The organism is Ruegeria sp. CDSC054, from assembly GCF_059610645.1.
The window spans coordinates 1-454,157 of record NZ_JBXWOA010000001.1 but is presented as its reverse complement, the minus strand read 5'-3'; the positions used below and the strand labels follow the sequence as shown (position 1 = coordinate 454,157).

Annotated in this window: 439 protein-coding genes, 11 tRNA genes, 1 other RNA gene and 2 pseudogenes (1 of these 453 running past the window's edge); 233 read left to right on the top strand and 220 right to left on the bottom strand. The window is 57.1% G+C overall.

The window, feature by feature from the left end; genetic code table 11:
* Nucleotides 1-539 carry the 5' portion of a uroporphyrinogen-III C-methyltransferase gene (gene cobA, locus AC2FGC_RS02265; protein WP_496739888.1) on the bottom strand. It extends 238 nt beyond the left edge of the window, so the window shows 539 of its 777 coding nt (coding positions 1-539); it begins with the start codon at nt 537-539; its stop codon lies beyond the left edge, outside the window.
* 143 nt (nt 540-682) lie between these two features.
* On the opposite strand from cobA, the gene AC2FGC_RS02260 reads away from it, so the two are divergent.
* Nucleotides 683-1,162, top strand: coding sequence for an Lrp/AsnC family transcriptional regulator (locus AC2FGC_RS02260; protein WP_058271489.1), 480 nt, complete (start codon nt 683-685; stop codon nt 1,160-1,162).
* On the opposite strand, the gene AC2FGC_RS02255 is transcribed toward AC2FGC_RS02260, so the two are convergent.
* Nucleotides 1,159-2,340: a cytochrome P450 gene (locus AC2FGC_RS02255; protein WP_496722611.1), complete on the bottom strand. Its 1,182-nt coding sequence runs from the start codon at nt 2,338-2,340 to the stop codon at nt 1,159-1,161. The two genes, AC2FGC_RS02260 and AC2FGC_RS02255, sit on opposite strands and share 4 nt — an antisense overlap.
* Nucleotides 2,341-2,387: 47 nt before the next feature.
* Here AC2FGC_RS02255 and AC2FGC_RS02250 point away from each other — a divergent pair, with 47 nt between their 5' ends.
* From AC2FGC_RS02250 to AC2FGC_RS02225, 6 genes are all read left to right on the top strand, one after another.
* Nucleotides 2,388-4,121, top strand: a complete 1,734-nt coding sequence (locus AC2FGC_RS02250) for a sensor histidine kinase (RefSeq protein ID WP_496781354.1) — start codon at nt 2,388-2,390, stop codon at nt 4,119-4,121.
* The gene (locus AC2FGC_RS02245; RefSeq protein ID WP_496781353.1) at nt 4,118-5,347 is read left to right on the top strand and encodes a sigma-54-dependent transcriptional regulator; all 1,230 of its coding nucleotides are present in this window, start codon (nt 4,118-4,120) and stop codon (nt 5,345-5,347) included. Before AC2FGC_RS02250 ends, AC2FGC_RS02245 begins: the two co-directional genes overlap by 4 nt.
* A 371-nt stretch (nt 5,348-5,718) precedes the next feature.
* On the top strand, nt 5,719-6,720 hold the full coding sequence (locus tag AC2FGC_RS02240; protein ID WP_109311602.1) for a DctP family TRAP transporter solute-binding subunit: 1,002 nt from the start codon (nt 5,719-5,721) through the stop codon (nt 6,718-6,720).
* Between the two features lie 115 nt (nt 6,721-6,835).
* Nucleotides 6,836-7,513, top strand: a complete 678-nt coding sequence (locus tag AC2FGC_RS02235; protein WP_058271493.1) for a TRAP transporter small permease — start codon at nt 6,836-6,838, stop codon at nt 7,511-7,513.
* Nucleotides 7,513-8,889: a TRAP transporter large permease gene (locus AC2FGC_RS02230; RefSeq protein WP_496722617.1), complete on the top strand. Its 1,377-nt coding sequence runs from the start codon at nt 7,513-7,515 to the stop codon at nt 8,887-8,889. Before AC2FGC_RS02235 ends, AC2FGC_RS02230 begins: the two co-directional genes overlap by 1 nt.
* Nucleotides 8,890-9,219: 330 nt before the next feature.
* Complete coding sequence (locus AC2FGC_RS02225) at nt 9,220-9,531, top strand: DMT family transporter (RefSeq protein WP_496776692.1); 312 nt, start codon at nt 9,220-9,222, stop codon at nt 9,529-9,531.
* A 2-nt stretch (nt 9,532-9,533) separates the two neighbouring features.
* Here the strand turns inward: AC2FGC_RS02225 and tpiA are convergent, their stop codons facing one another.
* Entirely contained in the window at nt 9,534-10,283 is a 750-nt protein-coding gene (gene tpiA / locus AC2FGC_RS02220; protein WP_496781352.1) for a triose-phosphate isomerase, read from the bottom strand.
* A 121-nt stretch (nt 10,284-10,404) separates the two neighbouring features.
* On the opposite strand from tpiA, the gene AC2FGC_RS02215 reads away from it, so the two are divergent.
* Nucleotides 10,405-11,316: an isopenicillin N synthase family dioxygenase gene (locus AC2FGC_RS02215; protein WP_496781351.1), complete on the top strand. Its 912-nt coding sequence runs from the start codon at nt 10,405-10,407 to the stop codon at nt 11,314-11,316.
* Here the strand turns inward: AC2FGC_RS02215 and AC2FGC_RS02210 are convergent.
* Complete coding sequence (locus AC2FGC_RS02210) at nt 11,313-11,678, bottom strand: HesB/IscA family protein (protein ID WP_496781350.1); 366 nt, start codon at nt 11,676-11,678, stop codon at nt 11,313-11,315. The genes AC2FGC_RS02215 and AC2FGC_RS02210 overlap by 4 nt on opposite strands.
* Before the next feature lie 199 nt (nt 11,679-11,877).
* Here AC2FGC_RS02210 and AC2FGC_RS02205 point away from each other — a divergent pair, with 199 nt between their 5' ends.
* Nucleotides 11,878-12,213 carry a hypothetical protein gene (locus AC2FGC_RS02205; protein ID WP_496781349.1) on the top strand — a complete coding sequence of 112 codons (336 nt, stop codon included), beginning with the start codon at nt 11,878-11,880 and terminating at the stop codon, nt 12,211-12,213.
* Nucleotides 12,214-12,311: 98 nt separating this feature from the next.
* Here the strand turns inward: AC2FGC_RS02205 and AC2FGC_RS02200 are convergent, their stop codons facing one another.
* The 3 genes from AC2FGC_RS02200 to AC2FGC_RS02190 all read right to left on the bottom strand — a co-directional run bounded on the left by AC2FGC_RS02200 (nt 12,312) and on the right by AC2FGC_RS02190 (nt 13,941).
* Nucleotides 12,312-12,674, bottom strand: a complete 363-nt coding sequence (locus tag AC2FGC_RS02200) for an SUF system Fe-S cluster assembly protein (protein WP_058271500.1) — start codon at nt 12,672-12,674, stop codon at nt 12,312-12,314.
* A gap of 98 nt (nt 12,675-12,772) precedes the next feature.
* Complete coding sequence (locus tag AC2FGC_RS02195; RefSeq protein ID WP_113788870.1) at nt 12,773-13,051, bottom strand: NfeD family protein; 279 nt, start codon at nt 13,049-13,051, stop codon at nt 12,773-12,775.
* Nucleotides 13,051-13,941 (bottom strand): SPFH domain-containing protein, encoded by an 891-nt coding sequence (locus AC2FGC_RS02190; RefSeq protein WP_282151106.1) that lies wholly within the window; start codon nt 13,939-13,941, stop codon nt 13,051-13,053. The genes AC2FGC_RS02195 and AC2FGC_RS02190 overlap by 1 nt, the downstream gene beginning before the upstream one ends.
* A 177-nt stretch (nt 13,942-14,118) precedes the next feature.
* On the opposite strand from AC2FGC_RS02190, the gene AC2FGC_RS02185 reads away from it, so the two are divergent.
* Nucleotides 14,119-15,030 (top strand): nucleoside hydrolase, encoded by a 912-nt coding sequence (locus AC2FGC_RS02185; protein ID WP_496722630.1) that lies wholly within the window; start codon nt 14,119-14,121, stop codon nt 15,028-15,030.
* Nucleotides 15,031-15,094: 64 nt separating this feature from the next.
* Nucleotides 15,095-16,225 carry a tRNA guanosine(34) transglycosylase Tgt gene (tgt, locus tag AC2FGC_RS02180; RefSeq protein ID WP_496781348.1) on the top strand — a complete coding sequence of 377 codons (1,131 nt, stop codon included), beginning with the start codon at nt 15,095-15,097 and terminating at the stop codon, nt 16,223-16,225.
* Nucleotides 16,226-16,271: 46 nt separating this feature from the next.
* Here the strand turns inward: tgt and AC2FGC_RS02175 are convergent, their stop codons facing one another.
* Nucleotides 16,272-17,444, bottom strand: coding sequence for a sugar-transfer associated ATP-grasp domain-containing protein (locus AC2FGC_RS02175; protein WP_496722634.1), 1,173 nt, complete (start codon nt 17,442-17,444; stop codon nt 16,272-16,274).
* A gap of 338 nt (nt 17,445-17,782) precedes the next feature.
* On the opposite strand from AC2FGC_RS02175, the gene lon reads away from it, so the two are divergent.
* Complete coding sequence (lon, locus tag AC2FGC_RS02170; RefSeq protein ID WP_496781347.1) at nt 17,783-20,191, top strand: endopeptidase La; 2,409 nt, start codon at nt 17,783-17,785, stop codon at nt 20,189-20,191.
* Between the two features lie 52 nt (nt 20,192-20,243).
* Here the strand turns inward: lon and AC2FGC_RS02165 are convergent, their stop codons facing one another.
* Nucleotides 20,244-21,830 (bottom strand): APC family permease, encoded by a 1,587-nt coding sequence (locus AC2FGC_RS02165; protein WP_496781346.1) that lies wholly within the window; start codon nt 21,828-21,830, stop codon nt 20,244-20,246.
* 127 nt (nt 21,831-21,957) lie between these two features.
* Nucleotides 21,958-22,032: transfer RNA gene (locus tag AC2FGC_RS02160), tRNA-Val, on the bottom strand.
* 211 nt (nt 22,033-22,243) lie between these two features.
* Here AC2FGC_RS02160 and AC2FGC_RS02155 point away from each other — a divergent pair.
* The 3 genes from AC2FGC_RS02155 to uvrA all read left to right on the top strand — a co-directional run bounded on the left by AC2FGC_RS02155 (nt 22,244) and on the right by uvrA (nt 25,478).
* A tRNA-Asp gene (locus AC2FGC_RS02155) sits at nt 22,244-22,320 on the top strand.
* Between the two features lie 46 nt (nt 22,321-22,366).
* Nucleotides 22,367-22,443: transfer RNA gene (locus AC2FGC_RS02150), tRNA-Asp, on the top strand.
* Between the two features lie 176 nt (nt 22,444-22,619).
* Nucleotides 22,620-25,478, top strand: a complete 2,859-nt coding sequence (uvrA, locus tag AC2FGC_RS02145; protein ID WP_108858724.1) for an excinuclease ABC subunit UvrA — start codon at nt 22,620-22,622, stop codon at nt 25,476-25,478.
* A 9-nt stretch (nt 25,479-25,487) separates the two neighbouring features.
* Here uvrA and AC2FGC_RS02140 read toward each other — a convergent pair whose 3' ends face one another.
* From AC2FGC_RS02140 to AC2FGC_RS02120, 5 genes are all read right to left on the bottom strand, one after another.
* Nucleotides 25,488-25,820 (bottom strand): hypothetical protein, encoded by a 333-nt coding sequence (locus AC2FGC_RS02140; RefSeq protein ID WP_496781345.1) that lies wholly within the window; start codon nt 25,818-25,820, stop codon nt 25,488-25,490.
* A gap of 97 nt (nt 25,821-25,917) precedes the next feature.
* Nucleotides 25,918-26,790, bottom strand: a complete 873-nt coding sequence (mmsB, locus tag AC2FGC_RS02135) for a 3-hydroxyisobutyrate dehydrogenase (RefSeq protein WP_496722639.1) — start codon at nt 26,788-26,790, stop codon at nt 25,918-25,920.
* Nucleotides 26,791-26,793: 3 nt separating this feature from the next.
* Nucleotides 26,794-27,834 carry an enoyl-CoA hydratase/isomerase family protein gene (locus AC2FGC_RS02130; RefSeq protein ID WP_496722641.1) on the bottom strand — a complete coding sequence of 347 codons (1,041 nt, stop codon included), beginning with the start codon at nt 27,832-27,834 and terminating at the stop codon, nt 26,794-26,796.
* A gap of 7 nt (nt 27,835-27,841) precedes the next feature.
* Nucleotides 27,842-28,984, bottom strand: coding sequence for an acyl-CoA dehydrogenase family protein (locus AC2FGC_RS02125; protein WP_496722643.1), 1,143 nt, complete (start codon nt 28,982-28,984; stop codon nt 27,842-27,844).
* A 117-nt stretch (nt 28,985-29,101) separates the two neighbouring features.
* On the bottom strand, nt 29,102-30,217 hold the full coding sequence (locus AC2FGC_RS02120; protein ID WP_496722645.1) for a carboxylate-amine ligase: 1,116 nt from the start codon (nt 30,215-30,217) through the stop codon (nt 29,102-29,104).
* A 140-nt stretch (nt 30,218-30,357) separates the two neighbouring features.
* On the opposite strand from AC2FGC_RS02120, the gene AC2FGC_RS02115 reads away from it, so the two are divergent.
* On the top strand, nt 30,358-31,209 hold the full coding sequence (locus AC2FGC_RS02115; protein ID WP_496781344.1) for a class I SAM-dependent methyltransferase: 852 nt from the start codon (nt 30,358-30,360) through the stop codon (nt 31,207-31,209).
* A 71-nt stretch (nt 31,210-31,280) separates the two neighbouring features.
* Nucleotides 31,281-31,757, top strand: a complete 477-nt coding sequence (locus tag AC2FGC_RS02110) for a fasciclin domain-containing protein (RefSeq protein WP_496722649.1) — start codon at nt 31,281-31,283, stop codon at nt 31,755-31,757.
* A 53-nt stretch (nt 31,758-31,810) separates the two neighbouring features.
* Here the strand turns inward: AC2FGC_RS02110 and AC2FGC_RS02105 are convergent, their stop codons facing one another.
* Together AC2FGC_RS02105 and AC2FGC_RS02100 are read right to left on the bottom strand one after the other, a co-directional pair.
* A complete protein-coding gene (locus AC2FGC_RS02105; RefSeq protein WP_496722651.1) occupies nt 31,811-32,410 on the bottom strand; it encodes a L,D-transpeptidase in 600 nt (199 codons plus the stop codon).
* 405 nt (nt 32,411-32,815) lie between these two features.
* Nucleotides 32,816-34,315: a CoA-acylating methylmalonate-semialdehyde dehydrogenase gene (locus tag AC2FGC_RS02100; RefSeq protein WP_496781343.1), complete on the bottom strand. Its 1,500-nt coding sequence runs from the start codon at nt 34,313-34,315 to the stop codon at nt 32,816-32,818.
* A gap of 104 nt (nt 34,316-34,419) precedes the next feature.
* Here AC2FGC_RS02100 and AC2FGC_RS02095 point away from each other — a divergent pair, with 104 nt between their 5' ends.
* The 3 genes from AC2FGC_RS02095 (at nt 34,420) to coaD (ending at nt 36,397) form a co-directional block, all read left to right on the top strand.
* Nucleotides 34,420-35,322, top strand: a complete 903-nt coding sequence (locus tag AC2FGC_RS02095; RefSeq protein WP_496765141.1) for a LysR family transcriptional regulator — start codon at nt 34,420-34,422, stop codon at nt 35,320-35,322.
* 60 nt (nt 35,323-35,382) lie between these two features.
* The gene (locus AC2FGC_RS02090) at nt 35,383-35,820 is read left to right on the top strand and encodes a CBS domain-containing protein (protein WP_058271514.1); all 438 of its coding nucleotides are present in this window, start codon (nt 35,383-35,385) and stop codon (nt 35,818-35,820) included.
* Nucleotides 35,821-35,905: 85 nt separating this feature from the next.
* A complete protein-coding gene (gene coaD, locus AC2FGC_RS02085) occupies nt 35,906-36,397 on the top strand; it encodes a pantetheine-phosphate adenylyltransferase (RefSeq protein WP_170412872.1) in 492 nt (163 codons plus the stop codon).
* Here the strand turns inward: coaD and gap (AC2FGC_RS02080) are convergent.
* From gap (AC2FGC_RS02080) to gap (AC2FGC_RS02070), 3 genes are all read right to left on the bottom strand, one after another.
* Nucleotides 36,389-37,393 carry a type I glyceraldehyde-3-phosphate dehydrogenase gene (gene gap, locus AC2FGC_RS02080; protein ID WP_496722657.1) on the bottom strand — a complete coding sequence of 335 codons (1,005 nt, stop codon included), beginning with the start codon at nt 37,391-37,393 and terminating at the stop codon, nt 36,389-36,391. The two genes, coaD and gap (AC2FGC_RS02080), sit on opposite strands and share 9 nt — an antisense overlap.
* 82 nt (nt 37,394-37,475) lie before the next feature.
* On the bottom strand, nt 37,476-37,619 hold the full coding sequence (locus AC2FGC_RS02075) for a hypothetical protein (protein ID WP_282151119.1): 144 nt from the start codon (nt 37,617-37,619) through the stop codon (nt 37,476-37,478).
* Nucleotides 37,620-37,690: 71 nt separating this feature from the next.
* Nucleotides 37,691-38,692, bottom strand: coding sequence for a type I glyceraldehyde-3-phosphate dehydrogenase (gap, locus tag AC2FGC_RS02070; RefSeq protein WP_496722660.1), 1,002 nt, complete (start codon nt 38,690-38,692; stop codon nt 37,691-37,693).
* Nucleotides 38,693-38,873: 181 nt separating this feature from the next.
* Between gap (AC2FGC_RS02070) and AC2FGC_RS02065 the strand changes: the two genes are divergently transcribed.
* Nucleotides 38,874-39,845, top strand: coding sequence for a DUF808 domain-containing protein (locus AC2FGC_RS02065; protein WP_282151121.1), 972 nt, complete (start codon nt 38,874-38,876; stop codon nt 39,843-39,845).
* A 15-nt stretch (nt 39,846-39,860) separates the two neighbouring features.
* Entirely contained in the window at nt 39,861-40,274 is a 414-nt protein-coding gene (locus tag AC2FGC_RS02060; protein WP_282151122.1) for a hypothetical protein, read from the top strand.
* Nucleotides 40,275-40,325: 51 nt separating this feature from the next.
* Here AC2FGC_RS02060 and tkt read toward each other — a convergent pair whose 3' ends face one another.
* Complete coding sequence (gene tkt / locus AC2FGC_RS02055) at nt 40,326-42,350, bottom strand: transketolase (RefSeq protein WP_496722664.1); 2,025 nt, start codon at nt 42,348-42,350, stop codon at nt 40,326-40,328.
* Nucleotides 42,351-42,584: 234 nt separating this feature from the next.
* On the opposite strand from tkt, the gene AC2FGC_RS02050 reads away from it, so the two are divergent.
* Genes AC2FGC_RS02050 through AC2FGC_RS02040 form a run of 3 tightly spaced genes read left to right on the top strand, consistent with a single transcriptional unit; the run spans nt 42,585 to nt 44,124 of the window.
* Nucleotides 42,585-43,382 carry a hypothetical protein gene (locus tag AC2FGC_RS02050; protein WP_496781342.1) on the top strand — a complete coding sequence of 266 codons (798 nt, stop codon included), beginning with the start codon at nt 42,585-42,587 and terminating at the stop codon, nt 43,380-43,382.
* A complete protein-coding gene (locus AC2FGC_RS02045) occupies nt 43,382-43,777 on the top strand; it encodes a cell division protein ZapA (protein ID WP_282151125.1) in 396 nt (131 codons plus the stop codon). The genes AC2FGC_RS02050 and AC2FGC_RS02045 overlap by 1 nt, the downstream gene beginning before the upstream one ends.
* Nucleotides 43,774-44,124: an MliC family protein gene (locus AC2FGC_RS02040; protein ID WP_496781341.1), complete on the top strand. Its 351-nt coding sequence runs from the start codon at nt 43,774-43,776 to the stop codon at nt 44,122-44,124. Before AC2FGC_RS02045 ends, AC2FGC_RS02040 begins: the two co-directional genes overlap by 4 nt.
* On the opposite strand, the gene grxD is transcribed toward AC2FGC_RS02040, so the two are convergent.
* From grxD to AC2FGC_RS02010, 6 genes are all read right to left on the bottom strand, one after another.
* Complete coding sequence (gene grxD / locus AC2FGC_RS02035) at nt 44,125-44,487, bottom strand: Grx4 family monothiol glutaredoxin (RefSeq protein ID WP_496781340.1); 363 nt, start codon at nt 44,485-44,487, stop codon at nt 44,125-44,127.
* Nucleotides 44,474-44,764: a hypothetical protein gene (locus AC2FGC_RS02030; RefSeq protein WP_058271526.1), complete on the bottom strand. Its 291-nt coding sequence runs from the start codon at nt 44,762-44,764 to the stop codon at nt 44,474-44,476. Before AC2FGC_RS02030 ends, grxD begins: the two co-directional genes overlap by 14 nt.
* A 183-nt stretch (nt 44,765-44,947) precedes the next feature.
* Nucleotides 44,948-45,184, bottom strand: a complete 237-nt coding sequence (locus AC2FGC_RS02025; RefSeq protein WP_496781339.1) for a BolA family protein — start codon at nt 45,182-45,184, stop codon at nt 44,948-44,950.
* Nucleotides 45,185-45,320: 136 nt separating this feature from the next.
* Entirely contained in the window at nt 45,321-47,480 is a 2,160-nt protein-coding gene (gene purL / locus AC2FGC_RS02020; protein WP_496781338.1) for a phosphoribosylformylglycinamidine synthase subunit PurL, read from the bottom strand.
* A 189-nt stretch (nt 47,481-47,669) separates the two neighbouring features.
* Nucleotides 47,670-49,916 carry a mechanosensitive ion channel family protein gene (locus AC2FGC_RS02015; protein ID WP_496781337.1) on the bottom strand — a complete coding sequence of 749 codons (2,247 nt, stop codon included), beginning with the start codon at nt 49,914-49,916 and terminating at the stop codon, nt 47,670-47,672.
* 277 nt (nt 49,917-50,193) lie between these two features.
* The gene (locus tag AC2FGC_RS02010; protein ID WP_058271530.1) at nt 50,194-51,099 is read right to left on the bottom strand and encodes a LysR family transcriptional regulator; all 906 of its coding nucleotides are present in this window, start codon (nt 51,097-51,099) and stop codon (nt 50,194-50,196) included.
* 171 nt (nt 51,100-51,270) lie between these two features.
* Here AC2FGC_RS02010 and AC2FGC_RS02005 point away from each other — a divergent pair, with 171 nt between their 5' ends.
* The 10 genes from AC2FGC_RS02005 (at nt 51,271) to AC2FGC_RS01960 (ending at nt 62,690) form a co-directional block, all read left to right on the top strand.
* On the top strand, nt 51,271-54,690 hold the full coding sequence (locus AC2FGC_RS02005) for an indolepyruvate ferredoxin oxidoreductase family protein (protein ID WP_496781336.1): 3,420 nt from the start codon (nt 51,271-51,273) through the stop codon (nt 54,688-54,690).
* Between the two features lie 80 nt (nt 54,691-54,770).
* Nucleotides 54,771-55,649, top strand: a complete 879-nt coding sequence (locus AC2FGC_RS02000) for a lysophospholipid acyltransferase family protein (RefSeq protein ID WP_496739924.1) — start codon at nt 54,771-54,773, stop codon at nt 55,647-55,649.
* Nucleotides 55,650-55,657: 8 nt separating this feature from the next.
* On the top strand, nt 55,658-56,467 hold the full coding sequence (gene murI / locus AC2FGC_RS01995; RefSeq protein ID WP_496781335.1) for a glutamate racemase: 810 nt from the start codon (nt 55,658-55,660) through the stop codon (nt 56,465-56,467).
* A gap of 94 nt (nt 56,468-56,561) precedes the next feature.
* Nucleotides 56,562-57,590: an N-acetyl-gamma-glutamyl-phosphate reductase gene (gene argC / locus AC2FGC_RS01990; protein WP_496722682.1), complete on the top strand. Its 1,029-nt coding sequence runs from the start codon at nt 56,562-56,564 to the stop codon at nt 57,588-57,590.
* A 7-nt stretch (nt 57,591-57,597) separates the two neighbouring features.
* Nucleotides 57,598-58,044 (top strand): cytochrome c maturation protein CcmE, encoded by a 447-nt coding sequence (gene ccmE / locus AC2FGC_RS01985; protein WP_496722684.1) that lies wholly within the window; start codon nt 57,598-57,600, stop codon nt 58,042-58,044.
* Nucleotides 58,045-58,167: 123 nt separating this feature from the next.
* Nucleotides 58,168-58,779, top strand: a complete 612-nt coding sequence (locus AC2FGC_RS01980) for a holin-associated N-acetylmuramidase (protein ID WP_496722686.1) — start codon at nt 58,168-58,170, stop codon at nt 58,777-58,779.
* The gene (locus tag AC2FGC_RS01975) at nt 58,770-59,348 is read left to right on the top strand and encodes a holin family protein (RefSeq protein ID WP_496722688.1); all 579 of its coding nucleotides are present in this window, start codon (nt 58,770-58,772) and stop codon (nt 59,346-59,348) included. The genes AC2FGC_RS01980 and AC2FGC_RS01975 overlap by 10 nt, the downstream gene beginning before the upstream one ends.
* Before the next feature lie 74 nt (nt 59,349-59,422).
* Entirely contained in the window at nt 59,423-61,387 is a 1,965-nt protein-coding gene (locus tag AC2FGC_RS01970; RefSeq protein WP_496781449.1) for a heme lyase CcmF/NrfE family subunit, read from the top strand.
* The gene (locus AC2FGC_RS01965) at nt 61,384-61,839 is read left to right on the top strand and encodes a cytochrome c-type biogenesis protein (RefSeq protein WP_058271538.1); all 456 of its coding nucleotides are present in this window, start codon (nt 61,384-61,386) and stop codon (nt 61,837-61,839) included. Before AC2FGC_RS01970 ends, AC2FGC_RS01965 begins: the two co-directional genes overlap by 4 nt.
* A gap of 74 nt (nt 61,840-61,913) precedes the next feature.
* Nucleotides 61,914-62,690: an enoyl-CoA hydratase-related protein gene (locus tag AC2FGC_RS01960; protein WP_496781334.1), complete on the top strand. Its 777-nt coding sequence runs from the start codon at nt 61,914-61,916 to the stop codon at nt 62,688-62,690.
* A 5-nt stretch (nt 62,691-62,695) separates the two neighbouring features.
* Here the strand turns inward: AC2FGC_RS01960 and bmt are convergent, their stop codons facing one another.
* Complete coding sequence (gene bmt / locus AC2FGC_RS01955) at nt 62,696-63,712, bottom strand: betaine--homocysteine S-methyltransferase (RefSeq protein ID WP_496771852.1); 1,017 nt, start codon at nt 63,710-63,712, stop codon at nt 62,696-62,698.
* 114 nt (nt 63,713-63,826) lie between these two features.
* Complete coding sequence (locus tag AC2FGC_RS01950) at nt 63,827-64,144, bottom strand: DUF1476 domain-containing protein (RefSeq protein ID WP_058277863.1); 318 nt, start codon at nt 64,142-64,144, stop codon at nt 63,827-63,829.
* A gap of 187 nt (nt 64,145-64,331) precedes the next feature.
* On the opposite strand from AC2FGC_RS01950, the gene purC reads away from it, so the two are divergent.
* The 7 genes from purC to AC2FGC_RS01915 all read left to right on the top strand — a co-directional run bounded on the left by purC (nt 64,332) and on the right by AC2FGC_RS01915 (nt 73,487).
* Nucleotides 64,332-65,087 (top strand): phosphoribosylaminoimidazolesuccinocarboxamide synthase, encoded by a 756-nt coding sequence (gene purC, locus AC2FGC_RS01945; RefSeq protein ID WP_058271542.1) that lies wholly within the window; start codon nt 64,332-64,334, stop codon nt 65,085-65,087.
* A 138-nt stretch (nt 65,088-65,225) separates the two neighbouring features.
* Nucleotides 65,226-65,894, top strand: a complete 669-nt coding sequence (locus tag AC2FGC_RS01940) for a MarC family protein (RefSeq protein WP_496722693.1) — start codon at nt 65,226-65,228, stop codon at nt 65,892-65,894.
* Between the two features lie 118 nt (nt 65,895-66,012).
* Nucleotides 66,013-66,243 carry a phosphoribosylformylglycinamidine synthase subunit PurS gene (purS, locus tag AC2FGC_RS01935; RefSeq protein ID WP_109311572.1) on the top strand — a complete coding sequence of 77 codons (231 nt, stop codon included), beginning with the start codon at nt 66,013-66,015 and terminating at the stop codon, nt 66,241-66,243.
* 23 nt (nt 66,244-66,266) lie between these two features.
* A complete protein-coding gene (gene purQ, locus AC2FGC_RS01930; RefSeq protein WP_496722696.1) occupies nt 66,267-66,935 on the top strand; it encodes a phosphoribosylformylglycinamidine synthase subunit PurQ in 669 nt (222 codons plus the stop codon).
* A 36-nt stretch (nt 66,936-66,971) separates the two neighbouring features.
* A complete protein-coding gene (locus AC2FGC_RS01925) occupies nt 66,972-68,750 on the top strand; it encodes a sensor histidine kinase (RefSeq protein ID WP_496722698.1) in 1,779 nt (592 codons plus the stop codon).
* A gap of 12 nt (nt 68,751-68,762) precedes the next feature.
* Nucleotides 68,763-70,097, top strand: a complete 1,335-nt coding sequence (locus tag AC2FGC_RS01920) for a sigma-54-dependent transcriptional regulator (protein ID WP_496722971.1) — start codon at nt 68,763-68,765, stop codon at nt 70,095-70,097.
* A 510-nt stretch (nt 70,098-70,607) separates the two neighbouring features.
* The gene (locus tag AC2FGC_RS01915; protein ID WP_496722700.1) at nt 70,608-73,487 is read left to right on the top strand and encodes an Rne/Rng family ribonuclease; all 2,880 of its coding nucleotides are present in this window, start codon (nt 70,608-70,610) and stop codon (nt 73,485-73,487) included.
* A 46-nt stretch (nt 73,488-73,533) separates the two neighbouring features.
* Here AC2FGC_RS01915 and AC2FGC_RS01910 read toward each other — a convergent pair whose 3' ends face one another.
* Nucleotides 73,534-73,767, bottom strand: a complete 234-nt coding sequence (locus tag AC2FGC_RS01910; RefSeq protein WP_496722703.1) for a sulfurtransferase TusA family protein — start codon at nt 73,765-73,767, stop codon at nt 73,534-73,536.
* A 105-nt stretch (nt 73,768-73,872) separates the two neighbouring features.
* Between AC2FGC_RS01910 and AC2FGC_RS01905 the strand changes: the two genes are divergently transcribed.
* From AC2FGC_RS01905 to AC2FGC_RS01890, 4 genes are all read left to right on the top strand, one after another.
* Nucleotides 73,873-74,625, top strand: a complete 753-nt coding sequence (locus tag AC2FGC_RS01905) for a cytochrome c biogenesis CcdA family protein (protein ID WP_496722705.1) — start codon at nt 73,873-73,875, stop codon at nt 74,623-74,625.
* A 63-nt stretch (nt 74,626-74,688) separates the two neighbouring features.
* On the top strand, nt 74,689-75,903 hold the full coding sequence (locus tag AC2FGC_RS01900) for a hypothetical protein (RefSeq protein ID WP_496781333.1): 1,215 nt from the start codon (nt 74,689-74,691) through the stop codon (nt 75,901-75,903).
* Nucleotides 75,900-77,249 (top strand): cytochrome P450, encoded by a 1,350-nt coding sequence (locus AC2FGC_RS01895; RefSeq protein WP_496781332.1) that lies wholly within the window; start codon nt 75,900-75,902, stop codon nt 77,247-77,249. Before AC2FGC_RS01900 ends, AC2FGC_RS01895 begins: the two co-directional genes overlap by 4 nt.
* Nucleotides 77,250-77,321: 72 nt before the next feature.
* Nucleotides 77,322-78,203, top strand: coding sequence for a fructose bisphosphate aldolase (locus AC2FGC_RS01890; RefSeq protein WP_496722710.1), 882 nt, complete (start codon nt 77,322-77,324; stop codon nt 78,201-78,203).
* A 3-nt stretch (nt 78,204-78,206) separates the two neighbouring features.
* On the opposite strand, the gene AC2FGC_RS01885 is transcribed toward AC2FGC_RS01890, so the two are convergent.
* The 5 genes from AC2FGC_RS01885 to fumC form a co-directional block, all read right to left on the bottom strand.
* Nucleotides 78,207-78,809: a DNA-3-methyladenine glycosylase I gene (locus AC2FGC_RS01885; RefSeq protein WP_496722712.1), complete on the bottom strand. Its 603-nt coding sequence runs from the start codon at nt 78,807-78,809 to the stop codon at nt 78,207-78,209.
* 64 nt (nt 78,810-78,873) lie between these two features.
* Nucleotides 78,874-79,092 (bottom strand): ribbon-helix-helix domain-containing protein, encoded by a 219-nt coding sequence (locus AC2FGC_RS01880; protein ID WP_496722714.1) that lies wholly within the window; start codon nt 79,090-79,092, stop codon nt 78,874-78,876.
* A complete protein-coding gene (locus AC2FGC_RS01875; RefSeq protein WP_109311564.1) occupies nt 79,089-79,265 on the bottom strand; it encodes a DUF4169 family protein in 177 nt (58 codons plus the stop codon). Before AC2FGC_RS01875 ends, AC2FGC_RS01880 begins: the two co-directional genes overlap by 4 nt.
* The gene (aroQ, locus tag AC2FGC_RS01870) at nt 79,262-79,786 is read right to left on the bottom strand and encodes a gamma subclass chorismate mutase AroQ (protein WP_496722717.1); all 525 of its coding nucleotides are present in this window, start codon (nt 79,784-79,786) and stop codon (nt 79,262-79,264) included. The genes AC2FGC_RS01875 and aroQ (AC2FGC_RS01870) overlap by 4 nt, the downstream gene beginning before the upstream one ends.
* A complete protein-coding gene (fumC, locus tag AC2FGC_RS01865; RefSeq protein WP_496722720.1) occupies nt 79,783-81,174 on the bottom strand; it encodes a class II fumarate hydratase in 1,392 nt (463 codons plus the stop codon). Before fumC ends, aroQ (AC2FGC_RS01870) begins: the two co-directional genes overlap by 4 nt.
* A gap of 207 nt (nt 81,175-81,381) precedes the next feature.
* Here fumC and AC2FGC_RS01860 point away from each other — a divergent pair, with 207 nt between their 5' ends.
* Complete coding sequence (locus tag AC2FGC_RS01860) at nt 81,382-81,945, top strand: hypothetical protein (protein ID WP_496781331.1); 564 nt, start codon at nt 81,382-81,384, stop codon at nt 81,943-81,945.
* A 33-nt stretch (nt 81,946-81,978) separates the two neighbouring features.
* Here the strand turns inward: AC2FGC_RS01860 and AC2FGC_RS01855 are convergent, their stop codons facing one another.
* From AC2FGC_RS01855 to AC2FGC_RS01825, 7 genes are all read right to left on the bottom strand, one after another.
* Nucleotides 81,979-82,440 carry an SspB family protein gene (locus AC2FGC_RS01855; RefSeq protein WP_496781330.1) on the bottom strand — a complete coding sequence of 154 codons (462 nt, stop codon included), beginning with the start codon at nt 82,438-82,440 and terminating at the stop codon, nt 81,979-81,981.
* 76 nt (nt 82,441-82,516) lie between these two features.
* Nucleotides 82,517-83,770, bottom strand: a complete 1,254-nt coding sequence (gene chrA / locus AC2FGC_RS01850; RefSeq protein WP_496781329.1) for a chromate efflux transporter — start codon at nt 83,768-83,770, stop codon at nt 82,517-82,519.
* Nucleotides 83,767-84,579 carry a chromate resistance protein ChrB domain-containing protein gene (locus tag AC2FGC_RS01845; RefSeq protein ID WP_496781328.1) on the bottom strand — a complete coding sequence of 271 codons (813 nt, stop codon included), beginning with the start codon at nt 84,577-84,579 and terminating at the stop codon, nt 83,767-83,769. The genes chrA and AC2FGC_RS01845 overlap by 4 nt, the downstream gene beginning before the upstream one ends.
* Before the next feature lie 126 nt (nt 84,580-84,705).
* On the bottom strand, nt 84,706-85,137 hold the full coding sequence (locus tag AC2FGC_RS01840; RefSeq protein ID WP_282168355.1) for an ester cyclase: 432 nt from the start codon (nt 85,135-85,137) through the stop codon (nt 84,706-84,708).
* A 99-nt stretch (nt 85,138-85,236) separates the two neighbouring features.
* Nucleotides 85,237-85,582, bottom strand: a transfer-messenger RNA (tmRNA) gene (gene ssrA, locus AC2FGC_RS01835).
* A gap of 36 nt (nt 85,583-85,618) precedes the next feature.
* Nucleotides 85,619-85,981: a DUF4345 family protein gene (locus tag AC2FGC_RS01830; protein WP_496722729.1), complete on the bottom strand. Its 363-nt coding sequence runs from the start codon at nt 85,979-85,981 to the stop codon at nt 85,619-85,621.
* Nucleotides 85,982-85,991: 10 nt separating this feature from the next.
* Nucleotides 85,992-86,723 carry a FadR/GntR family transcriptional regulator gene (locus AC2FGC_RS01825; RefSeq protein ID WP_058271561.1) on the bottom strand — a complete coding sequence of 244 codons (732 nt, stop codon included), beginning with the start codon at nt 86,721-86,723 and terminating at the stop codon, nt 85,992-85,994.
* A gap of 86 nt (nt 86,724-86,809) precedes the next feature.
* Between AC2FGC_RS01825 and AC2FGC_RS01820 the strand changes: the two genes are divergently transcribed.
* From AC2FGC_RS01820 to AC2FGC_RS01735, 18 genes are all read left to right on the top strand, one after another.
* A complete protein-coding gene (locus tag AC2FGC_RS01820) occupies nt 86,810-87,601 on the top strand; it encodes a DUF2182 domain-containing protein (protein ID WP_058277885.1) in 792 nt (263 codons plus the stop codon).
* Nucleotides 87,602-87,605: 4 nt separating this feature from the next.
* Nucleotides 87,606-88,310 carry a DUF1326 domain-containing protein gene (locus AC2FGC_RS01815; protein ID WP_496722732.1) on the top strand — a complete coding sequence of 235 codons (705 nt, stop codon included), beginning with the start codon at nt 87,606-87,608 and terminating at the stop codon, nt 88,308-88,310.
* Nucleotides 88,310-88,816 (top strand): DinB family protein, encoded by a 507-nt coding sequence (locus tag AC2FGC_RS01810; RefSeq protein WP_496722734.1) that lies wholly within the window; start codon nt 88,310-88,312, stop codon nt 88,814-88,816. The genes AC2FGC_RS01815 and AC2FGC_RS01810 overlap by 1 nt, the downstream gene beginning before the upstream one ends.
* A complete protein-coding gene (locus AC2FGC_RS01805; RefSeq protein ID WP_496781327.1) occupies nt 88,817-89,920 on the top strand; it encodes a dimethylsulfoniopropionate demethylase in 1,104 nt (367 codons plus the stop codon). It abuts the gene before it with no gap.
* Nucleotides 89,921-89,978: 58 nt separating this feature from the next.
* Complete coding sequence (gene acuI, locus AC2FGC_RS01800) at nt 89,979-90,974, top strand: acryloyl-CoA reductase (protein WP_496781326.1); 996 nt, start codon at nt 89,979-89,981, stop codon at nt 90,972-90,974.
* 185 nt (nt 90,975-91,159) lie between these two features.
* Nucleotides 91,160-91,723, top strand: a complete 564-nt coding sequence (gene frr / locus AC2FGC_RS01795; protein WP_496722742.1) for a ribosome recycling factor — start codon at nt 91,160-91,162, stop codon at nt 91,721-91,723.
* Nucleotides 91,724-91,731: 8 nt separating this feature from the next.
* Complete coding sequence (gene uppS, locus AC2FGC_RS01790; protein WP_496722744.1) at nt 91,732-92,463, top strand: polyprenyl diphosphate synthase; 732 nt, start codon at nt 91,732-91,734, stop codon at nt 92,461-92,463.
* Complete coding sequence (locus AC2FGC_RS01785) at nt 92,460-93,242, top strand: phosphatidate cytidylyltransferase (RefSeq protein ID WP_496722747.1); 783 nt, start codon at nt 92,460-92,462, stop codon at nt 93,240-93,242. Before uppS ends, AC2FGC_RS01785 begins: the two co-directional genes overlap by 4 nt.
* The gene (gene dxr / locus AC2FGC_RS01780; RefSeq protein ID WP_496781325.1) at nt 93,242-94,414 is read left to right on the top strand and encodes a 1-deoxy-D-xylulose-5-phosphate reductoisomerase; all 1,173 of its coding nucleotides are present in this window, start codon (nt 93,242-93,244) and stop codon (nt 94,412-94,414) included. The genes AC2FGC_RS01785 and dxr overlap by 1 nt, the downstream gene beginning before the upstream one ends.
* A gap of 4 nt (nt 94,415-94,418) precedes the next feature.
* Nucleotides 94,419-95,771 carry an RIP metalloprotease RseP gene (rseP, locus tag AC2FGC_RS01775; protein WP_496781324.1) on the top strand — a complete coding sequence of 451 codons (1,353 nt, stop codon included), beginning with the start codon at nt 94,419-94,421 and terminating at the stop codon, nt 95,769-95,771.
* 90 nt (nt 95,772-95,861) lie between these two features.
* On the top strand, nt 95,862-95,990 hold the full coding sequence (locus tag AC2FGC_RS01770) for a hypothetical protein (protein WP_496722754.1): 129 nt from the start codon (nt 95,862-95,864) through the stop codon (nt 95,988-95,990).
* A gap of 123 nt (nt 95,991-96,113) precedes the next feature.
* Entirely contained in the window at nt 96,114-98,474 is a 2,361-nt protein-coding gene (gene bamA / locus AC2FGC_RS01765) for an outer membrane protein assembly factor BamA (protein ID WP_496722757.1), read from the top strand.
* Between the two features lie 7 nt (nt 98,475-98,481).
* Nucleotides 98,482-99,066, top strand: a complete 585-nt coding sequence (locus tag AC2FGC_RS01760; protein ID WP_496722759.1) for an OmpH/Skp family outer membrane protein — start codon at nt 98,482-98,484, stop codon at nt 99,064-99,066.
* 72 nt (nt 99,067-99,138) lie between these two features.
* The gene (gene fabZ / locus AC2FGC_RS01755) at nt 99,139-99,612 is read left to right on the top strand and encodes a 3-hydroxyacyl-ACP dehydratase FabZ (RefSeq protein WP_496722762.1); all 474 of its coding nucleotides are present in this window, start codon (nt 99,139-99,141) and stop codon (nt 99,610-99,612) included.
* Nucleotides 99,609-100,394 (top strand): acyl-ACP--UDP-N-acetylglucosamine O-acyltransferase, encoded by a 786-nt coding sequence (gene lpxA / locus AC2FGC_RS01750; protein ID WP_496722764.1) that lies wholly within the window; start codon nt 99,609-99,611, stop codon nt 100,392-100,394. The genes fabZ and lpxA overlap by 4 nt, the downstream gene beginning before the upstream one ends.
* A gap of 3 nt (nt 100,395-100,397) precedes the next feature.
* Nucleotides 100,398-101,192, top strand: a complete 795-nt coding sequence (locus AC2FGC_RS01745) for an LpxI family protein (protein ID WP_496722766.1) — start codon at nt 100,398-100,400, stop codon at nt 101,190-101,192.
* Complete coding sequence (lpxB, locus tag AC2FGC_RS01740; protein ID WP_496722769.1) at nt 101,192-102,358, top strand: lipid-A-disaccharide synthase; 1,167 nt, start codon at nt 101,192-101,194, stop codon at nt 102,356-102,358. The genes AC2FGC_RS01745 and lpxB overlap by 1 nt, the downstream gene beginning before the upstream one ends.
* Nucleotides 102,351-102,926 (top strand): hypothetical protein, encoded by a 576-nt coding sequence (locus AC2FGC_RS01735; protein ID WP_496704259.1) that lies wholly within the window; start codon nt 102,351-102,353, stop codon nt 102,924-102,926. Before lpxB ends, AC2FGC_RS01735 begins: the two co-directional genes overlap by 8 nt.
* A 10-nt stretch (nt 102,927-102,936) precedes the next feature.
* On the opposite strand, the gene mnmA is transcribed toward AC2FGC_RS01735, so the two are convergent.
* Entirely contained in the window at nt 102,937-104,082 is a 1,146-nt protein-coding gene (mnmA, locus tag AC2FGC_RS01730; protein ID WP_496722771.1) for a tRNA 2-thiouridine(34) synthase MnmA, read from the bottom strand.
* Between the two features lie 129 nt (nt 104,083-104,211).
* Here mnmA and sciP point away from each other — a divergent pair, with 129 nt between their 5' ends.
* The 5 genes from sciP (at nt 104,212) to AC2FGC_RS01705 (ending at nt 109,876) form a co-directional block, all read left to right on the top strand.
* Nucleotides 104,212-104,490, top strand: coding sequence for a CtrA inhibitor SciP (gene sciP, locus AC2FGC_RS01725; protein WP_496722773.1), 279 nt, complete (start codon nt 104,212-104,214; stop codon nt 104,488-104,490).
* A 97-nt stretch (nt 104,491-104,587) separates the two neighbouring features.
* Nucleotides 104,588-105,304, top strand: coding sequence for a response regulator transcription factor CtrA (gene ctrA, locus AC2FGC_RS01720; RefSeq protein WP_496722775.1), 717 nt, complete (start codon nt 104,588-104,590; stop codon nt 105,302-105,304).
* A gap of 124 nt (nt 105,305-105,428) precedes the next feature.
* Nucleotides 105,429-107,555 carry an NAD-dependent DNA ligase LigA gene (gene ligA / locus AC2FGC_RS01715; RefSeq protein ID WP_496722777.1) on the top strand — a complete coding sequence of 709 codons (2,127 nt, stop codon included), beginning with the start codon at nt 105,429-105,431 and terminating at the stop codon, nt 107,553-107,555.
* Nucleotides 107,552-109,642 (top strand): ATP-dependent DNA helicase RecG, encoded by a 2,091-nt coding sequence (recG, locus tag AC2FGC_RS01710; protein WP_496722780.1) that lies wholly within the window; start codon nt 107,552-107,554, stop codon nt 109,640-109,642. The genes ligA and recG overlap by 4 nt, the downstream gene beginning before the upstream one ends.
* Before the next feature lie 111 nt (nt 109,643-109,753).
* Nucleotides 109,754-109,876, top strand: a complete 123-nt coding sequence (locus tag AC2FGC_RS01705) for a hypothetical protein (protein ID WP_496720389.1) — start codon at nt 109,754-109,756, stop codon at nt 109,874-109,876.
* Nucleotides 109,877-110,060: 184 nt separating this feature from the next.
* On the opposite strand, the gene AC2FGC_RS01700 is transcribed toward AC2FGC_RS01705, so the two are convergent.
* The gene (locus AC2FGC_RS01700; RefSeq protein ID WP_058271582.1) at nt 110,061-110,699 is read right to left on the bottom strand and encodes a MarC family protein; all 639 of its coding nucleotides are present in this window, start codon (nt 110,697-110,699) and stop codon (nt 110,061-110,063) included.
* A gap of 59 nt (nt 110,700-110,758) precedes the next feature.
* Nucleotides 110,759-111,211 (bottom strand): iron-sulfur cluster assembly scaffold protein, encoded by a 453-nt coding sequence (locus AC2FGC_RS01695; protein ID WP_496722784.1) that lies wholly within the window; start codon nt 111,209-111,211, stop codon nt 110,759-110,761.
* Nucleotides 111,212-111,259: 48 nt separating this feature from the next.
* On the opposite strand from AC2FGC_RS01695, the gene hisI reads away from it, so the two are divergent.
* The gene (gene hisI, locus AC2FGC_RS01690) at nt 111,260-111,649 is read left to right on the top strand and encodes a phosphoribosyl-AMP cyclohydrolase (RefSeq protein ID WP_496722786.1); all 390 of its coding nucleotides are present in this window, start codon (nt 111,260-111,262) and stop codon (nt 111,647-111,649) included.
* Between the two features lie 6 nt (nt 111,650-111,655).
* Here hisI and gluQRS read toward each other — a convergent pair whose 3' ends face one another.
* From gluQRS to AC2FGC_RS01670, 4 genes are all read right to left on the bottom strand, one after another.
* Nucleotides 111,656-112,552 carry a tRNA glutamyl-Q(34) synthetase GluQRS gene (gene gluQRS / locus AC2FGC_RS01685; RefSeq protein ID WP_496722788.1) on the bottom strand — a complete coding sequence of 299 codons (897 nt, stop codon included), beginning with the start codon at nt 112,550-112,552 and terminating at the stop codon, nt 111,656-111,658.
* On the bottom strand, nt 112,549-113,163 hold the full coding sequence (locus AC2FGC_RS01680; protein WP_496722790.1) for a class I SAM-dependent DNA methyltransferase: 615 nt from the start codon (nt 113,161-113,163) through the stop codon (nt 112,549-112,551). Before AC2FGC_RS01680 ends, gluQRS begins: the two co-directional genes overlap by 4 nt.
* A gap of 37 nt (nt 113,164-113,200) precedes the next feature.
* Nucleotides 113,201-114,541, bottom strand: a complete 1,341-nt coding sequence (gene trmFO / locus AC2FGC_RS01675) for a methylenetetrahydrofolate--tRNA-(uracil(54)-C(5))-methyltransferase (FADH(2)-oxidizing) TrmFO (RefSeq protein WP_496722792.1) — start codon at nt 114,539-114,541, stop codon at nt 113,201-113,203.
* Nucleotides 114,542-114,805: 264 nt separating this feature from the next.
* A complete protein-coding gene (locus AC2FGC_RS01670; RefSeq protein WP_496722794.1) occupies nt 114,806-115,591 on the bottom strand; it encodes an enoyl-CoA hydratase in 786 nt (261 codons plus the stop codon).
* A 58-nt stretch (nt 115,592-115,649) separates the two neighbouring features.
* On the opposite strand from AC2FGC_RS01670, the gene AC2FGC_RS01665 reads away from it, so the two are divergent.
* Nucleotides 115,650-116,093: a PaaI family thioesterase gene (locus tag AC2FGC_RS01665; protein ID WP_108858651.1), complete on the top strand. Its 444-nt coding sequence runs from the start codon at nt 115,650-115,652 to the stop codon at nt 116,091-116,093.
* Nucleotides 116,094-116,152: 59 nt separating this feature from the next.
* On the opposite strand, the gene AC2FGC_RS01660 is transcribed toward AC2FGC_RS01665, so the two are convergent.
* Entirely contained in the window at nt 116,153-116,380 is a 228-nt protein-coding gene (locus AC2FGC_RS01660; RefSeq protein WP_496722798.1) for a DUF1127 domain-containing protein, read from the bottom strand.
* A 98-nt stretch (nt 116,381-116,478) separates the two neighbouring features.
* Between AC2FGC_RS01660 and AC2FGC_RS01655 the strand changes: the two genes are divergently transcribed.
* Nucleotides 116,479-117,882, top strand: coding sequence for an aminotransferase-like domain-containing protein (locus tag AC2FGC_RS01655; RefSeq protein WP_496722800.1), 1,404 nt, complete (start codon nt 116,479-116,481; stop codon nt 117,880-117,882).
* Nucleotides 117,883-117,886: 4 nt separating this feature from the next.
* Here AC2FGC_RS01655 and AC2FGC_RS01650 read toward each other — a convergent pair whose 3' ends face one another.
* Entirely contained in the window at nt 117,887-118,249 is a 363-nt protein-coding gene (locus tag AC2FGC_RS01650) for a nuclear transport factor 2 family protein (RefSeq protein WP_496722802.1), read from the bottom strand.
* Between the two features lie 237 nt (nt 118,250-118,486).
* On the opposite strand from AC2FGC_RS01650, the gene rplM reads away from it, so the two are divergent.
* Entirely contained in the window at nt 118,487-118,945 is a 459-nt protein-coding gene (gene rplM, locus AC2FGC_RS01645) for a 50S ribosomal protein L13 (RefSeq protein ID WP_496722805.1), read from the top strand.
* Between the two features lie 5 nt (nt 118,946-118,950).
* Nucleotides 118,951-119,436 carry a 30S ribosomal protein S9 gene (rpsI, locus tag AC2FGC_RS01640; RefSeq protein ID WP_496781323.1) on the top strand — a complete coding sequence of 162 codons (486 nt, stop codon included), beginning with the start codon at nt 118,951-118,953 and terminating at the stop codon, nt 119,434-119,436.
* A 71-nt stretch (nt 119,437-119,507) separates the two neighbouring features.
* Here rpsI and AC2FGC_RS01635 read toward each other — a convergent pair whose 3' ends face one another.
* The 15 genes from AC2FGC_RS01635 to AC2FGC_RS01565 all read right to left on the bottom strand — a co-directional run bounded on the left by AC2FGC_RS01635 (nt 119,508) and on the right by AC2FGC_RS01565 (nt 137,502).
* Nucleotides 119,508-120,668 carry an ABC transporter substrate-binding protein gene (locus AC2FGC_RS01635; protein ID WP_496722807.1) on the bottom strand — a complete coding sequence of 387 codons (1,161 nt, stop codon included), beginning with the start codon at nt 120,666-120,668 and terminating at the stop codon, nt 119,508-119,510.
* 30 nt (nt 120,669-120,698) lie between these two features.
* Entirely contained in the window at nt 120,699-122,585 is a 1,887-nt protein-coding gene (locus AC2FGC_RS01630) for an AMP-dependent synthetase/ligase (protein WP_496722810.1), read from the bottom strand.
* A 5-nt stretch (nt 122,586-122,590) separates the two neighbouring features.
* Nucleotides 122,591-123,364 (bottom strand): ABC transporter ATP-binding protein, encoded by a 774-nt coding sequence (locus AC2FGC_RS01625; protein ID WP_496722812.1) that lies wholly within the window; start codon nt 123,362-123,364, stop codon nt 122,591-122,593.
* The gene (locus AC2FGC_RS01620) at nt 123,361-124,125 is read right to left on the bottom strand and encodes an ABC transporter ATP-binding protein (RefSeq protein WP_496722814.1); all 765 of its coding nucleotides are present in this window, start codon (nt 124,123-124,125) and stop codon (nt 123,361-123,363) included. The genes AC2FGC_RS01625 and AC2FGC_RS01620 overlap by 4 nt, the downstream gene beginning before the upstream one ends.
* Nucleotides 124,122-125,219: a branched-chain amino acid ABC transporter permease gene (locus tag AC2FGC_RS01615; protein WP_496722816.1), complete on the bottom strand. Its 1,098-nt coding sequence runs from the start codon at nt 125,217-125,219 to the stop codon at nt 124,122-124,124. Before AC2FGC_RS01615 ends, AC2FGC_RS01620 begins: the two co-directional genes overlap by 4 nt.
* 3 nt (nt 125,220-125,222) lie before the next feature.
* Nucleotides 125,223-126,098, bottom strand: a complete 876-nt coding sequence (locus tag AC2FGC_RS01610) for a branched-chain amino acid ABC transporter permease (protein ID WP_170557355.1) — start codon at nt 126,096-126,098, stop codon at nt 125,223-125,225.
* A 75-nt stretch (nt 126,099-126,173) separates the two neighbouring features.
* Nucleotides 126,174-127,202 carry an alcohol dehydrogenase catalytic domain-containing protein gene (locus AC2FGC_RS01605; protein WP_496722819.1) on the bottom strand — a complete coding sequence of 343 codons (1,029 nt, stop codon included), beginning with the start codon at nt 127,200-127,202 and terminating at the stop codon, nt 126,174-126,176.
* Between the two features lie 183 nt (nt 127,203-127,385).
* The gene (locus AC2FGC_RS01600; protein ID WP_496722821.1) at nt 127,386-127,880 is read right to left on the bottom strand and encodes a hypothetical protein; all 495 of its coding nucleotides are present in this window, start codon (nt 127,878-127,880) and stop codon (nt 127,386-127,388) included.
* Nucleotides 127,881-128,225: 345 nt separating this feature from the next.
* Nucleotides 128,226-129,647 carry an AMP-binding protein gene (locus tag AC2FGC_RS01595; protein WP_496722823.1) on the bottom strand — a complete coding sequence of 474 codons (1,422 nt, stop codon included), beginning with the start codon at nt 129,645-129,647 and terminating at the stop codon, nt 128,226-128,228.
* Nucleotides 129,640-130,485 carry a hypothetical protein gene (locus AC2FGC_RS01590; protein WP_496722825.1) on the bottom strand — a complete coding sequence of 282 codons (846 nt, stop codon included), beginning with the start codon at nt 130,483-130,485 and terminating at the stop codon, nt 129,640-129,642. Before AC2FGC_RS01590 ends, AC2FGC_RS01595 begins: the two co-directional genes overlap by 8 nt.
* Nucleotides 130,482-131,813: a hypothetical protein gene (locus AC2FGC_RS01585; protein ID WP_496781322.1), complete on the bottom strand. Its 1,332-nt coding sequence runs from the start codon at nt 131,811-131,813 to the stop codon at nt 130,482-130,484. Before AC2FGC_RS01585 ends, AC2FGC_RS01590 begins: the two co-directional genes overlap by 4 nt.
* Nucleotides 131,810-132,910: a BtaA family protein gene (locus AC2FGC_RS01580; protein ID WP_496722829.1), complete on the bottom strand. Its 1,101-nt coding sequence runs from the start codon at nt 132,908-132,910 to the stop codon at nt 131,810-131,812. Before AC2FGC_RS01580 ends, AC2FGC_RS01585 begins: the two co-directional genes overlap by 4 nt.
* Nucleotides 132,903-135,359 carry a PEP/pyruvate-binding domain-containing protein gene (locus AC2FGC_RS01575; RefSeq protein WP_496722831.1) on the bottom strand — a complete coding sequence of 819 codons (2,457 nt, stop codon included), beginning with the start codon at nt 135,357-135,359 and terminating at the stop codon, nt 132,903-132,905. The genes AC2FGC_RS01580 and AC2FGC_RS01575 overlap by 8 nt, the downstream gene beginning before the upstream one ends.
* Nucleotides 135,356-136,267 (bottom strand): UbiA family prenyltransferase, encoded by a 912-nt coding sequence (locus AC2FGC_RS01570; protein WP_496722833.1) that lies wholly within the window; start codon nt 136,265-136,267, stop codon nt 135,356-135,358. Before AC2FGC_RS01570 ends, AC2FGC_RS01575 begins: the two co-directional genes overlap by 4 nt.
* Nucleotides 136,264-137,502 carry a hydroxymethylglutaryl-CoA reductase gene (locus AC2FGC_RS01565; RefSeq protein WP_496722835.1) on the bottom strand — a complete coding sequence of 413 codons (1,239 nt, stop codon included), beginning with the start codon at nt 137,500-137,502 and terminating at the stop codon, nt 136,264-136,266. The genes AC2FGC_RS01570 and AC2FGC_RS01565 overlap by 4 nt, the downstream gene beginning before the upstream one ends.
* Before the next feature lie 236 nt (nt 137,503-137,738).
* On the opposite strand from AC2FGC_RS01565, the gene AC2FGC_RS01560 reads away from it, so the two are divergent.
* Entirely contained in the window at nt 137,739-138,125 is a 387-nt protein-coding gene (locus AC2FGC_RS01560; protein ID WP_496722837.1) for a hypothetical protein, read from the top strand.
* Between the two features lie 192 nt (nt 138,126-138,317).
* Here the strand turns inward: AC2FGC_RS01560 and AC2FGC_RS01555 are convergent, their stop codons facing one another.
* The 3 genes and pseudogenes from AC2FGC_RS01555 to AC2FGC_RS01545 all read right to left on the bottom strand — a co-directional run bounded on the left by AC2FGC_RS01555 (nt 138,318) and on the right by AC2FGC_RS01545 (nt 142,224).
* Nucleotides 138,318-139,385 carry a 2,5-dihydroxypyridine 5,6-dioxygenase NicX family protein gene (locus tag AC2FGC_RS01555; RefSeq protein WP_496722839.1) on the bottom strand — a complete coding sequence of 356 codons (1,068 nt, stop codon included), beginning with the start codon at nt 139,383-139,385 and terminating at the stop codon, nt 138,318-138,320.
* 12 nt (nt 139,386-139,397) lie between these two features.
* A complete protein-coding gene (gene pepD, locus AC2FGC_RS01550; RefSeq protein WP_496781321.1) occupies nt 139,398-140,858 on the bottom strand; it encodes a beta-Ala-His dipeptidase in 1,461 nt (486 codons plus the stop codon).
* A 64-nt stretch (nt 140,859-140,922) separates the two neighbouring features.
* A pseudogene (locus AC2FGC_RS01545) lies at nt 140,923-142,224 on the bottom strand (purine-cytosine permease family protein).
* Between the two features lie 174 nt (nt 142,225-142,398).
* Here AC2FGC_RS01545 and AC2FGC_RS01540 point away from each other — a divergent pair.
* Complete coding sequence (locus AC2FGC_RS01540; protein WP_496722843.1) at nt 142,399-142,965, top strand: TetR/AcrR family transcriptional regulator; 567 nt, start codon at nt 142,399-142,401, stop codon at nt 142,963-142,965.
* Between the two features lie 725 nt (nt 142,966-143,690).
* Here the strand turns inward: AC2FGC_RS01540 and AC2FGC_RS01535 are convergent.
* A tRNA-Ser gene (locus tag AC2FGC_RS01535) sits at nt 143,691-143,780 on the bottom strand.
* Between the two features lie 123 nt (nt 143,781-143,903).
* Between AC2FGC_RS01535 and AC2FGC_RS01530 the strand changes: the two genes are divergently transcribed.
* The 10 genes from AC2FGC_RS01530 (at nt 143,904) to AC2FGC_RS01485 (ending at nt 151,843) form a co-directional block, all read left to right on the top strand.
* The gene (locus AC2FGC_RS01530; RefSeq protein ID WP_282168326.1) at nt 143,904-144,746 is read left to right on the top strand and encodes a DUF2059 domain-containing protein; all 843 of its coding nucleotides are present in this window, start codon (nt 143,904-143,906) and stop codon (nt 144,744-144,746) included.
* Nucleotides 144,746-145,546 (top strand): DUF2059 domain-containing protein, encoded by an 801-nt coding sequence (locus tag AC2FGC_RS01525; protein WP_496722845.1) that lies wholly within the window; start codon nt 144,746-144,748, stop codon nt 145,544-145,546. The genes AC2FGC_RS01530 and AC2FGC_RS01525 overlap by 1 nt, the downstream gene beginning before the upstream one ends.
* Before the next feature lie 208 nt (nt 145,547-145,754).
* Nucleotides 145,755-146,366, top strand: coding sequence for a 50S ribosomal protein L21 (locus AC2FGC_RS01520; RefSeq protein ID WP_282118448.1), 612 nt, complete (start codon nt 145,755-145,757; stop codon nt 146,364-146,366).
* 11 nt (nt 146,367-146,377) lie between these two features.
* Entirely contained in the window at nt 146,378-146,647 is a 270-nt protein-coding gene (gene rpmA, locus AC2FGC_RS01515; RefSeq protein WP_058271644.1) for a 50S ribosomal protein L27, read from the top strand.
* Between the two features lie 84 nt (nt 146,648-146,731).
* Complete coding sequence (locus AC2FGC_RS01510) at nt 146,732-147,232, top strand: GNAT family N-acetyltransferase (protein WP_496722846.1); 501 nt, start codon at nt 146,732-146,734, stop codon at nt 147,230-147,232.
* Nucleotides 147,229-147,837 (top strand): LysE family translocator, encoded by a 609-nt coding sequence (locus AC2FGC_RS01505; RefSeq protein ID WP_496722849.1) that lies wholly within the window; start codon nt 147,229-147,231, stop codon nt 147,835-147,837. Before AC2FGC_RS01510 ends, AC2FGC_RS01505 begins: the two co-directional genes overlap by 4 nt.
* A complete protein-coding gene (locus tag AC2FGC_RS01500; RefSeq protein WP_496722851.1) occupies nt 147,834-148,370 on the top strand; it encodes a GNAT family N-acetyltransferase in 537 nt (178 codons plus the stop codon). The genes AC2FGC_RS01505 and AC2FGC_RS01500 overlap by 4 nt, the downstream gene beginning before the upstream one ends.
* Nucleotides 148,371-148,407: 37 nt before the next feature.
* Entirely contained in the window at nt 148,408-149,442 is a 1,035-nt protein-coding gene (gene obgE / locus AC2FGC_RS01495) for a GTPase ObgE (RefSeq protein ID WP_496722853.1), read from the top strand.
* The gene (gene proB / locus AC2FGC_RS01490) at nt 149,430-150,536 is read left to right on the top strand and encodes a glutamate 5-kinase (protein ID WP_496722855.1); all 1,107 of its coding nucleotides are present in this window, start codon (nt 149,430-149,432) and stop codon (nt 150,534-150,536) included. The genes obgE and proB overlap by 13 nt, the downstream gene beginning before the upstream one ends.
* Nucleotides 150,537-150,580: 44 nt before the next feature.
* The gene (locus AC2FGC_RS01485; protein WP_496722858.1) at nt 150,581-151,843 is read left to right on the top strand and encodes a glutamate-5-semialdehyde dehydrogenase; all 1,263 of its coding nucleotides are present in this window, start codon (nt 150,581-150,583) and stop codon (nt 151,841-151,843) included.
* Here the strand turns inward: AC2FGC_RS01485 and AC2FGC_RS01480 are convergent.
* Nucleotides 151,840-152,436 carry a histidine phosphotransferase family protein gene (locus tag AC2FGC_RS01480; RefSeq protein ID WP_496722860.1) on the bottom strand — a complete coding sequence of 199 codons (597 nt, stop codon included), beginning with the start codon at nt 152,434-152,436 and terminating at the stop codon, nt 151,840-151,842. The two genes, AC2FGC_RS01485 and AC2FGC_RS01480, sit on opposite strands and share 4 nt — an antisense overlap.
* Nucleotides 152,437-152,480: 44 nt before the next feature.
* On the opposite strand from AC2FGC_RS01480, the gene AC2FGC_RS01475 reads away from it, so the two are divergent.
* From AC2FGC_RS01475 to tsf, 5 genes are all read left to right on the top strand, one after another.
* Nucleotides 152,481-152,663, top strand: a complete 183-nt coding sequence (locus AC2FGC_RS01475; protein WP_058271637.1) for a DUF3553 domain-containing protein — start codon at nt 152,481-152,483, stop codon at nt 152,661-152,663.
* Nucleotides 152,664-152,761: 98 nt separating this feature from the next.
* Nucleotides 152,762-153,517, top strand: coding sequence for an L-ornithine N(alpha)-acyltransferase (olsB, locus tag AC2FGC_RS01470; protein WP_496722862.1), 756 nt, complete (start codon nt 152,762-152,764; stop codon nt 153,515-153,517).
* 4 nt (nt 153,518-153,521) lie between these two features.
* Nucleotides 153,522-154,358 (top strand): lyso-ornithine lipid O-acyltransferase, encoded by an 837-nt coding sequence (gene olsA, locus AC2FGC_RS01465; protein ID WP_496776851.1) that lies wholly within the window; start codon nt 153,522-153,524, stop codon nt 154,356-154,358.
* A 166-nt stretch (nt 154,359-154,524) separates the two neighbouring features.
* Nucleotides 154,525-155,328, top strand: coding sequence for a 30S ribosomal protein S2 (gene rpsB, locus AC2FGC_RS01460; RefSeq protein ID WP_496721825.1), 804 nt, complete (start codon nt 154,525-154,527; stop codon nt 155,326-155,328).
* A 76-nt stretch (nt 155,329-155,404) separates the two neighbouring features.
* Nucleotides 155,405-156,280: a translation elongation factor Ts gene (tsf, locus tag AC2FGC_RS01455; protein ID WP_108858613.1), complete on the top strand. Its 876-nt coding sequence runs from the start codon at nt 155,405-155,407 to the stop codon at nt 156,278-156,280.
* Nucleotides 156,281-156,648: 368 nt separating this feature from the next.
* Here tsf and AC2FGC_RS01450 read toward each other — a convergent pair whose 3' ends face one another.
* The 3 genes from AC2FGC_RS01450 to AC2FGC_RS01440 all read right to left on the bottom strand — a co-directional run bounded on the left by AC2FGC_RS01450 (nt 156,649) and on the right by AC2FGC_RS01440 (nt 158,978).
* Complete coding sequence (locus AC2FGC_RS01450) at nt 156,649-157,404, bottom strand: LuxR family transcriptional regulator (protein WP_496722870.1); 756 nt, start codon at nt 157,402-157,404, stop codon at nt 156,649-156,651.
* The gene (gene aroQ, locus AC2FGC_RS01445; protein WP_496722872.1) at nt 157,401-157,850 is read right to left on the bottom strand and encodes a type II 3-dehydroquinate dehydratase; all 450 of its coding nucleotides are present in this window, start codon (nt 157,848-157,850) and stop codon (nt 157,401-157,403) included. Before aroQ (AC2FGC_RS01445) ends, AC2FGC_RS01450 begins: the two co-directional genes overlap by 4 nt.
* 126 nt (nt 157,851-157,976) lie before the next feature.
* Nucleotides 157,977-158,978: an NADPH:quinone oxidoreductase family protein gene (locus tag AC2FGC_RS01440; RefSeq protein WP_496722874.1), complete on the bottom strand. Its 1,002-nt coding sequence runs from the start codon at nt 158,976-158,978 to the stop codon at nt 157,977-157,979.
* A 134-nt stretch (nt 158,979-159,112) separates the two neighbouring features.
* Here AC2FGC_RS01440 and AC2FGC_RS01435 point away from each other — a divergent pair, with 134 nt between their 5' ends.
* Both AC2FGC_RS01435 and AC2FGC_RS01430 read left to right on the top strand, forming a co-directional pair.
* Nucleotides 159,113-159,931, top strand: coding sequence for an SDR family oxidoreductase (locus AC2FGC_RS01435; RefSeq protein ID WP_496722876.1), 819 nt, complete (start codon nt 159,113-159,115; stop codon nt 159,929-159,931).
* Nucleotides 159,932-159,954: 23 nt separating this feature from the next.
* Nucleotides 159,955-160,980 carry a phosphotransferase family protein gene (locus AC2FGC_RS01430; RefSeq protein WP_496722878.1) on the top strand — a complete coding sequence of 342 codons (1,026 nt, stop codon included), beginning with the start codon at nt 159,955-159,957 and terminating at the stop codon, nt 160,978-160,980.
* Between the two features lie 8 nt (nt 160,981-160,988).
* Here AC2FGC_RS01430 and AC2FGC_RS01425 read toward each other — a convergent pair whose 3' ends face one another.
* Nucleotides 160,989-161,597: a 2-hydroxychromene-2-carboxylate isomerase gene (locus tag AC2FGC_RS01425; protein ID WP_496722880.1), complete on the bottom strand. Its 609-nt coding sequence runs from the start codon at nt 161,595-161,597 to the stop codon at nt 160,989-160,991.
* Nucleotides 161,598-161,793: 196 nt separating this feature from the next.
* Here AC2FGC_RS01425 and AC2FGC_RS01420 point away from each other — a divergent pair, with 196 nt between their 5' ends.
* Nucleotides 161,794-163,023: a serine hydrolase domain-containing protein gene (locus AC2FGC_RS01420; RefSeq protein ID WP_496722882.1), complete on the top strand. Its 1,230-nt coding sequence runs from the start codon at nt 161,794-161,796 to the stop codon at nt 163,021-163,023.
* 49 nt (nt 163,024-163,072) lie between these two features.
* On the top strand, nt 163,073-163,963 hold the full coding sequence (locus AC2FGC_RS01415; RefSeq protein ID WP_496722884.1) for an acyl-CoA thioesterase: 891 nt from the start codon (nt 163,073-163,075) through the stop codon (nt 163,961-163,963).
* On the opposite strand, the gene AC2FGC_RS01410 is transcribed toward AC2FGC_RS01415, so the two are convergent.
* The 12 genes from AC2FGC_RS01410 to AC2FGC_RS01355 all read right to left on the bottom strand — a co-directional run bounded on the left by AC2FGC_RS01410 (nt 163,939) and on the right by AC2FGC_RS01355 (nt 175,693).
* Entirely contained in the window at nt 163,939-164,706 is a 768-nt protein-coding gene (locus AC2FGC_RS01410; protein WP_496781320.1) for an SDR family oxidoreductase, read from the bottom strand. The genes AC2FGC_RS01415 and AC2FGC_RS01410 overlap by 25 nt on opposite strands.
* Before the next feature lie 120 nt (nt 164,707-164,826).
* Entirely contained in the window at nt 164,827-166,056 is a 1,230-nt protein-coding gene (locus AC2FGC_RS01405; protein WP_496781319.1) for an acyl-CoA dehydrogenase, read from the bottom strand.
* A gap of 125 nt (nt 166,057-166,181) precedes the next feature.
* Nucleotides 166,182-166,871 (bottom strand): phosphate regulon transcriptional regulator PhoB, encoded by a 690-nt coding sequence (gene phoB / locus AC2FGC_RS01400; protein ID WP_496781318.1) that lies wholly within the window; start codon nt 166,869-166,871, stop codon nt 166,182-166,184.
* A 12-nt stretch (nt 166,872-166,883) separates the two neighbouring features.
* A complete protein-coding gene (gene phoU, locus AC2FGC_RS01395) occupies nt 166,884-167,585 on the bottom strand; it encodes a phosphate signaling complex protein PhoU (RefSeq protein WP_496722889.1) in 702 nt (233 codons plus the stop codon).
* Between the two features lie 16 nt (nt 167,586-167,601).
* On the bottom strand, nt 167,602-168,399 hold the full coding sequence (gene pstB, locus AC2FGC_RS01390; RefSeq protein ID WP_058271912.1) for a phosphate ABC transporter ATP-binding protein PstB: 798 nt from the start codon (nt 168,397-168,399) through the stop codon (nt 167,602-167,604).
* Between the two features lie 12 nt (nt 168,400-168,411).
* Complete coding sequence (gene pstA, locus AC2FGC_RS01385) at nt 168,412-169,773, bottom strand: phosphate ABC transporter permease PstA (protein WP_496781317.1); 1,362 nt, start codon at nt 169,771-169,773, stop codon at nt 168,412-168,414.
* The gene (gene pstC, locus AC2FGC_RS01380) at nt 169,770-171,242 is read right to left on the bottom strand and encodes a phosphate ABC transporter permease subunit PstC (RefSeq protein WP_282151223.1); all 1,473 of its coding nucleotides are present in this window, start codon (nt 171,240-171,242) and stop codon (nt 169,770-169,772) included. Before pstC ends, pstA begins: the two co-directional genes overlap by 4 nt.
* 82 nt (nt 171,243-171,324) lie before the next feature.
* Entirely contained in the window at nt 171,325-172,365 is a 1,041-nt protein-coding gene (locus AC2FGC_RS01375) for a substrate-binding domain-containing protein (RefSeq protein WP_496722892.1), read from the bottom strand.
* 192 nt (nt 172,366-172,557) lie between these two features.
* The gene (locus AC2FGC_RS01370) at nt 172,558-173,604 is read right to left on the bottom strand and encodes an ATP-binding protein (RefSeq protein ID WP_496722894.1); all 1,047 of its coding nucleotides are present in this window, start codon (nt 173,602-173,604) and stop codon (nt 172,558-172,560) included.
* 31 nt (nt 173,605-173,635) lie between these two features.
* A complete protein-coding gene (locus tag AC2FGC_RS01365) occupies nt 173,636-174,160 on the bottom strand; it encodes a gamma carbonic anhydrase family protein (protein WP_496722896.1) in 525 nt (174 codons plus the stop codon).
* Nucleotides 174,157-174,798, bottom strand: a complete 642-nt coding sequence (gene gmk / locus AC2FGC_RS01360; protein ID WP_058271617.1) for a guanylate kinase — start codon at nt 174,796-174,798, stop codon at nt 174,157-174,159. Before gmk ends, AC2FGC_RS01365 begins: the two co-directional genes overlap by 4 nt.
* Nucleotides 174,799-174,814: 16 nt before the next feature.
* Nucleotides 174,815-175,693, bottom strand: a complete 879-nt coding sequence (locus tag AC2FGC_RS01355) for a YicC/YloC family endoribonuclease (RefSeq protein WP_496781316.1) — start codon at nt 175,691-175,693, stop codon at nt 174,815-174,817.
* A 311-nt stretch (nt 175,694-176,004) separates the two neighbouring features.
* Here AC2FGC_RS01355 and AC2FGC_RS01350 point away from each other — a divergent pair, with 311 nt between their 5' ends.
* Nucleotides 176,005-176,622: a PAS domain-containing protein gene (locus AC2FGC_RS01350; RefSeq protein WP_496722901.1), complete on the top strand. Its 618-nt coding sequence runs from the start codon at nt 176,005-176,007 to the stop codon at nt 176,620-176,622.
* Between the two features lie 58 nt (nt 176,623-176,680).
* Here AC2FGC_RS01350 and AC2FGC_RS01345 read toward each other — a convergent pair whose 3' ends face one another.
* Nucleotides 176,681-178,051 carry a class II 3-deoxy-7-phosphoheptulonate synthase gene (locus AC2FGC_RS01345; protein WP_496722903.1) on the bottom strand — a complete coding sequence of 457 codons (1,371 nt, stop codon included), beginning with the start codon at nt 178,049-178,051 and terminating at the stop codon, nt 176,681-176,683.
* A 169-nt stretch (nt 178,052-178,220) separates the two neighbouring features.
* On the opposite strand from AC2FGC_RS01345, the gene AC2FGC_RS01340 reads away from it, so the two are divergent.
* On the top strand, nt 178,221-179,225 hold the full coding sequence (locus AC2FGC_RS01340; RefSeq protein WP_496722905.1) for a GlxA family transcriptional regulator: 1,005 nt from the start codon (nt 178,221-178,223) through the stop codon (nt 179,223-179,225).
* 7 nt (nt 179,226-179,232) lie between these two features.
* Here AC2FGC_RS01340 and AC2FGC_RS01335 read toward each other — a convergent pair whose 3' ends face one another.
* The gene (locus tag AC2FGC_RS01335) at nt 179,233-180,327 is read right to left on the bottom strand and encodes a PQQ-dependent sugar dehydrogenase (RefSeq protein ID WP_496722907.1); all 1,095 of its coding nucleotides are present in this window, start codon (nt 180,325-180,327) and stop codon (nt 179,233-179,235) included.
* A gap of 153 nt (nt 180,328-180,480) precedes the next feature.
* Here AC2FGC_RS01335 and AC2FGC_RS01330 point away from each other — a divergent pair, with 153 nt between their 5' ends.
* The 4 genes from AC2FGC_RS01330 (at nt 180,481) to AC2FGC_RS01315 (ending at nt 183,831) form a co-directional block, all read left to right on the top strand.
* Nucleotides 180,481-181,662, top strand: a complete 1,182-nt coding sequence (locus AC2FGC_RS01330) for an ABC transporter substrate-binding protein (protein ID WP_496781315.1) — start codon at nt 180,481-180,483, stop codon at nt 181,660-181,662.
* A 130-nt stretch (nt 181,663-181,792) separates the two neighbouring features.
* Nucleotides 181,793-182,581: an ABC transporter ATP-binding protein gene (locus AC2FGC_RS01325; protein ID WP_496722910.1), complete on the top strand. Its 789-nt coding sequence runs from the start codon at nt 181,793-181,795 to the stop codon at nt 182,579-182,581.
* Nucleotides 182,582-182,680: 99 nt separating this feature from the next.
* Nucleotides 182,681-183,394 carry an ABC transporter ATP-binding protein gene (locus AC2FGC_RS01320; protein WP_496722912.1) on the top strand — a complete coding sequence of 238 codons (714 nt, stop codon included), beginning with the start codon at nt 182,681-182,683 and terminating at the stop codon, nt 183,392-183,394.
* A 2-nt stretch (nt 183,395-183,396) separates the two neighbouring features.
* On the top strand, nt 183,397-183,831 hold the full coding sequence (locus AC2FGC_RS01315; protein WP_496722914.1) for a hypothetical protein: 435 nt from the start codon (nt 183,397-183,399) through the stop codon (nt 183,829-183,831).
* A gap of 94 nt (nt 183,832-183,925) precedes the next feature.
* Here AC2FGC_RS01315 and AC2FGC_RS01310 read toward each other — a convergent pair whose 3' ends face one another.
* On the bottom strand, nt 183,926-184,318 hold the full coding sequence (locus AC2FGC_RS01310) for a hypothetical protein (protein WP_496722916.1): 393 nt from the start codon (nt 184,316-184,318) through the stop codon (nt 183,926-183,928).
* A 496-nt stretch (nt 184,319-184,814) separates the two neighbouring features.
* Between AC2FGC_RS01310 and AC2FGC_RS01305 the strand changes: the two genes are divergently transcribed.
* From AC2FGC_RS01305 to AC2FGC_RS01290, 4 genes are all read left to right on the top strand, one after another.
* Nucleotides 184,815-185,186, top strand: a complete 372-nt coding sequence (locus AC2FGC_RS01305) for a hypothetical protein (RefSeq protein ID WP_496722918.1) — start codon at nt 184,815-184,817, stop codon at nt 185,184-185,186.
* Between the two features lie 236 nt (nt 185,187-185,422).
* Nucleotides 185,423-186,433 carry a branched-chain amino acid ABC transporter permease gene (locus AC2FGC_RS01300; RefSeq protein WP_496722920.1) on the top strand — a complete coding sequence of 337 codons (1,011 nt, stop codon included), beginning with the start codon at nt 185,423-185,425 and terminating at the stop codon, nt 186,431-186,433.
* Nucleotides 186,430-187,743, top strand: coding sequence for a branched-chain amino acid ABC transporter permease (locus tag AC2FGC_RS01295; protein ID WP_496722922.1), 1,314 nt, complete (start codon nt 186,430-186,432; stop codon nt 187,741-187,743). Before AC2FGC_RS01300 ends, AC2FGC_RS01295 begins: the two co-directional genes overlap by 4 nt.
* Nucleotides 187,744-187,930: 187 nt before the next feature.
* The gene (locus tag AC2FGC_RS01290; RefSeq protein WP_496722924.1) at nt 187,931-188,182 is read left to right on the top strand and encodes a hypothetical protein; all 252 of its coding nucleotides are present in this window, start codon (nt 187,931-187,933) and stop codon (nt 188,180-188,182) included.
* A 41-nt stretch (nt 188,183-188,223) separates the two neighbouring features.
* Here AC2FGC_RS01290 and AC2FGC_RS01285 read toward each other — a convergent pair whose 3' ends face one another.
* Nucleotides 188,224-189,765, bottom strand: a complete 1,542-nt coding sequence (locus tag AC2FGC_RS01285) for a helicase HerA-like domain-containing protein (RefSeq protein WP_496781314.1) — start codon at nt 189,763-189,765, stop codon at nt 188,224-188,226.
* Nucleotides 189,766-190,196: 431 nt separating this feature from the next.
* Here AC2FGC_RS01285 and AC2FGC_RS01280 point away from each other — a divergent pair, with 431 nt between their 5' ends.
* Nucleotides 190,197-190,805, top strand: a complete 609-nt coding sequence (locus AC2FGC_RS01280; RefSeq protein WP_496776886.1) for an invasion associated locus B family protein — start codon at nt 190,197-190,199, stop codon at nt 190,803-190,805.
* Nucleotides 190,806-190,868: 63 nt separating this feature from the next.
* On the opposite strand, the gene AC2FGC_RS01275 is transcribed toward AC2FGC_RS01280, so the two are convergent.
* The 4 genes from AC2FGC_RS01275 to AC2FGC_RS01260 are packed head-to-tail and all read right to left on the bottom strand — an operon-like array spanning nt 190,869 to nt 195,109.
* Complete coding sequence (locus AC2FGC_RS01275; protein ID WP_496738575.1) at nt 190,869-192,077, bottom strand: beta-ketoacyl-[acyl-carrier-protein] synthase family protein; 1,209 nt, start codon at nt 192,075-192,077, stop codon at nt 190,869-190,871.
* Between the two features lie 9 nt (nt 192,078-192,086).
* A complete protein-coding gene (locus tag AC2FGC_RS01270; RefSeq protein ID WP_496738574.1) occupies nt 192,087-192,344 on the bottom strand; it encodes an acyl carrier protein in 258 nt (85 codons plus the stop codon).
* A gap of 32 nt (nt 192,345-192,376) precedes the next feature.
* Nucleotides 192,377-193,468, bottom strand: a complete 1,092-nt coding sequence (gene lpxD, locus AC2FGC_RS01265; protein WP_496781313.1) for a UDP-3-O-(3-hydroxymyristoyl)glucosamine N-acyltransferase — start codon at nt 193,466-193,468, stop codon at nt 192,377-192,379.
* A gap of 36 nt (nt 193,469-193,504) precedes the next feature.
* On the bottom strand, nt 193,505-195,109 hold the full coding sequence (locus AC2FGC_RS01260; RefSeq protein ID WP_496781312.1) for a L,D-transpeptidase family protein: 1,605 nt from the start codon (nt 195,107-195,109) through the stop codon (nt 193,505-193,507).
* 354 nt (nt 195,110-195,463) lie between these two features.
* On the opposite strand from AC2FGC_RS01260, the gene mepK reads away from it, so the two are divergent.
* On the top strand, nt 195,464-196,033 hold the full coding sequence (mepK, locus tag AC2FGC_RS01255) for a peptidoglycan L,D-endopeptidase MepK (RefSeq protein ID WP_058271601.1): 570 nt from the start codon (nt 195,464-195,466) through the stop codon (nt 196,031-196,033).
* A 285-nt stretch (nt 196,034-196,318) separates the two neighbouring features.
* A complete protein-coding gene (locus AC2FGC_RS01250) occupies nt 196,319-196,495 on the top strand; it encodes a hypothetical protein (protein ID WP_186437361.1) in 177 nt (58 codons plus the stop codon).
* Between the two features lie 159 nt (nt 196,496-196,654).
* Here AC2FGC_RS01250 and AC2FGC_RS01245 read toward each other — a convergent pair whose 3' ends face one another.
* Entirely contained in the window at nt 196,655-196,990 is a 336-nt protein-coding gene (locus AC2FGC_RS01245; RefSeq protein WP_058271907.1) for a winged helix-turn-helix transcriptional regulator, read from the bottom strand.
* A gap of 71 nt (nt 196,991-197,061) precedes the next feature.
* Between AC2FGC_RS01245 and AC2FGC_RS01240 the strand changes: the two are divergent.
* Nucleotides 197,062-198,159 (top strand): annotated as a pseudogene (locus tag AC2FGC_RS01240) (NAD(P)/FAD-dependent oxidoreductase); the annotation flags it as partial.
* A 111-nt stretch (nt 198,160-198,270) separates the two neighbouring features.
* Here the strand turns inward: AC2FGC_RS01240 and AC2FGC_RS01235 are convergent.
* The 9 genes from AC2FGC_RS01235 to iscR form a co-directional block, all read right to left on the bottom strand.
* Nucleotides 198,271-198,347: transfer RNA gene (locus AC2FGC_RS01235), tRNA-Arg, on the bottom strand.
* A gap of 66 nt (nt 198,348-198,413) precedes the next feature.
* Nucleotides 198,414-199,634, bottom strand: a complete 1,221-nt coding sequence (locus AC2FGC_RS01230) for a cysteine desulfurase (RefSeq protein ID WP_496722933.1) — start codon at nt 199,632-199,634, stop codon at nt 198,414-198,416.
* Between the two features lie 13 nt (nt 199,635-199,647).
* On the bottom strand, nt 199,648-200,214 hold the full coding sequence (locus AC2FGC_RS01225) for a Yip1 family protein (protein ID WP_496722935.1): 567 nt from the start codon (nt 200,212-200,214) through the stop codon (nt 199,648-199,650).
* On the bottom strand, nt 200,211-200,696 hold the full coding sequence (locus AC2FGC_RS01220; RefSeq protein ID WP_058277968.1) for a YIP1 family protein: 486 nt from the start codon (nt 200,694-200,696) through the stop codon (nt 200,211-200,213). Before AC2FGC_RS01220 ends, AC2FGC_RS01225 begins: the two co-directional genes overlap by 4 nt.
* Complete coding sequence (locus AC2FGC_RS01215; protein WP_496781311.1) at nt 200,696-201,976, bottom strand: SufB/SufD family protein; 1,281 nt, start codon at nt 201,974-201,976, stop codon at nt 200,696-200,698. The genes AC2FGC_RS01220 and AC2FGC_RS01215 overlap by 1 nt, the downstream gene beginning before the upstream one ends.
* Nucleotides 201,976-202,731, bottom strand: a complete 756-nt coding sequence (gene sufC, locus AC2FGC_RS01210; protein ID WP_496722939.1) for a Fe-S cluster assembly ATPase SufC — start codon at nt 202,729-202,731, stop codon at nt 201,976-201,978. Before sufC ends, AC2FGC_RS01215 begins: the two co-directional genes overlap by 1 nt.
* Before the next feature lie 70 nt (nt 202,732-202,801).
* Complete coding sequence (sufB, locus tag AC2FGC_RS01205) at nt 202,802-204,322, bottom strand: Fe-S cluster assembly protein SufB (RefSeq protein ID WP_496781310.1); 1,521 nt, start codon at nt 204,320-204,322, stop codon at nt 202,802-202,804.
* A gap of 17 nt (nt 204,323-204,339) precedes the next feature.
* The gene (locus AC2FGC_RS01200; RefSeq protein ID WP_496781309.1) at nt 204,340-205,383 is read right to left on the bottom strand and encodes a cysteine desulfurase family protein; all 1,044 of its coding nucleotides are present in this window, start codon (nt 205,381-205,383) and stop codon (nt 204,340-204,342) included.
* 60 nt (nt 205,384-205,443) lie between these two features.
* Nucleotides 205,444-205,902: a Fe-S cluster assembly transcriptional regulator IscR gene (gene iscR, locus AC2FGC_RS01195; RefSeq protein WP_058271678.1), complete on the bottom strand. Its 459-nt coding sequence runs from the start codon at nt 205,900-205,902 to the stop codon at nt 205,444-205,446.
* Nucleotides 205,903-206,079: 177 nt separating this feature from the next.
* Here iscR and AC2FGC_RS01190 point away from each other — a divergent pair, with 177 nt between their 5' ends.
* The 3 genes from AC2FGC_RS01190 to AC2FGC_RS01180 are packed head-to-tail and all read left to right on the top strand — an operon-like array spanning nt 206,080 to nt 208,132.
* Nucleotides 206,080-206,733, top strand: coding sequence for an alpha/beta hydrolase (locus AC2FGC_RS01190; RefSeq protein ID WP_058271679.1), 654 nt, complete (start codon nt 206,080-206,082; stop codon nt 206,731-206,733).
* Complete coding sequence (locus tag AC2FGC_RS01185; protein ID WP_058271680.1) at nt 206,733-206,978, top strand: hypothetical protein; 246 nt, start codon at nt 206,733-206,735, stop codon at nt 206,976-206,978. Before AC2FGC_RS01190 ends, AC2FGC_RS01185 begins: the two co-directional genes overlap by 1 nt.
* The gene (locus tag AC2FGC_RS01180; protein WP_496722942.1) at nt 206,975-208,132 is read left to right on the top strand and encodes an HD domain-containing protein; all 1,158 of its coding nucleotides are present in this window, start codon (nt 206,975-206,977) and stop codon (nt 208,130-208,132) included. Before AC2FGC_RS01185 ends, AC2FGC_RS01180 begins: the two co-directional genes overlap by 4 nt.
* A 53-nt stretch (nt 208,133-208,185) precedes the next feature.
* On the opposite strand, the gene AC2FGC_RS01175 is transcribed toward AC2FGC_RS01180, so the two are convergent.
* On the bottom strand, nt 208,186-208,317 hold the full coding sequence (locus AC2FGC_RS01175; protein ID WP_472723796.1) for a hypothetical protein: 132 nt from the start codon (nt 208,315-208,317) through the stop codon (nt 208,186-208,188).
* Between the two features lie 205 nt (nt 208,318-208,522).
* Between AC2FGC_RS01175 and AC2FGC_RS01170 the strand changes: the two genes are divergently transcribed.
* From AC2FGC_RS01170 to AC2FGC_RS01160, 3 genes are all read left to right on the top strand, one after another.
* Nucleotides 208,523-208,858 (top strand): DMT family transporter, encoded by a 336-nt coding sequence (locus tag AC2FGC_RS01170; RefSeq protein WP_282151243.1) that lies wholly within the window; start codon nt 208,523-208,525, stop codon nt 208,856-208,858.
* Between the two features lie 76 nt (nt 208,859-208,934).
* The gene (gene typA, locus AC2FGC_RS01165; RefSeq protein ID WP_496722944.1) at nt 208,935-210,752 is read left to right on the top strand and encodes a translational GTPase TypA; all 1,818 of its coding nucleotides are present in this window, start codon (nt 208,935-208,937) and stop codon (nt 210,750-210,752) included.
* A 437-nt stretch (nt 210,753-211,189) separates the two neighbouring features.
* Complete coding sequence (locus AC2FGC_RS01160; protein ID WP_496781308.1) at nt 211,190-211,939, top strand: hypothetical protein; 750 nt, start codon at nt 211,190-211,192, stop codon at nt 211,937-211,939.
* 145 nt (nt 211,940-212,084) lie between these two features.
* Here AC2FGC_RS01160 and AC2FGC_RS01155 read toward each other — a convergent pair whose 3' ends face one another.
* The 4 genes from AC2FGC_RS01155 to recA form a co-directional block, all read right to left on the bottom strand.
* The gene (locus tag AC2FGC_RS01155) at nt 212,085-212,708 is read right to left on the bottom strand and encodes a transglutaminase-like cysteine peptidase (protein WP_496727097.1); all 624 of its coding nucleotides are present in this window, start codon (nt 212,706-212,708) and stop codon (nt 212,085-212,087) included.
* 366 nt (nt 212,709-213,074) lie between these two features.
* Complete coding sequence (locus tag AC2FGC_RS01150; protein ID WP_472723800.1) at nt 213,075-213,362, bottom strand: DUF1330 domain-containing protein; 288 nt, start codon at nt 213,360-213,362, stop codon at nt 213,075-213,077.
* A 1-nt stretch (nt 213,363) separates the two neighbouring features.
* The gene (gene alaS / locus AC2FGC_RS01145) at nt 213,364-216,033 is read right to left on the bottom strand and encodes an alanine--tRNA ligase (RefSeq protein ID WP_496727098.1); all 2,670 of its coding nucleotides are present in this window, start codon (nt 216,031-216,033) and stop codon (nt 213,364-213,366) included.
* A 246-nt stretch (nt 216,034-216,279) separates the two neighbouring features.
* The gene (gene recA / locus AC2FGC_RS01140; RefSeq protein ID WP_170557243.1) at nt 216,280-217,347 is read right to left on the bottom strand and encodes a recombinase RecA; all 1,068 of its coding nucleotides are present in this window, start codon (nt 217,345-217,347) and stop codon (nt 216,280-216,282) included.
* Nucleotides 217,348-217,539: 192 nt separating this feature from the next.
* Between recA and AC2FGC_RS01135 the strand changes: the two genes are divergently transcribed.
* The gene (locus AC2FGC_RS01135; protein WP_496727099.1) at nt 217,540-218,133 is read left to right on the top strand and encodes a sulfotransferase family 2 domain-containing protein; all 594 of its coding nucleotides are present in this window, start codon (nt 217,540-217,542) and stop codon (nt 218,131-218,133) included.
* Here AC2FGC_RS01135 and AC2FGC_RS01130 read toward each other — a convergent pair whose 3' ends face one another.
* From AC2FGC_RS01130 to guaB, 3 genes are all read right to left on the bottom strand, one after another.
* On the bottom strand, nt 218,134-220,428 hold the full coding sequence (locus tag AC2FGC_RS01130; RefSeq protein WP_496727100.1) for an ATP-binding protein: 2,295 nt from the start codon (nt 220,426-220,428) through the stop codon (nt 218,134-218,136). It abuts the gene before it with no gap.
* 104 nt (nt 220,429-220,532) lie between these two features.
* The gene (locus AC2FGC_RS01125; RefSeq protein WP_496781307.1) at nt 220,533-221,690 is read right to left on the bottom strand and encodes an RsmB/NOP family class I SAM-dependent RNA methyltransferase; all 1,158 of its coding nucleotides are present in this window, start codon (nt 221,688-221,690) and stop codon (nt 220,533-220,535) included.
* 83 nt (nt 221,691-221,773) lie between these two features.
* On the bottom strand, nt 221,774-223,222 hold the full coding sequence (gene guaB / locus AC2FGC_RS01120) for an IMP dehydrogenase (RefSeq protein ID WP_496764808.1): 1,449 nt from the start codon (nt 223,220-223,222) through the stop codon (nt 221,774-221,776).
* Between the two features lie 217 nt (nt 223,223-223,439).
* Here guaB and AC2FGC_RS01115 point away from each other — a divergent pair, with 217 nt between their 5' ends.
* Together AC2FGC_RS01115 and AC2FGC_RS01110 are read left to right on the top strand one after the other, a co-directional pair.
* On the top strand, nt 223,440-225,482 hold the full coding sequence (locus AC2FGC_RS01115) for an ASKHA domain-containing protein (RefSeq protein WP_496781306.1): 2,043 nt from the start codon (nt 223,440-223,442) through the stop codon (nt 225,480-225,482).
* Nucleotides 225,483-225,505: 23 nt separating this feature from the next.
* Entirely contained in the window at nt 225,506-226,363 is an 858-nt protein-coding gene (locus tag AC2FGC_RS01110) for a class I SAM-dependent methyltransferase (protein ID WP_496764805.1), read from the top strand.
* Nucleotides 226,364-226,429: 66 nt separating this feature from the next.
* Here the strand turns inward: AC2FGC_RS01110 and AC2FGC_RS01105 are convergent.
* The 4 genes from AC2FGC_RS01105 to AC2FGC_RS01090 all read right to left on the bottom strand — a co-directional run bounded on the left by AC2FGC_RS01105 (nt 226,430) and on the right by AC2FGC_RS01090 (nt 229,211).
* A tRNA-Gly gene (locus tag AC2FGC_RS01105) sits at nt 226,430-226,503 on the bottom strand.
* 387 nt (nt 226,504-226,890) lie between these two features.
* Nucleotides 226,891-227,952, bottom strand: coding sequence for a methyltetrahydrofolate cobalamin methyltransferase (locus tag AC2FGC_RS01100; protein ID WP_058271694.1), 1,062 nt, complete (start codon nt 227,950-227,952; stop codon nt 226,891-226,893).
* Nucleotides 227,953-227,961: 9 nt separating this feature from the next.
* Nucleotides 227,962-228,888: a methylenetetrahydrofolate reductase gene (locus tag AC2FGC_RS01095; RefSeq protein WP_496764802.1), complete on the bottom strand. Its 927-nt coding sequence runs from the start codon at nt 228,886-228,888 to the stop codon at nt 227,962-227,964.
* Between the two features lie 26 nt (nt 228,889-228,914).
* Nucleotides 228,915-229,211, bottom strand: coding sequence for a virulence factor (locus AC2FGC_RS01090; protein WP_496764798.1), 297 nt, complete (start codon nt 229,209-229,211; stop codon nt 228,915-228,917).
* 241 nt (nt 229,212-229,452) lie between these two features.
* Here AC2FGC_RS01090 and AC2FGC_RS01085 point away from each other — a divergent pair, with 241 nt between their 5' ends.
* Both AC2FGC_RS01085 and AC2FGC_RS01080 read left to right on the top strand, forming a co-directional pair.
* Nucleotides 229,453-230,565: a Ppx/GppA phosphatase family protein gene (locus AC2FGC_RS01085; RefSeq protein ID WP_108858582.1), complete on the top strand. Its 1,113-nt coding sequence runs from the start codon at nt 229,453-229,455 to the stop codon at nt 230,563-230,565.
* Nucleotides 230,565-231,281, top strand: coding sequence for an RlmE family RNA methyltransferase (locus AC2FGC_RS01080; protein WP_058271698.1), 717 nt, complete (start codon nt 230,565-230,567; stop codon nt 231,279-231,281). The genes AC2FGC_RS01085 and AC2FGC_RS01080 overlap by 1 nt, the downstream gene beginning before the upstream one ends.
* Nucleotide 231,282: 1 nt before the next feature.
* Here the strand turns inward: AC2FGC_RS01080 and AC2FGC_RS01075 are convergent, their stop codons facing one another.
* The 3 genes from AC2FGC_RS01075 to AC2FGC_RS01065 form a co-directional block, all read right to left on the bottom strand.
* Nucleotides 231,283-231,471, bottom strand: coding sequence for a hypothetical protein (locus tag AC2FGC_RS01075; protein WP_058277992.1), 189 nt, complete (start codon nt 231,469-231,471; stop codon nt 231,283-231,285).
* Nucleotides 231,472-231,568: 97 nt separating this feature from the next.
* A complete protein-coding gene (locus AC2FGC_RS01070) occupies nt 231,569-233,470 on the bottom strand; it encodes a multiheme c-type cytochrome (protein ID WP_496781305.1) in 1,902 nt (633 codons plus the stop codon).
* A complete protein-coding gene (locus tag AC2FGC_RS01065; RefSeq protein WP_496727107.1) occupies nt 233,467-234,333 on the bottom strand; it encodes a YihY/virulence factor BrkB family protein in 867 nt (288 codons plus the stop codon). Before AC2FGC_RS01065 ends, AC2FGC_RS01070 begins: the two co-directional genes overlap by 4 nt.
* Nucleotides 234,334-234,511: 178 nt before the next feature.
* Between AC2FGC_RS01065 and AC2FGC_RS01060 the strand changes: the two genes are divergently transcribed.
* The 8 genes from AC2FGC_RS01060 (at nt 234,512) to AC2FGC_RS01025 (ending at nt 242,938) form a co-directional block, all read left to right on the top strand.
* Nucleotides 234,512-235,597: an AI-2E family transporter gene (locus tag AC2FGC_RS01060; RefSeq protein WP_496781304.1), complete on the top strand. Its 1,086-nt coding sequence runs from the start codon at nt 234,512-234,514 to the stop codon at nt 235,595-235,597.
* Nucleotides 235,598-235,600: 3 nt separating this feature from the next.
* A complete protein-coding gene (locus AC2FGC_RS01055; RefSeq protein WP_496781303.1) occupies nt 235,601-236,713 on the top strand; it encodes an acetoin utilization protein AcuC in 1,113 nt (370 codons plus the stop codon).
* 107 nt (nt 236,714-236,820) lie between these two features.
* Nucleotides 236,821-237,798: an AAA family ATPase gene (locus AC2FGC_RS01050; protein ID WP_496781302.1), complete on the top strand. Its 978-nt coding sequence runs from the start codon at nt 236,821-236,823 to the stop codon at nt 237,796-237,798.
* A gap of 17 nt (nt 237,799-237,815) precedes the next feature.
* Complete coding sequence (locus AC2FGC_RS01045) at nt 237,816-238,763, top strand: DUF58 domain-containing protein (protein ID WP_496781301.1); 948 nt, start codon at nt 237,816-237,818, stop codon at nt 238,761-238,763.
* Nucleotides 238,760-239,233, top strand: a complete 474-nt coding sequence (locus AC2FGC_RS01040; protein WP_496781300.1) for a DUF4381 domain-containing protein — start codon at nt 238,760-238,762, stop codon at nt 239,231-239,233. The genes AC2FGC_RS01045 and AC2FGC_RS01040 overlap by 4 nt, the downstream gene beginning before the upstream one ends.
* Nucleotides 239,233-240,216 carry a VWA domain-containing protein gene (locus tag AC2FGC_RS01035; RefSeq protein ID WP_496781299.1) on the top strand — a complete coding sequence of 328 codons (984 nt, stop codon included), beginning with the start codon at nt 239,233-239,235 and terminating at the stop codon, nt 240,214-240,216. Before AC2FGC_RS01040 ends, AC2FGC_RS01035 begins: the two co-directional genes overlap by 1 nt.
* A complete protein-coding gene (locus tag AC2FGC_RS01030; RefSeq protein ID WP_496727114.1) occupies nt 240,213-241,718 on the top strand; it encodes a VWA domain-containing protein in 1,506 nt (501 codons plus the stop codon). Before AC2FGC_RS01035 ends, AC2FGC_RS01030 begins: the two co-directional genes overlap by 4 nt.
* Nucleotides 241,715-242,938 (top strand): hypothetical protein, encoded by a 1,224-nt coding sequence (locus tag AC2FGC_RS01025; RefSeq protein ID WP_496780018.1) that lies wholly within the window; start codon nt 241,715-241,717, stop codon nt 242,936-242,938. The genes AC2FGC_RS01030 and AC2FGC_RS01025 overlap by 4 nt, the downstream gene beginning before the upstream one ends.
* Before the next feature lie 2 nt (nt 242,939-242,940).
* Here AC2FGC_RS01025 and AC2FGC_RS01020 read toward each other — a convergent pair whose 3' ends face one another.
* The gene (locus tag AC2FGC_RS01020) at nt 242,941-243,621 is read right to left on the bottom strand and encodes a Crp/Fnr family transcriptional regulator (protein WP_058271709.1); all 681 of its coding nucleotides are present in this window, start codon (nt 243,619-243,621) and stop codon (nt 242,941-242,943) included.
* A 194-nt stretch (nt 243,622-243,815) separates the two neighbouring features.
* Here AC2FGC_RS01020 and AC2FGC_RS01015 point away from each other — a divergent pair, with 194 nt between their 5' ends.
* The 3 genes from AC2FGC_RS01015 to cls all read left to right on the top strand — a co-directional run bounded on the left by AC2FGC_RS01015 (nt 243,816) and on the right by cls (nt 247,911).
* Complete coding sequence (locus AC2FGC_RS01015; protein ID WP_496781298.1) at nt 243,816-245,426, top strand: arylsulfatase; 1,611 nt, start codon at nt 243,816-243,818, stop codon at nt 245,424-245,426.
* A gap of 73 nt (nt 245,427-245,499) precedes the next feature.
* The gene (locus tag AC2FGC_RS01010; protein WP_496781297.1) at nt 245,500-246,474 is read left to right on the top strand and encodes an HAD family hydrolase; all 975 of its coding nucleotides are present in this window, start codon (nt 245,500-245,502) and stop codon (nt 246,472-246,474) included.
* 24 nt (nt 246,475-246,498) lie between these two features.
* On the top strand, nt 246,499-247,911 hold the full coding sequence (gene cls / locus AC2FGC_RS01005) for a cardiolipin synthase (RefSeq protein ID WP_496781296.1): 1,413 nt from the start codon (nt 246,499-246,501) through the stop codon (nt 247,909-247,911).
* Here the strand turns inward: cls and AC2FGC_RS01000 are convergent.
* Nucleotides 247,908-248,342 carry an ion channel gene (locus AC2FGC_RS01000; RefSeq protein WP_109311846.1) on the bottom strand — a complete coding sequence of 145 codons (435 nt, stop codon included), beginning with the start codon at nt 248,340-248,342 and terminating at the stop codon, nt 247,908-247,910. The two genes, cls and AC2FGC_RS01000, sit on opposite strands and share 4 nt — an antisense overlap.
* Nucleotides 248,343-248,512: 170 nt before the next feature.
* On the opposite strand from AC2FGC_RS01000, the gene AC2FGC_RS00995 reads away from it, so the two are divergent.
* The 3 genes from AC2FGC_RS00995 to AC2FGC_RS00985 are packed head-to-tail and all read left to right on the top strand — an operon-like array spanning nt 248,513 to nt 252,601.
* Nucleotides 248,513-249,160 carry an ABC transporter ATP-binding protein gene (locus AC2FGC_RS00995; protein WP_496781295.1) on the top strand — a complete coding sequence of 216 codons (648 nt, stop codon included), beginning with the start codon at nt 248,513-248,515 and terminating at the stop codon, nt 249,158-249,160.
* Nucleotides 249,157-251,571: an ABC transporter permease gene (locus AC2FGC_RS00990; protein WP_496781294.1), complete on the top strand. Its 2,415-nt coding sequence runs from the start codon at nt 249,157-249,159 to the stop codon at nt 251,569-251,571. Before AC2FGC_RS00995 ends, AC2FGC_RS00990 begins: the two co-directional genes overlap by 4 nt.
* A complete protein-coding gene (locus tag AC2FGC_RS00985; protein WP_496727121.1) occupies nt 251,561-252,601 on the top strand; it encodes a lipocalin-like domain-containing protein in 1,041 nt (346 codons plus the stop codon). Before AC2FGC_RS00990 ends, AC2FGC_RS00985 begins: the two co-directional genes overlap by 11 nt.
* A 14-nt stretch (nt 252,602-252,615) precedes the next feature.
* Here AC2FGC_RS00985 and AC2FGC_RS00980 read toward each other — a convergent pair whose 3' ends face one another.
* From AC2FGC_RS00980 to AC2FGC_RS00970, 3 genes are all read right to left on the bottom strand, one after another.
* On the bottom strand, nt 252,616-253,047 hold the full coding sequence (locus AC2FGC_RS00980) for a universal stress protein (protein ID WP_058271716.1): 432 nt from the start codon (nt 253,045-253,047) through the stop codon (nt 252,616-252,618).
* Nucleotides 253,044-255,653, bottom strand: a complete 2,610-nt coding sequence (locus tag AC2FGC_RS00975) for a TRAP transporter permease (RefSeq protein WP_496727122.1) — start codon at nt 255,651-255,653, stop codon at nt 253,044-253,046. Before AC2FGC_RS00975 ends, AC2FGC_RS00980 begins: the two co-directional genes overlap by 4 nt.
* A gap of 101 nt (nt 255,654-255,754) precedes the next feature.
* A complete protein-coding gene (locus AC2FGC_RS00970) occupies nt 255,755-256,723 on the bottom strand; it encodes a TAXI family TRAP transporter solute-binding subunit (protein WP_058271718.1) in 969 nt (322 codons plus the stop codon).
* Nucleotides 256,724-257,112: 389 nt separating this feature from the next.
* Here AC2FGC_RS00970 and AC2FGC_RS00965 point away from each other — a divergent pair, with 389 nt between their 5' ends.
* Nucleotides 257,113-258,606: a BCCT family transporter gene (locus AC2FGC_RS00965; RefSeq protein WP_496781293.1), complete on the top strand. Its 1,494-nt coding sequence runs from the start codon at nt 257,113-257,115 to the stop codon at nt 258,604-258,606.
* Between the two features lie 335 nt (nt 258,607-258,941).
* Here AC2FGC_RS00965 and AC2FGC_RS00960 read toward each other — a convergent pair.
* A tRNA-Leu gene (locus tag AC2FGC_RS00960) sits at nt 258,942-259,027 on the bottom strand.
* A gap of 146 nt (nt 259,028-259,173) precedes the next feature.
* Between AC2FGC_RS00960 and AC2FGC_RS00955 the strand changes: the two genes are divergently transcribed.
* Both AC2FGC_RS00955 and AC2FGC_RS00950 read left to right on the top strand, forming a co-directional pair.
* Nucleotides 259,174-259,752, top strand: coding sequence for a YqaA family protein (locus tag AC2FGC_RS00955; protein ID WP_058278010.1), 579 nt, complete (start codon nt 259,174-259,176; stop codon nt 259,750-259,752).
* Nucleotides 259,749-260,213, top strand: coding sequence for a disulfide bond formation protein B (locus tag AC2FGC_RS00950; protein WP_058278011.1), 465 nt, complete (start codon nt 259,749-259,751; stop codon nt 260,211-260,213). The genes AC2FGC_RS00955 and AC2FGC_RS00950 overlap by 4 nt, the downstream gene beginning before the upstream one ends.
* Nucleotides 260,214-260,219: 6 nt before the next feature.
* Here AC2FGC_RS00950 and AC2FGC_RS00945 read toward each other — a convergent pair whose 3' ends face one another.
* Nucleotides 260,220-260,804 (bottom strand): HNH endonuclease, encoded by a 585-nt coding sequence (locus AC2FGC_RS00945; RefSeq protein ID WP_058278012.1) that lies wholly within the window; start codon nt 260,802-260,804, stop codon nt 260,220-260,222.
* Between the two features lie 213 nt (nt 260,805-261,017).
* On the opposite strand from AC2FGC_RS00945, the gene AC2FGC_RS00940 reads away from it, so the two are divergent.
* A complete protein-coding gene (locus tag AC2FGC_RS00940; protein WP_496727183.1) occupies nt 261,018-261,623 on the top strand; it encodes an rRNA large subunit pseudouridine synthase E in 606 nt (201 codons plus the stop codon).
* Between the two features lie 31 nt (nt 261,624-261,654).
* On the top strand, nt 261,655-262,080 hold the full coding sequence (locus AC2FGC_RS00935) for a VOC family protein (protein ID WP_496727139.1): 426 nt from the start codon (nt 261,655-261,657) through the stop codon (nt 262,078-262,080).
* 4 nt (nt 262,081-262,084) lie between these two features.
* Here AC2FGC_RS00935 and AC2FGC_RS00930 read toward each other — a convergent pair whose 3' ends face one another.
* The 4 genes from AC2FGC_RS00930 to AC2FGC_RS00915 are packed head-to-tail and all read right to left on the bottom strand — an operon-like array spanning nt 262,085 to nt 264,181.
* Nucleotides 262,085-262,387 carry a putative quinol monooxygenase gene (locus AC2FGC_RS00930; RefSeq protein WP_496727140.1) on the bottom strand — a complete coding sequence of 101 codons (303 nt, stop codon included), beginning with the start codon at nt 262,385-262,387 and terminating at the stop codon, nt 262,085-262,087.
* Nucleotides 262,381-262,884: a GNAT family N-acetyltransferase gene (locus AC2FGC_RS00925; protein WP_496727141.1), complete on the bottom strand. Its 504-nt coding sequence runs from the start codon at nt 262,882-262,884 to the stop codon at nt 262,381-262,383. The genes AC2FGC_RS00930 and AC2FGC_RS00925 overlap by 7 nt, the downstream gene beginning before the upstream one ends.
* Nucleotides 262,885-262,886: 2 nt before the next feature.
* Complete coding sequence (locus AC2FGC_RS00920) at nt 262,887-263,552, bottom strand: alpha/beta hydrolase (RefSeq protein ID WP_496727142.1); 666 nt, start codon at nt 263,550-263,552, stop codon at nt 262,887-262,889.
* On the bottom strand, nt 263,549-264,181 hold the full coding sequence (locus AC2FGC_RS00915; protein WP_496727143.1) for a DNA-3-methyladenine glycosylase family protein: 633 nt from the start codon (nt 264,179-264,181) through the stop codon (nt 263,549-263,551). The genes AC2FGC_RS00920 and AC2FGC_RS00915 overlap by 4 nt, the downstream gene beginning before the upstream one ends.
* A gap of 97 nt (nt 264,182-264,278) precedes the next feature.
* Between AC2FGC_RS00915 and AC2FGC_RS00910 the strand changes: the two genes are divergently transcribed.
* Nucleotides 264,279-265,499: an MFS transporter gene (locus AC2FGC_RS00910; RefSeq protein WP_496738598.1), complete on the top strand. Its 1,221-nt coding sequence runs from the start codon at nt 264,279-264,281 to the stop codon at nt 265,497-265,499.
* Here the strand turns inward: AC2FGC_RS00910 and AC2FGC_RS00905 are convergent.
* Nucleotides 265,496-265,912 (bottom strand): MarR family winged helix-turn-helix transcriptional regulator, encoded by a 417-nt coding sequence (locus AC2FGC_RS00905; RefSeq protein ID WP_496781292.1) that lies wholly within the window; start codon nt 265,910-265,912, stop codon nt 265,496-265,498. The two genes, AC2FGC_RS00910 and AC2FGC_RS00905, sit on opposite strands and share 4 nt — an antisense overlap.
* Nucleotides 265,913-266,003: 91 nt before the next feature.
* On the opposite strand from AC2FGC_RS00905, the gene AC2FGC_RS00900 reads away from it, so the two are divergent.
* Entirely contained in the window at nt 266,004-266,594 is a 591-nt protein-coding gene (locus tag AC2FGC_RS00900) for a YceI family protein (RefSeq protein ID WP_496781291.1), read from the top strand.
* Here the strand turns inward: AC2FGC_RS00900 and AC2FGC_RS00895 are convergent, their stop codons facing one another.
* From AC2FGC_RS00895 to cysS, 3 genes are read right to left on the bottom strand one after another with little or no spacing between them, the layout of a single operon-like run.
* Entirely contained in the window at nt 266,595-267,377 is a 783-nt protein-coding gene (locus AC2FGC_RS00895) for a squalene/phytoene synthase family protein (RefSeq protein ID WP_496764713.1), read from the bottom strand. It abuts the gene before it with no gap.
* Entirely contained in the window at nt 267,374-269,008 is a 1,635-nt protein-coding gene (cimA, locus tag AC2FGC_RS00890; RefSeq protein ID WP_496781290.1) for a citramalate synthase, read from the bottom strand. Before cimA ends, AC2FGC_RS00895 begins: the two co-directional genes overlap by 4 nt.
* Nucleotides 269,008-270,405: a cysteine--tRNA ligase gene (gene cysS, locus AC2FGC_RS00885; protein ID WP_496727148.1), complete on the bottom strand. Its 1,398-nt coding sequence runs from the start codon at nt 270,403-270,405 to the stop codon at nt 269,008-269,010. Before cysS ends, cimA begins: the two co-directional genes overlap by 1 nt.
* 215 nt (nt 270,406-270,620) lie before the next feature.
* Between cysS and AC2FGC_RS00880 the strand changes: the two genes are divergently transcribed.
* Nucleotides 270,621-270,965: an MmcQ/YjbR family DNA-binding protein gene (locus AC2FGC_RS00880; RefSeq protein WP_496727150.1), complete on the top strand. Its 345-nt coding sequence runs from the start codon at nt 270,621-270,623 to the stop codon at nt 270,963-270,965.
* A 58-nt stretch (nt 270,966-271,023) separates the two neighbouring features.
* Complete coding sequence (locus AC2FGC_RS00875) at nt 271,024-272,211, top strand: pyridoxal phosphate-dependent aminotransferase (protein WP_496727151.1); 1,188 nt, start codon at nt 271,024-271,026, stop codon at nt 272,209-272,211.
* 6 nt (nt 272,212-272,217) lie between these two features.
* Here the strand turns inward: AC2FGC_RS00875 and AC2FGC_RS00870 are convergent, their stop codons facing one another.
* Nucleotides 272,218-272,736 carry an outer membrane protein gene (locus AC2FGC_RS00870; protein ID WP_496727152.1) on the bottom strand — a complete coding sequence of 173 codons (519 nt, stop codon included), beginning with the start codon at nt 272,734-272,736 and terminating at the stop codon, nt 272,218-272,220.
* A gap of 417 nt (nt 272,737-273,153) precedes the next feature.
* Between AC2FGC_RS00870 and AC2FGC_RS00865 the strand changes: the two genes are divergently transcribed.
* Complete coding sequence (locus AC2FGC_RS00865; protein ID WP_496781289.1) at nt 273,154-274,698, top strand: trimethylamine methyltransferase family protein; 1,545 nt, start codon at nt 273,154-273,156, stop codon at nt 274,696-274,698.
* A 54-nt stretch (nt 274,699-274,752) separates the two neighbouring features.
* Here the strand turns inward: AC2FGC_RS00865 and AC2FGC_RS00860 are convergent, their stop codons facing one another.
* The gene (locus AC2FGC_RS00860) at nt 274,753-274,998 is read right to left on the bottom strand and encodes an EF-hand domain-containing protein (RefSeq protein ID WP_496727154.1); all 246 of its coding nucleotides are present in this window, start codon (nt 274,996-274,998) and stop codon (nt 274,753-274,755) included.
* A gap of 544 nt (nt 274,999-275,542) precedes the next feature.
* Entirely contained in the window at nt 275,543-279,163 is a 3,621-nt protein-coding gene (locus tag AC2FGC_RS00855) for a vitamin B12-dependent ribonucleotide reductase (RefSeq protein ID WP_496781288.1), read from the bottom strand.
* 534 nt (nt 279,164-279,697) lie between these two features.
* On the opposite strand from AC2FGC_RS00855, the gene AC2FGC_RS00850 reads away from it, so the two are divergent.
* On the top strand, nt 279,698-280,132 hold the full coding sequence (locus AC2FGC_RS00850; RefSeq protein ID WP_496727156.1) for a hypothetical protein: 435 nt from the start codon (nt 279,698-279,700) through the stop codon (nt 280,130-280,132).
* 10 nt (nt 280,133-280,142) lie between these two features.
* Here the strand turns inward: AC2FGC_RS00850 and AC2FGC_RS00845 are convergent.
* The 4 genes from AC2FGC_RS00845 to pdxH form a co-directional block, all read right to left on the bottom strand.
* Nucleotides 280,143-280,219 (bottom strand) — tRNA-Pro (locus tag AC2FGC_RS00845).
* Nucleotides 280,220-280,262: 43 nt separating this feature from the next.
* The gene (locus tag AC2FGC_RS00840) at nt 280,263-280,730 is read right to left on the bottom strand and encodes a DUF192 domain-containing protein (protein WP_496727157.1); all 468 of its coding nucleotides are present in this window, start codon (nt 280,728-280,730) and stop codon (nt 280,263-280,265) included.
* Nucleotides 280,731-280,737: 7 nt separating this feature from the next.
* The gene (locus AC2FGC_RS00835) at nt 280,738-281,244 is read right to left on the bottom strand and encodes a cold-shock protein (RefSeq protein ID WP_496727187.1); all 507 of its coding nucleotides are present in this window, start codon (nt 281,242-281,244) and stop codon (nt 280,738-280,740) included.
* A gap of 142 nt (nt 281,245-281,386) precedes the next feature.
* Nucleotides 281,387-281,992: a pyridoxamine 5'-phosphate oxidase gene (gene pdxH / locus AC2FGC_RS00830; RefSeq protein ID WP_113790196.1), complete on the bottom strand. Its 606-nt coding sequence runs from the start codon at nt 281,990-281,992 to the stop codon at nt 281,387-281,389.
* Nucleotides 281,993-282,127: 135 nt separating this feature from the next.
* Here pdxH and fabI point away from each other — a divergent pair, with 135 nt between their 5' ends.
* The 5 genes from fabI (at nt 282,128) to trpE (ending at nt 288,130) form a co-directional block, all read left to right on the top strand.
* Entirely contained in the window at nt 282,128-282,934 is an 807-nt protein-coding gene (gene fabI / locus AC2FGC_RS00825) for an enoyl-ACP reductase FabI (RefSeq protein ID WP_496781287.1), read from the top strand.
* Nucleotides 282,935-282,938: 4 nt separating this feature from the next.
* The gene (gpt, locus tag AC2FGC_RS00820) at nt 282,939-283,448 is read left to right on the top strand and encodes a xanthine phosphoribosyltransferase (protein ID WP_496727159.1); all 510 of its coding nucleotides are present in this window, start codon (nt 282,939-282,941) and stop codon (nt 283,446-283,448) included.
* Between the two features lie 57 nt (nt 283,449-283,505).
* Nucleotides 283,506-284,681 (top strand): aminotransferase, encoded by a 1,176-nt coding sequence (locus AC2FGC_RS00815; RefSeq protein ID WP_496781286.1) that lies wholly within the window; start codon nt 283,506-283,508, stop codon nt 284,679-284,681.
* 83 nt (nt 284,682-284,764) lie between these two features.
* Nucleotides 284,765-286,606 carry a peptidylprolyl isomerase gene (locus AC2FGC_RS00810; RefSeq protein WP_496781285.1) on the top strand — a complete coding sequence of 614 codons (1,842 nt, stop codon included), beginning with the start codon at nt 284,765-284,767 and terminating at the stop codon, nt 286,604-286,606.
* 12 nt (nt 286,607-286,618) lie between these two features.
* Entirely contained in the window at nt 286,619-288,130 is a 1,512-nt protein-coding gene (gene trpE / locus AC2FGC_RS00805) for an anthranilate synthase component I (RefSeq protein WP_496727162.1), read from the top strand.
* Between the two features lie 45 nt (nt 288,131-288,175).
* Here trpE and AC2FGC_RS00800 read toward each other — a convergent pair whose 3' ends face one another.
* Nucleotides 288,176-289,723 (bottom strand): divergent polysaccharide deacetylase family protein, encoded by a 1,548-nt coding sequence (locus AC2FGC_RS00800; protein ID WP_496781284.1) that lies wholly within the window; start codon nt 289,721-289,723, stop codon nt 288,176-288,178.
* Between the two features lie 195 nt (nt 289,724-289,918).
* On the opposite strand from AC2FGC_RS00800, the gene AC2FGC_RS00795 reads away from it, so the two are divergent.
* From AC2FGC_RS00795 to lexA, 6 genes are all read left to right on the top strand, one after another.
* A complete protein-coding gene (locus tag AC2FGC_RS00795) occupies nt 289,919-290,500 on the top strand; it encodes an anthranilate synthase component II (protein ID WP_496781446.1) in 582 nt (193 codons plus the stop codon).
* On the top strand, nt 290,497-291,516 hold the full coding sequence (gene trpD / locus AC2FGC_RS00790) for an anthranilate phosphoribosyltransferase (RefSeq protein WP_496727164.1): 1,020 nt from the start codon (nt 290,497-290,499) through the stop codon (nt 291,514-291,516). The genes AC2FGC_RS00795 and trpD overlap by 4 nt, the downstream gene beginning before the upstream one ends.
* A complete protein-coding gene (gene trpC / locus AC2FGC_RS00785) occupies nt 291,513-292,325 on the top strand; it encodes an indole-3-glycerol phosphate synthase TrpC (RefSeq protein WP_496727165.1) in 813 nt (270 codons plus the stop codon). The genes trpD and trpC overlap by 4 nt, the downstream gene beginning before the upstream one ends.
* Nucleotides 292,325-292,798: a cyclic pyranopterin monophosphate synthase MoaC gene (gene moaC, locus AC2FGC_RS00780; RefSeq protein WP_170413610.1), complete on the top strand. Its 474-nt coding sequence runs from the start codon at nt 292,325-292,327 to the stop codon at nt 292,796-292,798. The genes trpC and moaC overlap by 1 nt, the downstream gene beginning before the upstream one ends.
* Nucleotides 292,795-293,967: a molybdopterin molybdotransferase MoeA gene (locus tag AC2FGC_RS00775; RefSeq protein WP_496727166.1), complete on the top strand. Its 1,173-nt coding sequence runs from the start codon at nt 292,795-292,797 to the stop codon at nt 293,965-293,967. The genes moaC and AC2FGC_RS00775 overlap by 4 nt, the downstream gene beginning before the upstream one ends.
* A gap of 78 nt (nt 293,968-294,045) precedes the next feature.
* Nucleotides 294,046-294,744 (top strand): transcriptional repressor LexA, encoded by a 699-nt coding sequence (gene lexA / locus AC2FGC_RS00770; RefSeq protein WP_496727167.1) that lies wholly within the window; start codon nt 294,046-294,048, stop codon nt 294,742-294,744.
* On the opposite strand, the gene AC2FGC_RS00765 is transcribed toward lexA, so the two are convergent.
* Nucleotides 294,741-296,783 (bottom strand): ComEC/Rec2 family competence protein, encoded by a 2,043-nt coding sequence (locus tag AC2FGC_RS00765; protein ID WP_496727168.1) that lies wholly within the window; start codon nt 296,781-296,783, stop codon nt 294,741-294,743. The genes lexA and AC2FGC_RS00765 overlap by 4 nt on opposite strands.
* 78 nt (nt 296,784-296,861) lie before the next feature.
* Here AC2FGC_RS00765 and gltX point away from each other — a divergent pair, with 78 nt between their 5' ends.
* Both gltX and gltA read left to right on the top strand, forming a co-directional pair.
* Nucleotides 296,862-298,262 (top strand): glutamate--tRNA ligase, encoded by a 1,401-nt coding sequence (gene gltX, locus AC2FGC_RS00760; protein WP_496781444.1) that lies wholly within the window; start codon nt 296,862-296,864, stop codon nt 298,260-298,262.
* Nucleotides 298,263-298,383: 121 nt separating this feature from the next.
* Entirely contained in the window at nt 298,384-299,679 is a 1,296-nt protein-coding gene (gene gltA / locus AC2FGC_RS00755) for a citrate synthase (RefSeq protein WP_496781283.1), read from the top strand.
* Nucleotides 299,680-299,733: 54 nt separating this feature from the next.
* Here the strand turns inward: gltA and AC2FGC_RS00750 are convergent, their stop codons facing one another.
* On the bottom strand, nt 299,734-300,798 hold the full coding sequence (locus AC2FGC_RS00750; RefSeq protein WP_496781282.1) for a PA0069 family radical SAM protein: 1,065 nt from the start codon (nt 300,796-300,798) through the stop codon (nt 299,734-299,736).
* 300 nt (nt 300,799-301,098) lie between these two features.
* On the opposite strand from AC2FGC_RS00750, the gene AC2FGC_RS00745 reads away from it, so the two are divergent.
* The 3 genes from AC2FGC_RS00745 (at nt 301,099) to AC2FGC_RS00735 (ending at nt 303,728) form a co-directional block, all read left to right on the top strand.
* Nucleotides 301,099-301,797, top strand: a complete 699-nt coding sequence (locus AC2FGC_RS00745; RefSeq protein WP_058271755.1) for a corrinoid protein — start codon at nt 301,099-301,101, stop codon at nt 301,795-301,797.
* Nucleotides 301,798-301,949: 152 nt separating this feature from the next.
* A complete protein-coding gene (locus AC2FGC_RS00740; protein WP_496781281.1) occupies nt 301,950-302,984 on the top strand; it encodes a Hint domain-containing protein in 1,035 nt (344 codons plus the stop codon).
* Between the two features lie 75 nt (nt 302,985-303,059).
* Nucleotides 303,060-303,728, top strand: coding sequence for a DUF1638 domain-containing protein (locus AC2FGC_RS00735; protein ID WP_496727173.1), 669 nt, complete (start codon nt 303,060-303,062; stop codon nt 303,726-303,728).
* A 3-nt stretch (nt 303,729-303,731) separates the two neighbouring features.
* Here AC2FGC_RS00735 and AC2FGC_RS00730 read toward each other — a convergent pair whose 3' ends face one another.
* Nucleotides 303,732-304,142 carry a SufE family protein gene (locus tag AC2FGC_RS00730; protein ID WP_496727174.1) on the bottom strand — a complete coding sequence of 137 codons (411 nt, stop codon included), beginning with the start codon at nt 304,140-304,142 and terminating at the stop codon, nt 303,732-303,734.
* Nucleotides 304,143-304,281: 139 nt separating this feature from the next.
* Here AC2FGC_RS00730 and AC2FGC_RS00725 point away from each other — a divergent pair, with 139 nt between their 5' ends.
* Nucleotides 304,282-304,806 (top strand): hypothetical protein, encoded by a 525-nt coding sequence (locus AC2FGC_RS00725; RefSeq protein ID WP_496727175.1) that lies wholly within the window; start codon nt 304,282-304,284, stop codon nt 304,804-304,806.
* Nucleotides 304,807-304,812: 6 nt separating this feature from the next.
* On the opposite strand, the gene rnd is transcribed toward AC2FGC_RS00725, so the two are convergent.
* From rnd to purM, 3 genes are all read right to left on the bottom strand, one after another.
* Nucleotides 304,813-305,970, bottom strand: a complete 1,158-nt coding sequence (gene rnd / locus AC2FGC_RS00720) for a ribonuclease D (protein WP_496727176.1) — start codon at nt 305,968-305,970, stop codon at nt 304,813-304,815.
* Between the two features lie 116 nt (nt 305,971-306,086).
* On the bottom strand, nt 306,087-306,683 hold the full coding sequence (gene purN / locus AC2FGC_RS00715; RefSeq protein WP_496727177.1) for a phosphoribosylglycinamide formyltransferase: 597 nt from the start codon (nt 306,681-306,683) through the stop codon (nt 306,087-306,089).
* Nucleotides 306,680-307,726 (bottom strand): phosphoribosylformylglycinamidine cyclo-ligase, encoded by a 1,047-nt coding sequence (gene purM / locus AC2FGC_RS00710; RefSeq protein WP_496727178.1) that lies wholly within the window; start codon nt 307,724-307,726, stop codon nt 306,680-306,682. Before purM ends, purN begins: the two co-directional genes overlap by 4 nt.
* A gap of 107 nt (nt 307,727-307,833) precedes the next feature.
* On the opposite strand from purM, the gene AC2FGC_RS00705 reads away from it, so the two are divergent.
* Nucleotides 307,834-307,910 (top strand) — tRNA-Ile (locus tag AC2FGC_RS00705).
* Between the two features lie 484 nt (nt 307,911-308,394).
* On the opposite strand, the gene AC2FGC_RS00700 is transcribed toward AC2FGC_RS00705, so the two are convergent.
* The 3 genes from AC2FGC_RS00700 to AC2FGC_RS00690 form a co-directional block, all read right to left on the bottom strand.
* Nucleotides 308,395-308,565 (bottom strand): hypothetical protein, encoded by a 171-nt coding sequence (locus AC2FGC_RS00700; RefSeq protein ID WP_496727179.1) that lies wholly within the window; start codon nt 308,563-308,565, stop codon nt 308,395-308,397.
* Between the two features lie 255 nt (nt 308,566-308,820).
* Entirely contained in the window at nt 308,821-309,081 is a 261-nt protein-coding gene (locus AC2FGC_RS00695) for a hypothetical protein (protein ID WP_058271760.1), read from the bottom strand.
* Nucleotides 309,082-309,194: 113 nt separating this feature from the next.
* Entirely contained in the window at nt 309,195-310,514 is a 1,320-nt protein-coding gene (locus tag AC2FGC_RS00690) for an ATP-binding protein (protein WP_496727180.1), read from the bottom strand.
* Between the two features lie 44 nt (nt 310,515-310,558).
* On the opposite strand from AC2FGC_RS00690, the gene AC2FGC_RS00685 reads away from it, so the two are divergent.
* The 3 genes from AC2FGC_RS00685 to AC2FGC_RS00675 all read left to right on the top strand — a co-directional run bounded on the left by AC2FGC_RS00685 (nt 310,559) and on the right by AC2FGC_RS00675 (nt 311,829).
* A complete protein-coding gene (locus AC2FGC_RS00685; RefSeq protein ID WP_496727181.1) occupies nt 310,559-311,473 on the top strand; it encodes an MBL fold metallo-hydrolase in 915 nt (304 codons plus the stop codon).
* A 76-nt stretch (nt 311,474-311,549) separates the two neighbouring features.
* Nucleotides 311,550-311,624, top strand: a tRNA-Asn gene (locus tag AC2FGC_RS00680).
* A 130-nt stretch (nt 311,625-311,754) separates the two neighbouring features.
* Nucleotides 311,755-311,829, top strand: a tRNA-Asn gene (locus tag AC2FGC_RS00675).
* A 20-nt stretch (nt 311,830-311,849) separates the two neighbouring features.
* Here the strand turns inward: AC2FGC_RS00675 and AC2FGC_RS00670 are convergent.
* The 4 genes from AC2FGC_RS00670 to zwf form a co-directional block, all read right to left on the bottom strand.
* Nucleotides 311,850-313,469, bottom strand: coding sequence for a long-chain-fatty-acid--CoA ligase (locus AC2FGC_RS00670; RefSeq protein WP_496781280.1), 1,620 nt, complete (start codon nt 313,467-313,469; stop codon nt 311,850-311,852).
* 185 nt (nt 313,470-313,654) lie between these two features.
* Nucleotides 313,655-315,268 (bottom strand): glucose-6-phosphate isomerase, encoded by a 1,614-nt coding sequence (gene pgi / locus AC2FGC_RS00665; RefSeq protein ID WP_496781279.1) that lies wholly within the window; start codon nt 315,266-315,268, stop codon nt 313,655-313,657.
* A gap of 5 nt (nt 315,269-315,273) precedes the next feature.
* A complete protein-coding gene (gene pgl / locus AC2FGC_RS00660) occupies nt 315,274-315,945 on the bottom strand; it encodes a 6-phosphogluconolactonase (protein ID WP_496722990.1) in 672 nt (223 codons plus the stop codon).
* Nucleotides 315,942-317,396 (bottom strand): glucose-6-phosphate dehydrogenase, encoded by a 1,455-nt coding sequence (zwf, locus tag AC2FGC_RS00655; protein ID WP_496764655.1) that lies wholly within the window; start codon nt 317,394-317,396, stop codon nt 315,942-315,944. The genes pgl and zwf overlap by 4 nt, the downstream gene beginning before the upstream one ends.
* A 161-nt stretch (nt 317,397-317,557) precedes the next feature.
* On the opposite strand from zwf, the gene AC2FGC_RS00650 reads away from it, so the two are divergent.
* Nucleotides 317,558-318,511 carry a radical SAM protein gene (locus AC2FGC_RS00650; RefSeq protein WP_496764652.1) on the top strand — a complete coding sequence of 318 codons (954 nt, stop codon included), beginning with the start codon at nt 317,558-317,560 and terminating at the stop codon, nt 318,509-318,511.
* Here AC2FGC_RS00650 and AC2FGC_RS00645 read toward each other — a convergent pair whose 3' ends face one another.
* The gene (locus tag AC2FGC_RS00645; protein ID WP_496764649.1) at nt 318,512-319,207 is read right to left on the bottom strand and encodes a lipid-binding SYLF domain-containing protein; all 696 of its coding nucleotides are present in this window, start codon (nt 319,205-319,207) and stop codon (nt 318,512-318,514) included.
* A gap of 91 nt (nt 319,208-319,298) precedes the next feature.
* Nucleotides 319,299-319,568, bottom strand: a complete 270-nt coding sequence (locus AC2FGC_RS00640) for an usg protein (RefSeq protein WP_058271768.1) — start codon at nt 319,566-319,568, stop codon at nt 319,299-319,301.
* 193 nt (nt 319,569-319,761) lie between these two features.
* On the opposite strand from AC2FGC_RS00640, the gene gyrA reads away from it, so the two are divergent.
* A complete protein-coding gene (gene gyrA, locus AC2FGC_RS00635) occupies nt 319,762-322,491 on the top strand; it encodes a DNA gyrase subunit A (protein WP_496705394.1) in 2,730 nt (909 codons plus the stop codon).
* 28 nt (nt 322,492-322,519) lie between these two features.
* On the opposite strand, the gene AC2FGC_RS00630 is transcribed toward gyrA, so the two are convergent.
* The 4 genes from AC2FGC_RS00630 to AC2FGC_RS00615 all read right to left on the bottom strand — a co-directional run bounded on the left by AC2FGC_RS00630 (nt 322,520) and on the right by AC2FGC_RS00615 (nt 327,320).
* Nucleotides 322,520-323,797 (bottom strand): DsbA family protein, encoded by a 1,278-nt coding sequence (locus tag AC2FGC_RS00630; RefSeq protein ID WP_496781278.1) that lies wholly within the window; start codon nt 323,795-323,797, stop codon nt 322,520-322,522.
* 96 nt (nt 323,798-323,893) lie between these two features.
* Complete coding sequence (locus AC2FGC_RS00625; RefSeq protein WP_496781277.1) at nt 323,894-325,363, bottom strand: carboxypeptidase M32; 1,470 nt, start codon at nt 325,361-325,363, stop codon at nt 323,894-323,896.
* 5 nt (nt 325,364-325,368) lie between these two features.
* Nucleotides 325,369-326,514 (bottom strand): heme A synthase, encoded by a 1,146-nt coding sequence (gene ctaA / locus AC2FGC_RS00620; RefSeq protein WP_496781276.1) that lies wholly within the window; start codon nt 326,512-326,514, stop codon nt 325,369-325,371.
* 62 nt (nt 326,515-326,576) lie between these two features.
* Complete coding sequence (locus AC2FGC_RS00615) at nt 326,577-327,320, bottom strand: RNA methyltransferase (protein ID WP_496781275.1); 744 nt, start codon at nt 327,318-327,320, stop codon at nt 326,577-326,579.
* Between the two features lie 153 nt (nt 327,321-327,473).
* Here AC2FGC_RS00615 and AC2FGC_RS00610 point away from each other — a divergent pair, with 153 nt between their 5' ends.
* The 4 genes from AC2FGC_RS00610 (at nt 327,474) to AC2FGC_RS00595 (ending at nt 330,698) form a co-directional block, all read left to right on the top strand.
* Nucleotides 327,474-328,094, top strand: coding sequence for a thiamine phosphate synthase (locus tag AC2FGC_RS00610; RefSeq protein ID WP_282151322.1), 621 nt, complete (start codon nt 327,474-327,476; stop codon nt 328,092-328,094).
* Nucleotides 328,095-328,148: 54 nt separating this feature from the next.
* Nucleotides 328,149-329,042, top strand: a complete 894-nt coding sequence (locus AC2FGC_RS00605; protein WP_109311787.1) for a PfkB family carbohydrate kinase — start codon at nt 328,149-328,151, stop codon at nt 329,040-329,042.
* Nucleotides 329,039-329,953, top strand: a complete 915-nt coding sequence (locus AC2FGC_RS00600) for a pseudouridine-5'-phosphate glycosidase (protein WP_496781274.1) — start codon at nt 329,039-329,041, stop codon at nt 329,951-329,953. The genes AC2FGC_RS00605 and AC2FGC_RS00600 overlap by 4 nt, the downstream gene beginning before the upstream one ends.
* 67 nt (nt 329,954-330,020) lie before the next feature.
* On the top strand, nt 330,021-330,698 hold the full coding sequence (locus AC2FGC_RS00595; RefSeq protein ID WP_058278068.1) for a DUF502 domain-containing protein: 678 nt from the start codon (nt 330,021-330,023) through the stop codon (nt 330,696-330,698).
* Here the strand turns inward: AC2FGC_RS00595 and AC2FGC_RS00590 are convergent, their stop codons facing one another.
* On the bottom strand, nt 330,699-331,724 hold the full coding sequence (locus AC2FGC_RS00590; RefSeq protein WP_496723017.1) for a patatin-like phospholipase family protein: 1,026 nt from the start codon (nt 331,722-331,724) through the stop codon (nt 330,699-330,701).
* 64 nt (nt 331,725-331,788) lie between these two features.
* Nucleotides 331,789-332,562: a 3-hydroxybutyrate dehydrogenase gene (locus AC2FGC_RS00585; RefSeq protein WP_496723019.1), complete on the bottom strand. Its 774-nt coding sequence runs from the start codon at nt 332,560-332,562 to the stop codon at nt 331,789-331,791.
* Nucleotides 332,563-332,856: 294 nt separating this feature from the next.
* On the opposite strand from AC2FGC_RS00585, the gene AC2FGC_RS00580 reads away from it, so the two are divergent.
* Complete coding sequence (locus AC2FGC_RS00580) at nt 332,857-334,671, top strand: extracellular solute-binding protein (protein WP_496723022.1); 1,815 nt, start codon at nt 332,857-332,859, stop codon at nt 334,669-334,671.
* Between the two features lie 468 nt (nt 334,672-335,139).
* A complete protein-coding gene (locus tag AC2FGC_RS00575; protein ID WP_496723024.1) occupies nt 335,140-335,376 on the top strand; it encodes a hypothetical protein in 237 nt (78 codons plus the stop codon).
* Here the strand turns inward: AC2FGC_RS00575 and AC2FGC_RS00570 are convergent.
* Entirely contained in the window at nt 335,365-335,988 is a 624-nt protein-coding gene (locus AC2FGC_RS00570; RefSeq protein WP_108858481.1) for a helix-turn-helix domain-containing protein, read from the bottom strand. The two genes, AC2FGC_RS00575 and AC2FGC_RS00570, sit on opposite strands and share 12 nt — an antisense overlap.
* Before the next feature lie 65 nt (nt 335,989-336,053).
* Here AC2FGC_RS00570 and AC2FGC_RS00565 point away from each other — a divergent pair, with 65 nt between their 5' ends.
* The 5 genes from AC2FGC_RS00565 to AC2FGC_RS00545 all read left to right on the top strand — a co-directional run bounded on the left by AC2FGC_RS00565 (nt 336,054) and on the right by AC2FGC_RS00545 (nt 341,883).
* The gene (locus AC2FGC_RS00565) at nt 336,054-337,571 is read left to right on the top strand and encodes a class I adenylate-forming enzyme family protein (RefSeq protein ID WP_496723027.1); all 1,518 of its coding nucleotides are present in this window, start codon (nt 336,054-336,056) and stop codon (nt 337,569-337,571) included.
* On the top strand, nt 337,568-338,227 hold the full coding sequence (locus AC2FGC_RS00560) for a DsbA family oxidoreductase (RefSeq protein WP_496723029.1): 660 nt from the start codon (nt 337,568-337,570) through the stop codon (nt 338,225-338,227). The genes AC2FGC_RS00565 and AC2FGC_RS00560 overlap by 4 nt, the downstream gene beginning before the upstream one ends.
* Nucleotides 338,228-338,302: 75 nt before the next feature.
* Nucleotides 338,303-339,511 carry an MFS transporter gene (locus AC2FGC_RS00555; protein WP_496723847.1) on the top strand — a complete coding sequence of 403 codons (1,209 nt, stop codon included), beginning with the start codon at nt 338,303-338,305 and terminating at the stop codon, nt 339,509-339,511.
* Between the two features lie 57 nt (nt 339,512-339,568).
* Nucleotides 339,569-341,233 carry a hypothetical protein gene (locus AC2FGC_RS00550; RefSeq protein WP_496723031.1) on the top strand — a complete coding sequence of 555 codons (1,665 nt, stop codon included), beginning with the start codon at nt 339,569-339,571 and terminating at the stop codon, nt 341,231-341,233.
* Entirely contained in the window at nt 341,230-341,883 is a 654-nt protein-coding gene (locus AC2FGC_RS00545; protein WP_496779099.1) for an SH3 domain-containing protein, read from the top strand. Before AC2FGC_RS00550 ends, AC2FGC_RS00545 begins: the two co-directional genes overlap by 4 nt.
* Here the strand turns inward: AC2FGC_RS00545 and mfd are convergent.
* Nucleotides 341,880-345,338 carry a transcription-repair coupling factor gene (gene mfd / locus AC2FGC_RS00540; protein WP_496781273.1) on the bottom strand — a complete coding sequence of 1,153 codons (3,459 nt, stop codon included), beginning with the start codon at nt 345,336-345,338 and terminating at the stop codon, nt 341,880-341,882. The genes AC2FGC_RS00545 and mfd overlap by 4 nt on opposite strands.
* A 19-nt stretch (nt 345,339-345,357) precedes the next feature.
* Nucleotides 345,358-345,885 (bottom strand): component of SufBCD complex, encoded by a 528-nt coding sequence (locus AC2FGC_RS00535; RefSeq protein ID WP_496723037.1) that lies wholly within the window; start codon nt 345,883-345,885, stop codon nt 345,358-345,360.
* A gap of 119 nt (nt 345,886-346,004) precedes the next feature.
* Here AC2FGC_RS00535 and hemB point away from each other — a divergent pair, with 119 nt between their 5' ends.
* From hemB to AC2FGC_RS00515, 4 genes are all read left to right on the top strand, one after another.
* Nucleotides 346,005-347,003 (top strand): porphobilinogen synthase, encoded by a 999-nt coding sequence (gene hemB / locus AC2FGC_RS00530; protein ID WP_496723039.1) that lies wholly within the window; start codon nt 346,005-346,007, stop codon nt 347,001-347,003.
* A 142-nt stretch (nt 347,004-347,145) separates the two neighbouring features.
* Nucleotides 347,146-347,718 (top strand): lipid-binding SYLF domain-containing protein, encoded by a 573-nt coding sequence (locus AC2FGC_RS00525; RefSeq protein ID WP_058271789.1) that lies wholly within the window; start codon nt 347,146-347,148, stop codon nt 347,716-347,718.
* 173 nt (nt 347,719-347,891) lie between these two features.
* Nucleotides 347,892-350,354 (top strand): penicillin acylase family protein, encoded by a 2,463-nt coding sequence (locus tag AC2FGC_RS00520; protein ID WP_496723042.1) that lies wholly within the window; start codon nt 347,892-347,894, stop codon nt 350,352-350,354.
* 107 nt (nt 350,355-350,461) lie between these two features.
* Nucleotides 350,462-350,857 carry an SgcJ/EcaC family oxidoreductase gene (locus AC2FGC_RS00515; RefSeq protein WP_496723044.1) on the top strand — a complete coding sequence of 132 codons (396 nt, stop codon included), beginning with the start codon at nt 350,462-350,464 and terminating at the stop codon, nt 350,855-350,857.
* A gap of 12 nt (nt 350,858-350,869) precedes the next feature.
* On the opposite strand, the gene AC2FGC_RS00510 is transcribed toward AC2FGC_RS00515, so the two are convergent.
* The 5 genes from AC2FGC_RS00510 to trkA all read right to left on the bottom strand — a co-directional run bounded on the left by AC2FGC_RS00510 (nt 350,870) and on the right by trkA (nt 355,724).
* Complete coding sequence (locus AC2FGC_RS00510) at nt 350,870-351,154, bottom strand: putative quinol monooxygenase (protein WP_496723046.1); 285 nt, start codon at nt 351,152-351,154, stop codon at nt 350,870-350,872.
* 18 nt (nt 351,155-351,172) lie between these two features.
* Entirely contained in the window at nt 351,173-352,444 is a 1,272-nt protein-coding gene (hflX, locus tag AC2FGC_RS00505) for a GTPase HflX (protein WP_108858469.1), read from the bottom strand.
* Complete coding sequence (hfq, locus tag AC2FGC_RS00500; RefSeq protein WP_005982826.1) at nt 352,444-352,683, bottom strand: RNA chaperone Hfq; 240 nt, start codon at nt 352,681-352,683, stop codon at nt 352,444-352,446. Before hfq ends, hflX begins: the two co-directional genes overlap by 1 nt.
* A gap of 126 nt (nt 352,684-352,809) precedes the next feature.
* Nucleotides 352,810-354,348, bottom strand: coding sequence for a TrkH family potassium uptake protein (locus AC2FGC_RS00495; protein WP_496696568.1), 1,539 nt, complete (start codon nt 354,346-354,348; stop codon nt 352,810-352,812).
* A complete protein-coding gene (trkA, locus tag AC2FGC_RS00490) occupies nt 354,348-355,724 on the bottom strand; it encodes a Trk system potassium transporter TrkA (RefSeq protein WP_109311769.1) in 1,377 nt (458 codons plus the stop codon). Before trkA ends, AC2FGC_RS00495 begins: the two co-directional genes overlap by 1 nt.
* A gap of 96 nt (nt 355,725-355,820) precedes the next feature.
* Between trkA and AC2FGC_RS00485 the strand changes: the two genes are divergently transcribed.
* Nucleotides 355,821-356,303 (top strand): hypothetical protein, encoded by a 483-nt coding sequence (locus tag AC2FGC_RS00485; RefSeq protein ID WP_113790140.1) that lies wholly within the window; start codon nt 355,821-355,823, stop codon nt 356,301-356,303.
* Between the two features lie 12 nt (nt 356,304-356,315).
* Here AC2FGC_RS00485 and ntrX read toward each other — a convergent pair whose 3' ends face one another.
* From ntrX to dusB, 5 genes are all read right to left on the bottom strand, one after another.
* Nucleotides 356,316-357,725, bottom strand: a complete 1,410-nt coding sequence (gene ntrX / locus AC2FGC_RS00480) for a nitrogen assimilation response regulator NtrX (RefSeq protein ID WP_496781272.1) — start codon at nt 357,723-357,725, stop codon at nt 356,316-356,318.
* Nucleotides 357,722-360,010 (bottom strand): sensor histidine kinase NtrY-like, encoded by a 2,289-nt coding sequence (locus tag AC2FGC_RS00475; RefSeq protein WP_496781271.1) that lies wholly within the window; start codon nt 360,008-360,010, stop codon nt 357,722-357,724. Before AC2FGC_RS00475 ends, ntrX begins: the two co-directional genes overlap by 4 nt.
* 99 nt (nt 360,011-360,109) lie before the next feature.
* Nucleotides 360,110-361,477: a response regulator gene (locus AC2FGC_RS00470; protein ID WP_496723053.1), complete on the bottom strand. Its 1,368-nt coding sequence runs from the start codon at nt 361,475-361,477 to the stop codon at nt 360,110-360,112.
* 38 nt (nt 361,478-361,515) lie between these two features.
* Entirely contained in the window at nt 361,516-362,580 is a 1,065-nt protein-coding gene (locus tag AC2FGC_RS00465) for a two-component system sensor histidine kinase NtrB (RefSeq protein WP_496696576.1), read from the bottom strand.
* Nucleotides 362,577-363,560, bottom strand: a complete 984-nt coding sequence (dusB, locus tag AC2FGC_RS00460; RefSeq protein WP_496723054.1) for a tRNA dihydrouridine synthase DusB — start codon at nt 363,558-363,560, stop codon at nt 362,577-362,579. The genes AC2FGC_RS00465 and dusB overlap by 4 nt, the downstream gene beginning before the upstream one ends.
* A gap of 184 nt (nt 363,561-363,744) precedes the next feature.
* Here dusB and AC2FGC_RS00455 point away from each other — a divergent pair, with 184 nt between their 5' ends.
* From AC2FGC_RS00455 to AC2FGC_RS00430, 6 genes are all read left to right on the top strand, one after another.
* Nucleotides 363,745-364,875: a bifunctional 2-C-methyl-D-erythritol 4-phosphate cytidylyltransferase/2-C-methyl-D-erythritol 2,4-cyclodiphosphate synthase gene (locus AC2FGC_RS00455; protein ID WP_496781270.1), complete on the top strand. Its 1,131-nt coding sequence runs from the start codon at nt 363,745-363,747 to the stop codon at nt 364,873-364,875.
* Entirely contained in the window at nt 364,872-365,369 is a 498-nt protein-coding gene (locus AC2FGC_RS00450) for a phosphatidylglycerophosphatase A family protein (RefSeq protein WP_496723058.1), read from the top strand. Before AC2FGC_RS00455 ends, AC2FGC_RS00450 begins: the two co-directional genes overlap by 4 nt.
* The gene (locus tag AC2FGC_RS00445; protein WP_496723059.1) at nt 365,366-365,845 is read left to right on the top strand and encodes a CinA family protein; all 480 of its coding nucleotides are present in this window, start codon (nt 365,366-365,368) and stop codon (nt 365,843-365,845) included. The genes AC2FGC_RS00450 and AC2FGC_RS00445 overlap by 4 nt, the downstream gene beginning before the upstream one ends.
* Nucleotides 365,846-366,002: 157 nt before the next feature.
* Complete coding sequence (locus tag AC2FGC_RS00440; RefSeq protein WP_496723061.1) at nt 366,003-367,184, top strand: ammonium transporter; 1,182 nt, start codon at nt 366,003-366,005, stop codon at nt 367,182-367,184.
* Between the two features lie 143 nt (nt 367,185-367,327).
* On the top strand, nt 367,328-368,008 hold the full coding sequence (locus AC2FGC_RS00435) for an orotate phosphoribosyltransferase (protein WP_108858457.1): 681 nt from the start codon (nt 367,328-367,330) through the stop codon (nt 368,006-368,008).
* 225 nt (nt 368,009-368,233) lie between these two features.
* Nucleotides 368,234-369,724: a replicative DNA helicase gene (locus AC2FGC_RS00430; protein ID WP_496723064.1), complete on the top strand. Its 1,491-nt coding sequence runs from the start codon at nt 368,234-368,236 to the stop codon at nt 369,722-369,724.
* Nucleotides 369,725-369,727: 3 nt separating this feature from the next.
* Here AC2FGC_RS00430 and AC2FGC_RS00425 read toward each other — a convergent pair whose 3' ends face one another.
* Nucleotides 369,728-370,270, bottom strand: coding sequence for a GNAT family N-acetyltransferase (locus AC2FGC_RS00425; protein ID WP_496723066.1), 543 nt, complete (start codon nt 370,268-370,270; stop codon nt 369,728-369,730).
* A gap of 229 nt (nt 370,271-370,499) precedes the next feature.
* Between AC2FGC_RS00425 and alr the strand changes: the two genes are divergently transcribed.
* The 10 genes from alr to AC2FGC_RS00375 all read left to right on the top strand — a co-directional run bounded on the left by alr (nt 370,500) and on the right by AC2FGC_RS00375 (nt 380,879).
* Entirely contained in the window at nt 370,500-371,534 is a 1,035-nt protein-coding gene (gene alr, locus AC2FGC_RS00420) for an alanine racemase (protein ID WP_496723068.1), read from the top strand.
* Nucleotides 371,531-372,313 carry an MlaE family ABC transporter permease gene (locus AC2FGC_RS00415; protein WP_496723071.1) on the top strand — a complete coding sequence of 261 codons (783 nt, stop codon included), beginning with the start codon at nt 371,531-371,533 and terminating at the stop codon, nt 372,311-372,313. Before alr ends, AC2FGC_RS00415 begins: the two co-directional genes overlap by 4 nt.
* The gene (locus tag AC2FGC_RS00410) at nt 372,310-373,056 is read left to right on the top strand and encodes an ABC transporter ATP-binding protein (RefSeq protein WP_496723073.1); all 747 of its coding nucleotides are present in this window, start codon (nt 372,310-372,312) and stop codon (nt 373,054-373,056) included. Before AC2FGC_RS00415 ends, AC2FGC_RS00410 begins: the two co-directional genes overlap by 4 nt.
* A gap of 435 nt (nt 373,057-373,491) precedes the next feature.
* Nucleotides 373,492-373,944: a paraquat-inducible protein A gene (locus AC2FGC_RS00405; protein WP_496723075.1), complete on the top strand. Its 453-nt coding sequence runs from the start codon at nt 373,492-373,494 to the stop codon at nt 373,942-373,944.
* 146 nt (nt 373,945-374,090) lie between these two features.
* Nucleotides 374,091-374,873: a DNA repair protein gene (locus AC2FGC_RS00400; RefSeq protein ID WP_496781269.1), complete on the top strand. Its 783-nt coding sequence runs from the start codon at nt 374,091-374,093 to the stop codon at nt 374,871-374,873.
* Nucleotides 374,874-374,993: 120 nt separating this feature from the next.
* Nucleotides 374,994-376,355 (top strand): DNA repair protein RadA, encoded by a 1,362-nt coding sequence (radA, locus tag AC2FGC_RS00395; RefSeq protein WP_058278214.1) that lies wholly within the window; start codon nt 374,994-374,996, stop codon nt 376,353-376,355.
* Between the two features lie 40 nt (nt 376,356-376,395).
* Entirely contained in the window at nt 376,396-376,995 is a 600-nt protein-coding gene (locus AC2FGC_RS00390) for a CvpA family protein (RefSeq protein WP_496723081.1), read from the top strand.
* A 1,157-nt stretch (nt 376,996-378,152) separates the two neighbouring features.
* Entirely contained in the window at nt 378,153-379,676 is a 1,524-nt protein-coding gene (gene purF / locus AC2FGC_RS00385) for an amidophosphoribosyltransferase (RefSeq protein WP_496723085.1), read from the top strand.
* Nucleotides 379,677-379,944: 268 nt separating this feature from the next.
* On the top strand, nt 379,945-380,193 hold the full coding sequence (locus AC2FGC_RS00380; protein WP_058271935.1) for a hypothetical protein: 249 nt from the start codon (nt 379,945-379,947) through the stop codon (nt 380,191-380,193).
* Nucleotides 380,194-380,234: 41 nt separating this feature from the next.
* Entirely contained in the window at nt 380,235-380,879 is a 645-nt protein-coding gene (locus tag AC2FGC_RS00375) for an SDR family NAD(P)-dependent oxidoreductase (RefSeq protein ID WP_496723088.1), read from the top strand.
* A gap of 59 nt (nt 380,880-380,938) precedes the next feature.
* Here the strand turns inward: AC2FGC_RS00375 and AC2FGC_RS00370 are convergent, their stop codons facing one another.
* The 4 genes from AC2FGC_RS00370 to AC2FGC_RS00355 all read right to left on the bottom strand — a co-directional run bounded on the left by AC2FGC_RS00370 (nt 380,939) and on the right by AC2FGC_RS00355 (nt 383,450).
* Entirely contained in the window at nt 380,939-381,781 is an 843-nt protein-coding gene (locus AC2FGC_RS00370; protein WP_496723090.1) for an ATP-binding protein, read from the bottom strand.
* Between the two features lie 116 nt (nt 381,782-381,897).
* Nucleotides 381,898-382,773 carry a twin-arginine translocase subunit TatC gene (tatC, locus tag AC2FGC_RS00365; RefSeq protein WP_496723092.1) on the bottom strand — a complete coding sequence of 292 codons (876 nt, stop codon included), beginning with the start codon at nt 382,771-382,773 and terminating at the stop codon, nt 381,898-381,900.
* Entirely contained in the window at nt 382,770-383,228 is a 459-nt protein-coding gene (gene tatB, locus AC2FGC_RS00360) for a Sec-independent protein translocase protein TatB (protein ID WP_496723094.1), read from the bottom strand. The genes tatC and tatB overlap by 4 nt, the downstream gene beginning before the upstream one ends.
* Before the next feature lie 6 nt (nt 383,229-383,234).
* Nucleotides 383,235-383,450 (bottom strand): twin-arginine translocase TatA/TatE family subunit, encoded by a 216-nt coding sequence (locus AC2FGC_RS00355; protein WP_170354368.1) that lies wholly within the window; start codon nt 383,448-383,450, stop codon nt 383,235-383,237.
* Nucleotides 383,451-383,667: 217 nt separating this feature from the next.
* On the opposite strand from AC2FGC_RS00355, the gene AC2FGC_RS00350 reads away from it, so the two are divergent.
* Both AC2FGC_RS00350 and AC2FGC_RS00345 read left to right on the top strand, forming a co-directional pair.
* A complete protein-coding gene (locus AC2FGC_RS00350; RefSeq protein ID WP_496723097.1) occupies nt 383,668-383,976 on the top strand; it encodes a hypothetical protein in 309 nt (102 codons plus the stop codon).
* 15 nt (nt 383,977-383,991) lie between these two features.
* A complete protein-coding gene (locus tag AC2FGC_RS00345; protein ID WP_496723099.1) occupies nt 383,992-384,663 on the top strand; it encodes a helix-turn-helix transcriptional regulator in 672 nt (223 codons plus the stop codon).
* A 61-nt stretch (nt 384,664-384,724) separates the two neighbouring features.
* Here AC2FGC_RS00345 and AC2FGC_RS00340 read toward each other — a convergent pair whose 3' ends face one another.
* The 8 genes from AC2FGC_RS00340 to AC2FGC_RS00305 form a co-directional block, all read right to left on the bottom strand.
* On the bottom strand, nt 384,725-385,891 hold the full coding sequence (locus AC2FGC_RS00340; protein WP_496723101.1) for a peptidoglycan DD-metalloendopeptidase family protein: 1,167 nt from the start codon (nt 385,889-385,891) through the stop codon (nt 384,725-384,727).
* A gap of 63 nt (nt 385,892-385,954) precedes the next feature.
* On the bottom strand, nt 385,955-386,605 hold the full coding sequence (locus tag AC2FGC_RS00335) for a protein-L-isoaspartate(D-aspartate) O-methyltransferase (RefSeq protein WP_058271826.1): 651 nt from the start codon (nt 386,603-386,605) through the stop codon (nt 385,955-385,957).
* Nucleotides 386,602-387,384 (bottom strand): 5'/3'-nucleotidase SurE, encoded by a 783-nt coding sequence (surE, locus tag AC2FGC_RS00330; RefSeq protein WP_496781268.1) that lies wholly within the window; start codon nt 387,382-387,384, stop codon nt 386,602-386,604. Before surE ends, AC2FGC_RS00335 begins: the two co-directional genes overlap by 4 nt.
* Before the next feature lie 120 nt (nt 387,385-387,504).
* Nucleotides 387,505-388,590, bottom strand: a complete 1,086-nt coding sequence (locus tag AC2FGC_RS00325; RefSeq protein WP_496721671.1) for an ABC transporter ATP-binding protein — start codon at nt 388,588-388,590, stop codon at nt 387,505-387,507.
* A gap of 80 nt (nt 388,591-388,670) precedes the next feature.
* On the bottom strand, nt 388,671-389,717 hold the full coding sequence (locus AC2FGC_RS00320; RefSeq protein ID WP_496723106.1) for a methyltransferase domain-containing protein: 1,047 nt from the start codon (nt 389,715-389,717) through the stop codon (nt 388,671-388,673).
* A 105-nt stretch (nt 389,718-389,822) separates the two neighbouring features.
* Entirely contained in the window at nt 389,823-390,935 is a 1,113-nt protein-coding gene (locus AC2FGC_RS00315) for a YhaZ family DNA alkylation repair protein (protein WP_496723108.1), read from the bottom strand.
* A gap of 2 nt (nt 390,936-390,937) precedes the next feature.
* Nucleotides 390,938-391,717: an SDR family oxidoreductase gene (locus AC2FGC_RS00310; RefSeq protein WP_496723110.1), complete on the bottom strand. Its 780-nt coding sequence runs from the start codon at nt 391,715-391,717 to the stop codon at nt 390,938-390,940.
* A gap of 69 nt (nt 391,718-391,786) precedes the next feature.
* Entirely contained in the window at nt 391,787-392,149 is a 363-nt protein-coding gene (locus AC2FGC_RS00305) for a SnoaL-like domain-containing protein (protein ID WP_496723112.1), read from the bottom strand.
* Between the two features lie 109 nt (nt 392,150-392,258).
* On the opposite strand from AC2FGC_RS00305, the gene AC2FGC_RS00300 reads away from it, so the two are divergent.
* The 3 genes from AC2FGC_RS00300 to AC2FGC_RS00290 all read left to right on the top strand — a co-directional run bounded on the left by AC2FGC_RS00300 (nt 392,259) and on the right by AC2FGC_RS00290 (nt 396,537).
* Nucleotides 392,259-393,866 (top strand): peptide chain release factor 3, encoded by a 1,608-nt coding sequence (locus AC2FGC_RS00300; RefSeq protein WP_496723114.1) that lies wholly within the window; start codon nt 392,259-392,261, stop codon nt 393,864-393,866.
* Between the two features lie 189 nt (nt 393,867-394,055).
* Nucleotides 394,056-394,985 (top strand): glycosyltransferase family 2 protein, encoded by a 930-nt coding sequence (locus AC2FGC_RS00295; protein ID WP_496781267.1) that lies wholly within the window; start codon nt 394,056-394,058, stop codon nt 394,983-394,985.
* Between the two features lie 184 nt (nt 394,986-395,169).
* Nucleotides 395,170-396,537, top strand: coding sequence for a DEAD/DEAH box helicase (locus AC2FGC_RS00290; protein ID WP_496723118.1), 1,368 nt, complete (start codon nt 395,170-395,172; stop codon nt 396,535-396,537).
* Here AC2FGC_RS00290 and AC2FGC_RS00285 read toward each other — a convergent pair.
* The 3 genes from AC2FGC_RS00285 to AC2FGC_RS00275 are packed head-to-tail and all read right to left on the bottom strand — an operon-like array spanning nt 396,534 to nt 398,538.
* Nucleotides 396,534-397,436, bottom strand: a complete 903-nt coding sequence (locus AC2FGC_RS00285; RefSeq protein ID WP_496723120.1) for an EamA family transporter — start codon at nt 397,434-397,436, stop codon at nt 396,534-396,536. The two genes, AC2FGC_RS00290 and AC2FGC_RS00285, sit on opposite strands and share 4 nt — an antisense overlap.
* 21 nt (nt 397,437-397,457) lie before the next feature.
* A complete protein-coding gene (locus tag AC2FGC_RS00280; protein WP_496781266.1) occupies nt 397,458-398,342 on the bottom strand; it encodes a fatty acid desaturase in 885 nt (294 codons plus the stop codon).
* On the bottom strand, nt 398,335-398,538 hold the full coding sequence (locus AC2FGC_RS00275; protein ID WP_058278218.1) for a DUF2061 domain-containing protein: 204 nt from the start codon (nt 398,536-398,538) through the stop codon (nt 398,335-398,337). Before AC2FGC_RS00275 ends, AC2FGC_RS00280 begins: the two co-directional genes overlap by 8 nt.
* 106 nt (nt 398,539-398,644) lie before the next feature.
* On the opposite strand from AC2FGC_RS00275, the gene AC2FGC_RS00270 reads away from it, so the two are divergent.
* Together AC2FGC_RS00270 and AC2FGC_RS00265 are read left to right on the top strand one after the other, a co-directional pair.
* Nucleotides 398,645-399,508, top strand: coding sequence for a helix-turn-helix domain-containing protein (locus tag AC2FGC_RS00270; RefSeq protein WP_496705328.1), 864 nt, complete (start codon nt 398,645-398,647; stop codon nt 399,506-399,508).
* Nucleotides 399,509-399,602: 94 nt separating this feature from the next.
* A complete protein-coding gene (locus tag AC2FGC_RS00265) occupies nt 399,603-399,785 on the top strand; it encodes a hypothetical protein (protein WP_058271838.1) in 183 nt (60 codons plus the stop codon).
* On the opposite strand, the gene AC2FGC_RS00260 is transcribed toward AC2FGC_RS00265, so the two are convergent.
* From AC2FGC_RS00260 to bcoG, 3 genes are all read right to left on the bottom strand, one after another.
* Nucleotides 399,782-400,543 carry an SDR family oxidoreductase gene (locus tag AC2FGC_RS00260; protein WP_496705326.1) on the bottom strand — a complete coding sequence of 254 codons (762 nt, stop codon included), beginning with the start codon at nt 400,541-400,543 and terminating at the stop codon, nt 399,782-399,784. The genes AC2FGC_RS00265 and AC2FGC_RS00260 overlap by 4 nt on opposite strands.
* Nucleotides 400,540-402,006 (bottom strand): carnitine 3-dehydrogenase, encoded by a 1,467-nt coding sequence (locus tag AC2FGC_RS00255; protein ID WP_496723125.1) that lies wholly within the window; start codon nt 402,004-402,006, stop codon nt 400,540-400,542. The genes AC2FGC_RS00260 and AC2FGC_RS00255 overlap by 4 nt, the downstream gene beginning before the upstream one ends.
* A 236-nt stretch (nt 402,007-402,242) precedes the next feature.
* On the bottom strand, nt 402,243-403,154 hold the full coding sequence (gene bcoG, locus AC2FGC_RS00250) for a 3-dehydrocarnitine:acetyl-CoA trimethylamine transferase BcoG (protein WP_496764529.1): 912 nt from the start codon (nt 403,152-403,154) through the stop codon (nt 402,243-402,245).
* A gap of 133 nt (nt 403,155-403,287) precedes the next feature.
* On the opposite strand from bcoG, the gene AC2FGC_RS00245 reads away from it, so the two are divergent.
* The gene (locus tag AC2FGC_RS00245; RefSeq protein ID WP_496781265.1) at nt 403,288-404,274 is read left to right on the top strand and encodes a GlxA family transcriptional regulator; all 987 of its coding nucleotides are present in this window, start codon (nt 403,288-403,290) and stop codon (nt 404,272-404,274) included.
* 70 nt (nt 404,275-404,344) lie between these two features.
* On the opposite strand, the gene AC2FGC_RS00240 is transcribed toward AC2FGC_RS00245, so the two are convergent.
* From AC2FGC_RS00240 to AC2FGC_RS00225, 4 genes are all read right to left on the bottom strand, one after another.
* On the bottom strand, nt 404,345-405,391 hold the full coding sequence (locus AC2FGC_RS00240; protein WP_496781264.1) for an aldo/keto reductase: 1,047 nt from the start codon (nt 405,389-405,391) through the stop codon (nt 404,345-404,347).
* Nucleotides 405,392-405,662: 271 nt separating this feature from the next.
* Nucleotides 405,663-406,874, bottom strand: coding sequence for an NADH:flavin oxidoreductase/NADH oxidase family protein (locus AC2FGC_RS00235; protein WP_496781263.1), 1,212 nt, complete (start codon nt 406,872-406,874; stop codon nt 405,663-405,665).
* Between the two features lie 154 nt (nt 406,875-407,028).
* Nucleotides 407,029-407,487: a DNA polymerase III subunit chi gene (locus tag AC2FGC_RS00230; RefSeq protein ID WP_282118261.1), complete on the bottom strand. Its 459-nt coding sequence runs from the start codon at nt 407,485-407,487 to the stop codon at nt 407,029-407,031.
* Nucleotides 407,488-407,491: 4 nt separating this feature from the next.
* Nucleotides 407,492-408,958: a leucyl aminopeptidase gene (locus AC2FGC_RS00225; protein WP_496723139.1), complete on the bottom strand. Its 1,467-nt coding sequence runs from the start codon at nt 408,956-408,958 to the stop codon at nt 407,492-407,494.
* A 240-nt stretch (nt 408,959-409,198) separates the two neighbouring features.
* Here AC2FGC_RS00225 and lptG point away from each other — a divergent pair, with 240 nt between their 5' ends.
* From lptG to rsmA, 5 genes are all read left to right on the top strand, one after another.
* The gene (gene lptG, locus AC2FGC_RS00220) at nt 409,199-410,299 is read left to right on the top strand and encodes an LPS export ABC transporter permease LptG (protein WP_058277603.1); all 1,101 of its coding nucleotides are present in this window, start codon (nt 409,199-409,201) and stop codon (nt 410,297-410,299) included.
* Nucleotides 410,299-412,461 carry an LPS-assembly protein LptD gene (locus AC2FGC_RS00215; protein WP_496723141.1) on the top strand — a complete coding sequence of 721 codons (2,163 nt, stop codon included), beginning with the start codon at nt 410,299-410,301 and terminating at the stop codon, nt 412,459-412,461. Before lptG ends, AC2FGC_RS00215 begins: the two co-directional genes overlap by 1 nt.
* Nucleotides 412,452-413,705: a peptidylprolyl isomerase gene (locus AC2FGC_RS00210; RefSeq protein WP_496723143.1), complete on the top strand. Its 1,254-nt coding sequence runs from the start codon at nt 412,452-412,454 to the stop codon at nt 413,703-413,705. Before AC2FGC_RS00215 ends, AC2FGC_RS00210 begins: the two co-directional genes overlap by 10 nt.
* Nucleotides 413,702-414,667, top strand: a complete 966-nt coding sequence (pdxA, locus tag AC2FGC_RS00205) for a 4-hydroxythreonine-4-phosphate dehydrogenase PdxA (RefSeq protein WP_496723145.1) — start codon at nt 413,702-413,704, stop codon at nt 414,665-414,667. Before AC2FGC_RS00210 ends, pdxA begins: the two co-directional genes overlap by 4 nt.
* A gap of 84 nt (nt 414,668-414,751) precedes the next feature.
* The gene (rsmA, locus tag AC2FGC_RS00200) at nt 414,752-415,594 is read left to right on the top strand and encodes a 16S rRNA (adenine(1518)-N(6)/adenine(1519)-N(6))-dimethyltransferase RsmA (RefSeq protein ID WP_113790091.1); all 843 of its coding nucleotides are present in this window, start codon (nt 414,752-414,754) and stop codon (nt 415,592-415,594) included.
* Nucleotides 415,595-415,652: 58 nt separating this feature from the next.
* Here the strand turns inward: rsmA and AC2FGC_RS00195 are convergent, their stop codons facing one another.
* The 3 genes from AC2FGC_RS00195 to prfA form a co-directional block, all read right to left on the bottom strand.
* Nucleotides 415,653-416,243, bottom strand: coding sequence for a DUF4167 domain-containing protein (locus tag AC2FGC_RS00195; RefSeq protein ID WP_496723147.1), 591 nt, complete (start codon nt 416,241-416,243; stop codon nt 415,653-415,655).
* A 237-nt stretch (nt 416,244-416,480) separates the two neighbouring features.
* Nucleotides 416,481-417,326, bottom strand: a complete 846-nt coding sequence (prmC, locus tag AC2FGC_RS00190; RefSeq protein WP_496723150.1) for a peptide chain release factor N(5)-glutamine methyltransferase — start codon at nt 417,324-417,326, stop codon at nt 416,481-416,483.
* Nucleotides 417,323-418,378, bottom strand: coding sequence for a peptide chain release factor 1 (gene prfA, locus AC2FGC_RS00185; protein WP_496723849.1), 1,056 nt, complete (start codon nt 418,376-418,378; stop codon nt 417,323-417,325). The genes prmC and prfA overlap by 4 nt, the downstream gene beginning before the upstream one ends.
* A gap of 63 nt (nt 418,379-418,441) precedes the next feature.
* Here prfA and AC2FGC_RS00180 point away from each other — a divergent pair, with 63 nt between their 5' ends.
* Complete coding sequence (locus AC2FGC_RS00180) at nt 418,442-418,729, top strand: hypothetical protein (protein ID WP_496723152.1); 288 nt, start codon at nt 418,442-418,444, stop codon at nt 418,727-418,729.
* Here AC2FGC_RS00180 and AC2FGC_RS00175 read toward each other — a convergent pair.
* The 4 genes from AC2FGC_RS00175 to AC2FGC_RS00160 all read right to left on the bottom strand — a co-directional run bounded on the left by AC2FGC_RS00175 (nt 418,670) and on the right by AC2FGC_RS00160 (nt 422,542).
* Nucleotides 418,670-419,068 carry a DUF1499 domain-containing protein gene (locus AC2FGC_RS00175; RefSeq protein ID WP_496781262.1) on the bottom strand — a complete coding sequence of 133 codons (399 nt, stop codon included), beginning with the start codon at nt 419,066-419,068 and terminating at the stop codon, nt 418,670-418,672. The genes AC2FGC_RS00180 and AC2FGC_RS00175 overlap by 60 nt on opposite strands.
* Nucleotides 419,069-419,387: 319 nt before the next feature.
* Complete coding sequence (gene speB, locus AC2FGC_RS00170; protein WP_496781261.1) at nt 419,388-420,335, bottom strand: agmatinase; 948 nt, start codon at nt 420,333-420,335, stop codon at nt 419,388-419,390.
* Between the two features lie 62 nt (nt 420,336-420,397).
* A complete protein-coding gene (speB, locus tag AC2FGC_RS00165) occupies nt 420,398-421,366 on the bottom strand; it encodes an agmatinase (protein WP_496723158.1) in 969 nt (322 codons plus the stop codon).
* A 12-nt stretch (nt 421,367-421,378) separates the two neighbouring features.
* Nucleotides 421,379-422,542 (bottom strand): M20 aminoacylase family protein, encoded by a 1,164-nt coding sequence (locus AC2FGC_RS00160; RefSeq protein ID WP_496723160.1) that lies wholly within the window; start codon nt 422,540-422,542, stop codon nt 421,379-421,381.
* A 66-nt stretch (nt 422,543-422,608) separates the two neighbouring features.
* Here AC2FGC_RS00160 and mazG point away from each other — a divergent pair, with 66 nt between their 5' ends.
* From mazG to AC2FGC_RS00145, 3 genes are all read left to right on the top strand, one after another.
* Nucleotides 422,609-423,466: a nucleoside triphosphate pyrophosphohydrolase gene (mazG, locus tag AC2FGC_RS00155; protein ID WP_496781442.1), complete on the top strand. Its 858-nt coding sequence runs from the start codon at nt 422,609-422,611 to the stop codon at nt 423,464-423,466.
* A gap of 63 nt (nt 423,467-423,529) precedes the next feature.
* On the top strand, nt 423,530-424,471 hold the full coding sequence (locus tag AC2FGC_RS00150; protein ID WP_496781260.1) for a nucleoside hydrolase: 942 nt from the start codon (nt 423,530-423,532) through the stop codon (nt 424,469-424,471).
* Nucleotides 424,468-424,917, top strand: coding sequence for a GNAT family N-acetyltransferase (locus AC2FGC_RS00145; protein WP_496723166.1), 450 nt, complete (start codon nt 424,468-424,470; stop codon nt 424,915-424,917). The genes AC2FGC_RS00150 and AC2FGC_RS00145 overlap by 4 nt, the downstream gene beginning before the upstream one ends.
* Before the next feature lie 48 nt (nt 424,918-424,965).
* Here AC2FGC_RS00145 and AC2FGC_RS00140 read toward each other — a convergent pair whose 3' ends face one another.
* From AC2FGC_RS00140 to AC2FGC_RS00115, 6 genes are all read right to left on the bottom strand, one after another.
* Nucleotides 424,966-425,133 carry a hypothetical protein gene (locus AC2FGC_RS00140; protein WP_199528541.1) on the bottom strand — a complete coding sequence of 56 codons (168 nt, stop codon included), beginning with the start codon at nt 425,131-425,133 and terminating at the stop codon, nt 424,966-424,968.
* A gap of 151 nt (nt 425,134-425,284) precedes the next feature.
* Nucleotides 425,285-425,914: a GNAT family N-acetyltransferase gene (locus AC2FGC_RS00135; RefSeq protein WP_496723169.1), complete on the bottom strand. Its 630-nt coding sequence runs from the start codon at nt 425,912-425,914 to the stop codon at nt 425,285-425,287.
* On the bottom strand, nt 425,871-427,148 hold the full coding sequence (gene eno / locus AC2FGC_RS00130; RefSeq protein WP_496723170.1) for a phosphopyruvate hydratase: 1,278 nt from the start codon (nt 427,146-427,148) through the stop codon (nt 425,871-425,873). Before eno ends, AC2FGC_RS00135 begins: the two co-directional genes overlap by 44 nt.
* Nucleotides 427,149-427,293: 145 nt before the next feature.
* The gene (locus AC2FGC_RS00125) at nt 427,294-428,175 is read right to left on the bottom strand and encodes a DMT family transporter (protein ID WP_496723172.1); all 882 of its coding nucleotides are present in this window, start codon (nt 428,173-428,175) and stop codon (nt 427,294-427,296) included.
* Nucleotides 428,176-428,311: 136 nt separating this feature from the next.
* The gene (locus AC2FGC_RS00120) at nt 428,312-428,725 is read right to left on the bottom strand and encodes a Fur family transcriptional regulator (RefSeq protein ID WP_496723174.1); all 414 of its coding nucleotides are present in this window, start codon (nt 428,723-428,725) and stop codon (nt 428,312-428,314) included.
* 71 nt (nt 428,726-428,796) lie between these two features.
* Nucleotides 428,797-429,501: an endonuclease/exonuclease/phosphatase family protein gene (locus AC2FGC_RS00115; RefSeq protein WP_496723176.1), complete on the bottom strand. Its 705-nt coding sequence runs from the start codon at nt 429,499-429,501 to the stop codon at nt 428,797-428,799.
* 204 nt (nt 429,502-429,705) lie between these two features.
* Between AC2FGC_RS00115 and AC2FGC_RS00110 the strand changes: the two genes are divergently transcribed.
* The gene (locus AC2FGC_RS00110; protein WP_496723178.1) at nt 429,706-430,593 is read left to right on the top strand and encodes a DMT family transporter; all 888 of its coding nucleotides are present in this window, start codon (nt 429,706-429,708) and stop codon (nt 430,591-430,593) included.
* 96 nt (nt 430,594-430,689) lie between these two features.
* Nucleotides 430,690-431,661 (top strand): cation efflux transmembrane domain-containing protein, encoded by a 972-nt coding sequence (locus AC2FGC_RS00105; RefSeq protein ID WP_496723180.1) that lies wholly within the window; start codon nt 430,690-430,692, stop codon nt 431,659-431,661.
* A gap of 11 nt (nt 431,662-431,672) precedes the next feature.
* Here AC2FGC_RS00105 and AC2FGC_RS00100 read toward each other — a convergent pair whose 3' ends face one another.
* Nucleotides 431,673-433,091, bottom strand: coding sequence for a protein adenylyltransferase SelO (locus AC2FGC_RS00100; RefSeq protein ID WP_496723182.1), 1,419 nt, complete (start codon nt 433,089-433,091; stop codon nt 431,673-431,675).
* Nucleotides 433,092-433,176: 85 nt separating this feature from the next.
* Here AC2FGC_RS00100 and AC2FGC_RS00095 point away from each other — a divergent pair, with 85 nt between their 5' ends.
* From AC2FGC_RS00095 to AC2FGC_RS00055, 9 genes are all read left to right on the top strand, one after another.
* The gene (locus AC2FGC_RS00095) at nt 433,177-433,596 is read left to right on the top strand and encodes a cupin domain-containing protein (protein ID WP_496723185.1); all 420 of its coding nucleotides are present in this window, start codon (nt 433,177-433,179) and stop codon (nt 433,594-433,596) included.
* Nucleotides 433,597-433,599: 3 nt separating this feature from the next.
* Entirely contained in the window at nt 433,600-434,502 is a 903-nt protein-coding gene (locus AC2FGC_RS00090; protein ID WP_496723187.1) for a fatty acid desaturase, read from the top strand.
* Nucleotides 434,503-434,743: 241 nt separating this feature from the next.
* Entirely contained in the window at nt 434,744-435,865 is a 1,122-nt protein-coding gene (locus AC2FGC_RS00085; protein WP_496764477.1) for an aromatic ring-hydroxylating oxygenase subunit alpha, read from the top strand.
* A complete protein-coding gene (gene betC, locus AC2FGC_RS00080; RefSeq protein ID WP_496781259.1) occupies nt 435,862-437,388 on the top strand; it encodes a choline-sulfatase in 1,527 nt (508 codons plus the stop codon). Before AC2FGC_RS00085 ends, betC begins: the two co-directional genes overlap by 4 nt.
* Before the next feature lie 5 nt (nt 437,389-437,393).
* Nucleotides 437,394-438,188 carry an SDR family NAD(P)-dependent oxidoreductase gene (locus tag AC2FGC_RS00075; protein WP_496723193.1) on the top strand — a complete coding sequence of 265 codons (795 nt, stop codon included), beginning with the start codon at nt 437,394-437,396 and terminating at the stop codon, nt 438,186-438,188.
* Complete coding sequence (gene kce, locus AC2FGC_RS00070) at nt 438,188-439,120, top strand: 3,5-dioxohexanoate:acetyl-CoA acetone transferase (protein WP_496723195.1); 933 nt, start codon at nt 438,188-438,190, stop codon at nt 439,118-439,120. Before AC2FGC_RS00075 ends, kce begins: the two co-directional genes overlap by 1 nt.
* 10 nt (nt 439,121-439,130) lie before the next feature.
* Nucleotides 439,131-440,549, top strand: a complete 1,419-nt coding sequence (locus tag AC2FGC_RS00065) for a gamma-aminobutyraldehyde dehydrogenase (RefSeq protein WP_496723197.1) — start codon at nt 439,131-439,133, stop codon at nt 440,547-440,549.
* A complete protein-coding gene (locus AC2FGC_RS00060; protein ID WP_496723200.1) occupies nt 440,549-441,289 on the top strand; it encodes an SDR family NAD(P)-dependent oxidoreductase in 741 nt (246 codons plus the stop codon). Before AC2FGC_RS00065 ends, AC2FGC_RS00060 begins: the two co-directional genes overlap by 1 nt.
* Nucleotides 441,289-442,221, top strand: a complete 933-nt coding sequence (locus tag AC2FGC_RS00055; RefSeq protein ID WP_496723203.1) for a 3-hydroxyacyl-CoA dehydrogenase NAD-binding domain-containing protein — start codon at nt 441,289-441,291, stop codon at nt 442,219-442,221. Before AC2FGC_RS00060 ends, AC2FGC_RS00055 begins: the two co-directional genes overlap by 1 nt.
* On the opposite strand, the gene AC2FGC_RS00050 is transcribed toward AC2FGC_RS00055, so the two are convergent.
* The gene (locus AC2FGC_RS00050; RefSeq protein WP_496723205.1) at nt 442,199-443,230 is read right to left on the bottom strand and encodes a GlxA family transcriptional regulator; all 1,032 of its coding nucleotides are present in this window, start codon (nt 443,228-443,230) and stop codon (nt 442,199-442,201) included. The genes AC2FGC_RS00055 and AC2FGC_RS00050 overlap by 23 nt on opposite strands.
* 302 nt (nt 443,231-443,532) lie before the next feature.
* On the opposite strand from AC2FGC_RS00050, the gene AC2FGC_RS00045 reads away from it, so the two are divergent.
* Entirely contained in the window at nt 443,533-444,582 is a 1,050-nt protein-coding gene (locus tag AC2FGC_RS00045; RefSeq protein WP_496781258.1) for a GFA family protein, read from the top strand.
* A 197-nt stretch (nt 444,583-444,779) separates the two neighbouring features.
* Here AC2FGC_RS00045 and AC2FGC_RS00040 read toward each other — a convergent pair whose 3' ends face one another.
* The 3 genes from AC2FGC_RS00040 to gntH all read right to left on the bottom strand — a co-directional run bounded on the left by AC2FGC_RS00040 (nt 444,780) and on the right by gntH (nt 449,070).
* The gene (locus tag AC2FGC_RS00040) at nt 444,780-445,970 is read right to left on the bottom strand and encodes a HupE/UreJ family protein (RefSeq protein ID WP_496781257.1); all 1,191 of its coding nucleotides are present in this window, start codon (nt 445,968-445,970) and stop codon (nt 444,780-444,782) included.
* Between the two features lie 85 nt (nt 445,971-446,055).
* Nucleotides 446,056-447,660 (bottom strand): hypothetical protein, encoded by a 1,605-nt coding sequence (locus tag AC2FGC_RS00035; protein WP_496781256.1) that lies wholly within the window; start codon nt 447,658-447,660, stop codon nt 446,056-446,058.
* 216 nt (nt 447,661-447,876) lie between these two features.
* Nucleotides 447,877-449,070 (bottom strand): guanitoxin biosynthesis MBL fold metallo-hydrolase GntH, encoded by a 1,194-nt coding sequence (gene gntH, locus AC2FGC_RS00030; protein WP_496723215.1) that lies wholly within the window; start codon nt 449,068-449,070, stop codon nt 447,877-447,879.
* Between the two features lie 187 nt (nt 449,071-449,257).
* Between gntH and AC2FGC_RS00025 the strand changes: the two genes are divergently transcribed.
* Nucleotides 449,258-449,779, top strand: a complete 522-nt coding sequence (locus AC2FGC_RS00025) for a TetR/AcrR family transcriptional regulator (protein ID WP_496723218.1) — start codon at nt 449,258-449,260, stop codon at nt 449,777-449,779.
* 172 nt (nt 449,780-449,951) lie between these two features.
* Here AC2FGC_RS00025 and AC2FGC_RS00020 read toward each other — a convergent pair whose 3' ends face one another.
* Entirely contained in the window at nt 449,952-451,010 is a 1,059-nt protein-coding gene (locus tag AC2FGC_RS00020) for an anhydro-N-acetylmuramic acid kinase (protein ID WP_496723853.1), read from the bottom strand.
* A 209-nt stretch (nt 451,011-451,219) separates the two neighbouring features.
* Between AC2FGC_RS00020 and AC2FGC_RS00015 the strand changes: the two genes are divergently transcribed.
* A complete protein-coding gene (locus AC2FGC_RS00015) occupies nt 451,220-452,488 on the top strand; it encodes an MFS transporter (protein ID WP_496723221.1) in 1,269 nt (422 codons plus the stop codon).
* A 91-nt stretch (nt 452,489-452,579) separates the two neighbouring features.
* Entirely contained in the window at nt 452,580-453,833 is a 1,254-nt protein-coding gene (gene tyrS, locus AC2FGC_RS00010; protein WP_113790252.1) for a tyrosine--tRNA ligase, read from the top strand.
* 102 nt (nt 453,834-453,935) lie between these two features.
* Here the strand turns inward: tyrS and AC2FGC_RS00005 are convergent.
* Nucleotides 453,936-454,157 (bottom strand): hypothetical protein (locus tag AC2FGC_RS00005; protein WP_496781255.1); only part of this gene is annotated, 222 nt, incomplete at its 5' end.

Below are 454,157 nucleotides of genomic sequence, written 5' to 3'. Positions count from 1 at the left end.
TTACCCATGTAAATCGCTGCAACCGAACCCGTGCGCGCTAACGCGGTCCAGTCGTGATCCGCAAACCCTTTCATGTCATGGCCGGTCAAAAAATGAACCGAAGAATTGCGGCCACGCCGTGTCAGGCTTTGACCGATTCCGGCAACCGCTGCCGACGCAGCCGTGATGCCCGGAACGATCCGCCACGATATGCCAGCAGCCTCAACCGCTTCGATCTCTTCATCTAGGCGTCCAAACACGGTCGGGTCGCCGGACTTCAGGCGCACGACGCGCTGACCTTTCAGGGCGTGTTCAACTAGCAGGGCGTCAATGTCTTCTTGTTTCCAAGACGGGCCGAAACCAGCCTTGCCGACATCGACCAGAACAGCGGTCTTTCCGGCCAAGGCCAGGACCTCATCACTGATCAGACGGTCATGCAGAACAACGTCCGCGCGCTCGAAGGCGTTCAGTGCCTTGAGCGTCAGCAATTCCGGATCGCCCGGACCCGCGCCGACAAAGTCGACATGTCCTGTGCCATCATATGATTGCGTAAGCTGCATTTCGTGTCCCGAGTGTGGTTTGACTTGTGTTGCAATATAGGAAATATTCCCGCCAATGCGCCATATAGGCGAACAAATAAGGACAAATGTTCCGCGCCAACGGCAAAACGGGACATTGGTTTCGAAACGAAGGGAAATTTGGAATGTCGGTGCGGATTGATGATACGGATCGGAAAATTCTGGTCGAGCTGCAGCGGGACGCCAGTCAATCGCTGGACGAAATAGCCGCTCGTGTCGGCAGTTCCAAGACCCCGGTCTGGAATCGGATACGCAAACTGAAAGGGGCCGGAGTGATCGGTCAACAGACCGTTTTGCTGGACGCCGAAGCGCTGGGATTTGAAGCTACGTTTTTTGTTCTGATCCGAACGTCGGAACACGAGGCTGACTGGCAGCATAAGTTCCTGAAAGCTCTGCGGGACAGGCCCGAAGTGCAAGAGGCGCATCGGCTGGCCGGGGACATCGACTATATCCTAAAGGTGCGGGTCAAGAACGCGCGTGCATATGACGAATTCTATCAGGCGCTGATTTCGGAAGTGCGCGTGCACAACGTGACCGCCTTGCTGTCGATGGAAGAAATCAAGTCCACCACCATGTTACCTCTGAAAGCGCTGATCGAAAGCTAGGTCTGCACCATTAGTTTGGTCAGCCCGTGAAAATGGTAGGTATTCGAATACTCGGGCTCGGCGCTCAGGCGAAGGTTCGGATATCTGTCGAACAGCGTGGACAGTGCGATGCGCATTTCCATCCGTGCCAGAGGGGCGCCAACGCAAAAGTGCAGGCCGCCACCGAAACTGGTGTTCGTGACGATGGCGCGGGTGGGATCGAACCTGTCCGGGTCGCTCCAGACCGCAGAATCCCGGTTCGCAGCGCCCAGTAGTAGCGCGACCTCATCACCACGTTTGAAACTGTACCCAAATGCGTCGATGTCTTCATAGGCATAGCGAGTGAACATGTGCAGCGGCGGGTCATAGCGTAAAATCTCTTCTACCGTGCGGTCGATGCTGTCCGGCGCAAAGTATTGCGGTCCGATGCCATTTTGCAAAACGGTCTTTACGCCGTTTCCAAGTGAATGCACCGTCGCTTCGTGCCCGGCATTCAAAAGCAGAATGCAGGTGGCGACCAGCTCTTCGCGTGACAGCTTTTCGCCATCCGCTTCGGCCGCGATCAACCGTGTGATCAGATCGTCCTGCGGATCGCTGCGGCGCTGCTCGATGTAGTCGATCAGAAAGTCGGAGAATTCCTGGGATGAGGCTGCGGCAGCGGTCTCAGTCTCGGGCGTACGGCTGGCTTGATACATTGCCACCATATCATGTGACCAGCGTAATAGGCTGGGTGACATATCCTCGGGCACGCCCAAGAGGCGGCAGATCGTGATGACCGGAACTTGGGTGCAAAAGGTAGAGAGCAAATCGAACGGCTGGTCGGGAAATGCGTCAATCAAAGAATGGGTTAGGTCGTGGATCGAAGGTTCCAGTGCCGCAATAGCACGGGACGTGAATGCCCGCATCACCAATGCACGCAGGCGTGTGTGTTTTGGCGGTTCGGCTTCCAGCAACGAATGCGCCTCGACCGCCAGCCAAGGGGCAAGATGCGCCGGACCAGGGGTTTGCATTTCCTCGGGTACTTCCCGACCAAAGCGGCGATCTTTCAGCAGGGCCGAGACCGCCCGCTGGGATACTGCGGCGACCTTCCCATATTCCTTCCAATAGACCAGATCACCGCTCGCGCGGGCCTGATCATAGAACGGGTAGGGGTTCTGCACGAATTCCGGATCGACCGGAGATTGAAATACCGTCTTCATGCGGCGCAGACTTGCCATGCGGCGCGCCGAATGCAAGACCCTATATCATGCAACGCGTTTGGGTCATTCTAGGATTTTTGTTTGCTGTCGGCCTGTTGACCGCAGGGGTCTGGTCCTATGGCTATCGTCAAGCGCTGTCGCAGCTCAGCGAAAAGGCCGAGGCTGACCTTGAACTGGCTGCCGACCGGCTCAGCACTCAGATGCAGGTCTATCAGGAACTGGCCGTGCTGATGGCCACGCATCCGGTCCTGCGCGCCCTAGAGACACCGGTGCAACAACAGGCAGCGCGCGCGATATTGCTGGACGTCGCCGACAAAACGTCGGCCGTCAACATGATGTATCTTGACCGAAGCGGGCAGGTGCTGGCCTCGGCGCAGCCGGTTGAGTGGCCAAACATGGCAGACCACCCCGCGTTTCGGCGCGCATTGCAGGGCGCAATGGGCAGCGCGCATGGGGTTGTGGAAAGCAGCGGAGATCGCACCTATTCTTACGCCGCCCCGGCCTTTGGCGATGCTGGTCAGGTCGAGGGTGTATTAATCGTTGTGGCCGATGTGCAGGATGTGGAACAGACCTGGCGCGGCAGTACCGAGGCGGTGTTCTTCACCGACGGGGACGGTGTCGTGTTTATCTCAAACCGATCGGATTTGTTGTTTTGGCACCGGGATGAGGGTCAATTGGGCCTGACACCTCCAGACGGCGGGGTGGTCGATTTTGCCTCGGTTCTGGTCGGTCCGCACGAGGTCTGGGAACTGAATTGGGGGCGGTATCTGCCTAGCCGCGCTTTACACCTGATGCTGGACTTGCCGGTGATCGACATGACGGCTGAGGTTCTGGTCGATGTGGCCCCCGCGCAGCGTTTGGCGGGGTTGCAGGCGGCGACCGTTGCTGCAATCTGTCTGGCCTTCGGCGCGCTGTTGTATCTGGCGACCGAACGCAGGCGCACATTGGCTGAGGCCAACACGATTCTGGAAAGCCGGGTCGCGCAACGGACGCATGCGTTGACAGCTGCAAACACCGCACTGCGCCATGAAGTGCGTGAACGTGAAGACGCAGAAGCGGCTCTGAAACACGCTCAGGAAGAGCTGATCCAGGCCGGTAAACTCAGCGCGTTGGGTCAGATGTCGGCGGGTATCAGTCACGAACTGAACCAACCGCTGATGGCAATTCAGCAATTCGCAGATAATGGCGCGGCTTTTCTATCCCGCGGCCGGGATGAGAAAGCGTCGGAGAACCTGACGCGTATCTCTGCCATGGCGGCGCGCATGGCGCGTATCATCAAGAACCTGCGTGCCTTTTCTCGCAACGAAAGTGAACCGATGGGCAAGGTTAACCTGGTTCAGGTGATCGATACGGCGGTAGAGTTAACCGAGGCGCGGTTGCGGACCGAGTATGTCCGTATGGATTGGGCCCCGCCCAATAGCCCGGTTTACGCATGGGGTGGCGAGGTGCGGTTGGTTCAGGTGTTCGTCAACCTGATTAACAATGCCGCCGACGCGATGAGTGGGCAAAACGACCGCCTCATCCGCATTGCGATCGACCGCGGCGACAAGCTGGCCGTGACTGTCCGCGATATCGGCCCGGGCATCGAAAACTCGGAAAAACTGTTCGAACCGTTCTATACGACCAAGGCTGTCGGATCCTCTGAGGGGATGGGGCTTGGGCTTTCGATTTCGTATGGTCTGGTGCAAAGCTTTGGAGGTAATATCCGGGGCGCAAATCTGGACACCGGGGCATTGTTTACGGTCGAGCTTGAGCCTTTCACGGAGCACGAGGTCGCATGACGCGGAAAATTCTACTGGTTGATGACGACGCTGCCGTCCGCGAAGCTTTGGCGCAAACGCTTGAGCTGGCAGATTATGATCCGGTTACGGCGGGATCCTTTGTGGCAGCTAAAGACCATATTCGCGCCGACTTTCTGGGTGTGATCGTTTCGGACATCCGTATGCCGGGCCGGGATGGTTTTCATCTGCTGAACTATGCGCGCGAGGTCGACCCCGACTTGCCCGTTGTCCTGCTGACCGGTGAGGGCGACATCCCGATGGCGGTGCAGGCCATGGGACAGGGAGCTTTTGACTTTCTGGAAAAGCCATGTGCGGCGGCGGACCTGCTGCCCGTGTTGGAACGTGCCTTTGACGCGCGTGCGCAGGTGATCGAACAGCGTGCCCTCAAATCAGAGCTTGAGCGCGGCGATCCGGCAGCGCGGCTTTTGTTCGGCCTTTCGGCACAGGCCGAGGCCCTGCGTGAACGGGTCCGATCCGTCGCCCCCACCGGGGCAGAAGTTCTGGTAACCGGGCCACCGGGCAGCGGGATATCGAAGGTGGCCGAAGTCGTTCATCTGATGTCGCCGGTCGGGCAGGGGCCGTTCGTCAAGCGCCCGGCCTCAGGGCTGACGCCCGAGGGGTTGGTACGCGTGTGCGAAGATGCGGCCGGTGGGTCGTTGTTCTTGGATGAGGTTTCGGCCATGCCAGACGCCACGCAATACGCCGCGCTTGAAATGATAGAGCAGGGCACCGGTTCACGGATTGTCGCGGGAACAACCGCAGATCTGGCGGTGCTGTCAGAGCAGGGCCAATTCAATGCCGACCTGTTTTATCGCCTGGATGTCATGCGTGTGCGCATCCCGTCGCTGGCGGAACGGCCGGAAGATATACCAGTGATCTTTCGCCATTATGTCGCGCAAGCGGCAGAACAGGCGGGCATTGCCGAGCCCGAGATCACCTCGGAGCAACTTGCGTCATTGATGGCCAGCGATTGGCCGGGTAACGCCAGATCGCTGATGTCGGCGGCGATGCGGTTCGTGTTGGGGATGCCGGAAGAGGTTGCACGTGCCGCCGATCTGGGGCTGAACGAGCAAATGGCACGCGTAGAGCGGTCGTTGTTGATTGCGGCGTTGGGTCGGCACAATGGCAAAGCCTCGGATGCGGCAAAAGCATTGAAACTGCCGCGCAAGACTTTTTACGACAAACTGGCGCGCTTTCAGATTCGCCCAGAAGACTATCGGCGCTAACGGGGGCACCCGCCGCCTTTGACTGCATTATCATGCATTTAAAGGCGTTGGGCCGGGCAGCCTGCATTCGCAGGCTGCGGGTAGTCACCAGAGAATCAGGGGGTGAGTCGTTCGATCTGATTCGAAGTGCGTGCGGAAATCCGCACAGCCGGGGGAATAAATGTGCGGATTTTCGCACAACGGGTAGTGTCACTGCCTTTTGATGGCGGGGAAGTGCCTTCTAAAACTATGAAGTAAAACAAAAATATTTGAACTTTCCGAATTTCGAACAAAAAGTTGAGCGGTGCCCCTTGATTCGCTTCACTGCGCCACATGAGACGCCGATCTGGCGTTGACTGAAGGTTTCATGGAAGTCTGGGAGGAAAAGACAGATGAAATTCCTGACAACTGCCGCGACCGCGCTGGCGTTGAGTGTTACAGCAACCGCCGGTATGGCCGCGTGTGATGACGGCGAGATTGTCGTCAAGTTCGCGCATGTGACGAACACGGACAAACACCCCAAGGGCATCGCGGCATCGCTGCTGGAGCAGCGCGTCAATGACGAGATGAATGGCGTGATGTGCGTTGAGGTCTATCCGAACTCAACGCTCTATAACGATGACAAGGTGCTTGAAGCAATGCTTCAAGGCGATGTCCAGCTGGCCGCGCCGTCGCTGTCGAAGTTCGAGAAGTTTACCAAGCAATTCCGTCTGTTCGACCTGCCGTTCATGTTCAAGAACATCGACGCAGTTGATGCATTCCAAGCTTCGGCTGATGGTCAGGCCATGAAGGACAGCATGCAGCGCCGCGGCCTGCAAGGGCTGGCGTTCTGGCACAATGGCATGAAACAGATGTCGGCCAACAAACCGCTTGAGGCTCCGTCGGATGCCGAAGGCCTGAAATTCCGTGTTCAATCCTCGGACGTTCTGGTAGCCCAAATGGAAGCCATTGGCGGCAGCCCGCAGAAAATGGCGTTCTCGGAAGTTTACGGCGCGCTGCAGCAGGGCGTTGTGGATGGCCAAGAAAACACCTGGTCGAACATCTATGGCAAAAAGTTCTTCGAAGTGCAGGACGGTATCACCGAGACCAACCATGGCATCATCGACTATCTGGTCGTGACATCGGTTGACTGGTTGGACAGCCTTGATCCCGAGGTGCGCGATCAGTTCCTGACGATTCTGGGCGAAGTGACCGAGACACGGAACAAGGAAGCCTTCTCGGTGAACGAAGCAGCCAAGGCTTCGATCACTGATGCCGGCGGAATCATCCGCGAACTGAACCCCGAACAGCGCCAGGCCTGGGTCGATGCGATGAAGCCCGTTTGGGACCAGTTTTCCGACGACGTAGGTCAGGATAAGATCGACGCCGCTCAGGCCATCAACGCCGGGTTCTGATCCCGATTGAGGCCGCGTGTCCAAAGACTGGGGAGTGGCGGACACGCAGGCTGGGCGGGCCGTAATTTGGCCCGCCACACCTAACTCTCATCACCAATAATGTGGGGACAGAAAAATGTCTGGTTCGAAACCCGGCCAAGGCGGGCTGGTCGACCATATCGAAGAGACCATGATTGCCGCCCTGTTGGGCGTGATGACGGTCGTAACCTTCGCCAACGTGATCGCGCGTTTTGTGTTCAATTCCAACATCTTATGGGCGCTTGAGCTGACGGTTTTCACCTTTGGCTGGCTGGTGTTGCTGGGGGCCTCTTATGCGGTCAAGAAACACGCGCATCTGGGTGTTGATGCAATCCTGAACATGCTGGCCCCGGCGCCGCGCCGCATTCTGGCGCTGATATCGGTGGCGTGTTGTCTGGTGTTCTCGCTTCTGCTGCTGAAAGGGTCGTATGACTACTGGGCCGTGTTTGCGGACCTGCCGCCCACCTCGGGCCGCTGGTTCCCGACCGGGTTCAATTTCGACGCACGCAGCCAGAGTTTCTACGAGGTCGACGATATCCCGATGGTCGCGCCACTGCGCTTCCTCGAGGATCTGATCAACTACGGCGAGGGGTATGAAAAATTGCCCAAGGTGGTGCCGTATTTGGTGCTGCCGGTGTCGATGCTGCTTCTAGTGATCCGCTTCGCTCAGGTCGCAGTACAAATCTGGCGTGGTGAGACCGACCGTCTTGTTGCCAGTCACGAAGTCGAGGACGAGATCGAAGAAGTCCGGGCTCAGCAAGGAGAGCATGACTGATGGACGTCGTACTTCTTTTCTCTATGGTCATCGGCCTGTTGCTGATCGGTGTGCCGATTGCGGTAGCCCTGGGTCTCAGCTCGACCCTGTTCCTGTTGATCTACTCTGACAGTTCGTTGGCTTCGGTCGCGGGAACCCTGTTCGAAGCCTTTGAAGGCCACTTCACTCTGTTGGCGATCCCGTTCTTCATTCTTGCATCGTCCTTCATGACGACCGGTGGAGTGGCGCGGCGGATCATCCGCTTTTCCATCGCCTGTGTCGGGCACTTGCCGGGCGGCCTGGCGATTGCGGGTGTCTTTGCCTGCATGTTGTTTGCCGCGCTGTCGGGATCGTCTCCGGCGACTGTTGTGGCCATCGGTTCCATCGTCATCGCCGGTATGCGGCAGGTTGGCTATTCCAAGGAATTCGCTGCGGGAGTGATCTGTAACGCGGGTACACTGGGCATTCTGATCCCGCCGTCCATTGTCATGGTGGTGTATGCCGCCGCCGTTGAGGTCTCGGTCGGGAGGATGTTCCTTGCGGGCGTCATTCCGGGCCTGATGGCGGGTCTGATGCTGATGGTCACGATCTATGTGATGGCCAAAGTCAAGAACCTGCCCAAGGGTGAATGGAAGGGTTGGGGTGAGATATTTACTTCGGCCCGCGAAGCTGGTTGGGGCTTGTTTCTGATCGTCATCATTCTGGGTGGCATCTATGGCGGGATCTTCACACCGACCGAAGCCGCTGCCGTCGCTGCCGTCTATGCCTTCTTTATCGCCAGCTTTGTCTACAAGGACATGGGGCCCCTCAGCACCAATGGGGACGGGCAGAACATTCCGCTGTTGAAAAAGCCCTATGCTTTGGTCACGGCGTTCTTTCACCCTGACACCAAGCACACGCTGTTTGAGGCCGGTAAGTTGACGGTGACGTTGCTGTTCGTCATCGCTAACGCGCTGATCCTCAAGCACGTGCTGACCGATGAACAGGTGCCTCAACACATCGCTAGTGCAATGCTGTCGGCGGGTTTGGGACCAGTCACCTTCCTGATTGTGGTCAACGTGATCCTGCTGATCGGTGGTCAGTTCATGGAACCTTCGGGACTGTTGGTCATCGTGGCACCTCTGGTGTTCCCGATCGCCATCGAGTTGGGCATCGACCCGATCCACCTGGGCATCATCATGGTGGTCAACATGGAGATTGGGATGATTACGCCTCCGGTCGGACTGAACCTGTTCGTGACTTCGGGCGTGGCTGGTATGCCGATGATGAGCGTTGTGAAGGCGGCGCTGCCGTTCCTGGCCGTATTGTTCGTCTTCCTGATCATGGTGACGTACATACCGTGGATTTCGACCTTCTTGCCTAATACCTTTATGGGTCCGGAAATCGTGACGAACTAGCGGGTATACCTGCGACAAGAAAGGCCGGGTCTATGCCAGACCCGGCCTTTTTTATATGCCGCCATTTTTGAGTATTCCGCACCCAGAGCGATCCCGCGATAGGCAAGGTGACGGCGTGTCCTCCAGTAACGGATGCCGTCATCTGAGGGCAGGAATCACCGATGGGCGCAACAGATACTGGGTTTTTCGGGTCGCGCCGCGTTGGAGGTTTTGATCTGCACGCCGCGCCCTCTTGAATACAGGGCAAGAGAATTTATGTACGGGAAAGAGGACGACCTCGCCTTGTTGGCTGATCATTCGGGACGACCCGAAGAGATGTGAGGTGTCTCTATGCCCTGGATGTTTTTGTTATTCGCTGGCCTTCTGGAAATTGTCTGGGCCGTCGCCATGAAGCAATCCGCCGGTTTCACGCGCCTATGGCCTACGGCTTTGATGGGTGCGTCAATGATCGGGTCGTTCGGGTTGCTTGCCCTTGCGATGCGGGATTTGCCCTTAGGCACGGCCTATACGATCTGGACAGGCATCGGCGCCGTTGGTGCCTTCATGGTCGGCGTGATGTTTCTGGGTGAGGCGCTGACCGCGCCCCGCCTGATCGCGGCGGCCCTGATTGTGGCCGGGCTGGTGACGATGAAATTGGCTTGAGCTTAGGCCTTTTGCAGGGCGTCGATAATGCCAGAAAAGTCTTCGGCTTTCAGGCTTGCGCCGCCCACCAGCGCCCCGTCCACGTTGGAAACTGCAAAGATTTCGGCTGCGTTGCCCGGTTTGACCGAACCGCCATAAAGTAACCGGACCGAGCGGCCGACACCTTCGCCAAATCGACGCTCAAGCCGGGCGCGGATGAAGTCGTGCACTTCTCCGATCTCGTCCAGCGTTGGGACTTTGCCGGTGCCAATGGCCCAGATTGGTTCATAGGCGACGACCAGGTTCTCACCGGTCGACTGATCTGGGATCGAGCCGGACATCTGACCGCCGATGATGTCCAGTGTGTTCGCGGCCTCGCGCTGTTCCAGGCTTTCGCCGACGCAAATGATGGCTTTCAGGCCCGCGTCCATTGCGGAACGTGCTTTGGCGCGGACATCCTCATTCTGCTCGCCGTGATCTTCGCGCCGCTCTGAATGCCCAAGAATGACGGTGCTTGCCCCTGCATCAACCAGCATCTGAGCACTGACATCGCCGGTATGTGCGCCGGATTCGGCTGCATGGCAATCCTGACCGCCGACGGTAATTCCGGTGTCTTTTACCGCCTCTGCCGCGCGATGCAATAGCGTTGCCGGTGGGCAAATCAGGACGTCTACTGATGCATCAGGATACGATGTAGCCAGCGACAGAAGCTCGGGCAATGCAGCCGCGGTTCCGTTCATTTTCCAGTTTCCAGCTGCCAGCCTGCGCCGCATAACGCGTACCCCCAAATAAGTCGTTGTTTGCTCATCGGATAACACTACCAGCCGAGCCTGACAATTCCGGTTGCAAAGGTCCGACCACAACGGCAGGTTCCGCGTCATTGTGGAGGGCAGCATGATCGACGATCTGGATCTGAGAAAACTGGATGAACGCGAGGCTTCAGAGATGGCAATGCTGCTGCATGCCATTGGTGAGGTTGGGTTTTTAACGGTGTCGAACACCGGGTTGAACGCCGATCAAGTCCGAAACGTGATCGAGGCGTATCGCGACTTCTTCCATTTGCCGGACGTCCAGAAAAAAACCGTTGATATGGCGATGACGGGTTCAAACCGAGGGTGGGGCGCGCCGCGATCAGAACAGGTCGACCCAAAGGCCAATCCGGATTTCAAGGAAGTGTTCGATTGCGGTTACGAATTGCCTGCGGGAAATTCTTATGCCGGAAAAGGGCTCAGTGTTTATGCACCAAACCTGTGGCCGAACAGTCCCGTGGATTTCCAGGATATTATCAGAGCTTACTACAGCGACGCCTGCAATGTGGCGATGCGCGTTCTTCGGGCCATTGCGGGCGCTTTGGGCCGGGATGAACTCAGTTTTGATCGTGCCTTTGACACGCCAATGGCCCTGTTACGCGGGAACTACTATCCAGAACGCCCGGCATGGGCAGGTGATCGGGATTTTGGCATCGGGGCGCATACAGACTATGGGTGTCTGACATTGCTGGCCACAGACGGGGTCTCAGGGCTTGAGGTCCGCATGCCGGATAACAGCTGGCAACCTGTCTCTGCGGCGCCTGGTACATTCATCATCAACTTTGGAGAGATGCTGGAATTCTGGACCGCCGGAAAAGTCAAAGCCACCGAGCACCGCGTCATAGGCGGGACGCAGGAACGCATTTCGGTCCCACTGTTCTTTAACCCGTCCTACGACACCAACGTTGCTCCGCCAAACTCAGGCAAAACGATCAGCGCAGGTGACCATCTTACGCGGCGCTACAACGAAACCTATCTGCACCTGCAGGCGACTTAGTTTTGTGTGGAAAGCGTCTCGTCAAATTTGATGGATTCACCGCAACCGCAAGCGTCCACAACATTCGGGTTGCGGAACTTGAAGCCAGACTCCAGTAGCGAGACCTCATAGTCGATTTCAGTTCCGAACAGAAACATCTGCGCCATTGGCGCGATCATGATGCGGGCACCGTCCTGTTCGACCACTTCGTCGTTGGTATCGGCCTCATCCACGTAGTCCATGGTGTATTCCATGCCGGCGCAGCCGCCTTTTTTGACGCCAATGCGCAATCCGGCATGACCGCCGGACGCCATCAGGCGTGCGATCTGCTCGGCCGCTTTGGTCGTCATTGTCACGGCCTGTTTGCCGGGAATGCCAAACATGGTGGTCTCCGTTGCGCTACGTTATCCCCAATCTAGGGCCGAGAGGCGTCAGGCTCAAGACATAGCAGACCTGCTGACCTAAGTTTTACCGGCAGTGACGCGGCCAAACGACCAATTGCCACAGCAAACTTGCGTCACTCCCGGTCTTCGCCTTAGCTTGACGATTGTGACAGGACATTTGAGCGAAGGGCGAAAGAAGATGGCGAAGAACAGGCATTTCCGCAGAAAAATCATAACGATGCAAGCTGTAGCCGCAGTCTTTCTGACCGCAGGTCTGGCACATGCAGCAACGGATAGCGCACGGCATCCGGTGAATTGCGCAACAGCCGAGGGGGATCTTCGGGCCATCGCCGCAGAAAAGAAGCACGCAGAAGACCAGCAGGCAGAAAGTATCATTGCGATCACTCCTGCCGGTGCATTGCTGGGACTGGTCACGGGAACCGAGCAAAAAAGGCTCAGTATGTTGAATGGCGATTACGTCAAAGAGCTGGATCAACGCGCGGCCGAGATAAAATCGACCTGCGGCGTGGAATAGGCCGCTCGGGCCCTTTGACGTAAAAAGGGCTGCCTCGGTTTATGGACAGCCCTTTTTGTTATCCTTCAATGCTTTACTTGGTAAAGCTAACCGAAATTCTACATGAATCCCAGTTCAAGACGTGCTTCGTCTGACATCATCTCCATGCCCCAGGGGGGCTCCCATGTCAGCTCTACGTCAACCTCTTTGACGCCAGCGACCGGTTCGATGGCTTCGACAATCCAGCCTGGCATTTCACCGGCGACCGGGCATCCGGGCGCGGTCAGTGTCATGATGACCTTCACCGCGTTTTCCTTGGTGATATCGATCGTATAGATCAGACCCAGATCGTAGATATTCACCGGAATCTCGGGATCGAAGACAGATCTGCAAGCCTCGACCACGGAATCGTAGAGTGGATGATCGATGGTCGAAGGCGCGATCAGCGGCGTACCTTCGAACTGTTCACTTGGATGGGTCATTCGTGCCTCGGGGCTGTTACCTGAGAAATTATATAGGGAAAGGCTGGGGCAGCGTCCAGTGGTGCCGTGTGGCCCCCGGGACGCTGCGTCGATTTGGATCAATCGTTGATATCGTGGCGGAAGGTTTTCACCTGGCCATGGGGCAGGGCGAACATGCGCCGCAGGATCAGCCAGGCCACAAGCGATAGGGCCGCAAAGATCAACAGCAGAACTGCCAAGCTTGGGGCAAAACTGGGGATCACAAGCAAAAGCCCTGTGACTGCCGCGCCAATCGCAAAGCCAAGAAAGATGAACCCCGGCAAGACGATCTCAAGTATGCCCAGAGCCAACGCTCCGGCCAGCCAGAGCCACCATGTCAGCCAGATGGGGTCAGCCATTACTTTCCTCCTTTCAACATCTTGAAGGCATCGCCAAACGCCTCCAGCGCATTGGCGGGAACCACGATGGTCTGCGACCCGGTGCCGTTACCCAGCGCGTTCAGGGCTTCGACTTGCTTCAATGCGACCTGATATTGGGCGGCCTCGATACCATTGTCCTGAATGGCCTTGGCGACTACGCCGGTTGCATAAGCTTCAGCCTCGGCCTGGATACGGCGGGCTTTTGCGGTCTGCTCGGCCGCATAAAGTTCCGCGTCCGCATTCAATTCGACCGAACGTTTCTGACCTTCAGCCTCGGTCACCTGCGCGCGGCGGGCACGTTCCGCGTTCAACTGCTGCAACATAGCATCGCGTGTGGCCTGATCCAGATTTACGTCCAGAATCTCGGCGCGGGTGACTTCGATCCCCCAGTCGTCAACGGCAGTTTCGACGCTTTCCTGAATGCGTTCAATTAGTTGCGCGCGATTGGACTGCACCTCATCCAGATCCATTTTACCGATTTCGGCACGGACGATACCTGCAACGGTTGTTGCAATCGCTCCGTCGACGTCACGGATACGGTACACGGTCTTTTCCGGTTCAAGAATGCGGTAGAACACCGAGGTATCGATCTGAACCAGAACGTTGTCCTTGGTGATCGCGTCCTGCGTCGCATTCGGCAGCTGGCGTTCAAGAATGGATATCTTGTGGCGTGCAACATCAAGAAAAGGAACGATAAAGTTTATTCCGGGGCCAAGCACCGAGTGCAGGCGGCCAAAGCGTTCAACCACGTATTTTTCGGACTGAGGCACAATTTTGATGCCTTTGAAAATAACGACGACAATCAGAACTGCCGCAAGCAGGTAAATGATGTTCGATGTTAGCAACCCAATGATCTGTTCTTCGGTCATATCTGTCCTCTGTATTATTGTGTACTATGGTATACACTTGGGGATTGACTCGCCCATTTTCAACTCTGGTATGGCGGGAATGGGGATAGATGCAAATCTCTGAAAACCACAATGTAGCGTGGAATATTTTGAATGTGGCTGCTTTGCATCCGGTTGTGATTGCGCTATCGGGCGGGGATGAAACTGATAATTGATACAGATCCGGGCATCGACGATGCGATGGCCATTGCCTATGCCGCCGCTGCACCTGAAATCGACCTGATCGGCCTGACCACGGTTTTCGGCAACACGCATGTGCACCAATCCAGCCGCAACGCGCGGTTCTTGCTGCATAAACTGAGATTGGACGCGCCAGTAGCCGAGGGGGCGCCGCTTCCAGTTGGTGCGACCACGTACGACCCGTCCGAGCATGTGCACGGCCCCGAAGGATTCGGTGATTTGACTGACATCCCGCAAATTGGTGAAAATCACCCCCTTACAGCGGCCGAATTCCTTGTCGAACAGGCGCGGGAACACAAGGGTGAGTTGGTCGTCTGCGCCATTGGTCCGCTGACGAATATCGCCGATGCCATGCGGTTGGATCCAGAGTTTGCGGGCAACATCAAGCGCCTGGTGATTATGGGCGGTGCCGTGTTTTGCCCTGGAAACATCACGGAGCATGCCGAGGCCAACATCTATCACGATGCGCAGGCCGCGGATGCAGTGTTCGCGTCTCCACCAGATACTGTTCTGGTCGGCTTGGATGTCACGCTGAAAACTCTGTATGAGACCGCAGATTTTGATGCTTTGGCCATACGTTCCGCTGACATGGGCGGTTTCCTGCGCGACATCTCGAAATTTTATCTGAAGTTCTACAAGGATATCGGCGGATTGGAAGGGTGCGGCCTGCACGACTCGACGGCTGTGATTGCCTGTACCCACGAACCCATGTTCGAGATAGTCGAAACCGGGCTTCAGGTTGAGGTAGATGGTCCGCAAATCGGGGCAACCCGACCGGATGCCAATAGACCAATGGTGCGCGTATGCCGGGATGTGGATGGGGCAGGGGTTGTCAGCCTGTTCACTGACCGCGTTGCGTCCTTGCCCTGACGGCTTGCAATACCAGCGAAGATCGGGCAATTGCTGCCCGGTTCAGCGACCCTGAGGCATTCACATGACAGACCGTTTCTCTTTTGACCTGAAGGCCACGGACGGCAAGGCCCGTACCGGAGTAATCAATACTCCGCGCGGGGAAGTTCGCACGCCGGCCTTTATGCCGGTTGGCACGGCGGCAACAGTCAAAGCGATGATGCCGGAAAGCGTACGCGCCACAGGGGCGGACATCCTGTTGGGCAACACATATCACCTTATGCTTCGCCCGACAGCCGAGCGGATCGACCGTCTGGGCGGGTTGCACAAGTTCATGAATTGGGAACGGCCGATCCTGACGGATTCCGGTGGGTTCCAAGTCATGTCGCTGGCCGGGTTGCGCAAGCTGACCGAAAAAGGCGTGACCTTCAAATCTCATATCGACGGTTCGCGCCACGAATTGACGCCTGAACGGTCGATGGAGATTCAGCGCCTGTTGGGGTCCGACATCGTCATGTGTTTCGACGAATGCCCAGCGTTGCCCGCTGACCGGGATCGCATTGCCGAGTCGATGCGCCTGTCGATGCGGTGGGCTGAGCGGTCGCGTGATGCTTTCGGGGATCGCCCGGGTCATGCCTTGTTCGGCATTCAGCAGGGCGGACTAGAGCAGGATTTCCGCGAGGAATCGGCCGAAGCGCTGAAAGAGATCGGTTTTGAGGGCTACGCCGTCGGTGGACTTGCCGTGGGTGAAGGCCAAGAGGCGATGTTCGACGTGCTGGAATTTGCGCCGGATATGCTGCCGGTCGACAAGCCACGTTATCTGATGGGCGTTGGAAAACCGGATGATATCGTCGGCGCCGTTGCGCGCGGCATTGACATGATGGATTGCGTGTTGCCGTCCCGTTCGGGGCGCACAGGGCAGGTATTCACGCGCTACGGCGTGGTGAACATTAAGAATGCCCGCCATTCCGACGATCCGCGCCCGTTGGATGAACGCTGTACGTGTCCTGCCTGTTCAAACTACTCCCGCGCCTATCTGCACCACGTGTTCCGCTCGAACGAGATGATCTCGGGTATGCTGCTGACCTGGCATAATCTGCACTATTTCCAAGAGATCATGCAGGGCATGCGCGACGCCATCGCCGCCGGAACATTCGATGCGTGGCAGGTCGAGTTCCACGCACAGCGCGCGCAGGGGGATATTGAGCCAGTCTAGGCATGGCGAGGTTTGGGAAGGTTCCTAACCTTCCCAAAACAGACTGTTAACGCCTAAAACCAAGCAGTGAACGCCGTTTTTTGTTCGGCGCTTGACCGAAGTCATAACCAAAGCTCTCAAAAAAATCCCGGACTTCTTTTGTAAGCATTCCGCGACCAGTCGCGTATTGGGGTAAGTCGAAACCACCGCCGTAATTCAATTCAACAACAACGGGGCCTGACTCAGTAATTGCGATGTCGGTGGATTGATACCGTATCGGCGCAAAGGTTCGGGCAGCACGGCTGTTTATCTCGCGCAATTCTTGCCAGTAGGGCAATTGCATTCCCATCAAACCGGCTGTTTCGGGGTGATCTTCCAGAAAGGTAACCTCCATGCCATCACGCCGAGTGACGGTAGTGATTTTTCCAGTCTCGGGGTCAATCGCACAAGCTAGATTACCGGGGCGCCAAAAGGCATCAGCGATATTGTCGTTTTGGGGCAGCTTGATCACTGCGATCGGACAAAAAACGTCGTCCTCGCGAAGCAGGTTCACCATTCTAATCGTGGCCAGAGCAGAAGCATACGGGCTGAGGGCGGAATGATTATGAAGCAAAGGTTGCAATACATACGAGTTCTGCCCAACGGTTTCTGACAAGAATTCTTCGTATGGTACAGGGTTCATCCCCGCGCATGTTAAAGTATCATTATTAGCGTTCTGGATTCGGAATGCGCCAAAGCTGACCATCCCTTCAGTAATTTTCCCAAACAGGCCCGTATGTAGATTATCCAGTGCCGTTTCGCGTAGATCATCCGCAGTGCAAATCTTTTTTATGCCTGGAAATACACGTGAGGTTTGGTCGATTACGCCCACAATGTCCGGGACCGGCACATCCACCGCATTGAGCAGAGTTGTCGCTACTACTTTGTCTTCAGCTGCGCTTTGCCAGCCAGTGTGGTTGCATATATGTGTGATTGGCCAGTGAAGATCGTTTGAAATGTACTCGGATCTTTGGGCGTCCGAGAACCGATCAGAATGATGCAGCCCGTTACGCACATATTCGGCCATGTTCAATCTGCTGTGCGACTTGGCTATTTTGTTAAACTCGCGCTGAATCTGAACTGGGGACCGGCCGGACGATTTTGCCGCATGTGTTAGCAACGCGGTATGATCAGAGTCTCGGGCAGACAAATACTTTTCATAGTCAATATCCGCGGCGCTTGTGGGGTTTGACGTTGTCATGGCAGAGATCTCCACGTTCGATTTATTGGTTCCATTTTGGAAACTGTTTTGAGCGGAAAAATGGCAGTTTTATGACTTGTTGCCGGAATATTTGGTTTGGTTCCTGCAGAGATTGCCGGACAAGGTATTCTCTTCTATCCAGCTCGGCCCCAGAAATTAGCTTCTGTTGTCCTGTTATCGGCTTGCCGATCTTTCTGGTTCGCGTCATGGTGATGGTCAAAAGGGAAGGTTGAATTGTGTGCCCATGTGCACCATTTCTTCACTCTAAAGTACAGGAGACGGACAGGCGTTGCCTCGATGAGGGACCAGAGCCGTCTTGCCAATGATAAGGATAGAGCATGCAAGAGCCCCTGAACTCATCATACCCAGTGCTGCCGCTGCGCGATATCGTGGTTTTCCCGCATATGATTGTGCCGCTGTTCGTAGGTCGGGAAAAATCCGTCCGCGCGCTGGAAGAAGTGATGCAGGACGACAAGCAGATTCTGTTGTCCAGCCAGATCGACCCGAGCGACGATGACCCAACCGAGGACGGCATCTACCGGTCCGGTGTGCTGGCCAATGTACTGCAATTGCTGAAATTGCCGGACGGCACAGTAAAGGTGCTGGTCGAGGGCCAAGCCCGTGTGATGATCACGGAATTCCTTGAAAACGAAGAGTTCTTTGAGGCCCGCGCCGAGTATCTGACCGAGATTCCGGGTGACGTGACCACGACCGAGGCACTGCAGCGCACGGTTGCGGATGAGTTCGAGCGTTACGCGAAAGTACGCAAGAACATCCCCGAAGAAGCGTTGACCGTGGTTGGGGAATCCACCGAACCGGCAAAGCTGGCTGACCTTGTGTCGGGTCATTTGGGTATCGAGGTTGAGCAAAAGCAAGACCTGCTGGAAACCCTCAGCGTGAGCGAGCGGCTTGAGAAGGTCTATGGCCTGATGCAGGGCGAAATGTCGGTTCTGCAGGTCGAGAAAAAGATCAAGACCCGCGTCAAAACCCAGATGGAGAAGACGCAGCGCGAGTACTATCTGAATGAGCAGATGAAGGCCATTCAGAAGGAACTTGGCGATGGCGAAGACGGCAGCAATGAAGTGGCCGAACTGGAAGCCAAGATCGAAGAGACCAAGCTGTCGAAGGAGGCCCGGGAAAAGGCCGAAGGCGAGCTGAAAAAGCTGCGTAACATGAGCCCGATGTCGGCTGAGGCTACCGTCGTACGCAACTATCTGGACTGGATTCTGGCCTTGCCGTGGGGCACCAAATCCCGCGTCAAAAAGGATCTGGGCCGCGCGCAGGACATTCTGGATGCCGATCACTATGGCCTTGAGAAGGTCAAAGAGCGGATCGTCGAGTATCTCGCCGTACAGCAGCGTTCGAAAAAGCTGAAGGGCCCCATCATGTGCCTTGTCGGCCCCCCGGGTGTGGGTAAAACCTCACTTGGTAAGTCGGTTGCACGTGCGACGGGGCGTGAGTTCATCCGCATCTCGCTGGGTGGCGTACGCGACGAATCCGAGATCCGTGGCCACCGTCGGACCTATATCGGTTCGATGCCCGGTAAGATCATCCAGGCGCTGAAAAAGGCGAAGACCACGAACCCGCTCATCCTGCTCGACGAAATCGACAAGATGGGGCAGGACTTCCGTGGTGACCCGGCTTCGGCGATGCTCGAGGTGTTGGACCCGGAACAGAATAGCACGTTCATGGACCACTACCTTGAGGTCGAATATGACCTGTCCAACGTGATGTTCCTGACCACATCCAACAGCTACAACATGCCTGGGCCTTTGCTGGACCGGATGGAGATCATTCCGCTGGCCGGTTACACCGAGGACGAAAAAAGTGAGATCGCCAAACAGCATCTGATCAGCAAGCAGGTGAAGAACCACGGCCTGAAGGCCAAGGAGTTCGAACTGACCGATGACGCGCTGCATTCGATCATCCGCACTTACACGCGGGAAGCTGGCGTTCGGAACTTAGAACGTGAAATCGCCAAGGTGGCGCGGAAGTCGCTGACCAAGATCATCAAAAAAGAGGCGGAATCAGTAACGGTGACGCCAGACAATCTGGATGAGTTCCTGGGCGTTCCCAAGTTCCGCTATGGTTTGGCCGAACAGGACGATCAGGTTGGTGTTGTCACCGGTCTGGCGTGGACATCGGTCGGTGGTGATCTGCTGCATATCGAGGCGCTGAAACTGCCGGGCAAGGGTCGGATGAAGACAACCGGCAAGCTGGGCGATGTGATGAAGGAATCCATCGATGCGGCGTCGTCTTATGTGCGGTCAATTTCGCCTCAGATTGGGGTGAAGCCACCCAAGTTCGACAAGATAGACATCCACGTGCACGTGCCGGATGGTGCGACTCCGAAAGACGGGCCTTCGGCTGGTCTGGCCATGGTGACCTCGATCGTATCCGTGCTGACCGGTATTCCGGTTCGCAAGGACATCGCTATGACGGGTGAGGTTTCTTTGCGTGGCAACGCGATGCCGATTGGTGGTTTGAAAGAGAAACTGCTGGCGGCCCTGCGCGGTGGCATCAAGACTGTTCTGATCCCGGAAGAGAACGAAAAGGACCTGGCCGAGATCCCGGACAACGTGAAAGAAGGTCTGAAGATCATTCCGGTAGAGCACGTGTCCGAAGTTCTCAAACTGGCGCTGGTGCGTGAGCCGGAAGCGATTGAGTGGGATGAGGCTGCCGAAGAGGCTGCCGCAGCCGCTGCAAAGGCCACTGAAAGCGCAAGCCCGTCTGCCACGACGCACTAAGCGATAGGCGATAGACAAAGAAAAGGCGGGGTTTTCCCCGCCTTTTTCTTTTTCAGAAGCCGATAACGGGTTTCTTCGGGTCCAGAACCTCTTCCTCGGCGATGTAAGTCTGAAACTTTTTGGCGGACAGGGAGGATCGGACCGCCAGACCAAAAATGACGATTGAAAACAGAACACACAGCAAAATATCCCAACCAAAGGGGATTTGCTTAAGCGCACCTTCCCCGAACTGTCCCAGGAACGAGATCAAGCCGATCCCTCCGAAATAGGGAACCAGCCACAGGGCCTCGGTCACGTCCATTTCGTCCAACCGATTGTGGAACCGTGCCAGAAGAAGAACAAACCCGACGATCAACGCGATGCCAAGCCGCCAAACGGTGTCCCAACCGCTCCAATAAACGATGAGCGTGGCGACAGCGAAGGCCGTGATGGCCACCACTTTGACGAAAGGGATGCGAATGGAACGCGGGTGGTCCGGCATCAGGCGGCGCAGGCACACAACGGCGATTGGCCCAACGGCAAAAGATACGACTATGGCCGCACCATTCAGGGCAATAACGGTGGTGAACGGGACCGTAAGAAGGAACAGAATTCCAATCAGAAAGTTCAGAGACAAGGCCCACAAGGGCACCCCAAATGAAGACAGTATTTGCAAACGCTTTGGCAGGAAACCGTTCTGTGACAAGGCCAGCGCGATACGCGCGTTCGAGCCGGTGGACACCAAACCGTTGCCAAAGGGGCCAATGACCGAGCCGACATTCAAAACGCTCAGGAACCAGACGATCCCAACGGATAGGATGACCCCGTCCAATGGCCCCTGACCGCTAAAATTCAGGCTTGCCCAGCCGTTCTTCAGCATCTCTGGGTCAAGCGCGCCGATAAACGCGATCTGTAATCCGACGTAAATGGCTGCACACAGAATGATGGACAGCACCAGCGCCGCAGGAATGGCCACTTTGGGGTTTCGAACCTCACCGGCCATATCGACCACATGGCGGAAACCGATGAAGGAAAAGATGACGCCTCCGGTCGAAACGGCCGCCATTATGCCCTGCAAGCCGTACGGCGCAAAACCACCCGGTTGGGTGAAGTTCCCGGTGTCAAATCGATTTGCGATCAGCAGAACCGACAGCACGATAGGAATGGCAATTTTGGCCCATGTCAGCGTCGCGTTGACTTGCGTGAAGAATTTTACCCCCAACGCATTAATGACAACGAACAACAACATGAAAAACAACGCCACGGCGATACCCGCGCCGGTCAGAGTGCCCGTATCGGCCGTGTGCAACCACGGAGCATAAGGCCCGAGGTATTTCAGCATCGCCTCGACCTCAATCGGGGCGGTGGTGTTGTACCCAATCCAGGCCGTCCACCCCATTGCCATCGAAACGATGTTGCCGTGCGAAAACTGGGGGACGCGGGCGATCCCTCCGGGAATGGGCAGCATGGCCGAAATCTCGGCGAAGGTTATCGCAAGAACGAACATGGCCACCGCGCCAATGATCCACGAAAGGATAGCGGCAGGACCTGCGTGTTGAACTGCGAGGAGGGGGCCGAACAACCAGCCGGAACCGATAATTCCACCGACCGAAATGAAGGTCAGGCCGACAAGGCCAATATCCCGTTTCAATTTGGCCATGCGAAACCCCGTGCTTCAGCGCCGGTTGATCACACGGCAGATGGAGGAACGATACGCAGCTGAAATGCAAGCTGGCAAGTATTGTAATTTCAAGGCCTTAGAAGGCGTTGATTCTGAGGAAGTGGAATGGTGGGTGATAAGAGATTTGAACTCCTGACATCTTCGATGTGAACGAAGCGCTCTACCACTGAGCTAATCACCCGTAGGCGGTGCTGTTACAGCGACTCGGATCGGTTGGCAAGGTGGCCGGTGGTGAATTCGATCCAGCTCATGAAAAGCTGGTTTTCTGCCCCCGTGGGTAGATGGCTCAATCGGAAAAAATCAGGTTCTTTGAAAAAACTTCAAAACGCCGCTTGACGATGTCGGGGCGTAGCCATAATACACCCAAACGTTCAGCGATGAACAGACAGCGGGCGGTTGTAGCTCAGATGGTTAGAGTACCGGCCTGTCACGCCGGGGGTCGCGGGTTCGAGCCCCGTCAACCGCGCCACTGCTGTCAGCCTGGATCCGGGTTAAGGGATCACGAAAATAGATGCGCGGTTGTAGCTCAGTTGGTTAGAGTACCGGCCTGTCACGCCGGGGGTCGCGGGTTCGAGCCCCGTCAACCGCGCCATTTTCCTTTAAGTCAGCGTTGAAATCGTAACTTGTTGCACGCTTCGGCGTGTCAGTTGCGATGCTGCTTTGTTGGATAGGCGAATAAATGACAGTTCTTGCTTTGTTCTGATTTTTCTGTTGGAGTTCCAGCGTCGTTCACCTATTTCTAAGACACTTGTGTGTTGGGGGCCAAAAATGGCTGAGCTGAAGAATATCGAAGTGCGTGGAGCGCGCGAACATAACCTCAAAGGTATCGACGTGGACATCCCACGTGATCAGCTCGTGGTGATCACCGGGCTGTCGGGGTCTGGTAAGTCGTCTTTGGCTTTTGACACGATCTATGCCGAGGGCCAGCGGCGCTACGTTGAAAGCCTGTCAGCCTATGCGCGCCAGTTTCTGGACATGATGGAAAAGCCGGATGTGGACCACATCAGCGGCCTTTCACCGGCCATCTCTATCGAACAGAAGACAACATCCAAGAACCCGCGCTCGACCGTCGGAACGGTCACCGAGATCTATGACTATATGCGCTTGCTATTCGCACGGTCCGGAACGCCGTACAGCCCGGCCACTGGGCAGCCGATTGAGGCGCAGCAGGTTCAGGACATGGTCGACCGCATCATGACGATGGAAGAGGGGACGCGCGGATACTTGCTCGCCCCCATCGTGCGCGACCGCAAAGGCGAATACAAAAAGGAATTCCTCGAACTGCGCAAGCAGGGTTTTCAGCGCGTGAAGGTCGATGGAGAATTCTACGAGCTGGATGAACCGCCCACGCTGGACAAGAAATATCGCCACGACATTGATGTTGTAGTCGACCGCCTTGTCGTGCGTGAAGGGATGGAGACCCGGCTGGCCGACAGTTTGCGTACCGCGTTGGACTTGGCCGACGGTATCGCCGTTCTGGAAACCGCGCCGCGTGAGGGCGATCCGGAACGGATCACCTTCAGCGAGAATTTTGCTTGCCCGGTCAGCGGCTTCACCATTCCTGAAATCGAACCCCGTTTGTTTTCGTTCAATGCTCCGTTCGGGGCGTGCCCGGATTGTGACGGTCTGGGCGTCGAGTTGTTCTTTGACGAACGTCTTGTGGTGCCGGACCAGACCCTGAAACTATACGACGGGGCCTTGGCTCCCTGGCGCAAGGGAAAGTCGCCGTACTTTCTGCAGACCATCGAAGCGATTGCCCGACACTATGAGTTCGACAAGAACACGCCGTGGAAGGACCTGCCACCAAAGGTGCAGCAAGTGTTTCTGCGCGGTTCCGGCGACGAAGAAATCCAATTCCGCTATGATGAAGGCGGGCGGGTCTATCAGGTCACCCGCAGCTTTGAGGGCGTGATCCCGAATATGCAGCGCCGCTATCGGGAGACTGACAGCGCCTGGATTCGGGAAGAGTTTGAGCGGTATCAGAACAACCGCCCCTGTGGCGCCTGTGAAGGCTATCGCCTACGGCCCGAGGCGCTGGCGGTTAAGATCGCAGGCGCGCATGTTGGGCAGGTTGTGCAGATGTCGATCCGCGAGGCCCTGGCCTGGATCGAAGATGCACCGAACCATCTTAGTGTCCAGAAGAACGAAATCGCGCGTGCCATTCTCAAGGAGATCCGTGAGCGGCTGGGGTTTCTGAATAACGTTGGTTTGGAATACCTTACACTGTCCCGTTCAAGTGGAACTTTGTCCGGTGGCGAAAGCCAGCGTATTCGTCTTGCCAGCCAGATCGGATCGGGTTTGACAGGGGTTTTGTACGTCCTCGACGAACCGTCTATCGGTCTTCATCAACGGGACAACGACCGTTTGCTTGGGACGCTCAAGAACCTGCGTGACCAGGGTAACACAGTGATTGTCGTCGAGCATGACGAAGAAGCAATCCGCGAGGCGGATTATGTTTTTGACATCGGGCCGGGGGCTGGCGTGCATGGTGGTCAGGTTGTCAGCAAGGGCACACCCGATCAAATCGCGGCTGATGCGGCCTCGATGACCGGGCAATACTTGTCGGGAACCCGCGAGATCTCGGTCCCGGCCGAGCGACGCAAAGGGAACAAAAAGAAGGTTACGGTCGTCAAAGCGACCGGGAACAACCTGAAAAACGTGACGGCGGAGTTTCCGCTGGGCAAGTTTGTCTGTGTCACGGGTGTCTCCGGCGGCGGGAAATCGACGCTTACGATTGAGACGCTGTTTAAAACTGCCTCCATGCGTCTGAATGGCGCGCGGCAAACGCCGGCGCCCTGCGAAACCATCAAAGGGTTGGAGCATCTGGACAAGGTCATCGACATTGACCAGCGCCCCATCGGGCGAACTCCGCGTTCGAATCCAGCGACTTACACCGGGGCCTTCACGCCGATCCGCGATTGGTTTGCCGGTCTGCCCGAGGCAAAGGCGCGCGGCTACAAACCGGGGCGTTTCAGCTTTAACGTCAAAGGTGGTCGTTGCGAGGCATGTCAGGGTGACGGCGTCATCAAGATTGAGATGCACTTCCTGCCTGATGTCTACGTCACCTGCGAAACCTGCAAGGGCGCGCGGTACAACCGTGAAACGCTTGAGATCAAGTTCAAAGGCAAGTCCATCGCCGATGTACTGGATATGACCGTCGAAGACGCGCAGGAATTCTTTAAGGCTGTACCCTCAATCCGCGATAAAATGGATGCACTGGCGCGTGTCGGGCTTGGCTATATCAAGGTTGGGCAGCAGGCGACAACGCTTTCGGGAGGTGAAGCGCAGCGCGTGAAGCTATCAAAGGAATTGTCCAAACGGTCGACCGGGCGGACTTTGTATATTCTGGATGAACCGACCACAGGACTTCATTTTGAAGATGTCCGTAAGCTGTTGGAAGTGCTGCATGAACTGGTCGATCAGGGCAATACGGTCGTTGTGATCGAACACAATCTGGATGTCGTCAAAACCGCCGACCACATCATTGATATCGGCCCGGAAGGCGGCGATGGCGGTGGTGAGATCGTGGCAACCGGGACACCCGAGAATGTGGCCGAGGTTGATCGCAGCCATACCGGCAGGTATCTCAAGCCGATGTTGGACGGTGCGCGCGTTGCTGCGGAATAGTGCCGTTCTTTAGTAAAGAATATCAGCCACTGCGCCGATCAGGTTCAGCACCTTTTGCGTTTCGGGGTCGACACGATAAACGTAATCGCCGGCGCGAATGTAGGATCCGCCGCGATTCAGACCATAGCGGTAGGGATCATTGATCCAGCGATAGTCACGCGTGATATAGTCGCCCTTTTTGTACAGGTTTTTTACCTGACCCGGCGGAACACAGGGCACTGCTTTTTTTGCCAAGCCTGGCGGGCAATGACCCGCCTTACTCTTTCCGTTCCCAGCCATTGCAGTAGCCGGACTTAATGAAAGCGCGGCAATGGTCAAAGTAACAGACAAAATTCGCGACATCATGTTTCCTTTCGCGTTAAAGCGCGGTTAGGAAACAGATGGCCGCTGTTTGTCTGCCGGTCAACCCGATGGGCAGGAAGTCGCTACCCTGTGGCGACTAGCCCCTGGTACGGTTTTCAAAACGTGGCAGCATGGCGGAAAAATCCTTGCCCAGCCCGTCTTCGGATTCGACGAATTTCTCATATAGCGCCGTTGCAACCTGTCCCATGGGCGTGTCTGCGTTCGAACTTTCAGCAGCTTGCTGGCTGAGGCGAAGATCTTTCAGCATCAGTTCAGCCGCGAAACCGGGCTGATAGCCGTTGTCCGCGGGGCTTGCAGGGCCGACACCTGGGGCAGGGCAATAGGCGTTCATCGTCCAGCTATAGCCCGAGGACGTGCTGACCACATCGAACATCTTTTGCCGATCCAACCCAAGCTTGTCGGCCAGCGCAAAGGCTTCGCAGGTGGCGATCATGGTTACGCCCAGGATCATGTTGTTGCAAATCTTGGCCGCTTGACCAGCACCGGATTCGCCGCAATGCACAGCCTTCTGACCCATGATGTCGAACAGCGGCGATGCCTTTTCAAACGCCGCGTCGCTACCGCCTGCCATGAAGGTTAGCGTACCCGCTGCCGCACCGCCGATGCCACCTGACACAGGGGCGTCTACTGCGAGAACGTCCGCTTCTTTGGCCTGCTCAGCGACGGCACGGGCGCTGTCGACATCGACCGTTGAACAGTCGATCCAGACCGCTCCGGGCACAATGGCGGGAATGATCTCTTTTGCCACCGCCCGCAGGATCTGTCCGTTCGGCAGCATGGTCACGACGATGTCGGCACCAGTCGCGGCCTCAGGACCGGAGCTGGCGATAGTGACACCCGGGACAGAGACATCTGCCATGTCAAAGCCGCTGACATCATGCCCTGCTTTGGCAAGGTTGGCCGCCATCGGATTGCCCATGTTGCCCAGACCGATAAACCCGATTTTCATTCCTTAATCCTCCTCAAAAGTCAGCGTGTCCGCGCCCAAAGGTTGTAGCATCTTTGAAACAGCGACAGCCGGTATGTCTTGGTTCTGATGGCGCCAGCTCGGGTTGCGATCCTTGTCGATGATCTGCGCCCGGATACCCTCCAGAAAGTCCCCGTGCTCCATCGCGCGATAGGTGAAGCGATACTCCAGTTCCAACGCCTTGCGTATGGTCAGGTTTGGAGTGCGTAGACGGTGCAGCATTTCGACCGTGCAAGCCATGGAGAGTGGCGAATTGCGCCCGATCAACTTCAGCGCGTCAGAGGCGGTGTCATTGTTCGAGTTGCGCAGGCTGTTCTGTATATCTGCAAGAGTTTCGCCACCGAAATCTGACTCAATCGCATCTTGCATTGCGCCCAACGAGCCTTGGGGCGGCGTTTCGGAATGGCTTTCAAGAATGCTGGCGTCTCCGGATGCTTCAAGCATGTCGATCAGATCCGGCCATTGCTGGATAGGAATGTAATGATCTGCGAAACCGGCCAGAATGGCATCTGCTGGACCCATACGATGACCTGTAGTGCCGAGATATTCACCTAACCGTCCGGGTGCGAGTGCCAGCATCAGTGTGCTGCCGACATCCGGAACCAAACCAATCGAGCATTCGGGCAGGGCGATTTGCGACGTTTCACCCACGATGCGATGGCTGCCATGGCACCCGATGCCAACGCCTCCACCCATGGTGAAGCCCTGTAGAAAGCTGACAACCGGCTTGGGATACTCAAAGATCAGAGCATTCAGGCGATATTCATCGCGCCAGAACTTTCGGCCGTACTCAAAATCGCCCTTGGTGCCAGTCTCATAAAGCTCGGCAATGTCACCGCCGGCACAAAAGGCCTTGTCGCCCTCGGCATCCAGAATAACCAGTTCGACCGCGTCGTCCTCGCGCCAGTTGCGCAGCGCGGTGTCGATCGCCAGGCACATGTCATAGCTGAGTGCATTCAGGGCCTTGGTTCGGGTCAGGGTGATACGACCGGCACGGCCTGCGGTGCGAATATAAATGTCTGACATAAAGTCCTCAGCGCTGAGAGAGCATCTGGCGGGCAACGATGACCCTCATGATCTCGTTCGTGCCTTCCAAAATCTGATGCACGCGCAGATCGCGCACAAGTTTTTCGATGCCATAGTCGGCCAGATAACCATAGCCGCCGTGCAATTGCAGGCATTGATCCACCACTTTCGATCCCGTTTCTGTCACGAATTTCTTGGCCATAGCGCAGAACTTTGTTGCATCGGGCGCGCCCTGATCCAACTTCCACGCCGCCTGACGCAGGAATGTCCGGGCGGCCTGCAATTCGATCTCCATATCTGCCAGACGGAACTGCAGCGCCTGAAACTGGTCGATGGATTGCCCGAAAGCCTTCCGCTCGGACATGTACTGTAGTGTCATGTTCAACCCGGTTTGCGCGGCACCCAATGAACAAGAGGCGATGTTCAGACGTCCGCCATCCAGCCCTTTCATCGCGTATTTGAAACCGTCGCCCTCGACACCAACGAGGTTGGAAGAGGGGATCTTGCAATCGTCGAACTGCACCTGCGCGGTAGGCTGGCTTTTCCACCCCATCTTCTGTTCCAGTGCGCCAAAGCTAAGGCCTGGGGTGCCATCCTCGACATAAACCGTTGAAATGCCCTTGGGTCCATCTTGACCGGTGCGCACCATGCAGACATAGGCATCCGAGTACCCGCCGCCCGAGATAAACGCCTTGGTGCCGTTCAGGGTGTAGCCTTCGTTTGTGCGTTCAGCGCGGGTTTTCAAAGCGGCTGCGTCAGAACCTGAGCCCGGCTCGGTCAGACAATAGCTGAGCACGGTGTTCAAACTTAGAACATCGGGCATGATGCGGGATTTCAGCTCGTCACTGGCAAAGTTGTCCAGCATCTTGGCGCACATGTTGTGGATCGACAGAAAGGCCGCGACAGAGGGGCAGGCCATCGACAAAGCTTCGAACACAAGCGTGGCGTCCAGACGAGACAGGCCAGAACCGCCGCTGTCCTCAGAAACATAAAGGCCGCCGAAACCCAGCTCACCAATGCGCGGCCACAGGTCTTTGGGGATGGTGCCGTCGGCCTCCCACTGGCGGGCAAATGGGGCGATGTTTTCCTGCCCGAAATCATGGGCCATGTCGAAGATTGCGTTCTGCTCTTCGGTTGTTGCGAAATCCATGGATTGCCTCCCACGCTGCCCGTTGAATTGAACGAGTGTTTATTTCTCAATCCTTACAGAAATTTTGCACGGCCAGCAATCACGGGCACATTCTTGTGCGGGAAAACGTGCCAACGTTCAGAGGTCTTGATGGAATTCGTCAATCAAGTGTTGAACCACAGCCTTGCCGGGGTCATCGCCTTTTGCCGCTGCCTCGGCATGTACCCGGCGCTGGCGAGTGGCCGAGGTGCCGTTCTGGGCAATCTGCTGTAGTTTGGCCAACTCGGTCATGGTGCCCAGCGCTTCGGCATCTTCGGCCAGCAGACCCATTAATTCGCCCATGAGTTCCGGCATGGGTTTGATTGAGCGATCTCCGAAGTCAATCATCCCTTCGCCCACGCCATAGCGTTGCGCGCGCCAGCGATTTTCGCCAATCAAGAACCGATCATATTGCCGCCACCTGAGGTTTCTGTCTTTCAGGCGGCACAACATGCGCGTTAACGCCTGCACCATTGCGGCTAGTGAAAGTGCATGCTCCATGCGGGGTTGCACGTCCATGATCCGGGTTTCCAGCGTTGGATATTGGTGCGACGGTCGTAGATCCCACCAAATTTTCGTGGTGTCTTCGATCACGCCCAGTTCGACCAGAACGCCCGTGGTGCGTTCATATTCGGACCAGCCGGAAAAGATCGGGGGCAGACCGGTCCGGGGCAAGTTGTCAAATACCGTTAACCTGTACGAAGACAGACCTGTGTCTTCTCCGTTCCAATAGGGCGATGACGTCGACAAGGCCAAGAGATGCGGCAGAAAGTAGGACAGCTGCGGAATCAGGTCGGCGCGCAAGGCTGAATCGGCCACCCCGATATGAACATGCATGCCACAGATCAGCATACGCCGCGCCACTCCGCCCAACGCGTGTTGGAGGGCGTCATATCGGTCTTTGCGCGTATGTTGCTGCTTTTTCCAGTCGGCAAAGGGGTGGCAGGATACAGCGATTGGGGCAAGGTTGTGCTCGGCGGCGCGTTTCGAAACACAGGACCGCAAGCGTCTCAGATCCTCGCGCGCAGAGCTGATGGTCACATGCGGTCGCGTACCGACCTCAATCTGACATTGCAGGAATTCGGGGCTGACCTGTCCTTCAAAATCGGCCTGGCAGGATTCCATTAACGCGGCAGGCGCTTCGGCGAGTTCCAGACTGTCTCGATCAACCAGCAGATACTCTTCTTCAATGCCCAGCGTAAATTCCTGCTGCATTCCGGCCCTCGCAACTATGTTCTGACCAGTGAATACGGAAATTGTCTTTTTGCCAAGTGTTTGCCAGCTGGGTTCTTGCGAAGCCCCCATACGCACAGGTAAGGAGGCGTCTAGACCGTCACCAAACCCGGAGCCCCCCCGTGAAACCAAGGAAATTCCCCCGGCTGAACGCCGCGCTTGATCGGTTTGGTGTTAAACTGATCGACAAAGTGACCGAACGGGACGAACGCGCGCGCCTTGAGGCGTTTGAACGTGCAGGGGGTCTGACCCGACCTGCCTATGCTCTGTCTCCGGGGATGGAAGGGTTCGACATCACTCACTTGTTGTCGGAATACCAAGAACACTCCGCTTCGCTGGAAGCTCTGAAAGACCCTGCGCGCAACAAGACCGGATATCGTATCAACAACGGGTACTACGACAGCCCGGATGCGGACGCGTTGTATCTGATGATCCGCCGGTTCAAACCCAAGCGTGTGATCGAGGTGGGCTGCGGCAACTCGACCCGTGTGACGCGACAGGCGGTAATTGACGGCGGGTTGCAGACCAAGGTTACCGCAATCGATCCGTATCCACGGGCAGATATCGCGCATGTGGTGGATGAGTTCGAACAAAAACGTCTGGAAGAAGTCGATCCGGCACTGTTCGAGCAACTCGAATCCGGTGACGTGTTGTTCATCGATTCCAGCCACGTTGTTCGCATGAGCAATGACGTCGCGCACCTGTTCTGCCGCATCATTCCGACGCTCAAACCCGGTGTGGTCATTCATGTGCACGATGTTTTTCTGCCCTACGAATATCCCAACCGGTTCTTCTATGATTGCCCGGGCTGGGGTGAGCAGTACATGCTGCATGCCTTGCTGCAATCTGGTGCATATTCAATGCTTTGGCCCGGATATTACCTGCAACAGGATCGCCCCGACGCGGTCGAAGCTTTGCCGTTTTTGAAAGACGGCCGTGCCCAAAGCATCTGGGTGCAGGTCAAAGAAAATTGATCTGATAGTGATCCGGTGCGACAAAGCGCCCGTACCCCTTTCCATAACAAGCTGGAGAGGAGATGACAGCCATGTTTCGTCGCACGTTTATGGGCGCCGCCGCCGCAATTGCACTGACCTTGCCTGTAAAGGCGCAGGCTGCAGATATCGTGGACACCGCAGTATCAGCCGGTTCGTTCAACACCCTTGTCGCCGCTGTTCAGGCCGCCGGTTTGGTCGATACGCTGAAAAGCGACGGACCGTTCACCGTTTTCGCGCCAACGGACGAGGCGTTTGCTGCATTGCCCGAAGGCACGGTAGAAACTCTGCTGTTGCCGGAAAACAAAGATCAGTTGGTCGAAATCCTTACCTATCACGTGGTCCCGGCCAAGGTGATGTCGGGTGATATCGCTGGCAAACGTGCGAAGGTGCTTACCGTACAAGGCGACCGTCTGAGCGTGAACGCCAAGAACGGCGTAAAAGTGAACGACGCTAAAGTCGTTCAGGCCGACATCGAAACCAGCAATGGTGTGATCCACGTCGTCGATGCGGTGATCCTGCCGGAATAAGACCCCCATCTGAGAAGAAGAAAGCCCCGGTTCTGATGACCGGGGCTTTTTCGTTAGACTAGTCTGACTTGGGTTCCGACTTTTACCAGAGGATAAAGCTCCTCGACATGTTGGTTATACAGGCCAATGCACCCTGACGAGCTTTGGCGTCCGATCTTTCGCGTATCATGAGTTCCGTGCACAAGATAAGCTGGCCAACCTAGATACATGGCGCGTGTACCCAGCGGGTTGCCGGGCTCCCCGCCTTCCATACGAACCGGCAAAAGCGGGTCGCGTTCGCGCATCGAGGCGGTCGGCGTCCAGCTTGGGTTTTCCGCTTTGCGCACAACTTTGGTATAGCCGCGCTTGGTCAGCTCTTCGCTCATCGGTACCGAACTGGGGTACAGCTTGTAGGTGCCATCGGGTCCCCAATAGTGCACCGCGCGGCTTGTGATATCGGCCAGCAAAGCGCCAGCGCCCAGCTGGTCAAAATGGTCCTGCCAGTTCTGTTGCGAGAAGGACGAGACATTGCGGCGCACCGGCAGTTGCGTGCTGATCGCCTCTTCTGTTGTTGGGAAAGCATCTGAACTTTGGGCGCGCAACAGCGTCGGTGTCGCAAGGACGGACGCAGCACCCAGCAAGGCGGTACGACGATTAATACGGGAACTGGACACGGATGCCTCCTGAAGGACTGCTCGAGAGTTTCCAGCAATTTAGTGACTGCGTTGCTTCAGGGCCAGATGCTTGGCTTAAATTTTCCGTGAGATTTACATGTTTCACGCGGTTTTTTGCCTGCTCGGACGGGGAATTGACCGGTGTCCGGACAGGGTTTTGCTGTTTGCCGGATAAGGCTTGGGGTATTTTTCTAACTTGGCCCCTCCATTTCCAAGGGACAGGCCCACAGATGTTCGGAGACCGCACGATATGACCAAGAAATCAGAAACCCTGGAAATTCCCGTATCTTATGAGCTGAAAACCAAATTGGCAGATCTGAGCGAGCTCCTAAACAACTGATACCTTGACGAGGAACGAAAAAGGCCGCCCATTGAGGCGGCCTTTGGTCAATTTGACGCTAAAAATCAGTCCATCGCTTTGAAGTTGAATTCGCCACCTTCTTTGATGCCCGACGGCCAACGGGCCGTAACGGTTTTCGTGTGGGTGTAGAACTTGAAGCTGTCCGGACCGTGCTGGTTCAGGTCACCAAACATGGATTTCTTCCAGCCGCCAAAGGTGTGGTAGGCCAGCGGAACTGGGATCGGAACGTTGATGCCGACCATGCCGATATTCACACGGCTGGCAAAGTCGCGCGCGGTGTCGCCATCGCGCGTGAAGATTGCAGTGCCGTTGCCGTACTCGTGATCCATCGCCAGTTTCAGCGCTTCTTCATAAGAGCCTGCGCGCACGGTCGACAGAACCGGGCCAAAGATCTCTTGCTTGTAGATGTCCATCTCAGGCGTCACATTATCGAACAGGTGTGGGCCGACAAAGAATCCGTCCTCATAGCCCTGCAAGCTGAAGTCGCGGTTATCAACAACCAGCTTCGCGCCTTGTTCCACACCCGAATTGATCAGACCAAGAATACGCTCTTTGGCAGCGCCGGTTACAACTGGGCCCATGTCGACGTCATCACCGGCGGTGTAAGGTCCGACCTTCAGCTTTTCGACGCGCGGGATCAGTTTTTCGATCAGAGCGTCAGCGGTTTCTTCGCCAACTGGCACAGCAACCGAGATGGCCATGCAGCGTTCGCCCGCCGCGCCAAACCCGGCACCGACCAGAGCGTCGGCAGCCTGATCCAAATCCGCGTCAGGCATGACGATCATGTGGTTCTTGGCGCCGCCGAAACACTGCGCGCGCTTACCGTTCGCGGTTGCGCGGGAATAGATGTATTGCGCGATCGGGGTCGAGCCAACAAAGGACACGCCCTGAATGGTATCGCTGTCCAGCAGAGTGTCCACGGCCTCTTTGTCGCCGTTGACGACCTGGAAGACGCCCTTGGGCAGGCCGGCTTCGACGAACAGTTCAGCCAGCATCAGCGGTACCGAGGGGTCACGCTCAGACGGTTTCAGAACCACGGCGTTGCCGCAGGCCAGTGCAGGACCCACGTGCCACAGCGGCATCATGGCCGGGAAATTGAACGGCATGATCGAAGCAACAACACCCAGCGGCTGACGCATCGAATACATGTCAATGCCCGGACCTGCGCTGTCGGTGAATTCACCTTTCAGCATCTGAGGCGCGGCGATGCAGTATTCGATCACTTCCAGACCGCGCTGCAGATCGCCTTTTGCGTCAGGGATAGTTTTGCCATGCTCGCGGCTCAGCGCTTCGGCCAGCTTGTCCATGTCGCGATTCATCAGGTGAACCATTGCCATCATGACACGTGCGCGTTTCTGCGGGTTGGTTGCCCCCCAGGTCAGCTGCGCGGCGGCTGCGCTTTCGATTGCGGCTGTGGTTTCAGCAGCACTTGCCATCGGGCACTTGTACTGAACCTCTCCAGTGGCAGGGTTAAAGACGTCGTCAAATCGTCCTGAGGTTCCGGCGACATTCTCGCCGTTGATGAAATGGGACAGCTCGGTCATTGCAGATCTCCTCCGATGCATTTGTGCGCACAATAGGCTTGCATAAATTGCTTGAACAGAGGCAATGTCCCAAAGAGGTTTTGCAAAAATGCAAAGGGCAGGGCGTGACACCGAACTGGGATGATATGCGGGTCTTTCTGGCCGTCGCGCGAGAAGAAAGCCTTTCGGCTGCCGGGCGTCAGCTGAAGATCGACCCTGCCACCGTCGGGCGGCGGATTGCTCGGTTAGAAGCCTCATTGGAAGCCCCCCTGTTTACCAAGTCGCAGCAAGGCTACCTTTTGACCGCTGCGGGTGAGCGCCTAATGGAACACGGGCAAAAAGCAGAAGAGGCGATGCGCGCGGCGGCGGGTGCAATGGCGGGAACGTCAAAAACGCTCAGCGGACAAATACGGATTGGCGCGCCAGACGGGTCGGCCAACTATCTTTTGCCGCAGGTCTGCGCGAAAATCAGCGATGCAAACCCCGATCTGGATATTCAGATTCTGGCCCTGCCGCGCGTGATCAACCTGTCCCGGCGCGAGGCTGATATGGCGGTGACCGTCAGTGCACCAACAGCTGGGAGCCTTCTGGTCCAGAAAATCACCGATTACAAACTGCACCTTGTTGCGACGCGCGACTATCTGGCCTCTTACCCGGCAATCCGCACGGTCCAAGACCTGAGTGGCCATCGCATGATTGGCTACATTCCGGATATGATCTTTGACCGCGAGCTGGATTATCTAGTGGATATCGGTGTTGACCGTGTCGCGCTTGCATCGAATTCGGTGTCGGTTCAGCTGCGGCAGGCCACGCTTGGAACGGGGGTTTGTGTTGCGCATGACTTCACCTTGCCGTTTCATCCCAACCTGCAGAAAATCCTGACGGATCAGGTGAGTTTGACCCGGAGTTTTCACCTGGTGCGACATCAGGGCGATCAGCGGAATGAAAGGTTGAACCGGTTTGCGCAGGCCTTGTCTCAGGGTATTCGGGAAGAGGTTGAGCGGCTTGAGGCTCAAGTGTCACCTTGACAGGTTTAAGCATTCCGGCAACGCTTTGGAAAACAGGACATTATTTCGGAGGTTACGCTTATGCTCGTTCAGGCCATTCTGAAATCCAAGGCCACCGGAGGGGTCGAGACAGTCAGCCCGACAATCACTGTGGCTGACGCCTCGAAAATCCTAGCCGAAAAACGGATCGGGACGGTTGTTGTATCAGAAGATGGCGGCGAAACGGCATCTGGCATCCTTTCCGAGCGGGACATCGTAAGGGAGTTGGCCGCAAGCGGCAGTGGTTGCCTGGCGCAGCCAGTCAGCGCCTATATGACCCGTAACCTTGTGACAGCCACTCAGCAGGACACGGTTCAGGATATCATGACGCGCATGACCGAAGGGCGCTTTCGCCACATGCCCGTTGTTGAAGACGGCAAGCTGGTGGGGATCGTGACGCTGGGCGACGTGGTTAAGGCGCAGCTGGCGGAACTGGCTATGGAAAAAGACGCGCTGCAAGGCATGATCATGGGGCATTGACGCCCTTGATCCCCATAGCTGCCTCTTGCACCTGCGGCGAAGTTATGTTTGCTAGCGCAGAAAGTTTATTGCGCAGGAGGCCACGATGAGGGTTGGATTATATCCCGGAACATTCGATCCAATCACCCTGGGTCATATCGATATCATTCGCCGTGCGGCTGCTTTGGTGGACAAGCTCGTCATTGGCGTCGCGATCAACCGCGACAAGGGCCCATTGTTCTCACTTGAGGAACGCGTTGCGATGATCGAGGCGGAATGCGCCCACCTGACTGAGCAAACGGGAACTGAAATCGTTGCGCATCCCTTTGAAAACCTGCTGATCGACTGCGCCCGCGATGTTGGGGCGCAGATCATTGTCCGCGGGCTGCGGGCGGTTGCGGATTTTGAGTATGAATTCCAGATGGTCGGAATGAACCGGGCATTGGACGACTCGATCGAGACGGTCTTCCTGATGGCCGAGGCGCGGCATCAGGCCATTGCCTCCAAGTTGGTTAAGGAAATCGCCCGGTTGGACGGGGACGTGTCGAAATTCGTCACACCCCGCGTCAATGCTGCGCTGCGTGACCGTTTAGGATAGGGCTCCCATCGCCGCGGCGGTGTCCAGCATCCGGTTCGAGAAACCCCATTCGTTGTCATACCACGCCAGCACACGCACCAGTGTGCCGTCGGTCACCTTGGTTTCCGGCAATGAAACGGTCGAACTGTGCGGGTCGTGGTTAAAATCCACCGAGATCAGCGGGCGGTTCTCTGCCGCCAGAACTCCGGGGATTCTGGCTGCGGCTTCGGTAAACAGCGCGTTGACTTCTTCTTCCGTTGTCGGGCGCGAGACTTCGGCGACCAGATCAACCACGGACACGTTCGGGGTTGGGACACGAATTGCCTGACCTGTCAGTTTTCCAGCCAATTGCGGCAAGACGAGGCCAACGGCAGAGGCCGCGCCTGTTGTGGTCGGGATCATCGACAATGCTGCCGCGCGGGACAGGTATGGGTCTTTCCCGGCAGTGTCGTGGACGGGTTGGCTGGCTGTGTAGGCGTGAACCGTGGTCATGTTGCCATGCACAATGCCATGCCCTGCATCCAGTGCTGCGGCAACCGGTGACAAGCAATTGGTCGTGCAAGACGCGTTGGACACCACGTTATCTTCAGCCGTCAGCTCGTGATCGTTGACGCCGAACACAATCGTTTTTACCGCGCCATCGCCGCGGGCTGGGGCCGAGATCAAAACCTTCTTCGATCCGTTCGTGAAATGGCGGGATGCAGCTTCGCGTGTGCGGAATACGCCAGTGCATTCCAGAACGACGTCCACATCGGACCAATCCAGTTTTTCCGGCTCACGCTCGCTGCTCAGGCGGATCGGACCGTTTCCAACGTCCAGGCCTGCCTCGGTCAAAGTGACCGGTTTGCCGTACCGGCCATGGACGCTGTCGAATTCGAACAGATGCGCGTTCATTTCCGGCTTTGCCAGGTCGTTTATCGCAACGATTTCAACATCCGTGCGCCCGGATTCCATGACCGCCCGCAGCACGCCGCGTCCGATCCGTCCAAATCCGTTGATTGCCAGCTTGAGTGTCATGTCCTGCTCCGTCCGATATGCGGCCAATATGAAGTTAGCGCTAACAAAGCCAGATCAAAGAAAAAGTCAAGCAAAACCTCAGTCAACGCCAGAAGGCGAGCCAGTCCAGAAAGAAGTAGAGTTTCTTGCCAAGGAACACGAATTGTTCGGTTCCAAAGAGGGCATAGCTGATAACGAACAAGCCCAGAATGAGCAGGGCAAGCCAGATGGCGATTTGATTTGTCATGCTAGCCCCGGACGAAAACGCCCGCCCAGTTAACCTGAGCGGGCGAAAAGGTTCAAGATTTCAAAGCAACCTTAGTTAAGGCGACCCATGGCAACTGCGACGTCTGCCATGCGGACCGAGAACGCCCATTCGTTGTCGTACCATGCCAGAACGCGAACCATGCGGTCGCCGACCACGCGGGTCTGATCGGGTGCGAAGATCGAGCTTTCTTCGGTGTTGTTGAAATCGGTCGAAACCAGCGGCGCGGGTTCATAGCCCAGAACGCGCTGCATCGAACCCTGCGAGGCCTCGCGTACGATGGCGTTCACTTCTTCTACCGTTACATCACGTGCGGCGCGGAATGTCAGATCAACCGCAGAAACATTCGGGGTCGGAACACGAATGGCCGAACCATCCAGGCGACCTTTCAGGTTGGGCAGAACCTCGCCCAGTGCTTTCGCGGCACCTGTTGAGGTCGGGATCATCGACATCGCGGCAGCACGGGCGCGGTACAAATCGCTGTGACGGCGGTCCAGGGTCGGCTGGTCGCCGGTATAAGCATGGATCGTGGTCATGATGCCGTTCTCGATGCCGATGCCCTCGTCCAGTACCTTGGCAAGCGGAGCAAGGCAGTTCGTGGTGCACGAACCGTTCGAGACCATTTTATCATCGGTCACAAGGCTGTTGTGGTTTACACCATACACGATGGTCTTATCGACGTTCTTGCCGGGGGCTGACAGCAGGACCTTTTGCGCACCGCGATCCAAGTGCGTTTTTGCTTTCAAACCGTCATTGAATTTACCGGTGCATTCCAGAACGACATCGCAGCCATCCCAGTCCAGTTCATTCATGTCATAGGTCGAGAACATCTCCATCGGGCCTCGGCCCAGATCCATGGTTTTGCCGTCGATTGCGACATCGCGAGGGAAACGTCCGTGGACACTGTCATACTTTAGCAGGTGCGCTGTAGTTTCCAGCGGGCCGGTTGCGTTGACCTTGATCACTTCGATGTCGTTGCGGGCGGATGCCGCGATATGCGACAACGTGCAGCGGCCAATGCGGCCAAAACCATTGATACCGACCTTGATGGTCATGTGCTGTCTCCAAATGCGCTTGCTTTGGTCGCCATATAGCGGTCAAAGCGCATTCTCAAAAGACCAAAAGTGACATATTTTTAACGTGTTAGCGCAAACCTATACCGGTTGCGCTAACGCTTGCGCTAGCCGTCGGATCGGGTAGGCTCCGGGTGCGGCAGGTGAAGTGAAAGGAAACACCATGAGCGGTCTGTTGGCCCTGTTGGATGACGTTGCAGGTATTGCAAAGGTTGCGGCCTCGTCCGTGGACGATGTGGTCGCGGCGGCCGGAAAGGCGGGTGCAAAGACCGCTGGTGTGATCATCGACGATGCGGCCGTGACGCCGAAATACGTTCAAGGATTCGCCCCGGCGCGCGAGTTGCCCATCATTTGGCGCATCGCGCGTGGTTCCATATTCAACAAGATTATCCTGCTGCTGCCGGTTGCTTTGCTACTGGCGAATTTTGCTCCGTGGTTGATTACGCCTTTGTTGATGATCGGCGGCTCTTATTTGTGTTTCGAAGGGGCCGAGAAGATATTTCATGTCCTATTCCCTCATGGCAGTCACGTTATCGACGAAGACATGGCCATTCGCGACCCCGGCCATCTGGAAGAGCAAAAGGTCAAAGGCGCGATCAAGACAGATTTTATCCTTTCGGCTGAAATCATGACGATTGCGCTGGCCGCGATTGAGGCCCCAAACCTATGGATGCAGGCCGCGACCTTGGCGGTTGTGGGGATCGGTGTCACCGTGGCGGTCTACGGGTCAGTTGCCCTGATCGTGAAGATGGACGATGTCGGGCTGTACCTCGCGCAAAACGCACCGACACCGATTGGGCGAGGGCTTGGGCGCGGGTTGGTCAAAGCCATGCCGGTTGTCATGAAAATCCTGTCCATAGTCGGCACCGCCGCGATGTTGTGGGTCGGCGGTTCCATCATCATTCACGGGATGGAGGTTCTGGGCTTTGGGTGGCTGGGACACCACATCCACGACTGGGCCTATGCCATTGGTCATTCCGTGTCTGAGCAGTGGACCGGCGTTGTTGAATGGGTATCCAAGGCGACGATGGACGGTGTGTTCGGTCTGGCATGGGGGTTTGTTCTGATCCCGGTGGCGACAAAGGTGGTCGGGCCGATGATCGGGTTGTTTTCAAAGAAGACTGATGCGCATTAAATTGATAATCCTGAAATGAGTGACCTGAGCCATTTACCGGCTTATCGACCGGTTCAGAGTTGGGTCCGCATACAATTGAAGGGGCGCGCAGCCAAACGCAAAACGGCGGCCTTGTCGGCCATGAACCTTGGCGCGGAACAAATGCCGTTTGAACCGCTCAGGCTTTACCAGGTACTGCATTTCCGGATCGACACGGCGGAGACTGCGGCCCGACGCGCCAAGTGGGCAGGGGGGCGATTGTTTAACCTGCTCAGCGGCCAGTCGGCGCAATTCATTCCGCTATATGGAACGCATGTTAGGCAGGTTTTGTCTGCTGCAGGGCTGAACGTGCCCGATGGGATTGTGCCAGCAGAACGGTATGAGTTGCGGTTGGATTATGCGAAACGGGCCTATACGGCGTTGAAGGCCGAGCTAAAGCAGCCAAAATAGGAAAGGGCGGCCAAAGCCGCCCTTTTTGTATCTGGCTGATGAGCCGAGCGTTTATTGACCCAGCAGTTCCTTGACCTTGGCCACTGTCGCCTCGGCGGTGATGCCGAACTGCTTGTACAGTTCACCGGCTGGGGCCGACGCACCGAAGCTGGACATGCCGATGAAACCGGCTTTGGCTTCGCGACCACGTTCACCCAGCAACCAGCGATCCCAGCCACCGGCGCGAACGGCGGCCTCAATACCAACGCGGACGGGTCCACCTGGCAGGACGCGCTTTCGATAGGCTTCATCCTGCTCGGCGAACAGCTCCATCGAGGGCATTGAGACGACGCGGGTGCCAATGCCTTCAGCCTCAAGCATCGCTTTGGCTTCCATCGCCAGCGATACTTCGGACCCGGTGGCGATCAGGATGGCCTGACGTTTGCTGTCCGCGTCGGCCAGAACATACGCGCCCTGTGCGGTCAGGTTCTTGGTCTTGTGTTCTTTACGCACCGTCGGCACGCCCTGACGGGTCAGCGACAGAACCGAAGGGCTGTCCTTGAACGTCAGCGCCAACTCCCAGGCCTCAGCCGTCTCAACCACATCGGCGGGACGGAACACATAAGTGTTCGGCGTCGCGCGCGAGATGGCCAGATGTTCAACAGGCTGGTGGGTCGGGCCGTCTTCGCCCAGACCGATCGAGTCATGGGTCATCACGAAGACCGTCGGCACCTTCATCAAGGCGGCCAAACGCATCGAGGGGCGGGCATAGTCGGTGAACGCCATGAACGTGCCGCCATAGGGGCGGATACCGCCATGCAGCGCCATACCGTTCATCGCGGCGGCCATGCCGTGTTCGCGGATTCCGTAGTGGATATAGCGACCCTTGCGGTTTTCCGGCAGGAACACGCCCATATCCGCAGATTTGGTGTTGTTCGACCCGGTCAGGTCGGCGGAACCGCCAACGGTCTCGGGCATGATCGGGTTCACTACGTTCAGAACCTTTTCCGAAGACGCGCGGGTGGCGAGTTTCGGCTGATCTTCCGACATCTGCTTTTTGAACGCACGGATGGCACCGGCCAGTTTTTTGGGCGCTTCAAACGCATAGGCGCGGTTGAATTCGGCCTGTTTGCGTTCGGAAATCTGCGCGAAACGCTCTTCCCATTCGGCGCGTTCAGCCGCGCCACGGGTACCGATGGCCTCCCAAGCTGATTTGACGTCAGTAGGGACCACAAAGGCGTCATGGGGCCAGCCATAGCCGTCTTTGGCGGCTTTCAGCTGATCCTGATCGGTCAATGCGCCGTGACCTTTGGAAGTGTCCTGTGCGGCGTGACCCAGCGCGATATGGCTTTCGCAGGCGATCATGGATGGTTTGTTCGATGATTTGGCTTGCACAATGGCCGCATCAATCGCGATCGGATCATGACCATCGATTTCAATCACGTTCCAGCCCGAGGCCTTGAAACGGCGCACTTGATCGGTGCGATCGGCAATATCCACAGTGCCGTCGATGGTGATGTTGTTGTTGTCCCAGAAAACAATCAGCTTGCTCAGCTCATGACGGCCAGCCAGAGTGATGGCCTCCTGGCTGACGCCTTCCATCAGGCAGCCGTCACCCGCGATCACGTAAGTATAGTGGTCGACGACTTTTTTGCCGTAATGCGCGCGCTGAATTTCTTCGGCCATGGCAAAACCCACGGCGTTCGAGATACCTTGTCCCAGCGGGCCGGTCGTGGTTTCAATCCCGTCCACCAGGAAGTTTTCCGGGTGGCCTGCAGTTTTCGCACCCAGCTGGCGGAAGTTCTTGATCTCGTCCAGCGTCACGTCCGCATGACCGGTGAGATACAGCAGAGAATAGACCAGCATCGAACCGTGACCTGCAGACAGGATGAACCGGTCACGATCGGGCCAGTTCGGGGCCGAGGCGTCGAATTTCAGATGCTTTTCAAACAGCACGGTCGCAACGTCGGCCATGCCCATCGGCATACCGGAATGGCCGGAATTGGCGGCAGCGACGGCGTCAAGGGTCAGGGTGCGGATAGCCGCAGCCTTGTTCCAGTGTTCAGGATTGGCATTGCGCAGCGCAGTCAGGTCCACGGGCGTTGTTCCTTTGGATTACAGGCAGATGAGGCGCTCAATACCATCCACCCCCCAAAGTGCAAGTGGAACCGGGGGGTGCGTCGCGTTCGTGGTTCAAGAATGCTGTCCAAGTGATTGAAAGCAAACAGTGGGTATTTTCCGTTTCATTCGGTTAGACTAGGCCAATACCCGGCCCGTATTGATTCGGATGGGCCGCGAAAAAGTGAACCTTGGTAAAGAGGTGGCAGGGGCATGAGCCAGATCGAAGAATTACAGCGCCGTATCGTTGCCGCGATGGAGAGGATTGGAACCGGTGTCGACGCATTGCGTGACACGGTGCCCGCAAGTGGCGGTGATGACACCGCTTTGCACACGGCATTGGAAGACGAGCGCGTCGCCAATGCGCAGTTGGAAGAGCGTCTGAAATCCCTCAAGGAACGGCACGAGAAGGAAGTCGACGCGATGCGCGCCGACATGGATGCGCTAAAAGCAACGCCAGCCGAAGATCCTGAAAACGGCGCGTTGCGTCAGCAGCTGTCAGAGGCCACCGCCAAATTGGCGGCGGTCGAAGCGGCCAGGGCCGAGTTGGCAGAGGCTAAAGCTGCATTGGAAAACCAGGACGAACTGGTTGTTCTCAAGACAGAAAACGATGAACTTAAAGCGGTTGTGAGCAAAACGCAGTCGCTTGAAGATGAGAATAAAAAGTTGCGGTCCGAATTGGCCGACAGCGAGCGTGTTGCGGAGTTAAGCGCAGAGCTTGAGATGTTGCGTGCGGAACGTGCCAGCCACGGCGCGGCCATGTCGCGTTTGGATGATGATCTTCAACGTATGCGCAAGGCGAACGAACAACTGCGCAACTCGGTGGATGAGTTGCGGGCGGCCAGCAAGGACGGCTTGGCCGATGCCGAGCTGTTGAACCGCGCGACCGTAGCCGAGCTTGAGGCGACAAAGGCTGCGCAGGCGACAGACGCTGCCGAAGCTCAGGCGGTACTGGCCCGACTGGAACCGTTGCTGTCGAAGGCAAAGCTGGCTGAGGGAGAGGTAGAGTAATGCCCGAATTGACCATTCATATCGGTGGCCGCGGTTTTGATGTTTCTTGCCAGGACGGTGAAGAGCCATTCCTGCAGTCCGCCGCGAAAATGCTGGATGACGAAGCGCAGGTTTTGTCTGATCAGATTGGTCGGATGCCCGAAGCGCGCATGCTGTTGATGGCCGGGCTGATGCTGGCCGACAAGACCGCCGCTACAGATGACAAGCTCAAACGGGCAGAGGCTAAGCTGGCCGAAGTTGAAGCCGAATTGCAAAGCCTGCGCAACCGACCTGAGCCCGAGCCTGAAAGAATTGAAGTGGCCGTCGTCCCGCCTTCGGTCACGGACACACTGGCCGAACTGGCCGCACGCGCCGAAGCCCTGGCCTCGGTGGTTGAGGAGAAAACGGCAAAATGAATGTGTTGAAAACGGTAGCGTTGGCCGGTCTGATTGGTCTACCGGGGGGCTTGGCCTGGGCGGACATAGATATCCTACCGGTTACCTTCACCTGCCAGAATGGCGTTGAGTTGCAGGTTGCGTATTTCAATGCGGCTGATGGGTCTGGTGCGGCGGCGATGATGGTGGACAACCAGTTGGTTGCCCTGCAGCAAGTGCCCAGTGGATCAGGTATTCGCTATGAATCCGTGGGAGAGACCGGGTCGTACATCCTGCGATCAAAAGGGTGGGATGCAACCGTCAGCTTTCTGGCGACCGGAGGGGCCGCCAGTGAGCAGGTTGTTCTGGAGAATTGCAGCAGTCGCTGATCAGGCGTTTGCTTCGCGAATTTTGTCAGCAGCTTCCTTGTTGAATTCGACACCGTTTTCGTCAAACAAAGTGTCCAATTCGCCCGACAGGGTCATCTCGGTGATGATGTCGCAACCGCCGACGAATTCACCTTTGACGTACAGCTGTGGCACGGTCGGCCAGTCAGAATAGTCCTTGATGCCCTGACGAACCTCTTCGTCGGCCAGAACATTAACATCGGCATATTCGACGCCCATGTAGTTCAGAACGCCGACCACGCGGGACGAGAACCCACATTGGGGCATCTCTTTGGTGCCTTTCATGTAGAGCACCACATCGTTGGCTTTGACGGTTTCGTCGATCTGAGTCTTAACGTCGGTCATCTTGCTTGTCCTTTTCACCCGCGTCGGGGGCGGTCGTTTCATCCTTTGACGGGTCCGGGACCCATCCTTCTTCCTCTAGTCGCCGATGCTCGGCCTGTGCCAGGGCCAGCGGATCCAGCCCGTATCTTTCAATGCCGCCGACCTTGCTGATCTTGTCCGGGTCCGGGCGCATGTCGGCCAGCTTACGCTTTCTGTTGCGCTTCACATAGGCTTCGATCAGAGCGGCGGCAACAATCAACGTTGCGATTACTGATATCCAGAACAGCCAGCTACTCATTTTTTGCCATCCAGCTTTGGCGAAGATTGTAGTCGCGGCGCCTCATTATCCTGGTAACACGCCAATATCTGGGTCCGTATTTCAGTAGCTTTGGCAGATCACAAAACAAGATCGCTACGAAGTTGGCAATATCAAAGACCAGAAAGGTCAGCCTTAGCAGAATCCATCCAATCGGCTCATTCACTATTCAGGCACTTTTGTGGTCAACGCCAGCGCATGCAACTCTCCGTCCGCGCCGTCCATCTTGCCCTTCAGGGCCGCATAGACTGCGCGTTGCTGCTGCACCCGGTTTTTCCCCCGAAAGCTCTCGTCCACGACCATTGCGGACATATGCACGCCATCATTGCCGCCAACCTGAATTTCCGCATCCGGAAAGGTTTGGCGCAGTAGGGCTTCGATTTCGTGGGCGCTCATCGGCATGTAGGTTTCTCCTGAAGGTCTTTCTCAAGATGTAGAGCGCCCAGACGGGGCGTGCAAGGGGAGGATAGAGGCCTTGAAACGACAAAACCTGCGCCGGGACAGGCGCAGGTTTCATGTTGCAAAGATTGCTTTGGTATTAGGCGACGGCTTCAGCAAAGCTGGTGCGGAACGTGGTAGCCAAATCCTCTAACGCGGCCTCAGAGTTGCCAACCCTAATGCTGTCGCCAGTGAACCGTCCTACGGACACCAGAGGGACGCCTGCCTGACCAGCAGCGATCATCAGTGCTTCGGCCTGATCAAAGTTGCACGCAACCAGATAACGGGCCTGATCCTCGCCGAACAGGAACTCGGTCGAGGCTTCATCGAGGTGAACGCCGACGCCTGCGGATTCCGCCAGCTCAAAGGCTGCTAGCGCCAGGCCACCGTCACCCAGATCGGTGCAGGCCTTGATCATCTCGCGGTTGGCCCGGATGAACTCGCCGTTGCGTTTTTCGGCATCCAGATCAACATGCGGCGCGTCGCCGTCTTCGCGGTTGAACACTTCGGCCAGCAGGGCGGATTGGCCAAGATGGCCGTTTGTCTCGCCGATGACTAGCGCGACATGGCCCTCGCGAACCTCGTTGCCGATGATCTCGTCCGTGTGGTTCAGCAAACCTACTGCGCCAATGGTCGGGGTCGGCAGGATCGCCTGGCCATCGGTTTCGTTGTACAGTGAGACGTTGCCCGACACGATCGGCATATCCAGCGCGGCTACGGCTTCGCCGATGCCCTGGATCGCGCCGACGAACTGGCCCATGATCTCGGGCTTTTCGGGGTTGCCGAAGTTCAGGTTATCGGTGGTCGCCAATGGGTTGGCTCCAACGGCGGTCAGGTTGCGGTAGGCCTCGGCCACAGCCTGCTTGCCGCCCTCAACAGGGTTGGCGCGGACATAGCGTGGGGTTACGTCGCTGGTGAAGGCAAGTGCCTTGTCAGTGCCGTGCACGCGGACCATGCCTGCGCCCAGACCTGGGGTTCGGGCGGTGTCGGCCATGACCATGGTGTCGTACTGCTCATAAACCCACTGCTTGCCTGCATAGTTTGGAGAAGCGAGCAAGGCGCGCAGACCGTCGATCGGGTCGATTTGCGGGACTTCAGCCAGTTCTTCGGCTTCCGGCGTAGCCTCCCACGGGCGGTCGTATTCCGGCGCCGTCGAGGACAGCTTGGACAGGACCAGATCGGCTTTGACTTCGCCGTTGTGAAGGATCAGGAAGCGGTCTTCGGCGATGGTTTCGCCGACGATGGCGAAGTCCAGGTCCCATTTTTCGAACACGGCGCGGGCTTCGGCTTCAAGCTCGGGCTTGAGGACCATCAGCATGCGTTCCTGAGATTCAGACAGCATCATCTCATAGGCTGTCATATCCTCTTCGCGCTGGGGAACGTTTTCCAGATCCAGACGCACACCCAGACCGCCCTTGTCGCCCATCTCAACGGCAGAACAGGTCAGACCAGCCGCCCCCATATCCTGGATCGAGATCACGGCACCCGTCTGCATCAGCTCCAGCGTCGCCTCCATCAGGCGCTTTTCAGTGAACGGGTCGCCAACTTGAACAGTGGGGCGCTTTTCTTCGATGGTGTCATCGAACTCGGCCGAGGCCATGGTTGCACCGCCAACGCCATCGCGGCCAGTTTTTGCACCCAGATAGACGACGGGCATACCAACGCCGGAGGCTGCCGAGTAGAAAATCTTGTCGCTGTCGGCCAATCCGGCGGCAAAGGCGTTTACAAGACAGTTGCCGTTATACGCTGGGTGGAAACGAACTTCACCGCCAACACATGGTACTCCGAAACAGTTGCCGTAGCCGCCGATGCCTTCGACCACACCATTGACCAGTTGGCGGGTTTTGTGGTGGCCGGGCTCACCAAAGGATAGCGCGTTCATGGATGCGATAGGCCGCGCGCCCATGGTAAAGACGTCACGCAAGATGCCGCCAACGCCTGTGGCCGCGCCCTGATAGGGTTCGATGTATGAAGGGTGGTTGTGGCTTTCCATCTTGAACACCACTGCCTGCCCGTCGCCAATATCGACCACACCTGCGTTTTCGCCCGGTCCGCAGATCACCTGAGGCCCGGAGGTGGGCAAGGTGCGCAGCCATTTCTTGGACGATTTGTAGGAACAATGTTCGTTCCACATGGCCGAAAAGATGCCGAGTTCGGTAAATGTCGGCTCGCGCCCGATGATTTCGAGGATCATATCGTATTCGTCGGGCTTCAGCCCGTGTGCGGCAATCAGATCCGGGGTGATGGCGGGCTCTTGCATCGTTTGTCCTTGTCCAGGTTGGCCGGGATTGCCGGCCTTTTAGGGCAAGGTGCCGTCTGTGGAAAGGGTCAAGTCAGCGCAGGCCAATTGTGAAAGTAAAAAACGGAACCGGCGATTGGGCCGGTTCCGTCTGTTGTTTTGAAAATGAGGGTGTCAGTCAGTGTCCAATCAGCGACTGAACCGATGCCGCTAGGCCGGGTTTTGCGCCTTGGACGCATCTGCAGCCGCAGCGCCAACGGCTGCCTTTTGCTCCTCGGTCAGATTTTCGGCATCATCCAGCCCCGGAATAGCGACGCGAACTTCGCGACGGGCAAAGTCGATGCCGTTTTCCTTGAAGGCGGCTTTGACCCGATTGAAGATCTCTTTGCGCAAGGTGAACTGCTTGCCCGGTTTTGCCATGAACTTACCGCGGATGATCATGCCTACATCGTCAAAGTCGAACACACCCTGAGATTTGAAGGGCTGCAGGAAGCCGTCCTTGTGAACCTCATCCTCCATCATCTCGGCGCCGATCTTCTTGAAGATTTTCTTCACCTTGTTCGGATCGGTATCGAAGGGCACGGTGAACTTCAGCTTCATGATGACCCAGTCGCGGCTGAAGTTGGTGATCTTCTGAATCTCACCATATGGGATGGTGTGAACCAGACCGCGGTGGTGGCGCAATTGCATGGAGCGGATCGAGATCTTTTCGACCGTTCCCATGGTGCCGCCGATATCGACATATTCACCTACCCGGAACGCATCGTCGATCAGGAAAAAGATCCCGCCGACAATGTCAGAGACCAGTTTCTGCGCACCAAAGCCGATAGCCAGGCCTAGAATACCAGCACCAGCCAGCAGCGGTGTGATATCCAGACCCAGCGCGCCAAGCGCCAGCAGGACAAATATCACCGCAATCGCGACCTGAGCTGTCACGCGCAGCAGGGGCAGAACCGTCGCCAGACGTGATCCACCAGAACCGCCGCCTTCGCCCGCTTCTTGATCGGCACTTTGTTCAACCGCAGTTTGCTCTTTCGCAAGGCGACGGTTGATCCAAAGCGAAACGACCTCGTTCAGGATGTAGCCAACAGCAATGATGATGAAGAACTGGATGACCTTGCTACCGGATTCATCCCCACCACCCGCGATTTCACTGAGGTCGAGATCCCATGCCCTGGCGATCATCAGGATGACAAGAATGCCGGCCAAAACCCGACCAATCCGGATATAACTGCGTTTAGTAGACTTGTATGCGCGCTCGGCCACCGGGCCTTCGCCAAGCATAGGCGGTTGCAGATGGCGAACCAACCCACGTATCAGCGTATCCAAGGCAGGTGCGATCAGCAGCCAAGCCATGGTGGTGAAATGCGCCCCCTTGACCAGCAGCGCCAAAGACGAGGGATTGCGTTGCGCTACGATAAACTCGACCAGCAGCCAGATTACCGCCGACACGCCGATTGCGAAGTAGGGGTAGTAGTGGGCGACTTCCTCATCAAATTTGGAATGATCAGGGTCGGTACCCAACATCATCTGAGACAGGCCTTCGCGCGCGGTCCAGGCGATGACGCCGATATAGATATGGATCGCTGCGTTCAGCCAGAAACCAATGCGTGTTTCGCCGCTGGTAATGCCGTTCAGCCTGTTGAAATGAAGCAGGAACAGCGTGAAACCGACCAAAATAAGCAGACCGATCAGGTTGCGGTGTAGGTATTTCGCCCAGTGATCATCGATATTCACCAGCCGGTAGTGAGGTTTGCTGGGTGCAAGTACGAACCGCGAGGCTGCTGCGCCCAAGCGCGGAATCCAGATCAGGTAAAAAACGAAAGGTGCCGCGTAGGTGATTTGTTCCGGAGTCAGAAGCCCACGCCCGACCGCGCGGATGACGACATAGAACACGACCAATCCTGCGATCTCGCGGCAAAAACGGCGAAACAGGTACCTGACGGCGCCCCAAAGGTCATTTTCGTCCCCGACTTCAGCATGTTCGTGCCACCGCCGAGTAAGGAATTCGAACAGCTTTTCCGCGAGGAAGCCGACGACAAGTACGCTGAGGATCAGGCCCAACAGGGTAAACGCGCCGGTAGTGCCAAAGGTTGCCGAAAAGTTTTTGAAAGCGTCGGCTTGCGCACTGAAGATGTTCGGGACCGTGACGATAACCTGAGTCCACGACGCCACCATTTCGGCCCAGATCTCATTGATTTCCGTGATTGGGTCTTCGCGCTCTTCCGCTTCGGCGGCGTTTTTTTCCGCAACTGCGTCCAGACGCTCCAGCAAGATCGCGCGGACCTGGTCGTCGGACATACGTGCGACCATGTCATCGACTTGTTCGGGCGTCAGATCCTCGGGAATTGTGACGGTAGTCGGTGCACTAGGGGTACTAGTGACCTGGGCAAGTGCTGGCCCAGATAATAGCGCAATGGAGAAGAACGCCATTAACAGGCGAGTGAGGTGAAACATCGAATCTGTCCTCGACCATAAGTCTTGATGATTTTTTCGTGATCATAGGCTTAAGTGCAGGATTTTCCCAGATGTTTCACCCATTTCAGATAAGAATTTAGTGTTGCGGGCAAAAAAAAGGCCGAGCACTAAGCTCGGCCGTAGTCCAACAGGGAGGTGAAGATGATGAGCGTTACAGCATCACCGCCTTCGATTGCTCATTTAGGGGGCGGTTTGTGTACTATCAAGGTTTTATAGACTGATCGCAGATCATTGCCGCTATGCTACTGGTGCATAGCTACAGTTTTCCCATCTGCTTCAACTGCTTGCGCTGCGCAATGATTTCATCCTGAACAAAGTCGCGGAACGCCGCGACGCGTTTAGAATGGCGCAGTTCCTCGGGATAGGCGAGATAAACCGGGACATCGGCGGTTTCGATATCCGACAGGATCGACTGCAGATGCGGAAAGTCATGGGTCACGTAATCCGGCAACACACCGATGCCGAGGTTGTGCAAAACACCCTGCAAAACACCGAAATAGTTGTTCACCGTCAACAGCGAGGTCGGATTGTAGGTCATCAGGTGCCGAACCATCATCGCGCTTGCGCCGACCTGAGGGGCCGAGGGTGTCTGGCAGATCAACCTGTGTTTCGAGATGTCTTCGGGACTTTCCGGGCTGCCGCGTTCTTCCAGGTATTCCGGCGTAGCATAAAGCTGCATTTGCACGGTCATCAGGCGTTTTCGAACCAGATCGGCTTGGCTGGGTTCTTTCATGCGGATGGCGACATCGGCCTCGCGCATCGGCAGGTCCAAGACACGCTCCTCCAGCATCAGGTCGATGTTCAGATCGGGGTATTGCTCGTATAGTTTCGGAAGGCGTGGTGCTAGCCAGAGTGTGCCAAAGCCAAACGTAGTGGTAACGCGCAGAACTCCGAACACTTCTTCTTCGCTGTCGCGAATGCGGGCGGCGGCCGCATCCAGACGTTTTGACATGGCCGATGTCGCGTCGAACAGCAGCTCTCCCTGTTCGGTTAGAATCAGGCCGCGGGCGTGGCGGTGAAAAAGCGTCGAATCAAGCGACTCTTCAAGCGCGCGGATCTGCCGACTGACCGCGGATTGGGACAGATTCAGCTTGTCCCCCGCATGTGTCAGGCTGCCGGCATCTGCAACCGCGTGAAATATCCTTAACTTGTCCCAATCCATCACCGCAACTTTCGTTATCCTTCCGAAGCCCTATATGAAATAGGTAACAAGTTCTACATTCAAACTGTTGAAACGTTACAATAACAGACTGGTAGGTCCTATACAGGTCAGCTTTTTTGACCTAAAATGCGTATGAATGAAGCACACTGATCTGACGAGGGGAGGCGTCTGATGAGTCAGCCACAAATATCGCTAAACGACCGGTTCGATCTTGAGAAAAACCCCGTTCTTTTGAACGGCACACAGGCGCTGGTTCGTCTTATGCTGATGCAGAAGGCACGGGACAATGAGGCGGGCCTGAATACCGCGGGTCTTGTGACCGGATATCGCGGCTCGCCCCTTGGGGCTGTAGATCAACAGATGATGCGGGCCCAGAAGCAACTCGCTGAAAGCGATGTGACCTTTCAGTTCGGGCTGAACGAAGATCTGGCCGCCACGGCACTATGGGGCAGCCAACAGGCCGGGTTGCGCGGCGACGGCAAGTTCGACGGCGTTTTTGGTCTTTGGTACGGCAAGGGGCCGGGTGTGGACCGTTCCGGCGACGTGATGCGCCACGCGAACATGGCCGGAACCGCCAAACATGGCGGCGTTCTGATGGCGATGGGCGATGACCATACCGGCGAAAGCTCGACCGTATTGCATCAATCCGAGTGGTCGTTGGTCGACATGTATATGCCTGTGGTCAGTCCCGCTGGTGTGCAGGAAATCTTAGACTATGGCATCTACGGGTTCGCACTCAGCCGGTTTGCAGGCGTCTGGGTCGGCCTGAAGACGATGAAAGACACGATCGAGGTTACTTCGGTCGTGGATGGCAGCCCGGATCGCATGAATGTGGTGGTTCCCGAATTCGACATGCCTGAAGGTGGTTTGAACATTCGGTTGGGTGATACACCGCACCTACAGGAAGCGCGGGTCATCGACTATAAGCGGTTCGCGGCCGAGACGTTCTCGCGTGCGAACAAGATGGACAAGCGTGTCTGGGGCAAGCCGGGTGCGAAAATTGGGTTTGTTGCGGCCGGCAAGAACTGGCTGGACCTGACGCACGCCATGTCACTGCTGAATATCGATGAGGCCGAGGCCGAGCGCCTGGGCATTACGACTTACAAGATTGGTCAGACATTCCCGCTGGATATGGCAGGCTTCCATGACTGGGCCGAGGGTTTGGACCTGATTGTAATCGTTGAAGAAAAACGAAAGCTGATCGAGGTTCAGGTTAAAGAGGCCATATTTGATGATCGCCGCGGACGCCGTGTTTACGGTTGGTACAAGGGCGGAGCCGGGACCTTGCATCGGGAAGAGCTGTTCCCGACACGTGGCGCGCTGGATCCGATCATGATCGCCGAAAAACTGGGCGATATCCTGATCGAGGAAGGGCGCGATACAGACGGGGTGCGCGCGGGGATGGCCAAGCTTTCCGAGGCGCGCCGGGCGGATAATGCAGAAGAGATTGCAACGCGTTTGCCGTATTTCTGTTCAGGCTGCCCGCATAACAGTTCGACCAAACTGCCCGACGGCAGCCGAGCCTATGCGGGGATCGGCTGTCACTACATGGTGCAGTGGATGGATCGGGAAACCACTGGGTTCACCCAGATGGGCGGAGAGGGTGCGAACTGGATCGGCGAAGCGCCGTTCTCGACGACCGATCACGTGTTTCAGAACCTGGGCGACGGGACATACAACCACTCGGGCGTTCAATCGATCCGAGCGGCGCTGTCGGCAGGCACCAACATCACCTTCAAAATCCTTTTCAATGATGCCGTCGCCATGACGGGCGGGCAAGACAACGAAGGCGACCTGAGCGCAGAGCGGATCGTGGCCGAAGTCAAGGCCATGGGCGTGCAGCACGTGGCGGTGGTTTACGATGAAAAAGAAGACGTGAACTTCAAGGCGATGCCGTCTGGCGTGGAAACCTTTGAACGCGCCGAGCTGATGAACGTGCAGAAGAAATTCCGCGAGATCGAAGGCGTTTCGGTCATCGTCTACGTTCAGACCTGCGCGGCAGAAAAGCGTCGCCGACGCAAGCGGGGTACGTTCCCGGATCCAGACAAGCGCGTGTTCATCAACTCGGACATTTGCGAAGGATGCGGCGATTGCGGGGTTCAGTCGAACTGCGTCTCGATCGTTCCGAAAGAGACTGAACTTGGGCGTAAGCGCGCTATCGACCAATCTAGTTGCAACAAGGATTTCTCTTGCCTGAAAGGGTTTTGCCCGTCTTTCGTGACGTTGGAAGGGGCAAAGATTCGCAAAGAAGCTACGACCGAGATCGATTTGCCGGACTTGCCGATGCCCGTTCTGCCGACGATCAACGGTACACATAACGTGGTCATTACCGGTATTGGCGGGACCGGAGTGGTCACTCTGGGCGCTGTGATGGCGCAAGCAGCTCAGATCGACGGCAAGGGCGCCGGGATGATGGAGATGGCGGGTCTTGCCCAAAAAGGCGGCGCGGTGCACATACATTGCCGTCTGGCCAACCGGCCCGAGGACATCAGTGCCATTCGTGTGGCCACGGGCGAGGCACATGCGCTGATCGGGGGTGACCTTGTTGTGTCCGCTGGGGCCAAAACGCTTGGACTGACTCGCACCGGACAAACTGGAGCCGTAGTGAACAGCCATGAAACCGTCACGGGCGACTTTACCCGCGACACCAACTTCCAAATCCCCGGCGATCGACTAGAGCTTGCGCTGCAGGCGCGGTTGAAAGAGGGTCTGTCGCTGTTCGACGCCACCGATCTGGCACGCGCGGTGATGGGCGACTCGATTTACTCCAACATGATGGTCTTGGGAGCGGCCTGGCAGCGTGGTTTGTTACCGATCAGCCATGAAGCGATGTTAAAGGCGATCGAGTTGAACGGGACCGCGGTTGAGCGCAACAAACGCGCCTTTGATATTGGCCGTTGGGCCGTTCTGCATCCGGAAGATGTCACCGCGATTTTGAACCCTCAGGTGACCGAGCTGCCAAAAACTCTGGAACAGCTGATTGAATTCCGGGCGCAGCACCTGACCGACTACCAAGGCGCCCGTCTGGCAAAGCGTTATCGTAAGCTTGTCGATAGCTTCGAGGATGAAACCGTCAAAGAGGCCGTCGCAAGAGGGTATCATAAGCTATTGTCTTACAAGGATGAATACGAAGTCGCGCGTCTGTTGCTTCGCAGTCGCGAACAGGCAGAGGCCGAGTTTGACGGCGACTTCAAGATGACCCTGCACCTTGCGCCACCGATATTGGGTGGGAATGACGCAGAAGGCCGGCCACGCAAACGCGCATTCGGAGAGTGGTTGTTGGGTCCGCTAAAGCTCTTGACCAAACTGAAAAGCCTGCGCGGAACGCCTTTGGACATCTTCGGTTACAGTGCCGAGCGTAGGATGGAGCGCGCCTTGATCCGTCAATATGAAAGCGACATCAAGGAGATAACGCCCTTGGTTACACCACAAACCAAGGATGCGGTTGTTGCTTTGGCCAAGTTGCCACTAGAGATCAAGGGGTTTGGCCCGGTTCTACTTGAAAACGAGGCTAAGGCCGCAAAAAGGCGCGAAGAACTGTTGGCGACCATTCGAAATGGCGGTCCAGAAATGCAAGCGGCGGCCGAATAATCCGTCACAAGCCTGTCACGATAGCTAGGCAAAAATGTTACTTGGTACTATCTAGCAGGTGCCAAGTATCGGAGTTCGAAATGCCCTCGCGCCGCCACGTTGCTCGTGACATCTCTTATGCCTATTCCGCCGAAACCAAAGGCGGGCGTATGGTTATTAAGTTGATGGAGAACACAACGGGTCGCATGCGCCTGATTAAGCGTGCAGACGGGTATGAAAAAGAAGTGGCCGACGGGCGTGATTTCTGGTCGGTCATGGTTGAGAGGTACGGGCTTTCGCTGGACGTGGTCAGCGGGTCTTTGTCCAACATTCCCAAAACCGGGCCACTGATCCTGATTGCCAACCATCCATATGGTATTCTGGACGGGATGATGATGGGGCATATCTTGTCCGAAACGCGCGGAGATTTTCGCATTCTGGCGAACCACGTGTTTCGCAAGGCCGAAGACTTGGACAACATTGTTTTGCCTATATCGTTTGAAGAAACGAAAGAGGCGATGAAGCAGAATATTGAAACCCGGAAAACCGCGCTGAACTATCTGGGTGATGGCGGTGCCATTGGGATATTTCCGGGTGGCACGGTGAGCACGGGCGTAAAGCCGTTCTCACATCCGATGGATCCGGGGTGGCGTGGGTTTACTGCAAGGATGGTGGCCAAATCCGAGGCTACCGTAGTGCCCGTTTTCTTTGACGGTCACACCTCGCGCCTGTTCCAGATTGCCAGCCATCTGCACAACACTTTGCGCATGGGGTTGCTGATCAAAGAGTTCAAAAAGCGCGTCGATACGCCGGTAAAAGTGGTCATCGGTGAGCCGATTTCCCGCGACGTTTTGGACCCGTTAGCCACCGACAAACGCAAGATGATGGATTTCTTGCGCAAAGCCACGTATGAGCTGTCCCCAAAGCCGCTGAAGTCTTATGACTACGGCTATGAATTTGAGGAACGGCATCGCGCCTAAAGGGGCAAATGGCAGTAGGCATCTTTGATTCCGGATTGGGCGGTCTGACCGTCCTGAACGCCGCGCAGAAACGTCTGCCCGACGTAGATTTTCTATATTTCGCGGACAGCGCACACGCGCCCTATGGCGTGCGGGACGCTGAAAATATCTATGACCTGACACGCAGCGCCGTGAACGATCTGTGGAACCGTGGTTGTGATCTTGTGATTCTGGCTTGCAATACCGCCAGCGCGGCCGCATTGCGCCGGATGCAGGAAGAGGGTGTGCCCGAAGGCAAGCGCGTGCTTGGCGTGTTTGTTCCGCTTATTGAGGCGCTGACGGAACGGCAGTGGGGCGATAACAGTCCACCTCGTGAAGTTGCGGTCAAACATGTGGCCCTGTTTGCGACGCCTGCCACAGTGTCCAGTCGGGCCTTTCAGCGGGAACTGGCGTTTCGAGCCATCGGTGTCGATGTAGAGGCGCAGGCCTGTGGAGGTGTCGTGGATGCCATCGAAGACGGTGACATGATTCTCGCTGAAGCGTTGGTTCGGTCGCATGTGGATGCGCTGAAACGCAAGATGCCCGAACCGCAGGCGGCGATTCTGGGTTGCACGCATTACCCGCTGATGGCCGAAACCTTCCAGCGGGCTCTTGGGCCGGATGTTCAGGTGTACAGTCAGGGTGATTTGGTCGCCGAAAGCCTAGCGGATTACTTGCAACGGCATCCGAGAATGCAGGGTGACGGCGACGGTGGTTTTCTGACCACCGGCAAGCCCGCGTTTGTCAGCGACAGGGCGACGCAATTCCTCCGACGACATATCACCTTTGAGGCCGCGTGACTTAGGTCAAGGACGCAGCCAGTTTGATCCCGTAGTTCAACGATCGTCACACCGGCGATCGTATCCTGTGACACACTGAAACAAGAGGTCTCACATGACCCATAGAATCGCAATTTTGGGCGCATCTGGTTATACCGGCGCTGAACTGGTGCGGCTGATCGCCGAGCACCCGAATATGGACATCGTCGCGCTGGCCGCTGAGCGTAAGGCTGGTCAGTCGATGGCGCAGGTCTTTCCGCATCTGCGGCACATGGACTTGCCGGATTTGTGCAAAATCTCCGAAATCGATTTCTCGAAAGTCGACCTTTGTTTCTGTGCCCTTCCGCACAAAACCAGCCAGGAGGTCATTCGCGACCTGCCCAAGACACTTAAAATCGTGGACCTGTCCGCTGATTTCCGGCTGCGTGATCCGGACGAATACGAAAAGTGGTACGGGAACCCTCATACGGCCTTGGAGCAACAGGAAGAGGCCGTCTATGGCCTGACCGAGTTCTATCGGGATGAGATCCGCAATGCGCGTCTCGTAGCCGGAACCGGCTGCAATGCGGCGACTGGTCAGTACGTACTGCGCCCGCTGATTTCGACCGGCGTCATTGATCTGGATGACATTGTTTTGGACCTGAAATGTGCGGTGTCAGGGGCAGGGCGGTCGCTTAAGGAAAACTTGCTGCATGCAGAGTTGAGCGAAGGATACAACGCCTACGCTATTGGCGGCACGCACCGCCATTTGGGTGAGTTCGATCAGGAATTCTCGGCGCTCGCCGGGCGCACAGTGCACGTTCAGTTTACGCCACATCTGATCCCGGCCAACCGCGGTATTCTGGCGACAACATACGTCAAGGGCGATCCGGCCAGCGTGTATCAGACATTGGCCAAGGCTTATGAAGACGAACCCTTTATCCAGATGCTGCCTTTTGGTGAGGCGCCTTCGACCCACCATGTGCGGGGATCGAACTTCTGCCATATCGGCGTGGTCGCCGACCGGATCGAACGCCGGGCCATCGTGATCGGAGCATTGGATAACCTGACAAAAGGTAGCAGCGGGCAAGCCTTGCAGAACGCCAACCTAATGTTAGGTGAGGATGAAACTCGGGGCCTGATGATGGCCCCCTTGTTCCCGTGAGGACGGTATGAAAACGCTCAAGAAACGTCGTCGTATTCAGGTCATTGTTTTGGCCGCTGTCGCATTGGCGCTGTCGACGGCGTTGATTGGGTATGCCATGCGGGATGGCATCAATTTCTTCCGTTCGCCCAGCGAGGTGATCGCCGAGCCCCCGAAGCCGACCGCAGTGTTTCGGATTGGCGGACTGGTCGAAGAGGGCTCGATTGTGCGTGGGCAGGGAGAGACAGTGCGATTTGTTGTAACCGATGGCGGCGAAAGCGTTCCAGTGGCATTCACCGGAGTTCTGCCGGACCTGTTCTCGGAGAATCAGGGGATGATCGGCACCGGATCTTACGTAAACGGCGTTTTCGAAGCCACTGAAATTCTTGCCAAACACGATGAAACCTATATGCCGAAAGAGGTCGTCGATGCCCTGAAGGAACAGGGTGTCTATAAAGAGGTCGACGGAGGCTGATCCGGGCCTGATACCTAACTTCAAACAGGGGCGTTGCGTGCACATGGCACACAGCGCCCTTTTTCATTGCCACGGGTTAACTAATTTGCCCGAGCCTTTACGCAATCACAGGCGGAGGGTGCGATGCAGACGGTTCGGCAAATTGCGACTGAGATCGTGGGGCGTGAGGGTGGGTTCGTAGATGACCGGGATGATCCGGGCGGCGCGACAAACTATGGTGTGACCGTTCATACCATGCGGCGTCTGGGTCTGGATTTGTCCGGTGATGGAGTGGTGGACCGGACGGATGTTCGAAGGCTCAGCAAAGCGCAGGCCATTGATATTTTCGTCCGACATTATTTTGAGCTTCCGCGCCTGAGACTGTTGCCCGAGATTGTCCAGCCCTCGGTGTTCGACATGTATGTCAATGCTGGTGCGCAGGCAGTCCGCATTCTGCAGCGATTGTTGCGCGAAATGGGTTTCGACGTGGTGGTGGACGGGGTTGTCGGGCCACAGACAGCTCGGGCATGCCGAAGCGCGGCCAAGTCTGACCCGGTTACCTTTGCAGATGCCTATGGGGTTGCACGCCGCAACTATTACTTCCGTCTTGCGGATCGAAGGCCCGCGTCCCGGAAATTCGCGCGCAGTAGGGCGGGCGGTAAAGGAGGCTGGATCCGGCGGGCGGAAGAGTTTGTTTCACCCTCCTATCACCTGACGGACACAGAGTTTCAAAAGAGGGTTTCACGATGGGATTGATCTCGGGTATTTTGGCTTTTCTGTTTGGAAACGAGCGCAACATCATACGAGAAACCGCCGAGGTCTTTCGGGAAAATGCAGAAAGCGGCGCCGAGAGGAGTTTGCAGATTCGACAGCAGGCTGTCAGTCAGTTCGGGGCAGAATTTCAGGGCTCTGGAAAAACTCCGTTTGATCGGTTTATCGACGGTCTTAACCGCCTGCCCAGGCCCGCGATGGCACTGGGAACGCTTGGTCTTTTTGTGGCGGCGATGGTCGATCCGATCTGGTTTTCGGCGCGTATGCAGGGGATCGCCCTGGTACCCGAGCCGTTGTGGTGGTTGCTGGGGGTGATCGTGTCCTTCTATTTCGGCGCGCGGCATCAGGCCAAGGTGCAAGAATTGCAACGCGAAATTTCGGCCACAATGATGCGCACTCCGCAGGTGCTTGAAAGCCTAAAGGCGCTGGCTGAGATGCGTAGCGACGGCGTGGGCGTGGCCAAATCCGGCCCCGACGCGGCACTGACAGCAGCCGTAATAAAACCTGACGAAAACCTTGCGTTAGAGACATGGCGGCGCAAAAGGACCGGCTGACCCGCGACACTATGTTCGCGGCAAGGGGGCGAAAGTGATTGGTGCTGGTCACGCAACAGGATTATATCTGGGGCATGATTACAGAACTTGGCCATTTCGCCCTGATCCTCGCCTTCCTCGTCGCAATCGTGCAGTCGATCGTTCCCTTGATCGGCGCAGCCAAACGCTGGGTCGGCTGGATGGGGGTCGCGGAACCCGCCGCAATCGTCCAGTTCTTGCTGGTTTCTTTCTCGTTCGGAGCCTTGGTCTGGGCGTTCGTGACTTCGGACTTTTCCCTGCGTGTGGTCGTCGAGAACAGCCATTCGGCCAAGCCGATGCTGTACAAGATCAGCGGGACATGGGGAAACCACGAGGGCTCGATGCTGTTGTGGGTTCTTATCGTGTCATTGTTCGGAGCGATGGCTGCTTTTTTTGGGGGTGGCTTGCCACCGACATTGAAAGCTCGGGTTCTGTCGGTTCAATCGATGATTGCGGTGGCGTTTCTTGCGTTCATCCTGTTTACCTCGAACCCCTTTGATCGGCTGATCGTCGCCCCGTTTGACGGTCGCGACCTAAACCCGTTGTTGCAGGATCCCGGCTTGGCCTTCCATCCGCCGTTCCTGTATCTGGGTTATGTGGGGCTTAGCATGGCCTTCAGCTTTGCCGTCGCCGCCCTGATCGAAGGGCGCGTTGATGCCGCATGGGGCCGCTGGGTGCGTCCGTGGACCCTTGCCGCGTGGATATTCCTGACCATTGGCATCGCTCTGGGATCATGGTGGGCCTATTACGAGCTGGGGTGGGGCGGTTTCTGGTTCTGGGACCCGGTGGAAAACGCGTCGTTCATGCCATGGCTTTTGGCCGCTGCCCTGTTGCATTCGGCCATCGTGGTGGAAAAACGCGAAGCGTTGAAAAGCTGGACCATCCTTTTGGCGATCATCGCATTCGGCTTCTCGCTGATCGGGACATTCATCGTGCGGTCGGGCTTGCTGACTTCTGTGCATGCATTTGCAAATGACCCGGAACGCGGCGTCTTTATCCTGATCATTCTGGTGCTCTTCATCGGTGGCGCACTGACCCTGTTCGCGGCCCGCGCGCAAGCGATGGAGGCAAAGGGTGTGTTCAGCGTGGTCAGCCGCGAAAGCGCGTTGATTCTAAATAATATTCTTCTGGCGGTTAGCTGTTTCGTAGTATTCTTCGGAACGATGTGGCCGATGGTGGCCGAGATGGCGTTTGACCGTAAGCTCTCGGTCGGGGCACCATTCTTCAATGCGGCCTTCACGCCCTTCATGGTGGCCTTGGGAATTGCTTTGCCGATTGGGTCCATGTTGCCATGGAAACGAGGCAAATTGGGCAAGACGGCCTATTCCCTGCGCTATGTGTTCATCTTGTCGGTCGCATTGGCCCTGTTGGTCTGGGCTATGCAGACCGGACGCAGCGCCCTTGGACCAACCGGACTGTTTCTGGGGGCCTGGATCACCTTAGGTGCGGCCGTTGACTTGTGGAGCCGTACCGGTCGCAAAGGCAGCATCCAGCGTCTGTTCCGATTGCCTGGCGCGGACTGGGGTAAAGCGGTGGCTCATACTGGGCTAGGCGTGACTATCTTTGCTATTGCCGGTCTGACCGCGTGGGAAGTTGAAGATATCCGCGTTGCGCAGCCCGGTCAGCCGTTTGAAGTTGGGCAGTTCACACTGACGCTTGGAAACGTCCGCGAAGTTAAGGGACCGAACTATTTCTCAACCACTGCGGATGTTCAGGTTGAAAAGAACGGGCGGTCTATGGGCACGCTGCATCCCGAGAAACGCAATTATCCCGTTGCCCGGATGCCTACTACCGAGGCGGCAATCGACTATCGCTTTTGGGGTGACCTCTATGTCGTGATAGGGGACCAGCAAGCCGATGGTGGCTGGGTCATGCGGACCTATATCAAACCTCTGGCCAACTGGATCTGGGGCGGATGTATCCTGATGGCACTGGGCGGGCTCCTGAGCTTGACTGACCGCAGGTTCCGGGTGGCGGCGGGTGCGCGCAAAGCACCCACGGGTGGAGTACCGGCGGAATGAAGCGTCTGATCCTGATTTTCGCCCTGATTGCATCGCCCTTGTTTGCGGTGCAGCCAGACGAGGTACTGGAGGATCCGGTCCTGGAGCAACGCGCGCGTGACCTGAGCACCGGCCTGCGCTGCCTTGTCTGCCGCAATGAAAGCATCGACGAAAGCAATGCCGAACTTGCTCGCGACCTGCGCCTGCTGCTGCGCGAACGGCTAGTCGCGGGCGATACGGATGAGGAAGCGGTCGATTTTATCGTGGATCGTTACGGTGAATACGTTCTGTTAAAGCCGACGGTTACGGGGGCGAACCTGATGCTTTGGCTTGCCGGTCCGATCATGCTGTTGATCGCCGCCGTGATAGGCTGGAGTTTTTTACGCAACCGATCTCAGGCGGTGGGCACTGAAGTCAAGGACGGCCTCAGCGAAGCTGAGAAAGAACGCCTGCGCCAGATTCTTGACGACTGACCCACCGTATTTCTTTCCCTTCGCCTGTAATTGAGTCAGGGTTCACCAAGTCGTGAGCATGGGGAGAGGACTGCATGGACTATGAGGCTATACTGCTGGATATCACTGACAATCTGGCTGTGGTAACCCTTAACCGACCCGACAATTTGAACGCGTTGACCGCGCAGATGCGGGCCGAGGTCACCCATGCGATGACACATGCGGCCCGGCATGCGCGGGCAATCGTGCTGACAGGGGCAGGTGGCGCCTTCTGCTCGGGTCAGGACCTCGGCGATTCTTCCAGCACAGGCCGGATTGATCTGGAACGCACACTGCGCGACGAATACGATCCCATGCTGGAATCCATCTACAACTGTCCGGTCCCAACCATCGCAGCCGTCAATGGACCAGCAGCCGGGGCCGGGGCGAACATTGCGCTCAGCGCCGATGTGGTGATTGCGACTGAAAGCGCGTATTTCCTGCAGGCGTTTTCCCGTATCGGTTTGATGCCGGATGCGGGCGGCACATGGTTCCTGCCACGCCAGATGGGGTTCGCCAAAGCCATGGGTGCGGCGCTGTTTGCCGACAAGATCAGCGCCAGACAGGCGGATGAATGGGGCATGATCTGGGAAGCGGTCGTTGACGACGAATTCGACGCGCATTGGCGCAAGCGAGCTGCCTATCTGGCCAACGGTCCAACCACTGCGTTTGGCGCAATCAAACAGGCGATCCGCGGAACTTACGACAACACTCTGCCGCAGCAACTGGAGATGGAGGCGCATTTGCAGGGTGATTGCGGCCGTTCGCGCGACTTTGCCGAGGGCGTCGTAGCCTTCATGGAAAAACGCCCCCCGAAATTCGAGGGGCGCTGAAGGATTTAAGCGCGACGCCGGCGGCGATTGCGACGTTCAGGCACTGCCGCATCGTCTCCGGTACCGTCCGAGGCTGATGAGAACGGGCCCAAAGCATCCGTGATCTGGTCCAGTGTCGGGCGCGTGCCGCGGCTGGTTGTATCTAGTGCCTCGCGCATTTTGCGCAGGTGATCTGGCATCGTGCCACAGCACCCGCCGATGATCGTGGCACCCGCATCCCGTGCCATCGCAGCGTACTGCCCCATCAATTCAGGTGTGCCGTCATAGTGGATGTGGCCATCGACATATTTTGGAATGCCCGCGTTGCCTTTGGAAATCACCGGACGTTCTGTTCCCTGCGCCGCAAATCCAAGCACCGTACGCAGGATGTCTGAGGCACCGGTGCCGCAGTTGGCCCCAAATGCGATCGGCGGATTGGGCAGGGTCTCGACCAGTTGGGCCAGATCGGCGGAGGTCACACCCATCATGGTACGTCCGGCAGTGTCAAAGCTCATGGTGCCACACCAAGGCATGTCGGCCAGCGCAAAAGCTTCTGCCGCCGCTCTGAATTCTTCGGGTGCGCTGATGGTTTCGACCCATAGAACGTCCGCGCCGCCTTCTTTCAGCGCTTCGGCTTGCTCGTGAAACATCTCAACAGCGCCGGCATGGGACAGGCTGCCAATAGGTTCCATGATCTCACCGGTGGGACCAACCGAGCCTGCGACAACAACGGTGCGTCCGGACTTGTCCGCCACTTCACGGCCCAGTTCGGCACCGATCCGGTTCAACTCACCAACCCGGTTCTGGGCGTCGTGCAATTTCAGGCGCGCGGATGTGCCGCCGAAGGTGTTGGTCAGAAACAGGTCGCTGCCGGCGTCAACTGAGCCTTGGTACAAAGCGCGGATTTTGTCCGGAGCTTCGACATTCCACAGCTCGGGCGCGTCACCTGATTGCAGGCCCATATTAAACAAGTTCGTGCCCGTGGCACCGTCGGCCAGCAAAGCATCTTTTGTTTCCAAAAGTTTATTGAGCGCATTTGTCATGGGGTATTCCCAAATGGCCGAATGGGGCCGTTAAAAATAGAGACGCCCCGTGTCTCATGACCGGGGCATCAAATCAAATTCATAAAACTCATGAAGATCATGAGCCGAGTGTTTTTATTCGGTTTCGCTCAGGACCTGCGCTTTGGCTTGGGGCAAAAGCTCGGCCATTTTTGCGCGGATTTCCTCATCGGACGACAGCGCGCCCAAATCACCGGAAACCTTGCGCACGACATCTTCGTGCCCGGCCTCTTCGAAATCGGCGATTACTACGGTTTTGGCATAGGCTTCGGCGTCCTCGCCGGACTTGCCCATCTTTTCTGCGGCCCAGAGGCCCAGCAATCTGTTGCAGCGCGCCTGTGCTTTGAACTGCATTTCTTCGTCATGAGCGAATTTTGCTTCAAAAGCGTTTTCGCGTTCGTCAAAAGTGGTCATTGGTTGCGGACCTCATAGCTTACATCTTCTTAATTGATGATATGACTATAGCTGAGCGCCTGTGCAAGGGAATTGCGCTGCGTCAAAGCCTCTCGGTCCGCTGAACTTGCGGGAAAGTGGGGCTTGGACTATGAGAGCGCCAACGCGAAGGGACTCATTCCCTCGCCCCGGACTGGAAAGGTCGCTCATGGCGCGTCGCAAAAAGATTTACGAAGGTAAGGCCAAAATTCTGTATGAAGGCCCGGAACCCGGCACCATTGTGCAGTATTTCAAGGATGATGCCACCGCGTTCAATGCGGAGAAGAAAGATGTCATTGACGGTAAGGGCGTGCTGAACAACCGCCTGAGCGAGTTCTTCATGACCGGCCTCAACCAGATTGGCGTTCCGACTCATTTCATCCGTCGCCTGAACATGCGCGAGCAATTGGTGCGCAATTGCGAGATTGTTCCGCTTGAAATTATCGTTCGCAACTATGCCGCGGGAACAATGTCGAAACGTTTGGGCATTGCCGAAGGTACGCAACTGCCGCGCCCGATTGTCGAATATTGCTATAAAGACGACGCGTTGGGTGATCCGCTGGTTACTGAGGAACACATCGCTGCCTTTGGCTGGGCCAGCCAACAGGACATGGACGATATCCTGAGCCTCGCGCTGCGCGTCAATGACTTTATGAGCGGCATGATGCTGGCTGTCGGCATTCGTCTGGTCGATTTCAAGATCGAGATTGGCCGCGTTTACGACGGGGATTTCCAGCGTTTGATCGTGGCCGATGAAATCAGCCCCGACAGTTGCCGTCTATGGGATATCGAAACCGGTCAAAAATTGGACAAAGACGTATTCCGCCGCGATCTGGGCAGTCTGACGGACGCCTATTCCGAAGTCGCACGCCGGCTGGGCGTTTTGCCGAAAAGTAACGTCGCTAAGCCTACGCTGATCAACTGATCACAGGGGCGAACAGCATTTTGTTAAAAGCACTGCTTTACCCAAAGCGGTGCTTTTTTCTTTGTATCTAGCGGTTTGACAGGGTTACTGGTTGTCCGGCATTGTCGGGCAAATAGGAAAACGAGGGTGGCGCTATACATGGCCGAATTGTTTGATCAGGCAGTTTTTCTAAAGTTCCTTGCAGCCCTTCTGGCGATTTTCAACCCGCTCTACGGCATCCCGATTTTTCTTAGCATGACGAAAGGGTATTCGGCCCCCGAACGCCGGCGGGTAGCGTTTATCGTGACGGGTACGGTGATTATAATCGGTCTGATAGCGGTTGTGATCGGAGAAGAGATCCTGGCTGTGTTCGGGATCGACATACCCTCGTTCCGTATTGCCGGGGGTCTGATCATCTTCGGTATTGGTATGTCGATGCTGAACGCGTCGGACAGGCCACAAGGGGATCAGCAAGCTGTGGAGGAGGGGCATAAGAAAAAAGAAAACATCGCCGTTGTACCGCTTGCAATTCCGTTGACTATTGGGCCCGGCACTATTGCGATAACAATCGTCTACTCTCATACGCTTAGCGATGGTGCCGAAGTGGTGACGCTTGGCACGGCAATCGTAATCGCTTGTTTGATCGTTGGCTTAGGCTTGTTGTTCGCCGATCCGATCTCGCGCTTATTGGGGATGACGATGATTAATGTCATCACGCGTGTCATGGCTCTCATACTTGTGGCGGTCGCAATCGAGATGGTTTTGACAGGCACGTTCAATGCAATTGACGCGCACTATCCTGGTCTGATTTCCGGGGGTGGCGGGTAGCGGGCATAAGTGCGGTCATCTGCCCACTTCAAGAAGGGTTGTCGAACGCCTTTCAGCACGTTATCCCCCGCGCAACGGAACGGGCCGACAATATCGGCCCTCAGCTGGAGTTGCGAGAATGAAAGCACGTGTGCATGTGATGCTCAAAAACGGGGTCCTCGACCCGCAGGGTGAGGCGGTGCGTCACGCATTGGGTGCCATGGGCTTTGATCAGGTCGAAGGCGTGCGGCAGGGCAAGGTGATCGACCTTGAGCTGGCCGAAGGCGCGACCGAGGCGGACATCACCGAGATGTGCGAAAAGCTGTTGGCCAACACGGTCATCGAACGCTACGAAATCGAACTGGTCTGAACCTTATCCCCGGAGGCCCCGCCATGCGCGCAGCTGTCATCGTATTCCCAGGCTCAAACTGTGACCGGGATCTTGCCGTCGCTTTCGAACAGGCAGGTTTTGAGGTCGATATGGTCTGGCACAAGGACGCCGCGCTGCCTGAAGGTGTGGATATCGTCGGCGTTCCGGGTGGCTTTTCCTACGGCGATTACCTGCGCTGCGGCGCCATTGCTGCGCAGTCACCGATCTGCAAAGCCGTGGTCGAACATACCAAACGTGGCGGTTATGCCATTGGTGTCTGCAACGGGTTTCAGATATTGACTGAAACCGGCATCCTGCCGGGCGCTTTGCTGCGCAATGCCGGTTTGAAATACATTTGCCGCACGGTCGGTCTGAAGGTGGAAACCAGCGACAGCGCGTTCACCGAAGGTTACAATGCGGGCGATGTGATCGGTATTCCAATCGCGCACCATGACGGTAACTATTTTGCGGATGACGCCACACTGGCCAAACTGCAGGATCAGGATCGGGTCGCGTTCACCTATACCGAGAATCCGAACGGCTCGGTCGGGGATATCGCCGGTATTCTGTCTGAAAATCGCCGGGTGCTGGGAATGATGCCACACCCTGAACGTGCGGCGGATGACGGCCATGGTGGAACGGACGGAACGGCATTGTTCCGCGCATTGTCTGGTGTTCTTGCCCCAGCGTGACTTGAGGTTATGATCCAGCCCGCGTAACTTTCTGGGATGAGTACCGAAGTTCGCTCTGGCTGGTCCTTTCTGACAAAACCGTTTCGTGGTGCGCCATTGGGTTGGCGGCTGCGCTTGGCGATTATCATTCTTTTGATCGCAACGTTCACCACGGTTTATGTAACCAACCGTCTTCTGACGGACCGGTTTACTGAATCAACACGAAACCGGGCCGAAGTGCGGCTGGCGTTGTATTCCGGCAACTTGCTGAGCGAACTGCGCCGAAACGCAATTGTTCCGCAGCTTTTAGCACGCGACCCGACGTTGATTTCCGCGCTGCAGTCCAGTGACTATTCCCTTTCCACCCAGCGTTTGATTTCGTTTGTCGAAGAGATTGGCGCGGCCTCGCTGATGTTGCTTGACGGGGACGGGCGAACTGTTGCGGCCACTGATCGTGCTCGCTTGGGAGAACCACACCGGAGTTCGCCGTATTTCATTGATGCAGTGCGGGCGAATTCGACGATCTTCACCGTTATTGAAAAGGAATCGGGCGGCTACAGCTTTGTCTATTCAAGACGAATGGAAGCCAATGCCGACGTTCTGGGCGTCATCGTGGTCGAGGTCGATCTGCAGAAATTCGAACGCGCCTGGGCAGGTATTTCCGACGCTGTAATGGTGACTGACAGTACCGGAACGATCATTCTGTCGACTGAACCGCAATGGCGGGGGCTTGAAGAAAACGCCGCGTTGCTTCGCCAGCCGGCGCAAGGTGCCATTCAGCGGGCAATACGCGCCACAACCGACTGGACCGCGTTGCCGCCAGACGCCTATCTGCAGGGTGAGGCGGTGATGCGGATGGAAACGCGCATCCCGTTCCGGGGATGGAAAATGACGTCGTTCACCACTTACGAGTCGATTCGGGAAAAGGTTAACAGCGTTATCGCGCTCGAGATCATGGGTTTTGCGATTCTTCTGGCACTGGCCTTCTATGCGCTTAGCCGTCGAGCCACGTTCCGCATGGCGTTGTTCCAGCGCGAGTCGGCAGAGCTTCGCGCATTGAACTCAAGGCTAAAGCGGGAAATTGCTGAGCGGGAAAGGGTTGAAAAAACACTGGAAGTTGCCGAACAGACGCTGGCGCAAAGCTCGAAACTGGCCGCTTTGGGTGAGATGTCGGCGGCCGTGAGTCACGAGCTAAATCAACCCCTGGCTGCAATGAAGACCTACCTGGCTGGCGCACGTCTTTTGCTGCGTCGGAACCGGCCTGAGGAGGCGTTGGCAAGCTTTGGTCGGATCGATGGTCTGATCGAAAGGATGGGGGCGATTACCCGCCAGCTCAAATCCTACGCGCGTAAGGGTGCGGATACGTTTTCCCCAGTAAATCTTAGTGAAGCGCTGGCATCGTCGCTGTCCATGATGGAGCCGCAACTGCGCCAGCGTCACGTCAAGATCACCCAGATACTGCCGGACGAACCGGTGTCAGTTATGGGCGATCGGATGCGGATCGAGCAGGTGATGGTGAACCTCTTGCGTAATGCGCTGGACGCCACCAAATCAGTATCCGAACCGGATATCGAAATCATACTGGCAGCGGGCGATACAGCGGTGCTGACAGTGCGCGATAACGGCTATGGAATCGAGAACATCGAAAATCTGTTCGAACCGTTCTATACTACGAAACAGCCCGGCGACGGGGTCGGTCTGGGGCTTGCCATCTCTTCCGGGATCGTGAACGACCATGGCGGAAGGCTGACTGCACGAAACAGCCCACAAGGCGGGGCCGTGTTCGAGATGCAGTTGCCGATACTGGGAAGCGACGGCCTAGAGGCCGCGGAATAACGAGGAATGACTATGGCACAGGCCATGAAGATCGCCATTGTGGATGACGAACAGGACATGCGCCAGTCGATCAGCCAATGGCTGGCACTGTCGGGATATGACACGGAAACCTTCGCCAGCGCCGAGGACGCGCTGAAAGTGTTGGGACCGGAATATCCGGGTATCGTGATCTCGGATATCAAAATGCCCGGCATGGACGGCATTCAGCTCCTGAAAAAGCTTATGGGCGCCGACAGTACGTTGCCGGTCATCATGATCACCGGTCATGGCGATGTGCCGATGGCGGTAGAAGCGATGCGCGTTGGGGCGTTTGATTTCCTAGAAAAGCCCTTTAACCCTGATCGCATGTCGGAACTGGCCAAACGCGCCAGCAATGCGCGCCGACTGACCTTGGACAACCGTGCCTTGCGGCGCGAGCTGTCGGGCGGAACCCAAATCATGAACAAGTTGATCGGCGCCAGCCCGGTTATGGAGCGCCTTCGTGAGGATATCCTAGATCTGGGGCAGGCCGATGGCCATGTGCTGATCGACGGTGAGACCGGCACTGGTAAGACACTTGTGGCCCACGCTTTGCACGCGGTTGGCAGCCGTGCTGGCAAGAAGTTCGTTCTGGTGTCCTGTGCCGCGCTTGAGGAGGAGGCGCTGTCAAAACGCCTGTTTGGCCCGATGATGCCGGAAGACGCGCAATTGCCAGCGATCGAAGAGGCGCGAGGCGGTACACTTGTGCTGGAAGACGTAGAGGCGTTGAGCGATACGCTGCAGGCCCGGTTACTGAGCGTGATGAACGATCAAGGAACGCCGGCCGAAACCCGGATCATCGCAATTTCGAACCTGCAAGAAGCAGGCAAGACCAGCGAAGACGTTCTGCGCCCGGACCTGTTCTATCGTCTTGCTGCATTGCGGATCACCATGCCGCCTTTGCGTCAGCGTGGCGAGGATATCCTGACGCTGTTCACCCGGCTGAGTGAGCAGTTCTCGGAAGAATATGGCTGTGACGCGCCACAGGTAAGTGCACAGGAAGCGGCTCAGCTTTTGCAAGCGCCGTGGCCGGGCAATGTGCGGCAATTGATCAACATTGCGGAACGGGCCGTTTTGCAATCACGGCGCGGTTCCGGAACGATAGCGTCGCTGTTGATGTCCGATCATGAAGAAATGCAGCCCGTGATGACGACTGAAGGCAAGCCGCTCAAGGAATATGTCGAGGCGTTCGAGCGGATGCTGATCGACAACACGATGCGGCGCCACAAGGGTTCGATTGCATCTGTGATGGACGAACTTTGTTTGCCACGTCGGACCTTGAACGAGAAGATGGCGAAATACGGGCTGCAGCGCTCGGACTATTTGTAAGAAAGAGAGGGGGGCCAGCCCCCTTTTGAGCCTGCGGTTCAAATCACCCCCGGGATATTTTTGGCCAGATGAAGTGATCCCGGGGCTTTGTGTTGTTCTTCTCGCAGTTTGCCCATTGTGTTTTCCACAGGACTGCTTTTATTGTATCTGGACGGGCAGGGCTCATTTGCGCCCCAAAGTCCCGAATCTTTGAGTTTCGCTGCTCTGTCGTTGATGGTGATCAATCCCGCAAGGCAAAGCAGACCGATTATGCCCCCAAGGGGGCAGCTGAACGCCTGAGCCCGCAAAAGCGAGCGAAAGGAATAAATGGGCAGGCAGCGGTTAGATCTGCGCCTGTCGGAGAAGAACCGCGATGACGCGCGCGCAACGATTGAGTATACGGGCAGGGGGCCACAGCGCCAGACCCTGCCGCGCGCCGTCCGAAATCGCCCTGACAAGACACCACCCCAAAAGCGCCCGTCCCCCCGGACGGGAAAGGACAACGCGTTTGGCGCGGTGCACCAAGGACACATGGCTAAGAAAATGCTTATCGATGCCACCCACGCGGAGGAAACCCGCGTCGTGGTGGTTGACGGAAACAAGGTTGAGGAGTTCGACTTTGAATCCGAAAATAAACGCCAGCTTGCTGGCAACATCTATCTTGCAAAAGTAACCCGGGTCGAACCGTCCCTACAGGCGGCTTTTGTGGATTACGGCGGGAACCGGCACGGTTTCCTGGCGTTTTCGGAGATCCATCCGGATTACTATCAGATTCCGGTCGCAGATCGCGAAGCGCTGATGGAAGAAGAGCGCGCCTATGCCGAGGCAATGAAGGCGCGGGATGAAGCCGAAGAGTCGAAGCCTAAAAAGCGTCGCTCGCGTTCGCGCACGAAGGCTGCGGATGTAAAATCCGATGATGCCGTAGAGTCGATTGAGGTTTCATCCGAACCCACCGGCATGGAAACCATCGATCTGGACGAAGGTGAAGAAGGAGCCGACATGTCGGTTCCGGAAGGCACCTCTCCGGCTGATCGTGTGGCTGAAACTCCGGTGGAAGAGCCGGTCGATGCCGAAGTAACCAAAGAGCAACCTATTGAAGCTGAATCTTCGGAAGAGCCAGTTGATGCTGAGGTTGTGGCAGAAGCAGAAGGTGCTGCTGAGGTCGAGGAAGTGGCCGAAGCCCCTGCAGAAGCTGAGGAGGCAGCCGCCGATGGTACTCAGCATGACTCTGTCGAAGCTGCCGCAGAGGAATCCGTTGAAGATTCCGAGGTTGGCGGTGACGAACCAGAGGCAGCCGTAGAAGAGTTTGAAGCCTCTGAGGACACCACGTCTGAAGATGACGAAAAGTCCGATGTCGAAGCGCGTGCTGATGCGACCTCGAAGGACGATTCAATCGAATCCGTCGCCGACGAAGATGACAGCGAAGACATTCGCCCGGTGCGTAAGCCGCGGCCACGTCGCTATAAGATTCAAGAGGTTATAAAGGTCCGCCAGGTCTTGCTGGTGCAGGTCGTAAAGGAAGAACGTGGCAACAAGGGTGCTGCTCTGACCACCTACTTGTCTCTGGCAGGTCGGTATTGCGTTCTGATGCCTAACACGGCGCGTGGGGGCGGGATCAGCCGCAAAATCACCAATGCGCCGGACCGTAAGAAACTTAAGGAAATCGCGGCGGAAATCGACGTGCCAACCGGAGCCGGGCTCATCATCCGGACCGCCGGCGCCAAGCGTACTAAATCCGAGATCAAGCGTGATTATGAATACCTACAACGCATGTGGGAGCAGATCCGCGAACTGACGCTGAAATCGATTGCGCCGGCAAAAATCTATGAGGAAGGCGATCTGATCAAACGGTCGATCCGCGATCTTTATAACCGCGAAATCGATGAAGTTCTGGTTGAAGGCGAGGGCGGTTATCGCATCGCCAAAGACTTCATGAAGATGATCATGCCGTCACACGCGAAGAACGTGAAACGGTACGAGGATGCGCTGCCTTTGTTCGCGCGCTATCAGGTCGAAAGCTATCTGGCCGGAATGTTCAACCCGACCGTTCAGCTGAAATCCGGTGGCTATATCGTGATCGGCGTGACCGAAGCGCTGGTCGCGATTGACGTGAACTCCGGCCGGGCAACCAAGGAAGGCTCGATCGAAGAAACCGCGCTCAAGACCAACCTGGAAGCCGCCGAAGAGGTTGCGCGCCAGCTTCGTCTGCGCGATCTGGCTGGTCTGATCGTCATCGACTTCATCGACATGGACGAGCGCAAGAACAACCTGGCCGTCGAAAAGCGTATGAAGGAACGGCTGAAAACTGACCGCGCGCGTATTCAGGTCGGCCGTATCTCGGGCTTTGGCCTTATGGAGATGAGCCGCCAGCGTCTGCGTCCCGGTATGTTGGAGGCGACTACGCAGCCTTGCCCGGCATGCCACGGCACTGGCCTGATCCGTTCGGATGACAATATGGCGCTGACCATCTTGCGTCAGATTGAGGAAGAAGGCACCCGCCGCCGTTCACGCGAAGTACTGGTTCGCTGCCCTGTCAGCATCGCCAACTTCCTGATGAACCAGAAACGCGAGCATATTGCACAGATTGAGGCCCGTTATGGCCTGTCTGTACGTGTTGAAGGCGACGTACATCTGGTCAGCCCGGATTTCTCGATGGAGAAATTCAAGACGGCAAGCCGGATCGTTCCCGAAGCCAGCGCGCCCGTTGTTTCCGTGGATGCGTCCCTGATGGATCTTGTCGACGCCAGCGAGGAAGAGCCAGTCGAAGAGGAAACCACCGTTCAGGCCGAAGAGGACGCCAAGCCCAAGCGCAAACGTCGTCGTCGCCGTCGGAAAAAGAGCAATGGTTCTGACGAAACTCCTGAGGTGAACGCTGAAGAGGGTGACGCAGCGGCGTCCGAGGAATCGGATGAAGCCAAAACCGAAGCGGCGGATGACGCAAAACCTGAGGGTGAAGCATCTGATCCTGCCGAAGAAGAAAAAGCGGCCAAGCCCAAGCGTCGCCGTGCACCGCGCCGCAAGAAGAAGGACGCGGAACCTGTTGAAGCTACGGAAGAAGTCGCCGCTGAAGCTGTTGTGAGCAAGGATGCCCAGGCCGCAAGCCCTGAAGCACCGGCCGAGGAAACTGGTGTGACAGATGCACCTGTGGAAGCGCCTGCCGAAAAAGTTGAACAAACTGAAACAGCGGCAGAGCAGCTCCCGCCCGAAGCGGAAAGCGTCGTTGAAGAACAGGTTGAACGTGCAGAGGCCGAACAACCCGAACCTGTGGCCGAAGTGGCCGCAGAAGACCCGCAAGAACCAGCGGACATAATGGTTGAAGAAGCCCCTGAGCCGGTTCTGGAGGTCGTAGCCGAAGAACCGGAGCAGCCGGCCAAACCCAAGCGGCGTGGTTGGTGGTCACTGGGTCAGTAACAAGAAGAGGCGGGCCATGTGCCCGCCTTTTTCTTTTGGGCCGATCTTAGTGAGATTTCTGGATCATATAGATCTGATGGCCGTCTGCGTCTTCCTGCGACAGCAATTGGTGCCCGCTCTCAGAGCAGAAATGCGGGACATCAATTATGGCGGCAGGATCATCTGCCAGCACGCGCAAAACGGCCCCCGCAGGCATGGATTTCAAACGCTTGCGCGCTTTGAGGACGGGCAGAGGGCACAACAGACCCAGCGCATCGAGTGTTTCTGACGGATTTGACATAAGGTTCAGATATTTCCACTTTGGCGGGGTGTCCAGCGTGCAACCACGAGGATGTGACCGATTGGCCCCGTGACGTTGGCCGCCTCATACCATATGTGCTTGAACATGTTCGGAATAGATATCATAGACGCGGGCCTGCTGCCTGCCATGTTCATCGCGATGCTGGGCGGGCTGATCAGCTTTCTGTCGCCCTGCGTTCTGCCCATCGTTCCGCCGTACCTGGCTTATATGAGCGGTGTGACGATCAACGAGATGCAGGATGAGGCGAAAGCACGCCGCAAGGCAACCTTGGCCGCCCTGTTCTTTGTTCTGGGCCTGTCTACGGTGTTTTTGTTGCTGGGCTTCACCGCTTCTGCCTTCGGGGTGTTTGTCCTGCAGAACCAGGTGTTATTCGCAAAGATCTCTGGTGCAGTGGTCATTGTCTTTGGCCTGCATTTTCTGAACGTCTTCCGTATCCCGTTTCTGGACCGCGAGGCGCGGATTGAGACCGGTGATTCTGGTGGATCTGTGTTTGGCGCTTATATCCTTGGTCTGGCCTTTGCGTTTGGCTGGACACCGTGCATTGGGCCGCAGCTGGGGGCGATCTTGTCGCTGGCCGCGTCCGAGACCTCGGTCGCGCGGGGAACCCTGTTGTTGGGCGTCTATGCGGCGGGCCTGGGTATTCCATTCCTGCTGGCTGCGATGTTCCTGAACCGGTCGATGTCGGTGATGAATCGGATCAAGCCATACATGGGCACGATCGAAAAGGTGATGGGTGGCTTGTTACTGTTCGTGGGCATCATGCTGATCACCGGTCTGTTCACTGAATTCAGCTGGTGGCTGTTAGAGACATTCCCGGCGCTGGCGAATTTCGGATGATCTGCTGATCTGACTTACCTTGGCGCTTAGCCTGCGTTAACCTGCGCTGCAGAAGGTAAGGCCATGAGCAGTCAGAAAAATCAACCTCGGGTGTGTAAACGCCGGGTATTCTATATACCCGGCTACGACCCGATTCCGCCGCGGCGGTATCGGGAACTGTACCGAACCGAAGGCAAGCTGCAGGCCGAGATTTCCGGCTATGAAATTTCGACGTCCGCCAAGTCTGGCGATGGCCCCTATGGGTGGCATGTCACTTCACGTCAGGACGGGGTCGAAGTTCAGGTTGATGTGGATGTTCTTGTCTGGTCGGACCTGGTTCGTGACAGCATGTCCAACTCGATCCCAGCGACCTATCTGCAACTGGTGCGGACCGCGTGGATCTATATGTCGTCAGGAACACTGTGGCGCCTGATGCGGTTGCGCAAGGGGCCGGTGGTTGCCGCACTATATCCGGTTGGAATGTTGCTGGCTCAAATGCTGTTGGCGATCTTGCTAGCCGGGGCCATGACATGGGTTTTGATGCCGTTTATCGGCTGGATGGGCGTAATCCTTGCGGTTGTGGCCGCTTACGGTCTGTTGCGCTGGTTTCGCCAGCAAGACGGTCAGCTTTTTGCCTATTACCTGATGCATGATTATGCCTATTCCGCAAAACTCAAAGGGGCGACGCCAGTTGAATTGCGCAATCGCCTGCGTGCATTCGGTGCGTTGATCCAAGAGGCGCTGAATTCAGACGCAGACGAGGTGCTGGTCGTCGGGCATAGCTCAGGGGCCCATCTGGGTGTCAGCGTTCTGGCCGATGTTATCCGCGATTTCAGTCAACGTGATGACGGCCCTGTATTTTCGTTCCTGACATTGGGACAGGTCGTGCCGATGGTATCTTTTCTGCCCGAGGCGCAGGGTTTGAGGGCAGACTTGCAATTCTTGTCCACGCAGGAAGGCCTCACCTGGGTCGACGTCTCGGCCCCCGGCGATGGCTGTTCTTTTGCGCTGTGCGATCCGGTTTCTGTCAGCGGTGTCGCAACCGCCGAAAAGAAATGGCCGCTGGTTCTGTCTGCGGCCTTTACACAGACCCTGTCCCCCGAACGCTGGAAGAACTTGCGATGGAAATTCTTCCGCCTGCATTTCCAGTATCTTTGCGCGTTCGACAAGCCCGATCGGTATGACTATTTTCGTATAACTGCCGGGCCTCAAACCTTAGGTCAGAGGTTTGAGGGGCGGGCACCGTCGAAATCGCGGATGGATAAGCCGGTCTCAAAATACATCTCGGTGAAGGCATGACGCCGCCCAAGCCAACTTCGCGCCCTGATAAAGTATCGCTTTGGCGGTATCTGAGGTTGTTTCGCAAGGACATTCTGTCAGCTCAACCCCATAGGCTGTACCGCGCCTGGATGGCCGAATTTCGCACGCCGTTCTTTCGATCATACTTGGTAAATCAGCCAGAATTGATCGACACAGTTCTGAAAAAACGCCCTGATGACTTTCCCAAATCTAACCGCATAAGTGAGGGGCTGCGTCCGTTGCTGGGGGACTCTGTCTTCCTGACCAATGGGGACACCTGGAAGAGGCAGCGCAGGATCATTGATCCCGCGTTCGAAGGCGGCCGTTTGAAAGATACCTTTCCGGCAATGCATGCGGCTGGTCAAGCAGCGGTGGATCGGTTGCGTCCGCAGTCAGGTGGTGTCGTTGAGTTTGACGAGGTCACCAACCATATCGCGGCGGATGTCATTTTTCGCACCTTGTTTTCTGTGCCCATCGAACACGAAATTGCCGCTCGGGTTTTTGACAAGTTTCGCAGCTATCAGCGTGAACAACCCATTCTGAACATTGCGGCCTTTTTCCCTCTGCCAAAATGGTTGCCGCGATTGCATTCAAGACGCACCAAGAAGAATGCAAAGGATATCAGGGCGCTAATCCGGCGTCTTACGGCGGGTCGGGCTGAACTGATCGCTCGTGGTGGCGCACCGGATGATCTGGCAACCAAGATCATGACCACGCGTGATCCCGAAACCGGGCGTGGGTTTGGCACGCAGGAAATGGTCGATCAGGTGGCGATTTTCTTTCTTGCCGGGCACGAAACCAGCGCGTCCGCACTGGCGTGGACGTTGTACCTGATGGCCATGTATCCTGAATGGCAGGACAGCCTGGCCGAGGAAGCTGCGGCGCTCGACACGCCCGATTTTTCTGTAATGTCGCGGCTAAAGCTTAGCCGGGATGTGTTCCGCGAAGCGCTGCGGCTTTACCCGCCCGTGCCGATGATGGTTCGTGAAGCGAAATGCCCCGAACGTTTCCGCAACAGGGCTGTCTCCGAAGGGTCGCAAATCGTGATCAGCCCGTGGCATCTGCATCGGCAGGAAAGGCTCTGGGAACGTCCCGACGAGTTCGATCCGACCCGGTGGGGAACTGAGAATGGAAAGACCTGTCAGCGCAACGCGTACATTCCATTCTCGACAGGTTCCCGCGTATGTCCCGGTGCCGGGTTCGCCATGATCGAGGGGCCGCTTCTGTTATCTATGTTGTTGCGACACTTCCGGTTCGAGTTGGTCGCGGGACAAACGCCGGTTCCAGTCGCACATTTGACCGTTCGGTCGAAAGATGGAATTTGGTTGCGCTTGGTTGAGCGCTAACAAACTACCATCCTTTCACGCCTTGCTGTATGCGGTTTGAAATCGCGGAATCATTTTGAACGGGAAAGTCTTATGTCATCAGCAGAACAGCGCACACAAATGTCCAACGGCGCAGGATTCATCGCAGCATTGGATCAAAGCGGCGGCTCGACCCCCAAGGCGCTGGCGCTTTATGGCGTGGACGCATCTGAATACAGCTCGGACGAAGAGATGTTCGGTGAAATCCAGAAAATGCGCGCGCGGATCATTCTAGCGGACGATTTCACCAAGGACAAAGTGATCGGCGCGATCCTGTTCGAACGCACTCTGGGGGAGCTAATTGATGGTCAGAAGGTCGCGGACTATTTGTGGTCAGTGAAAGGCATTGTACCTTTCCTCAAGATTGACAAAGGCTTGGAAGACGAAGCGAATGGCGTTCAGTTGATGAAACCCATTCCGGGTCTGGCCGAGACACTGGCCAAGGCCAACGGTGTTTTTGGCACCAAGGAGCGCTCGGTCATTCATGAGGCCAACGCGGAAGGAATCGCGGCAGTTGTTGCACAACAGTTCGACGTTGCGCGCGAAGTTGTGGCTGCCGGAATGGTTCCAATTGTTGAGCCCGAGGTGAACATCAACTCCGCCACCAAAGCCCAAGCCGAAGACATCCTGAAGGCCGAAATCCTGAAGAACCTTGATCAGTTGGCTGAGGGACAGGACGTAATGCTCAAGTTGACGATCCCCAGCCAGGCCAACCTGTATGATGAATTGGCCGATCATCCGCGTGTTCTGCGTGTGGTTGCACTGTCGGGCGGTTATTCGACGGAACAGGCCTGCGATTTGCTTGGCCAGAACGGTAAGATGATCGCGTCCTTCTCGCGCGCGCTGACCGAAGGATTGTCAAAAAAGCAATCAGACGCAGAGTTCAATGCAGCCCTGGGCGGAAACATCGACAAGATTTTCCGAGCGTCAGTCTAAACACTATTGGGGTTTGGTGAATTCGCGGCGCAACTGCGCCGCTTTTTCACGCATGACGCAACCTTCGGCGTGATCATTCAACAGCCCCATTGCCTGCATAAAGGCAAACACGGTCGTCGGCCCGACAAACTTCCAGCCCCGTTTTTTCAGGTCTTTCGACATCGCCACAGATTCCGGCGACGTTGAAGCGGTTTGCGGGGCAGGCGGTGAGTCGGCCTCGTATCGCCACACATATGCGGCCAGAGACCCTTCGGCAGCGATTAACTCTTGCGCGCGGCGTGCGTTGTTAATCACGGCCTCGATCTTTCCACGATGTCGCACAATTCCTGCATCTTGTAGCAAGCGCTTTGTATCTGCATCATCAAACGCGGCTACTGCGTTGATATCAAAAGCTTTGAAAGCTTTCCGAAAGTTCTCGCGCTTGGACAAAATCGTGCGCCAGCTTAGACCGGATTGAAAGCTTTCGAGGCATAGCTTTTCGAACAGACGCTGGTCATTGCCAACCGGATACCCCCATTCCTGATCGTGGTAGTCAAAGAATTCGGGCGCGGCCTGACACCACGCGCAGCGTGGTTTTCCGTCTGGACCTAGAACTGTATCAACCACCGCTTCGTACTCCTTTTGTTCCCCCTTACTGTAAGCGGTTTCTGGATGTCAGAGCAAGACTGATTTACTTGGATTGATACCAGTTCAGAATGAAAACCCGTATGGCCGATGCAAGTCCGATGTCCGGGTCACGCTCGACATCAATTTCGGCCGCCAGAGCGTTGATCGGTAGGTTTTTTTCCTTGGAAATGGTCCGGAACGCCTGCCAGAATTCATCTTCCAACGATACGGACGTCCGATGGCCTTTCAGCGTCAGGGATCGTTTGACCGGGCGTCCGCTCATTTGTCCAACTTACGGCCTTCGTGGTCTTGGTTCAGCTTGTGTTGCTGCTTTTTTGCCAGATCCTTTTCGGCCTTGGTGCGGCCAAAAGCAACTGCATTTTGATCAGCGCGGGCCTTGTTTTCGGTCCGCGCTTTTTCTTTTCGATATTTGTTCAGATTGACCGGTTCCGTCATTGCGCATGTCTCACTTTGGTCAGACTATCGAATAATTCCGCACGGCTGTCATCTGAAAGGCATTCGACATTCACGGTGTCCAGAAAATCGGCCTGCGATGTAGTTGAGACCGGTGGTTGATCCGACAATGTCTCAAGGATTTGCCCGCCCAGATCTAACAGTGCAGGGCGTACTTCGGTTGTCAGGTCCGCATAGCTTTCGGGAACAGAGGTTTGGTCCTCGGTCCACCGTTCAATCCAACAAGATTGAATCTCTTTCGCGGCTTCGATCTGCACTTGGAAAAACAGCTGCGCGCTGTCCGGGTCAACGCCCGCAAGCGCTGCTTGTTCCAAGGTTTTGTCAATCACGACTTTTTCACGCTCAAGGTCTTCGACCGGGCGGCCATTGGCGTGTTTGAACGCAGCAACGTCCTGCATCCATTCCAGCCGAGAGTCGATCAGGTCGAACAGGTCAGCCTGAGCTGAGGTTGCTGTGCCCGCAATAAGCAGGCACAGGCAGGCAGGCTGACGCCACGCGATCATTTAGGGCCGATCATGTGCTCGGGCCGGACGACCGCATCGAATGTCTCCTCATCAACAAAGCCTAGCGCAATGGCCTCTTCCTTGAGGGTCGTGCCGTTCTTATGCGCCGTTTTGGCGACAGTAGTGGCGTTGTCGTAACCGATGGTCGGGGCCAGCGCCGTGACCAGCATCAGGGATTCCTTCATCAGCTTATCGATGCGTGGTTCATTGGCCTTGATGCCCAGCAGCATACGCTCGGTAAAGCTGTCGGTGGCATCGCCCAGCAGCTGAATGGATTGCAGCAAGTTGTACGACATCATCGGGTTGTAGACGTTCAGCTGGAAATGCCCCTGCGAACCCGCAAACTTCATCGCCGCATCGTTGCCGATTACATGCGCGGCCACCTGAGTCAGCGCTTCGGCTTGTGTCGGGTTCACCTTGCCGGGCATGATCGACGAACCCGGCTCATTCTCCGGCAGGATCAGCTCACCCAAGCCAGACCGCGGGCCAGAGCCCAGGAACCGGATGTCATTCGCGATTTTGTAGCAAGAGCCAGCAATGGTCGCCAGCGCGCCTGACAGGAACACCATGGCGTCATGTGCAGCGAGTGCTTCGAACTTGTTCGGTGCCGTTACGAAGGGCAGGTCAGTGATGTCAGCCATGTTCTTGGCGACGGCCTCATCCCAGCCATCATGCGTGTTCAGACCGGTGCCGACGGCGGTGCCGCCTTGCGCCAGTTCATAGATGCCGGGCATTGCAGCCTCGACGCGAGCGATCCCTTGGCGGATCTGGTGCGCATAGCCGCCGAATTCCTGTTCCAGGGTCAAAGGGGTCGCATCCTGAGTGTGTGTGCGGCCGATTTTGATGATGCCCGCGAACTCTTTTGCTTTGGCTTCCAGTGCCGACGCAAATTTTTCGAGTCCGGGCATGAGCACGTCGCGTACGCTCATCGCTGTGGCAATATGCATTGCTGTCGGGAAAGTGTCGTTCGACGACTGCCCCATGTTGCAGTGGTCGTTGGGGTGCACCGGTTCTTTTGAACCGATCACACCACCCATGATCTCAATCGCGCGGTTTGCGATGACCTCATTCGAGTTCATGTTCGACTGTGTGCCAGAACCGGTTTGCCAAACGACCAGAGGGAAGTTGTCATCGAACTTGCCTTCAATCACCTCGCTTGCGGCCTGAATGACGGCATCGGCGATCTCAGCATCCAGCTTGCCGATGGCTTTATTCTCCATCGCGCAGGCCTTTTTTATAACGCCCAGCGCCCGTACGATAGCGACGGGTTGCTTTTCCCAGCCGATCGGAAAATTCATGATCGAGCGTTGAGTCTGTGCACCCCAATATTTGTCGGCGGGAACTTCCAACGGGCCAAAGCTGTCGGATTCGGTGCGGGTCTGGGACATCGGTCACTCCGTCTAGTATGCAGTCGTATGCCGTTTACCCGTGACGGCGTCATCGCGCAATCGGCCAGTTGCGCGCACCATAAGCGTAACCCGACCAAAGGTATAGGCGTTGGGGTGGGGCATTTTTCTTTGATACACAGGTACTAGGACCATTGTGTGCGCCTGTGACTGGGGTAGAATAGCAAGATCAAAACGCTGGAGGGTCAGGTGCTGCAATTTAACGGGGTTAATCCGCTGCGGCTTATCGCATTCGCGGTGGGTGCCGTATTCTGGCTTATCTTTTCCAATCTTCAGGCCCAGGCCGGGGACATCACGCCCTTTATCGGGGATTACGTCGGTTCAGCCAATTTAGTTGACGATGATGGTACAGAAACCCCACGCGATATGAGCGTTTCGATCCATGAAACGAAAGACGGGTTCAACGTCAGTTGGAAAACCACGACCTATAAGCCGGACGGCCGGGTCAAAGATCAATCCTTCTCGATCGATTTCAAGCAATCTGACAGGTCCGACGTGTATTCAGCGGCGATGAAGCGCAATGTGTTTGGTCACGAGGTGCCCCTGGACCCGATGCAGGGTGAACCGTTCGTCTGGGGCCGGATCGAGGGCGAGACTCTGACGGTTTTCTCGTTGTTCATTGATGAAAACGGTGGCTATGAACTGCAGCAGTTCGATCGCACGCTGGCCGACGGTGGGCTTAACCTGTCCTTTTCGCGGTTCCGTAACGGGATTAAATCCCGCTCGGTCGATACGTTCCTCGAAAAACAGTAAACCCCGCGAGAGGCGGGGTTTGTAAGTCCGAGCTTACTTTCTGAAACTGTCCAGTGAAACGACATCCGCGTCGTGCTGGACCGGAGTTTCCTCAACCTCAATCGTTTCATCAACGATATGGGTCGCAACCTCTTCTTCGTCTTCGGGGCTCTCGAAACGCAACCCGAATTCAACCGACGGGTCCACGAAGGTTTTGATCGCATCGTACGGAATATAAAGAGGTTCGGGCGCGTCGCCGAAATTCAGCGTAATCGCAAAGCCGTTGTCGCCAACCTCAAGGTTTTCGAACCAGTGCTGCATTACGACAGTCATTTCTTCGGGATAGCGTTCGCGCAACCAGTCAGCTATTTCAACTCCGTCCTGTCGTGTATCGAACGTGATAAAGAAATGATGCGCCCCAGGCAGACCGTTTTCAGAAACGTTGGTCAGAACTTTCTGAATGAGGCCGCGCATGGCGGTGTGCATCAGGGTTCCATAGTCAATGTCCTGCGACATGTGTCATCCTCAAAAGTGGTTACCCCAAGCATAGGGGATTCGTTCGGAAACGAAAGACCGGGAGGGGGTGGATTGTTCAAAGAAAATGAAAACCGACTCCGGCCACGGCCATCAGGGCCAAGGTCATTCCCATGCCGAATTTTAGCTTGAATATCAACACCCCGGCCATGAACGTCAAAACCAGCGCTTTTGTGTTCAGTGTCGCAAGTTCAGGCCATGGGATGGTTAGGGGTCCCCATGCCAATTCCGGGATTGTTCCGAAAAGAACGTTAAGAGCAAACCACACGGAAAGGTTGAGAATCACGCCGACAACCGCTGCTGTTATCCCGTGTAGGGCTGCGGACAGCCGTGGACGGGCGGCCAGCTGGTCCAGATATGGTGCGGCTAGGAAGATCCACAGGAAACACGGGACAAAGGTGGCCCAAAGTGCCACCGCGCCGGCGGCAAGTGCCAAAGGGATGCCGCCCGAAATCTGTCCCGTCAGCATGGCCACAAATTGTGTCACCAGTATCAGAGGTCCCGGCGTTGTTTCGGCCAGCCCCAGCGCATCAATCATCTGATCTGTGCTGATCCACTGATATTTGTCCACGACGGTTTGGGTCATATATGCCAGAACCGCATAAGCGCCGCCGAACGTAACAACGGCCAGGCGGGCAAAGAACCACCCGAGATCGCTCAGCAATTTCTGACCAGTAACGCTCAGCAACACCAATGGGCCAAGCCATAGGGTCAGCCAGATGGCGCAGGTGCGCAGCGGGCGCGTCGCATTTGGGGCAGGGGGTGTTTGGGCGGTGTTGGCTTCACCCTTGAGACTCAGATACCCCCAAAGCGCTGCGGCCAGAATGATCAAGGGAAAAGGCAGGTTAAAGGCAAAGATTGCGACAAAACCCAATCCGGCTATTGCCCGGTGCTCCACATCGGTCAGGGCTTTGCGCGACAGGTTTCTAAGCGCCTGAAGGACAATGATGATTACCGTTGCCTTCACCCCAAGGAAAGCGGCCTGAACCAGTGGCAGGTCCCCGAAAGCTGCATAAAGCCCGACCAAAACGGCGATGATCAGCGCGCCGGGAATGACGAACAGGCCGCCAGCGATCAACCCTCCAGTCACGCCGCGCAGCCGCCAGCCGGCATATGTGGCAAGTTGCATGGCCTCGGGTCCGGGCAACAGCATGCAAAGCGATAGCGCCCGCAGATACGATTGCTCGTCCAGCCACGGGCGTTTTTCCACCAGTTCCTGATGCATCAGTGAGATTTGCGCCGCCGGTCCCCCAAAGGACAAAAGCCCAATGCGCCCAAAAATACGGACCAGCTCCGATAGTGTCGGGGTCATGACTTGCGATCCATTGGCCAGTCGTGTTGTTCTTCAAACCCGTCGCGCGCCCAGCGATACAGCGCATCATACAGGTGCATTCCCGCAGCAAGGTTTTCGTGATCGTCGCGGTATTGCCGGGACAATCCGACAGAGACCGCAAGCAACCCGGCAGCTTCTGGTGCAAGGTCATGGCGATTGGTGTCTGCGCCCCGAATGACAGTTGCAAGCCGATCCAGCGCGGGCGTGTGCAATGCGAATTCGTCCAGCATAGTGTCAAAGGTGCATTTGTCTTGCCGGTGGCTCCAATGAGCGCCTTCGATGTCAAAAGGGGTCGCGTCAAATATTGCAGCGGTGGCTTCGACTTCCGACGGGGCAACAAACAGGAACCGGGCATTTGGGTCCACAAATCGCCGGATCAGCCAGGGACAGGCGATGCGATCGATCTTTGGTCGGTGTCGGGTCACCCAAAGGGAACCTTTGGGCTGCATCGACAATGCTTTCGCAGGCACACGCGGAGCGTCCGGCATGTCTCGCCACGCAAACATGCCGCCTTCAAGATACTCGGCTTTTACACCTTCGCCTCGCAACCACGAGACGACGGCCTGGCTGAGCTTCTTGCCTTTCTGGCAAATCACGACTGCAGGTCGGTCACCGATCAGGTTGACCAGCCCTTCGATATCCTTCGCAGGATGGCGTATTGAGCCGGGGATAAGATAGGGGTCAGCCTCAAAATCCGCATCCATACAGATGTCGATCAGTATGGGGGATTGCGGCTTGCCGATCAGTCTTAACAATTGCTTTGGGGTGATCGAGTTTGGTGCGGGCACAGCATGTCTCCTGGTTTCGTCGGATACATGCGAAACTTGGGCTGACGCCTCACGGGGTGTTCGCAATCTTACCCCATGGCACTTGCTACCGCGTAAGCGCTGAGGGGGTCAAGATTGCTTATATGGTCAAGCCCAATCCAGCCTTTGACCGGTCATACACACAGGCAATGTGTCCTGCGGGAACTGGCCGAGCTGTTCGAAGAGTGAGATGAAATCGAACTGGTTATACGCTTCAACCATGCGTCCGTTTTTAATTCGCCCCATGACGCTGCCCGTGGCTTGAAGCGGGGCACCATTATCGGCGCGCGTTGTGCGCAGGTGAATGATGGCGGATACCCAATCGCCGTTTTCGATGATTTTGGGCATATCGACCTGAATGTCCCCAAGGATATGGCGAAAGGCCATGACCAGATCCCGGAAATCATCCGCACCGACCTGCATTTCCGGAATAAGCCCTTCGGCCATGGCTTCGGGGGCAAAATACTGGTCAATAGCGTCTGTATTGCCGTTTTCCCAAACTTCGGAATACCACTCTCTGAGTAGATCTGCGTGCGACATCCCAGCTCTCCTTATTCTGCTGGGGTCAGCATGAGACCAAATAGTGAAAAAACTCTGAACATGAACATGCTCAGCAAAAAACTCAGACTTTAAGTGGAAAGTGCAGGTTTCTGTTGCCAGGTACCTGCGAACCCCGCCTTACGCGGCTAGGCGCAAGGGCTTAAGTTTCGGTCTTGCTACTGCTTACGCAGCAACTGCAACCGGAGCACGATTGTCATTTGCAATTGTACTTTTCGGGCCGATACGGTGGCACCCCGCCGAGACAAAGCTAACCCCTTTAGACGTTCGTCGATCCTATTTCGGCCCCATGATCCCCAAATGAAGGATGTTGGTGGAGCCGCCGGGTACCGCCCCCGGGTCCGATCCGCTTATTACGAGCGCGTTTATGTCCATAGTCCCGAAGGACATACCCTATATAAGTGAGCGTGCGAGCAGATGCAAACTGGGAATTGAATCGGGTGTGCTAAGCAATTACAGCGGGTTAAGTGGCCCTGTTGATGTTGGCCAGTATCAACCAAAGCGCAAGGACTAGTTCAATTCCACCAAAAGTAGCCGCCTTGACCAAAGGCGGGTTGTCCAGAAAAACCGAAACGAACCGGCCCAATGCCGCGCCCGCATAGACAACCCCCAACATGGCGTAGGCCATCGGGTTGTTGAGGAACAAAACAGCCACGCCAGTGACGACGAAAAGCCCGCCGACCGAAGCACGCATCTCGCTCAGCCCCATGTTGCTGTTTGTAGTGCTCAGATCCAGCGCACCCAAGGTAAAGCTGGGCGCGAGAAACCCGAACAGGCCGAACCCAATGGTCATGAGGGCTGCAATCACGTTCAAAGCGGTGGTCATTTCATTTTCCTTACGCCGGATTACGTCGCTGCTGCGCCACGTCTTGCGCCAATTGTCTTGTGTAGCTCTCAAGCTCAACTAGCGTCGCGTCCACTTTGGTCGAGTCGCGATCTTCCAGCGCGTCGGCGATCTGATTGTGGAAGGCAATAATTGCTTCCCGGGACCGCGCTGTGAAAGTGATCATGTTCATCAGCGGCTGCATGGCTTCGACCGCGCCGGCCAGTTGATAAGACAGTACGGGATTGCCGGCACCATCAACCAGCGCCCGGTGAAACGCCACGTCCGAGGCGCAGAATGCCTCATCCGTCAGGCCGGGTTGGGATTGGCGGTGAACTTCGGCTCGCATGGTGGCCAACTGATCCGCTGTACGGCGCTGTGCGGACAAGGCAGCGCAGGCGCGTTCGAGCGCGAAGCGCGCTTCGCAGGCGGTGTCGAAACTGACTGCGTTCATCGACAGTAGCAGGGTCGAGGTCGTGATCTGTTGGGAATACGCGCCCTCGAAACTTAACCGGTTCACAAATGCACCACCGCTTGCACCACGTTGCGTGCGGATCAGGGATTGCGCCGCAAGACGCTTCAAAGCCTCGCGCACGGTTGGGCGAGACACCTGGAATTGCTCGGACAATTCCGCCTCGGAGGGCAAACGTTCATCCACGATCAATTCGCCCGAGATGATTGCGTCACGAATGGCCTGAGCGATCTGCGCGGACAGATCAGCAGGTTTTTTTGGGTCGATTTTCATATTCCGGGGACCGTCGGTGAATTTTTATTTGTCTGACATTTAAAAGTCTGACATTTGAAAAGCAAGGACTGAGTCGGGAGGAGCGCGTGAGTCGCACAGTTCTACGCACTGCATTTTGGCTGGGGTTTTATGCCCTGATCCTGTCCGCGTGGTGGGTCATGTTCACCATGAGCCGCGACATGGATCTGGATTGGATCGGTCGCCCCGGCCCAATGGGTCAGGCCATGGCGGCCATGGACCCGCGCATGGACATGTATATGCCCATGGCCGAGTTTGGCCCGCTGTTCTGGATGTGGGCAATCATGATGGCGGCTATGATGCTGCCGACGCTCGTGCCGACGTTGCGCAGTTATGACGATCTGATCCGCAGCGCCAATGGCTCGCGCGCAGGTTGGTTGGGTGTTCTGTCCGGGTATCTGGTCGTCTGGGTTGGCTTTGCAGCTTTGATCACCGGTGTTCAGTTGGCGCTATTGTTTGGTGGGGTCGTTGACATGCTGGGCATTGGTAAATCCGGGTATTTCGCAGGCGGCTTGATGATCGCCGTCGGCGCATTTCAGTTCACCCGCGCGAAAGAGGTCTGTCATGGCGTCTGCCATGCCCCCATGACCTATTTTCTGGGGCACTGGAAAACCGGGTTCACCGGCGGATTGCGCATGGGGCTGGGACTGGGCGCATTCTGTGTGGGCTGCTGCTGGGGCTTCATGGCGCTTGGTTTTGTTGGCGGTGTCATGAGCCTGTTGTGGATGGGTCTCGCGACCCTGTTCATGGTTTTGGAGAAACTACCCCAGATTGGGCACGCAGTGACCCGACCGATGGGATTTGCATTGATTGCGGGCGGTCTTGTTCTGCTCGTCTATCCAATAAGCTACGGAGGATAAGCCTATGGCTAAGAACAGAAAACCCGAGGCCGACAAGCTGCCGATTAGTCAGCGCATTGATAGCCGTATGCCCAACCCCAAGCGGCGCGAGATGAGCCCGACAGATTGGGCAATCAAAGGCGAATTGATCCTGAACTGCTCGTGCGATGTGTTCTGCCCTTGCGTGGTTTCGTTGGGCGCGCATCCTCCGACCGAGGGGCATTGCCACGCGTGGATGGGAATTATCGTTGATGAGGGCCACTATGAAGGCGAAGATCTGTCCGGTCTGAACGTCGGGTTGCTGGTCGATATTCCGGGCCGCATGGGCGAGGGCCAGTGGAAAGTTGCCGCCTATGTTGACGAACGGGCAAGCGGCAAGGCTTACAATGGCCTGTTGCAAATCTTCAGTGGTCAGGCAGGCGGGACCACCGGATTGTTTACCATGCTGGTCAGCGAGATTATCGGGGCCGAGCGCGCTCCAGTTCAGATTGAGCGCGACGGCAACAAACGCCGCATCGCGATTGGCCGCAAAATTCAGGGTGAGATCGAGATGCTGGGCGGCAAAGATCCGGACCACCCGGTCATGGTGTCAAACTCGAAATATTGGATGGGTCCGGACATCATCGTGGCCCGCGGCACCAAGTCCAAGGTGCGCGACTACGGCCGTGTCTGGGATTTTGGAGGAAAATCTGCCGAAATCTGCCCAATTGACTGGCACGGACCAAAGTGATGATCGCCGCCGCCTACGCGCAAGAAATGGCTCGGTATAATCACTGGCAAAACAGTCAGTTGAAGGGGTTCCTTGCGGCACTTTCGGACGAGGAATTGACCCGCGAACGCGGAGCGTTTTTTGGTTCGATCCTGGGTACGGCAAATCATTTGCTTTGGGGTGACTGGATTTGGATGTCGCGGTTTGACAAAGGGCAGGGTCCCGGCGGCGGCATCCCGGAAAGCCCGTCACTGTGCATCGATCTGGCAGAATGGTTGCCTCTGCGCGATCAGATTGACCAGCGGACTACCCAATGGGCCGCGTCCTTGAATGACGAGGACCTGTGCGGCCCGTTCACATGGTTCTCGGCCGCCAAGGAAGCCGATGTCACGAAACCGTATGCGCAATGCGTCATCCATTTCTTCAACCACCAAACACATCACCGGGGTCAGTTGCATCAAATGCTGACTGAGACAGGTTCGGCCGCACCGGTGAGCGATCTGGTTTTTCTGCCTGAGGAGGCTTAAGTGGCTCAGATCTCACTCTCGCGTCGCCTGCGACGAACACCTTTTTCTGAGGGTGTCGAAGCTGCCGGGGTTAAAGGATATACGGTCTATAATCGTATGTTATTGCCCACTGTTTTTGAGTCCGTTGAGGCGGATTACCGGCACCTGAAAAGTCATGTGCAGGTTTGGGATGTGTCCTGCGAACGGCAGGTCGAACTGCGTGGGCCGGATGCCGCGCGGCTGATGCAGATGCTAACACCACGGGACCTGCGGAGGATGTTGCCCGGTCAGTGCTTTTACGTTCCCATTGTCGATGAAACAGGCGGAATGCTGAATGATCCTGTGGCGGTGAAGCTCTCGGAAGATCGGTGGTGGATTTCGATTGCCGACAGTGACTTGCTGCTTTGGGTTAAGGGCATTGCCAACGGATACCGTCTGGATGTGCTGGTCGACGAACCCGATGTGTCTCCTCTGGCGATACAGGGGCCGAAGGCGAATGACCTGCTGGCTCGTGTTTTTGGCGACCGGGTGCGTGACATTCGCTTTTTTAAGTTCGACAAGTTCGAGTTCGAGGGGTGTGAACTCGCAATCGCACGGTCTGGTTATTCCAAACAAGGTGGTTTCGAAATCTATGTCGAGGGTTCGGACATCGGTATGCCCTTGTGGAATGCGCTGTTTGCGGCGGGCGAAGACCTGCAAGTCCGTGCGGGCTGTCCAAATCTGATCGAACGGATTGAGGGTGGCTTATTGTCATACGGCAACGATATGACCGACGACAACACGCCGCATGAATGCGGACTGGGCAAGTTCTGCAACACGCATACGGCGATCGGGTGTATTGGCCGAGACGCGCTGCTGCGCGTGGCTAAGGAAGGTCCGGTTCAGCAAATCCGTCCAATCGCAATCGACGGTGACGCCGTGCCACCATGCGACCGCCCTTGGCCGATTGTTGCGGGCGGCAAGAGGATTGGTCAGATCACGTCGGCCGCATGGTCCCCTGATTTCAACACAAATGTCTCCATAGGAATGGTCAAACTGAGCCATTGGGAGCCCGGCACACGGATCGAAGTAGAAACTCCGGATGGAATGCGTGGCGCAACCGTCCAAGACAAGTTCTGGATTTGAACGGGAATTTTCAGTTCAGCCAAGGTTGGTGACTGATTGAAAAGAAAGGAAAGTTGAAATGTTCAATGCGTTGGTAATGGATAAGGACGAAGACAGCGGACTGGCAAGCGCTTCGGTCAAAAAGCTTTCCGATGGGGATCTGCCCCATGGCGAAGTGACAATCGCTGTTGAGTATTCAACCGTAAACTACAAAGACGGCCTTTGCATGTCGCCGAAGGGCGGCGGGCTGGTGCGCAGCTATCCGCACGTGCCCGGCGTTGATTACAGCGGCACGGTCGAGGCGTCCTCGGACGATCGCTATAAGCCGGGCGACAAGGTCGTTCTGACCGGCTGGCGCGTGGGTGAAGCGCATTGGGGCGGATATTCCCAAAAAGCCAACGCCCTGGCCGACTGGCTGGTTCCCTTGCCCGAAGGTCTGGACACGCGTCAGGCAATGGCAGTGGGCACGGCCGGTTTCACAGCGATGTTGGCGGTTATGACGCTTGAGGATCAAGGCATGCAGCCGGGTCATGGTCCAGTGCTTGTTACCGGGGCCGCTGGCGGTGTTGGTTCGGTTGCAACCGCCATTCTGGCCAATTTGGGCTATGAGGTGGCTGCCGTGACAGGCCGACCAGAGGCGGGTGAATATCTGAAATCGCTGGGCGCCACCACGATTGTCCCGCGCGAGGATCTCAATGAAACTGTGAAACGCCCGCTGGAAAGCGAGTCCTGGGCCGGGTGCATTGACGCGGTGGGAGGCGAGATGTTGGCCCGTGTGCTGGGTCAGATGAAATACGGTGCCTCAGTCGCAGCCGTCGGTCTGGCCGGAGGGGCAGGGCTGCCTGCCAGCGTCATTCCGTTCCTGTTGCGCGGTGTCAACCTGCTGGGCATCGATAGTGTGATGCAGCCCTATGACAACCGGGTTCGCGCATGGCAACGCGTCGCAACCGACCTGCCGATGGACAAGCTTGAGGCAATGGTTCATCCCGCGACCCTGAGTGATCTGCCTCAATTGGGTGCGGATATCCTAAAAGGGCAGGTCAAAGGCCGTGTTGTTGTCGATGTAAACGGTTGATTCCTATGCACATGGTCGAACCGGCTGACATCAATGTCGGCCGGTTCAGTTGCCATTGAAAGAACCCGAAAATGCCAGAAACACCTCTGGTCATTGGCTCAATTCCAGATCATCATTGCTATACATCCCAATTGCGATGGACTATGAGCCATGCAAACAGCACCTGAAGACGGGGAGTGAGCAGCATGTCTGACGATTTTGAACTGGACACCGACGATCTGAAGCGCCGCATGGAAGGCGCGATGGGCAACCTGAGAACCGAATTCGCCTCGTTGCGGACGGGCCGCGCGTCGGCCTCGATGTTGGAACCGGTCATGGTTGACGCTTATGGGTCGATGACCCCGATCAATCAGGTCGGTACCGTAAACGTCCCCGAGCCACGCATGGTGACGGTGAATGTTTGGGACAAAGGCCTTGTCGGCAAGGTCGAGAAAGCCATCCGCGAAAGCGGTCTGGGTATCAACCCCCAGCTGAACGGCACCATCATCATGCTGCCAATCCCCGAATTGAACGAAGAACGCCGCCGCGAGCTGGGCAAGGTTGCCGGGCAATATGCCGAGCACGCCCGTGTTTCGATCCGTAACGTCCGTCGCGATGGCATGGATCAGATCAAGAAAGCCAAAGCTGACGGCATGTCAGAAGACGATCAGAAGTTCTGGGAAAGCGAAGTCCAGGACCTGACCGACCAGATGATCAAGAACGTAGATGCCGCGCTTGAAACCAAGCAGGCAGAGATCATGCAGGTCTGATCCACGAAATGCCTGACACGTCGCAACCCTCACCCGCTACCGGACCACGCCACGTCGCCATCATCATGGATGGCAACGGTCGTTGGGCTCAGGCGCGCAACCGGCCCAGGCTGTTTGGGCATCAGGCCGGTGCCCGGCGGGTAAGGGAAGTAGTCGAGGCCTGTCCGGGGTTGGGTATCAAGTATCTGACAGTATTTGCTTTTTCGACTGAAAACTGGAAACGGACCCAGGTTGAAGTCGCCGGGTTGATGAGCCTGTTTCGACGGTACATCATCAAGGAAGCTCGCAACCTGACCAAAGCCGGTGTGCGCGTGCGCTTTATCGGCGATCGGGTTCGTCTGGATTCCAAGCTGACCGAACTGATGGACACTTTGGAGGTAGCAACCCAGCACAACGATCTGGTGCACTTGACCATTGCGTTGAATTACGGCGGGCGGGATGAGGTTGCCCGGGCGACCAAACGGCTGGCGCGTGACGTGGCCGAAGGCCGCCTGCGACCCGATGACGTGGATGAGGAAACTCTGCCCAAGTATTTGGATACGCATGTTCTTCCCGACCCGGATTTGGTGATCCGAACCAGTGGCGAAGCCCGTATATCCAACTTTCTTTTGTGGCAATCAGCCTATTCGGAATACGAATTCATCGACACGCTATGGCCCGACTTCACCTCGGCCGAGTTGGAACGGCTGTGTCGAAACTTTGGAAGCCGTGACCGGCGGTTCGGAGCGGTTCCGGCATGAGTGAGGGCCGATGGTCTGACCTAACCGCCCGTGTTCTGTCTGCCGCGGTGCTTGTGTGCATCGGTTCAGTCGAAGTGTGGCTGGGCGGGCTGTGGTTCGAAGCCTTTATCGCATTAGCCTGCGGCTTGATGACCTGGGAATTGGTGCGGATGATTGATCCGGACCGCAATGGTATCGCGATCCAGTTGGGCATTCTCACCGGTGTTGCGGTCGTGCTCAGCTATCATCTTCCGCCGCTTTATACGTTGCCATTCCTGCTTGCACCGGCATTGGTCGGGGCAGGGCAAATCAGTCGATCCAAGGGTATCTACGCACTCTTTGCTCTCTGGATCGCTGCGTCGGGTCTAGGCTTCATCTCAATCCGCGAGAACATGGGGTTCGGCTGGATGGTCTGGCTGATCTCGGTGGTCGTGGCAACGGATGTTGCGGGATACTTTGTTGGCAAAACCTTTGGCGGCCCTAAGTTCTGGCCAAAGGTCAGCCCAAAGAAAACATGGTCGGGCACTGCAGGCGGGTGGGCTGCAGCAGCTGTGGTTGGCACGATCTTTGCCGTGAATGCTGGTTTTGGCGTCATGTTTGTGGTGATTTCGGTGCTTGCGTCGATGGCCAGTCAAGCTGGGGACATTGTCGAAAGCGCGACAAAGCGCAAGTTCGGGGTCAAAGATAGCTCGAACTTGATCCCAGGGCATGGCGGGTTTCTGGATCGCTTTGACGGCATGATGGGCGCGGCCCTTTTTGTTTTGATAGCCGGGATTCTCTATTCCCCCGGAGCGATGTGATGCGCAAAATCTCAATCTTCGGCGCGACCGGATCAATTGGACAGAACACGATTGATCTAATTGATCGCGACCCCGCGTCCTATGACGTCGTCGCTCTGACGGGTGGGGCGAATATCAACAAACTGGCAGAAGATGCCCGGCGTTTGAACGCAGATTTGGCAGTTACGGCCTATGAAAACCGGCTGGATGATCTGCGCGCGGCCCTTGCGGGTTCGGGCGTCGAAGTGGCCGCTGGTCAAAATGCGCTGACGGAAGCTGCGGCACGGCCTGCCGATTGGGTTATGTCGGCCATTGTGGGCGCCGCTGGTCTGGAGCCGGGTCTTGAAGTGCTCAGGCAGGGCGGCACGCTGGCGTTGGCCAATAAGGAAACGCTTGTCTGCGCCGGTGCGATGGTTCTTGAGACTGCCAAGGCGAACAATGCGCGGCTTTTGCCGGTCGACAGCGAACACTCGGCCGTTTTTCAGGCGCTTGTCGGCGAGGATATGGCCGCGGTCGAGCGTATCATCATCACAGCAAGTGGCGGCGCGTTCCGTGACTGGCCACTGAGCAAACTGGCACATGCAACAGTCGAGCAAGCCTCGAGCCATCCGAACTGGGATATGGGGCAGCGGATCACAATCGACAGCGCGTCTATGTTCAACAAAGCGCTGGAGCTGATTGAAACCAAAGAATTCTTCGGCGTGTCTCCGGATCAGATCGAAGTGCTGGTGCACCCGGAATCCGTCGTTCACGCTCTGGTCGGGTTCCAGGACGGCGCTGTCATGGCCCATATGGGCGCCCCGGATATGCGCCATGCCATCGGGTACGCTTTGCACTGGCCCGATCGGAAGGACTTGCCGGTCGAACGACTGGATCTTGGAAAACTGAAGCAGCTTAGGTTCAATGAACCTGATGAGGCGCGGTATCCCGCGCTGCGCTTGGCACGCGCCGTGATGGAACGCGGTGGCCTGTCAGGTGCTGTATTCAACGCCGCCAAAGAACGGGCGTTGGATCGGTTCATTGCGCGTGAAATCGGTTTCCTTCAGATGGCCGACATAGTCGAGACCGTTCTGGACAGGTTTGAGGCCGCAGGCGACCTTATTGATGCCCCTTTAATCCTTGATAACGTGCTGCAAACGGACCATTTGGCACGTACGTGGGTCGATGACATCGTCATCCAACGAGCAGGATAGAATTTTGGACGTACTTTCTCTGATCCCTCAGTTCGGCAATTTGCTGTATACGATCATTGCCTTTGTCATCGCACTTTCGGTGATCGTGGCGGTACACGAGTACGGCCACTACATTGTTGGACGCTGGTCCGGTATTCATGCCGAGGTGTTCTCGGTCGGGTTTGGCCCGGTTCTTTGGAGCCGCATCGACAAGCGCGGCACGCGGTGGCAGATCGCCGCGCTGCCTTTTGGTGGGTATGTCAAATTCTTGGGCGACGCGAACGCGGCGTCGGGCAAAGACGAAACCGCGATGGAGGAAATTACCGAACAAAGCCCAGAGGATCTGCGCCGCACTATGCACGGGGCGCCTCTTTGGGCCCGGTCGGCCACGGTTGCCGCAGGTCCGGTTTTCAATTTCATCATGTCGATCCTGGTGTTCGGTCTGATTTTCCTGACCCAGGGCGTGACCAAAGACCCACTGACCGTTGGGACCTTGCACCCTTTGCCCGGCACTGTTCAGCAATTGCAGGACGGTGACGAAATCGTCGCGATTGGCGGCGTCGCGGTGCCTGACTTCGACGAGGAGAGCGCATGGACTGACTTTGTTGACGCGCTGCCGGTGGAACCGGTTTTGGATTATAAGGTCATCCGCGATGATCAGACCATGGATGTTACGGGCCCCTGGCTGTTTCCGCCACTGATCCAGCAGGTTAGCCCGCGCAGTGCGGCCATGGATATCGACCTTCAGCGCGGTGATGTCATCACTTCGGTCAACGGAGACCCAATCTTTGCTTTCGATCAGTTGAAAGAGCATGTCGAAGGGTCCGACGGGAAAGTTCTGCTCTTGAATGTCTGGCGCGACGGGGCCGATCTTGAATTCGCCCTTGCCCCGCGCCGCACCGATGAACCACAGGCAGAAGGCGGCTTTGTCACGCATTGGCGCATTGGTATCGTTGGCGGCATGATGCTGGAACCTGCGACTGAATCGGCTGGTGTTCTCGAATCCATTTCGGGCGGCGCACGTCAAACTCTGCGTGTCATAGACGGCTCACTGTCAGGTATCTGGCACATGATTACCGGTGCCATCAGCACCTGCAACATGACCGGCCCGATTGGTATTGCCGAAACTTCGGGGGCGATGGCCAGCCAGGGTGCGCAAAGCTTCATCTTCTTTATTGCTGTGCTGTCTACAGCAGTCGGTTTGCTGAATCTGTTTCCGATCCCGGCCTTGGACGGCGGTCATCTGGTGTTTTATGCCTATGAAGCTGTAACTGGCAAACCGCCAAGCGATGGCGCGCTGAAGATTTTGATGGGGGTAGGGGTCTCCTTGATCCTCGGCTTGATGATCTTCGCACTGACCAACGATCTGTTTTGCTGATTATGGCCTTACGCGCCAACAAAAGCCGCAATTTCGCCTCAATCCGCAGATAATTTTATCGCGTCTCAATTTTATGTGGCAGATGCTCAAATGACCAAGGCACTTCGAAAATCGTATCAAAGCTTTAGCTTCCTGTTCATGTTGAACTGGGACTTTTTGCTGTTTTTCGGTGCGACTGCACTCGCCATTGGCAGTTGGACCTTCTTGGTCAACATGTGATTCTTACCATTAATTGAACACGATTAGCAGCGGCCCATTGGGCCGCTTTGTGTTTTCGTCTTTTGACAAGGAAACCTAATCTCGCTACTCAACAATAAAGTCCTAAAATTCGGGTAGAAAAAAATGACTGATAGGCGAGGCGCAGGCACATCCTGCGGGGGGCAGAAGCCAGTAAACAATATTTTGTGGCAGACGCTACGTATTTTTTCTTTTGTTTTTGTAGCAAGCTTTACCTTCCTGCCGGAGGTTGCGCGCGCGCAAAACTACACGATCAATTCGTTCGATGTTGAGGGTAACAGGCGGATCGAAAGTTCGACAATCATTGCCCGGACTGGAATTCAGCCAGGTCAGACAGTGACCGCCGGACAGTTGAACGATGCGTTTCAGCGTTTGCTTGACAGTGGTGTTTTTGAGACAGTTGAACTGACGCCGCGTGGAAGCACTCTGGTGATCGAGGTCGAAGAATATCCGACGATCAACCAGATCAGCATCGAAGGCAACCGCCGCGTAAAGGACGACGTTCTGCTTGAGGCGATCAATTCTCAGCCTCGTCGGGTTTTTACGCCTCAGCTTGCTGAAGCCGATGCAGATCAGATCGCCGAAATCTATTCCGCGCAGGGCCGCGTTTCCGCAACCGTCATCCCGCGTATCATACGCCGCAGCGACAACCGCGTCGATCTTGTCTTTGAAATTGCCGAGGGCACAACGATCGAGGTCGAGCGTGTTAGTTTTGTCGGCAACCGGGCATACTCGGATCGCCGCTTGCGCAGAGTTCTTGAGACTAAGCAAGCCAACATTCTGCGCACGTTCCTGCGCGGCGACACGTTTATCGCTGACCGAATCGAATTCGATAAACAGGTCATCCGCGACTTTTATCTGTCGCGTGGATACGTCGATTTCCGTGTGAACAGCGCAAACGTCGAATTTACCCGCGAACGTGACGCCTTCTTCCTTGTGATGAACATCACCGAAGGGCAAAAATTTTCATTCGGTAAGATTTCGACCGTCAGTGAAATTCCCGGGGTGGACCCTGCCGCATATCAAGCAGCGTTGAAAATCCGTCCAGGTGTGACCTATTCCCCGTCGCTGATCGAAAGCTCGATCGCTCGCCAGGAACGGTTGGGTTTGAAACAGGGTGTTGATTTCCTGCGGGTCGAACCGAGGGTCACGCGCAATCCACGTGATCTGACGCTGGACGTTCAGTTTGTTCTGACCAGAGGTCCGCGGATCTTTGTTGAACGTATCGACATCGAAGGCAACACAACGACACTTGACCGCGTGATCCGCCGCCAGTTCGATACGGTCGAAGGTGATCCGTTCAACCCGCGCGAAATCCGCCAGAGTGCCGAACGTATCCGTGCCCTTGGATTCTTTGCCGTGGCAGATGTTGAGCCGCGCGAAGGCTCCACGCCCAGCCAGGTGATTGTGGATGTGGACGTCGAAGAACAGCCCACCGGCTCGTTAAGCCTTGGTGGTAGCTACTCGATTTCAGACGGTTTCGGGATTGCAATTGGCCTGAACGAATCCAACTTCCTGGGTCGCGGTCAAAACCTTGGGTTGACCCTTTCGACGGCGCAGGATTCCGAGCAATACATCATTAACTTCACCGAACCATATTTGCTGGGTCGCCGGTTGCAGTTCGATCTCGGTCTTGGTCTGGCATCGACGAATTCGAGCTTTGCGAGCTACGATACCAAGCGCGTCTTCTTCGAGCCGCAGCTGAGCTACGCAATCAGCGAATTGTCTTCGCTCCGTCTCCGCTATGGATGGAACCGCAGCGAGATGACGCAGCAGGACGATGAAGTGAACGGCGCTGTTATCGCTTCGGAAATCGAGCAGGGTAAGCGGACATCCAGCACGCTGGGCGTATCCTACCTCTATGATAGCCGTCGCGGTGGTTTGAATCCGAATGCGGGCGTTTTGTTTGAGGTAGGCGTTGATGCGGCCGGTCTTGGCGGCGACAACGAATTCTACAAAACAACAGCGCGCGGCATCGCGCAGACACGTGTCCTGAACGAGGAAGTTGTTCTGCGGGCATCGATGGAAGTAGGTGCGCTGCATTGGCAGGGCGACGACTTCAGCCGCGTGATCGACCGCTTCTTGATTGGTCCGAACACGTTTCGTGGCTTTGAACCTGCGGGTCTGGGTCCGCGTGACTTGTCGAATGGTCAGGACGATGCCATCGGTGGTAACTATTACTGGGTTGCCCGGTTTGAATCGGACTTCCCGCTTGGCCTGCCCGAAGAACTGGGTCTGCGGGGCGGCGTGTTCTATGATGTTGGTAACGTCTACAACATCAACAACGTAAACACCGCTGGTGCCGACATCGTGGGCGCGGACGGGTCTGTCCGCCACGTGATCGGTGTGTCGGTTCTGTGGGAAACGCCTTTTGGCCCTCTGCGGTTCAACTTCTCGAAAGCTTTGAAGAAAGAAGACTTCGACAAGGAACAGAACTTTGACCTGACCGTTCAGGCGCGGTTCTGATCGCCAGATGCTGAACTTGATAAAATTAAGTGCGCAGGGCCCATTTCGGGCCCTGTGCGTTTTTCTGGCGCTGGCCTGCGTGTCGACCGCTCAGGCGCAGCAATTGGGTGTTCCTCAGGCGAATGTTCTGACCCTGTCCAGCGACCGGTTGTTTTCCGAGTCGCAATTCGGTCGGCGCGTCATGCGCGAGATCGAAACCGAAGGCGCATTGCTGGCAGACGAGAATGAACGAATTGTCGCTGAGCTGAGCAAGGAAGAAAAAGACCTGACCGAAAAGCGCGCAGAACTGCCAACCGAACAATTTCGCCCGCTGGCCGAGGCGTTTGACAACAAGGTTCAGTCGCACCGTGAAGGCCAGCGCGCCAAACTGGACGCCCTTGCACGCCGAAGCGAGGAAGCCAGGCAGACCTTTCTGGTTCTGGTGCAACCGATCCTGATCGAGCTGTTACGCGAATCCGGGGCGTCGGTCGTTATCGAACGTTCCAATGTCTTTCTCAGCTCGGACCGAACCGATGTGACGGACACGGCGATTGCGCGGATCAATGAACAGATTGGCGATGGCAGCCAACTTGAAGACGAAAGCAAAGAATAGGTTTGCTTGCCCTTGAGGCGCGGTGTTGCTAACCACGCGTCAAAGAGAAATCCACAACGGGACGACTGCACTATGACCACGGAAACCAAAAGCGCAGACATTCAGCTGATCCAGCGGATATTGCCCCACCGCTATCCGTTTCTGCTGGTCGACAAGGTCGTCGATATCTCGGGCTATCAATCGGCGGTTGGCATCAAGAACGTCACCATGAACGAGCCGCATTTCCAGGGGCATTTTCCGGGAACCCCGATCATGCCGGGTGTAACCATTGTCGAGGCGATGGCACAGACCGCAGGGGTCATGCTGGGCGTGGGCATGGATGTGATCGACAGTGAGCTGTTGATCTATTTCATGAACATCGACAAATGCAAATTCCGTCGCAAGGTGATCCCGGGTGACGTGCTTGAAATGCATGTCGAAACGGTCCGCGGCAAAAAAGGCGGCAAGATCTTCAAATTTGCCGGTCGCGCCACAGTCGATGGCGAGGTCGCGGCCGAGGCCGAGTTTTCGGCCTATGTCGACTGGGATATGGAAAAGACCACATGAGCGGCATCCACCCAAGCGCAATCATCGAAGACGGCGCGCAGATTGGTGAAGGCTGCGTCGTAGGTCCGTTTTGCTATGTGGGTCCCCAAGTCAAGTTGGCCGATCGGGTTGAGCTGAAGTCGCATGTTGTCGTGACCGGCGATACTTCGGTTGGTGAAGAGACCGTGATCTTCAACTTTTCGGTCATCGGAGAGATCCCGCAGGATCTGAAGTTCGGCGGTGAAAACACGAGCCTTGAGATCGGTAAACGCAACCGGATTCGCGAACATGTCACGGTGAATACCGGGACCGATGGTGGCGGCGGCGTTACGCGGATTGGGGATGATTGTCTGCTGATGGCGGGCGTGCATGTGGCCCACGATGTCCAGATCGGCAATCGGGTGATCATGGTGAACCATGCCGGCGCTGCGGGTCATTGCATCATTGAGGATGACGTGATTGTCGGTGGTATCTCTGGATTGCACCAGTGGGTCCGCGTTGGGCGCGGCGCGATCATCGGCGCGTTGACCATGGTTCCGAATGACGTGATCCCATATGGCCTGGTTCAGGCGCCGCGTGGCGAACTTGATGGTCTAAATCTCGTCGGCCTCAAACGGCGCGGTGTCTCACGTGAGGATATTGCCGCTTTGCGGGCGGCCTTCCGCGAATTGTCGACTGGCGATGGTACGTTCATGGAGCGCGCGCACCGGGTCGGCACGGATAACGAAAGCGAATACGTTCAGCGGATCGTCGATTTCGTGACCGGACATTCGGATCGGTCTTTCCTTACACCGGGGAAATAAACAATGCTGGCGCTGATTGCGGGAACAGGCGTTTTGCCGGGTGAAGTTGTCGCGCAACTGTCCGACCGCCCGGTGGTCTGCGCGATGGAAGGCTTCCGCCCGGATACTTTATCCCCGGATGTCGAGTTTCCATTGGAGAAGGTTGGAACCTTTATCGCCGACATCAAGGCGCGGGGTGTGACCCAGATCTGCATGGCAGGTGCCGTAGGCCGCCCGCCCATTGATCCTGCAAGGATCGATGCTGCAACAATGCCTTTGGTCCCAATCCTGCAACAAGCCATCATGTCCGGCGATGATGCGGCGCTGCGCGCGGTCATCGGCATTTTTGAGGATGCAGGTCTGGAGGTTAAGGCAGCCCACGAAATCGCGCCGAACCTTCTTCCAAAACTCGGGTGTCTGACGCAGGCGCAACCGTCTGAGGCCGATCTGACGGATGCGGACCGTGCATCGGGTATCGTCCGGGCGATGGGTGCTGCGGATGTCGGGCAGGCCTGCGTGGTTTCAAAACGGCAGGCGCTGGCGATTGAGGGTATCTTCGGCACGGCATGGATGTTGCAGTCTCTGACTCAGCGCCCGGATGCGGGCGGCGGCATTCTGTTCAAAGCCCCGAAACCGGATCAGGACGTTCGTGCAGATCTGCCTGCGATCGGGCCTGATACTGTGTCTGGCGCAGTTGCGGCGGGGCTGTCGGGAATTGTGATCGAAAAGGGCGGCGTCCTTGTGCTTGAGAAAGACCGCGTGATCGCGGAATGTGATCGGCTGGGCCTGTTTTTGTATGTCCGCGAGCGGACGAACTGATGCGGGTTTTCGTCGTCGCCGGTGAACCTTCGGGGGACCGGCTTGGCGGGGCATTGATGGAAGGCCTGCGCGCGCTGGTACCAGGAGTTGAATTTCAGGGCGTTGGCGGCCCGCTGATGCAGGCACAAGGGTTGGACAGCCTTTTTCCCATGTCCGAATTGTCGGTCATGGGACTGGTCGAGGTTCTCCCCAAGTTCTTTCACCTCAAACGTCGGATTTCTGAGACAGCGCAGGCTGTTCTGGATAGCAATCCAGACGTTCTGATCACCATCGACAGTCCCGATTTCTCATTGCGGGTTGCCAAGCTGGTCAAAGCGCAAGGTACTATTCGCACGGTTCACTATGTCGCCCCCAGCGTCTGGGCCTGGCGTCCCGGGCGTGCGGACAAGATGGCCAAGGTCATCGATCATGTGCTGGCGCTGTTGCCGTTCGAGCCGCCTTATATGCAGCGCGCGGGGATGGAATGTGACTTTGTCGGGCACCCGGTGGTCAGCGAACCAGCGGCGACCGAACAAGACATTCAGGCTTTTCGCGAGGCCTACGGTCTAGGCCAAGCGCCCATTGTTCTGGCCTTGCCCGGTTCGCGGCGGGGTGAGGTGGATCGACTGGCTCCGGTCTTTGGTCAGGCGTTAATCGAGTTTGTGAAACAGCGCCCTGACACGCGCGTTGTCGTGCCAGCTGTGGCCCATATGGTTGATGCGGTCACCGAACATGTTCAGGACTGGCCAGGGTCGCCCGTCGTGGTTGACCCCCGAGACTTGCCCTCGGACCAGGCGCAGGCGCAGAAAAGGGCCGCTTTTGCTGCGGCCGACCTTGCGTTGGCGGCGTCTGGGACAGTTTCATTGGAACTGGCGGCACAGGCTACGCCAATGGTCATAGCCTACAATCTGAACTGGCTGACTACTCTGATCGCAAAGCGCATGGTTAATCTGGACACGGCGACCCTTGTCAATCTGGTGTCTGAAACACGCGCGGTTCCCGAATGCCTGCTGGATGATTGCGAACCGAATAAGATTGCCACGGCATTGTCGGACGTTGCCACTAGTCCGGATGCGCAGCGCAGCGCGATGGATGTGACCATGGACCGTCTGGGGCGCGGTGGTGAGGCACCGGGTCTGCGGGCGGCCCGAGCGGTTTTGAACAGGCTGCCCAATCGCCATGATTGAACACATCCTGTTCGCATTTTCCGCTGCGATCGTGACCATATCAACTAACCTGGACAATCTGGTCATCCTGTTTGGCCTGATCATGGTGATGGAGACACGCCGAGCCGTCTTTGGCTTTGCCGCGGCGCAAATGATAATTCTGAGCCTGTCGCTTGTGATTGCCAGCGGGCTGGATCACAGCCGGTTTCTGAATTGGGTCGGTTATCTTGGGATTATCCCGTTGTCTCTGGGCCTTTATGGCATTTGGCAACAACGGAAAGGGTCGGGCGGGCGTCAACTGCCTGATACAGGGGCCATCACCTCGGTCGTCGCGCTGTTTTTGACGCTATCGATTGATACGCTTGCGGCTATGACTCCGCTGTTCGCGGATTCGACGCCAGCGTTTCGGTTGACGGCCTTGATCGGGGCCGGGTGCGCACTGGCGACGTTAATCGGGATTGCAAGTTGGGGCGCACCACGCGCTCAGGTTTTAGGTCCGCGTTTTGCCCGCCTTGACAGGATTGCACCTTACATCATGGTGGCAGTCGGACTGTATATTCTGGTGAACAGCCCGACCGACGTCTTGTGATCGGGGTTCCTCAGTAACCGCGCCAGATCCAGCCGCCTCCGTATATGCGGCTGCTTTCATTGGAATAGAACACGCAGGCCTGACCGGGCGAAATGCCTTCCTCGGGTGTCAGCAATTCGACTTCGGCAGTCGTTTCAGACAGAGGTCGGATAATCGCCTCACGCGGCGGGCGGGTCGACCGCACCTTGACCGACAGATGCCATTCGTCGCGTGAAGTAAAAGGTTCATCCCCCAGCCAGTTGATCTCGCGCACCGGAACGGTCCGGGTCGCCAGCAGCTCTTTCGGGCCAACCACAACCTGCTTTTTGTCTACGTCCAACTTTATCACATACAAAGGCTCGCTCAGCCCGCCGATACCCAGTCCGCGGCGCTGACCGATGGTGTAGTGAATAACGCCGTTATGCTGCGCCAGCACTCGACCGTCGGAATGAACGATCTCACCTGGTTCCGCCGCACCGGGGCGCAGCTTTTCGATCACGCTGGCATAGTTGCCATCGGGCACAAAGCAGATGTCCTGACTGTCGGGCTTGTCTGCCACCGACAGCCCGTAATGCGCGGCCATCTCTCGGGTTGCGTCCTTCGAGGGTAAGTGGCCCAGTGGAAAACGCAGAAAGTCCAACTGCTCAGGCGTAGTGGAAAACAGGAAATAGGACTGATCCCGGTTCGCGTCTTCGGCGCTGTGCAGCTCTGGCCCGTTCGCGCCCATCTTGCGCTGGATATAATGGCCAGTCGCCATGCAGTCGGCTTCAAGGTCCTTGGCGGTTTCCAAAAGGTCCTTGAACTTCACCCGCTCATTGCACCGGATACACGGGACCGGAGTCGCCCCGGCCAGATAGCTGTCGGCGAATTCGTCGATCACGGCATCTTTGAAGATGTTCTCGTAATCCAGAACATAATGCGGAAAACCGCGTTCCTCTGCCACACGCCGCGCGTCATGGATATCAATCCCGGCGCAGCATGCGCCTTTCTTGGCCAAGGCCGCGCCGTGATCATACAGCTGCAGCGTCACGCCAACCACGTCATAACCCTGATCTGCCAAATATGCAGCGACAACCGAACTGTCCACGCCACCGGACATGGCAACAACCACCCGTGTTTCCGACGGGGGTTTGGCAAAGCCAAGCGAGTTCAGCGGTGTCTCGGTATCGAGGGCCATGACGATTCCAGTGCGGGTTAAGAAAGACCGGCAGAATATAGGAAAATTCTACACACTCTCAAGGGGCGGTTTCACCCGGCATTAAGTAGGCTGTCGGCAGCTTTGTCGCAGCTGAAAAAGGGTCAAGAGATGTATTTGCACAAAGTCGAAGGGCCAAGGTCCGTAACCCTGCCGGATGGAACGGTTTTATCGCGTAGCGATCTACCACCTGCAGAGACGACCAGATGGGTCGCATCGCGCAAGGTGGTTGTGGTGCGCGGCGTTCTTTACGGGCTGATTTCGTTGTCAGACGCCAAAAAGCGGTATGGGCTTAGCGATGAAGAGTTCAATTCCTGGGTTTCTGCAGTCGCTGAGCACGGAACAGACGCTTTGAAAGTCACGGCCTTAAAAAAATATCGACAACTTTAAGATGAATGTGAATAAATGATTCAACGGTAACGTCAGATTAACCATTTTTGATCAGGCTCATTTTGAAATTGGTAAGTTGACTAAATTGGAGCAGTAAATGCGTATACTTCTCGTCGAGGATGATCCGACCACATCGAAAAGCATCGAATTGATGCTGACGCATGCCAATCTAAACGTTTATGCGACGGACCTGGGCGAGGAAGGCATCGATCTTGCCAAGTTGTACGACTATGACCTGATCCTTCTGGATCTGAATCTGCCAGACATGAACGGGCACGAAGTGCTGAGACAGCTGCGCATCGCGCGTGTTGAAACCCCCATCTTGATCCTGTCGGGCGCTGACGATACCGAAAGCAAGATCAAAGGTTTCGGCTTTGGCGCCGACGACTATATGACCAAACCGTTCCACCGCGAGGAACTGGTCGCTCGTATTCACGCGATCATTCGCCGGTCCAAAGGGCATTCGCAGTCCGTCATTCATACCGGCCGTGTCGCGGTGAATCTGGATGCTAAAACGGTTGAGGTCGAAGGCAAAGCCGTTCATCTGACCGGCAAGGAATACCAGATGCTGGAATTGCTGAGCCTGCGGAAGGGTACAACGCTGACCAAAGAGATGTTCCTGAACCATCTCTACGGCGGCATGGACGAGCCCGAATTGAAAATTATCGACGTTTTTATCTGCAAACTTCGCAAGAAACTCAGCAATGCTACAGGTGGCGAAAACTATATCGAAACTGTTTGGGGCAGGGGCTATGTGCTGCGCGATCCGCAAAGCAACAGCTTGGACGACCGGCGGATCGCTGTTGGAGCCTGATTTTCAGTGAAATCTGGTCGCCGTTGGTCCAGGGCGACCCCCTCACTCACGTAACAGCACATCTGGACCTAGCCATGGCCTCGCCCTATCACTGGGTTCAAAGACTATGTGACAGGGCGAGGCCATGAGCGACTCAATTGCGGTAACAGAACTGACGGAAGATCAGGCACGTGCCGAACTGGCGCGGCTCGCGGAATTGATTGCGCGGGCCAACACGCTGTATCACGCCGAGGACGCCCCCGAGATCTCGGATGCGGACTACGATGTGCTAAAGCGGCGAAACGCTGACATCGAGGCACGCTTTCCTAAGCTGAAACGGTCCGACAGCCCCACAGATCAAGTGGGCGCAAAACCGGCAGAGGGATTTTCAAAACTCGTACATGCCGTCAGGATGATGTCCCTGGGCAATGCGTTCAACGATGAGGACGTTTCGGATTTTGACAGGTCAATCCGCAAATATCTGGGATTGGGCGACTCGGCCGAGCTGGCTTTTACTGCTGAACCCAAGATTGACGGTCTGTCCCTATCGCTAAGATACGAACAGGGTGAGCTCGTGCAGGCGGCGACCCGAGGCGATGGCGAGATTGGTGAAAACGTGACTGCGAACGCGCGGACGATCTCAGACATTCCGCACAGCGTCAAAAACGCCCCGGAGGTTCTGGAGGTGCGCGGTGAAGTTTACATGTCTCATGAAGACTTCGACAAGCTGAACGCGCGACAGACAGAGCTGGGCGAAAAGGTGTTTTCAAATCCACGAAACGCTGCCGCAGGGTCGTTGAGGCAGCTTGACGCGAAAATAACACGATCCCGTCCGCTTGGTTTTTTTGCATATGCCTGGGGTGAGTTGTCAGCCCCCTTGGCCGATACACAAATGGGTGCCATCGAACGGTTGGCGGAATTCGGTTTCTCAACCAACCCACTGACAGCATTGTGCGAAACAACAGATCAGTTGATCGGACATTACCGCAGCATCGAAGCCCAACGCGCCACTCTTGGCTATGACATCGACGGCGTTGTCTACAAGGTGAACGACTTGGCGCTGCAGGCCCGGTTGGGGTTCAGGTCCACGACCCCAAGATGGGCCATTGCGCATAAGTTTCCCGCTGAACTTGCATGGACGAGGCTGGAAGCCATCGACATTCAGGTGGGTCGAACGGGTGCGCTCAGCCCGGTTGCCCGGCTGCACCCGGTAACTGTTGGTGGCGTCGTCGTGTCCAATGCCACGCTGCATAACGAGGATTATGTCGCCGGTCGCGATGCAAAGGGCGGTACGATCCGGGATGGGAAGGACATTAGGGTCGGCGACTGGGTGCAGGTTTATCGCGCGGGCGACGTGATCCCCAAAGTGGCGGATGTCGACATTTCGAAACGTCCAGATGGCGCGCAACCTTATGATTTTCCCACAACCTGTCCTGAATGCGGCAGTGATGCGGTTCGGGAAGAAGGCGATGCCGTTAGACGTTGTACCGGTGGAATTATTTGCCCCGCGCAAGCCGTGGAAAAACTGAAACATTTCGTATCTCGGAAGGCGTTCGATATCGAGGGGTTGGGCGCCAAGCAGATTGAAATGTTCTACGATGACCCGGACTTACCAATCAAAACCCCGGTGGACATCTTCACACTGCAGAACAGAGATGCGGCCAATCTAAACAAACTCGACAACCGCAAGGGCTGGGGTGCGCAAAGTGCCGGGAACCTTTGGGCCGCAATTGATGAAAAGCGCCAAATCCCATTCGGACGCCTTCTTTTTGCATTAGGTATTCGACATGTCGGAGAGGCGGCGTCGAACTTGATCGCGAACCACTATGGCGCCTGGACAGAATTTGAGCGCGCCGTCACCGCAGCCGCTGATTTCGAAGGACCTGAGTGGGACGAGCTTTTGGGCATAGATGGCGTAGGTGACGTCATGGCGCGCGCCTTGGTGTCCGCATTTGCGCAAGATGCAGAACGCGCCAGCGTCGACGCTTTGGTTGCACAATTGGACGTGCAGGACGCCAAACGACCTGACACATCGGGCAGTCCGGTGGCTGGCAAGACGGTTGTCTTCACGGGGTCACTTGAAAAGATGACCCGTGCCGAAGCCAAAGCCCGGGCCGAAGCGCTGGGGGCCAAGGTCTCTGGTTCGGTCAGCAAGAAGACCGATTTGCTGGTGGCCGGCCCTGGTGCTGGTTCAAAAGCCAAGAAAGCAGCAGAGCTTGGGATCGAAACCCTGGACGAAGATGAGTGGCTGCAACTGATCGGCACCGCATGAGCGGCCGTCCCGAAATCCTGTTTCCCCTGTTCGCCGGGCTGGAGACGCTGGAAGGCGTTGGCCCCAAAACTGCGCAGACAATGGTGCAGGCAGGGATCGAGTCGCCGCGTGATGTGCTGTTCGGCTTGCCCTACGCTGTAGTGGACCGCAGGCGGCGCGATACAATCCAAGGGGCTGATCTGCCAACGACTTTGACGGTTGAGGTCACGGTCGGCACTCACAGGCCGTCGCGAAACAAGGGCGGGGCTTACCGCGTTCACGTCGAAGACACTCAGACCGAGTTTCAGTTGGTCTTTTTCCACGCACGTGGAGATTATTTGAATAAAGTTTTGCCGCAAGGCAGTCGTCGTGTGATCTCTGGCAAGCTCGAACTGTTCGACGGCATGGCTCAGATGGTCCATCCGGATCACATGCTGCCCGTGGAAAGCGCGGATGACATTCCTGAGTTCGAGCCAGTTTATCACCTGACACAGGGCATCACCCAAAAAACGGCGTACAAGGCCGCACGCAGCGCATTGGCACGCGCGCCACAGCTGGCTGAGTGGATTGACCCAGCGCAAGCGTCAAAACAGGGCTGGACGGATTGGGCGACGGCTGTATCCGCGGCACACAACCCACAAGGTGCGGATGACGTGGCCGCGCACGCGCCAGCCCGGGAACGCCTTGCCTATGACGAACTGTTTGCCCATCAGGTGACGCTGGCTCTGGCGCGACAGCGCGAGCGTAAGGCTCGGGGCATCGTGAGCGTCGGCACTGGTGCTCTGCAGGCCAAAGTTCTTGCTAATCTGCCTTACAAACCAACCGGGGCCCAGACACGTGCGATCAAGGAAATAACTGCCGACATGGGCTCAGACTCGCGGATGAACCGATTGCTGCAAGGCGATGTGGGTGCAGGGAAAACTCTGGTCGCCTTCATGGCACTTCTGGTCGCGGTCGAGGCTGGTGGGCAGGGTGTTATGATGGCCCCGACCGAGATCCTCGCTAGGCAGCATCTGGAAGGCCTGCGCCCGCTTGCCGAAGAAGCCGGGGTGGTTCTGGAAATCCTGACTGGGCGGGACAAGGGCGCTGAACGGCGTGCAAAGCTGGCCGCTCTGAAACAGGGTAACATTCACATCCTTGTCGGCACCCATGCAGTGTTTCAGAGCGATGTTGAATTTCATGCCCTGCGACTGGCCATTGTGGATGAACAGCACCGGTTCGGGGTGCGGCAACGGATGGAGTTGTCGGAAAAAGGGCAGGGCGCGGATGTTCTGGTGATGACCGCCACCCCGATCCCCCGCAGTTTGGCGCTTGCGCAATACGGGGACATGGACGTCTCTGTTCTGGATGAAAAGCCACCAGGACGGAAACCGATCAAAACGGCGATTATTAGTACCGAGCGTATGGATGACGTCGTAGCGCATTTACGTCGGGCCATCGATGAAGGACGTCAGTGCTATTGGGTCTGTCCGCTGGTCGACGAATCCGAGGTCTCGGACCTGACAGCTGCCGAAGAACAGTTCAAACGGCTGCGGGCGGTGCTGGGCGAAGGCACAGTCGGGCTGGTCCATGGCCAAATGCCCGCTGCCGAAAAGGACGCCGCGATGGCTGCGTTTCAGAAAGGGCACACAAAGGTTCTGGTCGCAACGACTGTGATCGAGGTCGGAGTGAATGTACCCAACGCCTCGATCATGGTAATCGAACGGGCCGAAATATTCGGTTTGGCGCAGTTACACCAGCTGCGTGGCCGCGTTGGACGGGGCGAGGCGGATTCGACCTGCTTGCTCATGTATCAACCACCGCTAAGCGAGGGCGGGCGGAAGCGGCTGGAGGTTTTGCGAGAGACGGAAGACGGATTCCGGATATCCGAGACCGATTTGCAGATGCGCGGCGCAGGGGATCTGATTGGCACGGCTCAATCCGGGCTACCAAAGTTCCGGATCGCTGATCTGGAGCGTCAGGCCGGATTGATGGCTGTTGCGCAGACGGATGCACGAAACCTGTTGTCCAAAGACCCGAACTTGACCACCGAACGCGGGCAGGCTGTCCGTGTTCTGCTGTGGCTCATGAAACAGGATCAGGCAATCCGTTTAATTTCAGTGGGTTAGCAATATCGTTCCGTAAAGTTCACTAATGTTCTCAAAAAGTTCTTTACCGACTCGGTAAAATATGAGAACAAAAGGTCAACAAAGGATTAAAACAAGACCGGAGGTGAGACCATGCTGACCCAGATCAAGACCGCCATAAGCCGTTCGCATTCCACGCTATTGCAGGATGCGGCAGGTGCGGTGTCATTGGTGGTGATGCTGGTGGTTGCCCTTCACCTTCCCGGAACGTTCTGACCCTTTCTGCCTGCGATCTCGTGCCGAAAACACCGTGCTGTCGTCCCCATTTCAGTCAAGGGTGACCTGCCTGTCCCAATTCCCTTGAAAGGGCCAGCCTCGGCCCTGCGCGGAAATACGGATCCCACGCGAGACACGCATTGCCTACCGCCGCCCTTTCCGCCCGGAAGGTGCGGCGGTTTTTTTATAGCTGTCCGGTTTTGAAGATTTCCAGCATCGCAGACAGTACCGAATTCACGGCAACCGACGCCAGGATCATTCCCATGATGCGGCTGATAATGGCGGCACCTGAATGGCCAATCAGTCGAATGATCGGCTCGGCCAGCAGCATCAAAACGAAGGCGATGGCCACAACGGATAACATAACCATTGCCGTGATACCTTGATCCGCCACGCTGAACCGGTTGTTGTCGGTCAGGATAACAACGGCCAGCATTGCACCCGGTGACGCCAATGAAGGTACCGCCAACGGAAAGATCGCAGGGTTGGGCTTGTGGAATTTGTCTTCCTGATCGTCTTCTGCTGCGCGTTGTTCAACCTCTTGTTTGCTTTCGCCAAAGATCATCGTCAGGGCGAACAGGAACAGGATGATCCCTCCGGCCACTTGGAACGAGTTCAACCCGATATCCAGCGCCTCGATCAGCAATTGCCCGAAAACAAGGAAGAACAGCAAAACACCGGCACTGATGAGCGCGGCCAACAGGGCTGTTTTGCGACGCGCCGCAGCGCCAAGCCCGGCTGTAACGGCGATAAAAACGGGAATTGTTCCAATCGGATCAATAACGACCCACAGGGTAACAAAATGCTCCAGCAAACTATTCAAACCAAATTCTCCCCAAAACTATGGCGGAGGTTAGATGGGTTTGAATTGAATTACCATCTTCAGGCGCAGTTGGCCTGTTCGGCTTGTTCCATAGCTTCAGCAGTGGCATCCAACGCCAGCAGGATCGAAGCGTGACGGTTCTTATAATCACGCGCAGGCATGAGAACTTCCAGCCCGTCAAACGGTGCGTCCGGTGCAGGGCCGTCTTTCTTTAGCATAGCCGACAGCTGATCCCGCGCTGTTTCGATTTGCGCGCGCGTGGTGCCAATTACAGCGGATCCAACGACCGAGGCCGAGGCCTGACCCAAGGCGCAGGCCTTAACGTCCTGACCGAACTCGGAAACGCGGCCGTCCTCAACCTTGACGTCCACGGTTACGGTAGACCCGCACAAAGGCGAACGTTTCTTGACGGTCGCATCTGGGTTTTCCAGTCGTTCCAGATGCGGAATATCCGCAGCCAGGGCCAGAATGCGCCCAGAATAGAGCTTTATCAGGTCGTTCTCGCCAGACATGGCTTTCCCTCGTTGCGTGTTCCCCATACATAGTGGCCATCCACCGGGATGCAAAAGGTTTTTACAATGTCCGAGACCGTCACTTTCGATCTGTCTAGCCTGAAGTTTAACGACGCCGGTCTGATTCCGGCGATCGCACAGGATGAAGCTTCTGGCGAGGTGTTGATGATGGCGTGGATGAACGCAGAAGCGGTTGAAAAAACTCTTGAAACGCGCCGCGTGACGTATTGGTCACGGTCACGTCAGTCGTTCTGGATCAAGGGTGAAACCTCGGGGCATGTTCAGGAACTGGTCGATTTTCGCGTCGATTGTGATCGCGACTGCCTGCTGGTTCTGGTGCGACAGACCGGTGCTGCCTGCCACACGAACCGGCGCACCTGTTTCTACACCGCAGTGCGGGATGGCGATGAGGTCGAATTGATGCGGCCGATGGATTAGGGCCGATCACAGCCCGACCATGGCCCGAACCTGATCCGCGGTAACTCCATCAGCACGATATTTGGCGATGGCGCGCGCATCGTCGCGCTTGGCCAAACGTTTGCCCAAGTCATCTCGGATCAGCTTATGATGGTGATAGACAGGTGTCGGCAAGCCTAGCAGGGCCTGCAACAGAACATGGATACGCGTCGCCTCGAATAGGTCCTGACCGCGTACGACGTGGGACACGCCCTGTTCCGCATCATCCAGAACGACGGATAGATGGTAGGATGTTCCCATATCGCGCCGGGACAATACCACGTCTCCGATTGTGTCCCGCAACTCATCAGCAGTGAAAGCGACTGGGCCCGATTCCCCGTTTGGTCCCACGCCAGTTTCTTCGAAAAAAGATTTTTTGGCAGAGGGTTGAGTGGCGATCCTAAACAGATCGGGAACCACACGCGCAGCCATTTTGATGTCCAATCGAAGGGGCGTTTCGTGCGGGATCGGCCCCGTTCGATCTGACACATCCCTGCACGTGCCCGGATAAATGATCCCATCAGGCCCATGCAGAGGAACACCTTCCTGTGGTGCCCCGGCGGCTGCGGCAATGTCCCGACGATTGCACGTGCACGGGTACAGCAAGCCCCGCGACCACAATGCCCTCAGAGCGTCTTCGTAGGTCGACAAACGGGACGATTGCCGCATCACGGGTTCTGGCCAGTTCAATCCTAGCCAAGTCAGATCGTCATAAATCTGCTCTTCCCAATTTACCCGGCAGCGGGAGCGGTCGATGTCTTCGATCCGCAACAAAAATTGACCGCCTTCAGCGGCGGCCATATCACTGGCAAGAAGTGCAGAATAGGCGTGGCCAAGATGAAGCGGCCCCGTTGGAGATGGGGCAAATCTGGCTATGAATGTCACGTCTTCTCAACAACATATACGTCAGATTTAAGGTCCATTCCGGGAAGATGCGGCCCGTATTCCCGAAACAGCAGCCGCGCGGCGCCCATATCCAGCCAATCGTTCAAACGGGTGGTATAGGACGGATCGTCAAGCGTGTGATCATTGAAGGAAAAGGCCAGTAGGCCACTTTTGGGCAGCGCTTTCATCAACAGATCAAATGTTTCTGGCGGGGCGGCACCGGTTCCGATCACGCCAATCGCGGTGATTGCCTTATAGGCATCTTGCTCCAGCGGTTCCGGATCGGTGATCTCAAACGTCGTGAGGTTTCTGTAAACCTCCTTAGCGGCTGCCCCTTCAAGCATCTTGGGCGTGGGATCCACACCATCGATTACCTGAAATCCCGTATCATGCAGGGCCTTGCCGGACAGACCCGTGCCACAACCGTAATCCAGAACAGGCGTCTGCGGTTCGGGCATCTGGGACCAAAGCGCCTCGGCCACGCGGCCAGGCGTGGCGTAGCCATGTGACCCAACTTCGGCGTCGTATGACGAGGCCCATTTCTGATAATGCGTACGTGTCGCCTCGGGCGTATCAAGCCCGTAGGCGTCTTTGAGGTATTTGTCGCTCATACCCGTATGTTAGGCCGGTAGGGTGCAATGCGTCCAGTCAGCAATGCGCCAACCAGTCGGTCCATTCCGTCTTGGCCCGGTCGGTGTAGGCCTTGTACCGGTCCTTACGGCCCCGGCGACCGCCTTTGAGGCCATCAACCGGGCGAAACAGACCAAAGTTGACATTCATGGGTTGAAAGGTCTTGGCTTCGGCCCCGCCGGTAATGTGGTGTATCAACGCGCCCATGGCACTGTCCTGCGGGATCTCGGGCAGGGAACGCCCCAGGATCTCGGCAGCAGCCAGCCGCCCAGCCAACAAGCCCATTGCAGCGCTTTCCACATAACCCTCGACGCCGGTGATCTGGCCGGCAAACCGAATATTCGGTTTTGATTTCAGCCGCATCTGCGCGTCCAGCAATGTCGGAGAGTTGATGAACGTGTTGCGATGAATCCCGCCCAGGCGCGCGAAACTGGCGTTCTCAAGCCCCGGGATCATGCGAAACACTTCGGTCTGAGCGCCGTATTTCATCTTGGTCTGAAAACCGACGATGTTGAACAAAGTGCCCAGCGCGTTGTCTCGGCGCAGTTGCACAACGGCATGAGGTTTGACGTCAGGCTGATGCGGGTTGGTCAGGCCGACTGGCTTCATGGGACCGTGGCGCAGCGTTTCGCGGCCGCGTTCCGCCATAACCTCGATGGGCAGGCAGCCGTCAAAATACCCGGCAGTTTCACCTTCGTGGAATTCTGTTTTGTCCGCCGCCAACAGGGCGTCGATGAACGCCTCATACTGATCGCGGTCCATGGGACAGTTCAGATAGGCCGTCCGCTCCTCTTCGGTTTCGCCCTTGTCATAACGTGACTGCATCCATGCCTGGCTCATGTCGATGCTGTCGGCATAGACAATGGGCGCGATCGCGTCGAAGAACGCCAGAGCCTCAGCACCTGTCTGAGCCCTGATCGACTCGCCCAGCGACGAGGATGTCAGCGGACCCGTCGCAATGATCCAGTGGCCGTCGTCGGGCAGGGCGGTGACTTCTTCGCCCGTCACCTCAACCCGTGGATGGGCCTGCAACTTGGCGGTCACTGCTTCGGCAAACGGATCACGATCCACGGCCAATGCGCCACCGGCGGGCAGGCGATGCGTATCGGCCGTGCCCATGATGATGCCGTTGGCTTCCCGCATTTCCCAATGCAGCTGACCGACTGCATTTTGTTCGTCGTCATCCGAGCGGAAGGAGTTCGAGCACACCATCTCGGCCAGATTGCCGGTCTGGTGCGCAAAAGTGCCCACTTTGGGCCGCATTTCGTGGATCACAACGTCCACGCCCATTTCCGCTGCTTGCCAGGCCGCCTCGGACCCTGCCATGCCGCCGCCAACTATATGCAATTTCTGTGTCATGAGGTGCCACATAGGGCACAGCATCGCGCAACGCAACACACGCCAAGTTTCGCGTTGATTAGCTAGTAATTTAAGGAGGGTACTTGGGGTCGCCGCAGCGGGAATGTCAGCGCCGGTGAGAGAAACCAGCTTGGAGGGACCTTCCGCCTACAGCGACCCAAAAGCGTATTTGGGCCTAAGCCATGTCTCAGCTTTGCCACAGTGTGGCCCTTTTGAAAAGGACTAAATTGCGAACAGTCGCGAAAATTTCCTTAAATAATCTCGTTATTGTTCCCAATTTGGCGGTCTTTTTTCGATAAATGCAGATATTCCTTCTTCGGTATCCCGATGCATCATATTCTGCGCCATTACCTCTCCGGTATAGCCGTAGGCCTGTTCGATCGGCATATCCAATTGCTTGTAAAAGGCCTGTTTGCCCACTTTGACCGCTGATCCAAGCTTGTCCGCCAGGTGTTCGGCCAGCGCCATCGTTTCATGTTCCAACAACATTTCGGGTACTGCGCGATTGACCAGGCCCAGCTCTGTCGCGCGTTCTGCGGAGATGAACGCGCCTGTCGTCAACATCTCAAATGCCTGTTTCCGGGGGATATTCCGGCTGAGGGCCACCATAGGGGTCGAGCAAAACAACCCGATATTGACCCCGTTTACACCAAAGCGCGTGCCTTCGGCTGCAATCGCAAGATCACAAGTGGCCACCAGTTGGCAGCCGGCGGCCGTGGCGATGCCGTGGACTTGCGCGATCACGGGTTGGGGCAGGGATTGAATCGACAGCATCATTTTTGCGCACTGCGCGAACAAGTCCTGGAAGTAGGCTTTTCCCCCATCCTCGCTCTGACGTCCCGCAGTCATCTGTTTCAGATCGTGACCTGCGCAAAACGCCTTGCCTTCGCCGGACAGGATCACAGCGCGAATGCTCGAGTCGTTGCTTAAGGCGTCGAATTCAGCCTGAAGTGCTGCCAGCATCTCTTCGCTCAGGGCATTCAAGCGCTCTGGCGCGTTCATTTTCAACCGGGCAACGCCATTCATGTCGTTACGTTCCAGAATTCCCATCTTGCTCTCCGATCTGATGTCGGGCCAACTCTAGGGTGGCAATTCGAGGAGGGGAAGTATGTCGTTGGTTTTGAACCGCGAACAACTGTCAGATTATCTGGTCGAGGTTTTTCCACAGGTCGAGAAGGACTTTGTCATCGACAGCCTGGATGAAAACTCAATCACCATGCGGCTGAAGGTCGGGGACAGGCATCTGCGGCCAGGGGGGACAGTTTCAGGCCCGTCGATGTTCGGTCTGGCCGATGTCAGCGTCTATGCAATGATCCTTGCATTGAAAGGACGTCAGTCGCTGGCGGTGACGACGGGGTGTTCGATGGATTTCATGCGCAAACCCGATGGGGCCAACGATATGATCGCGCGCTGCAGCTTGCTAAAACTGGGCAAGACGCTTGCGGTAGGCGATGTTCTGATGTTCTCGGAAGGCTCAGACAAACCCGTGGCGCGGGCTACGATGACCTATTCATTGCCACCGGCGGGGTCTGCAGCTGCGGCATTTGGATAAAAAAGGGCCGGGTATGAAACCCGGCCTAGGAAGAGGTCCCAATAGGGACTGGGGATATTTTAATACTGCCAGAAATAGCGTTTGATCTCTCGGTCAGCCTGAGGGCGGGTCAGGCCCACATCTTTAAGCATCCGATCGTCCAGCTTTGACAGGTTGACCCTGCTGCGGCGCTGTCGTTCCCACTGCGTGACAGTCGCCGCAAACCGCACGGCCAGCGCGGCGATCATCGGCAGCCGAGGGCTATCGTTCAGCAGCATGAGGGCGGGGTTGTGCATATGGCGTGTCATCTGGGTATCCTTTCAAATTGTATTGACACAAAGTATAAGTGTTCGGTACATGTGCGTGATACATTCAAGATTGTGTCAAAAGCAAAGGAAGAATTGTAATGGATACAATTTGGCCAGAGGCGCTCCCGAAATCCAAAGGTCCCAAGTATACTCTGGTCGCTGACACAATACGAAAAGCGATTGAGAACAAAGCACTGGAGATAGGATCCAAGCTGCCTCCAGTCCGGGAACTTGCGTATCGGTTACAAATCACGCCAGGCACGGTTGCCCGGGCATATACGATTCTGACGGAAGAAGGCTTGCTACAAGCCGAGGTCGGACGTGGTACATTTGTCGCCCCTCCGAAATCACCGTTGCTGGACGACGTGTGGGCAAGACAACTTCACCTGCGGGACGACAAGTACAACGCCGATGTCAGCCTGTTCAGTCCCAGATTGCCGGATGTAGGGCAGGTGGCTTTGATCAGGGAATGTCTCAAAAAAGTGTCCCAAGCCGATCCGCGTTTGCTGATGAACTACCCGACGCGCGATGCGTACCAACCCATGCGTCAGGCGGTCGTCGAATGGCTCTCAGACCTGCCGCTTGGCACAGTGACCCATGATGATGTGGTTCTGACGCATGGTGGGCAAAACGGCCTTTGCCTTGTATTTCAGACGATCCTTCGCGGTCCCAAGCCGGTCGTGTTGGTCGAGGATCTGTCATATGCCGGTTTCCGTCGGGCAGGAGAGTTGATGCGCGCCGAGGTCGTCGGCGTGAAGATGGACAAGTGGGGAATTGACCCTCAGGCCATGGATAACATTTTGCGCCAGACTCAGGCGCAAGCGGTTTGCGTCTCGCCCGAGGTGCAAAACCCAACCGGAACGCATACGCCGCTGGAGCGTCGAAAAGAGGTTGTGGAAGTCGCGCGCCGCCATGATTTGCAGATCATTGAAGACGATTGTTATCGGATGGGGGATGCGCGCGAGCCCAGCTATCGTGCATTGGCGCCTGAACGAGGTTGGCATGTCTCGTCGATCTCAAAGATCCTGACGCCAGCCCTACGCGTCGGGTTCGCCATCGCCCCGCGCGAACGCAGCGTCGATCTTCGGCGCTCAGCCGAATACGGCTATTTCGGTTTGGCGCAACCACTTGCAGAACTGACCCGGCTGTTGCTGTCTGATCCACGGACACGGCAAATCGCCAGGGACGTCCGCGCCCGGATGGGCGATTATGTCCGGGTGACGGTCAATGCGCTTGGCGGCTTTGATCTTAACTGGGCGCCGGACGTGCCGTTTGTCTGGCTGTACCTACCGTCGGGTTGGCGTGCCGCCGCATTCAGCCGTGCTGCTGAGCGCGAAGGCATTCAGTTACGGTCTGCCGACGAGTTCGCGCTGCGGGACGGCCGTGCCCCCAACGCTGTACGCATTGCGATGAACGGGCACGTGTCATTGGAGCGGTTCGAGGCCGCGATGCAGCGCCTGAGGGCGCTTCTGGACAATCCGCCGGAACAGATCAGCGTTTAAAGACTCAGCTCGTTGGTTCGGGGTCGCCGAAAAAACCGGCCAGATGTGAGATCTTTCCCTCAGCACCCAAATGCGCAAAATCGTGGCCAGCGACAACTACACTGCCGTCCGGGCCAACCAGTCGCCATGTGAAATGAATGACATCGTTGTGGCCATTGGCCTTGCTGGTCAACTCAAGCATTCCGCCCGTGCTTTGCGCCACCTCTCCGATATGATCGCATAGGTTTGAGCGGCCTTTGACCTCGGCCATGGGGTCGACATAGATGCCATCTTCAGCAAAGCACCCGGCCAGTATCTCAAGCCGTTTCGCCCGGTTAGGTTCTTTCCATGCTGCCCCATAGTCGTTTACGGTCTGCTGCCAGTTCATTGCGCAATATCTCCCTTTCCGGATCTTGCCGGGTTAATTAACGTTCATTTATGTATTGCGGTTTATCTGTTGAGTTGTGGGGTAAAATAATACCTATTTTATAACATACTGTAATTGCTTATTAAAATAAGTTTCAGCGTTCTTGACGCGCATTACGCCTGCATCTAAATACCCAACATCGAATTCGGGCCGCTCCGTTTGTGGGCGGTCTTTCACATCAAACAGGACTATCCTGCCATGAAAACCTTTTCTGCAACACCTGCAGACATCGACAAGAAATGGATCCTGATCGACGCCGAGGGCGTTGTTCTGGGCCGTCTTGCCTCGATCGTCGCCATGCGCCTGCGTGGCAAGCACAAAGCGTCGTTCACCCCGAACATGGACATGGGCGACAATGTCATCGTGATCAACGCTGACAAAATCCAGATGACCGGCAAGAAGCGCGAAGAAAACTTCTACTGGCACACTGGCCACCCAGGCGGCATCAAGTCGCGCACCAAGCAGCAGATCCTTGAAGGCAAGCACCCCGAGCGCGTCGTGACCCAAGCGGTCAAGCGCATGCTGCCGGGCAACCGTCTGGCACGTCAGCAGATGACCAATCTGCGCGTTTATGCCGGTGCCGAGCATCCCCATGAGGCGCAAGCGCCCGAAGTTCTGGATGTTGCATCCATGAACAAGAAAAACACCCGGAGCTAATGACCATGGCTGATCAGATCAATACTCTCGAAGAGCTGAGCGCCGTTGCAGGCGTTGAGGTTGTGGCCGAAGAAGTCATCGTGCGTGAACCCGTACGTGACGAGCTGGGTCGTTCTTATGCCACCGGCAAGCGTAAAGACGCTGTTGCCCGCGTTTGGATCAAGCCGGGTTCCGGCAAGGTCACCGTGAACGGCAAGGACCAGGACAAGTATTTTGCGCGTCCCGTTCTGCAGCTGATCCTGCGCCAGCCGTTCCAGGTTGCCGGTGTTGAAGGTGAATTCGACATTGTCGCAACCGTCAAAGGCGGTGGCCTGACCGGTCAGGCCGGTGCGGTCAAGCACGGCATCTCGAAAGCGCTGCAACTGTACGATCCGTCGCTGCGTGGTGCTCTGAAAGCTGCTGGCTTCCTGACCCGCGACAGCCGCGTTGTGGAACGTAAGAAATACGGTAAGCGCAAAGCGCGTCGTTCGTTCCAGTTCTCGAAGCGTTAATTCGCTGCCGAGTGCACAAATTCAAAGGGCTCGCAGTTGCGAGCCCTTTTTCGTTTGGGATGCGTGTACGGTTATTCTTCGTACACCATCTTCCAGGCGCCATCCTCGACAACGCTCACGTACACTGAGTCGGCCCCCTGATGGTCATCAGGTCCAAAAGTCATGTGGTTTCCAACCAGTTCATCCTGATAGTCCAGCGTTTCCATGGCCGCGATAAAGCTTTCATGAGTCAGATCGGGGCCAGCAGCCTCAAGCGCTTTGACCATCGTTTCAGCAGCAGAATATCCCAGCATTGCGAACCCGACGGGATCTTCACCGGTTGCCGCTTTATATTCTTCGATAAAGGCGGCAGGGGCGGGATCTTCCGCGCGGGACCACAGATCCTGCCAGGATGCGGCGGCATAAAAACCGTCGGTCACACCGCCCGGCACTTGCGCGACGACGGTCAGGAAGCTGGCCGAGGTGCCAAGGAACTTCATATCTGCAAGGCCCATCTTTTTGGCCGTGCCGACAACTGTGATAGCCTGTCGTACGCCCAGAGCGATCGTTACGATATCGCAGCCTTCTTCCTTTAACTTGCTGAGTGAGCCCACGAAATCCGTTTCATCGGGTTTGTGCGTGGTCTCAGCGACGAAAGCGATCCCGGCTTCTTCGGCACCGGCCTTGGTGCCTTCGACGATCTCCTCACCAAAATCGGTTGGCAGATACATCGAACACACAGACTGACCACCAAACTGCTCAGCGAGATATTTCACACCGACACGGCTTTGGTCAAAATATGTGGAAAAGGCCGTGAACTTGTTGTCCATCGGCTCCTGCAACATCTGCCGTGCAGCAGACAAAGGGGCAACATTGGGAATACCTTTTGGATCCAACAGCTTGAACCCCGCGACATTCATCGGCGTTCCCAGCGACTGCAGCATTGCGAACACCTTGTCGCGGTTCAGCAGCTTGTTATAGCCCTGCATCGCACGCGGCATCTGATACCCATTGTCCTCAACAACATAGCGGATCGTCCGCCCGTGTATGCCACCATTGGCGTTCACGCGGTCAAACACCACATTTGCACCCTTGGTCGCCGGAACACCGACGGCTGCGAAGATACCGCTCAGGTCATTGACCGACCCGATGATGATCTCATCATCCGTGACACCCTGGGTCTGTGCATTGGCAAGGGTCGCCGAAGCCGTCAAAGCGGTGGCCGCCGCCAGCCGCATGATCACATTCTTCATCTTTCTCCTCCCTTTAGGTTATCTCTTTTATTAACTGTACATGTCTTCAATAAGATGGCCGTGTTTCTTTTCGACAAAACTGCGTTTCAGCTTCATTGTTGCGGTCAGTTCATCGTCATCTGCGGTCAGAAGTACATCAATCAGGCGAAAGTCCTTGATCTGCTCGACCCGTGCAAAATCATTATTCACCGCGTCGATTTCCCCCTGAATCTGATCTTTGATTTCAGGGGCCGCACAGAGGGATGCAAAATTTGAAAAGGGGATTTTCCGATCCTGCGCAAATTTTTCGACGTTTTCCTGATCAATCATGATCAGCGCGGTCAGGAACTTTCGCTTGTCACCGATTATCACCGCGTCCGAGATGTAGTGGCTGAACTTCAACCGGCTTTCGATCTCGGCCGGGGTGATATTCTTGCCGCCAGCAGTGATGATGATGTCTTTCATTCGGCCTGAGATGGTGACGTAGCCATCCTCATCAATATGCCCGAGGTCGCCAGTTCGCAGCCATCCGTCGGCAGTGAAAGTTTCGGCCGTTTTTGCGTTATTGCGCCAATAACCCTGAAAAATGTTGAGGCCCTTTAGCTGAATCTCACCGTCGTCGGATATCCGGATGTCATTTCCGGGAACCGCGCGTCCGATGGTTCCGACCTTGTTGTTTTCGATTGTGTTTAGCGTCGCCAAGCCCGAGGTTTCGGTCATCCCGAACCCTTCGACCAACGGTACGCCAATGGCCCAGTACCACTTTAACAGATCCGTCGAAATCGGGGCCGCGCCCGAACCGCCACGCCGCATCTTGTCCATCCCCAACATACGGCGCAAATTACGCAGAACCAGCCTGTCCCACACCCAGAACTGTGCAGCAACGCCAGCAGGGACGGGTTTTCCAGCCAATATGTATTCCGCGCGCTTGAACCCAGCCTTCAGCGCCATGCCAAAGGCTGCGCGGCCAGTGGGCGTTGCGTCCTGCGTCATGATCTGAACATACGAATAGATCTTTTCCCAAACCCGTGGAACGGCCGTGAAGGTCGACGGTGAGATTTCTTGCAGGTTGGCAAACACCGTCTCGGGGCTTTCGGCAAAGTTAATGACGCATTTTGCAGCCAGTGGGAAATAGATTGATACGTCCCGCTCAAGAATATGGCACAGCGGCAGAAAGCAAAGCTGTTCGTCAGACTCGAGCGCGGGCAGCGCATGGGCCCCGCATTCAATCGCGGCCAAGATGTTCTCGTGGCTCAGCATCGCGCCTTTCGGCATTCCTGTGGTGCCCGAGGTGTAAATCAGAAGTGCAGTGTCCTGCGGTGATGCCAGAGCTATCTCGGCCTCAAAGCGATCGGGTTCTTCAGCCTCGGCCTGCTGACCCAAAGTATATAACGCGTCGATCATCATGCAGCGCGCATGGTCCAGATCGTGCAGCCCCTCATCGTCCAGAATGATGACATTCAGAAGGCCGGGAACCTCGTCTTCGACCTGCAGAAATTTGTCCAGTTGCTCTTCATTCTCGACGATCAGAAAGCGGCTGTCGCTGTCATTAATCAGGTATTTTAGCTGGTTGGCCGAGTCGGTGGTGTAGACACCAGACGCGATGCCACCAACGGCCTGAATGCCCATGTCGAACCAGGCCCATTCCTTGCGGTCCTCTGACAGGATCGATACAACCTCGCCCCGTTGCAGTCCCAATTTGCGCAGTGCAAGCCCAATCCACTTGGCATGCTGCCAATAGTCCGCCCAGGAATACGACTTCCAGATGCCAAGGTCCTTTTCACGGTGCGCTGTGCGATCGCCAAGCTCGGCGCAGCGGTTCCGAAACAGTTCGCAAATCGTGGTGCTTCCGTCGACACAAACCGGGCGTTGGCCGGGGGTTGCGTTCAGGCGAACGCCGTTGACCGTGATCTGAGGGGGCAGGGTGCTGATGTTCATCTGTTTCACCTCCACGTCTTTTTTCGTTTCCAGCGGCGGTTTTCGCGTGCGCCTTCCTCCTGCACGCCCAGATAGAAGTTCTGGATGTCCTCTGACCGCATCAGAACATCTGCTGCGCCGTCCATGACGATGCGTCCGACCTCCATCACATAGCCATGGTGGGCCAGTTCCAGGGCGGCGTTGGCGTTCTGTTCGACCAGCATCATGGTCATGCTCTGTTCGTCATTCAGTCGCTTGAGGATGCCAAAAATCTCCTGAACCAGCAGCGGTGACAAGCCAAGCGAGGGTTCATCCAACAGCATGATCTTTGGGTTGGCCATCAAGCCACGGCCGATTGCCAGCATCTGTTGCTGCCCGCCAGATAATGTTCCCGCCTCTTGGTTGCGACGTTCCTTGAGGATCGGAAAGTATGAGAACACCAGATCCCGATCGTGATCGATCTGACCCTTGTCCTTCAGGGTATAGGCCCCGAGGCTGAGGTTTTCGTCGACCGTCAGCAGTGGAAACACCTCACGCCCTTCGGGCACATGAACGATGCCTTTCTGCACGACCTTGTGTGGCTCGGACCCCTGAATTTCGTCGCCTTCAAACGTGATCTTGCCCTTTTCCGGATCCATCACGCCAGAAACGGTTTTCATCAGCGTGGTCTTGCCCGCGCCATTGGCGCCAAGGATCGAGACAATTTGGCCCTGATGAACATCCAGAGAAACACCCCGGATCGCCATGATCGGACCATAAAAACTTTCGATGTTGCGGATTGTCAGGATCGGCTCGCTCATGAGGCTTTCCCCAAATAGGCCTCGACCACCGCCGGGTGCGACTGAACCTCAGCAGGTGTTCCCAGCGCCAGTTTTGCGCCGTCCGCCATTGCCAGAACGCGATCCGAGACGCCGGAAACCAGCCCCATATCATGCTCGACCATCAAAACCGTGATCCCCATCTGCCGCCGGATATCATCGATCCACCAGCGCATGTCGGTTGTTTCTTCGACCGAGAGACCCGAGGCTGGTTCGTCCAGCAAAAGCAGCTTTGGATCGGTGGCCAGAGCACGTGCCACCTCGACAACCTTTCGCACGCCATAGGGCAGGCCAGAGATCATCTTGTCGCGGAATGCCTGCAGGTCGAGGAAGTCGATGATCTCCTCTACTTTTTCGCGGTTCTCCAATTCCTGCCGCCGCGCGGAGGGCAGAAACAACACCTCGGACAGCATGTTGGTTTTGCGGTGACGGTGCCGTCCGACAAGGAGGTTCTGCAGGACCGTCGCATGCTCGAAGAGTTCGATGTTTTGAAATGTCCGCGCCACACCATATGCGGCCACGCCGGACGGTTTGGCCTTGAGCAAGTCGTGACCGTTATACCGGATCGACCCGGCAAAAGGGTCGTAGAAACGCGAGATCAGATTGAAGACGGTGGATTTTCCTGCACCATTTGGTCCGACGATAGCAAAAACCTCGCCTTCTTCGACCTCGAAAGACAGTTCGTTGACAGCCGTCAGTCCACCGAATTTCAGAGTGACGTTTTCGAACTCAAGCAAGCTCATCTCAGGCGCTCCGTCTTGAGATAGGATTTTTGACGTTTGAACATGTCTTTCCGATAAAACGGAAACAGTTCGAACCACGTCCGGATTTTCAGCCAGCGCCCGTACAGACCCATCGGTTCAAAAAGGATGAAGGCGATCAGGATCATTCCGAAGATGCCAAATTCCAGCCCCGGAATGGCGACGGTGTTGCCACCGAAAAGGGCACCCACGTATTCCTTGGAGATAGATAAGAACTGAGGCAGGAACCCTATCACAATGGCGCCAAGAAACGCGCCGTGGATGGACCCCAGACCGCCGATCACGATCATCATCAGCAACTGGATTGAAATCAGGACGCTGAATGTCTCATTGTTGAATGCGCCCGAGAACATGCCCATCAGCGCGCCTGCCCATCCGCTGACAGCGCAGGACAACGCGAATGAGATCATCTTGGTCCTGGCAATATCCACGCCCATTGCCTGCGCCGATACCTCTGAGTCGCGCACAGCGATAAAGCTTCGTCCTAAAGGTGCCCGCAACAGGTTGATGTAGCCAAGTGTGACCAACACCGCCACACTGAGGACCAGCCAGAAGAACTGAACCGGAGTACCCCAGCGGTCGACCAGAAACCCGAATATTTCGACACCGCCCAGATATTTTCCAGCGACGCCCCCCGTGATCGGTTCGGCCAGAACAATGACGTCATCCATCAGGATGGACAAAGCCATGGTGAAGATCGCAAGGTAAATGCCATGCAGACGCAGGGCAGGGATGGCGACGGTCACGCCAGCCAATCCTGTGAGGATACCAGCCAGCGGGAAGGCGATCAGAAACGGCACGCCCGCTTCCAAAAGTATAACATTGGCGTAGCACCCAAAGGCCAGAAAAGCTGCGTGACCCAGACTGACCTGACCGGTGTGACCTGTTAAGATCATCAGACCGAGTCCCGCTATGGCCCATATCAGCACGTTTGTCAGCTCGCCTAGATAGAAATCATCCAGCCACCACGGCGCGGCTGCGACGGCTGTCAGTAAGATCATATACAGGCACAGCTGATAGGTGTCCTTCCAAGGTCGGATATCCTGCATATAGTTGGTTTTGAACACAATCCGCATGACTTAAACCTTCTTGACCCGAACCTGACTGAACAGCCCGTTGGGGCGGAAAATCAACACTGCCAAGAGCAGCGCATAAGGCGCGATCTGACTGTATCCTGCTGCGATGTAACGGCTGGCAAAGGGTTCAATTACCCCAACGATCAGCCCGCCTGCGAGGGCACCGGGCAGGCTGCCGAAACCACCAATAACGGCTGCGGCAAAGGCCTTGATGCCAAGCAAACCTGTGGTTGGATCAACCGAGCCTTTGGCCGCGAACAAGATCCCTGCAATCCCTGCGACAACCCCGGCCAAAGCCCAGATGAAACCCTGAACGCGCTTTACCGGGATGCCCATGTAATATGCTGCCAACTGGTTTTGTGACGCGCCTTGCATCGCCAAGCCCAATTTGGTCCGGCTGAAGAAAACATACAGACCCCAGGTCAGAAGGATGGTAACGACAATAACGGCAACGTCCTCCATCCCCAGCACCAGCCCTCCAAACCGAACTTCTTTGCCTGCCAACGGGTTTTGCAGCGTCTGCGGCTCATGCCCCCAGATCAGCCCGGCCACAAACCGGATTACGAACCCCAATGCGATGGTCAGAATGACGACGGCTGTTTGGCTTTCCCCAAACAAACGGCGAATGATCAGGCGATCCACCAGGTAACCCAACGCCCCCATGATCCCCAGCGAAATCGGAAGAGCCAACCAGAAAGGCAGGCCCATATATTCAGTATTCGTAAGCCCGATTGTCACAAAGGCGCCCAGCATCATGAAATCGCCCTGCGCGAAATTCACCGCCTCAGTGGCCTTGTAAATCAGAACAAAGCCAAGAGCGATAAGGCCGTAGACACAGCCATTCGCCAGCCCGCTGATCAGCAGCTGTGCGTTATCCAAGTCTGTCCTCCCATGCCGGTATGTCCGGCGTTTTTTGCGCCCCGGACATCCTCCTTCGTCCGGGGCTTTGTTCTACTATGGCGCGATAATGACCTTTCCGTCACTCTTTTTCAGCGCATCCGCCAGATTTGCCACCACATCGCGCAAGCCAAGCCGTTCAGAAACATCCGTTTTCCAGCGACCATCGGCAAATCGGGCCTGTACTTCGGCGACAACTCTCATCTGGTCTTCCGGAGGTGTTGATGTCATCCACTTGGTCAGCCAGAACCCCTCGATCCGCTTGCTCATAAAGATCAATTGGCCCGTCTGCGTAAGCTTTGGTAGTTCGGGGCTAAGCTTGCCGTAAACGACCCACCGTGCACCGTTGGGCATCCCGCAGAAAACCTGCTCGGACATCTGATCCGACACAGCATCCAGGAAGACACGCGGTTTCAGCTTTTTGCTGAGTGCTTCGAACTTCCGCATCATGTCGGGGTCGGATGTGACCAGAACCTCGTGCGCGCCAAGTTCTTTCACGGTTTCCACGGCCTCGGCCCGGCGCACGATGGCGATGGGTTTAAGCCCAAGGTCGCGCCCTAAGGAACACATGAGCTTGCCTAACTGACTGGTGGCAGCTGAGACGGCAAAAGCGTCGCCTGCACCGCGCGCGATGTCCACCATCGCCATCGCAGTCATAGGGTTGACGATCTGGGCTGAGCCGTCCTCATCCGAGATATCGGGCCGCAATGGGATGCACATCATCGCTTGTGTCACGACATATTCGGCCCATGCTCCGGAACCAGCTGCCACAAAGGCGACCCGTTGGCCCTGCAACGCTTCGGCACCGGCACCGGTGGCCACAACGTCGCCACAGCCTTCGAACCCGGCGGGCGTGCCTTTTACACGCGGCTGCCCGTATTCGCCTTTGATAAAGTGGATGTCGGACGGGTTCACCGACGATGCCCGCAATTTAATCAGGACCTGACCGGGGCCGGGTTGGGGCACAGGAAGCTCGGCCTCGGCCAGCCAATCGGCGGCATCTTCGATAAACGGACCGGTGGCCGATCCGGAATAACCGTCATGGGTTTGAATGACAGCGAACATGTTTGGGGGCAGGGTGGTCATTTTGTTTCCTATCTCCTGTGCGGACACCGCACAGAACGGGTCTGTTGCCAATGGTGTTGCGTTGGATTTAGGGGCAGCCAATCAAACGTGTGTTGGGACGTCAATCAGAGTTGCGTCTGACGTTGCGGGAGCGTGTGCGCCGTATGGAAAAAGGGCCGCTCAATTCCGAACGGCCCTTGGAAATTATTGTTGTCCGGTCAAAAGCACACGGAGCTCTTCGATCTTCTGGGCAATCAACTGAGGGGATGCTTTGATTTCATCCAAGATACCCAGAGCCTTTGTTTTGAGGTCCTGCGACAACTGGCTGTCCTGAACCGAAGTCACCATGGCGTCATAGTCAAAATTCTGGACGGAAAGCGTACCTTCTTCGATCCAGGAATTCAGTAGATCTTGCCCCTGATTGGCCAAAGCGGCGACCTGATCTCCGGCCTGGTTGGCCAAATCAGTAGCTGCTTGTCCGGCTTGCTCGGCCGCTTCGTTGGCTTGGTCTGCAATGGAAGATGCGGCTTCGCTCGCCTGCTCGGTCGCGGCTTCTACGGCATCGTTCACAGCCTCACCGGCTTCTTGGGCCGCCGATTGCAGTTGTTCGGCAGGTGTGGGTTCGGGTTGATTGAGATAATAGTAAGCTCCGGCGCCAAGTCCGGCGACGATAACAGCTAATATGAGAGTACGCGACATGGGGTTCTCCTTGAAATATGTGCCGCTTAGATGAGGGTAAATTATCGGTGATCAAAGGGGAATTCCCAGAAATTCATTTCAATTCGGGGGTTTGAGCCAGCCTGCGCCGATCTGATGGAACCAGGTGGCAATAACACGCCGTCATGCGGACAGCACAGCAGGTGAGCTTGATTATTCGCTAAAATCCGAGGCGGAATTGGGCCGGAAGCAGACACATTCTGCACAAAGGCCGCGAAGCTGCCGTTCACCGCGCTAGCGAAGCCCAATTTCTCGCTGTACAGGCGCGGACACTCAGGTCTGAAATTCAAGCCAACTGAAAACGGTGCGGTTTCGGCCCATTTTTCGTTAAGAACCCAAGAAGCGTTCAAGTTTCGCGCGATCGACCTTGGAGGCGTGACGCTTGTCCATGGGGATTTTGTCAATTGAAATCACCTTGGGAACACCAAAACTAAGCGCACAACTACTCCAAGCCTCAACTTGAGCAGGGAACCCTTGAATGCAAAGCGCCGGGCCTGCTTTCGTATTCACAAGTGCGCAGTGTTCTACACCCGGCCATTGCCTTGCCGCGACTTCGATTGCGAAGGGAAATAATGAACCCGAATTCACTTCAATTTCGGACCCCATCCGCCCCCATAACCACAATCGTCCGTGCTCGTCCAACGTGCCAGCGTCACCGGTTCGGTGCCAAACGACGCCGCCTTCTTTAATTTTGTTTTCCACTGATTGGGCCGGATCAAGATAACCGTTGTTCACATGTGCCCCTGCGACCTGAATTTCATTGTCGCAAATGCGGAGCGTGATCTCAGGCACTGGATATCCGACGAGAAGCCCATGGCCACCGGACATCCGACGGTAATCCTCCTCCGAGATGTCCCTGGCGTCGAGATGGGCAATCGGTTCGGCCTCGGTCGATCCGTAGACGCAAATAACCGAAAGCCTGTGCCGGGTTCTCAACGTCTCCACCAGGTCCGGGAACACCGGGCCACCGCCCGTGAACACCGTGCGCAACGCACCGGTGTCGCCGGATTGAGCAAGTTTTTCACAAAGTGACGGCGGGATGAGGGTTCGGGTGATTTGCTGCACATGGATCCAGCTATCCAACTGTTCTGGCGACAAGCGGTCCAGCTTGCTCAACTTCCAGTTCGGGAGAACACTTGTGCGCCCAGCCGCCAGATTGATCAATGTGAACACCGGAAAGGCCACCAGATCGCGCTCGGCATTGTTGCTGGCGAGGAGGGGCGCGATGGCATCGTGCTGCGCCATCAGAAATGCATGCGAGCGGGGAATGGCTTTCGGCTGGCCCGTCGTCCCGGAGGTGAAAGAAATAAGGGCTATATCCTCCGGTCGAACCTCATGGACCACCGGATCGCAGCGACTTTCCCCCGGCTTCAGCAGAGGTAGGGACCAAAGGTTTGGAATCAGAAACTTCAGCAAAGAATAAGCGCCCGCTGCACAGAACGCTTTTGGTTTCGTGGTCCGGGCGGCGTGGCGCAGACCGGCCAACCCCATGGCCGGTTCCGGCAAGACTACGGTGGCGCCAAGGGACCATAGGGCGGCCAGACTTGCATACAGGTCCGCATCGACAGGCATGGCCAAAAGCACACGATCACCTGGTTGGATACCCTTGTCCTGCCACCTACCTGCCAGGTGCTGAACCCGTGAGTGCAGGGTCTGAAAACTAATCTGGCGGCCTTTGCCGTCCACTATTGCGGTCCTGTCCGGAAACCGTTCAACCGCAGCTGAAAAATGGGCAAGCAGGTCAGCCATTCAGCTTCCGCCCAAGCAGGGAATATCGTCGGAAAATCGTTGCACCTTCCGCGGCACTGCGGTCGGCCGAGCTGTTGTCATCATGGATCAGCGCATGAATGGCGGTGTCGTACCCCATGCTGAATGCTGTCTTGTGGAACCTGTGTGCCAAATGCCGCCCGGCGCCGGGTTCGAGACTTGCATAGGTCTTAAGGATTGCGGAAGTCGGATCGGGGCCTTCGGCATAGTTGGGAATGCCGAACAAAAATCCGGCCAATGTCCCGTCGCGGCGGCGCGCAAACAGGATCAGGTCGCGCTTCATCATCGGCACGACCGGCATATACATGGCCAGAAAATCCGCCTCGGAAATCGGCTTATAGAATGCGTTGTTTGAGAATGCCCGGGATGAAAGTTCGAATACCTGACGGAACAGGGCCTCGGGGTCTGTTCCATCCCACTCTTCCACCACGAACCCATCGATTACCGGCGGTGCCGACCGGGCGGCGGCCTGCAGCGGCACTCGGGCCGAGAAGTACCTGCTTATCTCTGTAAATCCTGCCGACCGAAACACCTCGGGATCATGAGGTTTGTTGGTGGGCTCCATCAGGAACGAAGCAGACCCGTCGCTGCCCGAGACAAACCGGTAACTGTGCCAGGTATCGCCGGACATCGGCCCGATGATCCGGTCGAGGCCCGCGTCTCTGACCTGCCGTATCCCCTTGTGCAGGATTTCGGCTCCGGCCTCGGGGGTTTTGCAGGAAAAATCACCGAAGGTTGCGGCGGGAACGCCGTCCCAGTTCGGGCCGTTCAGATACACGGTCAGCTTTGCATCAGCGGTTTTGATCGTCTCTTTGGTCATGAAACAATTCCGGCAAAGAACCCCGCTCCAAGCGATCCAGAAACGACCCAAACATAGTAGAGCAAGGGAAGGGCGAGGGCCAACAGCGTCAACCTCAGAACCCGATCTTTTCCGAACCAGTGTGGCCGGGCCAATGGTACCGCGACTGTGCACAGCAGTGAGAGCAGGGTCAGAGCCGTCAGCGGCTCGGCCCAGTTCGACTGTTCAGAATTCTGGGAAACAGCCCAAGACCGAATGATAAACAGGAAAGCCGCAGCAAACGGTATCGCAATAGGATTGGCACACAGCGCCACTGCAGAGAGCCCCATAGCCAACCCCATCGCACTGAGCCCAAAAAAAGAAATTGCATCCCATCCCGTTGCATTTCCAACCGCAAGCCAACCGAAACCCAAAAACCCTAAGGCGGCTACAATATCCAGATCGGGGTACTTACTGTCACAAGGAGAAGCGGTGCGTGCCCAGCCATGTGCGGCAAGAACCATAATCGGGAGTACTGTGTTCTGCAGTTTAGCGGCCGCAAGCAGCAAAAAAACCGCGACAACATACACGCGGGTCGTATGCTTGGTCAGGCCCAGCTTGGTTCCCACCACGCCGAAACTGGCAAGGGCGGCAAAAAACATGGCAGCCAACAGGGCGAGCTCTGCCAAAGAGCTGTGATAGTGGCCGTTCAGAAAAATTAGCAAGCCAAGCGGCAGGAACAAGTTATCAAACCCCCGCCAACTTTGCGCCTCGACCAATGTGCCAAAGGCCGCAACCATAAGACACAACATCATGACGTTAGATGGCGGGAGTTTCGACAAGAACAAGAAGCAGATGATCGCAACCAATAGCGTTACGACAAAAAACACCACTGACCCTTCTAGGCTCTTGTCGCCATCTTCCACCACGTAGCGTTTGGTTCCATACGCGGTCCCGGCAAGCGCTGCGGCAGCATCCGCGAGTGTCAGAACTGCAATTGGCAGCAAGTAGAACAGCGTGTTTTCGCCCGCCAGCAAAAAGCAAAGTCCAACGGACAAGGCGAGTAGAAAGTCACCGTAGGATGTGCGTTCAACCCCATGTAGGGTCGCGCCAAGACCCGATGAAAAACGCGGCAGGCGCAGCACAAGCATCACCAGCATTGTGGCTGCGATCAGCATGTACACCGGCCAGCGATCAGGAAAGAGCCAGGGCAACAGCAACGCAAAGAGGCCCGTGCTGACATGCATCAGCTTGCGCTGCACTTCGGCGCTCAAACCCGCCGTGTTGGCCAGACTTCGGATGACCATCATTACTCCGACCAGAGCCAATACGGACCCCGCCGCCAGCAGAACCTGCCCAGGAACCGTCACGGTTGCACCTCTTCAACGACGAAATCCGAATAGAAGAATGCCATGTCACGGGCTTTCTGCTGCGTTTCGATGTCGGTCAGTGTGCCTATCTGGCTTCTGTATACCGGCGGAACCCGCCGGGGTGCCATCATGTTCCAATAGACCAGTCGGGCGTGTGGCTCTGCGGCGGTCAGGATAGAGCCGTAGACTTGCGGGAAGCTTTCAGGCGACATGTATTCGAAGATATCCGACAGGTTGAACCCGCTGGCTTTTTCACCGGTCGATACAAATGCCTCGAGCGACCCGAGGCGGATGTCGAGACGATCCAATCGGGATCGGATTGTCTCGTAATGCTCGGGGCGCCACGCCATCGGCAGCGCGTCACCGTGGTCGCCCTTGAGAATCCAATGCAGATAGGGATTTTGCGAAGGATCGGTGGCGACCCCCGCATGACGGATGCGGCGGGCGACATGTTGGGCCGGGCTGCCTTCGACATGATCGAAAAATGCGCTGTCCCGGCCCATGCGCCCCATGACGAAGCGAGAAAAGAAGATGTTCAGCAAAAGACGCCAACGGAATGTGTTGAACCGCGCGTCGAAAAAAGTTTGTCGTGCTTCTGGACTGCGTGGAGTGAACACTTCGTCGATGGTTCGGCGTGAATGCACCAGCGGTAAAAGCCGGGTCCGAAAAATGCGAAAATAGCGTTCAAATTTGCCGACGCCCCCAATGCCGTGTTTTTTGACCTCCGGAGTCAGAGCCTCCCAGAAGGCGCGTGTGTCGGTATCTGTGGCGTCCAAAACCCGGCCCAGCAATGTACCCCGTCGGGTACTTGGGCGCGAGCCTGTAAGTTCGATGAACTCTGAATGAGTCAGCCGCTGATAGGCCGCGATTCTGAGTTTGAGGCAGGCGATCTGCGCCGGTGATAGGTCCAGAACCACGACGCGCGCGGGATCGAGTGTCAGCATCGCCAGCGCATTGTCACCGGCCGAGCAGATGGACACCAATGTCTTGCCCGCACAATCGCCCAATGCAGAAGTCAGGACATCTGCGTCCTCCCACAGTTGGGCATAGCGGACATAGTCGAAATCCGCTTTTTTCTCAATCTCACTGCTACCCATCGCACCGCTCCACCGCGCCGCTTGCCCCGTCGACCGAGATCATCTCTCCATCTTCGATCCAGTTGGTGGCCCCTTTCAGGCCAACCACGCAGGGGATACCAAGTTCGCGCGCCACAATGGCCGAATGTGACAACAGTGATCCTCGCTCGACGACGATGGCCGATGCGTTTGAGAATACGGCGATCCAGCCCGGGTCGGTGTGGCGCGCCACCAGAATGTCTCCGGGGTCCAGGGCCTCGGTGCGTGGATCACGGATCACACGCGCACGCGCTTTGATCTGTCCTGCGGAACAGCCCGTGCCGTGCTTCACCCGTGCCGTGTCCACCTCGAGTTCCGCGTTGTCGGACCAGATCGGCGCGATGGCGGGACCACGGATTTCGATGCGTTCCGGCGGGTCGGGGCGTCGGGATGAAGCTTCATCCTCTTGTTTGCGCCGCGCAACGATGCCTTTCAGATCAGGTGACAGGTTATAGCCTTCGACTGCTCCGAGAACCTCATGTGTTGTCAGGAAAAATACATCCTTTGGTGATGAAATCAGATCGTGGGCGGCGAATTCCCGGCCGATGCCCAAAAACACACGCCGCGCATAACCAAAGATTCGCGTGCGTTCAAAACGCAGGTTTTCGCGGTCGCGCACACGCGCCTTGGTCCAGCCAAGAATCCATTTGGCCGACTGCCGTTTGAGGGGGTTTGCTGGAAACAGAGCTTGCCAGTCCGGTTCAGCGCCTTCCTGACGCCCGGACGGGGGACGCTCGGCGCTGGCTGCAATCGCCAGCAAAAGGCTGGTTGGGTCGTCGCGCAGCGGAACGCTTTCCAGCTTGAGCTCTTCGGTGCATCGGTCGCCGAACTTCTCAAGATACGCATCAACCTCGGCTTCGATTTGCCGGTGCCCGGAAAAAACTGACAGCTCTGCATTGGCTTTTAAAGTTGCGGCAAGACCTGCCTGCCTAACCAACTTTCCCATTTGGGCAATGCGCTGAGCGGGTTCCGCTGAAACGATATCGCCTTGCCCGATCATGAGGTCATTGTGCAGGGTCAACCCGTCCTCGCCCAGCCACTTTTGTAGCAGGTTGCGCGAGCCGCCAAAGGCAATCATGCATAGAAAATCGTTGATCAGCGGGGCGTCCCAACGATCCAGCAAGGTGCTTTCGATGCGCCTGTACTCGGCCGCCAGTTCGGTCGCGTTGGACGTGTTCACATCGAGCCCCGCCAGCAATATGTCGTTCAGCCTATGATAAAAATTGCGCCGGGTCTGCGGCAGCCGGATAGCCTGCCAGATCAGACCGCCGGCAACCTTGGCGAGTTTCGCGTATTCCACGACCCTGGTCCAACCAGTGGTGGAGGGCGGAGCAAGAGCATCCGTGACCTCACGCGGCATCGGCTCAGAAACGCCCATCATCGTTTCCATATAGTCGCGGTTCAGTGAAAACCCGGGCAACAGTGCCAGCGCGCGATACCAGTTGATCAGATTGTAATAGGCACGCCCATCCACCCGCCCCAGCAAATTGTCAAACACAGTTGGGTTCTGGGCAACCGTGTGCCGGGAAACGCCCAGCAACCTGACGAAAGCGCGATACACCTGAGAATAAACATGCAGAGCAAAAGAATAGGTCAGCGGGCTGACGATGCCCGGATAGCTTTCTACGATATTGGAGTTGTCGAAAATAGTAAGTGTCTGGTCTTCGAGCGGCACAGGACGTAAGGCCGTGGTAATCGGTCGGGCCTGCAAAATATGTAGCCCTTGCGCATCAATGGCCCATTCGATGTCCTGAGGTGATCCAAACAGAGCTTCGGCCTTTTGGGCAAGGGCCGCGATGGATTGCGCCTCGTTCACGTTCAAATGTGTTGGGGTGTCTGGTGCGCTTTCCGGTGTGCCATCCGCACCGATGATCCAGTCCTCTCCGTCCGCTTCACCTGACACAAGCTGGTCTGCAAGGCCTTCAATGGCCGAGATCACGACCACATTGCGCCGACCACTGACCGGATCGGCGGAAAAGGCGACACCGGCCGTCTTTGCATCGACCATGCATTGTACGATGATCGCAGGAGCCTCGGCTTGGCCGCCGGATTTGACCGCCCGGTAGGTTTCGACCGTTGCCGAGAAACCGGATTGCCACACCTGCTTGGCCGCTGCGATCACACTCTTGCCAGGAACGTTCAGGACAGACTCGAACTGTCCCGCGTGACTGTGATCCACGCCATCTTCGGACCGGCCAGAGCTGCGCACCGCGTAAGGCCCGGGCCCGAGCGTTTTAAGCGCAGCGGTCACTGCCGATCGCAGGCCCTTTTTCGCGATGGGCCCGGACTGCCCCATGCGAAATGCGTCATTAGTGATGACAAAGAACTCGGGTGGGGAAAAACCGTGCTGCGTCAGATGCGACAGTACCGCCGCTTTGCCACCGACAACCGAGACATCGTTGGCATCCGCTTGGGCGACGATGAAAGTCATACAGCGGCTCCGAACAAGAAGGGCAGGAAACCAGCCGTGGCATAGCAGAAAAACACCCAAAGGCCGGAAACAGTGTCCATCCTGTTCTGGGCTTTCTCAGTTGGTGACTGACTATAGCGGAATGCGGCAGCCCCGCAAGGAACCAGCGCCAGCGCGCCGATCAGGGCACTTGGCCAGCCAACGCCTGTGGCGCTGCCCGTGCCGACAAGAAGCGCATAGGACAGCAGGACGCAGCCGATCCAGATACGCCCCGCCCGACGCGGACCCCATAGGGCGGAATAGGTGTCGACCCCGGCAATTTCGTTTTCTGGTGCCCACAGTTTGCGCCCGATCTCAAGGACGCAGCCATTCACAAAGGACAACGCCAGGAACAGCCACAGAGAGGGCGCCGCCCCGCCTGCCGGCAGCCATTCGAGGCCGGTCAGCAACAGATCAATCAAGGGCATGATCGCCATATGGCTTAGCAGGTACAAAACCGGCCGCGCCTTCAGCCAGGCCGGGACACCGAATTCGACCGTCATCGCCGCGAGCCAGATCCAAACCGCGCCCAACAGCCACAAAACCGACGGGTACCAGAACCAGGCAGCCGCAAATGCCAGTGGAATGGTCAGTAAACCCAGGCTTAGAACTTCACCGGTTGAGACTAATCCGCGTGGGATCGGCCTTTCGGGCCGGTAGCGCCGGTCGTCTTCAGCGTCCTTAAACTCGTCACAGACCCGCATCTGGAAGAACAACGCCATGGCCAACACAAAGCCGGCGGCAAAGGCGGGCCATTCGGGCAGGGGGCGGTCTGCGAGACGGGCGGACACGCAGATACTGGCCGAGGAAAACACCAGCAACAGAGGGACGGTTTTCTTCAGTGGAAAACGCTCGGATTGATAAATCCAGAATCGGTTCTGAATGCTCATCTGTGGCGGGCCAGACTTTCATGGGCGCGGGTGAAATGGCCCGCAGCAATCGCGGCGACGATGGAGATTTCACCACATAGGCACGTGGCCGCGGCCACTTCAGCCAAAGCTGTGCCACACCCGCTGCCCCGTAGGCCGAGTATGTTCAGCGCTGCTGCCTGGCTGGGCAATCCAGTGCCCCCGCCGACCGAGCCAACCAAGATGTTCGGAAGTGTAACCGAACAGAAAAGATCGTCGCCCCTTGGTTCCATTCGCGTGATTCCCATCGCGCTTTCGGCAACGCAGGCCGCGTCCTGTCCGGTTGCAATGTAGAATGCCGCCAGCCCGTTGGCATAGTGCGCCTGCGCCCCAAATTGGCCGGACAAAAGCGCCCCCAGATTGGCGACACGGCCATAGTCAAGCATCGCTTCGACCGTCGTTCCAAGCGTCTTTTTGACAACCTCAGCCGGAAGCGTGACCGAGGCGCTGACCTTACGCCCGCGCCCCGTTACCAGCCCCAGCGCCGAAGCCTTTTTATCGCCCGAAAAATTGCCTTCGACATACCAGTTCTCAATCGCGACAGGGCAGCTATCCGCGATTGCGTGGCACAAGGCGTCGGTGGCGATGGTCACCATATTCTGACCCGCTGCGTCACCTGTGGTGTAGCGGCAAATCAAAAAAACGACGTTTGTATCAATGAACGGCTCCAGCGATACAAGCTTGCCATGACGGGTCGTCGCTTCGGCCGCAGATTTGAGTATGTCGACATTTGTCACAACCCAATCCACAAATTGCCCGGCCTTAAGAAGGCTCTCAAAAACAAACGCCGGTGTCCGCAGAACACCTTCGTACAAAACAGCTGTACTGACACCGCCCGATCGGGTGGCGGCATAAGCGCCCCGGGCATAAGACGCGACCAGCGCCGCCTCGGTTGTTGCAAGGGGGATATGAAAATCGCCGTTTGCGTTCATTCCGTTCAAACGTAAAGGTCCAATGACCCCGACAGGAAGCTTAACCGTCCCGATGAAGTTCTCAATATTGGTGCCATAGGTTTCGGCATCTTCTACCGTTTCCGGATCAGCGATTTGCGCTTGATCCTCGTCGCTGGCTGTGGGTTTCAACTGCTCCCAAAAGCGCACGACCATCTCTTTGGTAGGCTTGCGGGACGGGCGCAGTGTTGAAAACTCGGCATCATTTGGTGCCATCTGTTTCGGTATCTGATCAGCGTCAAATCGTGCCCTGATGCGTTGAAGCATTTCCCGAACATGAAACGGAATTATCAAGAGTGCACTCCAATAGATTTTCCGCAAAAAGCGATTACAACCACAATCTGATCGGTATGCAAGTTACTAATAGATCGACTAAAAACCAGCCAAATTTTCCTTTATCAAGTATTTGATCCGAAAGGGTCTCGTATATGTTGCGGTTGATACTACTTTCTGCTCGATAAGCGTGTCTACGCAATAGATCAGCCAAAACGCCAACGGGTCAGATGAAACGCATCGCCTTCAAGCCTCTAATCAGAAGATCACAAAACATCATGCAAAAACTGATGAAAGCCATTGTTACATTTTTCGTTCTTCTAAGTGTTACAGCCTGTCAGCCGGGGACGCGAGCATCCGCCAACGACGAGGTGGAACTCAACGAGCTGGAAGTAGAAATCGTTTCGGTTAAGCCTGAAAAGGATGGAAGTACAGTTACCGTTCGCGACAATGCCGGGCACATGTATCAGGCAGTCATTTCGATCCCCAATCTTGGTCCAGATTCCAATTTCGATTTTGATCATCTTGAGCCTGGTAACCGTATGATCGTTTCCGGAGAATCTTGGTTTCTGGGAGCAGAACGGCAACTTACGGTCAGAGAAGCCAATGCAATCTGAGTGCGGAAGCGTTCGGGTTGTCCAAGCGGGCTGTCTGTTCGACGCTCCCGGCGATAATACCGCGCTCGGTGTCCAAACCCGCGTTTTGGGGTGGCACCGAAGGAAGATATTTTTGACCCTAAAGCAAATCCGCTAAAACAGTAAGTATGCCATCCTCGCCAGTCTTGCTGACGAGGATGGGGGCGACGACCGTTACGCGCTCGCGGTTTTTCGGTCGTAGTCATGCAGCAATTGTTCGGCATCTTCCTTGATGTCCGGGTGCACGATCACCCCATTTTCCATAATTTTCAGATCGTCCAGCCAAACGGTTGCCTTGGTTGAAATACCGTCAAAATGAGAACTGGCGGGTTGGCCATGCGGGGGCATGTCCATCGGAGAGGTGTGGCCGAAGCCGAAGTCGACACCACCCCAGATGCGTTCGTCCTCGACGATTTCCCAACTCAGCTCGCGCACGCCAGTGCAGAACCCGATCATCATATGGCTGATCCTGCGCATGTTTTCTTCGTCGAAGCCTTCGACATAATCGCGCAACAGGTTCCCGTGTTGGCCGCCGTAATCGAGGATCTTGCCGTCTTGCATGGTGAACTCAACTTTGCCGCCTTTCGACAGGTCAGCATGCATGATCATGTCAAACACGATACGGCCTTCCATCGTGCCGGTTTTGGGAACGAGGTTCACATACCCAGGTGCAGTGCCGAATTTCTTCTGCGAGAAATCTCCGCTATCGGCATCGATCACGTTGTTGGGGTCCATTTCAAAGGACACGTCCGTGCCGCTTTCGTTGGTGACGCGCACGGTCTTGGCCTTGGCCGCAAGCGCTACGATCTTGTCGATCACTTGGCCCATGCGGGTGATGTCATAGTGGCAGAACACCCGCTCAAGACTGTCGATGGAACTGCCCGCCAGCACATTGTAACGCAGGTTGTCGTTGGCCTCCATCACGCGTTCCCACATGGAGGAGTAGAGCGTGAACGCCTCGTTGTTTTCGATCCAGATGTCGGCGTGACTAAGGGCGGCTTCCATGGCTCCGGCGGGCCAGTCCGGCATTCCTGCCTCACCATTGTTGTTCGCCCGCCGGAACTTCATGATCAGCGGCTTGGCATCCACCTCGGCCGCCGCCTGATAAAAGGCTTGCGTGATCAGCGGGTCGGTGCCGTCGTCCTCAGTCAGGGCCACGGTCTCTCCGGGCTTGGCAGCAAACATCTCCTGAATGATACGGCGCGCAACGACCAGATATTGCTCGGGCAGGTTCGGAGTCATGGTTAGAGTTCCTTATGCTGAAGGGAGTTTGGCGAGCGTTTTTTGCAGAACTGCCCAGACTTTCTGGACCGAGCTGATCTGCACTCGTTCATCGGTGGAATGAGCGCCCTGAATGTTTGGCCCGTACGAGATCATTTCGGTGGCCGGGAAGGTCTGAGACAGAATACCGGTTTCCAACCCGGCATGAATTGCGATCACTCCGGGCTTCTCGCCTTGCTGGGAGTGGTAGGCGTTCGACATGAAATGCAACAGCGCGCCATCGGCCTGAGGTTCCCATCCCGGCGCTTCATTGGCCGTCCAGATTTGCGCCCCGGTTCCACCGACGCTGTCTTTCACCCGTTCAATGACCTTTGGTTTGTGGGCTTCGACGCAGCTACGGGCCAGGCAGGTGACCTGAAACCGGCCTTTTTCCGCGACGGCGATAGACAGGTTGTTGGAGGTCTCGACCAGATCGGGCACGTCGTCGCTCATCGAATGGACGCCGCTGTTCACCCGGCCAATTGCAACCAGAAACTCGGCCTGGAACGCAGGGGTAAAGCCGCGCTCGGCAGTCTCATGTACCCGGTTGCACCGAATGCGGGCATCGGGTTCGCGAGGCACGAACGGTGCCACAAGATCCGGCAAGCCGTGAATAGCCTCCTGCAACGCAGTCTCACTGCCTGGGGTAACCGCAAAATGGGCCTTGGCACGGCGCGGGATGACGTTGGCCACGCCTTCGCCGCCGAACCACGTGACCGTCAAGGGCACGGCTGCGTTAAGTCGAACCAGTGCCTCTGCCAGAACCTTGATAGCGTTCATGCGATCCAGATGGATGTCGAGGCCGGAATGTCCGCCGAGGCCACCCCGCACCTGAATCTCATAGAGATGCGCGTCACCATTCAGCGGCTGCTGATCATATCGGCCCTCGGCCAGGATATCGACGGCACCGGCGCACCTAATGGTCAACTCGTGATCGCTCTCCATATCCAGATTGATCAGATAGGGCGCAGTCAACTGGTCGGCTGTCACCGCCTCGGCTCCGCTCATGCCGACCTCTTCGTCGACGGTGAACAAAGCCTCAATCGCCGGATGTGCCATCTGGGACGAGGCCAGAACGGCCATTGTCAGGGCGACGCCGATACCGTTGTCCGCCCCCAATGTCGTACCCCGAGCGGTCAGCCAGTCGCCGTCCACCACCAATTCAATGGGATCGCAGTCAAAGTCGAAACCACGCCCTTCTTCCTGCTCCTGCACCATATCCAGATGGCATTGCAGAGCGACCGTCGGGCGATCTTCCATCCCACGGGTCGCGGGTTTGCGGATGATCACGTTGCCGGTGGCATCGACACGGGTATCCAGATCCAACGCCAGACCAAATCCGCGGACAAAAGCGACCGCCCGCTCTTCCTTGCCTGATCCGCGCGGGATCTGGCTGAGACCTTCGAAGTGCCGCCAGACTGCGTAGGGCATCAGCCCTGAAAGGGACGTGGGCATTGTCATTGCTCCTTGAAAAGGCCCGCGCGAGGCGCAGCAGCCGCGCACGGGCAGTCGGGGAGGGTTAACCTGTTTTGCGCAGAGCCTTCGCCAACACGAAGTACAGCACTGCTGTGGCGACCAACGCATCGATCGCGGACAGGCCGGTCAGCGTCAGATAACCATTTTGCGTGACGTAGCCGAGTACCGAGCCTGCGGCCCACGCGATCAATGCTGGCCAACCGATAGCCGGAGTGCTTTCCAGCTTGTTCAGGCCATAGTCCCGGTCATTGACCAGGAAGAAGTCGACGGCATAGACGCCGACCAGCGGTGTCACGCAAACCCCGATAAACAGCAGGAAGTCCGAGAAATAACTGGCGAACCCGCCCACGGCGGCAATGGTTGCGATGATCGCGCCGAAGACAGTGATCTTCCAGCTTGAGGTCTTTGTTGCGAATGTCGGCAGCGTCAGGGTCGAGGAATAGAGGTTGGTGATGTTCGTCGACCAAGTGGCGAAAACCAGAACGAACAAAGCGGCACAGACCACACCCATTCCAGCCATGATAAGGATCAGGTCGGATTCACCAGTGCGAACCGCAGGGATCGCCGCCATCAGGGCAACCATAGGGAAAGTGAAGCCAAGTCCCACAGCTGATGCAATCAGACTTTCCCGGTCGTTAGGGCAATACCGCGTGAAATCCGGCATCAGCACAGCTGCAATCACGAACAGGCCGATCACAGTCGAGATCAGCGAAATCTCACTCTCGGTTGTTGCCGTGCGGGTCCAGTCCAGCGCGCTGTCGGCATTGCCGGTGGCTTGGAACGCGACTTAGATCATGAACGCCGCCAGCAACGGTACCGAGAAACGCGAGAATTTCTCGATCATCTGAAAGCCAAAGATCGTTGTGATCGTCATCAGGACCGAACCAATAAAGGTCGCGACTTTCACGTTGAAGTCGATGTTGAGCATTGTCTTGAGGGCTTGCGAAATCGCCACGCCGAACTCTTCGCAGGTCACCGCGTACCAACCCAACAGGATCAGGGCCATCAACAGGTTCACCAGCTTTGCGCCGGTTTGACCAAACGAGAATTGCAGGATCATGTAGGTCGACAGGCGCGAACGTGCACCGACGATTCCCGAAAAGATCGAAATGATCGCGACAATCCAGCTGCCAACCCAGAAGGCAAAGTTGGCGCTGCCCAGTCCATTATCTTGAGCCAGCCAAGAGCTGTAGGCCAGCACCGGAAGCGTGATGCCGATTGCACATTGGATAACTGCGATCTGGATGCCGCGTGTATTCACGTCCGCCGGAACCGGTTCGCGGGTGTAATCTTCGGTGAGTTTTTCGAGGCGCGACACCTCAAGCTGAATATCCGAATTTGACATCTGTCCCTCCCTATTGGCCCGGCTTCTTACGCGTGGCTCTATTCCCTAATACCATTAGCCTAACATAATTAGGTTACGTATCCTAACGAAATTAGGTACCGTGGCGAAGCGCTCTGCCCACAGGCGCGACCCGTTTGAAGCGGATATTCAAAAGAAACAGACGAAAAGTTGATTATGATTCAGAAGAAAAACTCCAAAGATCATATACTTGATGTTGTTGAACGCCTGAGTGCCGAGGTGGGCCCCCAGCGACTGCAGCATGCCTTGATCGCCAAAGAGTTGGGGATCAAACCACCTTCTCTTTACGCCCATTTTTCGAGTATGCAGGCGATACTCGAAGCAGTGACGCGCCGAGGCTTAGGCCAAATTCTTCTGTGTTACGACAACGTGGACGAATCACTTGGCGCAATGCAAGCGCTGAACTTCATTCAAGGTCGTCAGGTCGATTTGTTGGTTCAACGCCCTGGCATTGCGCGGCTTGTCTTACTGGACCTCAGTCAGCCCGGCGGCACTGAGGCGATTGGCTGGCAGACACCCGAAATTGTACGCATTACAGAAATCGAACGAGAGCTGTTTCAAAGGGCTGTGGCAGACGGAGACCTCCCGGATGCAGATTTCTTTCTGTGGTTCAGTCAGCGCATGGGAGCACTCTATGTGTCATTGTCATATGAATGGCTTCGTCTCGGTGCTTTGGACCCTGAACGAATTGAAATGCTGAAACACAGTCTGGCACAAAAGTAGCACGTTAGGTCGGGTTCAGCGGAACTTAAGCAGGTTAGAGCGTTAGGGTGATTTGAATGCAGGCGAACCGGTCCGGATGGATGGCCCCATCGTAGCATCCAGCAGTTTCAAATGACGACAGCAAGATGCGGAGGGTACTTAGCCTTTGGTAAGGGTCTACAAGAGTACAGTCGTTCTCTACCGCTGGTGTTCCCAAAAGTCCTTACTTAACCTGACAGTATGATTAGATCGAGTATTGCAAGTGATCCAAACACCAGTGTCGCCCGGGACTTCGACGGATTTCTCAACCGCAACATTGGAGACGGAAGGTTCGTATGGGCGGATACATTTGAGATGGACATAGGGCTTTCGCTCGAACAAATAACAACAAAGATCTTCCGTAGTGGGTTCGACGACATCATTACTGGCACGGTCGATTTGCGCGTTAGGGTTCAAGAGTGGGCGCGCGGAGTTGGCTATCCCATCAAATTTCAAGGAAAGAACCCATTCGGCATGTGCGGATGTTTGGAATCTGCGCTGCCTTCGCGGCCATCGAGGTCTGCGGTGCCCCATGGCGACTACCGATGCTCTCGCGCCAAGATTTGAACCCAAGAAATGGCATAGTTGGTGCAAACGAAACCCGAAATGTTGTCATAGTATGACATGTTGCGGCAGCGCAAAGTGGTTTAACGGCGTCCCTCGTGGGAGCAGAAAGCCTGGGAATATCTTTTATTTTTGATAGGTAGTGGCGGAGAGACAGGGATTCGAACCCTGGGTGGGCTTGCACCCACAACGGTTTTCGAGACCGCCCCGTTCGACCACTCCGGCACCTCTCCGCGGGGGTCTGTGAGGGGGGGATTTAGTGAGGAACGCGCGGGGGTGCAAGCAGAAAATTCCTGAAAATGACAAAGGCGGGATTTTCCGTTGCCTGACGCGGTATTTCCCCTAGGCTCATAGGTATGACATATCCTTTACGCCAAACTATCCTGCCGCTATTCGCCGCCGTTCTGTTCGTGATTTCCGGGTCGCAGCAAGCATTTGCTGCCGGACGGGATCGGATCGAAGCCTTTTTGACAACAACCGGGTTCGACGTTGCACTTGAAAGCATCGCTCTGGCCTCGGCCTCAGCCCCGCAAATGTTGGGGATCGATCCTGATGGGTTTGGGTCCGACTGGACACGCCTGACCGAAGAGGTCTTTGATACCAAGGAAATGCGCGAAACAGCCGTGTCTATTCTGGAACAAACGCTGAGCGACGAGGCGCTAACCCATGCGGTCGAGTTTTATGCATCCGATCTTGGGCAACGGCTGGTCGAGTCCGAGAATGCATCGCACATGGTTGAAGATGACGATGCCAAGCAACTGGAAGGGCAGAAAATCGTCTCGGACCTGATCAAGGGTGGATCGAAACGGGTCGAAAATCTGAAACGCATGAATAATGCAATTGATTCCAGCGGGACGGCATTGCGTGCGCTGCAGGAAATTCAGGTGCGCTTTTTGCTCGCTGCCAGCGCCTCGGGGGTGATCGACTTGCAACTGGGCGCGGATGAGCTGCGTCAGATGATGAAGCGCAATGAGACCGGCATGCGACAAGCTTTGCAGCTGTCCGCGCTTGCCGGGGCAGCCTATACCTATCAGGACTTCTCGGATTCTGAGGTCGTCGCCTATGCTGAGGCGCTGGAACAACCTTTGATGCAAGAAGTCTATGAGCTGCTGAATGCCATTCAATACGAAATCATGGCCATGAAGTTTGAAGACCTGGCCGCGCGGATGGCGGAACTGCACCCGGCCCAGGATATTTGATGCGCCTGATCGCTGCTTGTTTTGCCGTTTTGCTGTCAGCCATGCCGCTGGCGGCGTCCGAGCGGGTTGAACGCCTCATGCTGGCACTTCAATTGGAACAGGTCGTCGATATCTTGCGCGACGAAGGGTTGGCTCAGTCCAAAGGCCTGAACGACACATTTCTGGGTGGTGACGGCGGGCCGCTCTTCGATGATCAGGTGGACGAGATTTATGATCCGGAGTGGATGCAGGAACAGATTTCCGGGACCTTCGAGACAAGCCTGACAGCTAGCCAGATGGATCGCGCCATCCTGTTCTTTGAAAGTGATGTCGGGCAAACCGTTATAACTCTGGAAAACTCGGCCAGAAAGGCCTTTGCAGATGAAACTATCAAAGACATGGCGCGTGAAAACTATCTGAACGGGGCAGGCGGCACCCAACTTTACCGGCTGGTCGGCGAGTATATCGAGGTCAATGACCTTATCGAAAAGAACGTACAAAGCTCGCTTAGTTCGGATTATAACTTTTTTCGCGGCCTCAGCGCGGATGCCGGAACCAGCTCGGAAGATATTCTGGCGCAGCTCTTGTCGGACAAGGACAGGCTTGCCGAGGAAAACCGCATCTGGTTGTATTCCTTCCTTCTGGTAGCCTATCAACCGCTCGATGAGGCTCAGATGCGGGAGAACATTGCTTTTTCCCGAACTGAGACCGGGCGCGCCGTAAACGAGGCCTTTTTCGATGGTTTCGATAAGATGTATGACCAGATCTATTTTCAACTGGGACAGGCGGTCTCACGGGCGCTTGGCGCATCGGATCTTTGATCCTGTATTTGATGTTGACTTTGCCGATCAATCTATGGATAAGCGCGCATCCCGGCCGGTTTTCCGCGCCGGGTGTCGTTATTATTGACCCTAGGACCTTGTCCCACGGGTCGTCACACAGCCCGAAAAGGGCGCGCTGTTCGAGGTGGCGAAAGCCAAAAACGCCCGGTCGGGGACCATAGAACGCGATTAGACAAAGGAAAGACGCATGTTTGCGGTCCTCAAGACTGGCGGCAAGCAGTACAAAGTTCAAGCGGGCGATATCCTCCGCGTTGAAAAATTGGCTGCCGACGCAGGTGAAACAGTTCAATTCAACGATGTTCTGATGCTGGGCGGCGACGCTCCGGTTGTTGGTGCACCGTTCGTCGCAGGCGCAGGCGTTCAGGCCGAAGTGATCGAACAGATCAAAGGTGACAAGGTCATCAACTTCGTAAAACGCCGTCGTAAGCACAGCTCGAAGCGTACCGTTGGCCACCGTCAGAAACTGACTCTGGTCAAGATCACCGACATTTTGGCGTCAGGCGCCGACAAGTCGGGCATCAAGGCTGCAACCGGTTCGGCGCCGGCTGGCGAAGCTGCCCCCGTGGCAAAAAAGCCTGCCAAGAAAGCTGAAGCCAAAGCAGAGGCACCTGCCGCTGCCGCTGACGATCTGACCCAGTTGACCGGTGTCGGCCCCGCCGCTGCCAAGAAGCTGGCCGAAGCCGGTATCGAGAGCTTTGCCGCTCTGGCCGCCTTGTCGGACGATCAGATTGCTGCTATCGAAACGGTCAAAGTGAAACCCGAATGGGTTGAGCAGGCCAAAGATCTGGCTAAAGGCTAAGGAGAGACAGAATGGCACATAAAAAAGCTGGCGGTTCCTCCCGTAACGGTCGCGACTCAGCTGGTCGCCGCCTTGGCGTGAAACTGTATGGTGGCCAGGCCGCCATTTCAGGCAACATCATCGTGCGTCAGCGCGGCACCAAGTTCTGGCCGGGCGAAGGCGTAGGCATGGGCAAAGATCACACCATCTTTGCAACTGTGGATGGCGCCGTGAAGTTCCACAAGGGACTGAAAAACCGCACCTTTATTTCGGTCCTGCCAGTGGCGGAGGCCGCAGAGTAAGCCGAAACCCAGAAGGTTTAAGAAAATTTCATGGGGGACCGGCAGAAAGTGCCGGTCCCCTTTCTCGTTTTCAGGAGCGGTCCCATGACCGAAGTGATAAAAACAGAGCGTCTTGTCTTACGTCGGTTTCGGCGTGAGGACTCGTCGCGTCTTGTCACTCTTCTGAACGATCTGGACGTGGTGCGCTGGTTGACGGTTGTACCGCACCCCTATGAGAACGCGCATTCGACCGAATTTGTGGACGAGATGGCTGCCGAGCATGATGCCTTTGCCATTACTCGGGAAGAGAACCTTATCGGCTGCATCTCGACCGGATCACAGCTGGGGTATTGGGTTGCCAAAGCGTTCTGGGGGCAAGGTTATGTGACCGAAGCCTCCCGCGCGATGATTTCGAGGTTCTTTGCGGCTGATCAGCAGAAACTGACCTCGGGTTATCATGTCGGTAACGAACGGTCCAAGGCGGTTCTGTCCAAACTTGGGTTCAAACCAAATGGCCAGCATCGTGCGACGGTGCAGTCGACCAACGAAGATGTGATAATTCAGGACGTTCTGCTGCGTCGTGCGGGCTGGGAGGCGATGCAATGACCGTTGCAACCACCAGTTTCCTAATCTTCGCAGCCTCTCAGGTCGGAACGCCCGGTCCCGCCAATATGGTCCTGCTGGGTACAGGTGCACGCTATGGGTTTCGGGCGGCTCTGCCGTTTGTGGCCGGTGTGATCCTGGGCAAACAGCTGATCATCTGGCCCGTTGGTTTTGGTCTGTTGCAACTCGCAGATCAGGCACCGATTGTCTTTACGGTCCTGAAATACGCCTCGGCGGCGTATATCTGCTGGTTGGCCTGGAAGATCGCCAATCTGCGTCTTTCGCGCAGTGAAACTGTGGGAGACGTGCCCGGTTTTTGGGCGGGGCTGATCGTTCATCCCCTTAACCCGAAGGCTTGGGCCATGATCATAGCCGGATTTACCGGGTTCGTTGCGGTTGGCACGCCCAGCTTTAACGCGACGTTCACGATCGCTCTCTGTTTATTGCTTTGCCAGATGGTTTTACACCCGATCTGGACATTTGCCGGAGATAGAATTGCCCACGTGGTTGAAGGTCGGCCCGTGGAAAAATATCTGATGTGGACGTTAGCGAGTCTCACTGTTGCGTCCGTATTTTTTGTGTTGTTCGGAGGAGGAACGCACTCATGAAACTCGAGACAATAATAAACCAGCCGGTCCTCGAAACCGAGCGGTTCGATCTGCGCCCATTGCGCCGGTCGGATATGGGTCTCATCGAGCATTATGCAGGCGATGAGCGCGTGGCACGTATGACTACGTCGATCCCGCATCCGCTGCCACCGGGGTCGGTCGAGGCGTTTGTGACGCGTTCGATGGCTGAAGACCGGGATGAGGACGTCTGGGCGATGGACGCCACCAAAGATGGTGGGCCGGAACTGATTGGTCTGATTTCGCTTACACGGCTGGATCGCAATCAGTCCGAAGTTGGCTATTGGGTGGCGCCTGTTTACTGGAATACAGGCGTAGCCTCACTGGCCGTCGAGGTGTTGGTGAAAGCTAACCCGCTTGAAAATTCGAATTTGTTTGCCAGCGTGTTTCAGGACAATCCTGCCTCGGCCCGGGTTCTGACCCATTGTGGGTTCCAGTATCTGGGTGATGCCGAAAGTTACTCGGTGGCGCGCGATGCGAATGTGCCCACCTGGACATATAGTAAAAAACTCTGACTTGTGGCCGATGGGGCCTTTGCAGTAGGGGACACACATGAAATTTCTCGATCTTGCAAAGGTCTACATCCGGTCAGGGGCCGGCGGTGGCGGGTGCGTCAGCTTTCGGCGTGAAAAGTACATTGAATACGGCGGTCCCGATGGCGGTGACGGCGGTAAAGGCGGTTCGGTCTGGGCCGAAGTTGTGGATGGGCTGAACACCCTGATCGACTTCCGCTATCAGCAGCATTTCTTTGCCAAAAACGGCCAACCCGGTCGTGGTCAGCAGCGCACGGGCAAGGATGGTGACGATATCATCCTGCGTGTGCCTGTTGGGACTGAGATTCTGGACGAGGACGAAGAGACCGTCATCTGCGACCTGACAGAGGTTGGGCAGCGTGTTCTGCTGGCCAAGGGCGGCAATGGTGGCTTTGGCAACCTGCACTTCAAATCGGCAACCAATCAGGCTCCGCGCCGGGCTAACCCCGGTCAGGCAGGGATCGACCGCACGATCTGGCTGCGGCTGAAGCTGATTGCGGATGTGGGTCTGCTTGGCATGCCCAATGCTGGTAAATCGACTTTTCTTGCGGCCACATCGAACGCGCGACCCAAGATTGCTGACTATCCGTTCACGACCCTGCATCCCAATCTTGGTGTGGTCGGTGTCGACAATGTAGAATTCGTGGTCGCGGATATTCCCGGCCTGATCGAAGGCGCCCATGAGGGACGCGGGATCGGTGACCGATTCCTTGGCCACGTGGAACGTTGCGCCGTTCTGCTGCATCTGGTCGATGGCACCTCGGAAACCGTCGCCGAGGATTACCGCACCATCATTCATGAACTCGAAGCTTACGGCGGTGAACTGGCTGAAAAGCCCAGGATCACAGTTCTGAACAAGGTCGATGCGCTGGACGAAGAGGAACAGGCGCTGCAACGGGCCGAGCTGGAAGAGGCTGTTGGTGGCCCTGTGATGACCATGTCTGGCGTCGCGCATCTGGGCGTAACCGAAGTGTTGCGCGCCTTGCGTGCCCAGATCGACGAAAACCGTCTGCGACAAAAACCCGTTGAGGAGACCAAGTCTTGGCAACCCTGACCGCAGCACGCCGATTGGTGGTCAAAATCGGCTCTGCCTTGCTGGTGGACCGCGATACCGGGTTGCTGAGGTCGGATTGGCTGCACTCGCTGGCCCAAGACGTGGCCTGGCTCAAAGGGCAGGGGACTGACGTCATTTTGGTCTCGTCGGGCTCGATTGCGTTGGGACGCGGCGTTTTGGGCCTGCCCATGGCGGACTTGCCGTTGGAACAATCTCAAGCCGCCGCTGCTGTTGGCCAAATTCGGCTGGCGCGGGCCTATGAAGAGGCCCTGACGCCGCACAAAATCACAACCGCGCAAGTTCTGGTAACGCTGGAAGACAGCGAAGACCGGCGGCGGTATCTGAACTCTCGCGCGACGCTGGAAACGCTGCTGAGTTTGGGCGTGGTTCCGATTGTCAACGAAAACGATACAGTTGCCACGGATGAGATCCGGTATGGCGACAATGATCGCCTTGCGGCGCAGATCGCGGTGACAGTTGGGGCCGATCAATTGATCCTGTTGTCGGATGTCGACGGATTCTACACCGGAAACCCAAGTGAAGACGAAAACGTCAAGCGTTTCGATGTGATTGAGACCATCACGCCCGAGATCGAAGAGATGGCAGGCGATGCTGGTTCCGGCCTGTCCAAAGGAGGGATGAAGACCAAGCTGCTGGCCGCCAAGATGGCAACTGCTGCCGGTTGCGATATGGCGATCACCGAAGGTTCGACGCTGAACCCGTTGAAATCGCTTGAAGAAGGTGCCAATTGCACCTGGTTCACAGCAACTCTGGACCCGCATGCCGCGCGCAAACGCTGGATTTCGGCCATGAAACCGCGTGGTGAAATCGTGGTGGACGCAGGCGCGGCCAAAGCATTGGGCAATGGTAAAAGCCTGCTGCCCGCTGGAATCGTTGAAGTCACAGGCGACTTTGGGCGCGGTGACCCAGTTGCGATTATGGACCCGCAGGCACGACGGCTGGCACAGGGGCTCAGCCGATACACCGCGCAAGAGGCGGATGCGATCAAGGGACGAAAGTCCTCGGAAATCGAAGAGACGTTGGGCTATCCGGGCCGCGCCGTCCTGATCCACCGAGATGATTTGGCGCTGTAACGGCGCGATGTTAAAACGCAAAGACCGACCGAAAGGCACCTGAGATGAAGGATTTCGACAACATTCCCGCCCTGATGGCCGATCTTGGAAAACGCGCCAAAGCGGCCTCGGCCGATTTGGCCTTTGCTAGCGCCGAGCGTAAACATGCCGCCCTAATTGCTGCAGCTGACGCTGTTTGGGCCAACCGCGCAAATATCATTGAGGCCAACAAGAAAGACCTGGAGTTTGGGCGTGAAAAGGGCCTGAGCCCGGCGATGATGGACCGGCTGATGCTGGATGATGCGCGCATTCAGGGCATGGTTGATGGCCTGCGCACGGTCGCGGATCAGGCAGACCCCGTAGGCGAGGTTCTGACCGAATGGGACATGGCCTCGGGCCTGAACATCCAGCGTGTTCGAACGCCTCTGGGCGTGATTGGAGTGATCTACGAAAGCCGTCCGAATGTGACGGCGGATGCAGGCGCATTGTGCCTGAAGTCGGGGAACGCGGTGATCCTGCGTGGCGGCTCGGAAAGTTTCCATTCCTCAACCGCCATTCACGCCTGTCTGGTCCAAGGGCTAAAGGCTGCAAACTTGCCAGAAGACGCCATTCAACTTGTGCCCACGAGAGACCGCGCCGCAGTGCAAGAGTTGCTGACCCTGACCGATTGTGTGGACGTCATCGTTCCGCGTGGCGGAAAAGGTCTGGTGGGGTTGGTTCAGCGCGAAGCACGCGTGCCCGTCTTTGCGCACTTGGAAGGTATCGTGCACATCTATATCGACAAGGCTGCGGACCCCCAGAAAACGCTGGACGTCGTGCTGAACGCCAAAACCCGGCGCACTGGGATTTGTGGTGCTGCCGAGTGCTTGCTGATCCATCAGGATGTGGCTGAAACACTCGGCCGGGATATCATTTCCGCCTTGCTTGCTGCAGGCGTCGAAATCCATGCCGAAGGCGCGTTGGCCCTGGACGGCACCATTGCGGCCACGGGCGACGACTGGGGCAAGGAATTCCTCGACAGCATCATCGCGGCCAAGCCGGTGGCTGATATCGATGCAGCGATCGCGCATATCCGCCAGTTCGGCTCGAACCACACCGATTGCATCATGACCGAGGATGCTGATGCCGCTGCCCGGTTCTTTGAACGGCTGGACAGTGCGATTCTGATGCACAATGCCTCAACCCAGTTTGCCGATGGTGGCGAGTTCGGAATGGGGGCCGAGATCGGAATCGCAACCGGCAAAATGCATGCGCGCGGCCCGGTCGGGGCCGCTCAGCTGACGAGCTTCAAATATCTTGTCCGCGGCAACGGGACCGTCCGGTCTTAAAACCGGATAGCGACGCGGGTTGAGGTGGTTTCTGCCGCAACCCGCCGCCCCATGGACGCGGCCGTTTGCGGAAGTAGCGCGAATTGCACCTGCGCTGGCGTCACCTTGTTCGCAAATTGGCCTTTGGGCAGGTTCTTCCAAAGATCGGCGTCAATATTCAGCTTGTCCGCGACACCGACCACTGTCCAACTGCCACCGTTGTTTGCCACAGTGACATCGCCCCCCATCGGCATCGCGCTTTCGCAACACATCAGGGCCAGAAAGGCGAGCTTGACCTGATTGCGGGGCATGGCATCGGTCACGTGCCAGTTTACACGCACACGACCAACGCTTTCGACGTCTTTCAAAAGCTCTGTGACCTCGGCCCGACCCAACGGTTGATCGCTGGCCGACCCAAAAGCGACGCGAAAGAACCTGATCTTTGCTCCGGCGCTTCCGACGCTGCCCGAAATCAGCTCCATCTCGGGGCCCTGCATGGTTCCGACCATCTCAAGCAGTTCCAGCCCGTTGTTTATTGCGCCAATGGGGCTGATCAGATCGTGACAAATTCGCGACCCGATCAGTTCGGCCAGATTGACGTTGGTGTCGCCCATGCGTACCTCTCCTGTTGTATCTGCCGCCGGACCGGAGCCCGACCATGACAGACCTCAATGCCATACTTGCACCGGGCATGTATGTCCGCCACCCCGATTTCCCCGACTGGGGTGTCGGACAGGTGCAGTCCAACATTGGGGGCAAGATCACCGTGAATTTCCAAGAACAGGGAAAAGTGGTGATTGACGGAACCCGCATCGCCCTGACGCCCGTCTTTGATCCGTGAAACTGGTTTAAGAATGGTTAACGATGGGCCACCGCCGCGCCGGTTGCCATTTGACCAAAAACTGCGGTATCAGCGCGCAAACAAAAGCGGAATACCCGATGTCGGATGCAGGCCCTTCTTTCACCGTTAAACTTGCCGAATCCGAGGCCGAACTGCGCGCAGCCCAAAGGCTGCGATATGACGTATTCGTCCGCGAATTGGGCGGCGGCGGCAAGATGGTGGACCACGAGGCAGGGTTAGAGCAAGATCAGTTCGATCCTTATTTTGATCACATGCTGGCCTATGATGACACCACTGGCGAAGTTGTGGGCGTTTACAGGCTGTTACCGGGTGAACGAGCCATCGAGTTAGGGCAGTTTTATTCCGAGGATGAATACGACCTGACCGTGCTGAAACAAAGCGGCCGCAAATTGTTGGAGCTTGGACGTTCCTGCCTTCACCCGGACTATCGGGGCGGAACGGCGATGTACCATCTTTGGAATGGTCTAGCGGGATATGTGGCTGAGCGCGAGATTGAGGTGCTGTTCGGGGTCGCCAGCTTCCACGGCATCAATGTACAGGAATTGGCCCAGCCTTTGTCGATGTTGCACCACAATCATCTGGCCCCGCCGGACCTGCGGGTCTGGGCGCAACCCGATGTGTTTCAAAGCATGGACCTTGTCGCGCCGGATGCGCTGGATCGCCGTGGGGCGATGGTACAGGTTCCCGCGCTGATCAAGGCGTACCTGCGGTTGGGTGGCTTTGTGGGCGAGGGGGCGTTTATCGACCACGCGTTCAACACAACAGATGTTTGCCTGATCCTCGACACGGCGCGCATGAACGAGCGCCAGCGGCGTATCTACGGCGGAGCCTGATCCAGTGAACGATCCACTTTGGGACAGTGACGACGCACCAGACCCGATTGAATTGGGAATTCTGGGCTGGGTTTTGGTGATCTTGCGCGGCCTTCCCTTGGCGCTACTGGTGTTTGGCGGGCTGCTCGTTTTGTTGACCGTTCGCCTGATCGAGCGCCCGCTGTTCGGTTTACGTCGTCCGATCACTCCGTTCATTGCGCAGTTTGTCTGCCGCAATGCGCTCCGGCTTCTTGGCATCGGCTTTCGCAGCTCCGGCGAATTGATGCGCGAACGCGGCGCGGTGGTCGCAAACCACACATCATGGCTCGACATCTTTGCGCTGAACGCACGCAAACGGGTTTACTTCGTGTCCAAGGCCGAGGTGGCCAAATGGCCGGGTATCGGCTGGCTGGCCCGCGCCACGGGCACGGTGTTTATCGAGCGTGACCGCAAGAAAGCCCGCGAACAGACACTGATCTTTGAAGAGCGCTTGAAAGTCGGGCATAAGCTGTTGTTTTTCCCCGAGGGCACCTCGACCGATGGTCTTCGCGTTTTACCTTTTAAAACAACCCTTTTCGCCGCGTTCTTCTCGGATGAATTGCGGGACTTTATGTATGTTCAGCCTGTATCCGTAGTCTTTCACGCACCCAAAGGGCAGCCTGACAGGTTCTATGGTTGGTGGGGCGATATGGATTTTGCCCCGCATCTTCTCAAGACCTTGGGCGCGCGTCGGCAGGGTACGGTGGAATTGATTTACCACGTTCCAGCCAAAGTCAGCGATTTTGCCGACCGCAAGGCGTTGGCCGCACATTGCGAAGAGGCAGTGCGCCACGCGCATGCAATTGCGCGGCTTGAAAAATAAGGCCATTTGCCACTTGCACAGGACGAATTCCTACCGTATACGCGCGCCATTAAAACCCGCAGGCGGGGTTTGGGCTATTTGAGGGAGACATCCTTATCTGGCCCGCCGGTTGGAGCATCCGCTTCTTTCACCCCCGCCCAGGCGTAAACCGGAAAAGGAAAATAGCATGGCTCTTCCCGAGTTCACCATGCGTCAGCTGTTGGAAGCTGGCGTTCACTTTGGTCACCAGACACAGCGTTGGAATCCCCGCATGGGCCCGTTCATCTACGGCTCGCGCAATGGCATCCACATCATGGACCTGACCCAGACCGTTCCAATGTTGGATCAGGCTCTGCAGGCCGTTCGTGACACCGTTGCAAAAGGTGGCCGTGTTCTGTTCGTTGGTACCAAGCGTCAGGCTGCTCAGCCGATCGCAGAAGCCGCTGAAAAGTCGGCTCAGTACTACATGAACCACCGCTGGCTGGGCGGAACGCTGACCAACTGGAAAACCGTTTCCCAGTCGATCAACCGTCTGAACCAGATCGACGAAGCCATGGAAACGGGCGCCGAAGGCCTGACCAAGAAAGAGCGTCTGGGCATGGAACGTGACCAGGGCAAACTGCAGGCATCGCTGGGCGGTATCCGCGAGATGGGTGGCGTTCCTGATCTGCTGTTCGTCATCGACGTCAAAAAAGAAGCACTGGCCATCGCCGAAGCCAACAAGCTGGGTATCCCGGTTGTGGCAATTGTCGACACCAACTGCTCGCCCGATGGTGTTGATTACATCATCCCCGGCAACGACGACGCAGCGCGCGCGATCTCTCTGTATTGCGATCTGGTTGCTCGTGCCGCTCTCGACGGTATGACCGCTCAGATGGGTGCTGCAGGCGTTGACCTGGGCGCATTCGAAGAAGCACCGGTTGAAGAAGTCGTTGCGGAAGAAGCACCCGTTGCAGAAGAAGCCACGCCGGAAGCCAAAGCCGAAGCGTAAGCTGCCCGTCACGTAAATGACATATGGGGCAGGGTAGACCTGCCCCAATTCCGTTTGAATTGAGGAGAGCCAAAAGATGGCAATCACAGCAGCAATGGTTAAAGAACTGCGCGACTCGACCGGCGCAGGCATGATGGACGCGAAAAAAGCGCTGACCGAAACCGGCGGCAACATGGACGAAGCCGTTGATTGGCTGCGCACCAAAGGTCTGGCCAAAGCGGCCAAGAAATCCGGCCGTACCGCAGCAGAAGGTCTGGTTGCAGTTCACGTCAACGGTGGCAACGGTGTTGCTGTCGAAGTGAACTCGGAAACCGATTTCGTTGCGAAGAACGCCGAGTTCCAGGAAATGGTTGGCAAGATTGCTTACGCGGCAGAAGGCGTCGACAATGTCGAAGCTCTGTTGGCGGCCGATCTGGGCGGCAAGAATGTTGCTGACACCCTGACCGACAAGATCGCCACTATTGGTGAAAACATGTCGGTTCGCCGCATGGCGAAACTGTCAGGCGACACTGTTGTGTCCTACGTTCACAACGCGGCCACCAACGGCATGGGCAAAATCGGTGTTCTGGTTGCTCTGTCCGGTGGTGACGAAGTGATCGGCAAGCAGATTGCGATGCACATCGCAGCTGTGAACCCGGCGGCTCTGTCCGAAGCGGACATGGACCCAGCTGTTGTCGAAAAAGAAAAGCAGGTTCAGATGGACATCGCCCGCGAATCCGGCAAGCCGGAGCAGGTGATCGAAAAAATGATCGTTGGCCGTATGAAGAAATTCGTCGCGGAATCAACTCTGTTGAACCAGTCGTTCGTTGTGAACCCTGACCTGACCGTCGAAGCCGCTGCCAAAGAAGCAGGCGCAACCATCACCGGTTTCGTCCGTCTGGAAGTTGGCGAAGGCATCGTGGTCGAAAAAGAAGACTTCGCAGCCGAAGTTGCCAAGGCCGTACAGGGCTAAGTCTGACAGAGGCCCTGAAAGGGGCCTCAACCTGAACAGAATTAAACCGGCTACTTTCCCAGTAGTCGGTTTTTTTGCGCCTTTCGGCGTAGGAACAGATCATACACTACTATTGGAAGGATTGAGGGGCCCCGCAGATGGGGATGGTCGAGGCCCCCCAAAATTCCGACTAAGAGACGCGGACAAATAGACGCCTTTATGTCAGAGCGATCGGAGAGCTTTGGTATTGCAAAGATCCGATCAAAACGTTCCCAGGCTAAAGCCACCACTCACGGAACAATATCACTGTGCAACTGGGGCTCAGATTCGGGAAGTCATGTTTTCCTTACCCTACGTAAATTGACGCAATTTAGCGTCAAAAAAACACATCATGCTTCCATGATGAACATCTGATTTTGAAGGGATGCTTTGAGCACGGCTTGCGCTGTTGTTTCGACTGACAGAGACTCACGGGCAAGCCTCAGGTGCTTCTCAACAGTCGCCGATGTCAGTCCCATCAAAAGCGCTATGTCCTGCGTTGTCTTCCCATCGCCAACCCATTCCAGCGCCTCGCGCTGACGCTTCGTCAGAGCGCGATTGGGGGTGTTGTAGGGCAGGGTGAGAATCTTCAGATGCGCGACATTGTTCATCAACAAGATGTCATCGCCATGTTCCGCCCAGATTGCGTCGACCTCATCCTGACTAGTGTCACCACCAGCCGAAAGAGAGATCGCCCCCTTGGAGCGCATCGAAACCGAGGTGAAACTGACAGTGTATCCCGCCACAACGCCTTTTGACCTGTTGAACTCGTATACTTGGCGTTCCTGGGCGGTCATCGTGCCGTCGGAATTCATATCCTGAATCATTCTCCAACTGGCCGCGCCTTCATTGTGCAGCGCCCATTTCAGCATTGGCGCATGAAAGTACAGCCCGTCCCGCACGAAACCATCAATGTATTCTTTGCCATGGTTTGTAAGGATGGTGAAGTCTTCGGGGTCACCCAAAGACGTCTCGGTCCTGTAGCGCGTATAGCCGTATAGCAGACGGTCGAACCCGAAAATTGCCATCTGGCGGCAATGAGCGTCCCAAAGCTCTTCCAGAGTTTTGACGTAGCTGAGGAAATTTAGATACTCACCCAGCTTCATACGGACCCCTCATTTTGCAAATGCGCCGACAGCGCATCCAACGCCATCACGTAGCTCTGAAGCCCAAAGCCGCAGATCTGTCCCAGCGCGACCGGCGCCACATAGGATTTGTGCCGGAAGGGTTCGCGGGCGTGTATGTTTGACAGGTGAACCTCAACAACCGGCAGCTCGACCGAAGATATCGCGTCCATCAAGGCGACCGAGGTGTGGGTATACGCCCCAGCGTTCAGAATGATCCCACCCTGATTGCCTTTGGCCGCGTGGATCGCGTCGATCAGCACACCTTCGTGATTGGATTGCAGGTGTGATACGTCCAACCCGATCGACGCGCCGTGACTTACACAGGTTTCTTCGACCATTTTCAGCGTTGTACGGCCATAAACCTCGGGTTGTCGTGTGCCCAGCAAGTTCAGGTTCGGACCGTTCAAAATCAGAACTTTATGCATTCATTCTCCGTCCCATTACTGGTTGATAAACGTGATTAGGTATGGATGTCCACCAACCTGCGCACTCATCAGGCGAGTGTCGCGCATCGGACACCATCAAATCTTGAACTGAGCGTCGAAAACCAGTCAGGTTTCGGGCATCGTTATCACAACTTTTCCAAGAACGGTGCGGTCGTTCAGCAATGTCAGTGCCTCGCTTGCTTCCGCCAACGGAAACCGTTCGCTGATTTGCGGTTTTATCTGAGATTTGGCATATAAGTCGAACAATTCCCTGACATTTTCGGCATGGCCCTTGGGATCACGATAGACCGAAGCCCCCCAGAACACGCCAACGACCTGGCAGCCCTTCAACAATGGTAGATTGAGTGGGATTTTGGGTATTCCGGCCGGAAACCCGACAACAAGGAACCGGCCATTCCACGCCATGCTGCGCAGCGCTGGTTCGGCATAATCCCCACCAACGGCATCATAGACGACATCCACGCCATTTGCGCCCGCTATAGCCTTGATTTCACCGGAGAATGCTTTTTGCGCATCGCGGTCCATCTGACGGGAATATACGATTGTGTCGTCCGCCCCGATTTGACGGCAAAAATCCGCCTTTTCCTGAGAAGATACGGCCGCTATGACACGCGCCCCCATCGCCTTGCCCAGCTCAATGGCCGCGCTACCGACACCACCTGCGGCACCCAGCACCAAAAGCGTTTCGCCAGGCTGCAATGCGGCACGGTCCTTCAGCGCGTGGTAGGACGTGCCGTAGGTGAAAATGAAACATGCGGCGTCATCGAATGGCATCGATGTAAGGAATTTCACGGCTGTGGCCGCCTTGATCGTCAATTGCGTGGCAAAACCGCCATATCCGGTCAACGCCAGAACCCTGTCCCCAACCTCGAACCCAGTTACGCCTTCGCCAACGCCCAATACCTCACCTGCGATTTCCCCACCCGGGGCAAATGGTCTGGGTGGTTTAATCTGATACAGGTCCTGGATCATCAACGTATCGGGGAAATTGACGCCGGCAGCCTTGACCCCGATCAGCAACTCTCCCTTTCCTGGCACCGGGTCGGGCAGGGTCGTAAGTTCCAATGTATCCGGTCCGCCCGGCGCGACGCTGAGTAACGCTTGCATAATGACTGTCTTGTCCTTGTTATTCGGTTGAGAGGACCTTTGGCGCAGCGGTGAATGTTGTCAAGAATTCCGCTGGGTGCAAATCTCGCCGAAAGTAGCCACCTGTGCCACAATTCAAAACCGAGGAGCAGACCATGACCCCTGAAACCTTATTTTCGCTGCGGGGAAAAACCGCACTGGTGACAGGCGGTGCCACCGGCATTGGTCGGATGGCTGCGGAATCGCTTGTAAGGGCAGGGGCACGCGTGCTGATCGCGTCGCGCAAGGGGGAAGCCTGTGAAACCGTCGCGGCCGAGCTGAATGCTCTGGACGCGCCCGGAAGCGCCGAAGGTTTCAGCGGAGATGTCGGAACGGAAGAAGGCGTTCTGGCCATGGTCGATGAGGTCAAGAATCGCACGGATACCCTTGATATCCTGATGAATAATGCGGGCATCTCTTGGGGTTCACCGCTGGGACAGTTTCCCCATCACGCGTGGGAAAAGGTCAATTCCGTCAACGTCGCTGGTCTGTTCGAACTGACGCAGCGTCTGTTGCCGATGCTGATGAAGTCCGGAACACCTGATGATCCGGCGCGCGTGGTCAACGTTGGATCGGTAATGGGTGAGGTACCGATGGGCGACGGTGCCTACAGCTATTCCGCATCCAAAGCTGCGGTGCTGCACTTGACCAAGATTCTGGCCAAGGAATTGTCGCCCTATCACGTCACTGTTAACGCGCTTGCACCGGGACCATTCGTATCACGGATGACAGCCTTTGCGACGGCAGACGAGGGCACGCGCGAAAAGGTTGGCAAGACAGTTCCGTTGGGCCGTGTTGGTCGCGACGAGGATATCGCCGGGTGCATGTTGTTCCTGTGCGGGCGTGGCGGCAGCTATGTGACCGGAGCCGTCATCCCGGTTTCTGGGGGCCTAAACGTGGTGACCGCCGGTAATCTCTTCGCCGAAGCACTATAGGGCCGGGGGAATAGTTGTTGGAAATGCGTGATAAATCACAACTCGACCTGACGGCGCTAGACACCTATCTCAGCGCAAATTTGGACGGTTACATGGGGCCGCTGGAAGCGACGAAATTCGCCATTGGACAATCCAACCCGACTTTCGAACTGCGCACACCGTCTAAGACTTACGTGCTGCGCCGTAAACCGCCAGGCGTTTTGCTGAAATCAGCCCATGCCGTGGAACGCGAGTTTCGCGTTCAAAGCGCACTGGCCAAGAGCGCGGTTCCGGTCCCTCGGATGATGCTGCTTTGCGAGGATGACGACATCATCGGTTCGGCGTTTTATGTCATGGAACGGTTGCAGGGGCGTGTATTCCTTGAGCCGACGGTGGATGAGGCCGACAACGCAACTCGCAGTGGTGTATTCGACGAAATGAACCGCGTGCTGGCCGATTTGCATGAGGTCGATGTGGACGCGGTAGGCCTGTCCGATTATGGCCCGTCGGGCAACTACTTTGAGCGCCAAATTGCCCGTTGGACCAAGCAGTATCGCGCATCCGAGACAACGACCATCCCCGAAATGGACGCGCTTATTTCCGCGCTTGAGGGGGCCATTCCAAACGATGACGGTCAGCGAACTTTGGTGCATGGTGACTACCGCATTGATAATCTGATGTTCGAGCAAAACGGTTCGCGCTGTATTGGCGTTCTGGATTGGGAGCTGTCGACGATTGGGCACCCATACGCAGATCTGGCGGCAGTCATCATGCAGTGGCAATTACCCCCCGGAAACGAGGGGCGCGGATTGGCAGGCGTCGACCGTCAAGCCCTGGGAATACCGTCGGATCAAGAGTTTATCGGGCGATATTGCCAGCGTCGCGGTTTGCCTGGGATTGAGAATTTCGGGTTCCACCTGGCGTTCAATTTCTTCCGAATGGCCGGAATTCTACAGGGGGTGTATAAGCGCGCTTTGGACGGGAACGCATCTGATCCCAAACGCGCGCAGGTGTTTGGGGCTTATGTATCGGTGTTTGCAAAACACGGGCTTGCCGCGCTGGATTCGTAGTTCGGGTGTCAGTCCGGCGCTTTGGAAAGTTCTAGTTTCAGATTGCCCAGGCTGTTCTTGCCAAAAAACATCTCGGTGCCCACAAACATTGTGGGCACTCCGAATACGCCTCGTTTTACGGCGGCCTTGGATTGCTCTTTGAGCTGCTGCTTTATTTCGGCACCCGTCATAGCGTCGCGGATCTTGCGCGCGGGAAGTTTGTTTTCCTGCATGATATCCATCAGCACACCCAGTTCATCGACTTTTTGACCATGTACCCAGATCGCATCAAATATTGCGTTTATAAATTTGGATTCCCAGGATTTACCGGAGGCAAATACAGCACCGCGCATGGCAAATTTTGTGTTCACCGGGAAATGCGGACTCATATGAAAGCTCAATCCGCGTCTGCGAGCAAAGCGATGAAGATCATGGGTCAAATAGGCTGTTTTCTGGCGGTTTTCCGAAAATGCCTCAAACGGGTTCTGATTATGCGTCGCCTTGAATATCGTGGGCAGTAACACGGGCACATAGCTTACCCGCATGCCATTTCGGTCCGCCAGTTTGGGCAAGACCTTATGGGCTAGAAATGCGTTTGGGCTGCAAAAATCGAAAATGAAATCTATGGTCTGCGTCATTGTCTAAACTCCGATACGACGATCTGTGAAATGAACTCTGAACCACCAGACGAATCTGTAACGCGTCCAGTGTACAGGCGGGAAGGCTGGCGCGCACTGGCCGTTGGTCACGATGTGGGAAATCAGGGATTCCTCTGTCAATTCAGTGCGTAACCGGTCAAGATCAACGAAACCGCCGAGGAGGTTCGAGAAACCCATGCGCAGCCAGACGACCCTTGATCCTGCCCGCCTGAACCGAATACGGGACTGGATGCAGCGCTATGTCGATGAGCGCAAATACGCGGGCAGTTCATTACTATTGACCCACCACGGGTCCGAGGGATTTTTTCACGCCTGTGGCCTTAGAAATGTAGACAAGGACCTACCATTTCAGCGCGATACGCTTGTGCGGATCTATTCTATGACGAAACCCATCACCTCGGTTGCGGTGATGATGCTGGCTGAGCGTGGGTTGTTTCACCTCGACGCGCAACTTTCTGAATTTCTGCCTGAATTTGCTTCCGTTCAGGCTCTTGTTCCCGGGGCGGAGAGGCTGGATCAAACCGAAGATGCACCATCCCCAACACTGCATCAGCTTCTGACACATACAAGCGGATTCAGCTATCCGTTCAATCCCGGTGTTCTCCCGGCAGCGATGGATGCACAGAAGCTGATTTTTAGCCCCAATCAAGGGCCTTTGAAGGACAGGATCGGCGCACTGGCACAACTGCCATTGGCGTTCCAGCCCGGAACCCGTTGGGAATATTCAGTTTCCACTGATGTATTGGGCCGCGTGGTCGAGGTTGTGTCCGGCAAAACCTTGGATCAGTTCTTCGTGCAAGAAATCTTTGAGCCGCTTGGGATGGCCGAGACCGGATTTTCTGTGCCCAAAGGGGCAGGGGATCGGTTCGCGTCTCTCTATACGCCGTTGGCCGGGGACGCGATGGCGCTGAATTCGGCCGAGACCGGCGATGACACCCTGCGATTGACAGACGAGGCAGGCGCATCCCCATTTGAAAAGGCCACGACCTTTTCGGGCGGTGGTGGTCTGGTCAGCACGATCGACGACTACGTCAAATTCACCGAGATGATGCGAAACCGGGGGCAGGGCAACGGCCACCGCTTGCTGGGCCCAAAGACAGTCGACTTCATGCTGCAAAACCACTTGCCGGGCGATATCGCCTCGATGGGCCCGCAGAGCTTTGCCGAGCAACCGATGGAAGGCATGGGATTTGGTCTGGCCGGGTCAGTCATCATCAACCCCGGCAGAACCCGAACACCTGGATCATTGGGGGATTTCAGTTGGGGCGGTATGGCTTCGACATTCTTTTGGATTGACCGCAGCAATGATCTGTCGGCCGTATTCTTCACCCAATTGTCTCCATCCAGCTCTTACCCGTCCCGATCCGAGCTTAAGGCGCTAGTAATGGGCGCGTTGGTTGAATGACCCGCGCGGCGCTGATACGCCTTTTTCATAGCCAATCGGAGAGTCGCCAATGACCGAAGCAGAACGTGTCCTTCTTGACCTTTTGAACCTCGAAAGGCTCGAAGTGGACTTGTTCAGGGGCACAGGTTCAGGCGGCGAAACACCGACGCGAATTTTTGGCGGGCAGGTGGTGTCGCAGGCTCTGGCGGCGGCGTACCGAACTGTGGATGATCGGTTGTGCCATTCGTTGCACGCCTATTTCATTCGCCCCGGCGATCCAACTATTCCTGTTATTTATCAGGTCGATAGAGCGCGGGATGGAGGTTCATTCACAACACGGCGTGTGGTCGCGATCCAGCATGGCAAACAGATCCTGAACGTGTCGGCTTCGTTTCACATTCAGGATGAAGGCTGGGATCATCACCACGAGATGCCCCAGATGGAAGCCCCCGAAAGTTATCCATCACGCACAGAACTACGCGCGAAGTACGTGGATCTGGTGCCCAAACACCTGCGCGGAGAGTTGACACGCGAGCGACCTATCGAGGTCCGTGAGGCCAGCCATCTTGATCCGTTTACACCCGAAAAGACGGATGACAGAAATCAAATCTGGTTCCGTATGCCAGGTGCCGCGGGCGCTGATGCTGCCACTCAGCAGTTGCTGCTGACTTACGCGTCTGACATGTATCTGATGGGATCAGGTATGCGACCGCACGGCCTCAGCTGGTTTACGGGTGAAGTCAACGCGGCCAGCCTTGATCACGCTATGTGGTTCCACGCGCCGATACATTTCGAAAACTGGCATCTGTATTCGATGGAATCGCCATGGAGTGGGCGAGGGCGCAACTTCAACCGAGGGTCGATCTATGCACAAGACGGCACTTTGGTTGCTTCGGTCACACAGGAAGGCCTGATGCGCAAGGCGCAGAAGAAACTTTATTCATCGCCCGTAAATTGTTGATTTAACTTGTTCATGCCCCTAAGCCAGCTGTCGTAATCGCTGGATTTGTGCCGAATGTAATCCAACACCTGCGCATGCGGCAGCACCAGAAACTGTTCGGCTTCAATGGCTTGGACACAGGCTTGGGCCACGTCTTCAGGCTCTAGCATGCCGTCAATAGACGCTACCGAATCCTCAAAGCCGCGTGTCATTTCGGACCGAACCGCTTGCGGACATAGAACGGAAACGCGCAGGCCTTTATGGCTGTATGTCAGTGACAGCCACTCAGCAAAAGCCACGGCGGCGTGTTTGGAAACGCCATATGGTGCAGCGCCGGGCTGGTTCAAAAGTCCTGCAGCCGAGGCCGTTGTCATAAAGTAACCGCCGCCGCGCGCGATCATACGCGGAACCAGATGACGCGCGGTCCAGACATGAGACATGACGTTGATCTTCCAGATCCGGTCCCAGTCTTCGTCCGGAACGTCCAGGCCACCAAGGGTCAGGATACCAGCATTTGCACAGAACAGGTCAATCGGGCCAAACTCATCTTCGACGTGATCGATCAATGCTTTAATGCTGGCTTCGTCAGAAACATCGCATGTGACCGCGTGCCCTTTGATTTCCGTGGCCACGGTATGCGCGGCTTCGGCGTCGATGTCGGCGCATACGACCGTTGCACCTTCGCGCGCGAACCGGGTTGCCAGACCTTTTCCGATACCGTTGGCTGCACCGGTGACCACAACAGTTTTGCCATTCAAGTTCATCAGGGGCTCCGAATTGGACGATTTAAAAGGCATCGTAAGACATTGGCAATTTTGGGAAAACCGGAAACTGCCAATGCGATGTTCTTAACATAATACCGATTATGCGGTATTTGGAATATCCTAATAGAAGGCCTGAAGTCCGGTCTGTGCCCGCCCCAAAATCAACGCATGGACGTCGTGTGTGCCCTCATAGGTGTTCACAGTTTCCAGATTGACCATGTGACGGATAACCTGGAATTCCAGTGAGATACCATTGCCACCGTGCATGTCGCGGGCCATCCGTGCGATGTCCAACGCTTTGCCGCAGTTGTTTCGCTTAACGATCGAGATCATCTCGGGCGCAGCTTCTGCCTGATCCATCAAACGGCCAACGCGCAGACTGGCTTGCAGGCCCAGGGCGATCTCGGTTTGCATGTCCGCCAGTTTGCGTTGGAACAGCTGCGTCTGCGCAAGCGGCTTGTTGAACTGTTTGCGGTCCAGACCATACTGACGCGCACCGTGCCAACAGCTTTCAGCGGCGCCCATGACGCCCCAGCTGATCCCGTAGCGCGCACGGTTCAGACAGCCAAACGGACCCTTCAGGCCCTGAACATGCGGCAGCAAGGCGCCCTCGTCCACTTCGACGCCGTCCAGAACGATCTCACCCGTAATCGATGCCCGCAGGCTCATCTTGTTCTGAATTTTGGGCGCGCTCAAACCTTTGAGACCCTTGTCCAGAACAAAGCCACGGATCTTGCCGTCATGCGCGTCGGACTTGGCCCACACCACAAAGACGTCTGCGATGGGTGAATTCGAGATCCACATCTTGCTGCCGGTCAGCCGATAACCACCGTCGATCTTTTCAGCGCGGGTTTTCATGCCCGCCGGGTCCGAGCCGGCATCAGGTTCCGTCAGGCCAAAGCAGCCGATCCATTCGCCGCTGGCCAGTTTCGGAAGGTACTTCCGGCGTTGTTCTTCGCTGCCATAGGCATAGATCGGGTACATCACCAGTGAGCTTTGCACCGACATCATCGAGCGATAGCCGGAATCGACACGCTCAACCTCGCGCGCGACCAGACCGTAAGACACATAACCGCCACCAAGACCGCCATATTCTTCGGGGATCGTGGTGCCCAAAAGGCCCATTTCGCCCATTTCACGGAAGATTTCCGGGTCCGTTTCCTCGTTCTGGAAGGCCTCCAGAACCCTTGGTTGCAGCTTTTCCTGACAATATGCCTGCGCACTCGCGGCGACCATACGCTCATCTTCAGTCAGTTGATCCGCCAAACGGAACGGATCGTCCCACGAGAACGTCCCCATCTCAGGTGCGTCTTTGGCGCGCAAAGTCGGTTTGGTGTTCGGGGCGTTCATTTTGCTTCTCCGCTTAGTGAGGTTTTTTGCAAACTACCCAACCACCAGCGCAAATAACAGCCACAGTTTCGCATCGAACCATGAGTAAACCGCATAGATCAGGGCGGTGCGCCCTGCCCCAAACTTTACCCCAGCGCATACCCTGCGCCGCGGACCGTACGCACGGGATCATCGCCGCCATGCTGCGTCAACGCCTTGCGCAAGCGGCCGATGTGAACGTCAACTGTTCTGGTATCGACATAGATATCGCGCCCCCAGACCCGGTCGAGCAGCTGTTCGCGGCTCCAGACACGACCCGGTTTTTCCATGAACGTGCTCAGGAGACGAAACTCGGTCGGGCCCAGTTTCAGCGGCTTGCTGTTGCGGCTGACCTTATGTGTCTCGGAATCCAAAATGATATCCGCAAATTCAAGCTTGATACCGACCGTCGCCGGGCGAACACGGCGCAACTGTGTGCGCACACGCGCCATAAGCTCGACAACCGAATACGGCTTGACCACATAGTCATCCGCCCCGGTTTCCAGACCACGCACCTTGTCGACCTCTTCCGACCGGGCGGAAAGCATGATGATGGGGATTGATCGTGTATCCGGGCGCGTTTTAAGGCGGCGGCACACTTCGATCCCACTGAGGTTGGGCATCATCCAGTCCAAAACGATGATGTCCGGATTGTCTTCATCAACCAATAGCAACGCCTCGTCACCATTGGCCGCCTTGGATACACGAAACCCTTCTGCTTCGAGGTTGTAAGCCAGCACTTCACGCTGGGCCAGTTCATCCTCAACAACCAGTACCGTAGGCTGATCAGCGGACATAATCGTTGCCTCCTAGGCGGTTTGCGAGGTTGTATCAGCTTTGGGACGTGCTTCCGATGGCCGTTCCCCAGTCACCAGATAGACCACCTGTTCTGCGATGGCTGTTACGTGATCACCCATCCGTTCGATGTTCTTGGCAATGAAATGCAGGTGCATGCACGACGAGATGTTGCGGGGATCTTCGGCCATGAAGGTCAGGAACTCGCGGAACAGGCCGTTATACATCTGGTCTACTTCTTCATCCCGCTGGATCACGTCAGCGGCCAATTCGGCGTCACGTTGAATATAAGCGTCCAACGCGTCGCGCAGCATCCGCTCAACCTCACGCGCCATACGGCGCAGGGCTGCAGCACTGCCGTTAATCTCGCCGGCGTCGACAAGAACCGTGGTGCGTTTGGCAATGTTTTTGGAATAGTCGCCGATACGTTCCAGGTTGGCCGAGACCTTCAGAACAGACAGAACCAGACGAAGGTCGCTCGCTGTGGGTGCCCGCAGCGCGATCACCCGCGCGGTTTCTTCGTTGATCAGATCCTCAAGCGCATCAATGGCTTTGTCGCCCTGACGCACCTGTTGGGCCAATTCGACATCCCGGGTTTCAAGCGAGCGCGCGGCGTTCATGATCGCGGCCTCGACCAGACCGCCCATCTTCATGATATGGGCCTGAACCGCTTCAAGGTCGCGGTCGAATGCGGATGCAATATGTTGTTCGGTCATGTTCAAATACCTGTCCTCAGCCAATACGGCCGGTGATGTAGCTTTCCGTGCGGGGGTCTTCGGGGTTGGTAAAGATCTGCCCGGTCTCGCCGAATTCCACCAGATTGCCCAAATGGAAGAACGCCGTTTTCTGGCTCACCCGCGCAGCCTGTTGCATCGAGTGGGTCACGATTACCACCGAATAGCGCGAGCGCAGTTCGTCAATCAGTTCCTCGACTTGCGCAGTGGCAATCGGGTCCAACGCCGAGCATGGCTCGTCCATCAGCAAAACCTCAGGTTCCGTTGCCACGGCACGGGCAATGCACAGGCGCTGTTGCTGACCACCGGACAGGCCTGTACCGGGGGCGTCCAAGCGGTCCTTGACCTCATCCCATATCGCAGCACGACGCAGAGATTTCTCAACGATATCATCCAGTTCCGATTTGTTCTTTGCAAGACCATGGATGCGCGGGCCATAGGCCACGTTGTCATAGATCGACTTGGGGAACGGGTTGGGTTTCTGAAACACCATTCCGACCTTGGCACGCAACTGCACCGGGTCGACACGCTTGTCATAGATATCTTCGCCGTCCAGCAGGATATCGCCCTCGACCCGGCAAATGTCGATGGTGTCGTTCATCCGGTTGAGGCAGCGCAGAAAAGTGGACTTGCCGCAGCCCGATGGGCCGATAAAGGCCGTTACGGTCTTGTCCTCGATCTGGACGTCCACGTCTTTGATGGCGTGCGTGTCGCCGTAGTAGACCTGAACGTTGTTGGCGGCGATCTTGATGGCTTTGGAGTCCACGGTTCTCTCCACTCGTGTCATATCATTCATAATAGCCCCCATTTACCAGCGGCGTTCAAAGCGGCGGCGCAGAAGTACCGCAATGGTGTTCATTGTAACGAGGAAGATCAACAGGATGATGATGCCCCCCCATGCACGTTCATAAAAGGCCGGGTCAGCGCGCTTGGACCATTCGTAGATCTGCGCCGGCATGGCCGAGTTCGGCGACAAGAAGCCCGCGACGATCCCATCAGGCGGGTTTGAGGCGATAAAGCCTACCATCCCGATCAGCAACAACGGTGCGGTTTCCCCCAACGCCTGCGCCAGACCAATGATGGTACCGGTCAGAATGCCGGGTGCGGCCAACGGCAGGACATGGTGGAACACCGCCTGCATTTTCGAGGCCCCTACCCCCAGCGCCGCATCTCGGATCGATGGCGGCACCGCCTTCAGCGACGCGCGGGTCGAGATGATGATCGTTGGCAGCGTCATCAGTGTCAGTACCAGTCCACCCACCAGCGGGGCTGAAGTAGGCAGATGCATGTAGTTGATGAACACAGCCAGACCCAGAATACCGAACACGATCGACGGCACAGCGGCCAGGTTCGAGATGTTGACCTCGATGATATCGGTCAACCGGTTTTGCGGTGCGAACTCTTCAAGATAAATCGAAGCCGCTACACCGATGGGCAAGGCCAGCGCCAGAACCACCAACATCATGAACAATGATCCCAGCATGGAGACACCGATCCCAGCCGCTTCGGGCCGTTGATCAGAGGCATCCGCACCGAAAATGAAATCCAGGTTGAAGGCTTTGTACAGCACACCCGCATCGCGTAGTTGATCCACGAAATCCAACTGTTCGACCGAAATGCTTTTGTCGTTGGCAATCGACTCGCGGGTTACGCGGCCTTTCATGTAGCCATCGACACGGCTGTTGACCAAAAAGCGGAAGCTGACGGTCTTGCCGATCTCATCGGGATTGGCGATGACATAGTTTCGCAACTCAGCCTGCGCCGCCTTGGACAGGATCTTGCCCATCTCCTTGGGTTTCAAGTCTGTCTGGATGCCCAGATTTTCGACTTCGCTTTCCAGCGCAGACGCGATCAGAGGGGCATAGCCAAAGGTCGAAACCTTCTTGATATCCTCGATGTTCCGGTTGCCCTTCTTGTCCAGCTTGTCGGCCTTAAGCTCGACATTCAATTCAAGAAAGCTTTGCTGAAAGGCACCGGTTCCGGCTGTGACAATATTGGTCACCAGCACAATTAGCATCAGCAAGCCGATCCCGATGGCGGCGATGCCGTACATTTTGAACCGGCTTTCAGCCGCATTGCGGCGCTTGGTGCGTGCGTCCTTTTCGAACAGCGAACCACCTTTGGGCTTCGCGGTCGGAGCAGCGTCAGGCGTTTGGGAAATATCGGTCATTCGTACTGCTCCCGGTATTTGCGTACGATGTAGAGGGCGAAGATGTTCAGCCCCAGGGTGATGATGAACAGGGTCAGACCCAGCGCAAAGGCCACCAGCGTTTCGGGGCTGGCAAAATCGGTATCGCCGGTCAGCTGGCTGACAATCCGCGTGGTGATGGTTGTCATCGCTTCGAACGGGTTGCCCGAGAATTTGGCGATCGCTCCGGCGGCCATCACAACAATCATCGTTTCGCCAATGGCGCGGCTTGCGGCCAGAAGGATCGCGCCGACAATGCCGGGCAGCGCGGCCGGTAAGATCACGTTGCGCACGGTTTCCGAATGCGTCGCACCCAGACCCAGCGAGCCGTCGCGCATGGTTTGTGGTACCGCGTTAATAATGTCGTCCGACAGTGACGAGACAAACGGGATCAGCATGATCCCCATAACCAACCCGGCAGTCAGAACCGCATTTGAGCTGGCCATCCAACCCACTCCCAGCATGCCACCGTCGCCGAACATCGACACCAACGCCGGACCCACAGTCAGCAGCGCAAACAGACCGTAAACGATGGTCGGAATACCGGCGAGGATTTCCAGCAGTGGTTTGGCAATGGACCGCGTCACACCCGAGGCATACTCGGACAGATAGATCGCGGCAAACAGGCCAATCGGGACCGCCACAAGCAACGCGATCACTGAAATGTACAGCGTGCCCCACAACAGCGGCAGGATCGACAGCTCACTGCCACCGCGGAAGTTCGGTGCCCATGTGCTGCCGAAGAAGAAGTCCTTCCACGAATGCAGCTGAAAGAAGTTCATCGTCTCAAAAAGCATCGAAAGAACAATGCCGATGGTTGTCAGGATCGCAATTGACGCGGCCAACAAAAGCAGGGCCAGAACCCCCTGCTCTACCACGTTGCGGGCCCTAAACTCCTTGTGCGTACGCACATAAGCAAAGGCGGCCCCAAGCAGTGCCAAGGCCAAAACCACGACCTGCATCGCAACTGTCCCTGTGGACGTCATGCTGCGGAACTTCTGTGCTGCGACCAAAATCGGCTGTGTGATGTCCTGAGTCAGAACCTGGCCTGCGTCTTTAAGCGTTTTGGTCAGCGCTTCAATATCCGCATTGCCGTTTCGGGCTTGAGTTTCGGTCATCGCACCGCTGGCCACAGCGCCGTCCAGCCCGTATGCGACGCGGCGCACTTCACTCATGATCAGGCCACGCTCCGACCCTTCGGGCACTGCCTGATCAGGAATGAGGCTGGATACCGTGCTGTTTACGATCATCGGCTGGGCAAGCAGCCAAACGATCAGCACCCCAACTGCGGGAACCAGAGCCGTCAACGCAACATTGTAACCGTAGTAAGACGGTAAAGAATGCAAATCGCGGACGTTACCACCCGCACTTGCCAGAGCGCGGGACCGACCCGCAAAAAATCCGATCACTGCCAGCGCAAGCAGGATAAGCAACAGCCAGGATAACGCCATGAGAACTCCGTGGGGATGGCAGAGATGGAGTCAAAAAGAACCGGGGCGAGAAAAACCGCCCCGGTTCCGTTCGTAAGAGTGATTAGGAACCGCCGCCCAGGACGGTTTCGTTGGCAACAGCTTCCTGTACCTTGACCAGCTCAGGGTCGGATACCAGGCCGTATTCTGCCAGCGGACCGTCGGGACCTGCGATCTCGTCAGCGACAAAGAACTCAGCATATTCTTTCAGGCCGGGGATCACGCCGATATGCGCTTTCTTCACGTAGAAGAACAGCGGGCGCGAAACCGGGTATTCGCCGGTTGCGATCGACTCGGTCGAAGGAACAACGTCAGACATGGTTGCGACTTGCAGCTTGTCGGTGTTGTTCTCGTAGAACGCCAGACCAAAGACGCCGATGCCGTCTTTGTTGCTGTCGATACGGGCCAGAGTTTCGGTGTAGTCACCGTCGATGTCGACCGAAACGCCATCGGTACGCAGAGCGATACAGGCTTTCTCGGCGGCTTTCTTGTCGTCGCCATTGGCCGCTTTGTAGACGTCGAAGTCACCCAGGTGCTCACAACCAGCCAGGATCACTTTGTCTTCGAACACTTCACGAGTGCCGTGCTTGGTGCCCGGGATGAAGGCTGCGATCGGCTGTGCCGGGAATGCAGGGTTTACGTCGGCCCAGGTTTTGTTGGGGTTGTCGACCAGTTCACCGTCAACGACGATCTGAGCGGACAAAGCTTTGTACCAGTCTTCCGGCGTGAACTCGAAAGAGTTGCCGTTGATGTCGGATGCGAAAACGATGCCGTCATAACCGATCTGAACTTCGATGATGTCAGTAACGCCGTTTTCAGCACAGGCTTTGATTTCTTTTTCACGGATCTGGCGCGATGCGTTCGCAACGTCGATGGTGTTTTCGCCAACACCTTCACAGAAACGCTTCAGACCTGCCGAGGAACCACCCGATTCAACAACCGGTGTCGGGAAGTCAAAATTCTCACCGAAGGCTTCTGCTACGATCGAGGCGTATGGCAGCACGGTTGAAGAACCCGCAACCTGAACCTGATCACGAGCGGCGGCCGCGGTGGCCGATACAGCAGCAATGGTAAGCGCCGAAGCCGACAGTTTTACAAAGGACATTTCAGTCTCCCTGAAAAGATAAATTGTGATCACCCCATGATGATCTGCGCGAACTCCTAAAAGCCGTGCGTAAGCCTTTTGTGACAAGTACGTAACGGTTTTATGACACGTAACGATTTTCTTAAGTTTTCTTAACAGGACAGTGCGGAACACCGCGCGCGTCTGAAATGAACCTGCGTCATTGGCCGAAAATCAGCGCGGCAAAATCACTGTAAATACAGAGCCTTTGCCCAGATCGCTTTCGACCCGCAGCCGCCCCCTGTGGCGGTTTACAATATGTTTTACAATCGCAAGGCCCAGCCCCGTACCGCCCAACTCGCGGGATCTGTGACTGTCGGCGCGATAGAATCGCTCGGTCAGGCGCGGCAGATGAACGGCATCAATACCCGGGCCTTTGTCTGCGATCTGTACCCGAACCGCAGGGCCGCGCATGGCGGTGTCGCGCTCAGATGACTGAATGCGCACATCAACACTACCGCCGCTACCGCCATATTTGATGGCATTCTCGATCAGGTTCGTGAACACTTGGCGCAATTGGTCGCTGTCTCCGGTCACCGAGATTGGCCCTGATGACGCATCCAGTGTCAGGTCCACTTTTGCGGCCTCAGCAAGGGGACGCAGCGTTGTAAGCGTTGATTGCAACAGACCTGTCAGATCAAGCTGCTCCCTGGGGCGAACCCGCTCTTCGCTCTCGACCCGGTTCAGGGATAGCAGATCGCCGACCAGCCGGTTCATCCGGTTGGCTTCGTCGGTCATGATCTGCAGAAACCGCTCACGGGCGGCTGCATCGTCTCGCGCCGGACCACGCAATGTTTCTATGAAGCCCATCAGAGCGGTCAGAGGTGTGCGCAGTTCGTGGCTGACATTCGCCACGAAGTCGCGTCTCATTTGTCCGGCCTGTTCCAGATACGTGACATCCTGGAAAACGACCATCACGGCACCGCCCTCCACCGCGCCCACGCCGTTCATGTAACGGCATTGCACTTCGAAAGTGGTGTCTTGGGCGCCATCATTTGACAAATGGCGCGTTTTGGACGGGCCCTTGCTGCGCAGGCTCTGCTCCATCGCGTCGATGACTTGTGGTTGTCGAAGGATCGTCGCGAAATGGCGGCCTTCGATGTTCTGACCCAGCATAGTTCTGGCTTCGGTGTTTGCCGCTATGATGCGCTCGGTCTGATCAACCATAAGCGTGGGCATCGGAATGGCCGACACAATTTCAGCAAGCAGGTCGTTTGGCATTTCCGTCACTCTTGATGCGTTTGGAATCAACCTAAGACACAGGTTTCAAAGTTTTGCGAAACGCGCGCATATTCTGCTGATAGTGAAGCGCGCTGAAGGTGATTTTTTGCGCTGCCGCCGCATCCAGTTCCCGCACAACTTTGCCCGGTGACCCCATAACCAGAGAGTTATCGGGTATTTCCTTGCCTTCGGTAATCAGTGCGCCGGCACCGATAAGACAGTTTTTCCCGATCTTTGCGCCGTTCAAGACAATCGCGCCCATTCCGATCAGTGTGTTTTCCCCGATCGTGCAGCCATGCAGCATGACCTTGTGTCCGATGGTGCAGTTCTTACCAATGGTCAGCGGATACCCGGCGTCGATATGCATGACGCAGTTTTCCTGGACGTTGCTGCCCTCGCCCACGCGGATCTCTTCGTGGTCGGCGCGGATGGTGCAGCCGAACCAGACCGAGGCACCCTGCTCCAGAACGACTTTCCCAATCAGGTTGGCGTCCGGCGCAACCCAGGTGTCTTCGTGGATTTGCGGCGCGTGGTCACCCAAAGCGTAAATCGTCATGCCAAGCCCTCAAATTCGTTTTGCAACGTGCGGACATGGTTCTGCAGGCTGGGCTGCTGGATTCGGCGCATGCGTTCGGCGCTGACGATGGTTTTCAGCTTCTCTTCGGTGGCATCCAGATCGTCATTGATCAGAACATAGTCATAATAGCCCCAGTGGCTAATCTCATCCCAGCTTTTCAACATCCGCTTGGCGATCACGTCTTCACTGTCCTGACCGCGGCTTTCCAGCCTGCGGCGCAGCTCGGGGATAGACGGCGGCAGGATAAAGATCGACAAAGCGTGCTTGCCCAGATCCGAATTGCGGATTTGCACCTCGCCTTGCCAGTCCACGTCAAACAGAACGTCTTTGCCGCTGTTAATGGACTCGCGTACCGGACCCGCCGGTGAGCCGTAGAAATTACCGAACACGTGCGCGTGTTCCAGCATTTGTCCCTCGGACACCTGCTGCCGGAACGCATCTTCACTCAGGAAGTAATACTCGCGCCCGTCTTCCTCACCCGGGCGTGGTGCGCGGGTGGTGGCCGAGACCGAGAACTCAAGCTCGGAATCCCACTGCATCAGCCGTTTCGCCAGGGTCGATTTACCGGCCCCCGAAGGCGAGGACAGAATGATTAATAGGCCGCGTCGATCCGCCATTTGGGCGCTCCTGTGGTTATTCTACGTTCTGCACTTGCTCACGCATCTGATCTATTACGGCCTTCAACTCAAGGCCGACCGCTGTCAATTCCGCGCTTTGCGCCTTTGAGCACAGAGTATTTGCCTCACGGTTGAATTCCTGCATTAGGAAATCCAGCTTGCGCCCGACCGCCGCGTCCTGCGCCAGCAGATCCCGCGCCGCCACGACATGCGCCTTCAGGCGATCAATCTCTTCGGTGATGTCCGCCTTGACGGCGATCAACGCCAATTCCTGAGCGACGCGGTCCGGATCAGCCCCCTGCGCGTTGTCCATTACCCGCGCCAGATTATCCCGCAGCGCCTCGGTCATCTTGTCCTTGCGTTGCTCTGCCAGCTCTGCCGCTTGGGCCGTCAATGAAGCCACCTGCCCTAGTTGATCTTCCAGAACAGTTGCCAGCGCCCGACCCTCGGACTGGCGCATTTCTATGAATTCGCCCAATAGGCCACTGAATTCTGCCGTCAGTTGGCCAACCAATGGGCCCGGGTCATCCCCATCACTGCCCGCATCCAACATACCCTTGAGCGAGATCAGATCAGCGGCCGTCGAGGGCCTAAGGGTCACGTCCCGCGCAATGGCCATTTCCTGCGTTCGCGCCACAGCCTCAAGAACGGCACCCATGGCAGTCTCGTTCAGGACCAGGTCCGCCTGCGTCTCATCTCGGCTGAGGCGCAAAGACAATGTCACATTGCCCCGGCTGAGTTTTTTCGACATCGCGGCGCGCAACGCAGCCTCAAGCCCGGTCAACCAGTCCGGCACGCGCAGACGCATGTCCAGCCCCTTGCCGTTCACGCTGCGCAACTCCCACGTCCAGCTATGCGGGCCAAACGCCCCTTTGCCCGAGGCGAAACCCGTCATGGATTTAATCATGCCTGCCCTTTCCATAGCTGCCCGTTTTCAGTTTGCTGGGCGCACCTAATGCGAACTGCGCGCACAGGGCAAGAGTTTGCTGACTCTGCCTTTGTCTGCCAGTCGTTAACCATTCGTTAAAGATTTACTCCAAAATTGAATCAACCTGCGTCAGTCTTACAGCTGCGAACACCGGTCTCGGATAGAGGTCCCCAGTACTTCGCATTTTAGGAAAATGACGGTCGATAGGCGCCAGGGTGATAATGATGAAAACCTTTTTCGGGAACGGTTTCGGGTCAAGTTTTGGAAAGATCGTCTCTATGGATCGTTTTGACAGCGGGCGCAGCCTTTCGCCCATCCGGCAGGCCGAGGCGTATTGGAAGGCACTTTTGACAGGTGACGGGGTTCCCATGCGGTCGCAAATCGACCCGCGCGGGCTTGAAAACATTTTGGAATACACTTTCGTTCTGGAACGCATCGCCCCTGGACTTACCCGGTTCCGTCTGGCCGGGAGGCATTTGAACCAGTTGGCCGGGATGGAAGTGCGCGGTATGCCGCTGACCTCTTTCTTTGAACCCGGCGCGCGGGACAAGATCAAGACCGTGTCGGAACAGGTATTCGCACAACCAGCTATCGCCAATCTGACCCTGGAATCATCAGGTCGGTTGGGGCGTGTGCAATTACAAGCCCGCATGCTTCTGTTACCCCTGAAAAGTGATCTGGGTGATGTCAGCCGCATTCTGGGTGTAATGGTCAGCGACGGCGCTATCGGCGCAACACCCCGACGGTTCACAATCTCAGAAACCAACTTGCGCCCGGTGTCGCATGTGCAGGTTCCCAAACCGTCGCAAACGGTCGAGACTGGCTTCGCCGAAGATCAGCAAAAATTTGACCGCCCCGGTTCACATTTGAGGCTGGTTGTGTCGCGCGACGACTAATCTCAAACAAAAAAGGCGGGCCTGTGCAGCCCGCCTTTTCCGATTTTTGTTTATAACCTTAACCTGCTGCGCGCTTTTTGCGGTCGCGGCGCAAGTTGGTCAGTTCTTCTGCGACCAAGAATGCCAGTTCCAAGGACTGCGACGCGTTCAAGCGTGGGTCGCACGCTGTGTGGTAGCGGTCCGACAGGTCCTCTTCGGTCACCGCGCGCACACCCCCGGTGCATTCGGTGACGTCTAAACCGGTCATCTCGAAATGCACACCGCCGGGAACCGTACCCTCGGCCTGATGAACGCTAAAGAAGTCGCGTACCTCACGCAGGACCGAGTCGAACGGACGGGTTTTGTACCCGGTTGCCGACTTGATCGTGTTGCCATGCATCGGGTCGCAAACCCAGGTGACCTTGGCGCCCTCTTCCTTAACCGCCTTGACCAGGCGCGGCAGGTGCTCGCCTGCCTTGCCTGCGCCAAACCGTGCGATCAGGGTCAGGCGACCCTCTTCGTTTTCCGGGTTCAGCTTGGCCATAAGAACCTTGAGGTCCTCGGCTGTCGTGGTCGGGCCGCATTTTAGACCAATCGGGTTCAGTACACCGCTGCAGAATTCCACATGCGCACCGTCTGGCTGACGCGTACGGTCGCCGATCCAGATCATATGACCGGACCCTGCCAACCAGTTGCCAGAAGTCGAATCGAGACGGGTCAGAGCCTCTTCGTATTCCAGCAGCAAGCTTTCGTGGCTGGTGTAAAACTCCACGGTTGAGAACTCATGCGTAGTGTCCGCTGTGATTCCGGCGGCATCCATGAAGTCGATCGTGTCTTGAATACGGTCAGCAATTTCCGAGTATTTCTGAACATCCTGTTCATCCGTGAAGCCCAATGTCCACGAATGCACCATGCTCATATCGGCGAATCCGCCGGTCGAGAATGCACGCAACAGGTTCAAGGTTGCGGCAGCCTGCGTGTAGGCCTGCAGCATCTTGCTGGGATTCGGGATGCGGGCTTCGGGTGTGAAGGCCAGCTCGTTGATGATGTCACCACGGTAGCTGGGCAGCTCAACACCGTCCAAAATCTCGGTCGGCGCACTGCGCGGCTTGGCAAACTGGCCAGCCATGCGGCCCACTTTGACCACGGGCACCTTGGCTCCATAGGTCAGTACCATCGCCATCTGCAGCATCACCTTAAAGGTGTCACGAATTGCATCCGCGCTGAATTGTTCAAAGCTTTCAGCACAGTCCCCGCCCTGCAACAGGAAAGCCTCGCCGCGACCGGCCGCACCCAGATGTTGCTTGAGACGCCGTGCTTCGCCAGCAAAGACCAGCGGGGGATACTGAGAAAGCTGAGCCTCGACTTTGGCCAACGCGGCCGCATCGATATAGTCTGGCATCTGAACCCGGGGCTTGTTGCGCCAGTTCGTTTTTTGCCATTCGGTCATAGCTTTGATCTCCGCTGAAGTAGTCAGGTCGTCTCTATACAAAATGCATTGAAGACTGACCATATCCCTTTTGCGCCTCTTGACGTCGGAAACAAGCTTTGATCATGGTGGCTGGCAACAACGACGCCGGACGCGACGTAACAACGCGCCGAATCAAGGACACCAAGCCATGCAAGAGCAACGCCAAGTTGTCACAGTGGAAGGCGCTGAGGCCAATCCTCGGCATTTCGTGTTTGTCCTTTTGGACAAGTTTTCCCTGCTGTCTTTTGCCTCGGCGTTGGACAGCCTGCGGATTGCCAACCGTATGGCAGACAAAGAACTCTACACGTGGGCCCTGGCCGGTGAAGGTGGTGATACGGTCAGCTGTTCTGCCGGGACTACCTTTAATGTTGAAACCGACTTGGTCGAACTGCAACGCGACGACGTGATTCTGATCTGCGGTGGCGTAGACGTTCAATTGGCGACAACAAAGAAAGTGCTGAATTGGGTCCGGCGCGAGGCCCGGCGCGGTTTGCGCATCGGCGGATTGTGTACGGCAGCTTATACGTTGGCCAAAGCCGGGTTGCTGGACGGCAAACGCGCCACGATCCACTGGGAGAATTCTGACAGCTTTATCGAAGAATTCGACGAGGTTGAGCTTACCAAATCGGTTTTTCAGATCGACGGTAACCGGATGACGACCGCGGGCGGCACATCCTCAATCGACCTGATGCTCAAGATCATTGCCGATGATTATGGTGAGGATCTGGCGAATGCCGTAGCGGATCAGATGATCTATTCCTCGATCCGTACCGATCAGGACACACAGCGCCTGTCGACCCCGACCCGGATTGGTGTACGCCACCCCAAGCTAAGCCAGGTCATCCTGATGATGGAAAAGAACATCGAAGAGCCGATCTCACCCTCGATACTGGCCAAGGATGTCGGCATGTCCACGCGCCAGCTGGAACGCCTGTTCCGGCGCTACCTCAGCCGCTCGCCCAAGCGATACTATATGGAACTGCGCCTGCACAAAGCGCGCAACCTGCTGATGCAGACAGATATGAGCGTGATCAATGTGGCTCTTGCTTGCGGCTTTGCCTCGCCCAGCCATTTCTCAAAATGCTATCGGGCGCATTATAACACCACGCCTTATCGTGAACGTGGTGCGCAAAGCGGGCGGCTGTCCGTCTGATCCGCGCCTATTTGGGGGTCATGCGATAGATGGCTCCCTGTCCCACCGAAATAAACCAGATTGCCCCATCCGGGGCTTCGACAATGTCGCGAACGCGCTCGGTTTCCGGCCCTTTGATCTGTTCGACCTCGCGCAGCGGTGATCCTTCAAGGCGCGAGATGTAGTCAAACTTGAGCGACCCGACAAAGATATCGCCCCGCCACTCTGGCCAAAGCTTGCCGGAATAGACCAGCAAACCGGACGGTGCGATGGACGGATCCCAATAGTGTTCCGGCTGTTCCATACCGGGTTTCGAGGTCCCCTCTCCGATTTTTTGGCCCGAATAGTGAACGCCGTAGGAAATCACCGGCCAGCCGAAATTCCGCCCCGGTTGGATCAGGTTCACCTCATCCCCGCCCTGCGCACCATGCTCTGAAATCCACAAGCGACCTTGCCTGTCCAACCCAGCGCCCTGCGGGTTGCGATGACCAAATGACCAGATCTCAGGGCGAATTTCAGCCTGTCCGACAAAAGGATTGTCGGCAGGTACCGTGCCATCGCGATTGATGCGAATAACGGTGCCCATGTGGTTTGACCTGTTCTGCGCTGACGGACGGTCGCCGCGATCCCCAATCGTTACAAACAGCGTTCCGTCCTGTGCCTCGACCACGCGCGAACCGAAATGTCGGCCAGTCGAACCGCCCGGAACTGCTTCGAAAATGATCCGCACGTTATTCAAGCGGCTCCCGTTTTCCGACAGGCGCGCCACGGCCACCGCTGTTCCCGCCCCGCCATTTTGGGGTTTGGAGAAGGTCAGAAATACTTCGCGGGTCTGCGGAAAATCCCGTGCCACGGTGATATCGAGCAGCCCGCCCTGCCCGTTCGCAGCCACCTTGGGCACCCCGGCAATGCGTTTGACCTTGCCTTGCGAGACAAACAAAAGATCGCCGTCCCGTTCGGTCACCAATGTTCCGCCTCCGGGCAATAAGCCGATCGCCCAAGGTGCATCCAGCCCGGTGACCATCGCCGTGACCTGAACCGTCCCGGCTGAGGTTTGAAGGGTATCGGCGCTGATGGGGCCGGCAAAAACCGACAGGACCAGAATCGCGGCAGCCCTAAGCATGAGAATCTCCAACTTTGGTAAAACGTGACAAACTCATCAAAACAAATAGGTTTATTCTTGGCAAAAACACATTTGCGTTAGGACTTTTCTTTTCCAGACAGCTTGCCTAGGGTCTTGCCCAGAACGAATACGTTCCAATAAGGGAGTAACCATATGAAAAAGCTGCTTACTGCAACCGCAGCATCCGCTCTGCTGGCCGGTCCGGCCCTGGCCGAAGACGTCACTTTGGGCGTTCTGTTCGGCTTTACCGGTCCGATTGAATCGCTGGCACCGGCAATGGGTTCAGGCGCCGAAATGGCGATGGCCGAAGTCACCGAATCCGGCAAACTGTTGGACGGCTCAAAGGTCACCGCATCGCGCGCTGACACCGGCTGTATCGACAACGGTCTGGCGACATCGAACGGCGAACGCTTGATTGCGGACGGCGTTGCGGGCATCGTCGGTGGCGACTGCTCGGGTGTGACCGGCGCGATCCTGCAAAACGTTGCGATCCCGAATGGCATGGTCATGATCTCGCCGTCGGCAACATCGCCGGGTCTGTCGACTATGGAAGACAATGGTCTGTTCTTCCGCACCGCACCGTCGGATGCGCGTGAAGGCGAAGTGATGGCTGACATCCTGAAGGATCGCGGCATCAACTCGATCGCCCTGACCTATACCAACAACGACTACGGCAAGGGTCTGGCAGACGCGATCCAATCCTCGTTCGAAGCAGCCGGCGGTGAAGTGACCATCGTTGCCGCGCACGAAGACGGCAAGGCTGACTACTCGGCTGAAGTTGGTGCGCTGGCATCGGCTGGTGGCGACATTCTGGTTGTCGCAGGCTATCTGGACCAGGGCGGTCTGGGCATCATCCAGTCCTCGTTGGACAGCGGTGCGTTTGACACATTCGGTCTGCCGGGCGGCATGATCGGTGACTCGCTGCCTTCCAACGTCGGTCCCGACCTGAACGGCTCGTTCGGTCAGATCGCCGGTTCGGGCGGTGAAGGTGCTGAAAAGTACTTTGCCATGGCCGAAGCCGCAGGCTTTGACGGTTCGTCGCCCTATTCGCCTGAATCCTATGACGCTGCCGCGCTGTTCATGCTGGCCATGCAGGCGGCAGGTTCCACTAACCCGGCTGAATACGGCGCCAAGATATTGGATGTCGCCAACGCCCCGGGTGAGAAGATCTATCCGGGTGAACTGGCCAAAGGTCTGGAGCTTCTCGCCGCTGGTCAGGACATCGACTATGTCGGCGCGTCGGGTGTTGAGCTGATCGGCCCCGGTGAAAGCGCGGGTTCTTATCGCGAGATCGAAGTGACCGACGGCGAAAACAAGACCGTCAACTTCCGTTGATCCGGTCTTAAACGTCATAAAATCAAGCAGCCCGGGCCTTGTGTCCGGGCTGTTTCAATGAAAAAAGGCCGCACCTCACCTTTTGGGGTCAAGGAAGCAGAAACACCGACAAGGGTGGCTAGGGGAATAGATGATCGTCGTCGAGGACGTGCACAAGCATTTCGGCGGGTTTCACGCGGTGGATGGGGCGTCGCTGGAAATCCAAAAAGGTTCGATCACAGGCCTGATCGGGCCAAACGGGGCGGGAAAGACCACCCTTTTCAACGTGATCGCGGGCGTTCTGCCTCCGACAAGCGGCAGAGTGTTCATGGACGGCGAAGAGATCACCGGCCTGCCTCCGCATGACTTGTTTCACAAGGGTCTGCTGCGCACCTTCCAGATCGCGCACGAATTCTCTTCGATGTCCTGCCGCGAGAATCTTATGATGGTGCCCGGCACGCAATCAGGTGAATCCCTGTGGAACACCTGGTTTGGTCGCAAGCGCATTGCCGACGAAGAACGAGCCCTGAAGGCTAAAGCGGATGAGGTTCTGGAGTTTCTGACCATTGAGCACCTGGCCGACCACAAGGCAGGTCAGGTCTCTGGCGGGCAAAAGAAGCTGCTGGAACTCGGCCGCACCATGATGGTCGACGCCAAGATCGTGTTTCTGGACGAGGTCGGCGCGGGCGTGAATCGCACCCTGCTGATGACCATCGCCGACACCATCCTGCGTTTGAACAAAGAACGCGGTTATACCTTTGTCGTTATCGAACACGACATGGATTTTATCGGCAAGATTTGCGACCCGGTCATCTGTATGGCCGAGGGGAAAGTCCTGGCCGAGGGTACACTGGACGAGATCAAGGCCAATGAGCACGTGATCGAAGCCTATCTGGGCACTGGCCTGAAGAACAAAGACAAACTAGAGGCCGGGGCATGAGCGATGTGATGAGAGTGAGTGCACACAGTTTGCGCGAATGGGGGCTCTGCCCCCAAACCCTCGGGATATTGGCAGGCCAGATGAAGAAGGATCCCGTGAATGTCTGAGCCGTTTCTGATCGGTGACACCATGACCGGTGGTTATGGCAAGGGGCCGGACATCTTGCATGAGTGCACCATCGCCGTGGACAAAGGTCAGATCGCGGTGATCGTTGGCCCCAATGGCGCAGGTAAGTCTACTGCGATGAAGGCCGTTTTCGGAATGCTGGATGTCCGGTCGGGATCTGTCCGGCTTGATGGCGAAGATATCACCAATCTCACCCCGCAGGACCGCGTTATCCGCGGGATGGGGTTTGTGCCGCAAACCTCAAACATCTTCACCTCGATGACGGTTGAAGAAAACCTTGAGATGGGCGCTTTCATCCGTCGCGACGACATCAGCCAAACCATGGAACAGGTCTACGACCTCTTCCCCATCCTGCGCGACAAGCGAAATCAAGCGGCCGGAGAGCTATCGGGCGGTCAACGTCAGCAGGTCGCTGTTGGTCGAGCGCTGATGACCCAGCCCAAAGTTCTGATGTTGGACGAGCCGACCGCTGGTGTTTCGCCGATCGTGATGGATGAACTGTTCGACCGGATCATAGAAGTTTCGCGGACCGGTCTGCCGATCCTGATGGTAGAGCAAAACGCCCGTCAGGCGCTGGAGATCGCGGACAAAGGATATGTGTTGGTACAGGGGCGGAATGCCTATACCGGAACGGGCAAAGAACTGTTGGCAGATCCGGAAGTTCGGAAGAGTTTCCTCGGGGGCTGAGAATGCGAACGCTGACAGCTATGGCTTTGATTTCCTTAAGCACAGCTGCCATCGCTGAAACTTGTCACCTGGAAAAAAACTGCCCGGAAAAAAGCGACTGCCAGCACTCAACTTTGGAAATTGAATTTGTTGGTAGTCCTCCCAACGATGTTAGGAGCGACTTTGGAACCTTCACCGTCACGTCCATCGCCAAGGCAGGAGAAACGACATCAAAGATTCAGATGGCCGACGGGAAGGAATACAAGGTTGTCACAACAAGCGATCTTCTAGTAGCGACCAACAGGACCGAAAATGGAACGGCCGTAATGTACATTGCAAAGCCCGCACCAAACGAACTGGTCGTTACTCTCGTTGAAGTTCCGATGCGCTATCAGGAGTATACGGACTTCCAGAATTCTCGCCTGGTATTCTCAGGAGAATGCAAAACAGCATTCTGATTAAATACCGGCCATGAATTTCAGGTCACTACAACTCCATCCCCAAAAAAAACAGGACTCCAAAAGCCCTGTTTTTGGCAGGAAGTTTAAAATCCTACCCTATCGGATCACCGCAAGACCCAAAGTCCTGCGCGGCATGCGGGCCCTTGATCGACATGTCGTAGTCAAGATTCTCGAAGTCGACGACAAAGGTAATCACATCTTTGTCCTTAATGTGCAAAAACGTCAGCGAGTTCAGCCCGCCTATGATTGTGGCCTCGCCCTTGATCTCGTCTGTCACAATGAACCCTTTGTCCGTGGCCCCTGACCGCGCCAGAGTCACCGCGTTGCCCGTGCTGTCCGAGACGCAGTTCACTACAAAATCCTCACCGTTCAGAGGATCGTTCTGAGCCGCCGCAACACCGGGCGCTACCAAACTTAAAACCAAAATCGCCGCGTGTTTCATGTCTTGCCTTTCTGTTCCCCGGAGCCGCTGGGTCTGCGCCATGACGTGATCCGTATTCCGTAAGTTGGGCTTCGCATTTCCCGGCGAGCCGTTCTGGAAAGCTAGGGATATCCCACCGAGATCAAAGCGTTGTCCCAAGCGGATCACTTCATCTTGAGGTTGCGTGATACTGTTCGTAACGTCGGACGCCATAATTTGCTGGTTACTGAGAGCATCCCCGAATCTGGTTGTTTCAATGTCGGTACGCAAGGATTTGCACAACGTTACAGCGACGGTCGGTAAATCTGTCCAAAATAAGGCGGATTTTACGCTGGAACGGTCAGGAAACCAATCTTCATCGAATTATATCCTGAGTTTTCAATGTATAATTTCTGTGGCCTCAGACTTCTGGAAATTTCAGCATTCAGAAATCTGTCCCCAGAAGGATTAATTCTCGCCATTTTTCCCACCTAGTGAGGCCCAGAAATCGCGCCCTTCGATGGCCGGTTTACCAACACATGGACCGATTTGTCGGCCAACACCTTTTAGGAGAGCTTATATGAAATATCTGGCCGCTCTTGCTGCCTTGTTGCTGCCCGCTGTCGCGCAGGCCACAACGCAGAATACACCGGGAGCTGAGTTTGTTTACGAGTGTCAGATTGAAGAGATTTGCAAGTCCGGCAAATGTTCCCCTGCCGCAGCGCCCAAGAAAATCATGCTGAAACGTGTTGAGGGCGCATCCAAAGGAACCCTGAGCGTCGATGGCGATATTGCCGAGCTGCATGTTTTCAAAGGGCTTGGTTCTTATGAATTTCTGCAAATCACCAATGGCGGCAGCGTCGGTTACACTATCGACGAAAGCGGTACGCTCGCGATCCGGGCAACGGGAGCCAACAGCCGAAACGAGCGTGGAACCTGCACGGTCAGCTGACGACACCAGGTCCAATACGCCCCGTTGGGGTCCCAAACCACAACCGTTCTGGCGGGTCAGCCCCGCCTGAACACGCACAAAGAGAACGCCGCTGTCATCAGCAATCGGAGCAATGCCGATTTTATCGCTTTCGGGTTGAAAATTTCCCAAATTAACGCCGGAAAAGACGCGGGGATGATTGTGCAAATGGCAAAACGCATGCCATAAAGCCGCACCCGAAAGAACGAGACGATCAAATGGACTTATTGAATGCGTTAGTCGCGCTGGCAAACTTTGTCATCGTGCCTGCGGTTGCTTACGGCAGCCAATTGGCGCTTGGCGCGCTAGGGGTCACGCTTATCTACGGCATCCTGCGGTTTTCGAATTTTGCCCATGGCGACACGATGGCCTTTGGTGCGATGATTGCCGTGCTGGTCACCTGGGGCCTGCAAGCCGCCGGCGTGAGTTTTGGCCCGCTACCCACCGCGCTGCTGGCCCTGCCCTTTGCGATCCTGGGCTGTATCGTACTTGTTCTGATAACCGATCGGTTGGTCTATCGGTTCTACCGGGAACAAAAGGCCAAGCCGGTGATCCTTGTGATCGTCTCGATGGGTGTCATGTTCATCATGAACGGGCTTGTTCGCTTTATCATCGGGCCGGATGACCAAAGGTTTTCGGACGGCGCGCGGTTCATCATATCCGCCCGTGATTTCAAGGCGATGACCGGACTGCGTGAGGGGCTTGCGATCAAGACCTCTCAGGGCATCACTCTGGTAGTTGCCGTTATCGCGGTGGCGCTGCTGTTCTGGTTCCTCAACAAGACCCGCACGGGAAAATCGATGCGGGCCTATTCCGATAACGAGGATCTGGCGCTGCTTTCAGGTATTAACCCCGAGCGTGTTGTGATGATCACCTGGATCATCGTGGCAGCATTGGCGACCACCGCTGGTGTTCTTTATGGTTTGGACAAGAGCTTTAAGCCTTTTGTCTATTTCCAACTTCTGCTTCCGATCTTCGCTTCGGCCATTGTCGGCGGCCTTGGCAACCCGCTGGGTGCCATCGCGGGCGGGTTCATTATCGCTTTCTCTGAAGTCACCGTTACTTATGCGTGGAAAAAGGTACTGACTTACGTAGCGCCAGAAAGTCTGGCGCCTTCGGGATTGGTGCAATTCCTGTCCACCGATTACAAATTCGCCGTCAGCTTTGCCATCCTGCTGATCGTGCTTCTGTTCAAGCCTACCGGCCTGTTTAAGGGAAAAGCGGTATGACCGAGTCCGTCAAAAACACGCTGCTTTTCATTGTCGTTGGCGGTCTGATCCTGCTGACCGGTTTCACACAAAGCTGGAACGCCGCGATCCTGATCCTGAACATGGGGTTGATCTCGGCCATCATGGCGATTGGGGTAAACCTGCAATGGGGGTTTGCCGGCCTCTTTAACGTCGGCGTCATGGGTTTTGTCGCACTGGGTGGACTGGCTGTTGTGTTGGTATCGACCCCGCCGACCCCAGGAGCATGGTCCTCGGGTGGTTATGGCATTCTTCTGGCGTTGCTTTTAGGCGCAGCAACCGTTGTGGCGGCTGTGCTGGTGGCGACCCGGATGCCAAAGGGGCGTGCCCAAACCTTGACGATTATTGCCGTTCTCCTTGTTGGGTTCTTTGTCTACCGCGCAATATTTGATCCAAGCGTTGCGGGGGTCGAGGCAATCGAACCCGCAGTTGCCGGAAATCTCGGCGGTTTGAACCTGCCGGTCCTTGTGGCCTGGCCTGCGGGCGGTTTGCTGGCCGCTGGTGCGGCGTGGCTGATCGGAAAGACGGCGCTGGGCCTTCGCTCTGACTATCTGGCGATCGCGACACTGGGCATTGCCGAGATCATCATTGCGATCATGAAGAACGAGGATTGGCTGGCCCGAGGTGTAAAGAACGTCTACGGCATCCCGCGCCCTGCCCCTGTGGTTGGTTACGAGGTCGAATTGCAGAACGATCCCAGCTTTGTCGCCCGCGCTGACTGGCTCGGGTTGGATCCGGTCATCGCGTCGACCCTGTCGGTCAAACTGGGCTATTCGCTGCTGTTCATGATCGTTCTGCTTGTCCTGCTGTGGATGGCGCAAATGGCGTTGAAAAGCCCGTGGGGCCGCATGATGCGCGCCATCCGCGACAATGAGGTCGCGGCAGAGGCAATGGGCAAGGATGTCACCCGCCGCCACCTACAGATCTTCGTGCTCGGCTCGGCCATCTGTGGCATCGCCGGTGCGATGATGACAACTCTGGACGGGCAACTTACGCCGGGCACATACAATCCGCTACGGTTTACGTTCCTTGTCTGGGTGATGGTCATTGTGGGCGGTTCGGGCAACAATTTCGGTGCTGTTTTAGGCGCATTCCTGATCTGGTTCCTATGGGTTCAGGTCGAGCCGATGGGATTGTGGTTCATGAACCTGATCACTTCGAGCATGCCGGATGGCAGCGCGCTTAAGTCTCACTTGATCGACAGTGCCGCGCATATGCGTCTGTTCACCATGGGCCTTATCCTGCTGATTGTTCTCAGGTTCAGTCCAAGGGGTTTGATTCCGGAAAAGTAAGGTCACAATCCATCAATTCTTGAGACCGCGCCAACTGACTGGTGCGGTTTCTTGATTTTATACGGTATACGGATTAGACGAATCCCAGTACCGCCTTGATCCAGCCCTCTCTTTGGCCAGTATTTACGCTAAATTGATGCTTGGCCCGCGATCATTCGGGAAACCTACGAGTTTAAAAAGAGTGCAAATGAATACTTCCTTCACTAAAATAGCCCTTACCGTCCCGCTGCTCGCCATGCTGGCTGGATGTATCCCGTCGCCGGAAGAGTTGGAAACGGCCCCGGTAAAAGTGCAGACGCCTAAGGGTGAAGTTACGTGCCAACTATATCGTCCAGACCGTGTGATCTGGGATCGAGCGACCAACTTCCCGGCCACCAAAATGTCGGTCTCCGAAGCGGACGCCTATTGCAAGCAAGAAGGCCAGCGCCGTCTGAAGTAAAATACGTGCGCCGGGCAGAAGGTTCCTGCCCGGCACTACCCTTATCTGGCTTTGAACAAACCGCCAAGAATGCCGCGCACAATGCGACGTCCGGTTGTTCCTTTCAGTTCCTTGATCACGGCCTCACTCATAGCCGTTGCGAACGTGTCTTTCTTACGCATCACGCGAGAGGATGACCGCCCAACCCGGCTGCCGGAATAGCGTCTTGCTGTCGCAAATTCACGTTCGGCCGTGGATTGCGCTTCCAACTGTTCCTCGGCCTCGGCCGCTGCTTGCGCTGCTGCATCTGCGCGGGACTGAAGGATTTCAAAAGCCGATTTCCGGTCCTTTAACTGCCCGTATTTCATTTTCATCGCTGAGGCATCCATCAGCGCCTTCCGCTCGGCCTTGGTGATTGGTCCCAGTTGCGACCCGGGCGGGCGGATCAGAGTGCGTTCTACGACCCCGGGCACGCCTTTTTTCTGCAACATCGAGGTCACCGCCTCACCGACACCAACCTCACGGATCGCCTCTTCGGTATCGAAGGCCGGGTTTTCACGATAGGTTTCTGCCGCAAGTCGCAGGTTCTTCCGATCCCGCGCCGTGAATGCGCGCAAGGCATGCTGCACCCGGTTGCCCAGTTGTCCCAGAATATCTTCCGGAACGTCCGCCGGATTCTGCGAGATGAAGTAAACACCCACCCCCTTGGAGCGAATGAGGCGGGCGACCTGTTCGACCTTGTCAACAAGAACCTTGGGCGCATCATCGAACAGCAGATGCGCTTCGTCGAAGAAGAACACCAGTTTGGGTTTGTCCGGGTCGCCAACTTCCGGCAGTTCCTCAAACAGTTCGCTTAGCAGCCACAGTAGGAATGTTGCGTACAGACGCGGTGACCCCATCAGCTTGTCGGCGGCAAGGATGTTCACGACGCCCTGCCCGCGTTCATCCACGCGCATCAGATCGGCCAGTTCCAATGCGGGTTCACCAAACAGTTTGGTGCCGCCTTGGTTTTCCAGCACCAGCAGGCGGCGTTGAATAGCCCCGATCGAAGCGGTTGAGACGTTCCCGTATCGCAAAGACAACTGTGCCCGGTTTTCCCCGATCCAGACCAGCAGCGACTGAAGATCCTTGAGGTCCAGCAGCGGTAGCCCTTCTTCGTCTGCAACCCGGAACGCGATGTTCAGAATACCCTCTTGCGCTTCGCTCAGATCCATCAGGCGCGACAGCAGAAGTGGCCCCATCTCGGTCACGGTTGTCCGAACGGGATGTCCCTGTTGCCCGAACAGATCCCAGAACGTGACCGGACACGCGCCATACGCGTAATCGGTAAAGCCTATCCGCTGGGCGCGATCCTGAAACGCTTTGTGAAGCTTGTGACCTTCGCTGCCCGCCTTGGCCAGACCGGACAGGTCCCCTTTGACGTCAGACAGGAAAACCGGAACACCGGCTTGGGAAAACCCCTCGGCCAGAATTTGCAGCGTCACCGTTTTACCTGTTCCCGTCGCCCCCGCGATCATGCCGTGGCGGTTGGCATATTTCAGCGTCAGCGACTGCGGTTGGCCGTAGTCGTTACCACCGCCGCCCAAGAATATGTTTTGGTCCATGAATGTAAGGCCTTATTTCCACCGATCTACGGCCAGCATACAAAGTTAACCTTTAACTGCGAAAGTCTAATTGCTGCCTTGTGGCTAAGGTTACGGGGCGGCATATTTCCTCCCTGTCGACTGACCGCGCCTTCGGGCGCGGTTTTTTTCACAAATCATGGCCGTTACATTAAAATTTCGGGTTTTCAGTTGACCGATGCCCCCGCCTTTCGTAACGTCTGCGCATAAATAAGTCGGCCAGTCCGACGGGGAGAAAATTATATAAAGGGAGCCGCTCCACCGGCTCCCTTTGTTCTTTTTGTCGTCGCGCTGGATTTCCGATAACCCGGCGAAAAACCGTTCACATGTTGATTTGACCCACCTTAGCCCCTGACAGGGTCTGGCAAGGGTGATAGACGAATAAAAAAGTCCAACATAAGACCGAGGCAATCATGATTAAGAACACCCTATCCATCAGCCTGGTGACCACTGCTTTGTGGTGCGGAGCCGCGTACGCACAGGAAACGACGCAGGAAACCGAACAACAGCCCCAGACCTCGCAAACAGAGGTCGGCAGTGATCTGGACCTGGGTGAAACCGGCCCGCGTGTCGGCGAACAATACGTTAAGGAAGAAAAGGGCGACTGGGCGATCCTGTGCATCAAGACCGATGCCGACGAAGACCCCTGCGCGATGCGTCAGATCCTGACCGGCGAGCAAGGTCAGCCGATCGCGGAAATTACTCTGGAAAAATTGCCCGAGGGCGTGGCCGCGGTTGCCGGAGCAACTGTGGTTGTCCCGCTGGAAACAATGCTACAGGCGCAGCTGGCGCTTTCGATCGATGGTGCTCCGGGCAAGCGCTATGACTACCACCACTGTAACCCCGTTGGCTGTGTTGCGCAGATGGGCTTTACCGAGGGCGACGTGGAAGCAATGAAGGTCGGAACCAAAGCGACCTTGTCGCTCGTGTCGGTTCTCGCACCAAACCAACTACTGCAACTGGAAGTTTCGCTGTCGGGCTTCACAGCAGGTTTTGAAGGCTTGAAAGTTCTGCAGAACTGAGGTTTCGCTAAACTAAAGAAGCCGTCGGGATTTACCGGCGGCTTCTTTGTTTGAAATCAGATTTTAAATGCGTTTTAAGGCAATTACCGCATTCAGCCCGCCAAAAGCAAAGGCGTTGCTAAGTGCCACGTCTACTTTCGCCTCGCGGGCTTCGTTTGGCACAACATCCAGCGCGCATTCGGGGTCCGGCTCTTCATAGCCGATGGTCGGAGCGATCACGCCATCCCGCAGCGCCATGATACAGGCCAGCAGTTCGACCGCGCCGGTGCCACCGATAAGGTGGCCGTGCATCGACTTGGTCGAAGAAATCATCAGCTCGTCCGCATGAGGGCCAAAGACACCGGCCACAGCCGCGCATTCTGTCTTGTCATTGGCCGCGGTTCCGGTCCCATGTGCGTTGATATATCCGACGCTGTCCGCGCTTAACCCTGCATCCGCAAGCGCGCCCGACATGGCGCGTGCGGCGCCCTGCTTGCTGGGCATGACAATGTCCGACGCATCTGACGACATCGCAAAACCCACGACCTCACAAAGGATATTAGCCCCACGGGCGCGGGCGTGCTCGAATTCTTCGAACACGAAGACACCTGCGCCTTCGCCCTGCACCATGCCATTGCGATTCGCGCTGAACGGGCGGCAGGCGTCCTTGGACATGACACGCAGCCCTTCCCAGGCTTTGACACCACCAAAACACAACATCGACTCTGACCCACCGGTCAGCATCGCCGGAGCAGCACCGCTGCGCACCATCTGGAACGCCAGCGCCATTGCGTGGTTGGACGAGGCACAGGCCGTCGAAACCGTAAAACTTGGTCCTTTGAGATTATGCTCCATCGAGACGTGGCTGGCCGCCGCATTGTTCATTAGCTTGGGAACGACAAACGGGTGCACCCGGTTTTTGCCATCCTCGTAAACGGAACGGTAGTTGTCATCCCAGGTCGAAACGCCGCCGCCAGCGGTTCCCAGCACAACGCCGGAGCGGGCCGCGAGGTCGCCGTGGAATTCGATCCCGGATTGATCAATCGCTTCTTTGGCCGCCGTCAGCGTGAATTGAGTGAACCGATCATACAGTGTCATTTGCTGGCGATTAAACCGCCCCTCAGCCTCGAACCCGCGGACCTGGCCGCCGATCTGAATGGCCAGTCTTTCAACATCGCGAAATTCAAGCGCAGAGATACCACAGCGCCCTTCGCGCATAGCCTCTAACGTATCAGGCACCGAATGGCCCAGTGAATTGATAGTACCGGCCCCGGTGATAACGACGCGTTTCATAGGATTATGTCAGACCTTTTCCGACACCAGCTTTTCGATACCGGTGATGATGGCCGCGACATTCGAGATGTCAAAATCGCTGGCGCTCGGCTCGTTGGCGTTGAACGGAATCGAGATATCGAACTCTTCCTCGATGGCGAAAATGCTTTCGACCAGACCAAGGCTATCGATGCCAAGATCTTCGAGCGTGCTTTCGGGTGTCACATCCGACGGCTCCAGCACGGCCTGCTCTGCAATGATTGCGATGACGCGGTCGCTGATGCTCATGTCGATCCTCTAATTATTATGTTGTGGTTGATTTAATCGCTCGGAGGCTGTTTGGAAACAGCCTTTTTCAGCGCCTCAACGTCACGCGCCAATCGCGGCAGCCGGCGCTGTGCTTTGTAAATGTCTGTATGCGTTTCCATTTTGATGGCCGGATAACCCATAACCACACGCCCTTTGGGAACGTTGGACAGGATTTTTGTGCCCCCGCCCGCAATCACACCATCGCCGATAAAGATATTGTCCGACACGCCGGTCTGCCCGCCCAAAACAACGTTGTTTCCAATGTCGACTGACCCGGAAACACCGGATTGCCCGCATAGCAAGCAATCCTGCCCAACACGCGTGTTGTGCCCAATATGAACCTGGTTATCGAGCTTTGAACCATCGCCGATGCGTGTGTTCCTGATGGTCCCATTGTCCACGGTGCAATTCGCACCAACTTCGACATCATCGCCAATCTCGACGGCACCCAAAGAATGAATGCGGAGCCAGCTTTGCGCCCGGGCTTCACCCTGATCGCCCATGGATTTGCGGGCGTTTTCCACGCCTGATACCTCGGGCGTCACAAAGCTGAAACCGTCGCTGCCGATCCGCGCACCGGGTTGGGCAATGAAACGGTCACCGATCTGAGCACGTGCTCCGATACTCACCATCTCGCGCAGAAACGCGTCGTCACCCAGAACGGCTTCCAGACCGATCACGCAATGTGGGCCGATAACCGCATTTTTGCCGATACGCGCACCGGCACCAACAACTACCAATGGACCGATCGAGGCGCCGTCGCCGATCTCCGCTGTCGGGTCGACTACGGCCGAAGGGTGAATGCCCGGCTCAACCCCCTGCCCGCGATCGAGCATCGACGTGATACCTGCCATGGCCATGCGTGGACGTGGCACAAAAATAGCGGCCTCCAGCCCTAGAGCCTGCCAATCCGCGCCCTCCCACAAGACGGCGGCACGGGCGGCACCCGTGCTAAGCGCGTCAGCATATTTCGGCGACATCGCCATTGCCAGATCAGACGACCCGGCATCGGCCGGTTCTGCGGCGCGCTTTATGACAAGGCCAAGATCACCCTGACAGTCCGCGCCCAAGGCTTCGGCGATTTGCTGAATAGTGTACTGCATGACGGGCTTCCCGAATTAAGGACCTGCCCCCGGTGATTACCCCTGAACGTCCGGCAGGGCTACCCCTGCTTTTTGCAGAGCGTCCCAGATTTTCCGGTCCCGGTCATAGACATCACGGCGGTACTGAACCTCACCTTTCGGACCAATATAAGCGGTGCGATAGATCAGATGAACCGGAACATGCTGTTCCAGCGGGACAGTCGTTTCCTTGCCGGACGCCAGTATCCGGTGGAAAAACGCCTTTGGGTCCTTTTCCTGCTTGGCCAAAAGCGCATAGGCAAACTCAAAAGGTTGCGCCAAACGGATACACCCGTGCGAGAACGCCCGCGTCTCACGTGCAAACAAAGATTTCTGAGGTGTATCATGCAGATAGATGTTGTACTTATTGGGGAACATGAACTTCACCAACCCCAGCGCGTTGCTTTTGCTCGGGGGTTGACGCATAGCAAACGGGAAGTTTCTGGTGTTGAACTGGGTGAAATCAACCGCGCCCCGATTAACCAGACGACCGCTGCGATCTGTGATCTGGATGTGACCTACGGCGTTTGGATTTGACTGCAGTTTTGGCAGATATTCCTTGGTGATGATCGAGCGCGGTACATACCAACTGGGGTTGATGACCATATGCTCCATCTCGTCCGAAAACTCCGGGCTACGACGGTCATGCACGTTCTTGCCGATCACGGCGCGGGTTTCAAAGGTAACCCGGCCATCGTCCACGATCTTGGCCGAAAAGTCGGCTTGGTTGACCAGAATGTGCCGCTCACCCCGTTCCCGCGGCAACCAGCGTTCGCGTTCCAGTGCAACATACACGGCCTTCAAACGCTCGGACGCCGTGCGGTTAAGTTCGGTGATCGTGCCCTCTCCGGCGACACCATCTGTGGCCAGACCATGCGCTTGCTGGAAGTCTTTGATAGCAACAAGCATTGCCTCATCAAACTCGGGGCTTGCGGTCGGGCTTAGATACCCCATTGTGATCAGACGGTTACGCAGCTTAACTACATTAGGTCCGGTATCGCCATACTCCAACTTACCCACGGGCACACCGGCACCCCAACCGCCTTGGTTGACCAAAGCTTCCAGCGCGATTTTCTGTTTCATCAATGCTCGGTACTGGGTGGACTGCGGCGCGAGTTGATCGAAATACCCGTCACCCTCCGCAGTAAGCAGGCCCTGCAAATGGTCATTGACTGACCGACGCGACACCTTCCGGACCAGCCCATCGTCGATCTGCGCAGGACGCAATGCGCCCGAAAACAAATTACTTGCGTAGCTGACAAACGCCTTGCTCAGTTCGATTTCAACCGCACCCAAGTCCCGCAGCGATCTGGCGTCCTGCATCTTTGAAACAATCGACTGAACGTCATAAGCCCCTTCTGGCAAACCATGCAGGTTCGTAGTCGACAAAGCCTTGATCAACCGCGCCCTACGCGCCTCGTGTTCTGGCGTGTCTCCGACCCAGATTGGCGCAAACGCGTTGGTACGATAGAACTCTGCCAGGCCCGAACCTGCAGGCGCAAACTCGGCAACAGCCATTTGAAATGCCGTTCCGGGTGCCGACTGGGCACTTGCCACAGAGGCTGACGCCGTAATGCAAGCGGCGAAGATAAGACTTTTAGGCAACTGATAAAGTGCTCGCATGGGATGACCTTGATTATTCAATACTTTGCGCGTTCTGAGGCGCGTTCCGAACGAATATGGTTTTCAGCTGGACGTTTTGTCCATTCACAAATACATCAATCCAAAGCATCCATCCGAGCCTGATGCGCGTTTGCATCGGCCATGTTGCGCGAACGCCTAATTGCCTCAATAGTATACCGATTTGCATCACCTGCGCAAAAATTCGCCGAAAATTCCCCCTTGAAAAGATGAATGTGAAAGATTTCTTGGCTGGCTTTTCGGACTGTGTCATAAATCCCGCATCTGGGATGGGAAAAAATTAAGATCGCGCGCGTAACATCGTGTGCAGGCAGGAACAGTACGGGACGAAACGAAATGACCACGAGCAGTACATCGGGCTTGACCCGGCGTGCCCTATTGGGCGCATTCGCTGCAACAGCAGTTGTAGCAGCACCGACTTATTCCAATGCAGCAGGTTTTTTGCGCGGTGGCGGCGATATCCGTCGTATCCGAATGTATTCGGGCCGCACGGGCGAACGGATCGATATGATCTATTGGGTCGACGGCAAATACATCAAGGACGCCGTCAAAGAAGTGAACCACTTCATGCGCGACTGGCGCACTGACCAGGCCAAGTCTATGGATCTGCGCACCATCGATATCATGGCAGCCTCTCACAATCTTCTGGACGTGAATGAGCCCTACACTCTTTTGTCCGGCTACCGCTCCCCCCAAACCAATGCAATGCTGCGGTCTCGTTCGCGCCGTGTGGCCAAGAACTCGCTGCACATGAAAGGTCAGGCTGCTGACTTGCGCCTTTCGTCTCGTTCTGTGTCCCAGATGGCCAAAGCAGCCATGTCTTGCCGCGCTGGTGGTGTTGGCAAGTACCACCGCTCGAACTTCGTCCATATGGATTGCGGCGAGGTTCGCAGCTGGGGCGGCTAAAAGACACCCAAACTGTTTCTCAACGACGAGCGCCCTTGGGCGCTCTTTGTTTTTTGGACGACCTGCGCACATGTTTTGCCCGGATACGGGATTGCCAATTGCCGCGCTTACAAGTCCGGAATTGGCGGCCAAAAAAGTATTTTCACGAACTTGGAAACATCATTCTTTGGTGAGCCACCATTCGTATCTCACCGACAAGTTCATAACATGATGAAAAATATCGCGACTTTATGAAGAGATTTTTTACGAGAAAGGAGTCATATTGCGGCGTTAGAGGAAAGATTAATGATTTCGATTGTCACCAAAGTCATAGCTTTGTTCCTGCTGGTTGCCGCGCTTTATCTGGCGTACTACGCTGGTTCGTTTCAGCAAGAACTCAAGGATACTGATAAACCGCCACCCGTGGTTTTGTTTTCCATTGTAGTGGCCCTTGCCGCCTATCTGCTTTTGGTTCTGGTATAACCGCCCCGTCTGGTATTGGGGTGCACGCGCCGCTTCATTCCGCGCAAGGGCGCCAGCGCTTGTGGGTTTCCGGGCGCCGCTGCCTCAGCGCACTTTCTCGACCTATTTGTGACGAATGGCAGTACGCCCGCTATTGCGGCTCAGCTTACTACAGTGCCATCATTTCGGATCGCGCAGCAGATCCGCGTTGCTCGCCGCCCAGTCATGCATCGCCTGCAGCAGCGGTATCAAACTTTGCCCTAAAGGTGTCAGGCTGTATTCCACATGGGGCGGGATGGTTTTGAAGTCTTTGCGTGACACAAAGCCCGCTTCTTGCAACTCACTTAGCTGGCGGGTCAGTGTCCGGTGCGTTATGCTGCCAAGGTTTCGCTGAAGCTGATTAAACCGCGAGGTTTCCTGCGCCAGCCAATAGACAATCAAAAGTTTCCACTTACCAGAAATCGCTTCGATCAACGGCTCGATGAGGCAATTCTCTTTCGATTCGAGAGTTGTCATGACAGTATCCTAAATGACCGTACTTGTCGTTTTGATCATGTAATTCTAACTACTGTCCGGAACACGCAAACGCAATGAGGATCGGGATGCCCAAGAAGAAAGTAGTGATTGTTGGTGGCGGATATGTCGGCTTTGAAGTTGCTAAAGAATTGGATGCACATGCCGATGTCACACTGATCGAACAACGCGAAGCTTTTATGCAGCCGCCAGCGACAATCCGGGCGCTCCTGGACCCTGCTTTGCTGGATCAGATCGTTCTGCCGTATGATCGCCTGCTAAAGACCGGGCGGGTCGTGCGTGGCCGCGCTGTATCGGTGTCTCAAACCGAAGTGACCCTGGAAGATGGCAATGTCCATCCCGCTGATTTCATCGTCGTGGCCACAGGTTCGTCCTATGCGGCACCGTTCAAACCATCGGGCGACAGCATCGATGATTTTCGTCGGGCCAGCGCGGATGTCAGCGCGCAATTGGCAGCCGCGAAATCGGTGGCAATCGTCGGGGCTGGTGCTGTTGGCACAGAACTGGCGGGGGAAATTGCTGCGGCACGACCGGACAAGGACATCACTTTGATTTCGTCGGACGACACCCTTTTCCCGATGTATCCCGCTAAGTTTGGCAACCAGATCAAACGCAAACTTGAACGCGCCGGTGTATCTGTCGTGCTTGGTCAAAGGGCCGAGGATCTACAGCGTATGGATATGCCTTACGCGGGATCAGTGAAACTGACCGATGGCCGGGTTGTCTCGGCTCATCTGGTGTTTCCGGTCGTCGGATCAAAACCAAATTCGACCTTGATTCAGACTTTACCTGGCGTGAATGCTCTACCATCCGGTCGGGTCAAGACCGACAAATGGATGCGCCCGTCGGGTTTTCCGAATGTCTTCATCGCGGGCGACATCGCCGACATTGGTGACGGTATGACGATTGTCGCGATCACCAGACAAAACCCATGGTTGATCAAGACATTGAAACAGGTGTTGAAGGGACAGGCGGTCGAAGATCAAAAGCCCTATGCGCCTTGGAAGAAGGCACCAATCCTCGTTCCGCTGGGACCTCATGTCGGCAATAGTTGGCTCTTTGCGACGGTTGGCGATTGGATCACCCGCAAGATGAAGGGAAAAGAGCTTTTTATCCCAAAGTATCGCAAGGCATTCGGTCTTTCACGATAGCGGCAGTTCTGAGCTGGTGCATTTCACGGCCCGATCAATTGAATGCCGAAGCGAAAGCGGGCTTAAGAGGGCAAAATCATCACCCAGCTAGCCGTAAGCCATTAATAGTAATGGCGCACCTGAGAGGATTCGAACCTCTGGCCTCTGCCTTCGGAGGGCAGCGCTCTATCCAGCTGAGCTACAGGTGCCTTGGCCGTTAGCTAACCTTGTTCCGATCCGGGTGCAACTGCAAATCTTTCCGGATCGGCCAGGTTTCACGCAAACAAATCATGTGCCAATTCCAGCGCGTCGATCAGTATGTCGACCTCGTCCGTGGTGTTGTACAGACCAAAGCTTGCGCGGCAAGTCGCCGTGACACCGTAGAAATCCATAAGAGGACCAGCGCAATGGTGCCCGGCACGAACAGCCACGCCTTTCTTGTCCAGAATGGTCGAGACATCATGTGCGTGCCCGGCCCCGTCCATCGTAAAGCTGAAGATCGCGGCCTTGTCCGGGCGTGTGCCCTGAACCTGCAACCAATTCAGACCGGTCAGTTTCTGCATGGCATAGTCGCGCAACCCGGCCTCATGAGCGGCGATATTTTCCATCCCCAGATCCATCATGTAATCCAGCGCAACACCCAGACCGATGGTTTGGACAATACCGGGCGTTCCGGCCTCGAACTTCATTGGCGGGTCGTTGTAGATCACCTGGTCCTTGCTGACCTCTTTGATCATATCGCCGCCACCGATAAAGGGGCGCATCTCGGCCATGCGTTCGGATTTGATGTAAATCGCACCCGACCCCGAAGGGCCGTAAAGCTTGTGACCGGTGATTGCATAGAAATCGCATCCGATGTCGGCGACGTTGACAGGCATGTGCACGGCGCCCTGACTGCCATCGACCAACACCGGTACGCCTTTCGCGTGCGCGCCTTCCGTGATCGCTTTGACGTCGACCACCGTGCCCAACACGTTCGAACACTGCGTCACTGCAACCAGCTTGGTCTTGGGACCGATCGCGTCGATCACGGCCTGCGGGTCAAGCCCTCCGTCCGCGTTCACGTCGACCCATTTCAGGACGACGCCCTGACGTTCACGCAGGAAATGCCAGGGAACGATATTGGCGTGGTGTTCCATCACGCTCAGCACGATCTCATCTCCGGCCTCCATGCGCGGCATGGCCCAGCCATAGGCGACCAGGTTGATCCCCTCGGTCGTGCCCGAGTTCAAGACAATCTCATCCTCGTCCGCCGCGCCCAGAAAACGGGCGATGGTTCCGCGAACGGATTCGTATTTCTCGGTTGCAAGATTGGACAGGTAGTGCAGGCCGCGGTGAACATTCGCGTATTCTTCGGAATATGCCCGTGTTACCGCATCAATCACGACCTGCGGTTTTTGCGCCGATGCGCCATTGTCCAGATAGGTCAACGGCTTGCCGTTCACTTCCCGAGACAGGATTGGAAAATCTGAGCGGATTTTCTGCACGTCATACATGGTCTTTTATTCCCTATACGGGGCCGCCGGGCGTTAATGCGAGGACAAAGGGCACTGCAATCAAAGCAGATAACACGATGACCCCGAAGGATTTAGCAAGCGAACCGAACTGATGCGCTTCATTCAGAAAATGGAGCGTGACGTAAAGGCTGATAATCGCCGTGGCCAGCAAAAACATCAGCATCAAAAACGGCAGCACGATGGTGATGACCAGCGTGATAACCATCGCAGCGATCTGAAGGTATTGCAGCCAGATCGTCAGCGTCAGAATGTCATCGAATGTTGCACGGCCACCCAGTAACCGCCCCACGAACAGGAATGCCCCGACGCTGAGCAACATGGCGCCCGCAGATCGGACCAGACCCAGGAACACCGGCGTAGGTGGGGGTACGGATTCACCATTGGGGACCGGAATCAAGTGATCAATACCCAGTTGCACAAGGCCGTTCAGCACCACAGCCAGAAAGAAAGCCAGCCATAGGATTTCACGCCCCGGCCGCATGTCCAAAAGGCGTCGGGCCGCTTGGGCGGGGTGTGTCAGGGTCAAGATCGCAAGATCGACAAAGCCAGTGGGATTCATTCTTGCCGCCTTTGCGCTTGACTGAGACCTGCCAGCCAGAACCACAGGAAAACTGCGAACCAGACGATCCCGACGAGTGTCAGGGCCGGGCCAGATCCTATGAAACCACCGACCAAACCATTCAACAAAACCAGAGGTGTTGAGGACAATAGCGCCCAAAACAACGCCAATCTTGCGCCATAAGACGTTCCCTGGCCGCCGACCAGCCGGGCCGCGCCGTATGAGACAAAGGCCAGCAGGTAGAAAAACAGAGGCAGGATAATGACAGTGCCCATCAAGGCACCGCCCATTAACATATCCAGCTCCAACCCTTCGATATGCGCGCGTCGCGCAAGGCTGGGCAATTGCGCGATGAATGCAACGATGCAAAACGCCATGACAAACATCAGCGCCCTGTCCTCTCGCGGGCCAAGATCAAGAAGCCGTCGCACGACACGACCCGGCCCCCGATAGGTGGCCACGATATCCGAGGTCAAAGGCATCAGATGTGTCGCGACAGCCAGCCTTCAAGGCGGTTCACAATGGCCTCTGACAATACCTCATCCTCGATCTCATCGACGGCTTCGGCCAAAAATGCCAGCGTCAGCATATTGGTGGCGTCCTTCACTGAAACCCCACGCGAACGCAGGTAGAACAGCGCCGTCTCATCAATCGCACCCGAGGTCGAGCCGTGCGAACACGCAACATCGTCGGCATAGATCTCAAGTTCGGGCTTGGCGAGGAACTGGCTGTCATCATCCAGCAGCAAGGACTGGCTGATCTGATACCCGTCAGTCTTCTGTGCGCCTTCCTTGACCAGGATCTTGCCTTGGAACACGCCGGTCGCGCCGTTGCGCAGAACTTTCTTAAAGACCTGACGGCTCTCACAGTTCACCGCGTCATGCGTAACGAAAACCGTGTCGTCATGGTGGAAATCACCATCACCTACGCAGGCGCCTGCCACATGAGCAATAGCGTCATCGCCGGTCAGTTCGATCACCTGTTCGTTGCGTGTCAAAACTCCATTCACTGTCAGCGTGAAGGACTTAAAGACAGATTCCCGTCCCAGCCGCGTGAACATGTGAGTCGCAGCGCAACGTTCGTGGTCCCTGCCCTGCGCGCGTACGTGATGCAACGTACCGCCATCGGCGATGTCGATCTCGATACATTTGTTGAACCGCGACGCTGCCGGGCCGTTTTCCAGTATCGTCACCTCAGCCCCGCTTTCGACACGGATGATGTGATGCAGCATGGCGTCCGAAGTTTCGGATGCATGGCGATAGATCAGGCTGATCGGCTTGGTCGGTTTGCCGGTGACGTGGATCGCAACGCCATCTGCGGCAAAGGCCGTATTCAAAGCAGCCAACGGCCGCTGAACCGGGGATTGCCCGCGCGATTCCAGAACGCCGTACAACTCTTTCGCCCAGTGGATATCCTTGCAGCAGATATCCTCGATCCGGTCGATATTGACACCTTCCAGCTCTAGATCATCCGACTCTTCGGCGCTGAACACACCGTCGATGAAAACGATCTTCAATCGGTTGAGATTGCCAAACAGTAGCGGTTCGTCTGAGCGGAACAAAGCGGCATGCGGCTGTTCGGCCGAGATCAGCGTGTCGGGGCGCGTGTACTTCCAATACTCGTCGCGCCGACCCGGCAGACCCATTTCCAGCACACGCGCCAGCGCGTCTTCGCGCGCGGCACGGGTGCACCCGGCATCGGGCATGGTCAGCGTGGCCAGCCGCGCCTCGGTCGCGGTTTGTTTTACTTCGGGCAAAGCCATCAGTTCACCTCGGCCAGGATGTCGGCATAGCCGTTGTTTTCAACTTCCAACGCCAGTTCGGGACCGCCGGTTTTAACGATGCGACCGTCTGCCATGATGTGCACGACATCGGGTTTTATGTGGTCCAGCAGGCGCTGATAGTGGGTGATGACCAGGAAACCACGACCTTCATCACGCAACGCGTTCACGCCTTCAGCCACCAGTTTCATCGCATCGACGTCCAGACCCGAATCCGTTTCGTCCAGGATGCACATCTTGGGTTCCAGCATCGCCATCTGCAGGATTTCGTTCCGCTTCTTCTCACCGCCTGAGAAGCCAACGTTTACTGGACGCTTGAGCATGTCCGCGTCGATTTTCAGCGATTTTGCCTTGGCCCGCACTTCCTTCAGGAAATCAGCCGCCGACAGTTCATCTTCGCCCCGCGCCTTGCGCTGTGCGTTCACGGCTGTGCGCAGGAAGGTCATGTTACCAACGCCCGGGATTTCCACGGGGTACTGGAACGCCAAAAAGATACCCGCTGCAGCGCGCTCTTCCGGCTCCATCTCCAACAGGTCCGCACCTTCCAGCGTGGCCGAGCCTTCGGTCACTTCGTACCCATCGCGGCCCGACAGCACATAGCTGAGCGTCGACTTGCCCGAGCCGTTCGGCCCCATGATCGCATGCACCTTTCCGGCCTCGACGGTCAGGTCGACACCTTTAAGGATTTGCTTTTCTTCTTCCTCAAGTTTCACGTGCAGGTTTTTGATTTCCAGCATTTTTTGTCCTTTTGCGTACCGCAAGGGGCCATCCGGCCCCGATATGTTCTAAATTCAGAGGAAGGCGGGGTTAACCCACTGATCCTTCAAGGCTGATGGCCACCAACTGCTGCGCTTCCATGGCAAACTCCATCGGCAGCGCCTGCAGGACGTCCTTGCAGAACCCGTTAACGACCAGCGCCACGGCTTCTTCCTCGTCCATGCCGCGCTGACGGCAGTAGAACAGTTGATCGTCATCTACCTTGGATGTCGTCGCCTCATGCTCCACGCGCGATGAATTGTTGCGAACCTCGATATACGGCACCGTATGGGCCCCGCATTTATCACCGATCAGCAAGCTGTCGCACTGGGTGTAGTTGCGGCTGTCCTTCGCCTTGGGGTGCATCGAAACCAGACCACGATAGGTGTTTTGCGCTTTACCCGCGCTGATCCCTTTGGACACGATGCGCGACTTGGTGTTCTTGCCCAAATGCACCATTTTGGTGCCGGTATCGGCTTGCTGCATGTTGTTGGTAATGGCGATCGAGTAGAACTCACCCTGGCTTTCGTCACCGCGCAGGATGCAGGAAGGGTACTTCCAGGTCACGGCAGATCCGGTTTCCACTTGGGTCCACATCACCTTGGACCGATCACCCCGGCAATCGGCGCGCTTGGTCACGAAGTTGTAGATACCGCCCTTGCCGTTTTCATCCCCGGGGAACCAGTTTTGAACGGTCGAGTATTTCACCTCGGCATCTTCTTCGATGATGATTTCAACGACAGCGGCGTGCAGCTGAGCTGTATCGCGCTGCGGCGCGGTGCAGCCTTCCAAATACGAAACGTAAGAACCTTTGTCCGCGATAATCAGTGTGCGTTCGAACTGACCCGTGTTTTCCGCGTTGATGCGGAAGTAGGTGCTCAGTTCCATCGGGCAGCGCACGCCTGGCGGGATGTAGACAAACGAGCCATCCGAGAACACGGCCGAGTTCAGCGTGGCGTAGAAGTTGTCTGAGACGGGGACCACTGTGCCAAGGTACTTCTTGACCAGTTCAGGGTGTTCCCTGATCGCCTCTGAGATCGAACAGAAGATCACGCCGTGTTTGGCCAGTTCGTCCTGAAAGGTCGTGCCAACCGAAACCGAGTCGAACACCGCATCCACGGCCACCTTGCGACCTTCGGCAGGCATATCCTCGGCACCCTCGACACCGGCGAGAATCATCTGTTCTTTCAGCGGGATACCCAGCTTTTCGTAAGTAGCCAGCAGCTTTGGATCGACCTCGTCCAGCGACTTCGGCTTCTCCTCCATCGACTTGGGACGGGCATAGTAATACTGGTCCTGAAAGTCGATCTTGGGGTAGTGGACCATAGCCCAGTTCGGCTCGTCCATCTTGGTCCAGCGTTCGAAGGCCGCCAGACGCCATTCGGTCATCCATTCGGGCTCTTCATTCTTTTCCGAGATCAGCCGGACGATACCCGGGTTCACGCCCTTGGGCGCGTACTCCATCTCGATATCGGTATCCCAACCGTATTTGTAGGTACTGACCTCGCGTACCGCGTCCACGGTTTCTTGATCGACACCCTCTTTTACCTGGGTCTGGTCCAAAGCGGCCATATGACACCTCCGTCAGATCACGCGGCGCGCGCGCGATGCTTCTTTTCTTTTTCAAGCCACGTTTCGGCGAAACGCAGCACATCTTCTTCAGTGGTCAAAGGTCCCAGAGACACGCGGATGGCGCTTGCTGCTGTGACCTCATCAAAACCCATCGCGGTCAGCACCGCGCTTGCCCGGACCTTGCCGCTGGAACAGGCAGAACCTGCACTGATAGCAAAACCTGCCAGATCCATCTGCATGACCTGCGTTTCGCCCTTCCAGCCGGGGATTGCGAAACACGAGGTATTCGGAAGGCGGTCCTGACCTTTCCCGACAAAAATAGTAGATTTAGAACCAGCCTCAAGGGCATTTTCTAGAATATTTCTAAATTCACGAACCTGTTCCCAGATACCATTTGAAAGATCCCGCGCCGCAGCTTCAGCTGCCGCCCCGAACCCCGCGATTCCAATGACATTTTCGGTGCCTGACCGCCGGCCCATCTCTTGCCCACCGCCTTTGATCATTGCAGGCAGTTCAGTGCCACGTTTCATCACCACCGCGCCAATACCTTTCGGGCCGCCCAGCTTATGGGCCGAAATCAACGCCATCTGGACGCCCAGCCAATTAAAAGCCACCGGCAATTTGCCAAAGGCCTGTGTCGCGTCTGTCACCGCCAATCCGTTTGGCAACGATTGGACAATCCCCGTCTCGGAATTCGCCAATTGCAGGGTCGACTGCTGGGGGTTTGACACGTCCACCTGACCGGATTGCGACGTGGTCAAGTCTTCGGTGATCCATGATCTGATCGCGTCATGCTCAATCGCGGACCCGTGCAAATCACGATTGGCCAATGTCAACGCGGCACCTTCGGTCGAACCTGAGGTAAACACAACGTCTGCCCCATCCGCACCAAATGCGGCTGCAACCTGCGCCCTTGCCCGTTCGATCAAAGCCTTGGCCGCGCGGCCTTCGGCGTGAACAGATGAGGGGTTCCCGCACAAATCCATCGCTGCCACCATGGCGTCGCGCGCCTCGGGGCGCAGCGGTGTAGTTGCGTTATGATCCAGATAAACACGATTCATGGATACATCTTTTCTTGGATGCAAAGCAGAAATGAAACCCCAAAGGCAATCGGCATCGGGTCACTCATCAACGATAGAAAACAGACTGGGAACTGCGGGACACGGGGCCAGGTCGTTCTTGATCACGTCGGACAAGCGCGTCTGGTGCAAAAAGACGTAAACATGCGCACTAAGACCTTCCCAAAGACGGTTGGTCAAAGACTGCGCCCGGCTGCCCGAGGATGCCCCGGATGCCCCGGCACCTTTTTGCAGCGCGTCCACGGTTTCATCCACAGCCGCCAGAACTTCAACCACCCGAATCTCAGAAGCGGGCCGCGCCAGACGATACCCACCGCCCGGTCCACGCACGGACGAAACCAGTTCAGCCCGACGCAATTTAACGAAAAGCTGCTCGAGATATGGAAGCGAGACATCCTGACGTTCGGAAATTTCGCTAAGCGTCACCAGGCGATCCGAGGGCTGTAGAGCAATATCAGCCAGTGCAACCATCGCGTAACGACCCTTTGTCGAAAGCTTCATTGTCTTTCCCTCATGGCAGGTTATAAGCGAAAACATTGACGCCGCCGCCGCCAGTGCGTATCTCCGACAGGCAGCGCCTTGCGCAAAGCATCATAATTAGAACCGTTCTAAAGTGCCTTACGATTACCGTCAAGTATATCGTGGCATCAGGAAGAAAAAGACAGGACCAAAGCACACATGCCCGAGGTGATTTTTCCCGGACCCGAAGGCCGCCTGGAAGGCCGCTACCACCCGCAAAAGGAAAAAGACGCACCGATTGCCATCGTGCTGCACCCGCATCCACAATTCGGCGGGACCATGAACAACAAGGTGGTCTATAATCTGCACTATGCGTTTTACAACATGGGCTTTACCGTGTTGCGCTTTAACTTCCGCGGCGTGGGCCGCAGCCAGGGCGAATACGATCAGGGCATCGGTGAGCTGAGCGATGCAGCGTCAGCGCTGGATTATCTGCAGTCGATGAACAACAACTCCAAGCACTGCTGGGTTGCCGGCTTCTCGTTCGGTGCCTGGATCGGAATGCAGCTGCTGATGCGCCGCCCAGAAATTACGGGCTTTATCAGCGTGTCGCCACCAGCCAACATGTATGACTTCTCGTTCTTGGCCCCCTGCCCTTCGTCCGGCCTGATCATCAACGGCTCGTCCGACCGTGTGGCCCCGCCCGCCGACACCACGTCGCTGGTCAACAAACTGCACGAACAAAAGGGCATTACCATCACCCATAACGAGGTTGAGGGTGCTGATCACTTCTTCCAGGACCGTCACATGGACACGCTGATCACCGATGTCAGTGACTATGTGAAGCGTCGCCTGACCGAGAACACGCGCTAATGTCGAATACCATCACAACACTTGCGGCCAAACTGGCCGAGGACACAATGAAGGTGATGGACGAAACCGGCAATGATCGTTTCTTTGTCGAGGTGGGAGAGCTTTTGGGCGCCTCCTCCCAGACCTTGGAAGAGGCCTTTTTGACCGAAATGCGTGTACGCATTGCTGAACGCAAGGCGCGCAAGTTTGTCATCGACGCACTGACCAAACATCGATCCCAGGTGAAAGCGATTGAAAAGAAATGACTGAAAGACTGTCCGCGCAACTTGAATTCCTGAAACGCGCGGACAGGCTGAAGTCGGTCGATCGCGCCAATGCGCTCCTGGATCGGTCCCGCCCTGAAAACTCTGCAGAACACAGCTGGCACCTGGCCTTATGGGCATTAACGATGGAGCCGTTGGCGGGTGACGACGTTAACATCAACCGCGTCATACGCATGCTGCTGTTGCACGATCTGGTCGAGATCATCGTCGGCGATCACCCCATTCACCTGGAAACCGATTGGAACGCCGTGGAACGCGCCGAGCGCGCGGCGGCGGACGAGTTGTTTAGTCTCTTGCCGGACGATCAGACGTCTGCGTTTCAAGCCCTGTGGGAAGAGTTCGAGGCCGACGCGACGCCGGACGCGAAATTCGCCAAGTATCTGGACCGATGCCAACCGCTGTTTCAAGTCTTGTGTTCGCCAACCCCCAACCCGGATCATGTTGAAGTAGCGCGGGAAAACCTCTGCAGTGGTCGCGCCGCGTATTTGGCACGGGAATTCCCCCAAGCACACGCTCTGGCCAGCGCCATGCTGCACGCGCAGTCAACGCCCGAAACTGCGTTTTCTGAACGGCTGGCTTTTCTGACTGAGGCAGACCGCCTGAAGTCCGTTTACCGCGCCTCACGCCTGTTGTCTGATGATCGGTTTGAAAACTCGGCCGAACATTCCTGGCACATCATGCTGTTTGCTTGGGTGTTGTCGGAATACGCGCAGCCCGGTGTATCGCTGGACCAAGTCCTGAAAATGCTTCTGCTGCATGACATCGTCGAAATTGATGCCGGAGATCACCCCATCCACGGTCAAGTCGACCACGCCGCACAAGAAGCCGAGGAAAAGGCAGCAGCCGACAGGTTGTTCGGGTTGTTGCCCGAGGCACCGCAGCACGCCTTCCGGACGCTATGGGAGGAGTTCGAAGCCGCCGAGTCGCCAGACGCGCGATTTGCCAAGGCGATCGATCGGTTTCAAACCCCGATCGGGAACCTTGAAACAGGTGGCGGGTCCTGGGTCGATTACAACGTGACGTTTGCCCAGATCGAACGCCGTGTGGGAATCCCGATCAATCGCGGTGCACCAGCGCTGTGGTCATGGTTGCGACCGAAACTGAGCACGTATTTTTCAGAAAACACTGTCGGTTGAGCCAATAGAAAAAGGGGCGCAAAAGCCCCTTTTCCAATCGTTCCGGCAGGCACTTAAACCTGAAAACTTTCAAACCGCTCAACACCACTGGCTGCGTTTATGTCGACGGACCCCCCGCCCGCAAGCCACCCAAGCGCCACTATGAATGCCGAAGCAACGATCACGGATATCGCAAATTTCGTCATTGAAAACTCATAAAAGAAAACTAAAAACCACCCATTTCCTATCAGAATTTTTCTCTTTGAAATAGTATGGTTATCCTGACCTCTTCGGTGGGCAGTCCCGGTTCTTCCGACACAGAACTTTTCCCAATATCCATTCACATTCCCCTTGTCGTGAATTGGGATTTTGTGGTCAACCTCCCCAACTGCAACTGAATCGAGACCTGCCGTGCCCAAAGCCTATCTCATCCTATTGCTGGCGGTTTTCGCCGAAACAATTGGCACAACGGCGCTGCAGGCCAGCCAGCAGTTCAGCCGGTTTTGGCCCTCTGTTTTGGTTGTCGTGGGTTACGGAGTTGCTTTTTACTTACTGGGCCTCACCCTGAAATTTATGCCGGTCGGCATCGTCTATGCCATTTGGTCAGGCTTGGGGATCGTTCTGATCGCCATCATAGGCTTCATTGTTTTTGGTCAGCGCCTGGACTGGCCTGCGGTGCTCGGTTTGGCGATGATATTGGCCGGAATCCTGATCATTCACCTGTTTTCCAGCACAGCGGGCCACTGACGACCGGTTAGGGCTGGCCTATTCAGTCAATCCGCGTTATGCGCGCGGCAACTTCCCGTTCAAAGGCTGACCTCTCATGGACCTGCGCAATATCGCAATCATCGCTCACGTGGACCACGGTAAAACGACCCTGGTGGATGAGCTGCTCAAACAATCCGGTGCGTTCCGGGAAAACCAGGCGGTGGCCGAACGCGCCATGGATAGCAATGATCTGGAGCGCGAACGCGGCATCACCATCCTTGCCAAAGCGACCTCGGTCGAATGGAAAGGCACCCGGGTCAACATCGTTGACACCCCCGGCCACGCCGATTTCGGTGGCGAGGTTGAGCGGATCCTCAGCATGGTCGACGGTGTTGTCCTGTTGGTGGACGCCGCCGAAGGCCCGATGCCGCAGACCAAATTCGTGACGTCCAAGGCGTTGGCGCTGGGCCTGCGTCCCATCGTGGTTCTGAACAAGGTAGACAAACCCGACGCTGAACCAGACCGCGCACTTGATGAATGCTTTGACCTGTTCGCCAACCTCGGCGCTGACGATGACCAGCTGGACTTTCCGTCCATGTATGCCTCGGGCCGCTCGGGCTGGGCGGATATGGAGCTGGACGGGCCACGCAAGGACCTGACCGCCCTGTTCGATCTGATCGTCGATCACGTCCCTGCCCCAAAGCAGGTCGAAAACAAAGATGAGCCTTTCCGTATGCTGGCCACGACACTGGGCAGCGATCCGTTCATCGGTCGCATCCTAACCGGTCGTGTGGAAAGCGGCACTTTGAAAGCGGGCGACAACCTCAAGGCGCTGAGCCGTGATGGCACGCTGATCGAAAACTTCCGCGCGTCGAAAATCCTGGCGTTCCGCGGACTGGCCCAACAGCCCATCGACGTGGCCGAAGCAGGCGATATCGTCACCATCGCAGGCATGAGCAAGGCAACCGTAGCCGACTCGCTGGTTTCGCCGCAGGTTGACGAAGCCCTGCCCGCACAGCCCATCGATCCGCCAACCATCACCGTGACCTTCGGCATCAACGACTCGCCGCTGGCCGGTCGGGACGGCAAGAAAGTTCAGTCGCGTGTTATCCGCGACCGCCTGATGAAAGAGGCCGAGTCGAACGTTGCCATCCGCATCACCGACACACCCGGCGGCGAGGCCTTCGAGGTCGCTGGTCGCGGCGAATTGCAAATGGGCGTTCTGATCGAGAACATGCGCCGCGAAGGGTTCGAGCTCAGCATCTCGCGCCCGCAGGTTCTGTTCCGCGAGGAAGACGGCCAGCGCATGGAGCCCATCGAAGAAGTCACTATTGACGTCGACGATGAATATTCAGGCTCGGTGATCGAAAAGATCACTGGCGCGCGTAAAGGCGAACTTGCCGAAATGCGCCCGGCCGGCGCTGGCAAGACCCGTATCATCGCGCATGTACCGTCGCGCGGGTTGATCGGATATCACGGCGAGTTCCTGACCGACACGCGCGGCACCGGTGTTCTGAACCGTGTGTTCCACGGCTGGGCGGCCCACAAAGGCCCGATCCCGGGTCGTCGTGCGGGGGTTTTGATCTCGATGGAAAACGGACAGGCCGTGGCATATGCGCTGTGGAACCTGGAAGAGCGCGGCCGGATGTTCGTTGCTCCGCAAACCGACGTGTATCAGGGCATGGTCATCGGTGAACACTCACGCGATAACGACCTTGAGGTGAACCCGCTCAAAGGCAAGAAACTGACCAACGTACGCGCCAGCGGTTCCGATGACGCCGTCCGCCTGACACCTCATATCCAGTATTCCTTGGAAGAGGCGATTGCCTATATCGATGATGACGAACTGGTTGAGGTCACTCCAAACGCCATTCGACTGCGCAAGCGTTATCTTGACCCGCACGAGCGGAAACGGATGGCAAGATCGGCCTGAACCGGTCTGTGACACTGTTTACATAATCTAAACAATGTGGCGTTCGTGGTAAAATTACTTCTAGAATTACCATCTAAATCAAAAGAAAGCCCGTCGTACTGACGGGCTTTTTCTTATGTTTTTCATACAGTTTCACCAATAGGTTGCAAATCTACCGGCGTCTATCGCTGTTACTCGACCAACAAATCAGGCAATATACGGAAGTATTTTTGTCCAAACTGTGGCACAATTACTTTGTTAATAGGTGTTGGTAATGAGTTTAAAGGAGTAGCGCTATGCGCGTAAGATCCCGTTTATATTCGTTTGTATTTTTATCCGCGACATTCCCACTGATGGCAACAAGCGCGGCTCATGCGGCTGAAGTTTGCAAAGTTAAAACAGCCCGGCAGTCTGTATCCACCGAAACGCTTTGTAGTTGCAAAGTCGTCGACAAGCGGATGCTGCGCTACATTCAGCGCCGGGCCGACTTTGAGGATATCTTGGCCCGCACATCGCAAGCCTGTCCTCTGTTCGCAGCGATTTTGACTGATATCCCGACGGCAACCGTTGCAAGGAACCGAACCAGCGACGGCGATGACAGAAGCTCTTCAAGTGGTAACAACGGTTCGTCCGAAAGCAGCGGCGGTGCCGGAGTATCCGGCACAAGTGGTGAATCCGGCGATGGTGGTGATGGCGGCAGCGGCAATGGCGGCGGCAACGGTGGTAGCAACGACGGTGGCAACGGTGGCGGTAATTCCGGCAGCGGTGACGGCAACGGCGACAGCAATGGCGGCGAAAACTCCGGCAGCGGTGATGGCAATGGCGGTAGCAACGGCGGCGGTAACTCCGGCAGCGGCGACGGCAACGGCGGCAGTAATGGCGGCGGAAACTCCAGCAGCGGCGATGGTAACGGTGGCAGCAATGGCGGCGGTAACTCCGACAGCGGCAGCGGTAATGGCGGCAGCAATGACGGTGGAAACTCCAATAGCGGCGACGGCAATGGCGGCGGCAATGGCGACGGCAACGATGGCGGTGGCAGCGACGGAAGCGGTGGCGGTGCCGGTGGTGGCGGCGCCGATGGCAGCGGTGGCGGCGACGGCGGCGGTGGCAGCGACGGCAGCGGCGGTGGAGCCGGTGGCGGTGGCAGCGACGGAAGCGGCGGCGGTGCCGGTGGCGGCGGCGCCGATGGCAGCGGCGGCACCCTCTGACGCGATCAACCGCAAAGCAGCCTGAAATTTTTGGCGACGCCTTGAAAAACGCCGAAAACGTCTCGACGTTCGGCCTGACAAACAAAGGGGCGACTATCGTGTCGCCCCTTTTGCCATGCATAGCCTGATAGATCAGTCGATATTTTTAACTTCTTCCGTACACACCAACCCAATGGCTGGGTTTCGCCGGATCCTGCATCCGAAGGAACAAATACCGCGTGGCCGACCAGGGTTTGATCCGGTTGGTCAAATTGTCCAGCACCAAATCGCCCTGAGCGGAGCGATAGACAAGAACTGCATGTGCATTTCGGCGCGTATCCAACACTGTCGCAATCAGCAATTTGTTTGGATCAACGCCTGCCCTGATCAGATCTCTTTTCTTCAAAAGAGCAAAATCCTCGCAATCCCCGCCGCGCGTTGTCGGCAAAGCCCACCGCTCGGTGGTGCGATATTGCGTCTGATCCGTAACCGCGCGCGTCGTTGCGTTGACCTGACGGTTGATCCGCTCAATGATCTGCATTTCCTGTTGGGACGTCATGCGTACTGACGTCTTGCTTGAGCACGCCCAAGCGTACTGTCGGCACAACTGCTGCGCACCGGAAGGCGGAGGGGACGCCGCAAGAGTACGGATGAAGTTGCCCTCGCTCGCATCCGCCTGAGACGCGAAAACCGCGGCCCCGTAAACCAAAGCAGCAATCCCCACTGCCCGACCTGAAAATGTCTTCAACCGCCCGAGAGCGGCCTTGAGTCCGATATCTTCCGATTTCATGCCCGTACCTCGATCTATGTCTACGCAACGATTGACGACAAGCAGGACCGTATTCGATTAGAAAAACCTAATGGTAAACGGTAGCGCTTGTACAATCTTTGGCGAAAGTGAAGGGGAAAAAAGGCGGAAATTCGTCACTCAATATGACCATTTCGCGCAGGAATTGAGAAAAAAGCGCCACAATCTAGGCGGGAAGATACCTAATAACTCTCATTCCAATAAAATAAGATACTGGAATCACGAAGATTCCGATTGGGTGGAAAACTGCCACAATACGGTTCACTTCACTTGTGAACAGTTCGGCTGAATTTCGCCCATGAATGGATCTGATTGGCAGGAAACCCGCCGATCAGACTTGGCTTATTCTTATTCGGTAATTTCTACAACCACCAGTTCACGCTCACTTGCGCCGCGCGCGTGGTCCAGGGCCTGCTGGTACTCCGGTGAATTATAGCACTCGACCGCGGCCTCGACGGACGGAAACTTGGCGACCACATTGCGCGGACGCTCTTTGCCTTCCAGTTGGACATAACGTGCAGCGCGGGCAATAAACGCCCCGCCGTGCTTGGCAATCGCAGGCCCTGCGAGTTCTGCGTATTTCGCATATGCGTCCGCATCCGTCACGGTGACGTGAGCAATCCAGAGTGCTGCCATCTTATCCTCCCAAAACCTGTTCTGCGGCCTTGATCGCCGCATCTGCGTTCGACGCGTCCTTGCCACCGCCCTGCGCCATGTCGGGGCGTCCACCGCCGCCCTTGCCGCCCAGTTCTGAGACGGCCGCACGAACCAGATCGACTGCCGAAACCTTGTCGGTCAGATCGGCCGTCACACCGGCCGCAACAGCAGCCTTACCGCCCGCATCCGCGATCAGCAGAACGGCGCCGGACCCCAGACGGCTTTTGTGCTCATCAATCAACGCCGGCAAGTCCTTGCCCGATACGCCGTTCAGCGCCTGCGCAAGGAAGGCGACCCCGTTCACCTCACGCGCTTCGCCGCCACTCTGCCCGGCCCCGCCGGCCATGGCCAGATCGCGGCGCAGCTGCGCCACTTCGTTTTGCAGCGATTTGCGTTCGTCCAACAGTGCTTTGACACGGCCGACAACGTCATCTGGCTGCGCCTTGAGTTCCGATGCGATCTGACCCAGACGCTGATCCTGCTGGGACAGATGCCGCAGCGCCTCGTCACCGGTCAGAGCCTCGATCCGGCGTACGCCCGCGCTGCTGGCGCTGTCGCCCAGAACCACAAAAGTACCGATGTCACCAGTCTGACGTACATGGGTGCCGCCGCACAGTTCAATCGACCAGGTCTCGCCATCCTGACCTTTACCGGTCGGAGCTTTGCCCATGGACACGACACGGACTTCGTCGCCGTATTTCTCGCCAAACAGCGCCTGTGCACCCAGTTCGCGCGCATCATCAGGGGTCATGATCCGCGTTTCGACAGTCGAGTTCTGACGGATGAAGTCATTTACATCGCGTTCGACCTTTTGGATCTCTTCCGCGCTCAGCGCCTTGGAATGGCTGAAGTCAAACCTCAACCGGTCAGCCGCGTTCAGCGAGCCGCGCTGTGCAACATGATCGCCCAACGTTTCACGCAACGCCTCGTGGAGCAGGTGCGTGGCCGAGTGGTTTGCGCGAATTGCCGTGCGCCGCGCATGGTCGACCTCAAGCTCGACCGCGTCACCTTTGGACAAAGCGCCCTGATCAACGGTCACTTTGTGGGCATAGATTTTGCCATCAGCGAATTTTCTGGTGTCTTCGACCCGCGCCATGTCATCGCGTTCTTCCAAACGCCGGATTTCACCAGTATCACCGATCTGACCGCCAGCTTCGCCATAGAACGGTGTCTGGTTGACAATCACCCAGCCGGATCCCCCTTTTTCAATTGTGTCGACCAACGCACCGTCAACCACCAAAGCGGCAATCTGCCCTTCGGCCTTTTCCGTGTCATAGCCCAGAAAATCCGTAGCTCCGGCAGTATCCAGCACATCAAACCACACTGCCTGATCTGCAGCTTCACCCGAACCAGCCCATGCAGCACGCGCCTTGGCTTTTTGTTCGGCCATGGCAGCGTCGAACCCGTCCGTGTCCACGGAACGACCCTTTTCGCGCAGGGCGTCCTGCGTCAGGTCCAGCGGAAACCCATACGTGTCGTACAATTTGAATGCCGCATCACCCGGAAGTGCCGCGCCCTCGGGCAAGCCTGCAACTTCATCATCCAGGAGTTTCAGACCACGATCGAGGGTTTGCTTGAACCGCGTTTCTTCCAACAGGAGCGTCTCTTCGATCAACGGCTGCGCCTGTCCCAACTCGGTGTATTGCGCGCCCATCAGCTGCACCAGGCTTGGCACCAGCTGATACATAACCGGATCTTTCGCCCCCAGAAGATGCGCATGACGCATTGCGCGACGCATGATCCGGCGCAGCACATAGCCACGCCCGTCATTGGAAGGCATCACGCCATCCGCGATCAGGAAGGATGTCGCGCGCAGGTGGTCCGCAATTACCCGGTGGTGCACATTCTGGTCGCCATAGGGATCAACCCCGGTGGCATGAGCAGACGCTTCGATCAATGTCTTGAACAGGTCGGTGTCATAGTTGTCATGGCTGCCCTGCAGCAGCGCGCCGATCCGTTCCAGCCCCATGCCGGTGTCGATCGACTGCATGTCGAGTTCGACCATCGAGCCGTCTTCGAACTGCTCGTTCTGCATGAAAACGATGTTCCAGATTTCGATGAACCGATCGCCGTCTTCGTCGGGCGATCCCGGAGGCCCACCCCAGATGTGATCGCCATGGTCGTAGAAAATTTCCGTACACGGTCCACACGGACCAGTCGGACCCATCTGCCAGAAATTGTCGCTGGTGGCGATGCGGATAATCCGGTCTTCGGGCACGCCGACCTTTTTCCAGATTTCAAACGCCTCGTCATCCGTGTGATACACCGTTGCCAGCAGGCGGTTCTTGTCGATACCGAATTCCTTGGTGATCAACTCCCACGCAAAAGGGATCGCCTCGTGTTTGAAGTAGTTGCCGAACGAAAAATTGCCCAGCATTTCAAAGAAAGTGTGGTGACGTGCAGTATAGCCAACGTTATCGAGGTCATTGTGCTTACCGCCGGCGCGCACGCATTTCTGCGCCGTCGTGGCGCGCTGATAATCTCGGGTTTCAACGCCGGTGAATAGGTTCTTGAACTGCACCATGCCCGAGTTCACGAACATCAAAGTCGGGTCATTGCGCGGAACCAGCGGGCTGGACGCGACAATTTCATGCCCCTGTTTGGCAAAATAATTCAGAAAGGTTGAGCGGATTTCGTTTAGCGTGGGCATATGGCTCTCTCGGCGCGCAATCTCAGTGTTCTGAATTGGTTTATCCCCGTCCCCAAAGATAGTCCACAAAGATAAATCGGCCTTCTTTTTGTAGGGCTAGAAAACCTGTCAACAAGATCCGTACACACCAATAATACAAGATAACCGTATGCAGAACGAGTTAAGGCGGCCACGCGGACCGCCTTGTTTGGAGTATTCTCAATTTTTGCAAAACCGAGGGATTTCTGCAGCCCCCGACTGCTTCCCTTATGCCTCGAGGATGTCGTCTTCCTCGGCAGAACCGGGCGGCATGTCGAACTCAAGACCATGCGCGGCGCGAATCTTGTCTTCGATATCCAGCGCAATGCGGCTGTTGTCGCGCAGGTATTGTTTGGCATTCTCACGCCCCTGCCCGATCCGTTCGTCACCATAGCTGAACCACGAGCCCGATTTTTCAACCACGCCAGCCTTGACGCCCAGATCCAGCAACTCACCCATCTTGCTGATGCCTTCGCCATACATGATGTCGAATTCCACCTGCTTGAAGGGCGGCGCCACCTTGTTCTTGACCACTTTGACGCGCGTCTGGTTGCCGACAACTTCGTCGCGGTCCTTGATCGCGCCAATGCGGCGAATATCCAAGCGAACCGAGCTGTAGAATTTCAGCGCGTTCCCACCGGTCGTGGTTTCGGGGCTGCCAAACATTACGCCGATCTTCATCCGGATTTGGTTAATAAAGATCACCATGCAGTTTGAGCGGTTAATGGAACCGGTCAGCTTTCGCATTGCTTGGCTCATCAATCGGGCCTGAACGCCGACGCTGCTGTCACCCATATCGCCTTCCAACTCGGACTTAGGCGTCAATGCCGCAACCGAGTCGACCACAACCATGTTCACCGCGCCCGAACGAACAAGCGTGTCGGTGATCTCTAGCGCCTGTTCACCTGTGTCAGGCTGCGAGATCAGAAGCTCATCCAGATCAACACCCAGTTTGCGGGCATATTGAGGATCCAGCGCGTGTTCGGCATCCACGAATGCACACACCCCGCCGCGTTTTTGCTGTTCCGCTATGCAATGCAGTGTCAGCGTGGTCTTACCCGAGCTTTCCGGGCCATAAATCTCGACGATCCTGCCCATCGGCAGACCACCGATTCCCAGCGCGATATCCAAACCCAGTGATCCGGTCGAGCTTGCGTCGATGTCTTGCTTGGAATCCTCACCAAGCTTCATGATCGACCCTTTGCCGAACTGCCGTTCGATTTGCGCCAGCGCGCTATCAAGCGCCTTTTGCTTGTCTGCGTTTTTCTTGTCGCTCATTGTCAGAAGATCCGCCATTGTCCTGTCGCCTTCTCTTTTGTCACACCCATGATCGGGCGGCAATCACTGCTTTGTTCGCCTCTTGTTCCTTATGGGACCAAAAAGAGAACATTTCAACTAAAACTTACAATACTTACTGTTCGGCAATTGTGTTAAAGAGTCGTTTACGCCAATCTGCGACTACAAAATCAAGCTGCGAAGGGCGAATAAATGCTTGTTTTCTATAAAGAACGCCTTGCGTTTCTGGCAGTTCCAAAAACAGGCAGCACGGCCTATCACACCGCCCTAAGCGCGCGGGCCGACTTTGTCGTCACCGGCCCGCCCGAATTGAAACATGCGCCTGTTCGCCGTTATGATAGGTTTTTTCAGAACATTTTTCGCAAAATGTATGACACCGAAATGGAAATCATGGCCGTCGTGCGCGAACCTATCGACTGGCTCGGCAGTTGGTACAAATACCGCAGCCGGGACGACCGCATCGGGCATCCGCATTCAACCCGCGACCTGAACTTTGATGATTTTGTGCAAGGTTACATGCAAAACCCCCGCCCGGAATTCGCAGATGTCGGCAGTCAAAGCCAGTTTTTCCGCACCCGTAACAACGGTTTCGGTGCAACGCATGTTTTTAAATACGAAAATCAAGACAAGATCCTGAACTTTCTGCAGGACCGGTTGAACATGGAAATCACCCTGCAGCGCGAGAATGTCTCACCAAAGCGCGACCTATTCTTGTCGCCGCAAACGGAAAAGAAGTTCCGCAAACACCACGCCGCCGAATTTTCCTGCCACGAAACGGCGCTTTAGTCAGTTTAGTTGGTTAAACACAGCCTGGGTCAACTGCGTCAGAGAGAACGGCTTGGGCAAAAAGGTGGAATTCGCAACCTCGGGGCCTGAATCACCAAAGGCGCCTTCGGTATAGCCAGACATAAAGATCACCCGCACGTTCGGTCGGGTCTCCATCGCTTTGCGCACCCAGGTTGGCCCGTCCATGCCGGGCATGACCACGTCTGTCACGAAAGCATCCACATGCACCGACCCATCCTCCAGCAGGTGCAGCGCCTCTTCGGCGGATCCGGCTTCGAGCACGGTGTAGCCCTTCAATCGCAATGCACGTGTGGCAAAGGCCCGAACCGGGGCCTCATCCTCGACCAGAAGAACCACGCCTTCACCCTGCCGGGACGTTGGGTTTTCCGGAAGGCTGGCGATGTCCTGATCAATTTTCTGCGGTGCGGTTGAAACCGGCAGATACACGGTAAATTCGGTTCCCTTGCCCTGAATGCTATCGACAAAGATGAACCCTCCGGTCTGCTTGACGATGCCGTAGACCGTCGACAATCCAAGACCGGTCCCCTCACCGGTGCGCTTGGTCGTATAGAATGGCTCAAACACTTTTTGCAGCTTGTCTGCGGGAATGCCTGTGCCGCTGTCGATCACTTTCACGGTGACGTATTCGCCGGGTTGAACCGTTGCACGATCCCGCCGGAACGGTTCGGTCAGAGAAATAACCTCAGTCTCGATGCGCACCTCGCCACCTTCGGGCATCGCGTCCCGTGCGTTCACAACCAGGTTCATAAACACCTGTTCGAGCTGCCTTTTGTCTGCGCGCACAGGCTTCAGGACGGGATCATGGCTTAACGTCAGGCGAACCTTTTCGCCCACCAAGCGGTTCAAAAGATGGATCAGGTCGGAAATTGTGTCGCGCAGGTCCAGAACCTCGGGCTGCAAAGTCTGCTTTCGCGAGAATGCAAGAAGTTGACTGACCAACGCCGCGGCCCGGTTGGCGTTCTGGTTGATCTGAACCAGGTCACCATAGTTCGGATCATTCTGATCATGCCGCAGCAGCAATAGATCGCAATGCCCCGAAATCGCAGTCAGAAGGTTGTTAAAATCATGAGCCACGCCGCCCGCCAATTGCCCGACAGCCTGCATCTTTTGCCCCTGCACAAACTGAGCTTCCAGTGTCTTCAACTCGGTCGCATCATTCAGGACGGCGATCAGACAAGTCTGTCCCTTGCACGTCACTCGGTTCAGTGTGACTTGCACGAAAACTTCTTTGTCCTGACGTGACAGGCGAAGAAATTCCGACCGGGGAACGGCATTCTCTTCGGTCTCGGTGCGGGTCAACCAATCCAGGATGGGATAGCCGAGCCCGTGCATGATTTCGGCCACGTTCGACTTGCCCCGCTGGATCTCTCCGATCAGCTTGATCGCCATCCGGTTCGCATCCAAAATTTCGCCTTCGGGGGACAAACACATAACCGGCACGGGCAGTTCAGCGAACGGGGCATCGCCCCCGGATGGACCCGCAGTTTTCATCGGCAACAAAAGCAGATCACGCACAGTGCCCGAGCGGGACAGCTCGGACACGGTCACAGGCACCCGCCCGTCCGAAGTTTCAACCAGCGAGATTTCACCCGGTTGCGGGATGTCATTGGGAAATATCTTACCCATAACGTCGGGCCTGTTACCGATCATGGCCTCTGCCATTCCGTTCACGCGCAGAATTGCCCCGTTGCGACCCTCTGTCAGCACTGGAACAGGGGCGTCATCCCATTGCCCGCCTTCAATTAGATGAAACCGCCAGCAGAACACATCCTGCCCCACGCTGAAAACCGAGATCGGGATTGTCGAGCCAACGGTCACGATATCTTCGCGGGCGCGTTCGTGGATTTCTGCGATGGATTGCAGGCGCAGCAGGATCGCTGCGGGGTTAGCGAATTTGGATTTCAGGCAATGCTGCAATCGCGCACCCGGAAAAGCATTTATCTGCGCCCTTGCCCGCGTGTTCGCGCTCAGAATATCGCCATTTGCGTTGGCGATCACCGTCGGACACAAGTCCTGTTCGGTGAAGACGGCCATCACTTCTGCCGAATTGCGTGCCGTCCGTTCGGCCGTGAACCCCCGAAAAACAACAAGAAGACCGGCGGATAACAGCGAGACGCCAGCAACAACAAGCCCCGTATTCCAGGCGGTCGGTAACACGTCTGTCAACGGTGTTACGCTCAGCAATGTGCCCAGAACAACGAGCGGTACAAGGCGCGAGAAGGCCGGCGTTTTTCGCGAGGTCGGTTCAGAAAAGATCTCTGCAGTGTCGGACATTAACAACTCAGGTCAAAAGGCTTTGTCACACTCAGCCCGAATTTGGTTAACGCCCCCTTAAGGATAGCGAAAACATCTACCTAGGGTTGTTATGCAATGACACACTATCGCGTCAAGTGCGACGTAAAGAACCCGTCTGCACCGTGTGTCACAAGCCACGACTTTCGCAGCGTTTCGGTCCAGTCGGGATTCAGTTTCAGAAATCCGTCGACAATGTCGCCGTTTTCATCATCCAACATGGAACAGGTCGCATAGGCCAGAATTCCACCCGGTCCAACCAGTTGAGCGGCAGTATTCAAGATGTCGGACTGTAATGCATTCAGCGCGTTCAACCCTTCTTCGGACAGAACCCATTTACCTGCCGGGGCACGCCGCCACGAGCCGCTGCCCGAGCATGGCGCATCCGTCAGGACAATATCGAACGGCGCCTGACGGGCCACATCTTCCGGCTGCAGGCAGGTAACACGCACACCGGCCCGTTTCGTCCGCGTCGGCAGATCGCGCATGCGCCCTACGTTCACATCATGCGCAAAGACCTCGACACCCGAATGGGCCGCCAGAGCCAAGGACTTGCCGCCACCGCCTGCGCAATAATCCAGAACACGCAGACCTGGCTGGAGATCGAGCGCTGCGACCACGGCTTGGCTGGCTGCGTCCTGCAATTCAACCAGACCTTCGGAATAAGCGCGGCTTTGGGCAATTTTCCGGGCCCCTTCAGTGACCTCTAGGGCGGTTTCACACGCCGGATGGTCCTGCGCGCTGATCCCATCAACGGTCAAAGCAGCAATCGCACCAGCACGATCGGTTTTGGCAAGATTAGCACGCAAATGAACAGGTGCACGGGTTTGCAATACCTGTGCCGCCGCCTCTGCCTGATCCCCGAGCGACGTTTGAAAGCGCGGCCAGAGCCATTCGGGGATGTCGCACCGCTCGGCATCCGAGCTGAACGCGCGCGGTGCATCGGCGGCGGTTAACGGCTCTGGCGTATATCGTTCGCCTGTAAACAGCGCCTCTGGATCACCGCCGGTTGACCGGATCGAACCGATCATCAACCCGCGCCCGGTTTCTGCCCCGCCCAAGGCCGAGAAGGACCGTTTGCAACGCAGCGCTTCGAAAACGTGATCGCGCACGGCGGCCCGGTCTTTCGAGCCAGCAAACCGGCTGCGGCGCGCCCATCCTGTCAAAGCCTTTTCAACCGGTGCCCCTGCGAGGATATCATCAAGGATTTCAATCGAAGCCTGAACACGCGCTGCTGGGGTCATAAGATATTTCCGATTTCTCTGCCAAACCCAAAAAACGCAAAACGGCGCCCGCGTTGGAGCGCCGTGCTGCAAACTCTGTTGCGTCACATTACCCGGTAGTTCGGGCTTTCACGCGTGATCTGAACGTCATGCACATGGCTTTCTTTCAGGCCAGCGCCGGTGATTTTGACGAAGTTACAGTTCTTGCGCATTTCTTCGACCGTTGCACAGCCGGTATAACCCATCGCCGCGCGCAGGCCGCCGACCAGCTGGTGAACTACTGCACTGGCCGATCCCTTGTAGGGCACCTGCCCTTCGATCCCTTCGGGAACCAGCTTGTCGCTGGCCGCGTCTTTCTGGAAATAGCGATCCGCCGACCCGCGTGCCATGGCGCCAAGGCTGCCCATACCACGATAGGATTTGAACGAACGGCCCTGGTACAGGATCACCTCACCCGGGCTTTCATCCGTTCCCGCGATCATCGAGCCAACCATTGCACAGGACGCGCCTGCGGCAATGGCCTTGGCGAAATCGCCTGAGAATTTGATGCCACCATCGGCGATGACCGGAACATCTCCGGCAGCCGTCGCGCAGTCCATGATCGCTGTCAATTGGGGTACGCCGACGCCTGCAACCATCCGGGTTGTGCAGATGGAGCCCGGCCCTATGCCAACCTTGATTGCATCCGCACCGGCATCGATAAGCGCCTTGGTGGCCTCGCTCGTCGCTACATTGCCCGCAATGATCTGGACCTCGTTTGAGAGTGTCTTGACCCGCCGCACCGCGTCCAGAACGCCCTGCGAATGCCCATGAGCAGTGTCGACCACGATGATATCAACGCCCGAATCCACCAACTGTTCGGACCGTTCGAAACCAGAATCACCAACAGAAGTCGCCGCAGCGACCCGCAGGCGTCCCAGCCGGTCCTTACAGGCGGTCGGGTTCAGCACGGCTTGCTCGGTATCTTTCAGGGTCAGCAGGCCTGTAAGCTTGCCCTCACCATCGACCACCAGCAGTTTTTCGATCCGGCGGGCTTTCATAAGGCTCTTGGCCTCTTCCAGATCTGCAGGTTCCTGCAGCATCGCCAAATTGTCCGATGTCATCATCACGTGAACCGGCGTCTCGTCCGAGGTCGCAAAGCGCATGTCGCGATTGGTCAGGATACCCACGACGCGCCCGCTTTCATCGACGACCGGGAAGCCGGTAAAGTTATAGCGCTGCACCAGCGCCTTCGCGTCCGCCAGCGTTTGGTTCACGCTCAGCGTGACCGGGTTGTACACGATGCCCGACTCAAATCGCTTCACGCGACGAATCTCTCGGGCTTGCTCTTCGACCGTTAGGTTCTTGTGAACAACGCCGATACCGCCTGCCTGCGCCATTGCGATGGCCATGCGCGCCTCGGTCACCGTGTCCATGGCCGAGCTGAGCAGCGGGATGTTCATCGTGATTTCACGCGTCACACGCGTGGTCGTATCCGCCGTCGCCGGCAGCACCGACGAGGACGCCGGAACCAAAAGAACATCGTCAAAGGTAAGTGCCTCACGAATCTGCATCTGTTAACCCCATGCAAAAGCCCGTTTGGCGGTGACCCTATTACATGGATTTAACCTAAGGAAAAGCCCCTGACCTAAACTAGTTTGTCGTTGCGGGCAGATGCCGCAGCAAAAAACGACGCTAGACGTACAAAACGTGCCGCTGATTGGCCTTTCACTTTGCGCACAAACCCATATCTTGCGCGACATACGCGCGAATACAAAAGGCAGGCCAAACATGACCACCGACCCCCTTGTCGTCTTTACCCCGTCGGGCAAACGCGGGCATTTCCCCGTGGGTACTCCGGTTCTGACCGCTGCACGGCAGTTGGGTGTTGATCTGGATTCGGTCTGTGGCGGTCGCGGGATTTGCTCGAAGTGTCAAATCACGCCCAGCTATGGCGAGTTTCCCAAGCACGGCGTGTCCGTCTCCGAAGGCGCATTGAGTGAATGGAACGCGGTCGAACAGCGCTATGACGACAAGCGCGGTCTGAAGCCGGGTCGTCGCCTGGGATGTCAGGCGACAGTCCAAGGCGACGTTGTGATCGACGTCCCACCCGAAAGCCAGGTCCACCGTCAGGTTGTCCGCAAAGCCGCCGCAGCGCGAGCCATCACAATGGATCCGGCGACACGGCTGTATTTCGTTGTGGTAGAAGAGCCGGACATGCATTCGCCCACTGGGGATCTGGAACGGCTTGAACGCGCCCTGCGCGAGCAGTGGAACATTGAGGCCGTCACCGCTGACCTGTCCCTGATGTCCAAACTGCAACCCGTTCTGCGCAAAGGCAAATGGGAAGTCACGGTCGCCGTTCACAAAGGCCACAAGGACGAGGTCGCCCGCGTGGTCGAAATCTGGCCCGGTCTGCACGAACATGGGCTGTACGGACTGGCCATCGACCTCGGCTCAACCACAATCGCGGCCCACCTTACCGATCTGGAAAAAGGTGAGGTCAAGGCGTCTTCCGGCCTGATGAACCCGCAGATCCGCTTTGGCGAAGACCTTATGAGCCGCGTGTCCTATTCGATGATGAACCCCGGCGGTGATCAGGAGATGACCAAAGCCGTGCGTGAGGCGATCAACGATTTGACCACCTCAATTTCTGAGGAAGCCGGGATTAGTTCCGAACTGATCGTGGAAACGGTGTTCGTCTGCAACCCGGTGATGCACCACCTGCTGCTGGGACTGGACCCGGTTGAGTTGGGTCAGGCCCCCTTTGCTTTGGCGACCTCGGAAAGCATGTCCCTGCCCGCGCGTGAGATGGACCTGACAAATATGAACTCGCGCGCACAGGTCTATATCCTGCCCTGTATTGCGGGCCATGTCGGCGCCGACTGCGCCGCGGTGGCGCTGTCAGAAGAACCGGGAAAATCCGAAGACCTTGTGCTGATCGTGGACGTGGGCACCAATGCTGAGATCTTGTTGGGTAATACCAGCCGCGTCTTGGCGTGTTCCTCACCCACCGGCCCGGCATTCGAAGGCGCGCAGATCAGTTCCGGCCAGCGTGCCGCACCCGGCGCTATTGAGCGCATCGAAATCGACCCTGTCACCAAGGAACCGCGCTTTCGCGTGATCGGGTCCGAAAAATGGTCCGACGAGGAAGGTTTCGATCAAGAGATTGCCACAAGCGGCATCACCGGCATCTGCGGCTCGGGCATTATCGAAGCTGTCGCCGAGATGCGCATCGCCGGGCTTTTGGACGAGAGCGGCCTGATCGGGTCTGCAGACCAGACCGGCACGCCTCGTTGTGTACCCGAAGGTCGCACCCACGCCTATCTGATCCACGACGCCAGCGCCGAGGGCGGTCCGCGCATCACGGTTACGCAGGGCGATATCCGCGCCATCCAGCTGGCCAAATCCGCGCTCTATGCCGGTGCACGCCTGTTGATGGATGAAATGAACGTCGACACGGTGGATCGCGTTGTGCTGGCCGGGGCGTTCGGCGCGCATATTTCGACCAAGCACGCGATGGTTCTGGGTATGATCCCCGATGCGCCCTTGAACAAAGTCTCAAGTGCAGGCAACGCGGCTGGCACCGGCGCGCGGATTGCCTTGTGCAACATTGGTGCCCGGTCCGAGATTGAGCGTGTCGTACGCGAGATCACCAAGGTCGAAACGGCCATCGAGCCGAAATTTCAGGACCATTTCGTCGCCGCAAATGCCATCCCGCACAAGACGGATCCGTTCCCGGAATTGGCGCAGGTGGTCACTCTGCCCTCGCCCTCCTTCAATGCCGGTGGCGGAGAAGAAGGCTCTGGTCGCAGACGGCGCAGGCGGTCATAGTCACTCCTGACAAAGGGGGCGGCATGCAAATCGCAAACGAGGAACAGGCTGAATATTGGGGGAAATCCCCGTCCGGAGCCAAATGGCTGACCTATGAGGACCAGCTGGATCAACTGATGGCCCCGGTCCTTGATCTGGTGCTAGAACGTGCCGGATTAAAACCCGGCATGCGTGTTCTGGATATCGGCTGCGGTACGGGCGCAAGCGCGATCGCCGCCGCACATGCCGTGGGGCCAGATGGCCATGTTCTGGCTGCCGATGTCTCGCAGCCATTTCTGAACCGCGCATCGGCACGGGCATCCGATGCCGGATCGCAAAACATCACGTTCCAGTTCGCCGACGCCCAGACCTACGCCTTTGAAGCAGCAGACCGAGACGCCATGATCTCGCGATTTGGGGTCATGTTTTTTGAGGATACGGTTGCCGCCTTTACCAACATTACCCGCGCGCTTAAACCCGGCGGCACGATGACCTTTGCCGCCTGGGGGCCATTGCCCGAAAACCCATGGTTCAGAATGCCCCATATCGCGGCCACGGAACGGCTGGGCACGCCGCCCAAGGTCGACCGGAATGCACCGGGCCCCTTGGCGTTTCATGATCGTGAGCGTGTTACCGGGTTGCTGGAAAAGGCAGGTCTAAGCAATATTCGCGCCGATTCTGTTAACCTGATGTTGGACTTTCAAGGCTCTTTGCTGGATTGCGCCGCCCTATGCACCCGCGTTGGCCCCGCCGCCCGTGTTATTACCCATTTCGACGGTAACCCCGACGACGTGACTGCGATCCAACACGCCGTCGCCGAAGCGTTTCACCCCTTTGCCAAAAATGGTGCGGTGCACATCCCGGCTGATATCAACCTATTTCAGGCGCGTCGCCCGGAGTAAATGACCACAGACACAACCACACCCAAAGCGCTGATTTCTAAGCTTTTCCGATGACAAATTGAGTTCTGGAGCGGGTAGCGGGAATCGAACCCGCGCGTTCAGCTTGGGAAGCTGACAGGCTACCATTACATCATACCCGCCGCGTTTTTCACCGATATCACCAGAGGCTTATCGACTTCAAGAACCCATCATCGGAAAAGCGGCACCGCCTTGTTCCGTCCTGACACACCCCATCCTTCGAACAGGACATCGCACCTGGTTCCGTGAAATAGAAATATCTTCTGCCTCAACGCCAGTTGCGCTTGCAGATCGACCAGCTCCACGAAGTATTCTTTTTTTCCAAACGCTTGCTTAAGTCAGAGTCTGCCTGTGTTGGGCGACGATGTTGGCTCATCTTCGTACGTGACGGGTATCGCGATATCGCCACTAATCTAGCGATCTTGTCAGGTTCCGGCGGCGATCAGCACCAATACGAAAAAAGGCCGGACACATGGTCCGGCCTTTGTTCACTGGAACAAGTGATTGGATCAGGCGCGACGACGACGCCCGCCACCACGACGACCACCTACAGCGCCCGCTGCGCCGGCCTCTTCCGGGGATTTGTTGAACCGAATCCACTCGCCACCATGCGGGTCATTATTGGTCAGCAGGTTGGCGGCACGGATGGCTTCCATTTCCTTACCGGCGCGCGGTTTGGTCGAACCCAGACCGAACAGCTGACAGAAGGTTTCGTCATCCATGTCCGCAGGCAGAATGATCCCCTTGGCTTCGACCTCGGCCTTTTTCTCGGCCAGCTTTTTGGGACCCACAGGCAGCGCCACCGGGTTCATGATTGCCGACGTCATGCCTGCGCCCATTGCCATCGGCAGGAACGCATTGTTGATGCCGTGGCGGTTTGGCAGACCAAAGGACACGTTCGAAGCACCACAAGTGGTGTTAACGCCCAGTTCTTCGCGCAGGCGACGGACTAGCGCAAAGACCTGCTGACCAGCGGTTGCCATCGCGCCGATGGGCATCACCAGCGGGTCAACTACGATGTCATGCGCCGGGATGCCGAAATCGGCGGCCCGCTCAACAATCTTCTTGGCCACTTCGAAGCGCACATCGGGATCTTCGGAAATACCGGTGTCATCGTTCGAGATCGCAACAACCGGCACGTTGTATTTTTTGACCAGCGGCAGAACCAGTTCCAGACGATCTTCTTCGCCGGTGACCGAGTTCAGCAACGGGCGGCCCTCGGCAGCTTCAAGACCAGCTTCCAGTGCGCCGGGAACGGACGAGTCGACACATAGCGGAACGTCAACCAGACCCTGCACCAGCTCGACGATCTTACGCATCAGTGGCGGTTCGGTCTCGTTCGGGTTGGGGTTCGAGTTGTAGACAACGCCCGCATTGATATCCAGAACGGTCGCACCGGCCGCAACCTGCGCAATGGCGTCCTTTTCAACGGTTGAGAAATCGCCGGCTTCCAGCTCGGCCGCCAGTTTCTTACGGCCCGTCGGATTGATCCGCTCACCGATCACGCAGAACGGTTCGTCAAAGCCCAGAACGGCAGTTTTTGTTTTTGATTCTACGACTGTACGCGTCATGTCCGTTCCTTAGGAGTTTACAGGCTTTGCCGAAGCGCCGCCGTTATTGATGGCCCAGTTGGCGTTGGTCTTGATGCCGCCAAGCGGGAAGAAGTGTACATTGGTGATGTTGAAATCCGGGTTGGCCGCTTTGTGGTTGGCCAGTTCGGTGATCACATCGGTCGGCTCATAAGGCAGCAGCAGCTTCGACACATCCATCGCACGCTTTTGCAGGACCTTCAGCGACGGGCCAACACCGCAGGCGATGGCGAATTTGATTAGGGTCTGCAGCTTGGCCGGACCCGCGATACCAATATGGATCGGAATATCAATACCAGCTTCTTTCAGACTGTCGGCCCATTCGATGATCGGTTTGGCTTCAAACGCAAACTGCGTTGCCAGCGCCATTTCGGCATTCGTGGTTTCGCTGAATTTCTGCTTCCAGCGCAGGGCGTCGTCGACATTCTTCGTCGAGCCGTCGGGGTCGATGTCCTTGTTGCCCTCGGGGTGACCTGCGACGTGCAGGCGCTTGAAACCCGCCTTGTCGAACAAACCGCTTTCCAGCAACTGCATCGAGCTGTCGAAATCGCCGTGCGGGTTGGTAACACCACCGGCCAGCAGCAATGCCTGATCAACGCCCGCCTCGCCCTGATACATGGAAATCCAGTTTTCCAGCGTGGCGGCGTCCTTGATGATCCGCGCAGGGAAGTGCGGCATCACCGGATAACCTTCGTCAGCGATCCGCTTGGCGGTCTTGACCATATCCTCGATCGGAGTGCCTTCGATATGGGCGATGTAAACGCGCGTGCCTTCGGGCAGCAACGCGCGGAAATCTTCGACCTTTTCGACGGTGCGCGGCATCACCTCGATCGAATAGCCTTGCAAAAAGGCTTCGACGGTCGGGTTTACAGGGCCGTTTTCGACCGCATCACGTTTCTTGAAGTTCAGCAAAGCCATTGCGGCCTCCCATAGATGTCTCGGGCTCAAGCCCAACCGTCATTGGAGATCAGGGCTTTGATGCGGTCCTGATCGTATTCCGTTTCCAAACGCGTGGCTTCGGCCTCGGCAATCTCGGACGGGTCGCCGTCGACTGCAAAGGGGGCCGCCTTGCGCCATTCGGCCAGATAGGCATCGCTGTCCTTGGCGTTCACCTTCATGGCCGCGCGGTCGATGGCTTGTTCGAACCGTTCCTCTAATTGCCGCTTAGCGCCACGACGGCCTTTGCCGACGATGACTTGGGCGGGAATATCGCGCCAGTAAACAATGGTGACGTCAGGCATTGCGTTTGATTCCTCCTAACCAGATGGACCGGTTCTAAACGTCTATGTGGGGGCAAGTCGGTCGATTTTCGACACAAGGCGCATTTTCAGCGACGTTTTTGCCCGCGATGGGATACCAGGGTTGTAACGAAGACTGAACCAAACGCGCATATCAAAATTCTCATCACTTTAATGAGCGTCTTGCACGACGCACACGCCCGACCTATGGTCGGGGTAACTCGAAAATCGGAGGGCGTTTAATATGGCGCCCAAGCGTCCCAAAGGTGCGGGCGCGTTCCCGAAGGCGGTCGAAAGCCCCGCGCCGGCAAGACCCGATCCAGATGCGTTATATGCGGCGCTGGATTTGGGAACCAATAGTTGCCGCATGTTGATAGCCCAGCCCAAGGGCAGCGGCTTCCATGTGGTCGACAGCTTTTCCAAATCCGTGCAATTGGGCGCGGGTTTGGAACGGACCGGACGGTTGTCTCGGTCCTCCATGGCGCGCACCATTCAGGCGCTGCGCATCTGTCAGCAAAAGCTGAAACGCAACAAGGTCAGGCGCATGCGTCTGGTCGCGACCGAGGCGTGTCGGCGTGCCAAAAACTCACGCGAATTTATCCGACAGGTCAAACGCGAAACCGGACTGACGCTCGAGATCATCCAGCCCGAGGAAGAGGCACGCTTGGCCGTGATCTCTTGTGCACCGCTGGTATCCACCAAGACCGAGCAATTGCTGGTCGTGGATATCGGCGGTGGGTCGACCGAACTGGTGTGGATCGACATCTCATCCGTACCGCGCCGGGACCGTCCCGCCGCAATCATGCGGCTGCACCATGGGTTTCACACGACTGATAGCCCCTTCCCTGCGGCAAAAGTCGTCGACTGGATCAGCGTACCCCTGGGTGTTGCAACCCTGCGCGACCAGTTCAACGACGTCGAAGATGACTCCGCTCGCTTTGCCCTGATGAGCTGGTTTTTCGAAGAAAACCTTGCCGATTTCGCACCTTACAAGGACGAGCAAGCCCGCCTCGGGTTCCAGATCGTCGGTACCAGTGGCACGGTTACAACCGTTGCGGCCTCTCACCTTGGGCTCAAGCGCTATGACCGGACCAAGGTCGATGGTTTGCGCATGACCAGCGATCAGATTGACAAAGTCATACGAGGGTATCTAGAACTCGGCCCTCAGGGTCGCCGACGTGATCCCCGGATTGGGGATGACCGGCAGGCGCTGATCATGTCCGGCTCGGCCATTTTGCAGGCGCTGTTAAGATGCTGGCCCACCGATCGCCTTTCAGTGGCAGACCGGGGGCTGCGCGAAGGCCTGCTTTATGCGCAGATGAGTGCGGACGGCGTACTGGAAGACGGACCGTTCTGATGGCGAAGACACCAAGTGGCAAAAACAACTCGGGGCGCGGGCAGCGTGACCTGAAGGTCAAGGTAAAGACTGCACGCGGGCGTAAGCTCAGCTCGACCCGTTGGCTCGAGCGGCAGCTGAACGACCCCTATGTGAAACGTGCGCAGGTCGAAGGGTACCGTGGGCGCGCAGCGTTTAAGATATTGGAGCTGGACGAAAAGTACCGGTTCCTCGTGCCGGGTGCACGTGTCGTCGACCTTGGCTGTGCGCCGGGTGGATGGTTGCAAGTCGCGGTCAAACGAGTGAATGCGCTGGGCGAACGTTCCGGCAAACGGATAGGCACAGTTCTGGGTGTCGACCTGCAAGAGGTCGAACCGGTCGCAGGTGCCGAGGCACATGTGCTGGACTTCATGGAAGACGATGCCGACGACAAGGTCAAAGAGTGGCTGGGCGGCAAGGCTGACGTGGTGATGTCGGACATGGCCGCGTCGTCATCTGGGCACAAGCAAACCGACCACATGCGCATCATGGCTCTGTGCGAAACGGCGGCCTATTTCGCCTTTGACGTACTGGAAGAAGGCGGCACGTTTGTTGCCAAGGTTCTGGCCGGTGGCGCCGAAGGCGATCTGCAAAAGCTGCTGAAGCAGAAATTCGACAAGGTTGCGAATGTGAAACCACCCGCGTCGCGTTCGGACAGTTCCGAGAAGTTCGTTGTCGCAACCGGGTTCCGGGGCTAGATCAGTCGTCCAGCGAAATCCGATCCTCTGTCAGCACCTGTTCGCGCAGTGAAGCGGCGGCAATACCTTGTATCAACAACGCTTCGCCGTGATTGATGTATTCCGGTGGTCGGGCCCGCAATTCCTCGATCCGTTGCGACAAAGCCAGTGGCTTTTTCAGCTTGGACGTGTGGACCGGTTTGAGAAACATGTGTCACCTATAAGCTGGGGCAATTCTTGCCTCAGCTTGATCGGTAACTATGAAATTTGCCGGGAAAATGACGGAAACCGGGCCAAGCCGTGCCGTTTCAGCGGCCCAGTTGTTGTTTCAACTGCAAAAGGTTCGGGTCCTCTGGGATGATCCCTAACCCCTGCTCCAGAACATCGCGTGCGGCCTGAGGCCCACGATTGATCTGCGCCAGTTGCACCAGCATTGGCCAGGCTTCGGCGCGTTGCGGGTCCAGCGCAACGACCTCTTGAAACGCCCGCTCGGCAGCTGGAGCATTGCGGAACGTCAGGGCCATACCGCCAAGCACGAGATGCGTTTCAGGAAAATCCAGACGGTTGGAAATCGCCGACTGCCACTCGGACATGCCCTGCCCCGACAATTGCTGTTGTTCCGCAGTCAGGGCCTGCGGCGGAATGTTCAGAAACTCTTTTGCCGCCGAAATGCGGACGTTTCGCAACGGGTCGGACAGCAGCGGCTCAAGCCGTTGGATTTGATCGGGCAAGCTGGCCTGACGCTGCAACGGCGCTGCGTTTGCGCGAACCAGAGCGTCCTCGTCCTCCAAAAGCCCAGCCGTTCTGGCCGCTATATCAACGGACCCAAAAGGTTGAAGCAGATAGGTGGCCGTGGCGCGCACGATACCGGGTTGATCACGGTCGGTCGCAATGTCCAGAAGTTCCTCCGGCCCATCCGCGCGACCCAACGCTTCCGCCTGAAAGGCCGTCCCGAAATGCGGCTTTCGATGCGCGCTGTCGGGGAACCAGCCTTCGATCTGCTGGGCGGCCCATGTCTGATCCTGATCCGAATGGCAATCGGTGCAGGCGTCCTGCCCAAGCCCCAAATCGGGACGAGGAACACGGAAACTGTGATCGCGCCTACCGTCGACACCCATATAGACACGCTCGATCATATGGCAGGACTTGCACTGCGCACCCTCGCTATTCGCTGGGTGATTGTGATGTTCCGGCACATCGTACTCTTTGGCAGCCAGAGTTGGAAACTTGGGATTCGCGGCAGGCGAGTGACACTGCATACACACCCCGTTTCCATCTGCCCTCAGACTTGCGCTATGCGGCTCGTGACAATCCATGCAACCTACGCCGCGGTCATACATCTTGGATTGCAGGAACGAGCCATAAACATAGACTTCATCCAAAATCTGACCGTCCGGGTGGTACAGCCCGGGACGCAGGACTGCCAGATTATACGCGTCATGATAAGGCGTTCCGGGCAGCGGATTGCCGTCTCCATGCGCCTCACGGCGGGAATGACAGCCGGCACATTGCTGGATCTCAGCCTCGGTCTGCCCTTTACCCCAATCCATCAGGAACCCGGTGTCGCCCAAACCCTGCGGCAGGCTTTGCCCCCCGACCCACTCGATATGCGCAGAACCCGGGCCATGGCAGCTTTCGCACCCGACCCCGATCTCGGCCTGTACCGAGTCGTATGTTCTGGTTTCAGCGTTGTATTGTTTCTCAAAACCAGTCGCGTGACATTCCGCACACCGCGCATTCCAGTTCTTGTAAGGTCCGGTCCAGTGCAACCCGTCATCGGGGGGTAAATCTTGATCCGGGTAAAGGTGAAACCACTGCTTGTTTTCGGTATCCCAAACAACATCGAAACTCTGCAACCGACCGGGTTCTGTTTCGAACAAGTATTGCTGCAACGGCTCAATGCCGACGACGGAATGTACGCCGTATTCGGTGCTCATCCCGTCTTTTTCCGTGACTTTTGCGCTCAGCGCGCCTTCGGTGTCGGTGAATTCGACTGACATCCCGTCATGGTCGAACCGCGTTCCGTCAAAATCGGCAATAACCGCGCCGTCTTTAACCTCAGTCCAGGCCAGCGCGTGGTGGGAATTGGACCATGCCGCCGCCTCGTCCTTGTGACATTCAGCACATTGATCCGACCCGACATAGGCCGGAGACTGGCCAAAGGCGGCCACAGGCACAAACAGCCCGACACACAACGTCAGAAATTTCACTGAGAACCCCGATCCTGATTGTCTTCCAGATCCATCAAAGCGCCGTTGTATTCGGCGCCAAGGATCAGAATGGCCGCGCACAGGTACAAAAAGATCAGCGCCGCCATGACGCCAGCCAATCCCGCATACGTGGCGCTGTAGCTGGCGAATTGCGCGATGTAGATCGAGAACCCCCACCCGCCGGCCGCCCACAAGGCCAACGTCAGAACAACGCCAGGCAGAATTTGCATCAGCTTGTGCCGCCGCGTCGGCAGGATCAGATGCGCCAACAGGACAGTGCCCGCCGGAACTGCAACCGTGAAGGTCCAGCGCAACCTGTCTACCGACAACCAGTCCGAAACGTTCACATCAGTCTTCTCGCTTACCAATTGGGTATAGGCGGGCAAAACAACTTCGACCGCGGCAATGGCCAGAATGGCAACGCCACCAACGATCACCAGCCCCAGGCACAGCAATCGGGTTTTCCAGAACGGCCAGACGTCCCTGTCATGATAAGCCTGGTTCATGGCCGCGCGAACCGCCAGGACACCGTTTGAGGCGAAGAAGATCGCCAAAAGACCACCCAGCGTTATGACGCCCGAGCCGGATTCCCGCAGGACGGCCCGCAATTCAGCCACGATCGGCCCCGCGACGTCTTTGGGCCACGCCCCGAACACAAGCTCGATCAGTTCATCGGTGACATAGCCCTGGGACAACGACCCCGCCAAAGCCACTGTGAACAACACAAATGGAAACAAGGCCATCATCAGAGACATGGCGACGTGGCTGCTCATCACGAACCCGTTTTTGTTGTTGAACCGCACTACGGCCAGCCACAGGGCTTGAACCGGTCTACCAACGAAAGGAATCACACGTGCGCTCATGCGCTCAGCCTAACCCGCCTCTGCTTTGCTCTGAAATGGCAAATCCCTTCAGAACGTAAATTATCTCGCCCAAATGTTTGGGCACATTGCAGAATCTCGCCCAGCGGTGCAGGATCATCTTCCAGAGCGACCACCAATCGTTGTAACGTGCCACGCGACATCACAGGCGGGCTAAGCGATGACTTTGGAACCTGATCAGAACACGGGCGGCCCGCGGCTAAGGCTGTCGGTTGTCCGCGATACGACAATTGTTGCCACGCTGATTGTGCTGGGACTTTATGCGGGCTCGGCTTTTTTGATCCCGCTGACCATGGCTTTGTTGATCAACGTTTTGATTATCGCTCTGAGCGACCGGGTTATCTCGATGGCGCGGGTGCCCGTCTGGCTGGCCAACATCGCCGCGGTCACAGTTGTTTTGGCTGGCTTGTTCGTGATCATGTACATCCTCGGCAGCCAGGCGACACAGTTCGCCCGATCCATCAGCACGTATGAAACCCAATTCGACGGCGCGGTGAACCGGGTCACGGGGCTGGTTGGCAATGACGTCACCACGTTCATTCGCGACAATCTGGTCAGTATCGACATGTCCTATGTCGCGCGCGTGTTGCTCAGCGGTGCAACATCGCTCCTGAACCAGTTTTTCCTGATCAGCCTGTACGTGGCCTTCCTGATGGCCGAGCGTCTGGCCTTTCGCAAAAAGATACAACTGGCTGCGGGCAATCCCGAAACCGGGGCCGAATTCACCACAATTCTGGATGCGATCACATTCAGCCTGCAGCGCTATGTCGGGGTGAAAACCTTCATCAGTCTGGTCACCGCGGGCATCAGTTACTCGGTCTTCAAGGCCCTTGGACTTGAATACGCCGAGACATGGGCCGTGCTGACATTTGCGCTGAACTTCATCCCGTCCATCGGGTCGATCATCGCCGTGATTTTCCCGGCCATGATTGCCCTGGTTCAATATGAAACGATCGGGCCTTTCCTGATCATCGTGCTTGGCTGCGGCACCATCCAATTTCTGATCGGCAATTTTGTTGACCCCGCCTTGTTAGGCCGGTCACTGAATATGTCTACGTTTCTGGTGATCCTCGCGCTGACGTTCTGGACCACCGTCTGGGGGCTGATCGGTGCGTTCCTGAGTGTACCGTTGACCGTCTGCATTCTGATCATCTTCAGCCATATCCCTGCGCTTAGGCCTGTGGCAATTCTGATGTCTCTTGATGGCCGCCTTGGTGATGACAACGTGCCTGCACGGACCCAATAACCTGTGCAAAACCCGATCTTCATAGGGTCCGAGATCTATCGCCATTCGACTTATGGCTCAAAACACCCGCTGGCTATACCGCGCGTCTCCACCGTCATGGACCTGTGCTGCGCGCTGGGCTGGATCAATTCGGAAAATTACAGGGTCAGCCCACGCGCAAAACCCGACGCGCTGCACCGCTTTCACACGCCGGACTACATAGAGGCGTTGCAGGCCGCGGAAAGAGCTCAAAGCGTCTCGGATGACGTACGCACGACCTATGCGCTGGGCACTCTGTCCAACCCGGTTTTCCCCGAGATGTACCGACGACCGGCTACAGCGGCCGGAGGATCGATGCTGGGCGCTGAACTGATCCGCGACGGCGGCATCGTGTTTAATCCTGCCGGCGGAACACACCACGGCTTGCCCGACCGTGCCAATGGCTTTTGCTATCTGAACGACCCGGTGCTGGCGATCCTGACACTGTTGCGAATGGGCCTGGACCGGATTGTCTACGTCGATATCGACGCCCATCACTGCGACGGGGTCGAGGCCGCCTTTCAGGGTTCGGACACGGTTCGGATGATCTCCATTCATGAAGCCCGCCGTTGGCCGTTCACCGGCAGGCTTGATGATGACGCGGGTGGCGCGGCGTTTAACCTTCCGGTGTCCAGAAACCTCAACGATGATGAATTTGACGTCATTCTCGACCAACTGATCCTACCTGCCACCGAGGCCTTCAAACCGCAGGCACTTATCCTACAATGCGGTGCCGATGCGGTTGCCGAGGACCCGCTGTCGCGCCTGGCGCTGTCCAACAACTCTCACTGGAAGACCGTTGCCACGCTGAAGGGCGTTGCACCCCGGGTTCTGGTTCTGGGCGGCGGTGGGTATAACCCATGGTCGGTTGGCCGCTTGTGGACCGGTGTTTGGGCCACATTGAATGACTTTGATATCCCCAATGCGCTGGGCGTGGACGCACAGGCCATCCTTAAAGCCCTGAACTGGGGCCGGGCGGCCGGTCGAAACCCTCCGATCCATTGGCTTCAAACCCTGCGTGACACACCAAACAACGGTCCTATCCGGCCAGAACTGAAAGAGGACTTGCACCGGCTGACCGCACGGATTTCACAGTAGATCAGCGACACAAAGGCTGCTAACATTCCGCTGTTACAGGACATTTTCTAATCACCGCACAAAGCAAAAATTCAGTTTCAATAACTGACGCCGATTGGACCCGCCAAATGAATGCACTTAATCAGATAAATGATCTTAAAGCCCGCATGGGGCAATCGATCATCGGGCAAACCGAGGTGATTGACCGATTGCTGATCGGGATGTTGGCCAACGGAAACTTGCTGATCGAAGGGCTTCCCGGTCTGGCCAAGACCCGCGCGGTCAAGGCAATGGCCCGCAATCTGGACGCACGTTTCAGCCGGATTCAGTTTACTCCAGATCTGCTGCCATCGGACGTTACGGGGACCGAGGTGTTTCAGCAGACCGATGACGGTGGCACATTCCGTTTCGAGCCGGGCCCCATCTTCGCCAATATCGTTCTCGCGGACGAGATCAACCGCGCCCCCGCCAAAGTTCAGGCTGCGTTGCTCGAAGCGATGGAGGAACGGCAGGTAACCGTCTCGGGAACCACGCATAAAATGGAACCGCTGTTTATTGTGATGGCGACCCAGAACCCGATTGAACAGGAAGGCACCTATCCCTTGCCCGAAGCGCAGATGGACCGGTTCCTGATGCACGTTCAGATCACTTACCCTCCGGTCGAGGATGAGGTTGAGGTGATCCGCTTGGTTCGCGGGGAAGAGATTTCTGCGGGCAAGGGCGCATCCAAAGATACATCACCAGCAATCCCTCAGGACGCTGTTTTTGCTGCACGGGCCGAAATCGGCCAGATCCACGTATCCGACGCAATGGACCGCTACATGGCCGATCTGGTGCAGGCCACGCGAACGCCCGGCGCGTTGAGCGATGAGCTGGCTAGCTGGATCGACATAGGAGCAAGCCCACGCGCCTCGCTGGCTTTGGACAAATGCGGTCGCGCGCATGCCTGGATGAACCAACGCGACTATGTCGACCCGGCCGATATTCGCGCCATCGCACATGATGTATTCCGCCACCGCATCACCTTGAGCTTCGAGGCACAGGGAAGCGCCAAATCTGCGGATGATGTGATTTCGGAAATCCTGCAGCTTGTTGCGCTGCCCTGAAACCAAAGGAACGCCGCGTGTCCCAGACCGCCGCATATCCCGACGACCCACGCATACACGTTGATGCGGACCACCTTTTAAAGCTGGGTCCAAAGTCCCGCGCGATCAGCCTGCTGCCCCGCCAACCTGCCCGTTCGATCCTAAACGGCCGGCATGCCTCACGCTTGCGCGGGCGCGGTCTGAACTTTGAAGAACTGCGGAATTATCTGCCCGGGGACGACATCCGTACCATCGACTGGAAAGTGACCGCGCGCACCGGAGAACCCCATGTTAGGGTCTATACCGAGGAACGCGACCGCCCCGCCCTTTTGCTTGTGGACCAGCGCGTTTCGATGTTTTTCGGCACGCAAGTCTACATGAAATCGGTCATCGCAGCCGAAGCCGCGGCGATCGCTGCACACCGGGTGCTGGGGCAAGGCGACCGGGTCGGCGGGATCGTCTTTGGCGATTCCGATGTGGCAGAACACCGACCCCAACGCCGACCCGCTGCCCTGACGCGGTTCCTGTCATCGGTGGGCGCGCTGAATTCAAACCTACGTGCAACGCTGCGGGATGAACCAACCGTGGCGTTGAATGATGTACTGAAACAGGCCGCGCGGATCGCGCATACCAATACTTTGGTGTGCGTCTTTTCCGATTTCGATGGGCTGAATGAGGTGTCAGAGAAACTACTTAGCAGACTTTCTGCCTCGAATGATTTGATATTGTTCAATATTTCTGATCCCAGTTCGCGTGAACTTGCCCCGAACCTTCGGCTTACGGTGTCCGATGGCGACCGCCAGATTGAACTCGACAGCTCGGACCCCGATTTGTCGCACCGAATAAGAACAGCGCTGGAAGATCGCCTTGTCCAGCTGCAATCGTGGTCGCGCCGCTATGGATTTCCCATTGTACCGCTGACCACGGCGGAACCGACGCTCGACCAGTTGCTCAAGCTATTTGGTCATCCCGGAGGCCGAAGATGAGCGTCGATGTCGAAGGCAAATCACTGGTTGACCTGCTGGACATGCTGGAACCTGCCCCGGTGCCCGAGCCTATTTCCATGATGCCGCAGACCTGGGGATGGGGCGTTTTGGCCTTAATCCTTGCTGGCCTTATCATCCTTGGCGTTTACGCCTTTCTTCGCCACCGACAGTTGAATGCATACCGGCGTGAAGCGTTGGTCGAATTGGCCGCGTCAGACAATGACGCCGCAAAGATAGCCGAGATACTCCGCCGCACGGCTCTGGTCGCGTATCCACGTCGGAAAGTCGCTGCATTGCATGGAGAAGAATGGACCAACTTCCTAAACCAAACCTCTGATAATGTTACCTTTACTGATGGCGCTGGCCGCCAACTTGTGGAAGCACCATACAGAGATGCAAAAGCCGATCCTGATCTGGAAATCCTCGCGCGAAATTGGATTAGATCACACAAGCGGGAAAGGACAGCCTGATGTTCTCCTTTGCCGCGCCTTGGGTTTTCCTCCTACTCCCGTTGCCATTTTTAGTGTATCGGCTTGCCCCACCGTATCGCGAAAAAAGCAGCTCGATCCGCATCCCATTCTTTCGCCATGTCGCACAGGCCGCTGGAGTTGAACCCAAGTCAGGATCCGTCATTCCCCGCCGAGCACGGTTTCAGGCCGCCACAATCGCATTAATCTGGCTTCTTTTGGTAGCAGCCATGGCCCGCCCCGAAAAACTTGGTGAACCATTGGTTATCGAAAAGTCGGCGCGCGACGTGGTGCTTGCCTTGGACATTTCAGGATCAATGGACCAGCGGGACTTCACAACAACGGATGGCGCTCCAAAACAACGGCTGGCCGCGGTTAAGGATGTGCTGCGTCAATTTATTGCCGAACGCCAAGGCGACCGGATGGCTTTAATCATCTTTGGTACTCGGGCCTTTGTCCAAGCCCCTTTCACGGAAGATCTGAACAGTTTGAATGGGTTCCTGGATCAAACTCAAGTCGGTATGGCCGGGCCCAACACCGCACTGGGGGACGCAATCGGTCTGGGTATACGCACCTTTGACTCCAGCGAGGTCGACCAGCGCCTGATGATCATTCTGAGCGACGGCGCAGATACGTCCAGCCGCATGACGCCGGTAAACGCCGCAGCAATCGCGGCCCAGAAAGGCGTCGTCATCTACACGATTGGCGTTGGTGATCCAGATGCCTCGGGCGAGGACAGGGTTGATCTGGACGCCTTGAAGGACATCGCAGTCCGCACGGGCGGCGAATACTTCTTTGCAGACGACGAAGAGGCATTGGCCGACACTTATGCTCGCATTGACGAACTCAATCCCCGGGTCGTGGAAACGCAAAGCTACAGGCCACGCGAAAGTCTTGCCCATTACCCGCTTGCGTTGGCATTGCTGACAATGCTCATTTCCATGACCAGCCAGCACATCATCCAGCGGCGCAGAGGTGAAGCATGAGTGGTGTGTTGGAAGATTTCCATTTTTTAAGAGCTGCTTGGCTGCTGTTTCTCATCCCAATTTCGATCCTTTGGTGGATGATGCGACCGAAACCAAGATCACACGCACAATCCCTGTCCGGTATCGCGCCGCACCTTGCTGCGGCTCTGACACTTGGGGCTGAGGACAAGAAGCGCGTGTACCCGATAGACGTCGCGATGATCGCTGCAATCCTTGTCACCTTAGCCGCGGCCGGACCGACATGGTCACGGGCCCCGAACCCTTTGGTCGCGGACACGGCACCGCTGGTAATAGCACTGAAGGTCACGGCCAGCATGGAGGAACCGGACTTGCCGCCATCCCGTCTGGAACGGGCGAGGTTCAAGGTGACTGACCTGATCAACGCGCGCGTCGGCGCGCAGACCGCATTAATCGCGTATGCTGGAACCCCGCACCGCGTCGCGCCCCTGACCGAAGACGCCAACATCCTGCGCCCTCTTTTGGAGGGTCTCGCGCCTGAGGTCATGCCAAAACCGGGGGACGCCGCGGCTGATGCACTGGCCCTTGCCGAAACGATCCTGAACGACAGTGATACACCCGGCGCAGTCTTGTTCGTTCTGGACGACCTTGACCCGTCTCAACTTGCTGCCTTTGAAAACACGACCGTGCCCGTGTTTTTTTTGACCATGCTGCCGAACGGTCAAAACATCGCTCAATTAAACGATCTGAGGACTGCGACGGTTGTTCCGTTCTCTAACGACGAACGTGATATCAACCGCTTAGAGCGTCAAATTCAATCTGCCTATACCGCAGCGCTGGACGACGATGACCGATTGGACTGGCAGGACAGAGGGTGGATGTTAGCCTGGCCCGCCGCGCTATTGTCGTTGCTTTGGTTCCGGCGTGGTTGGGTGATCCGTTTGTTGTTGCTGACTGTGATTTTTGCAGCTCCATCAGGACCCGCAAAAGCCGATGGTTGGCGAGATTGGTTCCTGACCCCGGATCAACAGGGGCAAATTGCCATGAATCAGAAACGCTATGACGCAGCGTCAGAGCTGTTTGGAGACCCGTACCATAAGGGCTATGCACACCTGAAAGCAGGTCAGTACCCCGAAGCAGCAGCAGTCTTTGCCGAACTGGACACGCCCGAGGCTGCGTTTTCCGAGGGAATGGCGCGCATTCGAAACCGCGAGTATAGGCCAGCCATAGCAGCATTTGAAACGGCCTTAGAGCGTCGGCCAAATTGGCCCGAAGCGCAACACAACTTGGACGTTTCCAAAGCGATCCTCGACTTCGTTGAAACAACCCGAGAGCAGTCGGACACAGGCGAAGAAGCGGGCATCGGCGCTGACGACACAGTCTTTGACAATGAGGCCGGGCGCGGCGAGGACACAACCATTCAGGCCCCCGCCGAGGACGCGCAGGCGATGTCTGCCGATCAATGGATCAGCACGATTGACACGGACATGCAGGACTTTCTGCGTAATCGCTTCCTGTTGGAAAATCAGGAACAACAGCAATGAGATACCTCATATTCCTCATTCTTTTCCTTCCAACGCAGCTTTTGGCGCAAACTGGCATTCAGCCGCAAGTCACAGTCGAGGCACCCACGGATCCCGTCACTGTCGGACAACCAGCAATCGTACGGATCAAAGTCCTAGTCCCGACGTTCATGCCGTCTCCTCCGGTGTTTCCGTCGCTCGAACAAGAAAACCTGCTTGTGCGCCTGCCTGAGCGTGCTTCTGGCCCAATTAGTGAAACTGTGGATGGCGAGACCTGGTCCGGTGTCCAACGCAGTTATCGTCTGTATCCGCTTCAGGTTGGGACAGTCGAATTCGGCACGCAAGACGTAGTTGTGACCTTTGCAGATCCCGATACGAATGCGCCGACGAAGGCCACCATCGCCCTGCCCGACGTCGCGTTAAATGCCGTGGTGCCCGAGGGCGCACGCGATCTGGACCCGCTGATCCTAGCAACGGGATTCACGGTCGACCAGCAGATCGACGGATCAACCGATATGGAAAACGGGGGTGCCATCACCCGACGCCTGACCGCAAAAATTGCCGGCACGACGCCCCTTCTGGTGCCTGAATTGATCCCCGACATGAAGGACCCGCTGCTGAGCGCCTATCCGAAAGAGCCGCGTTTTACCGAAAGCGAAGACCGGGGCGTTCTGTCCGGGCAGCGCGTTGATGAGATCGTCTACCTTGCGCAGCAAGGTGGCCAGACCCAACTGCCGCCTGTCACGATCCAGTGGTACAATCTGGATACCAATCAGGTTGAGAACATTGATATCGGTGCAGTTGAACTAACGCTTGCGCCACCGGAGTGGCAACCGCCGGATGCAGATACGATTTTCAGGCTGCTCGCCTTGGCGGCCACGTTGACGCTGGTTATTTGGGGCTTGGTACGGTTCCTTGGTCCGCGTGTCAAAAAATGGAAAAAAGCGCGGCGGGACAGATATCAGAAATCTTCGGACTTTGCGCTAGATGCATTGAGGAAAGCCTTGCAAGCGCATGATATCTCAATGTCTTATTCCGCCTTGGAGTTGTGGAAACTGCGCAGCGATACCCCCGAAAAAGCAATTGGCCTGGAAGAGCAACTGGCTAGGATTGGGGCCGCAAGATACTCATCCCGCACCGGCTCAATACCTGAGGCTTGGGCTGCGGCATTGTCCGAACTCAAGGTTATGAAACGAGCGGAACACCGCGCTCGGAACCCGCTACCGCCGCTTAACCCGTAGGGTCAGCACTGGCAGGCGGCGATCAACTTGCGCCTATCCTTAAGCCGTACGCGGCCATACCCAAGTTCGATCAATCCCAGCTCTACCAAGTTGTGCAATTTACGGTGTAGCGTAGGCAACGACACTGCCACCATTTCGGCCAGTTCATCCTGTGACACGACGATCCACCCATCGGATTTTGAGGCCCCTTCATCCAAGTGCAAAAGGCGCAGAACCAACCGTTTTTCCGCCCCGGTCACTGCCAAATTTGCCATGATGCGCAGCGCAGTTTGCATATTCTCGTGCGATAAAGCATAGAAATCACGAACATATTCGGGGTTGTCACGAACAAGTCGGTCCAGCCGCCGAGACGGAAAAAACAATGCTCGCGTTTTCTGTGTCGCAACAACACTTACCAGTCGGTTGGACTCGGCTAACAACGCAAGATCACCGATCCAGAACCCGCCACCCTGTCTGTGGACAACGAAGTCCTGTCCATCATCCGCTGGTGCAGTGATTTGAACGGAACCCTCTAGAACCGCAAAGACCCCGTTGGCGGGATCTCCGTAGTTATACAGCGCCTCACCCTCATCGAAAGATTTTGCGACCCCGCATGCAAGTAAATCCGATTGAAAGCTTGCGCCTCGCGCCCCAAACCACCCTGAGGCAAGCAGCATCTGTCGGTCACGTGGGTTTTCAAACATTAGTATTCATCAATCTCATCATATGATAGGTTTCCAAGCATTGTCATAGCCTAAGGTAAGGCTATTCGATTCTCGACGTAATGTGAATTTTTCCTACCGGGAATCAATACGTTGTTGGCGGAAAAGATAGTCACCGCCATCAATTACTTTTAGATCAACGGATCATTAAGATCCGGCCAATTCAGGAGTAGACCATGTCACCACCCTTATTGATTGCAGATAGTTGGCGCGGCACATTGCGCAAATTCGCCGTAGCTTCCGTCGCGGTTGCGCTGGCCCTGCCTGCCTGGGCCCAGGATCAAAAGCCCAATATTCTTGTGATCTGGGGCGACGACATCGGACAATCCAATATCTCGGCCTATACGATGGGCCTGATGGGATACCAAACGCCGAACATCGACCGCGTCGCGAAAGAAGGCATGATCTTTACCGACTATTATGGTGAACAATCCTGCACCGCCGGTCGTTCATCTTACATTATGGGCCAGTCTGTCTTCCGCACGGGCCTGTCGAAAGTTGGCCTTCCGGGTGCTGATCTGGGAATGCAGGTCGAAGACCCGACCATTCCGGGTTTGCTGAAGGACCACGGCTATGTGACCGGTCAGTTTGGTAAAAACCACCTTGGCGACAAAGATGAGCATTTACCGACAAACCACGGTTTTGATGAGTTTTTCGGAAATCTCTACCACCTGAATGCCGAAGAAGAACCGGAGAATGAAGACTATCCGGGCGATGCGGTTCTTGCCGATGGTCGCACCTTCCGTGAAGCCTATGGCCCGCGGGGCGTGATCAAATCCAAAGCGGACGGAACCATCGAAGACACCGGCCCGCTGACCAAGAAGCGTATGGAGACCGTTGACGACGAAACCGTCGCAGCCGCGATTGACTTCATCAAGCGGGCCAATGAACAAGGCCAGCCCTTCTATGTCTGGTGGAACGGCACGCGCATGCACTTCCGTACCCACGTCAAAGATGAAATGCGCCAACAGGCCAACGAGATCTTTGGTGGCGTTGCTGATGAATACACCGCTGGCATGATCGAACATGACATGCATGTCGGGCAACTGCTGGACCTGCTGGACGAGCTTGGCATCGCGGACAACACCATCGTGCACTATTCTACGGACAATGGTCCGCACATGAACACATGGCCGGATGCTGCTGCGACGCCGTTCTGGGGTGAAAAGAACACCAACTGGGAAGGCGGCTGGCGCGTTCCGTCAATGGTTCGCTGGCCTGGTCAGATCGAAGCGGGTTCGATCACCAATGAGATCGTGCACCATATGGACTGGCTGCCGACATACCTGGCGGTTGCTGGCGATCCCGATATCAAGGAAAAGCTAAAAACTGGCTATAGCTCGTCTGGTATGGGTCGTGACTACAAGGTGCATCTGGATGGATATAACATCCTGCCCATGTTGACCGGTGAAACAACCGAAAGCCCACGTTCTGAGATTTTCTACTTCTCGGATGATGGTGACCTGACGGCGCTGCGCTATGACGACTGGAAGCTGATCTTCCTTGAGCAGAAAGCATGGGCAACGCTGCGGGCTTGGATTGAGCCATGGACCGAGCTGCGTATTCCGTTGATCGTGAACCTGCGTCGCGACCCGTATGAGCGTGCCTATCGCACCTCCAACACATACTATGACTGGTTGTTGGATCGGGCGTATTTCCTGGTTCCGGCACAGGAATACGTGGGCAACTTCCTGGCAACCTTCCAGGAATTCCCGCCGCGCCAGAAAGCGGCAAGCTTCAACCTGGATCAGGTCATGGACAAGCTGACGACACCGACAAACAATTAAGTCGTATCTAAAGTCCAATCGGGCCGCCCCTTCAAGGGCGGTCCTTTTCATCTTGAAATTGAACGAGAAATTCATGCGACATTTAGTTTTAAGCGCCCTGCTGTCCTGTGCCCCTCTTTCTCTGCTTGCTGACCCTCTGCCCAGTTGGACCGAGACCGAAAGCAAAGACAGGATCATCGAGTTTGTCGCCGCCGTGACCGACCCACAGCGCCCGGAATACGTGACGCCGGCTGAAAGGATCGCCGTTTTCGACAATGACGGCACGCTCTGGGCCGAACAGCCTGTGTATTTTCAAATGATCTTTGCGATGGACCGGCTAGCTCAGATGGCTGAGGATGACCCTTCGATCCTGACTACGCCCGTTTTGCAGGCCGCAGCGACGGGTGATCTGAAGACGGTCGCGGAAGGTGGTCATGATGCTTTGATCGAGGTGTTGAATGCCTCTCATTCCGGCGTCACGGTCGACGAGTTCCAAAGCGCCGTCGCCGACTGGCTGGAAACCGCCCGGCACCCGGAAACAGACCTGCCTTTTGACCAGATGACCTATCAGCCTATGGTAGAGTTGCTGCGGTATCTGCGAGACGAAGGGTTCAAGACCTACATCGTCTCCGGCGGTGGAGTGCACTTTATGCGCGTCTTCGCCGAAGACGCTTATGGCATTCCGCCCGAACAGATTCTGGGCACATACATGGACACCACTTATGACAGCGCGGAAGGCGAACCGGTTATCACCAAAGCCGATGGCATCGCTTTTGTGGACGACAAGGAAGGCAAGCCGATCAATATCGAGAGGACGATCGGCAGACGCCCGATTCTGGCTGGGGGAAATTCGGATGGCGATTTTGCCATGTTGGAATGGACCACGGCAGGCGATGGGCCACGGTTGGGTGTTTTGATTCACCATACCGATGCAGAACGTGAATGGGCCTATGACCGGGAAAGCCCAATCGGCAAACTGGTCGACGGATTGGACAAAGGGCCAGACATGGGTTGGGTGATTGTAGATATGGCGCAAGACTGGTCGCGCATCTACACTGGGGCGAACTGAACCACCACGGAGCCCGATAACCCTATGTGGACACTGCTTGTTTCCGCCTTCGTCTTTGCGCTTTATACAACAGCAGTTTTCTTTTCTGTCCGCGCGGCCCAAACCGCGCGGACACCTCAGGGCGCGGTCGGTTGGGTGGTCTTTCTGATCTCGGCCCCGATGTTTGGCGTGCCGCTTTACTTGTTTTTGGGACATCATAGATTTCGGGGTTACCGTATCGCGCGCAAGGAAAGTCAGCGCGTGGTTCAGGGGATCAAGACCTTCGCCGACTACTCAAAACCCGATGCCGACAAATTGCTTATCAACCCCAAACCGTTCGAGGCGCTGGCGCATATGCCCGTGTCGCGCGGCAACGGGGCAGAGCTGTTGGTCGATGGCCAGGCCACCTTCGATGCGATTTTTGAGGCGATTGATGCGGCCAAGACTTACGTCCTGATCCAGTTCTATATCGTTCGGGCCGATGCGCTGGGTCAGAAGCTGAAAGACAAGTTGATCGAAGCAGCCAAACGCGGAGTCAGCGTCCGGTTCATGATGGATGCCGTAGGCAGTTACGCCCTTTCCAATGACTACATCGAAGAGATGCGCGAAGCCGGTATCGCGGTTTCGGATCCAAAAGAACAACGCGGACCAAAATTCCGTTTCCAATTGAACTACCGCAACCACCGCAAAACCGTGGTTATCGACGGCGAAACGGGATTTATCGGCGGTCACAACATCGGGGTCGAGTATCTGGGCGAAGACCCGCATTTCGGACATTGGCGCGACACCCATGTCAGGTTAACCGGCCACATAGTCCGGCAATTGCAGTTGATCTTCATCGAAGACTGGCATTGGGCGCATGAAGAAGATTTGATCGACCAGTTGGACTGGGCCGGGTCCGAGGCGGATCAGGATATCAACGCATTGCTGGTCGCAACAGGCCCGGGCGATGAAACCGAAACCGGGTCAATGATGTTCTTCGCCGCGATCACCGAGGCGCAGAACCGGATCTGGATCGCATCGCCGTATTTCGTACCCGACATCGATATCATGACCGCCCTGAAACACGCAGCTTTGCGCGGTGTCGATGTTCGTATTCTTGTGCCCGATGCCATTGATCACCGCCTGCCGTGGCTGGCGGCTTTCGCCTATTTTGATGAAGTTCGCGCCTGTGGTGCACAAGTCCTGCGCTATACGGACGGGTTCATGCATCAAAAGGTCTTCGTTGTGGATGACTCACTGGCCGCAGTGGGCACGACCAACCTGGACAATCGATCATTTCGATTGAATTTCGAGGCAATGGCCCTGTTCTTTGATCCCCAGACAACAGCCGCAGTCGATGCGATGCTGCAAGACGATTTTGCCAATAGCTATGAGCTGACGCGCTATCTGGAACAGCAACCAGTGTACATACGCCTCGGCGCTCCGCTGGCGCGACTGTTCGCGCCGATCCTTTAGGCCATGAACCTTTCCTGAAACACCCGGGTCATAAGGGCGACCATGTAGGCCGTCGACAACCCAAAGGCCAACAGGCCTGTAACTGCAGCAAAAGTACCGAAAATCCGCAGATCTTCGCCCAAGACGATGTCGCCGTAGCCAAGTGTTGTGAATGAGACCAGCGAAAAATACAGCGCCGTATTCCAGTCGGGCAATACATCGCCGAAAACCCAGACGATGGCCCAAATCCAGACCTGAATGGTGTGGGTCGCGACGATAAAGGCCAGCGCGGTTGCAATTGGACCGGCCGTTGCCAAAATGGCGCCTCTGGCTTCCCAACGCTCGATCAGCCTGTTGATGGCCAGCGTGCACATGGTCAGAAGAAAGATTTCGACCAGAAAGCAAAGCCCGAGAAACGTGCTGCCCCAAAGGATCTGCTGTGACAAGGTCATGTTATCGCATCCTGAATTGTACCGACGACGGATCGCCTCACAATGACCTGCACTTCCGGCTGAGACAACCCGATCACCCATGTTCATAGTGCGGCGAAAGGAACCTATGGCGCGTCAACACTGGACAGTCGGCGAAACTGTTGCAAATCCTTGTAAAAATGAGGGCGAACATGCTTGTGATATTTGACAAGGTTCAGAAATCCTATCCCGGTGGTCGGCCGGTCCTGCGCGACGTGTCCCTATCGCTGGATCGCGGCCAAACACTGGCCCTAACCGGCGAAAGCGGCAGCGGTAAAAGCACCCTCCTGAACCTCGCTGCCGCATTGGACACTGTGGACAGCGGGGAAATCACACTGGACGGCGTAGCCCTGTCGCAACTGGATGATCCAGGCCGGGCCGCCCTGCGCCGCACGTCCTTGTCGCTGGTGTTTCAGCAATTCAACCTGATCCCATCTTTGACAGCAGGTCAAAACCTGTCGTTTCATGCCCGCTTGGCCGGGTGCCACGACCCCGATTGGTGCGCGCATCTGGCCGAACGGATGGGCCTTTCCGATCTGCTTGATCGATATCCCGAGAACCTGTCGGGCGGACAACAACAGCGCGTTGCCATCGGTCGTGCCATAGCCGCCCGGCCCAAATTGCTACTGGCGGATGAACCTACGGGAAACCTGGACGAAACCGCCAGCGCCACCGTTCTTGACCTCATGTTGGCTCTTGTTGCGGATACCGGGGCCGCGCTGCTTTTGGTCACCCACTCGCACGAGATTGCGGCCCGTTTGGATCGGCGTGTGCATCTGTCTGGCGGGCTTATCGCATGACGCTGACCGTCATTCAGGCGCTGGCATCTCATTGGCGGGCACACCGGCTGCAACTGGCGACCCTGCTGATCGGCCTGGCCCTTGCAACCGGTCTTTGGTCTGCGGTGCAGGCCATCAATGCCGAGGCTCGTGCCAGCTATGACCGGGCCGCAGATCAACTGGCGCTAGGTCGGTTTGACGAATTGCACAACCCCTCCGGCCCGATCCCCCTGTCGCGTTACGTCGAGCTGAGGCGCGCGGGCTGGCAGGTTGCAGCGGTACTGGAAGGCCCATTTCGCGTTCAGGGTCAGACCTTACGGGTCCTTGGCGTTGATATGGTGGCCTATCCCGCCCTGCCCGCTGTCACACAGATGGAACAAAGCGGCACGCCACCCAACCCTGCCGATATGTTGACTGCGCCGGGGCGATTGCTGACGGCTCCGGTTTTGGAGCCGCTATTGGCCGGCCAGACCGGTTTGCCTCCGATCCTGATCAGCGATGCCTTACCGCCCGATCTGATCCTGACCGACATTGGTGTGGCCGAGTCGTTACTGAAGAAGCCGGGAGAGATTTCGCACCTGATCATTTTACCGGATCAGCCCGGTTCAATTCCACCGCTGTCGACTATTGCCCCCGAACTGGAGCGGGTCCCTGCACAGGAACAACTGGATACCGCACAACTGACCGACAGTTTTCACTTGAACCTGTCCGCCTTTGGCCTGCTGTCCTTTGCGGTGGGTCTGTTCATCGTGCACGGAACCGTGGGCCTGGCCTTTGCCCAGCGGCGCGGCATGATCCGGACCCTGCGCGCTTTGGGCGTTTCGATGCGGCGGCTGGTTTGGCTGATCATGGCTGAACTTTCCGTGCTGGCGATTGCCGGCGGAATACTCGGTTTGGTGTTGGGCTTTTTCCTCGCAGGCGCGCTGTTGCCGGATGTGGCTGCAAGTTTGCGCGGACTTTACGGCGCACCTGTCAGCGGCCAGATCTCATTGCAACCACAATGGGCACTGTCCGGGTTGGCGATGGCCTTGGGTGGCACGTTTTTGGCCAGCGGACACGCCTTGTATCGCCTGTCACGAATGCCGATCCTAAGCGGCGCAGGCTTACAGGCCTGGCGCAGCGCGGCTTCGGGCAGCTGGGTCGTCGCCCTTGCCGGTGTCGCCGCTATTGTCGGGGGCATTCTAGCCCTGTTGTTGTTCGGGGGGTTGGTGGCCGGTTTCGTCATGGTCGCCGGGTTGCTGGTCGGCTCTGCCTTGGTACTGCCCTATGCCTTGTCGCGCGTCCTGATCCTGTTTCAGCGTTCAGCGAAGGGGCCGATCGCCCAATGGGTCTGGGCGGACATGCGCGCCCAACTGCCGGGCCTGTCCCTGGCGCTGATGGCCTTGTTGCTGGCGCTTGCCGCGAATATCGGCGTGGGCACGATGGTTTCCAGCTTTCGGCTGACCTTTACCGGCTGGCTGGACCAGCGCCTGACATCAGCGCTCTACGTCACCGCTGCCACTGATCAGCAGGGTCAGGACATCGCAGAATGGCTGGCCCCACAGGTGGATGCCATCCTGCCGATCCGAAGCGTTGAATTGGCACATTCGTCGGGGCCTCTGTTTCTCTATGGTATCATCGACGATCAGACTTATCGTGAGAAATGGCCGCTTATCAGCTCCTCGGAACGTGTTTGGGACAGGGTCCATGACGGAACCGCCGTGCTGATCAACGAACAGCTGGCCCGCCGGGAAAACCTGTGGCCCGGAGATACTCTGGCGATCACATCCGCTGACACGTTGACCATCGCAGGTGTCTATTCGGACTATGGCAATCCAACCGGTCAGGCCATCGTTTCCATGGCCCAACTTGACCGTATCGCGCCCGGTGCTGAGGCGCGCCGGTTTGGTATTCGTGTCGCGCCAGATCGGGCCACAGATCTGGCCCAAGCGTTACGCAACCAATTCGACCTGCCCCGCCGAGCAGTCGTCCAGCAAGCCGCAATGAAGGCGCAATCCATGCAGGTGTTCGAAAAGACATTCGTTGTGACCTCGGCCTTGAACATCCTGACGCTGGGGGTTGCAGGGTTCGCCATTCTGACCAGCCTGCTGACGTTGTGGACGCAGCGCTTGCCCCAGATTGCGCCCATCTGGGCCCTTGGGTTGACGCGTGCGGAACTGGCCCGGCTTGAACTTTTGCGCAGCGTTCTGCTGGCCGCTTTGACCGCCTTGCTGGCTCTTCCGCTGGGGTTGGCTTTGGCCTGGGCCTTGCTGACGATCATCAATGTCGAAGCGTTTGGCTGGAGGCTGCCGATTTACCTGTTCCCTGTCGACTGGGTCTATCTGTTGGGTCTGACCCTGCTTGCGGCGACCGTTGCCGCGGCCCTGCCTGCCGCCCGTTTGGTGCGCCTGCCGCCTGCGGATCTACTGAAGGTGTTTGCCAATGAACGTTAGGATCTGGCTTATAGTCTTGCTGCTGGCCGTGCCCGGCATTGCCCGCTCGCAGGGATACGCAGGCCTGGGCGGTTCTGCCGAGGGGTTCACTGTGCCCCAGCCGGGGTATCCGTTTCAATTCCCGCAGGATCATGGCCCCCACCCGGACTACCGGATCGAGTGGTGGTATCTGACGGCAAACCTCAAAGGTGAGGATGGGCGTGATTATGGTATCCAGTGGACGCTATTTCGGTCGGCACTGAAACCGCATGAGGTCGAGGGGTGGCAAAGCCCGCAGATATGGATGGGCCATGCTGCGGTGACCACGCCCGACAAACACTATTTCGCGGAGCGTCTGTCGCGCGGCGGCATCGGTCAGGCAGGGGTTACGGCAGCGCCATTCGAGGCGTGGATCGACGAATGGCACATGCGCGGGTCAGACCCAAACGCGGTCAGCCTGTCTGCGAACGGTGCGGATTTCGGCTATGACTTAAAACTCGAAGCCAACGGGCCGCTCGTGTTTCACGGCCGGAATGGGTTTTCGGTGAAATCCGGTGACGGGCAAGCCAGCTACTACTATTCCCAGCCGTTTTACGAGGTCCAAGGCGTCTTGCGCATGCCGGGTGGAGATGTCGCCGTCACCGGACAAGGGTGGCTGGACCGCGAATGGTCATCACAACCTTTGGCCGCAGATCAAAGCGGCTGGGACTGGTTCTCGCTCAGCTTTGACGATGGCGACAAGATGATGGCTTTTCGGCTACGCGGCGACCGAGGTGATTTCACCGCGGCCACGTGGATCGCCGCCGATGGTACGACGACCGCGATCCCCGATGGTTCGGTCGCGTTCGAGCCGCTGACGACCGCGCCCGTTGCTGGCCGCGACGTACCTGTCAGATGGCGCGTCACATTGCCTGACCGGGATCTGGACGTCGAGGTATCAGCGCTGACACCCGACGCGTGGATGGCCACCCGGTTTGAATACTGGGAGGGTCCCGTCCAGATCAGCGGCAGCCATTCCGGACGGGGATATCTTGAGATGACAGGGTACTGATCCGCCTAGTTTTCTTAGCGCACCACGTAGACAGAGACGTCTGAATGCCGCACGACCCGTGCAGCATTCGGGCCAAGCAGATAGTCTTTCAAGTCTGGTTTGTGCGCGCCAATCACGATGAGATCGCTACCAGCACTGTCCGCAGTTTTTAGGATTTCCTGATAGGCAGTACCCGTCGCGACCACGTGGCGGATCTTTTCATTCCGATCCGCCCCAAGTGTGGACACACACATCTCGGCCAGTTTGGTATGTGCCTCTTCCAGCGCCTTGTCGTGAAAATCACTTTCGAAAAAGCCAGACACCCAGCTTTCCCCGAAATCCGGCAGAACGGTTACCACATCCAGTTGCGCACCTTCCTGATCGGCCAGCTTCGCAGCTTTCTTCAGAACATGCGTATCAAGATCGCCATTGCTGATATCGACGGCGCAGAGAACAGCGTTTGTCATGCGGTCACCTCTTGTCTTGCGGCGCGGCCGCGCTGAAGGAAAGCGATCAGTCCCAGCAAGAGCATTGCCGGAATGTAGATCAACTGTTTCGGTGGCTGGCTGGCTGGCAAGCTGACCGAGGTCAGACGGACGGCCTCATCTCCGTAGTAATCGAAGATATCCAGATCATCCGCGACCGGAGTTCCGAACAGCGGCTCTTCCAGTTTGACCAGCCCGTCTTCCTCAAGCAGCAGCAGGCCCATCGCGTCGACACGCGCTTGGCCTCCTTCTTCGCTGCCAACGGGAACAACAACCGTGGTGTCCGTCATCTCAAGCGTGTCAAAGTCCGGCCCGCTGATGACCATACGCACCTCGGTACCCGGAGGCGTTTCGCCGATGGTTTCCACAAATGCAGCAGGCTCGACCGAGGTAAACGGTGGCGCGATGCGGTTCATGAAGAAGTCAGGCCTGAACAGCGCGAACGCCACCAGGATCAGCGCGACGCTTTCATAGATCCGGCTGCGGGTCAGGAAATACCCCATTGTCCCAGCCGTGAAGACGAGGATGGCGATTGTCGCAAATATCGCCACGGTTATGCCTTCGACCCACGTCACATCGATCAGCAGCAGGTCCGTGTTGAAGATGAACACAAACGGCAAGGCCACGGTGCGCAGGCTGTAAAAGAACGCAATGAACCCGGTTTTGATTGCGTCACCACCGGATACTGCAGCGGCCGCAAAGCTCGCCAATCCAACCGGCGGGGTCACGTCAGCCATGATCCCAAAGTAAAAGACGAACAGGTGCACCGCAATAAGTGGCACAATAAGTCCGCTTTGCGCACCCAGTTCAACAACCACGCCAGCCATCAACGAACTGACGACGATGTAGTTCGCGGTTGTTGGCAAGCCCATGCCCAGGATCAGGCTCAGCAGTCCGACCATAATCAGCATCAGGATCAGGTTGCCGCCAGACAGGAACTCAACCAGGTCAGCCATCACTTGCCCCACACCAGTCAAGGTCACGGTGCCCACGATGACGCCTGCAGTTGCCGTTGCCAGCGCGATACCAATCATGTTCCGCGCGCCGTCGATCATGCCCTGCCAAAGGTCAGCGACACCATCAATGAACGTGTTGTAGACGTTGCTTTGCCCGCGGAATATCGCCTTGAGCGGCTTCTGCGTTAGTAGGATCACGAAGAGAAGCGTCGTGGCCCAGAAAGCCGACAGACCCGGTGACTTCTGCTCGATCATCAAGAAGTAGACCAGCACGATAATCGGCAACAGGTAGTGCAGCCCAGCTTTGTAGATGTCGGCAATGACCGGCAAGGTCACTTCTTTGGCGTTTGGATCGTCCGGCTCAAGATCCGGCACCTGAGCGGCCAGATACAGCAGTGCCACATAGATGGCACAGATGATCAGGCTAAGGACCAGCCCAGCCGATGACGGCACCCAGTTTGTCACCGCTTCGACCGGGAATTGAGAACCGTAGCACAGCCCGGCAAAGACCAGGAAGAAGGACAACATACCGACAACTGTGCGCGCCAGCTTTACGTCGCGGTCGCCCAGCGTGGGCATGTTCCGCTTCACGGCCTCAAGGTGCACGATATAAACAAGCGCGATGTATGAAATCGCGGCAGGCAGGAAGGCGTGGGTGATCACCTCGACATATGAGATGCCCACATATTCGACCATCAGGAAGGCTGCAGCGCCCATCACCGGCGGCATGATCTGTCCGTTCACGGATGAGGCAACCTCGACCGATCCGGCCTGCTCGCTGCTGAACCCAACGCGTTTCATCAGCGGTATGGTGAATGTACCGGTTGTCACAACGTTGGCGATGGACGAACCCGAGATCAGGCCGGTCGCGGCCGAACCCACGACGGCCGCCTTGGCAGGGCCACCACGCAGGTGCCCCAAGGCACCGAAAGCCATCTTGATAAAGTAGTTCCCTGCCCCGGCCTTATCCAGCAACGCGCCGAACAGAACGAACAGGAAGACGAATTTGGTCGAAACCCCAAGCGCGATACCAAACACGCCCTCGGACGTGATCCACATATGGCTCATGGCCTTTTTCAGGCTTGCGCCTTTCCAGCGAATAACCTCGGGAACCCAATCAGAGGATCCGAAAAACACATATACCAGAAAGATCGTCGCAATGATCGCCATTGCGGGGCCAAGCGCACGACGCGCGGCCTCGAACAACAACAGCAGACCAACCAGGGCGACCCATTTGTCGGTGTCATCCGCAAGACCGCCTGCATCGACGATCTTGTTGTAAAAGAAATAACCATACAGCGCGACAAACGCACCCAGCAATCCCATGATCCAATCCTGAATTGGGATATAGTCACGTGGGCTGGATTTCAGCGCCGGATAGGCAGCAAAGGCCAGAAACATGGCAAAGGCCAGGTGAAACTGCCGCGCGTTGTTCACTACGCTGCCTGGCAGAACATAGTTCGCCAGAGGCGAGGCCAGGATGACCTGAAAGATCGACCAGATCGCGGCCACAACGGCCAGGAAAACCCCAACATTACCGACCGGATTACGTCCGCCCGCATCGGATGAGGCTACAAGATCCTGTAGCTCTTCTTCGGATAGCGGACGATTGGATTGTGTGTCGGAACTCATGAATTGTCTCCCCGTCGCGGCCATTTTGGCCTTCTGAACCACCCGATTTGTTCGGGTTTTGGTTGCAGGGCGCCCGTTGGGCACCCTGCTTTAGGTCTGGCTTACTGAACCCAGCCTTTTTCTTTGTAGTACTTCTCAGCACCCGGATGCAGCGGAGCCGACAGGCCATCTGCAATCATTTCTTCAGGCTTGAGGTTGGCAAATGCAGGGTGCAGCTTTTTGAAGTCGTCGAAGTTTTCGAAGACCGAGCTGACAACCGCATAAACCGCATCATCCGACACGTCTGCCGAGGTCACAAAGGTCGCGCCCACACCAAAGGTCGAGGTGTCACCATCCGAACCACGGTACATGCCACCGGGGATGGTTGCAGTACGGTAGAACGAGTTGTCGTCAACCAGCTTGCTGACGGCGTCGCCGCTGACATTCACCAGAACCGAGTCACAGGCCGTGGTCGCTTCCTGGATCGAACCCGACGGGTGACCAACGGTGTAAACCATCGCGTCGATCTGGTTGTCGCACAGAGCTGCGGACTGTTCAGCCGCTTTCAGCTCGGTCGCCAGTTCGAAATCGTCGGTGGTCCAACCCATTTCGCCCAGCAGGACTTCCATGGTGCCGCGCTGACCGGAACCGGGGTTACCGATGTTGACGCGCTTGCCTTTCAGGTCTTCGAAGTTGGTGATGCCGGAATCGGCACGTGCCACAACGGTGAACGGTTCGGGGTGAACCGAGAAGACGGCGCGCAGGTTTTCAAAGGGGCCAGCCTCTTCGAATTTCGAGCTGCCGTTATACGCGTGGTACTGCCAGTCGGACTGAGCGACACCAAACTCCAGCTCGCCTTCGCGAATGGTGTTGATGTTGTAGACCGAACCACCGGTCGACTCGACCGAGCAACGCACGCCGTGCTCTTTGCGGCCCTTGTTCACCAGACGGCAAATCGCACCACCGGTCGGATAGTAAACGCCGGTCACGCCGCCGGTACCAATGGTGATAAACTCTTCTGCATAAGCGGCCGGAGCCATAAGAGCAGCGGTAACGACCGCGCCCAGGCTAAGCTTGCTGCTGTTTTTCATTTTTGAGAACTCCCAACTCTTTTTGTGGATGAGAGACAGTTCAGCGGCCCCCATCCAGGGACCTCGCCGGTACGGCAAGCGAACCCGTCTTGCAACGGGTCAAGCATCTGAAATTTAAAAGTCTCCCAACACCTTTGACGTTTCATTCAGACACTCCGCTTGTCAACCCCTGCGCGGGGTATGAAGGCCCCGATCCGCAGATGTGAGGAGATTTCCGAAAGTTTCCCCCTTTAGCGGGGCGGTTTTGCACAGATCGGCATCACTGGACCGGATCATGAACAACCGTGGCAGCTAAATATCCAAAAACACTTTGAAAGTTTGGAATCCCCAACCTAGGCTTGGCCTAACGACCCGATGTTTCATAAATTTACGCGGAAGGGTTCTGGACAGTGGACGGCAAATCACCCAGTCCGATGCTTGTGATCGCCCTAGCCCTCAGTGCGGCCATCGCAATCTGGGGCATTGCTGACCCGCAAGGCTTGGGCCGCATTGCTGCATCGGCGGTTGCGACGCAATTCAACAGCCGCGGCTGGTTCATCATGCTTGAGGTCAGCGGGCTTTTGTTTGTGGTCCTCTTTCTGGCCTTGTCACAATTCGGAGATATCCGCCTTGGCCCTGACGCAGCCGAACCAGAGTTTTCAACGACCGCATGGATCGCAATGCTATTTGCTGCCGGGATGGGGGTCGGGCTGCTGTTTTATGGGGCGGCCGAGCCCCTTACCCATTACGAAGTGCTGCGCCAGTACAATAGCGATGCCGAAGCGGCCAGCTATGCAATGTTCGTGACCTACTTGAATTGGGGATTCCACGCCTGGGCGATTTACGGAATCGTCGGATTGGTCATCGCCTATTTCGCCTATCGCCGAAATCGCACTTTGTTGCTGAGCGCCCCAGTCACCGACGCACTTGGCGAAGCAGGATGGACAAAAGCGCTGGGGTGGATTTTCGATCTACTCTCGATCGTCGCAATTGCCGTCGGTTTGGCGGGCTCGATGGCGATGGGGGTATTTCAGATCCAGACCGGACTGGCAGGCCTGTTGGGTATAGAAACCTCAGGCGTGCTGACCCTGCCCGTTTTTGCCGCGCTGTGTATTGCGTTCATCATACCGTTGCGTCGCGATCTGGGCGACGGAATGGCCCTGCTGTCCAACGCGGCAATGCTGATCGCCGTCGGGATGATGGTCTATCTTCTGGTGCTCGGCCCAACCTCTTATCTGATGGACGGCATTGTTTCCGGGTTCGGACGGTACCTGTTCGGTGTCCTGCCTGCAGGGTTCTCGACCGCGGAATTCTTCGACGACCAGTTGGTCGACTGGTTCCACGGCTGGACGCTGAACTATATGATCTGGTGGCTGGCTTGGTCACCCTTCGTGGGCATTTTCATCGCCCGGATTTCCCGCGGACGCACGATCCGAGAGTTTCTGATCGGAGTCGTCGTCACCCCTACACTTTTCTCTATCCTGTGGTTCGGCGTTTTTGGCGGCTTGGGTTTTTTCGATGCTTTGCGTCAGGACGGAGCCTTATCAGCCGTCAACGCAGAGAACCTCGACGCAACAACATTTGCGTTGCTTGAGCGCTTCCCGCTGGACGGCATCACAAGAATAGCAACAATCCTGGCCGCGTTCCTGTTCGTGGTCACCAGCGTCGTCAGCGCCGGGTTCACCCTTGCGATGATAGGGACCGGAGGCGACGACAACCCCTCTCCCCGAATTCGTACGATTTGGGGCATTATCCTTGGCGCGTTAGGGATGGCGATGATTCTGGTGGGCGATATCTCTCTGGTTCGGTCCATCATAGCGCTGTCAGCCATCGCTTTCGTGTTTATCGTGCCCGTTCTTGTTGTCTGCCTCTTCAAACGTCTGGCGCAAGAGGATCGATCATGAGTGGCCAATTGATCGACACCGCACTGAACCTAAGCGTTTTCGCCTATATCGGGTTTCTGGCGTGGCTGATCCTGCGACGCAGTAAGTGAGCGCAGAAACTGGGAACAGATTCGCCCCGAACAACCCTAGTCTGTTCGCTTTTTCCTTAGTTTGCTAGAAAACTTGCCCGATGAAACTGCGCGCACAATCCGGAACTCAGATTGTCGCCAAGCTTTCCAACGACCGTCTAAACCCCGACATTTTCGATACACCGGCCAAAAGTGGCAACATGAGCATTCGAAACGTAAGAAAAGAAAAAACAGAGAGCAGGTTCCCCTAACCCTCTGTTTTTACTTTGGTACCCAAGGCCGGACTCGAACCGGCACGGTATCACTACCGGGGGATTTTGAATCCCCTGCGTCTACCATTCCGCCACTTGGGCCACGAACACTGGATTAGCGCTCATAATCGGGAAGGTCCAGAGGCAAAAAACAACCGATATTCAGTTTGTTTTCTTCAGGCACGGTTGACGGCCCATCAGGCGCATGGTTTGGCTGACGCAACAAAGGAACGGGATTTTAGCATCTGATGTTGCGATCGCTCTATGACTGGACCATTCGTCTGGCCGAACACCCGCACGCGCTTTGGGCTCTGGCCATTGTGGCATTTGTCGAAAGCTCGTTCTTTCCGATTCCCCCGGACGTTCTGATGATTCCCATGATTCTTGCGCGCCCGTCGCGTGCATGGCTGATCGCGACAGTTGCCCTGGTGGCGTCGGTGCTGGGGGGCATGCTGGGATATGCTATTGGCGCGTTCTTCTATGAAAGCATCGGCCAACCCATCCTCGAATCCATGGGCAAGGCGCATGCGATGGAAGAGTTCAACACCAAGTTCAACGATTTCGGATTCTGGGCCGTGCTGGGCGCAGGGATTACCCCATTCCCGTATAAGGTAATCACCATCATGTCCGGTTGGACGGGCATGCCGCTGGGCACATTCATCGCCACGTCGATTCTGGCCCGCGCGCTCAGGTTCTTTGTTGTTGCCGGGCTGCTTTGGGGCTTTGGTGAACCCATTCGCAACTTCATCGAAAAGCGTCTGGGGCTTATGTTCACTCTGTTTGTCATCCTGCTGTTCGGTGGGTTCTTAGCGGTGAAGTTCTTATGACACGCAAAAAACTGTTGATCCTGATAGCGGCTGGCGGTTCCGCTGCACTCTTGCTGGGCGCGTGGGCGTTTCAACACCTGGGCGGCATGGCCCCGTGCAAAATGTGCATCTGGCAACGCTATCCCCACGGCGCGGCCGTTCTGATTGGCGTGTTGGCCTTTGCCTTTCCGGGCATCCGCCCCCTGCCCCTTTTGGGTGCAGTTGCTGCGATGGTGACTGCCGGGATTGGCATGTACCACGCAGGTGTCGAGCAGAAATGGTGGGAAGGTCCAACCAGCTGCACGTCGGGTGATATTGGCGGGTTGTCCGCTGAAGAATTGATGGATCAGATCATGTCCGCGCCACTTGTGCGCTGTGATGATATCCCGTGGGAGATGTTCGGCCTGTCGATGGCCGGGTGGAACGCTCTGCTATCTGCTGGCCTAGTTTTGGTCTGGCTGGCCGCGTTCCGTGCGAAATAAGCGTTACTACGCGTCCAGTTCGGCATCCCAATACAGAAAGTCGATCCAACTGTCATGCAGGTGGTTCGGGGGGAACTTGCGTCCGATGTTTCGCAGTGCCTCGGCATCTGGCTGACGCGGCGGTTTGCGCAGCGACATGCCCGCCTGCCGCAGCGACTTCGATCCCTTCCTCAGGTTGCAGGGGCTGCACGCCGCCACAACGTTCTGCCAACTGGTCACACCCCCGGCAGCCCGCGGAACAACATGGTCAAAGGTCAGGTTGTCCCGGCTTCCACAATACTGGCAGCGGAACTCGTCCCTTAAAAATAAATTAAAGCGCGTGAAGGCCACGCGCTTTCTGGGTTTTACATAGTCTTTCAGGACAACGACCGACGGTATTCGGATCTCGGTACTTGGGCTTCGGACGACCTCGTCGTATTCGGCCACAATGTCCACCCTGTCCAGCCAGGCCGCCTTGATCGCTTCTTGCCAGGGCCACAGGGATAAGGGGTAATAGGACAAGGGGCGATAATCGGCGTTCAAAACCAATGCCGGATGGTGCTTTAGGGCACCCGGTTCCCTGACAAATTCGGTCCTGAATTCTCCGTCCATATCGGAATCGCTCCTCGCTCTGCTCTGCCCGTTATTGACACCAGAGCGGGGAACACCCGCCCCGGCCTTAACTTAACTATATATCGTGTTAAAACTCTGACAAGCCCTGAGTTTCCACAACATCTCGGGTATTGGGTATGCCGAATCCGTAACAGAGGCATGACAGTTATCCACAGGTTGCATTCGCTGTGCCCGGCGGGCTATGGCGAGATCATGAGCTGGTTCATACGATTCAACAAACCCTTCGATGTTTTGCCGCAGTTTACCGACCGTGCAAACGCCGACTCGCCGCGCAGCACTTTGTCGGATTTTATCGACCTGCCCGGTGTGTATCCGGCTGGACGTCTGGATCGCGACAGCGAGGGCCTGATGCTGCTGACCGACAACGGTCGGCTGCAGGCGCAAATATCGGACCCAAAGCACAAGATGCCCAAGACCTATTGGGTTCAGGTCGAAGGTCTGCCCGATGCTACTGCGCTGAAAGCGCTGCGCGACGGGGTCGATCTGAAGGACGGTAAAACGCGCCCGGCCAAGGCCCGGTTGATGGATGAGCCCGAAGGCCTGTGGCCACGAAACCCACCTATCCGCGTCCGCCAGACTATACCGGACAGCTGGATTGAGCTGACCTTGCGCGAAGGCCGCAACCGGCAGGTTCGACGTATGACGGCAGCGGTCGGTCATCCCACCCTGCGCCTGATCCGCGCCCGGATCGGGGACTGGACGCTAGAGGGGTTGGCGCCCGGCCAATGGGACAGCTTGACAGCCCCTACATTAGATTCCGCGCCGCAACGTAAACGGGACCGCCGACCGCGCAGGTGACAAAAACGTCCTTTTGTAATAGACTTAAGGCATGAAAGTCACCCGAAGCACACCATCCCCAGAGGGTATCCTTGAGGCCGCGCTTTATGTTGGCGATCTGGACGCGGCCGAACGATTCTATGGTGAAATACTGGCGTTAGAATGTATCCAACGCGTCGCGAACCGACATGTATTTTTCCGCGTCGGCGGATCGGTGTTGTTGCTGTTCAACGCAGATGAGACGGCAAAGCCGCCGGAGAATCCGAAGCTTCCCGTCCCGCCGCATGGCGCACGCGGTCCCGGTCACGTCTGCATGACTTTATCGCGGACAGAGATAGACGAAATGCGCAAGCATCTGCTGGAGTGGAACATCCCCATAGACGCCGAGTTCGATTGGCCAAGCGGGGCACGATCGCTGTATGTTCGGGACCCCGCCGGAAACTCGGTGGAATTCGCTGAAGGTCACCTGTGGAACTGATCACTTAGCGCAGCGGTTGCTTTTCTCCCCCGACAATCCGGTAGATGTCGCTCGAAACAACGCCCACTTCGCCCAGAACAGCCTGAAACTCGGCCATATGCGGGGCTGCAAAATGCGCCTCGAGCGCGGCCTGATCCTGCCATTCTTCATAAACACGGAACTTGTTAGATTGCCCGAGTATCTGGCTGAATTCATAGATCAGGCAGCCGGGCTCTTTCACAGTCTCGGCGACCATTTTCTGTGCCGCCTCAATGGCTTTGCCGACGCCATCTGTCGAGACTTCAACCGTTCCGGTGACAATCAGCATGTCGTATCCTTCTTCAATTCAAACCGTTTCGAAACCCTGTCGACCGGCGTTCCGTCTTGCAGAGAAACAGCATATGTGACCGAGTAGTCGCGGAAACCCATCTTGTCGTAATAGCTAAGCCCCTGCCGGTTGTCGGCGCGGATGGTCGCGTTGAGCGCACGGAACCCAACGGCTGCGGCATAGGTCGTGGTTTCCGAGAACAACGCCCGCCCTGCCCCTTTCAACACCGGCTCTCGCCGGGTGAAGGTTGCGATATCCGCGCAATCTTCTGGCAAGTCCTCATTGGTGCCTAACCATTGAAATCCGGCCACCTCACCCTGTTCATCCAGGGCAACGTGGCAACAGATTTTGTCTGCGCCATTCAGGTAGACTTGAGCAAACAGCGCCTCGGAAAACGGTGTTTCAAACGCGGTCGTCCCGCCGATAGCAATGATTTCGTTGAGAATTTGGCAGGCAACTGCCACGTCCTCAGGCATCATGGGACGAACCGCGATCATGGCTACAGGCTCAGCTTGTCGCGCATGAAGGCAAGCGCGACACTAAGACCGTCGGGGGCAATCCCGTGGCCGGTGCCCTTCATGACATGCGCGTAAACTTCTTTGAAATCTGCGGCCTGCAACGCTTCGGCAGCTTCGGGCAACGACTGTGGCGGAACGACGTCGTCGGCATCGCCATGCACCAGAAGGATGGGCATCCGGCTGACGGTTTCGTCGGGCAGCAGATCCGGTTCCAACAACCGGCCCGAGAAGGCAACGACCCCAGCCACCGGGTCTTCGCGGCGCGGGGCGACGTACAGGCTCATCATCGTACCTTGCGAGAACCCAAACAGAACCACCTGTTCGGGCAGCACATCTTCATCCACCATCAGGGCATCAAGGAAGGCGTTGAAATCCTCAACGGCCATTTCCATGCCACGGCGTGCTTCTTCTTCGGATGAGCCATCAATCCACGGGATCGGAAACCACTGATATCCGTTAGGCATTCCGGGGATCTGTTCCGGCGCATCGGGTGACACGAACAACGTGTCAGGCAGATGCTCACCCAACGGATCGGCCAACCCCAACAAATCGGCCCCATTGGCGCCATAGCCGTGCACGAACACCACGACCGAGCGTGTATCGCCCGAAACCGGCTCTTTTCGGAGCGCATTCAAAACCCGTGTCATCTGATCCCTTCTCGTTCTTTTGCCACCCGGTAATAGGCCCACAAAACCCGCGCCGCAACCGACCGCCAGGGCGACCATGCCTCGGCCATCTGGCGCAGCTGTTTGTCGGTAGGCCGGTCGGGCAAATCATATAAGATGCGCGCGGCCTCTTGCAGCGCCAGATCGCCCGGCGCGATCACGTCGGCACGACCCAAAGAGAACATCGCATAAATCTCGGCCGTCCAGACGCCAATACCCGACACCTCGGTCAGGATCGCCACCACGTCTTCGTTTGAAACGTCCCGCAAGGCTTTGTAGTCAATGCGCGCCTCAGCCAAAGCGCGGGCATACCGGATTTTTTGGCGGCTCAACCCAACTGCACGCAGATCATCGTCGGTGGCCCACATGATTTTACGCGGGCCGGTCAGTTTCGCATCCTTCAACCGGTTCCAGATCGCATTGGCCGAGGCCACGCTCACCTGCTGGCTGACTATGGCGCTAAGCAGTTGCGCAAACCCGTCCGGGCGACGGCGCAAGGGCAACGGACCGGTCTGTTCCATCGCATAGGCCATGCGCGGGCAGCTTTCGGCCAGCCATGTCGCGCCTTCTTCCACGCAGTCGGGTGTTTCTATGATCCGTCCAACGGACATGTGCTCTCCGGCCTCGATGATCGACTGCACGTTAGGCCGCTTTGCCGCAGATGCAACCCGCTTGTGCACAATCGTTTTCGCCATTACGCATGTGCTCATGACCATGACCGCCACAACCCCGGACAACAACAGTCAGGCCAAACGCAATGTCGCCGTTCTGGTGGCTGCGCAGGCCCTGCTGGGCGCACAGATGCCGATGATCTTTATCGTCGGTGGGCTGGCCGGCCAATCATTGGCAACCAATCCCTGCCTGGCGACTCTGCCCATATCATTGATCGTCCTTGGCTCAATGCTGGCGGCGACGCCGATCTCGGCCATTATGCAACGGTGGGGTCGCCGGGCTGGATTTCTGGTGGGGGCAACGGCAGGGGCTTGCGGCGGGCTTGTCGGCGCATATGGCTTGTTTCTGGGATCATTCCCAGTGTTCCTTGCTGGCAGCCTGCTGACCGGCATCTACATGAGCGCGCACGGTTTCTACCGCTTTGCCGCCGCTGACACCGCATCGGACGATTTCCGTCCCAAGGCGATTTCCTACGTCATGGCGGGCGGTCTGGCAGCGGCAATCATCGGGCCTCAGATCGTCAAACTGACCTCGACCGCGTATGTCATCCCTTTTCTCGGCACGTATATCGCTGTTATCGCGGTGAACGTCATTGGCTCGGCCCTGTTCTTTTTCCTCGACATTCCGACCCCGCCCAAGCCTGCGGCTGATGCCCCCAAAGGTCGGTCCCGGATCGAGCTTCTGAAAACGCCGCGTATTGCGGTTGCAATCATCTGCGCCATGGTGTCCTACGCGCTGATGAACCTTGTGATGACGTCGACACCACTGGCCGTCGTGGGCTGCGGGTTCAGCGCCAATGACGCGGCGGATGTCGTCACCAGCCACGTGTTGGCGATGTACATTCCCAGCTTTTTCACCGGACAGTTGATCGCACGTTTTGGGGTCGAACGGATCGTGGCACTGGGCCTACTCATTCTTGCCGCGGCCGGAGTGGTCGCTTTACAGGGCGTTGAGCTGGGTAATTTCTTTGTCGCGCTGATCCTGCTGGGCATCGGCTGGAACTTTGGTTTTATCGGCGCAACCACCATGTTGGCTGAATCGCACGACGTCAGCGAGCGCGGACGCATGCAGGGGTTGAACGACCTGCTGGTGTTTGGTGGCGTCACGTTTGCCTCGCTGGCTTCAGGCGGGCTGATGAACTGTTCTGGCGGCTCTCCGATCGAAGGTTGGACCGCGGTGAACGTCGCGATGATCCCCCTTCTGACTTTGGCGGGCGGCGCGCTTTTGTGGCTGACGATGCGGCCCCGAACAGCCTAATCGTTAAGGTTCAGTATCGGTGCAAAAGCACCTAATTTCTGTGCCTCGGCGATCCCCTCATCAATGTGCATGCGGTAGATATCCCACATCTGCCGTCTCAGGGTACGGCCTTTGTCGGTAATGCGCAGGATTTTTCCCCGTCCGTCCCCCGCTGCAGCATGGCGCGTCAACAATCCGTCCTCCGCCATCCGTGCGACCTGACGGGAAAAGCTGGACTGATCAAACAGCAATTGCTGCTCCAGCTGTTTAGGTCGCAGGCCGTCTGGTGCTCGTTCCAACTCCCACAACACGTCATACCAGTGCAGCCGTGGATATCCCGCTGCCACCAGCGCGCGCTCGGCCAGGGAAAAGATCCGGGTGCGTGTCTGGTTCAGAGCGATCCAGGCCGCCTCTCGTTCTTCAAATCCGCTCATCACGCCTCCGCGAGGATTGTGGTTTTCCTTTGCTCATCAATTTAGATGCATTTACATGTTAATTATCAACCCTGCAAATCAGAGAAATGTCATGAAGCTGTTTACCGCATCTGCCCTCGTCTTGGCACTGGCCACACCAGTCCTTGCCGAAACCTATCACTTTGATCAAAGTCACACCGAAATCCGATTCTACTACAACCACGCGGGACTGACCGAACAATCCGGCGAATGGACCGCCGTATCCGGCACGGTCGAGTTTGACCCTGAAAATGTCACCGCAACCAGCGCGGATATCACAATCGACGCCTCAAGTGTCGAAACCGGTTGGGGGCCGCTCAACGATCACCTCAAAAGCGGTGACTTCTTCGATGTCGAAGCTTACCCAAACATCAAATTCGTCTCGACCTCGGCGGTGCAAACCGGTGCAAGCACCCTGCAAATGATCGGTGATTTGACAATCAAGGATCAGACCAAGCCCGCAACGCTTGAGATCGACCTGACCTTCATGGGCAAACATCCCCTGGCCGGATTTTTCGATTATTACAAAGGTGACTGGGTTGGGGTCGAAGCTGCTGGCCAGCTTTTACGCAGCGAATACGGCGTCGGGATGTTTGCCCCGGGAACGTCAGACTTGGTGCAGCTGAAAATCTCGGCCGAAATGCGCGCCGGCGGCTGGGAGTAACTACCAGCGCCCCGTTGCCGCCTGGACCATCAGCGACAGGCGGCGGCGGATTTCACCCGGCCCAAGGGTTCCAGAGGCGACCCTGTCCGGGCGCGCAATAACCTGTTTTAGAACCAATTCAGTTTGCCAACCGGCATGCAACGCGGCAGCAGCTTTTGCCGAAACCGAGTGTCGTTGAGTACGTGCCCGTTTCAAACGCCCGTACGCTTTTTCAGCCAGACGCTGAACACCCGCAGGCGTGCCATCCAGCAGCGGAATTCGCCCACGCGCTTCCAGATCCGGAATGGCGCGCAACCAGTTGGCGACCCCAACGGCATAGCCAAAGTCCCGCACGACATCCTCATCCGCCGACCCCAGCGCTTGTGCCGCTACCACCGTGAGCGTGCCCGCGCTGTGGTTTATGTACGCGTCGAAATGATCTTCGTCCTCGAACGGGTCGCGATAGATATCCCAACGCCTTACGGCCACATATTCATCCATCATCGACGCAAGATGAGGGGACAAGACACGCGACAGCGGCGTAACGATCTCATGCCGACGCACGGTTGGACCTTCGGCAATCTCTTGCAAAGCATCGCGCCACCATTGCAGGCGCATCTCGGCAATCATCGGCTCTTGCGTCACCCAGGGTGCCCGGGCGACCTCGATATTTAACGCATAGATCGGAAACAACACCGCCCTGGCGGACACTGGTGCCGCCATGGCCGCCATGAACCGGTCGGGATCGGCTCGATGCAACAGCGCGGCACAGGCCTTGACGTCATCGTCAAAAGGCGCACTCACTCGGCGACTGCCGACTGTGGGCCGCAATCACGCACCAGTTTCCATTGGATCGCGTCCAGCAACGCCTCGAACGAGGCGTCGACTATGTTCGCGCTGACGCCAACGGTGGACCACCGGCGCCCCTGCCCGTCTTCACTATCGATGATGACGCGGGTCACGGCCTCGGTGCCGCCCTGCGTGATACGTACCTTGAAGTCGACCAAGTGCATATCATCCAATATCCGCGAATACTGCCCCAGATCCTTGGCCAGCGCCTTGGCCAGCGCGTTCACCGGACCGCGGTCACCGCCGGACCCATCCAGAGACTCGCTGACCGACAGCTTCTTTTCACCATCGACCTTCACCACAACAACCGCCTCGGACAGGCTGACCATCTTGTTGTACTTATTCTTGCGCCGTTCAACGGTCACCTTGTACCGCTTTACCTCAAAGAATTGAGGCAGTTGACCCAGTTCGTCCCGCGCCAGCAGCTCAAAGCTGGCCTGCGCGGTGTCGTAGGAATAACCTTCCGCCTCACGCAACTTGATCCGTTCGAGGATACGGCCCAGGGCCGGGTCACCGGGTTCGACCGACAAACCGGCCTCGATCAAGCGCTGGCGCAGGTTCGACTGCCCCGCCTGGTTCGACATCGGAATGATCCGTGTGTTCCCAACCGACGCCGGATCCACATGTTCATAGGTCGTCGGGTCCTTAAGGATCGCGCTGGCATGCAGCCCAGCCTTGTGCGCAAAAGCCGACGCCCCGACATAGGCTGATTGCTTGCTGGGCACCCGGTTCAGGATCTCGTCCAGCATGCGGCTGACGCGAGTCAGACCCGCCAGGGCCTCGACACTGACGCCGATGTGAAAGTTCGATGAATAAGGTTCTTTTAGCAGCAGCGTCGGGATCAAAGAGGTCAGGTTCGCATTTCCGCAACGCTCTCCCAATCCGTTCAAGGTTCCCTGAACCTGCCGCGCGCCCGCATCGACAGCCGCCAAAGAACAGGCCACTGCATTTTCCGTATCGTTGTGGGTATGGATACCCAACCGGTCCCCCGGCAGGCCCGCCGCGACCATCTCGGACACAATCCGCGACACTTCCGCAGGCAAAGCCCCGCCATTGGTGTCGCACAAAACAACCCAGCGCGCACCGGCATCCATCGCGGCCCGGCAGACCTCAAGCGCATAGGTTGGATTGTCCTTGTAGCCATCAAAGAAATGCTCGGCATCAAACAGCGCCTCGCGCCCCTGCGCTACGATATGTGCAACAGAGGCACGGACGTTCTCGACATTCTCCTCAAGCGAGATGCCAAGCGCATCCGTCACGTGATAATCGTGCGACTTACCCACCAGACAGACCGCCCGCGTGCCCGCGTTCATCACCGCCGCCAAAACATCGTCATTCTCAGCCGACCGGCCCGACCGTTTGGTCATCCCAAAGGCCGTCAAGCAGGCTGACGTTTTGGGAGCCGCATCAAAAAACGCGCTGTCCGTCGGGTTCGCCCCCGGCCAGCCGCCCTCGATATAGTCCACGCCCAACTCGTCCAGAGCCTGCGCGATCTGCGCCTTCTCAGCGGTCGAGAACTGCACACCCTGTGTCTGCTGCCCGTCGCGCAGAGTAGTGTCGTAGAGGTAGAGGCGTTCTTTAGTCATCATACGCCCTCCAGCTTGGCCGCATCGAACCCGGTGCCCGGAACCAGTTCGACCCCGTCCTTACTCATGCGTACTTCCAGCCCTGCTGCAACATAGGCCGCTTTCAGACGGTCAACCTCCGAGAAGTCCTTGTTCTGCATTGCACTCGCGCGGGCATCGGCCAACCGATCTGCGTGAGACGACAGGTCCACCGACGCTGTGTCAGCCCATGCTCCCATTTCTGACAACAATAGGCCCAGCACCTGTGCGCTCGCCAACAATCCCGCCGCATCACCATCTGCAGCCAAACGGTGCAACTCTGTGAGCGCGCCCGCAGTGTTCAGGTCATCGCTGAGTGCAGCGACCACAGCAGGCGCAGCGCTGGCGGCGGGCTCGATGCCCGCTGTCAGCGCCCGCCATTTGCGCAGCGTCGCCTCAGCCTCACGCGCCTTTTTCTCGGTCCAATCCATCGGCTTGCGATAATGCGTCTGCAGGAAGACTAACCGGATCACCTCGCCCGGCACGCCCTGCTCCAGCAAGTCATGTACGGTGAAGAAGTTGCCCAGCGATTTGGACATCTTCTTGCCTTCCACCTGCAACATCTCATTATGCAACCAGTACCGCGCGAACTCACCGTGCGGATGGGCGCATTTGCTCTGCGCGATCTCATTTTCATGATGCGGGAACATCAGGTCGTTTCCGCCGCCGTGAATATCAAAGCTCTCACCCAGCAGCTCATAGCTCATGGCCGAGCATTCGATGTGCCACCCCGGACGACCGCGACCCCAAGGCGAGTCCCACCCCGGCAACTCATCGGTCGAGGGCTTCCACAGCACGAAATCCATCGGGTTCCGCTTGTAAGGCGCAACCTCAACCCGGGCACCGGCAATCATGTCATCCACCGACCGACCAGACAAAGCGCCGTAGTGCTCCTTCCAGCTGTCAACCGCGAATAGAACGTGCCCTTCGGCTGCGTAGGCGTGACCCTTCGCGATCAAATCCTCAATCATCGCAACCATTTGCGCGATGTACTGAGTCGCACGCGGCATCTCGTCGGGCTCAAGCGCGCCCAACGCACCCATGTCGTGCAGATACCAGCCGATGGTTTCATCCGACCGCTCCTGCACCAACTGCTCCAGCGTGCCCTCAGCACCCGCCTTCTGGCGTGCCAGCGCGGTTGCGTTAATCTTATCATCCACGTCGGTGAAATTGCGCACATAGGTCACGTGATCCGCGCCGTAGACATGGCGCAGCAATCGATAGAGCACGTCAAAAACCACCACGGGCCGCGCGTTGCCCAGATGGGCGCGATCATAGACCGTAGGTCCGCAGACATACATCCGCACGTTATCGGCACTGATCGGAACGAAATCTTCTTTCGCCCGTGTCCGTGTGTTGTGCAGTTTGATTGTCGTCATCGGTCGGCTCCTAAAGACAGCAAATGCTTGCGCTTGGCGCGGGCTTAGCAACTTGTCTCAGGGATGAAAACGAAAGAAACCGGCCCGCTTGATAAATCAGCAGGTAATGCAGCAGATAATGATGCAGGTCATACGGTTCATGTCCTCCCCCTAGCATGGACAACGCGTTCAGCCAAGACTTGAGTTCAATCTCAAGGTGGCGCACCTTTTCGGCCATGAGCCGAGAATTTGTCAATTCCATCTGCCGCACGTTTCCAGGCGCTGACCTTTCCGACCCTTGGGGCGGAGGCCATGATGCCTGGAAGGTTGGCGGCAAGATGTTTGCCTGCATCGGCACCGCCAACGATGGCGTGTCCGTCAAAACGCCTGATATCGAGACAGCTCAGATGCTGATCGAAGCAGGCGTCGGTACCAAAGCCCCCTATTTTCATCACAGCTGGATCCGCCTGCCGTTTGGCTGTGACGAGGATGAGATGCGTCATCGGCTGGCCACATCCTACGATCTGGTGCGGTCTTCCCTGACGAAAAAAGTGCAGTCCACTTTACCCCCACGAAGCTGATTGACATTTTCCAATGCCTCTGGCCCATTCTGCGCTGAAGACAAGATCGGAGCGTGCCATGAAACTGTCGCAGCGTATCACTCATCTGACCGGAGGTGGCAGTGATGGGTGGGATGTATTTTACCGCGCGCGCCGGATGATCAGCGAAGGGCACGTCATTACTGAACTCACCATTGGTGAGCATGACATTCGCACGCACCCGACCATTCTGGATGCCATGGATCTATCGGCACGTCAGGGAAACACCGGCTACGCTGTGGTGCCCGGGTCTGATTTGCTGCGCGATACTGTTGCCGCGCGCATTCAGGGCCGCACTGCTCAGAAGACAAGCCGAAACAACGTGTTGATCACCCCGGGCGGCCAATCTGCCCTTTTTGCTGCCCACGTGGCGGTGTGCGATCCCGGTGATGTCGGTCTGTATCTCGATCCCTATTACGCGACATACCCCGGCACGATCCGGGGCGCCGGTGCGACAGCCCGGGCCATCCAGACCACCGCCGAGGATGCATTCCAGCCGCGCGCGCAGCAGATCGATGCGGCGGCAGATGGTGCGGTTTCGCTATTGATCAACAGCCCGAACAACCCCACTGGCGTCGTATATTCGCGCGAGACACTGAACGGTATCGCAGGTGTCTGCCGTGACCGCGACCTGTGGCTGATCTCAGATGAAGTTTACGACACGCAGGTCTGGGAAGGTGAGCATATCTCACCACGTACCCTGCCCGGAATGGCCGAGCGTACCTTGGTCGTTGGTTCGATGTCCAAGTCACACGCGATGACCGGGTCCCGATGCGGTTGGGTGGTCGGCCCTGAAGAGGTGATCACCCATCTCATCAATCTGGCAACGCACACAACTTACGGCGTGCCCGGGTTCATTCAGGACGCCGCCAGTTTTGCTTTGAGCGCGGGTCATGATCTTGAAGAGGAAATCGCTGCCCCGTTCCGGCGTCGTCGCGCATTGGCGGTCGACATTATGGCTCAACAAAACATCGTCGGCCTGGTGCCCGCGCAGGGTGCGATGTACCTGATGCTGGACATTCGGGCCACCGGGATGAGCGGCGAGGACTTTGCCAACGCGCTGCTGGACACTCACGCAATTGCTGTCATGCCGGGTGAAAGTTTTGGCGAGGCGGCGGCAGGTCACGTGCGCGTTGCTATGACAATTGACGACGACCGCTTTGCCGCAGCACTCAGAACGATCTGCGAATTCGCAACCGGCTTGGCGGAAAGTCACGCGGCGGAATAGACGGCCTTAAAACCGGAAGGTTGTACGCAGGTTGAACACGTTGGCGTCAATATCGCCCTGGCTTCGTGTGACGTCGTTAAAATTCTGTCGCAAGGCCTCACCACTGATGACGAAATTGTCGCCGATGGGATAGGCAATTCCGATGCCGTACACTGCAGCGGTGTCATTTTCCGGTGACGCATCCAATCGGGCCGCGCCCACGACGACATAGCCCAAGGCCGGTCCGAAATCATAACCACCGCGCAACTTAAGGCGGGTCAGACTGTCCACGCTGCCTTCACCCTGCCCCAGATCAAGCGAGAGCCGGTTGTACTCCAACTCACCGCCAAGAACGAAATTACCGAAGTCATGATCATAACCGACAAGCGGGCCAAAAGTCGTGTCGTTTCCGCCAGAGCTATTTGGGCCATCAACATCCGCATAGCCAAAGCTGAAGCCCGCATACGCCCCTGTCCAATCCTCTGCATATACCGGTGCAATGCCGATTGTCAGGCAAGTGGTCATGAGGGCCATCAGGGCTTTCATCAACCTCTCCAAAATTCCTTGTAGCGCGCCCACCAAACGATAGGCTTCATCACATAAAACTTGGTCTGCAATCGTTAAAAATCCATTGAGATCACGGACCACTCTTAAATAAGTGATAGAAGCTTAACAGAATTTCCCACATTCGGGAGAAAACTTTACCCCACGGCAAGAACGTGATGCCGACAGGGCACAACACTTCGTTTTTGGCCCCTCAGGTCGCAAACAGGACAGATTGTGCACCCTCGTATTGAGAGAGTTCACATCACCAAATGAGGACCCGCATGCAAAGTGACGTTTGGAAGATTCGCCTGATCAGCCGTACCATTGGTGCGGATCGTGGGCGTGCCGCACGGGGGCGGCCGGTTGTGGTCTGAGTACACTAACCCTGAACGTACTTTTTCGACCGGACCTTAAATTATGAACGAACAAACCCGAAATTCATCGCGCAGCGGCGGGCGTGCCGCGCGCCGTGCAGCCCGTGCCACAGCGCTGCCCGAACATCTGCGTCCGATTCGCCCCGGCATGGAGGGCGGAACGCTGAAAGTGCTGACCCCGGCGCAGATCGAGCGTATTCACCAAGCCGCGCTGACCGCGCTGGAAACCATTGGTCTGGCGGACGCCCCACAAAGCGGGATCGACTATCTTGTCGGCGCTGGCTGTATCTTAGGTGACGACGGGCGTATCCGCTTCCCGCGCGCTTTGGTGGAAGACACAATCGCCAAGGCCAATCGCTCGGTCACTTTGCATTCCCGGGACGGCAATTCCGATCTGGAACTATCGGGCAACCGCGTCCACTTTGGCACCGCCGGGGCGGCCGTCAGCATGGTTGATGTGCACGGGCAGGAATATCGGGATTCGACCCTTCAAGACCTGCACGACGCGTCCCGAATCTGTGAACAACTTGAAAACATTCACTTTGTTCAGCGCCCAATGGTGTGCCGCGACATTGCGGACAACCTTGAGATGGATTTGAACACGGTCTACGCCACCACATCCGGCACGTTCAAACATATCGGCACGTCCTTCACCGAACCCAGCCATGTTGCCCCTGCGATTGAGATGCTGCACATGATCGCTGGTGGCGAGGATAAGTGGCGAGAACGGCCCTTTATGTCGAACTCGAACTGCTTTGTAGTTCCGCCGATGAAATTCGCAACCGAAAGCTGCGAAGTCATGGAGGAATGCATCAAGGCGGGCATGCCCGTTCTGCTGCTATCGGCCGGAATGGCCGGAGCCACCGCGCCTTCGACAATCGCCGGTGCTATCGCGCAGGCCACCGCCGAATGCCTGGCCGGGTTGGTTTATGTAAACGCCGTAAGTCCCGGCGCCCCCGCGATTTTTGGCACCTGGCCCTTTGGCCTTGATCTGCGCACAGGTGCGATGTCCATCGGTTCCGGTGAACAGGCACTGCTGACCGCGGGCTGCGCCCAAATGCACCACTTCTACGACCTGCCGGGCGGCGCGGCCGCCGGTGCATCGGATGCGAAACTGCCCGACATGCAAGCCGGGTGGGAGCAGATGTGCTCGAACGTCATGGCCGGGCTTTCGGGTTTGAACATGGTGTATGAGTCCGCGGGCATGCATGCCTCGCTGCTGGGATTCTGCCACGAAAGCCTGATCCTCAGCGATGACCTTATCGGGCAAGCGCAACGCTGTGTACGTGGTATCGAAGTGACGGACGAAACGCTGGCACTGGATCAGATGGCCGAAGTCTGTATCGGCGGACCGGGTCACTATCTGGGAACCGATGCAACGCTGAGCCGCATGCAGGCGGACTATGTCTACCCGACTTTTGGCGACCGGTCGTCCCCGAAAGAATGGGTGGAAATTGGCAAACCCGATTTGATCGAAAAGGCCGTGAAACGGAAGGAAGAGATCCTTGCGACGCCGTCTCCGGCCAGATTCGATCCGCTTTTGGATGCCGAGTTACGCAGCAAATTCAACATTTACTTGCCCGCGTAACCCATTGAAATACGGCGGCCCGTGGGGGAACGGGCCGCCGATGTCGTCGCGATTTTAGCCGTTGCTGGGCGGCAGCAACCCTGCTTCCTGCGCGACGGCAATTTCATCTGCGTCCAGCGACCCGTCGCCGTTGGCGTCCATCGCCGAGAAACCATCGGCGTCAACCTCGGGCAGAACGGCCTGAACCTCTTCTATGGTCAGAACTCCGTCGCCGTTGGTGTCCGCCGAGGACTGCGCAGCAGCCATCGCCGGCAGGCCCAATACGAATGCGGAAATGATTGCCAGGTTTTGCGGTTTCATTGTGATGCCTCCTAAGTGGTATTGTCTGTGTTTTCGTCCGGACAGGCACCACAGACACCAAACCGATGAACGTCGTCACCCCAACGCGGCAACACGCCCTGTTTCGCGCCATTCTCCGCGTGTTTGTCCGAGTCGCATCTGCAATCAACCGCTGGGCGAAATGTACAATTCACGTTTCGGCGGTTCTTGCCCGATGCGCCTTTGCAGTTCCGGCAAGGCCCTGCCTAATTCACCGACTCGGAGGCGCAAAAAGAAAGGGGGCCGAAGCCCCCTGTCAGTTTCGCCATCCAGGCTCCATTCGTTGACCGCCCGGTGTTTTGTTTGCCTGCGGCCTGGACGTCGCATGGAACGAGCGCACCCGTCCCGTGAGAGAGTGGGAAAGAGCAAATATTCCGCCCCACCCTGTTCCCGGTCGACACGGGCATGTCGACCGAGTGGACCAAGGCGTATTTGGTAAGTCTCAACGCCTTGTTCCGTGTTCGTCGGGATCGGACATCCGAGGGGAAACCCTGATCCCTACACCCCGCCTGACGGGGCGTTTTCCTTAGCTACACCCGCTGGTCGCCCCGCAGGTGTTGCACTTCATGCAGGTGCCATTGCGCACCAGTGTGTAATTTCCGCATTCGCCGCAAGGATCGCCCTCGTACCCCTGCATCTTGGCCTTGGTCCGTGCGTCCATGCCCGTGGCAACGGCAGTTTCCGCAACCGGAGCTTCAAATTGCGCAGCCGGTTCTGCCATGCCGTTCACTTCCGGTTGGCCGCCGTTGAACACCACAAGATCCTGCGGCAGACGTTTGCGCAGGTAACCGGTCGAACTGATTTGCTTTAACACTTCCAAGGACTTGGACGCTGCGCTGTCACTGATCTCTGATACGTTGGACAGACCATCTTCTTCGCCTCGACCCAGATCATCAAATGTGGCACCTTCGGGTTTCACATGGGCAAGATCGGTACGGTCCAGATAGGACACCGCCAATTCGCGGAAGATGTAATCCAGGATCGACGTCGCGTTCTTGATCGAGTCATTGCCCTGCACCATCCCTGCCGGTTCGAACTTGGTGAAGGTAAAGGCGTCGACGAATTCTTCCAGCGGCACACCGTATTGCAGGCCAACCGACACTGCGATGGCAAAGTTGTTCATCATCGCCCGGAAGCCAGCGCCTTCCTTATGCATGTCGATGAAGATCTCGCCCAGCTTGCCGTCTTCGAACTCACCCGTCCGCAGATAGACCTTGTGGCCGCCCACGATCGCTTTCTGGGTATACCCTTTACGGCGATGCGGCAGTTTCTCACGATGGCTGCGGATGATTTCCTTGACGACAACCTTCTCAATAACCTTTTCAGCGAGAACGACGGCTTTTTCATGGGCCGTGCCGCTTTCCAGGACCTCTGCCGCCTCGTCATCATCCTCGACCAGTGCGGCTGCCAGCGGCTGCGACAGTTTCGAACCGTCACGATACAGTGCATTGGCCTTCACACCCAACGACCAGCTGAGTTCATAGGCTTTCTGGCAATCCTCGATGGTCGCGTCATTCGGCATGTTGATCGTTTTGCTGATCGCACCCGAGATGAAGCTTTGGGCCGCGGCCATCATGGTGATGTGGCTATCAACCCCAAGGAAACGCTTACCTTTCTTGCCGCACGGGTTGGCGCAGTCAAAGATCGAATAGTGCTCTTCCTTCAGGTGCGGCGCGCCTTCCAGTGTCATGGTTCCGCAAACGTGGTCGTTCGCCGCGTCGATATCTGCCTTGGTAAAGCCCAGATGGCGCAGCAGATCGAAGGTCGGATCATTTAGCTTGGTCGCCGGGATGCCCAGAACGCCGGTGCAGAAATCCTCGCCCAGTGTCCACTGGTTGAAGACGAACCGGATATCAAAGGCGCTTTCCAGTGCGGCATCCACCTTGGCCAGCTCATTTGGGCCAAACCCGTGACCGGTCAGCGAGGTGTGGTTGATCCCCGGCGCGTTGCCGATGGTGCCGTGACCAACCGCGTAACCCACGATCTCTTCAATCTGAGACGAGGAATAACCCTGCTTCTCCAGCGCCGACGGCACCGAGCGGTTGATAATCTTGAAGTAACCGCCACCCGCGAGCTTCTTGAACTTCACCAGAGCAAAGTCAGGCTCGATCCCGGTCGTGTCGCAATCCATGACCAGACCGATTGTACCGGTTGGTGCGATCACAGTGGCCTGCGCATTGCGGTAGCCGTTCTTTTCGCCGAGGCTCAGCGCTTCATCCCAAGCGGACATGGCAAGATCGATCAGACGCTTATCCGGGCAGTTGTCGTGATCTAGAGGCACCGGCTTGACCGCCAGTTTCTCATAACCCTCGGTCACACCCTGCGACGCACGGCGATGGTTACGGATAACGCGCAGCATGTGGTCGGCGTTGCGCTCATACCCTTTGAACGCACCCAGCTCACCTGCAATCTCGGCCGAGGTCGCATAGGCCACACCGGTCATGATCGCGGTCAGCGCGCCACAGATCGAACGCCCCTCGTCCGAGTCATAGCTGTAGCCCATGTTCATCAGAAGACCGCCAATATTGGCGTAACCCAGACCCAAGGTGCGGAAGTCATAGGACAGTTGCGCGATTTCCTTGGATGGGAATTGCGCCATGGTCACCGAGATTTCCAGCGTCAGTGTCCACAAACGCGAAGCGTGCATGTAGTCCGCCGCCTGAAACTCACCATCCTTAAGGAAGGTCAGCAGGTTCATTGACGCCAGGTTACAGGCCGTGTCATCGAGAAACATGTATTCCGAGCAAGGGTTCGAGCCGCGGATGGCGCCGTCTTCGGGGCATGTGTGCCATTCGTTGACGGTGTCATGAAACTGGATGCCCGGATCAGCACAAGCCCATGCCGCATGGCCGACTTTCTCCCACAGATCGCGCGCCTTGACGGTCTTGGAAACCTTGCCATCCGTCCGGTTGATCAGTTCCCAATCCGCATCTTTTTCAACTGCGGTCAGGAATGCGTTGGTCACACGGATCGAGTTGTTCGAGTTCTGGCCCGAGACCGAGCTGTAGGCTTCCGAATCCCAATCCGTATCGTAGGTCGGGAACTCGATGCTATCGTGGCCCTGCTTTGCATAATCAAGCACGCGCTTGATATAAGTCTCGGGGATCGCAACCTTTTTGGCCTCGCGAACCGCTTTCTTCAAGCTGTCATTCTTGTTGGGATCATACGCATCGTCCTGCGCACCATCCCATGAGCGGATGGCATCGAAAATGCCGTTCAGCATCTTCTCGTGCATCTTCGATCCGGCAACGATCGAGGCCACCTTCTGCTCTTCGATCACCTTCCATTCGATGAATTTCTCGATGTCTGGGTGATCGGCATCGACGATTACCATCTTTGCTGCTCGACGGGTCGTTCCGCCTGATTTGATCGCGCCAGCGGCGCGGTCGCCGATCTTGAGAAAGCCCATGAGACCAGAAGACTTGCCGCCACCTGACAGTGCTTCGCCTTCTGCGCGCAAGTGGCTGAAGTTGGTCCCGGTCCCCGAGCCGTATTTAAACAGGCGCGCCTCGCGCACCCATAGATCCATGATGCCGCCTTCGTTCACCAGATCATCATCAACGGACTGGATGAAGCACGCGTGCGGCTGCGGATGTTCGTAAGCGGATTTCGATTTGGTCAGCTTGCCGGTTTTGTAGTCGACATAGTGGTGACCCTGCGCAGGACCGTCGATTCCATAAGCCCAGTGCAGACCGGTGTTGAACCACTGCGGGCTGTTCGGCGCGGCGCGCTGTGTCGCCAGCATATAACGCATCTCGTCAAAGTAAGCGCGCGCATCTTCCTCGGTCGAGAAATAGCCACCTTTCCAGCCCCAATAAGCCCAGGCTCCTGCAAGGCGGTCAAAAACCTGCTTCGAAGACGTCTCACCATCAAATTCTGCGCCATCGGCGGGGACCGAACGCCACAGGAATTCGGGGACGTCTTTTTCCTTAACTTTCTTCAGCTTGGACGGGACGCCTGCTTTGCGGAAATACTTTTGCGCAATGACGTCGCTGGCAACCTGGCTCCAGCGCGTGGGCACTTCGATGTTGTCCAGGCGAAAAACGATGGTGCCATCCGGGTTTCGGATCTCAGACGTTGCTGAGACAAAGTCCAGTTCCGCATAAGCGTCCTGCCCCGGTTTCGTAAATTTCCTGTCAATCTTCATGTCCGCACGCCCTAGATTCAATCAACTTGTCTTTCAGCGTCAGGTCCTTAGACGCGGACCGATCGCCATGCCGTATAAAATTGGGCGCAATAGACCAGCCGCTGCATTCCGCAGCGCAAAACCGATCAAACGGTTGCACGTTACTATGATGTGCTTTCCGACCCTCGCCCTGTGCCCTATTCTGGTTTTGATACCAGATTTTGTGGCAACCCTTCCGGCCCATACAACTTGGCGTATCCACCCATAGATCGTCAACGCCATTTTTAGGTCATTTTTGATATCTTTTGTGTTGACCCATTTCTGACAACTTGCTTCGGGACACCCTGTTCTGATTCCTCCACAGGTTCATCCACCACGTGCGCACGTCGATTCCCAAAACCTGCGGGTAAATTAACTGTGTTTCCCGGCACAGTTATCGGAATTTGATAATCTAACGCTAAGGTGTCTACGTTGAATGAGAATCACGAAGCGGTCATTTTGAACCGCGGCGCTGGGTAAACCGCCGGGCGCGATCACTCAAAGGGGAGCGGACAGATGTCGTTGTTACGTTTAATTCCGATTCTGGCCCTGATCGTGGCCTGTACACCACAAGATGTGCCCCCACCGGCGCGCAGCGCTCAATTTGACAGCTACCCCAAAAAACTGTTCGACACGTTCGAGATCAGTTGCGACGGCCCGGGCGAGCGCTTTGAAAAAACCGGGAATCGGGTATTTGAATGCACCGAGTTTCTGCCCCCGGACACAACCGCGTTTCTGATTCTCAACTATGACGGATACCCTCAGGACCTGCCCAAAAGCGTGATGCGGCTGACAACGACCAAGAACAACTCGGGCTACCGTGTCGATGCCGAGCTGTATTTCAACGTCCCACGCAAAAGCGGCCCGTCGGTCAAAGTACCAGTGGAAAGCGAAACGCTGGATAAGGCGCTTGGCGCGCTTTACCAAGCGTTGGGTGGATCGCCAACATAAGTGGAAGAAGTGGTCGGGGCGGCAGGATTCGAACCTACGACCCCCTGTACCCAAAACAGGTGCGCTACCAGACTGCGCCACGCCCCGAACCGTGCGCCTTCCTAACCATGCCAATCTGATTTGAAAAGCCCTAACAGGACCAAATTGCAGGACCTTGCGAAAAAATTTCGTGCCGCATGACGGTTCCGGGCTTAATTGAGTAGCGCGCGGCGAGTCCCGCGTTGATTTCGAGAACCGCAAAGACGGAATCGCCACCTTCGATTGGTGTCAGATCACCGGGAATCGCACCTTGATGAACATGCGTCACGGTCCCAGCCCTATCGATGAAAATGATATCCAAGGGAATCAGTGTGTTCTTCATCCAGAACACCACCGGTTGCGGCGGGTCAAAAACGAACAGCATGCCCGAACGGTTTGGCAGCGACTCGCGGAACATCAGTCCACGCGACCGATCCTGCGGGCTAATCGCCAATTCGATATTGAATCGGATCTGCGCCGAGTCGTTCTTGATGTCGATCTGATCAGGCTTGCACGCAGCCCAGGTCATTCCGGACCAAAGCAACAAAATCGCTAATAGACCCGGAAGAAACTTAGGCATGAATCACTCAGTCGTCCAAAGCAGCTTCCCAGGCCAATACCTGAGCCGCCATACGTCCACGCTTGCCACTAATGACACGCATCGCGAGGGCCTCGCCCGGCTGCAGATCCGACAGGCCAGAGCGGCGCAGCACTTCGATATGCAGGAACACGTCTTCACCGCGGCCAAAAACATTGGCAAACCCAAAGCCTTTGCCTTTGTCGAACCATTTGACTCGCGCGGCCTCTAGCGGGGCAGCGGCGATCTCAACAGGATCAAGCTCGGCAAAATCAGCCAGCATCATCGTCTCCGTCCGGGCGGGCGGATCGACACTGATGACCTCAACCGCCTGAACACCACGGTCCGTGCGATGGGTCATGATTTCTATGCCCGCACCATCCGCGACCGAACTTTGGCCGAAATTGCGCAACACATTGACATGCAACAAAATATCCGGACCGCCCTCATCAGACACAACAAATCCGAATCCCTTTGCAGGGTCGAACCATTTCACGTGTCCACGGACGCGGTACATGTTGTTCAGATCTTCTGGCACGGCGTTCCCATCGCGAAAATTGTCATTTCGTTAAGGGTCCGATGTGTATGGGAATGGCGCGCAAATTCAAGCTGAAAAAACCTTTTGTTTTCGGCCTCTTGCATTTCACGATACGCGAACGTCATGGATTCAACCTCTGTATCTGCCAGTCGGAACCCACTTGATCCCGCTGCCATCGGAACCTGTCGTGCAACCGAAAGGCCCCATCGGCCCAGAATTCGATTTCGGTTGGCACCAGCCGATAGCCGCCCCAGAACGGCGGGCGTGGCGGGTTCGGGCCCAACTTGGCTGTTACCTTGGCCACCTCGGCCATCAGAACCGAGCGACTGCTGAGAGGCTGAGACTGCTTGGACGCCCAGGCCCCCAATCGGCTTTTTAGCGAGCGGGACGCATAATACTCATCTGCCTGCGGCCCGCTTTCTCTGGTTATTGTACCACGAACTCGGATTTGCCGCCGCAGAGATTTCCAATGCATCACAAAAGCAGCTTTTCCGGCGCTGTCCAACTCGGCCGCCTTGGCACTTTCGTAGTTGGTGTAGAACACAAAAGCCGCCGGTTCGATCTCTTTCAGAAGAACCATGCGCACATTCGGCATGCCGTCCGAATCGACGGTCGCCAAAGCGATCGCATCCGGATCGTTCGGTTCATTCTCTTTGGCCTCAGCCAGCCACCGCCCCGCTATTTCAAACGGATCGGTGCCGGCAAATATGCCGCTACGTTCGCTCATTCCCATCCCCTGGAAACTAATAAAGTCCACCCTAGGGCGAGAACCCGCCACGGGCAAGAGCGCGCGGCCTTGATGCAGCGCACCCAATGGCATAAACCATCCCAACATAACGCGAAGACAGGCGGAGAACCAAACATGTCAAATCAGTTGATGGCCGGCAAACGCGGCCTCATCATGGGACTGGCCAATGATAAATCAATCGCATGGGGAATAGCCCGTGCTTTGTCCGAATCCGGAGCAGAGCTGGCTTTTTCATATCAAGGCGACGCACTTAAGAAACGCGTTGATCCACTAGCGGCACAGCTTGGCAGCGAAATTGTTCTGCCCTGCGACGTCAGTGACGAAGAATCGATTGATGCGCTCTTCACATCTTTGGAAGCGAAATGGGGCAAGCTGGACTTTGTTGTTCACGCCATCGGTTTTTCGGACAAGAACGAACTTCGGGGCCGCTACGTCGACACGTCGCGTGCGAACTTCAAACTGACCATGGACGTGTCGGTCTATTCCTTCACCGCTGTGATGCAACGGGCCGAGAAGATGATGTCCGAAGGCGGCAGCGCAGTAACCCTGACCTATTATGGCGCTGAGCAGGTGATGCCGCATTATAACGTGATGGGTGTCGCCAAAGCCGCACTTGAGGCATCAGTCAAATACTTGGCCGAGGATCTGGGCAAGGACGGTATCCGCGTGAATTCGATCTCGGCCGGTCCGATCAAAACGCTGGCCGCGAGTGGTATCGGCGACTTCCGCTATATCATGAAGTGGAACGAGTATAACTCGCCCCTGCGCCGTAACGTGACCATCGACGATGTCGGCAAATCAGCACTGTATCTGCTGTCTGACCTCAGCAGCGGCGTGACGGGTGAAAACCTGCACGTGGATTCGGGTTATCACATTGTCGGCATGAAAGCCGTCGACGCACCTGACGTCGAAAAGGGATAAAGACATGAGCGCCAAGGATCGTCTGCCCCACGAAAAAGGGTTTCACATCAGCTGGGATCAGATTCACCGTGATTCCCGCGCCCTGGCTTGGCGTTTGGACGGGCAAGGCCCCGATGACGGCGCATGGCGCGCAGTTGTGGCCATCACCCGTGGCGGTATGGCGCCTGCGATGATCGTCAGCCGCGAGCTGGACATTCGCACCGTCGACACGATCAGCGTGCGCTCGTACCACCATCAGGACCAAGGCGAAGCCGAGGTTCTCAAAGCCCCCGATGCCCATCTGATGGGCGACGGCGAAGGTATACTGATCATCGACGATCTCGTCGACAGCGGCAAAACGCTGGAGCTGGTGCGAGACTTGTACCCCAAGGCGCATTTCGCGACAGTTTACGCCAAGCCCAAAGGTCGCCCGATGGTGGACACGTTCATCACCGAGGTCAGCCAGGATACCTGGATCTTTTTCCCGTGGGATATGGCCCTGCAATATGTCGAGCCCTACCGCGGGACCGACTAAAAGACCTCCCTCAACCCACAAAGAGTGAGGCAAAGCCTTACAAAGGACAGGCCCGTCATGACCCAGTCCCGTACCACCGCGACATTTGTGCCTCCGGTCATGGAGGCGCGGCGCTGGTTGGAGGGGGTGGAGTTTCCTGATAACCGTCCCCTGATCAACGTCAGCCAAGCGGCCCCAGTCGATCCACCGCCGCTGGCGCTGCGCGAAGCGATTGCCAGCTTTGCCGTGACCGAAGACAGCGCCCATCTTTACGGGCCGGTTCTGGGCAATCCAGCCCTGCGAACTGAACTCGCCTTTCAGATCGGGTCACACTATGACGCGCAGGTGTCCAGCGATCAGGTGGCAATCACCTCGGGCTGCAATCAGGCATTTGCGGCTGCGATCACAGCGATCACCGATCAGGATGCCGAGGTGATTGTTCCGACGCCCTGGTACTTTAATCACAAGATGTGGCTGGACATGGCCGGGGTTCGGACGGTGGATCTGCCAACCGATGACGCCCTGCTGCCCGATCCGGACGCAGCCTGTGCTCTGATCACCGACAAAACCCGCGCCATCGTTCTGGTGACCCCGAACAATCCCGGCGGAGTGGAATACCCTGCCCCTTTGGTGCGCGCATTCTTTGATCTTGCGCAGGAGGTCGGCATCCGGCTGATCGTGGACGAAACATATCGGGATTTCGACAGCCGCAGCGGCCCACCGCATGACCTGTTCGCACAGCCTGACTGGGATCAAACCCTGATCCACCTCTATTCCTTTTCCAAAGCATACAGGCTGACCGGCCACCGTGTCGGTGCTATTGCGACAGGCACCAACCTGCTATCCGAGATTGAAAAGTTTCTGGACACGGTCGCCATCTGCCCAAGCCAGATCGGCCAACACGCAGCCCTTTGGGGAATGCAGAACCTGTCGCAATGGCTGGCAGGAGAACGGGATGAGATCCTCGACCGCCGCGCCGCAATTGCCGAGCTGTTGCCAAGCCTGACGGACAAAGGTTGGCGGCTATTGGGTCTGGGCGCTTATTTCGCCTATTTCGAACACCCGTTCGATATCCCATCCGACGAACTGGCCCGGCGATTGGTTCCTGAGGCGGGCATCCTGCTGCTGCCGGGAACAATGTTCATGCCCTATGATGATGCAGCCGGAAAACGTCAGGTTCGTATCGCATTTGCCAATCTGGACCGCGTCGGATTGGGGCAATTGTTCGAACGGCTGGGCGCTCTGTCCTTCTGAGCTTGCTCCCCGACGGTGCGCGTCGTATTCAGGGCCGCAACCGACGGGGCAGTTACCTGCCGAAAAAGCACGAAGAGGGCACTATGGCCGCAGGCATGAAAAACCTATCAAAGACCTTTGTCTGGATTCTCATGGGCCTTTTGATGCTCGGACTTGCAGGGTTTGGCGCAACCAGCCTCTCTGGCACCGTGCGTTCGGTGGCCCAGGTCGGGAACGAGGATATCTCGGTTGATGACTATGTCCGCGAGCTGCAGCGCGAGATCCGCGCGGTTGAACAACAGACAGGCCAGCCTTTGCAAATGTCGCAGGCCATTGAGTTTGGTCTGGATCGTCTTGCCTTGTCGCGCCTGACGGCTTTAGCAGCGCTGGACAATGAGGTCGGTTTGCTGGGCATCTCGATCGGTGATGAGAACCTGCAGGAAGAAATTGTTGCGATTCCGGCTTTTCAGGGCGTCAACGGCACATTTGACCGCGACGCGTATCAATTCCAACTGGAACAGGTCGGCATGTCCGATACCGAGTTCGAATCGGACCTGCGCAAGGAAACATCCCGCACAATCGTGCAGAGTGCCGTGGTTAGCGGTGTGAAGATGCCCGAAACCCTCACGCAGGTGTTGACCGACTACGTTGGTGCCCGCCGAAGCTTCACCGTCGCAACTTTGGCGCCTGACGCCCTGCCCGCACCTGTTGCCGCCCCGACCGACGAGCAGGTCCAAACGTTTTATGACGAGAACACCGAGCTGTTCACCCTGCCTCGCACCAAAAAGCTGACTTATGCGATCCTGTCACCCGAAATGCTGCTCGACGATGTGGAAGTCGACGAGGATTCGGTAAAGCGTTTGTACGAACAGCGCGCAGCTGAATTCCAACAGCCCGAGCGTCGCCTGGTCGAACGCCTGACCTTCCCGGATCAGGACGCAGCCCAAAACGCCATGGCCCAGCTAGAGGTTGGCGGTAAGACCTTCGAGCAACTGGTTCGGGATCGCCAGCTTGAGCTCAGCGATATCGACCTTGGCGACGTCACCCGCGAGGATCTGGGCGAAGCCGCCGATGGTGTCTTTGCTGCCGATTTGGACGCTGTTGTCGGCCCGCTGCCTTCTACCTTCGGACCGGCACTGTTCCGCATCAACGGATCGCTTGCCGAAAACAACACGTCGTTTGAAGATGCCGCCCCTGCCCTGCGCGAAGAATTGGCAGCCGATCGCGCCCGCCGCCAAATTGAAGCCCAGGCCGAGGACATCAATGACCTGCTGGCCGGCGGCGCGACTTTGGAAGAACTGACGTCCGAGACCGAAATGGAGCTGGGCCAGATCGACTGGACCGCGCAAACCGGTGAAGGCGTCGCCGCCTATGACGAGTTCCGCAGTGCAGCCGAAGCCGTGCAGGATGGCGATTTTCCTGAGGTAGCGTTTCTTGAAGATGGCTCGATCTTTGCCCTGCGCCTGAATGAGGTTCTTGAACCCCGGCCGGAACCGATTGAGTCTGCACGTGACCGCGTTGTTGCCGCCTGGACCCAGGCCGAAACCAACAAGGCGTTGGAAGAACAGGCAAATGCTGTTCTGGAGCAGGTGCAGACCGACGGTGACTTTGCCGCAACCGAATTGCCGTTCCGGGTAGAAAACGCCCTGACCCGCACGGCCTTTTTGGAAGATGTACCTGCAGACTTCATGACTCAGGTCTTCGAAATGGAACAAGGAGATCTGCGCGTCATTCCCGGTGCCGGAACCGCGTTTATCGTGCGTCTGGATGAACTGTTGCCGCCTGCCGAAACAGATGAACTGCGTCAGGTGCAAGCGGCCCTTACCGCCCAGTTGGACCAGGCTTTGGCCCAGAACATCTTTGATGCGTTTGTCCGCGATGCACAGGTCCGTGCCCGTCCCGTCGTAGATCAGCAGGCCCTGAATGCTGTTCAGGCGAGCTATTAAAAGAGACTGAATATGGCGCTGACCCCCGACTTCGACAGCTTCGCCCGCGCCTATGAGGCAGGCGAGAATCAGGTTGTCTACACACGCTTAGCCGCTGATCTGGACACGCCGGTTTCCTTGATGCTCAAGCTGACAGGCGCGCAGAAAGACGCGTTCATGTTGGAATCGGTCACCGGTGGTGAGGTTCGTGGCCGCTATTCGATCATCGGGATGAAGCCGGACCTGATCTGGCGGTGCCAAGGCGAGACGTCCGCGCTGAACCGCTCGGCGCGGTTCGACCCGGATGCGTTCTCGCCCCAAACGGGCAACCCTATGGATAACCTGCGGGCGCTGCTGGCGGAAAGTAAGATCGACCTGCCGGACGATCTGCCCCAGGCCGCTGCCGGGCTGTTCGGCTATCTCGGCTATGACATGGTGCGGCTGGTGGAATACCTGCCCGACGTGAACCCCGATCCGCTTGGCCTGCCTGATGCCATCATGCTCAGACCCTCGGTCATTGCAGTGCTGGACGGCGTTAAGGGCGAGGTTACGGTTGTGTCACCTGCATGGGTCAGCGAGGGCCAGTCGGCCAAGGCTGCTTATGCACAGGCCGCAGAACGTGTCATGGACGCGGTGCGCGATCTGGAACGCGCCATGCCCGCCGAGACGCGCGATCTTGGCGATGCGTCCGAGGTCGCGGCGCCGGTGTCGAATTTCACTAAGTCCGGCTATTTAGAAGCGGTCGAAAAGGCCAAGGAATACATCCGCGCGGGCGACATCTTTCAGGTTGTTCCGGCACAGCGCTGGACTCAGGACTTTCCGCAGCCTCCCTTTGCGCTTTATCGTTCGCTTCGGCGCACGAACCCGTCGCCCTTCATGTTCTATTTCAACTTTGGCGGCTTTCAGGTCGTGGGCGCCAGCCCCGAGATTCTGGTCCGCGTTTTCGGAGATGAGGTCACGATCCGCCCCATCGCCGGCACTCGGCCACGCGGCGCGACCCCCGAAGAGGACAAGGCCAACGAGGTTGATCTGCTGGCCGACAAGAAAGAGTTGGCAGAACATCTGATGCTGCTGGATCTGGGCCGCAACGACACCGGGCGCGTGGCAAAGATCGGCACTGTGCGCCCTACCGAAAAGTTCATCATCGAACGCTACAGCCACGTGATGCACATCGTCTCCAACGTTGTTGGTGAGTTGGCCGAAGACAAAGACGCACTGGATGCCTTCTTTGCCGGAATGCCTGCGGGCACCGTTTCAGGCGCGCCAAAGGTCCGCGCTATGGAGATCATTGACGAGCTCGAGCCCGAAAAGCGCGGCGTTTATGGCGGTGGTGTGGGGTATTTCAGTGCTGGCGGCGACATGGATATGTGTATCGCCCTGCGTACGGCCATCGTGAAAGACCAGAAGCTCTATATTCAGGCAGGCGGAGGCGTGGTCTATGACAGCGACCCCGAGGCCGAATTTATGGAAACCGTCCATAAATCGAACGCCATTCGGCGTGCGGCTGCAGACGCGGCCCGGTTTACTGGCTCTGGCAACACTTAAGGAATTGCGGCTGACCTGATGGTCAGCCGTTTTTCATTATCAGCCTTACTGAGCTTCTTGCGTCATGACCGCTGAAATCGGGGCCATGGCCACGCGGCCACCGCGATCTTCCAGTCCCCATAGCAACAGGGCCGAGATCGTGTCCGGGCGCAGCCGTCCCAACATGACGACAGTTCCCTGCTGACCAGCCCGGAACGCCGCCTGATCCAAGAAACGTCGCATGATCGTGGGGTCCTGACGGGCACCGTCGATGTCGCGAAAGATGACCCCGGAAGGGATGCCGTTGCGCGCGGCCAGTTTCTGTACGGTGTTCAGGCCATTATCCTGAGTGATAAGCCCGCGCCCGGTATCACCGGCAATTGCAGCCACCTGATCGGCCAATTTGCGGTTACCTTGAATGCCGGTTCCCACGCCTTCCAGAATACCAACGGTTTCCGGCAGAGTGTCCAGCCACACAGCCATCGAAACCTCAGCATCTTGCGCGCTGGCCGCCTTGGGCAAATCGGCAAGCGCCAGAACCTCGAAACCCGCTGCGCGATGGCGGGCCATTTTTTCGGCCGCATCAGGGTCAGACGGGCTGACAGCAAAGCTGAGCGGATACGGGAAATCCTTCAACGCCTCGGCTCCAAAGGCCCCTTCATCATCAATCAGAATGATCGACATTAGCGGTTTGGCTTCGGGGTTTTCGAACTTGGCGGCATAGGCATCAATTGGCTTACCGGGCAGAAGTATCGCGGGTTGCTCATCTTCGGAGACCGGCGCGTCATCGCGTTCAGTCAGCGGGACGACTCGTTTGCCAACGGTCAAACCGTCGGTATCCGTTTCTTCACCGCCGATCTGCGGGACCGCCGCGATCCGGGGCAGCTTCTTAAGCTGCGGGTCTTCTTCCCCTTCTACGGCAATCGGGTTGTTCTCAAGTGGATCGACCTCAGGCGTCTGCGGTTCGATTGCCGTGGGTTCGGGCTTCGGCTCGGGTTCATTTTCTGTTTCGATGATTGCCGGCAATGCCTCTGCGACTTCAGGCTGGGTCTCAGCAACTTCGGGCTGCACCTGTTCTACTTCCGGCTCGGGCAGTATTTCCAGAACCTCCGGCGCAGGCTGCGGCTCAACCTCAACGATGGTTTCTTCTTCCTTGAGTGCAACCGGCGGCTCGGGCGCGGTTTCCGAGATGATCGGCTCACCTTCGGTACTGGGCAATGGCTGCAATTGCGCAGGCGACTGCGGCACAACCGGTGCCTCGTTTGATATGGTTACCTCAGCCGTGTCAGGTATTTCGACCCCTTCGACCTGCGTGACAGCCTCACTGATCGTCGGCTCAGAGTCTGGCACAGTCTCCACGTCCGCCAGTCCGGCAAGATTGTCCGTTTGATCCCCGGAAGCATCGGATGCCACCGGCGGCGCGGTCACCAGATCGGCATCTGCCACCGTCTCGGCCGCTTCGGTGCTGACCTCGGGGGCCGCCGCCGGTGCAGGCTCGGGCGCCTCGGCGTTCACAACCGGTTTTCGGGTCAACGGGGTATTCAGGGATAGTACCGCACCAAGCAGACCAACAACGACCGCCCCTGCGATCATCCCGCCTAGAAATCCGCCCATCTTAACTGCCTCTCGCCTTCATCCTGCTTCGATCGCCTCAACGCCGTTTACCGCGCCTTTGGCCTGCGATTGCGCCCTGAACAGGATGTCCTCTTGACGCTGCCCCGCAAGCCTGAGCATGTATGTCCCGACATTATACCGTGGCCAGGGGCTGTATCGCCAGTCCGAAATGCCCAAGCCGAGACAAGTGCCCAAATGCTGCTGCTGATCGACAACTACGACTCGTTTACCTACAACCTGGTACATTATTTAGGCGAACTTGGCACCGAAATGGTCATTCGGCGGAATGACGCCTTGGATGTGCAAGAAGCCATGGCCATGAACCCCGCGGGGATCCTTCTCAGCCCTGGTCCATGCGATCCCGATCAGGCCGGGATTTGTCTGGCATTGACTGAAGCGGCGGCTGAAACAAAAACGCCGCTGTTGGGTGTCTGTCTTGGCCATCAGACGATTGGTCAGGTGTTTGGCGGCAACGTTGTCCGCTGCCACGAAATCGTTCATGGCAAGATGGGAATGATGCATCACACCGGGAAAGGTGTTTTTGCGGGCCTGCCCACCCCGTTTGAGGCGACCCGTTACCACTCGCTGATTGTGGATCGTGACACCCTGCCCGACACTCTTGAGATAACGGCAGAGCTGGAAGACGGCACAATCATGGGGCTGCAGCACAAGGAACTGCCAATCCACGGCGTCCAGTTCCACCCTGAATCAATCGCTTCAGAGCATGGCCATGCCCTGCTCAAGAATTTCCTGTCCGAGATGAAAGTTCCTGCATGAGCGACGCTCTGAAACCACTGATCGGAGCCGCAGCCGATCGGCCCCTGACGCGTGCCGAGGCTGAACAGGCCTTTGGTATTCTGTTTGACGGCGAAGCCACGCCCAGCCAGATTGGCGGCCTGCTGATGGCGATGCGCACACGTGGTGAAACGGTAGACGAATATGCAGCCGCTGCCGCCGTGATGCGCGCGAAATGCAACGCCGTCAAAGCCCCGGAAGGCGCGATGGATATTGTCGGCACCGGTGGCGACGGCAAAGGTACACTGAACATTTCGACCGCCACGGCGTTTGTCGTTGCTGGTGCGGGCGTTACTGTAGCCAAACACGGCAATCGAAACCTGAGCTCCAAATCAGGCGCTGCAGATGCGCTGGGACAATTGGGAATCAACGTTATGGTTGGCCCACAAACCGTTGAAAAAGCACTGCAAGAAGTCGGCATTGGCTTTATGATGGCCCCCATGCATCATCCAGCAATTGCCCATGTCATGCCCAGCCGACAAGAGCTGGGAACGCGTACGATATTCAATATCCTTGGCCCATTGACCAATCCCGCTGGTGTTCGACGTCAGCTGACCGGCGCGTTCAGTCGAGACTTGATCCGGCCAATGGCGGAAACGCTGGGCCTTTTGGGTGCCGAACATGCCTGGCTGGTACACGGATCGGATGGCACGGATGAGCTGACGATCACCGGTGTAAGCTGGGTCGCTGCGCTGGAAAACGGCGTTGTGAAAGAGGTTGAGCTGCATCCTGAAGACGCAGGGCTGCCGGTCCACCCGTTCGAGGATATCATCGGCGGAACGCCCGAGGAAAACGCCGTGGCCTTCCGCGCCTTGTTGGACGGCGCGCCATCGGCCTACCGCGACGCTGTTCTGTTGAACTCTGCCGCAGCCCTTGTGGTTGCTGGCTCTGCTGATGACCTGAAAGACGGCGCTGCCAAGGCGCGGGAAAGCATCGACAGCGGAAAAGCTAAAGACAAAATCGCGGCCCTGGCCCGAATTACGCAGGAGGCCGCATGACCGAGACGGTTCTGGACAAGATCAAAGCCTACAAACTTGAAGAAGTTGCGGCAGACAAGACGCAGAAGTCGCTGGAAACACTGGAAAACGAGGCCCGCAACGCGCCAGAGGTCCGCGGTTTTGCCGATGCGCTTCGAACAGCAGCGCGTCGGGGGTACGGCCTGATAGCCGAAGTCAAGAAAGCCAGCCCGTCCAAGGGTCTGATCCGCCCGGATTTCGATCCACCCGCTCTGGCCAAAGCCTATGAGGAAGGCGGCGCTACGTGTTTATCGGTGCTGACCGACACGCCTAGTTTTCAGGGTGCAAAAGAATACCTGACCGAAGCCCGGGCTGCCACCTCACTTCCAGCGCTGCGCAAGGACTTCATGTACGACCCCTATCAAGTGGTCGAGGCGCGTGCTTTGGGTGCGGATTGCATCTTGATCATCATGGCATCGGTCGACGACGCGCAAGCCGCTGAACTGGAACAGACTGCATTCGACTGGGGTATGGATGTCCTGATCGAAGTTCACGACCAGAACGAGTTGGAACGTGCAGCAGAGCTGAAAAGCTCACTGATTGGGATAAACAATCGTAATCTCAAGACCTTCGAGACATCTCTTGATACCACTCGCCACCTGTCCAAGCTTGTGCCAGCGGGCCGGACGATCGTCTGCGAAAGCGGTCTGAGCACGCCTGAAGATCTGGCCGACATCGCACGTTACGGCGCGCGCAGCTTCCTGATCGGTGAAAGCCTGATGCGTCAGGACGACGTGGCAGCAGCCACCCGCCACCTTCTCGCAAGCCCTCTGATCCCCGGAGTCATGTGATGCCCTTGACCCATTTTGATGCTCAGGGACAGGCCCATATGGTCGATGTCTCGGACAAGGAAGTCACCGACCGCGTCGCCGTGGCGGCTGGTCACATCAAAATGGCGCAGGACACCTTTGATCTGATTTCCGAAGGCCGCGCTAAGAAAGGTGATGTTCTGGGCGTGGCACGTCTTGCGGGCATCATGGGCGCAAAGAAAACGCCTGATCTGATCCCTTTGTGTCACCCGCTTCCAGTCACCAAAGTTGCAGTCGAACTGACGCTGGATCCCGACTTGCCCGGCGTGCTGGTCGAAGCCACAGTCAAAACATCGGGCCAGACCGGTGTCGAGATGGAGGCGCTGACCGCCGTGTCCACGGCTGCGCTAACGGTCTATGACATGACCAAGGCCGTGGATAAGGCGATGGAAATTGGCGGTATCCGTGTATTGCTGAAAGATGGCGGTAAATCAGGGCGTTACGAAGCAAAATGATCACCGTCGAAGAGGCCCGCGCGCTGTTGTTTGAACTGGTCTCGCCCCTTCCAGCCGAGACCGTTGCTTTGTCCGACGCCGCAGGTCGTGTTCTGGCTCAGGATATCGAGGCCACCCGCGACCAGCCGCCATTTGAAGCGTCCTCGATGGACGGCTACGCGCTGAAATCGACCGAGGTCGAGCTGCACGCCATGTTCAAGGTCATCGGCGAGTCGGCAGCTGGCAACCGCTACACCGGTCGCGTCGGGCCCGGACAGGCGGTGCGCATATTCACTGGTGCCCCGGTTCCCGAAGGTGCTGATTTCGTTGTCATACAAGAAGATACCGAACGTCGCGGCGACCTGATCACAATCTCGGACCTACCCGGCCCAAAATCGAATATCAGACCTGCGGGCGTCGATTTCAAAGCAGGCACAAAGATCTCGGCCCCACGTCAGTTGCGCGCCGAGGACATCGCGCTGATGGCGGCGATGAATATTGCGACCGTACCAGTGACTCGAAAGCCTGTTATTGCGCTGATCTCCACCGGTGATGAATTGGTGATGCCGGGCGAAACCCCGGGCCCCGATCAGATCATCGCATCCAATACGTTTGGCTTGAAAGCACTGCTGGAGGGCGCTGGCGCGCACGTCCGCATCCTTCCGGTCGCGCGCGATACGGTGTCATCGCTTCAAACTGCCTTCGGACTGGCCGAAGGAGCGGATCTGGTTGTGACCATCGGCGGCGCATCGGTTGGAGACTACGATCTGGTGTCAGATGTCTCAACCCGGCTGGGAATGGAGCAATCTTTCTACAAGATCCGAATGCGTCCCGGCAAACCCCTGATGGCAGGTCGATTGGGACAAACGGCAATGGTCGGCTTGCCCGGAAATCCTGTTAGTGCAATGGTTTGCGGCTATCTCTTCCTGTTGCCAATGGTGCGTCGGATGTTGGGTGTCGAACAGGTACTGCCCCCATTGCGAACCGCAAGGCTTGCTGAACCGCTCGGCGAAAACGGTCCGCGTGAGCATTACATGCGGGCTATGCTGGATGAAACCGGCATTCGCGCATGTTCCGATCAGGACAGTTCACTGCTCAGCGTTTTGGCGCAGGCAAACGCTCTGTTGGTGAGGATTCCGCATGACCCCGCCCGACCTGCCGGGGATGAGGTTCAATACCTGCCGATCTAAATCCCGCTCAAATCCGTTGACACAAAACGTGAACATGCGTAGAACAAAAGAAAACGCATGACCGACGAGGTGTGAGCAATGTTGACCAAGAAGCAGTTGGATTTGTTGGAATTCATTCACAAACGCGTTCAGGCGGATGGTGTTCCGCCTAGTTTCGATGAAATGAAGGCCGCGCTGGACCTCAGGTCCAAATCTGGCATCCACAGATTGATTACGGCTCTAGAGGAACGTGGGTTCATTCGGCGTCTGGCGCACCGTGCGCGGGCCATTGAAATCGTCAAACTGCCGGAAAGCCTGGGTGGAGAACCCACAGTGGCCTTCAAGCCGCGTGTGATAGAAGGCGACAAGCCGTCCGGCCCCCGCCCCGCGAATTTTGAGCCGGTGACCGTGGATGCGATGGAATTGCCAGTGATGGGCCGCATCGCCGCCGGCGTCCCGATTGAGGCGATCAGCCATGTCTCGCACCGCGTCGCCGTGCCCGGTTCAATGGTATCCGGCAAGGGTGAGCATTACGCACTGGAAGTGCGCGGCGACTCGATGATTGACGCAGGGATCAACGATGGAGATGTAGTGGTAATCCGGGAAACCTCGGTTGCCGATAACGGCGATATCGTTGTTGCTCTTGTCGAAGATCAGGAAGCCACATTGAAGCGGTTCTTCCGCCGAGGTCAGGCGATTGCGCTTGAGGCCGCGAACCCCGCCTATGAAACCCGCGTTCTGCCAGAAGATAAGGTCAAGGTGCAGGGTCGTCTGGTTGGACTGATCCGCAGCTACTAAAACTGCTTGGTATCCCGGTTCCCGGATGTGTTCGGGGACCAGAGCCTGTCGCCCATCGCCTCTTTAGACGTTGTGATCTTGCCGCCCGACAGGGACAGACTTCCCGTTGCCAGCAGCCGTTTCGGATCGAAGACTTCACAGCCACCGGACAGTTGCAGCGCCACGGGAGAAATCACGATCTGATCGGTATTGCAGGCACTGAACCCGCGCGCCGCGCGTTTGCCTGTAACGTGCAACACCTCTTTGCCCTGCCAGTCATACCGTTGAATGGTGCCGGAATCATGCGGCCAACGGCTGGCCGCCTGCAACTGATCTGCCCCGTCCCCATCATTTTCCAGCCAGACGGTTGCGACAAACCCGCTTCCCTTTTTCTTACTCAAGGCGCGTCCTTGTTCAGTCATTACGCCAACAAGACCGCCACTATCCGCAACCAGTATTTCAGGGCGATTTCCCTGCCCCCATAACAACAACGCCACGGCCATTGGTGCCACCCCAACCCATCGGGCCCGTCCTTGCCACAGCGCAAGCCACAGGCCGCCAAGCGCAATTAGCGGCAGGACAGGGGTCGGCGGGCTGACAACATATCCTTGCGCGCCGTCAAATCCCGATACCCATTGCGAAACCGCAAGAATCCACTCTAAACCCAGCCCCATCACTGCCAGCGGCACTATCTCAAAGCCGAATGGCGACAGCAGTGCTGCCACCACGGCCGAAGGGACGACAACCATGCCCATGACCGGCACCGACAGCATGTTGGCCAGAAGACCATAGTGAGACAATGTGTTGAAATGCGCCGCACCAATTGGCGCGGTTGCAAATCCCGCGATAGCTGAGGACATCAGTAGGCCCGCAACAGGTTTCAGCCACTTTGGCCCCGGCATCGGTCCAATGTCACGCAACGCTCCGAACACCGCCACAAGCGCTGTCGTTGCGGCAAAAGACATTTGAAACCCCGGGCTAAGTAAGGATTCGGGGCGCAGAATGAGTACAATAAGTGCGGCGACCGCAACGGCCCGTAGGGAAATCGCGCGTCTGTCGATCAGTATGGCCATCAACATGACACTCGCCATGACAAAGGCGCGTTCCGTGGCGACATTCCCCCCAGACAGTAACAAGTAGATCGTGGCTGCGAACATCGCACAGACAGCCGCCAGTTTGCGCACAGGCAATCTGAGAGCCAGCGCAGGAATGGTTGAGAAAAAGAGCCTGCACATCAAGTAGACGAACCCGGTCAGCAGGCCCATGTGGAGGCCCGAAATCGCCAACAGATGCGCCAGGTTGGATGCGCGCAGTGACTTTAGCGTTTCTTGCCCCATACCGCTGCGATCACCCGTTGTGACGGCGGCCGCAAACCCGCCAATCTCACCCGGCAGGATCGTGCGGACATGGTGGGAAATCGCCATTCGCCATGCCGTAGTGCGGATGCCTTCGGGCTGCGGGGGCGCAGCGATCAGCACCGGAACTCGGGTGTATCCCACGGCCCCCAGCCGTTGAAACCACGCGTGTCGCCGAAAGTCGAATCCTCCCGGTTCCACCGGACCTTGAGGGGGCGACAAATGGGCAGTGGTCATGATCCTTTGGCCGGGCGCCAGCGAACGTGCGCCTCCGTGCAAGGAAAGCCGGACGCGCTGCGGCCGCCGGTCACCGGGCACATCACCTATACGCACCCGATCCAGCGTAATCCGCAGCGCATCCGACGCAGAGCGATCCATGGCTACAACCCGCCCCTCGACCGGGCCGTAATAACGCCAGGACAGGACCGGCTCTGCCACCGTGTGGGCGCGCCCGCCCGCCAGGATAAACCCGGCAGCGATCAGCGCCCCCCCTGTTGTCAACGCAGCCCAGCCAGACGGAAGCCAGCGCACCAAGCCTAAGCAAATCGCGATCACGGCAACGAGGCCTGCATAGATCATCCACCCCGGTTCAAACCGCAGGCTGAAATACAGACCAATACCGACTGCCAAACACACCGGAGACCACTGAAACAAATACCCTGTCTGGTTCAGTAATGCGGTCTCGACCCGTGCCAGAACACGCATGGTTGCCCCCGTCCTTCCGGCTCGTTAGACAGGCGCCAATCTATGCCCGACACGGTTACCAAAAGGTTAATCCACACAATGTCCGATCAGGTCGTCACTCGTTTCGCCCCGTCCCCAACCGGTTTCCTGCATATCGGCGGGGCCCGTACGGCGCTGTTCAATTGGCTTTATGCCCGCGGCCGCGGCGGCAAGTTCCTGTTGCGGATCGAGGACACCGACCGTGAACGTTCGACCCCCGAAGCAACGGCTGCAATCCTGCAAGGGATGGAGTGGCTGGGTCTTGATCACGACGGCGATGTAATTAGTCAATTCGAGGGTGCCGAACGTCACGCCGAGGTGGCGCATCAGTTGCTGACTGAGGGCAAGGCGTACAAGTGCTTTTCAACGCAGGAAGAGGTCTCGGCCTTCCGCGAACAAGCGCGGGCCGAGGGGAAATCGACCCTGTTCCGTAGCCCTTGGCGCGATGCAGACGCGTCCTCCCATCCGGACGCTCCGTTTGCGATCCGCATCAAGGCGCCTCAGGACGGCACGACGGTAATCCGCGATCAGGTTCAGGGTGATGTGACCATTCGCAACGATCAGTTGGACGACATGATCCTGCTGCGGTCGGACGGCACTCCGGTTTATATGCTGGCGGTCGTGGTAGATGATCACGACATGGGCGTGACCCATGTGATCCGCGGCGATGACCACCTGAACAACGCTGCGCGACAGATGATGATCTATGAGGCGATGGGATGGGACGTCCCTGTCTGGGCACATATCCCTCTGATCCATGGGCCGGATGGAAAAAAGCTGTCCAAACGCCACGGCGCGTTGGGCGCGCAGGAATATCAGGCCATGGGTTACCCCGCGGCTGGAATGCGCAATTATTTGGCGCGTTTGGGCTGGAGCCACGGCGATGATGAATTCTTTACTGACGAACAGGCCAAGGAATGGTTCGATCTGGATGGAATCGGCAAAAGCCCTGCCCGTTTCGACCTGAAAAAGCTGGAAAATCTGTGTGGACAGCATATCGCCATCGCGGGTGATGCTGCATTGCGGCAAGAGATCGAAGCCTATCTGGCGGCGGCGAAATTGCCTGACCTCACGGAAACACAATCCGGTGATCTGGAACGTGCGATGTATTGCCTCAAGGACCGCGCGCGCATGTTCCCGGAACTTCTTGAAAAAGCTCACTTTGTTTTGACATCTCGCCCAATTGAGCCGGATGAAAAGGCCGCAAAAGCACTGGCCTCAGTATCCGATGGTATACTGAGTGAATTGACGCCGCACGTGCAAAATGCTAGCTGGACGCGAAACGAACTGGAGCAAACCCTAAATTCGTTTGCAGAAGCGAAAGAGGTTAAGTTCGGCAAACTGGCGGGCCCGTTGCGGGCCGTGTTGGCAGGTCGGGCAGTGACGCCTTCAGTTTTTGACATGATGCTTGTGCTGGGGAAGGAAGAAACCCTGGCCCGGCTTTCTGACGCAGCGACGTAAACCCAATCTTCATATTTGGGTAACGCTGCTCCGCTAACACCCGGACTGCGCGCCCGCGCGCAGCCGTTGCCCGCAAGGTCGGACAGCGATTCGACATGCGTAAGAATGAGGAAGGGACACTATGACCGACAGCAATAAAACAGCCACTCTGACAGTCCATGGTGAAACGTACGAGTTGCCGGTTCATTCTCCGACCGCTGGACCTGACGTCATCGACATCCGTAAGCTGTACAGCGATGCCGGAGTGTTCACCTACGACCCCGGTTTTACGTCGACCGCAAGCTGTGACAGCACCATTACCTATATTGACGGCGAAAAAGGTGAGCTGCTGCACCGTGGCTATCCGATCGACCAGCTGGCCGGAAAATCGCACTTCCTCGAAGTGTGCTATCTGCTTTTGTACGGAGAGCTGCCGGTCGCCAAAGACCTCGAGCAGTTCGAAACCACCATCACCCGCCACACCATGCTGCACGAACAGATGCAGTATTTCTATCGCGGCTTCCGTCGGGATGCGCACCCGATGGCGATCATGGTGGGTGTCGTTGGCGCAATGTCGGCATTCTATCACGACTCGACCGACGTATCTGACCCGCATCAGCGCGAGGTCGCCTCGCATCGTCTGATCGCCAAGATGCCGACAATCGCCGCATGGGCCTATAAGTATCACATCGGCCAGCCCTTCGTTTATCCGCGCAACGATCTGGACTACGCGTCCAACTTCCTGCGCATGTGCTTTGCGGTTCCCGCCGAAGAATATGAGGTAAACCCGATCCTCAGCCGTGCGATGGACCGGATCCTGACTTTGCACGCGGATCACGAACAAAACGCGTCTACCTCGACCGTGCGTCTGGCATCTTCGTCGGGCGCCAACCCGTTCGCATGTATCGCGGCGGGCGTGGCCTGCCTTTGGGGCCCTGCCCATGGTGGCGCAAACCAGGCGTGTTTGGAGATGTTGGAAGAGATCGGTTCCGTCGATTGTATTCCGGAATACATCGACCGCGCCAAGGACAAGAACGACCCGTTCCGCCTGATGGGCTTTGGCCACCGCGTCTACAAGAACTTCGACCCGCGCGCGACTGTGATGAAGCAATCAGCCGACGAAGTGCTTGAACTGCTTGGCGTCGAGAACAATCCAAAGCTGCAGGTTGCCAAGGCACTGGAAAAGCAAGCGCTGGAAGATCCGTACTTTGCCGAAAAGAAACTGTTCCCGAACGTGGACTTCTACTCGGGCATCATCCTCGAGGCGATGGGTTTCCCCACCTCAATGTTCACGCCGATCTTCGCGCTGTCGCGCACCGTTGGCTGGGTCAGCCAATGGAAAGAGATGATCGCAGATCCACAGAACAAAATTGGTCGTCCGCGTCAGCTGTATCTGGGCGAAACGACCCGCGATTATGTGGACATCGAAAACCGCTGATAGCCGGTTACAATTTCGAAACGCCTCGGACCCTTGTCCGGGGCGTTCTTCGTTTCAGAACAACGTCAGTTGATCCCCGGCTTGCGCGGGCCTGGAAAACAGATCACATCGTAGTGGCTGTGTCTTTGTGGCCAACCCCAATCGTTTGACCGCGAGGCTGAACCGCTTGGCCACCAGCCCGGCATACTCACCCTCCCCCCGCATGCGGTGCCCCCAACGCGGGTCATAGTCACGACCACCGTGCATTTCGCGCAGTTTGGACATGACCTTTTCAGCTCGCGCCGGCTCATGCTGATGCAGCCAGGATTGCCACAGCTCAGAGACTTCGCGCGGAAGGCGCAGCATGATCCAGGTTGCGGAATCAGCGCCCGCGTCTCGCCCGGCTTCCAGCATGGATTCCAATTCGTGATCCGTCAGACCCGGTATCAAAGGCGATGTCATGACGCGTACCGGCACTCCTGCATCGGTCAACCGTCGGATCGTCGCCAGCCGTCTTACAGGGGATGGCGCGCGTGGTTCCATACGTCGAGACAAGCCTGGGTCCAAAGTTGTCAACGAAATGCCGACCCGAACCAATCCAAGTTGCGCCATAGGGGTAAGGATATCCAAGTCCCGCTCGATCATCGCACCTTTGGTCACGATTGCGACCGGGTGCTGGAACTCTTGCAAGACCTGCAGGCAAGCCCGTGTGATTTGGTGGTATTTTTCGATCGGCTGATACGGGTCGGTGTTTGTTCCCATCGCAATGGTCGCCACTTTGTACCGGGCTGAGGACAGTTCTTTCCTAAGGACCTCTGCCGCGTTTGGCCGTGCAATCAGCCGGGTTTCAAAATCCAATCCCGGTGACAATCCCAGATAGGCATGTGTCGGGCGGGCAAAACAGTACACGCACCCATGCTCGCACCCGCGATACGGGTTAATCGAGCGGTCAAACGGCAGATCGGGCGATCGGTTGTAGGTGACCACACTGCGCGCTACCTCTTCTCGGACCTCGGTTCTGAGCTGGGGAAGTTCTTCTTCCATCTCCCAGCCATCGTCACAGGCCTCGGTCGCAAAGCGTTCGAATCTGCCTGATTCATTGCTGGCCACGCCGCGGGCCCTTATGTTGAGTGCAGGCATATTTGTTCCCGTTATGTTCTTGCTCATGAATCAATAGACCCTGAATCGCCATGCGACAAGGAAAACTGCGCGAACCGCCCTATTCGCCCCCGATCCTGGACGACCGGTTTTTCCCCGGTTGTGAACAGATTGCAGGATGTTGTTGCAGATAATTCCATCGTGATCGCAAACAATTTGACGTATAGGTCGGTCCCGGAACTGCCAAGGTCGCAATCGTAACAGTCTAACTGCGACGAAATGGCCAAAACGGAAAAAATGCCACCACGGGCCGATGGCCCGCCCAGCACAGGGAAATGCCCCATGTCCGATGAAGAAGACATCGTCCTGTCCGAACTCAACGACGACGAACTTGTCGAGCAGATGTTCGACGATCTTTATGACGGCCTGAAAGAAGAGATCGAAGAAGGTGTGAACATCCTGCTTGAACGCGGATGGACACCATATGACATCCTGACCAAAGCATTGGTCGGTGGCATGACCATCGTGGGCCACGATTTCCGCGACGGCATCCTGTTCGTGCCGGAGGTTTTGCTGGCGGCCAACGCGATGAAAGGTGGGATGACGATCCTCAAGCCGCTGCTGGCCGAAACCGGCGCGCCGCGGGTCGGCAAGATGGTGATCGGCACCGTCAAAGGCGACATCCATGATATTGGCAAAAATCTGGTGTCAATGATGATGGAAGGAGCCGGTTTTGAGGTCGTGGATATTGGCATCAACAACCCGGTCGAAAACTATCTGGAAGCACTGGATTCCGAACAGCCAGACATTCTGGGCATGTCGGCCCTGCTGACCACAACGATGCCCTACATGAAAGTGGTCATCGACACGCTGATCGAACAGGGACGGCGTGAAGATTACATCGTACTGGTTGGCGGTGCCCCTCTGAACGAGGAATTCGGCAAGGCCATCGGCGCAGACGCCTATTGCCGTGACGCCGCTGTGGCGGTGGAAACGGCCAAAGACTTTGTTTCGCGCAAGCACAACCAGCTTGCCGGCTGATCCTGCTCACAGGGAAATGATCAAGGCCGCCCTTTAAAGGGCGGCTTTTTTCGTTTTTGGGCTTGCTACTCATGGAAATTTGGACAAATTAAGCCTGTAGTTAAGGCCCAGTTTGTTACGCGGGTTTGGTTAAAGAGTTTTTGGGGTACGGAATGCCGACGACATTCAATGCTATTTTTCTTGGTAATCTTGCAATCATCGACCCGACTGAGGGTAACAACACCGCTGAAAACGCGGGCGCTTTGGTTGGACAAACTTTTGGTGGTCCGGGTGATCCATTACTTGACGACGCTGTCGTTTGGACACCGGTAGGAAACCCTGGTGGAACCTACGAAAACAACGCCAACTCTGACGTGGATTTTTTTGCAATTGATGGCGCTGCGACCACTTTCGATGCAGCTGTCGCCTACAATGCGACAATTACGTATGTCGACGGCACAACGGCAGACATAACGGCAGTCATCGCGCAAGACACGCTCGGGAACACTTTTCTGGTTCCAGAATTCTCAGCCAACAGCGATCAGGCCGCATTGGAATTTGCGGGCATCAGGTCACTAACGCTCAACAGTATAAACACCGCCACAACTACGGGTTTGAACGCTGACCGTGAATCCTGGGACATCGCCAGATGTTTCGCAACCGGCACTCTGATCAAAACGGAACGTGGTTTGGTCGAGGTCGAGAATTTGCGCGTGGGTGACAAAATTCCGACGCTGGATCATGGGTTGCAAACACTGCGTTGGATTGGCTCTCAGACCGCGCGTGCCGCAGGCGTGTTCACGCCTGTGCTGATCAGGGCGGGTGCGCTTGGCAATGATCGCGATCTCTTGGTCTCGCAACAGCACAGGATGCTGATCAGCGACTGGCGGGTCGAGCTGCATACGGGCCACGCTGAGGCGCTGGCGCCTGCCAAGCATTTGGTGAATGGCCGCGATATCGTGATGAAGCCCGGCGGTCTTGTGACCTATTATCACCTGATGTTCGACCAGCACGAACTGATCTGGGGCGAAGGGTGCCTGAGCGAGAGCTTTCACCCTGGAATCCAGGCGTGGAACAGTTTTGAGGATGACACACGGCAAGAGATCCTGTCGCTGTTTCCGGAACTGGCCAGTCACGGGATCACCGCCTATGGTCCCCCTGCCCGCCCATCGCCTCAATCTTTTGAAACGCGTGCGTCGGTGGCCTGACACGGGATGTCGGAAGCGGACTTGCCTTGATCCGGCATTCATTCTTTGATGCTGCAATCCTTCAGGGAATTGACGATGCAGCAGAACACCACACCGGATGACGTAAGCCTGACGACAAAAGGCTATACCGAAGACACTCGGCAAGGCGGCATACTGCTATTGGCCTGCGGTGCACTGGCGCGTGAAATCCTGCATCTGAAAAAGCGTAACGGCTGGGATCATATGACCCTGACCTGCCTGCCCGCCATACTGCACGTCCACCCTGAAAGGATCACGCAGGCCGTCGAAGAAGCGGTTGCCAAGCACCGCGGTAGCTTTGACCAGATCTTCGTCGTCTATGCCGATTGTGGTACCGGAGGGTTGTTGCAGAAGGCTTGCGAAGAGATGGGCATTGAGATGATCAAAGGCCCGCACTGCTATTCCTTTTTCGAAGGAAATCAAGCCTTTGAAGACCATGGCGATGATGAAACAACAGCCTTCTACCTGACGGATTTTCTGGCCCGCCAGTTCGATGCCTTTGTGTGGAAACCGCTTGGCCTGGACCGTCACCCCCAACTGCGGGACATGTATTTCGGGAACTATACCAAGCTTGTCTATCAAGCCCAGACAGACGATCCGGACCTGACGGCCCGCGCTCAGGAATGCGCCGAACGCATGGGTTTGACGTTTGAACGCCGGTTCACCGGCTATGGGGATCTGGAAACCACCCTGACCGAGTGGGCCGCCCGCAAGTCGACCGCCTGATCGTCAGGCGTTCTCTTGCGCGACTTCGCGGATACGCTCGATCATTGACCGTAAGCCGTTAGAGCGTTGTGCGGACAGGTGATCATTCAGCCCAAGGCGTGCCAACTCGCCGCCCGCGTCGACCTTTGGGACTTCGCCAACAGGCAAGCCATTATACAAAGACCGCAACACCGCAATCAGCCCGCGCACAATCAACGCGTCGCTGTCGCCGTCGAACCGGAAAACGCCCCCCTCGATCGTGGGCTGCAGCCACACCTGACTGGCACAACCATGCACCTTAGTGGCGGGTACTTTGAACGCATCGTCCAGCGGCTCCATCGCTTTACCCTGATCTATGACATGGCGATACCGGTCTTCCCAGTCATCCAGAAACTCGAAATCCTCGACGATTTCCTCAAAGGCGGGCGTTGCCATTTCGGTGTGGTCCTTTTTGTTGCGATCACAATTGTGACCTAGGCCTCCGTTGGGCACCTGTCTAGCCCCGGTGTGGGTTTTCAATCTTTGGAATTTACGATAACCCATTGCTGAAAATACTTCTCTGGGCTTTGGGACCATGAAAAAATCAACACCTCTTCTATTGGTCGGCACGCTTACACTGGCCGCCTGCAGCGGCTGGAGCGAGTCGCGCGTGAACCCGACCAATTGGTTCGGGTCCAGTACACCCGCCCCTACTGAAGTATCCGTAAACGAAGCCGATGCTCTGGTGCCCCAGGGGCGCGACGGCCCGGGCCTGTTTTCGCGACCCGAAAAGGAAGTGATCGGCTTTGCCATAACCAAGGTAGATGAGCTGCGCATCGATCCCACGTCTACCGGGGCAATCGTCTATGTCAAAGGTACGGCCGCAAGACAGGGCGCCTATAATGCGCGCCTTGTCCCCGTGGAAAGCGAAGAAAACGAAAAGAACGGCATTCTGGAATACACGTTCGAAGTCAGCTACCCAAGCTACGCGACCAATCAGGGCTCTGAAAAATCGCGTGAGGTCAATGGTGCCACGACGCTTGGCCGGGCCGAGCTGCGAAACACCCGTTTGGTTCGCGTTCGTGGTGAACAGAATGCACTAGAGTCCCGGCGGCGCTAACCGCCGCTAAAGCGACACGACTTGTACGGATTGCCCCTTGGCGGCCAGAGCGATCTTGCCGTCACACAGTTTCAGGGCATCCTCGCCAAACACCTCAAATCGCCAGCCTGACATCGAAGGCAGCTTACGCTCGCCCGCAGCCAACTGGTCCAGTTCGGAACTGGTGGCGATCAGCTTGGCCGCCACGCCCGAGCTTTCGGTTTTGGACTTGAGCAAAACGCGCAGCAAATCGGCGAGCGCCGGGTTGATCTTTAGCTTGTCACGGCTGTTATCAACGCGCGGCATTTGATCGGCAGGGCAATTCACCCCCTGTTTCACCGCCGCCAGAATACCATCGGCAATCGCGCCTTTGCGCGCCTCGCGCAGCAGCAGGCGAGAACCACCAAGGTCCGACGGAGATTTTGGCTTGGTCGAGGCAAGCTCGATCAAGGCATCATCCTTGAACACCCGGCTGCGCGGAACGTTGTTCTCTTGCGCATAAGCTTCGCGAAACTGCGCCAACTCGCGCACGACAGCCAAGAACTTGGCCGAATTCGTCCGGGTTTTTACCCGCTTCCATGCATCTTCCGGACGGATATCGTAGGTTCCGGGTTGGGTCAGGGTGCGCAACTCTTCGGACACCCAATGGCTGCGCTGCGACTTGTTCAACTGGGCTGCCAGATATTCGTAAATCTGCCGCAAATGCGTGACATCCGCCAAGGCATAGGTCTTTTGCGCATCTGTCAATGGCCGACGTGACCAATCGGTAAAACGCGAGGTTTTGTCGACGCCTTCCTTGCAGATTTTGCGCACCAAAGTCTCGTATCCCACCTGCTCGCCAAAGCCACAGACCATCGCGGCGACCTGAGTGTCGAACAGAGGTTGCGGGAATACGGACGCCTCGACCCAGAAAATCTCAAGATCCTGCCGTGCGGCGTGGAACACTTTGACCACGCTTTCATCGCGAAACAGGTCATAAAGCGGGTCCAGAGACAGGCCATCAGCCAATGGGTCCACCAGAACGGCGCTGCCTTCATCATCAGATGGAACCGCAAGCTGCACCAAACAGAGTTTTGAATAGTAAGTCCGTTCGCGCAGAAACTCGGTATCTACGGTGACATAGTCATAATCCGCCGCGGCCTTGCAGAAATCGGCCAGCTCTTGCGTCGTCGTCAGGGTTTTCATGCGCGGTACTGTTCTTGCTCTTGTTCTGTGCGGCTGATTGTCTGTTTCATTCCGTACCCAGCCGTATTGCGGACCATAGGATGAATTTGACGCGCGTGTAAATCGCCCTGAGACGTTCAGGGCAGCAACACCGGAGTCCGATCCCCACTGGCGTAACGGCGCAACACTGCGGGGTAGAGTTTGTGTTCCCATACCAGCACCCGGGCGGCCAATGCCTCGGACGTATCACCCGGTTCAATATCTACTCGCGCTTGCCCAAGGATCGGACCGTCATCCAAGGCTGCGGTGACTTCGTGAACCGAACATCCATGTTCAGCATCCCCGGCTTCAATAGCGCGCGCATGGGTGTTGAGACCCTTGTATTTCGGCAGAAGCGAAGGGTGGATATTCAGCATCCGTCCCTGAAAGCGTGACACGAAATCGCCTGTCAGAACACGCATGAAGCCAGCCAGACAAACGATATCGGGTTGCGCTTCTTCCAGCGGTTTCAGCAACTCGGCCTCAAACGCGGCACGGTCGCCCTTGAACGGGCGGTGATCCACCGAAGCCGTCGGAATGCTCCGCTCTGCCGCCTTTGTCAGGCCACCCGCATTCGCATCATTGGACAGAACCAGACAAGGCCGCGCAGGGTGATCGTCGGTCATGCTGTCGACCAGCGACACCATGTTCGAGCCACCCCCCGAGATCAGAATTGCGACGCGCTTATGGCTCACAACAGGGTGCCCGAATAGGCCATGCCCGCTGTCCCGGTCACAGTGCCAATCCGCGCAACCGTTTCGCCCGCATCGGCCAGCAACGCCGCCAAATCATCCGCGCGATCCGCTTCACACGCGACGATCATGCCAATGCCGCAGTTGAAGGTCTTCAACATCTCAGCCTCAACAATCCCACCGGTTTCCGCCATCCAGCGGAATACAGGCGGCAAATCCCATGCATTCAGGTCAATCTCGGCACCCAACCCCTCGGGCAGCACACGGGGCAGGTTTTCTGTAAGGCCGCCGCCGGTGATATGGGCCAGCGCATGCACGCCCCCTGCTCGGATCGCCTGCAGAGCTGGCTTCACATACAGACGTGTGGGTGTCAGCAGAGCTTCGCCCAGCGATCCTTCACTGAACGGTGAGGCGGCATCCCAGCCCAGACCCGAAATCTCTACCAGTTTGCGGACCAGCGAATAGCCGTTAGAATGCACCCCGTTCGACGCCAGCCCCAAAAGCACGTCGCCTTCCTGAACACCAGTCGGCAGATGCGCACCACGCTCCATCGCGCCGACCGAGAACCCGGCCAGATCGAAATCGCCATCCGGGTACATGCCGGGCATTTCCGCGGTTTCACCGCCGATCAGAGCGCATCCAGATTGCACACAGCCCTCGGCAATGCCTTCGATAATCCGCGCCGCCGTATCCGTATCCAGCTTGCCGGTCGCGAAATAATCCAGGAAAAACAGCGGCTCAGCGCCCTGGCAGATCAGGTCATTGACGCACATGGCCACAAGATCGATGCCCACGCCGTCGACGACGCCGGTATCAATGGCGATGCGCAACTTGGTGCCCACTCCGTCAGTGGCCCCAACCAGAATCGGGTCCTGATATCCGGCATCCTTTAGATCGAACAGAGCGCCAAAGCCGCCCAGCCCGCTCATCACGCCCGAGCGGTTGGTGCGTTTTGCGGCCGGCTTGATCCGATCGACAAGGGCATTCCCCGCATCAATATCAACGCCCGCATCGGCATATGTGATTCCGTTCTTGCCCGTGGTCATGGCCAGCCCCTTATGAATGGTTCCCGCGCGGGTTATTCGATTGTGCGACTTGTTGCAACGGTCAGGCTTGACGCGGCTGTTCACCATGGTACTCAAAGCGCTCAGGCGGGCCTGTAGCTCAATTGGTTAGAGCAGAGCGCTCATAACGCTTTGGTTGCGGGTTCAAGTCCTGCCGGGCCTACCACCGTCTACTAATTCCTTGCTATCAGTTAAAGATGCTTGCCAGACCAGCAATGCACGGTGTTTCTGCTGTCCTGTTCAAACATAAGATTCATTCTTCTAAATCTGCAGGGTTGCCCAGTAACTCTGAGCCTTATTCAAGCCCCTAGAGTTCGGAGTCCCCGCTCAAGCGGAAGTGCCATTTGGTACATTCAAGACAAAATGACACATACGCATACTATACTTTTGGATACATCACCTATTCGAATGGGCTTTTGGCTATCCCATTTCCATTCAGCGAAACTTGTAAATTCATGTTTTTATGATCTTGCACGTCCCATACATGTGCATCCCAGCCTCCGACTAGCACCCAGTAGGAGGAAATTGACCGGCTTCGCGACCCCTCCGCTCACTCGGACCGCGAAGCTGGTTTTTTTGTGCCGTTTTTAGTTTGAAAAAAAGCTTCCAAAGACAAAGCGCACCGGCAAACCTCCAATTGAAGTTCAGGCCTACCTTGGAGGTTCACCGAAGTATCCACCAAAGTATCCGACCATCGCACCCAAAACGCCAACAACGATGACAATCGAGATCAATGCACCACTGCTTTTTGAGTAATATCCAAGCGTCAAAAGCCCGACGACAAATATACCAACCAAGAAATACAATACAGTGTTGTCCATACCTAAACCTATGCCGCAAAAGACGTTCTGTAACGTTACGATAGAAATGCGCCTCAAGTCTAATGGGGGAGTTACACCCCGTTAAACACCAGGGTAGCCACTCGTTCCCGCTCCAAAAAACCCGCGTTGTTCGGAGGGAAACCGTTACAAACAACGCGGGAGGCAGTTGGGGTAGTGAAGGCGATACGGAGCGGGTCAAGAATTGGACCAAAAAACCCCGGGTAAAGCCGTTCGGTCTAATATGAGGCGGCGAATTTACGCTTCAGGATCTGTCGCCTCAGCCTTTTGGAAAACTGCCAAGGTGACAAACAACCCGCCGATCAGAAGCAAATGGCCCAATGCGGTTACACCGAAAACAAAATAGCTGCCAACCATCAGCGAGAAGATTGCGCTCCACATCCATGCCAACATCTGCATCAGCATGTGTGCTGTGGATAGCGAGTATTTTTTTAGTGGGTTTTTCGTTTCATCCATTACCGATACCCACGATGATTTTACGTCGAAACTATTGGTCATGACTTCCTCCCATTCTAAAGGTTGTACGGGGTGATCGGTGCTTTAGACCAAAGAAAAATTTTGCGCGCCGCTTATGGCAGAGAACCAAAACGTAAATTCCGATCCCACCAAAATCACCTCCCAACAATGATATCTGCGCAAAGGCCACCCAGCCTTTCACTTTTGCCAAGCCGCAGGACACCGCCATGTGCGCGGGCAATATCCGCAACAATCGCCAACCCAAGACCAACGCCACTGCCCTGATTCTGGTTGCGTGCGGGATCAAGACGCGAGAACGGTTTTACAGCCTCAGTGCGCTGCTCTACCGGAATGCCCGGTCCGTCATCTTCGACCCGGATGCGCGTGGTTTTGGGCGTCAGGGACAGGCTGACCTCGGCCCGGTTGCCATATCGCACCGCATTGCCAATCAGGTTCTCGACCGCGCGGCGCATGGCCATAGGGCGCAGCATCGCCGTGCCGTCACCTTCGAGTGAGACCAATTCGGCCTGATGACCTGCCCGTCGCGCGTCTTCGACAATCTGGCGCAACAACGCGGCGGGCTCGATTGCCTCGGCAGGGCCCTCAGCGGCGCCGCGAGAGAAATCGAGGAACGCATCCAACAGCAATTGCATCTCGTCTACGTCCTGCTGCATCGGTGCTGCCTCATCCTCAGGCAACATGGACAGGCCCAGTTTCAGGCGCGTCAGCGGTGTTCTCAAGTCGTGACTGACCCCCGACAGCATCATCGTGCGCTGTTCCATCTGGCGCTCGATTCTTGCCCGCATTTCCAGAAACGCACTACCGGCTGCGCGCACTTCTATCGCACCGCCCGGCGAATAGGGTACCACCCTGCCCCGGCCAAAGGCCTGCGCGGCGTCAGCAAGCCGGGTGATGGGCCGCAGTTGATTGCGCATATAGAGGAATGAGATCGTGGTCATGACCACGGCAAAAAACACCATAGTCACAATCAACTGATGCGGCGCCGTGGGTGACAAGCGGCGGCGATCTATCGTCAACTGCAGAAGCCCCAGATCGGTTTCCAGATACAACCGTGCCTCGTCACCCGAAGGCAAGGCCACAGAAACCAGATCGGGCAGTCGCATCTGTAAATTTGCCTCGACCTGAGGTGCGATGAAGTCGTACCACCGCCGCTTGTCGGTCAATGGATCCTGATCGGGGTCGACAAAGCGGGCCTTCATCTCAAGCGCAACCAAATCCGGGCGTATGGCTGCCAATGCCTGCTGCCGGGTCTCGGCCCCCTGCATCGTTTCAAGCACCAGAGTCACTTCGCGCGCCGCGGATCGGGTCATCTGTGCGGTGACGTCCTCAAGATGTTTTTGCAAAAAGGCAATCCCAACCACCAACAGCAGAACGATAACCGGAAGAACCAGAATCAGTGCTGCTCGGGCATAAAGGCTGCGCGGCATATAGTGTTTGAGCCATTGACTGGACATGCGCTAAACCTAACGGGCTGATCCGCCAAGAGAAAGAGCTCAGAATGCAGGTGCCCGACGATTTCAACCCGCCACCAGGTCAGGCAACCGAATTACAAACTGGCCTGCGGCGGATTCTGGCACCAAACCCGTCTCCGATGACTTATCGCGGTACGAATACGTATCTATTGGGAGGTCGCGATCTGGCGGTCATCGATCCTGGCCCCCTGAGCGACACGCATCTTGGGGCGATTCTGAACGCCATGCAGCCGGGTCAACGGATAAGCCACATCATCGTCACCCACAGCCATCTCGACCACTCGCCACTTGCGGCACCATTGGCAGAACGGACCGGTGCGCCGATTTTGGCCTTTGGCGGGCCACAAGCCGGACGCAGTGCAGTGATGACCGAACTGGCGCATCAAGGTCTGGTCGGCGGAGGTGAAGGGATAGACACCGCATTTCGTCCGGATATCGAACTGGCGGACGGCGAGATGGTCGAGGGTGAAGACTGGCAGCTTGAGATCATCCATACACCCGGTCATCTGGGAAACCATATCGCCCTGGGATGGGGCAATGTCTGCTTTACAGCGGATCACGTCATGGGCTGGGCCAGTTCGCTGGTCTCCCCTCCGGACGGGGATCTGACGGATTTCATGCAAGCCTGCCAAAGGTTGCGCGCCCGGAGCTGGTCCGTGTTTCACGCAGGCCATGGTGCACCGATCACCGATCCTGGCGAACGTTTGGACTGGCTGATCAATCACCGCCTCACGCGCGAAGCTCAGATACTGGCGGCGCTCGAGGATCAGCCCGGCACCGCCCGCCAACTTGCCGAGCGCATTTACACCGATACGCCTATCGCGCTGCTGCCAGCCGCCGAGCGCAACGTGTTTGCGCATCTAATTGATCTATATGGTAAATCAAAAGTCTCCACACTTGATGCGCTATCGGGAAATGCCAATTTTTTCAGAACCGCGTGACTTGTCCAAATTTTTTTCCGATTGATGCAGTTCTCCTCTGGACGGGCAAAAAACGGATTGTTATACGCCCCTCAGTTCCGGCGTAGCTCAGCGGTAGAGCAGTTGACTGTTAATCAATTGGTCGTAGGTTCGATCCCTACCGCCGGAGCCAAAATCCCCTGATATCGAGAACCTCATACGGCACCAAACTCGGTGCTATTTGGATTGATGTCATTTTGGTGAAAAAAACTCTGCACCCCACTGGACGCCGTAGAAACGGGTTGCTATACGGCGCGAACCGTTCCGGCGTAGCTCAGCGGTAGAGCAGTTGACTGTTAATCAATTGGTCGTAGGTTCGATCCCTACCGCCGGAGCCATTTCCAAAAATATCAGGCGCTTAGCCCATCAAGGCATCCTCGAAGTCCGCGCGCAGGTTGCGCTTTAGGACCTTGCCGGTCGCGTTCAATGGAAGCGCGTCCACAAAGACAACCTTGTCGGGAACCTGCCATTTGGCAATCTTGCCGTCAAAGAAGGCCAGCAACTCTTCTTCGCTGGGGTCGGAACCTTCGGCTTTGACGGCCACCAACAAGGGGCGTTCGTCCCATTTGGGATGAGGCACGCCAACAACGGCTGCCGTGGCAAGCTGCGGATGGGCAACAGCGATGTTTTCAAGCTCAACCGAGCTGATCCATTCACCCCCGGATTTGATGATGTCCTTGGACCGGTCCCGGATTGTCATGTATCCGTCCGGGTCCAACGTTGCGACATCTCCGGTCGCGAACCATCCGTCCTGCAGCAGGTCTTCATCCTGCATCTGGAAATAGCTGTCCAACACCCAATGCCCGCGCACCAGCAGATCGCCCTGCGTGACGCCATCTTGAGGCAGATCCTTGCCGTCATCATCGACGATCTTCAACTCGACGCCATAAGGCGGTCTGCCCTGGCTTTCGCGCAGCTTGTGTTGTTCTTCAAGCGGCAGGTCAAAATGCTTGGCCAACGGATTGTTCGTTGTACCCAACGGGCTCATCTCACTCATACCCCACGCGTGAACCGTATCAACGCCATAAGTTTCGCGGAAGGTCTCAATCATCGAGGGCGGACACGCAGCACCACCAATCACGGTGCGGTTCAAGCTGGCCAGTTTGCTTCCTGATTTTTCGGCATGTGCCAGCAAGCCCTGCCAGATCGTCGGAACGCCCATTGCAAGCGTCACGCCATATTTATCGACCAAATTCACCAAGGCTTCGCCATGCAGGCCCGGCCCTGGCAGCACCATGCGCGAACCGGACATGGCGCAGGCATAGGGCGACCCCCATGCGTTGACGTGGAACATCGGAACCACTGGCATCACGACATCCATAGCTGAAAAGCCGATGACATCTCGCGTGTTCGATCCGAAACTGTGCAGAACTGTGGAACGATGGGAATACAGAACGCCTTTGGGATTGCCCGTCGTGCCCGAGGTGTAACACAGGCTGGACGCTGTGTTTTCATCGAAACTCGGCCACTGAAAATCGCCATCGCCAGTTTCGATCAGGTCATCATAGAACGCGACGCCAGGGATTTGGGCAACGGCGTCTTCATTCCGTGGGCCCATCAAAACGAAATGGCGCACTTCGGTCAGGTGTTCGTGCAGGGCCGCGACCAAAGGAATGAATGTCGCATCAAAGAACAGAACCCGGTCTTTTGCGTGGTTGATGATGTAAGTCAGTTGTTCAGGGAACAACCGGGGGTTCACCGTGTGGCACACATATCCCGCACCGGACGTGGCATAGTAGATCTCCAGATGTCGCCGGTTGTTCCAGGCCAACGTGCCAATTCGATCCTGCGGCTCCAACCCCAGCTTGGTCAGCGCTGATCCCAGTTTTCGCGCGTTTTGCGCCACTTGCTCCCATGTGGTTTCGGTGACCGATCCATCGGTTTCGACCGAGTAGATCTCGGTCTGGCCATGATAGCGTTCGGCGTGATCAATCAGCGACGAAATCAGCAAAGGCTGCGTCATCATCTGTCCCAGCATGGACATCCTCCCATTATCAGCGTCGCCTCTATTGGGCAGTGCTGTCTGCTTGCCTGATGCCACTCGCCAGCGTGCGCAAAGCAAAGTGTTCAGGGCGTTCCCTAAGAACAGACCCTGCCAATCATTTAATTGTCTGACAATAAAAGAATGCAGCCTGCCTTCACGGCAGACTGCAAAAAACCGCGTTAATAATCGCGGTGGCGCATTGTATAGGCAACCAGAGCAGCGGTTGAGCCGTCCTTGCCGGATGCGCTTTCATCACCATCAACGATCGGGCCGAGAGATGTCGCAAGTTCCTTGCCCAACTCAACGCCCCACTGGTCGAACGAGTTGATGCCCAACAGAACGCCTTCGACAAACACACGATGTTCGTACAGCGCGATGATCTGGCCCAGAACAAACGGAGTGAGCTTTGGGTACATCAACGTTGTGGATGGACGGTTGCCCGGAAAAACGCGGTGACGGGCTTGCCGTTCCAGCTCGTCCCCTTCCAGCCCCTTCTCCGCCATCCGTTGCCGTGCTTCAGCCAGCGACCGGCCGCGCATCAGCGCTTCGGACTGTGCAAGGCAATTGGCCAGCAACAGGCGGTGATGGTGGGTCAGTTCAGGTTCGTGCCCTTCGGCCGCGACCATGAATTCACATGGGATCACGTCGGTGCCCTGATGGATCAACTGATAGAACGCATGTTGCCCGTTGGTTCCCGGCTCTCCCCAAACCACGGGACCCGAAGGAACGGTCAGAGTGTTGCCGTCCATGGCAACAGACTTGCCGTTCGATTCCATCTCAAGCTGTTGAAAATACGCTGGAAGACGCAGCAGTCTTTGATCGTATGGCAGCACGGTCCGGCTGGCATGACCCAGAACCTGACGATGCCAAATGCCGACCAAAGCCAGCATGACCGGCATGTTTTCGATCCAGTCGGCGGCGCGGAAGTGGACGTCCATCGCCTCTCCGCCACGCAGGAACGCGTCAAAGGCGTTCGACCCTACGGCGATCATTACCGGCAGGCCCACCGGGCCCCAGACCGAGTAGCGCCCGCCGACCCAATCGGCAAAACCGAACACGCGCTCTTTGGGGATGCCAAAGGCTTGGGTCTTGTCCAGCGCGCTGGACACAGCCGCAAACTGTCTGGCCGGGTCGCCGCCGCCATCTTCCATCCAGGCCCGTGCCGTTCGGGCGTTGGTCATCGTTTCGATTGTCGTGAAGGTCTTGGAGGCGACGATTACCAAAGTCCGCGTCGGATCAAGCTGGCGTAGCGTGTCGGCGATATGTGCACCGTCTACATTCGAGACATAGTGGAGTCTTGGTCCGTCATGATACGGGGACAGCGCATGCGTCGCCATCACCGGACCCAAATCCGAACCACCAATGCCGATGTTGACCACATCGGTAAAGCCGCCCCCTGCCCCAGTGACCGCCCCGCCGCGCACCTCTTCCGCGAAGACACGCATCCGTTGCAGTGTGTCCAGAACATCGGGCATGACGTCCAGACCATCGACCTCAACCGGGCCACCATCCAGATTACGCAGCGCTGTGTGCAGAACGGCACGGCCTTCGGTTTCGTTGATCTTTTCACCATCGAACATCGCTGCGCGGCGCGAAGCCAGACCAGTCTCATCACACAACGCGATCAAGGCCTTTCGGACGTTATCTGTGATCTGGGTTTTGGAATAATCAAACAGCAGATCTCCGGTGGACGCGGAAAAACGCTGAGCCCGGTTCGGATCGCTTTCAAACAGCCCGAGGATGGCCTCGTCCTGCACTTCGGATGCTAGATTTTTGAGCGGGTCCAATTGCATCTGTGTCACTCCGCCCAATGAACCGTCATGCCGGTTAGCGCGGCAGCGATCGGGGCCTCTTCCGGATGCAGAGACATGGCCTTATCCAACGCATCGCGCTTGGTGGCGCCAAAGATAATCAGGTGTTTGGATAGCGCTCCATCCAACACGGGGCCAGTCAGCGTGATCCGCGCCTCGGGTTGGGTTTCGGGACGGGCGACTGCAAGCGGTGGCGCGTGACTATCCAGCGCGTCTTCAAGCCCCTCCATCCCCGGAAACAGAGAAGCTGTGTGCATATCCTCACCCATTCCAAGAACCAGAACCGAAAGCGGCAAGACTGGTGTAATCAAGGATTCGATTTCCGGCAGGACATCGTCCGGTTCTTTACCTTCAACATACAGGGGCACGTATTGCGCAGCCGAAGCACGGTTTGTCAGCAAGCGCTGCCGGATCAGCCGTTCGTTCGAACGGTCGCTATCACCCGGAACACAGCGTTCGTCCGTGGGCAAAACCCGCACACGGTCCCATTCCAGATCAGCCGCGCACAGGCCATCGAATACCGGCCCGGGGGTCGTGCCGCCCGGCACGGCCAACGAAACCATGTCGTGATGCAGCAAGGCAGCCTCCAACTCTCCGGCCAAGGCGTTTGCGACATCAATTGCCAGCATGTCGCGATCAGCATATTCCTGAATCTTCATGGGTTTATTCCTTGCCAGCGGCGACCATCTCGTTTCATCAGCAGCTCGGCGTCGCCCGGGCCTGTGCTGCCGCTTTCATAAGGTTTTGGTACGTCACCGCGCGCGTGCCAGCCCGCGATGATCGGGTCGGTCCAAGCCCATGCGGCCTCAACCTCATCCCCGCGCATGAACAGGGTCTGGTTGCCCCGGATCACGTCCATCACCAGCCGTTCATATGCATCCGGGGGGTCTTGATTTCCTGACCCTAGCGCCTCGGCAAAACTCATGTCCAAGGGCACATCGACCAGACGCATACCACCCGGGCCCGGTTCCTTGATCGTCACCTTCAGCGTTATGCCTTCGTTCGGCTGCAGGCGTATCGAAAGGACATTCGCGTGGCGTCCGGCCTCTTCGCCAAAAATCGAATGCGGCGCGTCCTTGAACATCACGTTGATCACCGAAGACCGCGCCACCAGACGCTTGCCCGTGCGCAAGTAGAACGGCGTGCCCGCCCACCGCCAATTGCTGATATGCGCCCGCAGTGCCACATAACTTTCGGTGGTCGAGCGCGGATTGCCCACGGTTTCGCGGTATCCTTTCCTGCTTTCACCTCCATCGAACTGCCCTCGCACGATATGGTGTGGCTGGACCTGATCCAACGCGCGAATAACCTTGAGTTTTTCATCCCGCACAGCGTCCGGATCAAATTTTGCCGGAGGCTCCATCGCGATCAGACACAAAAGCTGCATCAGGTGATTCTGCATCATGTCGCGCATGGCACCTGCGCGCTCATAGTACTCTTCCCGCCCGTCGATACCTACGGATTCGGCCACCGTGATCTGGATGTGATCGACATATTGGCTATTCCACAGCGGTTCGAACAGCATATTGCCAAAACGAACGGCCATCAGGTTCTGGACGGTTTCCTTACCCAGATAGTGGTCGATCCGGTAAATCTGGCTTTCCCGAAAATGCTCAGCCAAGGTCGCGTTTAACGCCCGTGCGCTTTCCAGATCGTGGCCAAAGGGTTTTTCAACGACAATCCGCGTGCTTGGCGTCGCAAGATCATGCGCCTTGATCCGCTCGGCCAAAGGCCCAAACAGGCGCGGACCGACCGAGAAGTAGAACGCGCGCACCCGATCTTGGTTCAGCTTGTCAGAAAGCTGATCCCATCCTTCATTCGAGTATCCGTCCAGAGTTACATAGTCGACGCGGTCCAGAAACGCGCGGAATGCGCCCTCGTCCTGGCATTGCGCAGCCGCATGGGTTCGCAGCGATTCGGCGACCAATGCCTGAAACCCCGCGCGGTCGTGGACCGTGCGCGCCGCGCCAATGATTTGGACGCCTTCGGCCCACTGCCCTGAACAAAAGCGCCGAAACAGGGCCGGTAGAATCTTACGTTGCGCCAAGTCGCCGGTCCCGCCAAAAATGACGAGATCGAACGGATCAACTGGTATGACGCGAGAAACCATGGTTTTTCCTTATCTTGCCCCGCCGGGCATGTCCAATGTTAGCGCAATCGGTCAGCGTAAATCCCCCATCATCAAAACTCTGTCAGGTCGCACTTGCCTGACTTAACTAATCCGAGTCGAGCAGCTACATCAGAAGTAACTTCAAAGAACCGGATACCGGAATGAAAGACAACGCGCCTCAGACCGCCAATATCGGCAAGTTTAAGAACAAATTGGTGACAGCAGATGGGCAAACTCGCGCTTCCGTAGCGTTGAAAAACCCCGAGACGTTGTGGTTCAATACCGGCACTCTTTGCAACATCGAATGCGTCAACTGCTACATCGCCAGTAGTCCAACCAACGACGCGCTGGTCTATATCACCACCGACGAGGTGCGCGACTACTTGGACCAGATCGAAGAACGCGACTGGCCGGTGCGTGAGATTGGGTTCACCGGGGGCGAGCCCTTTATGAACCCCGGAATGATCGACATGACTCGTGTCGCGTTGGAACGCGGCTATGAAGTTTTGATCCTGACAAATGCAATGCTGCCGATGATGCGCCGCAAGATGCGCGAGGGTTTGCTGGATCTGAAGCGCAATTATGGAAACAAGCTGACACTTCGAGTTTCCGTGGACCACTATCGCCCCGAACTGCATGACGAGGAACGCGGAAAAGGCAGCTTTGACAAGACGATCACTGGAATGGAGTGGTTGCGCGACAACGGGTTCAATATCGCTATCGCAGGCCGCACGGTCTGGGGTGACAGCGACGCCGACAGCCGCGCCGGGTATGAGGCGTTTTTCAAGCGGCACAGCTTTGACATCGACGCACAGAATCCCGGCCAAACCGTTTTGTTCCCAGAGATGGACGAAACCGTCGAAGTCCCCGAAATCACAACCGCTTGCTGGGGCATTCTGGATAAAGCACCCGAGGCTGTAATGTGTTCGAATGCCCGCATGGTGGTTAAACGCAAAGGCGCAGAACAACCTGCCGTTCTGGCCTGTACCCTACTGCCGTACGAGCCTGAGTTTGAAATGGGCACCACACTGGCCGAGGCCGAGGCCGACGTGCACCTCAACCACCCACACTGCGCAAAATTTTGCGTTCTGGGCGGCGCCAGCTGCTCGGGCTGATCAGTTTAGCTCGGGCGATTTCCAGTATTTTGTGCCTGACGCCCCAGCCGAAACGCGCCAGCCCTTTTTGCTGAGCACAAAAAACGACCGCCCATCTGTGAACCTGAGCGTCTCATCGGTGCGCTCATCTCCATACATTGCGCCGGATTCCGCAGTCGCGTCGTAACCTTGCGTGATAAAACTGTCCAAATCTGCTTGGGTTTCAAACAGGATCACGAATTTGGTCTCGAACCCGCCGATACCGATCGCCGCGCCCACGCCGCCGGTTCCCATATTCATATAGGTGTGCTGACCAGTCTCTTTGTTCACGGCAACACCGCGCCCGTACCCTGCGGACACCGGGAACACCGTCACTTTGCGGGAATCGAACGCAGCATATCCCGCACTGACATCATATAGCGCTTGTGCTTCGGGGTTTTCGGCAAGCAACTGCGCCAACACATCGACGGCCATGACATCCAGCTTCGCGCGGGTCTCTTCGGGCGTCGCCTCGTTTGACAGCAAATCAGAGGTGGACGTGATAGTTTCATCAACCGCGTTCGCCCCTTTTTCGAGTGTCTGCCCGACGGTTTCTGCCCCGCGTCCGACAGCATTAGCCGTATTTTCAGCGCCCTTCTTGATTTTATCAAGGACACCTTCGGCCAACACAGGCCCGGCTAGGCAGATGGCAACTGCAATCAAAAAAACTCTGGGCATTCCGTGTTTCCGCTTGTGGCCAATGACTTCGCCGCCACGATACCGGATGCACCGGAAATGTATATGGGTTTGGGCCTGATGCGCCCGGGCGTCAATTCACTCGGAATTCGCCTACCACGTTGCGCCATTCCCCGGGCGCGATCATTTTTCGATGTGTAAACCGCACGGAATGCAGCGGTCCTTCGATCTCTCGCTGCCAGAATTCAATAAAATCGAATAGTTTGGGATGATCCGGCGCAAGGTCGTATTCCTGCCAGATAAATGTATTTAGCACGTGAATATAGTCGGGCATGTGATAAAAAAATTCGGCCGTCGTCAGCCCATACCCCTTGAGCATCAGTTCTGTTTCGCTTTGCTCCATGCAGACCTCCAAAATTGTTGCAAGGTCTCTTCAGCATAACACAGAAACCACCTAACCCTTGGTTAACAATATGTTACCCCAGTGTTACGGGTGTTTTTTGCACAGAATGCGCTGCTTGCTTGCACCTTATGTGCCGGGTCTGATAAGGTACATCCACAAGATATAGACCCAGCACAATAAACGGGCAGGTTACGTGAGCGATACGCCAGAAACCCCAGAAAACATGGATGAAACACCGCCCCAGCGTCCCGTATATGACGGCCCGACGGTATCCATCGAATCCGAGATGCGCACGTCCTATCTGGACTATGCGATGTCGGTCATCGTGTCCCGCGCGATCCCCGATCTGCGCGATGGCCTGAAGCCGGTGCACCGGCGAATCCTTTACGCGATGCACGAGACGGGAAACACCCACGACAAATCATACCGCAAATCGGCCCGTCCGGTTGGCGATGTCATGGGTAAGTACCACCCGCATGGTGACAGCGCGATCTATGACGCGCTGGTGCGAATGGCGCAGGATTTCTCGATGTCGCTGCCGCTGCTGGATGGTCAGGGCAACTTTGGCTCGATGGACGGTGATAACCCGGCGGCCATGCGTTACACCGAAGTACGCATGGACAAGCCTGCCGCGTCCCTGCTGGCCGATATCGAAAAAGAGACGGTCGATTTTCAGGACAACTATGACGGCAAGGACCGCGAACCGACGGTTCTGCCCGCCCGTTTCCCGAACATGCTGGTCAACGGTGCCGGTGGTATCGCCGTCGGTATGGCAACCAACATCCCGCCGCATAACCTTGGCGAAGTCATCGACGCAACGCTGGCGCTGATCGATGAACCGGATCTGACATCCGAACAGCTGATCGAATATATCCCCGGCCCTGATTTCCCAACCGGTGGTGTGATGTTGGGCCGATCCGGCGCGCGCAAAGCCTATCTGGAAGGGCGCGGCAGCGTCATTATCCGCTCCAAGACCCGCGTCGAGGAAATCCGCAAGGACCGCTATGCCATCGTCGTGGACGAGATCCCCTATCAGGTAAACAAGGCCTCGATGATCGAAAAGATCGCCGAAGCCGTTCGCGAAAAACGCATCGAAGGCGTCAGCCACGTTCAGGACGAATCCGACCGCAATGGGGTGCGTGTCGTGGTCGAACTCAAACGTGATGCGACGCCGGAAGTTGTTTTGAACCAGCTTTTCCGTTTCTCGCCGATGCAGACCTCGTTTGGTTGCAACATGCTGGCGCTGAATGGTGGCCGGCCCGAGCAGTTGACCCTGCGCCGGTTCCTGACCTCTTTCATCGACTTCCGTGAAGATGTCGTCGCCCGCCGCACTGCGTACGACCTGCGCAAGGCCCGCGAACGCAGCCACATCCTGTGTGGTCTGGCGGTGGCTGTGTCGAACGTGGATGAGGTGGTCGCCACAATCCGGTCATCCGCTGACGCCGCGCAAGCGCGTGAAAAGCTGATGACCCGTCGCTGGCCCGCGGCTGAGATCGAAAGTTATCTGCGCCTGATCGACGATCCTCTGTCCAAGATGAATGACGACGGCACCTATAACCTGACCGAAGTTCAGGCCCGCGCCATCCTTGACCTACGTCTGCAGCGACTGACTCAGATCGGTGTCAAAGAGGTCACGGACGAGCTGGAAGAACTGGCAGGTAAGATCCAGGAATACCTCGATATTCTGTCCTCGCGAGAGCGCATCATGTCGATCATCGGAGATGAGCTGCGCAGCGTTCGTGAACAGTTTGCCGTGCCCCGTCGCACCGAGATCGTTGATTGGTCCGGCGACATGGAAGACGAGGATCTGATCGAACGTGAGGATATGGTCGTGACCGTCACGTCGGGCGGATACATCAAGCGTACTCCGCTGGCCGATTTCCGCGCGCAAAAGCGGGGCGGCAAGGGCCTGTCGGGGATGCAGACCAAGGAAGAGGATGTTGTCACTAACCTCTTCGTTGCCAATACCCACACGCAGCTGCTGTTCTTCACGACGGATGGCATGGTCTACAAACTCAAGACCTGGCGTCTGCCGCAATCGGGGCGCACTGGTAAGGGCAAGGCAATCGTCAACATCTTACCGATCCCGACCGGTGTTTCCATCGCCGCGATCATGCCGGTGGATGTACCCGATGAAGAATGGGAGAACCTTCAAATCATCTTCGCCACCAGCGCGGGCGACGTGCGTCGTAACCGCTTGTCAGACTTCACCAATGTCCGACGCAACGGCAAGATCGCAATGAAACTGCCCGAAGATGTTGAGCTGGTGAACGCCCGTATCTGCTCGGAAGATGAAGATGTGATGCTGGTCACCAATTCGGGTCGTGCAATCCGCTTCCGCACCACCGATGTACGAGTGTTCAACTCGCGCGAATCCACCGGTGTGCGCGGTATCAGGCTGTCCAATGGAGACCGCGTGGTTTCGATGTCGGTGATCCGCCATTTCGAAGCGACCCCCGAAGATCGTGTGGCTTACCTCAAAATGCGCCGTGCGGTTGCAGGGCTTACCGAAGATGACGCTGGTGACGAAGAGGAAGCCGCGGCAAGCAGTGATTTCAACCAGGAAAAGTATGCCGAGATGTCGGCAGCCGAAAACCTGATCCTGACAATCACAGCAGGCGGCGCGGGCAAGCTGAGCTCTAGCCACGACTACCCAGTCCGCGGACGCGGCGGGATGGGTGTGGCCGCCATGGACAAGGCGATGCGTGGTGGCGAACTCGTCGCCTCGTTCCCGGTCGATATGGAAGATCAGATCATGCTGGCGACGTCCAAAGGCCAATCGATCCGGGTGCCGGTTGATGGGATTTCGTTCCGCTCCCGCTCGGCCGGTGGCGTGAAGGTCTTCAACACCGGCAAAGGCGAAGTGGTCGTCAGTGTTGCCTGGATCGCCGATCAAGGCGACGAGGACGAAGCGGAAGAGTAACCGACAGATCCATAACATTATTCAGGCGCTACACTTTCGGGTGTGGCGCCTTTTTATTTATCAAAAGGTCTTCGACCGCCCAAAGGCGATCCTGTCCCCAGACACTTTCCCCGGCGACACGGAAACTTGGGACACCCCATAGCCCGATCTCTTGCAGGCGGTCCTGATTGACCGCTACCCGATCTCTCCAATGATCCGAGCTAACGTGCGGTTTCGCACTCTGCCAATCCAACCCCGCGTTTTCGACGATAATCCGAAGCCCACGATCGGTTGCAGCATTTAGACCCTTTGACCAGACGCCGCGCAGGAAGGCGGAACAGAACTCAGGCAGTTTTTCCTGCGCTTCGGCATAATCCAGTAAGGCATAGCCACGCTCGACTCCTTTGCCCAAAGGATCACAGATACGCCCAAACGGGATCCCCAACCGCCGCGCTTCGCGCACGCAATCATAAAGGATGTAGGAGGACTTGGGTGGAGGGACGGGTAAGCCTCGCATCAACATTGGCAAAACCGGCCTCAGAACCAGCCGTGCGTTGTAATGGCGTGCCAAGTCGACGGCCCGGTCAAATGCCAGATACGAATAAGGGCTGCGGAAAGAAAAGAAGAACTCAATCTCCTGATCTTTAGACTTCTCTTGGTCCAGTTGCACTGAAGGCAAAGGCACTATCGGTGACGATCCGCTTCCCAGACCCACGTGCAGCAACCGATTTTCGAGGTAATGAAGACGATCAACGCCCCAATACCATTCACCATCGTTGTGAAACGTTCCGCCGAGATAGTGACCCAAAGCTGAAAGTTGCTGGTCACCATCCTCGATCAGCGCAGCCGGTAAGGGGTGATCAGACGACGAAAAGCCCTTTCCCGACCAAAGATCTTCGCTGATACCTCGGACATTTTTAACAAAGCTCTCATTCGTCAGTTCGGCTGCCATCTGTTTTTCCGCAATTGCAATGAAAGCCTCGTCAGGAACTGCGCCTTCAGGAGGGCTGAGACCAAGCTTTCGGGCCAGCCTTGCCGCATCTTTGATAGCATTTTGCCGATGTGCTGCCGGGTCCGGCAAAGCCTCGGCCGGAGGGCCCGAAATCAGATGCGGGCGCAGCTCGACATCATAGGTGTCTCGAAACTGCTGCAAGACCTGTGCGGTGAGGTGACAGTATGGGTCGGAAACATCATGGAAATATTGGACAACGCGCGGCCGGTTCAGCACCTGATGCTTTGCCTCCAACACGCGCCTACGCGCCACCAGGCGCGTGTTGCTGGTCAGAATTGACGCTATGTGTGGTTTGACATGTGTTGCAAAGAACAAGGTGGTTCCTTTGGTAAAACCGTTCGAACCACCCTACCCTCATTCAGGTCAAAACCAATGCACCTACACGGCAACTTGACGAAACGTTTCCTGACCTCAGAGCCCGTATAATTCGCCAAATTTTTGTTCCAGATACCCGAGTAACGGGTCAGGTCCGGGTTCCATACCGCTTGCACGCTGAATGGTCTCGCGCGGAGCGTAAAGCCCACCGTGTTGCTGGACATTCTTACGCAGCCAATCGGTTGCGCCTGTCGTGTCACCTGCTGCCAGTTGCGCATCCAGTTCCGGCACAGCGTTCCGCAACGCTTGGTAAAGGCATCCTGCATAGACATTGCCCAGCGAATAGGTTGGGAAATAACCAAACAGACCCACTGACCAGTGCACATCCTGCAGACACCCGTTTGACGGTGTGTCGACGGCATAACCAAAATCCGCTTTGAAGCGGTCGTTCCACGCAACCTCCAGGTCATTCACCTGCAAATCACCGGCCATCAGCGCGCGCTCCAGATCAAAGCGCAGCATGATGTGGAGGTTGTATTGCACCTCATCCGCCTCGGTGCGGATGTACCCGTTGTGAACACCGTTGACCGTTGCATAGAACGTATCCGGGTCGGAGATGCCAAAATTGCCAAACGCGTCTTTCATTTGGCCAAACAACCAACCGGTAAAGGCACGGGATCGGCCCAGTTGGTTCTCGTAGATCCGGCTTTGGCTTTCATGCACACCCATCGACACACCCCGCCCCAGCAGCGTCAGGGCATAAGCCGGATCAATCCCCTGTTCATAGGCGGCATGGCCGACCTCGTGGATTGTCGAATAGAAGCAGTTGAACGGATCGTTTTCACTGGTCCGGGTGGTGATCCGAACATCCGAGCCGCTGCCCGAGCTGAACGGGTGAACGGCCTTGTCGATACGGCCTGTATTCAGGTCATACCCGAAAGTGGTGGCCAGTTTCTCGGACAATTGCATCTGTTTCAGCTCATCGAAACTCCCCGTCAAAGCCTGAGGTGCAGGTTTATCCAGAACAGCGGCGCGCAGAGCTACCAGACGCGGGCGCATCTGGTCAAAGATTTCGGCGATCTGCGATCCGGTCGTGTAAGGCTCATAATCCTCAACCATCGCGTCGTAGATATTGCCACCCTGCGCCAGTGCGGCACCTTCTTCACGCTTTAGCGCCACGACCTCATCCAGCACGGGCAAGAAAGCGGCGACATCTTCGTCTGCGCGGGCCTGCGCCCAGGTTCCCTGTGCTGCTGACGTCACGCGTGCAATGGCCGTTGCCAGGTCGGCAGGCACCTTGACCGTCCGTTCATAGGACCGGCGGATTTCTCGCAATTGCGCCTGCCCGACCTGATCCTGAGGCTCGGCTTGCTCCAGCCATTCAGCCACACGGGGATCGGATCGGCGCGCGTGCAAAACCGCTTCAATCGCTGCCATTTCCTCGGCCCGCTGCGACGCGGCCCCCCGGGGCATCACTGTTTCCTGATCCCAGCCCAAGCGTCCGGCAATTTCGCCCAAGGCCGATGTTTCGCGCTGGAAGGCCATCAAATCGTCATAAGCACTCATGGAAATCAGGCTCCGCGCAGAGAGGTAGCTATTGGGTAAGCGGTCAGGAACCGCGCCCGTAGGATCAGGGTCCAGACGACGACGGCCATGAACTGGTGGAAGATGGCGATCTGCCACGGGGCTGCGTAGATCACGGTCGCGATCCCAATCACCACCTGCAGCGACAGCGCTGCGAAGGCCGCGTTGAAGGCAAAGCGAGTTTGCGGATGAGCACTGGTGCTTCCGCGCCGCCAAACGACGATGCCGAAGATGAACAGCAGATAGCCAGCGCAACGGTGGATGAATTGAACCAGACCGGGGCTTTCGAAAAAGTTGCGCCACATCGGTTCGAGCATCGTCATATCAGGCGGCAGTAACTGCCCGCCGATCAGCGGCCAGTCGGTATAAGACCGTCCGGCGTCGATCCCGGCGACAAGCGCGCCAATAAGGATTTGTAAAAAGGCGAAATGCATCAGGCCAGTGGACAACGAGAACAGACGCGCCTCTTTCGCGCGACGGGCCTGCATCAGGTCACTCTCCTCGCGGCCCAGTTCAAAGATGTACCAGACAAGGAAGCCGAGAATTACAAAAGCCAACCCCAGATGGATGGCAAGGCGATAGCTGGCGACAGCGATCATCCCTTCGCCCTGCGTTACGCCTGAGGCGACCATCCACCAGCCAACAGCGCCCTGAACACCACCCAAAAAGCCCGGAATCAGCAGTTTACCTGTCCACCCGGTCGGAATTTTCCGCGCAATAAGAAAGCCAAAGAAACCAAGCGCCCAGACCAATCCAATCACGCGGCCAAGCTGACGATGGCCCCATTCCCACCAGTAGATGGATTTGAAATCGCCCAGCTCCATCCATTGGTTCTGGATGCGCCACTGGTCGATCTGCTTGTATTTGTCGAACTCGGCTTGCCAGTCCGCCTCATTCATCGGCGGGATGGCCCCGGTAATCGGCCGCCACTCGGTAATCGACAATCCGCTATCGGTCAGGCGTGTCAGCCCACCCACAGCGATCATCACGACCACAAGGGCAAACAGGATCATCAGCCAGGCGCGAATGGCCTTACGCGCACCCCCGCGGCCACGATCGATCATACCCGGTTGAACGGCTTGTTGTTTTTCAGTGTCTGAGACGTCTTCGAAGATGCTGCGCTTACCGCTCATGCTGTCCTCTTGTGCCTTGGATTTCGTCGCAAGCTAGGGTGAAGCGGAACATAGGTCCAGCCTCAGCCTTTGTCTTTCCAGCGGACCATCTGCCGCATGACCCCATGCAACATCTGCACATCCGCCCGCGTCATGCGCATCCGCGACCAAAGGTTGCGCAGGTTCGTCTTCATACCTTCGGCCTTTTCGGGCGGATAAAAGAACCCCGCCTTTTCCAGCCGGTCTTCATAGTGTTCGACCAGTTTCTCGACCTCGATGCCCGTGGCCCAGTCGCCCTTGCCCAGATCGGTGGCCTCATGAACCACATCGCCGGTCTGGCGCATCCACTCATAGGCGGTCAGAAGCACGCATTGGCCAAGATTCAGCGAGGCGTATTCCGGGTTTACCGGAACCGAGATGATCGCGTTTGCCTTAGCGATGTCTTCGTTTTCAAGCCCTGCGCGTTCCGGGCCAAACAGAACACAGACCTTTTCACCAGCAGCAACCTTTTCGGCAGCCAACTGCATTGCGCGTTCCGGGCTGTAGACCGGCTTGGTCAATCCACGCTGTCGCGCCGTGGTCGCAAAAACAAAAGTGCTGTCGGATAGCGCACCGGCCAGATCGTCATATAGCTGCGCCTCATCCAGCAATCGCCCGGCCCCGCTGGACATCGCCACAGCCTTGGGGTTCGGCCACCCATCCCGAGGTGCCACGATCCGCATCCGATCCAGCCCGAAATTCCACATCGCCCGCGCGGCGGCACCGATGTTTTCACCCATCTGCGGGCGCACAAGCACGAATGAGGGTTGGGATTTATCGCTGGGCATGGCTGTCTCCGAAAGCTCCGCCTGCTCTAATCTGCGCGCGCAGGCAGGGCAAGCCGTTCGCGCCTTCATTTGGGCCGGAAACCAGCATAAAAGTTTGCTTCCCCGCCGCAATCCGCTAAACCGCGCAAAAGACTGAAAGCGAAGGACGCGCCAATGGACACCCCCGAGCAGCCGCAGATTTACCTGATTACGCCACCGACCATCGAACTGAGCACCTTTACGAACCGTTTGGCCAGCGTGTTGGACGGGGCAGAGATCGCCTGTATCCGATTGGCGCTGGCTGGTGGAGATGAAGACACGATCGCCCGCGCGGCGGATGCCTGCCGTGAGGTTGCTCATGCGCGCGATGTGGCGCTGGTGATCTCGAACCATGTTCTGCTGGCGCAGCGGTTGGGGCTGGACGGGGTGCATCTGGATGACGCCGCGCGCTCGGTCCGGTTTGCACGAAAGGAATTGGGCGCGGAAGCCATCGTTGGCAGCTTTTGCGGTGCGTCCAGCCATGACGGCATGTCGGCTGGCGAGGCCGGTGCGGACTATGTCGCCTTTGGACCAGTGGGCGCGTCAACGCTGGGTGATGGCACAATCGCCGAAATGGATCTGTTCCAGTGGTGGTCTGAGACGATCGAAGTTCCGGTCGTTGCCGAGGGTGGCCTGAACCCCGACCTGGTTCGCGATCTGACCCCCTGCACCGATTTTTTCGGTATCGGGGACGAGATCTGGTCACAGGACGACCCTCTGGCCGCGCTGAAGGGTCTGACCGACGCGATGCGCTGATCGGTGCGAGCGTTAACGCTTGCACCTACGCCGGGGCTACGGCATGACGACGACATGACACAAAACAGCGACATCCTTTGTATCGGATCGGTTCTTTGGGACGTGATTGGCCGGTCCGCCAGCGCCATGCGGCAAGGGTCGGACGTGCCGGGGCGGATCACCCGCCTACCGGGTGGCGTGGCCATGAACATCGCCATGACACTGGTGCGTTTTGGCATGACCCCCACCCTGCTGACCGCCATCGGGCGCGATCCTGAGGGCGATGAGTTGGCAAATGCGTGTTCCCGGCTGGGCATGGTGACAGATCACATTTACCGTTCGCAGGATTTGCCGACCGACCGTTACATGGCGGTCGAAGGGGCCAACGGCCTGATCGCGGCAATTGCTGACGCACATTCGCTTGAGGCCGCGGGCGCCAAAATCCTTCGCCCGCTAATGCACGGGCCGCTAGGGTACGAAAACGAGCCGTTCGAAGGCCCTATCGCGCTGGACGGCAATCTGACACTGAACTTGCTTGAGGAAATCGCCCAAAGCCCCGCCTTTGCGCGCGCCGATCTGCGTGTCGCACCGGCCTCGCCCGGTAAAGCCGAACGCTTGCTGCCGTTCCTGAAACATGCGCGTGCAACGCTGTATGTGAACCTCGAAGAAGCCGGCATCCTGTGTCAGCGTGAATTCAAGGATTCCGAAAGCGCCGCCAAAGGCCTGCTGGATCGCGGCGCGCTGCGGGTGTTGGTCACCGACGGCGGAAGTTCGGCCACGGTTGGTAATGCGGATGAAATCCTGACCCAAACACCCCCGTCCGTTCTGGTTACCCGCGTAACCGGCGCAGGCGACACTTTTATGGCGGCCCACATCGCCTCAGAATCCGACGGAGCATCCAGCGCCGAGGCCCTGACCCGCGCGCTGAACGCCGCCGCAACTTACGTATCCGGAGAAACCCCACTGTGATCGACATTCAATATTCCGCCGAGGTCCGCGCCGCCAAGGACGCAGGCCAGCCCATCGTTGCGCTGGAAAGCACCATCATCACCCACGGAATGCCCTACCCTCAGAACATCGAGGTTGCGGCACAGGTTGAACAGGATATCCGCGACGCGGGCGCAATTCCGGCAACCATGGCCGTGATCAAAGGCAAACTGCATGTGGGCCTTGAGGCTGATGAGCTGAAAGCGTTGGGTCAGGCGCAGGGCGTCGCCAAGCTGTCGCGCGCTGATATGGCAGCCTGCATGGCAACCGGCGGCACTGGCGCAACCACAGTCGCTGCGACGATGATCGCCGCGCATTATGCCGGGATCGAAGTGTTTGCCACCGGTGGCATCGGCGGCGTGCATCAGGGTGCCGAGACGACCTTTGATATCTCAGCCGATCTGCATGAGCTGGCGCAATCCCCGGTTACGGTTGTCGCTGCAGGCGCAAAGGCCATCCTCGATCTGGCAAAAACGCTCGAGGTTCTGGAAACGCTGGGCGTTCCTGTCATCGCCTACGGGCAGGACGAATTCCCGGCCTTCTGGTCGGCCAAATCCCCTTATGCCGCGCCCCTGCGTATGGACAGCGCCGAAGACATCGCCACGGCCCACGCCACGCGCCGCGCGCTTGGCTTGCCCGGCGGTCAGTTGGTCGCCAACCCGATCCCAGCCGACGATCAGATCCCGGCCGAAGAACTGGCACCTATCATTGCCTCGGCACAGGCCGACGCAGATACGCACCGGATCAGCGGCAAGGGTGTCACGCCGTACCTGCTGCAGCGGATCTACGAACAGACCGAAGGGCGTTCGCTGGCCGCCAATATCGCTTTGGTCCGCAACAACGCGCGACTGGCAGCCGGGATTGCCCGTGCTCTAGCCGCGAAGACCGATTGACTTAAGCCTATTGTACCAAGGCACCCGACTGCTTAACTAACTCGGCAGAAAACCGCTCAGGACCGCAATGAACACGCCATTTGACGAAGAACCACATCGCCGCCCGGGCCTGTTTTCGCGACTGCGCGCGTCTTTCCTGACGGGCATCGTTGTGATTGCGCCGGTTTGGCTGACCATCTGGCTGATCTGGTCCGTGGTCGGCTGGATCGACAGCGCGGTGCTGCCCATAATTCCACAGCGGTTCCAGCCGCAGGAATACGTGGGCATCAACCTGCGCGGCGTCGGCGTTGTCATTTTTTTGATCTTCACAGTTCTGGTTGGATGGATCGCCAAAGGTATTCTGGGCCGGTCCCTGATCCAAATTGCCGAAAGCCTTGTCAGCCGGATGCCCGTTGTTCGATCCGTCTATTCCGGGATCAAACAGATCTCGGAAACGGTGTTTGCCCAGACTGAACGGTCATTCGAAAAAGCATGCCTGATCCAATACCCCCGCCGCGGCATCTGGGCGATCGGTTTCGTCTCTACCGCGGCAAAAGGCGAAGTCAGCGAGCGGGCTGAAACCGGGGGCGAACTGCTGGGCGTTTTTGTTCCGACCACGCCCAACCCGACCTCGGGCTTCCTGCTGTTCTTCCCAGCCGAGGACGTGATCCTGCTGGATATGACTATCGAGGACGCCGCAAAGCTGGTGATTTCCGCAGGCCTTGTTTACCCCAACGAAAAAGACCCGACGCAGCCACCGGAGTGATCAGCCGAACATCTCGGGCAAGTCGACGGTGCTGCGTGCGCCGAGATCGGCTTTGTGATCACCAATGAACCGATGCGCTGCGGCGCGCCCGGCGTCCTTCAGTTTATGCAGTATCACAGGGTTGGGAACCGTCTTGGTTGCCACGGACAAATCGTTCATCAATTCGTCATCCGCGATCATGTGAACAAATACGCGGCTCATCTCTCCGGCCGTCAGCTTGCCGTCCGCCAACAGACGCTGAACAAAATTGATCGCCCGCAGCTCGCGAAACAGGGATGAGTTAAAGCTGATCTCGTTGATCCGATTCTGGATCTGCTGCGGAGTTTTCGGCACCTCATCACGCTCAAGCGGGTTGATGTTCACGACCACGACATCTTCAGGCAAATCATTGTTAAACAGGGGATAAAGCGCCGGGTTTCCAGTGTAACCACCATCCCAATATGCCTCGGTCCGGCCCGAGCTGGGGTCAAATATCTCGACGGCCTGAAACAGGTTCGGCAGGCAGGCCGAGGCCAAAATGGCATCCGTTGAAATCTCTTCCCCGGTGAACACCCGGATCTTGCCGCTGCGTACACAGGTCGCGCAGACAAACAACTGGGGTCCCTGATCCGTGCAAATCTCATCAAAGTTGAACCGATCCACAACCGGTTTCAGAGGATTGCGGTAAAACGGACCATAGGCATAAGGCGACACCATTCGCGACCAGGCATCGCCAATCGAGAATGGCAGTGAATACTCCATCGACTGGGCAATCTGTGCGGGCTCCAGCGCCTGCATCCAGTTGGCAAGGCGCATATCCCCCACCGCACCCATCCGTGCCCATAGCCCGTCCAGACAGGCCCGCGCGCCGTCGCGTCCGTTGTGCACCATCCCGGATTTGAAGGCAGCGCCATTCAGCGCCCCGGCCGAGGTCCCTGTGATCGCCGCAACCTCGATATCTTCTTCGTCCAGCAGCCTGTCCAGAACGCCCCAGGTAAAGGCACCGTGCGCGCCCCCACCCTGCAAAGCCAGATTGATCCGTTTCACCGTCCTGCCCCTTCATCTTTTCCAAAATACTCCGGGGGTGCGGGGCCATCGCCCCCGTGAAACCTCACAACGCTGTCCAACCGCCATCGACCGAGATCGTGGTCCCGGTGATTTGCGCTGCCGCATCCGAGCACAGGAAGATCGCGGTGCCACCCAATTGCTCGACCGTGGCGAATTCTTTCGAAGGTTGCCGTTCAAGCATCACGTTCTTGATCACGTCCTCACGGCTCATGTTGTATTCCTTCATCGTGCCCGGGATCTGCGCTTCGACCAATGGGGTCAGGACGTAACCCGGGCAGATCGCGTTGCATGTGATCGGCTCTTGCGCTGTTTCCAGAGCGACGGTTTTGGTCATGCCAACCACGCCGTGTTTTGCCGCAACGTAGGCCGCCTTGAACGGGGATGCCGTCAGCCCGTGTGCCGAGGCGATATTCACAATACGTCCCCACCCGGCCTTCCGCATCATTGGCAGCGCTGCGGCCATCGTATGAAATGTCGAGTTCATGTTGATCGCGATGATCGCATCCCACTTTTCGACCGGAAACTGATCAACCGGCGCGACATGCTGAATGCCCGCGTTGTTCACCAGAATATCACACGCCCCCGCATTTTCGATCAGCGCGCGGCATTCTTCACCTTTAGACATGTCTGCCTTGATATAACGTGCGCTGGTACCCGTCTCTTTCGAAATCTCGGCGGCCAGCGCATGATCTTCGTCGCGGTCGGTAAATGAATTCAGCACAACGTTGGCCCCGGCCTTCGCCAGCTCACGCGCGACGCCCAATCCGATCCCTGAATTCGATCCGGTGATAATGGCTGTTTTTCCCGAAAGGCTCATGGCCGAACTCCCACAAAATCAACTTTGGCGACACAGTGCCATGCTGCAGCTGCAAAGAAAACGGGGAAACATTCGGGCGACGCATCCTACGACAGATCCGAACAAAAAAAAACGCCCGCACGAAGCGGGCGTTAAGTTATTGAGGCAGGTTTCATACAGGCAAGAAACCTATCGAGCAGTGCGTCCTTTATAAGCAATTTCTTGTGTTCGTCCAAGCTAAAAGTTTGAAAACAAGAAAAATCATAGCTACGATGAATCCCAACAAAATAAGGCCAGAGCAGGATTGTTTCCAAAATGAGCCCCGATTTTCTCCGCCCCGTTCGTCCATTGATCGCGGGAATCACTGCACTTTTGAGCACGTCAATTGCTTATGCAGAATCGACCCATGGCATAGCTATGTATGGTGACCCGGCCCTACCACCGGATTTTGTGTCCCTGCCCTACGCAAATCCAGACGCGCCCAAAGGCGGGAAAGTCGTGTTCGGAAATACGGGCGGCTATAACAGTTTGAACCCGTTCGTGCAAAAAGGCAGCTCGCCCTGGCAATTGCGATTTTGGACCCACGAGGGCCTAATGGGCCGATCCTGGGACGAACCTTTCACTCTTTACGGGCTGTTAGCCGAATCAGTTGAGACAGCGCCGGACCGGTCCTGGGTCGAATTCACCCTGCGTGAGAACGCAGAATTCTCGGATGGTACACCAGTAACAGTGGACGATGTCATCTGGTCGTATGAGACTTTGGGAACCGAAGGCCACCTGCGTTATCGCGGGCTGTGGAGCAAGATTGACAGTATTGAACAGACCGGGCCCCGCTCGGTGCGCATCACCTTTAACGAACCCGACCGCGAGCTTGCCCTGATCGCCGGCCTGCGCCCGATCCTGCAGAAAGCCCAGTGGGAAGGTAAAGATTTTGCCAATGCCGGGCTGCATGACATCCCTATCGGCACAGGCCCCTATGTTGTCGACAGCTATGAGGCCGGTAGATACGTGAACCTCAAGCGGAACCCGGATTATTGGGGCACTGACATCCCCTTCCGTAAAGGCACCATGAATTTGGACGAAATGCGGATCGAGTTCTACGGCGACGGCACTGTTCTATTCGAGGCCTTCAAAGCCGGAGAACTGACCGCGGTACGTGAATTCAATGCCGACAAATGGGCCAACCAATACAATTTCCCGGCCGTCCAGCGTGGTGATGTCGTCAAGACCGAGATCCCGCACGGCAAGCCCTCGGGCATGACCGGGTTTGTCATGAACACCCGCAAAGCACCGTTTGACGACTGGCGTGTCCGCGAGGCGCTCACGCTGGCGTTCAATTTCGAATTCATCAACGACACGATTACCGGCAACGCACAGCCGCGTATCACATCCTATTTCTCAGGCTCGGACCTTTCGATGCAGCCTGGCCCGGCAAGTGGTCGCATCGAAGAGTTGCTGATGGAGTTCAAGGACGACCTGCCTCCCGGAACGCTTGAAGGCTATACATTGCCTGAAAGTGACGGATCGGCCCGCAATCGTTCGAACATCCGCGCCGCCACCAAACTGTTGGCCGAGGCTGGCTGGACCATTCAGGACGGCGTGCTGCGTAACGAAAACGGCGATGCCTTTACCTTGACCGTGTTGCTGCAACAGGGCGACACCGAAAGCGAAACGGCAATCGAGATCTACACGCGCGCACTGGAACGTCTTGGCATCGCGGTGAGCACCGAGCAGGTCGACAGCGCCCAGTTCACCAGCCGTACATCCGAGTTGGATTTCGACATGACCTATTTCCGTCGTGCGTTGTCCCTGTCACCCGGCAACGAGCAGCGCCTCTACTGGGGCAGCGAAAACGCGAATACTCCGGGCACGCGCAATTTGATGGGGGTGGCTTCACCCGCTGTGGACGGAATGATTGACGCCATGCTGGCCTCGGAAAGTCATGAGGATTTCGTTGCTGCAACGCGCGCGCTTGATCGTGTATTGACCGCCGGGCGCTATGTCATTCCGATCTGGAACTTTGATGTAGGCAGGATCGCCCACGCCAAGGAACTCAAGCAGCCGGAAAACTTGCCGATCTATGGCGATGGGCCAGAATACATGCCGCAGGTTTGGTGGTACGAACAGTAACGGGTCACGCGCAGCACCAAAGGGACGTGGGCGGAAATCGGCGCACAGCCTATTGGCACCGCATATTGCGGGTCGAGTTTTTGGTGCGCCAACATGTTGCAATTGCCCCAACGTCAAGTGCTCCCCTAAGAAACTCACACAAAAAGCTTTACTGAACTGGGTTTAGCGATATAGCTTGTGCATAAGCTGCAGTACGCTGCACGAATTGATTATTGCTTTGAATTTCAAAACGTAACTCTTCGTCCGGTGCGCAGCACATCGAATTTACGGACCGGCCTCCACTCACTCAAAATCAGGTCCGTCTGCCCGTTGCGGATAGGCTGCAACGGGCACTTTCAACCCCGTCAAAAATCAAACCGCCTCCCGACCTCGGGTGCGACATTTTGTCATGCCCGAACGCCCCCACCACCTTCGTACGCTGGTTCTTGGGACGAGCGGTTTGAAACCATGAAAACGGAAAGCTGTCTAATGTTGAAATGGACCGATCTGACGCAAGACCTGGACGCTATGTATACGCGCGCCAAACGGAGATTTCCGAACCTGCGGGATCAGGACATGGTGCGGTTAAGCCAAGACCGCAAATGTTTCGAAGCGTATCTGGCTGAACGTCATCAACTGACCATGAACGAAGCCCACGAAGAGCTTGAAGATTTTTTGTTCACGGAAGGTTTGAATCGCGAATTCAGCCGGTCGTTAAGTAAGTGATGTCACCCACAGGATCATTGCATCTTCGTCGCTGACCGAGATTACATTGTGCCCCATGCTCCCGTCGTAATAGGCGCTGTCGCCGCGGCGCATTTCGACTGGTTCATAAAACTCGGTATAAAGGCGCACAACACCCGTCAGGACATACAAGAACTCTTCGCCGTCGTGTCGGACCCAGCCGTCGAACTCATCCATTGACCGCGCGCGGACACGGGCCCGATAGGGCAGCATCTGCTTTTTTGTCAGCGTTTCGGCCAGCAGTTCATGTTCATAGGTGGTTGTGGGATGGGCAGACCCTTCGCCCATGCGCGTCACGGCCATCCGGCCGATCACCTGATCCCGCTGTGGCGGCGTGAACAACTGTGGCACCGAGATCTCAAGACCGGTCGCAAGCTTTTTCAGCGCGTCATAGGTGGGCGACATCTGACCGTTTTCGATCTTGCTGAGCGTTGAACGCGCCAGACCAGCCTGCGTGGCCGCTTGTTCAAGCGTCCATTTCCGCGCTTTCCGCAGCTCGCGCACACGCGCGCCGAGGTCCAGTGGTTCAACTTCCGTATGTTCGCCCGAGTCCCGGGCAATGCGGATCAAAGATGTCTGGTCTTGGGTGCTCATGCGTCATTCTATAGGCGCAGCCTGTCGCGCTTGCAACGCAGCAGTGGTCGCGCTAGCCAGTTGCCATGCTTTCTATTTTTGATCAGGGACCGCCGCCCGCCTGCCCCTCTCCATTCAATCTGGCAGCGCATGTGCTGCGCTGTGCCGCCAAGCTTTCGGACAAGACCGCCCTGTCTGTTCTAGGGTCTTCGGATGCCGAGCATTTGACGTATAGCGAGTTGCAGCAGGCCATTCTGGGCACTGGCACAGGGTTGTTGAAAGCTGGTTTGAAGCCCGGCGATATCGCGTTGATGCGGCTTGGAAACACGGTCGATTTCCCGATTGCCTATCTCGGAGCGATTGCTGTCGGCATCGTCCCGGTGCCAACATCATCGCAGCTGACCGAACCAGAAACAGAGCGCATGATCAAGGACCTCAAGCCTGCCGCCATTCTGCGTGACCCACAGGTTGCGTGCGCCGCGCACCCGGTTCAGATTGACCTGTCCGATTTGGCCGGAATGCGTGATCTGCCTGCTGCTGAGTATCAAATGGGTGACCCGGAAAGGATGGCCTATGTCGTCTATACTTCGGGCACGTCGGGAAAACCGAGGGCTGTAGCCCATGCCCATCGTGCCATCTGGGCGCGTCAGATGATGGTGGATGGCTGGTACGGGCTGCGTGAAACCGATCGCCTGTGTCACGCGGGCGCGTTCAACTGGACCTATACTTTGGGCACCGGTCTAATGGATCCCTGGACCATTGGCGCAACGGCTCTTATCCCCGCGCCGGGCACCGATCTGGACGCACTACCCGCCCTGCTACGCCGTCATCAGGCCACCATCTTTGCTGCAGCACCCGGCGTATTCCGTAAGGTGGTGAGTGCAACAGACAACCTCAACCTACCGGAATTGCGGCATGGGTTATGCGCCGGAGAAAAACTGTCGCGGCATCTGCATGAACAGTGGACGCAAGCGACCGGCACTGAACTCTACGAAGCTTATGGCATGTCCGAGTGTTCGACTTTCATTTCGTCCAGCCCGGCGCATCCAGCGCGGTCCGATGCATTGGGCCAACCGCAGCCCGGCCGCCGTGTGGCCATCCTGGGACCTGACGGTCCCGTTCCTCAGGGTCAGGAAGGCACCATTTCCATACACCGGTCCGACCCCGGCTTGATGCTGACCTATCTCAACGCCCCGGACGAGGCCGAAGCCCGGATGCAGGACGAATGGTTCGTAACCGGCGATCAAGGGGCCATGGCCGTGGATGGCCAGATCACCTATCTGGGACGCGATGACGATATGATGAATGCAGGCGGCTATAGGGTGTCTCCGGTTGAGGTCGAGGCCGCGCTGTCCCGATATCCCGGCATCGCGCAGGTCGGGGCTGCGGCAGTCGAGGTCAAACAGGACACATTTGTGATAGCAGCCTTCTATACAGGACCAGAAAAGCTGGACGACGACGCCCTGCACACCTATGTCGAGGCAAATCTGGCGCGCTATAAGCAACCGCGCGCCTTTATCCATCTGCCTGAACTGCCCACCGGCGGGAACGGGAAACTTCTGCGCCGGGCGCTGCCGGCCTATTTCAAGGCGACCAACCCATGACCGAGACCGTCAAGCTTGATATCATGTCCGACCCGATCTGCCCGTGGTGCTATATCGGCAAAACCCATCTGGACAAGGCGCTGGCGGCGATCCCGGACCATCCGTTTGTGATCGAATGGCATCCGTTCCAGTTGAACCCCGACATGCCGGATGCCGGGATGGATCGCCGCGAGTATCTCGAACGCAAGTTCGGGGGCAAGGAAGGCGCGGTGCGTGCCTATGCTCCGGTCGTTGATCATGCCGAGAACGCAGGCCTTAAGATCGACTTCGAAGGTATGAAGCGCACGCCCAACACTCTGGACGCGCACCGCCTGATCCATTGGGCAGGGATTGAAGGCAAACAGAACGCCGTGGTCGATGCACTGTTCGATGCCTATTTCGTACAGGCCCGCGATATCGGCGATCATGAGGTTCTGGCGGATATTGCCGACAATGCAGGCATGGACGCAGCGGTCGTGCTGAAACTGCTGAAATCCGATGCCGATCGCGAGGATATCAGCAACCGTGACAGCCATTCCAGGCAAATGGGCGTCAGCTCTGTCCCGACGTTCATCGTTGCCAATCAACATGCCGTCCCTGGGGCGCAACCCCCTGAAATGTGGGAAAAAGTGATTGCTGAAATCATGTCTCAACTTGAGGCTTCCGCTGCAAAATAGCACAGACCTCTGTGCAATTTGACACCTAGCGTCAACTGATTTGCCATGATAGCGCGAACAGATCAGGAGGGCGTTATGGCCAATCGCATGTCACGGGGTGAGTTCATAGCACTTGTCGCAATGATGTTTGCGACGATCGCGTTTTCGATCGATTCCATGTTGCCTGCGCTGCCAAATATCGGCGCGCAACTCAGCCCCGACGACGTCAACAAAGCCCAGCTGATCCTAACCTCGTTTGTGTTGGGCATGGGGATTGGCACGTTTTTTACCGGGCCGCTGTCGGACGCCTTTGGCCGCAAACCAGTGATCTACGTCGGATCGGCACTGTATATCATTGCAGCGGCGGCTGCCTGGGCCAGTTCATCACTCGAAATGCTATTGGTCGCCCGTATCTTCCAGGGGATCGGATGTGCGGCCCCGCGCGTGGTGGCCATGGCGATTATTCGCGATCTGTATTCGGGCCGCGAGATGGCGCGGATTGTATCGATTGCGATGATGATCTTCACCCTGGTCCCTGCGATCGCGCCAATGCTTGGTGCCGGAGTGATCGCACTGACCGGATGGCGGGGTATCTTTGCCTCATTCATCCTGTTCTCACTAATCACCATCGTCTGGATGGGCCTGCGCCTTCCGGAACCCCTGTCGGTCGAGAACCGTCGCCCGCTGCGACTGCCCCTTATACTGGACGCCGCACGCCAGATGTTCACACATCCAACTGTCCGACTGTCGATCTTGGTTCAGACATTGTGTCTGGGCATGTTGTTCACCATGCTGACGATGGTTCAACCGGTCTACGATGTCATCCACGACAGTGCCGACAGTTTTCCGTTCTGGTTCGGGTTCGTGGCGTTGATGGCGGGCTCAGCCAGCCTTTTAAACGCGGCCCTTGTTATCAAATTGGGCATGCGCCGGATCGTGACATGGGCGTTGGGCGCGCAGGTCCTCTTTACCACAGCTGTCATCGCCCTGAATGCGGCAGACCTTTCGCCCACCATGTCTTTCGCCGTTTTCGTAAGCTGGCAAACGGCAGTCTTCTTTATGGCAGGCATGACTATGGGCAACCTGAACGCCATCGCGATGGAGCCAATGGGCCATATCGCGGGCATGGCAGCCTCGGTGATCGGAGCGATCTCGACCGTGTTTGCAGCCGCGATTGCGGCCCCCATCGGGCAGATGTTCGACGGGTCTATCACCCCGCTGGCTGTTGGCATCCTGGCCATGAGCGCCGCGGGCTTCGGCCTGATGCTGCATATGGGGCGGATCGAAAACAGGCTTCCAGCCTGATCTGTGCAGGAACGGTGAATCAGGCTAACATCTGCTCAATATGAGTGGAGTTTTTCAGTGAGCGACTATTACGATCTTGGCGCATATTCCTGTCCGATAACGACGGCCTCAGCAGACGCACAGCTTTGGTTCGACCGAGGGCTGAATTGGACCTACGGCTATAACCACGACGAAGCGGTTGTGTGTTTTCAGCGCGCGCTTGAGTTTGACCCTGACTGCGCGATGGCCCACTGGGGCGTGGCTTATGCTGCAGGGCCAAACTACAACCTTCCTTGGAACTTGCTGGATGACCGCGGGCAACGAAAGGCGCTGGCACTGGCCTATGATGCCACGCAGAAAGCCGTGGCTTTGGCCGAAGGGTGCAGCCCGACGGAACAGGCGCTGATCCGCGCCCTACCCGCGCGGTATCCTCAACGCGATCCCGTCGACGACATGCATAGCTGGGACCATGACTTCGCCGATGCGATGCGCGTGGCCTTTGCAGAGCAGTCGGACCACCTCGATCTGCGCACTATATATGTCGAGGCGTTACTCAACCTGACTCCTTGGCAGATGTGGAACTTGAGAACCGGTGAGCCCGCTGAAGGCGCAGCCACGTTGGAGGCGGAAAAAACCCTGGAAGACGCAATGGCAGACGACCCGGCAGCCATGTCGCACCCGGGCTTGCTGCACCTCTATGTTCATCTGATGGAGATGTCGCCAACACCAGAAAAGGCGCTGAAGGCCGGGGATATCTTGCGCACATTGGTCCCGGATGCGGGGCATTTGGTGCACATGCCCACCCATATCGATGTCCTGTGCGGGCATTATCAGAACGTCGTCCATTGGAACGAAAAGGCGACCGAAGCTGATCTGAAGTATTATGAGCGCGAAGGTGCGTTCAACATCTACACAGGTTATCGCCAGCACGACTATCACTTTGCTATCTATGGCGCGCTGTTTCTGGGTCAGATGGAACCTGCCCTGCGCGCCAATCAGGGCATATGGGACACCACCCCCGAAGAGATGCTGCGCACGGAAAGCCCGCCCATGGCGGATTTCTTCGAAAGCTACATGTCGATGGGGCCGCACATCCTGATCCGATTTGGCCGGTGGGAAGAAGCAAAGGCCCTGCCCTTGCCCGAGGATCAGGACCTCTACCGCACCGTCACCGCGACCACCCATTACGCCCGTGCAATCGCTTTTGCCGCCACAGATCAGGTCGCCGAAGCAGAGGCCGAAGAGCAACTGTTCCTTGCCGCCAAGGAGCGGGTTCCGGAAACCCGGCTGCTACACAACAACCGCGTGATCGACTTGCTGGACATCGCCCGCGAAATGCTGCGGGGCGAGATTGAGTATCGCAAAGGCAACTATGACGCCGCATTCGCGCATCTTAGGCGCTCGGTCGAATTGGACGACACGCTACCCTACGACGAGCCATGGGGGTGGATGCAACCCGCGCGTCACGCGCTTGGTGCGCTGTTGTTTGAGCAAGGCCACGTGGCCGAGGCCGAAGCGGTGTATCGTGAGGACCTTGGGCTTGGCGGCACCCTCAGCCGCGCCTCAATCCACCCCGACAATGTTTGGAGCCTGAAGGGCCTGCACGATTGTCTAAAAGCACGCGGTGAAGGGGGCGAGATCAAACTGATCAAACAGCGTCTTGATCTGGCGCTTGCCCGCGCTGACCGGGCCGTCGGGGCCTCGTGTTTTTGCGCTCAGGCAGCAATGAAGGCCGCAGAATGATCCGTGCAGTTATGTTGTCGCTGCTTTTTTGTGGCCCAGCCCTGGCTGACCGGCAGTCATTTCCGCCGGTCGATGAAGCAGAACGCGATCCTACCCTTGTGGCCTTTCGGGAGAGTTTGTTGGCGAGCGTGGCCGCACGTGATACCGACACCGTTATCGCAGCTGCTTGCCCGGACATCTACCTCAGCCATGGCGGAAGCGGTGGGCCCGGGGAATTCCTTGAATACCTCGGCCCGGAAAACAGCTCTCTAGAAGACCAGAGCCGCGAAGCCTATTGGAGCGATCTGGAAACCACCCTGTCCCAACCGGGCTATTTCGACGACGAGGGCGAGTTTTGGATGCCGCATCAATGGCAGATCACCTTGCCTGCCTCATTGGACCCTTACGTGGCCTACTTTGTCACCGGTGAGAACGTCAGTCTTCGGCAAGCCGCCGAACCAGGCTCCCCAGCGCTGAGCCTCATCAGCTACGAGATCGTCATCGTCCCGACCCATCGAGACGGTGCCGACTATCAACCGGTGATGCTGACTGACGGCACGCGGGGATTCATGCACGGCGACTTTCTATGGCCCATGACAGGTCACCGCGCCGCGCTTGTGAAATCGGACGCGGGCGAATGGCAATTGTGCACTTTCGTCAGCGGAGACTAGGCTTTCGCCTTTTTCTTCTTCGCTGCCATGACCTTTTCCGCCAGATCGCGGGCGATGGCAAATGCGCCTTTGATCTTGTCGCTGTCCTTCTTCCAATCGCGTCTGACGACGATCTTGTTGTCCTTGACCTTGGCCAAACCGCGCTGGTTCTGAATGAACTCTACCAAACCCTCCGGCGAGGCGAACTTGTCGTTGTGAAACTGGATTGTCGCGCCCTTCGGCCCGCCATCCAGTTTTGCAATCCCTGCGCGTTTGCACATCGCCTTGATGCGCACGACCAGCATCAGGGTGTTTACCTCTTTCGGCAGCGTGCCGAACCGGTCGATCAGTTCTGCGGCAAAACCTTCCAGCTCGACCTTGGTCGAAAGCGACGACAAGCGACGATAAAGCCCAAGGCGCACATCCAGATCGGGCACGTAATCTTCGGGGATCAGAACCGGCACGCCCAGATTGATCTGTGGCGCCCATTGATCGTCGGCTTCAGACAGCCCTTCCATTTCACCGGCTTTGATCTTGGCAATCGCCTCTTCCAGCATCGATTGATAGAGCTCATAGCCAACATCGCGCATCTGGCCGGACTGTTCCTCACCCAGCAGGTTGCCCGCACCACGAATGTCCAGGTCCTGCGATGCGAGCGTGAACCCGGCCCCCAGAGTATCCAGCGAGCCCAAAACCCGCAGGCGCTTTTCGGCTGTCGCCGTCAGTTTCTGACGCGGTTTGGTGGTCAGGTACGCATAGGCACGGGTTTTGGAGCGACCCACCCGGCCTCGGATCTGATAAAGCTGAGCCAGCCCGAACATATCTGCCCGGTGCACGACCATCGTGTTGGCGGTTGGAATATCCAGCCCGCTCTCCACAATCGTGGTCGCCAGAAGCACGTCGTACTTGCCGTCATAAAAAGCGTTCATTCGGTCGTCGAGTTCACCCGCCGCCATTTGCCCATGCGCCACCATATAAGTCAGCTCGGGCAGTTGTTCCTTTAGGAATTCTTCGATCTCTGGCAGGTCCGAGATGCGGGGAACAACGTAGAAGCTCTGCCCGCCTCGATAGTGTTCGCGCAGCAGGGCTTCGCGTATGGTCACGGCGTCGAATTCGCTGACATACGTGCGAATGGCAAGACGATCGATAGGCGGCGTGCCGATAATCGACAGGTCGCGCACGCCGGTCAGCGACAGCTGCAGCGTCCGTGGGATCGGCGTGGCGGTCAAGGTCAGCACGTGAATGTCGCTGCGCAGCTGTTTCAGGCGTTCCTTGTGACCGACGCCAAAATGCTGTTCTTCGTCGATGATCAACAGGCCCAGATTGTTGAACCGGATACCCTTGGCCAGCAACGCATGGGTGCCGATCACGATGTCGACGGTCCCGCGCGCCATACCATCACGGGTCTGCTGTGCATCTTTCGCGGACACAAACCGCGACAGCTGCCGCACTTCCAGCGGAAAGCCCCGGAACCGTTCCTTGAAACTGGCCGCGTGCTGACGCGCCAGCAATGTGGTCGGTGCAATCACGGCCACCTGAACACCGGACATCGCGGCGACAAAGGCCGCGCGCATGGCAACCTCGGTTTTGCCAAAGCCCACGTCACCACAGATCAACCGATCCATCGGTGCGCCGGAATGGATGTCCTCCATCACCTCGGAAATCGCGCGCAGCTGGTCGTCGGTTTCCTGATATGGAAAGCGGGCGCTGAACTCCTCCCACGCGTGGGGCGGTGGATCCATGACCGGAGCTTTGCGCAAAGCGCGTTCAGCGGCGATACGGATCAGCTTGTCCGCCACCTCGCGGATGCGTTCTTTCAGCTTGGCTTTCTTAGCCTGCCACGCACCTCCACCCAAGCGGTCCAGCAGACCTTCGTCATGGCCGTATTTCGACAGCAGCTCGATGTTCTCAACCGGCAGATACAACTTGGACTGTTCTGCATATTCCAACAGCAGGCATTCATGCGCGGCACCGGCGGCCGTGACCACCTCCATCCCCATGTACCGCCCGATCCCGTGGTCGACGTGAACCACCAGATCGCCTGGGCTGAGCGACTGGGTTTCGGTCAGGAAATTCTCGGCCTTGCGGCGCTTCTTGGGCTGGCGGATGAGGCGGTCACCCAGCACGTCCTGTTCAGCGATCACGGTCAGACCGGGGGTTTCAAACCCGTGCTCAAGCGCCCAGACAGCCAGATGCAATCCGCGTTTGCCGATCCGGGTGCCATTGGTGACAGGGACGGCTTCGGCCAGGCCCTCATCCTCGATCAACCCTGTTAGGCGCTCTCGTGCCCCTTCAGAATATGACGCAATCAAGACGGGCCCCTTGGCCATCTTGTCGGTGATATGGCTTGCCAAAGCACCAAACAGGCTGATGTTTTCCTGCTGCCGCTCTGGTGCGAAATTGCGGCCAATCCGCCCGCCTGCATCAATCACACCGGGACCGCTGGCCTGAGGCAGCGGGCTGAACTGCATCACCCGCCGGTCCCCGACCGCCTGCTCCCACGCGGCATCGTCCAGATAGAGCAATCCGGGAGGTGTTGGCTTATACACCGTATCCATGCGCGAACGGTTTTCCAGTGCCAGACGCCGCGTTTCATACTGATCGGCAATTGTATCCCAGCGTGCCAGCCGCGTGGGTGTCACCTGATCATCCACGGTGATCGTCGCATCCGGCAGATAATCGAACAGGGTTTCCAGCTTTTCGTGGAAGAACGGTAGCCAGTGTTCGATGCCCTGATGCTTGCGGCCCGCGCTGATCGCCTCGTACAGCGGATCATCGGTGCCCGCGGCACCAAATTCGATGCGATAGTTTTGGCGGAACCGCGTTATGGCGGCGTCATCCAGAATGACCTCGGACACCGGGGCCAATTCGACAACATCCAGCTTTTCGGTCGTGCGCTGCGAGACCGGATCGAACCGGCGCGCGCCGTCAAGCACGTCTCCGAACAGATCCAAACGTACGGGACCGGATTCGCCCGGAGGGAAAATGTCGATGATTCCGCCACGAACCGCATAGTCGCCCGGCTCCATCACCGTCGGACTTTGCGTGAACCCCATGCGTACAAGGAAGTTCCGCAGCGCCGTTTCGTCGACGCGGTGATTCACGCGAGCGGTAAAGGCCGCCTCGCGCAGCACATCCCGCGCAGGCACCCGCTGGGTCGCGGCATTGAGTGTGGTCAGCAGGACAAACCGATCCGGCATCTGATGTACTAATGCCGCCAATGTCGCCACACGCGCCGCCGCAATGTCGGCGTTGGGTGACACCCGGTCATATGGCAGGCAGTCCCACCCCGGGAACACAAAGACCGGCATATCGGGGGCAAAGAAGGCCAGTGCGGCCCGCATTGCCTCCATCCGCTTGTCATCACGCGCGACGTGACAGACCGGCCCGCCAACGCGCGCGATCTCATTCAGAACAAGCTGTGCGTCAAACCCTTCGGGAGCGCCGCCAACCGTCACATGGTTCGGAGCTGTCATCGCTTTGCCTTTCTGGTTTTCATCCCCCGAGAACGCCGATCGAGACGTTCTGGTACATACCCCAAAGTGACGTGATGACAATTGAGATCATGCCAATGATCTGGGTGTAAATCCTGCAGCGTACAAGGATCTTTGACACGCTTCCGAGCACCGGCTCGATGCCTTGCAACTTGCGCGCGGCGCGAATGTTGATCAGCATCACCAAACTCACGGGGAACAGCAACAAAAACACGGCCTGTGCAAATTCAACGCCATAGTAGAAACCCAACATCGCAAGCCCGGTAAAAAAGAAACAGCATAAAGCAAGAATAACCAGGCCTGACATATCAACGATGTAAAGCAGCCTGTTCCCATTGATCCGAACGATATCCAGCAGGTCCTGTTCGGACTGTCCGCCAACACGACGGGCACGTACAAGCAGATCGTAGGGAACCCCCATCGCCCAGTGGCTGGCCGACGACCAGAGCACCGCCAGCACGATCCAGTACCACAGATTCGAAAAGCTGCGCATGTCGATGAGTTCGAAAATCGAAGAGTGCAAATCCACGCATCAGCCCTTTGTTCATTGTCCTTGGGGCGTTCTTCGCGCAGGCGCGTCCAATGTTACCCTTGAGACCATCGGGAATTCATGCCACCCAATGCACGATTATTCAAGGAGAGCGCGACATGAAACCGACCATCGCCCCCTACCCCCTTACGCGATTTCGCCGGGCGCGCCAATCCGGCGCCATTCGTGGGTTGGTGCGGGAAAACGCGCTGACGACAGACGATCTGATCTGGCCGGTTTTTGTGCGCGATGGTGAAGGCATTGAAGAACCCGTACCTTCGATGCCCGGCGTTGTGCGGCGCTCGGTCGATCTGATCGCAAAGGCCGCAGTCGAGGCACAGGCTATGGGCATCCCGGCGATCTGCATCTTTCCCTACACCGATCCCAATCTAAAAACCGAAGATTGCGCCGAGGCGTGGAACCCCGACAACCTGTCAAACCGGGCCATTCGGGCAATCAAATCTGCAGCCCCTGATATTGCCGTGATGACCGACGTGGCGTTGGATCCCTATAACATCAATGGCCATGACGGCTACGTCGTCGATGGCGAGATTGTGAACGATCAGACTGTCGAGGCGCTGGTCAAAATGACACTGGCGCAGGCTGAGGCCGGCGCCGACATCATTGGTCCCTCAGACATGATGGATGGCCGCATCGGTGCGATGCGTCGCGCGCTTGAGACTGCGGGGCACCACAACGTGATGATCCTCAGCTATGCCGCCAAATATGCCAGCGCATTCTATGGTCCCTTCCGCGATGCAGTAGGCGCGTCAGGTGCGCTGACCGGTGACAAGAAGACCTATCAGATGGATCCGGCCAATTCGAATGAGGCGCTGCGCCTGATCGAACGAGATCTGACCGAAGGTGCCGACATGATCATGATCAAGCCGGGGATGCCATATCTGGATATCTGTCGGCGCGTGAAAGACACGTTTGGCGCGCCCACATACGCCTATCAGGTGTCCGGTGAATACGCGATGGTACAGGCTGCGGCGCAGAACGGCTGGATTGATGGTGAGAAGGTCATGCTGGAAAGCCTGCTGGCCTTCAAGCGCGCAGGCTGCGATGGAATCCTGACCTACTTTGCACCGCAGGTCGCACGCATCCTTCAGGGCTAAAACCCCGGACGGTCGCGACTTTTCGCCGATTGTGAACGCTGTTGGATCAGCTTTCCCGTGACACACGGACGCAATCGGCGTATTCTTGCACACAAGATCGGGAACACCCGACACTTCAGGCAGTTTATACAGAGAAAAAAACATGAGCAGTTCCAACTCTCCCCGACTAAACCGTCGTGGCTTTGCGCTTGGCATGGCCGGGCTCACACTGACCGCAGCATGCGGAAACGGTGTAGGCAATTCCAATGCGGCCCAGATCGACGCCCGTGTAAACGTGACGTTGAACGAAATGTTCAGCAAGTACCCCAACACCGTCGAGATCGCCAATAAAGCCGACGGCATGCTGGTGATGCCCCTGATCACCGAGGCCGGGTTCATCTTTGGCGGCGCATATGGCCAGGGCGCGCTGCGCATTAACGGTGCAACGGTAGACTATTACTCGGCCCTATCCGGCAGTGCTGGTCTGCAGATCGGCGCGCAACAATATGCGCACGTCCTGTTCTTCATGACGCAGGACGCGCTGGATGACTTCCGCCGCTCCAGCGGTTGGACGGCGGGTGCGGATATCGGCTATGTCGTCGATGCCACCGGCGACTCGCTCTCGACCGACACAACCCAATTGCGTAAGCCAGTGTTGGCCGCCGTTTTCGGACAGGCTGGTCTGAAATTCGGCGCGACCGTCGAAGGCACCAAGTACACGCGCATCATCCCCTGATACAGAATACCACCCCCCCCTTTGCCACGAACCCCGCCACATGTTCAAAACCATATGGCGGGGTTATTCATCTCAACATGTTAACTCAACGTTCGCGCGGCGTTCCTCTTTCGGTTGCCCGGTCCTTCCAGTAGGGTTCAGCCAATAATTTCTTATGGGGATATGGGGCGTTCATGGGTCTTGTCTTTCGCTGGCTGGTACGAATTGCTACGGGCCTGATCCTGTTGGCCGTTGCGGCTGTGGGCCTTGTCTACTTTCTGGCCAGCCAGTCCCTGCCGGATTATGATCAGACCGTCGAAGTCAACGGGCTGCGCGCCCCGGTCGAGATCGTGCGCGACACCGCCAATGTTCCGCATATTCTGGCCGAAAGCGACCCGGACGTGTTCTTTGGCCTAGGCTATGCCCATGCGCAGGATCGCCTGTGGCAGATGACCGTGATGCGTCGCACGGCGCAGGGCCGTTTATCCGAAGTGTTTGGCAAGCGCACTGTCCCCATCGACAAGCTCTTGCGCCGTTTTGACTTGTACAGTCTTGCCCACCGCTCGGTCGAGGTGCAGGACGATTACACCAAAGCTGCGCTGCGCGCTTATTCTGCGGGCGTAAATGCCCGGCTGGACGAGATCAATGAGAACGCATTGGGACGCGGCGCGCCCGAGATGTTTCTGTTCAACGCATCTGTTTCGCCGTGGCAGCCCGGCGACAGCATTGCGATCATCAAACTGATGAGCTTGCAACTGTCCGGCCATTTGAAAGATGAGGTCCTGCGCGCCCGCACATCCCTGATGCTGAACGATCCTCAGCGGCTGGCCGATATCCTGCCAGATGTGCCGGGTGCGGGCATCGCGGCGCTGCCGGAATATGCGTCTTTGTTCCCAGAACTACCGCGCTATGCCGAAGGCACGCCGATGCCAGACTCGCCGCTGTCACCATTCCCTAAACGCGGCTTGGCCGGGGCGTCGAACGCGTGGTCCGCCGCGCCTTCGCGTTCGGCGATCGGGGGCACCCTGCTGGCCAACGACCCTCATCTGGGCCTGACCGCACCGGGCATTTGGTACCTGGCACGGCTGGAGCTTGCCAAAGGCGGTGTCATCGGTGCAACCATTCCAGGCGTTCCCGCGATCATGACGGGCCGCAGTGACCGGCTGGGCTGGGGTCTGACGTCGTCTTACCTAGACGATCAGGATGTTCACATCGAACAGCTGAACCCTGAAAACTCAGAAGAATACCTGTCGCCCGAAGGTTATAAACAGTTCCGCTCGCGCCCCTCAATCATCGAGATTAAAGATGAAGCCCCAATCACACTGACCCTGCGCTGGACCGAGAACGGACCCGTCTTGCCCGGCAGCCACTACGATCTGGAAACGATCACCCCGCCCGGACACGTCGCGTCGTTGTCCTGGACGGCGCTCAGCCCGCGTGACACGTCGATGACAGCGTCGATGGCCTTGATGAATTCGGACAGTGTGCGCGAAGCCATCGATGTGGCCGAGCTGTTCATTGCGCCCTCGCAAAACCTGTCGCTGGTCGACAAGGACACGATCGGCATGAAACTAATCGGCGCAATGCCAAGCCGAGACCTTCGCAACCAAAGCCGCGGCCGTATCCCAACGCCCGGTTGGCTGGCCGAGAATTCGTGGCAAGGACGTTTGCCCTATGCGAACAACCCCGAGTTCGTGGCTCCGGCAGGGGGGATTTTGGGCAATACAAACAACAAGATCATCGACCGCCCCTTCCCCGACCATGTCTCGTATGAATGGGGTGATACGCAGCGCGTGCACCGTTGGGAACGCCTTATGCAATCGCGCGAGGTTCACACCCGCGACAGCTTTATCGAAGCGCAGCTTGATACCGTCAGCTTTACCGCCCGCTCGCTTCTGCCGCTGATCGGCGCCGATCTTTGGTTCACCGGAGCCTCTGCGCCCGACGGCACACCTGAACGCCAGCGTCAGGTCGCGCTGGCCTTGCTGGCCGAATGGAACGGTGAGATGAATGAACACCTGCCCGAACCGCTGATCTATGCCGCATGGTTGCGCGCGTTGCAGATCCGACTGATCTCGGACGAGTTGGGGCCGTTGGCTGCCGAATACAAACATGTTGAACCGCTGTTCATCGAACGGGTCTACCGCGATATCGACGGCGCCTCGGTCTGGTGCGACGTGCGCCAGAGCGCGCCAGTGGAAACCTGCACCGACATGGCCCGGTTGGCGCTGGACGACGCGCTGATCTGGATCAGCGAGAAATACGGTGGTTCGCTGGAATCGCTGCGCTGGGGAGACGCCCATCAGGCCACGCATGACCACCCGGTTCTGGGCACGGTTCCCATTCTGCGGTTCTTCGTCAACATCCGCCAATCCACCAGCGGCGGCGACAACACCCTACTGCGCGGACGGACATCAGGCGAAGGGCCCAACCCTTTCCAAAACGTGCACGGTGCGGGATATCGCGGTGTCTATGATTTTGCTGATCCCAACAGTTCGGTCTTTATCACGGCCACAGGTCAGTCGGGGCATTTCCTGTCGCGCTACTACGACGATCAGGCCCAGCTTTGGCGGCGGGGCGAATACATCCCGATGTCGCTGGACATGGATCTGGCCCGGGCTGCAGCGGTCGGTGTGACCAATCTGATCCCGCGCTGACTTCCACCACTTCGGCAGGACCTTGCCCCTTTTCTACCCCGCCGTGGACGCGTACCGGTGTTTTCGCCTACGATCTGTTGACCGACCATTCGGAACCGGGGGTAAAGATGGCCAGTTTTCGGGATATGATGAACAATCTCGCGCGCGATTACGCAATCGCATGGAGTTCGGGCGACCCAGAGGCAGTTGCCAGCTTTTTTGCGCCCGACGGACAGATCACAATTAACCGGGGTGAACCAACTGTCGGCCGTGCCGCCGTCGCAGACATGGCGCGCGGATTCCACATCAACTTCCCTGATCTGGAAGTGCGTTGCGACATGTTGCGTTGGGCCGGGCCACACGCCATTTTTGTCTGGACACTGGAAGGTCATCATTCCGAGACCGGCAACCACGTGGTCACACGTGGTTGGGAAGAATGGGAGCTGACCGAAGACAACGAAGTCCAATCTTCGCTTTTCTGGTTCGATGCAGACGACTATCAGCGCCAGATAGACGGGCAGTAGCGGACGCCCCGCCTAAACGCGCGTGATCTGATAGTCGCGCGAAATGCCTTCTGTCACCGGGAACCAGATCGAGGCTTTGGTGCGCGCCTGATGCGCGTCAAAGGCCGCTTGGTTCTCAAAAATTTCACGCACGTTGAAGCGACCGGGAATATCCGCGTCTTCTGTCACATCGAATGAGATGCACCCCGGCTCGGCCCGCGTCTGGGCGATGTGGTCCGGCAAAGCCTCCCGCACCTGCGTGATCCGGTCGACAGGCACGGAAATATGACCATGCAGAACCACCTTAGATTCTACCATCGTGACCTCACTTATCGATCAAAGCGCGGCGAACTGCGCCGCCTGTTTGTCGGTCCACAATACGGTGATCTGAAATCCGTCATCCGTCTGCTCTTCGGATTGAACAACGTCCTGACGGAACAGCCATGCACGCTTGTTGCCTTCGGCAAATGCCAGCGTCAGTACCGTTTCGTGCCGAACCCCTTGCAAATTAACCGCGATCTCGGCCAACAAAGGTTCGATGCCTTCGCCCGTCACGGCAGAAATGGCAAAGATCGACGGGTCGCGGTCGGCCCGAGCAAACGTGGCCTCGCGCTCATCTTCGTTCAACAGGTCGATCTTGTTCCAGACCTCAAGCCGGGGGCGTTCGTCATCTACGCCCAACGAGGTCAAAATGGTCTCGACATCCCGGGCTTGTGCCTCGGTGTCTTCATGGCTGATGTCGCGCACATGCACGACGATATCTGCGCCCAAAACCTCTTCAAGTGTGGCGCGGAAGGCCGCGACCAGTTCGGTCGGCAAGTTCGAAATGAACCCCACCGTGTCCGACAGAATCACCTCGGGACCATCGGGCAGTTCAACCCGCCGCATGGTCGGATCCAGCGTGGCAAACAGCATGTCCTTTGCCATTACCTCGGCCCCGGTGAGGCGATTGAACAAAGTTGATTTACCGGCGTTCGTATAGCCCACCAGCGCAACAATCGGATACGGCACCTTTGCCCGAGCAGCACGGTGCAAGGTCCGGGTCTTGATTACCTTCTGCAATTGACGGCGCAGGCGCACAAGCTGATCGTCGATGGCCCTTCGGTCAGCCTCGATCTGGGTTTCACCGGGACCACCGACAAACCCCAATCCACCCCGCTGACGTTCAAGGTGGGTCCAGGCGCGAACCAGACGCGTACGCTGATAGCTGAGCGCGGCCATCTCAACTTGCAGCACACCTTCACGGGTACGAGCGCGGTCGCTGAAAATCTCCAAAATCAACCCGGTCCGATCGAGGATTTTAACCTTCCAAGCCTTTTCCAGATTGCGCTGCTGAACTGGAGTCACGGGACCATCGATCAGAACCAGCTCGACCTCGGCGTCATGAAACCGTTCGCCCAGCTCCTCGATCTTGCCGGTCCCGAACAACAGGCCTGGCTGGGCACGTGGCAGACGCACAATATCGGACCCGATCACATCCAGATCGGGCAAAGCGGCAGCCAGTGCCACCGCCTCTTCCAACGCCGGTCCAGGGACACGGCGCTGTTCATCTGATTTGATTTCCGGATGCAGCACCCAAGCCCGGGTGCGCGTCCTGTCGTGTTCCATCAAGAGGCGTCTTCGCCCTCATACAGGTTGATCGGCTGCGACGGCATGATCGTTGAAATTGCGTGTTTGTAGACCAGCTGCGACTGTCCGTCGCGGCGCAACAATACGCAGAAATTGTCGAACCAGGTGATGACACCCTGCAATTTCACACCGTTGATCAGGAAAATTGTGACCGGGACCTTTGCTTTCCGTACATTATTCAGGAACGCGTCCTGCAGATTCTGTCTGTCCGAAGCCATATTATTATAATCTCGCCATTGTTCTTGCTACGCGCTGCGGACCAACGCGCTCCCTCTGGCAGAGTATGGAGTGTCGTTAACCGATATTCCAGATGAAAAATAAGGTGTCGGCAAAGGTGAGGATTCTTAGTCTCGCCAGAGGGTTGGCGTAATCAGCGCAATGATCGCCAAAGTTTCCAACCGTCCGATCACCATCGCTGCACACATGGTCAGCTTTGCGCCCCAGGGCAAATCGACCAGACGGATGGGAACATCGGTGGCCAGTTCAATCAACGGCCCGGTGGTGCTGAGCGCCGCGACGCTGAGGACCATCGCCTGTTCAAACCCCGACCCCATCGCGGCCAGCAGCAGATTGAACAGTGCTGCGGTCAAGGCGAACATCATCAGGAAGATCCAAGCGATAAAGGCTCCGTCGCTTTGAATGCGACGGTTACCGCCGCCAATGCCACTAACGGATGAGGGATAGATCAACCGATCAATCTCGCGCGCGCCATTGAGGTACAGGGCAAAGACCCGCAACAGTTTGACCCCACCCGCCGTTGTGGCCACCCCCCCTCCGATCAGGGCGAGACCCATCAGGATCAGCCCTGGCGTGCCAAGGCCGGACAATTGTTGCGCATCATTCCAGTTTGCGCTTTCGAATCCGGCTGTGGTCAGGAAGGACAACGCCGTAAAGATCATACCCCAGATCACGCTGAGTGCCTGAAGCGGTTCCAGCTGATTGCCGATTTCCAGAACGCCGGCCCAGACGCGCGCGAACAACAGTGCCGCGACGACACCCACAATCATCAAGCCAATCCGGAATTCGGGGTCTTGGTCCAGCCGGGAATAGCCTGTGGTCGCCGTATCGGTCGAAAACGTCAGCCGCGACAAGGCGAAGAACAGGAACAGAAACAGGATAGCTTCGCCTGTTATTCCGGCCTGCGCCCCCTCCAGCCCACCGACCGGAGAAATCCCCGACGTGGCCATGGTTGACATGGCGTGACACACGGCAGTCAGGCCGTTTTCTCCGGCGATCAGCAGCAGGATCCATATGGTTGCGGTCAGACCGGTATAGACTGGTGTCAAAGTCCGGGTCACACGGATCAGACGGCCGCGGGGGTCGACCTCTTCGCTTTGTGCAACGCCCGACACCGGGCGACCGGGCTGGCCGCGCGCCGTAATCTCGAACCCGCCCAGCGACAAGGGCGCCAGAATTGCAGCCGCAGCAATCCACATCAGCAAGCCGCCCATCCAGCCGACCAAAGCACGCCACAGGTGCAGCGGTGCGGTCAGGCGATCCGGGTCCGGAAACAGATCTGCACCGGTGGTGGTCACAGCACTGACCATATCAAAATACGCATTCAAAAAGGTGGTGGTGCCCAAGGCATCATGCAGCGGAATCGCCAGAAACAGCGGCAGAACGGTAAAACACCCCAGCAACACGGCCAGTTGCCCCAGCGTCCCACGTCGCGGCACCCGGTTTGATGCTGCCACAGCGATCGTGGATACCACGAACAGTCCCAGAAGGCCGGAATAGAAAAAGGATCGCGACGTGTCGTGATCATCCAAGGCCAGCGCGTAAATCGCTGGAATCCACATCGACAACGCAGCGATTCCCGAGATCAACAGAAACAGCGGCAATCGCTGTATCAAAGTGATCTGTTGTCTCAGAGCGCGCGCCATCAGAAGAAATCAATTGAAACCTGCATCAGGCGCTCGACCTCGGGCACGTCCTTGGCCATCGCAAAGATTGCCACCACGTCCTTTTCGTCGATCCGCAGGCTGCCTGTCGGGCGCAAAAGCTCATCGCCTTTTCGTACAGCGCCCACCAGAACGCCTTCGGGAAAATCGATATCCCGCAGCTTCTGTCCTGCCATGGGCGAGGTCGACAGCACCTCGGCCTCGATCACTTCCGCCTCGGCATCCCCGATAGAATACACCTGCCGCACCCGCCCGTGGCGAATATGGCGCAGGATCGAGCTGACAGTGGTTGCACGCGGGTTGATATAGGCGTCGATCCCCAGTGGGCCCATCAGGGCAACCATGCTGGGATCATTGATCAAGGCAATCGCCAAGGCACAACCTTCGGCCTTGGCCCGCACCGCAGCCAGCATGTTGGCACGGTCGTCATCGGTGACCGCCAACATCGCGTCGGCGCGCTCGATCCCGGCCTCGCGCAACAAAGCGGCATCCAGCCCGTCGCCATTCAGGACAATCGTCCGTTCCAGTGTTTCGGCGGCTATTTCAGCGCTTTGGCGATCACGCTCGATCACCTTGGCGCGCACGCGGCTTTCACGCTCTTCCAACGTCCGGGCCACTTCCAACCCGACATTGCCGCCACCAACGATCACGACGCGGTCCTGCTTTTTGTGGGTCTTGCCGAAAACCTCCATTGTGCGGTCCACGTCTTTGACATTGGTAAAGACATAGCATTCGTCGCCGACAAATAGCTGATCTTCGGATTCAGGCGCAAACAGCGTTCCATCCCGCCGAACACCGACAACGATTGAGCTGAGCGTCGAAAACAGGTCCGTGAGCTGCCGCAATGGCGTGTTCACGATGGGGCAATCTTCGTCAATACGGATGCCCAACAGCTGCGCCTGCCCATCCATGAACATCTCAGTATCAAAGGCGGACGGGGCCGAAAGGCGGCGCATGGCAGCAGCTGCGACTTCGCGTTCAGGGCTGATCACGACGTCGATGGGCAAGTGGTCACGACGGAACAGATCCGAATGGATCGCCTGCAAATACGATTTAGCCCGCAACCGCGCGATCTTGCGCTGGATGGAAAAGATCGAATGCGCCATCTGGCAGGTGACCATATTCACCTCGTCCGAATGGGTCGCCGCGATGATCATATCGGCATCCCGCGCGCCTGCGCGTTCCAGCACGTCAGGATAGCTGGCAAATCCGGCAATCCCCTGAACATCCAGCGTTTCCGTCGCCCGGCGCACCAGATCGGGATTGTTGTCCACCACCGTTACGTCATTCAGTTCGCCCGACAAGTGACGTGCGATCTGCCAGCCGACCTGACCGGCACCGCAAATGATGACCTTCATGTTTCTGGCCCTTCTGCCTGAAATCCTTGAATGACAGATGCCCCCAAAGCGGTCAATTGAATTGTCATTCGGGCGAAGCTGGGGCAAGATAACCCTATGAAATCAGTGCTTCACTTACTAATTCCTCTGACCGTCCTGTCCGCATGCAGCGGCCCACTTTCGCTGTACTACCGCGAAGGTGAAAGCGTGTCTCGCGCGCAGTCCGAGACCACGCAATGTCAGGTTAAGGCGGTAAATGACGTTCCCGTGGCTAATCAGGTGCGGCAAAGCCCGCCCACATACTGGCCGGGACGCACTTATTGCGACAACCGGGGGCACTGCTATCGCTCGCCTGGTTGGTGGGAACCCGGGCGCGTGTATACGGTCGACGTGAATGCCGGTCTGCGCAATCAGGTCGAGGCCCAATGCATGGCCAAAAAAGGCTTTCGTCCGATCAGCCTGCCACCCTGCAAACAGAGCGTAAAGTCTCAGGTTCCACCTGCGCGCACAACGAAACTGCCGCCGCTGGGAACCCAATCCTGCTATGTGAAATTCGACGACGGGTCGTTTCAGATCATCAACCCTGGTCAGGCAGGATAGTGCCCCGGCGGATTACTCCGCCGGTTCTGGTTCGTCGATCTGCGCCACCCGCGCCCCGGATTTGTTCGAGGTCACAACACCAAGCGATTTCAGCTTGCGGTGCAGCGCGCTGCGTTCCATGCCCACAAAGCTGGCAGTTCGGCTGATATTGCCACCGAAACGGTTGATCTGGGTCAGCAGGTACTCACGTTCGAACGCCTCGCGCGCTTCCCGCAGCGGCAGCGTTGCCAGCGCACCGGACAAAACCACGCGGCCCGAGTCGTCGGTTTTCTCTTCTTCGGTTGGCAATTCGCGGGCTTCGATCGGGCCTGTTCCATCGCCCAGGATCAGGACACGCTCGATCAGGTTCTTCAGCTGACGCACATTGCCGGGCCAGGTCATGGTCTGCAACAATGCCACCGCCTCTTCCGAGATTTCGCGAATCGGTAAGCCTTGGGTTTCGTTACACATTTCGATGAAATGCTGCGCCAGAACCGGAATATCCTCGCGACGGTCCTCCATCGAAGGCACGGCGATCGGCACAACGTTCAGGCGGTGATACAGCTCTTCACGGAACCGGTCAGCCTCGATTTCGGCATCAAGATCGCGATTTGTCGACGAGATGACCCTCAGATCCACTCGCACCTTGTCAGACCCGCCTACCCGTTGGAATTGCTGGTCGACCAGAACCCGCAGAATCTTGGATTGCGTCCCTAAGGGCATGTCGGCCACTTCGTCAAAGTAGATCACCCCGCCATGGGCCTCTTCCAGCAAGCCGGATTCGATCCCACGTTCCGATGACTCGCGCCCGAATAGCACTTCTTCGACGCGCTCAGGTTCGACCCCGGCGCAGTTGACGGTGACGAATGGCGCGTTGGCGCGGTTGGAATGGGCGTGGATATAACGCGCGGCAATCTCTTTGCCCGACCCGGCTGGCCCGCTCAACATCACACGGCCGTTCGACTTGGTGACCTTGTCCAGCTGGCTCTGCATCGCCCGGAACGAGGCGGATTTGCCGATCATGTCCGAGTTTGTGACCTCGCGGCGCTTGAGCGAAGCATTCTCGCGGCGCAAGCGCGAGGTCTCCATGGCGCGGCGGATCACGACCATCAACTGATCAATGTTAAAGGGCTTTTCGATAAAATCGTAAGCGCCCTGCTTGATGGCTGCCACAGCAATCTCGATGTTGCCGTGACCGGAAATGATCACCACCGGCACATCAGGGTTGTCGCGTTTAACCGACTTCAGGATATCGATCCCGTCCATGCGGCTGTCTTTCAGCCAGATATCAAGGATCAACAGACCCGGCGGCTCGGAATTGATCGACGACATACACTCGTCCGAGTTTGCCGCCAGCCGGGTGGAATAGCCTTCGTCCTCCAGAATGTCGGACACCAGTTCGCGAATATCGCGTTCGTCATCTACGATCAGAATGTCGCTCATCTTTGGCCTGCTTTCAGTTTGTTAGTATGAATTGCCTGCTTTTGTGGCGCTGCGGTCTGGGAAATATTGCCCCCTGGCAAACGGATCACGGCCATCGCACCGAAATGGTCCTGTCCGTCGAAAACGGGCGCGTCTTCCAAAGTCAGCGCTCCGCCATGTTCTTCTATGATTTTCTTGACGATGGGCAGGCCCAGCCCCGTGCCTTCGTCGCGCGTGGTGACATAGGGTTCAAATAACCGCGCCCGATCTTCGGGCAACCCAATGCCATTGTCCGCTATTGTAATGATCGTACCCGTATCATCGTTGGAGATGTCCACTTTGATCTGTGGCTTCAAATTTTCTGGCGGGCCTTTTTTCTTAAGTGTTTCAATGGCCTCACCCGCGTTCTTTATCAAGTTCGTCAACGCCTGGTTCAACATCGTCGCATCGACATCTGCCAGGATGGGGTTGTCTGGCAACGTCGCGTCGATCTGAACGTCCGGCTGTCCGGCTTGCTGCAACAACACGGCTTCGCGCACCAAGTTAACAACGTCTTCCTCACGCCGAACCGGTTCGGGCATCCGCGCGAATTTCGAAAACTCGTCCACGATCCGCCGCAGATCGTTGGTCTGCCGCACGATCACATCGGTCATGGATTCAAGGCTGTCACAATCCTCTTCGTTCAGTTTGCGCGAGAATTTGCGCTTGATCCGTTCCGCGCTGAGCTGGATGGGCGTTAGCGGGTTCTTGATCTCATGGGCAATACGGCGGGCCACATCGCCCCAGGCTGCCATGCGCTGTGCACTGACCAGATCGGTCACGTCATCAAAGGCCACCACGTAGCCCTCAAGCCCGCCATCCTCACCGCGCCGGATCGCCATGCGCACGAGCAAGTTTTCCAACCGCCCCTTACGTGTGACCTTAACCTCACCCTGCACGGCCTCTTGACCGCTGGCTTTCAGATTTTCGAACAAGGGAAGGAATTCGGGAACTGCGATGCCGATAGCCAATTGTTCTTCACCACGCGACCAGTCCAGAAGACGCTCGGCCGAGCGGTTTACGAAAGTGACACATCCATCCGAGTCGACGCCAACCACGCCCGAAGTCACCGAGCTGAGCACGGAATCAAACAGGCGGCGGCGGCGTTCGATTTGACGCGTGTTTTCCAACAACGTTTCGCGCTGCCCTTTAAGTTGCCGTGTCATCTGATTGAAATAACGACCTAACATGGCGATTTCGTCATCGCTGGCCTCTTCGATGACCTGAACGCTCAGATCCCCGGCGCCGACCCTTTGTGCCGCGGTTGTCAGACGGCCAACCGGGCGCGACAGGCGTTCAGCGAACCACATCCCCAAAGACATCGCGGCAAGGATCAGAATAACTGCAAAACCCAGGTACAAGAGCCCGAACTCAAAAAGAACCCGGCCCCTTTCACTTTCAAGTTGTTGGTAGAATTGGACCGTTTCCTTGGTGTCATCCAGCAATTTCAGAAGCTCGCCATCCACCTCGCGGCTAACATACAGATATCGGTCCAGATAAGCCTGTAACGGCACCAGCGCGCGGAATTCGTTGTTTTGCCAATCGGCAATGATCAGAAGGCCACTGTCGGTTGCTTCAACCATCTGCTCCGGTGTCGGCGGTTCATAATTGAACAGGTAGGACCTGTCGCCACGAGATTTGATTTCGCCACTGCCATCAATGACATAGGCCTCGCGCAAGCCCCGTTGAATCTGCGATTGTCCCTGTGCCAGAACCTCGCGCAGTTCTGCGTCCGAGATGTAGAAGTCCAGCGTTCGCGCATTGTCGAGGAATCGGGAAAGAACGATAGCGTCCTGTGTCAGGCCGCCGCGGTGCTCAAGCTCATAGGCCTCGGCGGCGGACAGGGATGATCCGACAACCTGACGGACCCGATCCGAAAACCATCCCTCAAGCCCGATATTTACCGTCAGGCCGGCAAAGATCGCGACGGTCACTGTCGGCACCAGGGCCAGCAAGGTGAACGCACCGATCAGCCGCAGGTGCAGACGAGATCCGGCAGATTTTGCACGGCGTGCAGCGATCAGGCTGAACACCTGCCCCAGAACAAGTGCTGCAACGACCAGCACATAGACCAGATCGGCCAGCAGAATCAGCCGCAGCGTAGGCGCTGCCGAACCCAAATCAAACGGACCGATGACCAGATACGTGGCCAACGCCAGAATTGGCCCCAGAAGGACCAGCCCCAAGGTGCTAAAATTGCGCAGCTTTCGGGATTTCCGCCACCGATCAATCGATAGGATCAGCCCGCTCTGTGCTCGGGTTGCCACCGTCTGCCCTCATCCTGATGTGCCGCTTACGCGACGTACCGCCATATCTCGTGGTCGTTGCCGGGCTTGTACCCGGATGCCACGCTTTGTGTGGCGATATTACATCAGTTTGCGTCGGCGTGTCACCTGAATATCGAGATCGGTGATTTTTTTGCGCAGCGTATTCCTGTTGATCCCCAGCAAATCCGCACATTTCGCCTGATTTCCGCCGGTTGCGTCCAGTGCCTGCTCGATCAAGGGGCCCTCAACCTCGCGCAGGATGCGCTGATACAGGCCCGGAGGTGGCAACAAATTGCCGTGCAGATCGAAATAGCGACGCAAATGACGGGCCACAGAGGCCGAGAGTTTCTCCCTTTCGCCGTCACCAAGAATCGGTTCCGCTTCGGGCTGACTGCCCAAAACCATCTCAACCTCGGCTTTCGATATTTCTTCGGCCCGGCTGGTCAGGCTTAAACGTCGGATCGCGTTTTCCAACTGTCGTACATTACCGGGCCAGGAATACCTTCGGACCAGTTCTACGGCCTCGGAGCTGAGCCAGCGCTTTGTGCCATGCTCCCGTTCTTCGCGGGCAAGGAAGTGATCAACCAGCAGGGTGATATCGTCCACCCGCTCGCGCAGCGCTGGCACGTGGATCGTCGCACCGCACAGTCGATAATACAGATCCTGACGCACCCGCCCGCTTTCCATCGCTTCGGTCAGGTCCGATTGGCTGGTCGCCATAAAACGCGGAAGATGATCGCCGGGCGTGTCCATCATCCGGACAATACGTGCCTGGACCTCATCTTCGATATCAGCGATCTCGTCGATCAACAGGGTGCCGCCCCGTACCCTGGCCATAATGCGCGCAGGTCCCTCGAGGTCACGCAGATCACCAGCGGTCGCAGTGACGAAGGGCAGCGTGCGCCGGTCCGAAAAATCATGAATAGCTCGCGCTATCAAGGACTTGCCGGTGCCACTTTCACCGGAAATCATGACAGAAAGATCGGTATTCATCACACGTGCCACAAGGCGATACAGCGCCTGCATCCCCGGAGTGCGCCCGACCAGCGGCAGCTCCTCAGGACGGTCTTCGGCAGGTACGACCGCATCCGCCTGCACGCGTTGCTTTTGCTCCAAGGCCCGTGCGGTCCGCTTCATCAGGTCTGGCAGATCAAAGGGCTTGGGCAGATAGTCATATGCATCCGCCTCGGCCGCTTGAATGGCGGTCATAATCGTGTTCTGCGCCGAGATCACGATGACCGGCAGCCCCGGACGATCCTGCGCGATTTTTGGCAACATCTCCAGCCCGTTGCCATCCGGCATAACCACGTCCGAGATTACAACGTCTCCTTTGCCCTCGCCGACCCAGCGCATCAGGGTGGTCAGCGAGGATGTCGCATGAACCTTGCACCCGGCCCGCGTCAGGGCCTGAGTCAGTACGGTTCGGATTGTGCGATCGTCATCTGCGACCAGTACTGTGCCATCCATCAGGTGCTCTCCTTACTATCTCTGCCCGGTTGTCCATCTCAGGTCGCGTCGCGCGGTGCGCGCCTGAGCGACAGTCGGAATACGGTGTGTCCCGGAACCGACTCAGCCAAGATCCAGCCGTCGTGGTCCGAGATGATTTTGCTGACCAGCGCCAGCCCAAGACCGGTGCCGTTTTCCCTGCCCGACACAAACGGATCGAAAATGTCGCTGCGGATCTTGTCCGGTAGCCCCGGGCCGTCATCGATGATTTCAATCTGCAGGGGCAAAGAATGCCCCGAACCGTCGCTGCGGCGCAGGCGGAAGGAATGTTCGAAATACGTCCGCAGGCGGATTGTCCCGCCTTTGGGGGACGCCTCGGATGCATTTTTGAGCAGGTTCAGCACCACCTGCAAAAGTTGATCCGGGTCACCATAGGCCAGCGGCAACGAGGGGTCGTAATCCTCGATAATCGTCATATGCGCGCCAAAGCCCAACAGCGCTGAGCGCCGCGCACGGTCCAGAACGTCGTGGATATTGACTGGTTTGAAATCTGGCTGGGTCAGGTTCCCAAATTGCTCGACTTGCTCTAACAGCTTCACTATTCGGCGGCTTTCAGCAACGATAAGATCTGTAAGTTCAAGGTCTTGCTGACTGATATTCATGCTCAGAAGCTGCGCAGCCCCGGTGATCCCCGCCAATGGGTTCTTGATTTCATGTGCCAGCATTTCCGCCATGCCAATCGCCGATTGCGCCGCAGATTTTACCGTGTTGCCCCGTGTCATCCGCCCCGCCAGTTCGCGTGGGGACATGGTCATGATCATCGACCCCGGATGCCCAAGCAGCGGCGCAATTTGCAAAGCGCATTGCAGCGGCGCCCGATTGCCTGACCCCACATCCACATCGTTCACGAAAAGCGGTGTGCCCTGTTGGCGTGCGCGCAAAAACGCTTCTTCCAGTGGGGCATCCACGGCGATCTGGTCCCAGACCGGGTGACCGATGACTGCATTGCGGGACGCATTCAGGAACCCCTCCCCGGCGGAATTCACATCTGTGATCCGGTCATCGGCATCAATGATGAAAGCCGGAACCGGCAGCGAGGCCCAGATGTTTTGGTCCGAGGTCATGCTGCGGCCTCTGCGTCGCTGTGCAGGGCATCGCCCAACAGACGCAGCACCTCGGTGGTATCCCGCGAGGTCAAAACCGCACGGCGCAAGGTTGCCGGGGTCGCGGCCTCATCCATGTACCAGCCGAGATGTTTACGTGCCACGCGCAGCCCCAGATCGGTGCCGTAAAAGTCCAACATCGCCTCATAATGACCGCGCACCATGTCGATCAGGTCGCCATTGGCGGGGATGACCGGCGCTTGTGCGCCATACAAGTCGTGGCACATCTGGGCCAGCAGCCAAGGCTTACCCTGCGCCCCACGCCCAACCATGACGCCATCAGAGCCTGACTGGTCCAAAGCAGTGCGTGCCGCGTCAGAATTCACGATATCCCCGTTCGCGATGACGGGGATCGAGACCGACTCTTTCACTGCCCGGATCGCTTGCCAGTCCGCGCGTCCTTTGTAGAACTGGCACCGCGTCCGCCCGTGGATTGTGACCAGTTGGATGCCCGCACCCTGCGCCCGGCGCGCCACATCCGGTGCGTTCAGCAAGTTGTGGTCCCAACCCAGACGAGTTTTCAAAGTGACCGGAATGTCGACAGCCTCGACCACGGCCTCAATCAGTGTCAGCGCGTGATCCGGTGTCTTAAGCAGCGCCGAACCGGAATAGCCATTCGTCACCTTCTTTGCCGGGCAGCCCATATTGATGTCGATCACCCGCGCGCCACGATCGGCCACCTGACGCGCAGCCTCGGCCATCCAATGCGCCTCGCGCCCGGCAAGTTGAACAGCGGTGTTTTCAACGTCAGCAGACAGCTCGGCCCGTTCCCGCACGCCCGGTTTGGCCTGAACCATTTCCTGACTGGCGACCATTTCGCTGACGACCATGCCCGCGCCAAAGCGCATCACCAGATCGCGGAACGGTCGATCGGTGATCCCGGCCATCGGGGCCAGCATGACCGGCGGATTTAAGGTTTTGTCGGCGAGGTGCAGGGTCAACGTGCTTAATCCTTGGGCAGTTGCGACTTAGATATCGAATTCCGCGCATATGAACAACAAAACGGCAGGAAACAAGCTTGCAAAATCACCACTTGCCTATTTTTTAAGCAACTCGACGCGGGTGATTGCCTCTACATTCACCGCAGCTTAAACACTGCGCTCAAATCATCGGAGAATTCGCCCAATGACCACCGCCGCCATCATCGTCGCCGCAGGACGCGGATTGCGCGCCGGAGGCGGCATTCCCAAGCAATGGCGACCATTGGCCGGACGCAGAGTTGCAGACTGGACCATCGACCGCTTTCGCCATCAGGTCGATCATATTGTTCTGGTGCTGTCCGAGGATGATAAGACCGCTTGGGACGAGTTTTTAGGCTCTGATCTGCTGCTGGCAAAAGGTGGCAGCGATCGTGCCGGGTCGGTACGGAACGGGCTGGATGTATTGGATGGGATGGGGATCGAACATGTCCTGATTCACGACGTCGCTCGCCCCTGCGTGAGCAGCCAGACCATTACAGGCGTCCTGACCGCCCTGACCAAGCATGAGGCTGCAGCGCCCGGTCTGTCCGTTACAGATGCGCTTTGGACCGGTGACGAAGCCGTCGTTACGGGTACGCAGGACCGGACGGGTCTTTTCGCAGCCCAGACCCCACAGGGTTTTCGCTATGACGCGATTGTCGCGGCGCAGGCGGCCCATTCTGGCGGCGCGGCGGACGATGTCGAGGTCGCCCGCGCCGCTGGCATGAACGTCGTGATCGTGCCAGGCGATGCCGATAACATCAAAATCACAAGACCCGAGGATTTTGCCCGGGCGGAACGCGTATTGGGGACAGACATGGATGTGAGACTGGGCAACGGCTATGACGTGCATCGCTTTGGCGACGGGGATCACGTGATCCTGTGCGGCGTCAAAATTCCGCATGACCGGGGGCTACAGGGCCATTCGGATGCGGATGTCGGCATGCATGCGGTTACTGATGCAATCTATGGCGCGCTGGCGCAGGGCGATATTGGCCAGCACTTTCCACCCTCGGACCCCCAATGGAAAGGCGCGGCAAGCGAGATATTCCTCCGCCACGCGGTCGAGTTGTCGGTCCAGATGGGTTACAGTATTTCAAATGTCGATTGCACGCTGGTCTGCGAATACCCCAAGATCGGTCCGCACGCGCCCGCGATGCGTGAAGAAATGGCGAGTATCATGGGGTTGCGCGCCGATCAGATCTCGGTCAAGGCGACCACGTCCGAACGTCTGGGCTTTACCGGACGCAGCGAAGGCATCGCCTCGCTGGCCACAGCTTGTCTGGTGAAGTCATGAACGCCGCGCGCCTGATCGGGACCGTTTGCGGCGTCGGATATCTACGCCCTGCACCCGGAACATGGGGATCTCTGGCCGCCTTGCCCCTGGCTTGGGTCCTTCATACGCTGGGCGGCTTTCCATTGCTGGTCCTCGCCACTGTCGCTGTTTTCGTCGGCGGCCTGTGGGCCACCAAAGTGATGACTGCTGGTCAGGAAGATCACGACCCGTCTGAAATCGTCATCGACGAAGTTACCGGGCAGTTCATCGCGCTTTGGGCCATTTCCTACCCATCCTGGGCGCATGGAATCGATATCACAGCCCTTTGGCCCGGCTGGATCGCAGGTTTCCTTCTGTTTCGCCTGTTCGACATCACGAAACTCGGCCCGGTGGGTTGGGCGGATCGCAAAGGTGACGCGATGGGTGTGATGCTGGACGATGTGATCGCCGGCGTCTTTGCCGGGATCGGCGTTCTGGTTCTTGCCGGCATCTCGCACGGTGTTCTGGGCCTATGAGTGTCGCCGCTTTGCTTGACCGCGCCAAGGCGCAAGGCGTGATGATCGCGACAGCCGAAAGCTGTACCGGCGGCATGGTCGCTGCTGCGCTGACGGATATCCCGGGCAGCTCGGCCGTGGTGGATCGCGGGTTTGTCACCTACACCAATGACGCCAAGCAGCAGATGCTGGGCGTAAACGCCGAGACTCTGGCAACCCATGGCGCTGTGTCCGAAGAAGTCGCGCTGGAGATGGCAGAAGGTGCATTGAAGAACTCGCAAGCCCAACTGACCGTTTCGATCACCGGCATCGCAGGCCCTGGCGGATCAGAATTCAAGCCGGAAGGCCGCGTTTGCTTTGGGCTCGCTGCCGACGGACAGAAGACAAAGACCGAAACGGTCGAATTTGGGCCGTTGGGACGTGACAAGGTCCGCATTGCGGCCCGCGATCATGCTCTGAACCTTCTGTCGCACGGCGTTTCGTTGTTCGCTCAATAATAAAGCACTCTGTACCTTTTGACGCCTATTTTATCATCGGTTGATAAAAGGCCCTTAAAACAGGCACCCAAAACCCCGTCCGCCTCTTTTTTCCCCGTCCTCTCTCCGCTTCAACGCCAGCCACGCAAGCTGAAGACGCCACAGAGGAGACCGGCTGATGAACGGAGCCGATACCGCCTGGATCATAGTTGCAACTGCACTGGTCCTATTCATGACATTGCCGGGCCTCGCCCTGTTCTATGGCGGTCTCGTCCGCGCCCGCAACGTGCTGAGCGTTTTCATGCACTGCTTCAGCATCGCCTGTTTGATGAGCATCCTGTGGTTGGTCGCCGGATACTCGATCGCATTTGGTGACGGCGGGTCGGGTCTGTGGGGCGGTCTCGGCAAAGCCTTCCTGAACGGAGTTGACGTCGACAGCCTGTCGGGCACCCTGCCCGAGGTACTGTTCTTTGCCTTCCAGATGACATTCGCAATCATCACCCCCGCCCTGATCATCGGCGCATATGTCGAGCGTGTGGGTTACGGGTTTGTCATGATCTTCTCAGGCCTGTGGATGCTGCTGTGCTACGCACCCGTCGTTCACTGGATCTGGGGCGGTGGCATTCTGACCGATGGCGGCATTCTGGGCGAGATCGGCGTGCGTGACTTTGCCGGTGGCATCGTGGTGCACGAAACCGCAGGTCTGGCCGCGCTGATCATCGCCGTGGTTCTTGGCCCTCGCCGCAACCGCACGACCCCGCCGCACAATCCGGGCTATGTCATGATCGGTGCCGCGATGCTTTGGGTTGGCTGGTTTGGCTTCAACGGCGGTTCACAATTGGCGGCAGATGGCGGTGCCGCCATGGCGATAACAGTCACGCATATCTCGGCCGCAACCGCATCGCTGACATGGGCGCTGTATGAACGCATCAAATACGGCAAAGCCTCGATGGTGGGCCTGGTTACAGGTACGATTGCGGGTCTGGCCTCGATCACCCCAGCCTCGGGATATGTCGATCCGGTTCAGGCGCTGATCATCGGTGCCGTAGCAGGCGTGTTGTGTCAGGAGGCCGTGAACATCATCCGTAACAAGCTGAACATCGACGACACTCTGGACGTGTTCGCGGTGCACGGCGTAGGCGGCATCTTTGGCACCATCATGATCGCTGTGTTCGGCCTGGGTGCCTGGACCGCGCAGTTGGGCGGGCTGGTGATCGTGGGTGCCTTTACGGCAGTTGTCACATTTGTGTTGATCAAGGTGGTTGCGCTGATCACCCCGCTTCGCGTAGATGCAGAAACCGAGACAAACGGGCTCGATCTGTCGGTACACGGCGAGCGTGCCTATGACATGAGCAGCTAAGCCCACCTTGGCTGCCTCTTGCCCGCAAGGGCCAAAGCGGGCCTCTTCGTGAGGTCCGCTTTTCTTTTGCGCACACCCCTCTCGACTCTGGGACGGGGGACAGGCTATCAGCCCGCAATGCCATTCAGCCCAGAGGTACCGTTATGATCCCCAGTTCATTCCCCGACAGCACCGAAATCGCTCGCCTTACCGCACGGATGTTGCTGGAGATCAAAGCCGTCCATTTCAATTCGCGTGAGCCGTTCACACTGGCCAGCGGCTTGCCCAGCCCAACCTATATCGACTGCCGCAAGCTGATCTCGTACCCGCGCATTCGGTCGACCCTGATGGATTTCCTGACCGTCACCGTGATGCGGGATGCCGGGTTTGAGGCATTCGACAATATCGCCGGCGGTGAGACCGCGGGCATCCCCTTCGCCGCCATGGTGGCTGAGCGTATGGCGCTGCCGATGACCTACGTGCGCAAAAAGCCAAAGGGTTATGGCCGCAACGCTCGTATCGAAGGCGCGATGAGCGAAGGAGAGCGCGTGCTGCTGGTCGAGGATCTGACCACCGATGGCGGGTCCAAGCTGTCCTTCGTGGATGCGATCCGCGAAACAGGTGCCACTTGCGGGCACACGGCGGTCATCTTCTACTATGGCATCTTTCCCGAGACTGAAAAAACGTTGGGCGACCACGGCATCCAACTGCATCACCTTTGCACATGGTGGGATGTTCTGGCCGAGGCCAAAGCACAGAAAGCCTTTGATCAGGAAACACTTGACGGTGTCGAAGCCTTCCTGAAAGACCCGCGTGGCTGGCAGGAAGCAAATAAATCCACGTAAACCTCTTGTGGACAGATTGGGGATAAGCCCGGAAGAATCGGGCGACCGGCCACGATATCTGGTGACTTTTTCCCCAAATCCTACATAATAAGCTACGCATACACAGGTATCCAAACTGTCAGGAAAGTTATCCCAAGGCTTTATCCATAGTTAGCCACAGGTATTTCCAGATAGCCGACACGCCGAAATAGCGTGTAGAAAGCGCCGCAGGGCAGCGGGGACAAAATGAACGAGATCAGCAGCATCGAGCAGGCAGCAGCTCGGATTCAGAACGCCGAAACCATGCCGCATTCCATTGAGGCCGAACAGCAGCTTCTGGGTGCGATCCTGACCAATAACGATCTTTATGATCGGGTCGCCTCGATCATCGGGGCCGAGCATTTCTATGACCCGGTTCACTCTCGGATTTATGAGGTCGCCTCGACCCGGATAGCTAAGAATGCGCTGGCCTCGCCCGTGACGCTGAAATCCTTCATGGCCGAGGATGAGGGCCTGCAGGAACTGGGTGGCCCGGCCTATCTGGTCAAACTGGCGGGCGCATCGATCAGCGCCTTTGCGGTGCATGACTATGCCCAGATGATTTATGATCTGGCAATCCGGCGCGAGCTGATCCGGCTGGGTCGGGATATCTCGGACAAGGCGGCGCGGGTTGATGTCTCAAGCGAGCCGAAAGAACAAATCGTCGAGGCCGAGCAACAGCTTTATCAGTTATCCGAGCAGGGCCAGACCGAACAGGGATTTCAATCCTTCCTCAAGGCGGTCACAGAAGCCGTCAACGTCACCAACGAAGCGTACCAGCGCGGTGGTGGCATGGCAGGGATTTCCACCGGTCTGGCCGACTTGGACAAACAACTGGGTGGATTGCACCCGTCTGACCTGATCATTCTTGCCGGTCGTCCGTCGATGGGGAAAACCTCTTTGGCGACCAACGTGGCATTCAATGTGGCCAAGGCGTACAAACGTGGGCTGAAACCAGACGGCTCAGAGGGCGCGATTGACGGCGGTGTCGTTGGCTTTTTCTCATTGGAAATGAGTGCGGAACAGCTGGCAGGCCGAGTTCTGGCTGAAGCCTCCGAAATCTCATCCCATAAGATCCGCCAGGGTGACATGACCGAGTCCGAGTTCCGCCGCTTTGTCGACGCGGCCAAGGAACTGGAAGCCTGCCCGCTTTTCATTGACGACACGCCCGCCCTGCCGATTTCGCAGTTGGCGGCTCGGGCACGCCGTTTGAAACGGACACATGGTTTGGACCTGCTCGTTATCGACTACCTGCAGCTGTGCCGGGGCATGGCCGAAAACCGCGTCAACGAAATTGCCGAGATTTCGATGGGCATGAAAGCCATCGCCAAGGAATTGCAAATTCCGGTGATCGCCCTGTCCCAGCTTTCGCGTCAGGTTGAAAACCGCGACGACAAACGCCCACAACTGTCCGACCTGCGGGAATCAGGCTCGATCGAACAGGACGCCGACGTGGTGATGTTCGTGTACCGCGAGGAATACTACAAGGAACGCGAAAAGCCCGGCGATCACGAACTGGAAAAGATGGAAGAGTGGAAGCAGGCCATGGAACGTCTGCACGGCAAGGCCGAAGTCATTGTCGGGAAGCAGCGCCACGGTCCCATCGGCACGGTCGACCTTTCGTTCGAGGCGCAGTTCACCCGTTTTGGAAATCTGGTAAAACCCTGGCAACAGGACGGGCAGATTGAGGGGTATTAACCCTTACCATAGCTCGGGTTTGTTGAATGCACTGACACATTGAGATGGCCCCTTGAACGGCGCCATCTCAACCCCCGTCAATGATTGCCCCAACCACCCGTGCGGATGGCTTAACGGCAGAGGAGCTTGGGCGACTTTTTCTGAAATCTGCAAAAACCCGGTTTTACCGTAGTAGTTCGGATCACCGTAGGTCACCACAAAGTCCACTTTGTCACGGCGCAGCTCGTCCAACCCAAACGTGATCAGTCGCTGCCCAATCCCCGCTTTCTGGTGATCCGTACGCACGGCAACCGGCGACATCAAGAACACCTGTCGAAGGTCTTGGCCAAAGCGCAGCCGCGAAAACAGGATGCAACCCTGCACTTGGGGATCATCATCGGCAATGGCGGCGTGCAGGTCATCTCTGTCCGTCGTCTCCAACAAATCGCTGACCAGCGCACTGATCACTGCTCCCTCTTCTTTACTCTCAGATGCCGTGAATACGTCGCGAAACAGTTCAGGCAGTTCGGTCGCATACGCATTGTAGTCCCAGGTCATTTTCAGCATGGAATTCATCTCACTTCATCGTCCGGCTCTGAGTAAACGATATACTTATACAACGTTCGTTGAATACGTGGCGGATACAATGTCGAGGCAACTGTAATACTCCTAAAAGTCAGGCAAACCGCCATTGTCCCTGCGATAGCAGCTAGAAGCCGCCCAGCACTCGCAAAATCTCCTCAAGAATTGCTGTTTACCCCCTTGACCTGCCGCAATCCAATGTCATGAACACTCCATGGGTACCGCACACTTAACGATCAATCTTCATGCGCTCGCCAGCAATTGGCGGGCATTGGACGCAAAAACAAAAGTCGAAACCGGAGCAGTTGTCAAAGCTGATGCTTATGGGCTTGGAGCTGGGCCAGTGTCTGCGACCCTGGCTGAAGAAGGGGTTCGCCAATTTTTTGTCGCCGCCGCCGAAGAAGGCGCCGCTGTGCGCGACGCGGTAGGCCCCAAGCCGCAGATTTTCGTGTTCTCTGGTTTCATGGAAGGGGACAATGGGCTACATTATGCAGATAATCTGATCCCTTTGATCAATTCGCCGGAACAGTATAAAAGGCTCCGGCAGGCAATGCCGGATCGCCCTTTTGGGGTCCAATTGAACAGCGGCATGAACCGCCTTGGGCTTGAGCCCGCAGACTGGGCTGAACTGCGGCCCGAGATGGAGGCCAATAACCCGGTGGTAGTTATGTCACATCTGGCCTGCGCGGATGAGCCTGATAACCCGATGAACCAACAGCAGTTGAAATCCTTCCGCGAGATGACAGATGGCGTGACTGCCCTCCGTTCTCTGGCTGCTACGGGTGGTACGATGTTGGGGTCCGAGTTCCACTTTGACTTCTGCCGCCCCGGCATCGGCCTGTACGGCGGCATGCCCTTTGCCGACGCGAAACCTGTTGTCGCGATCGACCTGCCTGTTATCCAAGTCCGCCCTGTCGACGTCGGTGAAACGGTCGGATACGGCAACAGCTGGATTGCGCGTCGTCCCTCTCGCATTGCAACCGTTGCCGCCGGTTACGCTGATGGTTTGCACCGCGCCATCGGTGGTGGGATCGACGTGTTTTTTGGCGACCAGCCCTGCCCGGTTGTCGGACGCATCTCGATGGACCTGATCACGGTTGACGTCACCGATCTGCCCGAAGATCCCGAACGCCTACGCATCCTGAACGGACATCAAACAGTCGACGATCTGGCCGAAGCCGCCGGCACCATCGGATATGAAATCCTGACGTCGCTGGGCGCGCGTTTTTCCCGGGGATACGTCGAATGAACCCATTGGCCGCGCTGGGTGGGTTGGGCCGTGCTGTCCTGTCCATGCTTGCCAACTTTGGCAAGGTGGGAATATTCGCGCTGGACGCGATCTCACACATCTTTCGGCCACCCTATTACCCGCGCGAGTTTGCCGTTGCCCTGATGAATGTCGGCTGGCTGTCGCTGCCGGTTGTTGGCCTGACTGCCATCTTCACCGGCGGTGCCCTTGCCTTACAAATCTACGCAGGCGGCGCGCGTTTCAACGCCGAGGCCGTGGTGCCCCAGATCGTCGCCATCGGCATGGTGCGTGAACTCGGCCCTGTTCTGGTCGGCCTGATGATCGCCGCGCGCGTGACCTCGTCCATCGCGGCCGAAATCGCGACCATGAAAGTGACCGAGCAGATTGACGCGCTGGTCACCCTGTCGACCCACCCGATGAAATACCTGACGGCGCCGCGTGTTCTGGCCGCCTTGATTACGGTGCCCCTGTTGGTCGGGATCGGAGATATCATCGGCATTGCAGGCGGTTACGTGGTCGCAACGCAAAATCTGGGTTTCAACGCGGCGACCTACCTACAGAACACGGTCAACTTTCTTGAGACCAAGGACATCGTGTCATCTCTGGTCAAAGGCGCGGCTTTCGGCCTGATCGCGGCCATCATGGGTTGCTATAACGGCATGAATTCGGGCCGCGGCGCGCAAGGTGTGGGCCGGGCCACCAAATCCTCGGTCGAATCCGCCGCGATTATGATCCTCGCTGCCAACTTCATTCTCACAGGGGTGTTCTTCTCGGTATGATCAGGATGGAGAACGTAGCGAAAGCCTTTGGCGACAATCAGGTTCTGCAAGGCATGAGCCTTGAGATCCCCAAAGGCACCTCGATGGTCATCATCGGCGGCTCGGGCACCGGTAAGTCCGTGGCTCTGAAGTGCATTCTGGGCCTGATCAAACCCGATAGTGGGATGATCTACGTAAACGGTAAGGACGCTGCGAAAGGCGACCGCGACAAATTCCTGGCCCGCTTCGGGATGCTGTTTCAGGGCGCGGCCCTGTTCGATTCCCTGCCCGTCTGGCAGAACGTTTCCTTCCGCCTGCTGCGCGGTCCGTTGAAGCGCCCCGCCGAATACGCGCGCGAAATCGCCATTGAGAAACTGCGCCGTGTGGGCCTGAAATCTGACGTGGCCGACCGGTTCCCGTCCGAACTGTCAGGCGGCATGCAGAAACGCGTGGGCCTCGCCCGCGCCATCGCCGCCGAGCCAGAGATCATCTTCTTTGACGAACCCACCACCGGCCTCGACCCGATCATGTCCGGCGTCATCAATGACCTGATCCGCGAGATCGTGACCGAGATGGGCGCCACCGCTATGACCATCACCCACGACATGAGCTCTGTCCGCGCGATTGCGGACAACGTGGCCATGCTGCACGGAGGCGTCATCCAATGGACCGGCCCGGTCAGCCAGATGGATGCCTCGGGCGATCCTTATGTGGAACAGTTCATCAGCGGGAGTGCGGAAGGGCCGATTGAGGCGGTGCGGTGATAGTGCAAACTGCGCAAAAAAGATTGTGATCCGTTTTCTACTAGAATTTGTCATGTAAACTGCGAGTCTCGCAATTCATTCGCTGTAGACTTTCGTCTCCTGTAAAAATACGGAACAAGAATTTTTGAAAGATCAAGAACTTGAAAAAGTTTCTATCATTGGCAAAAGAGTTTGGAGCTCGCTATTCGGGCCCACTTCGTTTGATCGCCTGTGCCTTGCCAGTTGTAGTCTGGAAGTTTCTTTTTCCCGAATGGTACTATGAATCTTCATATTCTACGCAAGCCGATTTTGCCTTGGTAGTGGTCCTTCCATTTGTTATCATTTACATGTTTTGGGATTTCTTCAAACTCAAACGAAGAAATTCGAAGAAAGGAACTTCAGCAAAGGACACTTAGGCCCAATAGTTATGTGCTCATGTGAACTTTGATGGAGCCAATGACCCTCCGCCTCGCCACCCTCTCCCTCCTGATCCTCTACCCCATCGCGTGGTTCGCCCCACTGATGCGTGCGGGGCTGTTGCCGATCTTCGGTCTCAGTGAAATCAGCGTCATCACCGGCCTGCAATCCTTATGGAAGTCGGACGTCTTTCTGGCGCTGATCGTCACAATCTTCGCCCTCTTCGCGCCCTACGTCAAAACCATCGGCACCGCATTGATCCAATGGGACCTGCTGGACCCGCGCGTCCAACCTGCACTCAACCTTCTCGGGAAACTGGCGATGGCCGACATTTTCCTGATCGCGCTCTATATCACGCTGGCGAAGGGAATCTCCTACGCGACCATCGAAACTGCGTGGGGTCTTTACCTGTTCACAGCGTGCATTCTGGCCTCACTCGCATTGGGCCACATTACCGAAATGACACGCGGATCACGAAATTCTCAGACGTAATTGATTGAAAACGCTTATCTGAGTATCATCTTTATATTTCGAGCAGAAAATTTTTGTAGTTTCGGTCCTAAGCGGATCATTCTGTGTGCGTTAGATGTCCCCGCTTTGGGCTGGTGTGTTCCGGTTTCAAAAGGAGTTCGTCTAAGATGACTGCCCTCCACAACATCACATTGCAATTTCAGAATGCCTTTTTAAGATTGACTTTTTTCCTCATATGCACTGCGGCCCTGTTCTCGGTTGGCGCGTGTTTTCTGTCCGCTTTGGGGGTTCTGCCCTGGCTATCTATGCAGGCCGGTTTCGGCACAGGTCCAGCTGTCGACGCAGGTATGTATGTCCAGATAGGCCTGACGGTGCTGATTCTCATGTTAGCGTTTTATCTTCCCGCAAACGCCCGGATGATGGCGCTTGAAACGTCACATCGTAAGTTCTCGCTAAACATGCACGACGTGGCTCAGGCCTACCATCTGGCCCATTCAGCGGATCGCGGCGAAACGTTTCTGCTGTCCTCCGAGTTCGACGCGGTCAAGGAAAGGATGGCCTTCCTGCGCCACCACCCCGACTTGCAATCGCTCGAACCCGAAATCCTGGAGCTGGCCGCACAGATGAGCCATGTCAGCCAAGAGCTGGCAGAAACCTATGGCGATGCCCGCGTCAGCCGTGCCCGCACGTTCCTGCAGCAACGTCAGGAAGAGATTGAAACGTTCCAGAAACGGATCGAAGAAGCGCAGGTCATCCAGCATGAGCTGCGCCAATGGACCCACGATATCGAGATGGAAGAATCCATTGCCAAATCGCAGCTGGCACGTTTGCGGGACGAACTGTTTGAACTGCTGCCCGAATTGTCGGCACAGCTTCAATCGCCCGTGGACGACCGCGATCCCAAGAAATCGAGCGTCATAGCAATGTCGCCGCCCCGCGCCGCGGAATAGGCGCGACAGCGCCCGCCGGGGACGATGGCCCATAGGGCCCGAGGACGCGGCGCGCCACCGGCAGAGATGAAAGCCCCGCTAGGGCTTGAAGAACTGCCCGCGCTCGGGCACCAAGGCCGAATGGCAAAGACAACTTTCTCCTGCTCGGCCTGTGGCGCAACGCATTCCCGGTGGTCCGGGCGGTGCGACGGCTGCGGTGAATGGAACACAATCACGCAAGACGTGCCTCTTTCGGCTGGCCCTGCAAAAAAATCCCTCGGCGGCAAACGTGGCCAGTCCATTACACTCACGGACTTGTCGACCGAGGAAACACCGCCGCCGCGCACCTTGTGCGGCGTAGAAGAACTGGACCGCGTTTTGGGTGGCGGTCTGGTCCCGGCCTCGGCCCTGCTGGTTGGGGGCGATCCGGGGATTGGCAAGTCGACGTTGCTGTTACAGGCCGCAGCGCGGTTTGCACGTGCTGGCGTTAAGACGATTTACGTGTCTGGCGAAGAAGCCAGCGCTCAGGTGCGCATGCGCGCGCGCCGTCTGGGTCTAGAGGACGCACCTGTTCAACTGGCCGCCGAAACCAACCTGCGGAACATTCTGACGACGCTTGAGGCTGAGAAACCCGGTCTGGCCATCATCGACTCGATTCAGACGATGTGGGCCGACAATGTGGACAGCGCACCGGGCTCGGTGTCACAAGTCCGGGCCGCGGCGCATGAATTGACCACGTTTGCGAAACGACACGGTGTTTCAATCATCATGGTCGGCCACGTCACCAAAGAAGGTCAAATTGCAGGTCCTCGCGTCGTCGAACATATGGTCGACACCGTCCTTTACTTCGAAGGCGAGCGCGGCCATCAGTTCCGCATTCTGCGGGCGGTCAAGAACCGCTTTGGCCCTGCGGACGAGATCGGCGTGTTCGAAATGACAGGCAAAGGCCTGGCACAGGTGACCAATCCATCGGCCTTGTTCCTGTCGGAACGCGGCACGCCCAGCCCCGGATCGGCAGTCTTTGCCGGGATCGAAGGCACGCGCCCTGTTTTGGTTGAATTACAAGCACTTGTGGCCCCCTCTCCACATTCGCAACCGCGCCGTACCGTTGTTGGTTGGGACAGTGGGCGTCTGGCAATGATCCTCGCCGTGCTCGAAGCACGCTGCGGCATCCCTTTTGCAGGTCTCGATGTGTACCTCAACGTCGCCGGCGGATTGAAAATCGGTGAACCCGCCGCAGATCTGGCCGTTGCCGCAGCCCTGCTGAGTGCCCGAGAAGACACAGCCCTGCCCGCAGATACCGTTGTTTTCGGAGAAATCTCGTTATCTGGGGCACTTAGACCGGCCCCACAGACCGAAAACAGGTTGAAAGAAGCCCAAAAACTTGGTTTCACATCGGCAATCGCTCCGGCGGGCGGCAAAACCGGTACTGTGGCAGGTCTGACACTCACCCGACCCTCTGATTTGGTTGGGTTTGTTGGCGAAACCTTCGGAGCAGGTTAAGGTCGTCCCCTGAGGGGCAGAAAAAGAACAGGCGAGGGCCATGGAAGGTTTTACAATAATTGACGGGGTCGTTGCCCTGATCATCGTCGTTTCAGGCATTCTTGCCTATTCGCGCGGCTTCTTACGTGAGGTTCTGGCCATCGCAGGCTGGGTCGCAGCCGCGGTGCTGGCCTTTATCTTTGCGCCCCAAGCGGTACCGCTGGTCAAAGAGATCCCGGTTGTCGGGGATTTCCTGCGCGACAGCTGCGAATTGTCGGTCATCACGGGCTTTGCCGCAGTCTTTGCGATTGCTCTGATCATCGTCAGCATCTTCACCCCGCTTTTCTCGTCGATTGTTCAACGATCTGCGTTGGGTGGTCTCGATCAGGCGCTTGGTTTCTTCTTCGGCATCGCCCGCGGCATCCTGTTGGTTGCCATCGCATTCTTTGTCTATGACACGGTGATGACGGGTCAGTCCTATACGATCGTTGACGAAAGCCGCTCGGCCAAAGTGTTCGAGCAGTTCAGCGACAAGATCGAAGAACAGAACCCCGAAGCGGCTCTTGGCTGGGTCACCCGCCAATATGAAGAACTGGTCGCCAGCTGCACGGAAGGTTCCGCACCCGCCGAGGATCTGACAGCCCCAACGACCACGGAATAAACAGACGTCAAAATAAATCAGACGTCAGAATAATAAAGCCCGGCATCAGCCGGGCTTTTTTCTAGGTGTTGCGGGACGAAGACGCACCGCGAAGAACGTCTGCGGTGAGCCCATTCTGCCTTTTGCTACGGTCCAGATCTGTGCGTTAATCGACGGTCTATTCGTCGGGGCTTATGAACTTCCTTGTCTGCATCGCAAGGTGGAGGGTCAAAAACCCTCCCAACCCCAAAATCCCGAGCTCCCAGAATACATTTCCACCGAGATTTCGTACAATAATAGACGCAATTGCCGTCCCAAGACCCAAGACAAATACCATAAAAACAAGCCTTAAGAGTCCGCCGATGACCCAAAGATAGGCATTCTTCGCACGCTGCAGCGACGTTGCGAGCAATGCTGAAATTTGAAAGTACATACGGTCTCCTCAACTGACTAGGACTTGAGTTCTGGCATTTGGAGAGTTTGGTTCAAAGTGAATCTGTTTGGCTCCGAAGTCTAGATGTTGAAGATTGGAACGAACGGCAACAAAGTCCGCACAACCGTCCTTAGGTCGGGAAGCTGAGTTGTTCCACCTACGGTCACACAAACCCTTCACCTGCACAAACAGTGCATCTGATCGTTTTCAATCCAAAACAGCCGTCGCAGCGATTGAAAATCGGCTTCCCGTGAATGTCGCGGCTTTTGATAACCTCCCCCGATCCATTACAGATCTGACAGGGTGCCCGCCCCATGCCCCTGCATCGGTGACACCGGCGCTTTACCGGTTCTTCTTTTTTGTTTCCTTGTTTGTGCTGCCACATGGCGGGTATCCGATCGAACCTTTATCATTGCCGAAAACTCACTATGTCGACCATGACACCACATGCCTGCGGTCCCTGTCACCTTTTCATGTTGTTTTTGACAAAATCCGCATGCGTCAAATCGCGAATGTGATCCTTTGATGACACAGGCGCGCTTAGGCATTATGTGAGTGGCGAACTGACATGGAATCGGAGCTGCCGATCTTGCTGTATCTGTTTTCTTACGCGCTTGCCCTTGCGACGCTGGCGTGTTTGCGCCGCCAATCGGCCGGGCGACAATGCGTACAGATACCGCTGTCCAGACGGCCCGACCCGCACACTTAATCAACATAAACACGTCATGGAAATTGGAGCCCGTATATGTGTGGCATTTTAGGGATCGCAAGCAGGACACATGATGTCTTTGCGGAAATCTATGACGGGCTGCTGATGTTGCAGCACCGGGGTCAGGATGCCTCGGGGATAGTTACTTATACCGGTGAGTTCTTCCGTGAGAAGAAAGCCAACGGATTGGTCAAGGACGTCTTTAACGCCAATGACGCCGAGACCCTGCTGGGACAAGTCGGTATGGGGCATGTGCGCTATCCGACCGCCGGATCGCTCAGCGCGGCCGAGGCGCAGCCGTTTTTCGTCAACGCTCCCTATGGCATCTATTTGGTCCATAACGGCAACATCACTAACACCGCCGAGCAGCGCGAGAAAGTCACAGCCAAATACAGCCGCCATCTGCGCACCACGTCGGATTCCGAGATTATGCTGAATGTGCTGGCTGACAAAGTGGCCGACGCAATCAAGGTAAATGGCAATGCCGAACCGATCCGCAACATCTTCGCCGGTGTGAAGATGACGATGGAGCGCGTTCAGGGTGCCTATTCAGTGATCTGTCTGGTGGCCGGTGTTGGCATGCTGGCGTTTCGCGATCCCTACGGCATTCGACCGCTGTCGGTTGCCAAGCGCGATGTGGATGGGGACGGCGACGACTATGCCTTTGCGTCCGAAGACGTGGCATTCGGCATCAACGGATTTGAAAAGCTGCGTGATGTGAAACCGGGTGAGGCCATCCTGATTGACCTCAATGGCAACATGCACACGTTCCAGGCGGTTGAAGGTCAACTTACCCCCTGTATCTTCGAATACGTCTACCTGGCCCGTCCGGATTCGCTGTTGGATGGTGTTTCGGTCTACAAAACCCAGATGCGTATGGGCCAGACGCTGGCGCGCCAGATTGAGGCTGCAGGCCTAGAGATCGACCGCATCATCCCTGTGCCGGACAGCGCGCGACCTGTGGCACTTGAGGTCGCGAAAGCCACGGGCATTCCTTACCGTGAAGGTCTGGTCAAGAACCGCTATGTAGGCCGCACATTCATCATGCCCGGTCAGGAAGAGCGTCAGAAATCCGTACGCCGCAAGCTGAACGCCGTTCCGTTGGAGTTCAAAGGCCATAACGTATTGCTGATCGACGATTCCATCGTGCGCGGCAACACGATCAAAAAAATCGTTCAGATGTGCCGCGAAGCCGGGGCCAAGAAGGTGTTCATCGCCAGCGCCTCGCCACCGGTAAAATTCCCCAACGTTTATGGTATCGACATGCCCACAAAGCATGAGTTGATCGCAAACGGTAAGAACATTGAAGATATCCGGCAGGAGCTGGGCGCAGACGCCCTGTTCTATCAGGATCTCGATGACCTGATTTGGTCCGCCAAGGAAGGTAACCCGGATATCGAATCCTTCGATTGCTCGTGCTTTGACGGGAATTACATTACCGGCAGCGTCAGCGAAGACTATCTGGACAGCCTCGAAAACAGCAGCCGGGTCAGCAAGAAAAAGCAGGACATGCAGGTGCCCGGCGGGTCCTGGAATGCGGCCAAACTGGCGTCCGGCTAAGAATACGCGCCCGAATCAGACTGCAGTGATGGCCCGTTTCGCAATTGCGATGCGGGCCTTTTCACGTATGGGCTGCGCCTGATCGGTCGGTTTTCGCGCACAACTTTTCGATGAAGAAACCGCAATTGCAGGAGCTTCGGCGGCGCAGTTATTCAGCCGCGCTATCGCGCAATCCCCGCCTCTTTAGTTCCTGTCCTTCGTTTGATAGCGCATTTGCCGAACCACTCATAAAACAAGGGGTCAGGCCAACGTGGCCAGGCCGAAAATTATGTCAAACGCTAACGTCAAAAACGCGGCCACACAGACGGGCGCGCTAAAGAAGAACTCAGTCTCTGTGCTGGGCGTCTTTGGTCCAAAAGCTGACATGCGTGCGTTAGTGCGCCTGTCGTCAGGCCGGGTCAAAGAGGTCAAGCCCGGCAGCCGGGTGTCGTCGGGCACTGTGATTGCCATTGATGACGAAGGCGTCATGCTGCGACAAAGCGGCCAGACCAAGCGGATCGTCATCCCCGGAAGTTAATCTGTCTTGACGCCCTGCGCGCATGGGTTCAAACCGCCCTTATGACCGATCAGACTAAAATTGCCCTCATCACCGGGGCTTCGCGCGGATTGGGTGCTGCCCTGGCCGAAGCTCTGGCACCCGAGTATCACATCGTCGCCGTCGCCCGCACCACTGGTGGGCTGGAAGAGTTGGACGACCGGATCAAAGCCAAGGGTGGTGCCGCCACGCTTGCGCCGATGGACATCGCGGATCCGAACGCCATGGCGACGCTGTGCCGGGGCATTCATGACCGATGGGGCAAAGTTGATCTGTGGATGCACACTGCAGTCCACACTTCGGCCCTGACGCCTGCGCATTTCGTGGACCCCAAGGAATGGACGAAGGCGGTCAACATCAACGCAACAGCCACGTCGGTTCTGATCCCTTATATCGCGCCCCTGTTGGGCGACAGCGGCCATGCGGTGTTTTTCGACGATCCCAAGGCCGGTGAAAAATTCTATGGCATCTATGGTGCAACCAAGGCTGCGCAACTGGCGCTTGCCCGTAGCTGGGCAGTGGAAACAGAACGTACAGGACCACGCGTTTCGATCGTGGAACCCGCACCGATGCCGACGGCCGTACGCGCCAGGTTCCATCCCGGCGAAGACCGCAATGCGTTGATAAACCCAGCGGATGAGGCTGCCAGAATTTTGGCATTGTTGTAGGAATAGCCCTTTAGGCCATGCCACCAGTGGGGATATTTTGGCCAGATGTAGCGGGCGGTCTACGCGATATGTACGCCGTTGCGCCCAGCCAGATCGACAAAGAACTGCCATGCCACGCGACCCGAGCGTCCGCCCCGGGTGGCTTGCCATTCGATGGCCTCGGCGCGCAGGATATCGGCGTCGACGCTTACACCATGAGCCGCGCAATACCGGTCGATCATCGCAAGGTATTCATCCTGATCGCAGGGATGGAAGCCCAGCCACAGGCCGAACCGGTCAGAGAGCGAGACTTTTTCCTCGACCGCCTCTGACGGATTGATCGCGCTGGAGCGTTCGTTTTCGATCATGTCCCGCGGCATCAGGTGACGGCGGTTCGAGGTCGCGTAGAAGACAACGTTTTCGGGGCGGCCCTCGATGCCTCCGTCCAGCACCGCCTTGAGTGATTTGTAATGCTGATCATCGTGGCTGAACGACAGGTCATCGCAGAACAGAATGAACCGGTGCGGAGCGGCGCGCAGATGGTTGAGAAGGCGCGCGACCGAGCCCATGTCTTCACGCTGGAGTTCGACTAGTTTGAGGTCAGGAAATTCCGCCTGCAACGTACCGTGGACAGCTTTGACGAGGCTGGACTTGCCCATGCCCCGCGCACCCCACAACAGCGCGTTGTTGGCCTTGTACCCGGCCGCAAAGCGGCGCGTGTTGTCCAGCAACGTATCGCGTGAGCGGTTGATACCCACCAGCAGGTCCAGATCGACACGGTTGACCTGTTTGACCGGCTCAAGCTGGTCCGGCTCGACTTGCCAGACAAAAGCCGGGGCTGCCGCGAAGTCAGGCGCGGCCAAAGGCGCCGGTGCCATGCGTTCCAAGGCGTCAGCGATACGGTTCAGGGCTTGGTCGTTCATAGGCGCCTCCGGTCGGTTTTGCTGGTTTCAAACCATGTTCCGCCGGGCGCAACAAGAGCCGCGCGCAAAAAAGGCGCGCCCTGACGGACGCGCTTTATTGTTATCGATCATCAGGATTACTTGCCTTCTTCTTCCTGAATAATCTCTTCATCCGCTTCTTCTTCATCGTCGTAGTAGCCGTCAGCGCGCAGTTGTTCCTCGCGCTTTTTCTCGACGCGTGCGACCAGGAAGATCGAAATCTCGTACAGCCCATAGACAACCACGAACAGGATGACCTGAGTGATCACGTCAGGCGGTGTCACCAGTGCGGCCAGAACCAGAATGGCGACCACCGCGTACTTACGCACGGCCCCCAGACCTTCAGCAGTTACCAGCCCGGCTTTTCCCATCAGGGTCAGAAGAACCGGCAACTGGAAGCACAGCCCAAAGGCCACGATGAACTTGATGGTCAGGTTCAGGTATTCCTGTGCCGAGCCCTGGAAGACCACGCTGAGCGGTGCAGTAGCAGTGCCGTCAACTACTGCCTCGCCTTCTGATCCGAACTGCTGGAAGCCAAGGAAGAAGTCATAAGCCAGCGGCGTGACCACGTAGAAGGCAAAGCTTGCCCCCAGCAGGAACATGAATGGCGATGCCAGCATGAACGGCAGGAACGCGTTCTTTTCCGACCGGTACAGGCCCGGTGCAACGAACCGCCACATCTGCATCCCTATATAGGGGAATGCCAGAATGAAGCCGCCCAGAAGCGAGACCTTGATGGCGACGAAGAACCCTTCCTGCGGTGAAATGAAGATCAAATCACAATCCTGCCCGCGTTCTGCCAGCACCTCGCACAATGGGTTTGTGAGGAAGTTGAACAGCGGCGTGGCAACGGTGAAGCAAATTATCATCCCGATCAGGAACGCCACGACGCAGTGAATCAACCGTGTGCGCAGTTCTGCCAGATGCTCGATCAATGGGGCCGAGCTGTCTTCGATCTCGTCGGTATTGCTCATGTCTTGCTTTCAGTATTCAGCGCGGCTTCGGCCTCTTCAGCCTTGGCCAGCGCATCCGCAGCTTCTTTGGCCTTACGCTCGGCAGCGGCACGCGCGGTCGAGGCCTGGATCTTCTTGGCCTGCTCTGCACGTTCAGCAGCCAGTTTACCGGTTTCGCTGTCGGGGTCGAACTTAGTCGGGTCCATGCTCTTGGCCATTTCCTGCGCAGCTTCTTTCACGCCGTCCATGGCGGTGTTCACAGGATTGGTGGCCGCATTCAGACCCTTCTTGATCTCGTTCACACCCGCCTGATCCGCTGCCTCGTTCATGGCGCTGCTAAACTCGCGCGCCATGCCACGGGCCTTGCCGACCCAGCGGCCAACGTTACGGAACAGCACCGGCAGGTCCTTTGGCCCCACAACGATCAGGGCAACAATGCCGATGACCAGAAGCTCGGTCCAGCCCAGATCAAACATCTGCGCTTAGGCCTTGTCTTTGTCGGTCTCGGGGGTGACGTCTTTCGCCATCTCGGACGCGTCCTGCTCCAGCTCGTCCGCACCTTCTTTGACGCCCTTCTTGAACGAGGTGATGCCTTTGCCCACTTCGCCCATCAACGAGCTGATTTTGCCGCGGCCAAACAGCACCAGCACCACAACGGCAATCAGCAGAAGACCGGGAAGTCCGATATTGTTAAGCATGTCTCTTCTCCTTTGAAGTCGACGCACATGCGCCGGGAATGTGATCTGGCACTGTGTTTACGCGCGGGCGGCCCATCGCAAAAGCGTGTCGGCCCGGTTCTGTGTCCAAAAATGAACGGATCACGCGATTTTTGAGGACTCGCAATTCTCAACTGACAGGTTTATGTCAGTTGAGAGCACGTAGAACGGCCCTGTCTCATCAAAACAGGAGCATGACGTGACACAAATCGCAGAAACCGTAACCTTCAAACTCGCGGCCGATGTAACAAAGGAGGATTTCGTGAACATCATGAAAGGCACCGAATCCTTTGTTCGGAACGCAGATGGCTTTGTCTTTCGACGCCTCAGCGCAGGGGATGACGGGCTTTGGACCGACACCGTCATCTGGGCAGACATGGATTGCGCTCAATCCGCCGCCGTTGCATTTCCCAAACAGGACTTCGCCCCCGCGGTGATGGCTGCAATCGCGCCGGACACGGTGACTATGCGCCACGATGCAATCCATTGGACCATCGGAGCGTCATGACACACAGGACATCCCATGCGCCGCAGTGACCGGCTATTCGATATCATCCAGATCCTGCGCGACGGCAAACTGCACCGTGCGCAGGACATCGCGGATCGGCTTGAGGTGTCGGTCCGCACCATCTATCGCGACATGGATACGCTGGTTGCTTCGGGCGTCCCGGTCGAGGGCGAGCGTGGCGTAGGCTACATGGTGCGCGAGCAGATCACCCTACCCCCTCTGAACCTGACCCCTGCCGAGCTTGAGGCGTTGAACCTCGGTATGGCCATCGTAGCCGAAGCCGCAGACCCCGACCTCAAGGCCGCAGCCACGTCGCTGGCCGACAAGATCGACGCCGTGTTGCCCACGCAGGTCGTGGCCGAGGCTGACAATTGGAAGTTTGCAGTCTATCCCTTTGCCGATGCGGCTCGGGGGCTGGCGCACATGGCCCCTATCCGTGCCGCCATCAAATCCCGTCAGAAACTCCGTCTGTCTTACCGCCGGATCGACGGCGTTCTGACCGACCGGGTCATACGCCCCCTGCACATGGAATACTGGGGGCGCGTCTGGACCCTGACGGCGTGGTGCGAGCTGCGCCAAGGATTCCGCGTTTTTCGCATCGACCTGGTCGAAGCAATCTCGCCCCTGCCTGAGGTCTTCGCAGACGAGCCCGGCAAGCGCCTAAGCGATTATGATCCGCACGCCTGACGGGATTCGTCTTTTCTCAAATACTCTGGCCGAATGCTTGGCCCGCTCAGGGCCATAACCTTCACCGCAGATAGGGTTCCGGATCGACAGATTCGAACCCTTTACGAACCTCAAAATGCACATAAGCATTGTCGCCACCGCGCAAGGAGGCGATCTTTTGGCCGCGCTTGACGCGAGCACCCTTTTTCACAGTGATGTTTTCGACATTCGCGTAGACGGTCAGCAGGTCGCTGTTGTGCTTTACCACAATGATCGGCACTTGATCCGCGTCTGCCGTGATTGCGGCGACGGTGCCCGCTGCGGCAGCGTTAACCGGGCTACCAGGCGAGGCCGCAATGTCGATGCCTTCGTTCGAGCCCTTTTTATAGGTGCGGATGATCGTTCCGGTGACCGGTAGGCCAAGTGCGGAATTGCTTTGCGTTGTGGGTGCTTCGGCGGTCACGTCCGGCGCGGGTTCTGCCGGCTTGATATCTTCATCCGGCAGCGGTTGCGTCGCACTGGGCGGGGTCGGCGTGGGCGATCCCTGCCCCGGTTGGGTGATCGTGGTCGCAGGAACGGTTGCAGCGGCAGCTTCCTGACGGGGTGCAGCCTGGTTTTTGATGGGAATCAGCAGAAACTGCCCTTCACGGACGGTAAAGTCAGACCCCAGCCCGTTCCACTCGGCCAGAGCGTCGACCGGTACGTTATACAGGCGCGCGATCGTATACGCGGTTTCGCCGCGCTTGACCTTGTGGCGAATGGGCTCGGGTCCTACTGGCGCAGTGGCCGGTGCAGGCGCAGCGGCTGGTTGTGCCGGTTCCAGCGTCGATGTGCGCACCGACCCATCCGCGGGCGCTTCGTCAATCGCAGTGCCTGCAATTGTCGCGATATCGACAGAGCTGGCCGCGCTGACGGTACGGGGCAAGGCGACCACCTCGCCATCACGCAGCTGGTCCGCAACTTGCAATCCGTTAAAACGCGCGACTTCCGCTGCCGGTAATCCGACCCGGGCGGCGACATCGCCAACCGTGTCGCCCCGGCGCGCAACGGCCACTTGATAATTGGGATAGGTGATCACGCCACGCGCATCCGGTACCGGCCGGTTGGCAGTGGCTGCCTGCGCCGCATCGGCCGTGGAAAAACCACCGACATTGCCGCGCAGATCATAATCTATGGGGCCTTCGCATCCCGCGAGGAACGCCAAAGACGCAACACCTGCTGCGACTGCTGATTTGGAAACTGCTCTCATTTTACTGTCCTCACCGCCTGCCCCTGTTGTCCGGGGTTCCAGCGCTTATCGCGAAATATTTCCTTACGCTCCGTCTTTGCCAAGCCCTTCTAGCAGGGGCACGAACCGAACGGGCAACAATTCATCATAGTCCAGGCCGGTCTCAGTGCGTCTGACCCGGATCAGGGTCTGAACCGCATCCGACTGTCCCACCGGCAAAACCATGATACCGCCGATTTTGAGCTGCGCCAAGAGCGGCCCGGGCGGGTCCTCAGCGGCGGCGGTCACAATGATACGATCAAACGGGGCTTGTTCCGACAAACCGAACGATCCGTCAGACAGCATCGCCGTCACATTGGTCATTCCCAATTCTCGAAACAGCTCGCCGGTTTCGCGCACCAGACGTTTATGACGTTCGACCGTATAGACCCGGCGCGCCAGCTTGGACAGAACCGCCGCCTGATAGCCCGAGCCTGTACCAACCTCCAGCACCGTATCACGGGGGCGCACATCCAGCGCCTGCGTCATCAGCCCCACCACCGAAGGCTGGCTGATCGTCTGACCGCAGGCAATCGGCAGCGGTGTATCCTCATAAGCTCGCTCGGCGAACAGACCTTTGACGAAACGGCCCCGATCGACCTGTTCCATCGCAGCCAGAACGCGCGCATCCGTTACCCCGCGCGACCGCAGGGCAAAGAGGAACTGCATGGTTGTTTCTGGATCAAGTCCGCTCATTCGATCGACTTCAGTTGTTCTAGAACGTCATGGGCTGTCAAATCGGCGCGCATTGGTGTGACCGATATGTAGCCCTCAAGATTGACCGCTGCATCAGTACCGGGTGCAGTCGGGTTGTGCTGATAGCCGCCCTTGATCCACAGGAACCGCCGGCCCGAGGGCGAGCTGTGTGGTTCAACCGAGAAATTGGTATCCCGGCGAAAGCCCTGCGGCGCGATGCGCGTCCCCAGAACCTCATCCGCCGGCACAGGTGGGAAATTCACGTTGTAAAACAGGCGGTAATCGACTTGCTCTTCAGGCGTTGCTTTCAGAATTCGCCGCACGAGGTCGGCCCCATAACGCGTTGCAGCCTCGAAAGGATCATTCAGACCAAGATTGCGCGGTCCGAAATACTGCGACAAGGCAATTGCAGAAATACCCTGCAGGGCGGCTTCCATCGCCCCACCCACCGTGCCGGAATACAGCGTGTTCTCGGCCGAGTTATTACCCCGGTTCACACCGGACAATACCAGATCGGGCGGTGTGTCTTTCATGACGTCGTGCAGCCCCGCCAACACACAGTCAGCGGGTGAGCCTTCGGCGGCATAGCGACGTTCGCCCAGCTTGGCGACCATCATCGGGTGGGTATAACTGATGCAGTGGCCCACACCTGATTGTTCGAATGCAGGCGCGACGACCCAGACTTCACCATCCGGGCCTGCCAGATCGGCGGCAATCGCCTCAAGTGCGATCAGCCCCGGGGCATTGATCCCGTCATCATTGGTCAGAAGTATACGCATAAGCCCCATCCACCCGGCGTTTTGCCCTTGATAGACCCGCCCCCGCGTCGCGGCAAGCAACGCGCGCGTCCAATCTGATGCTTTCGCGCACCACTTGGCGCTAAACTGTGGCTTTCCAGCCTAAACCGGGAAAACGAAACACCTGTCACGGCGGATGGTAAGCCACATGACCCGTCCCGGGCTGGGAACAAAGACATTGGGCACCGTCGCCCTCAGGATCGAGCCATCATGGTCCATCCGAAATTCAACAAGGCTTTCGTTGCCCAAAAACCGTGCCCGCTCGACCACGCCCCGCGCCGCAACGCCGTCGGTCGGTGTCGGCAGCGGGCCCTTGCCGTTACGGTCAAAGTCCAGCCGCACGTGCTGTGGGCGGAATACGATCTCGACATCTGTATTGTCCGGAACGCCGGGTGCCAGAAATTGCCCGAATGGCGTTTCGGCCAGGGCTCCATTCACTTTGGATGGTAAAACATTGATATCACTAAAAAATGCCACCGCCGCCTTGTCCGCCGGGCGGGTAAAGACGTTGTAGGGCGCGCCTTGTTGCACGACTTTACCGCGCCGCATCAGGGCGATTTCATCCGCCATGCGCATCGCTTCTTCAGGCTCATGCGTGACTAGAACAACTGCGGCGTCCTCTTCCTTGAGGATCGCAAGCGTTTCATCCCGAATGCCGTCCCGCAACCGGTTGTCGAGGCCCGAGAAAGGCTCGTCCATCAGCATGATCCGCGGACGTGGGGCCAATGCGCGGGCCAAGGCCACACGTTGCTGCTCGCCACCTGACAGATGATGCGGGTAGTCATCGACGAAACGCATCAGGTCGACTTTGCGCAGCAGCGCTTCGACGCGGGCGCGTTTTTCGTCCCTATGCCCCTTCAGGCCAAAGGCCACATTGTCGGCAACGCTGAGATGCGGAAACAGTGCAAAGTCCTGAAACATCAGCCCTATTTCACGCCGTTCGGGCGGCACACGAAACACCGTGTCACAGATCAACTTGCCATCGACATAGATTTCACCGGATTCCTGCATCTCGACCCCGGCGATCATGCGTAGGGTCGTCGACTTGCCGCAGCCCGAAGGCCCCAACAGACAGGTCACCTGGCCCGCCCGCACCGTCAGCGAGACGTCATCCACAACAACCCGCCCCTCATACCGGGCGATCAGATTTCGGATTTCCAACCGAGGAGGAGTAGCGTTTTCTGTCACCGATGGGCCCCGTTGCCTTTCCCGATCAATTCCATCGGGCTTAGGCGGGGATAACAACCCCGCACCTCAGGTGCAAGAGATCAGCAACAGCCGCCGGATGGGGCCTCGCCCGTGGCTTCAAACGGGCTTTCACCACCGCAGCCTTCGAATATCCCGTAATGGGTCGAGAAATCGCCAATGAAGTCGAAATGCCGGGCAAAACGGGTGTCTTTCAACATCATCCACGTGTTGCCGCAGACAGGAAAGACCTTGCCTGCCTGGATCGCGTGGTGATCATCTAGCTCGAACAGATGCGGGGCATTCGGGATGGTGCCCTTGTAGATCACGGCCTGGCCGTAATCCTCGCACGCAGGCTCCAACTCGGGTAGCTTGAACAGACGGTAGGTGGCGGAAAGGAATTTGAGAGGCGCAACACGCTCTTCGAGCACCACGTTTTCAATAGTCAGCGGACGATGCGTGACCCGGCGCGGGTCGCCAAAGCCAGCCTTACGCGACATCGACAAGAAATCGTTCCAATACAACGCGCCGGACAGGCATTCACCGTACAAGACCTCATCCTCGGCCATCTCTTTAGGCACTCGGCGGTCGGCGTAGACGTCCGAGAAATACATCTCGCCCCCGTCTTTCAGCAACCGATGCGCCCCACGCAAAACAGCCTCTTTATCAGTGGCCAGATTGATCACGCAGTTCGAGACGATAATGTCAAAAGAACCGGGTTCCAGGTCAAGCTCATCCAGCTTTTCGATATAGCCATGGTGGAATTCCACATTGCTGTCAGAATGCCCAAAGGCTTGCGCGTGATAATCCTGATGCGCGCGCGCTACGTCCAATTGCTCCGGCGTCATGTCCACGCCGACAACCCGTCCCTTTTCACCTACCATGGCAGACAGGGCATAAGCATCACGTCCCGCACCACAGCCGAGATCCAGAATGCTCATTCCCTCAAGGTCGTGCGGAGCGATCAGACCGCAGCCATAGTAGCGCGTCAGAACTTCATCATGAATTTTCGACAGGATCTTTTTGACATGATCCGGTATGTCATCAGGCGTACAACACGCGTTTGTCTGCAAGTCCGAGCTGCCCTGCAATACTTCGCCATAGTAATTCTGCACTGACTCATGCTTCATCGCGGTTATCCTTCTGTCTGATGGCTGCATAGCAGCTAATGCAGCGCGGGGATTGGCGCAATCCGAGCACTTGCGATCTGACGAAAGCGTGAGGATTCTTTGGCCTCACGCCAGCAGTTCAAAATCCACACCCACACGTAATTTGCCGTTCACCTGAACCTCAAGCCGATGTGCTCCGGGAATCAGTTTGAACGTGGTCGCGTCGCCCTTGAGCTTATGCTTTTTGGTCAGGGTAAGAGCACCATCTGCCAACGCGGACTGTTTCAGCTTGTGCACTTTGGCTGAGGTTTTACCACCAGGCCTTTGAAAATGAACAACGTAATCCACCAAAACAGGTTGGTCGCCGTTTCCACACAGCATTACATCGAATTCCAGCGCGCCGCCAATCCTGGCATCACCCTTGATGGTGACATCGGCCGAAACCTTCGCATCCGGGTCAAAGCCCAGCATTTTCATGGCGCGCGGATGGCCTGCTTTCACAAGCCCGCGCAAGGTGTGCGAGGTCATCCAATCCATCTCGGCCTGGTCCTGCCGCCCGTTCCTGCCCCAATCCTGCAACCGGCCCAAAACCAGATCGGGGTCTTTTTTGGTGATGTCATTCAGATGGTTGGCCACCGACCGGGTGACATAACGGGCCCCATCGGCATGCAGCCGATCCAGTAAAGGCAGCGGATCGGTCAGTTCCAGCGCAACGCCCTGCCCCCAAGGCAAGCGCGGCCGTGTGCCTTCGCTGACCAGTCGACGCACGTGATAGCTGTCATGCGCGCACCATTCCTGCATCCGCGCCAGCACCTGTTCCTGATGGGTATTGAGGAACGGCCTTATGGCCCATTCCATTGAAAACCTTTGGGTCAGTTCCTCGAGCACATCCAATGACTGCTCAGGATGATCCATCCCAACGGCAACAACCCAGTCACCCAGCGGTGCAAAGATGAAATCACCAAAATCGTCATCCGTTTTGCCGGGATCCAATGGTGGCGGCAAGGCGCGCAGCAGCGTTGGTGCGATCTGAGGCAAGTCGCCCGGCACCGCCTGTTGCAAGCATTCGGCGATCCAGGTCATCCTCTCTTTCAGCTCCAGATCTAGCAGGCGCGACATGACCTGCGCCTCAAAGGCCTCGGCATCAAAGGACGGGTCCGCGCCCGCGAAAAGCCCCGCCAAAAAACGGGTCTTTTCGACATTAAACAGTTGATCTTTAAGCGAGAAGTTCTGTGCCATGATCACATCGTCAGGTTGGTGGCGCCACCATCCAGCAGTATGTTCTGCCCGACAATGAAACCGGCATTCTGCGAACACAGAAACGCACAGGCTGCACCAAATTCTTCACGCGTTCCATACCGTCGCGCCGGGATGGTTGCCGCGCGTTCAGCGCGCGCCTCGTCCATCGAAATTCCTTTTTGCGCAGCCACGCCACCATCCAACGAGTCCGCCCGGTCGGTGGCATGAATGCCCGGCAGCAAGTTATTAATCGTCACCCCTTTCGGCGCCACTTGACGCGCAGTTCCCGCGACATACCCCGTCAAACCGGTACGGGCCGCGTTCGACAGACCCAGTGCGGGGATCGGCGCGCGCACAGATTGCGAGGTGATATTCACCACCCGGCCCCATCCTTTGTCCATCATCCCAGGCAACAAAGCCTTCATGAAAGCAATCGGCGTCAGCATGTTGGAGTCCAGCGCCTTGATGAAATCATCGCGATCCCAGTCCGACCACAAACCCGGGGGCGGGCCTCCGGCATTTGTCACAAGGATATCAACACCCTGCGCGGCTTCGATTACCTGCACCTGTCCTTCAGTCGAAGTCACATCGCAGGCGATAGTCTGAACCTGTACGCCAAGTTCAGCGCGAATGCGGTCAGCCGATGCCTCCAAAGCCTCGGCCCCCCGCGCGTTCATCACCAGATCAACACCCGCGGCGGCCAGTGCCTCGGCACAACCCAAACCCAAACCTTTGCTACTGGCGCAGACCAGCGCACGTTTCCCTTTGATACCAAGATCCATCTGATCCTCCCTGTATTTGCCGCACATCTAGCACCAGCCTTTCAGGGAAGACCAGCAATGGACCTTTGATCAATAAAAGAACTCTTCACGCACAATCTTGCCATCCGCGACGTGGTAAATGGCGACTTCGCGCATATCAAAGCTGTCACCGCTTTCCTTCACTGTGCCCTTTACTTCGAAAATTACGGCAAAGCGGTCCTCACCATGCACAAATGGATCACTTACCGAAGTTTTTGTCACATCATGTGCACCTTCCCACCATTCTTGTTTGCCACGGATCGCGTCGCGGCCGGCGACTTCGCGCCCCATGCCCGAGTAATCCACGGCTTCGACGGAAACGGCATCGTCCGCATAGAGCTTATCCAAATTCGCTTTGGCCCGGCCTTCTCGGCAACCAGCGACCAGTTCGTTTGCGATTTCTTTTAAATTCATCACACCTCTCCATCATTTGTTCACTATATGTTCTTTTTGCCATCGTCAGGCGATTCTGAACACCCCCTTTGTCTTGCTTCGGCAGAATTCCCCGCATATACGCGCGTTCATGCTTGATACCGCCACCAACCAACCCGTTTTGCCGCCCGAGATCGCCCGGCGCCGGACATTCGCCATCATCTCGCACCCGGATGCGGGCAAAACGACGCTGACTGAAAAGTTCCTGTTGTACGGGGGCGCTATTCAGATGGCCGGTCAGGTGCGCGCCAAGGGCGAAGCCCGGCGGACGCGCTCGGACTTTATGCAGATGGAGAAGGATCGGGGCATCTCGGTTTCCGCATCGGCGATGTCCTTTGACTATGACACTTTCAGGTTCAATCTGGTGGATACGCCCGGTCACAGCGATTTCTCGGAAGACACCTATCGCACGCTGACCGCTGTGGACGCCGCCGTGATGGTGATCGACGGCGCGAAAGGTGTGGAAAGCCAGACGCAGAAATTGTTCGAGGTCTGCCGCTTGCGCGATCTGCCGATCCTGACCTTCTGTAACAAGATGGACCGCGAAAGCCGCGATACGTTCGAGATTATCGACGAAATTCAGGAAATGCTGGCGATCGACGTTACCCCTGCCGCATGGCCTATCGGCGTAGGTCGCGATTTCATCGGCTGCTACGACATGCTGCGCGACCGGCTGGAACTGATGGACCGCGCCGATCGTAACAAAGTGGCCGAAAGTATCGAAATCAACGGGTTGGATGACCCGAAACTGGCCGAACACGTGCCCGAGCACCTGTTGGAGAAGTTCCTGGAAGAGGTTGAGATGGCGCGCGAGCTGCTGCCCGCCATGGACCCGCAGGCGGTGCTTGAGGGGCATATGACCCCGATCTGGTTCGGCTCGGCGATCAACTCGTTCGGTGTGAAGGAACTGATGGAAGGCATTGGCGCCTACGGCCCCCAGCCGCAGATCCAGTCTGCCGAACCGCGTCAGATTGCACCCGACGAAAAGAAAGTCGCGGGTTTTGTCTTCAAGGTTCAAGCCAATATGGACCCAAAGCACCGCGACCGCGTGGCATTTGTTCGTATGGCATCGGGCCATTTCAAGCGTGGAATGAAGCTGACCCATGTGCGGTCGAAAAAGCCGATGGCGATTTCGAACCCTGTGCTTTTTCTGGCGTCCGACCGTGAATTGGCCGAAGAGGCATGGGCTGGTGATATCATCGGCATCCCCAACCACGGCCAATTGCGCATCGGCGACACGCTGACCGAAGGCGAAGCGATCCGGGTTACTGGCATCCCCTCATTCGCGCCTGAACTGCTGCAAACCGTGCGGCCCGGCGACCCGATGAAGGCCAAGCATCTGGAGAAAGCCCTCATGCAATTTGCCGAGGAAGGTGCCGCCAAGGTGTTCAAACCTTCGATCGGGTCGGGCTTCATCGTCGGCGTCGTCGGCGCGCTGCAATTTGAAGTGCTCGCCAGCCGGATCGAGATGGAATACGGTCTGCCCGTTCGGTTCGAAGCATCTCAGTTCACCTCGGCCCGCTGGGTCAGCGGTGACAAGGCCGAGGTCGAAAAGTTCGTCAACGCCAACAAGCAGCACATCGCTCACGATCATGATGGCGACATCGTCTATCTGACGCGTCTTCAGTGGGACATCGACCGGGTCATCCGCGACTATCCCGAACTGAACCTGACGGCCACGAAAGAAATGATGGTGTGATGCGTCAGGCTGATTGCACAGGCAACATGGCCTGTGCAATTTTACCCGCATGAATGACGACTTCCAGACGCCCACAGGCGCACTACACGGGTTCGGCACCCAGAAAAAACTTTTTGAATTCAGCGTGGAATCGCCCGATCCTGATTCCTGCATTGCGCGTGAATATGGCGTCGCACAACAGGTCTGGGCATGACGACCTGGGGTATCGTCTCAATGGTTCGCGGATCGACCCGCGACATACTCAGGTTCGCGGCCCATCACCTCGATCTAGGTGCGGATTATCTGTACATCTACCTGGACGAACCCAACCGTGAGGCGCACCGGGCCCTCAGGAAACACCCGAAAATCAGAGCGCGAATCTGCGACGATGCCTTTTGGGAGAAACGCAAACGCGACCGACCGGAACGCCATCAGGTTCGTCAGACGCTGCATGCCACATTCGCCTATCGCAACACCGATCTGGACTGGCTGGCCCATATCGACGTGGACGAGTTTCTGTGGTCTTCAAAACGCATTCGGGAGCAGTTGCAATCCGTCCCCGCCGACATCCCAGCCGTCCGTGTCCGGCCAATGGAGGCAATGGCAGGCGGCGAGGATCTGTTCAAGGCGCATATTCCCAGCGGCCCGGACCGCTCAGCTATGGTACAGTCCATCTATCCCAACTATGGCAGCTTTGTACTCGGCGGGTTCCTCAGCCACGTTCAGGGTAAGCTGTTCGTCCGCACAGGCATGGAAAAGCTGAACTTTCGCATCCACAACCTGTTTCAAAACAAAAAACTTCTGCCCTGCAAATTCGAAATTCCGGGGTTAGCGCTGTGTCATCGCCACGCCCCTGACTGGGACCACTGGGCCGCGCACTATCAGTTCCGGATGGCGCGTGGGTCCTATCAACCCGGCATGTCCCCGAACGTTCCGCGCGAACTGGGCGGTCTGAACAAGAATGAGTTGTTCAACTGGATCGAGACAGAACAGGGCCAGGACGGCTTGCGCGCGTTCTATGACGAAATTAGCGGTGCCGATCCCGGCGTACGCGCTCGTCTCGAAGAATATGGGTTGATCCGGCACAGACCGCTGGATCTGGACGCGAAAGTTGCGAAACACTTTCCCGGAAGCTGCTGAATTGTTGCGGAAAACCAGCAGTGGGCGCTAGCAACGCCAGATTAAAACCTCTTCATTTGACCCTGCCTCATGATTTTGTTATGTCCGCGCAAAGCCGAAATGCGCCTGACAGCGCATGGCCATCCGGGCCCGGCATTCCATTGACGCGCGGGCCAGGTCTAGTGTCCGCATGAACCGGACATACATGACAAAATTCAACGAACTGAACCTGAACCCGAAGGTCCTCAAAGCCATTGAGGAAGCCGGATACGAAACGCCCACGCCAATTCAGGAAGGCGCGATTCCCGCTGCCCTTGAAGGTCGGGATGTTCTGGGCATTGCTCAGACCGGTACCGGCAAGACGGCCAGCTTTACGCTGCCAATGATCACCTTGCTGGCCCGTGGGCGCGCCCGTGCACGGATGCCGCGCTCGCTGGTGCTGTGCCCGACCCGGGAACTGGCCGCGCAGGTGGCCGAGAATTTCGACACGTACGCCAAACATTTGAAACTGACCAAAGCGCTGTTGATTGGCGGCGTCAGCTTTAAAGAGCAGGACGCGTTGATCGACCGGGGCGTGGACGTTCTGATCGCCACACCGGGTCGCCTGCTGGACCATTTCGAACGCGGCAAGCTGTTGTTGACCGGCGTTCAGATCATGGTTGTAGATGAAGCAGACAGAATGCTCGACATGGGATTCATCCCCGATATCGAACGCATCTTTTCGCTGACGCCGTTCACGCGCCAAACCCTGTTCTTCTCGGCCACTATGGCACCCGAGATTGAACGTATCACCGACACGTTCCTGTCCGCGCCCACCCGCGTCGAGGTCGCCCGTCAGGCCACCGCGTCCGAGACCATCGAACAGGGCGTCGTGATGTTAAAGGGCGGTCGCCGCGATCGCGAAGCCAGCGCCAAGCGCAAGGTTCTGCGGTCGTTGATTGATGCAGAAGGTGACAAGTGCACCAACGCGATCATCTTCTGCAACCGCAAGACGGATGTGGATATCTGCGCGAAATCGCTGAAGAAATATGGCTATGACGCCGCCGCGATCCACGGTGATCTGGACCAGTCGCAGCGGATGAAAACTCTTGATGGTTTCCGCGACGGCTCCTTGCGCCTGCTGGTCGCCTCAGACGTGGCCGCGCGCGGTCTTGATGTGCCGTCGGTGAGCCATGTGTTCAATTTCGACGTTCCCGGACACCCGGAAGATTACGTTCACCGCATTGGCCGTACAGGTCGCGCCGGACGCGATGGCAAAGCAATTACAATCTGTTCAGGGCGAGATGAAAAAGCCCTGGCCGCAATTGAAAAGCTGATCCAAAAAGAAATTCCCAGGATCGACACCCCGGTTCAGGCTGAAGAGCCCAAAGCCAAAGAAGAAGCGCCAAAGCCTGAGCGGAAAGCCAAACCGACTGACGCCAAGAAAAGCGAAAGCAGGAAGAGCGACCGGAAGAAGGACAAAGAACCCAAGGGCCGTGGCCGCAGAGACGACAAAGGCCCTGCTGTTGTCGGCATGGGCGATCACATGCCCAGCTTCATCGCCCTCAGCTTTGACGAGCGCCGCGCAGGCTAAATCGTAAGTACCAGTGCCAGTATCGAGGCACCAAGCAAGGTCATCCCGGCGATTTCGCGCCGGGTGATTTTTTCGCGGAAAAACAAGATCGAGGCGAATAGGCTGAAGATCAGTTCAACCTGGCCCAGTGCTTTGACATAGGCCGCGTTTTGCAGCGTGAATGCAAAAAACCAGCAGAACGAACCGCACAGGCTGGTGAGGCCGACAAAGACGCCGGTTCGACGTGTGTCCCAAACCGCGCGTAACTCAGCCCGATCGCGCCACAACAACCACAATCCCATGCTCAGGAATTGGTACGACACGACCACTGCCAGTGTGATCAGTGCCCGATACCACGCGTCAATGTCTCCCAACTCCAAAGACGCTCCGCGATAACTGACGGATGAGAAGGCGAACAGAACGCCAGAACCCAACCCAAGGCGCGATGCCCGGTTGGTGAGATGTGCCCACCAAACCCCTTCCCCGCCTGGATTTTTCGACAGTAGCAGGACGGCCACCAGTCCCAGAATTATTGCAAACAATGCGCCCGAGGACACCTGATCACCCAAGACAAGAAATCCGACGATGGCAGTCTGGATAACCTCGGTCTTCTTGAATGTAATGCCTACGGCGAAATTACGCTGTTTGAAAAGCGACACCACACAAATGGTCGCCAATATCTGCGTTGTCCCACCGATCACAGCAAACAGCCAGAATCTTCCGGTCAGGACTGGCAGGCTGTAACCGGTTACCTTCATTGCCACGACCAACCCGAGAACGGCCAAAGGCATGGAATAGGCAAATCGGGCAAATGTCGCACCGGCAGCCGTAAGCTTCACGGTGCTCAGCGATTTTTGCAGCATGAACCGCACGGTCTGAAATGCCGCGGCGGCGATGGTGACGGGAATCCACAAACTCATGAATTCCCTTGTGTCGTCAAATCAACCCTTTGGCCAGAGCGGATGCGCCACCGGATCCTTCGCGCGCCAAAGGTACGAGCGAAAAATCTGGCCGTAGGACCGATAAACATAGGCCTCGTTCGTTGACTGATACCGATCTCTTCCAGCCCGATACAGAGCGGGCAATCGGTACCACGGCGCACCGGGATTCATGTGATGTACGACGTGCAGATTGTTGTTTAAAAACAAGAAAGCTAGTAATCCGCGATCTTCGACAATGACGGTACGCGCACCTGAGTCTTCATGCGCCCTGTGTTCAAGAAACGTCCGGATCTTGACCAAACCCAACCCAACGTTCGCTGACAGAACAAAGGCCCACAGCGGCATTGGCGATTGCGCGACTATCCACAAAACCACAGCGGCGCCGATTAGGTGCAGCCCCCAGGCCAGTAATATGTCTTTGTCTCCGCGTTTAGCGCCGCGCAGCTCATCCCGAATGAAGGTGAATTGACCAATCGCCGGGCCCAGCACCATACGACCAAGCAACGTATTGTTCGCCATCAGTAACCGCTTCTGCCAGCCTTTGAGCGTATTCCAAACCTTGGGGTCCAGGTAGTTCGATTCGGGGTCGTCATACGGATCAGTCAGGGTCGAATCCCTGTGATGCGCCAGATGCAGATCGCGGAACCGGTTATATGGGATGAACAAAGTCAACGGCAGCGCCAGCAATGCCTCGTTCAGCCAACGGGTGCGAAAAGGATGTCCATGCAGCGCCTCATGGGTCAGCGATGAGTGCAGCGCCGCGACCAACCCCATTGCGGGAATGGCCAGCCAAACCGGGAACATGAAGATCACAGCAAGCCAAGCTGCATAGCATGCAACTATAAGGGCAAAGGTGCCCCACTCGGGACCTGGCCGCTCAGACATTTCGGCCCCATGTGATGCCTGCCCAGACACGCTCATAGATCACGTACATCGTCAGGCCGATGCCCGTGTTCACAATCGCCAGAGTTCCACCAACTGCGGCAGAGCCTGTCGCGATAAGGCCCACCAGCGTCATCATGACCAGGCCCATCGCATTCCACACCACAGCCTTCACGACCGATCTTCGTCGCGTTTCCATTCCGTCACCCATATTATTGTTATGTTTTAAGAATTACGGATCGTGGCCGAGTTGAAAATTCTGAATATGATTAACAAAACTCATCACTTATGATAAAAATCATCATATGACGGATAAATTAGACAAACGAGATCGCGCTGCGCAGTTTCGCCAACGCCTTGCCCGCGCGATGGAAGAACGTGACATCAGCCAAAGCGCGCTTGCCCGGGATATCGGTGTCGACCGATCGACCGTATCCCAACTTTTGACTGGCGAAGGTGCGCGCCTGCCGAACGCGCATGTCGTTGGCAGCTGCGCCACAGCGCTTGGTGTTTCGGCTGACTGGCTGCTGAGCTTATCGGATCGGCCAGAAAGCGCTGCAGAGCTACTGGCGCTTTCTCTGAGTATGACCAAGGCGCCCCGCGCGCTGGTCGATGAGCGCATTTTTGAATGGCACAAAGAGGCGGCTGGCTACAAGGTTCGCTATGTACCTGCCACCCTGCCCGACATGCTGAAAACCCGCGCTGTGCTAGAGTGGGAATACGCCCCGCATCTGGGGCGAACAGCGGACCAGGCCATCGGCGCATCAGAAGACCGGCTGACGTGGATGCGCAGCGCGCAATCAGATTATGAAATCGCCATGCCACTGTATGAGATCGACAGTTTTGCCCGCGCGACCGGATACTACGAAGGCCTGTGCCCGAAAATCAGGATGGAACAGATCGACCACCTGTTAAAGCTGAGCGACCAGCTTTATCCCCGCATGCGCATCTATCTGTTTGATGCCAAACGCCTCTACTCTGCGCCCGTCACGATTTTTGGTCCGCTGCTGTGTGTGTTCTACGCGGGCAGCCACTATATGGCCTTTCGGGACCGCGACAGGATCGAAGTTTTTTCCCGTCATTTTGATACGTTGGTGCGCGAAGCGGATGTGACGGCACGGGATTTCCCCGAACACCTCAGGCAGCTGCGATCAACAATATCTACCTGATCGCAGTCCCATAGATGCGTAAGCGACCAAGGTGTGATATCGTCACTTGGCGCGAACTTTCGAGCGATCCGATCACAGACGGAGGACCATAAGAATGGACGCACTAAAAACCGCTCAATACGCACGGGCGCTTTATTCCGCCCACGGAGATCAGGCCGAGGCGGAAGCCGCGCAGAAGATGCGCGAATGCAAAGACGCCGGGAACATGCAGCAAGCCCGCGACTGGCAGGCGGTTCGCCAGAGCATCCGCCAGATTCGCGGACCCAATCAGGGTTAGATTTTCGGGTCGGGGTTGACGGTGTGCCCATCGACGGCAATCACCTGCCCCGACACCAGCCGCGCCGCATCCGATGCAAGGAACACGGCCATATTGGCGATGTCGTGCCCTTCGACGAAGCGACCCATTGAAGTGCCTGAGGCATAACCCTCATAGACCTGATCACGTGTCATGCCCTTGGCATCGGCCTCGCGCTGCAGGACGCCTTCCATCCGCGGACCCTCAACCGAGCCAGGGCAAATGACATTGCACCGCACTCCGTGTGCGCCCAGCTCCATCGCCAGCGTTTTGGCTAGCCCGATCATCCCCCATTTCGCCGCAGCATAGGGCGCGCGATTGGGATAGCCGTATTGTCCCGCAGTCGAAGACGTTATGACCACCGCGCCGTTGCCTTGCCGTTTCAGGATCGGAGACGCGTATTTGGCGCACAAAAAGGCCCCTTCCAGGTTCACCGAAAGACACATGCGCCAATCGTCCAATGCAACGTCTTCAACCAAAGCGGTTGGTCCCGCGATTCCTGCGTTTGCGCACAGGGTATCCAAACCACCCCATTCCGCCTCGATGTCATTGAACAAGGTGGCCATGGCATCCTCATCCGCGACGTTCGCCTCGGACCGCTGCCAATGGGCCGGGCAATCAGACAGGGCCTTCGGGTTGACGTCAGCCACCCAAACCTGCGCACCGGCTGTATCAAAGGCCTCGGCCATGGCGCGGCCAACGCCTGACGCGCCGGCCGTGATCAGAACGCGCCCACTCATGCTGGTTTCCGGATCGCAGCACCCGCACCTTCCGGATAGGGCAATCCGGCCTGAGCTTCGGCGATCCGAGCCATGGCAGCTTCAATCTCGGCCGAAGGTGCGCTCGGGCGGCGGGTTTCCAGACTGACATGCAGCAGGAAGCTTTCGCCCGTCGCCAACAGCTTGTCGCCTTCGTACATGGAATGGAACACGTGCAGCTTCTTACCCTGCCCCAACAGCATCTGCGTGCGCACTTCGATCTTTGCACCCGCGTGGACTTCGTCGATATAGCGGATGTGGTTTTCGGCCGTGAAATAGCTGCCGCCCGAGGCGATGTAATCCGCATCACACCCCATGATCTCCATGAACCGGTCGGTCGCCGCGGCGAAGGCCTCAAGGTAACGCGCCTCGTTCATGTGACCGTTATAATCGGTCCAGTCCAACGGCACCGCGCGCGACAAGGTCAGAATTGGCTGGCTTAGATCGGCCTGATCCATCGTCGGCAAAGCACCCGGTTTCAGCGCCACGTCATGCTGGTTCAGAACAGCACCGGCCCCATAGTTCTGCGCCTTGAGCGCCCGCATCATACCAACGAGGTTATTGTCGCGGATGCGCTCTAGTTCGCGGATCGAGTGCATGCCCGATTGCGCGTCAGACTGATCCGCGATCATGTCGACCAGCTCATCAGTGAATTCGGGCACATCCATCAGCTTGGTCCAAGGCCATTGCAACGCCGGGCCGAACTGCGCCATGAAGTGCCTCATCCCCGCCTCACCACCGGCTACACGATAGGTTTCGAACAGACCCATCTGTGCCCAGCGAATGCCAAAGCCCATGCGAATTGCTTCGTCGATTTCTTCGGTTGTCGCGATACCGTCTTTGACCAGCCACAGCGCCTCGCGCCAGACGGCTTCGAGGAACCGGTCAGCAATATGCGCGTCGATCTCTTTTTTGACATGCAGAGGGAAGAAGCCCACCGATTTCAACAGGTCCTTCGCGCGGTCGACCATTTCGGGCGGGTTCTTGTCGGTCGGCACCAATTCGATCAGCGGCAGCAGATACACCGGGTTGAACGGGTGCGTCACAACAATCTGTTCTGGGCGCAGCGCTCCTTCCTGCAGCTCGGACGGTTTGAACCCGCTGGTTGACGACCCGATGATCGCCTCCGGATCGCAGGCATCCTGCAAGCTTTTGTAAACCTTCAGCTTCAGATCCAACCGTTCGGGCACGCTTTCCTGAATCCAGGTGGCACCTTGCACGGCGTCAGTCAGATCGTCGTGGAAGGTAAGCGCCCCCTCAGACGGCAAAAGCACATCACTCAACCCCGGCAGAGACCGGCGCGCGTTGTCGAGCACCTCACCAATCTTGCGCTCGGCCTCCGGGTCCGGATCGAACACACGGACATCCCAACCGTTAAGCAAGAACCGCGCGGCCCACCCGCCGCCGATGACACCACCACCGATGATAGCTGCTATTTTTGTCATTAGTTTCACCAATTGTCTGGCAGTTTGATTTCTGCACCATCTATGGGCCAGCCATTCTCATCATAGCCGACGCAAAGTTTGGGGGTTTGCGTTTCGGTCTGCGCGATAGTCACCTGCAATGTTCTCGCAAGTCTCGTTCAGGGCGTGAGCGCCATCAAACTCGACATCTGCCTCTTGAATCGTAGATGTCGAGCAAGCTGCCACGGTCACAAAGAGACCTGAAACCAAAACACGACTCACTTAGGCGCTCGTTTGACCAGCCCCAACTTCTCACGCACTTCCTGCGCGCCGATCACCCGCGCACCCATGTTTGAGACGATGGTGTTCGCCCGCTCAACTAACTGCCAGTTTTCGGCCAGAACGCCCTTATCCAGCCACAGGTTGTCTTCAAGCCCAACGCGCACATTACCGCCCGCCAGCACCGAAGCTGACGCGTATGCCATCTGGTTCCGTCCCAGCGCAAATGCGCTGAATGTCCAGTCATCAGGCACGTTGTTCACCATAGCCATGAAGGTATTCAGGTCATCGGGTGCACCCCATGGCACGCCCATGCACAGTTGAACCAGTGCCGGGCTGTCCAGAACGCCGTCCTTCACCAGCTGCTTTGCGTACCACAAGTGACCGGTGTCAAAGGCTTCGATCTCGGGCTTCACGCCCAGATGCGTCATCATCCGGCCCATCGCCTGCAGCATACCGGGCGTGTTGGTCATGACATAGTCGGCCTCGGCAAAATTCATGGTGCCGCAATCCAGAGTACAGATTTCAGGAAGACACTCGGCCACATGCTCCACCCGAGCAGCCGCGCCGATCATGTCCGTGCCATCTTCGTTCAGCGGCAGCGGAGATTCAGTCGGGCCAAAAATCATGTCGCCGCCCATCCCGGCGGTGAGGTTCAGCACAACGTCGACCTCGGCTTCACGAATGCGATCAGTCACCTCGCGGTACAGATCCAAACGACGGCTGGGTGCACCGGTTTCCGGATCACGCACGTGGCAATGCACGATGGCCGCGCCTGCCTTGGCCGCGGCGATCGCACTTTCGGCAATCTGCTTGGGCGAACGCGGCACATGCGGGCTGCGATCCTGTGTTCCGCCCGAGCCGGTGACAGCGCAGGTGATGAAGACTTCGCGGTTCATTTCCAGTGGCATGGTGTTTTCCCCAACTTATACCCGGTTTTGACCTAAGTTATCCTCAGGCTTCTCCCCGGATTCCGATTTGCGTTCATCCCCGACTCTGGCGCAGCTTTATGGAAACAACTTGCCAGAATGCGAATCGAACTTGATGAAATCCGCAAAAAACATATTGCAGCCCGAACATCGCGCCCTAAAAACGGCCGTGCTGGTTCTGGACGAATGCAACACGCTCAGCTTTGCCTCGGCCGTTGATCCCATGCGCGCCGCCAACCGTCTGGCGGACCGCCCGGCATTTGACTGGGACTATGTGACTGCCACGGCGGAACCGGCGATGCTGACCAGCGCCCTAAATGTTCCAGGCACACCGTTGGCTCGGTTGCAGGGCTGCGACCTGATGATTGTCATCGCGGGATTTCAACTGGCCCGTCACGCCACACCCAGCCTGCTCGCCGGATTGCGCCGCATTGCCGGTACCGGAGCCACCATGGCTGGCATCGACGGCGGCCCTTGGCTACTGGCCGAAGCCGGCCTGCTGAACGGCCACTCCGCCACAACGCACTGGGAGGATCTGGACAATTTCGCGAACCGCTTCCCCGAAGTTGATGTTCGCCCTGACCGATTTACTGTATCCGGCAACCGGCTGACTTCAGGCGGCGCGATCCCCGCAGTCGAGATGATGCTACACATCATCGCCGCGCGCCACGGCGCAGGTTTTGCCGCCCGCGTGTCCGGCCTGTTCCTATACGAGGGCGCACCCGAACCGTCCAAGCCACAAAGCCGTACAGGCGCGCCGCATCGTCATACGGCTCTGACAGCAAAGGCGAACTCGTTGATGGAGACTTCGCTCGAGGACCCGCTACCGTTGGCCGTCATTGCCGACTCTCTGGGCACCAGCCCTCGTACTCTGCAACAACAGTTCCGTCTGCGCCTGAACACAACGCCACAGGATCACTATCTGCAACTGCGCCTGGCCGAAGCGCGGCGTCTGGTAACCGATACGGATATGCCATTGATGGACGTGGCACTCGCCACAGGCTTTGCCTCACAATCCAGCTTTGCCCGTGCTTTCCGCACCGCGCACGGCCTGTCGGCCAGAGACCTCCGTCAGGACCGGATCCAGCCCACACATCACTGACCGGATCCGCTTCATCTGGCTAAAAATTTCCCGGGGGAGTCGCGCAAAGCGCAGCGGATGCAGAGCCCCCTTAGAACGGCATCGGATGCGCGCGATGCGCGGCACTGATATCCGCCAGGACATCATCCGCCAACACCACCTCCGTGCCCCCCAGAATATGGGCCAACTGCGCAACCGTGGTCGCTCCGAAAATGGCAGACATCATGAACGGGCGCGTTTGGCACCATGCCAGCGCCATATGTACCGGATCCAGGCCATGCCGCTGCGCGATCTTCAGATAGGCATCTACGGCCCCAAAAACACGCTCGTACTTACGCCCACCCATGGTCGGAACAAGATCCATGCGCGAGCCCTTAGGCACCGCTCCGCCCTGATACTTGCCCGTCAGAAACCCTGCCGCCAACGGAGAAAACGCCATCAGGCCGACATCTTCGTGCACGCTTAGCTCGGCCATATCGGTGTCGAAGTGGCGGCACAGCAGAGAATACTCATTCTGGACCGAAGCGACCCGTGGCGCGCCCGTCTGTTCGGCCAGCCGCAGCCATTGCGCGGTGCCCCATGCGCTTTCATTCGACAGGCCGAACGCGCGGATATTGCCCTTATCGACTTGCTGTTGCAGAGCGACAAGGCACTCCTCCATATTCTCCAGTACGTCATTGGTGTTGTGACCAGACGGCGCATAGGTCCAGTTCTGCCGAAACATGTAACTGCCGCGATTGGGCCAGTGAAACTGATACAGATCGATGCAATCCGTCTGCAATCGACGGAGAGACCCCTCGATCGCTTCGGGAATCGTTTGCGCAGAAATTGGTGCCCCGTCGCGGGCATGCGCGAAACCTGCACCGGAGTGTTTGGTCGCCAGAATATACTCCGCCCGCCGCGCGGGGTTCACCGCGTTCCAGTTGCCCAGGATTTCTTCGGTCCGCCCCACGGTCTCTTTCAAGACCGGGTTCACCGGGTACATCTCAGCCGCGTCAACGAAATTGATCCCAGCCTCCAGCGCCATGTCGATCTGGGTGTGTGCATCCGCTTCAGAGGTCTGCGTCCCAAACGTCATGGTGCCAAGGCACAGATCCGTCACTTCAATACCAGTGCGCCCCAATGGGTTCTTTTTCATCTCAAAATCCTTCTGCTCACAACGCCGCGCACCCTAAAGCAGAGAACCGTCAGAGCAAGGGTGCAGGCGATCAATTCCGGTGCAACAAGGGGTTGGGCTTATTCAAACCTCTCTGCAGAAAGCGGAATAAAGCCAAACGCAGCACACGGCGTTTCTGCCCCCTGTGATACGGGTATCCATGCCGATTCCAGCGAATGCGCTTTCCTTTCAAAGTTTTGGTCCGCCATGCGGACCAATGCTTCCGGTCACTGCAGCTGCGCCAATGCCGGCTTTAGGTTGCTCGTGAGATTCCGCTGAAATGAGAGTTCCAAACCTCTCGTCGAATCTCATCTCTGGCCTCGTATGCCGCTATTGCTTCGTCTAGATCATCTGGTTCAAGCGCGTCCTCACCTCTGGCAATCCGCGTGACTTGCATCGTGTACCATGCAGTCACACCGCCTTCCGGTGGGTTTTTGAAACGCGGGAATTGCGGCTCGTCGCGTTGATCGGAAAGCCAAAATGATGGCAATTCTGGATCAACGACCAATGCGCGGGCCAATCCAACGAGATCGGCTTTGCCCTCTGCAATGGCGCTTTTGGCCTGTGCAAGCGTCTTGAAACCGCCCGTCACCATAAGGGGAATGTTCGTTTTCGCACGCGCACGTTCAGCAAAATCAAGAAAATAGGCGCCGGAACCCGCACGATCTGATGATGACGCAGCACCCGGAAAATATGTGCCACCGCTGACATCAATCAGATCAATTGTTGTTTTGTCTAATGCCGCAATGACCTCAAGGGATTCATCTTCAGCAAAGCCGCCTTCAAGTTGATCTGTCGCGTTCAACTTGATGCCCACAGGGAAATCCGGGCCAACGGCATCGCGCACGGCGCTGATCACTTCCAGCAGCAGTCTCATCCGGTTTTGCAAAGAACCGCCATAGGCATCTTCGCGTTTGTTGAATAGCGGAGACAGAAACTGGTTGAGCAAGAATCCATGGGCCGCATGCAACTCAACGCCACCGAACCCAAGCCGCTTGGCAAGGTTTGCCGTGCGTGCAAATTCGGCCGGCAGCGCGCGGATCTCATCCAAGGACAGCGCGCCGCATTTCAGACCGGGCAATTCAAGTCTACTCGGCCCCTTCGGCGAGCTGATCGGAGCATCCGCCATCGCACCTGCATGTCCAAGTTGCGGCCACAAATGAGCGTCGTTGGTTGCCCCTGCCTGTGCAAGTTTTCTTAGAAATGCGAAATCGGATTGATCGTTCAAAACCAAATTGCCGGGCTTCTCTGCGAAATGAGGTGTGCCCTGCACTTCGCCGATGATCGAGAGGGCGAGGCCGCCAGTTGCCCAACGCTCATAAAGTTTGATTTGATCATCACTTGGATTGCCTTTGCCGTCACCAAGCGAGTCAGACATCGCCGATTTAGCAATTCGGTTTTTAAGAGTTACGCCGCAGGGCAGAATTAGCGGTTGGCGCAAGAGAGACTGAGGTTTGTTGGACATTTGGCTCCTCAAACTTAGGCCTTAACAATTGAAAGCTGTCATTTTTGCCGTGTACGGCATCCGTCAATTTGGGCTTCAATCCGGTCATTGAGGCATTTCTGATCGCACATCTTTGCGCAATCACCACCACGCCTTCCGGAAAGCGGCTCGGGCCCTAAGCCTCAGCTTTCTTTTCCCAGCGCCCGGATTCTTCGGACCAGTATTGGGCGGAACATCCCGCACCGGTCAAAGCCTTCCACTGCCCGCGCGCGTGTTGAACGGCCTCTGCGTCATTGCCGTCGAACAGGATACATACGCGGTCCAGTTTCTTGATCTCATCGGGGTCGACCGCCGCGCCATCTACCGCCATGACACAAGACGGGTCATTGGCAGCCTGCGCCTCGGTCGTCAGCAGGATCGGCTGCGCGGCATCGTGCGGACCGCCTGCGCGGCCATGTGGCAGGAACCCTTCTTCGGGCCCCTGCCACAGCTTTTCATCCAGCCAGTCCATCCGCGCGGGATCGCTGCCCCGCACGGCAATCTTCCACCCGGCCTGCCGTGCCTTGTCCAGCAACACCGGCAAGGTATGCTCCAGCGGTTGGCGGGTCAGGTGATAGAAATAGACGGCCCCCATCGGCTTACTCGAAGTTGTCCTGAACGAAACGGCTCAGCGCGCGTACGCCCCAGCCGGTTGCGCCCTTCGGGGCGTAGGATGTCTCGGACGAGACCGAAGCCACACCGGCAATATCCAGGTGAATCCACGGCATGTCTTCCTTGACGAACCGCTGCAGGAACTGCGCTGCGGTGATCGAGCCCGCCGGGCGACCACCGACGTTCTTCATGTCGGCGATCCGCGATTTCAGCTGTTTGTCATAGGCTTCGCCCAATGGCATGCGCCATGCGCCTTCATCCTCGGCACCTGCGGCTTTCAGGAAGGCATTGCAGAACGTGTCATTGTTCGAGAAAACACCTGCATTCTCATGCCCCAGTCCGATGATGACCGCTCCGGTCAGGGTGGCCAGATCGACCATGCCCACAGGCTTGAACCGCTCTTGCGCGTACCACATCACGTCGCACAGAACCAAACGGCCCTCGGCATCGGTGTTGATGATCTCGACCGTGTCGCCCTTCATGGATTTGACCACATCGCCGGGACGGGTGGCGTTGCCTGAAGGCATGTTTTCCACCAATCCGACCAAGCCGACAACGTTGGCCTTGGCGTTGCGTTTGGCCAGCGCGCGCATTGTACCTGCCACTACGCCAGCGCCGCCCATGTCCATGGTCATGTCTTCCATGCCACCCGCAGGTTTCAGCGAGATACCACCGGTGTCGAACACCACACCCTTACCCACCAAAGCCAGCGGCGCGTCATCTTTGTCGCCGCCGTTCCACTGCATAACCACAACCTTTGACGGGCTGACAGAGCCCTGCCCGACACTCAGCAACGTGCGCATGCCCAACTCGGCCAGCTTGTCCTCTTCCAGCACTTCGACCACAAGCCCCAGTGCGTTCATCTCGTCCAGACGGTCGGCGAATTCGGTGGTGGTCAGGATATTCGCAGGCTCGTTGGTCAAATCGCGTGTCATACGGACACCGTCGGCGACCGCGTAGAGCGGTGCAAACGCAGCCTCGATCTCATCTGCCTTCTGGTGGGTTATGATGACCGAACCGGCTTCATCCGAATCCTTGGTCTTGTGCGCATCAAAATCATAGCTGCGCAGCGCGATGCCCATGGCCAGATCCTCGGCTTTGACCTGATTGCCCGACATCACCAGCAGGTCCTTGCTGCCCGCCAGCTTGGCCAGCGCAGCACCGGCCTTGCGGGCCTCGGCCGGTTCCGGACGGCGCGGCAGGACCAGAACGTCCAGCGCCTCGGCTGCCATGCCGGATGGCCACGCCATCGAGATCACGTCACCGGTTTTCACCTTTTCGAAACGCTCGCTTTCGACCAGCCGTGTCACAGCCCCGCGGGTCAGGCGGTTGGCGCGACGGGCGGCGGGGTTCATTTTGCCGTCGGACGGGATGATTATGGCCACGCGCCCTTCGGCCTGCGCCATCGCATCCATGTCGGGGTCCTGGAAACGGATCGGTACAAGACTGCTCATTGCGAACTCCTCAAAATCAGTTCCCCAAGACCTAGCCCGCGCCGCGCGGCTTGACCAGATAGCAGTTTTCCCCGGCCCGCATTTGGACTACAGTCCCGGAAAAAATCCGACAGGCTCGGGGGAGAAGGTTTTGGCAAGACAGAGCAGGCATAGGCTGTCGCGCACAATTGCGTGCAGCGGTGATTCTGGTCTGTACCCGACCAAAGGCTGTTTGCGCGTCTTTTCGGCAGGAGTTCCTTCGTGATCCTCGACCGCTACTTCGCCCGCCGATTCATTCAAAGTTTCCTGGTCATCGGCAGCATTTTCCTGACGCTGATGATTCTGATCGACCTGATCGAACAGGTGCGCCGCTTTGACGATGCAAACCTGTCCTTTGGTCAGCTGTTGCAATTGACGTTGCTGAATACGCCTGCCGCGATCAGCGAAATGCTGCCGCTGCTGGTCATCCTGTCCACGATCGCGTTGTTTATCGGTCTGGCCCGCAGTTCGGAACTGGTTGTCACCCGTGCCACTGGCCGTTCAGGCATCCGCGCCCTGTTGGCCCCTGTGGTGATCGCCCTGATCATCGGCGCACTGGCGGTTGGCATGTTGAACCCCATCGCAGCCGCCACGTCGGAAGAGTACAAACAGCTTGCCGAATCCTACAAAAACAACGGCGGATCGACGCTGTCGATCAGTGCAGATGGTCTTTGGTTGCGGCAGGGATCGGCCAATGGTCAATCCGTGATCCACGCCCAGGACACATCTAACGGCGACAGGTTCACCCTTAATCAGGTGACGATCATTACCTTCGCCCCGGACGGCACACCGACCCAGCAGATCGTAGCCGACCAGGCGGATCTGGAGAACGGTACGTGGGTTCTGACCAATGCCAAGATCTGGGCGCTGGAAGGCGGTGTGAATCCAGAAACCCACGCCACTGAACACGCGCGGCTTGAGGTTCCCACATCGCTGACACGCCAACGGATTCTGGACACGCTTGGCGATCAGGATTCCGTATCGGTCTATGACCTGCCGGAACTGATCCGCGACCTGCGCGAAGCCGGGTTTTCGACCAAGCAATATGAGGTTTGGTTGCAGGTCCAACTGGCCCGCCCCTTGTTTCTGATGTCGATGGTCCTGATCGGCGCGGCCTTCACCATGCGCCACGTGCGATTTGGCGGCACCGGGATCGCGGTTTTAACCGCCGTCCTGCTGGGATTTGGTATCTACTTCATTCGCAACTTTGCCCAAATTCTGGGGGAAAACGGTCAATTGCCTATCTTAGTCGCGGCCTGGGCCCCGCCCTTCGCAGCAATTCTTCTGTCCCTCGGCCTTTTGCTGCATGCGGAGGACGGCTGATGCGGCTTATTGCCAGTTTGTTTCTGTCCGGTGCAGTCGCACTGACCATGCCCGTGGGCGCATTCGCGCAATCTCAACCCGCTGCCGGTGCCGCGCAGGGTGCCACGCAAGAGGATCAGCCTGCCCTCCTGGTGGCCGACCGGATCTTTATCACACCCGAGCGTAATCTGGTGGCCGAAGGGAATGTCGAAGCCTTTCAGGGCGACACCAAGGTCACGGCCACGCGCATCACTTATGACCGCGAAACCGGCAATCTGTCGCTGGAAGGCCCGGTCCGCATCGATCAGGGCGGCGAAACCACGTTGCTGGCTGATTCCGCCGAATTGGATGACGGGATCATGAACGGTCTGCTGATCGGAGCCCGCATGGTATTCGATCAACAGGTTCAGATCGCCTCGGTCCAGGCTGCGCGCGCAGGGGGGCGTTACACACAGTTCAGCAAGGTCTCGGCCACGTCCTGCCATGTCTGCGCAAATGGTAAACCGCCGCTGTGGCAAATCCGCGCCCGCAAGGTCACGCATGACCAGTTGGAACGCCAATTGTATTTCGAAGGGGCACAGTTCCGGATACTGGATTTCCCGGTTTTCTACTTCCCCTATCTGCGCCTGCCCGACCCGACACTGGACCGCGCGACGGGCTTTCTTGTTCCGTCGATTCGCACCACATCGCAGTTGGGAACCGGCGTGCAGGTGCCGTATTTCTTTAAGCTTGGCGACCACAGGGACCTGACGCTGACCCCCTATATCTCGGGGAAAACTAGAACACTGGGCTATCGCTATCGCCAGGCATTCAAACGCGGCCGGATTGAGCTGAACGGTGCTTTCACCCGCGACGACCTGCAAAAAAATGAGGATCGGGGCTATCTATTTGCCAACGGTTATTTCTTCTTGAACAACGACTTCCGCCTTTTGTTTGATGTGAAGACGACCTCGGATAACGCGTATCTCGCCGACTATGGTCTGCCTGATTTTGACCGGTTGCGCAGCGAAATCGCGCTTGAGCGGATCAAACGCGATACCGCCTTCCGCACCAGTTTCATCCATTACAAATCCCTGCGAGACAGTGAAAATGAGGAAGTGATCCCATCTCGGATCTTCGACCTGTATTTCCAGAAACGTTACTTCCCAACCTCTGTCGGCGGCGAAGTACGCTTGGGCTTTGTGGCCCACAATCACACACGCACCAGCGATCAGGACATCGTTGGCCGCGATGTCGCGCGCGCCACATTCGATGCGGATTGGATGCGCAGCTGGATTTTCGCATCGGGCCTCAGGGCTGATGCCCGGTTCGGGACATCGGTGGATATCTTTGACATCCGAGATGACAGCCAGTTTCCTGACCAGGTGACCCGCGCGGCCCCCCGCGCTGCACTCACCTTGCGTTACCCGATGACCCGGCGGGAAAAGTCAGGCGCCACTCAGGTGCTTGAACCCATCGCGCAAGTCGGTTGGACGAACGTGACAGATCAAGACGTTCCCAATGACGAAAGCACGTTTCAGGAATTCGACCAGGGGAACTTGTTGTCCCTGTCTCGCTTTCCGGCCCCGGATCGTCGCGAAGACGGCGCGACGGCGGTGTTTGGGGTCAACTGGGCGCGCTATGCCGCAAATGGCTGGCGCGCGCTTGCCACTGTCGGACAGGTCTTCCGCTCGACCGCTGACCCCAACTTCAACCTAACGTCGGGCCTACAGGGCACCGCCTCCGACGTGTTGTTGGCCGGTCAGTTGCAAACCGCCAATGGCTGGTCTTTGGCGGGTCGCGGCCTGTTGAATGGTGATTTCAGCTTTGCCAAGGCCGAGGTGCGCGCAGGCTGGAACAAGCCAAATGTCGGCCTAACCGGCAGTTATGTGTGGCAGGAAAAGGATCCGGCAGAAAATGCGAATGACGAGATATCCGAAATCTGGATGAATGGCCGCTACCTTGTTGACCAGAACTGGTTGACGCAGGCCTATGCGCGCTATGACCTCAGCGAATCCGAACCGATCCGTTATGGGCTGGGCGTTACCTACCAGAATGAGTGTGTAAAAGTTAACATGACCGTTAGCAGGCGATTTACCTCATCATCAAGTATTGAGCCTTCGACAGAATTCGGGTTTACCGTAGCCCTGACAGGTTACTCCGTTGAGGGTGGCGGCCAACAGTACAAGAGAAGATGCAGTTGATTTCAGGTTTCTCGCGATTCATTCGTTCCGGTTGGCTAAAACCGGTTGCACCGGCACTGGCTGCCGCTTTGCTGGCCCTGTCCACTGGTCACAGCCAGGCTCAGAGCCTGTTTTCACCTGCGATCAAGGTGAATCAGGACATTGTCACCTGGTACGAACTTCAGCAACGCCAGCAATTCCTGACTGTTCTGGGTGCCCCTGGCGCAACCGAGGACGAAGTCCGCGACGCGTTGATCGACGAACGACTGCGCAAGCAGGCCATGCGCGACGCAGGAATCGAGGTTGCACCAGAAGACATTCAGGTGGGCATTGATGAATTTGCAGCCCGTGGTCGCCTTTCGACCGACGAATTCCTGCAATTGCTGGGCGAAGCCGGCGTTTCCCCCGAAACCGTACGGGATTTCGTCGCTGATCAGCTTTCGTGGCGCGATTACGTCAGTTCGCGCTTTCTGTCCCAAGCCAGGCCGAGCGACGACGAGATTAACCGGGCTTTAGGACAGGCCGGGAGCGGCGGGCTTCAGGTTCTGTTGTCGGAAATAATCATTCCGGTCACTCCGCAGACCCTTGCACAAGCCGAATTGCTGGCCGAAGAGATTGCTCAGGTTGAAGGTTTCGATGCGTTTTCTTCTGCTGCCACGCAGTATTCAGCTGCTGGCACACGCGATGACGGCGGGCGTTTGGAATGGCTGAACCTGACCGACTTGCCCCCTGCCCTGCAACCTGTGATTCTGGGTCTCAAATCAGGCGACATCACGCAGCCTTTGTCGTTGCCCAATGCCATCGCCCTGTTCCAGCTGCGCGGCTTGCGCGAAGTCAGCACCAGCGCGCCGCGATACTCCAAGATCGACTACGCAATTTACAACATGGCCGGCGGTCGTAGTGCCGAAACTCTGGCCAGCGCTGCCCAGCTGCGCGAACAGATCGATACCTGCGACGACCTCTATGGCATCGCCAAGGATCAACCTGCCGCAGTCCTGCAACGTGTTGAAGCCAGCCCCTCCGAGATCCCGCGCGACGTAGCGCTTGAGCTGTCCAAGCTGGACCTGAACGAAGTTTCGACGACGCTGACGGGGAACAATGGCCAGACTCTGAAGTTCCTGATGCTGTGCACACGCACATTGGACCGGGGCGAAGACACCACGCGCGTGGATGTGGCCAACGCCCTGACGCAACAGCGTCTGCAGGCCTTTGCCGAAAGTCTGGTTGAACAGCTCCGCGCCGACGCGACGATTATCGAGCAATGACCGCGCCCATCGCGCTAAGCTGTGGCGATCCTGCTGGCGTTGGACCTGAAATCGCCGCCAAGGCATGGTCTGAACTGCGCGCGAGCTGCCCGTTTTTCTATATCGGGGATGCGGCACATCTGCCCGCAGGCACGCCCACGCAGCGGATCAGCGATCCGGCGCAGGCCAATGAAATCAGCGCCAGTGCCCTGCCTGTTCTGCAATTGAGCTTTCCCGCCACAAACACAGCAGGCCAACCAGATCCGTCCAATGCGCCCAGTGTGATCGACGCCATCGAAACCGGTGTTTCTCTGGTGCAATCCGGCGCGGCGTCGGCGCTGTGCACTGCACCGATCCACAAAAAAGCCCTGATCGACGGGGCCGGGTTCGCCTATCCCGGCCATACCGAATTTCTCGCCGCTCTAGCCGGGCGCAAGCGTGTCGTTATGATGCTCGCCAGCGATCAGCTTCGCGTGGTGCCCGCAACGATCCACATCCCGCTGTCGCGCGTCCCGTCTGAGCTTACCCCCGATCTGCTGCGCGAAACCATCGCCATTACCGCTGAAGGCCTGCGCAGACAGTTTGGTATCCCCCATCCCCACATCGCCATTGCAGGCCTCAACCCGCATGCGGGCGAAGGCGGTAAAATGGGGCATGAAGAACTGGACTGGATCGCCCCTCTGATATCTGATTTGCCGGGCGATACCTGCACGGTTACCGGCCCACACCCGGCGGACACGATGTTCCACGCCGCCGCCCGCGCCCGATATGACGCCGCAATTGCCATGTATCACGATCAGGCACTGATCCCGATCAAGACACTCGACTTCGACCGTGGCGTGAACGTGACCCTCGGCCTGCCCTTCATTCGCACCTCGCCCGATCACGGCACCGCATTGGATATCGCCGGGCAGGGCATAGCAAACCCCACCAGTCTGATCGAGGCACTGAAACTGGCCCAACGGATGGCACAAAGCGCTTGATCCTTCACCTGGCTGAAAATATCCCCGCCGGAGGCAAAAAATCACTGGCGTTCCCCCCCGGACACGCGCCACGGTAATCGGATCATGAGTTCAATCGACACCCTTCCCCCTCTGCGCGAGGTTATCGCGACACATCAACTCTCGGCGCGTAAATCGCTGGGGCAGAACTTTCTACTGGACCTCAACCTGACAGCCAAGATCGCGCGGCAGGCAGGGGATCTGACGGAATGCGACGTGCTGGAAATCGGCCCCGGCCCCGGTGGTCTGACCCGCGGTCTGTTGTCCGAAGGTGCGCGCAAGGTCGTCGCGGTCGAAAAAGACACCCGCTGTATCGCTGCCCTGAACGACATCGCTGCTGCTTACCCGGGTCGTCTTGAGGTCATCAACGGCGACGCACTGGAAATCGACCCGCTGGCGCATCTGACCCCACCTATCCGCATTGCCGCAAACCTGCCGTATAACGTTGGCACCGAATTACTGGTGCGCTGGCTGACCCCACCCGAATGGCCGCCGTTCTGGCAAAGCCTGACGCTGATGTTCCAACGCGAAGTCGCCGAACGCATCGTTGCCCAACCCGGGGGCAAAGCCTATGGCCGACTTGCGATCCTTGCCCAATGGCGGGCCGAGGCGCGCATCGCTATGTCCCTGCCGCCCGGGGCTTTTACGCCTCCGCCAAAGGTCTCAAGCGCTGTTGTGCATCTAACGGCCCTGCCCGAACCGCGCTACCCGGCAGATGCCCGGGTTTTGTCGCGCGTCGTGGCCGCAGCCTTCAACCAGCGCCGCAAGATGCTGCGCGCATCGCTAAAAGGCGTGGCGCCTGATATCGAGGACCGCCTGCTCGCGGCTGGTATCCAACCCACAGAGCGCGCCGAACAAGTCCCGCTCGAAGCGTTCTGTGCGCTGGCCCGGGAAGTTCAAAAAAGCTAATGCGCAAAGAAAAAGCCCCGGAGTGAACTCCGGGGCTTTTTGAACTCTATGGCAGAAATTACTCAGCCGCTTCCGGTGCATCACCGTTGCTTGTCGGTGCGTCCTCTGCCCCCTCTGGCGCGGGCTTTGGCTTACGCGTACGCGGGCGACGCGGTGCTTTTTCTTTTTTCGCCGGTGCTTCGGCGGCCGCAGCGGCATCCTTGCTTTCCGGGGTCTCGACCAAACCGGATTCCGGGGTGGCTGCCTCGGGTGTAAAATCCATCACGTCCGGTTGCGGCGCTTCGGCCGGGTCCGATTGACGGGCAGCAGCTTCGCGCTCCTGGCGCTCGGCGCGTTCGCGATCCCGCTCGGCCTGACGCTCACGGTTCTGGCGATCTTGCTCTTCGCGGCGCGCTTCCATTTCGCGCTGTGCCTCACTCAACAGGCGCAGATAGTGTTCTGCGTGCTGCTGAAAGTTCTCGGCGGCCACACGGTCATTGGACAGTTGGGCGTCGCGCGTCAACTGATTGTATTTGTCGATAATCTGCTGGGGCGTACCACGCACCTTGCCTTCGGGACCCGAGCTGTCAAAAACCCGGTTGACGACATTGCCCCCAGAAGGACGGTTGCGGTTATTCTTGACCCGAGAGCGGGATTTGGAAGATCTCATTTACTTTACGTCAGCCTTGTCATTCGCTGTCGATCATCTCGCATCCTGCACTGCTCAAAAGCTTAGCTGTGACGCGATGTCGACTATTTTGGGCTTGGCGTCCGGGGCCCGCTGAACCAGCGTCAGCCCTCCGACTGGTGTTGAGTAAACACGTCCTGTGCGTACAGACAAGGGGGTTGTCCCAAAAATCGCAGCTTTTTTACATTAATCGGCGTATTTCGGCCTCAGGTTGCCGCATTAAAGCGGCATTTTGGCAAAAACGACGCGATCGCGGCCGTCCAGATCGGGAATGATCCTTGTGGCTGTCAAACCCGCCGACTCGAACAAAGCCGCGACGCTTTGCCCCTGCGTTGGCCCGATTTCCACCAGCAGACGACCGCCGGGCAATAGAAAGTTCGGCGCACCCGCGGCGATGCGGCGATAGGCACCCAGCCCGTCCCCTTCGTCCGTCAGCGCCATGCGCGGTTCATGCACGCGCACTTCTGGCGAAAGGTCGGCCATTTCTTGCAGTGAAATGTAGGGGGGGTTCGAAACGATCAGATCAAACTGGCCGTCAATATTCTGAAACCAGTCCGATTGCAGAATTTCCACCCGGCTCTGTACCTGATGCTGCACTGCATTTGCGCTGGCCTGTAGACAGGCGGCCTCGCTCAGGTCCGCGCCAACACCCGAAGCGCTGGCCCGTTCGGCCAGCAACGTGATCAGGATACAACCTGATCCGACCCCCAGATCCAGAACATGATCGAACGGTTCGCTGAGCGCGGCTTCGATCAGCGCTTCGGTTTCCGGCCGTGGGTCCAGCACATCGCGACTGACACGGAACCGTCGGCCATAAAACTCACGCTCGCCCAACAGATGCGACACCGGAACACGCACCGCACGCAGCGAGATCAACTGATCATAACGCTCTGCAACCTCAGGAGACAGCTCTTCGGGCGCAATCAGAGTGACCCGGCTGGCTTCGATCCGCGCCGCATGGGCAAGCAGAACGCGCGCATCCCGCGCCGGGTCAGCCACGCCAGCCGCCCGCAATCGCGCTGTAGCCGCGACCATCGCCTGTGCTGCTGTCAGTGCGGCGATCATTGCGCCATATCTGCCAGCAGCCGCGCCTGATCGTCGGCAGTCAATGCGTCGATCACCTCATCCAGATCGCCCTGCATCACCTGATCCAACTTATAGAGCGTCAGATTGATGCGGTGATCGGTCATGCGCCCCTGTGGGAAATTGTAGGTTCTGATCCGCTCGGACCGATCCCCCGATCCCACCTGACTGGCCCGGTCCGCAGACCGTTCACTGTCGATCCGCTGACGCTCCTGATCATACAGTCGGGTTTTGAGCACTTGCATCGCAATCTCGCGGTTGCGGTGCTGCGATTTCTCCGAGCTTGTCACAACGATCCCCGTCGGCAGGTGAGTGATCCGCACCGCCGAGTCGGTGGTGTTCACGTGCTGCCCCCCAGCACCCGAGCTGCGCATAGTGTCGATGCGAATATCATTGGCGTCGATCTGGATATCCACATCCTCGGCCTCGGGCAAAACCGCGACCGTCGCAGCCGAGGTGTGAATGCGCCCCCCACTTTCGGTTTCCGGCACGCGCTGCACCCGGTGCACGCCGGACTCGTATTTCATCCGGGCAAACACGTTCTCGCCCTTGATATGGGCCACGACCTCCTTGATCCCACCCAGGTCCGAGGCCTGTTCTTCGATGATCTCAAACTTCCATCCCCGCGCTTCGGAATAGCGCTGGTACATGCGCAGAAGGTCCCCGGCGAACAGCGCGGCCTCATCGCCGCCAGTTCCGGGACGGATTTCCAGCATCGCCGGACGCGCATCCGCCGCATCACGGGGCAACAGCGCAAGCTGCAAGGCGTGTTCGGATTCGGGGATGCGGGTCTTCAACGCCGGAATTTCTTCTTCCGCCAGTTCTTTCATGTCGGGGTCGGCCAACATCGCCTCGGCCTCGGCCAGATCGGCGACCAGCTGACGCCACGCCATGATCTGATCCACAATCGGTTTGAGGTCGGAATATTCTTTGGCCAAGGCCGCAATATCCCCACCCGAGGCACCATCTGCCATGGCCGCTTCGAGGTACTGGAATCGCTGGGTTATCTGTTCAAGTCGTTCTTCGGGGATCATCCGGGCGGTGTCTATCAATCCGGCCCTTTGGTCAAGGCCCCTCACTATGCTAGGCTAATGCACATGAAACGGTTCATACTTGTTTTTACACTGCTCGTAACGCCCGCCCTGGCCGACGTGGTCGGCCCCGGCGGCAAGGTTCAGGACTGTTATTGCACCGACAAATCCGGAACCCGCGTCGAACTGGGCGAGATGATCTGCCTGCAGGTCGACGGCCGCATGTTCATGGCGCAATGCCAGATGTCTCTGAACGTACCGATGTGGCGCGAGGTTCAGGAGGGGTGCCTGTCCTCAGGGCTGCAACAGAGCAAGCCACTCATCAACACGAGCGCGGTTTACCCCAAAATCTGACCGCCCAAACCTGAGACGAGCATAGATGCGAAGCGTGTCTCCGTCCTGTTGCACTGTCGTGTAGTCTGGAAAGCCGATCACTTTCGTGCGTGTGATGTAGGTAATCATCCCTTCATCAACAGACCCGGCCAGAACTGATGTTCGGTCTGAAACGCGTGCGAACGCATCCAGCCGCAGCAGGCCATCCGGCCCCATTTCGACCACGCGGACAACACCTCCATCAAGATCAAGGTCATGATCGCTGACCGGCGCAATATGCCATTTCTCCGGGTCTGAGGGGGCAAGCCGAATGTATACCCCGAATAGAACCAGCAGGCCAACGATTACCCAAACCATCATCTTTTTGTCCAAGGTTATTCCGCCAGTCTACAGGTCGAGCCCTCATCTTTGTTGGGCAAGGTGACAAACGCTCACGGTTGAATAAACTACAACACAAACACGCGCGCTAGGGCTAAAGGAATTCTTCATGGAGATCGTAATCTGGATTTTTGAGGAACTTGCATGGGTGGCTATCCCGTTTGTATTTTTCATGCTTTACATGCATTTCTCGAAAAATAGAAGTTCTCAGGATCGTAGCCCCTCAAATAGCAATTCGGAATACTACAGCTCTGGTGTAGATCCTGATTGCAAATAGGTAGATCACAGTAATTACCTGCCTCTAGCGCGACGTCACGCCTGGCAGGATGCACAGCAACTCAAACAACAGATTGGCCGCCGTGAGCGCCGTATTTCCTGACGGATCGTATGGCGGCGACACCTCGACCAGATCGCATCCGACCACGTTCACGCCTGCCAGCGCATGGATCAGCTGCAAGGCTTGCGGCGTGGTCAGCCCTCCGATTTCCGGTGTGCCGGTGCCGGGGGCATATGCTGGGTCCAGGCTGTCGATGTCATAGGTGATATAGACCGGGTGGTCGCCGATCGTTTTGCGGATTTGTGAGCCGATCTCAGTCAGGTTCTGCTGCCACAGCTCCCACGCCGGGAATTGGCGAAAGCCCCAGTCCTGCGCCTCGGTAAAGTCGCTGGCCGCGTAACCCGAACCACGAATGCCGATCTGAAAAGTCTTGTCCGGGACGATCAGCTTTTCTTCATAGGCGCGGCGAAAGACAGTGCCGTGCGTTTCCCGCTCGCCAAACATCTCTTCGTTCACGTCGGCATGGGCATCCACATGCACAAGCGCCACCGGTCCGTGCTTGGCGGCAATGGCGCGCAGGATCGGCAACGTGATCGAATGATCACCTCCCATCGCAACCGGGATAACCGCCTGATCGAGAATGGAATCGTAGCTTTCCTTGATGATCTTCAGGCTTTCGGCCAGCGAAAAGGTATTGATCGCCAGATCGCCGATATCCGCAATCTGCAGGCTGTCGAACGGAGCGGCCGAATTGGCCATGTTATAAGGCCGGATCATCGCGCTTTCGCTGCGGATCTGTTTCGGCCCGAACCGCGTGCCGGACCGCCATGAGGTGCCGATATCCATCGGAATGCCCAGCACGGCCACATCCAGTCCTGCCAGCGACTCCGCCTGCGGCAAACGCATGAACGTGTTCGGCCCGGAAAACCGAGCCAGATCATTGCCGCTGATCGGTTGATTATAGTCTGTCATGCCCGTATTTCTCCCGTCCGGCTTTTGGTTAATCAGATACCGGAAAGATGGCTAACCAAAGGTTAATCTTGCACCAGCTTATTCCACCCCAGCAGACAGATGATCTGAGTGGCGACATGCGCACCAGCAATGGCCGTTGCACCTGACGTGTCGTAGGGCGGCGACACTTCGACCACGTCCCCGCCTTTGATGTTGATCCCTGCGATATCGCGCAGGATGATCTGCGCCTGAATGGAACTCAGACCACCCCAAACGGGTGTGCCGGTGCCGGGGGCAAAGGCCGGGTCCAGGCCGTCGATGTCAAAGCTCAGATAGACCGGGCTGTCCCCCAGAATGCCTTTGATCTTTTGCGCCACCGCGGCGGGGCCGGATTCGTATACCTCGCGCGCGTCGATGATGTTGACGCCCAGAGTGTCCTCGTTCGTCGTGCGAATACCGACCTGAACCGAGCGTTTCGGGTCCACGATCCCGGATTTCACCGCCTTGTAAAACATCGTCCCGTGATCCACGCGGGACATGTCGTCATCGGCCCAAGTATCTGTATGCGCATCGAATTGCAGCAGAGAAATCGGCCCGTATTTCTCAGCATAGGCCTTGAGGATCGGGAAGCTGATATAGTGATCACCGCCTAACGTGACCGAAGACACATCAGCGGCCAGAATGGTGCGGATGTGGTCGGTCAACGTATCGGGAAAGGCAGGGATATTGGCATAGTCATAAGCCATGTCTCCGTAATCCACGATTGCCAACTCGCTGAGCGCATCGAACGGCCAGCCGTAGGGCGCATCCGGCGATTGCAGCGCGCTGGCCTCACGTATGGCACGCGGTCCAAGACGGGTACCCGGACGGTTCGTCACCGCTTGATCAAAGGGCACACCTGTGACTGCGATATCCACGCCTTTCAGGTCCTTAGTGTAAAGGCGACGCAGGAACGAGGTCGCGCCGCCAAAGGTGTTCTCGTAGGACAGTCCCTTGAGATCAGGATTGGTGAATGCCTCGTCCACCTGGTTCTTTGCGTCTTCCAGTGCCATGTCTTCCCCCCGTCAGCCCAGCGGCTGCGCCTTTTCGACGATCCGTGCAAAGAACGAAGCGCCGATCGGCGCGATCTCGTCGTTGAAATTGTATTTCGGATGGTGCAGCCCGGCGCTCTCGCCCTGCCCTAGAAACAGATAGGCGCCGGGGCGCGATTGCAGCATGTACGAGAAATCCTCGGCCCCCATCTCGCGTCCCATGTTGCCCACCACACGCTCGGCCCCCGACACATCTCGGGCCACCTCGGCAGCGAACCCGGCCTTTTCGCCATCATTGATCGTGGCCGGATAGTTCTTTTCATAGTCCAGCCGCGCCTCGACCCCGTATGAGGTCGCCTGCCCCTGCACGATTTGCTGCATACGCTCGATCACCATCTGCTGAACGTTTGGATCGAAGGTTCGGACGGTTCCGTTGATGAATGCCGTATCGGGGATCACGTTGTTCACTGTCCCGGTGTGGATTTGCGTGACCGAGACGACCAGGTCGTCCAGCGCATAGTTGTTGCGGCTAACAATCGTCTGGATCGCCTGCGCGATACCACAAGCCGCCATCACCGGGTCGCGGGCTTCATGCGGCATGGCCCCGTGACCACCAACGCCCTGAATATGAATCTCGAACGTATCCACCGCCGCCATGATCGGCCCCGGAGTGGTGTGAAATGCGCCTTCAGGCAGGTTCGGTGCATTATGCAGCGCATAGACCTGAGAGATGTCGAACCGGTCCATGATGCCTTCTTCGACCATCACGCCCGCGCCGCCGCCTTCTTCTTCGGCTGGCTGAAAAATGAGCGCCACACGGCCGCGAAAATTCCGCGTTTCGGCCAGATAGCGCGCCGCACCCAACAGCATCGTAGTGTGCCCGTCATGACCGCAGGCGTGCATCTTGCCCGGATTGGTCGAGGCGTATTCAACGCCCGTTTCCTCAGGGATCGGCAGCGCGTCCATATCGGCGCGCAGACCAATCGTCGGCCCCTCGCCCCGCCCGTTGATGATCGCGACGATCCCGGTCTGGGCAATACCTTCGTGCAGCTCGTCCACTCCGAATTCGCGCAGACGGTCCGCTACGAACGCTGCCGTTTCATGGCATTCGAACTCCAACTCGGGGATCGAATGCAAGTGTTTGCGCCATGCGGCCATATCGGCTGAGTAATCGGCAATTCGGTTGACGACGGGCATCTGGGGTGGACTCCTGATCGGGACTGCGGAATGGATGCATCTGACACCGGAACGAAAGGGTTCGCAATGGCCGAAAATCCTCTGATCCACGACAGCGATGCAGGTATCGAGCGCCTGTTGGAAATCATGCGCCGTCTGCGTGACCCGCAAACAGGCTGCCCGTGGGATATCGAACAGGATTTTGCCTCCATCGCCCCCTACACGATCGAAGAGGCCTATGAGGTCGCCGATGCCATCGAGCGCGAAGCCTATGATGAGCTGAAAGGCGAGCTGGGCGACCTGCTGTTCCAGTCGGTTTTTCACGCACAAATGGCCGAAGAAGCCGGGCATTTCACCTTTCAGGACGTGGTGCAGACCATGTCGGACAAGATGGTCGACCGTCACCCGCATGTATTTGGCGATGAATCCCGCGATAAATCAGCGGACCAGCAGACCGTGGATTGGGAAACCATCAAGGCGGCAGAGCGCGCCGGCAAGGAACAGAAAGGCGCGCTGGACGGTGTCGCGGCCAACCTGCCTGCCTTATTGCGCGCGCACAAGCTGCAGAAACGTGCGGCCCGCGTGGGGTTTGACTGGCCTGATGCCAGCCATGTGCTGGCCAAGATCACGGAAGAGGCTGCAGAGCTGGAGGAAGCGCGCAATGCTAAGGACGCAGACGCGCTGGAGGATGAATTCGGCGATCTTCTGTTCGTGATGGTCAATCTGGGCCGTCATCTGGGCATCGAACCCGAGGCCGCCCTGCGCCGCACCAATGCCAAGTTTACCCGCCGGTTCGAGCAGGTCGAGGCGCGGCTGGCTGCGCGCGGTAAAACACCATCTCAAAGCGATCTCGAAGAAATGGATGCGCTGTGGGACGAGGTCAAAATTGAAGAGCACCGCGCCAATGGCAAACTCCCGCCGGTAGGTGCGACGACCGAGGTCTGAAACCGCTGGACAAGCGTGGTGACACTTGCGAGTGTCCGCGCTTCAATACCCCGGAGGCAAAGCATGGCACCGCGCAAGATCATCATCGACACCGATCCCGGGCAGGACGACGCAGTCGCCATCTTGCTGGCATTGGCAAGCCCGGAAGAGATTGATGTTCTGGGCATTACCGCCGTTGCGGGGAATGTACCGCTGGAACTGACGGCCAAGAATGCGCGGATCGTCTGTGAACTGGCCGGCCACACGCATATCCCTGTTTATGCCGGGTGTGATCGCCCGCTAAACCGCCCTCTGGTCACCGCAGAACATGTGCACGGCAAGACCGGCCTCGATGGTCCCATCCTGCCTGATCCGGAAATGCCGCTGGCTGACGGGCACGCGGTCGACTTCATCATCGACACCCTGCGCGCACATGAGCCGGGAACCGTCACACTTTGCCCGCTCGGCCCGCTGACCAACATCGCATCCGCCTTTCAAAAAGCGCCAGACATTGTTGATCGGGTACAAGAAATCGTTCTGATGGGCGGTGCGTATTTTGAGGTTGGCAACATCACTCCAGCGGCGGAATTCAACATCTATGTTGATCCCGAAGCTGCTGATATCGTGTTTAAATCCGGCGTTCATGTCGTCGTTATGCCGCTAGACGTGACCCATGATGCGCTGGTCACGAAACATCGCAATGACGCCTTCCGCGCGCTCGACAGTAAGGTCGGGCATGCCGTGGCCGAGATGACGGATTTCTTCGAACGATTCGATATAGAGAAATACGGCTCGGAAGGCGCGCCGCTGCACGACCCGTGCGTGACCGCCTATCTGATCCGGCCGGAGCTGTTCTCGGGCCGACACATCAACGTCCAGATCGAAACGCAGTCCGAACTGACGATGGGTATGACCGTCGCTGATTGGTGGCGCGTGACAGACCACCCGCCCAATGCATTGTTCATTGGGGAAATCGACGCTGACGGTTTCTTTGCCCTGCTGACCGAACGGCTGGCCCGGCTATGAGCGCCGCACTTCGCCTTGCGCGCCCCGAAGATCTGGATCGCCTGATGGGCCTGGTGACCGCGTTCCACACCGAAGCCGGGATCGCGCAGGACATGGACCAGACCCGCAATGCGCTGACCCCCTTGCTAGAGGGTATTCCCCACGGTTGCGTCTACCTGATCGGTCCAGGACGTGCGCCGCTGGGCTACGTCATCCTGACCTTCGGCTGGTCGGTCGAATTTGGCGGCATGGACGGCTTCATAGACGAAATCTACATCCGCCCGGCCGTACGCGGCCGTGGCATCGCCACCGAAGTGTTGCTTGACCTGCCAAAAGCTCTGGCCGAGGCCGGTCTGACCGCCCTTCACCTAGAAGTCGATCGCACGAACGAGGCCGCGCATAAACTGTACTTGCGCACCGGCTTCAAACCGCGCGATCGCTATGTCTTGATGAGCCGAACGCTCTAAATCGGTCAGATACTTACGGGCGTCGCCGCCCGTCCCCCCGTGAATGCCCTAGCGGGCTTCACCGCGATACATGTAGGTCGGCGATTCCATTGCCAAAACCGGGTCACTTGCGGACACCGCCTCCCCGGTGATCGGATAAGTACCCGGCCCCGCACAGGCCGCCAAAAATACAGTGCTGATCACTGAAGCTACGAGAAGGATTTTCGAACCAGTCATGTCGTTCCCCTTTCTGTAATGCAGGCACATTACGAGACACCGGGATCGGACAAATAGGTAAAAGTTCACACAAAATTGAATTTATGTAGGTATATTTCTAACAAGTTTGATTTTTACAAGCGAAAACAGCACGTAAGGCTTTGAAAAAAAATCACTCAATTTGCGAGTTTTCTGCCTGAGCACCGGACAAAGGCATCTCAAAAAACAATAATGTGTCTTTCGCGATCTCCGGAATCTCGGAATATGCGTCGCGCAGTTGGAAGCCCATCGACAGGTACAGACGCGTTGCCGATTCCAATGGTTTGCCCGTGTCCATGCGAATACAGTCGAACCCCTGTTTTCGGCACTGTTCAATCAAGGACATCATGACCGCAAATCCTGCCCCTGTCCCTCGGGCGGCGTCATTTACAAACACCCGTTTAATTTCGGCAATGCCCGGCCCGATTGTCCGGAACATTCCGCACCCAACGGCATGTCCATCCTTTAGTACCAGCCGTACACCACCGCCCGGTGGGGCGTGTTCGACTTCGATCTCGTCCATCAACCGGGCATAAACGGCGCGGGGATAAAAGGTTTTTACGACGCGCACGGACTTGGCGTCCAACGTCAGCAGGAAGTCGCGATATTCCCAACACAAACGCCGAACCTCATCAAAGTGGTCCGGCGTTTCAGCTTCGATAACTTTAAGCAAAACACGATCCTCGAAAAACACGAGGATCAGTCTAGCATTATTGATCTCAGTTGCGAAGGATTGACGCGCCTGCGTATTCCGCGACTTCACCCAGCGATTCCTCGATACGGATCAGCTGATTATACTTGGCCAACCGGTCCGACCGCGCCAGAGAGCCGGTTTTGATCTGACCGCAGTTGGTCGCAACCGCCAGATCGGCGATGGTCGCGTCTTCGGTTTCGCCAGAGCGGTGCGACATGACGTTGGTGTAGCCTGCGCGGTGCGCCATATCGACGGCGCGCAGCGTTTCGGTCAACGATCCGATCTGGTTCACCTTGACCAGCATCGAGTTGGCGCAACCACGCTCGATCCCTTCGGCCAGACGCGCCGGGTTGGTTACAAACAGGTCGTCCCCCACCAGTTGGACTTTATCGCCTATGGCGTCGGTCAGGGCTTTCCAGCCGTCCCAGTCATCCTCGGACATACCGTCTTCGATCGATATGATCGGATAGTCTTTGACCAAAGCCGCCAGATACTCGGCGTTTTCCTCGGACGTCAGCGAGATGTTCTCGCCCGACAGGACATATTTGCCATCTTTGAAGTATTCGGTCGCCGCGCAATCCAGCGCCAGATGGATTTCCTCACCCGGCTTGTAGCCTGCCTTTTCAATAGACTGCAGGATGAAATCCAGTGCTTCGCGGGTCGATGCGATATTGGGGGCAAAGCCGCCCTCGTCGCCAACACCGGTGGCCAGACCAGCCGCCGACAACTCACGTTTCAGCGTGTGGAACACCTCGGAGCCCATGCGCACGGCTTCGCGGATATTCGCGGCCGAGGTCGGCATGATCATGAATTCCTGAATGTCGATCGGGTTGTCGGCATGCTCACCACCGTTGATGATGTTCATCATCGGAACCGGCAATACACGGGCCGAGGTGCCGCCGACATAACGGTACAAAGGTTGCGTCGTGAAATCCGCTGCGGCCTTTGCCGTGGCCAATGAGACCCCCAAAATGGCGTTAGCGCCCAGACGGCTCTTGTTCTCGGTCCCGTCCAGTTCGATCATCGCACCGTCGATGGCCACCTGTTCGGTCGCGTCATAGCCGACCAGTTCTTCGGCGATCTCACCGTTCACAGCGGCGACAGCTTCAAGCACACCCTTGCCCATATAGCGGGATTTATCACCGTCACGCTTTTCCACCGCCTCATACGCACCGGTTGACGCACCCGAAGGCACAGCGGCGCGGCCCATGGTGCCGTCTTCCAGAATCACGTCCACTTCGACGGTTGGGTTGCCCCGGCTGTCCAGGATTTCGCGTGCGTGGATGTCGATGATGGTGCTCATGAGGCCCGTCCCTGTGGCTGCATTTAGTTGCATGCCTCATAACATCACCGGGCCAAAAGTAAACCAGTCATGTTACCGCTAACAGGTATATTCATGAGGGTTTAGGGCTAACAGCAACGTGTTTGCGCCAACGTGCGACGATCCGTCAGGCCGCAACCACCATTGCACGCGCCAGCCGGCGTTCGCGAACAAAGGTGTACATGCCAGAGCCGAGGATCAACGCGGCACCGGCCACAGTCATCAAATCAGGCCGTTCGCCAAACATCAACATCCCTGCCGCGATGGAAAACACGAGCCGGCTGTACCGGAAAGGTGTCAGGGCCGAGGCCTCACCGATCCGCATGGCCGTCACGATGCCGTAATATCCCAGGACGCCAAAGCCGATTGCCCCCAGATACGGACCAATCTGGGCGTTCTGCAGCGGGACAATGGGCTGAGCCAAAAATACCATCAGAACCACCCCGGCAAGGGCAACGGCGATATACGCCTGCATGGCAACAACGGACGAGGCCACACGGACGTCCAGCTTGCGTGTGATCAGATCACGTGCGGCGATCGCAATAACGGTCGCCACCACGAACAGCGACTCGGGCTGGAACCCCTCCAGACCCGGACGAATAATCATCAGGACACCGATAAAGCCGATCCCGATGGCGCTCCAACGTCGCCAACCGACTTGCTCGCCCAGAAATAGCGCGGCGCCCATGGTCACGGCCAGCGGCATGGCCTGAAATACGGCGGCAACCGTAGACAACTCGACCAGAGACAACGCAGTGACAAAGGTCAGGGCACCAACCGCTTCTGTCGCTGCCCGCGCCAGCGGCAGGCCTTGCCACGCCACCGGATCTAGGATGCGTTTGCGCGTGGTCAACGACATCGCGACGAATACCAGTCCACATACCAACCCCAATGCGATCATGATCTGGCCCGTAGGGACAGTGACCGACAGATGCTTGATGAACATGTCCTCAAGCGCGAAGGCCGCCATCGATCCGATGATCAGCAAGATGCCGTGTACGTTGTTCATACGCGTGTCCGTTGAAATGGCGCGGGAAATTCCGCGACCTTAAGTCAGCAAAACCGTAACATCGACGACGCCGCAAGCGATATTGCGACATGTTTCATGAATTGCCGTGCGGCACCCAATCGCGTTTCGTGATGAATCAGTCTTGTTCCAGCGGCACGCCGTACAGTTCCAGCCGGTGCCCTTTCAGCTTGTACCCAAGCTTGGCTGCGATCTTTTCCTGCAGAGCCTCGATCTCGGGATCGACAAATTCGATCACTTCCCCCGACTGCATGTCGATCAGATGGTCGTGGTGGTCTCTCTCAGCATCCTCATAGCGGGCGCGCCCATCACCGAATTCCAACCGCTCCAGAATCCCTGCCTCTTCGAACAGCTTTACGGTGCGATAGACCGTGGCAATCGAGATACCAGAATCCACTTTTGAGGCGCGCGCATACAGCTCTTCTACATCCGGATGGTCATCGCTTTGCTGCAACACCTGAGCAATCGTGCGGCGCTGACCCGTCATGCGCAAACCTTTGGCTTCGCAACGGGTGATGATCGTGTCGGACATAGTGACCCTCAGAGTAGTTCGGGTTTCTGTCTTAATACGTCTGCGCCGCTGGCGCCACAGGGGAATTGCGCCTAAGCAACCCGGCGAAGATCAGCCCAGATCGGCAGGTGATCTGATGCGATATGCGCAGGCCGCGCTTTGTGGACGCCATGCACCACGGCCTCAAGCCCAGCGCCCAGCGCGATCCGATCCAGTGCGCCCAGAGGCTGTGCAGCCGGGAAACTGGGAACCGGGGGTAAAAATCGCATGTCGGGTGCAAGATGATCGAGCACTGGCTGGCGCGACCACTCGTTGAAATCTCCGGCCCATACGGTAGGCATCTGATCCAGATCCTCATCGCAGCGCCGGAGCTGGTGAATCTGCTGCCGCCGAGAAGCGGGCAGAAGGCCCAGATGCATCCCCATCACCCGAAGCGGCCCGATCTGGGTATCGAACTCTACCCGCACGGCACCGCGGGGTTCCAACCCAGGCAAATCATGGTGACCGGTCTTGCGCACGTCGATTTTGTCTCCGCGCCAGATGACGGCGTTGCCGTGCCAGCCCAAGCTGCCTGCGCCCCCCAGATCGACAATCTGCCAACCGGCTTCATCCAACATGAAATGCGGTAAGGCCGCGGGTCGCGGCGGCAGCCTTTTGTCGGCCTCTTGCAGCACCACAATATCAGCCTGCATGCCTTCAATGACCTGCATGATGCGCTGCGGTTGGCGGCGAAAATCCAAGCCCACGCATTTCTGGATGTTATAGCTTGCAATCCGCAGGGTTGAATGAGGCGACATAGGGTTCCGATCAAATGGTCGACTCCCAAAGTGCCATGCTGGTTGCGGGGTGCAACCCCAGTCTTTCTAAGGTCGATAAATTAACGCTGATTATCCTGACCATTTGCCCGAAAATTCGGCAGATCGCGAGATCAGGAATGCTGCGCTTGATCAACGGGGTGCCGATACTCTATCCCCGTGGAACGCGTCCAATTGAGGCCTGAAGTGGTTTCCAGCAACACACTCTCGAACAACCGCACCTGGGCAAGCATCGTTCTGGTGATCGGTGGCATGATGTGGGGTCTCTATTGGATCCCCGTTCGGTTTCTCTTTGACCTGGGCCTGACCGGGCCCTGGCCGGGTATTGCGATGTATAGCGTTGCGCTGCTGGGCCTGGTTCCCTTCATCTGGAAAGAGAGAGGGACGCTGGCCCTGCAATGGCGCGATCTGGTGTTCAGCGGAATGTTCACCGGCGCGGCCTTCAGTCTTTATTCCATCAGCCTTGTCTATACGGATGTGGTGCGGTCGATCCTTTTGTTCTACCTCACACCGATCTGGGGCACGATTCTGGGCCGCGTGTTCCTGGGCGAACGCCTGAGTCTGGGGCGGCTTGCAGGTCTTACTTGCGGAGTCGGTGGCCTGTTCGTCGTGTTAGGCGACTCAGGCGGTGTTCCGCTGCCCCAAAACAGCGGCGACTGGATGGCGTTGGCCTCTGGCATGTGCTGGGCGCTGGGTACGTTGGGGCTGTACCGAACCAGCAAGATCTCAGCCTCGGGTCAGGTCTTTGCCTTTGTCGCAGGCGCGCTGATCCTTTCTCTGGTCAGCCTCACGGTCCTGCCCGAACCTGTGTTGCCGACAATTGTGCAGGCGGATCTTCTTTGGACCCTTCAGTTCGTACTGCTGTCGGCCTTCTACACCTTACCCATGGTGTTCATGACAATCTGGCCCGCAACCAAACTGTCCCCTGCCCGCGTTGGCATCCTGCTTATGAGCGAGGTGGTCGTTGGCCTGGCCTCGGCCGCCGCGTTCTCGGGCGAGCCGTTCGGGTTGCGCGAGCTTTTAGGCGCCATCCTGATTGTCAGTGCCGCAGTGCTAGAAATCATACGGGACTAGGCAACGAACCGCTTTGACCTTCAAAGCTACTGTTGGCCTATCCCTTTCGAGTGTTTATCTGTTGCCGAGTTTGTTGCCCTATCAGGACGTTACCAGATGTCGACGCCAAACGCGGAACGTAGAAAACAGCTTGAGGGGCGCGCGCTCGTCGTTGCCATGGGCGGCAACCTGTTCATGGGTGCCGCGGGTATTCTGGCCGGGATCCTGTCGAACTCCAACGCGATCATGATGGACGGGCTGTATTCGCTGGTCGGCTTTGGATCGGCATTCCTTGGCCGTCGTATTAGCCTGAAGATTGATGCAGGCCCCGACAAACGCCGCCCCTTTGGCTATGCAGCGGATGAGGCGATCTTTTCCACCTTCCGCTCTCTGTCTCTGTTAGGACTGGTGCTGTTCGCCATCTCGAACGCGACTAAAAACATCTACAGCTACTACAACGGCATGATGCCTGAACCGCTGATATTCGGACCGATGTTCATCTATTTTGCCGCCATTGGCCTGACCTGTGTTTTACTGTGGGCGTTTCACTATTTCACTTGGCGGAAGACCGGGAAGGCCAGTGCAATCCTGCGGTTGGAATCCAAGGCGGCACTTTTCGATGGCCTGTTCACCGCTGCTGCAGCAATTGGCCTTGGTGCAATATACCTGTTCCGGGATGGTGCCCTATCGGCGATCGCACCCGTCGGTGACTCGATCATCGTACTTTTCCTGTGCATCCTAGCCATCGGATCATATCTGCGCGACTTCCGCGGCGGGCTGGGAGAGTTGGCAAACGCCACCGCCAGCCCAGAACTTCTTGCTGCTGCGCGTCGTGCCTTGCGCCCGGCAATCGCAGAGGACGGTGGCGCATTGCGGGACATGTCCGTAACCAAGCAAGGTCGGACCATTTTGATCACCGTCTACTACAACCCCCTGCGCGCCATCACCGCCGACGAGGTCGACACGCTTAACCTGCGCATGGTCCGCGATGCGCGCAAGGCAATCGACGGGGCGGACGTTTACCTAATGATCTCGCAATACGCCCGCCGTTGGCCGGATGAGGTCAATCCCTATCGTGATGAGGCCTGAGGGGTCAAAATTCAGGTTCCACAGAACGTGGCGTGCACCACTTCGCTGTCGGTCGGCGGACGCTTCAGATCATCCGCATCAGGCTGTTCCTCATAAGGTCGCGCCAATACACTGTTCAGCCTTTGGAACGGCGCATAATCGCCCTGAACGGCAGACTGGATCATCTGCTCAACACGGTGATTGCGCGGAATGAACGCCGGGTTTGCGGCGGACACTACGGCGGATGGGTCCTGCTCACGCCCCAGACGCGCGTTCCACCCTTCGGACCAGGTGTCGTACGCCGTGGGATCGGTGAACTGATCACGTGCGGCATCATCGCCCAGCGCACGGAAGGTGTTGGTAAAATCTGCCTGATTCTGCGCCATGCGTGTCAGCAGGTCCGAGATCAGCTCCAGATCGCCCTCTTCCACGGTCACCAAACCGATCTTGGCGCGGAACCGCTTCAACCAGTGCTCCTGCAGTTGCACAGGCATGGCGTGTACGATCTCGGTCGCCTCTTCAACGGCAGCGTCCTTGTCTTCCATCTGCTGAATCAGTGCCGTCGCCAGTTGTGCCACGTTCCAAACGGCAATGTCGGGCTGGTTGGAAAAAGCATAGCGCCCCATCCGGTCAATCGAGCTGTAGACCGTGTTCGGATGATAGCTGTCCATAAAGGCGCAGGGCCCATAATCGATGGTTTCACCCGCGATTGAGCAATTGTCGGTGTTCATCACCCCATGGATAAAGCCAACACTCATCCATGCCGCGATCAGCCGCGATTGCGCCTCCACCACCGCGCGCAGCAGGCCCATCGGGCCATCCGCGTCAGGATAGTGGCGGTCTATTGCGTATTCCGTCAGGCGGCGCAGGCTGTCCAGTTGGCCACGCGCGGCGAAAACCTGAAATGTCCCGACCCGCAGATGACTTTTCGCCACACGGGTCAGAACCGCACCGGGCATCGGCCCCTCGCGCAGCACAATCTCTCCAGTCTCAACCGCCGCCAGCGCGCGGGTCGTCGGGATGCCCAGCGCATGCATTGCCTCGGACACCACGTATTCCCGCAGCACGGGTCCCAGCCAAGCGCGGCCATCCCCCTGACGGCTGAACGGGGTCGGTCCCGACCCTTTGAGCTGGATATCCCGACGAAGACCATCTGTCCCGATCGTTTCGCCCAGCAGTACAGCGCGGCCGTCGCCAAGCTGCGGGTTATAGTTGCCGAACTGATGTCCCGAATAAAGCTGCGCAATCGGCTCTGCGCCTTCGGGCAGCGTGTTGCCGGCGAAGGCTTCGGCCATCTCCTCTACCTCTCCCGGTGTGACTTTCAAGATCTTGGCCAATTCCGTGTTGAAGGCGATCAGGCGTGGCGCACGAACGGGAATCGGCGCCTGCCGCGCATAAAAGCTGTTGGGAAGGCGGGCGTAGCTGTTATCAAACGGGATGGTCAGGGTCATGCGGCAAACATATTCCTTGCGTACACGAATACCATAGCGGATCGCACCTTCCCGTGCATAATCATCGCAAAAGACAAGAGGCCCCATGACCGCACAAGAGATCATCGACCACCTGAGACTGGAACAACACCCGGAGGGCGGCTGGTTTCGCGAAACCTGGCGCGCAGATAACGAAGGCCGCGCCACCGGCACCTGCATTTATTTCCTGCTGGCCGCTGGTGAAAGCAGCCACTGGCACCGCGTGGATGCGACCGAGATCTGGCTCTACCACGCTGGCGCGCCGCTGATCCTGTCGCTGAGCGCTACGGATGACGGTCCAGCCACCGATCACATCCTAGGCCCCGACCTGTCACAAGGCGCACCGCAACTGATCGTGCCCGAAAACCATTGGCAGGCGGCACGCACCACCGGAGACTATACGTTGGTCAGTTGCTCTGTTTCTCCCGGGTTCCAGTTTGACGGGTTCGAACTGGCGGAGCCAGGGTTCGACATAGCGCGCGGATGATGCATGGATCACCGCGCCCTCATAGCGTCGCTGCCACCTGAGGCCAAAGATCAGCTACAACGGCGCTCGGACGCAGCAGGTCTGCGGCACCTTCTGGGCTACCTGGTGTTACTGTCCGCCACCAGCGCGGGTATCGCCTGGCAGGTCCCGCTCTGGCCGCTCCTGATCCTGCCACAGGGTGTCTTGTTGGTGTTTCTGTTCACGCTCAGCCATGAATGCACCCACAAAACGCCGTTCAAGACCGGCTGGCTGAACGACGCTGTTGGGCATCTTGTTTCAGTCCCGATCGCCCTGCCCTTCACGTGGTTTCGATATTTTCACCTTGCGCACCACAAATGGACGAACCACCCAGAGAAAGACCCCGAGCTTGGCGGCAAGCCACGACCCCAGGACCGGCTGAGCCTGCTGATCTATCTGTCCGGCTGGCCCTATTGGAAAGGCATGGCACTTCTCCTGTTACAAAACGCCTTTGGTCGCATCGACGCCCCGTACCTACCTGCGCGCCAACACGCCGCCATGCGGTCTGAGGCACTTTTGCTGTTGATACTCTACGCGGTCGCAGCCCTAAGCTTGTTCCTGTCACCGCTGCTCTTCTGGCTTTGGATTTTACCGGTTTTACTTGGGCAACCATTCTTGCGCCTCTACCTTCTGGCAGAACACGGCCTGTGTCCGCCAGTCGCCAACATGCTCGAGAACTCGCGCACCACATTCACCAACCGGATCGTGCGTTTTTTGGCCTGGAACATGCCCTATCATGCAGAGCACCACGCGTTTCCGAATGTTCCGTTCCATCAGTTGCCCGCATTGCATCACTGGACACGGGAACATCTGAGATCGACTTCGGACGGATACTCGGAGTTTACGATTGATTATGTACGCAGTGTTAAGCGGCAATCATTCAGCTAGTTGGTTACGAATTGGCTGCTTTGAGCCCATTTTGCCGATTGCTGCAATGTGCACGAATGACCGCTGAACAGGTGCAGGCAAGGACCCAGCATTCGCTTATCAACTAAATGCAATGCTTGATGGATTACTACGGTGTCCCCAAATGCCGAATACTTGGCGAAAATAATCAAACTGGCGGCTGATTAAACATAGCTCCGAATCCAATTTGAAATAGATTTAACCTAACATCGGAGACGCAATCATGACTGATACAGATACAATTTTCTTTGGCTATCATGCTGATCCATCGCGCTCCAGCTCATTGCAGGCTGCTGCCTACACCGAGCGCAAGTGGTTTGACGCAGACCTTTGCGCCATCCTCTCCAAAACTTGGCAATGGGTATGTCATGTTGAGAAAACACGTGAGCCGGGATCTTATGTAACAGTGGATATTGCCGGCCAACCCATTGCCGTTGTGCGTGACAAAGAGGGTAAGCTTCGTGCCTTTTATAATGTCTGCAAACACCGTGCGCATGAATTGCTGTCGGGCGAAGGCAATACAACGCGGATCATGTGCCCCTATCATGCTTGGGTCTATAAACTTGACGGGCAATTGGCCCGCGCACCACATACCGAAAACCTCGAAGATTTCAGGAAAGACGAGATTTGTCTCGATGCAGTGCAGGTCGAGGAATTTTGCGGCTTTGTTTTCGTCAATTTGGATCCGATGGCAGCTTCTTTGTCAGAACAATCCGGCAACTTGGAAACCGAAGTGCGCCATTGGGCACCGGATGTGGATCAACTCACTTTTGGCCATCGTCTGACCTATGACATCAAATCCAACTGGAAGAACGTCGTGGACAACTTCCTAGAGTGCTATCACTGTCCTACAGCGCACAAAGATTTTTGTGACCTCGTGGATATGGATACCTACAAGGTTACGACCTACGGCATTTACTCCAGCCATATGGCTGACGCGGGCACAAGTCCGAATTCCGCATATGACGTGTCGAATGCCACCGTGAAAACCCATGCGGTTTGGTGGCTCTATCCGACGACCTGCCTGATGCGGTATCCGGGACGGTCAAGCATGATCGTGTTGAACATCATCCCCGTTGGGCCAGATCGGACGCTTGAAACTTACGACTTCTTCCTTGAGACGCCGGAACCCGACGCGATGGAGTTGGACGCAATTCGTTATCTGGACGAAGTTCTTCAGGTCGAAGATATCAGCCTTGTCGAAAGTGTGCAGCGCGGGATGAACACACCTGCGTTCACCCAAGGTCGGATCGTCAATGACCCGGATGGTTCCGGCAAGTCCGAGCACGCCGTACATCACTTCCATGGCTTAGTCCTGGATGCTTACGCAAAAGGTGCTGCGTGACGCGGCCAAACATCCTCGTGATAATGGCGGACCAATTGGCACCGCACTTCACTGGGGCATACGGGCACAAGGTTGCCAAGACACCCCACCTTGATGCGTTAGCCGCGCGCGGCATGCGCTTTGATGCGGCTTACTGCAATTCTCCACTCTGTGCACCTTCACGGTTTGCCTTTATGTCGGGCCAGCACATCAGCCGCATTGCAGCTTACGACAATGCATCCGAGTTCAGAGCATCGGTGCCAACATTTGCGCACTACCTTAAATCGCTAGGCTACCGGACCTGCCTTTCAGGCAAGATGCATTTCGTTGGCCCAGATCAGATGCATGGGTTCGAAGACAGGGTAACAACCGATATCTACCCCGCAGATTTTGCATGGACCCCGGATTGGGAAGCGCCGGATGAGCGGATCGATAAGTGGTATCATAACATGCAAACCGTCAAGGAAAGCGGTTTGGCCCATGCGACCTTCCAGATCGACTATGACGATGAAGTTGGCTTTGCCGCCAATCGCTGGCTCTTCGATGTGGCCCGAGACAAAGCACGTGGGAACGATGCACCCTTTGCGATGGTGGTAAGCTTCATTCACCCGCATGATCCTTACGTTGCGCGGCCCGAATGGTGGAATCTTTATTCGGACGATGAGATCGACATGCCGTCCTTTACACCCGTGACGGAGGATCAGGACCCGTTCTCGCGTCGGTTGATGGATGGGATCGAAGCATCATATGTGCCGCTCAGCGACGAAGAAATCCGTCGCGCGCGTCATGCTTATCTGGCCAATGTCAGCTACTTCGACAGCAAGATCGGGGAGCTGATTCAGACCCTCGAAGAGACGAGCGAGTTGGACAACACCATAGTGTTTGTAACTGCGGATCACGGCGACATGCTGGGCGAACGTGGGCTGTGGTATAAAATGAATTTCTTTGAACACTCTGCGCGCGTTCCACTGGTCATGGCCGGGCCGGGCGTTGCAGTGGGGACAACGCAGAATGCAGTGTCGCTGGTCGATTTGCTGCCGACCTTTATCGATATTGGCGGCGGTAATGAGGCGATGATCGGAGAACCGATCGACGGCCGCAGTCTAATGCCTTTGGCCCGTGGCGAATACGACCCAGTTGATGAAGCCATCGGTGAGTATTGTGCCGAGATGACGGGCTATCCCGTAATCATGATCCGGCGCGGCCCTTTAAAATACATTCATTGCGACAGCGATCCGCCGCAGCTCTACGATCTAAACGCCGACCCGCTGGAAACAAAAAATGTTGCCACAGACCCTGACTATGCTGACCCGGCAGCCCGCTTTGCAGCCGAAGTCGCGGAACGGTGGGACGGTGGTGAATTGCGAAAAAAGATTATCGCCACGCAGAGATCACGCCGCGCGTTACATGCCGCGATGGAAGCAGGTGCCAGCGAGTCATGGGATTACAACCCACCATCTGATGCAAGTCAGCAGTATGTCCGCAACAACTTGGATTGGACGGTGGCCGCTAGTCGCTACCGCTATCCGCCTTTAAAGGATTGAAGCCAATGATGCTGAACGGAAAAATTGCCCTTGTGACCGGCGCGCGCGGTGGCATCGGGCGTGCAATTGTCGCGCGGTTCCTAAAAGAAGGGGCAACAGTATTTGCCGCAGACCTCACACCGGAAGGATCGTTAGACCAGCACGACGAAGATGGCAGTCATTTTGTTAAGCTGGATGTGACTCAAGAGGCAGATTCGGTTGCGGCGATGAATCATGTGCGCGCCACACACGGAAAGTTGGACATCCTGGTGAACGCGGCCGGGATCGAGATCGAAAAAACCGTTGAAGAGACTACGCTGGAGGAATGGAACCAAAGCTTTGCGGTTAATTCCACAGGCACGTTCCTGACCTCGAAATACGCCATCCCATTGATGCGCGAAGCGGCGAAATCAGGCAACAGCGCAAGCCTCATCAATTTTGGCTCCTACGATGGGTTCATTGCTGATCCGGGTCTTGCGGCCTATTGCGCAACCAAAGGTGCAGTACACGCTTTGACCCGCGCAATGGCTTGCGATCATGGCCCCGAAGGTATCCGCGTAAACGCCATCTGCCCCGGCTATATCGATACCCCAATGCTGCAGAGCTTCTTCAACGGAGATGGATCTGGTGGCGGCGGCGGCAATATTGAAACGCTGCAACAGGCCGTGCGCGATGTTCATCCGACGCGCACCTACGGGACGCCACAGGACATTGCAAACCTGGTTAACTGGCTTGCTTCCGACGAAGCACGGTATGCCTCTGGCCAGTTGTGGGTTCTGGACGGGGGGCTGTCTGCACAAGTGCAGCAGATGAAACTCTGATGCCCAAATCCGTCATCATCACCTGCGCACCCACAGGGGGCATCCATACGCCGTCGATGTCACCACATCTGCCGATAACGCCTGCCGAGATCGCGACAGCAAGTATTGAAGCGGCCCAAGCCGGAGCGTCGATCATTCACTTGCATGCACGGCATCCAGAGACCGGCAAACCCGACCCCCGACCCGAGCTGTTTCAGCAATTTTTACCTGTGATCAAACAGTCCACTGATGTGGTGATGAATGTCTCTACCGGCGGCGGTTTGGGTATGTCGATGGATGAGCGCCTGCTGGCGGCGACCTCGACTAGCCCAGAGATGGCATCTCTCAACATGGGTTCCATGAACTTTGGCATCTTTCCGATGCTGCAGAAATACACTGAGTTTCAGCACGATTGGGAACAGCCATTCCTGGAGATGACAGAGGACTTCATCTTTCCCAACACCTTCAAAACAATTCGTTACGCCATTGAAAAACTTGGTGGTGATCATGGCACCAAGTTCGAGTTCGAATGCTATGATCTTGGCCATCTCTACAACGTCAAATGGTTCGTGGATCAAGGCCTGATCAAACCGCCTTTTTTCATTCAGATGGTGTTCGGCATCTTGGGTGGCGTTGGCGCCGATGCAGACCATCTAACCCACATGCACAACACAGCGGACAAGCTGTTCGGGGCAGAGAACTACGAATGGTCTGTCCTTGCCGCTGGCCGTCACCAAATGCCTTTTGCAACCCAAAGTGCATTGCGCGGCGGAAACCTTCGGGTGGGTCTCGAAGACAGCCTGTTCATCGGCAAAGGTGAGTTGGCCAGATCTAACGCGGAGCAGGTCACGCGCATCCGATCAATTATTGAAAACCTTGGCCTAACGGTCGCGACCCCAGCTGAGGCGCGCGTGCGGCTTGCACTTAAGGGCGGCGATCAGGTTGGGTTCTAAGGAGACGCATATGCAGACCAAAATGTTGATCAACGGTGAAATGGTGGAAGGTACCGGGGAAGCCTTGCACATCCTGAACCCTGCAACAGGCGAGACTATAGGCGAAGTAAAAGAGGCCAGCGATGCACAGATCGAGGCGGCCGTGCGCGGCTCTACAGAGGCATTTGAAGCTTTTTCAACCTCGCCCCCTGCAGAACGAGCCGCGATGTTGCTTCACATAGCTGATGTTATCGAGGCGAACAGCCAGGAGTTGGCAGAACTTGAAAGCCTGGATGTGGGAAAGCCTTGGCCATCCGCTCATGATGACGAGATGCCGCTGACGATTGATGTCTTTCGCTTTTTCGCTGGTGCTGCGCGAACCATGATGGGATCTGCTGCTGGCGAATATGTTGCGGGTCATACCTCGATGATCCGGCGTGATCCAATTGGTCCCGTAGCGGCCATAGCGCCTTGGAACTATCCGCTGATGATGGCGTCCTGGAAGATTGCCGCACCAATTGCGGCAGGATGTTCCATTGTGTTGAAACCGTCCGAGATAACGCCCCTATCTACTCTGCGACTTGCAGAATTGTTACAAGATGTTCTGCCAAAAGGCGTGCTAAACGTAATCCATGGTCGCGGGCTCGGCGTGGGGAATGCCCTGATGAACAGCCCACAGATGGAAGGGATCAGTGTAACGGGTTCTCCGGCGACAGGCATGGCTGCAATGCGGGCTGCTTCCCAGAAAATTAAACACGTTCATCTGGAATTGGGCGGCAAGGCACCGGTCATAGTCTTTGATGATGCTGATCTCGATGCTGTGGCCGAGACGATCCGATATGGCAGCTACTTCAATGCCGGTCAGGACTGCGCACAGCCATGCCGCGTGATGGTTGCAGACAGTGTTTACGACAAACTTGTGGCTGCGATTGCCGATCAGGTAGGCCAGATCCAGACAGGTGCACCGAAAGCTGAAGGAACGGAAATGGGCCCGCTTGTCTCTGCAGTTCAGCGGGATCGTGTAGCGGGTTTTGTTGATCGCGCACGCTGCAGCTCTGAAATCGTTTCCGGTGGGGCATCTGGCGAAGTAGACGGCTTTTTCTACCAGCCGACAGTCATCGCTGACGTAGACAATACTGCGGAGATAGCTTGCAACGAGGTGTTTGGACCTGTTGTAACAGTCTCCCGTTTTTCTGACGCAGAAGAGGCGTTGAAGATTGCCAATAACGGGCCTTACGGGTTGGCCTCATCGGTCTGGACACGAGATGTTGGACGCGCGATGCAAATGACATCCAAGCTGCGCTATGGGTTTACGTGGGTAAACACGCATGGGGTCGCGACCCCCGAGATGCCATGGGCCGCTATGAAGGGGTCCGGTACGGGTAGCGATATGTCGGTCTATGCGCTGGATGCTTACACCGCAGTCCGTCACGTTATGGTGGCACACTGATGCGGTTGGCTGGAAAACGTGCCTTTGTCACAGGCGGCAAGCAGGGCATTGGGCGGGGCATCGTTGAGGCGTTCGTGGCTGAAGGGGCCGCTGTCACTACCTGCGGGCGTGGCCCTCAACCCGATGATCTGCCGGAAAACGTAATTTGGTACACGCTGGATGTGTCCGAAGCCGACGCAGTTGCAGAGATCGCCATGACAGTCTGTGGGACTGATATCCTTGTAAACAACGCCGGTGTTCAGGTCGAAAAAACAGTGACCGAAAGCACTGACGCGGATTGGGACTTAGTGATGGGCGTAAATGCGCGAGGCGTTTTTAACTGTTGTCGCGCCTTCATTCCAGAAATGTCGCAAGGTGGCTCGATCATCAACATCGGGTCGATCTCGGGCAATGCCGCGGACCCATCGATGGCGCTCTACAATGCGTCAAAGGCGTTTGTGCATGGGCTGACACGCTCTATCGCAGTGGACCACGGACCAGCGGTGCGCTGCAATGCGATCTGCCCGGGGTGGATTGAAACGGGCATGCTGGACGCAGCGTTCGACCTCGCCCATGACTCGGAAAAAGCTAAATCCGACGCGCTGGCTCGCCACGCGGTCAAACGCTTTGGCAAACCTGCCGATATTGCAGCGATGGCCGTGTGGCTGGCCTCTGACGACTCGTCTTTTGCAACCGGCCAGTTGTTCACGGTGGACGGTGGCCTGACGGCGGCCTCCCCCCTTAATCCGGGACTGTTATGATGTCAGAAATTGAAAGAACCGCCATTCTTGGAGCCGGTGTCATCGGGGCAAGCTGGGCAGCTTTGTTTCTCGCCTCGGGCCGTAGCGTGACGGTCTTTGACCCCGATCCGAATACCGAAGCATCCGTCCGCTCTTATATCGAAAAAGCCTGGCCGACATTGGACGAATTGGATCTCACAGATAGGGCCACACCTGACGCTATCACTTTCGTTTCAACCGCCGAGGCGGCTGTCCAGGGCGCACAATTCGTTCAGGAGAACGTGCCAGAAAGACTGCCAATTAAGCATTCGACCTATGCCGGGATTGAGCCAGAGTTGAACCCTAACGCAATAGTTTCAAGCTCAACTTCCGGCCTGACGCTCGAAGCCTTGCAAGAGGGATGGCGCGATCCTAGCAAATTGATCCTAGGTCATCCATTTAACCCACCGCATCTCATCCCACTGGTCGAATTGACCGTCAACGATTCCACCAGTTCAGATGTTTTGGACCGCACAGAAGCTTTCTACAAAGACATTGGTAAAATCACGATCCGGATCAAGAAAGGCATGCCAGGGCATGTCGCGAACCGTTTGCAAGCCGCAGTTTGGCGCGAGGCCGTTCATATGGCGGTCGAAGGTGTCGCCAGTGTCGAAGACATCGATAAAGCGATGTGGGCTGGTCCGGGACTCCGATGGGCCGTGATGGGTCCCACAACGCTTTTTCACTTGGGTGCAGGCGATGGTGGCCTGCAGGCCTTCTGTGACCATTTCAAAGACACATTCAATGGCTGGTGGGACGACCTGGGCGACCCTCGTCTTGATGAGGATGTCATCAATAAACTGGTCGACGGCATAAAGGATCAGACACAGGGGCAAAGTACCGAAGAGTTATCAGCGCAACGCGACAAGATGCTTACGGCGATGCAAAAAGCTACCCAACACCTTCGGACTTGATGTCAGGTTTGAACATTGGCCAAGCGCGAAACTCGAACGGGGTGCGGCCTTCAATGCGATCCGCACTGGGTGTCAATCCAAATCGTTTGCGGTATGCCCGGCTGAAATGAACCTGTCCATTAAACCCTGATGCTTCCGCAATCTCGCTGAACTTAAGCTCAGTTTGCGTCACTAATCCGCGCGCGCGATCAAGGCGTATGTCGCGGTAATACTCGATCGGTGACTTATGGACATATTGCTGAAACAATCGGCTAAGTTGTCGTTGCGAAATTTTCAACCTCGCTGATATTTCAGGGATCGACAAAGTGGCTTCCAAATGCGCTTCCATCAAGTCGATCGCGTCCCTTACCACCCCAGAGGTGACATACCCCAGCGGCTCTACGTCTTTGGGGTTCTGTGATTGGCCTTCACCCCGCACGTTGTGATGAAAAAGGTATCGAGCAGATGCATTAGCGATACTCTCACCAGCGACAGAATGTATAAACCGCAATCCCAGATCTGTTGCTGCAGAACCCCCGCAACAAGTGAAAATCTTTCCATCCATAACAATCATGTTCTCCGACACGGTGGTGTCATGGGCCGTTTCGGCAAAGGCGTCGATGTGTTCATAGTGAACCGTTGCGGTCTTTCCTTTGAGTAGTCCAGCCGTCGCAAGAACAATCGCGCCGGTATCCAAACCGCCAAGGATCGTTCCACCCGATTCCCATTTCTGTAGGGCTACCTTGAACTGAGGTGTCCCGTGACGCTCAGGTGTCCAACTTGTACTCACCAGAACCATCCAAGGATTGCGCGCCACCACCTCCGCCAATGGGGCAGTGTCAACGACCAAGCCGCTGCTGGATTCAATTGGACCACCAGGGTCTGAGACATAGGTCCAAGAAAATCGAGCCGAACCTGACAGGTAATTTGCTACTCTGAATGGATCCACGAAAGACGTTGTCGCCGAAACATTAAAATGCGAACTCACCAAAACAACTATGTCTAACTTGCGATCTAATGGCTGCGTCATGACCGATTTTGTAAAACAGCGTCCAAAATTGTCAATTATGTTTCGGAATTACGCAAAAAACACCAATGTACTGAGCCAAGCACTGCCTAAGTGCGAAGGCTAGGCCGAGGGGATCAGATCTAAATCAGTTTCTGAAGCTAGAAAGCCGACATTCGATCCACCGCAACGAAGGTTCATTTTGAGCCCAGAGCAGCTTTTTTGAAAGTCAAAACAAACGTCTGAATGATCATCCCTCGGGCTATGGCGATTTATGTTAAGCTTTACAGAAACCAGCAGAGACATAACAGTTCTAAGGAATAGAGATGGAACGCAAATTGGCGGCCATACTGGCCACGGATGTTGTTGGTTTCGCGGGGCTGGTTTCGCGCGACGAGAGCGGAACATTGGCCGAGTTGGTACGTCTGGAACGTGAAATCATCCGCATGCAAGTTGAGGCGAACCGAGGCCGTGTTTTCAAGTCTACTGGCGACGGATTCTTGGCTGAGTTCTCAAGCGTTATTGAGGCGGTCAACTGTGCAATTGGCATTCAAAAAGCGTCTGCGCTCGAAGCCCGTCAGTCGAACACGGAAAATGCACTCATCTTGCGTATCGGGGTCTCTCTTGGTGATGTCGTTGTACATGGGGCAGATATATTGGGAGATGGTGTTAATATTGCCGCTCGGCTCGAAGCAATGGCCGAGCCAGGAGGAATAGCGGTCTCCGGCGAAGTGATGGCGCAAATAAATGGTAAGGTAGACATTCCACTTGCGGATTGCGGGCACAAAAAACTGAAAAGCACGGATACTTCAGTCCATGTTTACATGACCCAGTCAAAGCACGGTGAAGAAGGCGGGTTTCTGGATTTCGACAAGGATGAATTGGCAAAGACTATGGAAAAGGGCGGCTGCATTTGTGGAGCCGTCCGGTACGAAGTCAATGCACCAGCGATCAGTACAGGGTATTGCCATTGCAGCTGCTGTAGAAAATTCTCTGGGTCAGCGGTCAATGCGTGGACGGCTTTTCCCGTTTCTGCTGTTCGATTTCTTGATGAAGAGCCCGTGTATTTCGCGACTACGCCAATAGCCAAACGGGGCTTCTGCGCCAAATGCGGAGCAAGCCTGACCTACCAACTCGTTCAGCCGAGGGAAACGGCTTACTTGGTTATGCACACTTCGAGCCTCGATAACCCAGAAAACTTCGCTCCATCGGTCCACTCCGGGATAGAAAGCAAAATGCCTTGGTTCGACATTTTGGATGACTTGCCTCGTACACGGTCAGCAGATTCCAAGGTATTATTGGAGGCATGGTCAAGTGTCGGCTTACCTGACCCGGAAACTTGGGGGCCTCTGGCCAAACCGCCTGAAGTTTTCTAGAACCCGCGCGATGTCGGCTTTGTCCGCGTCTTGCCTGTTCATGCGACGCGCAGCGAATGTCGATCCATACCAAACCGGCCCTTGGTGCAGATCCCGGCGAAGGTGTCAGGAGAGCCCAATCTGTCTTATGCTGCGGAACAGCCGAATGTCCGCATTTCTCTCAGGAAACCATCACGGCACGCACCATCGCAATGACCTTAAGCCAACGTGGAATAAACCTCGGCAACTCGCTGAAAGGTCCAAAAGCAGGCGATAGCCGCACATCCACCGGCTAAGCCCACTCGTAAGGACATCCACAAACTGGAGTTCACGCGCCGACACATTATTAAGGCAGGCCAGAGCGCAAGAATAATGGCGACCTGGCCAAGCTCGACGCCAAGATTGAAAGCAAGCAAGCTCTGCCAGATGTTTGGGGATGTAACCTGCAAAATCTTGTGCAACACAAAGCTAAACCCAAGCCCGTGCAAGAGGCCAATCAGCGTTGTCAGAAGCACCATCGTGACTTCAGAGCGCGCATTGTCCTTAAAACCCACAAACGCTGCGACGGCTGCAAATATGATAGAAAGCGCGATCCCAGTTTCGACGGCAGGAACAAACCACGCGCCCGATGGCACAAACCCGAAGAACCCCAGAGACAGCGTCACGCTATGCCCAATGGTAAAACCGGTTGCACGCAGCAATAGCGCCCTGAGTGTCTGCGCTCCAATGACCAAACACACAACAAAAAGAACATGATCCAATCCTTCGAGGATATGTCGTATACCTTCCCAGACAAAACTCAGGAATCCTCCATACCCCTCTTGCTGAACCACCAATGGTTCAGTCATCAGGCCCCGAGATCGGAATATCTGCGGTGTGTCCGAAGCGTAATCGAGAATGAGGTTGGCCGTTTGGTCCTGATCCGGCAAGCCGGGGTCCAGCACGTTGGCAATGCTGTACGATTGGACCGGGCCGTCCGTGTCATAATGCAGGACGAGATCGACAATTGTGTCACCAACAAAAAGCGGTGGCGTTAGGGCCGTTTCGCTGTCCTCGGCCTGTTGAGCTTCGGCCAAAGTTGCAAATCCGGGCTCATTTCCAATTCGATGCAAGCGAACGGACTTAACTGTTCCTCTTATGCGCTGATTGTCGACCAACAGATGCAACCCACCTTCGGCGAATTGCCCCAGACCGTTGGGATCGCTCATGACAGCCTGCAAGTCGACAAAGTGGACCAACTGACCGTCGCTCATGGCATTAGTCGTGAATGGTGCAGCTATCGGCAAGGCATCACCTTCCTGATCACCGACCTTGTCTGCAACCAGATAAGGCATGGGCGTACGGATGTAGACGCGCAGACCGTCTTCGGAATGCTCGACATGCGAAATTCGAACGTTGAGGTTAAGCAAAAAATGTGCCGAGGCTGACAGCGTCAGTGACAAGAACAAACCGACAAACAAAGCGCCGAAAGCAAAAACCTTTGGTCTTAAACACTTACGCATTTGGATCGCGAGCCTCGATTACAGTTAATCCATCCAGCTTCCATTGCCCTGACTCAGGTATGACCTCCGCCAGCACCCGAAATGTAACGGCGCGTATGTGGGCGTGCCCCCAATGACCGCCTTGTGCTTTCACTGTCCATTTGGTCAGGGCACTAAATCCTCCCGGCGTGTGGGTTGGGTTAATGCGCTCCAATTTCAGGTCGCTGATATCAGTAACCGTAGCAAGACTGCCTCCTGGCGTTCGGATCGCGAGACCACGTTCAACCTCTGTTGCGATGTCACCTAGAGACGCTTCCGTTACAATGTGTGCCAGCTCTGACTTTCTTGCGGTAGGCGAAATTTCCAGAGTCACCGTGCTCAAGTTCTCGACCATTGAGCGCAGTATATCTTCCGCAGCCTGCAGCTCAGGGGGTTCAGACTTCTTCCAAGGTAAATCCGGCAAAAGTCCCGAAAAAACGACGGTCGCCGAAGCAGCGGCAATCATGGTTGCGCAACTGGCGCGCTTTGCAACTTTGCCCCTGCACATGAGGAAGAAACCAAGTGAGACGGCACTGATAACTCCGGTGATTAAAGCGATTGCCGGGTTCTGCTGTATCTGCGGCTCAACTGGAATCTGAGTAACAGATGCTCTTTCGTATTGGAGCAAGTGGTTCTGCCAGTGGAACTGTGGGTCCGCTGGTGTCACAGCCCCAAAGAACGGCCCGGCGATATCGTTTGAAATGGTCGCGACGCGGGTAATTTCCTCGTCAAACATATCCCATGTGACTGTCACCTGTTCGGGAAGTTCTGCCGATGAGAAAGACAGGATAGCTCCGATAAACGCATTGTTCACGGACACTTCCTTTCCAGGCTCGACAACCTGAAAACCTTGCGATGTTAGCTCCAGGAGCTTTGCTGTTGCGTTTGACGGTTGCACTGATTTGCCATCAATTGTCACCGGGTTACGAGAAGCCAGGAAGGGCGCTGCCTGGTTTACGATCAAGGCGCTACGCTGTGGCGAAAGTGTCTGCCCTACGTCGAAAGTTTCACCAATCCAAGGCGCCAGTTCACGCAAGCGGATCAGCGTCTCATGCCGAACTTCACGAGGTTCGATATAAAGAAATGTTGATGTTCCGTCCTGGGCTTTTCGATTCAGGCTTTCTGCGGAAAATCGGGTTTCCCAAGGGTCAGGCCAGGAAATCTTTAACTCTGCCTGCTTTGACAAGAAGCTGAAATCCGTGACCGGAACCTCTCGGTCAAAAACCTGCATCCCGATAGTCGCCAGTGGCACACTATCCCGCGATGGAGGCACTATAGTCAGCTCCTTGGGAACTGAGTTTTGAAACGGAAAGAACACTTCGACGAACAGAACACGCGGATCTTTTGGCGGGCTGGGAACAATTTGACCCGAGAATGGATCGCGCTGACCTGCAAGCGGCGAGGCCCGGTCGATGCGCGTTCGGTATTCTAGCTTTCTGATTTCAGCGTGTAGGGGCTGTTCGTCCCTTGCAACAATAGACAGTGCCCGACTTTTGGCTTGGGCAGAACCTTGATCGGACTCTTGTTCGACCTTCGGCTCACCCTCGACGAAATCGGATGACAATCCGATTGGCAGCATATCCGCAAACAACGGAATATCTTCGACATAGACCTCAAGGTCGACGTAAACCCCATCATCTTTGACATGAAGGACAGCAATGTTGGGTGCGACTTCCGAACCGTTTGTCAAAACGACATCTGCTGAAACGGCCTGTGCACCCGAGGCCATCACACTCAGCATCAAGAATAGTCGGCACAGATACCGCCAAATTGGAATTTTGTTCACCCCTGAAGGTTAATTGTCCGGCATTGGCGGTGGCGTGTAACCATCCCATTTGCCGGCTTGAACCTTTTCAGAAGGCTCTTTTTCTTTTGAACGCGGTGCATTGATGTATTCGTCGCTCACAGCTGGTGGCAGCGCATAGTCGTCAACACTCGCTTCCCGAACAACGATCTGATCCTTGGTTACGTTTATCACCTGTAGATCTCGCGCCAGCGTGAGCGGTCCATCGTATGTCGAACGGACACCTTCCAGGATTGCCTGATAGTTTTCGGGCGAAAGAACAGAGTGATACCCTAGGGCCATGCGTGGCTCGACAGCGGACATAACTTTGCCGAAAGCCGCAGGTTCCGTATGAACGCGCGTAGCTACATAAGTCGCCTGTTTCATGTCCCAGCCAAAATAAGGGGCCAGCGCATCCGGTGGTAGAAAAGCCTCGTGAGAAGCGATGTCCGCCCCTTTGGCATATTCGACATACCATTTGTTTGGGTAAGTATCGCCACCAAAGACGTATTTTAGCCCATTCCATTCCAGTGAGTAGCTCACGGAACCATCAAGGCTGTGGATCGCTGGCCAGGACCGGATCGTGACATCGTTCTCCTGATAAACAATTTCGTTTTCCTGCATGTAGTCGAATTCAGTGACATCAAGCTTTGCGCCATCGTCCGGCAGCGCGCCCGTTCGCGTGGCCAAGTCCCAGGCGTAAGCCATGGACATGCCATCAACATAGGCTTTGGTGCCCAGTTCATCTTCTGATCCGGACGGGCCGAAGATGCGGAGCGGGGTATATCTGCCTGAAAGCCACCCCCCAACGTGGAGGCCCATGAAATCTCCAACGTGGTCAACATGCAAATGGCTGAAAAAGACCTTGTCGACCTTTGCAAAGTCCGGGCGCAGCGAGAACAGGTTGCCCGTTGCGCCCGTTCCCACATCAAACAGAAAGACGTCACCATTCCCAAGTTCCACATAAAACGAAATAGAAACTGCAGCCTTGGTTTGATTTGGCATCCCCGTACCCAGTGCCGTAATTCGCATCTCATCCTCTCCGAGGATTTCTGTGTTGGGAAAGTAAGAAGCGGGATAAACACCGTTTTCGATTTCAGTGGCACTCCGACCCGTCGGCAAGGCGTTTTGCGCCGTGGCTGTGCCAGCCAGTGTCATGCCTAAGGCCATCAATGTACCGGCTGCGGTTTTCATTAAGTTATTCATTGATCCCCCCTTTTCAAAGCGAAGCCTCTTAAGAGAACACGAATTCGTGAACCTCTCGTTCACCATAGACATCTCTACGGTAGATCCATAGACTACTCTATGTCAAATAAAGAATGCTGTAATCTGAATGTCAGAATCTATAACTCGAAACTCACCCAAAAACGCCGCGACCAAAGAAGACTGGATATTGCTGGCCTACAAAGTACTCAATGAGGGCGGCGTTTCCGCGATAAAGGTCGTGCCAATGGCAAAGCGACTGAACCTGACAAGCGGCAGCTTTTACTGGCATTTCAAAAACGTCAGTGAGCTTTTGGATGAGGTCCTCAGATATTGGGAGCAAGAACTGACTGACAAAGTGATCGCAAAGGCAAAGACATTTGGCGGCCCCCCGGAAGACCGCATTCTTCTTCTTATGAAAAAAGTCATTGAAGAGGACGCCGCCTTGCCGGATCACGCTGTCTCAGTGTGGGCGAATACCGATGAGAAGGTGAAAGAATCGTATCAAAGAACCATCGGCAAACGGTTCCAATTCGCCGCCTGGATGTTTGAACAGGCCGGGTTCTCGAAAGAGGAAGCGAAAGCGCGTGGAAGATTGATGGTTACTTCGCTAATGGGAGACTCTTCAACCGGTCTGAAAGCGCAAGGCGATTGGGAAAAGGTTATAGAGAGGGAACATGCAATTCTTGTCGGAAAGAAGAAGACAGAATAAGTATATCGCCCGGCATTGTTAGTTTGCTCGAAACGGACCGCCAGTTTTTAAGTGCCCTGTAGGAAGAGCACACGCAACAGTGCCAGAAGCCGACGTTCAGTCTGTGACCATCAAGGACCGCTTCGTCCGCGAAAGCAGAAACCGGGCAATTAGCTTTTAACCCACCGCCCCATTACGCAACCGAACTCACTACCCCACCGCCGACCAGCGCTTTCACACCTGTCGTCCCCGGACACGACGTCGGCAGCCTGCGGGCGACGCGTGCCGCGAGATAGGCGAAGGCCTGCGCCTCAAGCATATCTCCGTCCAGACCCACGGCCTCGACTGGTTCGACCGGGCAGTCCAATGCAACGCGCAGCATCTCCATCAATACTGGATTGTGCCGCCCGCCGCCGGTGACCAACATGCGCGAGGGTGGTTTGGGGCAATGTTCCATCCCCTGCACCACGCCCGCGGCACACATGCCGGTCAGCGTGGCCACCGCGTCCGCATCGCTGAGTTCCTGCACCAGTTTGATCATCTCGGAAAAGTCGTTCCGGTCCAGTGATTTTGGCGGCATGCGTGTAAAGTAAGGCTCGGACAAAAACAGCTCGAGTGCGCCCATCTCGACGGTTCCGCCGCGCGCGACGGCTCCGTCGCGATCCATCGGCAGGCCCAGACGCGCCTGCATCAGATCGTCGACCGGTGCATTCGCGGGACCAGTGTCGAAAGCCAGCAACGCGCCGGGGGCTTCGGGGCCATCGTAACTGGGGTCCACATACGTCAGGTTCCCGACACCACCGAGGTTCAGAAAGCACAGCGGCTGGGTTGCCTCGATCCACTTGGCGCAGGCAAAGTGAAAGAACGGCGCCAACGGGGCGCCTTCGCCGCCCATCGCCACATCGTCGCTGCGAAAATCCCAGACGACTGGCACCCCCAATGCCTGAGCCAGCCCTTTCCCGTCGCCCACCTGCAACGTCCCGCGCCCACTTGGTTCATGCGCAAGAGTTTGGCCGTGCACACCGATCAGATCGACCTCATCGAATTCAGACAGCGCCTCGGCATGGGCCAGGGTAACAAGCTCTGCCGCGGCATCCACGTCAGGCCCGTGCCACTGCCCTAAAGCGGCGCGCAATACCGCGCGCTCGTGATCGGAGTAGGCACGATACCCACTTGGACCAAAGTCGATAATCCGGTGCCCGTCCGTTTCGACGACCGCAGCATCCACCCCGTCCATCGAGGTGCCAGACATCGCACCCAAAACCCTGATCGCACCTGTTCGTTTGATGGCCCGCCCCACTTTGATCTCTCCTGCCGAATTCTGTTTGTACCGTCATGGTTGATCGGCACAGCCCGTTTAACCTGCCCCTACCGCCGAAGCCAAGGCAAGCCAGATCACACGAGTGTCGCGCTTTTTCCCGACAATTTGGTATAAGGAACACAAATCGGTTTTAGGTGCATATGTCAGACACATACTCACAGAAACAACCATCCGAAAGCCGGAACTATTTCCTGATCTTCTGGTCCGGCGCCCTGGCCACGATCGGAGGGCAGCTGATCAACCCCAATCTGGTGCTTCCGTTCCTATATCTGGCTTTGGGTGCGCCAACGTTCTTTGCGGGGTTGCTTCTGCCTTTTGTCACCGGGTCGCGCCTGATTGCCGAGATCTTTGTCTCGCCCTTCATCAATCGGGCGACCCGCGCCAAGCTTGCCGTTTACGCACCGAACCTGTTGACGGCCGTGGTATTGGCGGCGGTGGCCCTGTTTTCAACAAAACTGCCCAGCGTGATGATCGTGCTGCTGTTCCTGACTACTGCGATGGTCCTGGGTTTGTGTCAGGGGATCACCAGCCTTGGAACCAGCCAGATCTACGGCATCTCTGTCCCCGAAGCGAAACGGAACAGGATGGTGTTTGCGCAAGCCACCATCTCGGGCATTTTGGCCATCATCGTCGTTCTGGTCACGCGCGACCTGCTGTCCGGGGATCAACCGATGCAGCGTCACATCGTCGTCTTGTGGTGCGGCGTGATCGCCATGTTCGCCGCAGGTGTTGCCTTTGCAGGGGTGCGATTGCTTGAGGATGAACAACGCGCCCCTTTGCCGGAGCCGAAGAAAAAACCCAAACCCTTGGCCGAACTGGCGACCGGATTCAAAACCGGCATGGCCTATCCCTGGTATCGCAAGTTTCTTTCGGCGCGGCTGATCTTTGTATCGGTCGAGCTGGCGATGCCCTTCTACACGATCCATGCGGCGACCCTGCATATGGGGACCAAGCATTCGCTCAGCTATTTTGTCATAGGGGCCAGCCTTGGAATGGTGATCGGCTCGCTTCTGTGGGGATGGCTCAGCGATCGTGTCTCGGTCAAACCTGTGATGTGGTTGGGGTGCATGATCGCCACAATTTCGGCCCTGATGGCGCTTGGCTTTACATTCTTCGGCTACGCTCAGAACGTCTGGGTCTACGCGCTGGTGATCCTGCTGCTATCGCTGGGCGGGAACGGAGTGATCTATGGGCGCTACCTGTATCTCATTCAGATGAGCGTCGAAAAAGAGCGCCCCTACCTAGTTGCACTAGGGGATGTCAGCGCTGGCCTCGTTGGAATTGTCTTTGCTGCGATCCTTGGCGCAGTCGCACATTTGCATGATCCGATCACGCCGATTGTTGTCCTTGTGGTGTTGAACATTATCGCAATGCTTTATGCCTTCCGCCTGCCCCCGGTCAAAAGCTGACACAGCCCGCGTTTTCTTGGAAATGGTGGCTTTTCCTTGGCTGACGCGCCGCCTATACAGTGCCCCGCAACATAAACCCAAAGGGCACGATATGACCTACCACCCCAAATCGGATTTCATCGCCACGATGATCGAGCGCGGCTTTCTCGCCGACTGCACCGATTATCAGGGCCTTGACGAAGCGCTGATCAGTGGGTGCAAACCGGCCTATATCGGCTTTGATGCGACGGCCAAGTCGTTGCATGTGGGCAGCCTGATCCAGATCATGATGCTGCGGTGGTTCCAGAAAACCGGTCACCAGCCAATTACTCTGATGGGCGGCGGCACCACCAAGGTGGGCGACCCGTCGTTTCGCGCGGATGAACGCCCCCTACTGGGCCCCGAGCAGATCGACGAAAACATTGCGGGCATCAAAAAGGTGTTCTCGGCCTATATCGACTATGACAGCGATGCCGAAAACAAGGCGCTGATGCTGAACAATGCCGAATGGCTGGATGGCCTGAACTACCTTGATTTCCTGCGCGATATCGGGCGGCATTTCTCGGTCAATCGAATGCTGGCCTTTGAATCGGTGAAATCCCGGCTGGACCGCGAGCAATCGTTGAGCTTCCTTGAGTTCAACTACATGATCCTGCAGGCCTATGACTTCCTCGAACTGAACCGCCGCTATGGCTGCGTGCTGCAGATGGGCGGCTCGGACCAGTGGGGCAACATCGTCAACGGGATCGACCTCACGCGTCGGGTGCTGGATCACGAGATCTACGGCCTGACTTCGCCCCTGCTGACCACCAGCGACGGCAAGAAGATGGGCAAGTCTCAGGACGGTGCGGTCTGGCTGAACGCCGAGATGCGCTCGCCGTACGAATTCTGGCAGTTCTGGCGCAATACGACCGACGCGGATGTTGGCCGGTTCCTGAAGCTTTACACCGAAATGCCGGTGGATGAGTGTGACCGACTGGGCGCGCTGCAAGGATCAGAGATCAACGAGGCCAAAATCCGCCTTGCTAACGAGGTCACCGCCCTACTGCACGGTGCCGAAGCTGCAGCCAACGCAGAGGCCACGGCCCGTGAAGTGTTCGAAAAGGGCGGTGTCGGGGACGATCTTCCGACCCTGACCCTCAGCGCGGATGAGCTGGGTGACGGCATGTCCATCGTGCAGGTCATCGTGAAATCGGGTCTGGCGAAGTCCGGTAAAGAGGCCAAACGGCTGATCGCGGAAAACGGCGCCAAGTTGGATGATGCGCCGTTGACGGATGCCGGGTTGATGATCGACGCGGGTGCTCTGTCGTCACCAATCAAGCTGAGCGCAGGTAAGAAGCGCCACGCGCTGGTTCAGCTGGGCTAGCGAGCCATTCACCATGAAGTAAACGAAACGGCCACACTTTGCGGTGGCCGTTTTTTGTTTTAGGTATCGGCTAAGCTTAGGGATGCCCTTGCAAGAACTGCGTCACCTTTCATCATCGTGGGCATTGTTACCCTGGCCCGGGCTATTGCCTTCCGGCCCGTTGCCTCCACCGTTGTTCCCTTTACTGCCGCCCTTACCGCCACCTTTACCTTTGCCGCCTTTGCCGCCACCTTTACCGTCGCCGCCCTTGCCGCCACCTTTACCGTCGCCGCCCTTGCCGCCACCTTTACCGTCGCCGCCCTTGCCGCCACCTTTACCGTCGCC

Bases quoted from the DNA above. Each gene is read 5' to 3' on its own strand.
- AC2FGC_RS02260 (WP_058271489.1), top strand. From the start codon at position 683: ATGTCGGTGCGGATTGATGATACGGATCGGAAAATTCTGGTCGAGCTG.
- AC2FGC_RS02255 (WP_496722611.1), bottom strand. From the start codon at position 2,340: ATGAAGACGGTATTTCAATCTCCGGTCGATCCGGAATTCGTGCAGAAC.
- AC2FGC_RS02250 (WP_496781354.1), top strand. From the start codon at position 2,388: ATGCAACGCGTTTGGGTCATTCTAGGATTTTTGTTTGCTGTCGGCCTG.
- AC2FGC_RS02245 (WP_496781353.1), top strand. From the start codon at position 4,118: ATGACGCGGAAAATTCTACTGGTTGATGACGACGCTGCCGTCCGCGAA.
- AC2FGC_RS02240 (WP_109311602.1), top strand. From the start codon at position 5,719: ATGAAATTCCTGACAACTGCCGCGACCGCGCTGGCGTTGAGTGTTACA.
- AC2FGC_RS02235 (WP_058271493.1), top strand. From the start codon at position 6,836: ATGTCTGGTTCGAAACCCGGCCAAGGCGGGCTGGTCGACCATATCGAA.
- AC2FGC_RS02230 (WP_496722617.1), top strand. From the start codon at position 7,513: ATGGACGTCGTACTTCTTTTCTCTATGGTCATCGGCCTGTTGCTGATC.
- AC2FGC_RS02225 (WP_496776692.1), top strand. From the start codon at position 9,220: ATGCCCTGGATGTTTTTGTTATTCGCTGGCCTTCTGGAAATTGTCTGG.
- tpiA (WP_496781352.1), bottom strand. From the start codon at position 10,283: ATGCGGCGCAGGCTGGCAGCTGGAAACTGGAAAATGAACGGAACCGCG.
- AC2FGC_RS02215 (WP_496781351.1), top strand. From the start codon at position 10,405: ATGATCGACGATCTGGATCTGAGAAAACTGGATGAACGCGAGGCTTCA.
- AC2FGC_RS02210 (WP_496781350.1), bottom strand. From the start codon at position 11,678: ATGTTTGGCATTCCCGGCAAACAGGCCGTGACAATGACGACCAAAGCG.
- AC2FGC_RS02205 (WP_496781349.1), top strand. From the start codon at position 11,878: ATGGCGAAGAACAGGCATTTCCGCAGAAAAATCATAACGATGCAAGCT.
- AC2FGC_RS02200 (WP_058271500.1), bottom strand. From the start codon at position 12,674: ATGACCCATCCAAGTGAACAGTTCGAAGGTACGCCGCTGATCGCGCCT.
- AC2FGC_RS02195 (WP_113788870.1), bottom strand. From the start codon at position 13,051: ATGGCTGACCCCATCTGGCTGACATGGTGGCTCTGGCTGGCCGGAGCG.
- AC2FGC_RS02190 (WP_282151106.1), bottom strand. From the start codon at position 13,941: ATGACCGAAGAACAGATCATTGGGTTGCTAACATCGAACATCATTTAC.
- AC2FGC_RS02185 (WP_496722630.1), top strand. From the start codon at position 14,119: ATGAAACTGATAATTGATACAGATCCGGGCATCGACGATGCGATGGCC.
- tgt (WP_496781348.1), top strand. From the start codon at position 15,095: ATGACAGACCGTTTCTCTTTTGACCTGAAGGCCACGGACGGCAAGGCC.
- AC2FGC_RS02175 (WP_496722634.1), bottom strand. From the start codon at position 17,444: ATGACAACGTCAAACCCCACAAGCGCCGCGGATATTGACTATGAAAAG.
- lon (WP_496781347.1), top strand. From the start codon at position 17,783: ATGCAAGAGCCCCTGAACTCATCATACCCAGTGCTGCCGCTGCGCGAT.
- AC2FGC_RS02165 (WP_496781346.1), bottom strand. From the start codon at position 21,830: ATGGCCAAATTGAAACGGGATATTGGCCTTGTCGGCCTGACCTTCATT.
- uvrA (WP_108858724.1), top strand. From the start codon at position 22,620: ATGGCTGAGCTGAAGAATATCGAAGTGCGTGGAGCGCGCGAACATAAC.
- AC2FGC_RS02140 (WP_496781345.1), bottom strand. From the start codon at position 25,820: ATGTCGCGAATTTTGTCTGTTACTTTGACCATTGCCGCGCTTTCATTA.
- mmsB (WP_496722639.1), bottom strand. From the start codon at position 26,790: ATGAAAATCGGGTTTATCGGTCTGGGCAACATGGGCAATCCGATGGCG.
- AC2FGC_RS02130 (WP_496722641.1), bottom strand. From the start codon at position 27,834: ATGTCAGACATTTATATTCGCACCGCAGGCCGTGCCGGTCGTATCACC.
- AC2FGC_RS02125 (WP_496722643.1), bottom strand. From the start codon at position 28,984: ATGGATTTCGCAACAACCGAAGAGCAGAACGCAATCTTCGACATGGCC.
- AC2FGC_RS02120 (WP_496722645.1), bottom strand. From the start codon at position 30,217: ATGCAGCAGGAATTTACGCTGGGCATTGAAGAAGAGTATCTGCTGGTT.
- AC2FGC_RS02110 (WP_496722649.1), top strand. From the start codon at position 31,281: ATGTTTCGTCGCACGTTTATGGGCGCCGCCGCCGCAATTGCACTGACC.
- AC2FGC_RS02100 (WP_496781343.1), bottom strand. From the start codon at position 34,315: ATGACCGAGCTGTCCCATTTCATCAACGGCGAGAATGTCGCCGGAACC.
- AC2FGC_RS02090 (WP_058271514.1), top strand. From the start codon at position 35,383: ATGCTCGTTCAGGCCATTCTGAAATCCAAGGCCACCGGAGGGGTCGAG.
- coaD (WP_170412872.1), top strand. From the start codon at position 35,906: ATGAGGGTTGGATTATATCCCGGAACATTCGATCCAATCACCCTGGGT.
- gap (WP_496722657.1), bottom strand. From the start codon at position 37,393: ATGACACTCAAGCTGGCAATCAACGGATTTGGACGGATCGGACGCGGC.
- AC2FGC_RS02075 (WP_282151119.1), bottom strand. From the start codon at position 37,619: ATGACAAATCAAATCGCCATCTGGCTTGCCCTGCTCATTCTGGGCTTG.
- gap (WP_496722660.1), bottom strand. From the start codon at position 38,692: ATGACCATCAAGGTCGGTATCAATGGTTTTGGCCGCATTGGCCGCTGC.
- AC2FGC_RS02065 (WP_282151121.1), top strand. From the start codon at position 38,874: ATGAGCGGTCTGTTGGCCCTGTTGGATGACGTTGCAGGTATTGCAAAG.
- AC2FGC_RS02060 (WP_282151122.1), top strand. From the start codon at position 39,861: ATGAGTGACCTGAGCCATTTACCGGCTTATCGACCGGTTCAGAGTTGG.
- AC2FGC_RS02050 (WP_496781342.1), top strand. From the start codon at position 42,585: ATGAGCCAGATCGAAGAATTACAGCGCCGTATCGTTGCCGCGATGGAG.
- AC2FGC_RS02045 (WP_282151125.1), top strand. From the start codon at position 43,382: ATGCCCGAATTGACCATTCATATCGGTGGCCGCGGTTTTGATGTTTCT.
- AC2FGC_RS02040 (WP_496781341.1), top strand. From the start codon at position 43,774: ATGAATGTGTTGAAAACGGTAGCGTTGGCCGGTCTGATTGGTCTACCG.
- grxD (WP_496781340.1), bottom strand. From the start codon at position 44,487: ATGACCGACGTTAAGACTCAGATCGACGAAACCGTCAAAGCCAACGAT.
- AC2FGC_RS02030 (WP_058271526.1), bottom strand. From the start codon at position 44,764: ATGAGTAGCTGGCTGTTCTGGATATCAGTAATCGCAACGTTGATTGTT.
- AC2FGC_RS02025 (WP_496781339.1), bottom strand. From the start codon at position 45,184: ATGCCGATGAGCGCCCACGAAATCGAAGCCCTACTGCGCCAAACCTTT.
- purL (WP_496781338.1), bottom strand. From the start codon at position 47,480: ATGCAAGAGCCCGCCATCACCCCGGATCTGATTGCCGCACACGGGCTG.
- AC2FGC_RS02015 (WP_496781337.1), bottom strand. From the start codon at position 49,916: ATGTTTCACCTCACTCGCCTGTTAATGGCGTTCTTCTCCATTGCGCTA.
- AC2FGC_RS02010 (WP_058271530.1), bottom strand. From the start codon at position 51,099: ATGGATTGGGACAAGTTAAGGATATTTCACGCGGTTGCAGATGCCGGC.
- AC2FGC_RS02005 (WP_496781336.1), top strand. From the start codon at position 51,271: ATGAGTCAGCCACAAATATCGCTAAACGACCGGTTCGATCTTGAGAAA.
- AC2FGC_RS02000 (WP_496739924.1), top strand. From the start codon at position 54,771: ATGCCCTCGCGCCGCCACGTTGCTCGTGACATCTCTTATGCCTATTCC.
- murI (WP_496781335.1), top strand. From the start codon at position 55,658: ATGGCAGTAGGCATCTTTGATTCCGGATTGGGCGGTCTGACCGTCCTG.
- argC (WP_496722682.1), top strand. From the start codon at position 56,562: ATGACCCATAGAATCGCAATTTTGGGCGCATCTGGTTATACCGGCGCT.
- ccmE (WP_496722684.1), top strand. From the start codon at position 57,598: ATGAAAACGCTCAAGAAACGTCGTCGTATTCAGGTCATTGTTTTGGCC.
- AC2FGC_RS01980 (WP_496722686.1), top strand. From the start codon at position 58,168: ATGCAGACGGTTCGGCAAATTGCGACTGAGATCGTGGGGCGTGAGGGT.
- AC2FGC_RS01975 (WP_496722688.1), top strand. From the start codon at position 58,770: ATGGGATTGATCTCGGGTATTTTGGCTTTTCTGTTTGGAAACGAGCGC.
- AC2FGC_RS01970 (WP_496781449.1), top strand. From the start codon at position 59,423: ATGATTACAGAACTTGGCCATTTCGCCCTGATCCTCGCCTTCCTCGTC.
- AC2FGC_RS01965 (WP_058271538.1), top strand. From the start codon at position 61,384: ATGAAGCGTCTGATCCTGATTTTCGCCCTGATTGCATCGCCCTTGTTT.
- AC2FGC_RS01960 (WP_496781334.1), top strand. From the start codon at position 61,914: ATGGACTATGAGGCTATACTGCTGGATATCACTGACAATCTGGCTGTG.
- bmt (WP_496771852.1), bottom strand. From the start codon at position 63,712: ATGACAAATGCGCTCAATAAACTTTTGGAAACAAAAGATGCTTTGCTG.
- AC2FGC_RS01950 (WP_058277863.1), bottom strand. From the start codon at position 64,144: ATGACCACTTTTGACGAACGCGAAAACGCTTTTGAAGCAAAATTCGCT.
- purC (WP_058271542.1), top strand. From the start codon at position 64,332: ATGGCGCGTCGCAAAAAGATTTACGAAGGTAAGGCCAAAATTCTGTAT.
- AC2FGC_RS01940 (WP_496722693.1), top strand. From the start codon at position 65,226: ATGGCCGAATTGTTTGATCAGGCAGTTTTTCTAAAGTTCCTTGCAGCC.
- purS (WP_109311572.1), top strand. From the start codon at position 66,013: ATGAAAGCACGTGTGCATGTGATGCTCAAAAACGGGGTCCTCGACCCG.
- purQ (WP_496722696.1), top strand. From the start codon at position 66,267: ATGCGCGCAGCTGTCATCGTATTCCCAGGCTCAAACTGTGACCGGGAT.
- AC2FGC_RS01925 (WP_496722698.1), top strand. From the start codon at position 66,972: ATGAGTACCGAAGTTCGCTCTGGCTGGTCCTTTCTGACAAAACCGTTT.
- AC2FGC_RS01920 (WP_496722971.1), top strand. From the start codon at position 68,763: ATGGCACAGGCCATGAAGATCGCCATTGTGGATGACGAACAGGACATG.
- AC2FGC_RS01915 (WP_496722700.1), top strand. From the start codon at position 70,608: ATGGCTAAGAAAATGCTTATCGATGCCACCCACGCGGAGGAAACCCGC.
- AC2FGC_RS01910 (WP_496722703.1), bottom strand. From the start codon at position 73,767: ATGTCAAATCCGTCAGAAACACTCGATGCGCTGGGTCTGTTGTGCCCT.
- AC2FGC_RS01905 (WP_496722705.1), top strand. From the start codon at position 73,873: ATGTTCGGAATAGATATCATAGACGCGGGCCTGCTGCCTGCCATGTTC.
- AC2FGC_RS01900 (WP_496781333.1), top strand. From the start codon at position 74,689: ATGAGCAGTCAGAAAAATCAACCTCGGGTGTGTAAACGCCGGGTATTC.
- AC2FGC_RS01895 (WP_496781332.1), top strand. From the start codon at position 75,900: ATGACGCCGCCCAAGCCAACTTCGCGCCCTGATAAAGTATCGCTTTGG.
- AC2FGC_RS01890 (WP_496722710.1), top strand. From the start codon at position 77,322: ATGTCATCAGCAGAACAGCGCACACAAATGTCCAACGGCGCAGGATTC.
- AC2FGC_RS01880 (WP_496722714.1), bottom strand. From the start codon at position 79,092: ATGAGCGGACGCCCGGTCAAACGATCCCTGACGCTGAAAGGCCATCGG.
- AC2FGC_RS01875 (WP_109311564.1), bottom strand. From the start codon at position 79,265: ATGACGGAACCGGTCAATCTGAACAAATATCGAAAAGAAAAAGCGCGG.
- aroQ (WP_496722717.1), bottom strand. From the start codon at position 79,786: ATGATCGCGTGGCGTCAGCCTGCCTGCCTGTGCCTGCTTATTGCGGGC.
- fumC (WP_496722720.1), bottom strand. From the start codon at position 81,174: ATGTCCCAGACCCGCACCGAATCCGACAGCTTTGGCCCGTTGGAAGTT.
- AC2FGC_RS01855 (WP_496781330.1), bottom strand. From the start codon at position 82,440: ATGTCGCAGGACATTGACTATGGAACCCTGATGCACACCGCCATGCGC.
- chrA (WP_496781329.1), bottom strand. From the start codon at position 83,770: ATGACCCCGACACTATCGGAGCTGGTCCGTATTTTTGGGCGCATTGGG.
- AC2FGC_RS01840 (WP_282168355.1), bottom strand. From the start codon at position 85,137: ATGTCGCACGCAGATCTACTCAGAGAGTGGTATTCCGAAGTTTGGGAA.
- AC2FGC_RS01830 (WP_496722729.1), bottom strand. From the start codon at position 85,981: ATGACCACCGCTTTGAACGTGATTGCAGCCCTCATGACCATTGGGTTC.
- AC2FGC_RS01825 (WP_058271561.1), bottom strand. From the start codon at position 86,723: ATGAAAATCGACCCAAAAAAACCTGCTGATCTGTCCGCGCAGATCGCT.
- AC2FGC_RS01815 (WP_496722732.1), top strand. From the start codon at position 87,606: ATGGCTAAGAACAGAAAACCCGAGGCCGACAAGCTGCCGATTAGTCAG.
- AC2FGC_RS01810 (WP_496722734.1), top strand. From the start codon at position 88,310: ATGATCGCCGCCGCCTACGCGCAAGAAATGGCTCGGTATAATCACTGG.
- acuI (WP_496781326.1), top strand. From the start codon at position 89,979: ATGTTCAATGCGTTGGTAATGGATAAGGACGAAGACAGCGGACTGGCA.
- frr (WP_496722742.1), top strand. From the start codon at position 91,160: ATGTCTGACGATTTTGAACTGGACACCGACGATCTGAAGCGCCGCATG.
- uppS (WP_496722744.1), top strand. From the start codon at position 91,732: ATGCCTGACACGTCGCAACCCTCACCCGCTACCGGACCACGCCACGTC.
- AC2FGC_RS01785 (WP_496722747.1), top strand. From the start codon at position 92,460: ATGAGTGAGGGCCGATGGTCTGACCTAACCGCCCGTGTTCTGTCTGCC.
- dxr (WP_496781325.1), top strand. From the start codon at position 93,242: ATGCGCAAAATCTCAATCTTCGGCGCGACCGGATCAATTGGACAGAAC.
- AC2FGC_RS01770 (WP_496722754.1), top strand. From the start codon at position 95,862: ATGACCAAGGCACTTCGAAAATCGTATCAAAGCTTTAGCTTCCTGTTC.
- bamA (WP_496722757.1), top strand. From the start codon at position 96,114: ATGACTGATAGGCGAGGCGCAGGCACATCCTGCGGGGGGCAGAAGCCA.
- AC2FGC_RS01760 (WP_496722759.1), top strand. From the start codon at position 98,482: ATGCTGAACTTGATAAAATTAAGTGCGCAGGGCCCATTTCGGGCCCTG.
- fabZ (WP_496722762.1), top strand. From the start codon at position 99,139: ATGACCACGGAAACCAAAAGCGCAGACATTCAGCTGATCCAGCGGATA.
- lpxA (WP_496722764.1), top strand. From the start codon at position 99,609: ATGAGCGGCATCCACCCAAGCGCAATCATCGAAGACGGCGCGCAGATT.
- AC2FGC_RS01745 (WP_496722766.1), top strand. From the start codon at position 100,398: ATGCTGGCGCTGATTGCGGGAACAGGCGTTTTGCCGGGTGAAGTTGTC.
- lpxB (WP_496722769.1), top strand. From the start codon at position 101,192: ATGCGGGTTTTCGTCGTCGCCGGTGAACCTTCGGGGGACCGGCTTGGC.
- AC2FGC_RS01735 (WP_496704259.1), top strand. From the start codon at position 102,351: ATGATTGAACACATCCTGTTCGCATTTTCCGCTGCGATCGTGACCATA.
- mnmA (WP_496722771.1), bottom strand. From the start codon at position 104,082: ATGGCCCTCGATACCGAGACACCGCTGAACTCGCTTGGCTTTGCCAAA.
- sciP (WP_496722773.1), top strand. From the start codon at position 104,212: ATGTATTTGCACAAAGTCGAAGGGCCAAGGTCCGTAACCCTGCCGGAT.
- ctrA (WP_496722775.1), top strand. From the start codon at position 104,588: ATGCGTATACTTCTCGTCGAGGATGATCCGACCACATCGAAAAGCATC.
- ligA (WP_496722777.1), top strand. From the start codon at position 105,429: ATGAGCGACTCAATTGCGGTAACAGAACTGACGGAAGATCAGGCACGT.
- recG (WP_496722780.1), top strand. From the start codon at position 107,552: ATGAGCGGCCGTCCCGAAATCCTGTTTCCCCTGTTCGCCGGGCTGGAG.
- AC2FGC_RS01705 (WP_496720389.1), top strand. From the start codon at position 109,754: ATGCTGACCCAGATCAAGACCGCCATAAGCCGTTCGCATTCCACGCTA.
- AC2FGC_RS01695 (WP_496722784.1), bottom strand. From the start codon at position 111,211: ATGTCTGGCGAGAACGACCTGATAAAGCTCTATTCTGGGCGCATTCTG.
- hisI (WP_496722786.1), top strand. From the start codon at position 111,260: ATGCAAAAGGTTTTTACAATGTCCGAGACCGTCACTTTCGATCTGTCT.
- AC2FGC_RS01680 (WP_496722790.1), bottom strand. From the start codon at position 113,163: ATGAGCGACAAATACCTCAAAGACGCCTACGGGCTTGATACGCCCGAG.
- trmFO (WP_496722792.1), bottom strand. From the start codon at position 114,541: ATGACACAGAAATTGCATATAGTTGGCGGCGGCATGGCAGGGTCCGAG.
- AC2FGC_RS01670 (WP_496722794.1), bottom strand. From the start codon at position 115,591: ATGGGAATTCTGGAACGTAACGACATGAATGGCGTTGCCCGGTTGAAA.
- AC2FGC_RS01665 (WP_108858651.1), top strand. From the start codon at position 115,650: ATGTCGTTGGTTTTGAACCGCGAACAACTGTCAGATTATCTGGTCGAG.
- AC2FGC_RS01660 (WP_496722798.1), bottom strand. From the start codon at position 116,380: ATGACACGCCATATGCACAACCCCGCCCTCATGCTGCTGAACGATAGC.
- AC2FGC_RS01655 (WP_496722800.1), top strand. From the start codon at position 116,479: ATGGATACAATTTGGCCAGAGGCGCTCCCGAAATCCAAAGGTCCCAAG.
- AC2FGC_RS01650 (WP_496722802.1), bottom strand. From the start codon at position 118,249: ATGAACTGGCAGCAGACCGTAAACGACTATGGGGCAGCATGGAAAGAA.
- rplM (WP_496722805.1), top strand. From the start codon at position 118,487: ATGAAAACCTTTTCTGCAACACCTGCAGACATCGACAAGAAATGGATC.
- rpsI (WP_496781323.1), top strand. From the start codon at position 118,951: ATGGCTGATCAGATCAATACTCTCGAAGAGCTGAGCGCCGTTGCAGGC.
- AC2FGC_RS01635 (WP_496722807.1), bottom strand. From the start codon at position 120,668: ATGAAGAATGTGATCATGCGGCTGGCGGCGGCCACCGCTTTGACGGCT.
- AC2FGC_RS01630 (WP_496722810.1), bottom strand. From the start codon at position 122,585: ATGAACATCAGCACCCTGCCCCCTCAGATCACGGTCAACGGCGTTCGC.
- AC2FGC_RS01625 (WP_496722812.1), bottom strand. From the start codon at position 123,364: ATGAGCGAGCCGATCCTGACAATCCGCAACATCGAAAGTTTTTATGGT.
- AC2FGC_RS01620 (WP_496722814.1), bottom strand. From the start codon at position 124,125: ATGAGCTTGCTTGAGTTCGAAAACGTCACTCTGAAATTCGGTGGACTG.
- AC2FGC_RS01615 (WP_496722816.1), bottom strand. From the start codon at position 125,219: ATGCGGATTGTGTTCAAAACCAACTATATGCAGGATATCCGACCTTGG.
- AC2FGC_RS01605 (WP_496722819.1), bottom strand. From the start codon at position 127,202: ATGACCACCCTGCCCCCAAACATGTTCGCTGTCATTCAAACCCATGAC.
- AC2FGC_RS01600 (WP_496722821.1), bottom strand. From the start codon at position 127,880: ATGTCGCGTACTCTCATATTAGCTGTTATCGTCGCCGGACTTGGCGCC.
- AC2FGC_RS01595 (WP_496722823.1), bottom strand. From the start codon at position 129,647: ATGGCTGACCTGCTTGCCCATTTTTCAGCTGCGGTTGAACGGTTTCCG.
- AC2FGC_RS01590 (WP_496722825.1), bottom strand. From the start codon at position 130,485: ATGACCAAAGAGACGATCAAAACCGCTGATGCAAAGCTGACCGTGTAT.
- AC2FGC_RS01580 (WP_496722829.1), bottom strand. From the start codon at position 132,910: ATGGGTAGCAGTGAGATTGAGAAAAAAGCGGATTTCGACTATGTCCGC.
- AC2FGC_RS01575 (WP_496722831.1), bottom strand. From the start codon at position 135,359: ATGACTTTCATCGTCGCCCAAGCGGATGCCAACGATGTCTCGGTTGTC.
- AC2FGC_RS01570 (WP_496722833.1), bottom strand. From the start codon at position 136,267: ATGAGCATTCAGAACCGATTCTGGATTTATCAATCCGAGCGTTTTCCA.
- AC2FGC_RS01565 (WP_496722835.1), bottom strand. From the start codon at position 137,502: ATGCTTCAACGCATCAGGGCACGATTTGACGCTGATCAGATACCGAAA.
- AC2FGC_RS01560 (WP_496722837.1), top strand. From the start codon at position 137,739: ATGAAACGCATCGCCTTCAAGCCTCTAATCAGAAGATCACAAAACATC.
- AC2FGC_RS01555 (WP_496722839.1), bottom strand. From the start codon at position 139,385: ATGACTCCGAACCTGCCCGAGCAATATCTGGTCGTTGCGCGCCGTATC.
- pepD (WP_496781321.1), bottom strand. From the start codon at position 140,858: ATGCCCACGTCCCTTTCAGGGCTGATGCCCTACGCAGTCTGGCGGCAC.
- AC2FGC_RS01540 (WP_496722843.1), top strand. From the start codon at position 142,399: ATGATTCAGAAGAAAAACTCCAAAGATCATATACTTGATGTTGTTGAA.
- AC2FGC_RS01530 (WP_282168326.1), top strand. From the start codon at position 143,904: ATGACATATCCTTTACGCCAAACTATCCTGCCGCTATTCGCCGCCGTT.
- AC2FGC_RS01525 (WP_496722845.1), top strand. From the start codon at position 144,746: ATGCGCCTGATCGCTGCTTGTTTTGCCGTTTTGCTGTCAGCCATGCCG.
- AC2FGC_RS01520 (WP_282118448.1), top strand. From the start codon at position 145,755: ATGTTTGCGGTCCTCAAGACTGGCGGCAAGCAGTACAAAGTTCAAGCG.
- rpmA (WP_058271644.1), top strand. From the start codon at position 146,378: ATGGCACATAAAAAAGCTGGCGGTTCCTCCCGTAACGGTCGCGACTCA.
- AC2FGC_RS01510 (WP_496722846.1), top strand. From the start codon at position 146,732: ATGACCGAAGTGATAAAAACAGAGCGTCTTGTCTTACGTCGGTTTCGG.
- AC2FGC_RS01505 (WP_496722849.1), top strand. From the start codon at position 147,229: ATGACCGTTGCAACCACCAGTTTCCTAATCTTCGCAGCCTCTCAGGTC.
- AC2FGC_RS01500 (WP_496722851.1), top strand. From the start codon at position 147,834: ATGAAACTCGAGACAATAATAAACCAGCCGGTCCTCGAAACCGAGCGG.
- obgE (WP_496722853.1), top strand. From the start codon at position 148,408: ATGAAATTTCTCGATCTTGCAAAGGTCTACATCCGGTCAGGGGCCGGC.
- AC2FGC_RS01485 (WP_496722858.1), top strand. From the start codon at position 150,581: ATGAAGGATTTCGACAACATTCCCGCCCTGATGGCCGATCTTGGAAAA.
- AC2FGC_RS01480 (WP_496722860.1), bottom strand. From the start codon at position 152,436: ATGGGCGACACCAACGTCAATCTGGCCGAACTGATCGGGTCGCGAATT.
- AC2FGC_RS01475 (WP_058271637.1), top strand. From the start codon at position 152,481: ATGACAGACCTCAATGCCATACTTGCACCGGGCATGTATGTCCGCCAC.
- olsB (WP_496722862.1), top strand. From the start codon at position 152,762: ATGTCGGATGCAGGCCCTTCTTTCACCGTTAAACTTGCCGAATCCGAG.
- rpsB (WP_496721825.1), top strand. From the start codon at position 154,525: ATGGCTCTTCCCGAGTTCACCATGCGTCAGCTGTTGGAAGCTGGCGTT.
- tsf (WP_108858613.1), top strand. From the start codon at position 155,405: ATGGCAATCACAGCAGCAATGGTTAAAGAACTGCGCGACTCGACCGGC.
- AC2FGC_RS01450 (WP_496722870.1), bottom strand. From the start codon at position 157,404: ATGAAGCTGGGTGAGTATCTAAATTTCCTCAGCTACGTCAAAACTCTG.
- aroQ (WP_496722872.1), bottom strand. From the start codon at position 157,850: ATGCATAAAGTTCTGATTTTGAACGGTCCGAACCTGAACTTGCTGGGC.
- AC2FGC_RS01440 (WP_496722874.1), bottom strand. From the start codon at position 158,978: ATGCAAGCGTTACTCAGCGTCGCGCCGGGCGGACCGGATACATTGGAA.
- AC2FGC_RS01435 (WP_496722876.1), top strand. From the start codon at position 159,113: ATGACCCCTGAAACCTTATTTTCGCTGCGGGGAAAAACCGCACTGGTG.
- AC2FGC_RS01430 (WP_496722878.1), top strand. From the start codon at position 159,955: ATGCGTGATAAATCACAACTCGACCTGACGGCGCTAGACACCTATCTC.
- AC2FGC_RS01425 (WP_496722880.1), bottom strand. From the start codon at position 161,597: ATGACGCAGACCATAGATTTCATTTTCGATTTTTGCAGCCCAAACGCA.
- AC2FGC_RS01420 (WP_496722882.1), top strand. From the start codon at position 161,794: ATGCGCAGCCAGACGACCCTTGATCCTGCCCGCCTGAACCGAATACGG.
- AC2FGC_RS01415 (WP_496722884.1), top strand. From the start codon at position 163,073: ATGACCGAAGCAGAACGTGTCCTTCTTGACCTTTTGAACCTCGAAAGG.
- AC2FGC_RS01410 (WP_496781320.1), bottom strand. From the start codon at position 164,706: ATGAACTTGAATGGCAAAACTGTTGTGGTCACCGGTGCAGCCAACGGT.
- AC2FGC_RS01405 (WP_496781319.1), bottom strand. From the start codon at position 166,056: ATGAACGCCCCGAACACCAAACCGACTTTGCGCGCCAAAGACGCACCT.
- phoB (WP_496781318.1), bottom strand. From the start codon at position 166,871: ATGTCCGCTGATCAGCCTACGGTACTGGTTGTTGAGGATGAACTGGCC.
- phoU (WP_496722889.1), bottom strand. From the start codon at position 167,585: ATGACCGAACAACATATTGCATCCGCATTCGACCGCGACCTTGAAGCG.
- pstB (WP_058271912.1), bottom strand. From the start codon at position 168,399: ATGAATGATATGACACGAGTGGAGAGAACCGTGGACTCCAAAGCCATC.
- pstA (WP_496781317.1), bottom strand. From the start codon at position 169,773: ATGACCGATATTTCCCAAACGCCTGACGCTGCTCCGACCGCGAAGCCC.
- pstC (WP_282151223.1), bottom strand. From the start codon at position 171,242: ATGGCGTTATCCTGGCTGTTGCTTATCCTGCTTGCGCTGGCAGTGATC.
- AC2FGC_RS01375 (WP_496722892.1), bottom strand. From the start codon at position 172,365: ATGTCCTTTGTAAAACTGTCGGCTTCGGCGCTTACCATTGCTGCTGTA.
- AC2FGC_RS01370 (WP_496722894.1), bottom strand. From the start codon at position 173,604: ATGCCAAACGACCTGCTTGCTGAAATTGTGTCGGCCATTCCGATGCCC.
- AC2FGC_RS01365 (WP_496722896.1), bottom strand. From the start codon at position 174,160: ATGACGATTTACGCTTTGGGTGACCACGCGCCGCAAATCCACGAAGAC.
- gmk (WP_058271617.1), bottom strand. From the start codon at position 174,798: ATGGCGGATCGACGCGGCCTATTAATCATTCTGTCCTCGCCTTCGGGG.
- AC2FGC_RS01355 (WP_496781316.1), bottom strand. From the start codon at position 175,693: ATGACGGGTTTCGCCTCGGGCAAAGGGGCGTTTGGCCCGCATAGCTGG.
- AC2FGC_RS01350 (WP_496722901.1), top strand. From the start codon at position 176,005: ATGGATCGTTTTGACAGCGGGCGCAGCCTTTCGCCCATCCGGCAGGCC.
- AC2FGC_RS01345 (WP_496722903.1), bottom strand. From the start codon at position 178,051: ATGACCGAATGGCAAAAAACGAACTGGCGCAACAAGCCCCGGGTTCAG.
- AC2FGC_RS01340 (WP_496722905.1), top strand. From the start codon at position 178,221: ATGCAAGAGCAACGCCAAGTTGTCACAGTGGAAGGCGCTGAGGCCAAT.
- AC2FGC_RS01335 (WP_496722907.1), bottom strand. From the start codon at position 180,327: ATGCTTAGGGCTGCCGCGATTCTGGTCCTGTCGGTTTTTGCCGGCCCC.
- AC2FGC_RS01330 (WP_496781315.1), top strand. From the start codon at position 180,481: ATGAAAAAGCTGCTTACTGCAACCGCAGCATCCGCTCTGCTGGCCGGT.
- AC2FGC_RS01325 (WP_496722910.1), top strand. From the start codon at position 181,793: ATGATCGTCGTCGAGGACGTGCACAAGCATTTCGGCGGGTTTCACGCG.
- AC2FGC_RS01320 (WP_496722912.1), top strand. From the start codon at position 182,681: ATGTCTGAGCCGTTTCTGATCGGTGACACCATGACCGGTGGTTATGGC.
- AC2FGC_RS01315 (WP_496722914.1), top strand. From the start codon at position 183,397: ATGCGAACGCTGACAGCTATGGCTTTGATTTCCTTAAGCACAGCTGCC.
- AC2FGC_RS01310 (WP_496722916.1), bottom strand. From the start codon at position 184,318: ATGGCGCAGACCCAGCGGCTCCGGGGAACAGAAAGGCAAGACATGAAA.
- AC2FGC_RS01305 (WP_496722918.1), top strand. From the start codon at position 184,815: ATGAAATATCTGGCCGCTCTTGCTGCCTTGTTGCTGCCCGCTGTCGCG.
- AC2FGC_RS01300 (WP_496722920.1), top strand. From the start codon at position 185,423: ATGGACTTATTGAATGCGTTAGTCGCGCTGGCAAACTTTGTCATCGTG.
- AC2FGC_RS01295 (WP_496722922.1), top strand. From the start codon at position 186,430: ATGACCGAGTCCGTCAAAAACACGCTGCTTTTCATTGTCGTTGGCGGT.
- AC2FGC_RS01290 (WP_496722924.1), top strand. From the start codon at position 187,931: ATGAATACTTCCTTCACTAAAATAGCCCTTACCGTCCCGCTGCTCGCC.
- AC2FGC_RS01285 (WP_496781314.1), bottom strand. From the start codon at position 189,765: ATGGACCAAAACATATTCTTGGGCGGCGGTGGTAACGACTACGGCCAA.
- AC2FGC_RS01280 (WP_496776886.1), top strand. From the start codon at position 190,197: ATGATTAAGAACACCCTATCCATCAGCCTGGTGACCACTGCTTTGTGG.
- AC2FGC_RS01275 (WP_496738575.1), bottom strand. From the start codon at position 192,077: ATGAAACGCGTCGTTATCACCGGGGCCGGTACTATCAATTCACTGGGC.
- AC2FGC_RS01270 (WP_496738574.1), bottom strand. From the start codon at position 192,344: ATGAGCATCAGCGACCGCGTCATCGCAATCATTGCAGAGCAGGCCGTG.
- lpxD (WP_496781313.1), bottom strand. From the start codon at position 193,468: ATGCAGTACACTATTCAGCAAATCGCCGAAGCCTTGGGCGCGGACTGT.
- AC2FGC_RS01260 (WP_496781312.1), bottom strand. From the start codon at position 195,109: ATGCGAGCACTTTATCAGTTGCCTAAAAGTCTTATCTTCGCCGCTTGC.
- mepK (WP_058271601.1), top strand. From the start codon at position 195,464: ATGACCACGAGCAGTACATCGGGCTTGACCCGGCGTGCCCTATTGGGC.
- AC2FGC_RS01250 (WP_186437361.1), top strand. From the start codon at position 196,319: ATGATTTCGATTGTCACCAAAGTCATAGCTTTGTTCCTGCTGGTTGCC.
- AC2FGC_RS01245 (WP_058271907.1), bottom strand. From the start codon at position 196,990: ATGACAACTCTCGAATCGAAAGAGAATTGCCTCATCGAGCCGTTGATC.
- AC2FGC_RS01230 (WP_496722933.1), bottom strand. From the start codon at position 199,634: ATGTATGACGTGCAGAAAATCCGCTCAGATTTTCCAATCCTGTCTCGG.
- AC2FGC_RS01225 (WP_496722935.1), bottom strand. From the start codon at position 200,214: ATGAATCCCACTGGCTTTGTCGATCTTGCGATCTTGACCCTGACACAC.
- AC2FGC_RS01220 (WP_058277968.1), bottom strand. From the start codon at position 200,696: ATGCCTTTGACCTCGGATATCGTGGCCACCTATCGGGGGCCGGGTCGT.
- AC2FGC_RS01215 (WP_496781311.1), bottom strand. From the start codon at position 201,976: ATGGCTTTGCCCGAAGTAAAACAAACCGCGACCGAGGCGCGGCTGGCC.
- sufC (WP_496722939.1), bottom strand. From the start codon at position 202,731: ATGCTGGAAATCAAAAACCTGCACGTGAAACTTGAGGAAGAAGAAAAG.
- sufB (WP_496781310.1), bottom strand. From the start codon at position 204,322: ATGGCCGCTTTGGACCAGACCCAGGTAAAAGAGGGTGTCGATCAAGAA.
- AC2FGC_RS01200 (WP_496781309.1), bottom strand. From the start codon at position 205,383: ATGAATCGTGTTTATCTGGATCATAACGCAACTACACCGCTGCGCCCC.
- iscR (WP_058271678.1), bottom strand. From the start codon at position 205,902: ATGAAGCTTTCGACAAAGGGTCGTTACGCGATGGTTGCACTGGCTGAT.
- AC2FGC_RS01190 (WP_058271679.1), top strand. From the start codon at position 206,080: ATGCCCGAGGTGATTTTTCCCGGACCCGAAGGCCGCCTGGAAGGCCGC.
- AC2FGC_RS01185 (WP_058271680.1), top strand. From the start codon at position 206,733: ATGTCGAATACCATCACAACACTTGCGGCCAAACTGGCCGAGGACACA.
- AC2FGC_RS01180 (WP_496722942.1), top strand. From the start codon at position 206,975: ATGACTGAAAGACTGTCCGCGCAACTTGAATTCCTGAAACGCGCGGAC.
- AC2FGC_RS01175 (WP_472723796.1), bottom strand. From the start codon at position 208,317: ATGACGAAATTTGCGATATCCGTGATCGTTGCTTCGGCATTCATAGTG.
- typA (WP_496722944.1), top strand. From the start codon at position 208,935: ATGGACCTGCGCAATATCGCAATCATCGCTCACGTGGACCACGGTAAA.
- AC2FGC_RS01160 (WP_496781308.1), top strand. From the start codon at position 211,190: ATGCTGCGCTACATTCAGCGCCGGGCCGACTTTGAGGATATCTTGGCC.
- AC2FGC_RS01155 (WP_496727097.1), bottom strand. From the start codon at position 212,708: ATGAAATCGGAAGATATCGGACTCAAGGCCGCTCTCGGGCGGTTGAAG.
- AC2FGC_RS01150 (WP_472723800.1), bottom strand. From the start codon at position 213,362: ATGGCAGCACTCTGGATTGCTCACGTCACCGTGACGGATGCGGACGCA.
- alaS (WP_496727098.1), bottom strand. From the start codon at position 216,033: ATGCCCACGCTAAACGAAATCCGCTCAACCTTTCTGAATTATTTTGCC.
- recA (WP_170557243.1), bottom strand. From the start codon at position 217,347: ATGGCGGATCTTCTGACAATGAGCGACAAGAAAAACGCAGACAAGCAA.
- AC2FGC_RS01135 (WP_496727099.1), top strand. From the start codon at position 217,540: ATGCTTGTTTTCTATAAAGAACGCCTTGCGTTTCTGGCAGTTCCAAAA.
- AC2FGC_RS01130 (WP_496727100.1), bottom strand. From the start codon at position 220,428: ATGTCCGACACTGCAGAGATCTTTTCTGAACCGACCTCGCGAAAAACG.
- AC2FGC_RS01125 (WP_496781307.1), bottom strand. From the start codon at position 221,690: ATGACCCCAGCAGCGCGTGTTCAGGCTTCGATTGAAATCCTTGATGAT.
- guaB (WP_496764808.1), bottom strand. From the start codon at position 223,222: ATGCAGATTCGTGAGGCACTTACCTTTGACGATGTTCTTTTGGTTCCG.
- AC2FGC_RS01115 (WP_496781306.1), top strand. From the start codon at position 223,440: ATGACCACCGACCCCCTTGTCGTCTTTACCCCGTCGGGCAAACGCGGG.
- AC2FGC_RS01110 (WP_496764805.1), top strand. From the start codon at position 225,506: ATGCAAATCGCAAACGAGGAACAGGCTGAATATTGGGGGAAATCCCCG.
- AC2FGC_RS01100 (WP_058271694.1), bottom strand. From the start codon at position 227,952: ATGACGCGTACAGTCGTAGAATCAAAAACAAAAACTGCCGTTCTGGGC.
- AC2FGC_RS01095 (WP_496764802.1), bottom strand. From the start codon at position 228,888: ATGGCTTTGCTGAACTTCAAGAAACGTGATGCGGTCGAAAACGGCCCT.
- AC2FGC_RS01090 (WP_496764798.1), bottom strand. From the start codon at position 229,211: ATGCCTGACGTCACCATTGTTTACTGGCGCGATATTCCCGCCCAAGTC.
- AC2FGC_RS01085 (WP_108858582.1), top strand. From the start codon at position 229,453: ATGGCGCCCAAGCGTCCCAAAGGTGCGGGCGCGTTCCCGAAGGCGGTC.
- AC2FGC_RS01080 (WP_058271698.1), top strand. From the start codon at position 230,565: ATGGCGAAGACACCAAGTGGCAAAAACAACTCGGGGCGCGGGCAGCGT.
- AC2FGC_RS01075 (WP_058277992.1), bottom strand. From the start codon at position 231,471: ATGTTTCTCAAACCGGTCCACACGTCCAAGCTGAAAAAGCCACTGGCT.
- AC2FGC_RS01065 (WP_496727107.1), bottom strand. From the start codon at position 234,333: ATGAGCGCACGTGTGATTCCTTTCGTTGGTAGACCGGTTCAAGCCCTG.
- AC2FGC_RS01060 (WP_496781304.1), top strand. From the start codon at position 234,512: ATGACTTTGGAACCTGATCAGAACACGGGCGGCCCGCGGCTAAGGCTG.
- AC2FGC_RS01050 (WP_496781302.1), top strand. From the start codon at position 236,821: ATGAATGCACTTAATCAGATAAATGATCTTAAAGCCCGCATGGGGCAA.
- AC2FGC_RS01040 (WP_496781300.1), top strand. From the start codon at position 238,760: ATGAGCGTCGATGTCGAAGGCAAATCACTGGTTGACCTGCTGGACATG.
- AC2FGC_RS01035 (WP_496781299.1), top strand. From the start codon at position 239,233: ATGTTCTCCTTTGCCGCGCCTTGGGTTTTCCTCCTACTCCCGTTGCCA.
- AC2FGC_RS01030 (WP_496727114.1), top strand. From the start codon at position 240,213: ATGAGTGGTGTGTTGGAAGATTTCCATTTTTTAAGAGCTGCTTGGCTG.
- AC2FGC_RS01025 (WP_496780018.1), top strand. From the start codon at position 241,715: ATGAGATACCTCATATTCCTCATTCTTTTCCTTCCAACGCAGCTTTTG.
- AC2FGC_RS01020 (WP_058271709.1), bottom strand. From the start codon at position 243,621: ATGTTTGAAAACCCACGTGACCGACAGATGCTGCTTGCCTCAGGGTGG.
- AC2FGC_RS01015 (WP_496781298.1), top strand. From the start codon at position 243,816: ATGTCACCACCCTTATTGATTGCAGATAGTTGGCGCGGCACATTGCGC.
- AC2FGC_RS01010 (WP_496781297.1), top strand. From the start codon at position 245,500: ATGCGACATTTAGTTTTAAGCGCCCTGCTGTCCTGTGCCCCTCTTTCT.
- cls (WP_496781296.1), top strand. From the start codon at position 246,499: ATGTGGACACTGCTTGTTTCCGCCTTCGTCTTTGCGCTTTATACAACA.
- AC2FGC_RS01000 (WP_109311846.1), bottom strand. From the start codon at position 248,342: ATGACCTTGTCACAGCAGATCCTTTGGGGCAGCACGTTTCTCGGGCTT.
- AC2FGC_RS00995 (WP_496781295.1), top strand. From the start codon at position 248,513: ATGCTTGTGATATTTGACAAGGTTCAGAAATCCTATCCCGGTGGTCGG.
- AC2FGC_RS00990 (WP_496781294.1), top strand. From the start codon at position 249,157: ATGACGCTGACCGTCATTCAGGCGCTGGCATCTCATTGGCGGGCACAC.
- AC2FGC_RS00985 (WP_496727121.1), top strand. From the start codon at position 251,561: ATGAACGTTAGGATCTGGCTTATAGTCTTGCTGCTGGCCGTGCCCGGC.
- AC2FGC_RS00980 (WP_058271716.1), bottom strand. From the start codon at position 253,047: ATGACAAACGCTGTTCTCTGCGCCGTCGATATCAGCAATGGCGATCTT.
- AC2FGC_RS00975 (WP_496727122.1), bottom strand. From the start codon at position 255,653: ATGAGTTCCGACACACAATCCAATCGTCCGCTATCCGAAGAAGAGCTA.
- AC2FGC_RS00970 (WP_058271718.1), bottom strand. From the start codon at position 256,723: ATGAAAAACAGCAGCAAGCTTAGCCTGGGCGCGGTCGTTACCGCTGCT.
- AC2FGC_RS00955 (WP_058278010.1), top strand. From the start codon at position 259,174: ATGTTGCGATCGCTCTATGACTGGACCATTCGTCTGGCCGAACACCCG.
- AC2FGC_RS00950 (WP_058278011.1), top strand. From the start codon at position 259,749: ATGACACGCAAAAAACTGTTGATCCTGATAGCGGCTGGCGGTTCCGCT.
- AC2FGC_RS00945 (WP_058278012.1), bottom strand. From the start codon at position 260,804: ATGGACGGAGAATTCAGGACCGAATTTGTCAGGGAACCGGGTGCCCTA.
- AC2FGC_RS00940 (WP_496727183.1), top strand. From the start codon at position 261,018: ATGAGCTGGTTCATACGATTCAACAAACCCTTCGATGTTTTGCCGCAG.
- AC2FGC_RS00935 (WP_496727139.1), top strand. From the start codon at position 261,655: ATGAAAGTCACCCGAAGCACACCATCCCCAGAGGGTATCCTTGAGGCC.
- AC2FGC_RS00930 (WP_496727140.1), bottom strand. From the start codon at position 262,387: ATGCTGATTGTCACCGGAACGGTTGAAGTCTCGACAGATGGCGTCGGC.
- AC2FGC_RS00925 (WP_496727141.1), bottom strand. From the start codon at position 262,884: ATGATCGCGGTTCGTCCCATGATGCCTGAGGACGTGGCAGTTGCCTGC.
- AC2FGC_RS00920 (WP_496727142.1), bottom strand. From the start codon at position 263,552: ATGACACGGGTTTTGAATGCGCTCCGAAAAGAGCCGGTTTCGGGCGAT.
- AC2FGC_RS00915 (WP_496727143.1), bottom strand. From the start codon at position 264,181: ATGTCCGTTGGACGGATCATAGAAACACCCGACTGCGTGGAAGAAGGC.
- AC2FGC_RS00910 (WP_496738598.1), top strand. From the start codon at position 264,279: ATGACCATGACCGCCACAACCCCGGACAACAACAGTCAGGCCAAACGC.
- AC2FGC_RS00905 (WP_496781292.1), bottom strand. From the start codon at position 265,912: ATGAGCGGATTTGAAGAACGAGAGGCGGCCTGGATCGCTCTGAACCAG.
- AC2FGC_RS00900 (WP_496781291.1), top strand. From the start codon at position 266,004: ATGAAGCTGTTTACCGCATCTGCCCTCGTCTTGGCACTGGCCACACCA.
- cimA (WP_496781290.1), bottom strand. From the start codon at position 269,008: ATGACTAAAGAACGCCTCTACCTCTACGACACTACTCTGCGCGACGGG.
- cysS (WP_496727148.1), bottom strand. From the start codon at position 270,405: ATGACGACAATCAAACTGCACAACACACGGACACGGGCGAAAGAAGAT.
- AC2FGC_RS00880 (WP_496727150.1), top strand. From the start codon at position 270,621: ATGAGCCGAGAATTTGTCAATTCCATCTGCCGCACGTTTCCAGGCGCT.
- AC2FGC_RS00875 (WP_496727151.1), top strand. From the start codon at position 271,024: ATGAAACTGTCGCAGCGTATCACTCATCTGACCGGAGGTGGCAGTGAT.
- AC2FGC_RS00870 (WP_496727152.1), bottom strand. From the start codon at position 272,736: ATGAAAGCCCTGATGGCCCTCATGACCACTTGCCTGACAATCGGCATT.
- AC2FGC_RS00865 (WP_496781289.1), top strand. From the start codon at position 273,154: ATGAACGAACAAACCCGAAATTCATCGCGCAGCGGCGGGCGTGCCGCG.
- AC2FGC_RS00860 (WP_496727154.1), bottom strand. From the start codon at position 274,998: ATGAAACCGCAAAACCTGGCAATCATTTCCGCATTCGTATTGGGCCTG.
- AC2FGC_RS00855 (WP_496781288.1), bottom strand. From the start codon at position 279,163: ATGAAGATTGACAGGAAATTTACGAAACCGGGGCAGGACGCTTATGCG.
- AC2FGC_RS00850 (WP_496727156.1), top strand. From the start codon at position 279,698: ATGTCGTTGTTACGTTTAATTCCGATTCTGGCCCTGATCGTGGCCTGT.
- AC2FGC_RS00840 (WP_496727157.1), bottom strand. From the start codon at position 280,730: ATGCCTAAGTTTCTTCCGGGTCTATTAGCGATTTTGTTGCTTTGGTCC.
- AC2FGC_RS00835 (WP_496727187.1), bottom strand. From the start codon at position 281,244: ATGTACCGCGTCCGTGGACACGTGAAATGGTTCGACCCTGCAAAGGGA.
- pdxH (WP_113790196.1), bottom strand. From the start codon at position 281,992: ATGAGCGAACGTAGCGGCATATTTGCCGGCACCGATCCGTTTGAAATA.
- fabI (WP_496781287.1), top strand. From the start codon at position 282,128: ATGTCAAATCAGTTGATGGCCGGCAAACGCGGCCTCATCATGGGACTG.
- gpt (WP_496727159.1), top strand. From the start codon at position 282,939: ATGAGCGCCAAGGATCGTCTGCCCCACGAAAAAGGGTTTCACATCAGC.
- AC2FGC_RS00815 (WP_496781286.1), top strand. From the start codon at position 283,506: ATGACCCAGTCCCGTACCACCGCGACATTTGTGCCTCCGGTCATGGAG.
- AC2FGC_RS00810 (WP_496781285.1), top strand. From the start codon at position 284,765: ATGGCCGCAGGCATGAAAAACCTATCAAAGACCTTTGTCTGGATTCTC.
- trpE (WP_496727162.1), top strand. From the start codon at position 286,619: ATGGCGCTGACCCCCGACTTCGACAGCTTCGCCCGCGCCTATGAGGCA.
- AC2FGC_RS00800 (WP_496781284.1), bottom strand. From the start codon at position 289,723: ATGGGCGGATTTCTAGGCGGGATGATCGCAGGGGCGGTCGTTGTTGGT.
- AC2FGC_RS00795 (WP_496781446.1), top strand. From the start codon at position 289,919: ATGCTGCTGCTGATCGACAACTACGACTCGTTTACCTACAACCTGGTA.
- trpD (WP_496727164.1), top strand. From the start codon at position 290,497: ATGAGCGACGCTCTGAAACCACTGATCGGAGCCGCAGCCGATCGGCCC.
- trpC (WP_496727165.1), top strand. From the start codon at position 291,513: ATGACCGAGACGGTTCTGGACAAGATCAAAGCCTACAAACTTGAAGAA.
- moaC (WP_170413610.1), top strand. From the start codon at position 292,325: ATGCCCTTGACCCATTTTGATGCTCAGGGACAGGCCCATATGGTCGAT.
- AC2FGC_RS00775 (WP_496727166.1), top strand. From the start codon at position 292,795: ATGATCACCGTCGAAGAGGCCCGCGCGCTGTTGTTTGAACTGGTCTCG.
- lexA (WP_496727167.1), top strand. From the start codon at position 294,046: ATGTTGACCAAGAAGCAGTTGGATTTGTTGGAATTCATTCACAAACGC.
- AC2FGC_RS00765 (WP_496727168.1), bottom strand. From the start codon at position 296,783: ATGCGTGTTCTGGCACGGGTCGAGACCGCATTACTGAACCAGACAGGG.
- gltX (WP_496781444.1), top strand. From the start codon at position 296,862: ATGTCCGATCAGGTCGTCACTCGTTTCGCCCCGTCCCCAACCGGTTTC.
- gltA (WP_496781283.1), top strand. From the start codon at position 298,384: ATGACCGACAGCAATAAAACAGCCACTCTGACAGTCCATGGTGAAACG.
- AC2FGC_RS00750 (WP_496781282.1), bottom strand. From the start codon at position 300,798: ATGCCTGCACTCAACATAAGGGCCCGCGGCGTGGCCAGCAATGAATCA.
- AC2FGC_RS00745 (WP_058271755.1), top strand. From the start codon at position 301,099: ATGTCCGATGAAGAAGACATCGTCCTGTCCGAACTCAACGACGACGAA.
- AC2FGC_RS00740 (WP_496781281.1), top strand. From the start codon at position 301,950: ATGCCGACGACATTCAATGCTATTTTTCTTGGTAATCTTGCAATCATC.
- AC2FGC_RS00735 (WP_496727173.1), top strand. From the start codon at position 303,060: ATGCAGCAGAACACCACACCGGATGACGTAAGCCTGACGACAAAAGGC.
- AC2FGC_RS00730 (WP_496727174.1), bottom strand. From the start codon at position 304,142: ATGGCAACGCCCGCCTTTGAGGAAATCGTCGAGGATTTCGAGTTTCTG.
- AC2FGC_RS00725 (WP_496727175.1), top strand. From the start codon at position 304,282: ATGAAAAAATCAACACCTCTTCTATTGGTCGGCACGCTTACACTGGCC.
- rnd (WP_496727176.1), bottom strand. From the start codon at position 305,970: ATGAAAACCCTGACGACGACGCAAGAGCTGGCCGATTTCTGCAAGGCC.
- purM (WP_496727178.1), bottom strand. From the start codon at position 307,726: ATGACCACGGGCAAGAACGGAATCACATATGCCGATGCGGGCGTTGAT.
- AC2FGC_RS00700 (WP_496727179.1), bottom strand. From the start codon at position 308,565: ATGGACAACACTGTATTGTATTTCTTGGTTGGTATATTTGTCGTCGGG.
- AC2FGC_RS00695 (WP_058271760.1), bottom strand. From the start codon at position 309,081: ATGACCAATAGTTTCGACGTAAAATCATCGTGGGTATCGGTAATGGAT.
- AC2FGC_RS00690 (WP_496727180.1), bottom strand. From the start codon at position 310,514: ATGTCCAGTCAATGGCTCAAACACTATATGCCGCGCAGCCTTTATGCC.
- AC2FGC_RS00685 (WP_496727181.1), top strand. From the start codon at position 310,559: ATGCAGGTGCCCGACGATTTCAACCCGCCACCAGGTCAGGCAACCGAA.
- AC2FGC_RS00670 (WP_496781280.1), bottom strand. From the start codon at position 313,469: ATGCTGGGACAGATGATGACGCAGCCTTTGCTGATTTCGTCGCTGATT.
- pgi (WP_496781279.1), bottom strand. From the start codon at position 315,268: ATGCAATTGGACCCGCTCAAAAATCTAGCATCCGAAGTGCAGGACGAG.
- pgl (WP_496722990.1), bottom strand. From the start codon at position 315,945: ATGAAGATTCAGGAATATGCTGATCGCGACATGCTGGCAATTGATGTC.
- zwf (WP_496764655.1), bottom strand. From the start codon at position 317,396: ATGGTTTCTCGCGTCATACCAGTTGATCCGTTCGATCTCGTCATTTTT.
- AC2FGC_RS00650 (WP_496764652.1), top strand. From the start codon at position 317,558: ATGAAAGACAACGCGCCTCAGACCGCCAATATCGGCAAGTTTAAGAAC.
- AC2FGC_RS00645 (WP_496764649.1), bottom strand. From the start codon at position 319,207: ATGCCCAGAGTTTTTTTGATTGCAGTTGCCATCTGCCTAGCCGGGCCT.
- AC2FGC_RS00640 (WP_058271768.1), bottom strand. From the start codon at position 319,568: ATGGAGCAAAGCGAAACAGAACTGATGCTCAAGGGGTATGGGCTGACG.
- AC2FGC_RS00625 (WP_496781277.1), bottom strand. From the start codon at position 325,363: ATGAGTGCTTATGACGATTTGATGGCCTTCCAGCGCGAAACATCGGCC.
- ctaA (WP_496781276.1), bottom strand. From the start codon at position 326,514: ATGAGCGGTAAGCGCAGCATCTTCGAAGACGTCTCAGACACTGAAAAA.
- AC2FGC_RS00615 (WP_496781275.1), bottom strand. From the start codon at position 327,320: ATGCCCAGCGATAAATCCCAACCCTCATTCGTGCTTGTGCGCCCGCAG.
- AC2FGC_RS00610 (WP_282151322.1), top strand. From the start codon at position 327,474: ATGGACACCCCCGAGCAGCCGCAGATTTACCTGATTACGCCACCGACC.
- AC2FGC_RS00605 (WP_109311787.1), top strand. From the start codon at position 328,149: ATGACACAAAACAGCGACATCCTTTGTATCGGATCGGTTCTTTGGGAC.
- AC2FGC_RS00595 (WP_058278068.1), top strand. From the start codon at position 330,021: ATGAACACGCCATTTGACGAAGAACCACATCGCCGCCCGGGCCTGTTT.
- AC2FGC_RS00585 (WP_496723019.1), bottom strand. From the start codon at position 332,562: ATGAGCCTTTCGGGAAAAACAGCCATTATCACCGGATCGAATTCAGGG.
- AC2FGC_RS00580 (WP_496723022.1), top strand. From the start codon at position 332,857: ATGAGCCCCGATTTTCTCCGCCCCGTTCGTCCATTGATCGCGGGAATC.
- AC2FGC_RS00575 (WP_496723024.1), top strand. From the start codon at position 335,140: ATGTTGAAATGGACCGATCTGACGCAAGACCTGGACGCTATGTATACG.
- AC2FGC_RS00570 (WP_108858481.1), bottom strand. From the start codon at position 335,988: ATGAGCACCCAAGACCAGACATCTTTGATCCGCATTGCCCGGGACTCG.
- AC2FGC_RS00565 (WP_496723027.1), top strand. From the start codon at position 336,054: ATGCTTTCTATTTTTGATCAGGGACCGCCGCCCGCCTGCCCCTCTCCA.
- AC2FGC_RS00560 (WP_496723029.1), top strand. From the start codon at position 337,568: ATGACCGAGACCGTCAAGCTTGATATCATGTCCGACCCGATCTGCCCG.
- AC2FGC_RS00555 (WP_496723847.1), top strand. From the start codon at position 338,303: ATGGCCAATCGCATGTCACGGGGTGAGTTCATAGCACTTGTCGCAATG.
- AC2FGC_RS00545 (WP_496779099.1), top strand. From the start codon at position 341,230: ATGATCCGTGCAGTTATGTTGTCGCTGCTTTTTTGTGGCCCAGCCCTG.
- mfd (WP_496781273.1), bottom strand. From the start codon at position 345,338: ATGACAGCTCCGAACCATGTGACGGTTGGCGGCGCTCCCGAAGGGTTT.
- hemB (WP_496723039.1), top strand. From the start codon at position 346,005: ATGAAACCGACCATCGCCCCCTACCCCCTTACGCGATTTCGCCGGGCG.
- AC2FGC_RS00525 (WP_058271789.1), top strand. From the start codon at position 347,146: ATGAGCAGTTCCAACTCTCCCCGACTAAACCGTCGTGGCTTTGCGCTT.
- AC2FGC_RS00520 (WP_496723042.1), top strand. From the start codon at position 347,892: ATGGGTCTTGTCTTTCGCTGGCTGGTACGAATTGCTACGGGCCTGATC.
- AC2FGC_RS00515 (WP_496723044.1), top strand. From the start codon at position 350,462: ATGGCCAGTTTTCGGGATATGATGAACAATCTCGCGCGCGATTACGCA.
- AC2FGC_RS00510 (WP_496723046.1), bottom strand. From the start codon at position 351,154: ATGGTAGAATCTAAGGTGGTTCTGCATGGTCATATTTCCGTGCCTGTC.
- hflX (WP_108858469.1), bottom strand. From the start codon at position 352,444: ATGGAACACGACAGGACGCGCACCCGGGCTTGGGTGCTGCATCCGGAA.
- hfq (WP_005982826.1), bottom strand. From the start codon at position 352,683: ATGGCTTCGGACAGACAGAATCTGCAGGACGCGTTCCTGAATAATGTA.
- AC2FGC_RS00495 (WP_496696568.1), bottom strand. From the start codon at position 354,348: ATGGCGCGCGCTCTGAGACAACAGATCACTTTGATACAGCGATTGCCG.
- trkA (WP_109311769.1), bottom strand. From the start codon at position 355,724: ATGAAGGTCATCATTTGCGGTGCCGGTCAGGTCGGCTGGCAGATCGCA.
- AC2FGC_RS00485 (WP_113790140.1), top strand. From the start codon at position 355,821: ATGAAATCAGTGCTTCACTTACTAATTCCTCTGACCGTCCTGTCCGCA.
- ntrX (WP_496781272.1), bottom strand. From the start codon at position 357,725: ATGAGCGACATTCTGATCGTAGATGACGAACGCGATATTCGCGAACTG.
- AC2FGC_RS00470 (WP_496723053.1), bottom strand. From the start codon at position 361,477: ATGGATGGCACAGTACTGGTCGCAGATGACGATCGCACAATCCGAACC.
- AC2FGC_RS00465 (WP_496696576.1), bottom strand. From the start codon at position 362,580: ATGACCTCGGACCAAAACATCTGGGCCTCGCTGCCGGTTCCGGCTTTC.
- AC2FGC_RS00455 (WP_496781270.1), top strand. From the start codon at position 363,745: ATGACCACCGCCGCCATCATCGTCGCCGCAGGACGCGGATTGCGCGCC.
- AC2FGC_RS00450 (WP_496723058.1), top strand. From the start codon at position 364,872: ATGAACGCCGCGCGCCTGATCGGGACCGTTTGCGGCGTCGGATATCTA.
- AC2FGC_RS00445 (WP_496723059.1), top strand. From the start codon at position 365,366: ATGAGTGTCGCCGCTTTGCTTGACCGCGCCAAGGCGCAAGGCGTGATG.
- AC2FGC_RS00440 (WP_496723061.1), top strand. From the start codon at position 366,003: ATGAACGGAGCCGATACCGCCTGGATCATAGTTGCAACTGCACTGGTC.
- AC2FGC_RS00435 (WP_108858457.1), top strand. From the start codon at position 367,328: ATGATCCCCAGTTCATTCCCCGACAGCACCGAAATCGCTCGCCTTACC.
- AC2FGC_RS00430 (WP_496723064.1), top strand. From the start codon at position 368,234: ATGAACGAGATCAGCAGCATCGAGCAGGCAGCAGCTCGGATTCAGAAC.
- AC2FGC_RS00425 (WP_496723066.1), bottom strand. From the start codon at position 370,270: ATGCTGAAAATGACCTGGGACTACAATGCGTATGCGACCGAACTGCCT.
- alr (WP_496723068.1), top strand. From the start codon at position 370,500: ATGGGTACCGCACACTTAACGATCAATCTTCATGCGCTCGCCAGCAAT.
- AC2FGC_RS00415 (WP_496723071.1), top strand. From the start codon at position 371,531: ATGAACCCATTGGCCGCGCTGGGTGGGTTGGGCCGTGCTGTCCTGTCC.
- AC2FGC_RS00410 (WP_496723073.1), top strand. From the start codon at position 372,310: ATGATCAGGATGGAGAACGTAGCGAAAGCCTTTGGCGACAATCAGGTT.
- AC2FGC_RS00405 (WP_496723075.1), top strand. From the start codon at position 373,492: ATGACCCTCCGCCTCGCCACCCTCTCCCTCCTGATCCTCTACCCCATC.
- AC2FGC_RS00400 (WP_496781269.1), top strand. From the start codon at position 374,091: ATGACTGCCCTCCACAACATCACATTGCAATTTCAGAATGCCTTTTTA.
- radA (WP_058278214.1), top strand. From the start codon at position 374,994: ATGGCAAAGACAACTTTCTCCTGCTCGGCCTGTGGCGCAACGCATTCC.
- AC2FGC_RS00390 (WP_496723081.1), top strand. From the start codon at position 376,396: ATGGAAGGTTTTACAATAATTGACGGGGTCGTTGCCCTGATCATCGTC.
- purF (WP_496723085.1), top strand. From the start codon at position 378,153: ATGTGTGGCATTTTAGGGATCGCAAGCAGGACACATGATGTCTTTGCG.
- AC2FGC_RS00380 (WP_058271935.1), top strand. From the start codon at position 379,945: ATGTCAAACGCTAACGTCAAAAACGCGGCCACACAGACGGGCGCGCTA.
- AC2FGC_RS00375 (WP_496723088.1), top strand. From the start codon at position 380,235: ATGACCGATCAGACTAAAATTGCCCTCATCACCGGGGCTTCGCGCGGA.
- AC2FGC_RS00370 (WP_496723090.1), bottom strand. From the start codon at position 381,781: ATGAACGACCAAGCCCTGAACCGTATCGCTGACGCCTTGGAACGCATG.
- tatC (WP_496723092.1), bottom strand. From the start codon at position 382,773: ATGAGCAATACCGACGAGATCGAAGACAGCTCGGCCCCATTGATCGAG.
- tatB (WP_496723094.1), bottom strand. From the start codon at position 383,228: ATGTTTGATCTGGGCTGGACCGAGCTTCTGGTCATCGGCATTGTTGCC.
- AC2FGC_RS00355 (WP_170354368.1), bottom strand. From the start codon at position 383,450: ATGCTTAACAATATCGGACTTCCCGGTCTTCTGCTGATTGCCGTTGTG.
- AC2FGC_RS00345 (WP_496723099.1), top strand. From the start codon at position 383,992: ATGCGCCGCAGTGACCGGCTATTCGATATCATCCAGATCCTGCGCGAC.
- AC2FGC_RS00340 (WP_496723101.1), bottom strand. From the start codon at position 385,891: ATGAGAGCAGTTTCCAAATCAGCAGTCGCAGCAGGTGTTGCGTCTTTG.
- AC2FGC_RS00335 (WP_058271826.1), bottom strand. From the start codon at position 386,605: ATGAGCGGACTTGATCCAGAAACAACCATGCAGTTCCTCTTTGCCCTG.
- surE (WP_496781268.1), bottom strand. From the start codon at position 387,384: ATGCGTATACTTCTGACCAATGATGACGGGATCAATGCCCCGGGGCTG.
- AC2FGC_RS00320 (WP_496723106.1), bottom strand. From the start codon at position 389,717: ATGAAGCATGAGTCAGTGCAGAATTACTATGGCGAAGTATTGCAGGGC.
- AC2FGC_RS00315 (WP_496723108.1), bottom strand. From the start codon at position 390,935: ATGGCACAGAACTTCTCGCTTAAAGATCAACTGTTTAATGTCGAAAAG.
- AC2FGC_RS00310 (WP_496723110.1), bottom strand. From the start codon at position 391,717: ATGGATCTTGGTATCAAAGGGAAACGTGCGCTGGTCTGCGCCAGTAGC.
- AC2FGC_RS00305 (WP_496723112.1), bottom strand. From the start codon at position 392,149: ATGAATTTAAAAGAAATCGCAAACGAACTGGTCGCTGGTTGCCGAGAA.
- AC2FGC_RS00300 (WP_496723114.1), top strand. From the start codon at position 392,259: ATGCTTGATACCGCCACCAACCAACCCGTTTTGCCGCCCGAGATCGCC.
- AC2FGC_RS00295 (WP_496781267.1), top strand. From the start codon at position 394,056: ATGACGACCTGGGGTATCGTCTCAATGGTTCGCGGATCGACCCGCGAC.
- AC2FGC_RS00290 (WP_496723118.1), top strand. From the start codon at position 395,170: ATGACAAAATTCAACGAACTGAACCTGAACCCGAAGGTCCTCAAAGCC.
- AC2FGC_RS00285 (WP_496723120.1), bottom strand. From the start codon at position 397,436: ATGAGTTTGTGGATTCCCGTCACCATCGCCGCCGCGGCATTTCAGACC.
- AC2FGC_RS00280 (WP_496781266.1), bottom strand. From the start codon at position 398,342: ATGTCTGAGCGGCCAGGTCCCGAGTGGGGCACCTTTGCCCTTATAGTT.
- AC2FGC_RS00275 (WP_058278218.1), bottom strand. From the start codon at position 398,538: ATGGAAACGCGACGAAGATCGGTCGTGAAGGCTGTGGTGTGGAATGCG.
- AC2FGC_RS00270 (WP_496705328.1), top strand. From the start codon at position 398,645: ATGACGGATAAATTAGACAAACGAGATCGCGCTGCGCAGTTTCGCCAA.
- AC2FGC_RS00265 (WP_058271838.1), top strand. From the start codon at position 399,603: ATGGACGCACTAAAAACCGCTCAATACGCACGGGCGCTTTATTCCGCC.
- AC2FGC_RS00260 (WP_496705326.1), bottom strand. From the start codon at position 400,543: ATGAGTGGGCGCGTTCTGATCACGGCCGGCGCGTCAGGCGTTGGCCGC.
- AC2FGC_RS00255 (WP_496723125.1), bottom strand. From the start codon at position 402,006: ATGACAAAAATAGCAGCTATCATCGGTGGTGGTGTCATCGGCGGCGGG.
- bcoG (WP_496764529.1), bottom strand. From the start codon at position 403,154: ATGCCACTGGAAATGAACCGCGAAGTCTTCATCACCTGCGCTGTCACC.
- AC2FGC_RS00245 (WP_496781265.1), top strand. From the start codon at position 403,288: ATGAAATCCGCAAAAAACATATTGCAGCCCGAACATCGCGCCCTAAAA.
- AC2FGC_RS00240 (WP_496781264.1), bottom strand. From the start codon at position 405,391: ATGAAAAAGAACCCATTGGGGCGCACTGGTATTGAAGTGACGGATCTG.
- AC2FGC_RS00235 (WP_496781263.1), bottom strand. From the start codon at position 406,874: ATGTCCAACAAACCTCAGTCTCTCTTGCGCCAACCGCTAATTCTGCCC.
- AC2FGC_RS00230 (WP_282118261.1), bottom strand. From the start codon at position 407,487: ATGGGGGCCGTCTATTTCTATCACCTGACCCGCCAACCGCTGGAGCAT.
- AC2FGC_RS00225 (WP_496723139.1), bottom strand. From the start codon at position 408,958: ATGAGCAGTCTTGTACCGATCCGTTTCCAGGACCCCGACATGGATGCG.
- AC2FGC_RS00215 (WP_496723141.1), top strand. From the start codon at position 410,299: ATGCGGCTTATTGCCAGTTTGTTTCTGTCCGGTGCAGTCGCACTGACC.
- AC2FGC_RS00210 (WP_496723143.1), top strand. From the start codon at position 412,452: ATGCAGTTGATTTCAGGTTTCTCGCGATTCATTCGTTCCGGTTGGCTA.
- pdxA (WP_496723145.1), top strand. From the start codon at position 413,702: ATGACCGCGCCCATCGCGCTAAGCTGTGGCGATCCTGCTGGCGTTGGA.
- rsmA (WP_113790091.1), top strand. From the start codon at position 414,752: ATGAGTTCAATCGACACCCTTCCCCCTCTGCGCGAGGTTATCGCGACA.
- AC2FGC_RS00195 (WP_496723147.1), bottom strand. From the start codon at position 416,243: ATGAGATCTTCCAAATCCCGCTCTCGGGTCAAGAATAACCGCAACCGT.
- prmC (WP_496723150.1), bottom strand. From the start codon at position 417,326: ATGATCGCCGCACTGACAGCAGCACAGGCGATGGTCGCGGCTACAGCG.
- prfA (WP_496723849.1), bottom strand. From the start codon at position 418,378: ATGATCCCCGAAGAACGACTTGAACAGATAACCCAGCGATTCCAGTAC.
- AC2FGC_RS00180 (WP_496723152.1), top strand. From the start codon at position 418,442: ATGAAACGGTTCATACTTGTTTTTACACTGCTCGTAACGCCCGCCCTG.
- AC2FGC_RS00175 (WP_496781262.1), bottom strand. From the start codon at position 419,068: ATGATGGTTTGGGTAATCGTTGGCCTGCTGGTTCTATTCGGGGTATAC.
- speB (WP_496781261.1), bottom strand. From the start codon at position 420,335: ATGACAGACTATAATCAACCGATCAGCGGCAATGATCTGGCTCGGTTT.
- speB (WP_496723158.1), bottom strand. From the start codon at position 421,366: ATGGCACTGGAAGACGCAAAGAACCAGGTGGACGAGGCATTCACCAAT.
- AC2FGC_RS00160 (WP_496723160.1), bottom strand. From the start codon at position 422,542: ATGCCCGTCGTCAACCGAATTGCCGATTACTCAGCCGATATGGCCGCA.
- mazG (WP_496781442.1), top strand. From the start codon at position 422,609: ATGGCCGAAAATCCTCTGATCCACGACAGCGATGCAGGTATCGAGCGC.
- AC2FGC_RS00150 (WP_496781260.1), top strand. From the start codon at position 423,530: ATGGCACCGCGCAAGATCATCATCGACACCGATCCCGGGCAGGACGAC.
- AC2FGC_RS00145 (WP_496723166.1), top strand. From the start codon at position 424,468: ATGAGCGCCGCACTTCGCCTTGCGCGCCCCGAAGATCTGGATCGCCTG.
- AC2FGC_RS00140 (WP_199528541.1), bottom strand. From the start codon at position 425,133: ATGACTGGTTCGAAAATCCTTCTCGTAGCTTCAGTGATCAGCACTGTA.
- eno (WP_496723170.1), bottom strand. From the start codon at position 427,148: ATGAGCACCATCATCGACATCCACGCACGCGAAATCCTGGACAGCCGG.
- AC2FGC_RS00125 (WP_496723172.1), bottom strand. From the start codon at position 428,175: ATGAACAACGTACACGGCATCTTGCTGATCATCGGATCGATGGCGGCC.
- AC2FGC_RS00120 (WP_496723174.1), bottom strand. From the start codon at position 428,725: ATGTCCGACACGATCATCACCCGTTGCGAAGCCAAAGGTTTGCGCATG.
- AC2FGC_RS00115 (WP_496723176.1), bottom strand. From the start codon at position 429,501: ATGTCGCCTCATTCAACCCTGCGGATTGCAAGCTATAACATCCAGAAA.
- AC2FGC_RS00105 (WP_496723180.1), top strand. From the start codon at position 430,690: ATGTCGACGCCAAACGCGGAACGTAGAAAACAGCTTGAGGGGCGCGCG.
- AC2FGC_RS00100 (WP_496723182.1), bottom strand. From the start codon at position 433,091: ATGACCCTGACCATCCCGTTTGATAACAGCTACGCCCGCCTTCCCAAC.
- AC2FGC_RS00095 (WP_496723185.1), top strand. From the start codon at position 433,177: ATGACCGCACAAGAGATCATCGACCACCTGAGACTGGAACAACACCCG.
- AC2FGC_RS00090 (WP_496723187.1), top strand. From the start codon at position 433,600: ATGGATCACCGCGCCCTCATAGCGTCGCTGCCACCTGAGGCCAAAGAT.
- AC2FGC_RS00085 (WP_496764477.1), top strand. From the start codon at position 434,744: ATGACTGATACAGATACAATTTTCTTTGGCTATCATGCTGATCCATCG.
- AC2FGC_RS00075 (WP_496723193.1), top strand. From the start codon at position 437,394: ATGATGCTGAACGGAAAAATTGCCCTTGTGACCGGCGCGCGCGGTGGC.
- kce (WP_496723195.1), top strand. From the start codon at position 438,188: ATGCCCAAATCCGTCATCATCACCTGCGCACCCACAGGGGGCATCCAT.
- AC2FGC_RS00065 (WP_496723197.1), top strand. From the start codon at position 439,131: ATGCAGACCAAAATGTTGATCAACGGTGAAATGGTGGAAGGTACCGGG.
- AC2FGC_RS00060 (WP_496723200.1), top strand. From the start codon at position 440,549: ATGCGGTTGGCTGGAAAACGTGCCTTTGTCACAGGCGGCAAGCAGGGC.
- AC2FGC_RS00055 (WP_496723203.1), top strand. From the start codon at position 441,289: ATGTCAGAAATTGAAAGAACCGCCATTCTTGGAGCCGGTGTCATCGGG.
- AC2FGC_RS00050 (WP_496723205.1), bottom strand. From the start codon at position 443,230: ATGACGCAGCCATTAGATCGCAAGTTAGACATAGTTGTTTTGGTGAGT.
- AC2FGC_RS00045 (WP_496781258.1), top strand. From the start codon at position 443,533: ATGGAACGCAAATTGGCGGCCATACTGGCCACGGATGTTGTTGGTTTC.
- AC2FGC_RS00035 (WP_496781256.1), bottom strand. From the start codon at position 447,660: ATGCTGCCAATCGGATTGTCATCCGATTTCGTCGAGGGTGAGCCGAAG.
- gntH (WP_496723215.1), bottom strand. From the start codon at position 449,070: ATGAATAACTTAATGAAAACCGCAGCCGGTACATTGATGGCCTTAGGC.
- AC2FGC_RS00020 (WP_496723853.1), bottom strand. From the start codon at position 451,010: ATGTCTGGCACCTCGATGGACGGGGTGGATGCTGCGGTCGTCGAAACG.
- AC2FGC_RS00015 (WP_496723221.1), top strand. From the start codon at position 451,220: ATGTCAGACACATACTCACAGAAACAACCATCCGAAAGCCGGAACTAT.
- tyrS (WP_113790252.1), top strand. From the start codon at position 452,580: ATGACCTACCACCCCAAATCGGATTTCATCGCCACGATGATCGAGCGC.